339 protein-coding genes, 5 tRNA genes and 1 pseudogene are annotated in these 341,856 nt (G+C 65.9%); 127 read left to right on the top strand and 218 right to left on the bottom strand.

Going from position 1 to position 341,856, the window contains the following annotated elements:
- Positions 1-484: DsrE family protein (locus AC4PRM_RS12330; protein ID WP_492040088.1), on the bottom strand; the 484-nt coding region annotated here is incomplete at its 3' end.
- A 191-nt stretch (positions 485-675) separates the two neighbouring features.
- Between AC4PRM_RS12330 and AC4PRM_RS12325 the strand changes: the two genes are divergently transcribed.
- Positions 676-1,026 carry a hypothetical protein gene (locus AC4PRM_RS12325; protein ID WP_492040087.1) on the top strand — a complete coding sequence of 117 codons (351 nt, stop codon included), beginning with the start codon at positions 676-678 and terminating at the stop codon, positions 1,024-1,026.
- Between the two features lie 224 nt (positions 1,027-1,250).
- Here the strand turns inward: AC4PRM_RS12325 and lpdA are convergent, their stop codons facing one another.
- From lpdA to lipA, 15 genes are all read right to left on the bottom strand, one after another.
- On the bottom strand, positions 1,251-2,657 hold the full coding sequence (gene lpdA, locus AC4PRM_RS12320; protein WP_492040086.1) for a dihydrolipoyl dehydrogenase: 1,407 nt from the start codon (positions 2,655-2,657) through the stop codon (positions 1,251-1,253).
- Positions 2,658-2,659: 2 nt separating this feature from the next.
- Positions 2,660-3,139 (bottom strand): glutathione peroxidase, encoded by a 480-nt coding sequence (locus AC4PRM_RS12315; protein WP_492040085.1) that lies wholly within the window; start codon positions 3,137-3,139, stop codon positions 2,660-2,662.
- Positions 3,140-3,151: 12 nt separating this feature from the next.
- Complete coding sequence (locus AC4PRM_RS12310; RefSeq protein ID WP_492040084.1) at positions 3,152-4,447, bottom strand: pyruvate dehydrogenase complex dihydrolipoamide acetyltransferase; 1,296 nt, start codon at positions 4,445-4,447, stop codon at positions 3,152-3,154.
- Positions 4,444-4,773 carry a DUF5076 domain-containing protein gene (locus AC4PRM_RS12305; protein WP_492040083.1) on the bottom strand — a complete coding sequence of 110 codons (330 nt, stop codon included), beginning with the start codon at positions 4,771-4,773 and terminating at the stop codon, positions 4,444-4,446. The genes AC4PRM_RS12310 and AC4PRM_RS12305 overlap by 4 nt, the downstream gene beginning before the upstream one ends.
- Positions 4,770-6,158, bottom strand: coding sequence for a pyruvate dehydrogenase complex E1 component subunit beta (locus tag AC4PRM_RS12300; protein WP_492040082.1), 1,389 nt, complete (start codon positions 6,156-6,158; stop codon positions 4,770-4,772). Before AC4PRM_RS12300 ends, AC4PRM_RS12305 begins: the two co-directional genes overlap by 4 nt.
- Complete coding sequence (gene pdhA, locus AC4PRM_RS12295; protein WP_492040081.1) at positions 6,155-7,180, bottom strand: pyruvate dehydrogenase (acetyl-transferring) E1 component subunit alpha; 1,026 nt, start codon at positions 7,178-7,180, stop codon at positions 6,155-6,157. The genes AC4PRM_RS12300 and pdhA overlap by 4 nt, the downstream gene beginning before the upstream one ends.
- Positions 7,181-7,304: 124 nt before the next feature.
- A complete protein-coding gene (locus tag AC4PRM_RS12290; protein ID WP_492040080.1) occupies positions 7,305-7,646 on the bottom strand; it encodes an FtsB family cell division protein in 342 nt (113 codons plus the stop codon).
- An 88-nt stretch (positions 7,647-7,734) separates the two neighbouring features.
- Positions 7,735-9,015 (bottom strand): phosphopyruvate hydratase, encoded by a 1,281-nt coding sequence (eno, locus tag AC4PRM_RS12285; protein WP_492040079.1) that lies wholly within the window; start codon positions 9,013-9,015, stop codon positions 7,735-7,737.
- A gap of 84 nt (positions 9,016-9,099) precedes the next feature.
- Positions 9,100-9,714, bottom strand: a complete 615-nt coding sequence (locus AC4PRM_RS12280) for a hypothetical protein (protein ID WP_492040078.1) — start codon at positions 9,712-9,714, stop codon at positions 9,100-9,102.
- Between the two features lie 122 nt (positions 9,715-9,836).
- The gene (gene rpmF, locus AC4PRM_RS12275) at positions 9,837-10,019 is read right to left on the bottom strand and encodes a 50S ribosomal protein L32 (RefSeq protein ID WP_373257586.1); all 183 of its coding nucleotides are present in this window, start codon (positions 10,017-10,019) and stop codon (positions 9,837-9,839) included.
- A gap of 108 nt (positions 10,020-10,127) precedes the next feature.
- Entirely contained in the window at positions 10,128-10,643 is a 516-nt protein-coding gene (locus AC4PRM_RS12270) for a GNAT family N-acetyltransferase (protein ID WP_492040077.1), read from the bottom strand.
- Positions 10,644-10,676: 33 nt separating this feature from the next.
- The gene (locus AC4PRM_RS12265) at positions 10,677-11,216 is read right to left on the bottom strand and encodes a GNAT family N-acetyltransferase (protein ID WP_492040076.1); all 540 of its coding nucleotides are present in this window, start codon (positions 11,214-11,216) and stop codon (positions 10,677-10,679) included.
- A complete protein-coding gene (locus AC4PRM_RS12260; protein WP_492040075.1) occupies positions 11,213-12,322 on the bottom strand; it encodes an NAD(P)/FAD-dependent oxidoreductase in 1,110 nt (369 codons plus the stop codon). The genes AC4PRM_RS12265 and AC4PRM_RS12260 overlap by 4 nt, the downstream gene beginning before the upstream one ends.
- Positions 12,319-12,774, bottom strand: coding sequence for a type II toxin-antitoxin system RatA family toxin (locus AC4PRM_RS12255; RefSeq protein WP_492040074.1), 456 nt, complete (start codon positions 12,772-12,774; stop codon positions 12,319-12,321). Before AC4PRM_RS12255 ends, AC4PRM_RS12260 begins: the two co-directional genes overlap by 4 nt.
- Positions 12,775-12,781: 7 nt before the next feature.
- Complete coding sequence (gene lipA, locus AC4PRM_RS12250; RefSeq protein WP_492040073.1) at positions 12,782-13,744, bottom strand: lipoyl synthase; 963 nt, start codon at positions 13,742-13,744, stop codon at positions 12,782-12,784.
- 179 nt (positions 13,745-13,923) lie between these two features.
- On the opposite strand from lipA, the gene AC4PRM_RS12245 reads away from it, so the two are divergent.
- Positions 13,924-15,477: an AMP-binding protein gene (locus AC4PRM_RS12245; RefSeq protein ID WP_492040072.1), complete on the top strand. Its 1,554-nt coding sequence runs from the start codon at positions 13,924-13,926 to the stop codon at positions 15,475-15,477.
- 4 nt (positions 15,478-15,481) lie between these two features.
- On the opposite strand, the gene AC4PRM_RS12240 is transcribed toward AC4PRM_RS12245, so the two are convergent.
- Positions 15,482-16,726, bottom strand: a complete 1,245-nt coding sequence (locus AC4PRM_RS12240; protein ID WP_492040071.1) for a class I SAM-dependent RNA methyltransferase — start codon at positions 16,724-16,726, stop codon at positions 15,482-15,484.
- A 159-nt stretch (positions 16,727-16,885) separates the two neighbouring features.
- Here AC4PRM_RS12240 and AC4PRM_RS12235 point away from each other — a divergent pair, with 159 nt between their 5' ends.
- The gene (locus AC4PRM_RS12235) at positions 16,886-17,584 is read left to right on the top strand and encodes a glycine zipper 2TM domain-containing protein (RefSeq protein WP_492040070.1); all 699 of its coding nucleotides are present in this window, start codon (positions 16,886-16,888) and stop codon (positions 17,582-17,584) included.
- A gap of 161 nt (positions 17,585-17,745) precedes the next feature.
- Here AC4PRM_RS12235 and AC4PRM_RS12230 read toward each other — a convergent pair whose 3' ends face one another.
- Positions 17,746-18,471: a TlyA family RNA methyltransferase gene (locus AC4PRM_RS12230; RefSeq protein ID WP_492040069.1), complete on the bottom strand. Its 726-nt coding sequence runs from the start codon at positions 18,469-18,471 to the stop codon at positions 17,746-17,748.
- Positions 18,472-18,554: 83 nt separating this feature from the next.
- Here AC4PRM_RS12230 and AC4PRM_RS12225 point away from each other — a divergent pair, with 83 nt between their 5' ends.
- Positions 18,555-19,034 (top strand): YHS domain-containing (seleno)protein, encoded by a 480-nt coding sequence (locus tag AC4PRM_RS12225; protein ID WP_373257575.1) that lies wholly within the window; start codon positions 18,555-18,557, stop codon positions 19,032-19,034.
- Positions 19,035-19,040: 6 nt separating this feature from the next.
- Here AC4PRM_RS12225 and AC4PRM_RS12220 read toward each other — a convergent pair whose 3' ends face one another.
- The 4 genes from AC4PRM_RS12220 to AC4PRM_RS12205 all read right to left on the bottom strand — a co-directional run bounded on the left by AC4PRM_RS12220 (position 19,041) and on the right by AC4PRM_RS12205 (position 24,930).
- Positions 19,041-21,788, bottom strand: a complete 2,748-nt coding sequence (locus AC4PRM_RS12220; RefSeq protein ID WP_492040068.1) for a valine--tRNA ligase — start codon at positions 21,786-21,788, stop codon at positions 19,041-19,043.
- A gap of 96 nt (positions 21,789-21,884) precedes the next feature.
- Positions 21,885-22,484, bottom strand: a complete 600-nt coding sequence (locus AC4PRM_RS12215; protein ID WP_492040067.1) for a DUF2497 domain-containing protein — start codon at positions 22,482-22,484, stop codon at positions 21,885-21,887.
- A 148-nt stretch (positions 22,485-22,632) separates the two neighbouring features.
- Complete coding sequence (locus tag AC4PRM_RS12210) at positions 22,633-24,171, bottom strand: TolC family outer membrane protein (protein WP_492040066.1); 1,539 nt, start codon at positions 24,169-24,171, stop codon at positions 22,633-22,635.
- 129 nt (positions 24,172-24,300) lie between these two features.
- Positions 24,301-24,930 (bottom strand): protein-L-isoaspartate O-methyltransferase family protein, encoded by a 630-nt coding sequence (locus AC4PRM_RS12205; protein WP_492040065.1) that lies wholly within the window; start codon positions 24,928-24,930, stop codon positions 24,301-24,303.
- Between the two features lie 126 nt (positions 24,931-25,056).
- Here AC4PRM_RS12205 and AC4PRM_RS12200 point away from each other — a divergent pair.
- A tRNA-Cys gene (locus tag AC4PRM_RS12200) sits at positions 25,057-25,130 on the top strand.
- Between the two features lie 34 nt (positions 25,131-25,164).
- Here the strand turns inward: AC4PRM_RS12200 and AC4PRM_RS12195 are convergent.
- Complete coding sequence (locus tag AC4PRM_RS12195) at positions 25,165-25,962, bottom strand: TrmH family RNA methyltransferase (protein WP_492040064.1); 798 nt, start codon at positions 25,960-25,962, stop codon at positions 25,165-25,167.
- 70 nt (positions 25,963-26,032) lie between these two features.
- Between AC4PRM_RS12195 and AC4PRM_RS12190 the strand changes: the two genes are divergently transcribed.
- Positions 26,033-26,107, top strand: a tRNA-Asn gene (locus tag AC4PRM_RS12190).
- A 163-nt stretch (positions 26,108-26,270) separates the two neighbouring features.
- Here the strand turns inward: AC4PRM_RS12190 and AC4PRM_RS12185 are convergent.
- Positions 26,271-27,035 (bottom strand): hypothetical protein, encoded by a 765-nt coding sequence (locus tag AC4PRM_RS12185; protein WP_492040063.1) that lies wholly within the window; start codon positions 27,033-27,035, stop codon positions 26,271-26,273.
- Positions 27,036-27,117: 82 nt separating this feature from the next.
- Between AC4PRM_RS12185 and AC4PRM_RS12180 the strand changes: the two genes are divergently transcribed.
- The gene (locus tag AC4PRM_RS12180; protein ID WP_492040062.1) at positions 27,118-27,732 is read left to right on the top strand and encodes an LOG family protein; all 615 of its coding nucleotides are present in this window, start codon (positions 27,118-27,120) and stop codon (positions 27,730-27,732) included.
- A gap of 121 nt (positions 27,733-27,853) precedes the next feature.
- The gene (locus tag AC4PRM_RS12175; protein WP_492040061.1) at positions 27,854-28,144 is read left to right on the top strand and encodes a DUF8200 family protein; all 291 of its coding nucleotides are present in this window, start codon (positions 27,854-27,856) and stop codon (positions 28,142-28,144) included.
- An 81-nt stretch (positions 28,145-28,225) separates the two neighbouring features.
- Here AC4PRM_RS12175 and gltX (AC4PRM_RS12170) read toward each other — a convergent pair whose 3' ends face one another.
- From gltX (AC4PRM_RS12170) to AC4PRM_RS12160, 3 genes are all read right to left on the bottom strand, one after another.
- Positions 28,226-29,560: a glutamate--tRNA ligase gene (gltX, locus tag AC4PRM_RS12170; RefSeq protein WP_492040060.1), complete on the bottom strand. Its 1,335-nt coding sequence runs from the start codon at positions 29,558-29,560 to the stop codon at positions 28,226-28,228.
- A 72-nt stretch (positions 29,561-29,632) separates the two neighbouring features.
- Positions 29,633-30,067, bottom strand: coding sequence for an RNA polymerase-binding protein DksA (gene dksA, locus AC4PRM_RS12165; protein ID WP_492040059.1), 435 nt, complete (start codon positions 30,065-30,067; stop codon positions 29,633-29,635).
- 180 nt (positions 30,068-30,247) lie between these two features.
- Positions 30,248-30,673 (bottom strand): flagellar assembly protein FliX, encoded by a 426-nt coding sequence (locus AC4PRM_RS12160; RefSeq protein ID WP_492040058.1) that lies wholly within the window; start codon positions 30,671-30,673, stop codon positions 30,248-30,250.
- Between the two features lie 184 nt (positions 30,674-30,857).
- On the opposite strand from AC4PRM_RS12160, the gene AC4PRM_RS12155 reads away from it, so the two are divergent.
- The 4 genes from AC4PRM_RS12155 (at position 30,858) to AC4PRM_RS12140 (ending at position 34,374) form a co-directional block, all read left to right on the top strand.
- Positions 30,858-31,961 (top strand): flagellar basal body P-ring protein FlgI, encoded by a 1,104-nt coding sequence (locus tag AC4PRM_RS12155; protein ID WP_492040057.1) that lies wholly within the window; start codon positions 30,858-30,860, stop codon positions 31,959-31,961.
- Positions 31,962-31,963: 2 nt separating this feature from the next.
- Positions 31,964-32,257, top strand: a complete 294-nt coding sequence (locus AC4PRM_RS12150) for a rod-binding protein (protein WP_492040056.1) — start codon at positions 31,964-31,966, stop codon at positions 32,255-32,257.
- Complete coding sequence (locus tag AC4PRM_RS12145; protein WP_492040055.1) at positions 32,254-32,703, top strand: flagellar basal-body protein FlbY; 450 nt, start codon at positions 32,254-32,256, stop codon at positions 32,701-32,703. Before AC4PRM_RS12150 ends, AC4PRM_RS12145 begins: the two co-directional genes overlap by 4 nt.
- 78 nt (positions 32,704-32,781) lie before the next feature.
- A complete protein-coding gene (locus tag AC4PRM_RS12140) occupies positions 32,782-34,374 on the top strand; it encodes an EAL domain-containing protein (protein ID WP_492040054.1) in 1,593 nt (530 codons plus the stop codon).
- Here the strand turns inward: AC4PRM_RS12140 and AC4PRM_RS12135 are convergent.
- The 4 genes from AC4PRM_RS12135 to AC4PRM_RS12120 form a co-directional block, all read right to left on the bottom strand.
- A complete protein-coding gene (locus AC4PRM_RS12135; RefSeq protein ID WP_492040053.1) occupies positions 34,347-35,939 on the bottom strand; it encodes an ABC-F family ATP-binding cassette domain-containing protein in 1,593 nt (530 codons plus the stop codon). The two genes, AC4PRM_RS12140 and AC4PRM_RS12135, sit on opposite strands and share 28 nt — an antisense overlap.
- The gene (locus AC4PRM_RS12130) at positions 35,905-36,045 is read right to left on the bottom strand and encodes a hypothetical protein (RefSeq protein ID WP_373257549.1); all 141 of its coding nucleotides are present in this window, start codon (positions 36,043-36,045) and stop codon (positions 35,905-35,907) included. Before AC4PRM_RS12130 ends, AC4PRM_RS12135 begins: the two co-directional genes overlap by 35 nt.
- A gap of 73 nt (positions 36,046-36,118) precedes the next feature.
- Positions 36,119-36,847: a hypothetical protein gene (locus AC4PRM_RS12125; protein ID WP_492040052.1), complete on the bottom strand. Its 729-nt coding sequence runs from the start codon at positions 36,845-36,847 to the stop codon at positions 36,119-36,121.
- Positions 36,848-36,858: 11 nt separating this feature from the next.
- Positions 36,859-37,317, bottom strand: a complete 459-nt coding sequence (locus tag AC4PRM_RS12120; protein ID WP_487922182.1) for a hypothetical protein — start codon at positions 37,315-37,317, stop codon at positions 36,859-36,861.
- Positions 37,318-37,476: 159 nt separating this feature from the next.
- On the opposite strand from AC4PRM_RS12120, the gene uvrA reads away from it, so the two are divergent.
- Positions 37,477-40,428 carry an excinuclease ABC subunit UvrA gene (gene uvrA / locus AC4PRM_RS12115; RefSeq protein WP_492040051.1) on the top strand — a complete coding sequence of 984 codons (2,952 nt, stop codon included), beginning with the start codon at positions 37,477-37,479 and terminating at the stop codon, positions 40,426-40,428.
- Here uvrA and AC4PRM_RS12110 read toward each other — a convergent pair.
- Both AC4PRM_RS12110 and AC4PRM_RS12105 read right to left on the bottom strand, forming a co-directional pair.
- Complete coding sequence (locus AC4PRM_RS12110; protein WP_492040050.1) at positions 40,425-41,375, bottom strand: CPBP family intramembrane glutamic endopeptidase; 951 nt, start codon at positions 41,373-41,375, stop codon at positions 40,425-40,427. The genes uvrA and AC4PRM_RS12110 overlap by 4 nt on opposite strands.
- 27 nt (positions 41,376-41,402) lie before the next feature.
- Positions 41,403-42,248, bottom strand: a complete 846-nt coding sequence (locus tag AC4PRM_RS12105) for a hypothetical protein (RefSeq protein ID WP_492040049.1) — start codon at positions 42,246-42,248, stop codon at positions 41,403-41,405.
- 124 nt (positions 42,249-42,372) lie between these two features.
- On the opposite strand from AC4PRM_RS12105, the gene trmFO reads away from it, so the two are divergent.
- The 4 genes from trmFO to AC4PRM_RS12085 all read left to right on the top strand — a co-directional run bounded on the left by trmFO (position 42,373) and on the right by AC4PRM_RS12085 (position 45,359).
- Positions 42,373-43,764, top strand: a complete 1,392-nt coding sequence (trmFO, locus tag AC4PRM_RS12100) for a methylenetetrahydrofolate--tRNA-(uracil(54)-C(5))-methyltransferase (FADH(2)-oxidizing) TrmFO (protein ID WP_492040048.1) — start codon at positions 42,373-42,375, stop codon at positions 43,762-43,764.
- Positions 43,761-43,964 carry a hypothetical protein gene (locus AC4PRM_RS12095; protein WP_492040047.1) on the top strand — a complete coding sequence of 68 codons (204 nt, stop codon included), beginning with the start codon at positions 43,761-43,763 and terminating at the stop codon, positions 43,962-43,964. Before trmFO ends, AC4PRM_RS12095 begins: the two co-directional genes overlap by 4 nt.
- Entirely contained in the window at positions 43,964-44,893 is a 930-nt protein-coding gene (locus tag AC4PRM_RS12090) for an oxygenase MpaB family protein (RefSeq protein ID WP_492040046.1), read from the top strand. The genes AC4PRM_RS12095 and AC4PRM_RS12090 overlap by 1 nt, the downstream gene beginning before the upstream one ends.
- A 64-nt stretch (positions 44,894-44,957) precedes the next feature.
- Positions 44,958-45,359, top strand: a complete 402-nt coding sequence (locus AC4PRM_RS12085) for a host attachment family protein (RefSeq protein WP_492040045.1) — start codon at positions 44,958-44,960, stop codon at positions 45,357-45,359.
- Between the two features lie 44 nt (positions 45,360-45,403).
- On the opposite strand, the gene AC4PRM_RS12080 is transcribed toward AC4PRM_RS12085, so the two are convergent.
- From AC4PRM_RS12080 to AC4PRM_RS12030, 11 genes are all read right to left on the bottom strand, one after another.
- A complete protein-coding gene (locus AC4PRM_RS12080; RefSeq protein ID WP_492040044.1) occupies positions 45,404-46,027 on the bottom strand; it encodes a squalene/phytoene synthase family protein in 624 nt (207 codons plus the stop codon).
- Positions 46,028-46,993 carry a protein translocase subunit SecF gene (gene secF, locus AC4PRM_RS12075; RefSeq protein ID WP_492040043.1) on the bottom strand — a complete coding sequence of 322 codons (966 nt, stop codon included), beginning with the start codon at positions 46,991-46,993 and terminating at the stop codon, positions 46,028-46,030.
- The gene (gene secD / locus AC4PRM_RS12070; protein ID WP_492040042.1) at positions 46,993-48,591 is read right to left on the bottom strand and encodes a protein translocase subunit SecD; all 1,599 of its coding nucleotides are present in this window, start codon (positions 48,589-48,591) and stop codon (positions 46,993-46,995) included. Before secD ends, secF begins: the two co-directional genes overlap by 1 nt.
- 30 nt (positions 48,592-48,621) lie before the next feature.
- A complete protein-coding gene (yajC, locus tag AC4PRM_RS12065; protein WP_373257527.1) occupies positions 48,622-48,939 on the bottom strand; it encodes a preprotein translocase subunit YajC in 318 nt (105 codons plus the stop codon).
- Between the two features lie 117 nt (positions 48,940-49,056).
- Complete coding sequence (locus AC4PRM_RS12060) at positions 49,057-50,106, bottom strand: peptidoglycan DD-metalloendopeptidase family protein (protein WP_492040041.1); 1,050 nt, start codon at positions 50,104-50,106, stop codon at positions 49,057-49,059.
- Between the two features lie 210 nt (positions 50,107-50,316).
- Positions 50,317-50,961, bottom strand: coding sequence for a protein-L-isoaspartate(D-aspartate) O-methyltransferase (locus AC4PRM_RS12055; protein ID WP_492040040.1), 645 nt, complete (start codon positions 50,959-50,961; stop codon positions 50,317-50,319).
- The gene (surE, locus tag AC4PRM_RS12050; RefSeq protein ID WP_492040039.1) at positions 50,958-51,746 is read right to left on the bottom strand and encodes a 5'/3'-nucleotidase SurE; all 789 of its coding nucleotides are present in this window, start codon (positions 51,744-51,746) and stop codon (positions 50,958-50,960) included. Before surE ends, AC4PRM_RS12055 begins: the two co-directional genes overlap by 4 nt.
- Before the next feature lie 19 nt (positions 51,747-51,765).
- Positions 51,766-52,170, bottom strand: coding sequence for a hypothetical protein (locus AC4PRM_RS12045; protein ID WP_492040038.1), 405 nt, complete (start codon positions 52,168-52,170; stop codon positions 51,766-51,768).
- Positions 52,171-52,173: 3 nt separating this feature from the next.
- A complete protein-coding gene (gene serS, locus AC4PRM_RS12040; RefSeq protein WP_492040037.1) occupies positions 52,174-53,571 on the bottom strand; it encodes a serine--tRNA ligase in 1,398 nt (465 codons plus the stop codon).
- 106 nt (positions 53,572-53,677) lie between these two features.
- Positions 53,678-54,508 (bottom strand): serine O-acetyltransferase, encoded by an 831-nt coding sequence (gene cysE / locus AC4PRM_RS12035; protein ID WP_492040036.1) that lies wholly within the window; start codon positions 54,506-54,508, stop codon positions 53,678-53,680.
- A 22-nt stretch (positions 54,509-54,530) separates the two neighbouring features.
- Complete coding sequence (locus AC4PRM_RS12030) at positions 54,531-55,079, bottom strand: NUDIX domain-containing protein (RefSeq protein ID WP_492040035.1); 549 nt, start codon at positions 55,077-55,079, stop codon at positions 54,531-54,533.
- Between the two features lie 148 nt (positions 55,080-55,227).
- On the opposite strand from AC4PRM_RS12030, the gene AC4PRM_RS12025 reads away from it, so the two are divergent.
- Positions 55,228-55,830 carry a nitroreductase family protein gene (locus tag AC4PRM_RS12025; RefSeq protein ID WP_492040034.1) on the top strand — a complete coding sequence of 201 codons (603 nt, stop codon included), beginning with the start codon at positions 55,228-55,230 and terminating at the stop codon, positions 55,828-55,830.
- Here the strand turns inward: AC4PRM_RS12025 and hutI are convergent.
- Both hutI and AC4PRM_RS12015 read right to left on the bottom strand, forming a co-directional pair.
- On the bottom strand, positions 55,827-57,038 hold the full coding sequence (gene hutI, locus AC4PRM_RS12020; RefSeq protein ID WP_492040033.1) for an imidazolonepropionase: 1,212 nt from the start codon (positions 57,036-57,038) through the stop codon (positions 55,827-55,829). The genes AC4PRM_RS12025 and hutI overlap by 4 nt on opposite strands.
- Complete coding sequence (locus AC4PRM_RS12015) at positions 57,035-57,928, bottom strand: agmatinase family protein (protein WP_492040032.1); 894 nt, start codon at positions 57,926-57,928, stop codon at positions 57,035-57,037. The genes hutI and AC4PRM_RS12015 overlap by 4 nt, the downstream gene beginning before the upstream one ends.
- Positions 57,929-57,953: 25 nt before the next feature.
- Here AC4PRM_RS12015 and hutU point away from each other — a divergent pair, with 25 nt between their 5' ends.
- Entirely contained in the window at positions 57,954-59,624 is a 1,671-nt protein-coding gene (hutU, locus tag AC4PRM_RS12010; protein ID WP_492040031.1) for a urocanate hydratase, read from the top strand.
- A 2-nt stretch (positions 59,625-59,626) separates the two neighbouring features.
- Entirely contained in the window at positions 59,627-61,156 is a 1,530-nt protein-coding gene (hutH, locus tag AC4PRM_RS12005; protein WP_492040030.1) for a histidine ammonia-lyase, read from the top strand.
- Here hutH and fni read toward each other — a convergent pair.
- A complete protein-coding gene (fni, locus tag AC4PRM_RS12000) occupies positions 61,153-62,175 on the bottom strand; it encodes a type 2 isopentenyl-diphosphate Delta-isomerase (protein ID WP_492040029.1) in 1,023 nt (340 codons plus the stop codon). The genes hutH and fni overlap by 4 nt on opposite strands.
- 178 nt (positions 62,176-62,353) lie before the next feature.
- On the opposite strand from fni, the gene AC4PRM_RS11995 reads away from it, so the two are divergent.
- On the top strand, positions 62,354-62,854 hold the full coding sequence (locus AC4PRM_RS11995; protein WP_492040028.1) for a sterol desaturase family protein: 501 nt from the start codon (positions 62,354-62,356) through the stop codon (positions 62,852-62,854).
- Between the two features lie 29 nt (positions 62,855-62,883).
- A complete protein-coding gene (locus tag AC4PRM_RS11990) occupies positions 62,884-63,663 on the top strand; it encodes a fatty acid desaturase (protein WP_492040027.1) in 780 nt (259 codons plus the stop codon).
- On the opposite strand, the gene AC4PRM_RS11985 is transcribed toward AC4PRM_RS11990, so the two are convergent.
- Genes AC4PRM_RS11985 through AC4PRM_RS11970 form a run of 4 tightly spaced genes read right to left on the bottom strand, consistent with a single transcriptional unit; the run spans position 63,587 to position 69,072 of the window.
- The gene (locus AC4PRM_RS11985; RefSeq protein WP_492040026.1) at positions 63,587-64,525 is read right to left on the bottom strand and encodes a phytoene/squalene synthase family protein; all 939 of its coding nucleotides are present in this window, start codon (positions 64,523-64,525) and stop codon (positions 63,587-63,589) included. The two genes, AC4PRM_RS11990 and AC4PRM_RS11985, sit on opposite strands and share 77 nt — an antisense overlap.
- Positions 64,522-66,024 (bottom strand): phytoene desaturase, encoded by a 1,503-nt coding sequence (locus AC4PRM_RS11980; RefSeq protein ID WP_492040025.1) that lies wholly within the window; start codon positions 66,022-66,024, stop codon positions 64,522-64,524. Before AC4PRM_RS11980 ends, AC4PRM_RS11985 begins: the two co-directional genes overlap by 4 nt.
- Entirely contained in the window at positions 66,021-67,193 is a 1,173-nt protein-coding gene (gene crtY, locus AC4PRM_RS11975; RefSeq protein WP_492040024.1) for a lycopene beta-cyclase CrtY, read from the bottom strand. The genes AC4PRM_RS11980 and crtY overlap by 4 nt, the downstream gene beginning before the upstream one ends.
- Before the next feature lie 37 nt (positions 67,194-67,230).
- The gene (locus AC4PRM_RS11970; protein ID WP_492040023.1) at positions 67,231-69,072 is read right to left on the bottom strand and encodes a PPC domain-containing protein; all 1,842 of its coding nucleotides are present in this window, start codon (positions 69,070-69,072) and stop codon (positions 67,231-67,233) included.
- Positions 69,073-69,168: 96 nt separating this feature from the next.
- Here AC4PRM_RS11970 and AC4PRM_RS11965 point away from each other — a divergent pair, with 96 nt between their 5' ends.
- From AC4PRM_RS11965 to AC4PRM_RS11945, 5 genes are all read left to right on the top strand, one after another.
- On the top strand, positions 69,169-70,092 hold the full coding sequence (locus AC4PRM_RS11965; protein ID WP_492040022.1) for a bifunctional methylenetetrahydrofolate dehydrogenase/methenyltetrahydrofolate cyclohydrolase: 924 nt from the start codon (positions 69,169-69,171) through the stop codon (positions 70,090-70,092).
- Positions 70,093-70,144: 52 nt separating this feature from the next.
- Positions 70,145-70,825, top strand: a complete 681-nt coding sequence (locus tag AC4PRM_RS11960; RefSeq protein ID WP_492040021.1) for a LemA family protein — start codon at positions 70,145-70,147, stop codon at positions 70,823-70,825.
- A gap of 11 nt (positions 70,826-70,836) precedes the next feature.
- Positions 70,837-71,664, top strand: coding sequence for a TPM domain-containing protein (locus AC4PRM_RS11955; RefSeq protein WP_492040020.1), 828 nt, complete (start codon positions 70,837-70,839; stop codon positions 71,662-71,664).
- Complete coding sequence (locus tag AC4PRM_RS11950; protein WP_492040019.1) at positions 71,658-72,350, top strand: TPM domain-containing protein; 693 nt, start codon at positions 71,658-71,660, stop codon at positions 72,348-72,350. Before AC4PRM_RS11955 ends, AC4PRM_RS11950 begins: the two co-directional genes overlap by 7 nt.
- Before the next feature lie 79 nt (positions 72,351-72,429).
- Entirely contained in the window at positions 72,430-73,212 is a 783-nt protein-coding gene (locus AC4PRM_RS11945) for an endonuclease/exonuclease/phosphatase family protein (protein WP_492040018.1), read from the top strand.
- On the opposite strand, the gene AC4PRM_RS11940 is transcribed toward AC4PRM_RS11945, so the two are convergent.
- Entirely contained in the window at positions 73,154-74,602 is a 1,449-nt protein-coding gene (locus tag AC4PRM_RS11940) for a phospholipase D-like domain-containing protein (protein WP_492040017.1), read from the bottom strand. The genes AC4PRM_RS11945 and AC4PRM_RS11940 overlap by 59 nt on opposite strands.
- A gap of 134 nt (positions 74,603-74,736) precedes the next feature.
- On the opposite strand from AC4PRM_RS11940, the gene AC4PRM_RS11935 reads away from it, so the two are divergent.
- The 3 genes from AC4PRM_RS11935 to AC4PRM_RS11925 all read left to right on the top strand — a co-directional run bounded on the left by AC4PRM_RS11935 (position 74,737) and on the right by AC4PRM_RS11925 (position 78,263).
- The gene (locus AC4PRM_RS11935; protein WP_373257495.1) at positions 74,737-74,925 is read left to right on the top strand and encodes a hypothetical protein; all 189 of its coding nucleotides are present in this window, start codon (positions 74,737-74,739) and stop codon (positions 74,923-74,925) included.
- A 116-nt stretch (positions 74,926-75,041) separates the two neighbouring features.
- The gene (locus AC4PRM_RS11930) at positions 75,042-77,573 is read left to right on the top strand and encodes a tipN (RefSeq protein WP_492040016.1); all 2,532 of its coding nucleotides are present in this window, start codon (positions 75,042-75,044) and stop codon (positions 77,571-77,573) included.
- A gap of 90 nt (positions 77,574-77,663) precedes the next feature.
- Positions 77,664-78,263, top strand: a complete 600-nt coding sequence (locus AC4PRM_RS11925; protein WP_373257493.1) for a C15 family peptidase — start codon at positions 77,664-77,666, stop codon at positions 78,261-78,263.
- On the opposite strand, the gene AC4PRM_RS11920 is transcribed toward AC4PRM_RS11925, so the two are convergent.
- Complete coding sequence (locus tag AC4PRM_RS11920) at positions 78,199-79,410, bottom strand: MFS transporter (protein WP_487922151.1); 1,212 nt, start codon at positions 79,408-79,410, stop codon at positions 78,199-78,201. The genes AC4PRM_RS11925 and AC4PRM_RS11920 overlap by 65 nt on opposite strands.
- A gap of 98 nt (positions 79,411-79,508) precedes the next feature.
- Here AC4PRM_RS11920 and AC4PRM_RS11915 point away from each other — a divergent pair, with 98 nt between their 5' ends.
- Both AC4PRM_RS11915 and pip read left to right on the top strand, forming a co-directional pair.
- A complete protein-coding gene (locus AC4PRM_RS11915) occupies positions 79,509-79,832 on the top strand; it encodes a DUF423 domain-containing protein (protein WP_492040015.1) in 324 nt (107 codons plus the stop codon).
- Between the two features lie 29 nt (positions 79,833-79,861).
- Complete coding sequence (gene pip, locus AC4PRM_RS11910) at positions 79,862-80,833, top strand: prolyl aminopeptidase (protein ID WP_492040014.1); 972 nt, start codon at positions 79,862-79,864, stop codon at positions 80,831-80,833.
- Here pip and gatB read toward each other — a convergent pair.
- From gatB to gatC, 3 genes are all read right to left on the bottom strand, one after another.
- Positions 80,830-82,332 (bottom strand): Asp-tRNA(Asn)/Glu-tRNA(Gln) amidotransferase subunit GatB, encoded by a 1,503-nt coding sequence (gene gatB / locus AC4PRM_RS11905; RefSeq protein ID WP_492040013.1) that lies wholly within the window; start codon positions 82,330-82,332, stop codon positions 80,830-80,832. The two genes, pip and gatB, sit on opposite strands and share 4 nt — an antisense overlap.
- A gap of 255 nt (positions 82,333-82,587) precedes the next feature.
- Entirely contained in the window at positions 82,588-84,066 is a 1,479-nt protein-coding gene (gatA, locus tag AC4PRM_RS11900; RefSeq protein ID WP_492040012.1) for an Asp-tRNA(Asn)/Glu-tRNA(Gln) amidotransferase subunit GatA, read from the bottom strand.
- A gap of 1 nt (position 84,067) precedes the next feature.
- Positions 84,068-84,355 (bottom strand): Asp-tRNA(Asn)/Glu-tRNA(Gln) amidotransferase subunit GatC, encoded by a 288-nt coding sequence (gene gatC / locus AC4PRM_RS11895; RefSeq protein WP_296167647.1) that lies wholly within the window; start codon positions 84,353-84,355, stop codon positions 84,068-84,070.
- A 126-nt stretch (positions 84,356-84,481) separates the two neighbouring features.
- On the opposite strand from gatC, the gene ruvX reads away from it, so the two are divergent.
- The 6 genes from ruvX to dprA all read left to right on the top strand — a co-directional run bounded on the left by ruvX (position 84,482) and on the right by dprA (position 89,621).
- The gene (gene ruvX, locus AC4PRM_RS11890) at positions 84,482-84,949 is read left to right on the top strand and encodes a Holliday junction resolvase RuvX (RefSeq protein WP_492040011.1); all 468 of its coding nucleotides are present in this window, start codon (positions 84,482-84,484) and stop codon (positions 84,947-84,949) included.
- A 22-nt stretch (positions 84,950-84,971) separates the two neighbouring features.
- Positions 84,972-85,955 carry an aspartate carbamoyltransferase catalytic subunit gene (locus AC4PRM_RS11885; protein WP_492040010.1) on the top strand — a complete coding sequence of 328 codons (984 nt, stop codon included), beginning with the start codon at positions 84,972-84,974 and terminating at the stop codon, positions 85,953-85,955.
- Complete coding sequence (gene pyrC / locus AC4PRM_RS11880) at positions 85,952-87,253, top strand: dihydroorotase (protein ID WP_492040009.1); 1,302 nt, start codon at positions 85,952-85,954, stop codon at positions 87,251-87,253. Before AC4PRM_RS11885 ends, pyrC begins: the two co-directional genes overlap by 4 nt.
- The gene (locus AC4PRM_RS11875; RefSeq protein WP_492040008.1) at positions 87,250-87,840 is read left to right on the top strand and encodes a hypothetical protein; all 591 of its coding nucleotides are present in this window, start codon (positions 87,250-87,252) and stop codon (positions 87,838-87,840) included. The genes pyrC and AC4PRM_RS11875 overlap by 4 nt, the downstream gene beginning before the upstream one ends.
- Before the next feature lie 63 nt (positions 87,841-87,903).
- A complete protein-coding gene (gene plsY / locus AC4PRM_RS11870) occupies positions 87,904-88,536 on the top strand; it encodes a glycerol-3-phosphate 1-O-acyltransferase PlsY (RefSeq protein ID WP_492040007.1) in 633 nt (210 codons plus the stop codon).
- Positions 88,533-89,621, top strand: a complete 1,089-nt coding sequence (dprA, locus tag AC4PRM_RS11865) for a DNA-processing protein DprA (protein WP_492040006.1) — start codon at positions 88,533-88,535, stop codon at positions 89,619-89,621. The genes plsY and dprA overlap by 4 nt, the downstream gene beginning before the upstream one ends.
- On the opposite strand, the gene AC4PRM_RS11860 is transcribed toward dprA, so the two are convergent.
- Positions 89,618-89,860: a hypothetical protein gene (locus tag AC4PRM_RS11860; RefSeq protein ID WP_492040005.1), complete on the bottom strand. Its 243-nt coding sequence runs from the start codon at positions 89,858-89,860 to the stop codon at positions 89,618-89,620. The two genes, dprA and AC4PRM_RS11860, sit on opposite strands and share 4 nt — an antisense overlap.
- Positions 89,861-90,016: 156 nt before the next feature.
- Here AC4PRM_RS11860 and topA point away from each other — a divergent pair, with 156 nt between their 5' ends.
- Positions 90,017-92,647 (top strand): type I DNA topoisomerase, encoded by a 2,631-nt coding sequence (gene topA, locus AC4PRM_RS11855; RefSeq protein WP_492040004.1) that lies wholly within the window; start codon positions 90,017-90,019, stop codon positions 92,645-92,647.
- A 23-nt stretch (positions 92,648-92,670) separates the two neighbouring features.
- Here topA and AC4PRM_RS11850 read toward each other — a convergent pair whose 3' ends face one another.
- The 3 genes from AC4PRM_RS11850 to AC4PRM_RS11840 form a co-directional block, all read right to left on the bottom strand.
- The gene (locus tag AC4PRM_RS11850; RefSeq protein WP_492040003.1) at positions 92,671-93,102 is read right to left on the bottom strand and encodes a J domain-containing protein; all 432 of its coding nucleotides are present in this window, start codon (positions 93,100-93,102) and stop codon (positions 92,671-92,673) included.
- A gap of 13 nt (positions 93,103-93,115) precedes the next feature.
- On the bottom strand, positions 93,116-93,955 hold the full coding sequence (locus AC4PRM_RS11845; protein ID WP_492040002.1) for a division plane positioning ATPase MipZ: 840 nt from the start codon (positions 93,953-93,955) through the stop codon (positions 93,116-93,118).
- A 128-nt stretch (positions 93,956-94,083) separates the two neighbouring features.
- Entirely contained in the window at positions 94,084-94,743 is a 660-nt protein-coding gene (locus tag AC4PRM_RS11840; protein ID WP_492040001.1) for an SPOR domain-containing protein, read from the bottom strand.
- Between the two features lie 38 nt (positions 94,744-94,781).
- Here AC4PRM_RS11840 and panC point away from each other — a divergent pair, with 38 nt between their 5' ends.
- Complete coding sequence (gene panC / locus AC4PRM_RS11835; protein ID WP_492040000.1) at positions 94,782-95,657, top strand: pantoate--beta-alanine ligase; 876 nt, start codon at positions 94,782-94,784, stop codon at positions 95,655-95,657.
- Positions 95,658-95,666: 9 nt separating this feature from the next.
- Here panC and AC4PRM_RS11830 read toward each other — a convergent pair whose 3' ends face one another.
- From AC4PRM_RS11830 to AC4PRM_RS11805, 6 genes are all read right to left on the bottom strand, one after another.
- Positions 95,667-97,364 carry a hypothetical protein gene (locus AC4PRM_RS11830; protein ID WP_492039999.1) on the bottom strand — a complete coding sequence of 566 codons (1,698 nt, stop codon included), beginning with the start codon at positions 97,362-97,364 and terminating at the stop codon, positions 95,667-95,669.
- Positions 97,365-97,419: 55 nt separating this feature from the next.
- Positions 97,420-97,707, bottom strand: coding sequence for a hypothetical protein (locus AC4PRM_RS11825; RefSeq protein ID WP_492039998.1), 288 nt, complete (start codon positions 97,705-97,707; stop codon positions 97,420-97,422).
- Positions 97,704-97,997 (bottom strand): I78 family peptidase inhibitor, encoded by a 294-nt coding sequence (locus AC4PRM_RS11820; protein ID WP_492039997.1) that lies wholly within the window; start codon positions 97,995-97,997, stop codon positions 97,704-97,706. Before AC4PRM_RS11820 ends, AC4PRM_RS11825 begins: the two co-directional genes overlap by 4 nt.
- A 26-nt stretch (positions 97,998-98,023) precedes the next feature.
- The gene (locus AC4PRM_RS11815; protein WP_373257467.1) at positions 98,024-98,260 is read right to left on the bottom strand and encodes a hypothetical protein; all 237 of its coding nucleotides are present in this window, start codon (positions 98,258-98,260) and stop codon (positions 98,024-98,026) included.
- A 77-nt stretch (positions 98,261-98,337) separates the two neighbouring features.
- Entirely contained in the window at positions 98,338-98,799 is a 462-nt protein-coding gene (locus tag AC4PRM_RS11810; RefSeq protein ID WP_492039996.1) for a DNA polymerase III subunit chi, read from the bottom strand.
- 24 nt (positions 98,800-98,823) lie between these two features.
- Positions 98,824-100,299, bottom strand: coding sequence for a leucyl aminopeptidase (locus tag AC4PRM_RS11805; protein WP_492039995.1), 1,476 nt, complete (start codon positions 100,297-100,299; stop codon positions 98,824-98,826).
- 136 nt (positions 100,300-100,435) lie between these two features.
- Here AC4PRM_RS11805 and AC4PRM_RS11800 point away from each other — a divergent pair, with 136 nt between their 5' ends.
- From AC4PRM_RS11800 to pdxA, 5 genes are all read left to right on the top strand, one after another.
- Positions 100,436-101,560, top strand: coding sequence for an LptF/LptG family permease (locus AC4PRM_RS11800; protein ID WP_492039994.1), 1,125 nt, complete (start codon positions 100,436-100,438; stop codon positions 101,558-101,560).
- Positions 101,557-102,684: an LptF/LptG family permease gene (locus tag AC4PRM_RS11795; protein ID WP_492039993.1), complete on the top strand. Its 1,128-nt coding sequence runs from the start codon at positions 101,557-101,559 to the stop codon at positions 102,682-102,684. Before AC4PRM_RS11800 ends, AC4PRM_RS11795 begins: the two co-directional genes overlap by 4 nt.
- 50 nt (positions 102,685-102,734) lie before the next feature.
- Positions 102,735-105,158 carry an LPS-assembly protein LptD gene (locus AC4PRM_RS11790; RefSeq protein ID WP_492039992.1) on the top strand — a complete coding sequence of 808 codons (2,424 nt, stop codon included), beginning with the start codon at positions 102,735-102,737 and terminating at the stop codon, positions 105,156-105,158.
- A gap of 99 nt (positions 105,159-105,257) precedes the next feature.
- Positions 105,258-106,598 carry a peptidylprolyl isomerase gene (locus AC4PRM_RS11785; RefSeq protein ID WP_492039991.1) on the top strand — a complete coding sequence of 447 codons (1,341 nt, stop codon included), beginning with the start codon at positions 105,258-105,260 and terminating at the stop codon, positions 106,596-106,598.
- Positions 106,598-107,611, top strand: a complete 1,014-nt coding sequence (gene pdxA / locus AC4PRM_RS11780; protein ID WP_492039990.1) for a 4-hydroxythreonine-4-phosphate dehydrogenase PdxA — start codon at positions 106,598-106,600, stop codon at positions 107,609-107,611. Before AC4PRM_RS11785 ends, pdxA begins: the two co-directional genes overlap by 1 nt.
- On the opposite strand, the gene AC4PRM_RS11775 is transcribed toward pdxA, so the two are convergent.
- The 4 genes from AC4PRM_RS11775 to AC4PRM_RS11760 all read right to left on the bottom strand — a co-directional run bounded on the left by AC4PRM_RS11775 (position 107,595) and on the right by AC4PRM_RS11760 (position 110,989).
- On the bottom strand, positions 107,595-108,401 hold the full coding sequence (locus AC4PRM_RS11775) for a class I SAM-dependent methyltransferase (RefSeq protein ID WP_492039989.1): 807 nt from the start codon (positions 108,399-108,401) through the stop codon (positions 107,595-107,597). The genes pdxA and AC4PRM_RS11775 overlap by 17 nt on opposite strands.
- 70 nt (positions 108,402-108,471) lie before the next feature.
- Entirely contained in the window at positions 108,472-109,524 is a 1,053-nt protein-coding gene (locus tag AC4PRM_RS11770; protein WP_492039988.1) for an enoyl-CoA hydratase/isomerase family protein, read from the bottom strand.
- The gene (locus AC4PRM_RS11765) at positions 109,521-109,853 is read right to left on the bottom strand and encodes a DUF6968 family protein (protein ID WP_492039987.1); all 333 of its coding nucleotides are present in this window, start codon (positions 109,851-109,853) and stop codon (positions 109,521-109,523) included. The genes AC4PRM_RS11770 and AC4PRM_RS11765 overlap by 4 nt, the downstream gene beginning before the upstream one ends.
- A complete protein-coding gene (locus AC4PRM_RS11760; protein WP_492039986.1) occupies positions 109,850-110,989 on the bottom strand; it encodes an isobutyryl-CoA dehydrogenase in 1,140 nt (379 codons plus the stop codon). The genes AC4PRM_RS11765 and AC4PRM_RS11760 overlap by 4 nt, the downstream gene beginning before the upstream one ends.
- A 135-nt stretch (positions 110,990-111,124) precedes the next feature.
- Between AC4PRM_RS11760 and hemB the strand changes: the two genes are divergently transcribed.
- Positions 111,125-112,126: a porphobilinogen synthase gene (hemB, locus tag AC4PRM_RS11755; protein ID WP_492039985.1), complete on the top strand. Its 1,002-nt coding sequence runs from the start codon at positions 111,125-111,127 to the stop codon at positions 112,124-112,126.
- On the opposite strand, the gene AC4PRM_RS11750 is transcribed toward hemB, so the two are convergent.
- From AC4PRM_RS11750 to AC4PRM_RS11730, 5 genes are read right to left on the bottom strand one after another with little or no spacing between them, the layout of a single operon-like run.
- The gene (locus AC4PRM_RS11750; protein WP_492039984.1) at positions 112,123-112,917 is read right to left on the bottom strand and encodes an MBL fold metallo-hydrolase; all 795 of its coding nucleotides are present in this window, start codon (positions 112,915-112,917) and stop codon (positions 112,123-112,125) included. The genes hemB and AC4PRM_RS11750 overlap by 4 nt on opposite strands.
- Positions 112,914-113,702, bottom strand: a complete 789-nt coding sequence (locus tag AC4PRM_RS11745) for a TatD family hydrolase (protein WP_492039983.1) — start codon at positions 113,700-113,702, stop codon at positions 112,914-112,916. The genes AC4PRM_RS11750 and AC4PRM_RS11745 overlap by 4 nt, the downstream gene beginning before the upstream one ends.
- Positions 113,702-114,688 carry a DNA polymerase III subunit delta' gene (locus AC4PRM_RS11740; protein WP_492039982.1) on the bottom strand — a complete coding sequence of 329 codons (987 nt, stop codon included), beginning with the start codon at positions 114,686-114,688 and terminating at the stop codon, positions 113,702-113,704. Before AC4PRM_RS11740 ends, AC4PRM_RS11745 begins: the two co-directional genes overlap by 1 nt.
- The gene (gene tmk, locus AC4PRM_RS11735; RefSeq protein ID WP_487922120.1) at positions 114,685-115,308 is read right to left on the bottom strand and encodes a dTMP kinase; all 624 of its coding nucleotides are present in this window, start codon (positions 115,306-115,308) and stop codon (positions 114,685-114,687) included. Before tmk ends, AC4PRM_RS11740 begins: the two co-directional genes overlap by 4 nt.
- Before the next feature lie 37 nt (positions 115,309-115,345).
- Positions 115,346-116,278, bottom strand: coding sequence for a septal ring lytic transglycosylase RlpA family protein (locus AC4PRM_RS11730; RefSeq protein ID WP_492039981.1), 933 nt, complete (start codon positions 116,276-116,278; stop codon positions 115,346-115,348).
- A 129-nt stretch (positions 116,279-116,407) separates the two neighbouring features.
- Here AC4PRM_RS11730 and AC4PRM_RS11725 point away from each other — a divergent pair.
- A tRNA-Ser gene (locus AC4PRM_RS11725) sits at positions 116,408-116,497 on the top strand.
- Between the two features lie 57 nt (positions 116,498-116,554).
- The gene (ku, locus tag AC4PRM_RS11720; protein WP_492039980.1) at positions 116,555-117,421 is read left to right on the top strand and encodes a non-homologous end joining protein Ku; all 867 of its coding nucleotides are present in this window, start codon (positions 116,555-116,557) and stop codon (positions 117,419-117,421) included.
- Positions 117,422-117,427: 6 nt separating this feature from the next.
- On the opposite strand, the gene AC4PRM_RS11715 is transcribed toward ku, so the two are convergent.
- Positions 117,428-118,609, bottom strand: a complete 1,182-nt coding sequence (locus AC4PRM_RS11715) for an MFS transporter (RefSeq protein WP_492039979.1) — start codon at positions 118,607-118,609, stop codon at positions 117,428-117,430.
- Positions 118,610-118,672: 63 nt separating this feature from the next.
- Between AC4PRM_RS11715 and AC4PRM_RS11710 the strand changes: the two genes are divergently transcribed.
- Positions 118,673-119,608: a LysR family transcriptional regulator gene (locus tag AC4PRM_RS11710; protein ID WP_492039978.1), complete on the top strand. Its 936-nt coding sequence runs from the start codon at positions 118,673-118,675 to the stop codon at positions 119,606-119,608.
- Between the two features lie 4 nt (positions 119,609-119,612).
- Here AC4PRM_RS11710 and ligD read toward each other — a convergent pair whose 3' ends face one another.
- Positions 119,613-122,216, bottom strand: a complete 2,604-nt coding sequence (ligD, locus tag AC4PRM_RS11705; protein WP_492039977.1) for a DNA ligase D — start codon at positions 122,214-122,216, stop codon at positions 119,613-119,615.
- A 75-nt stretch (positions 122,217-122,291) separates the two neighbouring features.
- On the bottom strand, positions 122,292-122,711 hold the full coding sequence (locus AC4PRM_RS11700) for a winged helix-turn-helix transcriptional regulator (RefSeq protein WP_492039976.1): 420 nt from the start codon (positions 122,709-122,711) through the stop codon (positions 122,292-122,294).
- 55 nt (positions 122,712-122,766) lie between these two features.
- On the opposite strand from AC4PRM_RS11700, the gene AC4PRM_RS11695 reads away from it, so the two are divergent.
- The 3 genes from AC4PRM_RS11695 to AC4PRM_RS11685 all read left to right on the top strand — a co-directional run bounded on the left by AC4PRM_RS11695 (position 122,767) and on the right by AC4PRM_RS11685 (position 124,495).
- Positions 122,767-123,096 (top strand): nuclear transport factor 2 family protein, encoded by a 330-nt coding sequence (locus tag AC4PRM_RS11695; RefSeq protein WP_492039975.1) that lies wholly within the window; start codon positions 122,767-122,769, stop codon positions 123,094-123,096.
- Positions 123,093-123,881 carry an SDR family oxidoreductase gene (locus AC4PRM_RS11690; RefSeq protein ID WP_492039974.1) on the top strand — a complete coding sequence of 263 codons (789 nt, stop codon included), beginning with the start codon at positions 123,093-123,095 and terminating at the stop codon, positions 123,879-123,881. Before AC4PRM_RS11695 ends, AC4PRM_RS11690 begins: the two co-directional genes overlap by 4 nt.
- A 413-nt stretch (positions 123,882-124,294) precedes the next feature.
- Positions 124,295-124,495: a hypothetical protein gene (locus AC4PRM_RS11685; protein WP_492039973.1), complete on the top strand. Its 201-nt coding sequence runs from the start codon at positions 124,295-124,297 to the stop codon at positions 124,493-124,495.
- A gap of 12 nt (positions 124,496-124,507) precedes the next feature.
- Here the strand turns inward: AC4PRM_RS11685 and trhO are convergent, their stop codons facing one another.
- From trhO to tpiA, 6 genes are all read right to left on the bottom strand, one after another.
- Positions 124,508-125,473, bottom strand: a complete 966-nt coding sequence (gene trhO, locus AC4PRM_RS11680) for an oxygen-dependent tRNA uridine(34) hydroxylase TrhO (protein ID WP_492039972.1) — start codon at positions 125,471-125,473, stop codon at positions 124,508-124,510.
- Positions 125,474-125,522: 49 nt separating this feature from the next.
- Positions 125,523-127,229: an alkaline phosphatase D family protein gene (locus AC4PRM_RS11675; RefSeq protein WP_492039971.1), complete on the bottom strand. Its 1,707-nt coding sequence runs from the start codon at positions 127,227-127,229 to the stop codon at positions 125,523-125,525.
- Between the two features lie 10 nt (positions 127,230-127,239).
- Positions 127,240-129,759 (bottom strand): TonB-dependent receptor, encoded by a 2,520-nt coding sequence (locus AC4PRM_RS11670; protein ID WP_492039970.1) that lies wholly within the window; start codon positions 129,757-129,759, stop codon positions 127,240-127,242.
- A gap of 130 nt (positions 129,760-129,889) precedes the next feature.
- A complete protein-coding gene (pyrG, locus tag AC4PRM_RS11665) occupies positions 129,890-131,542 on the bottom strand; it encodes a CTP synthase (protein ID WP_492039969.1) in 1,653 nt (550 codons plus the stop codon).
- Between the two features lie 89 nt (positions 131,543-131,631).
- Positions 131,632-132,063 carry a preprotein translocase subunit SecG gene (secG, locus tag AC4PRM_RS11660; protein WP_373257431.1) on the bottom strand — a complete coding sequence of 144 codons (432 nt, stop codon included), beginning with the start codon at positions 132,061-132,063 and terminating at the stop codon, positions 131,632-131,634.
- Positions 132,064-132,151: 88 nt separating this feature from the next.
- Entirely contained in the window at positions 132,152-132,901 is a 750-nt protein-coding gene (gene tpiA / locus AC4PRM_RS11655) for a triose-phosphate isomerase (RefSeq protein ID WP_492039968.1), read from the bottom strand.
- A gap of 156 nt (positions 132,902-133,057) precedes the next feature.
- On the opposite strand from tpiA, the gene AC4PRM_RS11650 reads away from it, so the two are divergent.
- Together AC4PRM_RS11650 and trpE are read left to right on the top strand one after the other, a co-directional pair.
- On the top strand, positions 133,058-135,004 hold the full coding sequence (locus AC4PRM_RS11650; protein WP_492039967.1) for a peptidylprolyl isomerase: 1,947 nt from the start codon (positions 133,058-133,060) through the stop codon (positions 135,002-135,004).
- Positions 135,001-136,515: an anthranilate synthase component I gene (gene trpE, locus AC4PRM_RS11645; protein WP_492039966.1), complete on the top strand. Its 1,515-nt coding sequence runs from the start codon at positions 135,001-135,003 to the stop codon at positions 136,513-136,515. Before AC4PRM_RS11650 ends, trpE begins: the two co-directional genes overlap by 4 nt.
- On the opposite strand, the gene AC4PRM_RS11640 is transcribed toward trpE, so the two are convergent.
- A complete protein-coding gene (locus AC4PRM_RS11640; RefSeq protein ID WP_373257427.1) occupies positions 136,512-136,700 on the bottom strand; it encodes a hypothetical protein in 189 nt (62 codons plus the stop codon). The two genes, trpE and AC4PRM_RS11640, sit on opposite strands and share 4 nt — an antisense overlap.
- A gap of 103 nt (positions 136,701-136,803) precedes the next feature.
- Between AC4PRM_RS11640 and AC4PRM_RS11635 the strand changes: the two genes are divergently transcribed.
- The 4 genes from AC4PRM_RS11635 to lexA all read left to right on the top strand — a co-directional run bounded on the left by AC4PRM_RS11635 (position 136,804) and on the right by lexA (position 140,015).
- Entirely contained in the window at positions 136,804-137,394 is a 591-nt protein-coding gene (locus AC4PRM_RS11635) for an anthranilate synthase component II (RefSeq protein WP_373257426.1), read from the top strand.
- A 2-nt stretch (positions 137,395-137,396) separates the two neighbouring features.
- A complete protein-coding gene (gene trpD, locus AC4PRM_RS11630) occupies positions 137,397-138,431 on the top strand; it encodes an anthranilate phosphoribosyltransferase (protein ID WP_492039965.1) in 1,035 nt (344 codons plus the stop codon).
- Positions 138,428-139,234, top strand: coding sequence for an indole-3-glycerol phosphate synthase TrpC (gene trpC, locus AC4PRM_RS11625; protein ID WP_492039964.1), 807 nt, complete (start codon positions 138,428-138,430; stop codon positions 139,232-139,234). The genes trpD and trpC overlap by 4 nt, the downstream gene beginning before the upstream one ends.
- A gap of 91 nt (positions 139,235-139,325) precedes the next feature.
- On the top strand, positions 139,326-140,015 hold the full coding sequence (gene lexA / locus AC4PRM_RS11620; RefSeq protein ID WP_373257422.1) for a transcriptional repressor LexA: 690 nt from the start codon (positions 139,326-139,328) through the stop codon (positions 140,013-140,015).
- Here lexA and AC4PRM_RS11615 read toward each other — a convergent pair.
- The gene (locus AC4PRM_RS11615; protein ID WP_492040093.1) at positions 140,012-142,174 is read right to left on the bottom strand and encodes a ComEC/Rec2 family competence protein; all 2,163 of its coding nucleotides are present in this window, start codon (positions 142,172-142,174) and stop codon (positions 140,012-140,014) included. The genes lexA and AC4PRM_RS11615 overlap by 4 nt on opposite strands.
- Between AC4PRM_RS11615 and gltX (AC4PRM_RS11610) the strand changes: the two genes are divergently transcribed.
- The 3 genes from gltX (AC4PRM_RS11610) (at position 142,173) to AC4PRM_RS11600 (ending at position 147,618) form a co-directional block, all read left to right on the top strand.
- On the top strand, positions 142,173-143,600 hold the full coding sequence (gene gltX, locus AC4PRM_RS11610) for a glutamate--tRNA ligase (protein ID WP_492039963.1): 1,428 nt from the start codon (positions 142,173-142,175) through the stop codon (positions 143,598-143,600). The two genes, AC4PRM_RS11615 and gltX (AC4PRM_RS11610), sit on opposite strands and share 2 nt — an antisense overlap.
- A 61-nt stretch (positions 143,601-143,661) precedes the next feature.
- Positions 143,662-144,954 carry a citrate synthase gene (gene gltA, locus AC4PRM_RS11605; protein WP_373257418.1) on the top strand — a complete coding sequence of 431 codons (1,293 nt, stop codon included), beginning with the start codon at positions 143,662-143,664 and terminating at the stop codon, positions 144,952-144,954.
- A gap of 189 nt (positions 144,955-145,143) precedes the next feature.
- Positions 145,144-147,618, top strand: coding sequence for a DUF305 domain-containing protein (locus tag AC4PRM_RS11600; RefSeq protein WP_492039962.1), 2,475 nt, complete (start codon positions 145,144-145,146; stop codon positions 147,616-147,618).
- A gap of 51 nt (positions 147,619-147,669) precedes the next feature.
- On the opposite strand, the gene lpxB is transcribed toward AC4PRM_RS11600, so the two are convergent.
- From lpxB to AC4PRM_RS11430, 34 genes are all read right to left on the bottom strand, one after another.
- Positions 147,670-148,839, bottom strand: a complete 1,170-nt coding sequence (gene lpxB, locus AC4PRM_RS11595; RefSeq protein WP_492039961.1) for a lipid-A-disaccharide synthase — start codon at positions 148,837-148,839, stop codon at positions 147,670-147,672.
- Positions 148,836-149,681: a UDP-2,3-diacylglucosamine diphosphatase gene (gene lpxI, locus AC4PRM_RS11590; protein WP_492039960.1), complete on the bottom strand. Its 846-nt coding sequence runs from the start codon at positions 149,679-149,681 to the stop codon at positions 148,836-148,838. Before lpxI ends, lpxB begins: the two co-directional genes overlap by 4 nt.
- Before the next feature lie 10 nt (positions 149,682-149,691).
- A complete protein-coding gene (gene lpxA / locus AC4PRM_RS11585; protein ID WP_492039959.1) occupies positions 149,692-150,477 on the bottom strand; it encodes an acyl-ACP--UDP-N-acetylglucosamine O-acyltransferase in 786 nt (261 codons plus the stop codon).
- Positions 150,477-150,950 carry a 3-hydroxyacyl-ACP dehydratase FabZ gene (gene fabZ / locus AC4PRM_RS11580; protein ID WP_373257410.1) on the bottom strand — a complete coding sequence of 158 codons (474 nt, stop codon included), beginning with the start codon at positions 150,948-150,950 and terminating at the stop codon, positions 150,477-150,479. Before fabZ ends, lpxA begins: the two co-directional genes overlap by 1 nt.
- Positions 150,951-150,975: 25 nt before the next feature.
- Positions 150,976-151,983 (bottom strand): UDP-3-O-(3-hydroxymyristoyl)glucosamine N-acyltransferase, encoded by a 1,008-nt coding sequence (lpxD, locus tag AC4PRM_RS11575; RefSeq protein ID WP_492039958.1) that lies wholly within the window; start codon positions 151,981-151,983, stop codon positions 150,976-150,978.
- Positions 151,984-151,994: 11 nt separating this feature from the next.
- Positions 151,995-152,570 (bottom strand): OmpH/Skp family outer membrane protein, encoded by a 576-nt coding sequence (locus AC4PRM_RS11570; protein ID WP_373257407.1) that lies wholly within the window; start codon positions 152,568-152,570, stop codon positions 151,995-151,997.
- 32 nt (positions 152,571-152,602) lie between these two features.
- Entirely contained in the window at positions 152,603-155,035 is a 2,433-nt protein-coding gene (gene bamA / locus AC4PRM_RS11565; protein ID WP_492040092.1) for an outer membrane protein assembly factor BamA, read from the bottom strand.
- 17 nt (positions 155,036-155,052) lie between these two features.
- Positions 155,053-156,267, bottom strand: a complete 1,215-nt coding sequence (locus AC4PRM_RS11560; protein WP_373257405.1) for a M50 family metallopeptidase — start codon at positions 156,265-156,267, stop codon at positions 155,053-155,055.
- 25 nt (positions 156,268-156,292) lie between these two features.
- Positions 156,293-157,489 carry a 1-deoxy-D-xylulose-5-phosphate reductoisomerase gene (dxr, locus tag AC4PRM_RS11555; RefSeq protein ID WP_373257403.1) on the bottom strand — a complete coding sequence of 399 codons (1,197 nt, stop codon included), beginning with the start codon at positions 157,487-157,489 and terminating at the stop codon, positions 156,293-156,295.
- Positions 157,486-158,325: a phosphatidate cytidylyltransferase gene (locus tag AC4PRM_RS11550; protein ID WP_492039957.1), complete on the bottom strand. Its 840-nt coding sequence runs from the start codon at positions 158,323-158,325 to the stop codon at positions 157,486-157,488. The genes dxr and AC4PRM_RS11550 overlap by 4 nt, the downstream gene beginning before the upstream one ends.
- The gene (uppS, locus tag AC4PRM_RS11545; protein WP_373257400.1) at positions 158,325-159,086 is read right to left on the bottom strand and encodes a polyprenyl diphosphate synthase; all 762 of its coding nucleotides are present in this window, start codon (positions 159,084-159,086) and stop codon (positions 158,325-158,327) included. The genes AC4PRM_RS11550 and uppS overlap by 1 nt, the downstream gene beginning before the upstream one ends.
- A gap of 40 nt (positions 159,087-159,126) precedes the next feature.
- Positions 159,127-159,684 carry a ribosome recycling factor gene (frr, locus tag AC4PRM_RS11540; RefSeq protein WP_373257398.1) on the bottom strand — a complete coding sequence of 186 codons (558 nt, stop codon included), beginning with the start codon at positions 159,682-159,684 and terminating at the stop codon, positions 159,127-159,129.
- A 44-nt stretch (positions 159,685-159,728) separates the two neighbouring features.
- Entirely contained in the window at positions 159,729-160,472 is a 744-nt protein-coding gene (gene pyrH / locus AC4PRM_RS11535) for a UMP kinase (RefSeq protein WP_373257396.1), read from the bottom strand.
- A 62-nt stretch (positions 160,473-160,534) separates the two neighbouring features.
- A complete protein-coding gene (locus AC4PRM_RS11530; protein WP_492039956.1) occupies positions 160,535-161,461 on the bottom strand; it encodes a hypothetical protein in 927 nt (308 codons plus the stop codon).
- A gap of 4 nt (positions 161,462-161,465) precedes the next feature.
- On the bottom strand, positions 161,466-163,142 hold the full coding sequence (locus tag AC4PRM_RS11525; RefSeq protein ID WP_492039955.1) for a ribonuclease J: 1,677 nt from the start codon (positions 163,140-163,142) through the stop codon (positions 161,466-161,468).
- Positions 163,139-163,921, bottom strand: coding sequence for a type III pantothenate kinase (locus AC4PRM_RS11520; RefSeq protein WP_492040091.1), 783 nt, complete (start codon positions 163,919-163,921; stop codon positions 163,139-163,141). Before AC4PRM_RS11520 ends, AC4PRM_RS11525 begins: the two co-directional genes overlap by 4 nt.
- Entirely contained in the window at positions 163,918-164,667 is a 750-nt protein-coding gene (locus AC4PRM_RS11515) for a biotin--[acetyl-CoA-carboxylase] ligase (RefSeq protein WP_492039954.1), read from the bottom strand. Before AC4PRM_RS11515 ends, AC4PRM_RS11520 begins: the two co-directional genes overlap by 4 nt.
- 1 nt (position 164,668) lies before the next feature.
- Complete coding sequence (gene nuoN / locus AC4PRM_RS11510) at positions 164,669-166,111, bottom strand: NADH-quinone oxidoreductase subunit NuoN (protein ID WP_492039953.1); 1,443 nt, start codon at positions 166,109-166,111, stop codon at positions 164,669-164,671.
- A 7-nt stretch (positions 166,112-166,118) separates the two neighbouring features.
- Positions 166,119-167,597: an NADH-quinone oxidoreductase subunit M gene (locus tag AC4PRM_RS11505; RefSeq protein ID WP_492040090.1), complete on the bottom strand. Its 1,479-nt coding sequence runs from the start codon at positions 167,595-167,597 to the stop codon at positions 166,119-166,121.
- A gap of 11 nt (positions 167,598-167,608) precedes the next feature.
- The gene (gene nuoL, locus AC4PRM_RS11500; RefSeq protein ID WP_492039952.1) at positions 167,609-169,702 is read right to left on the bottom strand and encodes an NADH-quinone oxidoreductase subunit L; all 2,094 of its coding nucleotides are present in this window, start codon (positions 169,700-169,702) and stop codon (positions 167,609-167,611) included.
- Between the two features lie 2 nt (positions 169,703-169,704).
- On the bottom strand, positions 169,705-170,013 hold the full coding sequence (nuoK, locus tag AC4PRM_RS11495; RefSeq protein ID WP_373257385.1) for an NADH-quinone oxidoreductase subunit NuoK: 309 nt from the start codon (positions 170,011-170,013) through the stop codon (positions 169,705-169,707).
- On the bottom strand, positions 170,013-170,639 hold the full coding sequence (locus tag AC4PRM_RS11490; RefSeq protein ID WP_492039951.1) for an NADH-quinone oxidoreductase subunit J: 627 nt from the start codon (positions 170,637-170,639) through the stop codon (positions 170,013-170,015). The genes nuoK and AC4PRM_RS11490 overlap by 1 nt, the downstream gene beginning before the upstream one ends.
- Before the next feature lie 74 nt (positions 170,640-170,713).
- Positions 170,714-171,205, bottom strand: a complete 492-nt coding sequence (nuoI, locus tag AC4PRM_RS11485; RefSeq protein ID WP_296170376.1) for an NADH-quinone oxidoreductase subunit NuoI — start codon at positions 171,203-171,205, stop codon at positions 170,714-170,716.
- Positions 171,205-171,417 carry a hypothetical protein gene (locus AC4PRM_RS11480; protein WP_373257383.1) on the bottom strand — a complete coding sequence of 71 codons (213 nt, stop codon included), beginning with the start codon at positions 171,415-171,417 and terminating at the stop codon, positions 171,205-171,207. The genes nuoI and AC4PRM_RS11480 overlap by 1 nt, the downstream gene beginning before the upstream one ends.
- A complete protein-coding gene (nuoH, locus tag AC4PRM_RS11475) occupies positions 171,414-172,478 on the bottom strand; it encodes an NADH-quinone oxidoreductase subunit NuoH (RefSeq protein WP_373257381.1) in 1,065 nt (354 codons plus the stop codon). Before nuoH ends, AC4PRM_RS11480 begins: the two co-directional genes overlap by 4 nt.
- A 6-nt stretch (positions 172,479-172,484) precedes the next feature.
- The gene (gene nuoG, locus AC4PRM_RS11470; RefSeq protein ID WP_492039950.1) at positions 172,485-174,530 is read right to left on the bottom strand and encodes an NADH-quinone oxidoreductase subunit NuoG; all 2,046 of its coding nucleotides are present in this window, start codon (positions 174,528-174,530) and stop codon (positions 172,485-172,487) included.
- Positions 174,530-174,925, bottom strand: coding sequence for a hypothetical protein (locus AC4PRM_RS11465; protein ID WP_487922077.1), 396 nt, complete (start codon positions 174,923-174,925; stop codon positions 174,530-174,532). The genes nuoG and AC4PRM_RS11465 overlap by 1 nt, the downstream gene beginning before the upstream one ends.
- 4 nt (positions 174,926-174,929) lie before the next feature.
- A complete protein-coding gene (gene nuoF / locus AC4PRM_RS11460; protein ID WP_492039949.1) occupies positions 174,930-176,243 on the bottom strand; it encodes an NADH-quinone oxidoreductase subunit NuoF in 1,314 nt (437 codons plus the stop codon).
- Positions 176,244-176,246: 3 nt separating this feature from the next.
- Entirely contained in the window at positions 176,247-176,513 is a 267-nt protein-coding gene (locus tag AC4PRM_RS11455; protein ID WP_492039948.1) for a hypothetical protein, read from the bottom strand.
- 172 nt (positions 176,514-176,685) lie between these two features.
- Positions 176,686-177,348, bottom strand: a complete 663-nt coding sequence (gene nuoE / locus AC4PRM_RS11450; RefSeq protein WP_492039947.1) for an NADH-quinone oxidoreductase subunit NuoE — start codon at positions 177,346-177,348, stop codon at positions 176,686-176,688.
- Complete coding sequence (locus AC4PRM_RS11445; RefSeq protein ID WP_487922074.1) at positions 177,345-178,610, bottom strand: NADH-quinone oxidoreductase subunit D; 1,266 nt, start codon at positions 178,608-178,610, stop codon at positions 177,345-177,347. The genes nuoE and AC4PRM_RS11445 overlap by 4 nt, the downstream gene beginning before the upstream one ends.
- A complete protein-coding gene (locus tag AC4PRM_RS11440; protein WP_373257681.1) occupies positions 178,607-179,245 on the bottom strand; it encodes an NADH-quinone oxidoreductase subunit C in 639 nt (212 codons plus the stop codon). Before AC4PRM_RS11440 ends, AC4PRM_RS11445 begins: the two co-directional genes overlap by 4 nt.
- Positions 179,246-179,268: 23 nt before the next feature.
- The gene (locus AC4PRM_RS11435; protein WP_373257367.1) at positions 179,269-179,886 is read right to left on the bottom strand and encodes a NuoB/complex I 20 kDa subunit family protein; all 618 of its coding nucleotides are present in this window, start codon (positions 179,884-179,886) and stop codon (positions 179,269-179,271) included.
- Positions 179,856-180,233 carry an NADH-quinone oxidoreductase subunit A gene (locus AC4PRM_RS11430; protein WP_292172103.1) on the bottom strand — a complete coding sequence of 126 codons (378 nt, stop codon included), beginning with the start codon at positions 180,231-180,233 and terminating at the stop codon, positions 179,856-179,858. The genes AC4PRM_RS11435 and AC4PRM_RS11430 overlap by 31 nt, the downstream gene beginning before the upstream one ends.
- Before the next feature lie 211 nt (positions 180,234-180,444).
- Between AC4PRM_RS11430 and AC4PRM_RS11425 the strand changes: the two genes are divergently transcribed.
- Complete coding sequence (locus tag AC4PRM_RS11425; protein ID WP_492039946.1) at positions 180,445-182,076, top strand: AbgT family transporter; 1,632 nt, start codon at positions 180,445-180,447, stop codon at positions 182,074-182,076.
- A gap of 99 nt (positions 182,077-182,175) precedes the next feature.
- Positions 182,176-182,252: transfer RNA gene (locus AC4PRM_RS11420), tRNA-Asp, on the top strand.
- 61 nt (positions 182,253-182,313) lie between these two features.
- Here AC4PRM_RS11420 and AC4PRM_RS11415 read toward each other — a convergent pair.
- Positions 182,314-182,676 carry a hypothetical protein gene (locus AC4PRM_RS11415; RefSeq protein WP_492039945.1) on the bottom strand — a complete coding sequence of 121 codons (363 nt, stop codon included), beginning with the start codon at positions 182,674-182,676 and terminating at the stop codon, positions 182,314-182,316.
- A 241-nt stretch (positions 182,677-182,917) separates the two neighbouring features.
- Between AC4PRM_RS11415 and AC4PRM_RS11410 the strand changes: the two genes are divergently transcribed.
- The 3 genes from AC4PRM_RS11410 (at position 182,918) to AC4PRM_RS11400 (ending at position 186,490) form a co-directional block, all read left to right on the top strand.
- Positions 182,918-184,516, top strand: a complete 1,599-nt coding sequence (locus tag AC4PRM_RS11410) for a DEAD/DEAH box helicase (protein ID WP_487922062.1) — start codon at positions 182,918-182,920, stop codon at positions 184,514-184,516.
- A 106-nt stretch (positions 184,517-184,622) separates the two neighbouring features.
- Positions 184,623-185,678 (top strand): GGDEF domain-containing protein, encoded by a 1,056-nt coding sequence (locus AC4PRM_RS11405; RefSeq protein WP_492039944.1) that lies wholly within the window; start codon positions 184,623-184,625, stop codon positions 185,676-185,678.
- Between the two features lie 32 nt (positions 185,679-185,710).
- The gene (locus tag AC4PRM_RS11400; RefSeq protein WP_492039943.1) at positions 185,711-186,490 is read left to right on the top strand and encodes a lysophospholipid acyltransferase family protein; all 780 of its coding nucleotides are present in this window, start codon (positions 185,711-185,713) and stop codon (positions 186,488-186,490) included.
- Here the strand turns inward: AC4PRM_RS11400 and AC4PRM_RS11395 are convergent.
- From AC4PRM_RS11395 to AC4PRM_RS11340, 12 genes are all read right to left on the bottom strand, one after another.
- Entirely contained in the window at positions 186,487-187,293 is an 807-nt protein-coding gene (locus AC4PRM_RS11395) for a MetQ/NlpA family ABC transporter substrate-binding protein (protein ID WP_492039942.1), read from the bottom strand. The two genes, AC4PRM_RS11400 and AC4PRM_RS11395, sit on opposite strands and share 4 nt — an antisense overlap.
- A 22-nt stretch (positions 187,294-187,315) precedes the next feature.
- Positions 187,316-187,981 (bottom strand): methionine ABC transporter permease, encoded by a 666-nt coding sequence (locus tag AC4PRM_RS11390; RefSeq protein ID WP_492039941.1) that lies wholly within the window; start codon positions 187,979-187,981, stop codon positions 187,316-187,318.
- Positions 187,981-188,982 carry a methionine ABC transporter ATP-binding protein gene (locus tag AC4PRM_RS11385; protein WP_492039940.1) on the bottom strand — a complete coding sequence of 334 codons (1,002 nt, stop codon included), beginning with the start codon at positions 188,980-188,982 and terminating at the stop codon, positions 187,981-187,983. Before AC4PRM_RS11385 ends, AC4PRM_RS11390 begins: the two co-directional genes overlap by 1 nt.
- Positions 188,982-189,386 carry a HesB/IscA family protein gene (locus AC4PRM_RS11380; protein ID WP_492039939.1) on the bottom strand — a complete coding sequence of 135 codons (405 nt, stop codon included), beginning with the start codon at positions 189,384-189,386 and terminating at the stop codon, positions 188,982-188,984. Before AC4PRM_RS11380 ends, AC4PRM_RS11385 begins: the two co-directional genes overlap by 1 nt.
- 8 nt (positions 189,387-189,394) lie before the next feature.
- Positions 189,395-189,787, bottom strand: a complete 393-nt coding sequence (locus AC4PRM_RS11375) for an SUF system Fe-S cluster assembly protein (protein ID WP_373257345.1) — start codon at positions 189,785-189,787, stop codon at positions 189,395-189,397.
- Positions 189,784-191,022 (bottom strand): aminotransferase class V-fold PLP-dependent enzyme, encoded by a 1,239-nt coding sequence (locus tag AC4PRM_RS11370; protein ID WP_492039938.1) that lies wholly within the window; start codon positions 191,020-191,022, stop codon positions 189,784-189,786. The genes AC4PRM_RS11375 and AC4PRM_RS11370 overlap by 4 nt, the downstream gene beginning before the upstream one ends.
- Entirely contained in the window at positions 191,001-192,014 is a 1,014-nt protein-coding gene (gene sufD / locus AC4PRM_RS11365) for a Fe-S cluster assembly protein SufD (protein ID WP_492039937.1), read from the bottom strand. The genes AC4PRM_RS11370 and sufD overlap by 22 nt, the downstream gene beginning before the upstream one ends.
- Before the next feature lie 163 nt (positions 192,015-192,177).
- Positions 192,178-192,927, bottom strand: coding sequence for a Fe-S cluster assembly ATPase SufC (gene sufC / locus AC4PRM_RS11360; RefSeq protein ID WP_492039936.1), 750 nt, complete (start codon positions 192,925-192,927; stop codon positions 192,178-192,180).
- Position 192,928: 1 nt separating this feature from the next.
- On the bottom strand, positions 192,929-193,189 hold the full coding sequence (locus tag AC4PRM_RS11355; RefSeq protein WP_492039935.1) for a hypothetical protein: 261 nt from the start codon (positions 193,187-193,189) through the stop codon (positions 192,929-192,931).
- A complete protein-coding gene (gene sufB, locus AC4PRM_RS11350; RefSeq protein WP_492039934.1) occupies positions 193,189-194,655 on the bottom strand; it encodes a Fe-S cluster assembly protein SufB in 1,467 nt (488 codons plus the stop codon). Before sufB ends, AC4PRM_RS11355 begins: the two co-directional genes overlap by 1 nt.
- A 4-nt stretch (positions 194,656-194,659) precedes the next feature.
- Positions 194,660-195,811: a cysteine desulfurase family protein gene (locus tag AC4PRM_RS11345; protein WP_492039933.1), complete on the bottom strand. Its 1,152-nt coding sequence runs from the start codon at positions 195,809-195,811 to the stop codon at positions 194,660-194,662.
- On the bottom strand, positions 195,808-196,299 hold the full coding sequence (locus AC4PRM_RS11340) for an Rrf2 family transcriptional regulator (protein WP_487922049.1): 492 nt from the start codon (positions 196,297-196,299) through the stop codon (positions 195,808-195,810). Before AC4PRM_RS11340 ends, AC4PRM_RS11345 begins: the two co-directional genes overlap by 4 nt.
- Positions 196,300-196,461: 162 nt before the next feature.
- Here AC4PRM_RS11340 and AC4PRM_RS11335 point away from each other — a divergent pair, with 162 nt between their 5' ends.
- The gene (locus tag AC4PRM_RS11335; RefSeq protein WP_373257329.1) at positions 196,462-197,112 is read left to right on the top strand and encodes an alpha/beta hydrolase; all 651 of its coding nucleotides are present in this window, start codon (positions 196,462-196,464) and stop codon (positions 197,110-197,112) included.
- 69 nt (positions 197,113-197,181) lie between these two features.
- Here AC4PRM_RS11335 and AC4PRM_RS11330 read toward each other — a convergent pair whose 3' ends face one another.
- Both AC4PRM_RS11330 and AC4PRM_RS11325 read right to left on the bottom strand, forming a co-directional pair.
- Positions 197,182-198,384 (bottom strand): exo-beta-N-acetylmuramidase NamZ family protein, encoded by a 1,203-nt coding sequence (locus AC4PRM_RS11330; protein ID WP_492039932.1) that lies wholly within the window; start codon positions 198,382-198,384, stop codon positions 197,182-197,184.
- A complete protein-coding gene (locus tag AC4PRM_RS11325; RefSeq protein ID WP_492039931.1) occupies positions 198,381-198,917 on the bottom strand; it encodes a DOMON-like domain-containing protein in 537 nt (178 codons plus the stop codon). The genes AC4PRM_RS11330 and AC4PRM_RS11325 overlap by 4 nt, the downstream gene beginning before the upstream one ends.
- Positions 198,918-198,967: 50 nt before the next feature.
- On the opposite strand from AC4PRM_RS11325, the gene tyrS reads away from it, so the two are divergent.
- The 3 genes from tyrS to AC4PRM_RS11310 all read left to right on the top strand — a co-directional run bounded on the left by tyrS (position 198,968) and on the right by AC4PRM_RS11310 (position 201,392).
- Positions 198,968-200,224: a tyrosine--tRNA ligase gene (gene tyrS / locus AC4PRM_RS11320; RefSeq protein WP_492039930.1), complete on the top strand. Its 1,257-nt coding sequence runs from the start codon at positions 198,968-198,970 to the stop codon at positions 200,222-200,224.
- A gap of 12 nt (positions 200,225-200,236) precedes the next feature.
- Positions 200,237-200,704 (top strand): thioredoxin-dependent thiol peroxidase, encoded by a 468-nt coding sequence (gene bcp, locus AC4PRM_RS11315; RefSeq protein WP_492039929.1) that lies wholly within the window; start codon positions 200,237-200,239, stop codon positions 200,702-200,704.
- A gap of 94 nt (positions 200,705-200,798) precedes the next feature.
- Positions 200,799-201,392: a bactofilin family protein gene (locus AC4PRM_RS11310; RefSeq protein ID WP_373257319.1), complete on the top strand. Its 594-nt coding sequence runs from the start codon at positions 200,799-200,801 to the stop codon at positions 201,390-201,392.
- A gap of 44 nt (positions 201,393-201,436) precedes the next feature.
- Here AC4PRM_RS11310 and prfB read toward each other — a convergent pair.
- From prfB to AC4PRM_RS11295, 3 genes are all read right to left on the bottom strand, one after another.
- Positions 201,437-202,559 (bottom strand): peptide chain release factor 2 gene (gene prfB / locus AC4PRM_RS11305; protein WP_492039928.1). Its coding sequence is split into 2 segments (ribosomal slippage): positions 201,437-202,489 and positions 202,491-202,559, totalling 1,122 coding nucleotides; the frame shifts between segments, so codons are not numbered across the junction.
- Between the two features lie 74 nt (positions 202,560-202,633).
- Positions 202,634-205,051, bottom strand: coding sequence for a penicillin-binding protein 1A (locus AC4PRM_RS11300; RefSeq protein WP_492039927.1), 2,418 nt, complete (start codon positions 205,049-205,051; stop codon positions 202,634-202,636).
- 90 nt (positions 205,052-205,141) lie between these two features.
- Positions 205,142-206,362 carry an N-acetylmuramoyl-L-alanine amidase family protein gene (locus tag AC4PRM_RS11295; protein WP_373257680.1) on the bottom strand — a complete coding sequence of 407 codons (1,221 nt, stop codon included), beginning with the start codon at positions 206,360-206,362 and terminating at the stop codon, positions 205,142-205,144.
- A 472-nt stretch (positions 206,363-206,834) separates the two neighbouring features.
- Here AC4PRM_RS11295 and AC4PRM_RS11290 point away from each other — a divergent pair, with 472 nt between their 5' ends.
- The 4 genes and pseudogenes from AC4PRM_RS11290 to AC4PRM_RS11275 all read left to right on the top strand — a co-directional run bounded on the left by AC4PRM_RS11290 (position 206,835) and on the right by AC4PRM_RS11275 (position 211,797).
- The gene (locus AC4PRM_RS11290; RefSeq protein WP_492039926.1) at positions 206,835-209,483 is read left to right on the top strand and encodes an Rne/Rng family ribonuclease; all 2,649 of its coding nucleotides are present in this window, start codon (positions 206,835-206,837) and stop codon (positions 209,481-209,483) included.
- A 63-nt stretch (positions 209,484-209,546) separates the two neighbouring features.
- Positions 209,547-210,218 (top strand): annotated as a pseudogene (locus AC4PRM_RS11285) (M48 family metallopeptidase); the annotation flags it as partial.
- 87 nt (positions 210,219-210,305) lie between these two features.
- Positions 210,306-210,959, top strand: a complete 654-nt coding sequence (locus tag AC4PRM_RS11280; RefSeq protein ID WP_487922400.1) for a tetratricopeptide repeat protein — start codon at positions 210,306-210,308, stop codon at positions 210,957-210,959.
- Between the two features lie 22 nt (positions 210,960-210,981).
- A complete protein-coding gene (locus tag AC4PRM_RS11275) occupies positions 210,982-211,797 on the top strand; it encodes a DsbA family protein (protein ID WP_492039925.1) in 816 nt (271 codons plus the stop codon).
- Positions 211,798-211,817: 20 nt separating this feature from the next.
- Here AC4PRM_RS11275 and AC4PRM_RS11270 read toward each other — a convergent pair whose 3' ends face one another.
- The 14 genes from AC4PRM_RS11270 to crcB form a co-directional block, all read right to left on the bottom strand.
- Positions 211,818-212,540 (bottom strand): chorismate mutase, encoded by a 723-nt coding sequence (locus tag AC4PRM_RS11270; protein ID WP_373257307.1) that lies wholly within the window; start codon positions 212,538-212,540, stop codon positions 211,818-211,820.
- A gap of 275 nt (positions 212,541-212,815) precedes the next feature.
- A complete protein-coding gene (locus AC4PRM_RS11265; RefSeq protein WP_492039924.1) occupies positions 212,816-213,400 on the bottom strand; it encodes a prephenate dehydratase domain-containing protein in 585 nt (194 codons plus the stop codon).
- 2 nt (positions 213,401-213,402) lie between these two features.
- Positions 213,403-214,773: a class II 3-deoxy-7-phosphoheptulonate synthase gene (locus AC4PRM_RS11260; protein WP_492039923.1), complete on the bottom strand. Its 1,371-nt coding sequence runs from the start codon at positions 214,771-214,773 to the stop codon at positions 213,403-213,405.
- 79 nt (positions 214,774-214,852) lie between these two features.
- On the bottom strand, positions 214,853-215,173 hold the full coding sequence (locus AC4PRM_RS11255) for a low molecular weight protein tyrosine phosphatase family protein (protein WP_492039922.1): 321 nt from the start codon (positions 215,171-215,173) through the stop codon (positions 214,853-214,855).
- The gene (locus AC4PRM_RS11250) at positions 215,173-215,655 is read right to left on the bottom strand and encodes a PIN-like domain-containing protein (protein ID WP_492039921.1); all 483 of its coding nucleotides are present in this window, start codon (positions 215,653-215,655) and stop codon (positions 215,173-215,175) included. Before AC4PRM_RS11250 ends, AC4PRM_RS11255 begins: the two co-directional genes overlap by 1 nt.
- The gene (locus AC4PRM_RS11245) at positions 215,652-216,314 is read right to left on the bottom strand and encodes a hypothetical protein (protein WP_492039920.1); all 663 of its coding nucleotides are present in this window, start codon (positions 216,312-216,314) and stop codon (positions 215,652-215,654) included. Before AC4PRM_RS11245 ends, AC4PRM_RS11250 begins: the two co-directional genes overlap by 4 nt.
- A gap of 78 nt (positions 216,315-216,392) precedes the next feature.
- Positions 216,393-217,925 carry an acyl-CoA carboxylase subunit beta gene (locus AC4PRM_RS11240; protein ID WP_492039919.1) on the bottom strand — a complete coding sequence of 511 codons (1,533 nt, stop codon included), beginning with the start codon at positions 217,923-217,925 and terminating at the stop codon, positions 216,393-216,395.
- Positions 217,926-217,991: 66 nt separating this feature from the next.
- Complete coding sequence (locus AC4PRM_RS11235) at positions 217,992-218,288, bottom strand: transcriptional regulator (protein WP_492039918.1); 297 nt, start codon at positions 218,286-218,288, stop codon at positions 217,992-217,994.
- Entirely contained in the window at positions 218,285-218,734 is a 450-nt protein-coding gene (locus AC4PRM_RS11230; protein WP_492039917.1) for a hypothetical protein, read from the bottom strand. The genes AC4PRM_RS11235 and AC4PRM_RS11230 overlap by 4 nt, the downstream gene beginning before the upstream one ends.
- 79 nt (positions 218,735-218,813) lie before the next feature.
- On the bottom strand, positions 218,814-219,578 hold the full coding sequence (locus AC4PRM_RS11225) for an ATP12 family chaperone protein (RefSeq protein ID WP_492039916.1): 765 nt from the start codon (positions 219,576-219,578) through the stop codon (positions 218,814-218,816).
- A gap of 9 nt (positions 219,579-219,587) precedes the next feature.
- A complete protein-coding gene (locus tag AC4PRM_RS11220; protein ID WP_492039915.1) occupies positions 219,588-220,265 on the bottom strand; it encodes an HAD-IA family hydrolase in 678 nt (225 codons plus the stop codon).
- Entirely contained in the window at positions 220,262-221,677 is a 1,416-nt protein-coding gene (locus AC4PRM_RS11215) for a putative 2OG-Fe(II) oxygenase (RefSeq protein ID WP_492039914.1), read from the bottom strand. Before AC4PRM_RS11215 ends, AC4PRM_RS11220 begins: the two co-directional genes overlap by 4 nt.
- Positions 221,674-222,708, bottom strand: coding sequence for an RluA family pseudouridine synthase (locus AC4PRM_RS11210; RefSeq protein WP_492039913.1), 1,035 nt, complete (start codon positions 222,706-222,708; stop codon positions 221,674-221,676). Before AC4PRM_RS11210 ends, AC4PRM_RS11215 begins: the two co-directional genes overlap by 4 nt.
- A complete protein-coding gene (crcB, locus tag AC4PRM_RS11205; protein ID WP_492039912.1) occupies positions 222,705-223,097 on the bottom strand; it encodes a fluoride efflux transporter CrcB in 393 nt (130 codons plus the stop codon). Before crcB ends, AC4PRM_RS11210 begins: the two co-directional genes overlap by 4 nt.
- Positions 223,098-223,144: 47 nt before the next feature.
- On the opposite strand from crcB, the gene AC4PRM_RS11200 reads away from it, so the two are divergent.
- Positions 223,145-223,585 carry a DUF2214 family protein gene (locus AC4PRM_RS11200; protein WP_492039911.1) on the top strand — a complete coding sequence of 147 codons (441 nt, stop codon included), beginning with the start codon at positions 223,145-223,147 and terminating at the stop codon, positions 223,583-223,585.
- On the opposite strand, the gene AC4PRM_RS11195 is transcribed toward AC4PRM_RS11200, so the two are convergent.
- The 6 genes from AC4PRM_RS11195 to AC4PRM_RS11170 all read right to left on the bottom strand — a co-directional run bounded on the left by AC4PRM_RS11195 (position 223,582) and on the right by AC4PRM_RS11170 (position 227,465).
- A complete protein-coding gene (locus AC4PRM_RS11195; protein WP_492039910.1) occupies positions 223,582-224,070 on the bottom strand; it encodes a CC0125/CC1285 family lipoprotein in 489 nt (162 codons plus the stop codon). The genes AC4PRM_RS11200 and AC4PRM_RS11195 overlap by 4 nt on opposite strands.
- Positions 224,071-224,128: 58 nt before the next feature.
- On the bottom strand, positions 224,129-224,863 hold the full coding sequence (locus AC4PRM_RS11190) for an RluA family pseudouridine synthase (protein WP_492039909.1): 735 nt from the start codon (positions 224,861-224,863) through the stop codon (positions 224,129-224,131).
- 9 nt (positions 224,864-224,872) lie between these two features.
- Positions 224,873-225,313 carry a hypothetical protein gene (locus tag AC4PRM_RS11185; RefSeq protein ID WP_492039908.1) on the bottom strand — a complete coding sequence of 147 codons (441 nt, stop codon included), beginning with the start codon at positions 225,311-225,313 and terminating at the stop codon, positions 224,873-224,875.
- Between the two features lie 69 nt (positions 225,314-225,382).
- A complete protein-coding gene (locus tag AC4PRM_RS11180; RefSeq protein ID WP_492039907.1) occupies positions 225,383-225,859 on the bottom strand; it encodes a hypothetical protein in 477 nt (158 codons plus the stop codon).
- Entirely contained in the window at positions 225,823-226,158 is a 336-nt protein-coding gene (locus AC4PRM_RS11175) for a hypothetical protein (protein WP_492039906.1), read from the bottom strand. The genes AC4PRM_RS11180 and AC4PRM_RS11175 overlap by 37 nt, the downstream gene beginning before the upstream one ends.
- Positions 226,155-227,465 (bottom strand): replication-associated recombination protein A, encoded by a 1,311-nt coding sequence (locus tag AC4PRM_RS11170; protein ID WP_492039905.1) that lies wholly within the window; start codon positions 227,463-227,465, stop codon positions 226,155-226,157. Before AC4PRM_RS11170 ends, AC4PRM_RS11175 begins: the two co-directional genes overlap by 4 nt.
- A 203-nt stretch (positions 227,466-227,668) precedes the next feature.
- On the opposite strand from AC4PRM_RS11170, the gene AC4PRM_RS11165 reads away from it, so the two are divergent.
- Positions 227,669-228,085, top strand: coding sequence for a VOC family protein (locus tag AC4PRM_RS11165; protein ID WP_492039904.1), 417 nt, complete (start codon positions 227,669-227,671; stop codon positions 228,083-228,085).
- Between the two features lie 9 nt (positions 228,086-228,094).
- Here AC4PRM_RS11165 and gor read toward each other — a convergent pair whose 3' ends face one another.
- A complete protein-coding gene (gor, locus tag AC4PRM_RS11160; RefSeq protein WP_492039903.1) occupies positions 228,095-229,492 on the bottom strand; it encodes a glutathione-disulfide reductase in 1,398 nt (465 codons plus the stop codon).
- Between the two features lie 132 nt (positions 229,493-229,624).
- On the opposite strand from gor, the gene AC4PRM_RS11155 reads away from it, so the two are divergent.
- Both AC4PRM_RS11155 and AC4PRM_RS11150 read left to right on the top strand, forming a co-directional pair.
- Positions 229,625-230,596: a hypothetical protein gene (locus AC4PRM_RS11155; protein ID WP_492039902.1), complete on the top strand. Its 972-nt coding sequence runs from the start codon at positions 229,625-229,627 to the stop codon at positions 230,594-230,596.
- 59 nt (positions 230,597-230,655) lie between these two features.
- Positions 230,656-231,636 (top strand): hypothetical protein, encoded by a 981-nt coding sequence (locus AC4PRM_RS11150; protein WP_373257265.1) that lies wholly within the window; start codon positions 230,656-230,658, stop codon positions 231,634-231,636.
- A gap of 57 nt (positions 231,637-231,693) precedes the next feature.
- On the opposite strand, the gene rpiA is transcribed toward AC4PRM_RS11150, so the two are convergent.
- Positions 231,694-232,377, bottom strand: coding sequence for a ribose-5-phosphate isomerase RpiA (gene rpiA, locus AC4PRM_RS11145; RefSeq protein ID WP_373257263.1), 684 nt, complete (start codon positions 232,375-232,377; stop codon positions 231,694-231,696).
- Entirely contained in the window at positions 232,374-233,714 is a 1,341-nt protein-coding gene (glmU, locus tag AC4PRM_RS11140; protein ID WP_492039901.1) for a bifunctional UDP-N-acetylglucosamine diphosphorylase/glucosamine-1-phosphate N-acetyltransferase GlmU, read from the bottom strand. The genes rpiA and glmU overlap by 4 nt, the downstream gene beginning before the upstream one ends.
- Before the next feature lie 68 nt (positions 233,715-233,782).
- Here glmU and AC4PRM_RS11135 point away from each other — a divergent pair, with 68 nt between their 5' ends.
- The 5 genes from AC4PRM_RS11135 (at position 233,783) to AC4PRM_RS11115 (ending at position 237,508) form a co-directional block, all read left to right on the top strand.
- Positions 233,783-234,502, top strand: coding sequence for an HAD-IA family hydrolase (locus AC4PRM_RS11135; RefSeq protein ID WP_492039900.1), 720 nt, complete (start codon positions 233,783-233,785; stop codon positions 234,500-234,502).
- 28 nt (positions 234,503-234,530) lie between these two features.
- The gene (locus tag AC4PRM_RS11130) at positions 234,531-235,820 is read left to right on the top strand and encodes a dicarboxylate/amino acid:cation symporter (RefSeq protein WP_492039899.1); all 1,290 of its coding nucleotides are present in this window, start codon (positions 234,531-234,533) and stop codon (positions 235,818-235,820) included.
- Between the two features lie 94 nt (positions 235,821-235,914).
- A tRNA-Val gene (locus tag AC4PRM_RS11125) sits at positions 235,915-235,989 on the top strand.
- A 272-nt stretch (positions 235,990-236,261) separates the two neighbouring features.
- Complete coding sequence (locus tag AC4PRM_RS11120) at positions 236,262-236,489, top strand: hypothetical protein (protein WP_298748091.1); 228 nt, start codon at positions 236,262-236,264, stop codon at positions 236,487-236,489.
- Positions 236,490-236,614: 125 nt separating this feature from the next.
- Positions 236,615-237,508: an endonuclease/exonuclease/phosphatase family protein gene (locus AC4PRM_RS11115; protein ID WP_492039898.1), complete on the top strand. Its 894-nt coding sequence runs from the start codon at positions 236,615-236,617 to the stop codon at positions 237,506-237,508.
- An 829-nt stretch (positions 237,509-238,337) separates the two neighbouring features.
- On the opposite strand, the gene AC4PRM_RS11110 is transcribed toward AC4PRM_RS11115, so the two are convergent.
- Positions 238,338-238,745: a MerR family transcriptional regulator gene (locus AC4PRM_RS11110; protein ID WP_492039897.1), complete on the bottom strand. Its 408-nt coding sequence runs from the start codon at positions 238,743-238,745 to the stop codon at positions 238,338-238,340.
- A gap of 76 nt (positions 238,746-238,821) precedes the next feature.
- Here AC4PRM_RS11110 and AC4PRM_RS11105 point away from each other — a divergent pair, with 76 nt between their 5' ends.
- The 6 genes from AC4PRM_RS11105 (at position 238,822) to AC4PRM_RS11080 (ending at position 244,596) form a co-directional block, all read left to right on the top strand.
- Complete coding sequence (locus AC4PRM_RS11105; protein ID WP_339930781.1) at positions 238,822-239,217, top strand: mercuric transporter MerT family protein; 396 nt, start codon at positions 238,822-238,824, stop codon at positions 239,215-239,217.
- 12 nt (positions 239,218-239,229) lie between these two features.
- Entirely contained in the window at positions 239,230-239,559 is a 330-nt protein-coding gene (locus AC4PRM_RS11100; protein ID WP_339913183.1) for a cation transporter, read from the top strand.
- A gap of 165 nt (positions 239,560-239,724) precedes the next feature.
- A complete protein-coding gene (gene merF, locus AC4PRM_RS11095) occupies positions 239,725-239,967 on the top strand; it encodes a mercury resistance system transport protein MerF (RefSeq protein ID WP_339930779.1) in 243 nt (80 codons plus the stop codon).
- Positions 239,968-240,036: 69 nt separating this feature from the next.
- A complete protein-coding gene (locus AC4PRM_RS11090) occupies positions 240,037-241,392 on the top strand; it encodes a dihydrolipoyl dehydrogenase family protein (protein WP_339930777.1) in 1,356 nt (451 codons plus the stop codon).
- A 67-nt stretch (positions 241,393-241,459) separates the two neighbouring features.
- On the top strand, positions 241,460-242,944 hold the full coding sequence (merA, locus tag AC4PRM_RS11085) for a mercury(II) reductase (protein WP_339930775.1): 1,485 nt from the start codon (positions 241,460-241,462) through the stop codon (positions 242,942-242,944).
- Between the two features lie 158 nt (positions 242,945-243,102).
- Positions 243,103-244,596: a Fic family protein gene (locus AC4PRM_RS11080; RefSeq protein WP_339930773.1), complete on the top strand. Its 1,494-nt coding sequence runs from the start codon at positions 243,103-243,105 to the stop codon at positions 244,594-244,596.
- 58 nt (positions 244,597-244,654) lie between these two features.
- Here AC4PRM_RS11080 and AC4PRM_RS11075 read toward each other — a convergent pair whose 3' ends face one another.
- The 18 genes from AC4PRM_RS11075 to AC4PRM_RS10990 form a co-directional block, all read right to left on the bottom strand.
- On the bottom strand, positions 244,655-245,080 hold the full coding sequence (locus tag AC4PRM_RS11075) for a helix-turn-helix transcriptional regulator (protein ID WP_339930771.1): 426 nt from the start codon (positions 245,078-245,080) through the stop codon (positions 244,655-244,657).
- Entirely contained in the window at positions 245,077-245,277 is a 201-nt protein-coding gene (locus AC4PRM_RS11070; RefSeq protein ID WP_492039896.1) for a hypothetical protein, read from the bottom strand. The genes AC4PRM_RS11075 and AC4PRM_RS11070 overlap by 4 nt, the downstream gene beginning before the upstream one ends.
- Positions 245,270-245,551, bottom strand: a complete 282-nt coding sequence (locus tag AC4PRM_RS11065; RefSeq protein ID WP_492039895.1) for a hypothetical protein — start codon at positions 245,549-245,551, stop codon at positions 245,270-245,272. Before AC4PRM_RS11065 ends, AC4PRM_RS11070 begins: the two co-directional genes overlap by 8 nt.
- Complete coding sequence (locus AC4PRM_RS11060) at positions 245,548-246,159, bottom strand: lytic transglycosylase domain-containing protein (protein WP_339930767.1); 612 nt, start codon at positions 246,157-246,159, stop codon at positions 245,548-245,550. Before AC4PRM_RS11060 ends, AC4PRM_RS11065 begins: the two co-directional genes overlap by 4 nt.
- Entirely contained in the window at positions 246,153-246,665 is a 513-nt protein-coding gene (locus tag AC4PRM_RS11055) for a S26 family signal peptidase (protein WP_492039894.1), read from the bottom strand. Before AC4PRM_RS11055 ends, AC4PRM_RS11060 begins: the two co-directional genes overlap by 7 nt.
- Positions 246,662-247,825, bottom strand: coding sequence for a TraB/TrbI/VirB10 family type IV secretion system protein (locus AC4PRM_RS11050; RefSeq protein ID WP_492039893.1), 1,164 nt, complete (start codon positions 247,823-247,825; stop codon positions 246,662-246,664). The genes AC4PRM_RS11055 and AC4PRM_RS11050 overlap by 4 nt, the downstream gene beginning before the upstream one ends.
- Entirely contained in the window at positions 247,822-248,889 is a 1,068-nt protein-coding gene (trbG, locus tag AC4PRM_RS11045) for a P-type conjugative transfer protein TrbG (RefSeq protein ID WP_492039892.1), read from the bottom strand. The genes AC4PRM_RS11050 and trbG overlap by 4 nt, the downstream gene beginning before the upstream one ends.
- Complete coding sequence (gene trbF / locus AC4PRM_RS11040) at positions 248,868-249,311, bottom strand: conjugal transfer protein TrbF (protein ID WP_492039891.1); 444 nt, start codon at positions 249,309-249,311, stop codon at positions 248,868-248,870. Before trbF ends, trbG begins: the two co-directional genes overlap by 22 nt.
- The gene (locus tag AC4PRM_RS11035; RefSeq protein WP_492039890.1) at positions 249,277-250,515 is read right to left on the bottom strand and encodes a hypothetical protein; all 1,239 of its coding nucleotides are present in this window, start codon (positions 250,513-250,515) and stop codon (positions 249,277-249,279) included. The genes trbF and AC4PRM_RS11035 overlap by 35 nt, the downstream gene beginning before the upstream one ends.
- A gap of 52 nt (positions 250,516-250,567) precedes the next feature.
- Positions 250,568-251,461 (bottom strand): toprim domain-containing protein, encoded by an 894-nt coding sequence (locus AC4PRM_RS11030; protein WP_492039889.1) that lies wholly within the window; start codon positions 251,459-251,461, stop codon positions 250,568-250,570.
- 7 nt (positions 251,462-251,468) lie between these two features.
- Positions 251,469-252,173, bottom strand: coding sequence for a RadC family protein (gene radC, locus AC4PRM_RS11025; protein WP_492039888.1), 705 nt, complete (start codon positions 252,171-252,173; stop codon positions 251,469-251,471).
- A gap of 264 nt (positions 252,174-252,437) precedes the next feature.
- The gene (locus AC4PRM_RS11020; protein ID WP_492039887.1) at positions 252,438-254,987 is read right to left on the bottom strand and encodes an NAD-dependent epimerase/dehydratase family protein; all 2,550 of its coding nucleotides are present in this window, start codon (positions 254,985-254,987) and stop codon (positions 252,438-252,440) included.
- A complete protein-coding gene (locus AC4PRM_RS11015) occupies positions 254,987-255,109 on the bottom strand; it encodes a hypothetical protein (protein ID WP_339930638.1) in 123 nt (40 codons plus the stop codon). Before AC4PRM_RS11015 ends, AC4PRM_RS11020 begins: the two co-directional genes overlap by 1 nt.
- A gap of 63 nt (positions 255,110-255,172) precedes the next feature.
- Positions 255,173-255,550, bottom strand: coding sequence for a copper-binding protein (locus tag AC4PRM_RS11010; protein ID WP_492039886.1), 378 nt, complete (start codon positions 255,548-255,550; stop codon positions 255,173-255,175).
- Positions 255,547-258,696 carry an efflux RND transporter permease subunit gene (locus AC4PRM_RS11005; protein WP_492039885.1) on the bottom strand — a complete coding sequence of 1,050 codons (3,150 nt, stop codon included), beginning with the start codon at positions 258,694-258,696 and terminating at the stop codon, positions 255,547-255,549. Before AC4PRM_RS11005 ends, AC4PRM_RS11010 begins: the two co-directional genes overlap by 4 nt.
- The gene (locus AC4PRM_RS11000; RefSeq protein WP_492039884.1) at positions 258,693-260,177 is read right to left on the bottom strand and encodes an efflux RND transporter periplasmic adaptor subunit; all 1,485 of its coding nucleotides are present in this window, start codon (positions 260,175-260,177) and stop codon (positions 258,693-258,695) included. Before AC4PRM_RS11000 ends, AC4PRM_RS11005 begins: the two co-directional genes overlap by 4 nt.
- Entirely contained in the window at positions 260,174-261,532 is a 1,359-nt protein-coding gene (locus tag AC4PRM_RS10995; protein WP_492039883.1) for a TolC family protein, read from the bottom strand. The genes AC4PRM_RS11000 and AC4PRM_RS10995 overlap by 4 nt, the downstream gene beginning before the upstream one ends.
- Positions 261,533-261,653: 121 nt before the next feature.
- On the bottom strand, positions 261,654-262,016 hold the full coding sequence (locus tag AC4PRM_RS10990; RefSeq protein WP_492039882.1) for a hypothetical protein: 363 nt from the start codon (positions 262,014-262,016) through the stop codon (positions 261,654-261,656).
- 241 nt (positions 262,017-262,257) lie between these two features.
- Between AC4PRM_RS10990 and AC4PRM_RS10985 the strand changes: the two genes are divergently transcribed.
- From AC4PRM_RS10985 to AC4PRM_RS10965, 5 genes are all read left to right on the top strand, one after another.
- On the top strand, positions 262,258-262,503 hold the full coding sequence (locus tag AC4PRM_RS10985; RefSeq protein WP_492039881.1) for a hypothetical protein: 246 nt from the start codon (positions 262,258-262,260) through the stop codon (positions 262,501-262,503).
- Between the two features lie 48 nt (positions 262,504-262,551).
- A complete protein-coding gene (locus AC4PRM_RS10980; RefSeq protein ID WP_492039880.1) occupies positions 262,552-262,758 on the top strand; it encodes a DUF305 domain-containing protein in 207 nt (68 codons plus the stop codon).
- Positions 262,759-263,316: 558 nt separating this feature from the next.
- Positions 263,317-263,679 (top strand): copper homeostasis periplasmic binding protein CopC, encoded by a 363-nt coding sequence (gene copC, locus AC4PRM_RS10975; RefSeq protein ID WP_492039879.1) that lies wholly within the window; start codon positions 263,317-263,319, stop codon positions 263,677-263,679.
- Positions 263,680-263,684: 5 nt separating this feature from the next.
- Positions 263,685-264,617, top strand: a complete 933-nt coding sequence (gene copD / locus AC4PRM_RS10970) for a copper homeostasis membrane protein CopD (RefSeq protein WP_492039878.1) — start codon at positions 263,685-263,687, stop codon at positions 264,615-264,617.
- A gap of 134 nt (positions 264,618-264,751) precedes the next feature.
- The gene (locus AC4PRM_RS10965; protein WP_492039877.1) at positions 264,752-266,023 is read left to right on the top strand and encodes a type II restriction enzyme NmeDI-related protein; all 1,272 of its coding nucleotides are present in this window, start codon (positions 264,752-264,754) and stop codon (positions 266,021-266,023) included.
- Positions 266,024-266,210: 187 nt separating this feature from the next.
- On the opposite strand, the gene AC4PRM_RS10960 is transcribed toward AC4PRM_RS10965, so the two are convergent.
- From AC4PRM_RS10960 to AC4PRM_RS10930, 7 genes are all read right to left on the bottom strand, one after another.
- Entirely contained in the window at positions 266,211-267,068 is an 858-nt protein-coding gene (locus AC4PRM_RS10960; RefSeq protein WP_492039876.1) for an arylamine N-acetyltransferase family protein, read from the bottom strand.
- 192 nt (positions 267,069-267,260) lie between these two features.
- Positions 267,261-267,755, bottom strand: a complete 495-nt coding sequence (locus AC4PRM_RS10955; RefSeq protein WP_492039875.1) for an isoprenylcysteine carboxyl methyltransferase family protein — start codon at positions 267,753-267,755, stop codon at positions 267,261-267,263.
- Positions 267,752-268,858, bottom strand: coding sequence for a type III polyketide synthase (locus AC4PRM_RS10950; RefSeq protein ID WP_492039874.1), 1,107 nt, complete (start codon positions 268,856-268,858; stop codon positions 267,752-267,754). Before AC4PRM_RS10950 ends, AC4PRM_RS10955 begins: the two co-directional genes overlap by 4 nt.
- A complete protein-coding gene (locus AC4PRM_RS10945) occupies positions 268,855-269,577 on the bottom strand; it encodes a PepSY domain-containing protein (RefSeq protein WP_492039873.1) in 723 nt (240 codons plus the stop codon). Before AC4PRM_RS10945 ends, AC4PRM_RS10950 begins: the two co-directional genes overlap by 4 nt.
- Entirely contained in the window at positions 269,574-270,104 is a 531-nt protein-coding gene (locus AC4PRM_RS10940; protein ID WP_492039872.1) for a DUF411 domain-containing protein, read from the bottom strand. Before AC4PRM_RS10940 ends, AC4PRM_RS10945 begins: the two co-directional genes overlap by 4 nt.
- Positions 270,101-270,646 carry a YybH family protein gene (locus AC4PRM_RS10935; protein ID WP_492039871.1) on the bottom strand — a complete coding sequence of 182 codons (546 nt, stop codon included), beginning with the start codon at positions 270,644-270,646 and terminating at the stop codon, positions 270,101-270,103. The genes AC4PRM_RS10940 and AC4PRM_RS10935 overlap by 4 nt, the downstream gene beginning before the upstream one ends.
- Positions 270,647-270,744: 98 nt before the next feature.
- The gene (locus AC4PRM_RS10930; RefSeq protein WP_492039870.1) at positions 270,745-271,398 is read right to left on the bottom strand and encodes a DUF2231 domain-containing protein; all 654 of its coding nucleotides are present in this window, start codon (positions 271,396-271,398) and stop codon (positions 270,745-270,747) included.
- Between the two features lie 116 nt (positions 271,399-271,514).
- On the opposite strand from AC4PRM_RS10930, the gene AC4PRM_RS10925 reads away from it, so the two are divergent.
- The 5 genes from AC4PRM_RS10925 (at position 271,515) to AC4PRM_RS10905 (ending at position 273,741) form a co-directional block, all read left to right on the top strand.
- Complete coding sequence (locus AC4PRM_RS10925) at positions 271,515-271,796, top strand: hypothetical protein (protein WP_492039869.1); 282 nt, start codon at positions 271,515-271,517, stop codon at positions 271,794-271,796.
- On the top strand, positions 271,796-272,233 hold the full coding sequence (locus tag AC4PRM_RS10920; RefSeq protein ID WP_492040089.1) for a Spy/CpxP family protein refolding chaperone: 438 nt from the start codon (positions 271,796-271,798) through the stop codon (positions 272,231-272,233). Before AC4PRM_RS10925 ends, AC4PRM_RS10920 begins: the two co-directional genes overlap by 1 nt.
- A gap of 8 nt (positions 272,234-272,241) precedes the next feature.
- Entirely contained in the window at positions 272,242-272,820 is a 579-nt protein-coding gene (locus AC4PRM_RS10915) for an RNA polymerase sigma factor (protein WP_492039868.1), read from the top strand.
- A gap of 154 nt (positions 272,821-272,974) precedes the next feature.
- Positions 272,975-273,307, top strand: a complete 333-nt coding sequence (locus tag AC4PRM_RS10910) for a hypothetical protein (protein WP_492039867.1) — start codon at positions 272,975-272,977, stop codon at positions 273,305-273,307.
- Between the two features lie 26 nt (positions 273,308-273,333).
- Complete coding sequence (locus tag AC4PRM_RS10905) at positions 273,334-273,741, top strand: copper resistance CopC family protein (RefSeq protein WP_492039866.1); 408 nt, start codon at positions 273,334-273,336, stop codon at positions 273,739-273,741.
- Between the two features lie 140 nt (positions 273,742-273,881).
- On the opposite strand, the gene AC4PRM_RS10900 is transcribed toward AC4PRM_RS10905, so the two are convergent.
- The 6 genes from AC4PRM_RS10900 to AC4PRM_RS10875 form a co-directional block, all read right to left on the bottom strand.
- The gene (locus tag AC4PRM_RS10900; RefSeq protein ID WP_164952667.1) at positions 273,882-274,655 is read right to left on the bottom strand and encodes an HAD family hydrolase; all 774 of its coding nucleotides are present in this window, start codon (positions 274,653-274,655) and stop codon (positions 273,882-273,884) included.
- 171 nt (positions 274,656-274,826) lie between these two features.
- Positions 274,827-276,350 carry a copper resistance protein B gene (locus AC4PRM_RS10895; protein ID WP_492039865.1) on the bottom strand — a complete coding sequence of 508 codons (1,524 nt, stop codon included), beginning with the start codon at positions 276,348-276,350 and terminating at the stop codon, positions 274,827-274,829.
- Complete coding sequence (locus tag AC4PRM_RS10890) at positions 276,347-278,209, bottom strand: copper resistance system multicopper oxidase (protein ID WP_112863189.1); 1,863 nt, start codon at positions 278,207-278,209, stop codon at positions 276,347-276,349. The genes AC4PRM_RS10895 and AC4PRM_RS10890 overlap by 4 nt, the downstream gene beginning before the upstream one ends.
- Before the next feature lie 137 nt (positions 278,210-278,346).
- On the bottom strand, positions 278,347-278,817 hold the full coding sequence (locus AC4PRM_RS10885; protein ID WP_112863190.1) for a DUF305 domain-containing protein: 471 nt from the start codon (positions 278,815-278,817) through the stop codon (positions 278,347-278,349).
- A gap of 55 nt (positions 278,818-278,872) precedes the next feature.
- Positions 278,873-279,553: a DUF305 domain-containing protein gene (locus tag AC4PRM_RS10880; RefSeq protein WP_052004990.1), complete on the bottom strand. Its 681-nt coding sequence runs from the start codon at positions 279,551-279,553 to the stop codon at positions 278,873-278,875.
- 281 nt (positions 279,554-279,834) lie between these two features.
- Complete coding sequence (locus tag AC4PRM_RS10875) at positions 279,835-282,189, bottom strand: heavy metal translocating P-type ATPase (protein ID WP_035308102.1); 2,355 nt, start codon at positions 282,187-282,189, stop codon at positions 279,835-279,837.
- Positions 282,190-282,290: 101 nt separating this feature from the next.
- Between AC4PRM_RS10875 and AC4PRM_RS10870 the strand changes: the two genes are divergently transcribed.
- From AC4PRM_RS10870 to AC4PRM_RS10855, 4 genes are all read left to right on the top strand, one after another.
- Positions 282,291-282,566 carry a metal-sensitive transcriptional regulator gene (locus tag AC4PRM_RS10870; protein ID WP_035308104.1) on the top strand — a complete coding sequence of 92 codons (276 nt, stop codon included), beginning with the start codon at positions 282,291-282,293 and terminating at the stop codon, positions 282,564-282,566.
- An 892-nt stretch (positions 282,567-283,458) separates the two neighbouring features.
- Positions 283,459-284,583, top strand: a complete 1,125-nt coding sequence (locus tag AC4PRM_RS10865; RefSeq protein ID WP_492039864.1) for an acyltransferase family protein — start codon at positions 283,459-283,461, stop codon at positions 284,581-284,583.
- A 203-nt stretch (positions 284,584-284,786) separates the two neighbouring features.
- Positions 284,787-286,724 (top strand): FTR1 family protein, encoded by a 1,938-nt coding sequence (locus AC4PRM_RS10860; protein WP_492039863.1) that lies wholly within the window; start codon positions 284,787-284,789, stop codon positions 286,722-286,724.
- Positions 286,725-286,909: 185 nt separating this feature from the next.
- On the top strand, positions 286,910-287,368 hold the full coding sequence (locus AC4PRM_RS10855; protein WP_492039862.1) for a DUF411 domain-containing protein: 459 nt from the start codon (positions 286,910-286,912) through the stop codon (positions 287,366-287,368).
- Here AC4PRM_RS10855 and AC4PRM_RS10850 read toward each other — a convergent pair.
- Positions 287,333-288,499, bottom strand: coding sequence for an acyltransferase family protein (locus tag AC4PRM_RS10850; protein WP_492039861.1), 1,167 nt, complete (start codon positions 288,497-288,499; stop codon positions 287,333-287,335). The two genes, AC4PRM_RS10855 and AC4PRM_RS10850, sit on opposite strands and share 36 nt — an antisense overlap.
- A 73-nt stretch (positions 288,500-288,572) precedes the next feature.
- A complete protein-coding gene (locus AC4PRM_RS10845) occupies positions 288,573-289,898 on the bottom strand; it encodes an MFS transporter (RefSeq protein ID WP_492039860.1) in 1,326 nt (441 codons plus the stop codon).
- A 70-nt stretch (positions 289,899-289,968) separates the two neighbouring features.
- Here AC4PRM_RS10845 and AC4PRM_RS10840 point away from each other — a divergent pair, with 70 nt between their 5' ends.
- Positions 289,969-290,244: a metal-sensing transcriptional repressor gene (locus AC4PRM_RS10840; RefSeq protein ID WP_154726847.1), complete on the top strand. Its 276-nt coding sequence runs from the start codon at positions 289,969-289,971 to the stop codon at positions 290,242-290,244.
- A 5-nt stretch (positions 290,245-290,249) separates the two neighbouring features.
- On the opposite strand, the gene AC4PRM_RS10835 is transcribed toward AC4PRM_RS10840, so the two are convergent.
- The 10 genes from AC4PRM_RS10835 to AC4PRM_RS10790 all read right to left on the bottom strand — a co-directional run bounded on the left by AC4PRM_RS10835 (position 290,250) and on the right by AC4PRM_RS10790 (position 301,180).
- Positions 290,250-290,894, bottom strand: coding sequence for a transmembrane anchor protein (locus tag AC4PRM_RS10835; protein WP_492039859.1), 645 nt, complete (start codon positions 290,892-290,894; stop codon positions 290,250-290,252).
- 15 nt (positions 290,895-290,909) lie between these two features.
- Complete coding sequence (locus tag AC4PRM_RS10830) at positions 290,910-291,638, bottom strand: HupE/UreJ family protein (protein ID WP_492039858.1); 729 nt, start codon at positions 291,636-291,638, stop codon at positions 290,910-290,912.
- On the bottom strand, positions 291,635-294,817 hold the full coding sequence (locus tag AC4PRM_RS10825; protein WP_492039857.1) for an efflux RND transporter permease subunit: 3,183 nt from the start codon (positions 294,815-294,817) through the stop codon (positions 291,635-291,637). The genes AC4PRM_RS10830 and AC4PRM_RS10825 overlap by 4 nt, the downstream gene beginning before the upstream one ends.
- Before the next feature lie 14 nt (positions 294,818-294,831).
- Positions 294,832-296,085 (bottom strand): efflux RND transporter periplasmic adaptor subunit, encoded by a 1,254-nt coding sequence (locus AC4PRM_RS10820; RefSeq protein ID WP_492039856.1) that lies wholly within the window; start codon positions 296,083-296,085, stop codon positions 294,832-294,834.
- Positions 296,082-297,383 carry a TolC family protein gene (locus AC4PRM_RS10815; RefSeq protein WP_492039855.1) on the bottom strand — a complete coding sequence of 434 codons (1,302 nt, stop codon included), beginning with the start codon at positions 297,381-297,383 and terminating at the stop codon, positions 296,082-296,084. Before AC4PRM_RS10815 ends, AC4PRM_RS10820 begins: the two co-directional genes overlap by 4 nt.
- Before the next feature lie 48 nt (positions 297,384-297,431).
- Complete coding sequence (locus AC4PRM_RS10810; protein ID WP_492039854.1) at positions 297,432-297,830, bottom strand: hypothetical protein; 399 nt, start codon at positions 297,828-297,830, stop codon at positions 297,432-297,434.
- A 201-nt stretch (positions 297,831-298,031) separates the two neighbouring features.
- On the bottom strand, positions 298,032-298,793 hold the full coding sequence (locus AC4PRM_RS10805) for an arsenic resistance protein (RefSeq protein WP_492039853.1): 762 nt from the start codon (positions 298,791-298,793) through the stop codon (positions 298,032-298,034).
- Positions 298,790-299,212: an arsenate reductase (glutaredoxin) gene (gene arsC, locus AC4PRM_RS10800; RefSeq protein ID WP_492039852.1), complete on the bottom strand. Its 423-nt coding sequence runs from the start codon at positions 299,210-299,212 to the stop codon at positions 298,790-298,792. Before arsC ends, AC4PRM_RS10805 begins: the two co-directional genes overlap by 4 nt.
- Before the next feature lie 8 nt (positions 299,213-299,220).
- Entirely contained in the window at positions 299,221-299,553 is a 333-nt protein-coding gene (locus AC4PRM_RS10795; protein ID WP_492039851.1) for an ArsR/SmtB family transcription factor, read from the bottom strand.
- Positions 299,554-299,644: 91 nt separating this feature from the next.
- Positions 299,645-301,180, bottom strand: a complete 1,536-nt coding sequence (locus AC4PRM_RS10790) for a tyrosine-type recombinase/integrase (protein WP_492039850.1) — start codon at positions 301,178-301,180, stop codon at positions 299,645-299,647.
- A gap of 626 nt (positions 301,181-301,806) precedes the next feature.
- Between AC4PRM_RS10790 and AC4PRM_RS10785 the strand changes: the two genes are divergently transcribed.
- The 6 genes from AC4PRM_RS10785 (at position 301,807) to AC4PRM_RS10760 (ending at position 308,776) form a co-directional block, all read left to right on the top strand.
- Positions 301,807-302,337 carry a hypothetical protein gene (locus tag AC4PRM_RS10785; RefSeq protein ID WP_373257255.1) on the top strand — a complete coding sequence of 177 codons (531 nt, stop codon included), beginning with the start codon at positions 301,807-301,809 and terminating at the stop codon, positions 302,335-302,337.
- Between the two features lie 248 nt (positions 302,338-302,585).
- Positions 302,586-303,347, top strand: coding sequence for a hypothetical protein (locus tag AC4PRM_RS10780; RefSeq protein ID WP_492039849.1), 762 nt, complete (start codon positions 302,586-302,588; stop codon positions 303,345-303,347).
- Between the two features lie 77 nt (positions 303,348-303,424).
- Positions 303,425-304,207 carry a hypothetical protein gene (locus tag AC4PRM_RS10775; RefSeq protein WP_492039848.1) on the top strand — a complete coding sequence of 261 codons (783 nt, stop codon included), beginning with the start codon at positions 303,425-303,427 and terminating at the stop codon, positions 304,205-304,207.
- A gap of 179 nt (positions 304,208-304,386) precedes the next feature.
- Complete coding sequence (locus tag AC4PRM_RS10770; protein ID WP_487922009.1) at positions 304,387-305,244, top strand: fimbrial biogenesis chaperone; 858 nt, start codon at positions 304,387-304,389, stop codon at positions 305,242-305,244.
- Positions 305,241-307,859: a fimbria/pilus outer membrane usher protein gene (locus tag AC4PRM_RS10765; RefSeq protein WP_492039847.1), complete on the top strand. Its 2,619-nt coding sequence runs from the start codon at positions 305,241-305,243 to the stop codon at positions 307,857-307,859. The genes AC4PRM_RS10770 and AC4PRM_RS10765 overlap by 4 nt, the downstream gene beginning before the upstream one ends.
- 20 nt (positions 307,860-307,879) lie before the next feature.
- Positions 307,880-308,776, top strand: a complete 897-nt coding sequence (locus AC4PRM_RS10760; protein WP_492039846.1) for a hypothetical protein — start codon at positions 307,880-307,882, stop codon at positions 308,774-308,776.
- A gap of 19 nt (positions 308,777-308,795) precedes the next feature.
- Here AC4PRM_RS10760 and AC4PRM_RS10755 read toward each other — a convergent pair whose 3' ends face one another.
- Positions 308,796-309,212, bottom strand: a complete 417-nt coding sequence (locus AC4PRM_RS10755; protein ID WP_487922006.1) for a hypothetical protein — start codon at positions 309,210-309,212, stop codon at positions 308,796-308,798.
- A gap of 361 nt (positions 309,213-309,573) precedes the next feature.
- Between AC4PRM_RS10755 and AC4PRM_RS10750 the strand changes: the two genes are divergently transcribed.
- The 7 genes from AC4PRM_RS10750 (at position 309,574) to AC4PRM_RS10720 (ending at position 318,395) form a co-directional block, all read left to right on the top strand.
- Complete coding sequence (locus AC4PRM_RS10750) at positions 309,574-311,721, top strand: DEAD/DEAH box helicase (protein ID WP_492039845.1); 2,148 nt, start codon at positions 309,574-309,576, stop codon at positions 311,719-311,721.
- Positions 311,722-311,811: 90 nt separating this feature from the next.
- On the top strand, positions 311,812-312,894 hold the full coding sequence (locus tag AC4PRM_RS10745) for an ABC transporter ATP-binding protein (protein ID WP_492039844.1): 1,083 nt from the start codon (positions 311,812-311,814) through the stop codon (positions 312,892-312,894).
- A gap of 67 nt (positions 312,895-312,961) precedes the next feature.
- Complete coding sequence (alr, locus tag AC4PRM_RS10740; protein ID WP_492039843.1) at positions 312,962-314,002, top strand: alanine racemase; 1,041 nt, start codon at positions 312,962-312,964, stop codon at positions 314,000-314,002.
- 152 nt (positions 314,003-314,154) lie between these two features.
- The gene (radA, locus tag AC4PRM_RS10735; protein WP_492039842.1) at positions 314,155-315,519 is read left to right on the top strand and encodes a DNA repair protein RadA; all 1,365 of its coding nucleotides are present in this window, start codon (positions 314,155-314,157) and stop codon (positions 315,517-315,519) included.
- Positions 315,520-315,525: 6 nt separating this feature from the next.
- Positions 315,526-316,119, top strand: coding sequence for a CvpA family protein (locus AC4PRM_RS10730; protein ID WP_492039841.1), 594 nt, complete (start codon positions 315,526-315,528; stop codon positions 316,117-316,119).
- Positions 316,120-316,150: 31 nt separating this feature from the next.
- Positions 316,151-317,656 (top strand): amidophosphoribosyltransferase, encoded by a 1,506-nt coding sequence (gene purF / locus AC4PRM_RS10725; RefSeq protein ID WP_487922001.1) that lies wholly within the window; start codon positions 316,151-316,153, stop codon positions 317,654-317,656.
- Between the two features lie 7 nt (positions 317,657-317,663).
- Positions 317,664-318,395, top strand: a complete 732-nt coding sequence (locus AC4PRM_RS10720; RefSeq protein WP_492039840.1) for an SDR family NAD(P)-dependent oxidoreductase — start codon at positions 317,664-317,666, stop codon at positions 318,393-318,395.
- A gap of 28 nt (positions 318,396-318,423) precedes the next feature.
- Here the strand turns inward: AC4PRM_RS10720 and AC4PRM_RS10715 are convergent, their stop codons facing one another.
- The 8 genes from AC4PRM_RS10715 to AC4PRM_RS10680 all read right to left on the bottom strand — a co-directional run bounded on the left by AC4PRM_RS10715 (position 318,424) and on the right by AC4PRM_RS10680 (position 325,116).
- Positions 318,424-318,786 (bottom strand): hypothetical protein, encoded by a 363-nt coding sequence (locus AC4PRM_RS10715; protein WP_492039839.1) that lies wholly within the window; start codon positions 318,784-318,786, stop codon positions 318,424-318,426.
- A 58-nt stretch (positions 318,787-318,844) separates the two neighbouring features.
- On the bottom strand, positions 318,845-320,464 hold the full coding sequence (der, locus tag AC4PRM_RS10710) for a ribosome biogenesis GTPase Der (RefSeq protein ID WP_373257225.1): 1,620 nt from the start codon (positions 320,462-320,464) through the stop codon (positions 318,845-318,847).
- 42 nt (positions 320,465-320,506) lie between these two features.
- A complete protein-coding gene (locus AC4PRM_RS10705; protein WP_492039838.1) occupies positions 320,507-321,925 on the bottom strand; it encodes a PQQ-like beta-propeller repeat protein in 1,419 nt (472 codons plus the stop codon).
- A gap of 23 nt (positions 321,926-321,948) precedes the next feature.
- Positions 321,949-322,725, bottom strand: coding sequence for a tetratricopeptide repeat protein (locus AC4PRM_RS10700; RefSeq protein WP_373257221.1), 777 nt, complete (start codon positions 322,723-322,725; stop codon positions 321,949-321,951).
- A 78-nt stretch (positions 322,726-322,803) separates the two neighbouring features.
- Positions 322,804-323,640 (bottom strand): 3-methyl-2-oxobutanoate hydroxymethyltransferase, encoded by an 837-nt coding sequence (gene panB / locus AC4PRM_RS10695; protein WP_373257219.1) that lies wholly within the window; start codon positions 323,638-323,640, stop codon positions 322,804-322,806.
- Between the two features lie 69 nt (positions 323,641-323,709).
- Positions 323,710-324,132, bottom strand: a complete 423-nt coding sequence (locus tag AC4PRM_RS10690) for a hypothetical protein (protein WP_373257217.1) — start codon at positions 324,130-324,132, stop codon at positions 323,710-323,712.
- Positions 324,122-324,709 carry an RNA polymerase sigma factor gene (locus tag AC4PRM_RS10685; RefSeq protein WP_492039837.1) on the bottom strand — a complete coding sequence of 196 codons (588 nt, stop codon included), beginning with the start codon at positions 324,707-324,709 and terminating at the stop codon, positions 324,122-324,124. Before AC4PRM_RS10685 ends, AC4PRM_RS10690 begins: the two co-directional genes overlap by 11 nt.
- Positions 324,710-324,735: 26 nt before the next feature.
- A complete protein-coding gene (locus AC4PRM_RS10680) occupies positions 324,736-325,116 on the bottom strand; it encodes a DUF6249 domain-containing protein (protein WP_492039836.1) in 381 nt (126 codons plus the stop codon).
- A 155-nt stretch (positions 325,117-325,271) separates the two neighbouring features.
- Here AC4PRM_RS10680 and AC4PRM_RS10675 point away from each other — a divergent pair, with 155 nt between their 5' ends.
- From AC4PRM_RS10675 to AC4PRM_RS10665, 3 genes are all read left to right on the top strand, one after another.
- Complete coding sequence (locus tag AC4PRM_RS10675; protein WP_492039835.1) at positions 325,272-326,102, top strand: endonuclease/exonuclease/phosphatase family protein; 831 nt, start codon at positions 325,272-325,274, stop codon at positions 326,100-326,102.
- An 85-nt stretch (positions 326,103-326,187) separates the two neighbouring features.
- On the top strand, positions 326,188-326,427 hold the full coding sequence (locus AC4PRM_RS10670) for a DUF2188 domain-containing protein (RefSeq protein ID WP_373257211.1): 240 nt from the start codon (positions 326,188-326,190) through the stop codon (positions 326,425-326,427).
- Positions 326,428-326,585: 158 nt separating this feature from the next.
- Positions 326,586-328,808, top strand: a complete 2,223-nt coding sequence (locus tag AC4PRM_RS10665; protein WP_492039834.1) for a glycoside hydrolase family 3 N-terminal domain-containing protein — start codon at positions 326,586-326,588, stop codon at positions 328,806-328,808.
- Here AC4PRM_RS10665 and AC4PRM_RS10660 read toward each other — a convergent pair.
- Positions 328,805-329,152 carry an arsenate reductase gene (locus AC4PRM_RS10660; RefSeq protein ID WP_492039833.1) on the bottom strand — a complete coding sequence of 116 codons (348 nt, stop codon included), beginning with the start codon at positions 329,150-329,152 and terminating at the stop codon, positions 328,805-328,807. The genes AC4PRM_RS10665 and AC4PRM_RS10660 overlap by 4 nt on opposite strands.
- A gap of 881 nt (positions 329,153-330,033) precedes the next feature.
- Complete coding sequence (locus tag AC4PRM_RS10655) at positions 330,034-331,254, bottom strand: patatin-like phospholipase family protein (protein WP_492039832.1); 1,221 nt, start codon at positions 331,252-331,254, stop codon at positions 330,034-330,036.
- A gap of 165 nt (positions 331,255-331,419) precedes the next feature.
- Between AC4PRM_RS10655 and AC4PRM_RS10650 the strand changes: the two genes are divergently transcribed.
- Positions 331,420-333,492: a TonB-dependent receptor domain-containing protein gene (locus AC4PRM_RS10650; protein WP_492039831.1), complete on the top strand. Its 2,073-nt coding sequence runs from the start codon at positions 331,420-331,422 to the stop codon at positions 333,490-333,492.
- 325 nt (positions 333,493-333,817) lie between these two features.
- Here AC4PRM_RS10650 and AC4PRM_RS10645 read toward each other — a convergent pair whose 3' ends face one another.
- Both AC4PRM_RS10645 and AC4PRM_RS10640 read right to left on the bottom strand, forming a co-directional pair.
- A complete protein-coding gene (locus AC4PRM_RS10645; protein ID WP_492039830.1) occupies positions 333,818-335,146 on the bottom strand; it encodes an ATP-binding protein in 1,329 nt (442 codons plus the stop codon).
- On the bottom strand, positions 335,143-335,796 hold the full coding sequence (locus AC4PRM_RS10640; RefSeq protein WP_008264155.1) for a response regulator: 654 nt from the start codon (positions 335,794-335,796) through the stop codon (positions 335,143-335,145). Before AC4PRM_RS10640 ends, AC4PRM_RS10645 begins: the two co-directional genes overlap by 4 nt.
- Before the next feature lie 62 nt (positions 335,797-335,858).
- Here AC4PRM_RS10640 and dsbD point away from each other — a divergent pair, with 62 nt between their 5' ends.
- The 6 genes from dsbD to AC4PRM_RS10610 all read left to right on the top strand — a co-directional run.
- Positions 335,859-337,751, top strand: coding sequence for a protein-disulfide reductase DsbD (gene dsbD, locus AC4PRM_RS10635; protein WP_244999702.1), 1,893 nt, complete (start codon positions 335,859-335,861; stop codon positions 337,749-337,751).
- Positions 337,748-338,542 carry a TlpA disulfide reductase family protein gene (locus AC4PRM_RS10630; protein ID WP_008260699.1) on the top strand — a complete coding sequence of 265 codons (795 nt, stop codon included), beginning with the start codon at positions 337,748-337,750 and terminating at the stop codon, positions 338,540-338,542. The genes dsbD and AC4PRM_RS10630 overlap by 4 nt, the downstream gene beginning before the upstream one ends.
- Positions 338,543-338,564: 22 nt before the next feature.
- On the top strand, positions 338,565-339,239 hold the full coding sequence (locus AC4PRM_RS10625; protein ID WP_008258895.1) for a DsbA family protein: 675 nt from the start codon (positions 338,565-338,567) through the stop codon (positions 339,237-339,239).
- Positions 339,240-339,247: 8 nt separating this feature from the next.
- Positions 339,248-340,675, top strand: coding sequence for a bifunctional metallophosphatase/5'-nucleotidase (locus AC4PRM_RS10620; protein ID WP_492039829.1), 1,428 nt, complete (start codon positions 339,248-339,250; stop codon positions 340,673-340,675).
- 11 nt (positions 340,676-340,686) lie between these two features.
- Positions 340,687-341,304: a class I SAM-dependent methyltransferase gene (locus AC4PRM_RS10615; protein WP_244999703.1), complete on the top strand. Its 618-nt coding sequence runs from the start codon at positions 340,687-340,689 to the stop codon at positions 341,302-341,304.
- A 29-nt stretch (positions 341,305-341,333) separates the two neighbouring features.
- Positions 341,334-341,856 (top strand): DsrE family protein (locus tag AC4PRM_RS10610; protein ID WP_219354421.1); only part of this gene is annotated, 523 nt, incomplete at its 3' end.

Genomic DNA, 341,856 nt, shown 5'->3' with positions numbered 1-341,856 from the left:
AGTTCACAACCAGGGCATATCCGGCCTGTTGAAGGTGGATGACCGTCATCAGGGCAGCGAGATCGACGCTCACGCCCGGTTCGAGGTCGGCTTGCGCGATGCCGTTCCCCGCCATGGCCTGGCCGCACAGACGAACCTGGACGCCTGCGGCGATGAGGCTGCGGATCAGGGCGCTGTTGGGATTGGCGTCGCCCTTGCCGCGCGCGGCCCAGGCGGCGTCGGACAGGACCGCAGGGGTGGCGGCGCCGTGTAGCACGACGACGATCTGACGATGGTCGGCGTCCACGCCGCCCGACGCCAGCATGTTCGCCAGCCGTGCGACGCGATCCAACCCCTTCAGCGGCCTGTCGTCCGGGCCGCCCTGGGAGACGTCGAAGATGACGCGATAGACGCGCGATGGATCCGGCTGTTCGCCGGCCTCGGGCAAGGGCTTGAAGTCGCCGAAGCCTGAAACAGCCTGGGCGAAGCTCGGGGAAGCCGCCATTCGCCTATGCCGAAGACAGCCGCCTAGCGGAAATGGAAGCGCGAATCCGAAGATGGCCGGCCTCGTTAACCAAGCGCATTGGGCCGGCGGCAGCGGTCGCGCTTTATATCCCATAGTATATAATCGGATGCTCTAGACGACAGAGTCCGGGTTTGCGCATCTCCTAGGACGAACTGCCTAAGGGAGCGAAAGTGAAGACCTCCAGCGACGCCCAATCCGCCGAGGAAAGCGGCCACCGTTCGATGAGTCTTCGTCTGCCCAGGCCGATGCACGAAGCTATGAAGACGTTGGCGGCACGTCGTGGATCAAAAGCCGCAGACTTCTACGTCGAGACGGTGGAGACTTTCATCCGAGACCACATGGTGGGATATCGGCATCTTTTCGCAATCGAGAACGACGCTGTGCATATCAGCGTCAACGTGCCGGTCCGGTTTGCTCACACCGTTCGGGATGCGGCGCTTGGTCGCCGGGTGACGCCGAATAAACTAGTTTTCACTGCTGTCAGCCATGTGCTGGAGAGCGCGAATGCGGAAGCCGCTTAGCGCCTGAGTCCGACGAACTTGGAACCGGAATCCAACCAACCGGGCACCAAACCGCCGCTCAGGCGCGGAGTCTCGGGAATCTAGAGCACTAACACGGCAGATCGAAAGCACCAACTCAATATTTCACATAATATATCTTAGGCGATAAACGCATCCCGCAGCAGAGTGGCGCTCAGCACCCTTCCGTTGCCCCTTCACGCTTGCGCCGGTCTACATGCGCCAGTCTAGATGTGGATCACGCGTCCATAGGCATCCAGCGCGGCTTCGTGCATGGCCTCCGACATCGTCGGGTGCGGATAGACGATGCCGTGGACGTCTTCCTCGGTCGCCTCCATAGCGATGGCCGTGACATAGCCCTGGATCATCTCGGTGACCTCTGCCCCGATCATGTGGGCCCCGATCAGCGCACCCGTCTTGGCATCGAAGATGGTTTTGACAAAGCCGTCGGTGTCGCCGGACGCGATCGCCTTGCCGTTAACCTTGAACGGAAACCGACCAATCTTGACCTCGCGCTTGGCTTCACGCGCGCCTTGCTCGGTGATCCCGACCGAGGCGACCTGCGGCTGGGCATAGGTGCACCCCGCGATGGGCGAGTTGACGTTCGGTGATTTGAATCCGGCAATGTGCTCGGCGGCATGGATGCCTTCGTGCGACGCCTTATGCGCCAGCCAGGGGGCCCCGGCGCAGTCGCCGATGGCGTACAGCCCCTTCACATTCGTCTGGCAGTGGCCGTCGATGGTGATGTGGCCGCGGTCCATGTTGACGCCCAGCGCCTCCAGACCGATGCCGTCAGTGTTGGCGGTGATGCCGACGGCAGAGATGCAGACCTCGGCCTCCAGCTTCTCGGCCTTGCCGCCCGCCTCAATGGCGACCTGCACGCTCTGCCCGCCCTTCGAGACCTTGGTAACCTTGCAGCCGGTACGGAACTTCATGCCGCGCTTCTCAAAGGACTTCTGCGCGGCCTTGGAGACTTCTTCATCCTCGACCGGCATGATGCGATCTACCGCTTCCACGACCGTAACTTCTGCCCCCAGGGCCCTGTAAAAGCTCCCGAATTCTATACCAATCGCCCCAGACCCGATGACCACGATCGATTTGGGCATGGACTTTGGGGCCATCGCTTCGCGGTAGGCCCAGATGCGGTCGCCGTCGGCTTCCAGCCCGATCTGCGGGATGGCCTTGGCGCGAGCACCTACGGCCAGCATGACCGCCTTGGCCTCGACCGTGCGCGAACCTCCGGCCTTCAGGTCGATCACGACCTTGGGGGCCACAGTCCCCTTCTCCAGTTTCGCCGAGCCCTCGATGACCTCGATCTTGTTCTTCTTCATCAGGAAGCCGACGCCGCTGTTCAGCTGCTTGGCCACGCCGCGCGACCGCGCGATGATGGCGTCGAAGTCAAAGCCGACCTTGTCAGCGGACAGGCCGTAGTCCTTCAGATGGCTCAGGCTCTCGTATTTCTCGCCCGACTTGAGCAGCGCCTTGGTCGGGATACAGCCCCAGTTCAGGCAGATGCCGCCCAGGTTTTCGCGCTCGACGATGGCGACCTTCTGGCCCAGTTGGCTGGCGCGGATGGCGGCGACATAGCCGCCGGGGCCGGAACCGATGACGATGAGGTCGAACTCTTGAGCCATGATCAGATCAGCTTTTCGATGTCGGCCGCGATGGCCGAGGGTTCAGTCTGCGGGGCATAGCGGGCGACCACCCTGCCCTCGCGGTCGGTCAGGAATTTCGTGAAGTTCCACTTGATGGCTTTCGAGCCCAGGAATCCCTTCTTCTGCTCGGTCAGCCAGGCATAGAGGGGGTGCCGGTTGGGACCATTCACCTCGACCTTGTCGAACAGCGGAAACGACACGTCAAAGTTCGTCGAGCAAAAGGTGGCGATCTCGTCGGCCATGCCCGGCTCCTGCTGACCGAACTGGTTGCAGGGAAAGCCCAGAACCTCGAACGGCTGGTCCGCGAACCGGCGGTGCAGATCTTCAAGGCCCTTGTACTGGCCGGTGAAGCCGCATTTCGATGCCGTATTGACGATCAGCAGGGCATGGCCGCGAAACGCTTCGAGCGATCGCTCCGTCCCGTCGATGGCGGTAGCGGAGAAGTCGTAGACCGAGGCCATGACTGCCCTCCCCTAGGCCAGCATGGTGACGGGGTCTTCGATCATCGGCTTGAAGGCCTGCAGGAAGCGCGCGCCGGTCGCGCCATCCACTACGCGGTGATCGCAGGTCAGGGTGACGGTCATGACCGTGGCGACGGCCAGTTGGCCGTTCTTGACAACGGGGCGCTGCTCGCCTGCCCCCACGCTCATGATCGCGCCCTGAGGCTCGTTGATGATCGAGCTGAAGGACTTGATGCCGAACATACCCAGGTTGGAGACGCTGAACGTGCCGCCCTGGAACTCTTCGGGCTTTAGCTTGCGGTCGCGGGCGCGCTTGGCCAGGTCCTTGGACTCGGTCGCGATCTGCGACAGCGACTTGGTCTCGGCCTTGCGGATGATCGGGGTAATCAGGCCGCCGTCGATCGCCACCGCCATCGCCACATCAGCGTTGTGGTGCATGGCGATGCCTTCGGGCGAATAGCTGGCGTTTGCTTCCGGCACGGCCTTCAGGGCCATGGCGGCGGCCTTGATGACGAAGTCGTTGACCGAGACCTTGATACCCTGCGGTTCCAGCATGGCGTTGACCCTGGCCCGGGCAGCCAGGAGGGCGTCGATCTCGACATCGATGAACAGCGGGAAATGCGGCACCTGCTGGATGCTGTCGACCATGCGCCGGGCGATAGCCTTCTTCATGCCGTCCAGCGGGATCAGGTCGTAGCTGCCGTCCGGAATGCCCATCTGGGCCAGAGACTGGACCGGCCGCGAGGCAATGCCCGAACCTGTCGCAGCGGCGGCAGGAGCGGGTTTTGCCCCGCCCTTGCCCGCAGCCTCGACATCGCGCTTGACGATGCGGCCGTGGGGTCCGGTGCCCTTGATCGCCGACAGTTCGACACCCGCCTGAGCGGCCAGGCGACGGGCCAAAGGTGACGCGAACAGCCGTCCGCCGTCAGCTGCCTTGGCCGGAGTGGCTTTGGGGGTAGCCGCAGTTGGCGATGCTTCAACTCGAGCAGCCCGGGCCTTCGGGGCTTCAGCGGCTTTCGGCGCTTCGGCCTTGGGTGCATCAGACTTCGCCGCCGGAGCCGCCGCGCCGTCTTCGTCCTTCAGCCGTGCGATCGGCGTATTGACCTTCACGCCTTCGGAGCCTTCGGCCACCAGGATGTCGGTGATCTCGCCCTCGTCGACAGCCTCGACCTCCATGGTCGCCTTGTCGGTTTCGATCTCGGCGATGACGTCCCCGGCCTTGACCGTGTCGCCGACCTTGACGTGCCACTTGGCGAGTACGCCCTCTTCCATGGTGGGCGACAGGGCGGGCATCAGGATGTCGGTCATTGCACTGATCCCTTGGTCTCGGGCCCCTTGCTCACGGGTTCGGCGACGGTCTGGACATTGTCCGCTTTAACCACGTCGCTAAGGCCCTGGAGGATACGAGCATAGGCCTCGCGCTCGTTGTGGCCGTGTCGGACGGCATAGCCGTGGGCCATGTGGCGTGCCGCGATGGCCAGCATCTCGCCGAACTTGTGCGGATCGTTGAAGGCGGGCTTCACCGACATGACGGGCTCATTCTTCGACCACCACATGCGGATGATTTCGATGGCGTGCGGGTCACTGGCAACGCTGTCAGGCGTGGTCAGCAGGAACTCAGGGGCCTCGCTCATGCCATCACCGCCTTCACGGCCGCGACGATCTTGTCGGTGCCGGGCAGTGACAGGGCTTCCAGATTGGCGGCATAGGGCAGCGGCACATCCTCCTGATGCACCCTTAGCGGTGGCGCATCGAGGTAGTCGAAGGCGTGTTCGATCACCCGGGCCACGACCTCGGCCCCGACGCCCATAGGCCCCCAACCTTCTTCGGCGGAGACGAGGCGGCTGGTCTTCTTGACGCTTTCGACGATGGTTTCGTGATCCAGCGGGCGCAGGGTGCGCAGGTCAATGACCTCGCAGTCTATCCCCTCCTCCGCCAGCTTCTCGGCAGCAGCAAGCGCAAAACCAACCATACGGGCATGGGCGGTGACTGTGACATCCTTGCCCTCGCGGCGAACCTTGGCCTTGCCGATGGGAACCAGGTAATCCTCGACGTCCGGCACATCAAACTCGATGCCGTACATCATCTCGTGTTCAAGGAAGACGACGGGGTTGGGATCGCGGATGGCCGACTTCAGGAGCCCCTTGGCATCGGCGGCGTCATAGGGCGCGACGACCTTCAGGCCCGGGACATTGGCGTACCAGGCGGAGTAATCCTGGCTGTGCTGGGCACCCACGCGGCTGGCCGCACCGTTCGGCCCGCGGAAGACGATAGGCGCACGGATCTGGCCGCCCGACATGTACAGTGTCTTGGCGGCCGAGTTGATGATGTGGTCGATGGCCTGCATGGCGAAGTTGAAGGTCATGAACTCGACGATCGGCTTCAGGCCCGCCATGGCCGCGCCGACGCCCAGACCGGCAAAGCCATGCTCGGTGATGGGCGTATCGACGACGCGCTGCTCGCCGAACTCCTGCAACAGCTCGCGGCTGACCTTATAGGCCCCCTGATACTGGGCAACTTCCTCGCCGATCAGGAAGACCTTGTCGTCACGGCGCATTTCCTCGGCCATGGCGTCGCGCAGGGCGTCGCGCACGGTCGTCTTGACCAGCTTGGCACCTTCCGGAATCTCCGGATCGCGCAGATCGACCTTGGGCGTCGCGGTCTGGGGCGGAGCCTTCTCCGGATCGCCGGATTTGGCTTCGTCAGCCTCAGGCTTGGCAATAGGGGCCTGAACCGCAGCCGCATCCTCGGCCGGTTTTGATGCCGGGGCGGCCGCGCCGTCCTCGCCAGCCAGGCGCGCGATCGGGGTGTTGACCTTCACGTTCTCGGAGCCTTCGGACACGAGGATTTCCAGCACTTCCCCCTCGTCAACGGCCTCGACTTCCATGGTCGCCTTGTCGGTCTCGATCTCGGCGATGACCTGGCCGGCGGAGACGACGTCACCCGCCTTGATGTGCCACTTGGTAAGCGTGCCCTCTTCCATCGTGGGCGACAGCGCCGGCATGAGAATGTCGGTCACTGGGCAGCCTCCAAATAGACGTCGGTATACAGCTCGCTCGGATCCGGTTCCGGGCTTTCCTGGGCGAACTGGACGGCCTCTGCCACGATGGCCTTGATCTCGGCGTCGATGGCCTTGATCTCGTCCTCGGTCGCCTTGGCGTCGGCCAGAAGTTTCTTCACGTGGTCGATCGGGTCGCGGGTCGTCTTGACCTCATCGACCTCTTCCTTGGTGCGGTACTTGGCCGGATCGCTCATGGAGTGACCGCGATAGCGATAGGTCTTCACTTCCAGGATGAAGGGGCCGCCACCCTCGCGCGCACGCTTGACCGCCTTGGCAACAGCGTCACGCACGGCCAGCACATCCATGCCGTCGACCTGCTCACCGGGGATGCCGAAGCTGGCTCCGCGCTCGCTGAGCTGTGTCGTGGAGGACGAGCGTTCGATGCTGGTCCCCATGGCGTACTGGTTGTTCTCGATGATGTAGATGGCCGGCAGCTTCCACAGCTGGGCCATGTTGAAGCTTTCGTAGACCTGGCCCTGGTTGGCCGCGCCGTCACCGAAATAGATGAAGGCAACCGAGTCATCGCCGCGGTACTTGCCGGCGAACGCCAGGCCGGTGCCCAGCGCGACCTGCGCCCCCACGATGCCATGCCCGCCATAGAAGCCGGTCGGTACGTCGAACATGTGCATCGACCCGCCCTTGCCCTTGGACGAACCGCCGATGCGGCCGGTCAGCTCGGCCATGACCTCTTTCGGGTCCATGCCGGCGGCCAGCATGTGGCCGTGGTCGCGGTAGCCGGTGATGATCTTGTCGTGGCCCTGCCTGACGCTTTCCTGAACGCCGACGGCCACGGCCTCCTGACCGATGTACAGGTGGCAGAAGCCGCCAATCAGGCCCATGCCATACAGCTGCCCTGCCCGCTCCTCGAAACGGCGGATCAGCACCATCTCGCGATAGAACCGAAGCAGGTCCTCCTTGGAGGCCGTCGGCGTATTGGGCAGCGTCTTCGGCGCAGTCTTGGCCGCGGGGGCTTTCGCCATCCGATATCTCCCGGCTGGACCTCGCCCCACGGTGGGTGTGGAGGTCTCTTGTCGTTACGTTAAGGGGCTTTAGCAGCCTTCGTTCCCGTAACGCAAAGTCGCCCGGCGGCGCTGTAACAATAGTTCAAGTGGGCGTGACGGCGGGCTTATCGGCGGCGTCCGCAGGCTGTGGCGCAGAGACGCGGATCACATAGTCGCGCGGGTCCGCAAACCCCAGAACCGCCCTCGCCCGCTCTTCCAGAAGGTCGCGCGACAGGGTGTCGGTGCGCAGATACTGGACCCGCACCTCCAGGTCGCGACGCTGCTCCATCACCTCGGCCAGTTGCGCCTGGCGCTGGCTCAGCAGAGCGTCCCGCTCATGTCCATTCAGCAAGCCGCGCGACCCGGTCAGGGCCTGAACACCCAGATAGGCGATCAGAAACAACAGGACGGCGGACGGCAGGTACGGCTTCATACGCTCTGGCATTCGGGCCGCTCCTTCTGAGCGTGGGCACACAGTTGATCGTGTGTGACCGAAAATGCCTAACAAACCGTAGCTTGGCCTTAACTTCTGCCTATCGATTCAGCAGCATGCCGTCGCCGAAATAGACGCCCTGGTCGCCCAGCATCTCTTCGATGCGCAGGAGTTGGTTGTACTTGGCCGTCCGGTCGGAACGCGCCAGCGAACCGGTTTTGATCTGCCCGCAGTTGGTAGCGACGGCCAGGTCGGCGATGGTCGAATCCTCGGTCTCGCCCGAGCGGTGGCTCATGACCGCAGTATAGCCCGCGCGATGCGCCATATCGACGGCGTCCAGGGTCTCGGACAGGGTGCCGATCTGGTTGACCTTGACCAGGATGGAGTTGGCCAGGCCCTCGCCGATGCCGGCGGCCAGACGCGCCGGATTGGTCACGAACAGATCGTCGCCCACGATCTGGACCCGGTCGCCCAGACGATCCGTCAACAGCTTCCAGCCATCGAAGTCGTCCTCGGCACAGCCATCCTCGATCGAAACGATGGGGAAGCGCTGGCACAGGTCGGCCAGATAGTTGACCATCGCGTCGGCCTCGAAGCTCTTGCCTTCGCCTGCCAGCAGATATTTGCCGTCCTTGAAGAACTCGGTGGCCGCGACATCCAGCGCCAGATGGAAGTCTTCGCCCGCCAGATAGCCGGCGGCCTGACCGGCTCGGGTGATGAAGCTCAGCGCTTCTTCGGCCGAGGCCAGGTTGGGAGCGAAACCGCCTTCGTCGCCGACATTGGTGTTGTGGCCCGCGTCCTTCAGCTGGGTCTTCAGGGCGTGGAAGATTTCCGAGCCCATGCGCAGAGCCTCCGAAAAGCTCTCGGCACCGGTCGGCAGGATCATGAACTCCTGAATGTCGATCGGATTGTCGGCATGGGCGCCGCCGTTGATGATGTTCATCATCGGCGTCGGCAAGACGCGGGCCGAGACCCCGCCCAGATAGCGATACAGAGGCAGGCCCGAGGAAATGGCGCTGGCCTTGGCGCAGGCAAGGGACACGCCGAGGATTGCATTGGCCCCAAGCCGACCCTTGTTGTTTGTCCCGTCCAGCGCGATCAGGGCCTCGTCGATGCGGCGCTGGTCCTCGGCGTCCATGCCGGATAGGGCGTCGAAAATTTCGCCGTTGACGGCATCCACGGCCTTGCCGACGCCCTTGCCGCCCCAGAGAGACTTGTCGCCGTCACGCAACTCTACCGCCTCGTGTGCACCAGTCGAGGCACCCGAAGGCACGGCCGCACGGCCGAAGCTGCCGTCGTCCAAGATGACATCCACCTCGACCGTCGGATTGCCACGGCTGTCGAGGATCTGGCGGGCAACGATGTCGGCGATGTCGGTCATGAGTCAGGCTCTGCTGTCAGGAATGTCGCCGGGGTTTAGCGCAAGCCCCGGCGATACGCCAACCATCCCGGCATCAGGCCAGGGTCAGGCACAACCCTCGACATACTGGATGCTCGGCCCACCCGCAGCGACAAAGTTCACTTTTCCGTCGTTGCCGACGTGATAGCTGATCCCGCGGGCGGCCGGATTTTGAATGTACCCATCACCGCCTCCGCTGGCCCAGGCTGTGATATATTCGGCGGGAGCGGCGCTGTATTTGTGTGGGCTGGCGGTTGCCGCATCTCCATAGGCCGCCTTGATTTCCGCCGCCTCGTCGCCGATGCCGAAACCGCGATCAGTCTTTACCGTGGCACCGCGGTTCAGCCAGACGCTGGTCACCACATTATTTTCGACCATGACCATCATGCCGGTCGGGGCCTGTTCGGGGTGGAACAGGTCGCAGGCTGCAGGGTCCGGCCCGCCGACCGCATTGGGCGATGAGTCGGGACCGACGGCGGCCTCGACCTCGGCGCGGGTCATGCCGACCCGGATATTGCCCCAGCCTTCGGGCGTCAGGGCGTTGGCATCGACGACCGGCGCGGGGGCGTCGGGGGCGGCCACGGGCGGCGGCACGGTTTCGGTGGCAACTTTCTCCGGCTCGGGTGAGTTGCAGGCGGCCAGCGCCAGGACCGAGGCGGTCACCAGGATTGAACGGATCATAGGCGGTCTCCCGTGGAAGTTCGGAGGACATCAAAGCACGAAAACGGCGCGCGGGTGACCGCGCGCCGTGAATTCCGTCTGCCGTCCTGCTGATTCGCCAGCAAGACGCCTGAACCGAAGACCTAGTCTTCCTTGGGCGTCAGAACCTGACGGCCGCGATAAGTGCCGGTCTTCAGGTCGATGTGGTGCGAGCGACGCAGTTCGCCCGTGTCCTTGTCTTCCGTATAGGCATTGGTGCCCAGGGCGTCGTGCGAGCGACGCATGTTGCGACGCGAGGGCGATACTTTGCGCTTCGGAACAGCCATGTCCGTCTCAATCTTCTAGGTCGGCGCTACAGGAGCGCGAAAACAACAGCGGCGGCCCGAGTGGAGCCGCCAGCGAGGGCGGGCTTATGCCTCAACCCGTCGGGGAGTTCAAGCCTTGCGATGCAATGCCCAGGCTGACCGCGTCAGAGCGTAGAACAGACTGTCGACCCAGACCCCGCCCACCTGCATCGTTCGCTCTGCGCTGCCCGTCCTGATGAACCCCATTCGCTCCAGCAGCCGGATTGATGCCGCATTGGCCGGATCGACATCGGCGGTAATCTGATCGAACGGATGGTGGGAGAAGAGATGGTCGATCGCAGCCACCAAGGCCTCACTCGCCAACCCCTTTCCCCAATGCGATGGGTGCAGGATGTAGCCGATCTCCGGCGGGGACCAGAAGCCGACCTTGCCGATCACCTCGCCGTCGCGCTCGATGATGAAGTCTGGGTGCTCGGGGCCGTTGGCAATCATCGCCGCCAGCCAGGCTTCGCTTTCTTCCAGCGTCTGGTGCGGAGGTGTGGCCCACCAGCGCATGGCGGCTGTATCGGACAGCACGGCGTGGATGCCAGCCAGATCGGTTGGCTGGGCGGTCCTCAGCTTCAGTCTGGGCGTGGCGATTTCCATCTGGCGCGGATTGCCTAGATTATATGTCCAGGGTCAAGCTTGTGGCGTCAGGTCTCGCGCCAGGACCACAAAAGCCAGATCGTCTCGCTTCGGCAGGCCGAAACGCGGATCAGTGGCCGGAAACGGTCGCGTTTCTCCCGTCGGCTGGTAGCCGCATCGCGCGTACCAGGTGATCAGTTCCGTCCGCTGAACGATGACGGTCATCTCCATGCGCGTCGCCTTGAAGGTCGAGTGGGCTTCGGCCTCCGCCGCCTTGATCAGCCGTCGGCCGATGCCACCCCCTTGCCGTTCCGGATCGACCGACAGCATCCCCAGATAGGCCAGACCGTTTCCCTTGCCGTTGACCTGGACACAGCCCACCAGTTCGCCCTGCTGCTCGGCGATCAGGATGACATGGTCCGGGGCATCGATCATGGCTGACAGGGCTAGATCGTCGATCCTTTGTCCGTCCAACAGGTCCGCTTCGTGCGTCCAGCCCCTGCGAGCGCTGTCACCGCGATAGGCCGCATGCACAAAGGGTTGGAGACTCGCGACGTCGTCCTGTGTGGCGGTTCGGAAAACGAACTCGCTCATGCGTCCAGCATGTCCGCAACCGCCTCGCCTATGGCCAGCGAACTGGTCAGGCCGGGGCTTTCGATACCGAACAGGGCCATCAGCCCGTCCAGCCCATGGTCGTCGCGCCCTCGCAACTCAAAGTCCGGCTGCGGCTCGCCCCGCCCATGCAGCTTGGGACGGATTCCGGCATAGTCGGGCGTCAGCGCCCCCTCCGGCAGGCCCGGCCAGAAGCGGCGGATGTAATGTGCGAATTCGTCCGCCTTGGCGGGATCTACCGAATAGTCCTCGGTGTCGACATAGGCCAGGTCCGGCCCGAACACGGCCTGCCCGCCCAGGTCCTTCCGATAGTGGGTGCCGAGGGCACCGGGGATCGGCGGCGGATAGATCAGCCGCTCGAACGGGGCCTTGCCGGTCAGGCGGAAATAGACGCCCTTGCCGAAATGGCCCTCAGGGATGTGGTCAGCGGGAAACCCGTCGATCCGAGAGGCTACGCCTTGCGCCTGCAACCCCGGCGCGGTGACCAGCAGGCGCGTCGTCAGGGTCGCCCCGGCCTCGCCTCCAGCGGTGATCGCGAAGCCACCGCCGGGCAGCGCTTCGGCCCGCTCGAACGGTGTGTTGACGACGACCGAGCCGCCCGCATCCTCGATTTCACCGACCAGAGCCAGCATATAATCGTGGCTGGCGAACAGGCCGCTCTCCGGTGACAGGATCGCGGCATAGGCGTTCAAACCCGGCTCCAACGCCCGCGCCTGGGCTCCGGTCAGATGCTCCAGACCCTCGACACCATTAGCCGTCGCCTGCCGGAATATGGCTTCGATCCGTTCGACCTCGGCCTCTTCGGTCGCCACGACCAGCTTGCCGCATCTGCGATAGTCGATCTTGTGGCTCTCCAGAAAGCCATAGAGCGCCCGCCGCCCTTCGACGCAGAACCGTGCCTTCAACGTGCCGGTCGGATAGTAGAGGCCGCCGTGGATGACCTCGCTGTTGCGCGACGAAACCCCCTGGCCGATGTGGCCTTCCTTCTCCAGCACCAGAACCGTCAGACCCCGTTTCGCGAGCGCGCGCCCGCAGGCGAGGCCTACCGCCCCGGCTCCGACCACGGTGGCGTCGAAGTCGAAGCTCACGGCTTCGGCCCGTAAAGCTGGGCTGCCCGCGCCTCGAAACATCGCATCAGCGACCCGACCGCTCGATCGAAATTGGCATGCAGCATGGCATCCAGAAGCCGGGTCTTGAAGGCGAAGTCGATCATGAACTCGACCCGGGTCCCAGCCGGATCGGGGTGAAAGCTCCAGCGATTATTCAGATGTTTGAACGGCCCCCGGATGAGCCCGACCTCGACCACATGGGCGTTGCGATCATGCCGAACCCAGGTCGAGAACCGCTCGCGCAGGAACGAAAATCCCACCGCCGCCTCGGCATCCAGCAGATCGACGCCGGGTGTCTCCTCACGCGGGTTCCAGACCCGCATGCTGTTCACCCAGGGCACGAAGTCGGGATAGGCGCGCACGTCCGCCACCAGGGCCGCGAGTTGTTCGGGCGCATAGGGCAGGATGCGGGTGACGCGGTGGACGGCCAAGCGCGGCTCAGCGTCCGGTTTGGGCCAGACGCGCCGCCCTTAACCGTGCGAAATCATCGCCCGCGTGGTGCGAGCTGCGTGTCAGCGGACTGGACGACACCATCAGGAAGCCCTTGGCTCGGGCGATCGCCTCATAGGCCTTGAACTCTTCGGGCGTCACGAACCGCTCGATGGCGGCGTGCTTGCGGGTCGGCTGCAGATACTGCCCGATGGTAATGAAGTCGACGCCGGCGGAGCGCATGTCGTCCATCACCTGCATGACCTCCTCCTTGGTCTCGCCGAGGCCGACCATGATGCCGGACTTGGTGAACTGGTTGGGGTCGCGCTCCTTGACCATCTGCAGCAGGCGCAAGGAGTGGAAGTAGCGGGCACCGGGCCGGATCTTCAGATAGAGCCGCGGCACGGTCTCGAGGTTGTGGTTGAACACGTCCGGGGTCGCGTCGATCATGACCTCGGCCGCGCCATCCTTGCGCAGGAAGTCGGGGGTCAAGATCTCGATCGTCGTGTTCGGAGCCTGAATGCGGATCTGGCGCACGACCTCAGCGAAGTGGGCCGCACCGCCGTCCGAGACATCGTCGCGGTCCACCGAGGTGATCACGACGTGATTCAAGCCCAGCTGCGCCACCGCCAGCCCGACCTTGCCCGGCTCTCCCGGATCGAGCGGCTGGGGCAGGCCCGTCTTGACGTTGCAGAAGGCGCAGGCCCGCGTGCAGGTGTCGCCCATAATCATCAGGGTGGCGTGCTTCTGGCTCCAGCACTCGCCGATGTTGGGACAGGCCGCCTCCTCGCAGACTGTGACGAGGCCCTTGTCCTTCACGATGGCCTTGGTGGCATTGTATTGGCCCGAGCCGGGGGCCTTGACCCTAAGCCAGTCGGGCTTTTTCAGCACAGCCGTCTCCGGCCGGTTCTGCTTTTCCGGGTGACGCAGTTCGGACGGCGTTTTCCTGAGAGTGTCGATCAGGGTGACCAAGGGCGTCGCGGCTCCGTCGCTGGGCGAGATCGCTATGTCGTCTTTCCGGGCACGGAAGGCAAGGTCGGCTCAGGCCTCACGCTGGGTAACATATCTTTTCAAGCCCGCCTCTCCCCTCTAGTTTGCGCGGCTTGATACCAAGGCTGCGGGACCAACCGCATCCGCACGGAGGTTAGTTCTTGCGCGTACCCCTGGACCCCAAGCTTGCCGAACAGTCGCTGTTCGACGCTCTGATCGCCGCCCGCGAGACCTATGGCGACAAGGAGATTCTGGAGGATCAGGACCGCAATCCCCTGACCTATACGGGCGTCATCCGTGCGGCCTTCGTGCTGGGGCGCAAGATTGCGGCGATGACCAACCCATCAGAACGGGTCGCTATCATGCTGCCGTCCAGCGCAGGCGGCGTGGTCACCTTCTTCGCCCTGCATGCCTATGGCCGCCAGCCGGTCATGCTGAACTTTACGGCCGGGGAGCTGAACCTGAAGGCCGCGCTGAAGGCCGCGGGCGTCAGGAAGATCCTGACCGCCAAACGCTTCATCGATCAGGCCAAGCTGGACGATCTGGTCGCGGACCTGGCGACAGTGGCCGAGATCGTGTGGCTGGACGATGTGCGTAAATCGATCGGCCTGCCCGACAAGCTGTTCGGCCTGATGGCGGGGCTGATGCCGCGCCGGTTCCTGGTCAAGACCGCGCCGTCTTCGCCCGGCGTGGTGCTGTTCACCTCCGGCAGCTTCGGCGCGCCAAAGGGCGTAGTGCTGAGCCAGTGGAATCTGGTCGCCAACTCCCGCCAGGTGAACCAGCACATTCCGCTCGACCCGGATTGGGTGATGTTCAACCCCCTGCCGACATTCCACTGTTTCGGACTGACCGGAGGCGTGCTGCTGCCGCTGTTCCAGGGGCTGAAGGCGTTCCAGTATCCCTCGCCCCTGCACGCCAAGCAGATCGTCGAACTGCTGCCGCAGGTGAAGGCCTCGATCCTGTTCGCCACCGACACCTTCCTGAACCAGTATGCCCGCGTGGCCGGGCCGGACGATTTCTCCACACTGAAGTTCATCGTCGCCGGGGCCGAACGGGTCCGCGACGAGACCCACCATCTTTTCAACACCCGCTTCCACGGCCTGAAACTGCTGGAAGGCTATGGCGCGACCGAGACCTCGCCCGTGGCCGCCGTAAACCATCCCGATCGCAACCGCCCCGGCACCGTGGGTCAGATCATGCCGGGAATGAGCTGGCGTCTGGACCAGGTGCCCGGGATTACCGAGGGCGGTCGTCTGTATCTGCGCGGGCCAAACGTCATGAGCGGTTATCTGTCGGCCACTGACCCGCAGGTGATCGAACCACTGGACGGCGGATGGCATGACACCGGAGACATCGTCTCGCTGGACGACGAGGGCTATATTGCCATCCTCGGTCGGGTGAAGCGGTTTGCCAAGATCGGCGGGGAGATGGTGTCCCTGATGGCCGTCGAAGGTCTGGCCTCGGCTGTCTGGCCCGACAATCGGCACGCGGTCGTCTCCATTCCCGACAGCCGCAAGGGCGAGAAGCTGGTTCTGGTCACCGACCGGATGGACGCCGACGTTTCCCGCCTGACCGAATGGGCCCGCGAGCATGGTGCGCCGGAACTGGCCGTGCCCAAGAAGATCATGAGGGTGGCTGAAGTCCCCGTGCTGGGCACCGGCAAGACCGACTATGTCGCCATCCAGCAGATGGCCGAACTGGAAAAGGCTGCCTGAGGCTTCACCTCCGGAACACCCCGACGAGTTCGACATGGGTCGACCACAAGAACTGGTCGATCGGTGTGACGCGCTCCAGCCTGAACCCAGCATCGATCAGCACCCGCGCATCGCGGGCAAAGGTTGCCGGATTGCAGGACACCCCTACGACGACGCAGGCATCGGTCCGTCCGATCTGACCGGTCTGTTCAAGCGCCCCCGCACGCGGGGGATCCATAACGATGGCTTCGATGCCTTTCAGATCGAAAGGCGACAGGGGGCGCCGGAACAAATCGCGGGCTTCGGCCCGGATGGTCTTCAGTCCTTGGGCAGTGCCGATTCCGGCCTTCAGGGCAGCGATGGAGGCCGCAGACGAATCCGCCGCGAATACGCTGGCCACTTCTGCCAGAGGGAAGGTGAAGGTGCCTGCGCCGCAAAACAGGTCCGCGACCTTCTTCGCGCCCTTCACCGCCTCAACGGCCCGCCGCACCATCTCGACCTCGGCCGACGGCGCGGCTTGCAGGAATCCGCCGGGCGGCAGCGGCACGCTGGCCCGGCCGAACGTCACGCGCGGCTGCCGCTCCATCATCAGCACCTCGCCATCCAGGCTCAGCCGCGCCAGACCCGCCCGCGACGCCGCCGCAATCGCCAGGGCGCGCGTGTCACCTGTCAGGCCGCCTGACTTCTTTTCGACCCCTGTCACATCGACATCAAGACCCGTGTCGGTCAGCGTCACATGCAGGGTCGGAGCCGATTTCGGGTGCCCCAGGAAGGGCGCGGCCACCTCGCGCAACGAAGGCAGGGCCATCGTCAGGCGCGGGTCCGACACCGGACAGTCCGTCAGTTCGACCAGCCGCCACGACCGCCGCGCCTTGAACCCCAGCAGCACCCGCCCGTCTTCGGCTCGCCGGGCATGCAAGGCCAGCCGCCGTCGACTGGCCGGAGGCACAGCGACCGTCGCCTCGACCTCGGTTTCGATTCCGTCACGCGCCAAGGTCGCCACAACCAGTTCGCGCTTCCACGCCAGATAGGGCGCATTGGCCCAGTGCTGCATCGGCGCGACGCCGCACTCGGCATAGGTCTCGGAATGGATCGGCTGGCGGTCCATGCTGGCCTGGATCAGGTCGAACCGATCCATCCGGTCGCCATGGACGGCACCGGTAACCACTTCGCCAGGCAAGGCCCCAGGCACAAAGACTGGACCATCCGTTGTCTCGGCAATGCCGTCGCCCTGATGGCCCACGCGTGCAATCGTCAAAGTCTGCGTCATGGACCGCTTCTAGCGGCTTATCGCAGCCTAGCGAAACATGAACGAAGATGAACGCCGCGCTCAATCGCCGTTCAGCTTCGCAGGGCTAAACCTCGATGCAACAGACAGCCGGTCCAGCCGTTGGGCCCGTTATCCGTTAACGATTTCAGGAATACGCCGATGTCCGCTCTGTCCGCCAAGACCGCCGTTGCCGCAGCCGCCGCTCTTGCCACCGTAGGCTTCAGCGCCCTGCCCGCTTCGGCCCAGAGCTACTATGCCCAGAACTACGGCACGGGCAGCTATAGCCAACCGTATGATTACAACAGCCGCTACTACGGCGACGATCGCTCCAGCTACGATTATTGCCGCAACGATCGCGGCCAGCGTCAGGGCGCGGGCACCTTCATCGGCGGTGCTGCCGGTGCCGTCGCCGGTTCCCAGCTGGCCGCCCGCGGTCGCCGCACCGAGGGCAGCATTCTGGGTGGCGTCGTCGGAGCCGTGATCGGCAATGTCGTCGGTCGCAACTCGGGCAACAACTGCGAGACCTATCCGTCGAACTATTACGACGACCGGGCCTATTCCGCCCCCGTCTATGACGATCGATACGCCGACGACCGGTACGGCGATCGCTATTCGGACAGCCGCTATGTCCAGGTCTATCCGGCTCCTACGTCCAGCTACGGTTCGAGCTATGGCTCCAGCTATGGCTACGGGGACGACTACTCCAGCCGCTATTCCTCCAGCTACGGCTACGGCAATACCGACCGAGACGGTTGCCGCTTGGCCGAGAGCCGGATTCGCCTTCCTGACGGTCGTTCGGAGACCCGCTATGTGCGGACCTGCCCCGACCAGTCCGGCCGCTATCGCGTCGTCGATTAGTTTTCAGCCCCCCTGTCGATCGACGACGTGACGGGAGCCGCCGGTGGAGTAATCCGCCGGCGGCTTCTTATTTTTAGGGCGCTGCCGCTCGGCTCGCGGAGCCTCGCTGCTTGAGCGAGGGCGAGCACCAAGGCTTGACGCGGTCGCTTGCTGCGCGACCACTAGCGCTTCTTCGCCCAGAGCAGGAACTCGACATTGCCGTCGCCGCCCGTGATCGGGCTTTCCGTCGTCGCCTGAACGGCCCAGCCGACACATTCCAGCCAGTCCGATACTGATGCGAGCGCTGCGGCGTGAGCGTCCGCATCCTTGACCACGCCTTTCTTGCCCCCACCCGGCCCTTCCGCCTCGAACTGCGGCTTGACCAGTGTGATCAGGTCCGCGCGGTCCGCCGCCAGATCCAATGCTGCTGGCAGCACCTTGGCCAGACCGATGAAGCTGGCGTCGCAAACGATCAACTGCGGCGCTTCCAGCACCAATGCGGGAGTCAGGTTACGTGCATCCGTCTGCTCCAGGTTAACGACGCGCGCGTCGACTGACACACGCGGATGCATCTGGCCCTGCCCCACGTCCACGGCAAAGACTTGGGCGGCCCCCCGTTCCAGACATACCTCAGTGAAACCGCCCGTTGACGCGCCAACGTCCAGCACCACGCGTCCATCCACTGCGACGGGCCACAGGGTCAGCGCATGATCCAGCTTCAACGCCCCGCGGCCAACCCAGCGATGCGCAGGCACCGCCACGATCACCGCGCCATCGTTCACATTCTGAGATGCAGAGCGGGCGGGCACAGCATCGACCGTGACGCCGCCCGCTTCGATGGCAGCCCTGGCCTTGGCCCGGCTTTCGGCCAAGCCACGCGAGACCAGTTCGACGTCCAGACGCGGCATGTTCAGTCTCCTGTAACCCGGCAGCCCGCGCGGGCGTATGCCATCTCGAATGGCCCCGCAACGGTGGGCCGGGAGGGTGCCCCATGATGCTGCGTTTCGTTCTGGCCACGCTGATGGCCCTCGCGCTTACCCCGATCATCGGCAATGCGGAGGCCTGGGCACAGTCAAAGACCTATCCACCGGTCCATGCTGCCGCCGACCGTCTGGCCCTGGGCGGCCATGATCCCGTCGCCTATTTCACGAGAAACCAGCCCGTCGCAGGCGATGCCGCCATCACCCTGGACTGGAATGGGGCGACCTGGCGTTTCGCCACCGCCGAACACCGCGCAATGTTTGAGGCCAACCCTCAGGCCTATGCCCCTCAGTTTGGAGGCTACTGCGCCTGGGCGGCCAGTCAGGGCTATATCGCGCCGGGCGATCCGACAGTCTGGCGCATCGTTGACGGGCGTCTGTATCTGAACTTCAACGACCGCGCCCGCATGCTGTGGGAGCAGGACATTCCCGGGGCTATCGCCAGGGGCGAGGCGAACTGGCCCCGCATCCTGACCGACAACCAGGGCTGAACCGCCTCAGCCCACCGCATCCAGCCGCGCCAGAGCGGCCTGCAACCGCGCCCTGCCCGCCTCGGCCTCGGCCAGCTTCTCGCGCTGCTCGTCGACGACCTCGGGCGCGGCGCGGGCGACGAAGTTGGGGTTGCCCAGCTTCTTGTTGAAATGGCCGATGTCGCTTTCGAACGCCGCGATCTCCTTGTTCAGGCGAGTGCGTTCAGCCTCAAGGTCGATCAGCCCGGCCAGCGACAGCGCCGCGGTCGCCCCGCCAATGACGAAGGTCACGGCCCCTTCAGGTGCCGCCTCCACAGTCGCCACCTCCGACACCCGCGCCAGCGTCAGGATCAGGTCGCGGTGCCGCGCGATCCGCTCGGTCGTCGTCGAATCTGGCGCGACGAAGCTGAGCGGGGGTTTCACCGACGGCGCGATGTTCATCTCCGCTCGCAGTTGGCGCACCTCGGTGACCAGATCGACCAGCCAGCCGATCTCGCCTTGCGCCGCCGTGTCGATGAAGCTGTCCGGCAAATCCGGCCAGGCGGCACCGATCAGGGTCGCCTCCGACCGCGCCGCGCCCTCATCGGCCAGCTTGTCCCACAGCTCCTCGGTGATGAAGGGCATGACCGGGTGCATCAGCTTCAGCGTCTGATCCAGGGTCCAGGCCGTCATCGCCCGCGTCTCGGCCTTGGCGGCCTCGTCGGTACCCTGGAACACCGGCTTGGCCAGCTCCAGATACCAGTCGCAGAACACGTTCCAGACGAAGCGATACAGCGCCGAGGCCGCATCGTCGAAACGACCGCCTTCGATGGCCGACGACACCTCGCGCTCGGCCTTGGCCAGTTCGCCGCGCACCCAGCGGTTGATGGTCTGCGCGACCGTCGACGGGTCGAAGCCCTCGACACGGCGTGCTTCGTTCATCTGGGCAAAGCGCGCGGCGTTCCACAGCTTGGTGCCGAAGTTGCGGTATCCTTCAATACGTTGGCGGCTCAACTTGATGTCGCGCGTCCCCGACAGGATGGCCATGGTAAAGCGCAAGGGGTCGGCCCCCAGCTCGTCGATGATGGTCAGGGGGTCGATGACATTGCCCTTGGACTTGCTCATCTTCTGGCCCTTCTCGTCGCGGACCAGGCCATTGATGATCACCCGCTTGAAGGGCACCTCACCGTCCATGAAGTGCAGCCCCATCATCATCATCCGGGCCACCCAGAAGAAGATGATGTCCGCCGCCGTCACCAGATCGCTGGTCGGATAGAACCGCTCCAGATCCTCGGTCTTTTCGGGCCAGCCCATGGTCGAGAACGGCCACAGGGCCGAACTGAACCAGGTGTCCAGAACGTCCTCGTCCTGCGTCAGCACGACCTCGGAATCATAGTCCGACATCGCCTGCTCGCGGGCGTCCTCCTCCGTCTCGGCGACATAGATTTCGCCGTTGGGGCCATACCACGCCGGAATGCGATGCCCCCACCACAGCTGGCGCGACACGCACCACGGCTCGATGTTGCGCATCCATTCGAAATAGATCTTCTCATAGGACTTCGGCTCGAACACCGTCGCGCCCGTCGCAACCGCCTTTATGGCGGGCTGGGCCAGGGTGTGGGCGTCAACGTACCACTGGTCCGTCAGCCACGGCTCGATGACCACGCCGGACCGGTCGCCGTGCGGAACGACGTGTTTGGTCTTCTCGATTTCGCGCAGCCAGCCGTCCTCTTCCGAGCGGGCGACGATGGCCTTGCGGGCGGCGAAGCGGTCCACGCCGACATACTCAGCCGGGACGTCGGTCGTATCGGCGTCGGTGATCCGCCCGAAGCCGTCCATGACGTTCAACGCCGCCAACCCCGCGCGCTTGCCAACCTGGAAGTCGTTGAAATCATGCGCCGGCGTGATCTTCACCGCGCCCGAGCCTTTGGTCGGATCGGCATAGTCGTCGGCCACGATCGGAATCCGCCGCCCGACGATCGGCAAGGTCACGAACTTCCCGACCAGCCCCGCATAGCGCTCATCGTCCGGATGCACGGCCACGCCCGTGTCGCCCAGCATGGTCTCGGGCCTTGTCGTCGCCACGACGATGAAGTCGCGCGTCTCCCACTCCGTCGCCCTGCCGTCCTCGTCGAACGCGACCGGATGCTCATAGGTCACGCCATCCGCCAGCGGATAGGCGAAGTGCCAGTAGTGGCCCTCGACCTCACGCTGTTCGACCTCCAGGTCGCTGATCGCCGTTTGGAAATGCGGGTCCCAGTTCACCAGCCGCTTGTCGCGATAGATCAGGCCTTCCTTGTGCAGTTGCACGAAGACCTTGCGCACCGCCGCGTTCAGCCCCTCGTCCAGGGTAAACCGCTCGCGGCTCCAGTCGCAGCTGGCGCCCAGACGGCGCAGCTGCTGGACGATGGTCCCGCCGCTCTCGGCCTTCCATTCCCAGATCTTCTCGACAAAGGCCTCGCGGCCCATGTCGCGGCGACCGACGTTGCCTTGGGCCGCCAGCTGGCGCTCGACCACCATCTGGGTCGCGATGCCAGCGTGGTCTGTGCCAGGCAGCCAGAGCACCGCCTTGCCCTTCATCCGGTGATAGCGGGCCAGGATGTCCTGCAGGGTGTTGTTCAGCGCATGGCCGATGTGCAGCGACCCCGTCACGTTCGGCGGCGGAATGACGATCGAATAGGCCCCGGCGGCGGTGTCCATTCCCGTGGCGGCGCGCGGCGCGAACAGGCCGGACGCCTCCCACATCGCGTACAGACTGGGTTCGGCGGCCTTGGGATCGAAGGTCTTGTCGAGCATGGCGGATCGTTTCGTACGAAGGCGGGTCAGAAATGTGAAAAGGGCGGCCCCTGCCGGAGCCGCCCCATTCGGTTTAGTCGCGGGTGAGGCGAAGGGCTAGCCGGCGTTGCGCGCGATGCGCTCTACTTCCTTGCGTACCTCGGCCTCGACGATGCCCGGCAGATGGGCGTCGAGCCACTCCTTCAGCATCGGACGCAGCAGGCTGCGCGCCAGTTCGTCGATCGTCGGACCGGCCACGGCGGGCGCATCCTCGGTCGGACGGCGAGCCGCACTGGCCAGACCGGCAAAGGCCGAGGCCGCACTGGCGGCGGCACTGTCACCGACCAGGGTGTTGTAGGCCGGAGCGGGCGTCGGCGCGGGCGCAGGGGCGGGCTCGGGGAAGGCCTCGCTGAGCGGCGTGCTCGGGAACGGATCTGGCTCATCCTCGCCCGACGACACATCCAGATCGCCGATGCTCTCTTCGGCCGGGGCGTCATAGGTCTCGGTCAGCTCCAGCACGTCCTCCTCGACCGGTCCCGGCTCGGGCGCGGGTGCTGCCGCCGCCACCGGTTCGGGTTCGGGGGTGGGCTCAGCAGCCGCCTCGGCTTCCGCCTCCGGCTCGGCCGCCGCGACCGGCGCGTCGTCCTCGGAGATAATCCGGCGAATCGACGCCAGGATTTCCTCCATCGTCGGTTCCTGGGCGGGCTGATCAGTCATGGCTTAACCCCAAGGCGCGGCACGGCGCAGTCTCATCGAACGGCGCGCGCATAAGCGTGACCACCGCATGACCTGTCGTCGCATCTCGCCGCGTCATAATCAACGGGCGTTTTTCGCCTGACAGGCGAAGCCTTCTTCTGTGTCCCGATCAGTTTTGCGGTGCGGTCGAGATGATTTCCGACTTCAGCTGGCGGTCGATCGGCGCGTCCTCCGCGTCGTTGGCAGGCACGACCGGCGGCGCGGCGATGCGATCGATCGTCTCGATGATGCCGTCCCACGGCAGAGCCCCGCGATTACGCACGCGGTTGTAGTTGATCTCGGCGTCATAGACTTCGATGGTCGGATCAAGATCCTGACCTTCCAGACGGCCCATGGCCGCCAGCAGCTGGGCCTGGGCGACGTATTCGTTGCGGCGAGCGCTGGCCAGGGTGACCTCCGCGTTGCGCAGCTCCAGCTCCTGGTTCAGCACATCCAGAGTGGTCCGCAGACCCACCTGGGCCTCCTGACGCACACCCTCGGCGGCGACGGTAGCGGCGCGAACCGCTTCGGTACCGGCTTGCAGGCTGGAGCGTGCCGACAGCGACTGGGCAAACGAGGAACTGACGGATTGCAGCACATTGCGGCGCTCGCCCTCGACCTGGATCTGGGCGACATTGGCCCGCTCCAGAGCCGCCGCGACACGCGACTGGTTCAAGCCACCTGTGAACAGCGGCACCGAGATCGAGGCCCCGGCCTGAAACGCCGTGCGGTCGGTCAGGTTGAAACCCGACAGGTCGTCGGTCGTGCCGCCGTAGGACGCCGTCAGGCGTGCCGACGGCATGTATTCGGCGCGCGCTGCGGCCACATTGGCCTCTGCCGCCTGTAGATTATAGGTCGCAGCCCGGACCGACGGGTTGTCCAGAATGGCCACGTCCAGTGCAGCATCAAAATCTGCCGGGACGCCCGGCAGGACTGGCATGGCCTCAAGCGTGCCCGGAGCTTGCCCGACAACGGCGGCATAGGCTGCACGCGACACCGACAGCTGGGCCCGCGCATTGGCCAGGTCGGCATTGGACTGGGCCAGCCGCGCCTCGGCCTGGGCCACGTCGGTGCGGGTGATCTCGCCGACCTCGAACCGCGCCGAGGCCTCGTCCAGCTGGCGTTGCAGCACGGTCAGGTTCGATTCGCGGATACGCAGGATTTCGACATCGCGCAGCACATCGGCATAGGCCTGGATCACAGAGGTCAGCACCTGCTGCTCGATATCCCTCAGGTTCTCGCGCCCGGCCAGGATGTTGGCCTCTGCGGCGGTGATACCGTGGCCGATGCGCCCGCCTGAATAGATCGTCTGACCCAGACCGATGCTCAGACCCGCAGTCGCGCTGTCGTCGTTGGACGTGGGCACATTGATGGTCGCGTCCGGAATGCCGTCATTGTTGGTATCGACCTCGCGCGGTCCGCCTCTTGTGCGGCTGAAGCTGTAGCCCGCGTCCGCGCTGACATCGACCGTGGGTCGCAGACCTGCCCTCGCCTGCACGACCGATTCGTCCAGGGCCCGCTGACTGGCCCGCTGCGCCAGCAACGACGGGTTGGTCCGGTAAGCCAGGGCGATCGCTTCCTGCAGCGTATCGGCCCAGGCGGGTGCACTGATCCCGGTGACGATGGCCACAACGGCGACGGAGGCGAGCGCGCGAGCACGTTTCAACATGACTATTCCTGCCTGACGTCCACGAAACGGCGACGCCTGTGTATCCCACGGGTCTGATGCGAGAAGGATTGCGCCCGCGCCAGTTAAGTTTTTTTCACGCAGCCCCGCGTCGGGTCCGTCGCGTCGATCTCAGAGCGCGAAAGCAGGCTCGGGAATCAGCGCTGCCAGCATTGGCGGCGCGGCATCGAACAGCTCGCGCCTCGAGATGCCGCTTTCCGTCTTCACGTAAAGTACCGCCTTGCCCGCAGGCCCCGTCCGCTCAACGACGGCCAGCCGACCGCCGATGCCGAGCGCTTTCAGCCAGGCCTCGGGCCGCCCCGGCACAGCGGCCTCGCAGACGATGACGTCGTAGCCTTCGCCTGACGCTTCCCCGAACGGGGCAACAACTGCGGCGACGCCAGCTTCGGACAGGGCGGGTGCCACGACGTCAAGTACAGCCTGATCCCCTTCCTGGGCCGTGACGGACAGCCCGACCTGCGCCAGCACGGCCGCCGCATAGGGGGCGGCGACAGCCAAGGCCTTCTCACCCGATTGGGGAGCCAGCGCCATCAGCAGCTTGGACAGGTCCCTTGCCAGCATCAGCCGCCGCCCATTGGCGATCTCGACCTCGACCTCGGCATAGGCGGAAAAGGCGCGGTCGGCGGGCACGAACTGTTCGCGTGGCACAGCCAGCAGTGCGGCCTGCAAGGTCCGGTCGGTCACGTCGTTCACACGCACCTGGCTGTCGACCATGATCTTGCGGGCAGAAGAAAAGTCCATGAGGCGTCCGTTCGTGCGCAGAGGGCGTAAATCTGCGGCGCTTATAGGTCTGTCCGTTGCGGCGGACAATCCGATCTGATAGCGAACGCCCCTCGCGATGGCGCGGTCGTTTTCAAACGACGCAATGGCCTGATGGCGGAGTGGTTACGCAGAGGACTGCAAATCCTTGCACCCGGGTTCGATTCCCGGTCAGGCCTCCATCGCGACTCCAAACCCACCCCTTTCCATCATCGCTCAGCGCGTCAGGTGGTGCAGGGCTATCCCCGCCGCCGTCGCCACGTTCAGCGAATCAAAACCTGCCGCCATGCGGATGCCGACGGACCTGCACTGCGAGATGACGTCCGCAGGCAGCCCCGGCCCTTCCGCCCCCACGACCAGAGCCATGCGTCCTGTCCGCCTCACCTCCGACAGAGCCTCATTGGCCCCACCCGTCATGGCCAGCACTTCGAAACCTGCGGTCCTGAGCATTTCTACCGCAGCCAGCGTGTCCAGCCCCGTGACCATCGGCGTTCGCAGCACCGCGCCGACCGATACACGTATGGCCTTGCGATAGAAGGGATCGCAGCAGGTCTGGTCCAGCAGAACGACCGACGCCCCGAAAGCCGCCGCATTCCTGAACAGCCCGCCCATGTTGTCGTGATTGCCGATTCCGCAGGCCATCAACACCACGGCGTCCGGGGCCATCGTCTCCAAAATCATCGGCAGATCTACAAGATCAGGCTTTCGCCCTAGGGCCAGAATACCGCGATGCAGATGGAACCCCGCTACACCGTCCAGGACCGCCTGCTCCGCCACATAGACCGGCACGTCGTCGTCAATACCCGCCAGAACCTGCCCAAGAGCCTCCACCCGCTTCGAATCAATCAGCAAACTGACCGGCCGACAGAGCGACTGCGGCGATGTCAGCACATTCAGGACCACCTCCCCCTCGGCCACGAACAGTCCCTGCCGCCCTGTCAGGTCGCGTTCTCGTATGTCCAGGAACCCGGAAACACGGGGATCGGCGGGGTCTTCGATACTGATCAGTGCCAAGGTGCGATATTTCCATTGCGTCGTGCCGACGGCCGCTGCTATAGCGCCCGCCTTCCCGAAAGGAAGTTGTTCCGCGGTAGCTCAGTGGTAGAGCAGCCGACTGTTAATCGGCTGGTCGTAGGTTCGAATCCTACCCGCGGAGCCATTCCTTTCGCTTTCCCCAGACATCGTTGTCTTGCTGGATGGCAGGCCAGAAAAAAGCCCGACGCGAGCGCCGGGCTGAAAAAGTTCGGTGATGGTGGGTGTCTCACGAAAACCGGAAGACGTTCACCGGTTGAAGGGAATTGGTTAGCCAAAGGTAAACGGCATCACTGCGTGTCAGGCAGCCAGGCGGTTTGCGTGGCACCGCCTTCGGCCCAGGTCACGCGCCATCCTTCGCCTGCCCGCTCGCGCCTGGGCATCTGCCCCCCCGCATCGCCCTGCCCCGGCCAGACGAAGGTCTGATCACCAATGACGATCTGATCCCCGCCCGCTTCGGGTCCAAGGACAACGTTCCAGAAGCCCGCGCCGGCGGGAAAGGCCTGCACAGAAACCTCGCCGACTTTAACCGGCAGGGTCTGGGCCCCTTTCGCGACCCTTCCGGCCAACCGTCTGGCCTGCCCATCGCTGTCGACAGCCCCCAGCGCGGGCGCACGGTCCAGACGCCGCGTGGGCCCGCCAGCGCGCAACACGGCGATCGGCCCCTGTCCTCCCGAGGGGATCAACAGGGTATCGGGCGAGGTGGCCGCATCCTGGCCAACCTGCGTCTCTGGCTTCAGCCACAGATCCCTCGTTGGAACCTCCATGCCTAAGTCGAACCGACCGTCGTCATTGACCACCGCCGCATAGGCGGCCCCCGCCTCGCTGCGCAGCACGATTCGCGCGCGGGGCTGGGCCGATCCCGATAGCCTCACCTCGCGGCCCGTGACCTGCACCGTCTCGATCACAGGAGTCTGGTTCCACGCAGAGGTCGGTACGTCGTTCTGCTTTGGCCCGGCACCCCCGTCCGGCGAAGGTGTACAGGCGGTGCCCGAAGCCAGCATCAGGCCCGCCGCTGCCGCTATCGTCACATTCCGGTACATCGCCCGTTTCATCGTGCCGTCCGCGAGGATAGGAGTAGCGCCTCTGTTAGCGCGGCGCGGCCCGCGCTGTCTCCCATAGTTTGCCCGAGGCCCCATGTCGTCTTCCGTCACCATCCAGCCGTTCGACGGCCTCTCCGTCTGCCTGTTCTGCGGCTCGTCAGAGACAGTGCGCCCCGAATACCTCGAGGCGGCCCGGTCCGTCGGTCGCCAGACGGCCCAGGCAGGCTGGCGGCTGGTCTATGGCGGCGGCGGAGTCGGCCTGATGGGGGCTTCAGCCCGCGCCGCGCATGAGGCCGGCGGACGCGTTCTGGGGATCATGCCGGGTTTCCTGCGTAGCCGCGAGCGTCTGTTCGATGACGTGGAGACCCTGGTCGTTACCTCCATGCACGAGCGCAAGACCCTGATGTACGATCAGTCGGACGCCTTCATAGTGGCCCCTGGCGGCGTCGGCACGCTGGAAGAGGCGATCGAGATCCTGTCGTGGAAGCGTCTGGACCTGCACCACAAGCCCGTCATCTTCCTCAATCTGAACGGCTTCTGGGATCCGCTGATGGCCGTCATGCGCCACAGCGTCGAGGAGGGCATGACCCCTGCCTCCTTCCTCCAGGCCTGGGTGATCTGCGACACGGTGGAGGCCGCGATGGCGGCGATTGAACAGGCGGGACGGGTCGGCGTCGACACGCCGCACTTGAAACATGATCGTCGATAAGTAATCGTCGATCATCAAAGTTGGTTCGTCCTGTTTCGAAACGCGACTTGACAGTTGCGATTAGAAACTGACACTGACTCCCAGATGGCGTTCATCGCGCCCATATTGTCGGAGAATTCCCATGCGTGCTCTGCTCATCGCCGCCGCCCTTCTGGTGGCCGCCCCTGCCGTTGCCCAGGCTCCCGTATCCAGCGCCGTCCTCGCTGACGCCGCCAAGGCTCCAGCCGGTCGTACCATCATCGACGGTGCCGCCTGGCGCTGCGAAGGCGCGACCTGCACGGCCACGGGCGGTGCCAACCAACCTGCCCCGCGCGCCTGCCGCCGCGTCGCCGCCCGTTTCGGGGCCGTGACGGCCTTTACCTACAAGGGCACCGCCCTGTCGGCCGAACAGATCGCAGCCTGCAACGCCTGATCCGTCGACGCCTCCGAATGCAGAAAGGCCGCCCTCGTCAGAGAGCGGCCTTTTTTACTGCCAGGAGCCCAGATCCTGAGATCAGGCCGTTTCGCCCCGCAGACGCTGGGCGATCCGCTCACGGCCGATAAGGGGAGCCAACGTCGCCATATCCGGCCCGTGCGACTGGCCCGTGATCATCAACCGCAGAGGCATGAACAGGGCCTTGCCTTTGGCTCCGGTCGCCTCCTTCACGGCCGCCGTCCAGGTGGACCATAGGGTCTCGTCCACCGTCTCGGGTAGAACGTTCAGAGCCGCCGCGGCAAAGGCCTCGTCCTCGATCACTGGCGTAACTGGCCCCCGCACGATCTTCGCCATTTCAACGACATCTGCGAAGGTCTGAAGGTTGCCTCTCACCGCGTTCCAGACCGTCTCACCCAGATCGGCATCGATCTCGGCCAGTCTTCCTTGCGCCGTGGCATAGTCCATCACGTGCAGAGCCTGGGCGTTCAGCCTGTCCAGATCAGCGGTGTCATAGCGCGCCGGTGACCGGCCCATCTTGGCGAAAGCAAAGCTCTCCCCCAGAGCCTCGACCGAGGTCGCGACTTCCAGCGGGTCTGACGTCCCGATCCGGCCCAGGTGGCTGGTGATGGCAATCGGCTCATACCCTTGGTCACGCATGTCGGCGATGGACAGCGAGCCCAGCCGCTTGGACAGGGCCTGGCCGTCCGACCCGACCAGCAGAGGCATGTGCGCAAATCCGGGCACCGGCCCACCCAGGGCCTCGAAGATCTCGATCTGTGCGCCCGTATTGGTCACGTGATCCTCGCCCCGGATCACATGGGTGATGGCCATGTCGATATCGTCCACGACCGACGGCAGGGTATACAGGAACAGGCCGTCCTCGCGGATCAGAACGGGGTCGGACATGGAGGCCGTGTCGACCTCCGCATGGCCACGCGACAGATCTTCCCAGGCAACGCGCCGCCCTTCCAGCTTGAACCGCCAGTGTGGCTTGCGCCCCTCGGCTTCGTAAGCGGCCTTTTCAGCCTCCGTCAGATCCAACGACGCCCGGTCGTAGATCGGCGGCAGGCCGCGCGACAGCTGCACCTTGCGGCGACGATCCAGCTCGTCCGAGGTCTCATAGCACGGGTACAGCCGCCCCGACGCCTTCAGCCGAGTTGCCGCCTCTTCATAGCGGTCGAACCGTTTGGACTGATTGTACCGCTCGTCCCAGACCAGCCCCAGCCAGGTCAGGTCGTCCTCGATCCCCTGCTCGAACGCGGGCGTGGATCGGGCCAGATCGGTATCATCGATGCGCAGAACGAACTTGCCACCCTGTCCCTTGGCGAACAGCCAGTTGACCAGCGCCGTGCGGACGTTGCCCACATGCAGTTTTCCCGTCGGAGACGGCGCGAAACGAACCTTGATAGTCATGGATATGCGACCTTGAAGCGAGGCGCGTAGGTCGCGCTCCCGCTCCATCGAGTCAAGGTACAGGCGACTTTATCAGTCGTCGCGGTGAACGCGCTCGCGGCGTTCGTGGCGTTCCTGGGCCTCGACGGACAGGGTCGCGGTCGGTCTGGCTTCCAGTCGGCCCAGGCTGATGGGCTCGCCGGTCTCCTCGCAATAGCCGTAGGAGCCGTCCTCGATCCGGCGCAGCGCTTCGTCGATCTTGGAGATCAGCTTGCGCTGGCGATCCCGCGTCCGCAGCTCCAGGGCCCGGTCGGAGGCCGACGAAGCCCGGTCCAGAAGGTCAGGATGGTTCTCGGTCTCGGCCTTCAGATTGATAACCGTGCCCTTGGATTCCCGCAGGATATCGTCCTTCCAGGCCAGCAACTTGCCCCGGAAATAGGCCAGCTGGCGATCATTCATGAACGGCTCGGCGTCGGAGGGCCGATACTCGACCTCATCCCCGGCCTTGATAGACGCTATTGCGTTCATCGACCCACGCTCTCAACAGACGCCCCCCTTGGCGCAACCTTGCCTATAGGGATGCAGGCGAGTCTGGGCAACACGCCTGTTGAAGGCGTGAAGCAGCTACGCTTCAAGATTGCGCAAAGCGTGACAATTCTTCATCACCCGGCGATCGTTTACGCCAAATAGGCGAACAAATCCGGTGACTTATGCTGCACTGCGGCGAAGATCGGCCTTGGCCAGTTCGACGGCGGCCCTAAGGTCGATCTGATCCAACAGGCCGTTCAAGCTCTCATCGGCATCCTGCGGGCGGTCCTCACGCACGGTACGCGCCAGCCTTTCGAGTGCACTCTCGCCCGCTTCACCTGACAGCATCGCCAGTTTCAGCTCTTCCAGACGATCCAGAATGCCGCTGCCACGCCTTACGGCCCGGCGCCGTCGCTCCATCACATCCTCGACTCCCTGAAGCGCCATCAAAGCCGAGACGTCTCCGACGCCGGCAGGTCCCGCAGTGGCAGCGATCGCATGTGTCGATCCGGCCCCCTCTGCCTGAGGCAGGCTAAACCCACCGCTGGCGCGGGCGGGTCGGGCACCTTGCGGTGCGGACGGTCCTGACGGGCCGGTGACCTTCATGAGAATGGACTCCGTAACACCCCTGCAGCTTCGCGGCCCACCGTCACTGTTTGGTTAATGCCCCGGCAGAATCTGCCGCGACGTCCCCCGCCTCGCTCGCACCAGTCATTGTAATCGTTGGGTTTTCATTGTGGCACGACCTTCGCAACACCGTTTACGACAATTGTTCGCGGGACCTATCACGATGCAGAAAATGCTCGCCTCCCTCCTGGCCGCCGCCGCCGCAGCGGGATTCGCACTGCCGGCTCATGCGCAGTCGCGCATCAAGGATATCGCCGCCGTCGAGGGGGTGCGCTCCAACCAGCTGGTGGGCTATGGCCTGGTCGTCGGCTTGGCCGGCACCGGCGACAGCCTGCGCAACTGCCCCTTCACCCGCCAGTCGCTGGAGGGGATGACCGAACGCCTGGGCGTCAACATTCGCGGGGCGAACTCCAACTCCAAGAACCTGGCGGCCATCATGGTCACCGCCGAACTGCCGCCCTTCTCTACCCCCGGGGCCCGGATCGACGTCAGCGTCTCGTCCATGTGCGACGCCAAGAGCCTGCTGGGCGGCACGCTTTTGGTCACCAGCCTGCAAGGCGCGGATGGCGAGGTCTATGCCGTCGCCCAAGGCTCCATCCAGACCGGTGCCGTGTCCGGCTCGGGCGCGTCCGGCTCCTCGGTCTCGCGCGGTGTACCCACCGCAGGCCGTATCGCCTCCGGAGCCACCGTCGAGCGCGAGACGGGCTTCCAGATGGCCAATATGAATGAGGTCCGGCTGACGCTGCGCAACCCCGACTTCACCACGGCCCAGCGCGTCGCCGCCGCCATCAACGCCACATACCCGGGCACGGCCCTGGCCGAGAACGGCACCGTCATCGCCCTGCGCGCACCAGGCCAGATGGGCATGGCCGGCTTCATCAGCCAGGTTGAAAATCTGCCCATTACGGTCGACAGCCCGGCCAAGGTGATCATCGACGAGGTCAATGGCGTCATCGTCATGGGCGACGCCGTGCGGGTCTCCACCGTCGCCATCGCCCAGGGCAATCTGACCATCTCGGTCCAGGAAAACCCGCAGGTCAGCCAGCCCGACGCCTTCAGCCGCGGCCAGACCGTGGTCACGCCTCAGTCCGACGTCAGTGTCGAGGAAGAACTGGGTCGCGAAATGCGCATCGTAGGCGGCGGAACCTCACTCGCCACCCTGGTCAATGGCCTGAACGCCCTAGGTGTCAGTCCACGCGACATGATCAGCATCCTCCAGGCCATCAAGGCCGCCGGGGCACTGCAAGCCGACATCGAGGTGATGTGAGCATGACCGACCTGACCGTCTCCCCTGCCCTTCTGAACGCCAGCGCGCCCCGCGTGGTCCCGGAGCGCATGCGCCAGACCGCCGAGGACTTCGAGGCCTCCTTCCTGACCCAGATGCTGAAGCCCATGTTCGACAGCCTGTCGACCGAGGCCCCTTTTGGCGGTGGCGAGGCCGAGAGCACCTGGCGCGGTTTCCTGGTCGAGGCCATGGCCAAACAGACGGTCAAGGCTGGCGGTCTGGGCCTGTCGGACACCATCGTCTCCGAAATGATCAAGATGCAGGAGCAGGCGCAATGACCGCCGCCGAGACCGCGACCCTGAATGCTACCGCCCGCGTGCGTCAGATGATCGACGTGACCGAACGGCTGACCGCACGCCTGGCCGAGGAAGCCGCCGCCTTCGAGACGCGCCGCCCGCAGGATGTCGCGGCCACGGTCGGTCAGACCCAGGACCTCGCCAATGCCTATCGTCGCGAGTCGGCACGCATCAAGGCCGTGCCCTCCGAACTGGCCCCAGCACCCGTCGAAGAGCGCCAGCGATTGATCGCGGCGACCCAGACATTCGAAGCCGTCCTGTCCCGTCATGCTCTGGCCGTCGAGGCCGCTCGCATCGTGTCGGAGGGCCTGGTCAAGACCATCGCCGCCGAGGTCGCCAGTCAGCGTGGATCGCCCGCCGCCTACGGGGCTTCTGGACGCGCCAGTGCCACCGATGGACGCGCCGTCGCCTACAACGCGCAAGCCTAGCCGCAAGTGGCTGGAAATAATCGGTTAAGCCTGTTCATGGACCATTGTTTTCAGCCCTTGTCCGGTATCTGACCGGTCATGAGTTTCCAATCCCGCCTTTTGGGCCTCGCCTTTGCCGCCGCCGATGTGCTGGTCGAGGTCGATGGCGACACCAAGGTCACGCTCGCCCTCGGGGCCGGCGTCACTGCGGGTGCCGACCCGGGACGGCTCTGGAGCGGCAAACGCTTCACCGACATTCTGAGCGCCCCCAGCCGACAGCCGGTCGCCAAGGCCCTGCATGCCCTGCAGTCAGGCGGTCGCACCTCCGAGCTTCAGATCGTCGTGACCGGGAATGACGGCATGGTCCGCCGCGCCCGCTTTCGGGCGTTCAGCCTTCCGGAACTGGCTCCCGCCGTCTCCTGCTCCCTCACCTGGGATGGCGAGGCCTTCAGTGAGGCCGAGGCTCCGCCAAAAGAGCTGCTGACGTCTGAGGGTCTGGTCGATCACACCCGCCAGATCATGGCCGACGATCCCGCCGCCGACATGTCCTTCTCCTTCGTCGAAGTGTCGGGCCTGGATCGCAACAAGGCCGAACACAGCCGGGCCGAGGCCCAGATCCAGTCGGTGCTACAGGCGTCGTCGGTCGATGGCGGCAGTGCCGCCCAACTGTCCGAAAAACGCTTCGCGGTTATCCGCCTGACCGGCGACAAGACCGATCTGGCCGCTGAAATCCGTCAGGCTGCCCTGGACGAAGGCGTCGAACTGATGGTGCGCAGCACCGAGGCGACGCTGGCCGGTGGTACCTCCCCCGGCATGGCCCTGCGGGCCCTGCGCATGGCGCTGGAGGACTGCCTCAAGGACGACGGGATTGACGCCGCGGGATCCGGGTTCAGTGAACGCCTCAAGAGCACGATGCGCGAGGCCGACGCCTTCAACACCGTCGTGGAAACCCGCGATTTCTCCCTGCACTACCAGCCCATCGTCGATCTGAAATCCGGGGCCGTCCATCACTTCGAGGCCTTGTCGCGGTTTCGCTCGGGCGGACCGGCCGCCACCATCAAGATGGCCGAGGAGATGGCCCTCATTCAGGCGTTCGACCTGGCCGTCGCCGAAAAGGCCTTGGCCCAGATGCAGCGCTCGGGCTTCGGCCTGATCAAGGTCGCGATCAATGTGTCCGGCGCGTCCCTCGCCAGCGATTCCTACATTCAGGGCCTGCTCAGCCTGACCGCCAGCAAGCCGGAAATCCGCAAACGCCTGATGGTCGAGGTCACCGAAACAGCCGCCCTGGCCGATCTTGAAGCTGCCGACCGCCGTCTCAAGGCCCTGCGCAAGACCGGCATCCACATCTGCCTCGACGACTTTGGTGTCGGTGCCGCGTCATTCGATTATCTGAGCCGCCTGCCGCTGGACACGGTCAAGATCGACGGCAGTTTCGTGCAGAACGTCTGCGAGACAGAGCGGGCCCAAAAGCTGATCAGCCACCTTGTCGACCTGTGCACCGATCTGAAGATTTCGACCGTGGCCGAGATGATCGAGACCGAGGCCCAGTCCACCAAGCTGCGGACCATGGGGGTCACCTATGGCCAGGGCTGGCTGTTCGGCAAGGCGACGGCGGAACCCGTCCTGCGCCTGCCGTCCGGCACGGGCCCAGCCGCGGCCCGCCGTCAGGGCGAAGTCGTCGGCTGGGGCTGACCCAGGTCCAGTGTTCGGGTTACCCTGATCGCCTCCAGGAAATCCGGATCGTGGCTGACCACGACCAAGGCCCCATCATAGCCTGACAGCACCGCCTCGACGGCCCGGATCGAGTCCAGGTCCAGGTGGTTGGTCGGCTCATCCAGGATCAGCAGTTGCGGCGGGCGAATACCGATGACGCAGGCCAAAGCCGCCCGCAGCCGCTCGCCGCCAGACAGGACGCCGATCTGCTTTTGCGCCGCGACATTGCGGAACAGGAAACGGGCCAGCGCCGCCTGGGCCTCGTTCTGCGATGCACGGGGGTTCAGCCGCATCCAGGCCTCCAGCACCGTCTCATTAGAGCGTAGCATGGACGTGTCCTGATCCAGACAGGCCGTCGTGACAGGTCGGGTGACTGCGCCCTGCGACGGCGGCACTTCGCCCGCCAGCACCTTCAGCAAGGTGGTCTTGCCCGCCCCATTCGGCCCGCGGATGGCCACGCGCTCCGGGCCGGTGATCCGAAGGGTCAGGCCATCCAATATCGGCACGCCGTCCGGCGAATGCCACGAGACCCCCTCCAGCACGGCCACTGTCCTGTCGCTGGCCAGACCCGACGATGGTAGCGAGATCGACAGCTCGCGGGTCCGCTCGACCGCCTGCTCCGCCTCCGCTCGGACAGCATTCGCCTCCGACACTTGCCGCTCGACCAGAAGGTTCAGCCGACCCCCGCTCCGCTCGGCTCGTTCGGCACGGGCATCCAGCAGGATCTTGGGGTCTGAACTGCCAGCCCTCGCCACCTTGTTTGCCCGGTCGCGTCTGGCCTTCCGTTCACGCGCCAGCTGACCCTCGCGCGCGGCACGATCCACATCCCGCGTCGCCGTCTCCAGGGCCTGCACCGCTGCTGCCCGTTCCGCCGCCTTGCGCTCGGCGTAAAGATCATAGTCGCCGCCATAGACGCGCGCTCCCAGCGATGACAGCTCCACGATCCGGTCCATCCGGCGCAGCAAATCGCGGTCATGACTGACCACCAGCACGCCACCCGGCCACCGTTCCAGAACACCCGAGACCAAGGCCCGACCCTCGGCGTCCAGATGATTGGTCGGCTCATCAAGCACCAGCAGGTCAGGCGCATCCAGCAACAGGGCCGCAAGGCGCAACCGCGTATGTTCGCCGCCACTCAGCGTCCCAACCCGTCGCGCCATGTCCAGATCCACCAGCCCGACCTGCACCAAAGCCTCTGTGATCCACGTCTCCAGACCCCAGTCCGCAGCGTCGAGGTCCTGTGCAGAACCGCGACCCGCCAGGATCCGTGAAAGCACCGCCAGCGGCTTTGCAACACCCAGCGCCTCTGCCACCGTTTCTGTCGGGTTCACCGTCGTGACCTGCGGCAGCCACCCCACGCTACCTGCGCGTGAGACGCGCCCCTCGATGGGATCATCCAGACCCACGACAAGGCGCAAAAGCGTGGTCTTACCCGCGCCGTTGCGGCCCACCACTCCGGTGCGCTCCCGGCCGAGGGCCAGGCTCAGATTGTTGAAAAGCGTGTGTCCGTCAGGCGTTCGGGCGGCGACGCGATCCAGCGTCACGAACGCGGATGCGGACAGGCTTGGGTTTGGGCTGGAGCGAGACATAGGCGACCACGAGCGAGGCGACAACGGAAAGGGCGAGACCGATTTCCAAAGCGCTGATCATGATCGTCGAAGCTCCTGCAAAAACACTCAGGCGATGAGGATGGCGGTTCGCGCCGCGTCGCGCAACCCCTGCGTCAACCGCCCGCAGGGGCCATCTGCTTGGCCACCGTCTTGATGATGAAGGCCGACACCGCCTCCGCCCGCGCCGGAGGCTGGGCGACGACGGCGCTGTAAAAGGCGGCGGTCACATCGCACTGCGTCCGTGGCGGTGCGCTCATCAGGCCGGTGCCGAAGAACTGCTGGCCCAGCGCCTCGTCCACCCCACCCGCCACCATGGTCTCATAGACGGCGACGAAATCGGCCTGGCCGGGGTCCTCACGGGTCACGGGTGAGGCCCTCCCTGACTGTCCCGCCACCAGCCGCGCCGTCGCCGCACGATCGATCAGGGGTTTGGTCCGGGCGTCTGCCTGATATCCGGCCGGCAGGCCCGCCATGGCGAACTGGGCACAGGTGTCGACATCGGTCGCCTGCAGATGCTCGATCAGCGCCTTCTCGGCCTGCATCACCTCGACTACGGCACCGCCCGGTGCCGCCGCGACATACGGGGCCTGCCGCAGGCCATAGGCCCGCATTTCGGCCTGCATCGCCTCCAGCACCTCGGCCTCGCTCTCGCCCGCCGCAAGCCGCCCCGCCGCCCGGTCCCGGATCTGGCCGTAGAAGGTCGTATCGGTCTCCTGCAGCGTCTTCAGGACCACGTCCCGCTCGGCGTTGCGATCCACCTCGGCGGCATAGTCCTCTGTCGTCTTGGTGCAGGCCGAAATTGCCAACACCAGGCTGGACGCAACACTCAACAGAAAAACCAACCTCACCGGTCTCATTCCGCAACCACGGTCAGCAATTCGTCGCCTTCTTTCGTACTGCCCCCAGTCGGCTTCATCCGGGCATTAATGTTGAAGCTCTCGATCTTCCATACCCCTTCCTCTTTGAGAAAGACGGTCTGGGCCATCACACTTCGATCAGGGTATTCGTAAACTTGGCCCAGGGCGTAGCGCTGGCCCGACGTTGTCATGTTGGATTGCCATCCCGTCGTCGTCGGCGGGGGTGGCGTTCCCTCGGGAGCGAACGTTCTGAGCATCGGCAGTTGGGCTCTCACGTCTGCCTCTGAATTGGCCGACGACAGACGTGCCACAAGCGCGTCGTCACGACCCTCGACGAGGTCGGCATAGGCATCGCGCGCTTCGGTTGCCAACGCTTCATTGGCTGTCAGTACCGGGGCGGAGCAGGCTACCGCCAAAAATGCCACCGGCACCATGGCAAGATAAGATAGATTCATCGGCGTCCTCCCATGGCTGAAGCCTAGCGCATTTGATGATCGTATTGGCAACAGCCCCCTCTTGTTCCTATATTGTTCTTGCTGAAATCCGCAAATCGATCCCCATATAGCGCTGTCGCCCTGGACACAGGCACAGCCTCCCGCGTTCTCTCGGACCTCATGACTGAAAAGCACAATTTCATCCGCGTGCGCGGTGCCCGCGAGCACAATCTCAAGGGCGTGGACGTCGACATCCCGCGTGAGAAGCTGGTCGTCATGACCGGCCTGTCGGGGTCCGGCAAATCCTCGCTGGCGTTCGACACCATCTATGCCGAGGGTCAGCGGCGCTATGTCGAGAGCCTGTCGGCCTACGCCCGCCAGTTCCTGGAACTGATGGGTAAGCCGGACGTGGACCTGATCGAGGGCCTGTCGCCGGCCATTTCCATCGAACAGAAGACCACGTCCAAGAACCCGCGCTCGACCGTCGGCACGGTGACGGAGATCCACGACTATATGCGCCTGCTCTGGGCCCGCGTGGGCGTGCCCTACTCGCCTGCGACCGGCCTGCCGATCGAAAGCCAGACCGTTTCGATGATGGTCGACAAGCTGACCGCCCTGCCCGACGGCGAGCGCATCCTTTTGCTGGCCCCCGTCGTGCGGGGTCGCAAGGGCGAATACCGCAAGGAGATCGCCGAATGGCAACGCTCCGGCTATCAGCGGCTCAAGATAGACGGCGAATTCTACGCCATCGAGGACGCGCCTACGCTGGACAAGAAATTCAAGCACGACATCGACATCGTCGTAGACCGGATCGTCACCAAAGCCGGCCTCGAACCCCGCTACGCCGACTCCATCCAGACCGCCCTGAACCTCGCCGACGGTATCGCCGTGGCCGAGTGGGCGAGCGCGCCTGAGGGCGAAGAACCGCGCCGCCTGCTATTCTCCGAAAAGTTCGCCTGCCCGGTTTCCGGCTTTACGATCAGCGAGATCGAGCCGCGGCTGTTCTCGTTCAACAATCCGTTCGGGGCGTGTCCTACCTGCGACGGCCTGGGCGTCAAGCTGGCGTTCGACGCCGATCTGGTCATCCCCGACCGCGACAAAAGCTTGCACAAGGGCGCAGTCTCGCCCTGGTCGCGCGGCCCCTCGCCCCTCTATACCCAGACCCTGCAATCGCTGGCCCAGCACTTCGGCTTCTCGATGGACAAGCCCTGGCGCGACCTGCCAGACAAGGCGCAGGCCGTCATCCTGCGCGGCTCGGGCGGCGAAAAGGTCAAGTTCGTCTATGACGACAACGCCCGCAAATACGAGACGGTAAAGGCCTTCGAGGGTGTGCTGCCCAATCTGGAACGCCGCTGGCGCGAGACCGACAGCGCCTGGGTGCGCGAGGAACTGGGCCGCTATCAGTCCGAAACCCCCTGCGACGCCTGCGGCGGCAAGCGCCTGAAGCCCGAGGCCCTGGCGGTCAAGGTCGGCGGCTCCGACATCGCCGAGATCAGCTGGCTGTCGATCTCCAAGGCCTATCTGTGGTTCTCTACCCTTGAAGAAACCCTGACCGAGAAACAGGTCGAGATCGGTCGCCGCATCCTGAAGGAAATCACCGACCGGCTGCGGTTCCTCAACAATGTCGGCCTGGACTACCTCAGCCTGTCGCGCTCATCCGGCACCCTGTCGGGCGGCGAGAGCCAGCGCATCCGCCTGGCGTCCCAGATCGGCTCGGGCCTGACCGGCGTCCTCTACGTCCTCGACGAACCCTCCATCGGCCTGCATCAGCGCGACAACACCCGCCTGCTGGAAAGCCTGCGTGGCCTGCGCGACCTCGGCAATTCCGTCCTCGTCGTCGAGCATGACGAGGAGGCGATCATGACCGCCGACTATGTCATCGACATGGGCCCTGCCGCCGGGGTCCACGGCGGCACCATCTGCGCCGAAGGCACGCCTCAGGAGGTCTTGGCCAATCCGAACTCCCTGACCGGAAAGTATCTGTCCGGCGAACGCGAGATCGAGATTCCGGCCGACGGTCGCCGACCGATCAACCGCAAGAAGATGCTGAAGATCAGCGGCGCGACCGGCAATAATCTGAAGACCGTGACGGGCGAAATCCCCGTCGGCCTGTTCACCTGCGTCACCGGCGTGTCCGGCGGCGGCAAGTCGACCTTCACCATCGAGACCCTCTACAAGGCCGCCGCCCGCCGGCTGCACAACGCCTCGGACGCCCCCGCCCCCTTCGACCGGATCGAGGGGCTGGAGCATTTTGACAAGGTCATCGACATCGACCAGAGCCCGATCGGTCGCACTCCGCGTTCCAACCCGGCGACCTACACCGGTGCCTTTGGCCCGATCCGCGACTGGTACGCCGGATTGCCGGAGTCCAAGGCGCGCGGCTACGGCCCTGGCCGGTTCAGCTTCAACGTGAAGGGTGGCCGCTGCGAGGCCTGTCAGGGCGACGGCCTGATCAAGATTGAGATGCACTTCTTGCCCGACGTCTACGTCACCTGCGACGTCTGCAAGGGCAAACGCTACAACCGCGAGACGCTGGAAATCGTCTTCAAGGGCAAGAGCATATCCGACGTCCTCGACATGACGGTCGAGGAGGCCGCACGATTCTTCAACGCCGTGCCGTCGATCCGCGACAAGATGCTGACGCTGGAGCGTGTTGGCCTGGGCTATGTCCAGGTCGGCCAGTCGGCGACGACCCTGTCGGGTGGCGAGGCCCAGCGAGTCAAGCTGTCAAAGGAACTGTCCAAACGGGCGACCGGCAAGACCCTGTACATCCTCGACGAACCCACGACCGGCCTGCATTTCGAAGACATCCGCAAACTGCTGGAGGTGCTTCAGGAATTGGTCGAAAATGGCAACACCATCGTCGTGATCGAGCATAATCTGGATGTCATCAAGGTCGCCGATTACCTGCTGGACTTCGGCCCCGAAGGCGGCGACGGCGGCGGCGAAATCGTCGCGGTCGGGACCCCGGAACAGGTCGCGGCCAATCCTGCCAGCTGGACGGGCCGTTACCTCAAGGACGTGCTGGAGCGGCACGAGACGCGCCGCAATGCGCGGGTAGCGGCGCTGGGCGCGCCCACTCCGAAACCTCCGGCAAGGAAGACGCGAGCGAAGGCGAAGGCCGAGGCCTAGTCGAATGTCCTGGCCTGTGCGGGGTCGCCCATCACCCCATGATCCCGCGTCCGCCCGCGCACCAGCAGCACCGCCGATCCGACCAGCAGCAGGGCGGTGACAACCACGCTGCCCTCAGGGCCGAAGGCGGCACCCGTGACCCACCACGGCACCTCGGTGCGCGTCGTCAGATCGACGATCAACGGCGTCGTATCGATGGCCTGGCCGGACACCTCCAGCCCGAAGCCCAGCCCCAGCAGCCAGTTCCACGCCGCATGCCAGCCGCACACGCCCCACAGCGAACCCTCGCGCGCGGCGTACAGGCTGATGAAGACGCCGAACAAGACGATGTTCAGCAGGCCCATGAACAGCTCCCTGGACGGCGGAATGTTCGCCCCGTGCATCAGGCCGAACAGCACGGAGTTGATCACGATCGCCAGCCACAGCCCATGCCGGGACGCGATCAACTGCATCAGCCATCCGCGAAAGAAGATCTCCTCCGTCGATCCCTGGACGATGAAGCCCAGCAGCAGCACGACGATCGGCACCAGCGCCGCCCCGACGGCCGCGCTCTGGAACGCCCCGCCCGCCTCGACCGAATAGCCGCCCAGAGCCCAGATGATCCCGACCGCCGCCAGCAGGAACCCCAGCCCGATCGCATAGCCGCGCCCGAACCGCTTCAACCCATCGGCATTGAACCCGATCGTCGCCAGCGGCCGCCGCTCGAAGAACCGGATCCACAGGAAGACCAGCACGGCTCCGCAGCCGAAGGTCGCGAACAGAATGTAGGCGAGCTGGTCCCAGCGATCCGTCGCCCCGTCAGAGCCGATGAAACCCGTCATCAGCGCCGGGATGATCCCCAGCAACTGCCCGCCGATGATGAACGCCAGCGCCAGCACGATCGCAGCCAGCGTCCACGTCCGCCGATGATGTGGATCGCGCGGTGCGTAGAGTTCCAGTCCCTTCATGACGTCCCCCCTGTTCGTCCTGAACAATCAGCCGAAGGTCTCGGCCAGTCCCGTCCCCGTCCGCCCAGCAATGTCGCGGTAGGCCGCCGAGAACGGCGCATAGATCACCGCCACCTGCAGCGCAGAGATGACCGCGTTGATAACCACATACGCCAGAATGGCGGGCCAGGCCTGCTGCAACATGCCGAACAGGTTCAGTCCCTCGACGGTCGCCAGCGTCTCCATCCCGCCCGTCGTCATCTGGATCGGCAGGAAGATCAGCGAGCCCAGCATGCTGACGACGAAGCTCATGACACCCGCGATGATCGCCATCCCGACCAGCGGCCAGAAATGACGCTTGGTCAGACTGAATGAGTCGAACAGCACGATCCGCTTCTCGGCCAGCGTCATCGGCACCGCCAGGCTGAGCCGCACTAGCAGCCAGATGAAGGCCGCCCAGGCCACAAGGAAGAAGACCACGACGATCAGCCACAGGACCGGCGTGTTCACGGCGGCGGCCCCCAGGGCGAACGTCATGCCCCAGATCAGGCCCATCAGCACGATGAAGATGATCCCCAGGGCCACCGAGACGGCCAGCACCCGCAACTCATCCGCCCCGAACCTCAGATAGCCCAGTGCCTTCTGCGTCGGATAAAGCACCGACCGCGCGATGGCCGCAGACATCACCGCGCTGGACAGCAGACTGACCGGCAACAGGATGCTGAACACCAGTCCGAAGGAGTTCAGGATCGGCATGAAGTCGTCGATCGTCGGGGTTCCGACCTGTTCCAGCCGCTCCGCTGCCGCCATCGCGCTGGCCAGCGACGGCCCCATCACCGCGAAGGCCGCCGCCATTACCACCACATAGAACAGCGCCCAGAAAACTAGGCTCATAGGCGCGCGCCTGACGACCCGGAAGCCCTCGAATGCTGCGTCGGTCGCTGAAAATGCCATAGGTATCGTCCCCGTTGTCGCCCCAGCCTAGCGAACCCGACCCCGCACCGCTAGAAGCCGCTTCATGACGGTTTCTCCACAATCCATCCATGTCATCGGCGGCGGCCTGGCCGGGTCCGAGGCCGCCTGGCAGATCGCCCAGGCGGGCGTGCCCGTCATCCTGCACGAGATGCGCGGCGTGCCCGGCGTCAAGACCGACGCCCACCACACCGATGGCCTGGCCGAGCTGGTCTGTTCCAACTCCTTCCGCTCCGACGACTGGGAGCACAACGCCGTCGGCCTGCTGCATGCCGAAATGCGCGCGCTCGATTCCATCATCATGGCCTGCGGCGACATCAATCAGGTGCCCGCGGGCGGTGCCCTGGCCGTCGACCGCGACGCCTTCTCCCAGGCCGTGACGACAAAACTTCAGTCCCACCCTCTGGTCACCATCGTGCGCGAGGAGATAGCCGGCTTGCCGCCCGAGGACTGGGACAATGTCATCGTCGCCACCGGCCCCCTCACCTCGCCCGCCCTGGCCGACGCCATCCTCAAAGCGACGGGCGAGGAAAGCCTCAGCTTCTTCGACGCCATCGCCCCCATCGTCCACGCCGACAGCATCGATTTCGACATCGCCTGGCGTCAGTCCCGCTACGACAAGGAAGGCCCGGGCGGAGACGCCGCCGCCTATGTCAACTGCCCGATGAACAAGGCCGAATACGACGCCTTCATCGACGCCCTGCTGAGCGGCCCCAAGGCCGAGTTCAAGGACTGGGAACACGTCCCCTATTTCGACGGCTGCCTGCCGATCGAGGTCATGGCAGAGCGCGGCCGCGAGACCCTGCGCCACGGCCCGATGAAGCCCGTCGGCCTGACCAATCCGCGCGACCGGCTGGTCAAGGCCCACGCCATCGTCCAGCTGCGTCAGGACAATGCGCTGGGCACCCTGTTCAACATGGTCGGCTTCCAGACCAAGCTAAAGCACGGCGCCCAGACCGAAATCTTCCGCATGATCCCGGGTCTCCAGAACGCCCAGTTCGCGCGGCTGGGCGGCCTGCACCGCAACACCTATCTTAACAGCCCGCACCTGCTGGACCGCCAGTTGCGGCTGAAGGCCATACCCCGCCTGCGCTTCGCCGGCCAGGTCACGGGCGTGGAAGGCTATGTTGAAAGCGCCGCTATGGGCCTGCTGACCGGCCGCCTCGCCGCCGCGCAAGCCCTGAGCCGCGACCTCGCCCCTCCTCCCGCCGACACCGCCATGGGGGCCCTGGTCGAACACATCACCGGCGGCCATCTGGAGGGCTCGAAGTTCCAGCCGATGAACATCAACTACGGCCTGCTGCCCCCGCTGGAAGCCCCCAAGGTCGATGAGGCCGGCGTGAAGATCCCGCTCAAGGAACGCGGACGCGCCAAGAAGCGGTTGATGAGCATCCGTGCCATGAACAGCCTCAAGGCCTGGCGGGACGCCGCCGCATGACCGCGCCGGACACCGAACTGGATCGACTGACCGCCCGGCGTGTCACCATCCTGTATCGCCTCGAGATGATCGCCCAGGGGGCACAGCTGACCTACGAGGACGGCACACCCATCGACATGGCGTCGGAGAAGGCGCGACTGGAAGACATCGTCGCCGATCTGGATCGCCGGATCGTGGCTCTGACCCGGACCGTGAACTGATGGCCCGCGCGGGCTCTTCCGGACCCCGCCTGTTCGACCCCGCCAAGGCCCTGATCCGGCGTCAGGTCACCGATCTGTTCAACGATGCGTCCAAGGGCGAGCGGCCGATCCTGCGGCGCGGCGACGCCCTGTTCGCGCCAGACTCGGTCGCCTGGCGCGTCAACGGTGACGTCGTGACCATGATGATCGGCGGCGTCTCGGGCCTGCTGCTGCAGATGCTGCATCCGGCGGTGCTGGCCGGCGTCTGGGACCATTCCAACTTCCGCGCGGACATGCACGGCCGGCTGAGGCGGACAGCCAAGTTCATCGCCGTGACCACCTATGATTCCGCCGACAATGCCGTCTCCGCCATCGAACGGGTGCGGCGCATCCACGGCCAGGTGCGCGGCGTCCTGCCGTCGGGCGTGCCCTATGACGCCACCGACCCCGCCCTTCTGGCCTGGGTCCACGTCACCGAGGCAACCAGCTTCCTGAACGCCTGGATCCGCTATGCCGAGCCGGGCATGAGCCGCGCCGATCAGGACCGGTATTTCGCGGAGATGGCAACGGTCGCCGAACGGCTGGGGGCCGATCCGGTCCCCCGCGACCGCGCCTCGGCCGAGGCCCTGATCCAGTCCATGCGCCCAACGCTGCTGACCGATGACCGCACGCGCGAAGTGGCCCGGCTGGTGCTGAAGCAGACCATGGGATCGCGTCGCACCGACGCCGCCTCGCGCATCATCATGCAGGCGGGTGTCGATCTGCTGCCCGCCTGGGCGCGGCACATGCACGGCCTGCCCGTGCCACTGGACCTGCCCGTCATCCGCGCCGGGGCCGCCACCATGGCCCGTACCCTTCGCTGGGCGTTCGACCAGTCGCCGAACCGCCGCATCTGGCCCGCCGACATCGCCCGCTACCCGGACGCCGCGTCTGACGACCGCACGCAATAGACGGCAACCGCCCTCGGCCGGGATCGTTACCTCCTCATCTGAAAACCATGAGGATTCTCGCACCATGAAACTTCCCAAGGGCGCACTGGTCGCCGTCGTCGATGGCGAGAAACTGGTTCTGTTCAAGAACACGGGTGACGCCGATCAGCCGACCCTGACGGCTCATCCGACGCCGGAAATCCCCGAGCGCCTGTCCGGTGCCCCGGGTCGCCAATCCAGTGCCGCCAACCCCGACAATGACACCCAGGCCGAGGACGGCTTTGCCTTCGGCGTCGCGGAACTGCTGAACAAGAAGGCCCTGAACGGCCAGTTCGACCATCTGGTCGTCGTCGCCGCCCCCAAGACACTGGGCGCCCTGCGCAAGAATTGGCACAAGGAGCTGGAATCCCGCCTGAGCGGCGAGATCGCCAAGGATCTGACCAATCAGACCACGGATCAGATCGCCGACGCCATCGCCAAGGCCTGATCGACCCGCAAACGCCCGGACAGACCGTCCGGGCGTCTTGCCGTCTACAGACGCCCGCGCAGCGTCGCCCAGGTCAGCCGCAGCTTCTTCAACGGCTCGGCATCCGATGGCCTGATCAGGGCGGCGTGGGCGACAGCCGGAAAGGCGTCGGACGGCAGGCCCTTCAAGACGGCATTCGCGTCACCCAGAGCCGACCGGGCGTCGTCCAGCCTGCCCACCTGCGCCAGTCCCCACACCCGACCGGCCCCCACGACCTTGTCGTCATACCCCGGTCCGGCCAGCACCCGCACCGCAACCTGCATCGGACCAACATAGAAGGCGTCCAGATCGTGAGGCTCTTCGTGCACCCGGCCGATATGCGCCTCAATCAGAGCATCGAGCGGCCCGCGCGCAAGCCCGTGCCGCCGCACCATGTCTGTCAACGCCTCCAGCACCGGATGGCCCTTGCGCGGCTCGCCCGCAAAGACACCGTCCATCTGATCGGCCCACCAGCGATAGCGCATCTCGGCCAGCAGGGGCTGGGTCACCCGCGTGGGGATGCCCATCAGCTCGGCCTCGAAGGCATAGAGCGTAATCAGGTCCGAGCGCAGCTGAACATCGGCCACGAACCGGCTGGACAGCCAGCGGTCGAGATCGGCGTTGCGGACCTGGGCGTCCAGGTCGGCCACCTACGGCCGACTGGCCATGCCCAGCTTGACCGGCTTGGGCTCATCCAGCGAACCGCGCTTGACGCCCCACAGCAGGATGATCGGCGCACCCACATAGATCGACGAATAGGTGCCGATGATGATGCCGGCCATCAGGGCGATGGAGAAGCCGAACAGCGCCTCGCCGCCGAAGAACGCCAAGGCCGCCAGAACCATGACCGCCGTCAGACCGGTGATGATCGTCCGCGACAGCGTCTCGTTGATCGACAGGTCGATGACCTCGCGCAGCGGCATGGTCTTGTACTTGCGCAGGTTCTCCCGCAGGCGGTCGAACACCACGACGGTATCGTTCATCGAATAGCCGATGACGGTCAGGATGGCGGCCACCATGTTCAGGCTGAACTCCAGCTTGAACAGCACGATCAGCCCAAACACAAGAATGACGTCGTGCACCAGGCCCGCAATGGCCCCGAACCCGAACTGCGGTTCGAAGCGGAACCAGATATAGGCGAACATCAGCACGATGGCGGCACCGAGGGCGAACAGGCCGGAGCGGAAGAGCTCGCCCGACACCTTGGAGCCCACGACGCTGACGCCGGAATAGGTCACTTCACCCACGGAGGCCGTAATGGCGTTTTCGACGCGCTGAACGACGGCGCTCTGAGGTTCGTCGTCCGGCACCTGGAACCGCAGGATGGCGCTGGACGGATCGTCGATCCCTTGAACCTGAACATCGCCCAGCCCCAGCTCACCCACGGCACCACGCACCTGCTCGAGGTCCAGCACCTGGCTATTGGCGCGGGTCAGCTCCATCGAGGCGCCGCCCCGGAAGTCGATGCCCATGTTCAGACCGGGATAGAAGCAGGCGACGATCGAGGCGACGCACAGCAGAACCGACAGAATGCCGGCCGGCCGGGCATATTTGACGAACTGAAAGTTCGTCTTGCTCGGCAGGAGTTTGATCAAAGGCCATCCACGCATCGCCATCACTCCGCGATCGGCAGTTTTTTGGGTTTGGCGGTCTTCAGCCACCAGGCGAGCGCCACCTGCGACACCAGCACCGCCGACAACATCGAGGTGAACACCCCGATGGTCAGGGTCCAGGCAAAGCCACGCACGGGACCGGCCCCGAAGATGAACATGATCAGCGCCGCCACCAGTGTGGTCAGGTTGGCGTCGATAATGGTGCCCATGGCCTTGTTGAAGCCCGCATCCAGCGAGGCGATGACGGACCGCCCCGATCGTGCCTCGTCTCGCATCCGCTCATAGATCAGCACATTCGCATCCACGGCCACGGCGAAGGTCAGCACCAGACCCGCGATCCCCGGCAGGGTCAGCGTCGCCCCGACCAGCGACATGGCCGCGATGATCAGCAGCCCGTTCAGCAACAGACCCACAACGGAGATACCGCCGAAAAGAAGCCCGTAGGCCCCGATCATGAAGACCACGATGATGATGAAGCCGATCAGGGTGGACAGCCCACCCTTGGCCACGGCGTCGGCCCCCAGCTCGGCGGTAACCGTGCGGCGCTCCTCGACGACCAGCGGAGCCGGCAGGGCCCCGCCGTTCAACAGGTTCACGAACAGCGAAGCACTCTCGATCGTATAGTTGCCGGTGATCTGGCCGGTGCCGCCCGTGATCGGCGAAATGATCGTCGGGGCCGAGATCACCTGACCGTCAAGGATGATGGCGAACGGCTTGCCCACATTGGCGGCCGTCGCCTCTCCGAAGCGGCGCGACCCCTGGGCGTCGAAGCGGAAGTCGATGGCGACCTGACGGTTCTGGTCAGAGCCCACCTCGGCCTTGGTAAGGTTCTCGCCCGACACCAGGATGCGACGCTTGACCAGATAAGCTGCCGGTCCGCCGGGCTCGGCCGCTGGCAGCAACTCGGAGTCGGGCGGAATAGCACCCGCCGCCGCTTCGGCCAGGGAGTTCTCTGTATCCACCATCTGGAACGTCAGCTGCGCCGTCTGGCCGACCAGACGCTCCAGCTCGGCCGGATCGCTCTCACCAGGGGCCTGAACGACGATACGATCCGCGCCCTGACGGGTAATGGAAATTTCCTTCGTGCCAGTGCTGTCCAGACGACGGCGCACAACCTCGATCGACTGCGACACGGCATCGGCAGCCATGGAGTTCATCGCCGCATCGGTGAAGGCATAGGCGATGCGGTCGTTGCCCTGACGCTGGACAGTACGATCAGCCACAGCATTCGGGTTGCCGCTGATCAGGGTCCGCATCGCGGTCAGGGCGGCATCCATCTGGGCCGGATTGGTTAGGGTCACGACCACGCCCTGGTCGTTCCGCACCACGCCCGTGATGCCGATGTTGGCCTCACCCAAAACCATGCGCGCGTCCTCGACCATATTGGCCAGGCGCTTCTCGCGCATCGCCGGGACATCGACTTCCAGCAGCAGATACGAGCCGCCCTGAAGGTCCAGCCCCAAGTTCAGCCCGCTGGACGGCACCCAGCCCGGCAGGGCGTCGCGCTGTGCGGGGGTCAGCATGTTCGGATAGGCGAAGGCCAGGCCGAACAGCAGCGAGAGAGCGAGAAGAATGACCTTCCAGCGCGACAGATGGATCATGCGGGCGTTTCCGGCCTGGTCAGGACGATATCAGGACTTGGCGATGGTCTTGGTGTCGTTGGCGGCGATCGCGGTGCGGTTCTCGACCTGGGTGATCATCGAGCGGACCACGCGCACGTTCACGCCCTGGGCGATTTCGACCATGACCTCTTCGTTCTCGACCCGGGTGATCTTGCCCTTCATGCCGTTCGACATGATCACGCTGTCACCGCGCTTCAGACCGGCGATCAGCTCACGGTGCGCCTTCATCTGCTTCTGCTGCGGACGGATCAGCATGAAGTAGAACAGGATGATGACGGGGACGAAGAAGATCAGGGTCCCGAAAGGCCCTTCCAGAATGGCTTGCACGGCGGTCTCCACGAGCGAAAGCGCCGCTCGGGACGCCTCCATAAAATGAGGCGCGGAACCTAGGGCGCGTCGTCACACTTTGCAACGCGCCACGCGGACCGACACCCTTGGCGTGCGCTATCGCGGCAACACGGTCAGCGGATCGATGGCGATCGGCTCGTCACCACGCATGCGCCACGTCTCGAAATGAATGGAGGGTCGTCCGTCCCCGGCCGTCGTTCCGACCGTGCCGATCTGCTGACCCGCCCGCACTTGATCGCCCTGCCGCACCGTGGCCGAGCCCAGATGGCCATAGGCCGTGCGCCAGCCACCGGGGTGCGCGACCAGTATGGTCAGCCCCTGCCCTGCCAGATCGTCGCCGACATAGGCCACCTGACCGGCAGCGGAGGCTCCGACCTCGCGCCCGGCGGACGCTCCGATATTGATGCCGTTGTTGCGCTCGCCCATGCCCACAGGGCCGAAGCGCCGCAGGATGTCGCCCCGGACCGGCCAGTCCAGCGACACATCCGCTGTGGTCGAGACCGGCGGCAGGGCCACATTCCCCGACGGCGGCGGCGGCGGCGGCGGAACGCTGCCCGGGTTCGGCACATAGACGCCGCTGGGCGACGGCCCGGTCGCATAGGGATCGCCACCAATGTCGACGGCCGATTCCGGCAGGGTTAGTCGCTGACCCGGCGTGATGGCCGCGCGCGGCCCCAGGCTGTTCAGGTCGATCAGGCTCTGCACCGGCGTCTGGAAGCGCCGCCCGATGCCCGAAATCGTGTCGCCAGGCTGGATCACATAGCTGGCTCCGGCCACGGTCGTTCCGCCGCGAGGCGGCGGTGGCGAGGTAAAACTGCCGTCGGCAGGCCCCGCCGCGGGCTGGCCCGGACGCGGCACATAAACAGGTGCGTCCAGCGCCCCGCCTTCGATCGTCGCGACTGGGGCCGTCGCATTGGGCGCGGGCTCATTATAAGGATTGCTCGGCCCCCGCACGCCCTCACCGCTCGGCGCTGGAGCCGTGGGATAGGTCGGATAGGCCGGGCTGGTCGGATAGGGCGCACGCGACGGCGGGGGCGCGGCGTCGGCATAGATCGAATAGCGCGGCCCGGCCGTCGTACAGGCCGCCAGGGCCAGCATGCCGCCCGCCACGATCAGGACCCGCAAGCCCGTCTTCAATCCCGTCATTCGCCATTTCCCGCTTACTGAAGGCCGATCACCGACCGGCTGCCCGCCACGTCACGGACCATAGCCACAATCCGCACCAAAGTTGGGCGTCGAGGTTAACGAGGGATTACCGCGCTCAAGCAGTGAGCCCCGCGCGGCGAACAATAGCGAGCGAATCGCGCTCAAGCAGTGAGCGACCGCGTCGCGAGCGCTAGCGCAAAAAGGACTGACTTACCCCTCCTTGGCCGTCCCCTCGACCAGAGGCACGAACCGCACCTCACTGAGGCTTTCGCGGCGAAACGAGCCATCTTCCTGGCCGACATAACGATGCAGCATCTGCACCGAGGTCCGTCCGACCGGACAGACCAGAACTCCGCCCGGCTTCAACTGCTTCAGCAGCTCCGTCGGCTCGCCCGGCGAGGCCGCCGTGACCATGATCCGGTCGAACGGCGCCTGCTGGGGCCAGCCCAGGCCGCCGTCGCCATGCAAGGTGATCACATTGTCGATGCCCAGGTCCTTCAGCCGGCCCTCGGCCTCGACCAGCAGGCTCTTGTAGCGCTCGACCGAATAGACATAGCGCGCCAGCCGGCTCAGCACCGCGGCCTGGTAGCCACTGCCCGTACCGATCTCCAGCACCCGGTGGCGCGGCTGCACGTCCAGCGCCTGGGTCATCAGGCCGACGATGAAGGGCTGGCTGATCGTTTGGGCACAGTCGATCGGCAGGGCCTGATCCTCCCACGCCTGATCCAGAAACCGCTCGTGCACGAACACGGCCCGGTCCACCGATTCCATCGCCGTCAGCACGCGCGGGTCCGTGACCCCCTGTTGCCGCAAGCCCAGGATCAGCCGCCCCGCGCGATCGTCGTTGAGCTTCATCGCGCCGCAGCCTTCGGTGGGGCCCCGCCCAGCACACCCTTCAGGTCGTGCACGCTGGCAGGATGCGTCAGGTCGATATGCAGGGGCGTGACCGAAATCTTCCCCTCGTCCATGGCCCGCAGGTCCGTGCCCACGGGATGATCATGCTTGGTCCCGCGAAAGCTCATCCAGTAGTAGTCGCGCCCGCGCAGGTCGGTGCGCTTCACCGCATGCATCTCGCCGATGTCGCGAAAGCCCTGCCGAGTCACCTCGACCTCGGTCACGGCTTCGGGCGGACGCGCGGGAAAGTTCAGGTTCATCACCACGCCGTTCGCCCACGGCCGCTCCAGCAGGCGCGAGATAATGGCCGGTGCGAAAGCCTCCGCCGTCTCCCAATGCGCGGTCACCTCGTCGTGGAACCGTTCCAGCGACTGGCTCAGGGCGATCGACCGGATCCCGAACGCCATCCCCTGCAAGGCCCCGGCCACCGTCCCGGAATAGGAGCAGTCCTCTCCGACATTGTGCCCGCGATTGACGCCCGACAGCACCAGATCGGGTTTCTCAGGCATCAGGTCGTTGATCGCCAGCACCACACAGTCCGTCGGCGTCCCCGTCACCGCGAACCGCCTGTCACCCAGCCGGTTGACCCGCAGCGGCTCGGTCAGGGTGATCCCCCGTCCCTTGCCGGATTGTTCGGTCTGCGGCGCGCAGACCCACACATCGTCGGATAGCGTCCGTGCGATCCGCTCCAGACACTCCAGCCCCTCGGCCTCGATCCCGTCGTCGTTGGTCAGCAGTATCCTCAAGCGCGCACCGCCGAACCGATCACCGCAGCACCTCGACCCGGTCTGCCTGGATCACCACGTCGCGGCGGCACAGGTTGGCCACGTCCGACCCCTGCAGGTCGATCAGGGCGCTGTCGCCCCGCTCGGACCATGCCCGCGTGCGGCCAATGAACTTGACCTTCTGGCCCGAGATGTCGCCCGACGCCCGCTGTAGATTGCGCGGCAGGGCCCCGCTGATGCACGGCGTCGCACCGCCGGCCAGCAAGCGTGGCTCGGTCTCGTACAGCTGAAACTCCTCGCCCCTGACCCGCACCCAGCCGGTGAACTCGTTGGCCGAGGCATCGACCCAGCTGGGCGGCGGCGCGACATTGTCAGGGCCGGTGGCACAGGCCCCCAGCGTCAGGGCCGAAACGGACAGGACGGCGGCGGCGATCATCGTCTTCATGGCTTACGCTCCCACATGAGTGATGCCACCCATATAGGGCAGCAGGGCCGACGGCACGGCGATCCGCCCGTCCTCCTGCTGATAGTTCTCCATGATGGCGACAAGAGTACGACCGACCGCCAGGCCCGAGCCGTTCAGAGTGTGGACGAACTCGGTCTTCTTCTCACCCGCCCGCTTGAAGCGCGCTTCCATGCGCCGCGCCTGGAAGTCCCCGCAGTTGGAGCAGGAGCTGATCTCGCGATAGGTCCCCTGCGACGGCAGCCAGACCTCCAGGTCAAAGGTCTTCTTCGCTGAAAAGCCCATGTCGCCCTTGCACAGCAGCATGCGGCGATACGGCAGTTCCAGCTTCTCCAGCACCACCTCGGCACAGCGCACCATCCGCTCGTGCTCGGCCTCCGAATCTTCGGGTTTGGCGATGGAGACCATCTCCACCTTGTGGAACTGGTGCTGCCGGATCAGCCCGCGCGTATCCCGCCCCGCCGACCCCGCCTCGGCCCGGAAACAGGGCGTCAGGGCCGTCAGGCGCATGGGCTCGGCCAGTTCGTCCTCGGCCAGAATCTGCTCGCGCACGAGATTGGTCAGTGAGACTTCGGCGGTGGGGATGAGGTAGCGGGTATCCGCAACGTCACGGAAATCTACACTGTACCCAAAGGTGCTGCCTTCTTCGTAGGCCGCGATTGCATCCCGGACACTGTCGTCAACTTTGTCGAGGATCGCACCAAGGTCCACTGTCTTGAACAAGTCCTCCTCAAATTTCGGCAGCTGCCCCGTCCCGAACATCGCCTCGTCGCGCACCAGATAGGGCGGATTGACCTCCAGATAGCCGTGCTCGGCCGTCTGCACGTCCAGCATGAACTGGCCAATGGCGCGTTCCAGCCGCGCCAGCCCCCCCTTGATCACCGCGAACCGCGCCCCCGACATCCGCGCCGCCGCCTCGAAGTCCAGCTGGCCCATCGCCTCGCCCAGATCGGCGTGATCCTTGGCCGGGCCACCCTCACGCGGCGTGCCCCAGCGCGAGATCTCGACATTGCCCGCCTCGTCCTCGCCGTCCGGCACATCGTCCGCCGCCAGCATCTTCTGCGCCGCCAGTAGGTCGCGCAGGGTCTTGCCGGCCTCGGCCTCCACCGCCTCGGACGCGGCGATCTCGCCCTTCAGGCTCTCGACCTCGGCCTTCAGCCGCTCGGCCTCCGCCATGTCCTTCTTCGCCATCGCCGCGCCGATCAGCTTGGACGCCGCATTGCGCTTCGCCAGCGCCTCCTGCCCCGCCGTCTGCGCAGCCCGCAACTCCCGATCCAGGCGCAACAGCTCCTCGACCAGCGCCTCCGCGCCCTCCACCCCACGCGACGACCAGCCGCTCACCCAGGCTTGCGGGTTATCTCGAATGGCCTTGATGTCGTGCATGGTCGTTCAGTCAGTCTGGGGAAGGAGCCGATGCTCTAGCCCTCCGCGCAGAGTCGATCAAACCCGCGCGTCATTTCCCGTCGTGCGGCCCTGACGATCGCTCAGATCAGATCACGAAGTCGTAGACGATGTCCGCCAGCGTATGATCCATCGTCCGCGCCGGGGCGTCGCCCGTCGGACAGTTGACCAGCCGCGCCGGAACGCCCGCTACCGTGCATCCCGCCGGAACGGGTTTCAGCACAACGGAGCCAGAAGCCACCTTGGCATGGTCGCCGATCTCGATATTGCCCAGCACCTTGGCCCCGGCCCCCAGCAGAACGCCGCGTCCGATCTTGGGATGGCGATCGCCGCGCTCGGCCCCCGTGCCGCCCAGGGTCACGCCATGCAGCATCGACACCTCGTCGCCGATCACGGCCGTCTCGCCGATGACGATGCCGGTCCCGTGGTCGAAGAACAGCCCGGACCCCAGGGTCGCCGCCGGGTGAATGTCCACCTGGAACAGCTCCGACATCCGGCTCTGCACATGAAAGGCCAGGGTCTCGCGGCCCTGCTGCCACAGCCAGTGCGCCACCCGGTGGGCCTGGATGGCCTGAAAGCCCTTGAAATACAGGAATGGCTGCAAGAGCGAGCGGATCGCGGGATCGCGTTCGGCCACGGCCTGCAGGTCCGCCGCCGCCGCCGCCACGATGGCCGGATCGCCCTCGAAGGCCTCGCGGCACACCTCGCGCACCGACATGGCTCCCATCTCGTCGTCGCCGATCTTGCGGGCGATCTGGAAGCTCAGGGCGGCCGACAGATCGCCATGCGCCAGGATCACGGCATTCAGCTGCGACGCCAGCAGCGGTTCATCCCGCGCCGCCTGCTCGGCCGAGGCGCGCAGCATGGCCCAGGTGTCGGGCGCTTGGTCGCTTGCGGCGACGACTTCCAGCCTGGTCATGTCCGGCTCCTTCAGTGCGCGATCATAGGCCCGACAGCATGGCCTTCGCCAGTTCGGGCGGCAGTTTGCCTTGTCGCGCCATATGATAGGCTCGCAGGGCTGTCGCTACCGTAAACATGTCGCGGACCGCTCCGTTGCCGATTTCCCGCAATAGATCGGGGAACGGCACGCGGGCGACGCGGATGATCTCGGTCGGATCGGGCGCGATCGGCACAGGCGTCAGACCCCAGGCGAGCCAGGCCATGGCCCGTTCGTCTGTGACCGAGTTGCTCATCTCCGTCTTCAGCGCGAGGTGCCAGACCGCCGCCGCCAATCCCGCCTCCTCGGCCAGCTCGCGCCGTGCCCCTTCCTGCGGATCCTCATCGAAGGGTGCCCCGCCCTCCGGCATTTCCCACGACCAGTTCATCAGCGCGAACCGCTGCTGACCCACCAGGGTGATCGTCCCGTCCTCATGGATCGGCAGCACCCCGACCGACATATTCTGCGGCCGCATCACGACATAGTCGGCCTGCAAGCCCGTCGGCGCGGTCGCCTCGTGGCGGGTCAACCGCATCCAGGGGTTTTCGAACATCACGCTCGATCCCGCATCGCGCCACGGCGGCGGACGATCGGCGCCATCATCCCAGGACGGAGTCGGCCGGTCGGCATCGAAGGTTTTTCGGGAGTCGCTCATGAGGCGGGGTATGGCGCCGACCCGTCCCCGTGCCTAGCTAGACCGCATGACCGATACCGACCTGGGCCACGCCCTGCCCCTCCCCGTCGCCTCCGCAGAGCTGGAGGACCGCCTCGCCCGTCGCCGCTCGGCACCGGCCCAGGCTCTGACGGTTCCCGGCCCGACGCAGGACCAGATCGCACGCATCCTCGAACTGGGGGCCCGCACCCCGGACCACGGCAAGCTGTTTCCCTGGCGGTTCGTCGTCCTGGGCCCGACCAGCCGCGCCACCCTGGCCACCGCCCTCGCCCCGCTCGCCCAGGCACAGCCCCAGCCGGACAAGGCTCGCGCCGTCCTGGGCAAGCTGACCGCCGCGCCCGTCACCATCCTCGTCGTCTCGACCCCGGTCCACAGCCAGAAAGTCCCCGTCTGGGAACAGCAGCTGTCCGCCGGTGCCGTCTGCATGAACCTAGAACACGCCGCCGGTGCCCTGGGCTTCTCCACCAGCTGGATCACCGACTGGTACAGCTATGACGCCGAAGCTCTGGCACTGCTGGGTCTGACCGAGGGCGAACAGGTCGCCGGCTTCATCCACATCGGCACCCTGGCCGAGCCGCCGTTTGAACGCCCCCGCCCCGACCTGTCGGCCAAGGTCGAATACCGCGACTAGGCCCGTACGCCCGCGACATAGCGCCGGTTCAAAATCGGCTTGCCCAGCCAGTAACAAAGCTCCGCAGGGCGCTCGATGTCCCAGACGGCCAGATCGGCGACCTTGCCGACTTCGATCGTGCCGATGTCATTCTTCAATCCCAGCGCCTTGGCCGCGATACGCGTGGCACCCGCCAAAGCCTCTTCCGGCGTCAACCGGAACTGGACACAGGCAAGGTTCAGCGCCGCTGTCATCGACGCCACCGGCGACGTCCCCGGATTACAGTCCGTCGCCACGGCCATCTCCACCCCGTGCTGTCGAAACATATCGACCGGTGGCGGCGCCGTCTCGCGCAGCATCAGATAGGCTCCTGGCAGGAGCACCGCGACCACGCCTGCCTGCGCCATCGCCCTCACCCCCGCATCGGTCGTGTGCTCCACGTGGTCGGCGCTGAGTGCTCCGTACGTCGCCGCCAGCGCTGCCCCGCCACCATCCGAAAGCTGATCGGCATGCAGCTTGACGGGCAAACCGAGGGTCCGCGCCTTGTCGAACAGGCGACCGACCTCTTCTTGTGAAAAGGCGATGGGCTCGCAATAGGCGTCGACCGCATCGACCAGACCCTCAGCATGGGCGGCGGGAAGTATGTCGTCGATGGCCAGATCGACATAGGCGGCCCGGTCTGCGCGATACTCCGGCGGTACTGCATGCAGGCCCAGATAGCTGGTGCGCACCCGCACCCCCGCCTCGCGTCCGACCCGTCGCGCAACCCGCAGCATCTTCAGCTCGCTCTCGCGGTCCAGACCATAGCCGGACTTGATCTCGACCGTCGTCACTCCTGTCGCCTTCAACCCCTCCAGCCGGGCCACTGCGCTGGCGTAGAGTTCGTCCTCGGACGCCGTCCGCGTCGCCGCCACCGACGAGACGATCCCGCCCCCGGCACGCGCGATCTCCTCATAGGTCGCGCCGCCCAACCGCTGTTCGAATTCGCCCGACCGGTCGCCGCCGAACACCAGATGCGTATGACAGTCGATCAGCCCCGGCGTGACCCAGCGACCGTCGAGGCGATCGATCTGCGCGGCTTGGTTATCCGGCAGATCAGCCCGCGCCCCGACCCAGATGATGCGCCCCTCGCGGATCAGAATGGCCCCGTCCTCAATGGCACCATAGGGCTCAACGTCCGCGACCATCGTGGCAATGCGGCAGTCGGTGATGAGACGGTCCGCAATCATCGCTGCTCGAACCCCGCCAGCAGCTCACAGAACCAGCGCCCCACAGTCAGCGATCCGAGATCGCCGATCTCCAGCGAGGGATCATACTCCGTAAGGTCCACCGCCCTCACCTTGGCACAGGCCCCGATCACGCGCGCCGCCTCGTAGAAGTCCTGCACCGACACTCCGCCCGGCCTCGCCCCCGGTGAAGCCGGCCACTGACTGCGGTCGATCACATCAATGTCGAAATCCACATAGATCGCGTCGCACAGGCCGGACAGCCGCTCCAGTTCTTGAGCCACCACGACCGCCAGACCCTGCGCCCGGCACTCGCGCACCGTGCGGACCGATATCCCCGCCGCCTTGGCCTTCTCATGCGCCCGACGCGTATTGGCGAAAGGAGCCAGCCCGACCTGGCTGATACGCCGCCCGTCCAGACCGTCCTCCAGAAGAGCCTGCACAGGATTGCCGTTGGTCAGTCCCTGATCGGTGTCCCGCAGATCGAAATGCGCATCCAGGGTCATCAGGCCGGTCCGATCCAGCCCCAGGCCCTGTACACCCGGCCGCGTGATGGCGTTGTTGCCGCCGATTATCACAGTCAGCGCCCGGTCCTTCTGAGCTGCCACGGCATCGCGCAAGGGATCGAAGGCATCGGCGGGCGAAACGGCCTTCAGAGCCAGGTCGCCCATGTCATGAACCCGGGTCGAAAGCTCGCGCTCTGTTTCGACATCATAGGTGGAGAACCTCGGCAACGCCGCCCGAAGCGCCTTGGGGCCCAAGTCGCAACGCCCCGGCGTCAGCGACCGCTCGTTCAGCCCGGCGCCGATTAAGGCGACCGAAGCATCCGGGTGATCGCCGATCAAGTCGGCCACGCTGCGCCAGGCCAGCGCGTCTGAGTCTTCCAAGGTCATGGGCGGGCAGCGTAGAGAGACGGCCATGTCGACTCAACAGATGAACACTCGCGTCATCCGCAGCCCGCGCGGCCTCGAGATGACCGCAAAAACCTGGGCCGCAGAGGCTGCCCTGCGCATGCTTATGAACAACCTCGACCCCGAGGTCGCCGAACGGCCCGAGGACCTCGTCGTTTACGGCGGCATCGGCAGGGCGGCCCGCGACTGGGCCAGTTTCGACCGGATCGTGGCTTCTCTGCGCAACCTCGAACCCGACCAGACCCTGCTGGTACAATCCGGTAAGCCCGTCGGCGTCTTCCGCACCCACGCCGACGCCCCCCGCGTCCTGATCGCCAACTCCAATCTGGTGCCCAAATGGGCAACCTGGGAGCATTTCAACGAACTCGATCGCAAGGGGCTGATGATGTACGGCCAGATGACGGCCGGGTCGTGGATCTACATCGGCACCCAGGGCATCGTTCAGGGCACCTATGAGACCTTCATGGAGGCCGCGCGCCAACACTGGGACGGCGACACTTCGGGCAAATGGATCCTGACGGCCGGTCTGGGCGGCATGGGTGGGGCCCAGCCGCTGGCCGCGACCATGGCGGGGGCCTCCTGCCTGGCCATCGAATGCCAGCGAAGCCGGATCGAGATGCGACTGAAGACCCGCTACCTCGACGTCATGGTCGAGACGCTGGACGAGGCCCTGGGCTTGATTGAAGACGCCGGTCGCACGGGAAAACCCATATCCGTCGGTCTGTTGGCCAATGCGGCTGAAGTGCTGCCTGAAATGGTTCGACGCGGCGTCCGCCCCGATCTGGTCACCGATCAGACCAGCGCCCACGATCTGATCAACGGCTATCTGCCCGCTGGATGGACCGTGGCGGAATGGGAGGACAAGCGCGTGTCCGACCCCGCCGCCGTCGATACCGCGGCCCGCAAATCCTGCGCCGTCCACGTACAGGCCATGCTGGATTTCCAGGCGGCGGGTATTCCGGTCACTGACTACGGCAACAACATACGCCAAGTCGCCTTCGACGAAGGTGTGGCGGACGCCTTCAACTTCCCCGGCTTCGTCCCCGCCTATATCCGCCCGCTGTTCTGTCGCGGCATCGGCCCGTTCCGCTGGGCCGCCCTGACCGGCGATCCCGACGACATCAAGAAGACCGACGCGGCGATGAAAAAGCTGTTCCCCGACAACGCCGGCCTGCACCGCTGGCTCGACATGGCCGGAGAGCGTATCGCCTTCCAGGGCCTGCCCGCGCGAATCTGCTGGATCGGCTTGGGCGACCGGCACCGCGCGGGCCTGATGTTCAACGAGATGGTTGCCTCGGGCGAACTCAGCGGCCCCATCGTCATCGGCCGCGATCATCTGGACAGCGGTTCGGTCGCCAGCCCCAACCGCGAGACCGAAGCCATGATGGACGGCTCCGACGCCGTGTCCGACTGGCCCCTGCTCAATGCCCTGCTGAACACCGCCTCGGGAGCCAGCTGGGTATCCCTGCACCATGGCGGCGGCGTCGGCATGGGCTACAGCCAGCATTCCGGCGTCGTCATCGTCGCCGACGGCACCCCCGAAGCGGCAGCCCGCCTCGAGCGCGTGCTCTGGAACGACCCCGCCACCGGCGTCATGCGCCACGCCGATGCGGGCTATGAGATTGCCCGCCAGGCCTCCGTCGAACACGGCCTCAACCTGCCAAGCCTGAAGGCCTGATCATGACCCACCTCACCATTGGCCAGGCTCCGCTTACGCTCAAACAGCTTCGCGCGGTCATCGACGGTCCGGTCACCCTGTCCCTGACCGACGCGGCCTGGACCGATGTCGACAAGGGAGCCGCCGTCGTTGCCGCCATCCTGGCCAAGGGCCGAACCGTCTATGGGATCAACACCGGTTTCGGCCTGCTGGCCAATACCAGCATTGCGCCCGAAGACCTTGAAACCCTTCAGAAGAATCTGGTGCTCAGTCATGCCTGCGGGGTCGGGCCGCTGCTGCCGGACAACGTCACCCGCCTGCTGATGGTGCTGAAGATCGCCAGTCTGTCCAGGGGAGCGTCCGGCATCCGGCGCGAGACGCTGGAGACGCTGATCGCCCTGGTCAATGCCGACGTCCTGCCCTGCATCCCGTCCAAGGGGTCGGTCGGCGCCTCGGGCGATCTGGCCCCATTGGCCCACATGTCCTGCGTCCTGATCGGCGTCGGCGAGGCGCGTGCGGGCGGTGAGACGCTGTCGGCCGAGGACGCCTTGGCGCGGGTTGGCCGGTCGCCGCTGACGCTGGGCCCCAAGGAAGGTCTGGCCCTGCTCAACGGCACCCAGTGCTCCACTGCCCTTGCCCTCGCCGGCCTGTTCGCCGCCGAGGCCGCCTTCGCGGCCGCCATCGTCGCCGGAGCCCTGTCGGTCGACGCGCTCAAGGGATCGGACGCACCCTTCGACGCCCGCATCCACGCCCTGCGCGGTCAACCCGGCCAGATCGACGTCGCCGCCCGCCTGCGCGCGCTCATGTCCGGCTCCGCCATCCGCGACAGCCACCGCGACGACTGTTCAAAGGTTCAGGACCCCTACTCCCTGCGCTGCCAGCCGCAGGTCATGGGGGCGACGCTCGACGTCCTGCGCCACGCCGCCGCGACGCTGGAGCGCGAGGCCAATGCGGTGACCGACAATCCGCTGGTCGTCATCGAGGATGGCGACGTCATATCCGGCGGCAACTTTCACGCCGAGCCCGTTGCTTATGCAGCGGATCAGATCGCCATGTGTCTGTGCGAGATCGGCAATATCTCAGAGCGCCGCACCGCCATCCTGGTCGATCCCAAGATGAGCGAACTTCCGGCCTTTCTGGTCAAGGAAAGCGGCCTGAACTCCGGCTTCATGATCGCCCAGGTCACCGCCGCCGCCCTCGTCGCCGAGAACCGGATGGTCGCCCATCCCTGCGTCATCGACACCGTCCCGACCAGCGCCAATCAGGAAGACCACGTCTCCATGGCCACCCACGGCGCGCGCCGCCTGCTGGACATGGCCGAGAACACCGCCACCGTCGTCGGGATCGAGCTTCTGGCAGCCGCCCAGGGCCTGGAGTTCCACCGACCCCTGACCTCCTCGCCCGCGCTGGAACAGGTGTTTACCGTCGTCCGCGAGGCCGCCGCCCCCTATACCTCCGACCACTATTTCGCCCCGGACATCGCCCGCGCGACCGACGGCGTGCGGGCGGGACGCTACCGGGCCTTCGCCGGCGACCTCCTGCCCTCGGCCTAGTCTTCGAGAGCCACCCGCTTCAGGGCGGTCAGATTGGCCGACCCAGTGACGAAACAGGTCGTCCTCAACTGGCGGATCAGGATCTGGAAATGCTCCACGACCGCCTCGGTCGAGACAGTGGCCGCGGCCAGCACGCCCGCCGCCTGACCGACCACATCGGCCCCCAGCCGGATCGCCTTGGCCGCCTCCACGCCGTCGCGGATGCCGCCTGAGCCGATCAGCACCAGGTCCGGACAGGCCGCGCGAACCTGGGCGATCGACCGCGCCGTCGGAATGCCCCAGTCCGCAAACGCCCCCGCATGCGCCTTGTCTGTCGCGTCAGTCGACCGCTCACCCTCGACCGTAGCCCAGTTCGAACCCCCGGCCCCGGCCACATCGATGGCGGCCACCCCCATACCGGCCAGCCGCTTGGCCGTGGCACCTGAGATCCCGGCCCCCGTCTCCTTGACCACCACCGGCGCATCCAGCGCCTTCACCAGAGCCTCCAGCGCCGCGCCTACACCCCACCAGTCGCGGTCGCCCTCGGGCTGGCAGGCCTCCTGCAGGGGGTTCAGGTGCACGATCAGGGCGTCCGCCGCGATCATGTCCAGCACCCGCCGCGCCTCGTCGACGCCAAAGCCGCGCGTCAGCTGGGCCGCGCCGATATTGGCCAGGATCGGCGTATCCGGGGCCTTCAGTCTCAGCGCCATGTCCAGCCCTGCCCCCTCGCCTTCCAACGCCGCCCGCTGCGAACCGACCGCCAGGGCGATGCCCAGATGCTGGGCCGCCTCGGCCAGCCGCGCATTGATCGCCTCAGCCCGCGCCGGACCGCCGGTCATGGAACTGATCAGCAGCGGGGCCTTCAGCCGCCGCCCCAGGAAGTCGACGCCCAGATCGATCTTGCCGTGATCCAGATCCGGCAGGGCCTCGTGCACGAAGCGGATGTCGCCGAACCCCGCGTCACGCCCATGCCGCGCCTTACCCGCCAGGATCACGTCCAGATGCTCGTCCTTGCGGTTTCGGATGGCGTCGCTGTGCATGAAATCCACCCTAGACCATTTTTGCTTCAGGTCGGATCGACCTGAATCCAAAAAATGGTCCAGGATCATGCTGGAGCGAAATCTGAGCCGAGTTGGGCTGGGTCAAACTCAACCGATTTCGCTCTAGCGACGAGCGGTCGCTGTTGGAACCGGAACCGAGCGGGCGTAGTGTCTCGGCATGATCCCCGTCTGGTTCACCCTTCTGACGCTGGCCGTCTTCTTCGCCATGGAGGGCGCGGCCTGGTGGACGCATCGCTACATCATGCACGGCCCGCTCGGCTGGGGCTGGCACCGCGATCATCATGAGCCCCACGACAAGACCTTCGAGGTCAACGATCTGTACGGTGTCGTCGGAGCGCTGGTCGGGACGGGGCTTTTCGTCATCGCCTGGCTGACCGGCCTGTGGTGGGTCCGTGCCATTGCGCTCGGCGTGACCCTGTACGGCGTCGTCTATGCCTTCGTGCACGACGGTCTGGTGCATCAGCGCTGGCCGTTCCACTGGATGCCGAAGAATGGCTACGCCCGTCGCCTGGTCCAGGCGCACAAGCTGCATCATGCGGTCCAGACCCGCGAGGGGGCCGTCTCGTTCGGCTTCGTCTTCGCACCCGACCCGCATCGCCTCAGCGCCATCCTGAAGGCCCGCCGCGCCGCACGCGCTGCCGACCTTCCCGCCGAGTGATCCTCCCCGCCATTCCCAGGGCCCGGCAGATGGCGATCGGGCTTTCGCTGGCCGGATTGATCGTCTGCGGCTGGGTCACTCTGCACGTCTGGGGCATCTTCTTTCAGCTCCTGACCTGGCCGGCCGTCATAGCCGTGCCGCTGCTGATTCTGACCCAGAGCTGGCTGGGGGCCGGCATGTTCATCGTCGCCCATGATGCCATGCACGGCTCGCTGGCTCCGGGGCGACCCCGTCTGAACGCCGCCATCGGCCAGGTCTGCGTCGGGGCCTATGCCGCCTTCTCGTTCCGCCGTCTGAACGTCTGCCACCACCAGCATCACCGCAGCCCGGGCAGCACCGACGATCCCGACTTCCACGCCGGGGAACCCATGCGGTTCGGCCCCTGGTTCTATCGCTTCTTCACCCGCTATTTCGGCTGGCGCGAGTTCGGCATCGTGACGGCGGTTCTCATCGCCTATCTGTTCGTGTTTGGAGCCTCGCCCCTGAACGTCGCCCTGTTCTGGGGCCTGCCCGCCATCCTCAGCGCCCTACAGCTGTTCGTCTTCGGCACATGGCTGCCGCATCGGCATGAGGTGTCAGGCGCGGCTTTCGCCGATCACCACAATGCCCGGACGGTTCCGATGCCGTGGGTAGCCTCGCTGCTGAGCTGCTTCCACTTCGGCATGCACCATGAGCATCACCTGTCGCCAAACACACCCTGGTGGCGGCTGCCCGAGGCCCGGCGCGAAGCGCTCAGACTCGCGTCCACAGGGCCGGCCGCGACGGCGGGGCCTTTCCGCGATCCAGAACCTGGGTCCAGATCGCGATAAGCGCGCCCCGCCCGAACAGCCACAGCTTCATGGCCCGGCCGACCGACACCCGCTGTTTCCAGACACCCGGTCCGCCGCGTGCCACCTTGCGTCCGATCTCGCGATAGACGCCCCGCGCCGCCGCGATCGCCATCGAGGACCGGAACGGCAGGCCCCGCAGCCCATCACGCGCGCTGTCGTAATAGGGCTCGGCCGCATCCAGCAGGCGGCGTGTGACGGCGTGGACCGCGTCCCGGTTGGCCGTATCCGCCACAGCCTCCGGCGTCGGCTCAACCCCCGCCTCGCGCAACCATTCCGCCGGAAGATAGACCCGCCCGCCCTGGGCATCCTCGATCACATCGCGCGAGATGTTGGTCAGCTGGAACGCCAGACCCAGATCCTGGGCCCGGCGCAGGACCTCGGCGTCCGTCACGCCCATGACTCGCGCCATCATCACCCCCACGACCCCCGCGACATGCCAGCAATAGGCCATGACGTCGTCCATGGTGCGATAGTCGTGATGCTCCACATCCATGCGAAAGCCGTCGATCATGTCGATGGCCCAGCGTTCGGGCAGACGATGCCGCAGGGCCACTCGCTGAAAGGCCGCAAAGGTCGGGTCCGACATCGGCTCGCCCGTCATGGCGCGGCGGGTCATGTCGTACAGCCGCTCCAGCCGACGCTTCTGCTCCTCGACCGTCAGCTCTTCGTGGCCGAACCCGTGGTCCTGACCGTCGATCTCGTCGTCGCAGGCCCGGCACCAGGCATAAAGCAGCCACGCGTCCTCGCGCACCTCCGGCTCGAACAGCCGCGAAGCGGAGCGGAAGCTCTTGGACCCCTTGACGATCGAGGCCTTGGAGGCGGCTAGGACGGCGTCGGTCATGCGATGGCCTTCGCATCCTCCAGCATCAAGCCCGCCGTCGCCTTGGCCGAGCCGACCACGCCGGGAATGCCTGCGCCCGGATGGGTGCCGGCACCGACGACATACAGATTCGGCACCTTGTCATCGCGGTTGTGCGTCCGGAACCAGGCGCTCTGCGTCAGGATCGGCTCCAGCGAGAAGGCCGAGCCCAGATGGGCGTGCAGGTCTTCCTTGAAATCGCCGGGCGTATAGATGCGCGTCGTCACCAGATCGCGCCTCAGATTGGGGATGTAGCGCTCTTCCAGATAGTCGATGATCTTCTCGCGGTACTCCGGCCCCTTGACCGACCAGTCGATGTCGGCGGCCCCCAGATGCGGCACCGGCGACAGGACATAGTGGCTGCTCATCCCCTCCGGGGCCATCGACGTGTCGGTCGCGCACGGAGCATGCAGATAAAGCGAAAAGTCCTCCGGCAGCTTCGGTCCCGCAAAGATCTCGCTGATCAGCTCCCGATACCGCGCCCCAAAGCAGATGGTGTGGTGCGCCAGCTGCGGCTGCGGCGTCTTCAGGCCGAAGTGCAGCACGAACAACGACATCGAGAACCGCTTGGACTTCAGCGACTTGGCCTTGGCCTTGCCGCGCGGCGTGTGGCCCAGCATCTTGTCATAGGTGTGCACCACGTCGGCATTGGACGCGACCATGTCGGCGGGAATGACTTCCCCGCCCTCCAGACGCACGCCGGTGGCGCGGTCGCCCTGCATTTCGATCCGCTCGACAGGCGCATTCAGGCGGAAGTCGCCGCCCAGGTCCTGGAAGAATTTCACCAGCCCGGCGATCAGCGCTCCCGTGCCGCCCCGCGCGAACCACACCCCGCCACGCCGCTCCAGCGCATGGATCAGGGCATAGACAGAACTGGTCTTGAAGGGATCACCCCCGACCAGCAGCGTATGGAAGCTGAAGGCCTGGCGCAGATGCGGGTCCTCGATATAGCGAGCCACCATGGCATGGACGCTGTTCCAGCTTTCCAGCCGCGCCAGCTCCGGCGCCGCCTTGATCATCGACCAGAAGGACTGGAACGGCACCGCGCCCAGCTTGATATAGCCTTCCTGGTACAGCTCTTCCGAATACTGGTGGAACCTGTTGTAGCCCTCGACATCCTTGGGATTGAACGCTCCGATCTGGCGCTCCATCGCCGCCTGGTCGTCGTTGTAGTCGAACGACGCTCCGTCCTCCCAGCACAGGCGATAAAAGGGATCGACCGGCATCAGGTCGACATAGTCCTTCAGCTCTGACCCCGTCCCCTCGAACAGTTCCTTCAGGCAGTCCGGATCTGTGATGACGGTCGGACCGGCATCGAAGGTGAAGCCCTCTTCCTTCCAGACGTAGGCCCGGCCGCCCGGCTTGTCGCGCTTTTCGACCAGGGTCGTCTGGATGCCCGCCCGTTGCAGGCGGATGGCCAGGGCGATGCCGCCGAAACCGGCTCCGATCACAACGGCCCGACGTGCGACTTGGTCTCTCATGGTCGTGATCCCTGCCCCGACTCGCGAAGCTGCTGCAACGCCTTGCCCACGGGGACAGGCGGTTTTCCCGCAAGCAGGCGCAGCTTGTCGAGCGTGGTGGTATGCCCTGCGTAGAAGCGCCGCACGAGACTTTCGGGCAGGCCATAGAAGCGCTGGAAAACGCGCCACCGCTGTTCCGGCTCCGCGGCGCGGAACAGCATGCGGTTCAACAGGCGGTAGAAGGCGCGATCCGCCCAGGTCGCCTTGGAGTGCATTTCGGTCAGGCGACGCAGACCCTCGGAACTCAGATCGTCGCTCGCCGCCACCAGCCGCGCCAGTCTGACCGCGTCCGGCAGGGAATAGCCGGTGACGGGATGGAACAGCCCGGCCCACAGACCCGCCCGCGCCACGGTCGTCTCCTCGGCCCAGAAGGCGTCGATGTCGCCGTCCAGGGCGATGGGCAGGACGCCCTCCTCCTCGCCGACCACCGCCTCGACCGTCCAGCCGCGCGAGCGGATGTAGGCGTCGATCCGTCCGCTCAGCGCCGCGCGATCCAGTTCCGGCGTATCGGCATAATAGGTGTCTTCGATCATCACGGCCCGGTCGTCGAACGGCAGCAGATAGACGAAGCGATAGGCTCCGTACTGCCGCACGGTCGCATCCATGATAGTCGGTCTGGTCAGACCGTGTGGCTCGGTCAGGCGCACTGTCCGCCCGACGAAATTCTGCCACCCCAGATCCAGCGATCGGGTCGGCCGGGGCCCCCGCGCATCGATGACACCCCGTGCCGTCAGTCGCCTCTGGTCCGACAGCGTCACCCCCGTCGTCTCGACCACCACCGCCTCGCCCGTGATCAGCCGGTCCCCCAGCAGCGGAGCCAGGGCCGCATGCAGCCGCTCGGACGTCATGCTGTTGTAGGGCGTCTCCAGCACCCGCGACCGCGCCGGAAAATAGACCTCATGCCCTTCAAGCCAGCGATGGGCCACGGCGGGTGCCAGCCAGGCGCGGTCGCCCTCGTCCAGATCGCTGTCGAAAAAGGACCAGGTGTGGTTGCCCCCGATCCGGCCGTTCCGCTCGATGACGGCGACGCGCAGGTCGGGCCGATCCAGCGACAGCCGCCAGGCGATCAGGCCCGCCGCCAGCCCGCCGCCGACCAGGATCAGATCATAGTCGTCGCCGGCATCACCCATGCAGTGGCTCTAGCACGTCAGGCAGGGCGATAAAGCGTCAGGGCTTCTTCTCGACCATCAGCGCATAGCTGCCGGTTTGGCCCTGGGCGAACGATCCGGCGCGGATTTCATAGGTGCCGTCGGCGGGGGCCTTCCACTCCAGCTTGGCGTGGGTGTCCGACAGGCTGTCGTCATCCGACCCCAAGAGCTCGAACTCGCCATCCTCCTGATCGCGTCCGATGAAAACCACGCTGTCGAACTCGTTCGAAACCATGGTCAGGACCAGTTCCTCGTCCTCCTTCAGCGTCACGCGGTAGGCGTCGTAGAAGCTGTTGTCGGCGGCGGTGGCATCGGTCTCGGCCAGGGTGCCTCGCGCGGTCGATCCAACCAGCAAGCTGCCTGGTTTTGGCTGCGGGCCCCGGTCGATCAACTCCAGCGAATACAGCCCCTCGCCGTCGGACCCCAGAGGCAAGGCGCGCACGATATAGGTGCCATCCGCAGGGATCGCGAAGTCCAGGCGCGAATCCGTTCCTTCGCCCAATCCGTCATCGTCCGACCCCAGCGATGAGAAATCACCCTCGGCATTGCCGATCTGCAGATAGGTATCGAAGTCGCCCGATCGCATGATGGCGCGGATGCGCTGCCCCTCGGTCGCCGTGAAGCTGTAGGCCTCGAAGTGGCGACCATCGCCGTCCTCGTTGTCGGTTTCGCCGATTTCGCCCTGGACGGTAGCACCGAAGGCGATGGCCTGCGGTGGCCGGTCCGGCTCGATCTGGGAGAGCTTCAGGGTATAGTCGCCCGTCGCCTCGGAAAACCCGCGCGCCTGGATCACATAGGAACCCGTCTCCGGGATGGTGAAGCTGATGCGCGCGTTCAGGCCCTCGGGGCCCCCGTCGTCGTCCGTAGCCAGGCTCGTTTCGGCATCGTCGAACAGCTCCAGATAGCTGTCGAAATCCGCGGACATCAGGTCGATCCTGACCCGCTGACCGGCCTGGCCGGAGAAACGGTAGCTGTCGGCCGGATAACCATCCGGGCTGCGGCCATCGGTATCCGTCAATTCGCCCTCGACAGAGTCACCGACTGCGATGGCTGTCGCGGCGGCCGGTTCCGGCCCTTCTGACAAGGCCAGCGCGTATGCTCCGGCACCGCTGTCCGATAGCGATGTGACCCGAGCGATACAGTCGCCTGCTTCGGCGGCTGCGAAGACGAGACGCGAATTCAGGCCGGTGTCCGGCCCATCGTCGTTCATGGCCAGTTCGGTGAAGGCACCATCCTGCATGCGACCAACGCGAACCACCGGGTCGAAAGCTTCCGAAGTCAGGTCGAAGGTGAAGCGTTGTCCCGCCTCAGCCGTTAACCGATAGGCATCGTAGATCCCGCCGTCTTCAGCTTCCGGATCGTCGCTCGCCAGACTGCCGTCCAGGGTCTGGCCAAGCGTTATCACAGTCGGCTCCGGCACCGGGCCCGGGGGCGGCAGCTCCGTCAGCGTCAGGCTATAGTCCCCGCCCTCAAGCCCAGACAGCGTCCGAGCAAGAAGCCGGTAAGTCCCGGCCTCTTTGGCCGTGAATCGCAGCCGCGAATTGGTGCCGTCGTCCAGCCCGTCGTCGTCGCTGGCGAGCGCCTCATCAAGACCATCTTCAAAGACCGCCAGATAGGTGTCGAAGGCTTCGGAGCGCATGACGAACTCGAGCCGCTGTCCCGCGGCGGCCTGGAAGCTGTAGGCGTCGTAGCGATACTCGTCCTCGACCCCCACGGCGTCGTCATCCGTCAGAGCCCCTTGCACCTCTGCGCCGATCGTAAGCGCCGCTACCGGCTGCGCGTCCGTCGATTGCGCCAGGGCCGGAACTGCGCTGAACAGCGCCAAGGCGCTGACGGCGGCGAGAATGGTCTGACGGCGCATGCAAATCCCTCGTGAAGTCGCGCCGATCATAGACGCCGAACCGGCCTGTCTGTAAATCGCTGGCACCGCACGATTCCTGACTCCGGAGCCGAAACCATGACGGCCTTACCCGCTCGCACCTCCCTGATCGACGGCAAGGCTTTCGCTGCCGGCCTGGTCGAGCGTGTCGCCGCCGCCTCGGCCCGACTGGAGGCGGCGCACGCCGTCAAGCCCGGCCTGGCCGTCGTTATCGTCGGAGAAGACCCCGCCAGCCAGATCTATGTCCGCAACAAGGGCGAAACGACCCTGCGCGCCGGCATGCGCTCCGAAACGCATCGGATGGCCGAGACGACCGGTCAGCATGAGCTACTGACCCTTATCACCACCCTGAATGCCGACCCCGGCATCCATGGCATTCTTGTCCAGTTGCCCCTGCCCGCCCATATCGACAGCGCCGCCGTCCTGGGTGCCATCGACCCCGACAAGGACGTAGACGGATTTCACGTCGTCAATGCCGGACGTCTGGCCGTCGGGCTGCCGGGTCTGGTGCCCTGCACGCCGCTGGGGTGCCTGATGTTGCTGAAGGCGGAGCTGGGCGATCTGTCGGGCATGAACGCCGTCATCGTCGGGCGCTCCAACATCGTCGGCAAGCCGATGGCGCAACTGCTGCTGGGCGAAAGCTGCACCGTCACCATCGCCCATTCGCGCACCCGCGACCTGCCCGCCCTGTGCCGCACGGCCGACATTCTGGTGGCCGCCGTGGGCCGGGCCGAGATGGTCCGGGGCGACTGGATCAAGCCGGGGGCCACCGTCATCGACGTCGGCATCAACCGCGTCCCCTCGCGCGATCCGGACAAGGCGGCCCAGGGCAAAACCCGCGTCGTCGGCGACGTCGCCTTCGATGAGGCCGTCACGGTCGCGGGCCGGATCACCCCCGTGCCCGGCGGCGTCGGCCCCATGACCATCGCCTGCCTTCTGGCCAATACCTATACCGCCGCCTGCCGAAGTGCCGGGCTAGCCCCTGACGATCTGAGCGCTTGATCGTCATGGCGCGAGTGTCGATAGTCGGCGCATCGCTTGCCGGGAGACATCGATGATCCGCCCTCACCCCCGCCTGATCGCCCTGGCCGCCGTCGTCGCCCTAGCCCCCGCCGCTGCCGGTTGCGGCATCAACGCCATCCCGACCAAGGAAGAGAACGCCAAGCGGGCCTGGGCCGACGTTCAGTCCGCCTATCAGCGCCGCGCCGACCTGGTCCCCAATCTGGTCGCCACCGTTCAGGGCGCAGCCATTCAGGAACGCACCACCCTGACCCAGGTGATCGAGGCGCGCGCCCGGGCCACCGGCGTGACGGTCAGCCCCGAAACCCTCAGTGACCCCGCCGCCTTCCAGCAGTTCCAGGCCGCCCAGGGTCAGCTGTCCCAGGCCCTGTCGCGTCTGCTGCTGGTGGTCGAGGCCTATCCCCAGCTTCAGTCCAACCAGAACTTCCTTGTCCTGCAAAGCCAGCTGGAAGGGACGGAGAACCGCATTAACGTCGCGCGCGGCGACTACAATGCGGCGGTTCAGGACTACAACACCACCCTGCGCACCTTCCCGACGGTGATCTGGGCCAAGACGGTGCATGGCGGCTCTCAACCGATGCAGCCGTTCACGGCGACAGAGGCGGCTCAGACCGCGCCCACAGTCAACTTCGACGCCCTGAACCCCGCCAGCGCCGCACCGCCGGGCGGCTCTGCCCCCGCCACCACGCCCGGTTCAGCCCCACCCGCCCAGTGATCTCCAGCTCCGTGTTCAAGGCCCCAACTTCGTTACGATGGTGCCGTCTGCTGGCCGTCGCTGGCCTGCTGTGCCTGGCGGGCCTGACGCCTGCTCTGGCGCAGACGCCGCTGACCTTCCCGCCTCTGGAGGGCCGCGTCGTCGATGGCGCGCGCCTGTTGTCGCCGGCCAAGGAGCAGGAAATCACGGCGAAGCTGGAGGCCCTGGAGCGCGAAACCACCGATCAGGTCGTCGTCGTCACCATCGAAAGCCTTCAGGGCCGTGAGATCGAGGACTACGGCTATCAGCTAGGCCGCGCCTGGGGCATCGGCCGTCAGGACAAGGACAATGGCGTCCTGCTGCTGATCGCGCCGAACGAGAAGAAGGTCCGGATCGAGGTCGGCTACGGCCTCGAGCCTGTCCTGACCGACGCCATGTCGGCTTTGATCATCCAGAACGCCATTCTGCCCGCCTTTCGTCAGGGCAATTTCGAGCGAGGCATCACCCAGGGCGTGGATGCTATCGACGAACAGCTCCGCCTTGACCCGACCGAGGCTCGCGCATTGGCCGAAGCCGCCGAACGCCCCAGGGCCAAAGCGCCAATAGCCATCGCCGTCATCGTCGCCCTTGTTTTCGCCTTTCTGGTTCTGGCAATGATCGGCGGCATAAACCGGGGCCGTAGACGACGTGGCGGTGACGGCCTGGCCCCCATTCTGATCTGGGCGGCGTCCGAGGCCATGCGTTCACGTGGTGGACGCGGGGGCGGTGCCGGATTCGGCAGCGGCGGCTTTGGTGGTGGCGGCGGCTTCAGTGGCGGTGGAGGCAGCTTCGGCGGTGGCGGAGCATCCGGCGGATGGTGATCAAACTGGCTCCCGACACGTATCAGCGCATCGCCATGGCCATTGCCGAGGCCGAGACCCGAACGTCTGGCGAAATCTTCTGCGTCATGGCGCGCGAAGTCTCCTCATACCGAGACGTTTCGCTGGGGTGGGCAGCGGCGGCAGCCCTGATTCTGCCTTTGGCGCTCATTCCGCTCGGCATGGATCCCAGCTGGATCCCGGGATTGGCGGATGCCTGGCAAGCCGCCCATCTGGCCTTCGCCGACGTCGCCATGGCCCAGACCCTTTCAGCCTATGCGCTGATCCAGGCTGCAACCTTTGTTGTGGTCTATCTGTTGACGTCCATTCCCACCTTGCGTCGTCGGGTCACACCGCGCAGCGTGCGGCAGGCACGCGTTCGCCGTGCGGCCCTTCAACAGTTCCTTGCCCATGGCCTGCATGTGACTGAAGCCCGTACAGGTGTCCTGCTGTTTGCCTGCGCTGCCGACCATCAGGTCGAGGTCATCGCCGATGAGGGCATTCACAGCCGTGTCAATCCCGATGTCTGGGCCAAGGCCGTGCAAGCCCTGTCTCGCGGCCTGAAGGCCAATGATCCGGTCGATGGATTCGAGACCGCGATCGGCCTGTGCGGCGATGTGCTGGCTCAACACTTCCCGCCCAAGGTCTTCAATCGCAATGAAGTCGAGGACAAACTGATCGTGATCTGATCACGCAACGCACCGTCGCTTTCACGTCGCAATCGGTGGCCATACGACGGCTGCCGTCTGCTCGCTCATCCGGACCCCCATGCCCCGTCTGCTGACCTACAATGTGCATCGCTGCGTCGGGACGGATCGGCGGCTGGATGTCGGCCGCATCGCCGCAGTTATCGCGGAACAGGAACCGGACATCGTCTGCCTGCAGGAACTGGACGTCGGCCGCGCGCGCACAGGGCATGTCGATCAAGCCGAGGCCATCGCGCGCGACCTGACCATGACCTTCCACTTCAACGCGGCCATGCGGATCGAGGCGGAAGAGTACGGCGATGCTATTCTGACCCTGCGGCCAGAACGGCTGGTCAAATCAGGTGCACTTCCGACCATTCGCGGCGTGCCCGGCCTGGAGCCGCGCGGAGCCGTTTGGGTCGAGATCGACTTCGACGGCGTGCCCCTGAATGTCATCAACACCCATCTGGGACTGGTTCCGCGAGAGCAGAGGCTTCAGGCCGCAGCATTAATCGGTTCCGGCTGGTTGGCACATCCGGAACGGGTCGGGCCGACCATCCTGACAGGCGATTTCAACGCCACCTCCATCACCAGGCCCTATCGCACCTTCACCAGCCGCCTTGCCGATGCCCAGCGCCTGTTGGGCCTCAAGCCCTCGGTGAAGACCTTCCCCTCGACTTTCCCGACCATCCGCATCGACCACGCCTTCGTCACGCCAGAGATCGTGCCGACGCGAATCTGGGCTCCACGCTCACCGTTGGCCCGCGCCGCTTCGGATCACCTGCCGCTGGTGATGGATTTCGAGATCAGGCCGACTGAAGCGGCAGCCGCCGCCGCGACCGAACCCGGCGACGCCACGGCCTGAAGGCATCTGCGGTCGAGGTAGGATCGCCGAGCTGGAACTCGGCAATCAACCGTTCGATGTTCGACGGCGCTGTTGCGCCCAGCACCTTCATCCGTCCGGTGTCGAAGCGCAAAACGGCTTCCCCCACCGACTGGCTCAGGGCTTCGGCGGCGGCAAAGGCATCGGTGTCCACACCGATCCAGTGGCCCAGCGTCCGGTGCCGGAACCTGGCGATGGCAGCACGTCCCTCCTCTGTGCCCGGTTCTGTCGCGATGTCGCATTCTGTATCGAACCCCAAGGAGCGATTGTTCAGATTGGTCGAGCCGATCCTCAGGATGTCGTCGTCATAGATCGACACCTTGGCATGGACGATGATCCGCTCGTCTCCTTTGGTCCAGGGCGTGAAGGCAAAGAAGCGGTTGTGCCGGTCGGCCTGCTCCAGCCGGTACAGCACCTCGGAACGTGCAGTATCCATTGTCATCCGGTCGAACCAGCTGGGGCTTGTACCTGTCGAGACCAGCACGATCTCCGGACCGTCCCACTCCTCAAGCCGCTCGGCCAGGGCGGCCGCGATCACGGGCGAGGTGAAATACTGGTTCTCAAGATAGATCAGCCGTCTGGCCTTCCTGATCAGATCCAGATGCAGAGCCTCATTCTCCCGCACCTCGACCTTGGAATGCCAGCGTGGCTCGGTCCGGGCGATGGCCACGGGCGTATCGCGCAAGTCGGGTTCTACCCCGTCCGGCCACGGATCGCTGGTCACCGTGTCCGGTACGGTCCTTTCCCACGTTGATTTGAACCACCGGTGCCGCGCCAGGTCGCCCAGAGCCTTGGCCGCCGGCCCGTCCATCACCGCCATGACCTCGTGCCGGGGCGAGCAGATCACGCCCGACGGCTGACACCGGCGCGGATCGCCGTCCAGATGCTCCGATGTGTCCCACCGGTCGGTGGCGATATCTCCACCCCCGACGAAGGCCACAGCGTCATCGATTATCACCACCTTCTGATGGTGACAGGCTCCCGGAATGCCGGGATCAAGCCGGAACTCCACCATTCGCTTGCGAAACCAGCGTTGCGACTTGTGTGGATAGAACCCCTGGGACGCCGCAATCAGCAAGGGTGATTTCCAGATCAGCATCCGCACGTCCAGGTCTGGCCTGGACCGCACCAGTCTGCGTAGCTGGTGACCGATCTGGGCCTGATGGTCGTGGCGGTGGCTTTCCGGGTCCAGTCGCGTGCGCGGATCAAACTGCCACCCCAGGATGACGATCGACTTCTGAGCCTTCGCGATCGATGACCGCAAGGCTTCGAAATAGGCGTCGTTCTCCATCAGCACGGCGAACCGGTGGGCTGTGTCGACCCTCCAGCAATTCCGTCCCGGATCGAAACCTGGTGCGCGCGTGTCCGTCATGCCGTGACCCTAGCCGATTTCCATGACGGCTGGTCCAGCAAGTATGCTTAAGCTGACACCCTTTCGACACGGATTGTCCAAACGCCAGTTTGCGAGCATAATGCACATCGTCATTTTGACAGGGGACGTCGCCGATGCAGGCGCTGATCGAGTTGATCGCGGGGTTTGTCGCCATGCTGGTGGCCGTCGCCCTGTCGCAATTCGGCCTGAACGTCGACATGCCGACCAAGACTGATCGTGAGATACATCGGGTCCGGGACTGCGGTGACCTGCAGAGCGCGGCTGTCATCGACGTCTCGCGTGATCGTCAGCAAAGCTGCTGATTCGCCCCCGTCTTTCGACCTGAATCGCCTTTTCCCCTGTCGATTGAACCGCTAGGGTTTTCCTCGTCCTCCCGGCGTCGCGCCTCGATGCCCCCTCGTGACGAGTTCGACGCATCATGAAGTCCCGCCAACGGCCCCCGCTGAACCTGTCATCACCGGATCCGGTCGAGGATCACAGCGACCCACGGCCTGCAGTCGAGGCTGAAGCCGAACTTTCGGAAGACGACCGTCCAATGTCAGAGCGCCGTCGCCGTCGTCTGGCCGAAGAACAGACCCGTCAGGCCCAGGCACGGGCTCAGGCCATGGCAGAGGCGGAACGCGCCGCGTCGGTTGATGCCGTCATACCGGTAGCGTCCGCCCCGATCCAAACATCAGGTGAGGGCTCCTTGGCCCCCTTCGAGACCCCACCCCCACCGACGACGATCCGATCGCGCAAGACCGCCACACCGTCCGAGGGTCGGCCCTATCTGATCGCCGGGCTGGCGTCTGCGGCCTGGGTCGCGGGAGTCGCAGCCTGGCTGACCTTCGAGGTCAGCGCGGGGACCGCCGAGTTGGAGCCGCTGCGTCTCGCCGTCTATGCCCTGATCGCCTTGGCCCCTGTAGGCCTGGCCATCATGCTGGCCCATGCGGTGCGTCAGGGGGCCGGACTGGCCGCCGAGACCCGCCGTGCCCGCGAACTGGCCGAAGCCCTGGTCGCTCCTACGGCCTTGGCAGCCCAGCAGACAGGCACTGTGCTTCAGTCGCTGCGCAACGACATCGACCTGGCCTCGGTCGCCGCCGAACGTGCGCGACACGACATGACCCTGTTGCGCGAGGCTCTGGTTCAGGAAACCACCCGCCTGACCGACGCGGCCGACGTCGCGGGCCGTACCGCCCGCCGTCTGGTTGAGCAGTTGGGGGCTGAACGCACCGAAATGCATGCTCTCGGCACCCGGCTCGACGCCCAGGCTACCGGTGTGGCCGAGGCCGTCGAGCGCCAGTCCCGCATGGTCATCGACGCTTCAGATCTGGCTCAGACGCAGCTGCGGGAGGCCGAGGCTGCGCTTGCCGCGCGTGCCGCCGATCTGGCCGCAGCGGCCGGTGAAGCCCAGGACGCGGCCCGTGTGGCCGCCGATGACCTGGCCCGCCAGACCCTGCGTCTGGAGAACGCCGGGGCCGGTGTGGCCGAACAGATCCAGTCCGTCGAAGAAGGACTGGGCCAGCAGCGCGCCGCACTGGTCACCGCTGCACTGGGGCTTCGCACCGATCAGGAAGACTTCTCGGCCCAGGTCGAGAGCCAGCGCGCCCAGTTGACCGAACAATTGTCGGCGACACGCTCGGTCACGCAGGATCTTGGCGACACCACCCAGCGCACGACGGAATCGATCAAGGACCTGGTGGAGGCCGCGACCGACCAGTTCCGTGCCCTGGTCGACATGTCCCAGCGCGAAGCCGATGGTTTCGACGCCGCCACGAAACTGGCACTCGATAAGTTCGAAGCCTTGGCGGCCGAGGCCCGCGACGCCTTGGTCGAGGAGACACGCCGCGCCTTGGCCGCACTTCAGGCTACCGCAGAGGATTCGCGTCAGGCTGCGACCGAGGCTGCCGACCTGGCCCAGGTCCGCGTTGATCGCTTGGGCGAGGCCCTGTTCGAGGCCGCCCAGAAGGCCGATCACGCCGCCGACACCCGCATCGATGGTGCCCGCAAGATCGTCGCCGAGACCGCCGGCATGGTCGATGAGGCGGGCGAACGCGCCCTGATGCGGCTGGAATCGACGGTCGAACGCATGAATGATGCCTTGGCTCGCATCGACAACACCATCGGCGAACTGGACGACCGCGCCGCACGCTTGCCCGAAGAAGCTCAAGCTCGCGTCGAAGCCGTCCGCGCCTCGGTCGAACAAGGCTTGGCCGCTCTGTCCGCCGCCTCCCAGAAGGCGGCATCTGATACCGAGGCCCTCGATCTCGGCTTTCAGGAGCGCGTGCGCCGCAACTACGACATGCTGACCGAGGCGGTCCGTCTGATGGGCGTCGTGTCCGGTGAACCTGCTGGGAATCGCCGCCGTGACGCGACGGCTACACCGGCCACGGCTGTTCCAGAGGCCCCGGCCAAGCCGGAACCCGCCTTGCGTCCAGCCCTGCCCCACAAGGACGAGGCGCGCGGCTTCGGACTTCGCAGTCGTCTGAAGCTGGAGCCCGCTCCGGCCCCGATTTCCCCTCCCGCCAACCCCTCTGACTGGGCGGATCCGGACGGTTCCGCTGCCGACGAAGAGCCGCTCGATCTCGACACACCGGTCATGCCCGGTGTCGAGGCCGAGGCCCTGGGTGAGCGTATCACCGCCGCCATTCGACGCATGGGCGTGGACCCGAATGCCCTGCTGCCACGCTCCCGTGTCGAGGAGGCCGCCCAGGCCATCACCATCGGAGACCCCGATCGTGCTCGCCAGATCGTGCGAAGGGTCGCCCCTGCCGCTGTGCGCAGCGTGTCCCGTCGCGTGTTGACCGACACTGACATGCGCGCGGACGCCGAAGCCTATGTTCGATCCTTCTCGCGGGGTCTTACTGAACGGGCGGCGGCGCGTGATGGAGCCGCTGTGCTGGGCCAGCTTACGTCGGACGGCGGACGAGCCTACATGCTTCTGGATGCCGCCATCGGCGATCTGGGCTAAGCCATTGAACGATTGTGTATTGACGGAACCGGCCTGTTTCCGACACGGTCCCGGCTTCTGTCACAGTAGCGTCATGCACAGGCGGGGGCCATGCTCGACACCCGATCTCTAGAAGCGTCGGACACACGCCCGGCTATCGCCATCTGCGCCTATGAAATTGGCGAAACCGGCTGGGACCCGGTCGAAGATCTGTCAGGCGAGGCCTGGAACCCGACCGGTGCCCGGACCTTGGCCATCGACCCGGCTGAACCCACTGCCTTGGCAGTCACGCTGTCCGAAGCCCTGACCCTTCCTGCCTGCCGAGGACTTTTGCTGGTAGGCAGGACCCGTGAGGGTGCTGGTTTCAGGCTCCAGATCAGAACCGAAAACCGGTCCCTGGACGGCACACATCGCGGCAACAGCGACGGACCAGGTGTAGCCCGCGCCACGGCACCGGTGGCCGAAATGATCCGCGAGCTGAACGAGGCCGGCCTGAAAGCTGGCGTCAGCTCTGAGACTGAGGACGACGTCGGCAGCTACCTTCTGTATCGCGTTCTCGCCGCCCTGCCCGAGGGCATGGATACGCCCGCCATCGGCCTGTTGCGCGCGCCGGTAGACGAACCCGACGATCGCGTACAGCGTGCCGTCAAGGCTGCGGCCCAGGCCATGGCCCGGCATCTGGCACCCCTGCCCCGGCCCCGCGCCGCCTGAGGCCGGTCCGCAGCATCAAAGCCGCACAAAGCCCCAGGGCCGACAAAGCTGCCATCGCCCAATAGCCCCCGGCCCCGAACCGGTCATACAGTGGCCCCGATACAATGGTGGCCAGCCCGATCAGAATTCCGGCCGACAACACCGAGCTCAGGGTCTGTGCCGCTGTGTGTCCGTCAGGTGGTGACAGGCGCTCCACCAGCTGTAACCCGGCCAGGAAGGTCGCGGCGAACGTCAGGGCGTGCAAAGCCTGCAAAGGCCACAGTGCCCAAAGTGGCGGAGCCATCGCCATTAACGACCAGCGCAGGATCGAGGCGATACAGCCGATCACCAGCAAGCTCCACGGCCCGATTCCGGCCCGCCTGCGCCACGGCTCTACAACCCACATCAGCGCGATCTCGACCACCACGCCGAACGCCCACAGCTGGCCCGTGACCGCCGCACTGATCCCCTGCGTCTGCCACAGGATGGCGGAGAAGCCATATTGGAAAGCGTGCGCCGCCTGTACCACCCCGATGGCGAAGATGGCGAGCATGAAGACCGGATCGGCCAAAAGCCGACCCAGCCCCCTGAACCGCTCGCGACCGCGAACCGTCGCGCCATCCGTGACACGCTCGCTCGGCAGGAGGACCGCGGCCACGAGCACAATGCCCAGGGCCGCGACCACACTGGCGACGATCACCGCGTCCACCGGCGTGCGCAGAAGCAGCGCCCCCATCCCCAGATTGGCCAGGACGAAGGCGGCCGAACCGGCTCCTCTAGGCAATGAGAAGGTAAACCCGTGTCGTGCCGCCAACCGCAGGGTCAGCACGTCACTCAGCGGGATCAACGCCGCCGCCGCCGTCGCGCCCACGAACCAGCCGATGGCCCAGCCCGCAAAGCCATTGGCCAGCCCGGCCCCGGCATAGCCTGCCGCCATCACAGCCCCCAGAATGGCGATCGGTGCCCGCCGCGTCAGGAACCCGTCGGCCCAGACGGCCAGCGCTGGTCCCGTCACCAGCCGCCCCAGCATGGGCGCGGCCAGCAGCACTCCGATCTCGGCCCCGCTCAGCCCCTGCGCCCGGAACCAGAGGCCAGCGAACGGCAGTGTCACACCATTGGCCGCGAACAGCAGGACGTATTGCAGGGCCATGCGGGCGGCGGGTGACATAAGTCGGGGTCTAGCAGACGCGCCTGATTCCATGCTCTACCTAGTGTTCCATGATACTGTCACGCTTGCTTGCCCCCTTTGCCTGTCTGAACGGTGCCATGGCCGTTGCTCTGGGAGCTTTCGCTGCTCACGGCGCAGGACCGGGTGTGAAAACCCTGCTGACCACTGGGGCGCAATACCAGATGGTGCACGCACTGCTCGCTCTGGTCTGCGTTCTCTGGCCGACGCGTGATCGCCTGATCATGATCGCCGGATGGATGGCGGCGTCAGGCGGCCTGATCTTCTCGCTGGCGCTTTCGGCCATCGCCCTGCTCAGCCTGAAGGCGATGGGGGCCGTCGCTCCGATCGGCGGCCTGCTGATGATTCTGGCCTGGCTCTTGCTGGCCGTCTGCGCCCTGCGCGCCCAATCCAGACCCGCCTGACCGGGCGAACACGAAAGACCGATTAAAGTATGGCTTTTCCAGCGCCCTCGACCCGCCGCGACCTCTATCCCGAGATCGAGGCCTATCAGACCGGCTTCATGACGACCGACAGCGTCCATGAAATCTACTGGGAGCAGAGTGGCAATCCGGACGGCATCCCGGTCATCGTCCTGCACGGAGGCCCAGGCGGAGCGGTCAATCCCGGCATGCGCCGCTATTTCGACCCTGCGAAATACCGCATCGTCATGCTGGACCAGCGCGGCTGCGGCCTCAGCCGGCCCAATGCCTCGCTGGAAGACAACACCACCTGGACCCTGATCGCCGATATCGAGCGTCTGCGCGACCAACTGGGCATCGACAAGTGGGTGATCTTCGGCGGAAGCTGGGGCTCCACCCTGTCGCTGGCCTATGCGATCACGCATCCGGAGCGCGCCCTGGGTCTGGTCCTGCGGGGCATATTCCTGCTGACAAAGCCGGAACTGCACTGGTTCTATCAGGACGGTGCCTCACACATCTTCCCTGACGCCTGGGAGCGGTTTCTGGAGCCCATCCCCGAGGATGAACGTCACGATCTGATGGGGGCCTATTACAAGCGGCTGACCGGAAACGATGCGGCAGAACGCGATCGCTGCGCCATCGCATGGTCCAGCTGGGAAGGTGAGACCGTCAGCGTTCAGGGGCCAGCGGCTCGCCCCGACCGCTTCGCCGAGGCCGAGTTCGCCGTCGCCTTCGCCCGTATCGAATGCTGGTACTTCATGAACGGCGGCTTCTTCCCCGAGGAGAACTGGCTCCTGAACAACATTCACCGCATCCGTCACCTGCCCTGCTGGATCGCGCAAGGACGGTTCGACGTCGTCACCCCCATGACCAGCGCATGGGCCCTGCACCGTGCCTGGCCGGAAGCCAAGCTGGACGTCATCCCCGACGCAGGACACGCCTCCAGCGAACCCGGCATCATCGACAGCCTGGTCCGCGGTACAGATTGGGCGGCAGGGCTTTAAAGCCCCAGCTTCGCCTTCAGGATGTCGTTGACGGCCGCCGGGTTGGCCTTCCCACCCGTCGCCTTCATGACCTGACCGACGAACCAGCCCAGGGCCTGAGGCTTCTCGGCGACGGCGGCAGCCTTGTCGGGGTTGGCGGCGATGATGTCGTCGATGGCCTTTTCGATCGCGCCGGTGTCGGTGACCTGTTTGAGGCCGTGCTTTTCGACGACCTCGGCGGGTGAGCCTTCGCCATTCCAGACGTGGTCGAAGACCTCCTTGGCGATCTTCGACGAGATGACGTTGGTCTCGATCAGTTCGACCAGCTGGGCCACATGGGCGGCGGGCAGAGGGTTGTCGCTGAAGTCGCGGCCGTCAGCGGCCAAGCGGGCGGAAACCTCATTGGTCACCCAGTTGGACACCAGCTTGGCGTCACGACCCTTGGCGGCCTTTTCGAAATAGTCGGCCTTGGCCTGTTCCGAGATCAGCACCACGGCGTCGTATTGCGACAGGCCATAGTCGGCCATCAGGCGACGGCGTTTGGCATCGGGCAGTTCGGGCAGGTCGGCCTTGATACCGTCGATCCAGGCCTGCTCCAGCTCCAGCGGCAGCAGGTCGGGGTCGGGGAAGTAGCGATAGTCCATCGCCTCTTCCTTGGACCGCATCGAACGGGTTTCGCCGGCTGTGGGATCGTACAGGCGCGTCTCCTGATCGATCTTGCCGCCGTCCTCCAGGATCTCGATCTGGCGACGGGCCTCGTAGTTGATGGCCTGCGAAATGAAGCGGAACGAGTTGACGTTCTTGATCTCGCAGCGCGTGCCCAGATGGCTGAAGTCGCCGGTTTCCTTGAACCTGGCGTACTGGCCCTCGCGGCAGACGGACACGTTCACGTCGGCGCGCAGATTGCCCTTTTCCATGTCGCCGTCGCAGGTGCCGAGGTAGATAAGGATGGTGCGGATCTTCTTGACGTAGGCGACCGCCTCTTCCGGCGAGCGGATATCCGGGCGCGACACGATCTCCATCAGGGCGGTGCCCGCGCGGTTCAGGTCGACATAGCTCTCGCTCGGCGACAGGTCGTGGATCAGCTTGCCCGCATCCTGCTCCAGATGCAGGCGCTCGATTCCGACATTGAAGAAGCTGCCATCTTCGGCCTCCACCTCGACGACGCCCTCGCCGACGATGGGGAAGTACAGCTGGCTGATCTGATAGCCGGTGGGCAGGTCGGGGTAGAAATAGTTCTTGCGGTCGAATTGGCTGCGCTTGTTGATCTGCGCGTTCAGGCCCAGGCCCGTCCGGACGGCCTGTTCGACGCAGTGCTTGTTCAGGGTCGGCAGCATGCCGGGGAAGCCCGCATCGACCAGCGACACCTGCTCGTTCGGCCCCGCGCCAAAGCCGACGGCGGCCCCCGAGAACAGCTTGGCCTTGGACGCTACCTGGGCGTGGATCTCCAGCCCCATGACGATTTCCCACGAGCCGGTGCGGCCCTGGATGAGGTTCGATTTTGTGGCGGTGTCGGTCATGGCGTCTTCTCTACCCTTCCGCCTTCGGAAGAGCGGTTGTGATTTCACTTCGTCTCAGGTGCGCGGCAATTTTCCAACTCCAACGAAACCCAAGTACCATTGCAAGGACCGCCGCTCCGAGAAGCAACAGGAAAGGCAGAGGAAGCCCTCCATATGCCAAGGCTGTTGGGGCGAGTACAAAAACGGCACCCGCTCCAGCGACGCCAAGCAGGCCCAATCCGAGGCTTCCTAAGCCGAGGAGGAACCGAGACGCCTTCACCACCACTTCTCCGGCTTGGCCACAAACCCCGCCGCATCTTCCAGCGCACTCGCCACCTGGAACACCGTCGCCTCGTCAAGCGCCTTGCCGATGACCTGGAGACCCAGCGGCAGGCCGCCGCTGTCCAGACCGGCGGGCACGGAGATGCCCGGCAGGCCCGCCAGGTTGGCGGTCACGGTGAAGATGTCGTTCAGATACATCTGCAGAGGATCGATCTGCTTGTCGCCCAAGGCAAAGGCCGCCGACGGCGTCGATGGGGTGACGATGGCGTCGACCTTGTGCCAGACGTTGTCGAAGTCCTCGGCGATGCGGCGGCGGACCTTCAGCGCGCGGACGTAATAGGCGTCATAAAAGCCGGCCGACAGCACATAGGCCCCGATGGTCAGGCGGCGCTGGACCTCCTTGCCGAAGCCCTCGGCGCGGCTGGTCTCGTACAGGTCCGTCAGGCTGGTCGTGCCCTCGGCGCGGTGGCCGAAGCGCATGCCGTCATAGCGGGCCAGGTTGGACGAGGCCTCGGCCGGGGCGATGATGTAATAGGCCGGCAGGGCATATTTGGTGTGCGGCAGGCTGATCGGCACGATCTCGCAGCCCGCCGCCTTCAGCCAGGCGATGCCCTGGTCCCACAGGGCCTGGATCTCGGCGGGCATGCCGTCGACGACATATTCGGCGGGCACGCCGATGCGCAGCCCCTTGACCGACTTGCCCAGCGACTGGGTCCAGTCGGGCGTTTCAATGTCGAGACTCGTCGCGTCCTTCGGATCGAAGGAGCACATGGAGCGCAGCAGGATGGCGGCGTCCTCGACCGTCTTCGTGATCGGCCCGGCCTGGTCCAGCGAACTGGCGAAGGCCACCATGCCGAAGCGGCTAGCGCGGCCATAGGTGGGCTTGATCCCGACCGTGCCGGTGAAGGCGGCGGGCTGGCGGATCGAGCCGCCGGTGTCGGACGCGGTGGCGGCCAGGCAAAGGTCGCCAGCGACCGCCGAGGCCGAACCGCCGGAAGAGCCACCCGGCGTCAGTTCGGCGTTGGAGGTCTTGGACTTCCACGGATTCTTGACAGGACCGAAGGCCGAGGTCTCGTTGGACGAGCCCATGGCGAACTCGTCCATGTTCAGCTTGCCCAGCATGACCGCGCCGTCGGCCCAGAGGTTGGACGTGACGGTCGATTCATACGGCGGCACAAAGCCGCGCAGCATGTTGGACCCGGCCGTCGTCTGGACGCCCTGGGTGCAGAACAGGTCCTTGATACCCAGAGGCGCGCCTTCCAGCGCCCCGCCCTCGCCCTTGGCCAAGCGTGCGTCGGATGCGCGCGCCATCTCCAGCGCCTTGTCCGTGGTCTGGACCACGAAGGCATTCAGCGTCGGATTGGCGGCGTCGATGTTGGCGACGAAGGCCTTGGTGATTTCCTCGGACGAGAAGTCGCGGGCCTTGAGGCCGTCGAGGGCGGCCTTGAGGGTCAGTTGGGTCAGGTCGGACATTCTATTCGACCACCTTGGGCACGACGAAGAAGCCGTCGGCGGACCGCGGCGCGTTGGACAGAACGGCTTCCACCTTGCCGCCGTCGGTGACGACGTCGTCGCGCAGGCGCATGGGCTGGGCCACATTGGAGGTCATGGGCTCGACGCCGTCGATGTCGACCTCGTCCAGCTGCTCGATCCAGGCCAGGATGCCGTTCAGCTCCTTGGCCAGCGGCTCCAGCCGGTCCTCAGGGGTCTTGATGCGGGCGAGGTGGGCGACTTTGCGCACCGTCGCGGCGTCGATGGCCATGCGGCCCTCCAGAAACAGTTCCAAGCGGGCGGGATTAGCGGCCCCGACTGGATTTCACAAGGATTCAGACGCCGCTACGTCTTTGACAGCGGGGCCGTGTGCGCCTACCGCCGCGCGGTGAGTGAAATGACCCTTCAAGCCCTGTCCGAATCGACGCCTCCGGGAACCGCCTGGCTGGGGCTGGATCTGGGCGAAAAGACCATCGGTGTGGCCGTGTCCGACACCAGCCGCATGATCGCCAGCCCGCTGTCGCTGATCCGCAAGGTCAAGTTCACCCAGGATGCCGAGGCCCTGTTCAAGATCATGAACGGGCGAAGCGTGTCGGGACTGGTCATCGGCCTGCCGCTGAACATGGACGGCACCGAAGGGCCGCGCGCCCAGTCGTGCCGGGCTTTTGCGCGCAATCTGCAGCGGTTGCGGCCCGTGCCCTATGCCTTTCAGGACGAGCGGCTGTCGACCAGTGCGGTGGAGCGGTTCCTGATCGAGGACCTGGATCTGAACCGCAAGCGACGGGCCGATGTCGTGGATCGCACGGCCGCCGCCTGGATATTGCAGGGGGCGCTGGATCGGCTGCGCGCTTCCCCTCTCGCCTGACTGGCCCTATAGCCGGGCCTCGATGAGACAGCCAGACGCCCTCACCGATCTGATTCGCGAACGGCTGATGCCGTTTCCGAAGGCCCATTTCCTCGCCGCCGGCGACCTGAATGCGGCGACCGCCCCTGCCCTGCTGGATCTGGCCGACGCCTTCGTCGATCTGAACCGGTCGAACGCCAAGGGGCTGGACCTGATGCGCGGGCGCACCGTGGTGAACCTGTTCTTCGAAAACTCGACCCGGACCAGCGCCTCGTTCGAGATCGCGGCCAAGCGGCTGGGGGCGGATGTGACGGCGCTGTCGCCCAGGACATCCTCCGTGGCCAAGGGCGAGACCCTGATCGATACGGCGGCGACGCTGAACGCCATGAAGCCGGACGTGCTGGTTGTCCGCCATTCGGCCTCAGGTGCGGCGGATTTGCTCAGCCAGAAGGTCGGCTGTGCGGTCGTCAATGCGGGGGATGGACGGCACGAGCATCCGACGCAGGCGCTGCTTGACCTGCTGAGCCTGCGCCGGGCGTTCGGCGATGTCGGCGGTCTGACGGTCGCCATATGCGGCGACATCGCCCATAGCCGGGTGGCGAGGTCGAACGTGGCCCTGCTGTCCATGATGGGGGCGCGAGTGCGGCTGATCGGGCCGCCGACGCTGGTGCCGGGCGATGCCGACCGCTGGGGCTGCGAGGTGTTTCACGACATGAAGGACGGCCTGCAAGGCTGCGACGTCGTGATGATGCTGCGTCTTCAGCTGGAGCGGATGGAGGGCGCGCTGGTGCCCTCGACCCGCGAGTATTTCCGCTTCTGGGGCTTGGACCGCGAGAAGCTGGCCTGGGCCAAGCCGGGGGCGAAGGTCATGCATCCGGGGCCGATGAACCGGGGCGTGGAGATCGATTCCGACGTCGCTGACGACCTGTCGGTGTCCTTGATCCAGGATCAGGTCGAGATGGGCGTGGCGGCGCGAATGGCAGTGCTCGCGGCCTTGTCGGTGCGGCTGGATGGAGCGGCAACATGACCGCCGTATCATCCACGACACTTGCGATCTTGAACGCCCGCCTGATCGATCCGGCCTCAGACTATGACGGGCCCGGTGCGGTGCTGGTCGAGGACGGACGGATCGCCGAGGTTATCCGGGGTACCCACGCGGTCGCCCCTGCAGGCATCAGGGTGATCGACGCCGACGGCCGCTGCCTGACTCCCGGCCTGATCGACATCCGGGTCAAGACCGGCGAGCCGGGCGCCGAGCCCAAGGAGACGCTGAAGTCCGCGGCCCAGTCGGCGGCGGCGGGCGGCGTCACAACCATCGTGATCCAGCCAGACACCGACCCGGCCATCGACGACCCGGCCATGATCGACTTCATCCAACGGCGCGGAGCTGCCTTGGGGCTGGTGAACGTGCGGGCAGCGGGGGCAGCCACCCGGACCTGCGACGGCCAGCGCATGGCCGAGATCGGTCTGATGGACGAAGCCGGCGCGCTGTACTTTACCGACGTCGACCGCGTGATCTCCAACACCCGCACCCTGCAGCGGGTCATGAGCTACGCCGCCACCTTCAATGCCCTGATCTCCTGCCGCCCGGCCGATCCCTGGCTGTCGGAGGGTACCGTGGCGACCAGTGGCGAACTGGCCACCCGGCTGGGCCTGTCGTCGGTGCCCGCCATCGCCGAACGCATCCAACTGGAGCGTGATCTGGCCCTGGTCGAACAGACCGGCGCACGTTTCCTGATTGACCAGATTTCGACCGAGGGCGCGCTGGAAACCCTGGCCCGCGCGCGCGCCAAGGGGCTGGAGATCGCCGCCTCGGTGTCGGTCAACCACCTCTGCTTCAACGAGATCGACATCGGCGACTACCGTACCTTCTACCGGCTGGACCCGCCCCTGCGCAGCGAGGCCGACCGACAGGCCCTGATTGAGGCCGTGCGCGAAGGCCTGATCGACGTCATCACATCCGCCCACGCTCCTGCCCCAGCCGAGGACAAGCGCCGTCCCTTCAGCGAGGCGACGCCTGGAGCCATCGGCCTGGAAACCCTGCTGCCCGCCGCACTGACCCTGCACCATGAGGCCGGACTGGACCTGCTGGACGTGCTGCGTCCATTGACCACCGGCCCGGCCAGCCTGCTGGGCCTCGAAGCAGGACGCTTGGCCGAGGGCACGCCCGCCGACCTCATCCTGTTCGATGCCAACGCTCCCGTCGTGATCGACGCCGCCACGCTGAAATCCAAGTCCAAGAACTCGCCGTTCGACGGCCGCCGCCTGCAAGGCAAGGTCTTGCTCACCATCGTCGGTGGCCGCATCGTCCACAGCGAAGAATGAAGTCTGTTTCCAGGACAGCGTGGTGGTTAGTCGGCATCTGGTTTGCCTTAGCCGCACTGACATTGCTGGCCAGCGATTGGCTGACGGAGGTCAATATCTTTCTCGCCATTGTCGCTGTCCCACTCGTGGGTCTTGGCGGATTGGTTGTAATGGCTGCGCTTGCCTTTTCGGGTGAGGGAAAGGCCGTGGGCGCACTGATCGTCGCAGCGCTCGTTCTCGTGCTGCTGCCCCTTCCCAGTTGGGGCGGTCGCCTGTGGTTCTTCATCAGTTTCAACCAGCACCGCCAGGCCTATGATGCCGTAGTGGCCGAGGCCGACAGACTGCCCAGAGATGGGACCCGGCATGGCGTTTCTTATCGCATCGAACCCGGGCCGCCGATCAGGGTCGCTTTTCCTCAGCCCGTAGGCATCGCAGACAACTGGGGTGCAGTTATTCACGCCCCTTCGGACGGCGTGGCCACGGCAAAAGGCTGGGGCGAGACAAATGGTGACTACACCATTCGCCCGGATTTGCAGGAACTGTGGGGTGGCGACATCGTGAGCTGTTCGCGAATCACCGGCCACTACTATCGCTGCTGGTTCACCTGAGACATGGCGTGATAAACACGCTCAAGCTGTTCGAGGAATAACGTGATCGAACCCACCGCATCTATGCTCAAGACATTCGCCCTGATGGCGGTCGGCGGCTATCTGCTCGGCTCCATCCCGTTCGGCGTGATCCTGACGCGGCTGGGCGGCGCGGGCGACGTACGCAGCATCGGCTCCGGCAACATCGGCGCGACCAATGTGCTGAGGACCGGGCGCAAGGACCTGGCCATCGCCACCCTGTTGCTGGATGCGGGCAAGGGGGCGGCGGCTCTTCTGCTGGCCAAGGCTCTGATGGGCGGCGCCAGTCCGAATGCCGAAATCGCGGGTGCGGTGGCGGGTGGTGCGGCCTTTCTGGGCCACCTGTTTCCCGTCTGGCTTAAGTTCAAGGGTGGCAAGGGGGTGGCGACTTTCTTTGGCCTGATGCTGGCGGCCTGGTGGCCGCTCGGTTTGGCGGCGGCAGTGATCTGGCTGCTGACGGCGGCCTTGCTGAGGATGTCATCGCTAGCGGCGCTGGTCGCTTCGGCAGCGACGCCTCTGGTCGGGCTGATGCCTATAGCCGTCCTGAACCTGCCCGCACCCCAGCCGATCATTGTGCTGGCGGCATTTACCGCCGTGCTGATCTGGGTGAGGCACCACGAGAATATCGCTCGCCTCTTGAAGGGCGTGGAACCGCGCATCGGGGCCAAGTCGGCGTGAGCACAGGCCTGGGCGAGGCCGAGCGTTTCGCGCGGGTCCGTCTGGCCCGCACGGACAAGGTTGGGCCCGTCACCTTTCGCCAGTTGCTGGACCGGTTCGGCAGCGCGGGGCGCGCGGTCGAGGCCCTGCCCGACCTGATCCGCAAGGGCGGCGGCACAGGTCATACCCTGCCCACGGTCGCCTCCATCGAGGCCGAACTGGCGGCAGGCGAGCGGATCGGCGCACGGCTGATCGTGCTGGGCGAGGCCGACTATCCCGAAATGCTGGCCGCCCTGGACCCGCCGCCGCCACTGCTTTGGACGCGGGGCGATGTCGGGCTGATGGCCCGGCCCTGCATCGGCATCGTTGGCGCACGCATCGCCTCGGCCGGTGGACAACGAATTGCGCGGGGTCTGGCCCAGCAACTGGGTCAGGCGGGCCATGTCGTCGTGTCGGGGCTGGCCCGCGGCATCGACGGGGCGGCCCATGCCGGCGCGCTGGAAACTGGCACGGTCGCGGTGCTCGGTGGCGGTGTCGACGACATCTATCCGCCGGACAATGCCGACCTGTACGCGCAGATCGTGGAGCGCGGCTGCATCGTGTCCGAAAGCCCGGTCGGTGCGCGAGCCCAGGCGCGGGACTTCCCCCGCCGCAACCGCATCATCTCGGGCCTGTCGCGCGGGGTGATCGTTGTGGAGGCGGAAATCCGCTCCGGCTCGCTGATCACCGCGCGTCTGGCCGGCGAACAGGGGCGCGATGTCTTCGCTGTGCCGGGCTCGCCGCTGGACCCGCGCTCTAGGGGGCCGAACGAGTTGCTACGTCAGGGGGCCATCCTGTGCGAAGGGCTGGAGGACGTGGAGCGGGCCTTCAACACCCTGCGGACCCTGCGCGAACCGGACCATACCAACCCGTTTGACGGCGCACCCTACGATCTGGACGACGCCCTGATCGAACAGGTTGCTGGTCTTCTGTCACCAACGCCTACGCCGCGCGACGAGCTGGCGCGGGCCCTGGGTGTGTCGATCGGCACGGTCGCGGCCGCCCTGCTGGAGCTCAGCCTGTCCGGACGTGCAACACTGCTGGCTGGAGGCTTGGTATCGCGTTAGCTGGCTCGCTTTCGACGCGGTGCCGGATCACGCACCGGTTCGGTCACCTTGGGCACACCCGCCATCCGAGCCGCTGCTTCCAGAGCCTCGGCCAGTATGGGGTCGCCATCCCACAAAGCCATCTGGGCCAGTTCCATCGACATGGCGCGCACATACTCGCGGACGGGATAGTCCTTGAGATCGACGACAGGTTCGGTCCTGATTTTCGAAGGGCTGGACAGGAAAGGTTCGGCTCGCATTGATCGGTATCCTTGCTAGACAGGGTTCCATCACCACACAACCACTACGTGCGTAGGTCATACGCCGCAATCGTAAATAAGCTCCTTCATCTGGATGATTGACAGCGAGCCTCGCGCCAACCACGTTCCCGGCCCTCTGAAAGGCCCCCTCCCCGCATGAACCTTGTCGTCGTCGAGAGCCCCGCTAAGGCCAAGACCATCAATAAATACCTGGGTCCGGACTACACCGTCCTGGCCTCCTACGGTCACGTCCGCGACCTGCCGTCCAAGGATGGCTCGGTCCTGCCGGATGATGATTTCGCCATGTCGTGGGAGATTGACGCCAAAGCCTCCAAGCGCCTGAGCGAGATCGCCGAGGTCGCCAAACGCTCCGATCGCGTCATCCTGGCCACCGACCCCGACCGCGAGGGTGAGGCGATCAGCTGGCATGTGCTGGAGATCCTGACCAAGAAGAAGGTGCTGAAGGACACGCACGTCGAGCGGGTCACCTTCAACGCCATCACCAAGTCGGCCGTGCTTGAGGCCATGGCGGCCCCGCGCCAGATCGACATGGAGCTGGTCGAGGCCTATCTGGCCCGCCGCGCGCTGGACTATCTGGTCGGGTTCAACCTCTCGCCTGTGCTGTGGCGCAAGCTCCCGGGCGCGCGCTCGGCGGGTCGTGTGCAGTCGGTCGCCCTTCGCATCGTCGTCGATCGCGAGATGGAGATCGAAAAGTTCAAGGCCCAGGAATACTGGTCCGTCGAGGCCGACCTGAACGCCGACAGCCCGCCCTTCACCGCCCGCTTGGTCAAACATGCCGGCAAGCGGGTGCAGCGTCTGGACATCGTGTCCAAAGCCATGGCGACGGCGGCGCGCGACGCGATCAACGCCGGGACCTTCACCATCAACTCGGTGGAAAAGAAGCCGGTCAAGCGCGCGCCCAGCCCACCCTTCATGACCTCGACCCTGCAGCAGGAGGCCTCGCGCAAGCTGGGCTTCACCGCCCAACGCACCATGCAGGCGGCGCAGAAGCTGTATGAAGGCGTCGACGATCAGGGCGGCCTGATCACCTATATGCGGACCGACGGCCTGTCGGTCAGTCCCGAAGGCATTGCCCAGGCCCGCGAGGTCATCGGCGACCGCTTTGGTCCCGCCTATGTCCCGGAACAACCGCGATACTACAAGACCAAGGCCAAGAACGCCCAGGAAGCGCACGAGGCCATCCGCCCGACCAATATGGCGCGTGCGCCAGAAACACTGCGTCTCGATGGCGACCTGCAGAAGCTGTACGAACTGATCTGGAAGCGGACGATCGCCAGCCAGATGGAGTCTGCCCGTCTGGACCGCACGACGGTCGAGATCGAGGAGCCGTCGGGCCAGACCGCCCTGCGCGCCACGGGCCAGGTCGTGGCCTTCGACGGCTTCATGGCCGTGTACGAAGAGGGCCGCGACGACAAGCCCAAGGACGGAGCCGATGACGAGGACGACACCACCCGCCTGCCCGCGCTGAAGGAAGGCGCAGTCGCGAAGGTCGATGCCATCCGTACCGACCAGCATTTCACCGAACCGCCCCCGCGCTATTCGGAAGCGACCCTGGTCAAGAAGCTGGAAGAGCTGGGGATCGGTCGTCCGTCCACCTATGCGTCCATCCTGACGACCCTGCGCGACCGCGAATACGTCCGGACCGACAAGAACCGCTTCTATCCAGAGGACAAGGGACGGCTGGTCACGGCCTTCCTGGAACAGTTCTTCGCCAAATGGGTCGAGTACGACTTCACTGCGGCGCTTGAGACCCGTCTGGACGAGGTATCGGCGGGCGACCTCAACTGGAAGGTGCTGCTGCGAGAGTTCTGGACGGACTTCCATGCGGCGACCAGCGCGGCGGGCGAACTGCGGACCACCGCCATCCTTGATGCGCTGAACGAATCCCTGGGGCCGCACATCTTCCCGCAGAAGGAAGATGGGTCCGATCCGCGTGAATGCCCGCTGTGCCATCAGGGTCAACTAAGCCTGAAGACCAGCCGGTTCGGGGCTTTCGTGGGCTGTTCGCGCTATCCCGACTGCAAATTCACCCGGCCCGTCGCGTCGCCGGATGCGGCAGACGGCGGCGCTGAGGGTGGCGACCGCGAACTGGGCATCGACCCGGCGACGGGTCAGCCGGTGCAGCTGAAGATCGGACGTTTCGGGCCCTATGTGGAAACCACACCGCCCGGTGAGGAGAAGCCGAAACGGTCATCCTTGCCCAAGGGCTGGTCGCCCGCATCCCTGGACCTGGATCAGGCCCTGCGCCTGCTGGCCTTGCCGCGCGAAGTCGGGGCACACCCAGAGGACGGCAAGATGATCACCGCCGGGCTGGGCCGCTATGGCCCGTTCGTGCTGCACGCCGGCACCTATGCCAATGTGGCGGACATCGACGAAGTCTTCGAGGTCGGGCTGAACCGCGCGGTCGTCCTGCTGGCCGAGAAGCGGGCGGGCAAGTTCGCCGGGCGTGGTGCCGCAGCCGCTCCGCTGAAGGACCTGGGCGCGCACCCGGAAACGGGCGAGCCGATCCACGTCATGGCCGGTCGCTTCGGCCCCTATGTGAAGTCGGGCAAGATCAATGCGACCCTGCCCAAGGGAACGGCACCCGAAGACCTGACGCTGGAAGAGGCCCTGCCCCTGCTGGCGGCACGCGCGGCGGCGGCCCCGGCCAAGGGCAAGAAGGCTCCAGCCAAGAAGGCAGCCCCAAAGAAGGCGGCAGCGAAGAAGCCTGCGGCCAAGAAACCGGCGGCAAAGAAGAAAGCCACCGTGAAGAAGGCCGAAAGCTGATCCTTCTTCCCTCGGGGAGAAGGCTATTTCCCGAGCAGCCGATCCCTCGCCGCATTCAGCCGTGACGCCAGCCCCTCCGTGCCGCCCTGATCCGGATGAGCCCGGCCCATCAGGCGCTTCCAGGCGGCGTTGACCTGGGCGGGGGTGGCATCGGCTGCGACTCCCAGCAGGGAGCGCGCCTCGGCATCGGTCATCGCCTCGCCGGGGGAAGGCAGAGGCCGGTGGCGTGAGGCGAACGTCAGCCACAGTCCTGCGCCGATCAGGCCGACGGCGGGCAGCCAGGCGCTACGAAAGGCCAGCAGGACGCCACAGCCGATCATGACCGCCGCGAACAGCGTCGCCGCGACCCGCCAGTGGGCCCGGCCCCGACGACCGCTGTCGCGTTCGGTCTGACGACCCAGCCGGATCAGGGCCCAGACGGCGACGGCCGCCAGGGCCAGCCAGGCCAGGTTCATGCCTGCACTTCGATCATGCCGCCGCGTCGAGCGGGGTCGACAGGGAGGCGTCTTCCAGCCCCAGGGCCTGCATCAGGTTGCGCATCTCCTGACGCGCCGCGACATGGGCCAGCGATACGGCGACGGGCCGGATGTCGTTGTTCAGGTCCGCAACTGTCAGGCCAAACGGGAACAGTTCGCGATAGATGACGCGGTCGCGCAGGCCCGGTCCCATGCGGAAACCGACACGCTTGGACAGCTTCTGCATCCGCTCTTCCAGACGGCGACGGTTGCGGGCCTCGGCCACGGCCAGTCGATTGGCGACCACGATCCAGTCGATGGTGGCGTTGCGACCGCGTGTGATCGCCCTCTGCTTGCGCGCTTCCCAGACGCTCTCGGAATAGATCGATGGCTTGATCAGATCCATCGTGCCGGGATCGACCTGACCCAGCAGGTCGAAGTCGACGAAACTGTCATTCATCGGTGTGACGATCTGGTCCGCCAGGCCGTGCGCCAGCCGCGACAGGACGGTGTCCCCGCCGGGCGTGTCGATCAGGATGACGTCGGAGTTGGTCTGCGCCTCGGCGAAGGCGGCTTGGAACGTCGCGGTCTGCGCTGCCTCGTCGGCGCGGGCCAGGGCCTTGCCGTCGCCCAGATCGGGCTCCGTCGGCATCGGCAGAGGCTGCTGGTTGGCAGCGGACCAGGCGGCACGATTGGCGAAGAAGTGCGACAGCGACCGCTGGCGCAGGTCCAGATCCATGATGGCCACCCGCTTGCCCGCATGCAGCAGACCGGTGACGATGTGGATGGCCAGGGTGGACTTGCCGGCCCCGCCCTTTTCATTGCCGACGACGATGACTGTGGGATCCGACATGGATGCGCTTGCCTTCATGCGACCGCCGACTCACACGCGCGGTCAATGACGGACAAGGTCGCGCCGGGCGCAGCGGACGTCAACGAGACCTTAACGGCATAACTGTGGATGCCCGCGACAAGCCGGGTCTAAGTGGCGCGATGGCACCAGGGGTCGTCGATCCCCGCGGCCGCACAGACTGCGGGTGCCCCGGCCGGCGGGGTCTGGACCTTGAGCCGCACCAGACGGCGACCGTTCACTTCTACCGCCTCATAAACCGGCGTCAGCCCTTCCAGCGCCCAGGCGGCACTGCCTGACTTCAGGCGCGCCCAAGCAGCGCGAGCGGCGTCTTCGCTGGCATAGGCCCCGAGCTGGACCAGTCCGGAAGAGGGCCGCATGACCGTTTCCAGCGGCACGTCCTGCGCGTGAATGGCCGGTCGAAGTGTGACGACATCTGCGGCGTCTTCTGCCTGCCGGACGACCGCGCGCGACACGACCGGCTTGACGCTGTCGGCCACGCCATCGACGACAGAGTCGGTCGCCGAGGCGACGCCATCCCGCGCATCCCAGAAGTCGTGCACGTCCATGACGTCGACCTTCAGCGCGGGACGCAGGCCGCTTTCACTCGAGGCGTGTCGAGCGGAGGGTTCTGACCGGGCCTCATGTCGCACCTGACCATCCAGTGGAATATCCGCCACCTGCTGGGCCATCGTCTCGAAGCGGTGCGGGTCCTCGACGGCACCGCAGCCGGCGCTCCCCGCGATGGCGAGCAGGACCAGCACTGGACGGACGCAAGCGACGAAGGTCATAAGGCACACCCTGCCACAGCGATTTTGAAAGCGGGTTAATGGACCAGCCGACAGCCCCTGCCCTGCCGCTCGTCACGACGGTCGCCGATCTGCGCGAGACCGTCGGTGCCTGGAAGAAGCACGGCCTGACCGTCGGCTTCGTCCCGACCATGGGCGCGCTGCACGACGGCCATCTGACCCTGGTGCGCGAAGCCGGTCAGCAGGCCGACCGTGTGGTGGCCAGTGTCTTCGTCAATCCGACCCAGTTCGCGGCGCATGAAGATCTGGGTTCCTATCCGCGTCAGGAAGCGCGCGACGCGGAACTGCTGGCCAGCGCCGGATGCCACCTGATGTTCGCCCCGACGACGGACGAGATGTATCCCGAGGGGTTCTCCACCGGCGTGAGTGTGGGTGGGCCGTCAGAGGGTCTGGAGACCGACTTCCGCCCACACTTCTTCGGCGGGGTCGCCGTGGTGGTGGCCAAGCTGCTGAACCAGGTCCAAGCCGATGTCGCCGTGTTCGGCGAGAAGGACTATCAGCAGCTGATGGTCGTGCGGCGCATGGTGCACGACCTCGACATCCCCACTCGCATCGTCGGCGCCCCGACCCAGCGCGACGGCTATGGCCTGGCCCTGTCATCGCGCAACGCCTACCTTTCCGCTGACGAGATCGAGGTGGCCCGGCGACTGAACGGCATTCTGGCACTGGCCTCAGCCGATGCTTCGGCGGGCGGTTCGCTCGCGGAGATCGAGGCCCAGGCTGCCCGATCTCTGCTGGAGGCCGGATTTGCCATGGTGGACTATGTCGCCATCCGCCAGGCCGACAGTCTGGCGACCTTCGACGGTGATCGGGTCGATCGGCCGGGGCGCATTCTCGCCGCCGCCTGGTTGGGCAAGACGCGCCTGATCGACAATATGGCGGTGCCGACGGGCTGAACCAGCGCGCTAGGCGAGGCTGAGGTTCATCTCCCCGCCAATCCATTCCACCCGCGACTGACGCCGCGCGTCATCCGCCGCAGCTTCATTGCCCAGAGCCGCCTCAGCCTGCGCCAGAACGAAATAGCTGTAGGGGTCGCTGGGCCAGTCTTTCAGCAGTTCCAGAACCTTGGCCCGCGCTGCGGCGGCGTCGCCCTTTGTCAGCAGGGCGGCGGCCAGGCTGCGGCGGATCGGGTACCAGATGATAGGCGGGTCCCCACCCTCTTCGCCCATGCCCTGGATCTCGGCAGCGCGAGCGAACGCGGTGACAGCGGCATCGGCATCACCCGACAGCATGGCCGCGCGGCCCTCCAGGATGCGCTGGCTGATCTCGACGAACCCGGCCCGCATCTCGACCATGGGCCCGGTCGCAAAGGACGGGTGGTCACGCAGGGCGGCGATGGCTTCAGCCTCGGCACGGACGGCCGCGGCATCACCAGCCCGCGCAGCAGCCTCGCCACGCGCATAGTGCCAGCTGATCTGCATCATCGGCAGGCTGTCGGCCGGCTTCTTCAGGGCCGCGACCTGCTCGGCCGAACCGTAGCGGCCATACAGGGCATAGGCATTGTTCGACATGGCCTGGCGCCACAGATTGTCGGGCGACACCTCCGGATAGGTGGTCAGGAATCCTTCGGCCAGCCTCAGCCCCTCCTCGGCCCCGCCGGCCATCAGCGCCCCGCCCATGCCGAAATGCAGGTTGTGCCCATGCAGCGGCATGCCGACGACCCCGCCCGGAGGCGCCGCCAGCTGATTGTATCGCTTGTCGAGCGCCACAGCGTTGACGTTGGACATCATCGCGTCCTTGTAGCGCCCCACGCGATAGAAGGTGTGCGACGGCATGTGCACCAGATGGCTGGCCGACGGAGCCAGGCGCGCCAGCCGCTCGCCATAGGGTATGGCCTTGTGCGGATCGTCCGACCATTCGGTCAGATGGATATACAGGTGGATGGTGCCGGGATCGTCCGGGGCCTTGGCCAGCGACGTCTCCAGAATGCTCATGGCGCGGGTGATCGCCGGATCTGCGGCCTTGCCGTCGTCATCCCACCATTTCTCGGCCTTCAGCATCCAGGCGTCGGCTGTCAGGGCGGCCAGGGTCACATCGTTCGGATGGCGCTGGGCGATCCGATCCATTCGGGTGGCATAGCGTTCGGCACGCGTGGCCTCGCGCCCCGAATAGCGCTGGATCAGGGCGTCGATCATCTGGCGCTGCATCGGCGTGGCGCGGCGGCCCAGACGACGGGCGTCGCGCGCGGCTTTCAGCGCCGTGGCCTGGCTGTCAGGATCATTGCCGCCGCCGTTCAGATTGGGCCCTAGCGCCCAGGCCTCGCCCCAGGCGCACATGGCGCAGCTCGAATCCAGCAACCTGGCCTTGCGGAAGGCCCGCACCGATTCCGAATGCTCGAACGCCCAGCGCAGCCGGATGCCGTGATTGAACCAGGCCTGGGCTTCGGGATGGGTCGTGTCGATCAGGAAGCCGCCATCGCCGAATCCATCCACCATGACCATGTCGGCGACCGGCGTGCCGGCATCAGCCTCTCGAGCAGGACCACAAACTGTTGGGCTCTCGATCAAATCGCGCACAGCTCGGTCCGCCGTCGCGTCCGCCACCGCCGCCGGGGCGCATAGGATGCTGCCCAGGCAGACGCCTGCCAGTAGTATCGTGCGCATGATCGTCCCTCCTGCCCGGCCTGCATCATGGACCGGGACAGGCGTCAGGCCAAGATCAGCCGCAGTCGACAGCCTTGATGATGCCCGTGGCCTGATCGAAACGGACGTTCAGGCGGTCGGGCCGCAGGTCGCGGGTCGTGGGACAGGTTGTGCAGACGACCCGGACATTGGCATCGGCCGCAAAGCTGACGGCACCGACATGACTGCCGATCAGGGATCGGGCACCGGCCGCGTCGCAGCGCTGTAGCGTGTCCGGTTCAACTCCGGCAGATGGCACGGATCCGACCGGTGCACAGGCTGAGGCAAGCATCGTCACCAGACCGGCCAGACCGAGCGCCCTCATCCGCATTTGACGTCCCGGATCACGCCCGTCGCTTCTTCGTAGACAATGTTCAGGCGCGTCGGGTTGTAGTCCATCGTCACCGGGCATGTGGTGCAGGTCACGCGCCATGTCTCGTTGGCAGGCTTGGCGGGCAGGTCCGAGCGGTTGCGACCGACGAACCGCTGATACTGGTCGGCCTTGCACTGGGTCGGGCCATCGGCAGGCGGCATGGGCGTGGTGGTATCCTGCATCGGTGCGCAGGCAGCGGCCATCAGGCCGGTGGCGGCGAGAACGACAGTCAAGGTCTTCATCGGCTTGGTCTCCCTAGGGTTCAGGCTTATCCGCAGCGGACCTGTTCGACGATCTCGGTGCGTTCGTTGAAGAAGATATTCAGGCGATAGGGGGAATAGTCCTCGGTGATCGCGCAGGTGGTGCAGGCGACCCGGCGATTGACGACCTGAACCGGCACGGGGATTTCTGTCTTCGGCTTGCCGACCAGCCATTGCAGTTCGCCGGCCTTGCACAGGTCTGCGGCGGGGTCCTGAGGCACCCGGCTGCCGACCGGCTGGTTCATCTGGGCCTGCTCGACAGTGCGAGGCGCGACGGCGTCGGAGGTCGGTGTGGAACAGGCCGCCAGACCGGCCAGCGCGATCAGGCTGCCTTTTCCCAGCGCCCTTCGGGTGACTGTTTCCAGTAAGCCAGGACTGCTCCGGCGTCCTTCAGCATCTTCCACCGCACGCGTGCCCCCGCCAACGCTGCGTCGTCCCGACCGTCGAAAATAATGAAGCATCGCTCCAGACCCTCCGTTTCGCCCAAGTCTGAGCCGTCCACGATGAACAGCGCCTGAGCGCCGTTTGGGTTCTCTGATGATTCGGTCAGCAGTATGGGCTGACGCGCCGCCTCGGGCTGTTCCGCACGCCCGTGCGCCAGAAAGCTGTCGTCGCGATAGGTCCACAAGCGGGCATCGATGTCGTCAAGCACAAGGCTGTCCGAGGCACGAACAAGCGCCTTCCAGCCCCGTTCGCGCGTCTTTTCCAGCAGGCCCGGCAGGACGTCATCCAGCGTGGATCGCTCCAGATGGTAGAACCAGATTTCCGGCTTGGCGTCAGACACCCGGCTCTACCTTCCGAAACGTGATCAACCTTCGTAGGAGTCCGCCACCATGCGGTCCAGGGTGCGAACGCCCCAGCCGACCGCGCCGTCCGGAATGGTCGGATTGCGGCTGTCCTTGACCCAGGCGACCGGGGCAATGTCGATGTGAGCCCAGGGCGTACCGTTGGTGAAGCGCTGCAGGAACAGGGCGGCGGTGATCGAGCCACCGGCACGACCGTTTCCGGTGTTCTTCACATCGGCAATGGGGGTGTCGATGTGGCGCTCGTAGAAGGCCGGGATCGGCATGCGCCAGGCGTTCTCGCCGACCTTGGGCGCGGCGGCCAGGAAGTTGTCGGCCAGCTCGTCGGAGTTGGAGAACACCCCGGCGTACTCCAGACCCAGGGCCACGATCATGGCTCCCGTCAGAGTGGCCAAGTCCAGCATGAATTTCGGCTTGAACCGCTCCTGCGTGTACCAGAGGCAGTCGGCCAGGACGAGGCGACCCTCGGCGTCGGTATTCAACACCTCGACGGTTTGTCCGGACAGCGATTCCACGACGTCGCCCGGACGCTGCGCATTGCCGTCCGGCATGTTTTCGACCAGGCCGATGACGCCCACGGCATTGACCTTGGCCTTGCGCCCGGCCAGCGCGTGCATGAGGCCGGTCACGGCGGCCGAGCCGCCCATGTCCCACTTCATCTCTTCCATGCCGTCGGCCGGCTTCAGGCTGATGCCCCCAGTGTCGAAGGTGACGCCCTTGCCGACGAAGGCGATGGGCTGGTCGCCCTTGGCACCGCCGTTCCACTTCATGATGGCGACCTGGCTTTCACGGCGGCTGCCCTGGCCGACGGCCAGCAGTGTGCGGAAGCCCAGCTTCTCGAGCTCCTTCTCGCCCAGGATCTCGACCTCGAGGCCCAGCTTTTCCAGGCCCTTGACGCGTTTGGCGAACTCGACCGGATAAAGGACGTTGGCGGGCTCGGCGACCAGATCGCGCGCGAACTCAATGGCGTCGGCGATCGGCGACAGAGCGTCATAAGCGGCCTGGGCAGCGGCGACATCGGCAGTCACGACCCGGATCGTCTCGATCGACGGCGTCTTGGCGGGCTTGAGCGTCGTGCGATATTTCAGGAAGCGATAGGCGGCCAGCCGGGCGGCAAAGGCCGCGCGGCCAGCCTGGGCGGCGGACAGATAAAAGGCGTCGATCGTTAGTGAGGTCGCGCCCGACAATTTGACCGCATGATACGCGGCCCCCGCAGCGGCTTCCAGCGCCAGATCGTCGAACTTGTCGGCGTCTCCAGCCCCGGTCAGCACGATCGTCGAGGCGTCAACGCCCGCGGGCGCGGCGACAATAAGGGTGCTGTTGGAAGCGCCAGTAAACCGGCTGTGGGTCATGGCCTTGGTCAGGCCACCGCTGGTGGCCGTGTCCAGATGGGTCCCCATCCCGACAAAGGCGCGGCCTTCATGAACCAGAACAGCCAGGACCTCTGCGGCCTCGGCCGATGCGACGAACTCGATCTTCATTTACAGCTCCCGCCGGGTGGTAGGTCCCGGTCTGGTGACATATGGGATAGGACGCCGCCGGTTTCACCGTGGCATCGGGGTGTGTATTAGATGCGCTCCCTAGCCGCCACCCGCAACCGGGCGATTTCCACCGTTCATGACGCTGATCCAGAGATATCTCTTTCGCCAGATTGGCCGTCCGGTGGCAGCGGCATGCGCAGCTCTGGCCGGCATCGGGATTCTGAGCCAGAGTCTGGACCAGCTGGAGATCATCGTCGAGCGCGGTCAGAGCGTCTGGGTCATGATCAAGCTGACCCTGCTGGCCGTTCCGCAACTGCTGGCCGTCATCCTGCCGATCGGGCTGTTTGTGGGAGCCCTGATCGCCCTGACCCGGCTGCAACGCGAGCAAGAGCTGACGGCAGTGTTTGCCTCGGGCGTGACGCGCTGGGCTGCGATCCGCCCGGCAGTCCGTCTGGCCGTTATCGTGGCTGCGCTGACGCTGGCGATCACGACAGTGGCCCAGCCGTGGGCTCAGCGCACGGCGCGCGCGGAAGCCTTTGCAATTCGCTCCGACATCGCCGCCCTGCTCGTCGAGGAAGGCCAGTTCGTCGAGGGACCGGATGGGCTGACCGTCTATGTCCAGCAGATCGAACAGAATGGTCTGTTGAAGAACCTGTTTATCTACCTGCCCGGTGGCGATGAGGTGACCACCTGGGACGCTGCCGAGGCTCGGTTCGAGCGAATCGACGGCGCGCCGATGCTGACCATGCTGAATGGATCGACGACGCGGTATTCCAGTCGCGGCGTGCTGACCTACGGCTCATTCGACCGAAACGTTTTCGACCTGTCGCCTTATATCGATACGACAGAGCGGCCCCGGTTCAAGCCGGCGGATCTGTATTTGACCCAGTTGTTCGACCCATCACCCCAGGACGTTGACACCGTTGGCTCTCGTGGGGAGTTGGCGGCAGAGGGGCATTCGCGGCTGTCGGCCCCCCTCTATGCCCTCATGGCCATGGCCATGGCCCTCGCCGCCATCATGGGCGGTCAGTTCAGTCGTACGGGTTACTCCCTGCGCATTGCGAAGGCCGCCGCCGCCTTCCTCGTCGTGCGGGTCGTCGGCTATGGTATCGTGGCCGGCAGCGCCTGGAACAGCTGGTTGAACGTCCTTCAATATGTGCTGCCCATCGTCGCAACGGCCGTCGCGCTGCGGCTGCTGTTCAGGGCGCTCAAGCCGCGCCGCCGTCGCGTTCGCGCAGCACTGAAGGCACAGACCGCATGAGCAGCGCCGCACTGACTGCCCCTTTTTTCCGCCTTGGTCGCATCGAGCGCTATGTCCTGATCCAGCAAGCCCGGTCCCTGGCCGTCGCCCTTGGGGTGATCAGTGCTTTGATCATGCTGATCGACTTCGTGGAAATATCACGGGGTGTGGGGTCGGACGTCGACCTTTCGGGGCCGCGCATATTGGGACTGATGCTGCTGAAGTCCCCGCAGGTGATTGTGCAACTGCTGCCCTTCGTCTTCCTGTTCGGCACCCTGGCGGCGTATGTCGGCCTCAACCGACGCAGCGAATTGATCGCCATGAGAGCGGCCGGCCTGTCGGCCTGGCGGTTCGTTCTGCCGGCGGCGGGTGCGGCTTTTCTGTTTGGCATCGTGACCGTCACGGTCCTCGGCCCGATGTCGGCATCGGCGGACGGTATGTTTCAGCGCGAGAGATCGCGCCTGTCCGGCTCGGTCGCGGGAGCAGACACAAATCAGGCCATCTGGATTCGAGAGGGCGACGACACGCGGCAAATGGTCATCCGTGCCGCACGTCAGGACCGGGCAAACGCACGCCTGCTGGATGTGACATTCTTCATCTACACCGCCGATGCCGACGGTCTGCGTCAGTTCTCCGAGCGGATCGACGCCCGGTCGGCTGCGCTTGCGGCGGGACGCTGGCGACTGACCGATGCATTGGGCGCACAAGCGGGCCAACGCGCAGTGCGTTATGCTACCCTGGACCTGCCCTCCAGCCTGGCCGACGACGAGGCGTTCGAGCGGTTTGCGCGGCCGCAATCCACTCCCTTCTGGTCCCTGCCCGCACAGATTTCGCGGATCGAAGCGGCGGGGTTCTCCTCCACGGCCTATCAACTCAGGCTAGACCAGCTGTTGGCGACGCCCCTGATGTTCGCGGCCATGTCGATCCTGGCGGCGGCGTTTTCGCTCAGACTTATGCGGCTGGGCGATCTGGCCAAGATGAGCACGGCGGCGGTGGTGCTGGGGTTCGGCTTCTTCTTCGTCAATCAGGCGGCTTCGGCTTTTGGTTCCGCAGAGGTCATCCCCCCTTGGCTGGCAGCCTGGCTGCCGCCCTTGATGACGGCGCTCGCGGCCTTCACCTTGCTGTTCTATACCGAAGACGGCTAAGCGAACTCTCCGTCTCCTGCCCCTTTTTTCGTCTATCCAGAGTATCTCGCATGCAGCGTGAGCGTCGCGCACCCGAAATGGCTGGATTGCGCCTTCGGCTGATGGCTGGCGCGGCCGCGCTGGCGTTGTGCGCTCTGGGCCTGCCGGCCATGGCACAGGAGGCACCGCCGGCACCGTCCCAGCCCGGTCCGGACGGCCTGATTGATGGCGCGGCCTATATCGACGCTGATGCCGTGACGCGGGAAGGCGATGTCGTCTCGGCGCTGGGAACTCTGGATCGCCGCGCCTTGGGCCGTTTTAGCGGGACCACCCTGCGCGCTCGACAGTTCAACTATGACCTTGGTCTTGGCGTCGCATCTGCCGACGGCAATGTCGAGCTGACGGATGACGAAGGCAACACAGTCTACGCCAGCTATCTGGAGACGGATTCGGACCTGAGGGCAGGCATCGCCGTCGATTTCGCCACACGGTTCTCGACCGGTGCCAGCCTGATGGCCGCAACGGCAGTCAGACGTAGCGAAAACGTCAATCAGCTCAACTACGCGATTTTCACGCCTTGCCCGATCTGCGATGCCGACGGCAATCCGCAGGAACCCAGCATTTCGATCCAGGCCGAAACCGTGGTTCAGGACGAGGAACTGCGAGCGGTCCTGTACCGAAACGCGGTGTTCCGCGTCGGTGGGGTGCCGGTTTTCTACCTGCCCTATTTCGCCCACCCCGATCCCACCATCGATCGCGCTTCGGGTTTCCTGGTGCCGACGCCCAGCTACGACGAAGGTCGGGGCCTGAGCCTGGAAGTGCCATATCTGCATGTCGTATCCCCGTCAGAAGACTGGCTGATCAGCCCCCAGCTCAACACGCGGGTCGCTCCATTTCTGAACCTGCAATGGCGCCGCCGATTTGCGGACGGGACGGTCGTGGTGCGCGGCGGCGGTACCTATGAGCGCAGCTTCGGCGACTTCGATCTGGACGGCGACGGCGATGCCGAAAGCAACGTCAGCATTGGCGACCGCACGGCCCGCAGCTATCTGCTGGCGCAAGGGCGTTTTGACCCGGCCGGACCGTGGCGCTGGGGCTTCACCGCTGAGCGAACGTCCGACAAGACGCTGTTTGACCGCTATGACATCAGCGACCCTTATCAGGACAACGGCCTGTACTATGGCGACCAACGTCGCCTGATCAGCCAGATTTATCTGGAGCATCAGACCCCGCGCTCATATGTCTCCGTAGCCGCCTTCACGCTTCAAAGCCTGCGCGTCGCACAGTTCGATCCCGTAACGCCTGCACTCAACGTCTTCGAGACAGATGGATCATTGCCCGTCGTGGCACCGCTGATCGAGGCGCGCTGGGAGCCAGAGGGGCCCGTCTTCGGCGGTCGGTTGCGCCTTAAGGGATCGGCTGTATCCCTTTACCGCGAAGACTATGTGGGCGGCCCGGTACTGAGGCCGGAAATCATCCCCGCAGGTTCGACACTGGGCCTGCCCGGCATCGACAGTCGCCGGGTTACCGGACAGCTTGAGTGGCGCCGGACCCTTATTTCTCCGATTGGCGTCCGCTGGGAACCGTTCGTCGATCTGCGCACAGATCTTTATTCGGTCAGCAACCTGCCGCCCATGATGGGAGTGGAAGAGGAGGCCATCAGCCGCACCAGGGCCACTGCCGGTGTCGATATCAGCTATCCCCTTATCCGGCAGATGGGACCGGGTGCGGACCTGATTCTCGAGCCGATGGCACAGCTTTCGATCTCGAACAGCGTCGACCTGGACCCGCGCGTGCCAATCGAAGACAGCCAGGCTGTCGAGTTGGATGAGAGCTCGCTGTTCCGTATCGACCGCTTCCCCGGCTACGATCTGTATGAAGGCGGCATCCGCTTCACCGCCGGGGCCAAGGCCACGTTGCGATGGGACAATGGGCGTCAGGCCAGTCTGTTCGTCGGCCGCAGTTTCCGTGACGCCCAGGAAGACGCCTATCTGGTCCCCCTGCCCGACGATCCGGCGAACCTTTACGACCCCTCGGGTCTCGGGGCAGAGACGTCCGACTGGGTGGTTCAGGGCAGCTTCTCTCCATCCGATCGCATCCGCGGCTGGGGCCATGCCACCATCGACTCCGCCGGGGAAATACGCAGGGCAGAAGCTGCGCTGGACGGCCGGTGGGGACGCAGGAACCTTGCCAGCGTCAGCTACATCATCGACCGCTCCAATCCGTTGGAAGGTCCGAACAATCGCAACTACGAATTCGTCCAGTTGACCGGGCAACAGTTCGTCTATGGGAACTGGGGTGTTGCCGTCACCGGCATCGCCGATCTCGAGCGAGACATCATCACCCGCTCCGAAGTGGGCATGTTGTTCGATGACGACTGCTTCCGCTTTGAACTGGGGTGGCGCCGCGACAACACACGTGTCCGACCAACTGGCCCGTCGGAGGGTGTCTATGTACGCCTAAACCTCGCCACTTTCGGCGGTACAGGGTATTGATCAAGCGAATGGCGCTGACCGCCGCGCGACTCGGGGATGCGCGAGACGCGATTTCCGGGTCGATCCGGGATCAGCGCCGCCACAGGAATCAGGACTGACATGCGTTTCGAGCGTTACATCACAGGCGTGGCCATCGCCGCCCTGCTGTCCGGCACAGCGCTGGCGCAGACTGCACCTCAGGCTCCGGTCCCCGCTGCTGCCGGAGTGCCGAATCCGGCCGGTCCCGCTGCATCGTCCCAGGCACCCACACCCGAGTTTCAGTTGGCTGATGGCGTTCTTGCCACGGTCAATGACAGCGTCATTACGGGTTTCGATCTGCGCCAGCGCATGTTGCTGGTGGTCGCCATGACGCAGGTTCAGCCTACGCCCGAAAATCTTCCCGCGATCCGGCAGCAGGCCTTGAATCTGATTATCGACGACCGCCTGCAAAATCAGGAGCTGGACCGCTACCCCGACCTGAAAGCCACTGACGCAGAGGTGGACGAAGAACTGACCGCAATGGCGTCAGAGGTTGGTGCAACACCCGAAGCCTACATAAACTCCCTCGCCCAGTTCGGCATCCGTCCTGCGACATTGCGCGAACAGATGCGAACACAGATCGGCTGGCAGCGGCTGGTGGGTGCTCGTTTCCAGAGCCGCGCTCGCGTTAGTAGCGGTGCCGTCCAGGCCGCACTCAGACAAGCCACAGATGCTTCATTGAAGAAGCAATACCTGATCGGTGAAATCTATATCGAGTCCGCTCGCGTTGGTGGTCAGCAGGCCGCCCTGAACGGTGCGACCCAACTGGTCCAGCAGATGGTTCAGGGGGCCCCCTTCCAGAACGTGGCCCAACAGTTTTCAGCAGCGCCTACCGCAACTCGCGGCGGAGACGCTGGCTGGGTCGTCGAGGGAACTGTCCAGCCCGTCCTTCAGCAGGCCATGGACCAGTTGTCGCCTGGCGAACTGTCACGCCCCATTCCAGTCGAAGGTGGAGTGTACATTCTCTACATGCGTGACAAACGCGATGGCTCTTCGTCCAGCCTGACGCAGATCAAGCAGATGATGGTCGAGTTGCCCGAAACGGCAACGGACGCTGAGGTTTCCGCAGCCACCCAGCGTCTGGAAGCGCTGCGTCCGCAACTGACATGCGACAACATCCTCACGCGTGCCACGTCCGAGCAAGGCCTTCTGGGTACAGACCTCGGCGAAGCAGATCCCGCCAATCTGCTTCCGCAGTTTCAGCAGGTCGCCAGGTCCAGCGAAGTCGGCTCGATCAGCACCCCGATACGCACCCAACTGGGCGTTCATCTGCTGGCCGTGTGCGGTCGGCGTGCTGGCGGGGCGGAGGCCCCCAACGAACGACAGATCGAAAATCGACTCTTCGGCCAGAACCTGCAGACCCTGGAGCGGCGCTACATCCGGGACCTGCGTCAGGACTCGGCGATCGAGATCAAGTCCTGATGTCCGCCACCCTGCCGCTGGCCCTGTCCATGGGCGAGCCGGCGGGGGTCGGGCCGGAGATCATCGCCAAGGCTTGGGACGCCCTTAAGGACGGGCCACAGTCGTTCGTCGTGATCGGTGACGCGGCCCTGATGCGTTCTCAGGGACGGCCAGTTCAGCCCGTGCTGTCAGCAGCCGAAGCGCCAGGCATCTTTGCCCGCGCCATACCGGTGATGGACCAGCCCCTGCCCGCGCCGGTGGTCTCCGGCCGCCCCGACAGCGCCAATGCCGGGGCCGTGGCCGACTGGATCGAGCAGGCCGTCAATCTGGCGTTGGCAGGAGAGGTCGGCGGCATCGTCACCGCTCCGATCGCCAAGGCTCCGTTGTATGCCGCCGGTTTCCGCTTCCCGGGTCACACGGAATTCATCGCCGAACTGACCTCAGACGTGCCGTTCACCGACACTCGCGGACCGGTAATGATGCTGACGGCCCTGGATTTGCGTGCCTGTCTGGTCACAATCCATGCCTCCCTGGCCCAGGTTCCGGAACTGGTCACGACAGAGCGGGTCTGCCGAACGGCCCGGGTCGTGCACGAGGCTATGAAGCGCGACTTCGGCATTGCCCGGCCCCGCCTGGCATTGGCCGCCCTCAACCCTCACGCGGGCGAAGGGGGTGCGATGGGTCTTGAAGAATTAGAAGTGCTTGCGCCTGCGGTGGAAATCCTTCGCGCCGAGGGCATAGATATTTCCGATCCGCGCCCCGCCGACACGATGTTTCATACGGAAGCTCGCGCGGGTTATGACGCCGCCGTCTGCCTGTATCACGACCAGGCCCTGATCCCGGTCAAGACGCTGGATTTCTGGGGTGGGGTCAATGTGACCTTGGGTCTCCCCGTCGTTCGCACATCTCCCGATCACGGCACCGGCTTCGACATCGCCGGACAGGGGATGGCCCGCCCTGACAGCCTGATCTCCGCCATCCGCATCGCGGCCCGAATGGCGGCCGCCCGCAGCCGGACTAGTCAGGCTTCCTGAAGCGATAGACGAACCGGTCGGACCGACCTCTGATGCTCTCGTCGAAGACGCTCAACGTGTGATCGTCGCCCGGCATGCGCACGGCGTCACTCTCACCGTCAAAGACGAAGCCTGCCGCCTCCACCTGACGACGCAGTTCGGCGGCTTCGATGCGGTGCAGCGTACCCGCCACATCGATACCGGCCCCATCCGCCGCTTGATGGTCGAGGATGACGTAGAGCCCACCCGGCTTCAGCGCCGCGAACACCGCCGCATTCATCGCGGCCACATCGACGCCAAAGCGCGGGATGGTGAAGTCGTGGTACTCCTCGCCCATGAAGACGACGTCCAGTGGACGGTCGAACGTCATGGTCTCCAGCGCCCCGGTCACGCGGCTGACGTTCGGATAGGTCGAGGCCAGGGTGTCGGCAAAGCCATTCTCGCGCCCCGCCGTCTGGTTCGGCACAAAGGCATAAACCTTGCCGCTCTCGCCCACTGCGGGCGCGAACAGGCGAGTGAAATAGCCTTCCTCGGGACGGATGTCGGCCACGGCATCGCCCGGCTGGATCTGGGCGAAGGCCAGCATCTCGGCGGGCTTACGCAGCGGATCACGCGCGACCTCGGTCTCCAGCCGGCGCGGGTCGGCCAGAACTGAGGCATAATCAGACGCCGTCGGCGCGCTCATCGCAGCCGCTTCATCCGCCGATACATAGACCGTACGTGTGCCACTATCGTTGGCGATGATCAGGCACCCCGACAGGGCGACGGCGCTGACGGCCAGGGTGGCGGCGAGGATCGAGGACTTCAACATGGGGACTCTCCGGAACAGCCCCGGATCAAGGCAACGGTTCGCGCCGCGACGCAAGCCCCAGCGCAAACCCTCAGCCGAGCGGCGTCCAGGCCTCACCCGCAGGCAGGGACGCGAACAGGGCGTCCAGCGTCGCGTCCGTCACGCCCTCCAGCGTCTCCGGCGACCATTTCGGCGCATTGTCCTTGTCCACGATCACGGCCCGCACGCCCTCCTGGAAGTCGTGAGTGCGCACCACGCGACCGCCCAGGGCGTATTCCATGGCCATGTTGTCGGCGAAGTCGGTCAGTGTCGCCCCAGTGCGAATTTGGCGCAGCGACACTTTCAGCGACTGCGGCGACTTGGTCTTCAGCGTCGCCAACTGCGCCAGGGCCCAGTCCGATCCATCCTCTTCCAACGCCGCGAAGATGTCCTCGACCGTATCGAAGGCAAACAGCCGGTCGATCGCCTCCAGATGCGCCTCGATCGGGGCCTCGCCCGCATCGTCCTCCAGCCCATCCGCGACATCGACCGGATAGCCGGGATCGGCCGACAGGATGGCGCGGAACGCCTCCAGCGCGTCGCTGGGCAGATAGTGGGTGTGGATGCCCAGAAACACTGTATCCGCCGCCTTCAGCCGCGCGCCGGTCAGCGCCAGCCAGACCCCCGTCTGACCCGGTAGCCTCGGCAGGAACCAGCCACCGCCAACATCCGGGAACAGACCGATCCCCGTCTCCGGCATGGCATAGGTCGTCCGCTCGGTGGCGATCCGCACCACGGCGGGTTCGGATATCCCGACGCCACCGCCCATGACGATGCCATCCACAATGGCAGTGATCGGCTTGGGATAGTCGAACATCAGATGGTTCAGCCGGTATTCGCTCAGGAAGAAGGCCTTCGCCTCCGACGCATCCCCTGCCCCGCTCTCGGCGATCATGCGGATGTCGCCCCCGGCACAGAATCCGCGCTCTCCGGCATGGTCGATCAGCACCGACTTGACCGCATCGTCCTCGCGCCAGTCCAGCAGCGCCTGCGTCATCGCCTCGCACATGCCCCGGTTCAGCGCATGCAGGGCCTTGGGCCGGTTCAAGGTGATGATCCCCACGCCAGAGGCGACGCGGGTCAGGATTTCGGGTTCAGAGGTCACGGATGGCCTTTCGTACGGGCGGCTTCAAGATCATCAAGCCCGGCGGTAGGGAGGTGCAGGATGTCGTCGGGTTCAAACAGGAATACTGCGGGCCTGGCGGTATACAGCTCTGCCGCCACATTCTGCAGCGCCAGATAGAGCGCCTGTACGGAGTCTACGCCATAAGCTCGCGCAATCCGGACTTCGCGTTGCGGCCACTCGATCTCATATTCACAGCTCCAATCGCCGCGTGGATCCGGTACCGGTATACGCCAACGGACCGGAACCGGATGGACCTCTCCGTCGCGACGGATGTGGTAGGTTCGCTCGCAAACGACTGAAGATTTCACTGACGCATCATCTCGCGTGCCGTGATCACCCGCATGATCTCATTGGTGCCTTCCAGGATGCGGTGAACCCGCAGGTCGCGCACGATCCGCTCCAGCGGATAGTCCTTCAGATAGCCATAGCCGCCGTGCAGTTGCAGGGCCTCGTCGGCGATCTGGAAACAGACGTCGGTAGCGAACCGCTTGGCCATGGCGCACCATTTGGTCTTTTCCGGATGATCGGTGTCGATGGCCCAGGCTCCGCGCAGGACCAGCAGCCGCGCCGCCTCCAGCTGCGTCGCCATGTCGGCCAGCTTGAACTGGGTGTTCTGGAACTCGGCCAGCGCCTTGCCGAACTGCTTGCGGCTGGCGACGTATTCCAGGGCCGTCTCCAACGCCAGACGCGCCCCGCCCAGCGAACATGCGGCGATATTCAGCCGCCCGCCGTCCAGCCCCATCATGGCATAGCGGAAACCGTCGCCTTCCTGGCCCAGCAGGTTGGCCGCCGGCACGCGGCAATCGTCGAACTGGACGATGGCTGTCGGCTGACTGTTCCAGCCCATCTTCTTTTCCTGGGCCCCGAACGATAGCCCGGGCGTGCCCAGATCGACGACAAAGGCCGAAATGCCCTTGGCCCCCGGCTCGCCGGTGCGGGCCATGACCACATAGACGTCCGACGTCCCGGCCCCGGAGATGAAGGCCTTGGAGCCGTTCAGCACATAATGATCGCCGTCCAGCCGGGCCGTCGTGCGCATGGCGGCCGCATCCGACCCCGAGCCGGGTTCGGTCAGGCAGTAGCTGGCGATCTTCTCCATCGACACCAGCGACGGCACATACCGGCCCCTCAGGTCGTCGGAGCCGAACCTGTCGATCATCCACGTCGCCATGTTGTGGATGCTGATGAAGGCCGCCGTCGACACATCGCCCCGCGACAGCTCCTCGAAGATCACCGCCGCCTCGACGCGGCCCAGCGCCATCCCGCCGTGCTCCTCACCGGTATAGATGCCGCAGAACCCCATCTCGGCAGCCTGACGCATCGTGTCGACGGGGAAGGTCTTGGTCTCGTCCCACTCCGCGCTGTGCGGGGCCAGTTCGGCCTCCGCAAAGGCCCGCGCCGCATCCTGAATGGCGCGCTGATCGTCGTTGAGGGCGAAATCCATGAAGCGTTCCCTTGGTGTTTTGGGCGTTCTAGCCTCTTCCCTCTCCCGGCGGGAGAGGGCTTGAGCGCACGGCGGCAAAGCCGTCGTCCTTGCGCGCCACCTTCTCCCAATGGGTGAAGGAAGCTAAGGGGAGGCATGACCCAGCCCTTCGCGCCCGCCGCCTTCCCCTACGCCCGCCCGCGCCGCCTGCGCTCGAGCCCTTGGGTGCGTCGTCTAGTCGCCGAGACGACCCTGACCCCCGCCGACCTGATCTGGCCTCTGATCGTGCACGATGGGGCTGACGATCGCATCCCCGTCGCCTCCATGCCCGGCGTCTTTCGCCTGTCGCCCAGGGCTGCGGCCGAGGCGGCCAGGGAGGCGCACGGCCTGGGCATCCCCATGGTCGCCCTGTTCCCCAATGTCGACGGTGCGATCAAGGACGCTTTCGGCACCGGCGCGACCGATCCCGACGGCCTCATCCCCGACTGCATCAGGGCCATCAAGGATGCGGTGCCGGACATCGGCGTCATGACCGACGTGGCGCTGGACTGCTACACCGATCACGGCCACGACGGCGTGGTCGAGGACGGGCGGGTGCTGAACGACGCCTCGCTGGAGCGGCTGGCCGAGCAGGCCTTCATCCACGCTCATGCCGGGGCCGACGTCGTGGCCCCCTCCGACATGATGGACGGCCGTGTCCAGGCGATCCGCGAGGCGCTGGAGGCCAACGGCCTGCACGACACCATGATCCTGTCCTATGCGGCCAAGTTCGCCTCGGCCTTCTACGGCCCCTACCGCGACGCCGTCGGCTCGGCCGCCATGCTGGTCGGCGACAAGAAGACCTATCAGATGGACTATGCCAACTCCGACGAGGCCCTGCGCGAGGTCGCCATGGACATCTCCGAGGGGGCCGACGCCGTCATGGTCAAGCCCGGCATGCCCTATCTCGATATCGTCCGCCGCGTGCACGAGACCTTCCGTGTCCCGACCTTCGCCTATCAGGTCAGCGGTGAGTACGCGATGATGCAGGCCTCCATCGCCAATGGCTGGCTGGACCAGGACCGCGCCATCCTGGAAACCCTGCACGGGTTCAAGCGGGCGGGTTGCGCGGGCGTGCTGACCTATTTTGCGCCCCAGGCGGCGCGGTTGCTGGGCTAGAGCCGGGCACTCCACCCGTCGAACCCTACCTCGACATTGTCCGGCACCACGGCTTTCAGCGCCGCATAGTCCAGGTCCAGGTGCAGATTGGTCAGCACCGCCCGCCTGACCCCCGACCGCGCGATCCAGTCCAAAGTCTTGTCGACGTGGGCGTGGGTCGGATGGGGCGTCCAGCGCAGGGCGTCGACGATCCACAGGTCGCAGCCGCGCACGGCCTCCAGCGCCGCCTCGTCCAGATCGGACACGTCGCTGGAATAGGCCACCGGCCCGATGCGATAGCCGACCGAGCGGATCGGCCCGTGCGCCTGGTCGAACGTCACGACCGGCACCTCGCCCCCTGCGCCACCCACCGACCAGTGCTGGCCATGCGGCGGGATCAGATGCGCGTCCAGAATGGCCGGATAGCCCTCGACGCTCTCGAAGATATAGCCGAACCGGCTCGTCAGGGCGTCCATCGTCGCCCGGTCCATCCAGGCCGGAATGCGCCGCCGGGTACGCATGGCAAAGACCCTCAGGTCGTCGATGCCGTGGGTCTGATCTGCGTGGTCGTGGGTATAGAGGACCGCATCCACGTGCCGGATGCCCGCCGCCAGCGCCTGCTCCCTCAGGTCAGGCGAGGTGTCGATCAGGACGCTGGTCACGCCGTCCGGCCCGTGCCGCCGGATCAGGGCAGAGCAGCGGCTGCGGCGGTTCTTCGGCTCGGCCGGATCGCAGTCGCCCCAGTCGCCGTCCCCGCGCGGCACCCCGCCCGACGATCCGCTGCCCAGGATGACGACTTCCAGCTCGCTCATGATCCGGCTGGCCTCGGAATGCGGTCGAACAGGGTGAAGAAGGCGTCCGTCGTGCGCGCCTCGGCCTCATCGCGCGACCAGCCCCGGATCTCGGCCAGCTTGTCCAGCACATGGCCGACATAGGCAGGCTCGTTACGCCGCCCCCGATGCGGCATGGGGGCCAGATAGGGGCAGTCGGTCTCCACGATGATCCGGTCCGCCGGCATGGCCGCGATGACCTCGCGCACATCGCCCGCCGCCTTGAAGGTGGCAATGCCGGACACCGAAAACCATGCCCCCAGTTCCGCTGCCTTTTCCGCCAGTTCCGGGCTGGATGTGTAGCAGTGCATCAGGAACCGGAACGGCCCGATGGCCATCTCCTCCTCCAGAATATCGCCCATCACCGCATCCGCCTCGCGTGTGTGCACCACCAGCGGCAGGCCCGTCTGGCGTGCGGCGGCGATATGCTGGCGAAACACCGCCGCTTGCACGTCGCGCGGGCTGAAATCATAGTGGAAATCCAGCCCGCACTCGCCGATCCCGATCACCCGGTCCCGCCCGGCCAGCTCGACCAGCTGCGCCGCCGTCAGGTCTTTATGATCCTTGGCCTCATGCGGATGCGCCCCCACCGTGCACCAGATGTCCGGATGCGCCATGGCCAGGCCATGCGTCGCCTCGAAGGTCGACAGCTTGTCGGAAATCTCGACCATCAGAGCGACCCCCGCCTCACGCGCCCGGGCGATGACGGTATCACGGTCCTCGTCGAACTGCGGCGCATGCAGATTCACATGGCTGTCGATCAGCATCAGCGTGCCCCAGCCTGAGCCTTGGTCCGCTGCAGGTCTGCCAGCGCCCCGGCCAGCACATCAGCACGGTCCAGATTGATTGCCGCTGTCCGGTCCGGCAGGTCCGACAGCCGTGTCCACAGCTCGGCCCAACGGGCCCCTGACGCCCCTTCGTTCAGCGCCCTGACCTTCACCGCCGCGATCAGCCGTTCCATCAGGGTCTCGAACCGCTCCTGCCCCTCCACGCCCCTGAACTTGTCGGCCACCGCCATGGCCTCGGCCCGATCCACCGACGGCGCATTGACCCAGTCCTGTGCCAGCTGATCGGCCTCCAGTGTCGCGCCGGACGCCAGGGCCAGGGCCTGTCCGGGCGATCCCGCCGACATCCCTGCCATCCGCGCCGCCTCGGCGGAAGGCACGCCCGTCCGGTTGCGGACCAGCTCCTCCAGCGCATGTTCCGGCCAGACCGGAAAGGCCAGCCGGCGGCACCGCGAGCGGATGGTGGCCAGCAGCCGCCCCGGCGCATGGGTCACCAGAAACAGCACGCCGCTTTCAGGCGGCTCCTCAAGAACCTTCAGCAAAGCATTGGCTGCATTCAGGTTCAGGTCGTCAGCAGCATCGATGATGGCCACCCGCGCCTGCGCCTGCGACGGGCTCTTGGAAAAGAACTCCGGAAGGTCCCGCGCCTGATCGACCGAGATCGATTTCTTGGTCTTGCCGCCCTCGACGGCCCGCTCCAGCACCAGCAGGTCGGGATGCGACTGGGCCGAGATCAGCCGCGCCACCGGATCGTCCGGCCGCGTTCCCAGCAGGCCCCGCGACGGGTCGGGTGCCGCCCCCAGCAGCCGCCGCGCGGCGCGATAGGCAAAGGTCGCCTTGCCCGACCCCTCGACCCCGCACAGCAGCCAGGCGTGATGCATCCGCCCGCGCGACTGGGCGTCCAGAAACGCCGCCTCCGCCGCCGCATCGGGGATCAGATCGAACCGGTCGCGCGCATGCTCGCTCACAGCAGCCGGCCCTCGACCGCCGCCCAGACCCGTTTCGTCACCGTATCCATGTCGCCATTGGCGTCGATGACGACACAGCGATCATGCGTCCGGGCGATCTCCAGAAAGCCGCTGCGCAGCCGCTCGTGAAACGCCAGACCCTTGGATTCGAACCGCGTCTCGAACAGACCCCTGCCGAACGCCCGCTCCAGCCCGACCTCGACCGGCAGGTCGAACACCAGCGTCAGGTCCGGCTGGGTCGCGCCCACCACACTGGCGTCCAGCGCCTCGATGAAGTCGGCGGGCGTGCCGCCTCCGACGCCCTGATAGGCGCGGCTGGAATCGGCGAACCGGTCGCAGACTACCCACCGCCCGGCCTCAAGCGCGGGCCGCACCGTCCGCTCCAGATGATCCGACCGGGCCGCGAACATCAGCAGGGTCTCGGTCATCGGCGACCAGCGCCCGGCGTCGCCGTTCAGGGCCAGGTTGCGGATCTCCTCTGCTCCTTGCGACCCCCCCGGCTCGCGCGTCTGCACGACCTCCAGATCGCGCGCGCGCAGCCGCTCGACCAGGCGCGCGACCTGGGTCGACTTGCCGGTGCCTTCGCCGCCTTCGAATGTGATGAATCTGCCTTGGGTCACCGGCGCACAATGGCGACGCCGGGCGTCTTCGCAAGCTTTACTGCGTCGATATCAACAGGGCGTCGGGATAGCCGCGCGATATGACCGCCCGCCGCGACCGTTCCGCCGCGCTGGCATCCGGCCAGGGCCCCACCAACACCCGCCAGGCCCCGCCCGCATCCTGATCGACCCGGGCGCTACCGCCCAGGGTCTCCGCCGCTCGCCGCGCCGCCCGCGCATCGGCCCAGGCCCCGGCCTGAACCCACTGGCCCGCGCCCACCATGGGCAGGCTCGGAGCGCTTACGACAGGGGCCGGAGCCTCAGGACGCACAGGCTCAAGTACCGGCGTCGGCACCGCAGCCACCGCCCCCTGCCCGTCTGCCACCGACAGATAGGGCACCGGCCCGCGCAAGGCCGTCGGAGCCGCCGCCACCGGCTCGGCCGCCGCATATTGCATCGTCGTGCCGCCACCCTCGCGCGGGGCCCGGCCCAGATAGCGTACCCGCACCTCGCCCACGCCCCGCTGCAACAGGTCCAGCGCTTCGGCCGCCCCGCGCGACAGGTCGATGATCCGCCCTTCCGCGAACGGACCGCGATCATTGACCCGCACCACGATGCGCTTGCCATTGGCCAGGTTCGTCACCTCTACCAGCCCGGGCAGAGGCAGGGTCTTGTGAGCCGCCGTCAGCGCATGCATGTCGAACCGTTCGCCGGTGGCCGTCGGCCGCCCGTTGAACTGCGCCCCGTACCAGGACGCCAGCCCCGTCTCGTCATAGTTCGGCTGCTCCTCGGGCCGGTACCACCGCCCCCGGATCTGATAAGGGCGCATGGTCCCCGACACGATCGGTGCCGGATCGGTCACCACCGGCATACGCCCCGCATCGGCCAGCCGACCGCCACCAATCCCGCCTGAGGTCGCCCCGCTGGCGCACGCCGCCAGCAGCGACATCACCGCCGCCACGACCAGACCTTTCGCAATCCTCGCCGTCACCGCGCCGCTCCTGCATCACACTCAGGCGGTCATTATCGGGGAACAGATTTCCGCTTTGGTTAACGCATCCTTCTGCGCTATGTCGCCGGTCCGCACGGCACTCCAGCCTCACAGGCTCGCCGTCGATCAGGAAGTGTGGCCGAGTGGTTTAAGGCACTGGTCTTGAAAACCAGCGACGGTGAGAGCCGTCCGTGGGTTCGAATCCCACCGCTTCCGCCATGCGGACAGAACCCTTTGCCTCCTGCCCGCATTTAGGAGGCTTACGGGAGAGATGACATGGCCGCGCGACCCACCTGGCAGGGACATTTGAAGCTGTCGCTGGTCACCTGTCCGGTGGCTTTATTCACGGCGACGACCAGCACCAATGACGTGCGCTTTCACCTGATCAATCCCGAGACCAACAACCGTATCCGCATGGTGCCGACCGATCCCGACACCGGCCCGGTCGAGCGGTCCGATCTGGTGCGCGGCTATGAGGTATCGAAAGATGAATACGTCCTGTTCGACGATGCGGACTTCGACAAGGTGAAGCTGGAGAGCACCAAGACCATCTCCATCGACAAGTTCGTGGACGAGGCCGACATCGACCGGCTGTTCTGGGACTCGCCCTTCTTCGTCGTTCCGGAAAAGGGCGCAGGCGTCGAGGCCTTCGCCGTCATCCGCGACGCGATGAAGAAGCAGGGCAAGGTCGCCCTGGGTTGTCTGGTGCTGCGCGGCAAGGAGCGTCAGCTGGCGCTGGAGGTGCGGGGCAAGGGGCTGGTGGCCTATACATTGCGCGCTCATGACGAGGTGCGCGACGCCGCCGACTATTTCGACGACATCCCGACGGTGAAGGCCGATGCCGACATGGTCGAGATCGCCGCCCGAATCATCGGCCAGAAGGAGGCCGACTTCGACGCCTCGGACTTCAATGACCGCTACGACGACGCCCTGCGCGACATGATCGCGGCCAAGACCAAGGGCGGCAAGGGCACGGTGGATGTTGCCGAGCCCGACGACACCAATGTCATCGACCTGATGGCGGCCCTGAAGAACAGCCTCAAGGGATCGGCCACCGGGACCCGGAAGGCCGCTCCGAAAAAGACGCCCGCCGGGAAGTCTCCATCCAAGAAGACGGCGGCCCGCAAAAAGACCGCCGCCTGATCGGCTTCAGCAGGCCTCGACGACCGGCACGGCCCGCGTCTCGCGCCGCATCAGCAGCAGGATCAGTGCAAGTCCGGATATCGCCATGGCGGCACCCGACAATGCGACAGCTGGATAGCCCAGACCTGCGCTGATCACGGCACCGCCCAGGGCCGCGCCGATAGCGTTGCCCAGGTTGAAGGCCCCGATGTTCATCGCCGAGGCCAGGTTGGGCGCGTCGGAGGCCGCAGCCATCACGCGCATCTGCAGCGGCGGGACTAGGGCGAAGCTGGCGACACCCCACAGGAAGATCAGGGGTGCCGCGACAAACGCCCACGGCATCAGGGCGGCGAAGGCGATCAACAGCACCGCGAGTGCGACCAGGGTCACCACCAGGGTTCGATCCACCGACTTGTCCGCAAATCTGCCGCCCAGCCAGTTGCCGAGCGTCAGACCCAGTCCGTAGACAACCAGCATGGCGGTCACGAAGGCCGTCGTCGCCTGGGTCTTCTCTGTCAGGATGGGGGCGATGTAGGTGAAGACCGTGAACATCGCGCTGGAACCCAGCACCGTCAGGGCCAGGGCCGCCAGGACGGGTCCCCGCCTCAACACCGCCAGTTCGGCCTTCATGGACCCGCCGTCGGTGGTGGCCGCGACCGCGCCCTTGGGCAGGGTCAGCGCCAGGGCGATCATGGCCAGTGCGCCCAGTCCCGCGATCCCCCAGAAGGACGCCCGCCAGCCCAGCACATCGCCAGCCCACGCCGCCAGCGGCACGCCGGTCACATTGGCAAGGGTCAGGCCCATGAACATGGCTGCGACGGCCCCCGCCCGCCGGTTCGGAGCCACGACACTGGCTGCCACGATGGCACCGACGCCGAAGAAGGCCCCATGGTTGAAGGAGGTCAGGACCCGCGCCGCCATCAGTGTCCAGTAGTCCGGTGCGATGGCCGACAACAGATTCCCCAGGGTGAAGATACCCATCAGCCCGACCAGCAGCGTCCTTCGCGCGACCCTGCCCGTCGTCAATGTCATGAGCGGAGCGCCGATCAGCACCCCGAAGGCGTAGGCGCTGACCAACAGCCCTGCCGCCGGAATCGAGACGCCGAGATCCCCGGCCATGACCGGCAGAAGACCCATCGGCGCAAACTCTGTCACGCCGATGCCGAAGGCACCGACCGCCAGTGCCAGGAGAGGAGGATTGAGTTTCATGAGAGGCTCTGCGGAGAGGAATTTTGTCACCACCAGATGGAATGAAGACCTGATCGCTACTAGATGGCCTCAGGGACCAACATCTGTGATCTGGACGCAAAGATGAGGCATGGAGAGACCGACCGCACCGGCGAGCTGGAGATTTTCGCCATTGTTGCCGACACCGGCAGCTTCTCTGCTGCCGCCCGCACTCTCGATCTGACTCCCTCGGCGGTCAGCCGCACCATCGCCCGCATCGAGTCCCGCCTGGGCGTCCGCCTGATCCTGCGCACCACCCGCAGCCTGGCCCTGACAGCGGAGGGCCAGAGCTATCTTTCGGCAGCAAGGCGGATCCTCGCCGACCTGAACGATGCCGAACAGGCGATCTCGGATCAGGGCGCGCCGCGCGGGCGCGTTCGGGTCAGTGCCGCCCTGGGTCACGGCCGGCTCTGTATCGTGCCCCTTCTGGGTGAATTCGTTGCGCGGTACCCCGGCATTCTGGTGGACATCAATCTGACCGATGCGGTCGTGGATGTCGCCGCCGGCCAGGCCGATGTGGCGATTCGCTTCGGGCCGCTTGCCGACAGCCCGCTGACTGCCCGCCGTATCGGCGAAACCGGTCGCATGGTGGTGGCCTCCCCTGCCTATCTGGCCACACGGGGCACGCCGCTGACGCCCGACGATCTGCATGACCACAACTGTCTGAATTTCAACTTCCGACGCGCCGAACCTGTCTGGCCCTTTATCGAGAGCGGTCAGGCGCGCGCCCTGGCCGTGCAGGGCAATATCGAAGCCAACAACGGCGAGACCCTGGTCCAGCTGGCGCTTCAGGGCGTCGGCATCGCCCGGGTAGGAGCGTTCAATGTGGTCGCCGACGTGGCGTCCGGTCGGCTGGTGCCGCTTCTGGAGGCCTTCAATCCGGGAGATCGTGAGCCCATCCACGCCGTCTTTGTAGGCGGGACCAATATGCCGGCTCGTGTCCGTGTCTTCATCGACTATCTGGTCGAACGACTGCGTTGACGCCTCAATCGATGCTCATCCGCTTCAGGGCCGGCCTCAGGCTTTTAGCCTCTTCCCTGAAGCCCTTCCACGGATCGGCCTTCTTCAGCAGGCCCTCGTAGGTCCACAGATTGAAGGCCGACGGGTCCAGCCCGGCCCGGACCTGACCCCAGGACAGGGGATAGGCAATGCCCGCTCCCGGTCTGGCGCGCGGCGACCATGGGGCCACCGCCGTCGCCATCCGGCCGTTCCTCAGATAGTCGATGAAGATCTTTCCGCCCCGTGCCTTCTTGGCCAAGGTGGTGGTGAAGCGGTCGGGGGCGTCGATCCTGATAGCCTCGGACACCGCCTTGGCGAAGGCCTTGTTCTGATCCCAGGTCACGCGGCTGCGGGCGTCCGACTTGATCGGCACCACGACGTGCAGGCCCTTGCCGCCGGTGGTCTTCACGAACGGCTTGAGCCCCAGCGCCTCCAGCTTCGCCTTCACCACCTTGGACGCGGCGATCACGTCGCCGAAGTCCAGCCCCTCGTCGGGGTCCAGGTCGAAGGTTACTTGGTCCGGCACTTCCGGCTGGCCCGGCGCACAGCCCCACGGATGCAGCTCCAGCCCGCCCGATTGTCCGATCGCCACCAGCCCCCCGACATCGACGGCGGCGACATAGGGTGTGCGCGCCTTGACGTCGATCAGCTTCAGCCGGGGATTGGACCCCGCCATGGCGTGACGCTGGAAGAAGCTCTCGCCGGAAATCCCGTCGGGCGCGCGGATGATCGAAGTGGGACGGTCGCCGACGTGGGGCAGGATGCGCTCGGCCGCCGCCTCGTAATAGCGCGCCAGGTCCGCCTTGGTGATCGCCGGCCTGTCGCTGACCGCAGGCCACAGCACCTTGTCCGGGCTGGAGATCGTCACGCCCGCCACGATGACCTTGCCCCTGCCCGCCTTGGGCGCGGCCTTGACTGTCGTTGTCACCTTCTCCGTCGTCGGTGTGGCCGCTGTATCGGGCGCCTTGCCCAGTGTGCTGGCGGGGGCCTGCGGGGCCTCCGTCACCTCGGCGGCGGTCTTGTCCTCGCGCAGCCCCCTGAACGCCGCCTGGCGCAAGGAGCCGCTCTCGGTGTAGCCGCCGTGCTCGACCTCGGCGACCAGAACCGGCTTGACCCAGTGAATATCCTTCGCCGCCTTGGGCGCGCCTGCGCCGCTGAAGGGGCTCTTGTCCGCCGACACCGCCTTCAAGGCAGGCACCAGCGCCTTCGTCACCGCCTCACCATAGCCGGTGCCGACCCGGCCAAGGTAACGCAGTCCGCCCTTGTCCTTCACCCCGACCAGAAGCGATCGGAACCGCGTCCCGCCTTCCGACGACCAGCCGCCGATGACGACCTCGTCACGTCCCCGGCATTTGGACTTCACCCAGCTGCTCGACCGCCCGGCATTATAGGGGGCGTCCAGCTTCTTGGAGATCACCCCTTCCAGATCCATCCGGCAGGCGCTTTCCAGCACCGCCTGGCCGGTCGAGGCGAAATGCTCGACATAGCGGAGCCGCGGTCCGGCAGTCTTGCCTACCCGGTCGACATAGGCCTGCAAACGCGCCTTGCGATGCGACAGTGGCAGCTTGCGCAAATCCTCCCCACCCTCGAACAACAGGTCAAAGGCGAAGTAGGTCAGGCCACCCGTCTTCCCGTCCGAGATCGCCGCCTGCAGGGCCGAGAAGTCCGGCATGTGATCGTCGTCCAGGGCGCACAGCTCCCCGTCGATCACCGCATCGGGCCACCCCGCCGCATCGGTCGCCAGGTCCGGAAACCTGTCGCTCCAGTCCAGACCCTTGCGGGTCCGCAAGATCGCCTTGCCTCCGCCGATCCCGACCTGAAGCCGATAGCCGTCAAACTTGATCTCATGCGCCCAGCCCTTGGCCCCCGGCGGATGGTCAACCACCTTGCACAGCTGGATCGGCACGAACGATGGCGGCTTGGTCGCGCCGCTTGTCGCGGCCTTCGACGGCTTGGGCTTCGCAGGGCCCTTGCGGCCCGTCGGCTTCGAAGACGTCCACTGTGCCTTGCCCTCGGCAATCTCCGCCAGCGATCGCCCCGTCGTCACCGAGGCGTCGATCTCGGCCAGGGCATCGCCCTCGCCCGCCACCGCATGCTCGTCCTTTTCCTTGAGCAGCAGCCAGTTGTTCCGTTTGGACGGCTTGCCTCGGTCGCTCTTCAGCCGGATCAGCGCCCATTTCCCTTTCAGCCGCTCGCCGTGCAGGACCATCTTGATCTGGCCCCTGGCCCAGGCCGCCTCCAGATCCGGCTCCTGCGGCTCCCAAATACCGGTGTCCCACATCTGCACTGTCCCGGCCCCGTAGTTGCCGTCCGGAATGGTGCCCTCGAACCCGCCATAGTCCAGCGGATGATCCTCCACCTCGACGGCCAGCCGCTTGACCGAGGTGTCCCGCGATGGAGCCTTGGTCACGGCCCAGGACTTGAGCACCCCGTCCGCCTCGATGCGGAAATCATAGTGCAGCCGCGTCGCCGCATGGCGCTGGATCAGATAGGTCCGCCCCGCCTTCGCGCGAGCGGCCTTCTTGCCCTTCGGCTCCGGCGTCTCGCCGAACTTCCGCTTGGCCTGATAGGTCTTCAGTTCACCGCGCATCCCGCCGCCTCCGTCCGGTCCCAACCGTCTCAACGCGGTGGAGGAGCGAAGGCGCCACCGATCCAGAGAGGCAGTCTATGATACCGCCTGTGCCTGTTGATCGGCATCGATCAGCCGCTGCCTGACCGCGTCAGGCGCCGCCTCGGCCCAGTTCAACAGCTTGTCCAGCACAGGACACAGGGTCTGGCCCCATTCCGTCAGGTGGTACTCGACCTTGGGCGGTACCTGCGGGTGGACGATACGCGCGACGACACCGTCCACCTCCAGCTGTCGAAGCTGCTGGATCAGCATCTTCTGCGACACGCCGGGAATGGCCCGTTCCAATTCCGAGAAGCGCCGGACGTTCGCCCCGAACAGCTGGAACAGGATGACCAGCTTCCACCGTCCCTCCAGAATCCGGATCACATTCTGGGCGCTCGAGGCGGCCGTCTGCGGGGTGTAATCCACCCGCTTACCTTCGGGTGAGTACCTTACTTTTTCGTCCGTACTTGTCATCTCATCAGCTTATTTCCAGTTTGGTCGGGACACAACAGCCATGCCGGAGCGCCCGATGATCCCCGACCTGCCCAGACCCATCGCCGACTATGTCGCGGCCAATGCGCGCCTCGACCTTGAGGGCATGGTCCAGCCCTTCGCCCCTGACGCCGTCGTGGAAGACGACCGGCATCGTCACGTCGGCCATGCCGAGATCCGGGCGTGGATCCAGCAGGAAACGATCGCCAGCAGGGCGATCTTCACCCCTGACACCCTGCATCATGAGGGCGACCACGTTGTCGTCGAGGGACCTACGGCCGGTGACTTCAAGGGCAGCCCGCTGCGGTTCACCTTTCGCTTCACCCTGGATGGCGATGTCATCCGCGCGCTGAGGATCACGCTGTGACCGCGCCCCCTGATCCGACGGAGTTCGAGGGACAGAGGGTTTTGGTCACGGCTGGCACCAAGGGCGCGGGCCGGGCGACCGTGGACCGCTTCCTGGCCGGCGGGGCCCGCGTCATCACTGCTGCGCGGGAGCCTTCCCCTACGTCGAACGCGGCCGAATTCGTCAAGACCGACCTCCTGACGCTGGACGGGTGCGAGACCCTGGCCGAGGCGGCGATGACCCGTTTGGGCGGGATCGACATCGTGGCGCATGTCGTCGGCGGCTCGTCGTCTCCCGCGGGCGGTTTCGCGGCCCTGAGCGAGGATCATTGGCGCACGGAGCTGGATCTGAACCTGATGCCTGCCATCCGTCTGGATCGACTGCTGGCACCCCAGATGATCGCGCGGGGACATGGGGCTATCATCCATGTCGCCTCCATCCAGCGCGCCCTGCCGCTGCCGGAGTCCACCATCGCCTATGCGGCGGCCAAGGCGGCCCTGACCACCTACAGCAAGGCGCTGTCCAAGGAGCTTGGGCCGAAGGGCGTTCGGGTCAATGTGGTGTCGCCCGGCTGGATCGCGACCGAGGCAGCCGATGCCTTGCTCCAACGCATTGCGGCCGAGACCGGAGGGTCGGTGGAAGAGGCCCGGCAGACCGTCCTAGACGGGCTGGGCGGCATACCGCTGGGCCGCGCCGCCAGACCCGAGGAGGTCGCCGAACTGATCGTCTTCCTCGCCTCGACGCGGGCCTCCGCCATTCACGGTGCGGAGTATGTGATCGACGGAGGCACCATCCCGACCATCTGAACCGGGCGGCAGGAGGGGGTCGGTTCATGGTGCCTTTCCGACCCCAATCCTTGCACCCCTCCCGACCCTGGAATGGAGACTCTCGACCCTCGACTTTCTAACTCCAGCACTCTTGCGATCACCCCGCACCCTCCCCTTGTCAGTCCCAGCGGTATCGGCGGCGATACGCGCCGCGCAGGGGTCTTTCACATCGTCATCATCATCGGAACGCGGGCCTCAATGGGGCCTCGACCCCGCCTCACACCCGGCTGACACTCCGCGTTTCAAAACTGAAAAGGGCACCCCTTTTTTTGGGGAGACACCAACCCTTCTGGACCCTGTCTCAGCCGGATCGTCGTGGCGGGTGCCGCCTTCCGGGAACCGGTTCGCCCCAGCCCTGTTGGCTCTGGAGCACTCATTCAGGGATCAGGACCATGGCCGATAAACAGACTCAGGGACGCCAGAACAACGCCGCCTCGCCGGGCGGCAAGCCGGATCCCGCCACCTCGGACGAGGCGGTGCGCCGGACCGGGTTGAAGTCGCGTAAGGCCGCCGGGCCAGACGGGCCAGATGCCACGGTCGTCGGCGACACCTTCAAGACCGCGCCGGGCCAGTCCTCCGACAAGGCCGACTGACCGTCGAAGGCCTCACTCGGCGGGATTAGAGCTTCGGCCCGTTCCCACCACCTCGCCGATATGGGCCACGCCCTTAGCCTCGGCGATCTGCATCTGGCGCTTGCGCTCGGCATAACGAGCCTTCTGAATCTCAGAGCGCTCGGCGTGGCAGCGGGGGCAGCAGATGCCTTCGACATAGTGCGGCGAGGCGCGGTCGACTTCGCTGACCGGCATGCGGCAACCCCGGCACAGGCTGTGGGTACCGGGGGTCACGCCGTGACCCACCGCGACCCGCTCGTCGAACACGAAGCATTCGCCCGACCACAGGCTCTGATCCTCGGGTACCGTTTCCAGATAGCGCAGGATGCCACCCTCCAGATGGTGCACGTCTTGCACCCCGTTGGCCTTCAGATAGGCCGTCGACTTCTCGCAGCGGATGCCGCCGGTGCAATACATGGCCACGCGCGGCGGATGGGGCCGATCCAGCAGGGCGCGGCCCTCGCGCTCGAACCAGTCGGCGAACTCTCGAAAGCTGCGGGTGTTGGGCTGGACGGCCCCGGCAAAGGCCCCGATCGCGCCCTCATAGTCGTTGCGTGTGTCGATCACGACGGTGTCCGGATCGGCGATCAGGGCGTTCCAGTCCTCGGGGGCCACATAGGTCCCGGCCTGGCGCACGGGGTCCAGCCCGACCTGGCCCATGGTCACGATCTCGGCCTTAATCTTCACCTTCAGCCGCAGGAACGGCGGCGTGGCGGCGGTCGAGTATTTCACGTCCAGTTCGCCGAACCCTGGCATGGCCCGGATGCCGTCGATCACCGCCTCTACGGCTGCGTACGGCCCCGCGATCGTCCCATTGATCCCCTCAGCCGCCACTAGCAGGATGCCGCGGACCTCGCTCCCGCACAGCGCCTTCAGCCGGTCGCGCACGGCGGCGCAGTCCGCGACGGGCGCAAAGCGGTACAGGGCAGCGACGCGAAATGGGGCGGACGGTTCGGTCATGGGGTGCGCCCCATGCCACATCCGCCCGCCTCTGGCGAGCGTGCGGGCTCTAGCCCTGCTTCTCCAGCGGACCCAAACCACCGTCTGCCTGTGCCACCCGATACGTCGCCAGGACCCGCGCCTCGTACGGCTTGGCCAGGATGGTCGAAACCGTGTGCAGTTCCGCCGTCAAAGCCTCGGGCGTGAACTTCAGCAGCACGAACCCCTTGGCCTTCTGGTCGCAGAACTCGACCTCCGGATTGGCCTGGGTCAAGGCCATGCCCAGCGGGAAGGCCCCCAGAAAGTCGCCCGGCGAGGGGCTGGAGATGGCGCTGGTGCCGAACTCGACCGCCCGTCGCTCTCCGGCATCGTCCTTCAGGTCGTTGACCCAGAAGGCGTGGCTATCGCCGGCGAGAACCACCGGGGTCACGCCCGCCGCCTTGAACGTCTGGTACAGACGCTCGCGCCCGACCGGATAGCCGTCCCAGGCATCGAGGTTGAACGGCAAGCCCGATTTGAACAGTTCGATCAGCTGGGCCACCTGGGGCCGCACCGCCTCGGGCAGGCTGCCGATCATGGTCGCGATCTGCTGCGGGCTCGCCATCTGGGACAGATTGGGTCCGGCCACGCGGGCGGTGACCACCTGATTGCCCAGCACCTGCCAAGGCCGACCCGCCGCCTTCGATGCGGCCAGTTCGCTGCCCAGCCAGTCGCGTTGCGGCGCATCCAGCAGATCTCGCGACGGATCCGCCAGCCGTGTCCGGAATGCCGCCACGTCCGGGGCAGGCTGGCCGTCCGGCCCGGCCGAGAAGGTCAGGTCCTTTTCATAGGTAAGCTGCTCGCTGCGCCCCGACAGCCGCGTCTCGACCATCATCAGGCTGGCCAGATTGCCGAAATGGAAGGTCCGGTTGATCGCCTCGCGCAAGGCACCCGGAGCCGCCTCCCGAATGGGCATCCATTCGTAATAGGCCCTCAGCGCCGTCGCCTTGCGGGTGGCATAGTCGCCCTCGGTCTCCGGCTGATGGTTCTCGGCCCCGGAGACCCAGCTGTCGTTGGTCACCTCATGGTCATCCCAGACGCAGATGAACGGGGCCCGCACATGCGCCGCCTGTAGGTCCGGATCGGACTTGTATTGGGCGTGACGCAGCCGATAGTCCTCCAGGCTGACGATCTCGTGCGGCGGCTGCGGCAGCCGGTTCAGGGCCGCGCCCGTGACCATGCCATAGTCGTCAGCCTCGGCCCCATATTCATAGATGTAGTCGCCCAGATGGACGACGGCATCCAGCCGCTCCAGCTTCGCAATGGCGTCATAGGCGTTGAACAGCCCGCCCGGATAGAGCTGACAGGAGACGACCGCCAGGCTCAGGTCCGGCGTCGCGCCCTCCGGGAGGGTCCTGACCCGACCGACGGGCGAAACGACATCCCCCGCCACGAAGCGGTAGAAATACCGCTGCCCCGGCTCCAGCCCCTGGCCGTCCAGGTCGTGCTTGACGGTGAAGTCCCGCTCGGCTCGCGCAAGCAAACCGTTCGAGGTCCGCACGATGTCGACAAAGGCCTCGTCTCGCGCCACCTCCAGCCGCACCTCGATATCGCCAGAGTTGGCATCGGACGGCGTCACGCGCGTCCAGAATACGGCAGAGTGCCGGTCCGGATCGCCGCTGGCCACGCCGTGCAGGAAGGCGACCGTGCCGGGCGACTGTGCCCCCGCCTGATTGGTGGGCAGGGCCACGGCCCCGCCCCCGATCAGACCCAGAAGACTGCGGCGATCCATGTTCATGGTCATGTCCTCAATACCGGACCGTGAAGCCGACGCCGTAGCTGGCCCCGCGCCCTGCGATGAAGGTCGGCAGGCCCAAGGCGTCGCCCGTATTGCCCGCATCCTTGATGTATTCCTCGTCCAGGATGTTGTCCCCGAACGCTTCCACACCCCAGTTGCCCGAGTTCGGCGCATAGCGGATGCGCAGGTTCAGCAGGCCATAGCTGTCCTGAAACTCGTCCTGAACCAGGTCGGCCACAAAGTTGCGGGTCTGCAATGAAGGCAGGTCGTTGTTGTCGTCGAAAAAGGTCTTGGACTGCCAGGTATAGGTCGGCTGGACCTCGATCCGCCCATCCCCGGCCGTCACCCGCCAGGTCGCACCGATCGACGCCTTGTGGTCCGGCGACAGGCGGAAACGATTGCCGTCGAAGATGCCCGCCTCGAAACGCGAATGGTTGTAGGCATAGGTGGCAAAGACGTCGAAGGCGTCGGAGACCTCATACGTAGTCTGCCCCTCGAAGCCGTAGGAGGTAGCTTCGCCCGCATTGGTGGTGATGAAGGTGGTCCCGTTCTGGATCGTGGTCTGGAAGTTTTCGTAGGCGTAGTGGAAGATCGCGCCTTCCAGACGCAGGCGACGATCCATCAGGGCGGTTTTGGCCCCGACCTCGAAGCTGTCGACCGTCTCGGCGTCGATGACGTTGAAGGTGGGGGCACCCAGCGGTGCGGACGGTCCGCTGACGCTCAGCACCTGGGGACGGCGACCGCGCGCATAGTTGGCATAGACGCTGGCGTCATCGGACAGGGCGTAGCGAGCCGTCAGACGCCAGGTAAAACCGTCGTCCTCCAGATCCTGATAGACGAAATCGCCGTTGTTCGCCGTCGGCTGCGACGTCAGGCCGAACAGGGGCAAGACGTTGGCGGGCAGGTTCACGGCATTAGGGTTGGCAAGGCCGGCCAGTAGTCCTGGCACCTGCGCGGGCGGCACGGCACCGCTAAGGATGGCCAGCAGGCCGCCCGCGATCGAACGGCCATTGGCGACCGAGCTGGCATAGCCGGTGGTCTTGTCGTCGGTCGTGTAGCGCAGACCTGCCGCAAACTCGAGCCGCTCGGTCGCCTTGAACGTCACGTCGGCGAAGATGTCGTAGGAGGTCAGCTCGGCGCTGTTGATCGGGGTTTCAATGTGGCCCGATTTCAGATTGGCCGCGATCGGCGCGGCGAGAGCCCCGGCCCCCAATGGCGTCAGGGCGGCGGTCAGGAAACCTGCCGCCACGGTCGAATAGGCCGCCGACGGCAGGGTGTTGCGGCCCGCCGCCGTCGGCGACCCGTCCAAAAGGCCGCCAAGCTGAGCCAGGGCCATACGCTCGTCGAACTGGGTCGGCGTGCGCTGGAAGCCTTCCTCGCGGAACCAGCCTGCGCCGATGAAGCCGCTGAAACGCCCGCCATCGTCATAGGCCAAGCGGAACTCCTGGCTCCACTGTTCGCCCTGCGCATCCTCGGCCGCCGTCAGCAGCGGCAACGACAGGCCGTCAGCGTCGAACGTCTCATAAGAGTTGAACTCGCGATAGGCGGTGGTCGAATTCAGGCTGATCGACGGAGTCAAATCCCAGCGAACCAGGCCGGTCACGCCCCAGACATCGCGGTCCAGGCCGAGGGTCTTGCCGCCGTCGAAGTTGGCGAACGGCGTCAGGGCCGCGCCCTCCCAAGGTTCCGAGCTGCCCAGCACCGCTCCCGTCGTCGGATCAGACGGCAGGTAGAAGTTGGACTTGAACGATGTGCCCGACGCCTCGTCCTGCTGATAGTTGGCGATAAAGTCGATGCGCAGGGCCTCGGATGGATGCCAAGCACCCGACAGGCGGAAGGCTTCGGTTTCGATGCTGTTGTAGTCCTCGCCGCCCAGCAGGTTCTCGACCGAACCGTCCCGGCTTTTCAGGCGGGTCGCAAAACGCAGGGCCGCGTCATCGCCCAGCGGCACATTGATCATGCCGTCGTAGCGCCCATAGGCATAATCGCCGACCTCCAGAGAAGCGGCAGCGTCGAACACGCCTGGACGCGCACGGTTCTGGACGATGTTGACGGCACCGATCAAAGCCCCACGGCCGTACAGGGTTGACTGCGGACCTTTGGCGATCTCGACCCGCTCCAGATCAAACAGCTCGACGTAGGAGCCGCGCGATTTCGAAATGGACACCCCATCCTGAAACACCGACACGCGAGGCTCGGCGGTCGAAGCGCCCGAATCGGAGGTGATGCCGCGCATCACGAAACCGGGGTTGTTGGGCGACTGGTTCTGCACCAGGAAGCCGGGCACGAAGGCCGACAGCTGATCGAACTCCTGAACGCCCAGTTTTTCCAGGAAGTCGCCCGTATAGGCGGTCAGGGCGAAGGGCACCTCGATCGGATCCTGAGCCCGCAACTGGGCGGTGACGACGATCTCATCCAGTTCTGTCGCGTCCGGTGCGTCCTGCGCAGCAGCAGTGTTTGCCAGCCCGGCAAAGGTCAGTCCTGCCGCCGCACAGAGAAGCCGTGTTCTGAAGCCGATCGAAGTGCGCATGGTGTCCCCCGCTGAAATGCAGGGTCCGGACGTAACCAGCGTTCATGCACGACAAACGACGGTCTGACGCATGAAAGGTGAAGCTATGCCGACGACTCAGTGACGGTCGTTCCGCCCAAGGAGCGAATGGTCAGACCAGTCGGCTCTGCACCACTGCCGCCTCAATGAAGCCGGCAAACAGGGGGTGCGGCGCAAACGGGCGGCTCTTCAGCTCGGGGTGATACTGCACCCCGACGAACCACGGGTGGTCCTCACGCTCGACCGTTTCGGGCAACACCCCGTCGGGCGACAGGCCGGCGAAGATCAGCCCGGCCTTGGCCTCGATGGCCTCGCGGTAGTTGATATTGACCTCATAGCGGTGACGGTGCCGCTCGCTGATGGTCGTCGAACCGTACATCCGGGCGATCTTGGAGCCAGGCTTCAGCGTCGAATCATAAGCCCCCAGCCGCATGGTGCCGCCCAGGTCGCCGCCTTGCTGGCGCAGCACGCGCTGGTTGCCCTGCGTCCATTCGGTCATCAGACCCACGACAGGCTCCGACGTCGGGCCGAACTCGGTCGAAGACGCCTTGGGATATCCGGCGAGGTTCCGCGCCGCCTCGATGACTGCCATCTGCATGCCGAAACAGATGCCGAAATAGGGGATGTTGCGTTCCCGGGCGAAGCGCGCGGCCTCGATCTTGCCCTCTGACCCGCGCTCGCCAAAGCCGCCGGGGACAAGCACCGCATGAGCCCCCTGCAGCCGCTGCTCGCAAGCCTCCGGATCGCCCTCAAAGGTGTCGGCCTCGACCCAGTCGATGTTGACCTTGACGTTGTTGGCGACGCCGCCGTGATGCAGGGCCTCGATCAGAGATTTGTAGGCGTCCTTAAGAACCGTGTATTTGCCCACCACGGCCACTGTGACCTCGCCGTCAGGGTGCAGGCGGCGTTGGGCGATGGTTTCCCAGCGCGACAGGTCCGGCGCGGGCGCGTCGGCCATGCCAAAATGCGCCAGCACCTCGGCGTCCAGGCCCTCGCGGTGATAGTCCAGCGGCACGGCGTAGATATCGTTGGAATCCATCGCCTGTATGACGCCGCTGGGCCGCACGTTGCAGAACAGGCCGATCTTGCGCTTCTCGTCCTCGGGAATCGGAAACTCGCAGCGGCACAGCAGGATGTCCGGCTGGATGCCGATCGAACGCAGCTCCTTGACCGAATGCTGCGTCGGCTTGGTCTTCATCTCCCCGGCCGTCTTGATGAATGGCAGCAGGGTCAGGTGGACGAAGCAGGACTGACCGCGCGGCAGGTCCTGGCCTAGCTGGCGGATCGCCTCGAAGAAAGGCAGGCCTTCGATGTCGCCGACCGTGCCGCCGATCTCGACCAGGACGAAGTCGACGTCATCGCCGTCGTCAGTCAGGGCCGGAGTCAGACAGAACTGTTTGATCTGGTCGGTAACGTGCGGAATGACCTGGACGGTCGCGCCCAGATAATCGCCGCGCCGCTCCTTCTCCAGAATTGTCGAATAGATACGGCCCGTGGTGATGTTGTCGGACTTGGCCGCCGATACGCCCGTGAACCGCTCATAGTGACCCAGGTCCAGATCGGTTTCGGCCCCGTCATCCGTGACGAAGACCTCGCCATGCTGATAGGGGCTCATCGTGCCCGGATCGACGTTCAGATAGGGGTCGAGCTTTCGCAGACGGACCTTGTAACCACGCGCTTGCAGGAGCGCGCCGAGAGCGGCTGAGGCGAGGCCTTTTCCCAATGAGGAAACCACGCCGCCGGTGATGAACACGTAACGGGCCATGGGAAATCACCTTACCGCTGATTCGACGGCATTGCTGGACAGACTATTGGGACGGGAGCGGAAGGCGGGGATAAACTCCCCGCCCATCCTTATTGTGCCGGTGCGGGCTGGGCCGGAGCCGGGGTCGTCGCCGGGGCGGAGGGCTGCGACAGGCTATTCTCCAGGTCCTGCAATGACGGCGCGGCCGGTGCTGCTGGTGTCGGCGCGGCCGGCGTTCCCGCAGGAGCAGTTTGGCCCGACGGCGGCGTGGCCAGTTCCCCGATGGCATTGGGATCAACGATCGACTGGCTGGCCCGCTCGACATTGCCAAGAATGGTCAGGGCCACGGCCAGGACGAAGAAAATGCCCGCGAGCCACCAGGTCGTGACAGTCAGCAGATTGCCCGCACCGCGCGCCGTCATCATGCCAGATGGGCCGCCGCCCATACCGAGCGCGCCCCCTTCGGAGCGCTGGATCAGGATCACGCCTGCAAGCGCGATCGAGACGAGAATCATGGCGACGAGGAGAATGGTCTGGAGCATGGCAGCCGATATGTGTGGCGCGAGGCCGCGCCGATCAAGCGGCGGCGTCTATCATTGTTGATGCGTGGGAGCAAACAGGCTTGAGCGATCAGGCGGCCCGGATAATGCCCAGGAAATCGGCGGCCTTGAGAGAGGCTCCACCGACCAGGGCTCCGCCCACTTCCGGAACGGCCAGGATGTCGGCCGCATTGTCCGGCTTGACCGATCCGCCATACAGGATCGGCACAGCCGCCACGCCAAGACCCAGCCGCTCGATCATGGCGCTGCGCACAGCGCGGTGAACCTCTTCGATCTGCCGAAGCGTCGGCGTCAGGCCCGTGCCGATGGCCCAGACCGGCTCATAGGCGACCGCGAACGATTGTCCGGTCAAAGCGGCTGGCAGGGATTGCATGACCTGACGGCGCACCACCTCTACCGCCTGCCCCGCCTCGCGCTGCGTGAGCGTTTCACCCACACAGACGATGGGAGCCAGGCCTGCGTCGAAAGCCGCCTGAGCCTTGGCGGCGACGACGGCGTCTGTCTCGCCATGCCCCTGACGACGTTCGGAGTGGCCGACGATGACCAGGCTCGCACCGGCATTGGCCAGCATCGCCGCAGACACATCGCCGGTGAAGGCCCCCCTGGGCTCCGGACTGCAATCCTGCCCTCCGATTTCGACGACACTGTCTCTCACACGCTCGACCATGCGATGCACCAAGGTCGCTGGCGGGCACAGGGCCACGCGGCAGGCAGCAGGGTCATTTGTCAGTTCGGAGACCAAGACATCGACCTCGGCCAGATCTGCGGCCAGGCCGTTCATCTTCCAATTTCCGGCGATCAACTTCACGGATTGTTTCATACGGGAATGTCTAGGTCGGGCCCGCCGTCGAATGCAAGATGCCCTGCCCTGCGATCCGACTTGCGCCATCATCCCGTGGCGTCGTCTTGCCGATGGGGGGCGCAAGGCCCTATAGCCCCGGCAATACATTTGACGCCGATCCTTTAGGACCGATTCATGCTGACCCTGTTCCGCAACTTCGCCAAATCCAAATGGGCCGTTGGTCTGCTGGTTCTGATGGGCCTGGCCCTGGTCGTGACTGGCGGCACCCAGATGGATGTCCTGGGCAGCCTGGGCCCCAAACACATCGTCAGCGCTGGCGACCGCAGCATCGACGCGCCCCAGTTCCGGGCCGAAATGGACGCCATCCTTCGTCAACAGGGCGAACAGGCGGGTCGCGCGGTGACCTTCGAGGAACTGACCGCTGGCGGTGGCCTGACGCAATATCTGTCGCAGAAAGCCGAAACGATGGGCTTTCTCGCATGGGCCGCCAAGGCTGGCGTCCGCCCCAGCGCCGAACTGGTTCTGAGCCGCATCCGCCAGGAAAGCGCCTTCTTCGACACGCTGACCGGCAGGTTTAGTCAGGAGCAGTATGTCACCATGCTGCAGCAGAATAATCTGACCCCGGCCATGTTCGAGCAGGAACAGCGCGACGTTTACACCCAGCGTCATATCGGTGCCGCCATGGGGGCCGGGGCCCGCCTGCCGCGCGTGTATGCCGCCGTCCTGGCCAATCAATCGCTGGCCACTCGTGACGCGCGCTGGTTCACCGTCACCCAGGCCATGGCCGGGACAGCCGGGACGCCGACCGACGCCCAACTGACCGCATTCATGGCTGAGAATGCCGCCCAGATTCGTAATCCGGAGTTCCGCAGCGGCACCGTTATCCTGTTCGACAATGCCGCCGATGCCTCTGCCGGGGTGACCGAGGAACGCATCGCCGAACGCTACCGCCTGCGGCAGGAGAGCCTGGCTCAGCCCGAGCGCCGGACGTTCACCACATTGACCGCTCCGAACCGCGAGACAGCGCAGCGCATCTCTGCAGCACTCAAGTCCGGACAGACGCCGCAAGCCGTCGCCCAGGCCAACAATCTTCAGCCTGCCGACTATGCCGAAACGCCGCGCAGCGCTGTGGGCGACCCGGCCGTTGCCGCCGCTGTCTTTGGCCTGGCCGTCGATCAGGTGTCCGACCCCGTCCAGGCTCGTGTCGGCTTTGTGGTTGCCAAAGTCACAGCCATAACCGAGGGCCGCCCGGTCACCCTGGCCGACGTCCGTCCCCAGATCGTCGAGGAGCTTCAGGCTGAGGCCGTACGCGCCGGCATCTTTCGCCGCGTCCAGGCCTATGAGGCGGCTCGAGGCGAGGGCACGTCAGTCGATGATGCTGTAACTCAGGTCGGGGCTCGCGCCCTGCCGGTTCAACTGGTGAGCCAAGACGGTCGCTTCCAGAACGGCTCCCAGTTCAATGGCCCGCCACGGATCCTCGAATCCATGTGGTCCCTGTCCAAAGGCGCAGCCAGCGAGGTCATCGACGCCGGCAACAGCCAGTATTTCGTCGTCCGCCTCGACGAGGTCGTGCCTGCGGCCTTGCCGCCTCTGGCTGAAATCCGCGAGCCCCTCGCCCAGCAATGGGTGCTGCGTGAGAACGCCCGCCTGCTGACTGACCGCTCCAACGCCCTCGCTGCCCGGGTTCGCGGAGGCGAGGACATCGCCGCCGTCGCCGCTTCGGTCGGGGCGCAGGTCCAGACGCGAACCGGCCTGTCGCGCGAATCCCAGGAAGAGGTAGGCCCCGGCGTCTTCCGCGGTGCCTTCACAACCGCCAAGGGCGAGGTGTTCACAGGCCAGCAGACCAACGACAGCTTCGTTATTGGCCGAACCGACGCAATCAATGCCCCGTCCGCGACCGTGGCCGCACCGCTGGCACAGCAGATTGGTCCGCAACTGGGCCAGGAGAACATGAACGGTGTCCTCCAGACTCTCCTGAAAGCGGCCGCAACCCGTACCGAAGTCGGATTCGATGAGCCTGCGGCCCGCGTCGCCCTGGGGCTGCCGGAAACCGCTCCCGCCACTCCGGCAGGCGCGACCCCGGGCGCAGCGACGGCCCCCTCCCCCGCCCCGGCGCAATGACGACAGGCTTCGCGGAGATCCGGTTCGACGATTTCGCGGCAGGCTGGGCCGATAGACGCCCGCAAGTCGTCACGCGTCGGCTGGTCGACGATCTGGAGACGCCGGTCTCGGCCTTTCTGAAGGTCGGGCATGGGCGAACCCACGCCTTTCTTCTGGAATCGGTCGAGGGCGGTGCCGTCAACGGCCGCTATTCGATCATCACCCGTGAGCCTGACGTCGTCTGGCGCTGTCGGGATGGTCAGGCCGAAGTGGCGCGAGGCGCTGCGATCGACACGGCGTCCTTTGTTCAAGAACCGCAGGACGCCCTGACATCCCTACGCACACTGATGGGCGCATCACGATTCACCCTGCCCGACGGCCTCCCCCCCATGGCCGCCGGACTGTTCGGTGTCTTCGGCTATGACATGGTACGGCTGCTGGAGCCCTTGGGCGAGGCCAATCCCGACCCGCTGAACCTGCCCGATGCGGTTCTGACACGCCCGACACTGGTCGCAGTGTTCGATTCCGTCAGCCACGAGATCGTCCTGGTCGCCGCCGCCTATCCCGATGGCGGCGAGGATGCCGAAGCGGCGTGGCAACAGGCGACAGCTCGACTCGACGCCTTCGAGCGCGACCTGCGCACCCCCTTGCCCGCCATTCCCGCTGCCGTGCCCGCCGAGATCGCGTCGTTTGCATCGCCGGTCGATGGCGCGGGCTTCAGCGACCTGGTCGCCAGGGCCAAGAACTACATCGCGGCAGGCGACATCTTTCAGGTCGTGCTAAGCCACCGTTTCTCGGCCCCGTGGGACGGCGATCCGTTTGCCTTCTATCGGTCACTGCGTCGTCGGAACCCGTCGCCCTATCTGTTCTATCTGAACTTCGGTGACTTCCAGCTGGCCGGGTCCAGCCCGGAAATCCTTGTCCGGCTGAAGGATGGTCGCGTCACCATCCGCCCACTGGCCGGTACCCGCCCGCGCGGCGAAACTCCAGTGATCGACCGCGCGCTGGAAGCCGAACTGCTGGCTGATCCCAAGGAGCGCGCCGAACATCTGATGCTGCTGGATCTGGGTCGCAATGACGTGGGCCGCGTTTCGGCCCCCGGCACGGTCGAGGTCATCGAGAGCTTCCGCATCGAACGCTACAGCTCGGTCATGCACATCGTCTCGGAAGTTCAGGGCGCGGCCGACCCCTCGCTGGACGCCGTCGACACCCTGCTGGCCGCCCTGCCCGCAGGCACCCTGTCGGGTGCGCCAAAGGTGCGGGCCATGGAAATCATCGACGAGTTGGAAACGACCAAGCGCGGCGTCGGCTATGGCGGAGGCGTGGGCTACATCTCGGCGGGGGGCGAGGCGGACATCTGCATCGTCCTGCGCACCGCCCTGTTCACCGATGGCCAGATATTCGTGCAGGCAGGCGCGGGCGTCGTGGCCGACAGCGATCCGGCCGCCGAATATGCCGAGACCCGCGCCAAGGCCAACGCCCCGATGCGGGCCGCCGAGGACGCGTGGCGCTACCCGTTCGGCAATCGCTAGCGGGTCTGGCTGATCTCGTCGGGGGCAGGAAAGCTGACACCGGCGCCCAGCACCATCACCCCGGCCATGGCCACCGCCGACACCGCAGCCAAGGCGGCGGCGGCCAGGGTGGCGTAGGCGCTGCCCGTCGAGACAGGCTGGATCGTCAGCAGCAATCGCACCTTGTCGAAGTCTGTCGGCGTCACGGGCTCCTCCATCGAGTGTCCCGAAATCGGACAGAACCGGTTAATGCGCCCTTACTGTCGCGGCACCTTGGCCTCAGCGCCCTCAGCCCCTAGAACCGCCCGCATGATCCTGGTCGTCGATAACTACGACAGCTTTACCTACAACCTCGTCCACTACCTCGCGGAGTTGGGCGCGGAGACGCGCGTCGTGCGCAACGACGACCTGACGGCAGCCGAGGCCTGGGCCTTGAAGCCGGAGGCCGTCCTGCTGTCGCCTGGTCCCTGCACGCCTAACGAAGCCGGCATCTGCCTGGCTCTACTGGACACCGCGCCGCTGGACATGCCGATCTTTGGCGTCTGCCTGGGCCACCAGGCGATGGGCCAGGCGTTCGGCGGCGACGTGATCCGCGCCAAGGCCCTGATGCACGGCAAGACCTCGCCCATGCTGCATGAGGGCAAGAGCGTGTTCGCGGGCCTGCCCTCGCCATTCACCGCGACCCGCTACCACTCGCTGGCGGTGAAACGCGAGACCTTGCCCGATGTGCTGGAGGTCACCGCCTGGACCGCAGACGGCGAGATCATGGGCCTGGCCCACAGGACGCGCCCGATCCACGGCGTTCAGTTCCATCCCGAATCGATCGCTACCGAGCATGGCCACGACCTGCTGGCCAATTTCCTGGACCTGGCCAACGTCAAGCGCCGGGCGATGGTCTGAGCATGGCCGACAATGTGAAGGGCTTGCTAGCAAAGCTGGTCGACGGCCGTGTGCTGTCCAGTGAGGAGGCGCATGCCTTCTTCGCGGCCTGCCTGCGGGGCGAGCCGACCCCGGCCCAGGTCGCCGCGGCCGTCACCGCCCTGCGTATTCGGGGCGAGACGGTGGATGAGATAGCCGCTTTCGCCACCGCCATGCGCGACGCAGCCCTGACGCTGGATCATCCCTACGACGTCATCGACACCTGCGGCACGGGTGGCGACGGCCAGCACACCTTCAACATCTCGACCGCCGCCGCTTTGGTGCTGGCGGGTGCAGGCCTGAAGGTCGCCAAGCACGGGAACCGGGCGCTCAGTTCCAAATCCGGATCGTCGGATGTGCTGTCTGTGCTGGGCGTTAACCTGGCCGCGACACCCGCCCAGCAACTGCGGGCGCTGGAGACGGCTGGCATCGCCTTCCTGTTCGCCCCGACCTATCACGGGGCCATGCGACATGTCGGGCCCGTGCGGGCCGAGATCGGGTTCCGCACCGTTTTCAACCTGTTGGGACCGCTGTCCAATCCGGCGGGCGCCAAACGCCAGGTCATGGGCGTCTACGACCCACGCCTGCTGGAGCCGCTGGCTGAGGTACTGGGCCGTCTGGGGGCCACCCGCGCCTGGACCGTCCACGGGCAGGGCCTCGACGAACTGACCACCACGGGCCCTACCGAGGTGGCGGAATGGAAGGACGGCACCGTGCGCCGCTTCACCGTCACCCCCCAGGACGCAGGCCTGCCGCTGGCGTCCATCAACGACATTCGCGGCGGCGATGCAGAGGTCAACGCCGCCGCCCTGACCGCCCTGCTGGCGGGTGAGCGCGGACCCTACCGCGATATCGTCCTGCTCAACGCGGCCGCCGCTCTGGTGGTGGGCGAGCGGGCCGACAATCTGGCCCAGGGCGTCGATCAGGCCGCCCGCGTCATCGACGACGGCCATGCGGCACAGGCCCTCGCGGCCCTGGTGGCCGCCACCAATACCCCGATCGAGGACGACCCGGCATGACGGACATTCTCAGCCAGATCGCCGCCTACAAGCGCGAAGAGGTTTCCACCCGCAAGGCCCTCACCTCCCAGTCCGCCATCGAAGCCCTTGCTGCGGCCGCCTCGGCCTCGCGCGGCTTTCGTGCCGCGCTGGAACGGCATGTCGAGGACACCGGCCGGCCCGCCCTGATCGCCGAGATCAAGAAGGCCAGCCCGTCCAAGGGACTGATTCGCGCCGACTTCGACCCGCCCGCCCTGGCGCGTGCCTATGAACGTGGCGGTGCCAACTGCCTGTCGGTCCTGACCGATGGGCCCAGCTTTCAGGGTGACGACGCCTTCCTGGGCCAGGCGCGCGACGCCACCGCCCTGCCCTGCTTGCGCAAGGATTTCCTCGTCGATCCGTGGCAGGTGGCCGAGAGCCGGGCGCTGGGGGCTGACTGTATCCTGATCATCCTGGCCATGATCGACGATGCCCTCGCAGCAGACCTGCTAGCCGAGGCCGAGCGGTTCGGCATGGACGCCCTGATCGAGACCCATGACGAGGCCGAAATGGCCCGCGCCTGCATGCTTGTTGCAGATCGGGGCGACGCCCTGGTCGGCATCAATAACCGGTCGCTGCGCACCTTCGAGGTCGATCTGGAGACGACCGCCCGCCTGGCCATGCTCAGCCCCGTCCGCGCCCTGCTGGTCGCCGAAAGCGGCATCTTCACCGCCGACGACATGGCCACTGTTTCGGAGGCGCATGCGCAGGCCGCCCTGGTGGGCGAAAGCCTGATGCGTCAGCCGGACGTCGAGGCGGCGACGCGGGCTTTAATGGCGGCCTGAAACTCGCCTTCTGCCGTTAAGTTGACATTAGGCAAGAACACTTACAGAACATCGCCAACGGTTCACGCCTTGTTCTGGACGATTCGACGCCATGCTCACGCGCAAACAGCACGAACTTCTGATGTTCATTCATGAGCGGATTCAGGAAACGGGCGTCTCGCCCTCCTTCGACGAAATGAAGGAGGCGCTGGATCTGGCGTCCAAGTCGGGCATCCATCGCCTGATCACGGCGCTGGAAGAGCGGGGCTTCATCCGCCGCCTGGCGCACCGGGCGCGGGCTCTGGAAGTGACCAAACTGCCGGATCAGGCCGCGACCGGCGGTCGTGCCGTCCGCGCGCCCTTCCGTCCGGGCGTGATCGAGGGTGGTCGCACCTCGGCCGCCGAGCCCGCCAACGACACGCGCGAACTGTCCCTGATGGGCAAGATTGCCGCCGGCACGCCCATTGCCGCCATCGAGCACGAAACCGCCCGCTATCCGGTGCCGGAATCCATGCTGGGGGCCGGCGAGCACTACATTCTGGAGATCGAGGGCGATTCCATGATCGAGGCCGGCATTCTGAACGGCGATATGGTCATCATCAAGAAGTCCGACAGCGCCAACTCCGGCGAGATCGTCGTCGCCTTGGTCGAGGGCGAGGAAGCCACGCTGAAACGCCTTCGCAAGAAGGGCGGATCCATCGCGCTGGAACCGGCCAACCGCAACTATGAAACCCGCATCTTCGGCCCCGATCAGGTCGAGGTGCAGGGCAAGCTGGTTGGCCTGCTGCGCCAGTATCACTAGGCCCCGTCGGCGGCATCCGCATCGCCGAACCGGCTCCACGGGCGGTCGCCCCTGACGTCTGACGTCCAGACCCCTCGCCAGCCACTGGCTGACGCCGCGTCACGCCACAACTCCACCGCTCCCCCCCGCGCATAATCGGTGCCGTCCAGGATAAGTGTGTCAGAGCATTCGGCTGGCAACGTCGGAACTGAGGAACGCACCGACACGACCTCAGCCGCAGCGCAAAGGCTGGACAACTGCCCGTCCGACGGAGCCTTCTTGCCCCACCAGACGGCGACCGGACCGGCTTTGGCCGTGTCGGGGGCACAGGAAAACCGCGTGCAGGTCCAGCCCTCGCCCTGTCGCTCGACCGGCTCGAGCCCGCGCCTGCGGCTCCAGACATCCACCGCGAACTGGCGGATACCGGGGCGAGTGACAACGGCCTGATCCTCTCGCACGAAGGCCGCCTGTGTGCCGCCGTCTCCGATCCAGAGGTCTGGCGTGGGCGCTCTTGGCCAGATCATGACGGCCATGGCCAGCGGCAGGCCCAACCATCGCAACGGCCCGCGCCAGAGACAGCAGAACAGTACACCGAGGAAGGCGATGGGCAGGACATAGTCCGGCGCGCTGGCCACGGTCTTCACTGCGCCGGGCAGACCCGCCGTCCACGCCCCGATCGCAAGCATCAGTCCAATCCCCTGCCCCGCCAGCCACAGGAAGGGCGCGCCCAGCCCCACCGGCTCCAGCAAGGCCCCCAGCGCCAGCGCCGGCATGATCAGGAAATCCGACAGCGGGGCCGTCGCCAGATTGGCCACCAGCCCGTACATAGCTGTGCGGTTGAAATGCTGCATGGCGAATGGGCCGGTCGCCGCCCCGGCTACCAGACTGGCCATGACCGCCGCCGCCACCCAGACGCCGGTCTGCTGAACGATCCGGATGGGCCAGGGCACCGAGATTTCATGTGGCCGTCGTGGCCAGACCTCCACCAGAGCGACCAGAGCGGCCGTTGCGGCGAACGACATCTGGAACCCCGGCGTGACGATGGCCTCGGGCTGCAGCAGCAGGACGACGAAGGCCGCCACCGCCAGCGCATGCATGGTGATCGCCTGTCGATCCAGCAGAATGGCGATGAAGGCGATGGAGGCCGTGATCGCGGCCCGCTCCGCCGGTGGCGGATGACCCGACACGACCAGATAGGTCCCCACCGCGATCAGCCCGCCCCAGGCCGCCACCTTCTTGCCGGAGACCCTCAGAGCCAGCCACGGCCAGCAGGCCACCAGAAACCGCACCAGAAAGAAGGCGAACCCGCCGACCACCGCCATGTGCAGGCCCGAGATCGACAGGATGTGCGCAAGTCCCGAATCCCTCATGATCTCGACCTCGGCGGGATCCAGCCAGGCCTCCTGCCCCGTGGTCATCGCGGCCGCCACGCCGCCGGTACGCGGCCCCAGCCGCTCCACGATCCGCCGCGCCAGATCGAACCGCATGGCATTCACCGCCATTGCTGCGCGCAGGCTCCAGGGCGGCGGGGCCAGATCGATCGCCCTCGGCTCGCCCAGGCCGAACGCCACGCCTCCGAGGCTCTGGAAGTAGGCGTTTCGTCCGAAATCGTACGCTCCCGGACTGGCCGGAGCCGGAGGCGGATTGATGATGGCGAACAGGCGGATGGCCGTGCCCGGCTCCGGGATCGACCCACGCACTGTCGCCCGCAGCCGCTCCGGCGTGTCCTCAGGCGCTAGACCCCGCACGCGCACCGGGGCGATGACCACACGCGGTCCGGCCGACCCTGGGCTGTCGACGTCGACGACCCAGCCCTCGACCACAGTCGGCTCGGCCATCGCAGGCGCGATGGGGGCCGCCACGGCATCGGTCCGCAGTTTCGAAACAGCCAGGCCCAGGGCGAAACAGGCCAACAGCATCAGAGGCAGGGTCCACAGCCTCGCCGCGCCTCGCCATCGCGAGATCAGCCAGACTCCCGCCGCTACCGCCGCGATCAGAAGAAGCGGCCACAGCGGCGGCTCGACCTTCAGGCCGAAATAGACGGCGCACCCGCCGCCGAATGCCACCGGGGCCCACATGCGCCAGCGCAGGGTCTGGGCCGCAACCTGGGCCGACAGGAAGGCAAGAATCCGCGACGCAGCCGTGGGCTTTGTCGCGGCGGGCGCTATAACGCCCCCCATGACCTCCACGCCCGTCCCCGCCACGTCCGAAGTCGTCACCCGCTTCGCCCCCTCACCGACCGGATATCTGCACATAGGAGGGGCAAGGACGGCGCTTTTCAACTACCTTTACGCGAAAGGCCAGGGCGGGAAGTTTCTGGTCCGCGTCGAGGATACCGATCGCGAGCGGTCGACCGACGATGCGGTCAAGGCCATCTTCGACGGCCTGAGCTGGCTGGAGCTGTTCGCGGACGAAGAGCCCGTCTTCCAGTTCAGCCGCGCCGATCGCCACCGCGAGGTCGCCAACATCCTGCTGGAAACGGGTCACGCCTACCGCGACTTCCTGACCGCCGAGGAAACCGGTGCCCTGCGCGACGAAGCGAAGGCCCAGGGCCGCATCTTCGAATCGCCATGGCGCGACCGTACGCCCAGCGTCGACGACCTTATGCAGCCGCACACCGTGCGGTTCCGACGTCCCGCCGGCGCTGCCGTGCTGGTCGAGGATGCCGTGCAAGGTGCTGTGCGATGGGACTCGGCCTCGCTCGACGACCTGGTGATCCTGCGGTCGGACGGCGCACCGACCTATAATCTGGCTGTGGTCGTGGACGATCACGACATGGGCGTAACCCACGTCATTCGCGGCGACGATCACCTGAACAACGCCGCGCGCCAGAGCCTGATTTACGACGCCCTGGGCTGGGCCCGCCCGACCTTTGCTCACATCCCCCTGATACACGGCCCCGACGGAGCCAAGCTGTCCAAGCGACACGGGGCCCAGGCGGTGCATGAATATGCCGAGATGGGCTATCTGCCCGAGGCCATGCGCAACTACCTGGCCCGGCTAGGCTGGGCGCACGGCGATGACGAGCTGTTTAACGACGAACAGGCGCGGGAATGGTTCGATCTGGACGGCGTGGGCAAGGCCCCGGCGCGGCTGGACTTCGACAAACTGGCCCACGTAAATGCGCATTGGATCCGCCTGGCCGACGACGACCGCCTGGCCAAGATGACGCTGGATGCGCATCTGGCCCGTGGCCACACGTTGGCACCGGATGACGAAGACCGGCTACTGCGGGCCATGCCCTTCCTGAAGGATAGGGCGAAGACCACACTGGAACTGGCGGACCAGTCGAACTTCGTGCTGCGTCAGCGACCGCTGGCGATTTTCGAAAAGGCCCTGCCGCTGCTGACCGGCGAGTCGGGTCAGCGTATCGCCCGCCTGCGGGATCGGTTGAAGCTATTCGCGAGTTGGGACGTCTTCGCCCTCGAAGCCGAGCTGAAAGCCTTTGCCGAGGAAGAAGCCGTGGGCTTTGGCAAGATCGGACCAGCGGTGCGCGCCGCCCTGACCGGCGACGGCGTTTCGCCCGATATAGCCAAGACCTTGGCCGCTTTGGGGCGAGAAGAAAGCCTCGGGCGCTTGGATGATGCGTTGCAACAGACTATCTAACTTTCAGACTGAAACGCGACGGCGCCTCCCCGCGCCAATCGCAAGGGTGCAAGGGGCCTAGATGACCGACACTGCCAAATCCGCCACGCTGACCTATGGCGACAAGTCCGTAGACCTGCCGGTCCTGACCGGCTCGACCGGCCCGGATGTCATCGACATTCGCAAACTGTATGGCGCGACCGACGCCTTCACCTTCGACCCCGGTTTCACATCCACTGCGGCCTGCGAAAGCGCTATCACCTTCATCGATGGTGACGCCGGCATCCTGCTGCACCGCGGTTATCCGATCGGCCAACTGGCGTCGAAGTCCAACTTCGTCGAGGTGTGTCACCTGCTGCTGCACGGCGAACTGCCCACCGCCGCCGAGTACGAGAAGTTCGAAAACAGCATCACGATGCATACGATGCTGCATTCCCAATTCGACCGCTTTTTCGAAGGGTTCCGTCGCGACGCCCACCCGATGTCGATCATGGTCGGGACAGTCGGGGCGCTGTCGGCCTTCTATCACGACAGCCTGGACATTCATGATGCCCGTCAGCGTGAGATTTCGGCGATCCGGCTGATCGCCAAGATGCCGACGATCGCGGCGCGGGCGTACAAATATCACATCGGCCAGCCGTTCGTGTCGCCGCGCAACGACCTGACCTATGCCGAGAACTTCCTGCGCATGTGTTTCGCCGTTCCCGCCGAGGACTATGAGGTCAATCCGGTGCTGGCCAAGGCCATGGACCGCATCTTCACCCTGCATGCCGACCACGAGCAAAATGCCTCGACCTCGACCGTGCGGCTGGCCGGATCGTCGGGTGCAAATCCGTTCGCCTGTATCGCTGCGGGCATCGCCTGCCTGTGGGGTCCCTCGCATGGCGGTGCCAACGAAGAAGCGTTGAACATGCTGAAGGAGATCGGCACCCCGGACAAGATTCCGGAGTTCATCGAGGGCGTGAAAGCCAAGAAATACAAGCTGATGGGCTTCGGCCACCGGGTCTACAAGAACTACGACCCGCGCGCGACGGTGATGAAAGAAAGCGCCGACGAAGTGTTGGCCGCCGTCGGCGATCCCAACGATCCGCTGTTCCAGGTCGCCAAGGAGCTGGAGCGGATTGCGCTGAACGACGAATATTTCATCGAGCGCAAGCTGTTCCCGAACGTCGACTTCTATTCCGGCATCACCCTGTCGGCCATGGGCTTCCCGACCTCTATGTTCACCGTCCTGTTCGCCTTGGCCCGTACTGTGGGCTGGATCGCCCAGTGGCAGGAAATGATCGGCGATCCGTCGCAGAAGATTGGTCGTCCGCGCCAGCTCTATACCGGCCCCACCGAACGCGATTATGTCCCGATCCAGCAGCGGGGCTAGGGTTGAAAGCGCCTTGATACAGTTGGATATTCGAGCTGGATAAATGCGATAGGTGCGAGATATCTGCACAACATAACGCCGGGGTGAAAGCTCCGGCGTTTTCGTTTGTGATCTCCATCTGGAAACCGAGGGTTCCAGTTACGGTAATTCACATGCTACCCCGGATGAAACATCATCTGGGGAGTGATCATGTCGCGCAAAGCCAATCTGTCTGTTCGTAGGCTGCTGGGGTGCTCCGCCGCCGCCGGCGTTCTGATCCTGGCCACCGGCGCAATGGCGCAGCAGGCCCCGATCGTTCAACCGGGGGCTCCGGGCCAGGCATCACGAGCACTGGAAGGGCGCGAGGCCTCGCGCATCGCCGACAACCGCTATTCGGCGGATGATGTGAAGTTCATGCAGGACATGATCCTGCACCACGCTCAGGCTGTGGAAATGGCGGCCCTGGTGGACAGCCGGACCAATACCCAGGCGGTCAAGGACATCGCGGGCCGCATCGACGCCTCTCAAGCCGACGAGATCGAGTTCATGCAGGGCTGGCTGCGCGAACGCGGCGAGACCGCACCCGATCCGGCCCAAGGCCACTCAATGACCGGGATGGATCACTCCGCACATGCGGGAATGGATCACTCGGCGCACGGAAGCATGGCGCACGCCGGCATGCCTGGCATGGCCACAACGGAACAGATGGCTGCCATGGCCGCTGCGAACGGTGAAGCCTTCGACGCCCTGTTTCTGCAGCGGATGATCGCTCACCACGAAGGCGCGGTTAAGATGGTCGCCGACCTTCTGGCGCGCCCCGGCTCGGCCTATGATCCGATCCTGTCGCGCTTCGCCAATGATGTGACGAACGAGCAGCAAGCCGAAATCAACCGCATGACAGCTCTGTTGCGCCAGGCTTCGCCCGACCCCCGAACCACCCTCAGTGCTGGTTTCCGCGATGCCGGTCAGGCCGCCAGCAACATGGAGTTGGTCGCCACCCTGCCCAAGCCGACTGGTTTCTTCGACCCGTCGAACCCCGAGGGCAATCCGCCTCAACTCCCCGCAGCCAACGCCGATGGCGACGCCCGTCGCGGCACCGCAGACCAGGTCAGCCGTCGCGCGCCCTTCCTCAGCTTTGCCAACACGGACATGGCCTTTCAGGGCGACCTGCTGGCCGCCGGAAACTATCACGGCATCAACCTGTACCGGATCACCGAGGCCGCCGAGCCGGAGTTGATCAGCTCGATCGTTTGCCCCGGCGGCCAGGGCGACGTCTCGATCGTCGGCAATCTCATGCTGATGTCGGTCGAGTCCAACAGCGGCCGGGTGGACTGCGGTCGCGAAGGGGTGGGCTCCGAGCCCACGCCCGATCGGTTCCGTGGCGTGCGCATCTTCGACATCTCCGACCGCACCCGTCCGGTGCAGGTCGGCCAGGTCCAGACCTGCCGTGGCTCTCACACGCATTCGGTCGTGGCCGCCGATGAAAATCGTCTGATCGTCTACAATTCCGGCACGGCCAATGTGCGTTCCGAAGAAGAACTGGCCGGCTGCACCGTTGGCCAGCCCGGCGATGCTCGCTCGGCCCTGTTCAGCATCGACGTGATCGAAATCCCGCTGGCCGATCCGTCCCAGGCCCGCATCATCGACAGCCCTCGCGTGTTCGCGGATACCACGACGGGCGAGATCGCAGGCCTGTGGCGCGGCGGCGATCATGGCGACGGCACCCAGACCACGAACCGCACCGATCAATGCCACGACATCACCCTGTTCCCGTCGCGCAACATTGCGGGCGGTGCCTGCTCGGGTAACGGCATCCTGTTCGACATCTCAGACCCGCGTGCACCCAAGCGGCTGGATGCGGTCGTCGACAGCGGGTTTGCCTACTGGCACTCGGCCACCTTCAACAATGACGGCACCAAGGTCGTCTTCACTGACGAATGGGGAGGCGGCGGTCGTCCGCGTTGCCGGGTCCAGGACCCCAAGACCTGGGGTGCCAATGCCATTTATGACATCGTCGACAACAAGCTGGTGTTCCGCAGTTACTACAAGCTGCCTGCCGCCCAGACGGATCAAGAGAACTGCGTCGCGCACAACGGCTCGCTGATCCCGGTCCCCGGCCGCGATATCTTCGTCCAGGCTTGGTACCAGGGCGGACTGTCGATCAGCGACTTCACCGACTCGTCGAACGTGCGCGAGATCGCCTATTTCGACCGCGGCCCGATCAACGCCGAGCGTCAGAGCCAGGGCGGCTACTGGTCCGTCTATTGGTACAACGGCCGCATCTACGGCACCGAGATCGCGCGCGGGCTGGACGTCCTGACCCTGACGCCCAGCGAGCATCTGACCGCCAACGAGATCGCGGCGGCCCAGATGGCCGACGAAGGCGGCACAGTGAACCCACAGCAGCAATTCCCGGTGAAGTGGCCGGCCCACCCCGTCGTAGCCAAGGCCTATCTGGACCAACTGGCCCGCGACAATGCCATGCCGGCAGAGACGATGGCCCAGATGACCGCTGCGCTCGATCAGGCAACACCGCTTGTGGACGGCGGCAGCCGGGACGCTGCAGTTGCGCGTTCGCTGACGGCCATGGCCCGCGATCTTCGCGTCACGGGCACCGACCAAACTGCCAAGCGGATGACGGGCCTGAAGGAAACACTGGAAGGCATTGCGAGTCGTATCGGCTGACGGCGCATCTCTGACGCAAAGACGACGACGCAGTAACAAGAACGCCGGGGTTCAGGCCCCGGCGTTTTTCGTGGAGATGACCTTCAACACCGCCTCGGCCGCCAGCGCAGACGGGTCAGCGGCCTCGCGCCCCATCAGGTCGAGCGCGGCGGTCTGTCGGCGCACCTGATCGGACCGCGCCGCAGGATCGGCCAGAAGCCGTGTGACCTCGGCCGCGACCTTGTCTGGCGTCGCGTCGTTCTGAATCAGCTCGCGCGCGATCTCGGCATCGGCGGCGTGATTGAACAGGGTCGCATATTTTCCGGTGAAGAACGGCTTCATCAGCGCGTAGCTGAGCGGCTGAAACCTGTAGCTGATGACCATCGGCGCACCCGCCAGGGCCAATTCAGTCGAGACTGTACCACTGGTCGCCAGGGCCACGGTCGCGGCGCGCATGGCGTCGTATTTCTCGGCCTCCGATACCATGTGAGCGCGGAACGGCCACGAGGCTACGCGGGCCGTGACGTCCTGCGCGACGGTGCCCGCAGCGACAACAGCGACTTCCAGCGAGGGATCGGAAGCCTTCAAGCTCGCAACAGCTGCTTCATAGACAGGCGTCATCAGACGGATTTCAGACGGGCGGCTACCGGGCAGGACCAGCAGCAGGTTTTCATCCGGCGCTATGCTTCGCGACCGACGGAACTTGACCGGGTCTGCCGTCGACATATCCACGTGCAGGGCTTGAGACCCGACAACCGTGGTCGGCAAGCCTTCGCGCTCGAACCAGGGTGCGTCGAAAGCATAGAGCGCCAGCAGATGATCGACGGTGCTGGCCAGCGTCTTGGCTCTGCCTGGACGCGAGGCCCAGACCTGGGGGCCGACATATTTGATCACAGGCACGCCAGGCAGTTGCGCGCGCAACGCCTTGGCGACGCGAATGGTGAAACCCCAGCTGTCGATCAGGACCACAGCATCGGGCCGCTCCGCCACGGCAAGAGCCGCGGTTTCGGCCACCCGCTGCTTGACCAGACCGTAGGCCTTGAGCCCCTCGATCCAGCCGAGGATCGACAGGGAGGCTATGTCGAAGGGACTGTCGATCCCCTGCTCGGCCATACGGGGCCCGCCGACCCCTACGAAGCGCGCATCCGGTCGCCTGGCCTTCAGGGCCGTGGCAAGGCCCGCACCGAGTGCATCGCCGGACGCCTCAGCGGCGACGAGCATGATCTTGAGTGGCTGGGTCACAGGCGGTCGTCGCCCGGTTCGCCCCAGACGAAGAGGCCGAGGCGATCGGCCGTAGCGACGATGGCGGGGCGATCGATCAGGATCAGCTTTCCTCCAATGCCTCCCACACCTGCCAGGCCGGCTGCAGCAGCCATCTCCAGGGTTCGCGTGCCGATGACCGGCATGTCCACCCGCAAATCCTGGATGGGTTTCGGGGCCTTGCCCAGCACGCCCTTGCGAGAAGATGCAGACCCGCGCAGATCGGAGGGCAGGCCTGCGACACGGGCCAGCATGGAATCGGTGCCCTCCTGAGCCTCGACGGCCAGGACCAAGCCGTCGCAGACGACGGCCCCCTGCCCGATATCCAGTTCGCCTGCCTTCTCCGCAACATGCAGGGCCTTTCGCAGATCCGACAGCTGCTCCGGCGTCGGGTGGACAGCCCCCAGTGCGCCTGCGGTCAGCGTCTCGCCGCCCAGGATGTCGTCGGCCCCTTCGATCGCATAGCCTTCCCCCTCGAAGATCGACAGAATCTTGCGCAGCAGGGCGTCGTCGCCCTTCGTCGCGGCCGCCACGATTCCGGGCAGCAGAGTCGCGCCCTTTAAGTCAGGCTTCAACGTCTTGAAGTCCGGACGGTTGACGGTGCCGGCAAAACAGACCGCGTCGCACCCCGCCTTCTTCAACGCCGAGAGCGTCCGACCGATCTCGGCCATGCCCGCCTCGATGCCCGGGTATCGCGCCAGGTGCGGATCGGCGAACCCAGCCAGACGCACCACGAACACCGGTCGGCCCTCGGCCTCGCAGCGCGCAGCCACAGATACTGGAAGAGCCCCTCCCCCCGCGATCAGGCCCAGCTTGCCCCTCACGATCGCCTCCTCATCGTTCCGGCAAGGCGACGGGGCGCCGGGTGTCTTCACGGATGAAGGCGATGATCTCCTGAATTTCCGGCAGGTCGGCGTATGTCGCGGCGGCTGCGTCAAGCCTGTCAGAAAACAGCCCCTCGCCCTCGAAGATGTCGCGATAGGCGGCCAGAAGGCGGCGCACAGCATCCTTGCCATAGCCCTTGCGCTTCAGCCCGATCAGGTTCAGCCCATGCAGCCGCACGTGATTGCCCCAGGCCGAGCCGTAGGGGATCACGTCACGCGTAACAGCCGACAGGCCGCCCACAATCGCGCCCTGCCCTATCCGCCCGAATTGATGCACCGCCGCCAGGCCACCCAGGAAGACCCGGTCGCCGACCCGCGCGTGGCCGCCAAGGGTGGCGTTGTTGGCAAAAGTGACATTGTCACCGACAACGCAATCATGGCCGACGTGAGCGCCGGTCATGAACAGGCCGTTGGACCCTATGGTCGTCAGCTTGCGGTCGCCCGGCGTGCCCCGATTGAAGGTTACGTGCTCGCGGATCGTATTGTTCTGGCCGATCTCCAGTGCCACGGGCTCGCCCTTGTAGCCACCATGCTGTGGGTCGCCGCCCATGACACAGAACGGGTGGATGGTTGTGCCAGCCCCTACCGTCGTATCTTGCTGGATCACCACATGGCTGGCGATACGGACACCTTCGGTCAGGACGACGTTCGGCCCGATGATCGTCCATGCCCCGATCTCGACACCATCGGCCAGTCGCGCACTGGCATCGACCTGGGCTGTCGGATGAATGCCCATCAGCTGGCGGGCTGATCGACGGTAACAACCATGGCCATGAATTCAGCCTCGGCGGCCAGCTTGCCGTCGATGAAGGTTTCACCCCGGAATTTGTAGGCATCGCCGCGGGCACGGGTCACCTTGACCTCCATGCGCAACTGGTCACCGGGACGCGCGGGTTTGCGGAAGCGAACGCCGTCGATCGACATGAACATGATGACCTTGTCCGCCACGGCCACATCCATCGTCTTGGACATCAGGAGCGCGCCGGTCTGAGCCATCGCCTCAACGATCAGAACACCGGGCATGACGGGATCGATGGGGAAATGGCCGGGGAAAAAGGGCTCGTTGTGGGTGACGTTCTTGATGCCCGTAATCGACGTCGCGGGAACGAAGTTCTCGGCCTTGTCGACCAACAGAAAGGGGTAACGGTGCGGCAGGCGGCGCATCACCTCGGCATAGTCTATGTTGATGCTGGTGGTCGTGTCGGTCATTCCTGGGCTCTCTGAGCGTCGGCGCCTACGAACGCGCCTTTCCCGAGACCTGTTTGGCGAGCCAGATCGCTTCGCGCAAGGATTGTCGCAGGGGTTTAGCCGGATATCCGGACCAGGTTTCGCCCGGCGGTATGTCGGCCAGAACGCCGGCTCCGCCCGCGACACGGGCACCGGTCCCAATGGTGATGTGGTCGCCGACCCCCGCCTGGCCGCCGAACATGACATTGTCACCGACGGTGACGGAGCCGGAGATTCCGGTGAGGGCGGCCATCAGGACATTGCGGCCGATCACACAATTATGGCCGATCATCACGAGATTATCGATCTTGGAGTTCTCGCCAATGACGGTGTCGTCGTAGGCTCCCCGATCGATGCAGGTGTTGGCCCCGATGGTGACGCCATCCTGAATGATCACCCGACCCAGCTGGGGGATGTCGATAGGCCCGGAACTGGAACCCGCAGCGCCAAAACCGGCCTCGCCTATACGCGCGCCGGCGTAGAGACGAACCCGGTCGCCAATCAAGGCGAAACCGATGCTGACATTGGAGCCGATCTGGCAATCCCGGCCGATCTGGACACCCGGGCCGATGACTGTATTCGCCCCGATGCGAGTACCCCGACCGATACGAACACCCGCGCCGAGGACGACTCCCGGCTCTAACATCACCGTGTCATCCTCTGCCACATCGGCAAGATCCGACTGTAGATCCAGGACCAAGGGCCGGTGGAACAACGAAGCGGCCCGCGCCCAGGCCGCCTGAGGCTCGCGAGAAACGATCACCCCTGCGTCGGCCGAAGCTTTCTCGATGGCAAAGTCTGGCAGGATCACGCACGCGGCCTGGCTGTCGGCGAGAGCAGGCAGGAAACGCTTGTCGCTCAGGAAGGCGACATCAGTCGAGGAGGCACCGGCCAAAGGCGCTACGGCGGAGACCTTTCGATCTCCGCCGCGAAGAACCTCACCGCCGATCCGCTTCGCCAGTTCGTCGACACCGAGGCAATCGACAGCTTTCTGAAAGAAGCGCGGATCAGGCATTGCAGAGCGGCCTATTGCTGCGGTTGGGCCGGCGGCGTCATGCGATTAAAGGAAAGCGACGGAAGGGCTGCATTAAGGCGCTCGATGGCCGTTGGCGTAATATCCATTGCCGGATTAGCGCTATACACGGCAGTACGATTCAGCAGAACACTGCAGCCACGTTCCTGATAGAGCGCGATTACGATTGGCTCGACAGCAGTTCCGATGGCTTGCAGTTGCATGCCCTGCGTATACTGGAGTTCATTGCGACGGGTCTGCTCCAGTTGTTGCGCCTCTTCGGCGCGCGTTTGAAGGGCGCGACGACGTGAACCGTCTGCATCTGCGGCTTCACCGCCCTGCTGAAGCGACTGTACCTCGGTCTGAATCGCCGAAGCATAAGGGGCCAGTTCGCCCTGCACTTCGGTCAGCAAACGTTGCATCCCTGTCTGGACGGACTGGCCAGCGGTGGAACGCGCCAGAACTTCTTCGTTGTCATAGACGCAGATGCCGGCAATCGGGGCACCATGCGTGATATTGGCAGTTTGGGCGGCGGCCGAACCTGCGGCCAGCGAAGCAAGGGCAAATGCCCCAATAGCGATCAGTTTCATGGTCTACCTTTAATAACGGCGGGAGCCGTATTCTAGAACTGTGTGGAAGTCGAGAAACGGAAGGTTTCGGTGCGATCGTATTCTTCGGAACCAATGATCTGGCTAAGATCGAAACGAATTGGCCCCATGGGCGATCTCCAGTGGATGCTGACACCTGCAGATGCACGCAATCTCAGCTCATCAACGATATTCGGATCAGTCACCCCTTGATCAGTTACCGTGTACCGGTCATCGAGCGCGCCCAGCGTTCCGACATCCACGAACAGTTCGGTGCGTATACCGTATTGTTCCGGAAGGAAGTTTGGCACCGTCAACTGGACTGTACCGATCGCATAAAAATTGCCACCCAGAGCATCCTGAGTTGTCAGGTCTCGCGGACCAAGACCGGCCGTTTCAAATCCGCGGAAGCTGTTGCCACCCTTGAAGAAGCGATCATTGATCCGAATTGGATCGCCACCCCATCCACTAATATATCCTGCCGAAGCGGTGGTCGACACGATCCAGGAAGGCGTGATGCCCCAATAGGCCGACACGTCAGCTTCGGTCTTGAGATAGTTTACGTCCCCACCAATACCAGCAAGATCCTGGCGCAGGGTTCCCGTCCAGCCCCGGGTCGGCCGTATCGGGTCATTCCTGCGGTCGACCAGTAGCGTGTAGCCCGCCGATGAGTTGAGGAACGACCCGATTTGGTCGCAAAGCGCGTTGGAACCTGCGCCATTCACTCCACAAAACCCATTAGGAACAATAACTTCGTCGCTTTTCAGGAAATAACGACCACTCAACAAAGTGTAGCCATTGAGAGGATAGGATAGCCTCAGGCCACCACCTGTCGAACGGTAGTCGTAAGACGAGAACTCACTGAGGTCGTACCGTGAGTGGAATGCATCAAAGCCGGCGCGCAAGTCGCGCCCCAGGAATTTCGGTTCCGTAAAGCGGAAGTCGACTTGTTGGCGCAACGCCCCCCATTCGACGCGGGCCACGACGTTCTGACCCCGACCTCGAAAGTTGCGCTCCGTGATGCCCAGGTTGACCACGAAACTATCGACCGAGCTGAAACCGGCACCAACCGAGAGCTCGCCGGTGGGCTGTTCCTCGACCGTAACGTTGACAACCGAACGGTCAGGTGCCGAACCACGCGCCTCCTCGACCGTGACGTCCTTGAAGAAGCCCAGAGCCCGCAGATTATTACGAGACCGCTCCAGCAGGGTTCGATTGAAAGCGTCACCCTCGCTCAATGTCAGTTCGCGCCGGATGACGTTGTCCAGGGTGCGCGTGTTACCAACGATGTTGATGCGGTCGATGTAAACTCGCTGCCCCTCCTTCACATTGAAGGTGACATCGACGGTATCGGTTTCCGGATTGGCCCGGAAAGTGGGTTCGATTTCCACGAAGGCGTAGCCCGCCGACCCCGCCGCAAATGTCAGGGCGTCCACCGCCGTCTCGATCTTGTCGCTCTCATACAACTGACCGGAAGCGATGGGCAAAAGCAGCTTCAGAAAATCAGGATGAAGGCGGTCGTTTTCAGTGACGATGTCGATCTCGCCGAAATTGTACCGATCGCCTTCGTTGACAGTGATGGTTATGCCAAACGCGCTGTCGTCAGGCGCGAGCTCGCTGATCGCCGACAAAACTCGGAAGTCATAATAGCCACGATTGGTGTAGAACTTGCGCAATTGTTCGCGGTCGTAGTCCAAACGATTTGGATCATAGTTGTCGTTGGACGTGAACAGCTTGTACCAGGCCGACTGCTCGGTCACCATGACCTCACGAAGGTCATTGTCGGAAAAGGCGCTGTTGCCCAAGAAGGTTATAGACCGAACGCCTGTTTCAGGACCTTCATTGATCTCGAAAACCACATCTACACGGTTCTGATCCAGCTGGACCAGCTTGGGCGTCACGGTTGCCGAGATACGGCCCGACAAACGATAAAGTTCGACGATCTTTCCAACGTCTTCCTGTACGCGGGCCCGGGTATAGATACCGCGGGGTCGAATAGTGACCTCTTCCGTCAACTTGGTAGTGGCAATCGCGCTATTACCTTCGAAGGTCACCTGGTTGATGATCGGGTTCTCAACGATCTCGACAATCAGGTCACCGTTCTGAACGCCCAGTTGGACATCGGCAAACAGTTGCGTGCGGGTCAGGGTACGCACCGCAACGTCCAGAACCGCCGCATCGACCGTGTCGCCCGGCTGGATCGGCAGGTAGGACAGGATGGTTGTCTGGTCGATGCGCTGGGCCCCGCGCACCAGGATGCGGTTGATGACCAGCCGCTCCTCTTGCGGCTGTGGCGCAGCCTGAACCGCAGTGGCGTTCTCGACGGTGATCGGGCCGGTCGCTGGCGCGGTCTGGGCAAAGGCGGGACTGGCAAGCCCCGCCGCCAAGGCGATAGCCATCAGGCTGGGGCTCAGGCCGCGGGCGAAACGGAGGGTGGACGCATCGTGTCGGATCATACGGGAAACCATCGGGGGCTGGCGTCGGCTCATGCGAGCCCGCCGAGGAATTTGAACAGGCTCAGCTTCTGCAGGTCGTTCCAGGTGGCGAACAACATCAATCCCGCCAGCAAAGCAAGACCGACCCGGTAGCCGACCTCCTGAACGCGCGCGGGGACTGGCCTGCGTGCCACAGCTTCATAGCCGTAGAACAACAGATGGCCCCCGTCGAGGACGGGAATCGGCAGGAGGTTTAGAAAGCCCATTCCGATCGAAACTATGGCGCCGAAATAAATCAGCGTCAGGACGACCGCCTGAACCTGGGTACCGAGATCAGTCGAGACCGACGCCGCCTGCTGGGTGATGCCACCGGCGGCTTTGGCGATCCCAACCGGACCGTTCAGCAGGTCGCCTGATTCTTTGCCGGCAAAGATGCGGCCCAGATATGTGACGGTGCCATTCAGTGTGGAGCCAAAAATGTCGGCACCCTTTTCAGCAGCCTGGATCGGATTGAGGCGGCGAGAAGTGACGTCCTGCGGCAGCGCCCCAAGAGCCAAGCCAATTCGGGCCACACGGATGCGGCCAGCCACGGCATTATCTTCCATTTGACGTAAGGGCGTTGCGACCAGGGTCACAAGCTGGCCAGCCCGCTCAACAGTGAAAGTTACAGGATCATTGGCGCTGAGCACCACCGCCTGGGTGACCTCGGCTCCCTCCTGAACCGCACGGCCGTTGACCGTCAGAATCAGGTCACGAGGCTGGAATCCGGCACTCGCGGCCGGGCTGTTGGGTGCAACGGCCATGACGCGAGGCGCGGCGATCTGCTCGCCTACGACGCTGAACAACAAGGTCAGCAGCACCATGGCCAGAACGAAGTTGGCCGCAGGCCCCGCAGCCGTGATCAGTGCGCGCTGCCAGACTGGCTTGAAGTGGAAATAGTCGCGCTCGGCTCCGGCCCCTTGGTCGGTCACCAGGCGCTGACGCAGTTCAGCCAACCCAGCTGCATCGGGCACGCTGGCGGCGTCCAGATCCCCGGAAAACTTGACGTAACCCCCCAGTGGCAGCCAGGCGAAGCGCCATTCGGTGCCGTGTTTGTCCGTGCGGCTGAAGATCGCCTTGCCGAAGCCGATCGAAAACCGGTCGATTTTCACGCCGCATGCCCGGGCGACCCAGAAATGGCCCAGCTCATGGATCGTGACAATCGTCGTTAGCACAACCAAAAAGGCCGCGATCGAGATCAGTATCTGGCCGATGAAGGCGATCATTCGGTCGTCATCTCCCCGTGACGGCTCACGCCGCCTTGTTCAGCCTGAGAACGACCGCTTCGGCCGCCTGCCTGGCCATCTTGTCGATGGCCAGGGCAGAATCGCAGGCATCCCCATGATCAGGGAGCGTAACCGATCCCGTCATCTGTTCCACGGTGTCGGCGACGACTGCGGCAATATTGAGAAAGGCCAGTCGCCGATCCAGAAACGCCAGGGCCGCGACCTCATTGGCGGCGTTGAAGACGATGGGTGCTATGCCCCCGGCCGTCAGCGCCTGACGTGCCAGAGCCAGGGCCGGAAACCTGTCTTCGTCCGGGGCCTCGAACGTCAGCCGGCCAAGAGCGGCGAGGTCCAGCTTTGGCGCCTTCCAGGCCAGGCGGTCAGGCCAGGCCAGGGCGCAGGCGATCGGCGTCTTCATGTCTGGTGGCCCCATCTGGGCCAAGGTCGAACCATCGACGTATTCGACCAGGCTGTGGATGATCGATTCAGGATGGACGACCACGTCGATCCGCTCGGCGGGCATGTCGAACAGATAGGCCGCCTCGATCATTTCCAGGCCCTTGTTGGCCATGGTCGCGCTGTCGACCGAAATCTTGGCCCCCATGCTCCAGTTGGGATGCGCGACGGCCTGTTCGGGCGTGATGGCGGTCAGGGCAGAACGCGGCATGGTGCGGAACGGCCCACCCGACGCGGTCAGGATCAGTCGCGCGACCTGTTCCGGTGCCTGATTGGGAAACACTTGAAAGATTGCAGAATGTTCGGAATCGACCGGGATTAACCGACCGCCAGCCGCCCTCACCCGCTGGATCAGAGCCGGGCCGCAGCAGACAAGGCTTTCCTTGTTGGCCAGGGCCAGGGTCGCGCCGGTCGTGGCCGCCGCCCAAGCCGACCGCAGTCCCGCCGCGCCGACGATGGAGGCCATGATCCAGTCCGCAGGTCGGGTCGCAGCCTCGACTACGGAGTCGTCGCCTGCTGCGACCTCGATGCCGGTGCCCGCCAATGCGTCACGCAAATCGTTAAGCCGCGTAGGGTCGGCCGTCACGGCAATACGCGGCTTCCAGCGCCGGGCCTGTTCGGTCAGACGGGCGATATTGGCCCCGCCGGTCAGAGCCTCGACCTCGAACGCGCCCGTCCCTGACCGCTCGGCCTGATCCATCAACTCAAGCGTCGAACAGCCGACCGAGCCGGTGGAACCCAGGACTGTGACCCTTCGACGAATCATGCGCCGCCACCCCAATGAATGGCGATCAGACGTCCACACGCGACCACGACGACTGCGAACATCAGACCATCCACCCGGTCCAGCAGACCTCCGTGCCCAGGGATCAGATTGCCGGCGTCCTTGACGCCATAACGGCGCTTCAGCGCCGATTCCCACAGGTCACCGGCCATGGTGGCGACGGCGGCGGTGAAGCCCAGCAGTGCTCCCCAGACCGCGCCTAGTCCCATGTCGGGCCAGAACGAGAACCACACCGGAAATCCGCCTGCCATGATTGCGCCGGCCATGGTTCCGGCTGCCAGCCCCCCGATGAAGCCGGACCAGGTCTTGTTGGGCGAAAACCGCGGCCACAGCTTGGGCCCGCCAATCAGACTGCCGGCCAGATAGGCCATGATGTCCGACGACCAAGCGATCACGAAGGCAAAAACTGTCCAGGCCAGGCCGATGGCTGTATCGCCGTCTCGCAACCAGATCAGCAGAACCGCAGGCCAGCCGAGATAAAGCACACCATAGGCGGCATCCAGCGCCTCCTGCCCCCGGCTGCGGGCATAGACGCCCGCCGCCATTGCGCCGAACACAAGCAGCACGAGCGCCAGCGACAGCTGGTTGGCATAGGCGGAAATGACACCCGCCATCAGACCGAAACCGACCGCTCCGGCCATGACCCGCCAGGCGCGTGAGGCACTCATGGTCGACCATTCGACGGCCAACAAGCCGCAAGCCAGCAGCATCAACCCCAGGAACCACAGCCCACCGAGCCAGATCGCCAGAACGGCGGCCGGGGCCAGCACGATCGCAGAGGCGGCTCTCAGCCCGATGTCACCGGCGCGAACCGCCATCAGCCGGTCGCGAGCGCCGGAGCGGTCGACGATGCTACGCCTCCGAACCGACGGTCCCGGTTCAGATACTGCTGCACCACATCGGCCAGAGCGGCTGGCCCATAATCGGGCCACAGCACATTCTGATAGACCAGTTCGGCATAGGCCGCTTCCCACAACAGAAAGTTCGAAAGCCTCTGCTCACCTGACGTGCGCACAATCACATCCACCGGGGGCGCGCCTGCACCGGACAAACCAAGGGCCAGTGCTTCCTCGTCCAGGGGACCTGTCGCCTCGCCAGCCAGCACGCGCTCGACATAGCGCTGGGCCGCATCGACGATGTCGGCGCGGCCGCCGTAGTTGAAGGCCACTTGCAGCAGGAATCTGTCGTTGTGCGCCGTCGTGGCCTCGGCTCGCTCGACGATGGCGGCGATGTCGGCGGGCAGGCCCGTGCGGCGACCCAGGACGCGCACGCGGACGCCTTCCTTCTCCAGCCGCTTGAGGTCGCTGGCCACATAGGAGCGGACCAGACCCATCAGATCGATGACTTCTTCCGCCGGACGCCGCCAGTTCTCGGTCGAGAAGCCGAACACCGTCAGGCAGCGGATGCCGAGCTCGGGCGCGGCCTGGACCGTGCGCTTCAAAGCCTGCACGCCCTCACGGTGCCCCATGGCGCGCGGCAGACCACGCGCTTCAGCCCAGCGCCCGTTGCCGTCCATGATCAGGGCGACGTGGTGGGGGCCGGGTTTGCCGGACGGGACGGAATAGGCGGGACTGTCCATGGGCACAGACAGGTCGGACGTGGGCGTCAGAGACGGGGCGTCAGACCTGCATGATCTCCTGTTCCTTGATCTTCAGGGCCTCATCGACGCGCTTGATGGCGGCATCGGTGTCCTTCTGGACGTCGGCTTCCATCTTCTTCTGCTCATCCTGGCTGATGTCACCGGCCTTTTCGGCCTTCTTGAGATCGTCATTGGCATCGCGGCGCACGTTGCGAACGGAAATCTTCTGCTGCTCGGCATATTTCCCGGCCAGCTTGGCCAGTTCCTTGCGGCGCTCCTCGGTCAGGGGCGGCACGGGGATGCGCAGGGTCTGACCGTCCACGATGGGGTTCAGGCCCAAGCCTGCGGCGCGAATCGCCTTCTCGACTGGGCCAACCATCGACTTGTCCCAGACGCTGACCGAAATCATGCGCGGCTCAGGCACGCTGATGGCTGCGACCGAGTTGAGCGGCGAGTTGGAGCCGTAGGCCTGCACCTGCACCGGATCCAGCAGGCCGACGTTGGCCCGACCGGTCCTCAGGCCATTGAACTCTTCTTTGAGCGCGGCGACTGCCTTGTCCATGCGGTCGCGGTAAGTCTTCAGGTCGGGCTTGGCCATGGTCGGTTTCTCTCGTCGTTTCTTGTCGTGCGCCAGCGGGCCGGTCAGGCGGCCTTGTCGGAGGACGATATCACGGTGAACGTGCCTTCGCCCGTCAGAGTACGCCGGAGCGAATTATCTTCCCGGATCGAGAAGACCACGATCGGGATGCCGCTGTCACGCATCAGGGCGATCGCCGAGGCGTCCATGACCTTCAGGTCTCGCGCAAGGACGTCATGATAGGTCAAAGTCTCGTACCGGGTCGCCGATTTGTCCTTCTTGGGATCGGCCGTATAGACGCCGTCCACGCTGGTGCCCTTCAGCAAGGCATCGCAGCCCATTTCGGCGGCACGCAGGGCGGCTCCGGAATCGGTCGTGAAGAACGGCGCACCGACACCGGCGGCAAAGATCACCACCCGCCCCTTCTCGAGATGACGCAGGGCCCGACGGCGCACATAGGGCTCGGCCACGGCATTCATCGTCAGGGCGCTCTGCACCCGCGTCTGGACGCCGATCTTCTCGAGCGCCGCCTGCATGGCCAGGGCGTTCATGACCGTGGCCAGCATGCCCATATAGTCGGCCGTGGCACGTTCCATGTCGCCAGCCGCCTTGGACAGGCCCCGGAAGATGTTGCCGCCGCCGATAACCAGGCAAATCTCGATGCCTTCACGCGCGACATCCGCCACGGCCTGGGCCACCGTCGCCACCGTCTTCTGATCGATGCCGTAAGCCTGATCGCCCATCAGCACCTCGCCCGACACCTTCAGCAGGACGCGCTTGTATCGGAACTCTGAGGGGGCGTCGGGCATGCGGGACCTTGGGGCAAACGGATTCGGCTCCTTATAGGTAGGGCCGCGCCGGGATTCAAAGCCTACCAGCAGTCCGCGCCGATTCCCGGTGCCCTGATTGCCAGCAAAATACGGCTACGCTGCTCGGCCGTCATGGCCCCCGACCGCTCCAGGATGCATCCGACCACGGTGTTGGAGTTTGGGGCCAGCAGACCATAGCGCAGGCCGCTGGCGTCCAGCTCAGCCCTCGCCCGCGCCAGATCGGCGGGCGCGGCGGCGACCGCCGCCGGGTCGTTCGTGATCAGCGTCATCTCATGCAGCGCCTGACCCGAACTGGGGAAGTCATAGGCGTCCGGATCATAGACGGCCACACGCGCGCCCAGACGATCGCCATCCGGCAGATCCGGATCGAACTTGGCGTTCTGGCTGGCTGAAAAGGCGATGGCCGCCCCGCTCTCCGGCACGACCAGGATATAGGCGTGGCGCGGGAACATCAGATAATGCGCCGGCCATTTGGTGACGCGCACCCACGGATCGCCATCGGGGCCCAAGGCATGCGCCCCGACATAGACGCCGGATGGCAGGGTCCGACCGTCGATCCGGCCGAACCGCTTCAGAATGTAGTCGGCCATCACGTGGTCCAGCAGGAACACGCCCTGTTCGGCTTCGCGCCCGAAATGACGGTGAATGTCGTCGGCAGACGGATTGGAGCCGAGCTCTCCGCCATGAACGGCCGCAAACGCTGTGGCCGACACGGCGCGTCCGTCCGCCGGGCTGAACCACAGGCCGCGCACCTCGTCGATCATACGATCGGCGGGATTGCTGCCCCGGAACGTCGTCAGGCTGAGCGTCAGGTTCACCAGGGCGAACAGGACGACCAGGCCGACCGCGGACTGGAACAGGATCAGCGCCCATTTGCGCCAGCCATGCAGAGGGTGACGCGCATGGCGGACGCGGTCCAGTGCCTTGGCCCCTGTCACCTTCAGCCGCGCGCGCCCCCGACCCTGCATCTGCCTAGAGCCGCAGGATGACCGTCTCCACGATGGGGCGACGATCCCAGATCTGCTGGCTGGCCTTCTTGAGCGCACGCGACACAGCCTGCTCGATGACCATTTCGTCTTCCAGGGCTGGGCCCTTCAACTTGCCGACCGCGACCTCAACCCGTTCGGCCAGATCGTCTAGCGCATCACCCAGCGGACGCTCCGCATCACCGGGCAGGCCGATGGAGCGGACGTCGATGTCGCTAACGATCTTGCCGCGCTTGTCCATCGCAAAGCTGACGATCAGCACACCGTTGTTGGAGGCATGACGACGCTCGTGCATCGCCTCGCCCTGTTCGGTCACCAGGCGACCGCCGTCGACATACAGGCGGCCATGCGGCACCTCGTCGATGATGGCGGCGGGTCCGGGGGCCAGGCGCACCATGTCGCCGTTGCGAGGCTGCACCGTCTCGGCCACGCCCAGATCCTTGGCCAGATTGGCATGTTCGGCCAGGTGGCGGCGCATGCCGTGGGTGGGCACCGCGATCTTCGGCCGCGCCCAGGCGTACATCTGCTTCATCTCATCGCGGCACGGGTGGCCAGAGACGTGGACGTGCGGGTGATCCTTCTCGGTGTAGAGCCGCACCCCGCGGTCCGCGAGCCGGTCCTGCAGGGCCGCGATCGAGAGTTCGTTTCCGGGAATGACCCGCGACGAGAAGATGCAGTGGTCGCCCAGACCCAGTTTGATGACCGGGTGCGTCCCCTGCGAGGCGCGCGACAGGGCGGCGCGATCTTCGCCCTGGCTGCCGGTACAGAGGTACAGGATTTCATCCGCAGGCCAGACGCGAGCTTCTTCCTCCGACAGGATGCGCTGGCTGTCACCGAACAGGCCGACGTGTTTGGCCGCCGCCGTGATCTTGTGCATCGACCGCCCGGCCAGGGCGACGCGACGCCCGGCCAGTTGCGCGGCCTTCATCACACTGACCATCCGGGCCACGTTGGAAGCGAAGCAACCGACGGCGATCCGGCCCTTCTTCAGGCTGCCGATCAGTTCGATCAGACCGGCCTGCGCGTCCAGCTCCGACCCCGCCTGCCCCTCGACGAAGACGTTGGTGGAATCGCAGACCATGGCGAGCAGGCCCTCGTCGCCAAGCTTGGTGATGGCCGCGATGTCGGTCGGCTGACCGATGACCGGCGTGGGGTCCAGCTTCCAGTCGCCTGTGTGAAAGACCGTACCCAACGGCGTCTTGATGGCCAGGGCATTCGGCTCGGCGATCGAGTGCGTCATGGTGATCATCGTCACCTGGAAAGGGCCCAGATCGATGGTCCCCGACAGCGGCACCTCGACGATCTTCACCTGATCCAGCACCCCTGCCTCGCGCAGCTTTTCGCGGATCAGGAAGGCGGTGAAGGGCGTGGCATAGATCGGAGCCTTGATGCGCGTCCACAGCCAGCCCAGCGCACCGATATGGTCCTCATGCGCATGGGTCAGGACGATGCCGCGAATATTCTCGCCGTCCAGAAACTCCGGATCGGGCACGATCACATCGACGCCGGGCGTCGACAGGTCGCCGAAGGTCACGCCCACGTCGACGATCAGATATTCGCGGTTCGTCTCCGGCCCGTAGCCGTAGACATTCAGGTTCATCCCGATTTCGCCCGAACCGCCCAGCGGTATGAAGACGAGTTCGTCGTTTGTGTTCTTTTTCATGTGTCCTTGAGGTGGGTGTTCCGCCGCCAGATTTCCAGCAGGCCGCGGATAGTAAGGTCCGGATCGAACCGGTCGATTGATGTCGTTGCGCCCTCGAACAGGCTGGCCACGCCGCCCGTTCCGATGACGGTCATGGGCGCGCCCCACTCGTCTTTCATGCGCGCTACCAGGCCTTCGATCAGGGCGATATAGCCCCAGAAGACGCCGGACTGCATGTTGGAGACGGTGTCCTTGCCGATGACTTTCGCAGGCTTTTGAATGGCGATGCGGGGCAACATTGCGGCGGCCTCGTGCAGGGCCTGCAGCGACAGGTTGACGCCGGGCGCGATGATGCCGCCCTCGAATGCCCCGTCGGCGGCCACGACGTCGAAGGTGGTGGCCGTACCGCTGTCGATCACGATCAGGTCGCCGGGATAGACCAGATGCGCCCCGATGGCATTGACCAGCCGGTCGGCCCCGGCCTCGCTGGGTTTGTCGATGCGCGCGGCGATGCCCAGGTCGACGTTCTCGCCGATGACCATGGGTTCGACGTTCAGATAGCGCCGCGCCAGGTTGCGCAGGTTGAAGATCGACTGGGGCACCACGCTGGAGATGATGCAGCCATCCAGCTGGCTGATCGACAGGTCTCGCATGGTCAGCAGCTGATGCAGCCAGACGGCGTATTCGTCCGCCGTGCGGTTGGCATAGGTCGAGGTCCGCCACTGCGCGATCCATTCGGATCCGTCATGGATCGCAAACAGGGTGTTGGTATTGCCTTGCTCGATCGCCAGCAGCATCAGGCAGCTTCCCCAAAGAAGACATCGCCGGCGGAGATCAGCCGCAGCGATCCGTCGGCCAGTCGCAGTTTCAGGGCACCGTCGGCGGCCACGCCCTCGGCCCGGCCCTCGACCGTCTCATGGCCCAATCGTGCAACGGCAGGACCGTCCAGCCCCGGCGTGCGGGCGGCCCAAGCATCGAGGATCGGCTGAAACCCCAGTGTCTCCCAGCGGTGCAGCCAGACGGCAAAGGCCTCAGCCAACTGACGCGCGGCCACCTCGATGGCCGGCGGCACGGCGACACCGGCGGCCAGATGATCGACCAGGGCCGTGGCGGGTCGCTCCGTCTCCTGCGGCGCGTGGGCCAGGTTGACGCCGATACCGACCGCCAGCCACAGACCGCCGGACGCATGCGCTCCGGACTCGACCAGAATGCCCGAGGCCTTCACGCCCGCCAGCATCACATCATTGGGCCATTTGATCGTGACCAGCGACGGCGGGGCATAACGATCCAGCAAATCGGCGACGGCCAGGGCCGCGATGAAGGTGATCTGCGCTGCCTCGGCGGGCGACCTGTTCACGACGTGGAGCAGGGTGGCAAACAGATTGCCGTCCTGACTGGCCCATTCCCGGCCGCGGCGCCCACGGCCCTGCGTCTGACGACGGGCGGTGATCCACAGCGGCCCCGCCTCCCCTGCCTCGGCCCGACGCCGCGCCTCGGCATTGGTCGAGTCGAGCTGGTCGAACAGCAGGACGGGGGCCGCGTCCACCCTAGCCGGCGTTGAAGCTGGTCGCAGCGACCCGCGTCAACGGCTCGATCCACGTCAGACCGACGATGACCAGCGGAAAGGCGAAGGCGGCACCGGCGATGGCGATCGTCCTGGCCTCGACCGGGGCGGCATCGAACGGCACCTCATCCACCGGCGGATCGAACCACATCAGCTTGATGATCCGCAGATAGTAGAAGGCGGCCACGACCGAGGCGACCAGACCGGCGGTCGCCACCATCCAGTAGCCCGCATCCACGGCGGCACCGAAGACATAGTATTTGCCCCAGAAGCCCGAGAACGGCGGCATGCCCAGCACCGACAGCGACAGCACCGTCAGGGCGATGGCCGTCACCGGCCGCGTCCGCCTCAGCCCCGCCAGATCGGCGATGGTCCGCACCGGCTTGCCGCCCTTGGACAGCGACAGCAGGATGGCGAAGAAGCCCAGCTGGTCCACGACATACAGGGTCATGAACATCAGCATGGCCTGCAGGCCCGCCTCCGTCCCCGCCGTGATACCCAGCAGGGCGTAGCCGATGTTGGCGATCGACGAATAGGCCAGCAGGCGCTGGATGTTCTTTTGCGCCAGACCGCCGAACGCACCGACGGCGAACGAAATCAGCGAGATCAGCACCAGCACCTGGGCCCACTGATCGTGCGGGCCGGCAAAGCCGTCGATCAGCACGCGCGCAACCAGAACCATGGCCGCCATCTTGGGAGCGGTGGCAAACAGGGCCACGACCGGGGTCGGCGCGCCCTCATAGACGTCGGGGGTCCACATATGGAACGGCGCGGCCGAGATCTTGAACGCCAGGCCGCAGATCACGAAGACCAGGCCGAAGACCAGACCGACGGACGGATTCTCGACCGCATAGGCCGCGATCTCCTGAAAGTTCATCGAGCCGGTGAAGCCGTAGACCAGACTGGCCCCGTACAGCAGCAGGCCGGACGACAGGGCCCCCAGCACGAAATACTTCAGGCCTGCCTCGGACGCCTTCAGGTCGTCGCGGTGGAAGGCGGCCAGCACATACAGCGCCAGCGAATGCAGCTCGATCCCGACATACATGGAGATCAGGTCGCCCGATGACGCCATCATGCCCATGCCAGCCGAGGCCAGGACGATCAGGATGGGATACTCAAACCGCGCGATCTTCGCCCGCTGCATCCAGCCGCCACCCAGCACGATACAGATCGCGCTGGACAGGAAGATGATCGCCTTGCCGTAGACGGCCAGCGGATCGGCTACATAGGCCCCGTTGAACGCCTGGCCCAACGGGCCGGTCACGGTCACGGCGGTGGCGGCGACCAGCAGGGCGACCGACAGGATCGAGACCAGGCGGGCGCTCTTCTCGCCCATGAAGGCTCCGAGCATCAGCAGCACCAGCCCACCGACGGCTAGCGTGCCTTCCGGCGCGGACAGATGAAGGGCGGGAATCAGATCTTGCATGATGGTCTCACCCGCCGATCACAGCGCGATAGGTGGCGGTCAGCGCCTCGACCGAGGCGGCGGTATAGTTCAGCACCAGACCCGGCTGGACGCCCAGCCAGATGGTCCCGACGATCAGCGGCACGAACAGCGCCAGCTCGCGCTTGTCGATATCAGCGATGGTCTTCAGCGCCGGATTGACGATCTCGCCGAACATGACGTTGCGGTACAGCGTCAGGGCATAGATGGCCGACAGGATGACGCCCGAGGCCGCCACGAAGGCCGCCCAGGTCGAGACCTGATAGACGCCGGTCATCGTCAGGATTTCCCCGATGAAGCCCGAGGTGCCCGGCAGGCCGACGTTGGCCATGGTGAACATCAGGAAGATGGCCGCGAACCAGGGCATGCGATTGGTCAGGCCGCCGTAGAAGGCGATCTCTCGCGTATGCATCCGGTCATAGACGACGCCGACACACAGGAAGAGCGCGCCCGATATCAGGCCGTGGCTCAGCATCTGGAACACCGCGCCCTGAACGCCCGTGTCGTTGCCCGCGAAGATGCCCATGGTCACGAAGCCCATGTGGGCCACCGATGAATAGGCGATCAGCTTCTTGATGTCCGTCTGACGGAAGGCAACCAGCGAGGTGTAGACGATCGCGATTACGGACAGGGCGAACACCAGCGGCGCGAACATCTGGGACGCCAGCGGGAACATCGGAATGTTGAACAGGATGAAGCCGTAGCCGCCCAGCTTCAGCAGGATGCCGGCCAGAATGACCGAACCCGCCGTCGGGGCCTGAACGTGGGCGTCCGGCAGCCAGGTGTGCACCGGCCACATCGGCATCTTGACTGCGAACGAGGCAAAGAAGGCGAGCCACAGCAGAGGCTGATAGCGGGCGTCGAAGACATGTTCCTTCAGCGCCGGAATGCTGGTCGTGCCCGCATCCTGGGCCATCCACAGCATGGCCAGCAGCATGAGGACGGACCCCAGCAGGGTGTAGAGGAAGAATTTGTACGAGGCATAGATGCGGTTCGCCCCGCCCCAGATGCCGATGATCAGGAACATCGGCACCAGGGTGCCCTCGAAGAAGATGTAGAACAGGAACAGGTCCAGCGAGGTGAACACCCCGATGACCAGCGTCTCCAGCACCAGGAAGGCGATCATGTATTCGACCACGCGGTCGGTGATGGTCTTCCAACTGGCCAGGATGCAGATCGGCATCAGGAAGGCCGTCAGCAGAACTAACAGGATCGAAATCCCGTCCACGCCCATGTGGTACTCCGCGCCGACGAACCAGACGTAGCGTTCCACGAATTGATAGGCCGCGCTGGACTGATCGAACGTACCGACCAGTACGACCGACAGAGCCAGGGTGACCAGGGTCGTGCCCATGGCAATCCAGCGCGCGGCATTGTCGGCCCCGGCCTTGTTGAGCAGGCGCGACAGCAGGATCACACCCCCGCCAATCAGCGGCAGGAAGGTGATGAGGCTGAGGATGAAGGGGATCTGGGGCAAGATCAGGCTCCCCACGAGGTGATGGCATAGGCCAGGAAACCGACCAGGCCGATCAGCATGACGAAGGCGTAGAAATAGACCTGGCCGGACTGGAAGCGGGCCAGGCCGCCGGCGAACCGGCGCGACAGCCAGGCGACGCCATTGGGCCCGCCGCCGTCGATGACCTTCACGTCGCCGACCTTCCAGAACAGGTCACCCAGCCCCTTGGCCCCGCGCACGAAGACGAAGGCGTACAGCTCGTCGAAATACCACTTGTTGTACAGGAAGCCGTGGATGACCCCGCCCCTGTCGGCCATCCGCTTGGCCATGCCTTCCTTCAGCACATAGATCCAGAAGGCGAAGGCGGTTCCGATCAGCGTCAGGATCAGCGGCGACCATTTCACCCATGTTGGTACATAGTGGCTTTCGTGCAGCACGTGGTTGGCCTCGGCCACGAAGATCGCGCCGCGCCAGAAATGATGCTCGTGATCCCCGATGAAGCTGGGCGCGAAGACCAGACCGGCAGCCACGGCCCCGATCGACAGGATGATCAGTGGCACCAGCATGACCCAGGGGCTCTCATGCGGCGTCAGCGGGCCGTGATGGGCGTGGTCGTCATGCGCGTGATCGTCGTGGGCATGAGCGTCATCGGCCAGCGGCTCTGAATGGGTTTCCAGCTGGGCGTCCGTGGCGTGGTCGTCGTGATGATGCGCGCCTTCGTCCTTCCAGACTGGCTTGTTGTGGAAGGTCATGAAGACCAGCCGCCAAGAGTAGTAGGCCGTCAGACCCGCCGCCACGATGCCGATGAAGAAGGCGAACAGGCCGAACGGGCTGTGCCCCGTCATCGCCGCCGCATAGGCGCTCTCGATGATCGAATCCTTGGAATAGAAGCCCGCAAAGCCGCCGACGCCGGGAATGCCCAGGCCGGTGATGGCGATAGTACCGATGGTCATGACCGCATAGGTGACGGGCAGCAGCTTCCACAACCCACCCATCTTCCGCATGTCCTGCTCGTGATGCATGCCGTGGATCACCGAGCCTGCGCCCAGGAACAGCAGGGCCTTGAAGAAGGCGTGGGTGAAAAGGTGGAACATGGCGGCCTGATAGGCCCCGACACCCGCCGCGAAGAACATGTAGCCCAGCTGCGAACAGGTCGAATAGGCGATGACCCGCTTGATGTCGTTCTGCATCAGACCGACGGTCGCGGCGAACATGGCCGTTATGGCCCCGATGACGGCGATGATGCCGGCCGCGACGGGCGCGTATTCGTAGATGGGGCTCAGCAGGCAGACCATATAGACGCCGGCCGTGACCATGGTTGCGGCGTGGATCAGGGCCGACACGGGCGTCGGGCCTTCCATGGCGTCAGGCAGCCAGGTGTGCAGGAAGAACTGCGCCGACTTGCCCATCGCGCCGATGAACAGCAGGAAGCCCGCCAGATCCAGCGCCGACCAGCGGTAACCGATGAAGTCCCAGCCGGTCCCGGCCTTCGACGCGATCATCGGGAACAGCTCGGCGAACTGGATCGTGCCGAACATCCAGAAGACGGTGATGATGCCCAGCGCAAAGCCGAAGTCGCCGACGCGGTTGACGACGAATGCCTTGATCGCGGCGGCGCTGGCCGTGGGCTTCTTGAACCAGAAGCCGATCAGCAGATAGGACGCCAGCCCCACCCCTTCCCAGCCGAAGAACAGCTGCATGAAGTCGGCGGCGGTGACCAGCGCCAGCATGGCGAAGGTGAACAGCGACAGATAGGCAAAGAACCGCGGCTTATCCGGGTCCTCGGCCATATAGCCCCAGCTGTACAGGTGGACGAGCGAGGACACGGTGGTGACCACCACCAGCATGGTCGCCGACAGGGCGTCGATACGGATGGCCCAGTCCGACTGGAAATCACCGACATTGATGAAGGGTGCCAGGGTGACTGTGAACGGCTCCAGCTCGCCCCAGGTCCAGTTGCCAAAGACGATCCAGGCGACGATGCAGGACACGAACAGCAGGCCGGTCGTAACGGCCTGCGAGGCCGTATTGCCGATGCGACGACCGAAGAAGCCGGCGATCGCGGCACCGATCAGGGGGGCGAAGACGCCCAGGATGACGAGGGTCTGATAGTCCACGATCAGCCCTTCATCGCGCTGGCATCGTCAACCGCGATGTCGCCACGGTTGCGGAAGAAGGTCACCAGAATGGCCAGGCCAACAGCGGCTTCGGCCGCGGCGACGGTCAGGACGAACATGGCCATGATCTGCCCCTGGACATCGTTCAAATAGGCCGAAAAGGCGACGAAGTTGATGTTCACGGCCAGCAGGATCAGCTCGATCGACATCAGGATGATGATGACGTTCTTGCGGTTCACGAAGATGCCGAAGACACCGATGGTGAACAGGATGGCGGCGACCGCCAGATAATGTGCGAGCGAAACGGCCATCAGATCAGATCCTCCGGGGTGACGCCGGCCCCGGTGGTCACGGACTTGACCTCCATGGCGGTCTTGGCATCGCGGCCGACCTGGCGGGCGATGTTCTGGCGCTTGATGTTGGGCTTGTGGCGCAGGGTCAGGACGATGGCCCCGATCATGGCGATCAGCAGCACGATCCCCGCCGCCTGGAAGAAATAGACGTAGTCGGTGTAGAGCACCCGACCGATGGCCTCGACGTTGCTCTGGTCCGCCGTCGCCGCGACCGGTCCGACCGCATCGGCCGCCGCGCCGCCGCTGGCCACCGTCAGCGAGATCACGATCACCTCGGCCAGCAGAACCGCCGCCACGATCGCCGCCAGCGGCAGATAGCGCGCATAGCCCTCGCGCAGCTTCACGAAGTCGACGTCCAGCATCATGACGACGAACAGGAACAGCACTGCAACCGCGCCGACGTAGACGACGACCAGCAGCATAGCCAGGAACTCCGCCCCCAGCAGGACGAACAGCCCGGCCGACGAAAAGAAGGCCAGAATCAGCCAAAGAACGCTGTGCACGGGGTTCTTCGCGGTGACGACCAGAAGGGCGCTCACCACGGCCACCGCCGCCAGCAGATAGAAGGCAATGCCTTGCAACATCGGAGGCCTTCGCCCCTTTCGACTATGGCGACGACTCCTTTGAAGGAATCGCGGCCCGTTTCAGCGAGTGCGCCTTACCGGTAAGGCGCGTCGAGTTCCAGATTCTTGGCGATCAAACGCTCCCAACGGTCACCGTTGGCCAGCAGTCGATCCTTGTCATACAGCAGTTCTTCGCGGGTCTCGGTCGTGAACTCCGAGTTTGGACCCTCCACGATCGCGTCCACCGGGCAGGCCTCCTGGCACAGACCGCAGTAGATGCATTTGACCATGTCGATGTCATAGCGGGTCGTGCGGCGGCTGCCGTCGGCGCGCGGCTCGGCCTCGATGGTAATGGCCTGAGCTGGGCAGATAGCCTCGCACAGTTTGCAGGCGATGCAACGTTCCTCGCCATTGGCATAGCGGCGCAGAGCATGCTCGCCCCGAAAACGCGGCGACTGCGGATTGCGCTCGAACGGATAGTTCACCGTCATCTTGGGACGGGCCATGTATTTCAGCGACAGGCCGACAGCACCGATCACATCGATCAGCAGCGCACCCTTCGCGGCCTGGACGATACGGTTCAACATCAGCGATCTCTCCTGACGCCACGGCAAAGCTCTTCCTTGCGCGGATCGTCATCCTTGGTGATCTGGCACAGCCGGGCCTTTTCGGCCTGCTGGCGCTCTATGGCCTGCTGTCGCCGCTCCCACTGGGTGGCCGAGACCGGGTCGGGTTCATAGGTCGGGATGGTGCAGGCCGTAAGCCCCAACGCCATCGTCAGGATGAGGGCACGCGTCATGCGCCCACCGCGAACACGCGCCAAGCGGCGACAAAGACCACGCAGACCAAAGAGGTCGGCAGGAAGATCTTCCAACCCAGGCGCATCAGCTGGTCATAGCGGTAGCGGGGCACGAAGGCCTTCACCAAGGCGATCATGCCGAACCAGAAGACGATCTTGGCGAAGAAGACCAGGAACAGGAGGACGTTCACCAGGAACTCCGGCCAGTCGGCCGCGAAGTCGATGGGGAAACCCGGGTTCCAGCCGCCAAAGAACAGCAGGCTGATCATGGCGCACATGAAGACGATGTTGGCGTATTCGCCAATCATGAACAGCAGATAGGGCGTGGAGGAATATTCGACCTGATAGCCAGCGACCAGTTCGGATTCCGCCTCGGGAAGGTCGAACGGAGGACGGTTGGTCTCGGCCAGGGCCGAAACGAAGAATATCACGGCCATCGGGATCATCACGATGATCGTCGGCCAGGTCCCTGCCCCGCCGCCGAAGGCAAACCAGTTCCAGATCCAGCCCTCTTGCTGAACCACGATCGAGGTCAGGTTCATCGTCCCGGCCAGCAGGATGACGTTGATGATCACCAGACCGATGGAGACTTCGTACGACACCATCTGAGCGGCGGACCGCAGCGACCCCAGGAACGGATACTTCGAGTTCGAAGCCCAGCCGCCCATGATGATGCCGTAGACGCCCAGCGAACTGATGGCGAAAATATACAGGATGCCGACGTTCAGGTCCGAGATGACCCAGCCCGGCGCGAACGGAATGGCCGCCCAGGCGATGAAGGCCAAGATGAAGGTCAGCAGCGGCGCCAGCAGGAAAACAACCTTGTCCGCCCCGGCGGGTACGACGATTTCCTTCAGCACGAATTTGAAAAAGTCGGCGAACGACTGAAGCAGGCCGAACGGCCCCACGACATTGGGGCCTTTGCGCATCTGCACGGCCGCCCAGATCTTGCGGTCGGCGAGCAGCAGGAAGGCCAGCGAGATCAGGATGCCGACAGTGACGAGCAGAATGCCGCCAGCCGTCGCCAGCGTCCAGCCGAGGGGAGAAGTCCAGAAATCCATCGGGCCTTACTCCGCCGCCATCGCGACCGGGGCGATCCGCAGGGCGGACAGCTCGGCCATGGTCACGCTGGCGCGCGTGATCGGGTTGTTGAGATAGGGGTCGCGGACCGACGAGACGAAGGCCACGTCGCCCAAGTCGCCCTTTGCACCCAGCCCGGCCACGTCGAACGACGCGGGTGCGGGCAGATAGTCGATGCGGCCGAAGGTCGGATGGTCCGCCATCAGCTTGCTGCGCAGGGCGTCCAGCGTGTCGTACGGCAAGGTGTGGCCCACCGCCGCCGACAGGGCGCGCAGGATGGCCCAGTCTTCCTTGGCCTGCCCCTTGGGGAAGACGACCCGTTCGGCCATCTGCACCCGGCCCTCGGTGTTCACATACAGGCCCGCCTTCTCGGTATAGGCCGCGCCGGGCAGGATGACGTCCGCCCCATGCGCGCCGCGGTCGCCGTGGCTGCCCAGATAGACGCGGAAGGCGTCCGAACCCGTCGGATCGACCTCGTCGGCGCCCAGCAGGAACAGCACGTCCAGCGCACCCGGCTTGACCATATCGGCCACGCCCAGCCCGCCTTCACCGGGCACGAAGCCCATGTCCAGCCCGCCGACACGCGCGGCGGCGGTGTGCAGGACGTTGAAGCCGTTCCAGCCTTCGGCGACCACGCCGACCTTCTGCGCCAGCGCGCCCAGGGCGTTCAGCACGGCCGCGCCCTTGTCGCCGGACACAGCCCCTGCCCCCACAATGATGGCGGGACGCTCGGCCTTGGTCAGCATGTCCATCGCCGCCTTGGGCAGCTTGGCCAGGGTCTTCGACCCCGCACCCAGATAGACATAGTCGAACGTCAGATTGGCCTGCTCGCCGATCAGGGCGATCTCGGTCTTGCCCCCCAGCCAGGCCTTGCGCAGACGGGCGTTCAACAGCGGGGCCTCGGTGCGCGGATTGGCCCCGACAATCAGGATGGCATCGGCGTTTTCGATACCGGCCAGGCCGCTGTTGAACAGCCAGCTCTCGCGCGGGCCATAACCCAGGGCCGAACCCTCCTGACGGCAGTCGGTGTTGGCCGATCCCAGGGCGCGGAATAGATCCAGCGCCGCCTTCATCGATTCCGCGTCCTGCAGGTCGCCGGCCACGACACCGATCCGGTCAGCCGGAGCGGCCTTCAGCTTGTCGGCCACGACGGCCAGCGCCTCGTCCCATGATGCGGCACGCAGGCGACCGTTCTCGCGCACATAGGGCTTGTCCAGGCGCTGACGTTGCAGGCCGTCGACGGCATAGCGGCTGATGTCTGACAGCCACTCCTCGTTGATGCCCTCGTTCACGCGCGGCAGGATGCGCATCACCTCGGCCCCCTTGGCGTCGGCGCGGATGTTGGAGCCCAGGGCGTCCATCACATCGATGGTCTCGGTCTTCTTCAGCTCCCACGGACGATAGTGGAACTGCCACGGACGGTGCGTGAGGGCGCCGACGGGGCATAGGTCGTTGACGTTGCCCGACAGCTCTGAATCGACCGCCTTTTCCAGATAGGTGGTGATCTCGGCATCCTCGCCGCGCGAGATCATGCCGATGTCCGGCACGCCCGCCACTTCGGTGACGAAGCGGACACACCGCGTGCACTGGATGCAGCGGGTCATATAGGTCTTGATCGTCGGACCCATGTTCTTTTCTTCGACCGCCCGCTTGTTCTCGGCATAGCGGGAGCCGTCGCGGCCATAGCCCATGGCCTGGTCCTGCAGGTCGCACTCGCCGCCCTGGTCGCAGATCGGGCAGTCCAGCGGGTGATTGATGAGCAGGAACTCCATCACCCCTTCGCGCGCCTTCTTGACCATCGGCGTGTCGGTGAAGATCTCCTGACCCTCGGCGGCCGGCAGCGCGCAGGACGCCTGCGGCTTGGGTGGCCCGGGCTTCACCTCGACCAGGCACATGCGGCAATTGCCGGCGATCGACAGCCGCTCGTGATAGCAGAAACGCGGAATCTCGTGGCCGGCCTTCTCGGCGACCTGAAGCACGGTCATCCCGGGCTCGAACTCGGTTTCAACGCCGTTGACCTTGGCGATCGGCATCAGCGGGCCTCTTCTTGAGCAGCCGGAGCCGCCGGTACTATGGATGCGTCGACGGACATCTGTCCGACGTCGGTAGCAAGCTCGACACCGTTCGCGCCGACGGTGCAGACCATGGTCTGACGTCCGCCATCGACGGGCGCGCGCCAGGACATGGTGGCGGTGTTTGAACCCCTGGCGCGAAACTGGACGGTCTCGCCCTCTTGGCCGGCCAGACGGCGAACAGCCTCGCGGCAGGCAGCCTGCAGCTCGGCTGGGGTCGTGACGGTCGGGGCAGCCTTCATGACGGGACGTGCAGGGGTCATCGGCGCTTCCGCCTTCGGCACAGCCTTGTCCGCGCCTTCACCGCAGGCGGCGAGGGCGACGACGGCCAGCGCTGATGCCAGGACCATCCGCATCCGGCTATTCCGCCGCGATCGCATGGCCGGCGAAGTTCGCGCGGCGGCTGCGGTACGACGAGATGCGGTCCTCGATCTCGTGACGGAAGTGCCTGATCAGGCCCTGGACCGGCCAGGCAGCGGCGTCGCCCAGGGCGCAGATCGTGTGCCCTTCGATCTGGGTCGAAACCTCTAGCAGCATGTCGATTTCTGAGGGATCGGCCTCTCCGATCGCCATCCGCTCCAGCACACGCCACATCCAGCCCGTGCCCTCACGGCAAGGGGTGCACTGGCCACAGCTCTCGTGCTTGTAGAAATAGCTGATGCGGGCGATGGCGCGGACCAGATCGGTCGACTGATCCATGACGATGACCGCCGCCGTGCCCAGGCCGGACTTCATCTCGCGCAAGCTGTCGAAGTCCATCAGGGCGACCTCGGACATCTCGCGCGTGATCAGCGGCACGGACGAGCCGCCCGGGATGATAGCCTTCAGATTGTCCCAGCCGCCGCGCACGCCACCACAGTGATCCTCAAGCAACTGCCGCAGGGGGATCGACATCACCTCCTCGACATTGCACGGACGGTTCACGTGGCCCGAGATGCTCATGATCTTGGTGCCGGTGTTGTTCGGGCGACCAAAGCCCGCGAACCACTCGGCCCCGCGACGCAGGATGGTGCCCACAACCGCGATCGATTCGACGTTGTTCACCGTGGTCGGGCAGCCGTACAGGCCCGCACCAGCCGGGAAAGGCGGCTTAAGGCGCGGCTGACCCTTCTTGCCTTCCAACGACTCCAGAAGGGCCGTCTCTTCACCGCAGATATAGGCCCCTGCCCCGTGGTGAATGTAGACGTCGAAATCCCAGCCGTGGACGTTGTCCTTGCCGATCAGCCGGGCCTCATAGGCCTGCTTGACCGCCGACTCCATGCGCTCGCGTTCCAGCACATATTCGCCACGCAGATAGATGTAGCAGGCGTGGGCCTGCATGGCGAAGCTGGCGATCAGACAGCCCTCGATCAGTAGCTGCGGATCGTGGCGCATGATCTCCCGGTCCTTGCAGGTCCCGGGCTCGGATTCGTCAGCGTTGACGACCAGATAGTGCGGCCGGTCCTTGACCTCTTTCGGCATGAAGGACCACTTCAGACCCGTGCCGAAGCCCGCCCCACCGCGCCCGCGCAGGCCCGAGTTCTTGACGTTGGTGATGATCCAGTCGCGCCCCAGGTCGAGCATGTCCTTGGTCGCATTCCATGCGCCACGCTTCTTCGCCCCCTCCAGCGTCCAGTCCTGGAAGCCGTAAAGGTTGGTGAAGATGCGATCCTTGTCTTCGAGGATTCCGACCATGGTTCAGTTCATCTCGCGCATGCGGCGGCGGTGATAGCGGGTACGAAGGAAAATGGCAGCAATCATCAGCGCCCAGCCGGCCGCCAGGGCCGCATAGCCGCCCATCTGAAGGGTCTGAGCCATGTCACCCGCTCGGTTGGAGGCGAAGACCGCGATGGCCCCGACGATGACCAGGCCAAACCCGGCCAGGCGCTGGCTGCGACCCACGGCCCGCAGCTCCGCGCGATAGCGGGCGACGGCTTCGTCACTGGACAGGTCGGGCGGGCTCACGCTTCGCCCGCCTTGCGGTTTTTCCGCCAGATGAACACCGCAAGGACCAGGAGCATGATGCCGGTACTGGCAAACAACAGCTCTTGGCGTGGCCAAGCAGCTAGGCACGACGCCAAGCCTGCCGCGCCCAGAAGCCATGGCGTTAGACGGGTCATATGGCTGAGTTGCGACATCACGCCGGCACCGGCTTGCTGTTTGGCAGCGACTTGATCGGCTTGGCGGCCGAGCCGTCATACAGTTTCGGATCCAGCAGGGTCTGGGCTCCGCCCTCGGGCTCCGAGCTGTGACGACCGACGCGCGAGCCGGGCTTGGGCTTTTTGCCGGCGGCAAAGTCGTCGATGACCTGGGCCATGGTCTCGGCGGTCAGGTCTTCGAAATAATAGTCGTTGATCTGGGCCATGGGCGCATTGGCGCAGGCCCCCAGGCATTCGACTTCCTGCCAGGTGAAGCGACCGTCGGCGCTCAGCGTATCCTTGGGGCCGATCTTCGACTTGCAGACGGCCATCAGCTCGCCCGCGCCGCGCAGCATGCAGGGCGTGGTGCCGCAGACCTGGATCAGCGCACTGGTGCCCACCGGCTCCAGCATGAACATGGTGTAAAAGGTCGCGACCTCCAGCACCCGGATGTACGGCATGCCCAGCAGCTCGCCGATGGCGCGGATGGCGGCCTCGGACACCCAGCCCTCCTGCTTCTGGACCAGCCACAGGATCGGGATCACCGCCGACTGGCGACGATCCGCCGGATATTTGGCGATCCACCAGTCGCACTTGGCCTTCGTCGCCTTGGAGAAGGCGAAGCTATCAGGCTGAACTTTGGCGAGACGACGAACGCTCATCGGTCCACTTCTCCGAAAACGATGTCGAGCGAGCCCAGGATGGCGCTGACGTCGGCCAGCATGTGGCCACGGTTCATCCAGTCCATAGCCTGAAGCGAACGGAAGCCCGGGGCCGAGATTTTCACGCGGTAGGGTTTGTTGGTGCCGTCGGACACCAGATAGATGCCGAACTCGCCCTTGGGCGCTTCGACCGAGGCATAGACCTCGCCCTCGGGCGTCTTGAAGCCCTCGGTATACAGTTTGAAGTGATGGATCAGCGCTTCCATCGACCGCTTCATCTCACCGCGACGCGGCGGCACGACCTTGTTGTCCTCGGTCATGACGGGCTCGCCGGGGCAGTTGCGCAGGCGATGGATGCACTGCTCCATGATGTGCACCGACTGCTTCATCTCCTCGATGCGGCACAGATAGCGGTCCCAGCAGTCGCCGTTCTTGCCGACCGCGATGTCGAACTCGAGGTCGGCATAGCATTCGTACGGCTGCGACTTGCGCAGGTCCCACGGAATGTCCGAACCGCGCAGCATCACCCCGGTGAAGCCCCAGTCCAGAGCCTCCTGCTTGGACACCACGCCGATGTCGACATTGCGCTGCTTGAAGATGCGGTTCTCGGTGACCAGGCTTTCGATGTCCTTCAGCGCCGCCGGGAATTCCTGGCACCAGCGCGCGATATCGTCGATCAGGGCGTTGGGCAGGTCCTGGTGGACGCCGCCGGGCCGGAAATAGTTGGCGTGCAGACGCGCACCCGATGCCCGCTCGTAGAAGACCATCAGCTTCTCGCGCTCCTCGAAGCCCCAGAGCGGGGGCGTCAGGGCCCCCACGTCCATGGCCTGGGTCGTCACGTTCAGCAGGTGCGAAAGGATTCGCCCGATTTCGGAATACAACACCCGGATCAGCTGGGCCCGGTACGGCACGTCCATGCCCATCAGCTTTTCGATGGCCAGGCAGAAGGCGTGCTCCTGATTCATCGGCGCGACATAGTCGAGCCGGTCAAGATACGGAATGTTCTGAAGGTAGGTCCGGGCCTCCATCAGCTTTTCGGTGCCGCGATGCAGCAAGCCGATGTGCGGGTCGACGCGCGTCACCAGCTCGCCGTCCAGCTCCAGCACCAGACGCAGCACGCCGTGCGCGGCCGGGTGTTGCGGGCCGAAGTTGATCGTGAACTTACGATCGTCCAGTGCGCGCGCGTGATCCGTGCGCCCGTCATGGGCGTCGTCGAAGATGTCGGTCGCGCCGATGGGCGGTGGCAGGGCGGTCTCGGTCATGCCTTGCCTCCGGACGGGGCATTGCCCGCGACAGCCGCCGCCTGTGCGGCCTTTTCGTCGCCGGGCAGGATGTCGGTCGGATATTCCGCGCCCTCCCAGGGCGACAGGAAGTCGAAGTTGCGGAACTCCTGGGTCAGCTTGACGGGCTCATAGACCACCCGCTTCTGCTCCTCATCGTACCGGACTTCGACATAGCCGGTCATGGGGAAGTCCTTGCGCAGCGGATGCCCCTGAAAGCCGTAGTCGGTCAGAAGGCGGCGCAGATCGGGATGGCCCGAGAACAGCATGCCATACATGTCGAACGCCTCGCGCTCGAACCAGTCGGCGCAGGGGAAGACGCCGACCACGCTGGGTACCGGCTGGACCTCATCGGTCGTGACCTTGACCCGCACCCGCGCGTTCCGCGTCATCGACAGCAGGTGATAGACGACCTCAAACCGTTCCTCGCGATCCGGGAAGTCCACGCCGCAGACGTCCAGCAACTGCTGGAAGCCGAACCGGTCCCGCAGCACGGTCAGGACATTCACGATCGCATCGCGCTCGGCGATCAGCGTCAACTCGCCGAAGGCAACCTGCGCCTGGACGCCCAGCTCGCCGACCATCTCTGCGCCCAAGGGCGTCAGAGCGGTCTCGATCTCCTGTAGTTTCGCCAGCGCGCTCATCGCTCGATCGTCCCCGTGCGCCGGATCTTCTTCTGCAATTGCAGCAGGCCGTACAGCAGCGCCTCCGCCGTCGGCGGGCAGCCGGGCACATACACGTCCACCGGCACAACCCGATCGCAACCACGCACGACGCTGTAGCTATAGTGATAATACCCGCCACCATTGGCGCAGCTGCCCATCGACAACACATAACGCGGGTCAGGCATCTGGTCGTAGACCTTGCGCAGGGCCGGGGCCATCTTGTTGGTCAGAGTGCCGGCCACGATCATCAGGTCCGACTGGCGCGGGCTGGCGCGCGGCGCCATACCGAACCGCTCCATGTCGAAACGCGGCATCGAGGCCTGCATCATCTCGACAGCACAACAGGCCAGCCCGAACGTCATCCACATCAGCGAACCGGTCCGGGCCCAGTTGATCACGTCGTCCAGAGAGGCGGTCAGGAAACCCTGCTCGCCAAGTTCGGCGTTCACGGCTTCGAAGAATTTATCGTGAACGGCGGGGTCATAGCCCTCGACCGACGAACGCGCGCCGGTGCCATACAGGTTGGTCGGCAGCAGGCTGGTGGGGCCAGACGGCGGGGCGATCACTCCCATTCGAGAGCTCCCTTCTTCCATTCATAGATGAAGCCCACCGTCAGCACGCCCAGGAAAACCATCATCGACCAGAAGGCGAAGATCATCTCGCCGCGCGCCAGATCGAACATCGAAACGGCCCACGGGAACAGGAAGGCGACTTCCAGGTCGAAGATGATGAACAGGATCGACACCAGGTAGAAGCGCACGTCGAACTTCATGCGCGCATCGTCGAAGGCGTTGAAGCCGCACTCATAGGCCGACAGCTTTTCGGAGTCGGGATTCTTGGGCGCCAGCACCCAGGCCGCGATCATGAAACCGAGACCGAGCACCGCCGCGATCCCGAGAAAGACCACGATCGGCAGATATTCGAGAAGATATGCATTCATCCGGAAGGGACCTCGTCCGCCAAAGTGGGAGGGGCGGATTCGGCGCTTTCTAGACCCGGATGCGCCGAGGTTCAAACCCATGCGGCAAAAGGATTTTATTGAGAATGGTTCGCAGGCCTGGTGGCGCATTTGTCAGGGTGAAGGTGCTTGCCATTCGCACCGCCCTGCCTCCCTATGCCCGACTGACTTTGACATCGCGCCGGAGCACCCGATGGCCCTTGGAAGCCGGATTCTGAATACCGTCGAGCGGATCGGCAACAAGCTGCCCGATCCAGTCTTTCTGTTCCTGTGGCTGATCCTGGGGCTGATCGCCCTCAGCCTGGTCGGGGCGGGGTTGGGATGGTCGGCAGTCAATCCGGTCACGGGCGACACCCTTCAGGCGCAGAGCCTGTTGTCGCCCGAGAACCTGGAGCGGCTGTTCATCGGCATGCCCAGCACTCTGGCAGACTTTCCGCCACTGGGAATCGTGATCACCATCATCTACGGGGCCTCGGTCGCGGAGCGGACAGGCCTGTTCAGCACAGCGATACGCGGCGCGTTGCTGAATGCGCCCAAATCCATTCTGACCCCGGTCGTGGTAATCACCGGGATGGTCTCGCACCATGCGTCCGACGCCTCCTACGTCGTTGTGATCCCCCTGGCGGCCGTCATCTTCGCCGCAGCAGGTCGCCACCCACTGGCCGGTCTGGCTGCCGGGTTCGCGGCGGTGTCAGGCGGTTATGCGGGCAATCTGTTCCCGGGAGCCTCCGACGCCCTGATCCTCGGCATCACAGAGCCGGCGGCACGGCTGATCGACCCGTCCTACTCGGTGAATATCGCAGGCAACTGGTTCTTTATCGTCGGCGTCGTGGTGGTCTTCACCCCCATCATCTGGTTCCTGACGGACCGGATCATCGAGCCGCGTCTTGGGGCCTGGACGCCGTCGGCCACTGCCCCCGTATCGGACGCCGAAGAGAAGAAGGGCTTGACGCGAGAAGAGAAGCGCGGCCTCGCCTGGGCCGGATTGGCCATCCTGGGAATGATCGGCCTGTGGACCCTGGTGACCTTTCTGCCTGGCTCGCCCTTTGTCGATCTGGAAGCCGAACCGGCCCAGCGGTTCAATCCGCTCTACAAGTCTCTGGTCGCCTTCTTCGCCACCACCTTCTTCGTGGCGGGCGGGGCTTATGGCGCTGGCGCAGGGACGGTGAAGAGCCATCGCGACATGGTGCGAATGATGGTCGAGGGGATCGCGCAACTGGCTCCCTATATCGTGCTGGCCTTCTTCGCCGCCCACTTCGTGGCCATGTTCAACTGGTCCGGTCTGGGGCCAATCCTCGCAGTTAATGCGGCAGCGGGCCTGCAGACGCTCGACATCCCTGCCCCGCTACTGCTGATCGTTGTCCTGCTGGTATCGTGCTTCTTCGACCTCTTCATCGGGTCGGCTTCGGCCAAGTGGTCGGCGCTGGCCCCCGTCGTGGTGCCGATGTTCATGCTGCTTGGCATCAGTCCCGAGATGACCACCGCTGCCTATCGCATGGGCGATTCGGTGACCAACATCGCCACACCCCTCATGAGCTATTTCCCGCTGATCCTGGCCTTCGCCCAGAGATGGGACCCGAAGTTCGGGCTTGGTTCGTTGATGTCGACCATGCTGCCCTATGCCGGATGCTTCCTGCTGGCGGGCGTGCTGATGATCGCCGCCTGGGTGACTTTCGATCTACCGCTGGGGCCGGGCGTGGGCGTCTACTACGAACTGCCTGAGCCCTCGGCAGCGCTGCAAGCCCCGGCGGACGGCGGTATCTCCGGCCCGGTCGCCCCGCCCGAAGCCGCCGCCGTGGCGGGTCCGGGGGTCGCATCGCGTTGATCGTGCGAATTCGGCGGAAGTGGCGCTTGACAGTGCGCCGCCCCCCCGCCTAAACGACGCCCCTCGCCGCGACGCAGACCAGCGCCGCGGCCGGGATACGCGGGTGTAGCTCAGTTGGTTAGAGTGCCGGCCTGTCACGCCGGAGGTCGCGGGTTCGAGTCCCGTCACTCGCGCCATTCCCTCTGAAATCTCTCAGGGAATGGCGCGCCTCCCCGCCTTAAAGACAATCACAAAGACCTAGGGTTCGCGTCCTGCGACCAGCACATTCTGCACGCGCCGCCCCAGCGGATCGCGCGATTGCCAGGTCTCGCCGACATCGGCGTCGACCATCGTCGTGCAGAAGCGCGGGATCAGCATATTGGGCCGGATGTTGGTCAGGCACACCTTCTCGCCATTCACCGACCAGCGAGCAGACAGACGCCGCCCGTCCGAGAACTGGGCTGCGTAGGTGCCGTCACGATTGAACCAGTGCTTGACCCAGCCCCCGTCCGGATAGCGGGACACCACCGTGTTAGTGAACACCGCATCCATATCGGCCTTGGCCGGTACAGCCGTCATACAGGCGAACGCCATCGTCGTCACGGCAAGCAAACGCTGCATGAACCCCCCCCTCTCGAACCCATCCCTGACCCGAACATTACCGAACATTAACTGAATGCCAAGCGTGACTGCAGCGCAGCGGGAATAGTTGACTATTTCGCATGGACTTCTATATGCGGCCCACGTTCGGGACAGGACTGGCGAATCCGCGCCGCCCGCTCGCCCAGAGACAGGGCGGTTCCGCGACATCGCACGACGACCCTGATGCGCGGGGCGTCCTTCAATCCAGTCCCAAGGACCTATGACCGAATTTTCCCAACTGGGCCTCTCGCCCATGACCCTGCAAGCGGTCGCTGATACCGGCTATACGATCGCCACCCCCATTCAGGCGCAAGCCATTCCCGTCGCCCTCGCCGGACGTGATGTCCTGGGTATCGCCCAGACCGGCACCGGCAAGACCGCAGCCTTCACCCTGCCCCTGGTCGAGCGGCTGTCCACGGGCCGTGCCCGCGCGCGCATGCCTCGCGCCCTGGTGCTGGCCCCGACCCGCGAACTGGCCGACCAGGTGGCGGAGAGCTTTGCGAAATACGCCAAGGGCACAAAGCTGACCTGGGTGCTGCTGATCGGCGGCGTGTCGATGGGCGACCAAGTCGCGGCCCTGAACAAGGGCGTCGACGTGCTGATCGCCACGCCCGGTCGCCTGATCGACCTGTTCGAGCGTGGCAAGATGATGCTGAACGGCGTGGAGATCATGGTCGTCGATGAAGCCGACCGCATGCTGGACATGGGCTTCATCCCCGACATCGAAAAGATCTTCAAACTGACGCCGCCCAAGCGCCAGACCCTGTTCTTCTCGGCCACCATGCCGCCCGAAATCACGCGCCTGACCACCCAATTCCTGAAAGACCCCACCAGGATCGAGGCTTCGCGACCCGCTGCGACCGCCGACACCATCACCCAGTATCTGGTCCGTATCCCTTCCAGCGATCCCAAGATGAAGCGCGCCGCCCTGCGGACGCTGATTGGCCGGGCCGATGTGCGCAACGGAATCGTGTTCTGCAATCGCAAGTCCGAAGTCGACGTCGTCGCCAAGTCGCTGAAGCAGCATGGTTTCGACGCTGCCCCGATCCATGGTGACCTGGACCAGTCCCTGCGCACCAAGACCCTGGCCGCCTTCCGCTCGGGCGAGTTGAAGCTGCTGGTGGCCTCCGACGTCGCCGCGCGCGGTCTGGACATTCCCGACGTCAGCCACGTCTTCAACTATGACGTCTCGCACCACGCCGACGACTATGTGCATCGCATCGGACGCACGGGCCGCGCGGGCAAGCTGGGCCAGACCTTCATGATCGTGACGCCGGGCGACGACAAGTCGCTCGACAAGGTTCTGAAGCTGATCAAGATGGATCCGCAGGAACTGGTTCTGGACCCCGCCGATCTGGGCGGTCCCGTCCGGTCGACCGCGCGAGCCGAGAAGCCCGCTGCCACGGATGACACGCTCAAGCCCGCACGCAGCCGCCGCAAGGCCGCGTCGCCATCGCTGACCGTCGAAGCCGCTGCAGAGGTTCCAGCCGTCGCCGAGCCCCGCGTTCAGCAAACCGCTGCCGAGGTCGCTGAACCCGCCGAAAAGGCCGTCGGTCGCAGCCGCAGTCGTCGCGGTCGCAAGGGATCGGAGCCGACGGAAGCCAAGCCGGTCGCGGCACCCACCAAACGTGTCGAAGAAGCGCCCGCTGAAGCTTCCGCGCCACCTATCACCGAGCGACCGGCCCAGAAGGCGCATCTGCGTCAGTCCGACCGTCGCGGCGGGCAGGACGACGAGGCCCCACGCTCGTCTAACGGCCGCCCGTTCGGCGAGGGGGAAATTCCCGCCTTCCTGCGCCGGACGACCCTGCCAAAGGGCTGAGCGGCATCAAGCGTCACCTTGCGACTGCCATTTAACCCGGCGTTACAGAAAACCGCCTAGGCTCCGGCACAAGGTCGCTAGAAGGCGACGCGCCGGGACGTACTGAATGACAGCCAAGGTCGAAACTGCCCTCAGGGGTCCGCAAGCCTATGATCTGGCCAGGCGGATTATCGAGGCCATGGAATCGGCAAATGTCTGGCCCAGCGCTCTGAACTTTGAACTCTGGACCCACTATCTGGCCGAGCCGGATGGTGCATTGGGCACCGAGATTGCGCGGCTGCTGGCCGCTGGCGAGCGCTTCACCGAAGCCACCGCCGACATGCTGGCCGCCGAGTACCTGCCGCGCGGTCGCCTGACGGAAGAAATCCGCGACGCCGGACGCGTGCTGGATCGCGAACTGTCCAGCGTCGCCGCCGCCATTTCCCAGGCCCATCAGACCCAGTCCGCCTACGGCAAGACCCTGGAAGGGGCCGCGACCAGCATGGAGGGTGCGGACGGTGCACCTGCTTTGCAGACCATCGTCACCAGCCTGACGACCGCGACCCGGCGTGTACAGCGCGAGAATGTAACTCTGGAGAAGAAGCTGGAGACCTCGACCAAGGAGGTGGCCAAGCTGCGCGAACATCTGGAGCAGGTGCGCCGCGACGCCATGACGGACGCCCTGACCAATCTGGCGAACCGCAAGGCCTTCGACGACCATCTGGAGGCCGCCTGCCGCCAGTCCGAAGACATGGGCACGGCCCTGACACTGGCGGTGCTCGACATCGACCACTTCAAAGCCTTCAACGACACCTGGGGCCACCAGACCGGCGATCAGGTCCTTCGCTACGTCGCCAGCGTCCTGGGCCGGGTGGCAAGGACGCCCCGCGTCGCGGCGCGCTATGGCGGCGAGGAGTTCGCCATGATCTTCCCGATGGAAAGCATGCCCCAGGTCGAAAGAGCGCTGGAGAGTATTCGCAAGGAAATCGGCTCTCGTGCCCTTCGTCGTCGCTCTACCAATGACGAACTGGGCACCGTCACCCTGTCCGCCGGCTTCGCGCACCGCCACATGGGTGAAACCGCCGTCAGCCTGCTGGAGCGCGCCGATGCAGCCCTCTATGTCTCCAAGCGCGAAGGCCGCGACCGCGTCACCTCGGCTGAACGTCTCGAACCGGCGGCCTAGCCGACGCGTCGGGTTTCGGCTCTAGTCTCCCCATGCGCAGCTTCGCCTTTGCCCTCGCCTATTGGACTTTGTCGATCAGCTACGGCCTGACGGCCGCCTTTGCGGCGCTCGCGCCAGGACGCGGCGCGACCAGCTGGATCATTCGTCGCTATGTGAAGCGCATGGTTCAGGCCATGCGGCTGCTGGCGGGGATCAAACTTCAGGTTCGCGGACGCGAACGTCTGCCCGACGGTGCCTTCATCATCGCCTCCAAACACCAGAGCTGGGGCGACGGCTTCGCCGTCTATAACCAGTTTGAGGATCTGGCCTTCGTGACCGGCGACCATCTGGAGAAGTTCCCGCTGCTGGGCACGGTCCTGCGCAAGCTGGGGGCTATCGTCGTCAACAACTGCGGGGGCCGCGAGGCGCGGGACGCCCTCAAACACCGCAGCGCCGACGCCCATGCGGCGGGCCGCAAGATCCTGATCTACCCCGAAGGCAACCTCGCGAAGGTGGGCGAGAAGTTCCGTTATCGCTCAGGTGTCTGGCACATGTACCGCGACTTCGACATGCCGGTCGTGCCTCTGGCCTCCAACCTGGGCCTGTTCTGGTCACAGGAGGATTTCAGGAAGACGCCGGGCCTGGCCACGATCGAGTTCCTGGACCCGATCCCGACCGGATTGGGCAAGGAGGAATTCCTCGCGCGTCTCGAAGCGGCGGTCGAGGGCCGAACGGCTGAACTGATCGCCGAGGCCACCGGTCGTCCGGTCATCCCTGCGGTACGGGTGCTTGCCCCTGATGAGGTCAAGAAGGCGCAAGCGGCGGCGGCCTAGGCCGCCGGGATCACCGCGCCGTCGTATTTACCGGTGATGTAGTCCTTCACCGCCTGACTGCGCAGCATGGCCGCCAGGGCCGCGATGCGCGGGTCGTTCCGATTGTCGGAGCGAGTCACCAGATAATTGATGTAGGGGCTGTCGCCGCCCTCCAGCGACAGGGCATCCGTGCGGGGCTTCAGGCCCGCATCCAGCGCATAGTTGGTGTTGATCACCGCCAGATCGGCCTGGTCCAGAATACGCGGGATGGTCGCGGCCTCGACCTCGCGGAATGTGAAGCGGCGCAGGTTGCCGGTGATGTCGCGCACGGTCTGCAACGGATTGGCGGGATCACGCAGAGTGATCAGTCCGGCGCTCTGCAGCAGCAGCAGCGATCGTCCCGTGTTCGAAGCGTCATTTGGCAGAATGATCAGCGCACCAGCTGGCACGGCCGCCAGATCACGATGCTTACGCGAATAGACGCCCAGCGGCTCCACATGCACGCCTGCCACCGTCACCAGATCGGAGCCGCGCGCGGCATTGAACTCGTCCAGATAGGGTTTGGTCTGGAAATAGTTGGCGTCCAGACGGCGCTCGGCCAGCTGGGTGTTGGGCTGCACGTAGTCGTTGAAGACCTTGATCTCGATATTGGTGCCCTGGGCGGCCAGCAGCGGCTTGATGTGCTCCAGGATTTCCGCATGCGGCACGGCAGTGGCCCCGACGACCAGCGGCGCATCAGGCCCCGCGGCCTTGTCCGCCCCCTGCCCGCACGCACTGAGCGTGAGAGCGGCGAGAGCGAGAGTCAGGAGGGAGCGACGCAGCATGGGTTTGGCCTTCTAAGCGGGATCAGCGGTGAGAAACGGCGGCGACCAGTCGGTCACCCAGCATCTGAAGACCCTGCACCAGCACGAGCAGAAGCAGGACGGTCACGACCGTGACATCGGTCTGAAAGCGTTGGTAGCCGAAACGGATGGCCAGATCCCCCAGACCCCCGGCCCCGACGACCCCCGCCATCGCCGTATAGCTCACCAGGGCGATGGCGGTGACGGTCGCGCCCGCGATCACGCCGGGCATGGCCTCGGGCAGCAGGGCCTTGGTGACAATCTGCCAGGTGGAGCCGCCCATGGCCTGGGTCGCCTCGACCACGCCCTTGTCGACCTCGCGCAGAGCCGTCTCGACCAGGCGTGCGTAGAAGGGCGCGGCCCCCACCACCAGCGGCGGAATAGCCCCGGCCACGCCCAGCGACGTTCCGACCAACAGCACCGTCACCGGCAGCATGACGATCAGCAGGATGATGAAGGGCACCGATCGCAGCACATTGACCACGAAGGACAGCAGGCCATTCAGCACCGGATTGGCCGCCAGCCGCCCCTTGCCCGACAGATACAGCAACACCCCCAGCGGAATGCCGAACACCACGGTCAGGGCCATTGCCCCGCCGAGCATCAGCAGGGTGTCGATGGTCGCACGAACGATCTCGGACCAGTCGATATTGACGAAGAAGGTTTCCATCAGGCCGCCTCCCCCACCTGTTCAACGGTGACGCCGCGTGCCGTCAGCTGGGCCACCGCCGCCTCGGCATCGCCGCCGGTGAAGGCCACGACCAGCTGACCATAGGGTTCGCCCCGGATACGGCTGATCCGGCCCGACAGGATGGAATAGTCCACGCCAACCGAGCGGGCGACGCGGCTCAGTTCGGGCTCATAGGTCGAGCCGCCCCTGAAGGTCAGCCTGGCCAGACGTCCGCCCGGTAGTAAGGTGGTGGCGTCGAACGCCTCCTCGCCCTCGGCCAGCATGGCACGGGTCGCGGCATGGCGCGGATGCAGGAAGACATCGGCGGTCGCCCCCTCCTCCACCACACGGCCGTCCTTCAGCACCGCCACCCGGTCGCAGACCCGGCGCACCACCTCCATCTGGTGGGTGATCAGAACAATGGTGAGGCCTAGGTCGCGGTTCAGCTGATCCAGCAGGGTCAGGATTTCATCCGTCGTTTCCGGATCCAGCGCACTGGTCGCCTCATCGCACAGCAGGACGCGCGGCTCACAGGCCAGTGCACGAGCGATTCCGACCCGCTGCTTCTGGCCGCCGGAGAGTTGCGCGGGATGCTTCTTGGCATGTTCGGCGAGACCGAGCTGATCCAGCAGGCTTGCGACCCGACGATCCACGTCTGCCGACGGCCGCCCCTCCAGCCGCAGCGGAAAGGCCACGTTCTCGGCGATCGTCTTGGCGTTCAGCAGGTTGAAATGCTGGAAAATCATGCCGATCCGGCGACGCGCGGCCCTAAGGTCGGCGGGCGACAGGGCCGTCATGTCCTGACCATCGACGACGACACGCCCGGCATCCGGGCGTTCCAGCAGATTGATGGTGCGGATCAGGGTCGATTTGCCCGCGCCCGACCGCCCGACCACGCCGAACACCTGACCGGTTTCGACCGTCAGATCGACCGTATCCAGCGCCATGCGCTCGCCCGCCGCGCTCTGGAAGCGCCGGGTGACCCCCTCGAGCTGGATCATCAGTCGGCTTGCTCTTCGGCTTCGATGGCCTTGACCGGAACGATGGTAACGCTCTCGCCACAGCCGCAGGCATCGGTCTGGTTCGGGTTCCGGAACACGAATTTGGACGCCAGTTTGGTGGTCTCGTAATCGATCTCTGACCCGATCAGGAACAGGATCGCCTTGGGATCGACGACAACGGTGGCGCCCTTGTCGGTCACGACCTCATCCAGCGGTCCGATCTCGTCCGCGAAGGCGAAGGTGTATTCCTGCCCCGCGCAGCCCGCATTCTTCAGCCCGACACGCAGCGCCTTGTGTCCGCCGGCCTCGGTCAAGGCGCAGACCCGCTCGGCCGCCGCTTCGGTCAGGGTGACGACGGCGGGGCGCGGACGGCGCGGACGTGTTGTGGTCTGAAGTTCGCTCATGACATCCCTCAGAACATATTCAGGGCCATCTTGGCCTCGTCGCTCATCTTCGACGCATCCCACGGCGGGTCGAAGGTCAGGTCAGCGGTGGCGGACTTGATGCCCTCGACCTTCATCACCGCCTGCTCGACCCAGATGGGCATTTCGCCGGCGACCGGACAGCCGGGCGCGGTCAGCGTCATCTCGATCCGCGCGTCGAAATCGTCGGACAGATCGACCTTGTAGATCAGGCCCAGCTCATAGATGTCGACCGGGATTTCCGGGTCGAACACCGTCTTCAGCGCCGCGATGATGTCGTCGGTCAGCCGGTCCAGTTCGGCGGGCGTGATGGCTCCGCTGGCCACGGCCGCGCCGCGTCCACCATCGTCATCCTTGCCCAGCAGGGTCGTGTCGTCACTCATGCAAAGAACTCGCGGGCCTTGATCAGGGCGTCGGCAAAGGCGTCGGCGTCCTCGGTGGTGTTATATAGGGCGAAGCTGGCGCGCGCGCTCGAGGTCAACTCAAATCGGCGCGACAAGGGTTCGGCGCAGTGCAGCCCGGCGCGGACCGCCACGCCATAGCGGTCCATGATCTGGGCGATGTCGTGGGCATGCGCGCCCTCGACCGTGAAGGTGAAGATGGCTCCCTTCCCTTCCGCTGTACCGATCTCCGTCAGCCAGTCGCGGCCTTCCAGGCGAGTGCGGACATGGGCCAGCAGAGCCTGTTCGTGCGCCGCGACCGCCGCCTCATCGAAGCCCGACAGCCAGTCCAGCGCCGCGCCCAGGCCGATGGCCTCCAGGATCGGCGGCGTCCCCGCCTCGAACCGGTGCGGGATGCCGGCATAGGTGACCGCGTCTTCGGTGACGGTCGCGATCATCTCGCCCCCGCCCTGATAGGGGGGCAGAGCCTCCAGCGCAGCGCGCTTGCCATACAGACCGCCGATGCCGGTCGGCCCAAACAGCTTGTGGCCCGTGAAGACGTAGAAATCGGCGTCCAGAGTCTGAACGTCGGGGCTGCAATGCACCGCCCCCTGGCACCCGTCGACCAGCACCAGTGCCCCCGCCGCATGGGCCAGCTCGGCGATGGCCCGCACATCGTTCACCGTGCCCAGCACGTTCGACATGTGTGTGACGGCCACCAGCCTCGTACGCGGCCCGATCAGCTCGGCCAGCGCCGGCACGTCCAAAGAGCCATCATCCAGAACCCGTGCCCATTTCAGGACCACGCCCTTGGCTTCCCGCAGCATGTGCCAGGGTACGATGTTGGCGTGATGCTCCATCTGGGTGACGACGATCTCGTCGCCCGGCTGCAACGACTGACCCAGCCCCGCCGCGACCAGATTGATCGCCTCGGTGCCGCCCTTGGTCCAGACGATCTGGTCGGCGCTCTCGGCGTTCAGGAACCGGGCGACCGTCTCGCGTGCCGCCTCGAACGCCTCGGTCGTCTCATTGGCCAAGGTGTGAAGACCGCGATGGACGTTGGCATAGCTGCCCTCCATCGCCGCCGTCATCGCCTCGATCACCGCGCGCGGCTTCTGCGCCGACGCGGCGGAGTCCAGATAGACCAGCGGCTTTCCGTTCACCGTCCGCGACAGGATCGGAAACTGCGCGCGAGCCGCATAGGGATCGAAGCGGGCTACAGTCGTGCCGTCAGCCATGACCTCACCACCTCTCTCGCATCCTCATGCGCGATGCGGTCCACGACCTCGAACAGGAAGGCTTGCGTCAGCAGCGCCCGCGCCTCGTCCGCCGGAATGCCGCGCTGCTGCATGTAGAACAGCGCGCTCTCGTCCAGATTTCCGACGGTATTGCCGTGCGCGCACTGCACGTCGTCGGCATAGATCTCCAGCTCCGGCCTGGCGTCCACCTCGGCCCGCTCACCCAGGATCAGGGCATGGTGGCCCATCCGCGCGTCCGTGCCGTCGGCGCCGCGCTCGACGACGATCTTGCCCTGAAACACGCCGCGCGCCGTGTCACGCACGACGCCCTTGGTCAATTGCGAGGTGACGCCGTTCAGGCCACCGTGGCGGACGACGCTAGTCAGGTCGGCGTGGCGCTCCCCGGACAGGGCGTAGAGACCGTCCAGCAGGACATCGGCCCCCTCGCCGCCGTGGATCAGCCGTGTCTCCTGGCGCTGCAACCGTGCCCCGCCCGTGATCGTCGTCTGGCGATAGCGACCACCCGGTGCCACGCGGACATCGATCTCGGTCAGGGAGATGGCGTCATGCGGCTCATCGACCAGGACGATACGGGTCACCTCGGCACCGCTGGCGACGTCGATGTCCAGGCGATTGTGGGCGACATAGGCCGAGCCGGAGCCCTCATGCGTTTCCAGCAGCAGCAGCCTAGCCCCCGGCCGCGCCACGACCCGGGCCGAGGCGGTATGGCCGGTTTCCGTAGCATTGGAGATGAAGCGCAGCCGCAGCGTCTGTTCGCCCGAAGCGAGGAAATCCGTCACCCCGATCGCGCGCCCGTTGCCGAACACGATCGCATCCCCGCCCAGCTCATAGAAGGGTCCGGGTGGTCCGACCGTGGTGGTCGGCGACGGTGCAGGCGCGTCGCGCAGCACCCGGCGCAGGTCGGTGTATTTCCACGCCTCGACCCGCCGCGACGGGAAGGTCGACGGGTCGGAAAGATTCAACACGCTCACGCCCTTCTCCCCTTGTGGGAGAAGGTGGCAGCCGAAGGCTGACGGATGAGGGGTCGCACAGACCTGTCGGAATGGATTTCAGACCGCCCAGCGGTCCCGCCGGTGCGACCCCTCATCCGGCCCGCTGCGCGGGCCACCTTCTCCCGCAAGGGGAGAAGGATCATCAAGCGGCCACCGGCAGGTATTTGTCGTACCCTTCCGCCTCCAGCTGATGCGCCAGTTCCGGCCCTCCGGAGGCCACGATCCGGCCAGCGGCCAGCACGTGCACCCGGTCGGGTTTGATGTAGTCCAGCAGCCGCTGATAGTGGGTGATGACCAGCATGGCGCGGTCCGGCGAACGCAGGGCGTTCACCCCCTCCGACACGATCCGCAGGGCGTCGATGTCCAGGCCTGAATCGGTCTCGTCCAGGATCAGCAGCGACGGCTCCAGCAGGGCCATCTGCAGGATCTCCATCCGCTTCTTCTCACCGCCGGAGAAGCCGACATTCAGCGGCCGCTTCAGCATGTCGAAGTCCATCTTCAGCGCGCTAGAGGCCGCCCGGACCATCTTCAGGAAGGCGGGGGCCGACACCTCGTCCTCGCCCCGCGCCCGCTTCTGGGCGTTCAGCGCCGTGCGCACAAACGTAAGCGCCGGGACGCCGGGAATCTCGATCGGATACTGGAACGACAGGAAGACACCCCTGGCCGCCCGCGCGGCGGGTTCCAGGTCCAGCAGGTCCTGCCCCTGCCACGACACGGAGCCTTCGGTCGCCTCATAGCCGGGCCGTCCCGACAGGGCATAGCCCAGCGTCGATTTCCCGGCCCCGTTCGGCCCCATGATGGCGTGCACCTCGCCCGCCGGAACGTCGAGCGTGAGGCCCTTGAGGATCGGCTTTTCGCCGACGGAGACGTGGAGATTCTGGATGGAGAGCATATTACTGGAGGTGCTTTCGGGCAGTGATATTCAAGCCGATGACTACGATGACAGCGGCTAGAAGAGCGCCACCTGTGAACCAAGGTTCAAGCGTTGATACGGCCGCGTCGTCGACAAGAGAGGTGAAGCGCAAAGCCTCAAAAATGGCGGCCGTGACAAAAAATGGCGAAAGGGTGAGCGGAAGTCCTACGATGGATAGGGCCCAGCCTTTCCAATGAATTGGCGTCCAGAAAGGACGGGCGAACCAAACTTCGTCTTCCATCACCCCACGCTCCCTTCCAGACTGATCGCCACCAGCTTCTGCGCTTCCACCGCGAACTCCATCGGCAGCTTCTGCATCACGTCCCGCACGAAGCCGTTGACCAGCAGGGCCACCGCCTCCTCCTGCGACAGCCCGCGCTGCTGGGCATAGAACAGCTGGTCGTCCGACAGGCGCGTCGTCGTCGCCTCGTGCTCCAGCTGGGCCGAGCCGTTGCGGGCCTCGATATAGGGCACGGTGTGCGAGCCGCAGTCGCCGCCGATCAGCAGACTGTCGCACTGGGTGAAATTACGCACCCCCGTCGCCTTGGGATGCACCGACACCAGGCCGCGATAGGTCGAGTCCGACTTGCCCGCCGAGACCGCCTTGGCGATGATCCGCGACTTCGAATTCTTGCCCAAGTGGATCATCTTGGTGCCGGTGTCGGCCTGCTGATGTCCGTTGGTGATGGCGATCGAATAGAATTCGCCCGAGCTCTCTTCGCCCTTGAGGATGCAGGACGGGTATTTCCAGGTCACGGCAGAACCAGTCTCGACCTGGGTCCAGCTGACCTTCGACCGGTCGCCGCGGCAGTCGGCCCGCTTGGTGACGAAGTTGTAGATGCCGCCCTTGCCCTCGGCATCGCCGGGGTACCAGTTCTGGACGGTCGAATATTTGATCTCGGCGTCGTCAAGCGCGACCAGCTCGACCACCGCCGCATGCAACTGGTTCTCGTCGCGCATCGGGGCGGTGCAGCCCTCCAGATAGGAGCAGTAGCTGCCCTTGTCGGCGATGATCAGGGTGCGCTCGAACTGGCCCGTCTGGCTCGCATTGATGCGGAAATAGGTCGACAGCTCCATCGGACAGCGCACGCCCGGCGGGATGTAGACGAACGACCCGTCCGAAAAGACCGCGCTGTTCAGGGCCGCAAAATAGTTGTCCGAGACCGGCACGACCGATCCCAGATATTTGCGCACCAGCTCAGGATGTTCGCGCAAGGCCTCGGAAATGGGCATGAAAATCACGCCGACCTTGGCCAGCTCGGCCTTGAAGGTGGTGACCACGCTGACGCTGTCGAACACGGCGTCCACCGCGTAACGCGGCGCGCCCTCGACGCCGGCCAGCACTTCCTGCTCCTTCAGCGGGATGCCCAGCTTGGCATAGATGGCCAGCAATTCCGGATCGACCTCGTCCAGCGACTTGGGTCCGTCCTTCTTCTTGGGCGCGGCGTAGTAGAACAGGTCCTGATAATCGACCGGGGTGTATTTCACCGACGACCAGGTCGGCTCTTCCATGGCCAGCCAGCGCTCATAGGCGGCCAGACGCCATTCCAGCATCCATGCTGGCTCGCCCTTCTTCTCGGAGATGAAGCGGACGATGTCGGCGTTCAGCCCACGCGGGGCATACTCCGTGTCGATGTCCGACGTGAATCCGTGCTCGTACTTCTCCAGCGCGGCGACGGCGTCGATGGTTTCCTGAACGGCTGCCATGATCTTACGCAACTTCCTTCACGCGCTGGCTCAGGCGTTCGGCCTGACGGGCGCTGTGCTTCTCATATGCGGTCACCCAGGCGTCGGCGAAGCGTGACCAATCGTCCTGCGTCGTGCCCCAGCCGCCCGAGACGCGGACCCCGCCGGTGGCCAGCGCATGCAGCCCCATGGCCGAGATCGCCTTGGACGGCTTGACCTTGCCCGACGAACAGGCGCTGCCCGCCGAGACCATGATGCCCGCCAGATCCAGCGTGATCAGCTGCTGCGGGCTGTCCCAGCCCTCGACGGCCATGAACAGGGTGTTGGGCAGGCGCCCGACCGTGCCGCCGATGACGGTGGCTCCCGCCGCCGCGACCCGCGCCTCGGCCGCATCGCGCCAGACGACATGCGCCATCGCCTGATCCAGATCACGCGCGGCACAGTCGGCGGCGGTGCCGAAGCCCGCGATGCCGGGAACATTCTCGGTCCCCGCCCGCAAACCCCGCTCCTGCCCGGCACCGTGCAGCATGCGCACGGCGGCGATGCCGTCCTTCAGCACCAAGGCTCCAACGCCCTGCGGCCCGCCCAGCTTGTGCGCCGACAGCGTCAGGGTGTCGGCATCCAGCGTCCGCATATCAACCGGCACCTTGCCCGCCGACTGGATCGCATCGACGTGAAGCCAGCCACCTGCGGCCCGCACCAACGCCGCCGCCTGCGCGATCGGCTGGATGACGCCGCTCTCGTTATTGGCATGGTGGATGGCCACGACGGCACGGCCCGGCCTTGCCAACGCATCGGCCAGCCAGACCAGATCGACCACGCCGTCCGCGTCGACCGGCAGCACCTCGACCGGCGCGCCAGACATAGCCGCTGCCTCGGCCACGCAGGGATGTTCCGTCGCCCCGACGATCAGCCGCTCGCAGCCTGCGGCCAGGGCACTCAGGATCGCCTGTGCGTTCGATTCGGTCCCGCCGGAGGAGAATACGATCGCCGTCGGATCGGCCCCGACCAGATCGGCCACCTGCGCCCGCGCCGTCTCGACCCGCGCCCGCGCCCGCCGTCCAGCGGCGTGCACCGCCGATGGATTGCCGTTGTCGGCCAGGGCCTTGGCCATGATCTCCTGAACTTCAGGACGAACCAGACCGGAGGCGTTGTAATCCAGATAGACGGGGCTCATGCGGCCACCCCGATCTCGTCTGCCCCAGTTGCGTCAATGGGTGTCCGGCGCCGCGCCCCGGTCCGGTTCATTACCACGTCTTCCAGCGACACCCCGGCCAGATAGCGATGGATCTCGTCGCCCAGATCCTCCCACAGATTGTGGGTGATGCAGCGCTCGCCCGCCATCATGCAACCCTTGGGCGAGGAATGGCCGACGCAGCGCGTGGCGCGGATGGGTTCATCGACCGCCAGGACGATTTCCGCGACCACCGTCTCATGCGGTCCCTTGGCCAGGCGATAGCCGCCACCGGGCCCCCGCACGCTGCGGACCAGCCCGCCTTTTCTCAGACGCGCGAACAGTTGTTCCAGATAACTCAATGAAATTTCTTGGCGCGTGGCGATTTCGGCCAGGGAAACAGCCCGGTCGCGGCCGTCGTCGGTCCGGCCATTCTTGGCCAGATCCGCCATGGCCATGACGGCATATCGTCCCTTGGTCGACAGTCGCATCGGACACCCGCTAAAAATCGCGCGCATTTTCGGGGTCCTGTGCTAGAACCCGCGGCTTCACAAAAGCGGCTGCGCGCCATGCGGACTTAGAAAGTCCTACCGCATCGGTCAAGTATTACGCACCTGCGAAACGACAGTTGAACACGGGAATCCGCTCCGCCCATGCCTGAAGTCATCCTGCCCGGCGCCTCTGGCCGCATCGAAGGTCGCTACTCCCCGGGCAAACGCCCCAATGCGCCGATCGCCCTGATCCTGCACCCCCACCCCAAGGCGGGCGGGCATATGAACAATCCGGTGGCGGTCACGCTGTACCAGCTGTTCGTGAAGCGCGGCTTTGCGACCCTGCGCTACAATTCGCGCGGCGTCGGCAAGTCCCAGGGCGAGTTCGACAGCGGCATCGGTGAACTGGCAGACGCGGCCACCGCTCTGGACTGGCTGCAGTCCAACAACCCCGGCGCGACCCAGACCTGGGTCGCCGGCTATCAGTTCGGGGCCTATATCGGCATGCAACTGCTGATGCGCCGTCCCGAGACGGACGGCTTCATCTCCGTGTCGCCGCCCTCGAACATGTACGACTTCAGCTTCCTGGCCCCCTGCCCCGCCTCGGGCCTGTTCCTGCACGGCACCAACGACACCGTCGTGCCGCCGGTCGAGGTCGAACGCGTGGTCAACAAGCTGCGCACCCAGAAGGGCATCGTCATCGATTATGAGCTGGAAGACGGCGCCAGCCACTTCTGGCAGGACCACGTCGATGCCGTGGACCGCCGCGTCGGCCTGTATCTGGACAAGCGCCTGGAAGAAAAGCCGGCCTGATCGGTTGGATAGTTCGGGACGGCACTCTCCAGAGTGTCCAACCGACTTGTCCAAGCTTGTGCAGTCGACCTAGTACAGCAGATGCGGCCTGCGTAACTCTTCCCACCTGCGCTCGTCCGGCTGCGCGACAGCATCCAGATCGGCCGGCGTCGATGCAGTGTCATCGACCCATTCCCGCAGCCCAGGCCCGCCGTTGATCACGTCGATCGGCAGCTTGCCGAACGCATACTCATACGGAAAATCGCGCCACAGGTCGTAGTCCGGATACAGCCGCCGGATGGCCTTGAAGCCCAGGGCCTGTACCCGCCACGGCTGAAACGCCTCATGGTCATAGGTCGGGTCGTCGACGTGGATCTGGACCCCCGAACACAGCTGGCCCACGTGTTTGTGGAAGGTCGGCTCGAACCACATGTCCCGCAGCACGCAACCCTTTAGCCAATGCGGCGCAAACGCCCGCATCTCGGCGATGACGGCGCGGGCGTCGATGTCGGGCGCGCCGAACAGCTCCAGCGGACGGGTCGTGCCCCGCCCCTCGGACAGGGTCGTCCCTTCCAGCATGACGGTGCCGGCATAGGCGCGGGCCATGGAGAGATTGGGCGCATTGGGGCTGGGGTTGATCCAGCTGCGCTGGTTCAGCGGCCAGCCATAGCCGGGGGCTTCGTCGGGTTTCCAGCCCTGCATCTCGATGACGCGATAGGCCACGTCCAGCTTGAAATGGTCGATGAACCACAGGCCCATCTCGCCCAGGGTCAGGCCGTGGCGCATCGGCATGGGCCCGGCCCCGACGAAGCTTTCCCAGCCCGGCTGCAACAGCGTGCCCTCGACGGGCCGCCCTGCCGGATTGGGCCGGTCCAGCACCCAGACCTCCTTGCCGTGCTCGGCCGCCGCCTCCAGCATGTAGAGCAGGGTCGTCACGAAGGTGTAGATGCGGCACCCCACGTCCTGCAGGTCGATCAGCACGACGTCGAACGTACTCATCATCTGGCCCGTCGGCCTGCGCACCTCGCCATACAGGCTGAAGACGGGGATGCCGTGCACCGGATCGGTCTCGTCCGGCGTCTCCATCATATTGTCCTGAAGGTCGCCTTTCATCCCGTGCTGAGGGCCGAAGGCGGCCGTCAGGCGGATGTCCGGACAGGCCATCAGTGCGTCCACCGAATGGGTCAGCTCCGCAGTCACCGACGCCGGATGCGCCACCAGGGCGACGCGCCGTCCCTTCAGAGGCGCGCGCAGGTCGGCGTCGGACAAGAGGCGGTCGATGCCGAATTTCATGGCAGTTCCAGCGTGAAAGAGTCGGGATGATGGAAATCCGGCTTGTCGGACGGATGAGCAAGCGCCCAGTAGGAGATGGTACCGTCCTTGGCCTCGACGACAGCCGACAAGCCTAGGTGAGAAGCGTCAGGCGGAAGCGGGACCGTGCCTTCCAGTGCCACCATGTCGGCGGCACAATCCAGGCCAGCGACGACCACGGCTTCCAACGCGTTCGCCATGCCCTGCCGATAGCCGTCGAATCGATAGCTGGCCCATTGGCCCGAAGGCGAGAGGTTGAACTCGTGATAGCCTTTCGGGGTCTTCACGAATGCCTCGAAACAGGTCGTCGTCCACAGTCGGTCTATACGTCCAGGTTTAACCAAAAGAGGCCACTTGATCGCATCCACATCGCCGTCGACGACATAGCGTAGCCACAAGCTGCCACCCCGCCGCTCGAAGAGAACAGTCACATCAATAGCTGGGCCGCCGACAGCCTCCGGATGCGGCAGCAAGACCGCCGTCTTCACATCCTCGTTGCCGGTTCGCGCTTCCATGACGCCGTGCTACACGCCCCCTCCTCTCCAAGCCAAGACTTGATGTTCCCATGACCGACCCCGCCTTCCAGTCCGACTTCCTCAAGACCATGCAGGCGCGGGGCTACATCCATCAGATCACCCATCCGACGGAACTGGATGCGGCGGCAAGGGCGGGCGTCGTGACCGGCTACATCGGCTTCGACGCCACCGCGCCATCTCTGCACGTCGGTCACCTGATCCAGATCATGCTGCTGCGCCGTCTTCAGCAGGCCGGCCACAAACCGATCGTCCTGATGGGCGGCGGTACGACCAAGGTTGGGGACCCCAGCTTCAAGGACACTCAGCGACCCCTGCTGACGCAGGAGCGGATTGCCGAGAACATCGCCGGCATCAAGGGCGTTTTCGAGAAATTCCTGACCTTTGGCGACGGTCCGACCGACGCCGTGATGCTCGACAACGACGAATGGCTGTCGAAACTCGGATACCTCGAATTCCTGCGTGATTACGGCACGCATTTCACGGTCAACCGCATGCTGAGCTTCGATTCGGTCAAGCTGCGGCTCGAAAGAGAGCAGCCGCTGACCTTCCTTGAGTTCAACTACATGCTGATGCAGGCGACAGACTTCCTGGAGCTGAACCGTCGCTACGGCTGCACGCTGCAGATGGGCGGCTCGGACCAGTGGGGCAATATCATCAACGGCGTCGAACTGACCCGAAAGGTCGACCAGAAAGCTGCCTTCGGCCTGACCACGCCGCTGCTGGCCACGGCCTCTGGCCAGAAGATGGGCAAGACCGTCGGCGGTGCCGTCTGGCTGAACGCCGACGCCCTGTCGCCCTATGACTACTGGCAGTACTGGCGCAATACGGAGGATGGCGACGTCGGCCGCTTCATGCGCCTGTTCACCGACCTGTCGGACGCCGAGATCGCGGGCTACGAGGCGCTGGAGGGCGCAGCGATCAACGATGCCAAAAAGGCCCTGGCGGATGCGACCACCACCATGCTGCACGGGGCGGATGAAGCCGCCAAGGCGCGGGCCGCCGCAGAGGGCGCGTTCGAGCGCGGCACCCTGTCGGCCGACCTGCCCACCGTCGAACTGCCATCGGCCGAAGTGATCGGGGCCATGATCGCCGCTGTAACAACACGCGCAGGCCTGACGGCGTCTAACGGCGAGGCACGACGCCTGGCCCAGGGCGGCGGACTGCGACTGAATGACGAGGCGATTTCCGATGGCGCGCGGCTTATCGAGTCGTCGGACATCAACGCTGACGGCGTCCTGAAACTGGCCGCCGGCAAGAAGAAGATCGTCCTCGTCCGTCCCGTCTGAAGCGAGAAATCCATGACCGACATCACCGAAGGCACCCCGGCTCCCGCATTCGACCTGCCCACCGACGGCGACGCCAATGTCTCCCTCGACGCGCTGAAGGGCCGGACGGTCGTCCTGTATTTCTACCCCAAGGCCGATACGCCGGGCTGCACCAATCAAGGCAAGGATTTCACCGCCCTGGCCCACGACCTCGCCAGCCTGGGGGCTGTGGTGATCGGCGTCTCCAAGGACCCGGTCAAGAAGCTGCAGAAGTTCAAGGCCAAGTATGACCTGAACCTCCAGCTGGCCTCTGACGAGACGGCAGGCGTGACTGAAGCCTATGGCGTCTGGGTCGAGAAGAGCATGTACGGCAAGACCTATATGGGCATCGAACGCGCGACCTTCCTGATCGACGGCGAGGGCATCGTGCGCCGCGTCTGGCGCAAGGTTTCGGTCAAGGGGCATGCCGACGAGGTCCTAAGCGCCGTCCGCGCCCTATAGGTTCGGTGAGCATTGGTCTGAACCAGTGCTTGCCACCAGACGACCGCTCGGCCTAACTGCCGCCGGGGCTTTTACACGACAGGCGGAGACAGCCATGTTCAACAAGAGCAAGTCGGACGACAACAGTTTGAACATCCCGTCGATGACGGAACGACCACCGGAGCCTTCGCGCGCGCTGGATACACCGCGCCCGGCCACGACGCCCGTCACGACGACAGCGTCCGCCCCGCGCTCGACCAATCTGTCGACCCTGTCCGCCGGGGTACGCTATGAAGGCAACATCTCCGGCGGCGGCGACGTGCAGGTCGACGGTGCGCTGAAGGGCGACGTACGTCTGGCTCGCGTCCTGATCGGCGAGAGCGGCTCGGTAGAGGGTGCCATCACCGCCGATATGATCGAGGTGCGCGGCAAGGTGAACGGTTCGATCACCGCCAAGTCGGTCCGCCTCCTGGCCACCGCCCGCGTCGAGGGCGACATTACCCAGGAACAGCTGGCCATTGAGCCGGGGGCCTGGTTCCAGGGCCGCTCCATCCAGGCCAAAAAGGAACTTCCCACTGCCGCTGCCATCGCCGAGGCCGAAGCGGCCAAGCCCGAACGCTATCAGCCGGAAACCCCCGTCGCTCCTGCCATGCCGAACGTGACCGTGGCCGCCAGCAAGCCCTCAGTGGCGCAGGCGAAGTCGGCCTAGACACCGATTTCTCCCTCCCCTTCATGGGGAGGGAGAAAGGCCAGTTACTCGACCGTCGAACCTCTGGTTTCGCCCACGCGCGCGGCCAGTGCGGCACCCATGAAGGCGTCCAGATCGCCGTCCAGAACACCCTGCGTGTCCGACGTCTCGACGTTGGTGCGCAGGTCCTTGACCATCTGATACGGCTGCAGGACGTACGATCGGATCTGGTGACCCCAGCCAATGTCGGTCTTGGCGTCAGCCATCGCCTGGGCGGCGGCCTCGCGCTTCTGCAACTCCAGCTCGTACAGCCGGGCCCGCAGCATCTTCCACGCCATCTCGCGGTTCTGATGCTGTGAGCGCCCGGCCTGACAGGCCACGACGGTGTTGGTCGGGGTGTGGGTCAGACGGACGGCCGAATCGGTCTTGTTGATGTGCTGACCGCCTGAGCCCGAGGCGCGATAGGTGTCGGTGCGCACATCAGCCGGATTGATGTCGATCTCGATCGTATCATCGACCACGGGCGAAACGCCGATCGAGGCAAAGCTGGTGTGCCGCTTGGCGGCGGCGTCATAGGGGCTGATGCGAACCAGGCGATGGACGCCCGATTCCGACTTCAGCCAGCCATAGGCATTCGGCCCACTGATCAGGATGGTGGACGACTTGATGCCCGCCTGCTCGCCCTCTTCCTGAGCCTCGATCTGAACCTCATAGCCGTGCGCCTTGGCCCAGCGGCTATACATGCGCAGCAACATCCCGGCCCAGTCATTGGACTCCGTCCCGCCGGCACCGGAATTCACTTCCAGATAGGCGTCATTGCCATCGGCTTCGCCGGACAGCAGGGCCTCCAGCTCGGCGCGGGTGGCGCGATCCTTGATCGCCTTCAGGCTGGTGCGCGCCTCTTCCAGCGTCGCCTCGTCGCCTTCCTCATCGGCCATTTCGGACAGCATGACGCCATCCTCCAGCCCCTGCTCCATCTCGCGGACGGTATCGATCTGAGCGGCCAGGCGGGCGCGGTCTCGCGACACGGCCTGTGCCTGCTCGGCGTCATTCCACAGGGTCGGGTCTTCGACCCTCGCGTTCAGCTCATCCAGTTTTCGAAGCGCGACATCCCAGTCAAAGACGCCTCCTGAGCAGAGCGATGCTCTGCTCGATGTCGGCCTTCATGGCCTCGACATCCGGTCTCATCGCAATCTCCACGCGATACAATATGGGGACGCGGGACATAGAGGGTGTCGCCGCACGTGGCTAGGGCCGATGGCTCAATACAGCCCGCTCAGGTCTTCGGCAGGGGGCGGAGTCGGCTGAGGCGTCGTCGGGGCCGGGGCGACCGGTCCCGGAGCAGGGCCCTGTGCCTCTTCCTGCTCTCGGCGGATAACTTCATTATAGTTTTGAGGCCCCGTGGGAACGGTCGGGCCCGTCGGTGCGCGTTCCTCGATCCGCCGTGTCGTTCCGGGGCGGAAGGCTTCCTCGATGCCGTTCACACTGCGGAAGATGGCGTTCTTGGGCCGCACGAACGGACGCGCCGGGCGCTCGCGCAGTGCCGTCTGCATGAAGTCGGCGAATACGGGCACAGCCGCCGTCGTGCCCGTCTCGCCGTAGCCCAGCGAGCGGTTGTCGTCGAAGCCGATGAAGACACCAACGACGATGTCAGACGAAAAGCCTACGAACCAGGCAGAGCGATACTCATTGGTCGTGCCGGTCTTGCCCCCGACCCAGCGGCCCAGGCCGCGGGCGCTGGCCGCTGTGCCGCGTTGAACGACACCTTCCAGCATCGAGCTCATCTGATAGGCGGTGATCGGATCGATGACCTGTTGGCCACGCGGGTCAAGCCTCGGCGATTCCTGACCGGTGAATGGGCGACCACAGTCACGGCAGCGGCGGTCGTCGGCGCGATAGATGGTCTCGCCGTCGCGATCCTGGACCATTTCGATGAGATAGGGGTTCACGCGGCGCCCCCCGTTGACGAAGGCGGCATAGGCTGCGGTCAGGCGATAGGGCGTGGTCTCCCCTGCCCCCAGCGACACCGACAGATTGGGCGTCAGGTTGTCGGCCACGCCCATCTTCTCGGACAGGGCCACGATGTTGTCCATGCCGACCGACTGAGCCAGCCGCACCGTCATGACGTTGCGCGACAGCTCCAGCCCACGGCGCAGGCTCTGGGGCCCATAGTACTGACGGCTGTAGTTCTCGGGCGTCCAGCGCCCGCCATTGGCCCCGCCCGCAAAGCTGATCGGGGCGTCCAGCACGATCGATGCCGGCGTGAAGTCGCCCTCCAGAGCGGCGGCATAGACGAAGGGTTTGTAGGCCGAACCCGGCTGGCGCTCCGCCTGCGTCGCACGGTTGAAGCTGGACAAGGCATAGGAATAGCCCCCCACCATCGCCAGCACACGGCCGGACTGTGGCTCTATGGCGACCAGGGCTCCGTTGACGCGCGGTACCTGCTTCAAGGCGAACTGGCCGCCTGTGAGCTCCACGAAGATCAGATCGCCGCGCTTCAGCGGACGGTTGGCATTGGCCCAGGCGGCATCGGCGGCCAGCAGGCTGCCGGTCCGTCCGTCACGCGCGGTGATGATACGGACGTTATTGCCCGAGACGCTGTCGACAGCCGCCGCCTGCCAGGCCCTGCGCTCCGGCGGGCGTGTCTCTGCCAAGGCCACGTCCTGCCAGCCTTCAGCGAAGTCCGTCGTGCCCCAGGCCCCGCGCCAGCCGTGGCGACGGTCATAGTTCTCCAAACCCTTCATCAGCGCATCACGAGCGGCTGATTGCAACGACGGGTCCAGGGTCGTGCGCATGTAGTAGCCGCCGCGGTTCACATCGTCCCGCCCGAAGCGGGCGATGGCTTGACGCCGCGCCTCCTCGACGAAGAAGTCAGCGTCGGCATACTGGGCACGCCGCGGCGCGTCCTGGGTGGTCAACGGGCGGGCGCGCGCCTCGATCAGTTGGGCGTCGGTCAGCCAGCCATTTTGGTTCATTTCGCCCAGAACCCAGTCCCGGCGGCCCGTCGCCCGGCCGGGGAAGCGTTTGGGATGATAGTTGGCCGGTCCCTTGGGCAGGGCCGCCAGAAACGCCGCCTCGTCCGGGCTCAGTTCACTGAGTGACTTGCCGAAATAGTTGTAGGCCGCCGCCGCCACGCCGAACGAGCGATAACCCAGGTAGATTTCATTCAGATACAGCTCGAGGATCTGCTCCTTGGTCAGCGTCGCCTCGAGGCGGTTGGACAGAATGGCTTCCTTGACCTTGCGGTTTACGCCGGTCTGGCCGGCCAACAGCACATTCTTGGCGACCTGCTGGGTGATCGTCGAGCCGCCTTCCAGGCGCCGACCCGAGGCGGCGTTGAAGACGTTCTTGAACATGGCCCGGCCCAGCCCAGACACGTCGATGCCGCCGTGGTTGAAGAAGTCATTGTCCTCGGCCGACAGGAAGGCCTGAACGACGGGCTCGGGGATCTGTTCATAGGGTACATAGATTCGGCGTTCGTCCGAGAACTCGCCGATCAGGGTGCCGTCGCCGGCATAGACACGCGTCGCCGTCGCCGGGCGATAATCGGCCAGGTCGGAGGCGTCCGGCAGGTCGTGGAAAAGCCAGGCGGCGTAGATGGCCACGGCCAGGCCCACCACGGCAATGCCGCCAAGCAGGACGATACCCGCCCTTACGAACCAGCGTTCGGCAATCTTCACCTGAAACTCCGGGGCGCGCGCATTGATGTGGGTTTAGCTTGCCTCGCCGGGGTTCGCTATAGCGACAATGACACGACGAGCCAGATAGCGTCAGGGACGCCCCGGACCAACGGTTGCGGCCATCTGGATGTCGCCCTCAGCTTGGCGGAAATAGGCATCGATCCCGGCCGCCACAGCCCGGATCAACCGGCGGCGGGCGCGAGTGTCGGTCAGCAGACGCTCATCCTCCGGATTGGTCATATAGCCCATCTCCAGCAGTACAGCGGGCACATCGGGGGCCAGCAACACCGCCAGACCCGCGTCGCGGTGGCTCCGGCGCAGCAGGGGGTGATCCGCCTGCTCGATCTCGCCCAGCAGGGTCCGCGCTAGACGAGCCGAGCGGTTCTGGGTCGCGCGCTGGGTCATATCCAGCAGTATGCGATCCACCGAAGCATCGCGGCCCGGCAGGTTCAGGTTCTGCTGCCAGTTCTCATCGCGCGTGAACTCCCTGACCGCCCGCCCGGCCCCCTGTTCCGACAGGGTATAGACGCTGGCCCCGCGCGTGGCGGGATCGGCGATGGCGTCGGCGTGCAGCGAAATGAACAGATCCGCCCCGGCCCGGCGCGCGATCTCGACCCGGCGGTTCAGGCCGACATAGACGTCGGTGTCCCGGGTCAATTGCACGCGGTACCGACCCGTCCGCTCCAACTCCTGTTTCAGCAGTTGCGCGGCGGCCAGGGTGACGGCGCTTTCGTGCGTCGTGGTTCCGGCCGCGCCGGGATCACGCCCGCCATGACCCGGGTCGATCACCACAAGCGGCCGCTCGGTACGGCGCGTCGGCAGGCGCACGCTGCGATCCGGACGCGGGGTCGGTGCCCGCCCAGTCGCCTTCAGATCGATGACATAGCGATAGTGGTCGATGCCGTCGCCGGGCGGCAGCAGGAACCGGCGCTCGATCTCGGCGGTGCTGCTAAGGTCCAGTTCGACACGCGACGCCCCGCCCGCCCCGGCAATTCGCCAGTTGCGTACCAGACCGCTGCCCTGCCCTGTCCGCGTCTGCCCCGGAGCGATGCCAGACAGGGCAACCACAACGTGGCCATCATCGCCGGATTGAACGACTTCACCCCGCGACGTCCGGTCCAGGTCGACCACGACCCGCGTCCGCTGCGTATCGCCGCCGAAACGGACCCGCAGAACCTCGCCCATTGCTCCTGTGGCCAGGCCGCGCCCGGCCGCGAACACCGCAACCGCGAACGCCAACAATACGACAAGCGCCATCGCCCACTGGCGCGGGTTCCAACGCGTCGGATTGTTACGCCACAGCCCGCTCATTCTGACGAAGGCCTCGTTCATCAAGGTGAAACCATGATGGCGGCTGGACGTCGCCAAGGGGTTAAGAGCGCTGCGGCTTTTAATTCATGATTTTCATGACTATGATCTGTCTGCCTGCGAACCGATCGCGTTCCCTGACCTGTTCAGGAGCGGACGCGCCCTCCTCGCCAGGTGGACTTCCACTGATCCTAGGATCGACCGGCCTAATGCGGCCGAACGATTCGAAGACCCGGGTCCGCACCGCCCGCAGGGGCGCGACCGCGACCAGGACCGACTGAACTCATGGGCTTCATCGCCAGCGCTCCCCTCCGGTCTGAGTTGACCGACATCGCCTGCATCGACGGCATCCTGCCGCGCTGTGGCGGAGGAACGACGCCTGCGCTCGCCCACCTCACCCCCATTCGGCGAGCCGCCACACCGACCGGTCACGTACCGGCGGTCATGGCCCGAGCGCGCCAGAGAGAGACCACCCATGTCAAAGACCATGCTTATCGATGCGGCACATGCGGAAGAAACCCGCGTCGCGATCGTCGAAGGGCGTCAAATCGAGGAATTCGACTTTGAATCCCGCACGAAGCGTCAGCTTCGTGGAAATATCTATCTGGCCAAGGTCACCCGCGTAGAGCCCAGCCTGCAGGCCGCCTTCATCGAGTACGGCGGCAACCGTCACGGCTTCCTGGCCTTCAACGAAATCCACCCCGACTATTACCAGATCCCGGTCGCCGACCGCGAAGCCATCATGGCCGAGGCGCATTCGGACGAGGACGATCACGACGACCTCGGCCGCGAAAGCGACGACGGCGAGTCCGAAGGTGGCATGGCCGAGGAAGAGCGGCTGAAACGCCGCCTGATGCGCCGCTACAAGATCCAGGACGTCATCAAGCGCCGCCAGGTCATGCTGGTCCAGGTCGTCAAGGACGAGCGTGGTGGCAAGGGCGCGGCCCTGACCACCTGGCTATCGCTGGCCGGTCGCTACTGCGTGCTGATGCCCAATACCGGCAAGGGCGGCGGCATCTCGCGCAAGATCACCCAAGCCACCGACCGCAAGCGCCTGAAGGCCGCAGCCGCCGCCCTGGACGTGCCACGCGGCATGGGCCTGATCATTCGTACGGCCGGTGCCAAACGCACCAAGGCCGAGATCAAGCGCGACTATGAATATCTGCTGCGCCTGTGGGAAACGATCCGCGAAACGACACTGAAGTCCAACGCCCCTTCGATCATCTACGAAGAGGAAAACCTGGTCCGCCGCGCTGTTCGCGACATGTTCGACAAGGATTTCGACGGCATCCAGGTCGAGGGAGTTGAGGGCTTCAAGGAGGCCCGCGACTTCATGCGGGTGCTGATGCCCTCGCAGTCCAAGAAGGTGCATCTGTACCAGGGCGCGCGGCCCCTGTTCGCGACCAACGGCATCGAGGAGATGCTGACCCAGATCCATCAACCGGTCGTGCCCCTGCCGTCCGGCGGCTATCTGGTGATCAACCAGACCGAGGCCCTGGTCGCCATCGACGTCAACTCCGGTCGTTCGACCAAGGAGCGCAACGTCGAGGCCACGGCCACCAAGACCAATATCGAGGCCGCCATCGAGGCCGCGCGTCAGCTGCGCCTTCGCGACCTGGCCGGCCTGATCGTCATCGACTTCATCGACATGGATGAAGGCAAGAACAACCGCACCGTCGAGAAGGTACTGAAGGACGCCCTGGCCAAGGACCGCGCCCGCATCCAGATGGGTCGCATTTCCGGCTTCGGCCTGATGGAAATCAGCCGCCAGCGTCGCCGCCTGGGCGTGATCGAGGGGGCCACCGAGGTCTGCCCGCACTGCCAGGGCGCGGGTCGTGTCCGCTCCGCCGAGAGCGCCGCCCTGATGACCCTGCGGGCCGTCGATATCGAGGCCGGAAAGAACGGCGCGGGTGTGGTCAATCTGCGCCTGTCGACCGCCGTTGCCCTGTATATCCTGAATCACAAGCGCGACTATCTGAACAGCCTGCTGGTCAAGCGGGGCCTGAACGTCGTCATCCTGATCGATGACAGCCTGGGTCAGGGCGAACATGGTCTGGAGCGCATCGAGACCAATGAGGACTTCGTGCCCGAACAGGCACCGGCCTTCATCGACCTGGACGACGACTTCGACGACAGCGCCTATGACGACGAGGACGAGGCGGACGACGAGATCATCGCGGATGATGACGACGCCCTTGACCGCGAAGACAGCGACGACGACGAGCCGCGCGAGCGGGCCGAACGTCACGAGGGCGAGCATGGTGGACGTGGACGTCGTCGCCGTCGTGGCGGACGTCGGGACGAGACCGAAGCCGCGCCACGTGACGATGAGCCCGCCCCTGCCCTGACCGCTGGCGACGACGATGATGACAGCGAGGCCGGCCGTCGCCGTCGTCGCGGTCGTCGCGGCGGTCGCCGCACTCGCGAGGAAGGTACCGAACGCGACGCCTTCTTCTGGGTGCGCGGTCGCACGCCCTCGCTGGACGACCCCTATGTCTGGTTCGACCCGATCAATCCGGAACGGCCCCAGGCGAAAACTGAGCCCGCTGCCTCGACCCGAGTCGCCGACGATTTGGAAGAGCGCATCGGCGAACGCCCTGAAGGCGAGCGTGAAGGCCGCGAAGGCGGTCGCTCACGTCGTCGTCGCGGACGGGGACGCGGTCGTGACCGGGGCGGTGAACTGACCCACCAGGTCAAGGTCGAAGGCCGCGCCACCAACGAAGGCATGCCCGCCGACGGCTCGCCCGACACGCCGATGGCGGTTCAGGTCGAGACTGAGATCGAAGCTGCGCCTGCCGCGGTAATCGAAGAGCCCAAACGCCGTCGCGTCCGTCGCAAGACCTCGGCCAGCGCCACCGAAGCCTCCGAGCCCGAGGCGGTCACTGCACCGATCGAACCGAACGAAGCCGAGCCTGTAGCCTCTGAAGTCGCCGAACTGGACGTGTCACCGGCCCAGGCCGTCGAAGAGCGGGCTGAAGCACCGACCCCAGAGCCGAAGCCGGCCCCGGTTGCCGAGTTCGTCGCGCCTCAGCCGGAGATTGATGTCGCCGCCCTGATCGCCGATGATCCCGCCCAGATCGTCGCACCGCCCGAAAAGCCCAAACGCGGGTGGTGGCGCCGCTGAAAGGCCGCGATTAGATTGTGAGTTCGTGACGGACGGGGGCGTTCGAGGATTGAGGAGTTTGCCATGACCTGGCTGTCCCGACCTGTCCGCCGCCTGTTCGGGGCCGCGACCGCCGCCGGCATGCTGCTGGCGGCGGCCTCGCCCGCCTCGGCCCAGAGCGCCATCCGCGATACCGAGATCGAGGAGATCATCGACGAATGGTCCGCACCCGTCTTCGTCGCCATGGGGCTGGAACCCAGTGAAGTCGAGATACTGCTGGTCAATGACGACAGCCTGAACGCCTTCGCCACGCGCGGCCGGATCATGGGGCTGAACACCGGCTTGATCATGCGGACTCGCAATGCCAACGAACTGCTGGGCGTGGTCGCGCACGAGGCCGGTCACATCAAGAACCGCCATACTTTACGGGACGGGGCTCAGAACGCCGGCATGCAGCCCCTGCTGATGACCATGGCGCTCGGGGCCCTCGCCATTGCTGCGGGCGCACCCGACGCAGGGGCTGTCTTGCTGGGGAACAGCCAGTATTTCGGCACGCTGAGCGCTCTGCGCTACATCAGCCATCAGGAGGGCGAGGCCGACAATACGGCCGCTCGCGCCCTGGAGCGCTCCGGCGAGTCGGGTCGCGGACTGGTCAGCTTCTTCGAGCGCAATTTCCGCACGGAAGAAGTCTTCTCGGACGCACGCCGTTACCCCTATTTCCGCAGCCACCCGCTGTCGTCCGAGCGGATCGAGAACCTGCGCCGGATTGTGGGTGAAGGCACGCATAACAATGCTGTTGATCCGCCGGAACGCGCTGCCCAGCACGCCCTGGTCCTGGCCAAGATGCACGCCTTCATGGACCATCCGACCGATACCCTGCGGGCCTATCCCGAAACGGATGTCAGCCTGCCCGGGCGTTATGCCCGCGCCATCGCGTGGTATCGCCAGGGCGAGATCGACAAGGCGATCGCCGCCATCGACGTGTTGCTGAGCGAACAGCCTGAGAACCCTTATTTCTGGGAGTTGCGGGGTCAGGTGCTGATGGAGGAAGGGCGCCCGGCCGACGCTCTCGCCTCGCACCAGCGCTCCGTCGAACTCAAGCCGGATGCCCCCCTGCTGCGCGTCAATCTGGGCCACGCCCTGATCGCCTCGCAGGATACGACCAAGTTGGACCCGGCCATCCTGGAGCTGAAGCGCGCCGTGGCGCTGGAGCCCGACAACACCCTGGCCTGGCGTCTGCTGTCACAGGCCTATTCCAGTCAGGGCAAGGAGGGCGAAGCCCGCCTGGCCACCGCCGAGATGTATTTCGCCATGCGGTCGGAAACCCAGGCCACCCAGTTCGCCCTGCGCGCCCGCGACATGCTGGATCGCGGCACACCGGAGTGGACGCGGGCCATGGACATCGTCTTCGCCTCGGGCGCGACCCAGGCCGATGTCGATGACGTCGACCGCCGCAACGCCCGCCGCCAATCCACCATCATCCCCGCCGGCGGCTGAGCCCGATCTCTCCAGGATATAAATGACCGACACGCCCGAACTCGCGCCCGATGTCGCGCCGAAACCTGCCCGCGCCTCGTGGTTCTCTGACGCCAAGGTGGGTCTGGCCGGACTGGTGGTCGGCCTGATCGCCCTGGTCATCGCCGTGGCACCCTATGCGACCGGCGGCGACTTCGACGCCCGCGTGCGCAGCTATCTGCTGGCCAATCCGGAAGTGCTTCAAGAAGTCAGCGACGCCCTGAACGCCAAGGCCGACGTCGCCCGTCAGGCGGCGGATCGCGACCTGGCCGGTCAGATCACGGCCCGCGCCGCCGCCAATCCGGCCCTGCTGGCCGCTGATCCGCGCGACCCGTCATTCGGTCCCGCAGACGCCAAGGTGACGGTGGTGGAGTTCTTCGACTTCCGCTGCCCCGGCTGCAAGGCGACGGCACCCGAGGTCCTGGCCCTGATGCAGGCTCATCCGGACGTACGGTTCGTGTTCAAGGACTGGCCGATCCTGGATCGCGGCAGCGACGGCATGTCCCATCTGTCGGCCCGGGCCGCCCAGGCCGCGCATCGTCAGGGCAAGTATCTGCCGGTCTTCCGTGACCTGATGGCCGAACCCGACCTGACGCCGGACACCATCGCCCGCATTCTGAACGACAACGGCGTGTCCCTGCTCCAAGCCGAGGCAGCCATGGCCAGCGGCGAGATCGCCTCGCACCTGGCAGACGTTCAGACGACGGCGACGACGCTGGGTCTGCAAGGCACGCCGACCTTCCTGATCAACGGCAAGGCCAGCGCGACCATCCAGCCTGCGGATATTGATGCCGCGATCCGGGCAGCCAAGGCGAGCTGAGCTCGCCCTGCCCTGTTCGGCTAGGTAATCGCCCCGACGCAACCTTCGTCGCCGCCCATGGGCAGCGGCGCGTCGGTCAGCGACAGCGTCCAGCCGTGGTGGGTGTCCAGGCCGCGACGCCGAATGCCGCCGCCGTCACCGGCATCGCCACCGGCATCGACGACGACGCGGCGGCCCGTCGGCAGGGCGGCGGGGTCGATCCGGCCGACGGCCAAGGCACTGGGCGTCTCACCACCGAAGCCGTCGAACACGCTGAGGCCAGCCCATTCGCGGCGCAGGCCGGTCCACCAGGGGTCGCCCGCATTGACGGCCAGGACGGCGACGCCGTGACCTTCGGACGCCCATTTCAGCGCCGCCTGGGGATCGCGCACGGACCGCATATCGGCGGCGGCTCCGAAGCGCAGGCGAGCCCCGTCGAAGGCGCGGGTCGGCTCTATCGGAGACCAGACCTGGACCTTCATCCGGCCCTGACGCGCCAGGCCCCAGCCGACGATCTGACGCCAGAGGGATTCGACCGCTTCCTGGTTATCGGGCTCGGTCTGGGCCAGGACGCGATCCAGCACGCGCTGTTCACGGTCCGGACGCAGTTTGACGTGAGGCCCGGCAGGGGCGTCCTTGGCCTGGCCGACGCGGGCAGCGATGGCGAGGCGGCGCTGGAACAAGGCCAGAAGTTCGTCGTCCAGCAGATCGATCTCGTGGCGCAAGGCCGAGAGCGCCATGTGTTCAGGGCTGATGTCAGTCAAAGCGGGCCAGACTTGCTGGAGGGCGGTTTTAGTGTGGGGCACGGTATTGGGCTTTCGGTATTCGACAGGGCTGCGATGAGGTGTTTTGCGAGCCGCCGCTCCGTCGCGGAGCGGTCGCCGGCGAGGCCGTCAGGAGCGAGTGCCCGACGCCTCAGCCGGCGTATCGAAAGCCGTAGGCATAGAGGCCCGACACCGCGAAAACGCGGGCGGTAAAGGTCGCAGCGATTGCTTGCGGACGGGCCATGCGCCTCACTGGACGCAAGGAACGTGCGGCGTCAAGCCGGTTTGGCGCTCAGCAGGACGAAACGCGTGCGATTTTCGGCCACGTCCTGAATATCGTTGCGCAAAATCGACAGGTCATAGACCTCGGCCGCACGGGTGGGCGCGACCGCAGCGCGGCTCTTGTCTCCCGCCTCGGCGACCGAACGGGCGGCCCCCGCGGTATCGAAGACAATGACCAGCTCAATATTCAGACCCGTCAGGGTGGTGCTACACTGGCGCAGGGCGATGGGATGGCTCTCGGCCGTCCTGATGTCCGCCAAACGCGCGCCGTGCGGGGCCATCAGGGCCAGGCGGATAGGTCGCCAGACCTCCGAGACGATGTGCAGGCCGCTGTTCTCCACCAAGGTCGCCGCCGGCTCGACCCGGCCGATGGTTGAGTTCTCGACGGGGATCAGGGCACAGCCGACATCGCCAGCCTGCAAGGCCTCCAGCACATGCTCGAACGTCTGATACGGCACGGCCTCGTCCCAGGGACGCAGATCGATGCAGGCTTCGTGGCTGAAGGCACCGGGCGCACCCTGATAGCCGCACCGTCCGGCGGCATCGTCACCTTCGGGCTTGCCGACACCCTCCAGCACGGTCAGGCCGCCTTCGATCGCGCCTGACGCCCGGTCTTCAGGCGCTCAGCGACCAGGAAGGCCAGCTCCAGCGCTTGGTCGGCATTCAGACGGGGGTCGCAGTGGGTGTGGTAGCGGCTGGACAGGTCGTCCTCGGTCACGGCCTGGGCTCCGCCCAAGCATTCGGTGACGTTCTGACCGGTCATTTCCAGATGGACACCGCCGGGGTGAACGCCCTCGGCCTCGGCCACGTCGATGAAGGTCTTCACCTCGCCCAGGATGCGATCGAACGGCCGGGTCTTGTAGCCATTCGACGCCTTCAGTGTATTGCCGTGCATCGGGTCGATGGACCAGATCACCCGCCTGCCCTCGGCCTTCACCGCCTTCATCAGGCGCGGCAGGCGGTCACCGACCTTGTCGTGGCCAAAGCGGCCGATCAGCGTCAGGCGACCCGGCGTATTGTCCGGGTTGAGGGCGTCGATCAGCGGCAGGATATCGTCCGGCTCCATCGTCGGGCCGCACTTGACGCCGATCGGATTGCGGATACCGCGCATGAACTCGACATGGGCTCCGTCCAGCTGGCGCGTACGCTCGCCAATCCACAGCATGTGGGCCGAGGTGTCGAACCATTCGCCCGACCCGCCGTCCAGGCGCGTCAGGGCGCTTTCGACGTTCAGCAGCAGGGCTTCGTGGCTGGTGAAGACCTCGACGCGCGACAGGTCGGGATGGGTCTCGGGCGTGACGCCGACCGCCTCCATGAAGGCCAGGGCCTCGGTGATCTTCTCGGCCAGTTCGCGGTACTGCGCCCCAACGGCATGGTCGGCGAACCCGAGCGTCCATCGGTGAATGTTGTACAGGTCCGCATAGCCGCCGCCCGCGAATGCGCGCAGCAGGTTCAGGGTCGAGGCGGACTGGTTATAGGCCCGCAGCAGACGCTGAGGGTCGGGAATCCGCTCTTCCGGCGTGAAGTTCATGCCGTTGATGATGTCGCCGCGATAGGACGGCAGTTCGACATCGCCGATCTGCTCCACGCCCGACGAACGCGGCTTGGCGAACTGTCCGGCGATACGGCCAACCTTCACCACCGGCTTGCGGCCCGCAAAGGTCAGGACGACCGCCATCTGCAGGATCAGGCGGAAGGTGTCGCGGATGTTGTCCGTCGAAAACTCCTTGAAGCTCTCGGCACAGTCTCCGCCCTGCAACAGGAAGGCCTCGCCCGCCTCGACCTGGGCCAGTTTGGAGGTCAGGCGTCGCGCCTCACCGGCGAACACCAGCGGCGGCATGGCGCGCAGTTCATCCTCGACACGCGCCAGTTCGGCCATGTCCGGATAGTCCGTCGGCATCTGCACGACGGGTTTCTGTCTCCAGCTTTCGGGGGTCCAGCGCGTTGTCATGAATACAGAATAGGCTTTCGACGGGGCCGCGACAACGCATGGCGTTGCAGTGCGGCAAAAGGAGTGCGCGAAGGCAGGATCAGAGAAACGGACCGACCTTCTTCTCCAGCAACGCCACCAGTTCGGGCTGCATGAAGGTGTAGTCGTCGGGGATGTCGAGGCAGATGACGCGGGCGCGCTTCAGATGGGCCTTGAAGCGGCGTTGCAGTTTGGCGCGGTGGGCGCGCTCCATGACGAAGATGATGTCGGCCCATTCCACCAGTTCTGCGGAGCATTCCTCTTCCGCATCGGAAGCCAGGCCGGCGGAGGCGGTCTCGACGCCGGGCCACGAGGCGACCACCTGCTCGGCCGTGGGGGAGCGGAGGCGGTTGCGGGAACAGAGGAAGAGGAGGTTGGTCATTAGACCTCGCCAGCCTCACGCTCTCGTTTCTTTCTTTCCCTCTCCGCTTCGATTTCAGCGAGAGATCTCAGTTCTTCAACTTGCTCCGCATCGCCCGAGAAATTGGGAGGAAGACGATAGTGCGTCCCGGCGGGCGAATTGCGAGCCAAAGCTTCGATTGTTGGAAACCACCTAATGAGGTAGGCAATCTGCCCAAACCTACCGAGGCCATCAAAATACTGCTTCGACGACGGAAAGATTGCAACAAGCCCAGCCGCTTCCAGCGCGGCTCGCTCTAGAGCCACGTTCCGCATTCGGGCATCGCCGGAGACTACAGCGCGCCCGCCACGAGCAGAGAAGTCCTCTATCCAAGGCACATCCTCCATGCCCAGTTGCCCTCTGTGACGTGGGCTTTCAAGTTCAAGGTCGGCGGCGATATTCAAAGTGCCTAGCGCGTCGACGACGCGCCACGAGATACATTCGTCGAACCGAATGATCGTCAAGCTGCGAGCCGATCCTCGAATTCGATAGCCTGACGGACCGCTTCTTCCGAGACGCCGTACCAATCCCCGGCTTCTGTTGGCCCGTCAGTTTCGGCAGCGACCGAAAGTGTTTCGGTAGGAACTGCGACGCCATGTTCCACCACCACGGGCCGCCCGAACGCGCGATGGGGATCGACTCTAACCAATGGCAGTTTTTCTGGATCGGGCTCCAACCAAGCTGCACGACCTCCTCTGAACTCAACTCGTCCAGCCAAGCAGGGTCGCAGGACTTCTTCAGCCGCGTAGCAGTCCGTCAGAAGTTCAATGAGTTTCTGATCTTTAACCTCAAAAACAAATCGGCCATCGGTGATGAGTTGGCGATCTCGCGCCAAAGGATGATCGTCGTTCAGCCGCTGCCGCAAGATCTTCATAAGTGTGCGAAGACGGCGACTGCTGATCCCCTCGGCAATGAGATAGGCGATCGCTCTGGCTTCAACGAGCGCATCAAATGACAGCGCGATACGCCCTGCAACCCGGTCAAAATCCGAAACAATCAAAGGCGGATGGCCATCGGTCCAAGATGCCACCTTCTGAGCATCTACCCCGATCAGCCGACCGACTTGGCTCGTCGTAAACGCGCCACGCCGACCAAGCTCAATCCATGATGAGGGCGATTCCATATTCATTCTCCCTCGATGTTAGCGCGCAAAAGTTGATGGAGCCTAATCTGGTCTCACGACAGAAACGGACGCAGCGGATCAAAGCGGAATATTATCGTGCTTCTTCCACGGGTTTTCCATCACCTTCCCCTTCAGCGTCCGTAGCGCCTTGATCAGCCGCCGCCGCGTGCCGTGGGGCATGATCACGTCGTCGATATAGCCGAGGCCCGCGGCCACGAAGGGGTTGGCGAAGCGGGCTTTGTATTCGGCCTCGCGGGCGGCGAGGGCCTCGGGGTCGCCGGCTTCCTTGCGGAAGATGATCTCGACCGCGCCCTTGGCGCCCATGACGGCGATTTCGGCGCTGGGCCAGGCGTAGTTGACGTCGCCGCGCAGGTGTTTGGAGCTCATCACGTCATAGGCGCCGCCATAGGCCTTGCGCGTGATCAGGGTCAGTTTGGGGACGGTCGCCTCGGCATAGGCGAACAGCAGCTTGGCCCCGTGCTTGATCAGGCCGCCGTATTCCTGGCGCGTGCCGGGCATGAAGCCGGGCACATCGACGAAGGTCACCAGCGGCAGGCCGAAGGCGTCGCAGAAGCGGACGAAGCGGGCGGCCTTGCGACTGCTATCGATGTCCAGCACGCCCGCCAGCACCTGGGGCTGGTTGGCGACGATGCCGACGGGCTGGCCGTCCAGACGGCCAAAGCCGCAGACGATGTTCTTCGCAAAGTCCGCGCCGATCTCGAAAAAGTCGGCCTCGTCCACCGTCTTCAGGATCAGTTCCTTGATGTCATAGGGCTGGTTCGGATTGGCGGGGACGAGGGTGTCCAGGCTGGCCTCGTCGCGCTCGGGGTCGTCGTAGCTGTCGCGGACCGGGGGCTTTTCGCGGTTGGACAGGGGCAGAAAGCCGATCAGGCGGCGGACTTCGGACAGGGCCTCCAGGTCGTTCTCGAAGGCGCCGTCGGCGACGCCGGACTTGCCAGCATGGACGCGGGCGCCGCCCAGGTCCTCATGGCTGACGACCTCGTTGGTGACGGTCTTCACCACGTCGGGGCCGGTCACGTACATGTACGACGTGTCTTTCACCATGAAGATGAAGTCGGTGATGGCGGGGGAATAGACGTCGCCGCCGGCGCACGGTCCCATGATCACGCTGATCTGGGGGATGACGCCCGAGGCCAGCGTGTTCTGAAGGAAGATGTCGGCATAGCCGGCGAGGCTTTCGACGCCCTCCTGGATGCGGGCACCGCCGGCGTCGAACAGGCCGATGATGGGGGCGCCGTTGGTCAGGGCCATCTTCTGCAGCTTGACGATCTTCGCCGCATGCGCGCCGGAAAGGGAGCCGCCGAAGACGGTGAAATCCTTGGAGAAGACATAGACCAGCCGCCCGCCGATGGTGCCGCGGCCGGTCACGACGCCGTCGCCGGGGATGCGCTGTTTCTCCATGCCGAAGTCGTGGGAGCGATGCTCCACGAACATGTCGGTTTCCTCGAAGGAGCCTTCGTCCAGCAGGACCTCGATCCGCTCGCGTGCGGTCAGCTTGCCCTTCTTGTGCTGGGCCGCGATCCGGGCCTCGCCTCCCCCCAGTTTGGCGGCGGCACGGCGGGCTTCGAGCTGGTCGAGGATGTCTTGCATGAGGCGTCTCCTTAGGCGCGAGGCTTAAGGAGACGCAGGGCCGGTGGCAAGGTGTCTGCCTTTAGGTCAAGCCGTCAGGGCCGCCAGACGGGTCAGTTCGGCGACGTGGGCGGAGAAGGCCTTGCGCCCCTTGCCGGTCAGGCTGGCCCAGGTGCGCTGGCGTCCGTCCTGGGTCATCTTGCTGAGCACGATATAGCCCGCCTCCTCCAGCAGCTTCAGATGCTTGGACAGGACCGAGTCCGACACCTTGATGGCGTCGCGCAGCATGGCGAACTCCGCATCGGAGACGGACGACAGGATGGCGCAGATCTGCAACCGGCCGGGCGCATGGATCAGGGTGTCGAGGGCGGGCGCGGCGCTCATCCCTGCCCCGCCAGCAGATCGCGGCGATAGGCCCGCATCCACAGCCGCCCGCCGATGATGCCGGTCACGCCGGCCAGAGCTCCGGCCACGATGGGGGCCCAGAACGGTCCGTCGAACAAGCGGGTCCAGAAGGACAGGCCCATCAACCCCATCAGGACGGCGACCATGCCCCAAGCGACCCAGCGCGCACGCGGCGGGGTGTAGCCACTGACCCACCAGCCGGTCCGCTTGCGCCACCACTGCACCATGAAGACCAGGGCGACGATGGAGAGCACCAGCGTCACGGTGCTCCACGGCTGGGGCAGCCCGGCCCCGCCGACCATCAGGGCCAGCATGCCGCCATAGGCCAGATCCCAGGCGAAGGGGTAGTTCAGCGTCTCTCCCACGCTGGCGCGGGCAGCCTGAATGGAAGCCAGGGCTTCCTGCGGTGTCGGGTCTTGGGTCATGGACATTCCTCACTTTCCGATATGGAAAGCGTATCATGACTTTCCATGATGGCAAGCGATAATTTTCCAGACTGGAAAGTTAGTGGTTCAGCGCCTTGAACCACCGCTCCAGCAGCATGGCCTCGGCGCGGCGCAGGGCCGTACGTTCGGCATTGTCGGCGTCGATGCCCCACTGCTCTTCCTGGAAGGCCTCCTCCAGTCGGGACAGGTCGAAAGCGGCCTCGCCGGTCAGGGCTCCGCGCTGCAAAGCCAGACCCAGGACGGCACTGCCGAGCAGGGGCACGGCCGTGGCCAGGCCGGTCAGGGCGAAATCGTCCAGCGACAGGGCGAGGTCGCGCACGCGTGCGATGGCCGCGGGGTCCTGCGGGCAATGGACGATGCCCTCGGCGGAGACCAGCATGACGCCCAGTTCGTGCGCGGCCCAGTCGCGCCACGGGGCCCACTCCCGGGCTTGCCGAGTGACCAGCGGGGTCGGATGTTCGGCCAGGTAGCAGAGGGCGTCGGAGCCGGCATAGGCGGCGATCTCGTCGGCGACGGGCTCGCGCGTCTGGCTGACCCGGTCGATGGCGGTGGAGGCCAGGCGGGTGGCGGGCATGGTGCCGGGCTCGATGAACTCGCCTTGCGCGGACCATTCCTCGGCGACCAGACGGGCAGCGGCCTCGGTCGGCAGGGTCAGTTTCGCATGGGCGGGGGTCTTGGGCGTACGACCGTCCAGTGTGACCGACCAGCCGCCCTCCCCTTCGACGACATCGACGGCTTTCCAGAACCGCTTCAGCCGCTCTTCGGATTCCCGGAAACCCTTGCGGGCGGCGACCATGGGATCGAGGGGCGGGATATGGCTCATGACAGGGTCTCAGGCGGCGAGGCGGTCGGAGGCGAAACGCGCCAGCGCCGCCTCCAGATCGGGAAAGTCGATGGCGACATGGTGGGCACCGGCGGCGAACTGTTCCTCGGGCGTGTGAAAGCCCCAGGCGACGCCGAGCGGATGCGCCCCGGCGGCCAGAGCCATGCCGATGTCGTGGGCCGTGTCGCCGATCATGGTGGTGGACGCCGCATCCGCGCCGCATGCGGTCATAGCTGCATGCAGCATGGCCGGATCGGGCTTGCCGGGGCCATCCTCGGCACAGTGGCTCGAGATGAACAGGTCGGCCCAGCCCTCACGCGCCAGATTGCGGGCCACGCCGCGCCGGTTCTGCCCCGTCGCCAAGGCCAGCCGCCAGCCATCGCGATGCAGGCGGCGCAGGGTTTCCATCACGCCGGGATACAGCGGCTCTTCGTGTCCCGCATCGAACATCCGGCCGAAGCTGGCGCGGAACTCTGCGGTAAAGCGGTCCAGCTCAGGCGGCGTCAGGCCCGGTTCCAGCACGGCCAGGGCGTGCGGCAGGGACAGGCCGACGATCTGGCGGACACGATCGTAGTCGGGATCGGGCAGGCCCAATGCACGCGCGGCCTCGGTGGCGGCCTGATGGATGGAGGCGCGGCTGTCGACCAAGGTCCCATCGATGTCGAAGACTGCGAGCGGTCGTGTCATGCGGGCACCACGTCGAAGGCGATGGTCAGGCGAGTCTGGTCACCCTCGAAGGGCAAGGTGCCGTGCCACATGTAGGACGGGAACAACACCAGCTTGCCGGGCTCGGGCTTCTCGAAATGCTCATGCGAAAAGTCCGGCGTGAAAGGGGCCCCGCCAAAGCCGATCCAGCCCTGACGTCCCTCGCCCTGAACCGCATCGGGCAGATCGATGTAGCAGGCCGAAGACAGCCAGCCCTCGGGGTGGATGTGGGCGGCATGATAGCCACCGGGTCTTAGCTGGACGGACCAGGCCCCGGACAGGCGGTAGTCGCCGGTGCTGCGGCGGCGCAAAGGGTCGCTGCCTGTTCCGAGCCCGCCGATGTGGCGTCGGATCGGGCCGTCGATGGCGGTAAAGAAGGCGCGGATGGCCGGGTCGGTGCTGGTCAGCAGGCTGGCGGTCGTCTGGGTACCGTGACGGAGGCTCTGGCCCAGCGGATGGGTGGTCAGGCCGTGCCGGCGACGCAGGGCCTTGGCCAGATCGGCCAGATAGGCCGGCAGGCTGGTCCAGGGGGCCGGCGTGTCAATGGTCCAGGCCCCGACCATAGTGTCGTAGTCATAGAGTTTGGCGGCACGCGCATCGCCCAACTGACGCCAGGCCAAAGCCTGCAGGCTGAGGGCATTCTGATCTTCGGGAAGAGCCTGCAGCAGGGCTGCGATCAGGGGCATGGCCGCGTCGGCTTCCGTTCGCGCCAGATGGACCTCGGCCAGTTTCAGCGCCGTGCGGATGTCAGGACGCAGAGCATGGGCGGCGCGGGCATGGGCCAGGGCGCGGTCGTGATCCACGCCCAGCGCGGCGTGAGCGGCGGCCAGTTCGATTTCGGGATGGGTGCCGTCAGTATTCAAGGCCGCCAGAATGGCGTCGGGCGTGGCGCCCGCGTATTCCATCATTGTGGCGCGGGCGATGCGCAGGTCGACTGCGCCCGGGGCCGCGGCCAGCGCCGCCTCGAAGGGGTGCAGCGCGGCCTGGGCGTCACCGCTTCGCATCCAGATCAGCTGTGCCAGATCGCGGACGGCCTCGGCATAGGCGGGGCGGCGCGTGAGGGCCTGGCGATAGGCGGCGTCGGCCTCGTCGAACCGATCCTGAGCCAGCAAGGCGCGGGCAAAAACGAGCCAGGTTTCAGGGGCATCGCCGCCCTTTACGAAGGCGCGGCGGACGGCGGCTTCAGCCTCGGAGGCCCGGCCCATGTCGCCCAGCAGGGCCGCCAGATTGTGCTCGGCGACGGCACTCGTCGGGCGCTGCGCGACCTCGGCCCGGCGCAGGTCCAAAGCCACATCCAGCCGCCCGATCCGCTTCAGCAGGGCCACGGACTCGGGCAGACGGCCGGCACCGGCCAGCGCCTGGGCCTGTTGCAGGACGGCGGCCGTCGTCGTCAACGCTGACGCCTCACGCCCTCGAACGGATCGCTTTCATCGCCCTCGTGAGGATCGAAGCCGAAGTGGGCGAAGCCGGCCTTCATCTCGGGCGAGAGAGGGGCCGTAACCTTCAGCACGCCGCCGCGCGGGTGATCCAGTTCAATGCTGCGGGCGTGAAGCTGGAGCTTCAGCGGGCCTGACAGCTCCCTCGATTTGTCGTCGCCGTATTTGGGATCGCCCAGGATGGGATGGCCGATGCCAGACATGTGGGCGCGCAGCTGATGCGTCCGTCCGGTGAAGGGGCGAAGCGCCATCCAGGAAGCACGATGGGCGGCTCTGGAAATGGTGGCGAAGGCGGTCTCGGCGGGTTCGGCGCGCGGGTCCTTGCGGTCGGCAGGGCGCATCATCTCGAAGTCGTTGATGCCGGTCTTCTTCAGCGGCATGTCGATCTGGCCGGCGGCGGGCTTGGGGTTGCCGATGACGATGGCCCAGTATGTCTTCTTGGCCTGACGCCGCGCAAAGGCCCCCGCCAGTCGCTTGGCCGCCTCCGGCCCCTTGCCCAGCAACAGCACGCCGGAGGTGTCGCGATCGAGGCGGTGGACCAGACGCGGGCGGTCCATCCCCTCGCCCCAGGCCCCCAGCAGGCGGTCGACGTGGCGGCTGGTCTTGGTGCCGCCCTGAACGGCCAGGCCGTGGGGCTTGTTGATGGCGATGACCATGTCGTCTTCGTACAGGACCAGCGACTTGGCGAAGGCGATGTCCTTCTCGGACAGGGTGTGGGCGTCGCCCGCCTGGCGCGAGGTATCGTCGGGGATCGGCGGCACGCGCACGGCGGCCCCGGCGGTCAGCCGCCCCTCAGGCTTGATGCGGGCACCGTCGACGCGGATCTGGCCGCTGCGGGCCATCTTCTGCACCTGGATGTTGGACAGATGCGGCCAGCGGCGGCGGAACCAGCGGTCCAGGCGGATGCCGTCCTCGTCCTCGGCGACATAGATGGTCAGGACTTCGCGCTTGGGCGGCGCATCGGCCTCGCGGATGGGTTCATCAGTCAAAGGGCGGCTCCGAAGGCGCGGCGGGCGACCATCAGGCCGACAAAAAGGGCGAGGATCGACAGCACCACCGAGGCGGCGGCATAGCCCCCGGCCAAGGCCAACTGACGTTTCTCGATCATCAGGGCCGTCTCCAGCGAGAAGGCCGAAAAGGTGGTGAAGCCGCCCAGAATGCCGACGGCTGCGAACAGGCGGATGCTCTCGGCATGCAGGCCCCCGCGAAAGGCCAGCCAGCCGGTCAGCGCGCCCATCAGCAGGCCGCCGACCACGTTGACCGTCAGTGTACCCCAGGGCCAGTGGGAGGCGCCCAGCCGACCCGCCAGAGTGCCGACGCCGTAGCGGGCCATGGCCCCCAGCGCTCCGCCTGCTGCAACGATCAGAAAACGTGTCATGATGCGGGCTTATACGCCGGATTGCGGCAATGCGAAGGGAGGCGCGCATGCTTGATCTGACCCTGGCGGTCCTGCACCACATTCTGGTGTTCGGACTGGTGGCCATGCTGGCCATCGAACGCACCCTGCTGAAGGCCCCGGTGATCGAGGCGCGGCGTCTGGCGGGGCTGGATGGCGGCTATGGCCTGACGGCGGTGCTGGTGCTGGCGGTCGGGGTTGTGCGCGTGATCTGGGGCGGCAAGGGCTGGGCCTTCTACGAGGCCAACCCCTACTTCTGGGCCAAGCTGGCGATCTTCACCGTGATCGGGGCGATCTCCATCCTGCCGACGATTGCCTTCATCAAATGGGCGCGGGCCAGCAAGGCCGATGCGGCGTGGCAGCCGGATGCTGCGGTCGTCGCCAGCGCGCGCCTTTGGGTCGGGATTGAGTTGTTGCTGATCTTTCCGCTGGTGGCGTGCGCGGCCGCCATGGCGCACTGGCCGTTCTAGCGACCCAGGCTGTTGCGCACGTCGCGGGCGTCATAGGCCGTCGGGCGGTCCGGCTTGCGGCCGTCGCCCATGATGATTTCCAGCACGGTCGAGGTCGGCTGAGGCCCGCTGAAGTTGAGGCCGACGCCGACGCCGACCCCGGACGAGCGCCAGCCGCCGTAGTTGCTTGACCCCGCGCCGATGGACACGCTGGGCCTCACGCCGCCCACGCTGTCGGGACGTCCGTTGATCCAGCGCTGGGTCACCTCGAACCAGTCGTTGCCGGTCTCGATGGTCAGGTCCGCCGCGCGCAACAGGGCATAGTCGGCCACGGGGCGGGGATCGCCTACGCCGCGATAGGTGATCTGATAGCGGTTGGACTCGATTCGCTGCTCCGAATAGCCCTGCCCGCCAGGCGACGACTGCGGGCCATAGGGCGACAGGCTGGCACAGGCGGTCAGCGACAGGGCGGTGAGGGCTACGGCGGCGAGCGAGAAGCGGTTCATGGCGGAACTCCGGGTATATGGTCTTTAGCGTATCACGACCCGCGTTCGTTCCCTCGGTTCAGCCGGCTGTCGCCAAGCCTGCGGCAACCTTCAACGCCTCGAAGTCGGCAGGTACCGGGGCCTCCAGCGTTCGATAACCGCCCTCCGAGTGCGGAAACACCAGTTTAGACGCATGCAGCATGAGCCGTGATGCCGGCCTGCCCGCAAACGTCAGCGCCCCGCCGTAGCGGGCATCACCCGCCAAAGGCCGGTCGATGGAGGCCATGTGCACGCGCAGCTGGTGCATGCGGCCTGTCGCGGGATCAAGCTCGACCAGGGCACCGTCTTCGGACGCCGCCAAGGTGCGATAGCGGCTCAGTGCGGCCTGGGCTCCAGCCGTGTCGGGGGCGACGACACGCATGTAACTTTCGCGGCCGATCTCCTGACGCAGCAGCGGGGCGTCGATGGTGCCGGATGCGGGTTCGGGGGCGGCGGACAGCAGGGCCAGATAAGTCTTCTTGAACCGCCGCGCCTGCATGGCCTTGCCCAGGAACCCCGCCGCAGGCTTGGTCTTCGCCGCCAGGATGACGCCCGAGGTGTCGCGATCCAGCCGATGAACCAGTTCCGGCCGCTTGCCGTTCGAGCGCGCGAACGCCCACAGCAGGTCGTCCAGCGTATGCGCCTGAATGCGCCCGCCTTGGCTGGACAGGCCGCTGGGCTTGTTGAAGGCGATGACGTGCGGGTCCTCGTGGATCACCCACGACCGGACGGCGGCGATGTCTTCAGGCGAAAGGTCGGCGGGGGTGCGGGTCACCCCGTGCCTTTAGCGGAGCACGCCCCGCTTCGTCATCATCCGAGAATACCAGATCAAAAAGACCAGGCTGAGCGTGATGATGGTTGCAATCACCAGACCCGCCGTGCCGCCCAGCGACCCCAACTCCGACATTCCGTAGTTGTGCGCCAGATTGGCGACATAGACGATCAGGCTGACGACGAACGAGATGAAGGCCCAGCGCGATCGCAACAGCAGCAGCGCCGACCCCAGGACCGCACTCCAGACCGCCACCGGCCAGGCCACCGACATCCACATCGGCATCTGCTCGAACTCGGCCACGAAGGTCTCGTTCATGCCCGCCTGTCGCAGATAATCCATACCGCCGTACATGGTCATCACATAGTCGAACGCTCCGATGCTGTTCCACAGCACGGCCAGTACCCCGACGACCCACAGGTGCCAGGGTGTCCTCACAGTCATGTTGTTCATCGACCCCTCCCAAGGTTGAGGCGGCGACGCTACGCCCGTTGGAGGAAGCTTGGCAATGAACAGAGGTGGTCAGGCATCGGTCTGGAGATCATGCCCGAGCCAGACAGCCCTGGCATTCAGCAGTACCCAACCCAGCAGGACTCCCGAGGTCGAGGTAGCCCATCCTCCAGCATCGACAATCGACAACAGAAGCACGGCGGTGCCCATCAGCGGTATCAGATAGATCGCGCTTACGACGCCGGAAGTCAGCCAACCCCTCCCACGCAGTGAGAACAGAGCGGCTGGCTGGCGACGCCGCAAGAAAAGAGGCGACATGCCCAAAGCCATTGCGACAGGCAGGATGATCATTGTGGCTATGACAGCACCAAAAAGGACGATGCCGAAACTGTCTGACCATGCTGGAACCTGTTGACGGCCAAGAGGCTGAAGTCCGGACGCCAAAAAGCCCACAAAAAGAAGACCGATGCCCGCGAGCACCGCTAAACCAATGAGCAACCCGCTGCGCGTCGTCAGCCCGGCGTTTCCTCCGCTTCTGAAAAAGGCCACGACAAGCAGTAACGCCCCCAGGCCACAGCTGCATACCCCATGTCCGCGTAGAGCCATTTGGGCGTACGGTACCGGTTCTGCAGAGTGTGAAACGCGTCGCTGGCCGAATCGAAATCTGGTGCCATCTGATCCGCATAAAGACGGCTGCGGATCGCGTCCAAACCAGCAAAGTATGCGTTTGTATCCGTGTGCCACGGAGTGATTGCTGCAGCATAGATCAGGCCAACTCCCAATCCGAAGAGCGGGATGGTGACGCCGATAAGAATCTGATTGGCCCTCTTTGAGGCAACAGTGTTCACTCGCCCCTATCCTCCCTGACCATCCGCATCGCCGCCCAGCGGTCCAGGCGCGCCTTGACCTTCTCCTCATGGCCCTCGCCCTTAGGCGCATAGAAGACGCGGCGCTCCATGCCATCGGGGAAGAAGTTGGCACCGGAGAAGCCCTCAGCCGTCGAGGGGTCGTACTGGTAGCCCTTGCCGTAGCCGAGCGACTTCATCAGCTTCGTCGGCGCATTGCGAATATGGGCCGGCGGCATCAGGGAGCCGGTCTCGTGCGCGGCTTTCTTCGCCGCCTTGAAGGCTTCATAGACTGCGACCGACTTGGGCGCGGTGGCCAGATGCACCACCGCCTGTGCCAGGGCCAGTTCGCCCTCGGGCGACCCCAGAAAGTCGTAGGTGTCCTTGGCCGCATTGGCGACCAGCAGGGACAGGGGGTCGGCCTCGCCGATGTCCTCGACCGCCATCCGCACGATGCGCCGCGCCAGATACAGCGGGTCCTCGCCCCCGTTCAGCATCCGCGCCAGCCAGTAGAGGGCCGCGTCGGGGTCCGATCCCCGCACCGCTTTATGCAGCGCGGATATGAGGTTATAGTGCTCTTCTCGGCTCTTGTCGTAGGCGGGCGCGCGCTTCTGGAGGATGCCGGCGAGTGCCTGGACATCCAGCGGTTCGGCGTCCTGAAGGTCGAACAGCACCTCGGACATGGTCAGCAGATAGCGGCCGTCCCCATCGGCCAGGGCCAGCAGCGCCTGCCGGGCCTCGGATGTCAGGGGCAGGACCTTGCCCTCCTGCGCCTCCGCCCGCACCAGCAGCTGATCCAGCGCCGCATCGTCCAGCCGCTTCAGCACATAGACCTGGCTGCGCGACAGGAGTGCCCCGTTCAGCTCAAACGACGGATTCTCGGTCGTGGCCCCGACCAGGGTGACGACCCCCTCCTCCACGAAGGGCAGGAAGCCGTCCTGCTGGGCGCGGTTGAAGCGGTGGATCTCGTCGACGAACAGGAGCGTCGACTGCCCCGCCGCCCGGCGCATGCGGGCCGCCTCGAACGCCTTCTTCAGGTCCGCGACGCCGGAGAAGACCGCCGAAATCTGCTGGAACTGATACCCCGCCGCCTGGGCCAGCAGGCGGGCGATGGTGGTCTTGCCGGTGCCCGGTGGTCCCCACAGAATCATGGAGCCCAGCCGCCCGGCCTCGATCATCCGCCGGATCGGCCCTCCCTCGCCCAGCAGATGATCCTGACCCACCACCTCCTCCAGTGTGCGCGGACGCAGCCGGTCGGCCAAGGGCGCGTCGGGGGGATGGATGCCGGAGGCTTCGAACAGGTCGGTCATGGATGCCTTATACAACTCCCGTCCCGTTTGGCGGATGGGGGAAGGGCCGGAAACGGGGGTGAGATCTCGTAAGGCAGCCAACGAAGAAGATGGCGACTAATGGGTGCGTCGTTGGAACGCGGGATCCCTTCCACAGCTTCACCCCCATCCCAACCCTTCCCCCATCAAGGGGGAAGGGCTTTAATGTGCGCAAGGAGCTCTTCATGACCGACGGCACCCAGCAAGGCCCGACCACAGGCGTCACGCCGCATCTGGTGATCCCGTCGCGCGGGGGGCAGGCGGCGCTGGAGTTCTATACCCGCGCCTTCGGGGCCCAGGTGCTGGACCAGAAGCTGGCCGAGGACGGCGAGCGGCTGATCCACGCCCACCTGCTGATCAACGGGGCCAGCATCATGCTGCACGACGAGTTTCCGGAATATGGCCACGAGCCCGACATCATGCCGCGCGGCGTGACCCTGCATCTCCAGGTCGACGACGCCGACGAATGGTGGACGCGCGCCCTGCTGAACGCCGCCATTCCTGTGGTGCCCATGGCAGACCAGTTCTGGGGCGACCGCTATGGTCAGTTGCGCGACCCCTTCGGACACAGCTGGTCGATCGGGTCACCAATCAGGACGTAGGCTGAAAAGCTATCCAGCCGACATATTCCCCGGCTGCTGCTTCTCCTTCAGCGTGACCAGTTCCTCGGCCATGGTCGGATGCACCGCGCAGGTGGCGTCCCATTGAGCCTTGGTCAGGCCGGCCTTCACGGCGATGGCGGCCAGCTGGATCATCTCGGGGGCCTCGGGGCCGACGATGTGGACGCCGACGACCTTCTGGCTTTGCGCATCGACAACCAGCTTCATCAGCACCCGCTCGTCCGAGCCGGTGAAGGCGTATTTCATGGGACGGAAACGGGTCAGATAGACGTCGACCTCGCCCGGACAGGAATGACGCGCCTCGCTCTCGCTCAGACCCACGACGCCAACAGGCGGCTGGCTGAAGACGGCGGTGGCGACGGCCTCGTAGTCGAAATGCTGGGGGTTGTCCTTGTAGACCGTCTCATGGAACGCCACGGCCTCGCGGATGGCGACGGGGGTCAGGTTCATGCGATCGGTGACGTCGCCGATGGCCCAGATGTTATCGACCGTAGTCCTGGAGAGTTCATCGACGCAGATCGCGCCATTGTCGTCGATCTTCACCCCGGCCTTGTCGAGACCCAGTCCCTTGACGTGCGGGACGCGGCCGGTGGCGAACATGACGACATCGGTCTCGATCGTCATGCCGTTTTCCAGGTGGTTGACGATGCCGGTCTCGGTTTTCTCCAGCGAGGTGTGCTGGCAGCCCAAGATGACCTTGATGCCGCGTTTCTCGATCTCACCGGCCAGATGGGCGCGCACGTCATCGTCGAAGCCGCGCAGGATGTTGGGCCCGCGATAGATCAGTGTCGTTTCGACACCCAGTCCGGCAAAGATGCCCGCAAACTCCACCGCGATATAGCCGCCGCCCGCGATCAGAATGCGCTTGGGCAGTTCCGGCAGGTGGAAGGCCTCTTCGGAGGTGATGGCATGCTCGATGCCCTCCAGCCCTTCCGGCATCCACGGGCGACCGCCGGTGGCGACCAGAATGCGCTCGGCGGTGATGGAGCGATCGGGGGTCCCATCCTTCTTCAGGATCTGGACCGTATGGGCGTCGGTCAGGACGGCGCGGCCATGCACCAGATCGACCCCCGCCTTGCCCAGATTGGCGGCATAGATGCCGGACAGGCGCGCGATTTCGACGTCCTTGGCCTGGAGGAAGGTCGGCCAGTCGAACTTCGCATTGTCGAAGGACCAGCCATAGCCCTCGGCGATCTCCAGCGCGTGACTGACCTCGGACGCCATGACCATGAACTTCTTGGGCACGCAGCCACGGATCACACATGTCCCGCCGACACGAAACTCCTCGGCAATGGCCACACGCTTGCCGCCGAGAGCGGTCAGGCGCGCGGCGCGCACCCCGCCGGACCCGGCACCGATGACGAAGAGGTCGTAGTCGTAGGTCGTCATGAGGTGGCCTGATCCTGTGAAGCAAGGGCGTATGTGGCAACCGTGGGTGGCGACGTCCAGACCAAGGTCATTGTGTTTTCGCAAACCTGGGATACGCTATCAATTTCACAATCTGCCCACAGGAGTTTGACGATGCTCGAAGCTCTTCTCGCTACAGCGATCCTGCTGGGTTCGGATCCAGGCTCTACACCCACACTGCAAAGCCTTCCAACCGCATCTCAGCAGGTTCAGGAACCGGAAGCTGTAGAGCTTGAGGACATTACTGTCGTTGGCAGACCACTGACGGACCTGATCCGCGGCTTCACGACCGAGGTCGCCGAACCCAACCGCTTTCGCGGCCTGGCGCGGTGGGACGGCAGCATCTGCGTCAGTGCCGTCAATCTGCGGGTCGACACCGCTCAATATGTGGTGGATCGGGTTTCGACCATCGCTGAGGACGTGGGCCTGCAAGCCGGGGAACCCGGGTGTACGCCAAATCTTGTGATCGTCGCTACGGACGACGGCGGTGCCCTCGCGCGGCAACTGGTTTCAGAGCGTCGCAGAGCCTTCCGAATGGGGGGCAGCGGCATGGACCGCGGCAAGGTCGCACTGAAGGATTTTCAGGACACTGATCGACCGGTGCGCTGGTGGCAGATGAGCATGCCGATCGATTCCCAGACCGGGAATCGAGCCTATCGCATACCGGGCGAGTGCAGCAACGCCTGCAGTTCGGTCAACGATTACGCGCCTGTGATTGCGATCGCCGGCGCGTCACGACTGCGGACCCAGATCGTCGATAACATCATCAGGTCGATCGTCATCGTCGATATCGACGATGTTACGGGTCTGACGACCCAACAACTGGCCGACTATGTCGCCCTGGTTTCGCTGGCACAGATCGATCCGGATGCAGACACCCGGGCCTATTCCTCCATCCTCAACGTCTTCGACGACCGAGCGTCGGTTGACGAACTGACAAGCTGGGACCGCGCCTACCTGCGGGGCCTGTATGACGCCGAAAGAAACCGGCTGAACGGGCGGTCGAATCTTACGGAAGTTGTCGGGTCGATTCAGCGCGAACATGCCCGTCTGCGGAGAGCAGATGATGCGACGGCATCCGACTAAGGCTGTCACATTCCACTAAAGCGTAAGCTCTGTAGAGAATTCTTCGAAAGGCGATGTTCATGCTCACGCTCACCCTGGCCGCGCTCCTGGCGATATCTGATCCGCAGCCCTTGCCGTCGGCAGTAGCACAGACTCCTCAAAGCGTTTCTGTCGCATCCCCGCAGGTGCAAGATCCGGAGGCCGTACAGCTTGAAGACATCACGGTCACCGGACGGTCGCTTTCGGACATCATCCGCCGATTTACCGCCGAGGTCGCCGAACCAAACCGCAATCGCGGTCTGGCACGCTGGAACAGCCGTATCTGCGTAGGCGCCGTCAACCTGAAGGTAGAAACGGCTCAGTATCTTGTTGATCGCGTTTCTATGGTGGCAGACGATCTGGGCATCGAGGCCGGCGAGCCCGGTTGCACACCCAATCTGGTGATTATTGCGACCGAAGACGGCGGGACTCTCGCACGCGAGCTGGTGTCCGAACGCCCCCGCGCCTTCCGCATGGGCGGCAGCGGTATGGACAGGGGTGGCGTCGCATTGGACGATTTCCGAAATGCGGATCGTCCGGTCCGCTGGTGGCAAATGAGCATGCCTACCGATTCGGAGTCCGGTGGACGCGCTGTGAGGCTGCCGGGCGAATGCGTAGACGCCTGCAGTTCCCCCAACGACTATGCCCCATTGCTCTACGTCAACTCTGCATCACGTCTCAGAACGCAGATCGTCGATAACATCGTCAGAACCATCGTCATTGTCGACATCGAGGAGGTCGCTGGTTTGTCGACCCAGCAACTGGCGGACTACATCGCTTTCGTGTCGCTGGCACAGATCGATCCTGACGCAGACACACAGGCTTATTCCTCGATCCTCAACGTATTCAGCAACCGCGATGAGGTATCTCAACTTACGAGCTGGGATCTGGCCTACCTTCGAGGATTGTATGGAGCCGAGCAGAACAAGCTGAACGGCAGAGCGAACGTCGCCGAGATTCAGTCTTCGATCCAGCGGGAACACGGTCGGCTGCGCGCCGAGGACCTACCTGCGACTGACTGAGGTCGCACCGAACTCCGAGCCAGATCTGGCCAGTAGATCCGGCGGAGGGGGGCTAACTTAGGGGTTGTCCACCCGAGTCCCTTCGTCGGTCCCGATGATCGCCTCGTCCGCCAGATCGAGGAACAGGCCGTGCTCGACCACGCCTGTTATCAACTTCAGATCGTCAGCCAGGCGCACCGGGTCATGGATAACGCCGCACTTCGCGTCATAGATCAGATTGCCACCATCGGTACGCACCAGCCCCCGGTCAGCCATGCGGACGCGGGCGGGCATGGCGATGTCGTGGTCGGCCAGGACGTCGGCGATGCGGTTGGCGGTGGTCTTGTGCCCGAAGGCGACGACCTCGATCGGCAAGGCGAAGGCCCCCAGGGTCTTCACCACCTTGGCGCTGTCGGCGATGCACAGGCACCTGGCTGACGCTTCCCACACCAGCTTCTCACGCAGCAGGGCCGCGCCGCCACCCTTGATCAGGGCCAGGCCGGGGCCGACCTCGTCTGCCCCGTCGACGGTCAGATCGATACGGGGCGTGTCCTCCAGAGTGGAAAGCGTCAGGCCCAGCTCACGCGCCAGTTCGGCGGTGGCTTCGGATGTAGGCACGCAGCGCAGACCGGTCAGGTTGCGGGCTGCCAAGGCCTTGACGAACCAGGCGGCGGTTGAGCCGGTGCCGAGGCCGACGACCATGCCCGCCTCGACGCGCAGGGCGGCGGCTTCACCGGCGTGGCGCTTTTGCAGATCGCTCATTTGCCCTTCGCCTTCTTCGCCCGCATCGTATCCATGAACCGCGCGGCCCAGCCGGGCTTGGACAGCTGATCGCCCCGGCCCAGGGCCAAGTCGCCCGGTCCCACATCGCGGGTGATCACCGAACCCGACCCGACCATGGCCCCCTCCCCGATGGTCACCGGTGCGACCAGGGCGCTGTTGGAGCCGATGAAGGCCCCTGCCCCCACCGTCGTCCTGTGTTTGAAGAAGCCGTCGTAGTTGCAGAAAATGGTGCCCGCGCCGATGTTGGCCTTTGCCCCGACGGTGCCGTCGCCCAGATAGGCCAGATGGTTGGCTTTGGACCCGGCGTCCATCCGCACGTTCTTGACCTCGACGAAGTTGCCGACCTTGACGCCCTCGCCCAGGTCCGCGCCGGGACGCAGTCGGGCATAGGGGCCGACCTCGGCTCCCGTGGCGACGTTGGCCCCTTCGATATGGCTGAAGCTACGGATGCGGGCACCGGGGGCGATATGAGCACCGGGGCCGAAGACGACGAAGGGCTCGATGACGGTACCCGCGCCGATCTCGGTGTCGAACGAGAAATGGACGGTTTCGGGCGCGGCCATGGTGACCCCGGCGGCCAGAAAGGTTTCGCGCTGGACCTTCTGGAACAGGGCCTCGGCCACGGCCAGTTCGGACTGGGCATTGACGCCCATGACGGCGTCCTCACTGGCCATCACCGCGCGGGTGGGTGCACCTTGGGCGCGGGCCAGAGCCACCACGTCCGTCAGATAGTATTCGCCCTTGGCATTATCGTTGGTGACGCGGGCCAGCAGATCGAACAGCAGGGCCGACGGCGCGGCCATGACGCCGGAGTTGCAGGTGGTCAGGGCCAGAACCTCCGCCGACGCCTCCTTGGCCTCGGTGATGGCCGCCAGGGTGTCGCCCTCCATGACCAGACGACCATAGGCCCCCGGATCGCGCGCCTCGAAGCCGATGACGGTGACGCCGTCGGCGCTGGCGAAGACCGGCTCGATGTCGGAGGCCTTCAACAGAGGCACGTCGCCATAGGTGATGACCACCTGGCCTTCGAACCCGGCCAGTGCGGCTTCGGCGGCGCGGACGGCGTGGCCGGTGCCGATGGGCGGGTCCTGGACCGCGATGGCCCCCTCCCCCAGCCGCTTGACCACATGGGCGCGGACTTCGGGCGAGTGATTGCCGACCACGACCACGATCCGCTCGCAGCCCAGAGCTTCTGCCGCGTCGATAGCATGGTCCAACATGGCGCGACTGCCGACGGGATGCAGCACCTTGGGCAGCGGCGACTTCATGCGGGTGCCCTGGCCTGCGGCGAGGATGATGGCAGCGCGTCTGGTCATGAATCGGTCCGGCGGTTAGTCACGGCGGGTGGTCTAGCCTATCGCGGCGACCCTTGGGAGATGCCGCTGTGATCGAACGCGACCTTGAGGGCTGGACCATCGCCTTCGACCTGGACGGCACGCTGGTGGAAACGCACCGCGATCTGGTCGGCACGCTGAACCGCATGCTGGTCCGCGAGGGCCTGCCGACCGTGCCGATGGAGGGGGCGGCGAACCTGATCGGTGGCGGGGCGAGGGCCCTGCTGGAGCATGGGTTCGCGGCGGCGGGGGCCAGTGCAGAGGACGCAACGCGGCCCGAACTGTTCGACGCCTTCATCGCCGACTACATCGAGCACATTGCCGACCACTCGCGCCCCTATGACGGCGTGGTCGAGACGCTGCAGCGACTGACGGCGCGGGGGGCCATCCTGTGCGTGGCAACCAACAAGCGCAGCGACCTGTCGGAACGGCTGCTGGGCGCGCTGGGTCTGACACGCCACTTCGCCGTCATCGTGGGCCCGGACCGCGTCAGCGCGCGCAAACCGGACGGGGCGCATCTTAAGGAGGCCGTGCGCCTGGCGGGCGGCGATCCAGCGCAAGCCATCATGGTCGGCGACGCCGCGCCCGATACGGGCGCGGCGCGGGACGCGGGCATGCCGTGCATCGTCTGCACCTACGGCTACACGCCCATACCGGCAGCGGAACTGGGCGGCGATGTGATGGTGGACCGGTTCGCGGCCGTCGAATCCGCCATCGACGGCTTTCTGTCGGCGCAGCGGTTGCGGATTGCTGCGACTGCGAACACATAGTGTGGCCGACAGCCCAAAAGGCCCTGCCATGCTCCGTCGCTTCTTCGCCATCCCCCTGTGGCAGCGCACCGCCGCCGGGTTTGTGCTGGGCATCGTCGCCGGTCTGATCCTGCGCGAACAGGCCGTCGTCTGGCTCCAGCCGATCGGCGACATCTATCTGAACCTGATCCGCATGGTCGTGGCCCCTCTGGTGCTGTTCACCATCGCCAGCTCCATCGCCAAGCTTGGCGAGGGTGTGGGTGCCGTGCGGCTGGGGGTGCGGACCATCATCTGGTTCGCCATTACCTCCCTGCTGGCCGTTCTGGTGGGTTTCGCCTTCGGTCACATCATCAATCCCGGAATGGGACTGGCCAATCTGCCGCTGGGTGAGGTCCGCGCGCGCGAAATACCGACGCCGCTGGAAGTCCTGATCGGCATCGTCCCCACCAACCCCTTTGCGGCGCTGAGCGAGGGCAAGGTGCTGCAGATCATCTTCTTCTCGGCCCTGGTCGGGATGGCGCTGGTGGCCCTGGGCGAGCGGGCGCAGGGCGTGCGCAGGCTGGTGGACGAAGGCGCGGCCATCATCTTCCGCATCACCCGCTGGGTGATCCAGCTGACGCCGTTCGGGGTATTCGGCCTGATCGGTTCCGTCGTCGGGGGCTATGGATGGGAGGCGCTGCTGCCGCTGGGCAAGTTCATCTTCGCCATCTATGCGGCCTGCCTGTTCCACATCCTGATCGTCTATTCCGGCCTGCTGAAGCTGCACGGGTTGAAGGTACGCAGCTTCTTCCGCGGGGCCTTTGCGGCGCAGCAGACGGCGTTCGCCACCTCGTCGTCGCTGGGCACCCTGCCGATCACCCTGCGCCAGACGGTCGAGCGGCTGGGCGTGCCCCAGGCCTATGCCGCCTTTGCCGTGCCACTGGGGGCCAATGTGAAGATGGACGGCTGCGGGGCCATCTATCCGGCCATCGCGGCCATCTTCATCGCCCAGTATTTCAAGATCGACCTGACGCTGACGCAATACGTCCTGATCGGGCTGACGGCGGTTCTCGGATCGCTGGGCACGGCGGGAGTGCCGGGAACCAGTATCGTCATGCTGACCCTGACCCTGTCGACCGCGGGACTGCCGCTGGAGGGCATCGGCTATATCGTCGCCATCGACCGGATCATCGACATGATGCGCACCGCCACCAATGTCACCGGCCAGATGCTGGTGCCCGTGCTGGTCGCCAGGGAAGAAGGCATTCTGGATCAGGGCATCTATGACGGCCACGTCGCCTGGCTGCCCGGCGACCCCGATGCCGAGACGCCCGACACGGTCCGCGCCGCCGGAATCTGACCCTGCGTTTGCCTGTTGCAAGGCCCCGCATCGCGGGCTATGTCCCCGCCCTCCCCGGCCCTCAGCGGTCGGCGGGCCGACATGCCGGCCAGATGGATGCGTAGCTCAGCGGGAGAGCACCTCGTTCACACCGAGGGGGTCACAGGTTCAATCCCTGTCGCATCCACCATTTTTACCATTTAAAAACAGCAACTTACCAGACCCGCTCCCTCCGTCCACGGAGGGTTTTTCGTGAATATTCGCGTTTGTGGGGCAGTAGTGGGGCAGTCGATGCGTAAGATCCTTGCGCGGGACGTGACAACATCCCCTGAAATGCGTTGATGCGGGCCTGTTTGCGGCCTGATTCGACCTCACCGCCGCGCCAGCTTTTTGCAGGGCGTTTCATCGGGGTAGGCCCGACCTCTCCGGATCCGTCGCGATCGCTCGTTTTAAGGAAACCCGATGGCATCCATTCCGGACCACCCCAACGATGCTGGAGCCTGGACGCGCCTGGAAGGCCGCGAGGGGTTCGCCCTGTGGCGCCGCGAGCGCCAGGAACTGGCTCCCGTGACGATGTACTATGTCGTCGCACCGCCTCGTCAGAGCGAAATTCTCTATGACGAAGCCACGGCGCGCGCTCGCTTCAACGACCTCGCCGGCGTCTCCGACGCGGACGGCGTCATCTCGTAAGGGAACGCCACGCACTTGCGCGCCGGACCCCCGGGGGGGGTCCTTCAGCGTCACCCGAACCGGTGTCGAGTTCATGTCTGTGGCGGGCGATAGGCATCGCCGACGCCTTCTGCTCTATTCGCCGCATGAAGCCCGCAACCTTCTTCGTCGCCCTGGCGCTGTTCGCCGCCGCCTGCACGGCGACCGGCTCGAGCAACAGCCCCCATTCCGGTCCGGTCATCAAGCTGGCCAGTTGGAATATGGAGCATCTCGCGGAGCGGAATAACTCCGGATGCCGCCCTCGCACCGACGCCGATTATGCGGCGATGCGGGCCTATGTGGACGACCTCGGCGCCGACGTCATTGCCATTCAGGAGGTCGAGACGAAAGCCGCCGCAGAACGGGTGTTCAACCCTGCGATCTATACCGTCGTGATGGAGGACCGGATCGGCACGGATCGCGGCGGAGCGTGTCGAGGACGCGACGGGCTGACGATCAATGCCCAGCGCACCGGGTTCGCGGTTCGCAACGGTCTGGCATTCGAACGACATCCCGACGTCACCAACATTCAGGTGGGCAATCCCGACCTTCGCTCAGGCGTCGACCTTATGGTTCGGCCCCGGGGCGGTGCGCCTATCCGGGTGCTTTCGGTACATCTGAAGTCGGGGTGTTCGTCCGGAGACCGGAACGACGCCTGTCCGGTCCTGTTCGAGCAGGTTCCGGCCATGGAACGCTGGATCGATGACAGAGCCGTGGAGGGGGTGCGTTTCGCAGTGCTGGGGGATTTCAACCGGCGCATGGGCATGGCCAATGACGCCGTCTGGGCCGAGTGGGACGATTCGTCTCCGCCGAACTCGGACCTCGCCCTTGCGTCGGGCGACGAGTCCGCAGGATGCAATCCTCGCTACCGGGACTTCATCGACTTCATCGTCCTTGATCGGCGGGCAACCGCCAACCTGAGTAGCTTTGAGGAACGGACGTTCGGTGGCCAGGCTCTGAGCGATCATTGCGCGATTTCGGCCACCCTGAGCCTTCGCTGATGGTCGATCCGGGTCCCTTGCAGCGAGGGTGGTCCCGGTTGCGAACGGCGTGGTCACGCAATGATGGAAAGCCCCGCGAGGAATGGGCGCATGGACCCGACCTCAAGGAAACGGTGTTGATCGGAGCGCTGCTGGTCGTCGTGGTCCTGACCGGGCTGGCGACCTGCAGCGCCGTCGGGTCAATCTAGACCGCGTCGCGAGCGTCCGGCCCGGCCGTCACCTCACCTTCTCCGGACGCGATCTAATAGAGGGACAGCGGCGCGTCAGAGCTCCGGTCAAGGCAGCCCCGATCAGATCGGCGTCAGAGCGCTGTGATCGTGCCGGAGCGTCGGCCAGTCAGTTGGGAGCCGGCGTTTCGTTGAACGTCTCGATGTTCAGGGCCCATTTCGGCATCTTCAGCCGGAAGTGGCGCTGGCTCTCACAGAAGGGCTGGACGCGCGTCCAGGTCATGACGGCAATGTCCGGTGTCTCCTCCGAACAGGCGGCGCTCACCCGTTGGCGGAATTCGGGTGACATTACGAAAATGGACGACCGGTTCCTCCATGGGAGCGCAGACCGGTGACCTTGCCTGAAACCGTCGGAAGGCGATCTCGCCAGGGAGCCAGCTGGGAAGGAAATGTCCGTAGCGCTCTCCTAACCAGCCCCTATGTCCGTCGGGCTCCCTTAGTGAGCCGGATCTGGACATGCCATGCGGACAAGCCAACCCGGGTGGTCGGCGCGGCCGAGCGGTCCGGCCGTGGGGATCCTGCGCTTCCGCGTGGGCATCTACGACCGTGTATGATGGTTCCGTCCCACTGGTTGGGCCGAGAGCCCTTTCAGTCGCACACGCTCAACCCGCCGCAAGCGCCTCCAGGACCGGACATTCCGGCACTTCCCCGCCCGAGCACCGGGCGGCGGCGTTGGCGAGGATCCGTTCCATCCGCCGCAGATCGGCAATCTTGGCGCGCACATCCTCCAGATGCACCTCGGTCTTGTGTTTGACCTCGGCGCAGGTCTGGGTCCCGGAGTCCGTCAGAGCCAACAGCGAGCGGGTCTCCTCCATCGAGAAGCCGATATCCCGCGCCCGCAGGATGAACCGCAGCCGCTGCGTCAGATCCGGCGAATAGACCCGGTAGCCGTTGGCTGCCCGCGGCGGCGGCGGCAGCAATCCGACCGTCTCGTAATAGCGGATGGTTTCGAGGTTGCACCCGGTCAGCTTCGCCAATTGGGCCCGCAACAAGCCCGTCTGAATCACCATAAAAAAGCCCTTGTGTCTGTAGCAACTACAGGGATTACGCTGAAATCAGTCAGAAAGAAATGGAGAGAACTTATCGATGTCTTCAGCACCGGAGCCGGAGCCACCGGCATCAACGCCGGACGAGGGCGCGAAGCAGGGCCGATGGATCGCGGGCGGCGCGCTGATCGGCGCGGTGCTGGCGTCGGCCTGCTGCATCGTTCCGCTGGTGCTGGTCATGCTTGGCATTTCAGGGGCGTGGATCGCCAACCTGACAGCGCTTGAGCCGTACAAACCCTATGTCGCCGCCGCCACCCTGGCCCTGCTCGGCTACGGGTTCTGGCACGTCTATTTCAAGCCGAAGCCGCCCTGCGAGGACGGGTCCTACTGCGCCCGCCCGCAATCGGCGCGGACCACGAAAATTGCCCTCTGGCTCGGCCTGGCCGTCGTCATCATCGCGCTCACGCTCAACTGGTGGGCTCCGTATTTTTACTGAGAGGAAAGACCCATGAAGAAGACATTCTTGATCGGCCTGGCCGTTGTGGCCGTGGCCGGCGTCGGTGCCGCCGTCGCGTTTGATGGACCGGCACAGAACCGCCCGGCGGCGACCGCCGCTGCCCAGCAGCAGACCACTTTTGCTATTGAGCACATGACCTGCGCCACCTGTCCGATCACGGTGCGCAGGGCGATGGAAGGCGTGCCGGGCGTCAGCGCGGTGCAGGTGGACTTCGCCGCAAAGACGGCCCGCGCCACCTATGATCCGGCGCGCGCCACGGCCGCGCAGATCGCGGCCGCCTCGACCAATGCCGGCTATCCCGCCCGCGTCGTACAAAACTAGGCACCGCAGGCAGCAAGACGGCCTTCACCCGCGTCGCATCTCCCGCCCCCCCCGGAGGGGGTGGGACCAGGCCGCCAGCGCGCTGGCATCGCGTGCATCCCGACCTCGAGCTGCAGCCGGGGAAGGCTGCGCTTCGTCAGGATCAAAACGGAAGAAAACGGCATCATGGCTGACAAGGTCGAGAAGACGGACGGGACCGACAGCCTGTTGCTGCGGATGGGTGTGATCGGCACCGTCATTGTGGCGCTGTGCTGCTTTACCCCGGTGCTGGTGGTGCTGCTGGGCGTCGTCGGGTTTTCCGCCCTGACGGGCTGGCTCGATGTTGTGCTGCTGCCCGCGCTGGCCGTGTTCGTCGCGCTGACGGTCTATGCCGTCTGGCGGCGTCGGCGGCGGATGAAGACCGCCTGATCGACGGCCCACCGGGCCGCGCCGATCGTCAGAGGCTGCAGCCCCCCCCTCGTAACGGAGAAGACTGACATGACCGACACATATGACTACGACCTGATCGTGATCGGGGCCGGGACCGGCGGCAACGGCGTCGCCCGGAAGACGGCGGCAGCGGGGTGGAAGGTCGCCAGCGTCGACAGCCTGCCCTATGGCGGCACCTGTGCGCTGCGAGGCTGCGACCCCAAGAAGATGTTGATCGCCGTCACCGAAGGCGTGGACTGGGCCCACAACATGGCCGGCAAGGGCCTGGAGGCGCGACCCTCGGTCAGTTGGCCCGAGATGATGGCGTTCAAGCGCACCTTCACCGACACCATGCCGTCGCGCATCGAAGCGGGCTTCCGCAAGGCCGGGATCACGGCGCTGCATGGCGAAGCGCGGTTTACCGGGCGCGATACGATCACGCTGAACGGCGAGACCCTGCGCGCGAAGCATTTCCACATCGCCACCGGCGCACGGCCGATGACGCTGAACATTCCCGGCGAGGACCTGCTGACGACCAGCACGGAATTTCTGGAATTGTCCGAGCGCCCCGACAGGATCACCTTTGTCGGTGGCGGGTTCATCGCCATGGAGTTCGCCCATATCGCCCAACGCGCCGGAGCCAGCGCCGTCACGGTTCTGGAAATGGCCGGGCGGCCGCTCGGACCGTTCGACGCCGATCTGGTGGCGATGCTGGTGGAGGCCTCGACCGAACTGGGTATCGAGGTGCAGACCGAGGCGAAAGTCCTGAAGGTCGAAAAGCAGGGCGGCGCGTTTGCCGTGTCCTATGAAACGCCGTCCGGCATCCAGGTGCTGACCTGCGATCTGGTGGTTCATGCGACCGGCCGCGTCCCTAACATCGACTCTCTGAACCTGCCTGCTGCCGGGGTCGAAGCCGGCAAGCGCGGCATCAAGGTCGACGCCGCCATGCGCACCACCAACCCCACCATCTTCGCCGCCGGGGATTGTGCCGACAGCGGGCTGAACCTGACCCCGGTCTCGGCCTATGAAGGGCGGATCGCGGGCAAGAATCTTCTGGCCGGGAAGGACGCACGGCTCGTGTCCTACCCGCCGATACCCAGCGTGGTCTTCACCCTGCCGCCGGTCGCGACCGTGGGGCTGTCCGAGACGGCGGCGACGGAAAAGGGTCTGGAGTTCGATACGCATTTCGAGAAGACCTCCGGCTGGTATTCGTCGATGCGGGTCGGGGCGACCACGAGCGGATTCAAGGTACTGGTGGAACAGAAAACCGGCTTGATCCTCGGCGCGCATCTGATCGGGCCGGGGGCCGAGGAACAGATCAATCTGTTCGCCATGGCCATGGGCGCGGGGCTCACCGCCAACCAGATCAAGGCCATGATTTTTGCCTACCCCAGCTTCGCCTCGGACATCGGATCGATGGTCTGACGCCGCTCACGCGCGCGTCGGCTGAACCCATGACACCACCGACCCACCCAACAGAACGGACTGCACGATGAACAAGCCCGTAAAGGACCTCGACTGCTGTTCGGGTGCTGCGGAAGACTCCGGCCATAGGGGTTTCGATGTCGCCGTCATCGGCGCGGGGTCGGCGGGTTTCTCCGCTGCGATCACCGCAGCCGATTTGGGTGCCAGGGTTGCGCTGGTCGGCCATGGGACGATCGGCGGCACCTGCGTCAACGTCGGCTGCGTCCCGTCCAAGACGCTGATCCGCGCCGCTGAAGCGGTTCATGCCGGCCAGGCTTCCCGTCGGTTTCCCGGTCTGGGGGGCAGCCTCAAGCTGGAAGACTGGGCTGCGCTTGCGGCCTCGAAGGATGAGCTGGTCGCGGGGCTGCGGCAGAAGAAATATGTCGACCTGCTGCCGGCCTATCCCAGCGTGACCTATGTCGAAGGCCGGGCGCGCTTTGTCGACGGCAAGCTGCTCGTCGACGATGCGCCGATGCCGGTGGGCAAGATCATTCTGGCGATGGGCGCGCGCGCCGCCGTTCCGCCCATTCCGGGGTTGGAAGACGTGCCCTGGCTATCCAGCACGTCCGCGCTGGCGCTTGAACGGTTGCCCCGGTCGTTGCTGGTGATCGGCGGTGGGGTGATCGGTGTTGAACTGGGACAGATGTTCGCCCGGCTTGGCGTGGCGGTCACGATCTGTTGCCGCAGCCGCCTGTTGCCCGACATGGACCCGGAGTTCAGCGCCGCCTTGCAGACCTATCTGAAGGCGGAGGGCATCAGGGTGTGCACCGGGGTCGGCTACCAGCGGATTGTGCAAACCGACCACGGGATCGAACTCACCTGCGACCGTCCGGCCGGCAAGGGCGCGGCGCGCGACGGCGATGCGGCGGTCGAGGTCATCGCCGCGGAGCAGGTGCTGATCGCGACGGGCCGCCAGCCGAACAGTGACGGCATGGGACTGGAGGCACAGGGCATCGAGCTTTCGCGCAACGGCGGCATTGTCATCGACGACTATCTCGAGACCACCGTGGCTGGCGTCTACGCGGCCGGGGACGTCACCGGGCGTGACCAGTTTGTATATATGGCGGCCTATGGCGCGAAGCTGGCGGCGCGCAATGCTGTCGGCGGCAATGACCATCGCTACGACAACAGCACCATGCCGGCTGTGGTGTTCACCGATCCGCAGGTCGCGAGCGTCGGTCTGACCGAAACGGCGGCAAGGGCGCAGGGGATGGACATCAAGACGTCCCTGCTCCCGCTCGATCAGGTGCCGCGGGCACTGGCGGCGCGCGACACGCGCGGGCTGATCAAACTGGTCGCGGACAAGGCGACGGACCGCCTTCTCGGCGGGCAGATCATGGCCCCCGAAGGCGCGGACGCGATCCAGACGATGGTGCTGGCGATCAAACACGGCATGACGGCCACCGAGCTGGGGGCGACGATCTTCCCCTATCTGACCACGGTCGAAGGCCTGAAACTGGCGGCCCAAACCTTCGACATGGATGTCTCGAAGCTCTCCTGCTGTGCGGGGTGAAGCCAGCCGTGGCCACCGGCTGAGTCAATGGCAGGGACCGCCGAGAGCCCGCAGACCTGCTCGCTCTCGCCAAGACACAGAGCTTAAACCCCGAAAGCTTTCAAAATTGCGCGCCTAAGTCCCATTTTCTTGCTAAACAGGGACGGAGGAGCCGATTAATGCCCAAATCCCCCGTGCAAGACTTTCCGGAAATCTTCGTCTCCACCAGTGAGACGGCGACCGCAGTGTCGCGCGCGGTCAGCCAGGGCGAGCTCCGGCAGATCGGGTCCAAGCTGTATACCCGCAATCTCGTGGACCCGCCCGAGCAAATTGTCGGGCGGCATCTATGGACGCTTGTCGGTGCCTATATCCCGGGCGCGCTGATCGCCGACCGAACCGCGATCGAGAACAAGCCGGCGGCCGATGGCTCGGTCTTCGTCGTTTCCGATCGCAAACGCGACATCGAACTGCCGGGCGTGACGATCCGAACCCGCCGGGGGGCGCCCCCTCAGCCCACGGACCTTCCGTTCGTCGGTAATCTCTTCCTCTCCTCGACGGCGAGGGCCTATCTCGACAACATGGCCCCCTCCCGTCGGCGCGGTGGAGACGTACCGCGCACCCTGACGCGCAGTGAGATCGAAACCCATCTCGACACCCTCATTCGTCGCGGGGGCGATGAAGCGGCCAACAGGCTCAGGGACGAGGCGCGCCGGATCGCGCCCATGATCGGGCGCGAAGTGGAGTGCGAAACCCTGGAAAGACTGATTGGGGCCCTTCTCGGCACACGCGATGAGCCCCTGGTCACGGACGGAGCCCAGGCGCGCCGTTCCGGCTTTCCCTTCGATCCTGAACGGCTCGCGCGTTTCGAACTTCTGCATCGGGAACTGAGAGCAACGGCGCCCGTCATCCGCCCCGCCGCCGAACGTCCGGCGGAAGGACGGTCAAGCCTGTCCTTTTTTGAGGCCTATTTTTCCAACTTCATCGAAGGCACGGAGTTCGAGGTCAGCGAAGCCGCCGACATCGTGTTTCGCAACGTCATCCCCCGTGACCGTCCTTCCGACGCTCACGACATCCTCGGCACCTGGAGGCTGGTTTCAGATCCTGTCGAAATGGCCAGGACGCCGCGCGACGCTCCCGAGTTCTTCGATATTCTCAAACGTCGGCATGCCGCGCTTATGGCCGGCCGGCCGGACAAGAATCCGGGGGCCTTCAAGCAGGAGGCCAATCGGGCCGGACAGACGACTTTCGTGGACCCTGCTCACGTCGAAGGCACGCTGACGCGCGGGCTTGAACTCTATCACAGTCTGGAAACACCCTTCGCCCGGGCCGTCTACATGATGTTCCTGGTGTCAGAGGTTCACCCCTTCACTGACGGGAATGGCCGGATCGGCCGGATCATGATGAACGCCGAACTCGTCGCCGCCGACGAAGAGCGCATCATCATTCCGACCATCTTCCGCAGCAACTACCTGACAGGACTGAAAGTGCTTTCAAACAGCGACAATCCAAACACCCTGATCCGCAGCCTGGATTTCGCGCAGAAATGGGTGGCGGCGGTCCCCTGGACCGATATCAGTGCAACGCAAGGCGTCCTGGACAGCTGCAACGCCTTCATGGACCCGGCCGAGGCCGACGAACGCGGCATAAGACTACGCCTTCCCCAGACCTTCTAGACGGGGATTGTCGACCTACCCGGCCTGGCTCCGCGCCGTCGCACCTGGCCATGCGACGCTAGAAACCGAAATCAATCTGATCGGCGGATGCCGGTCGCTTCCGCCGTCGGGGCGGCACCGCCGGCGCGGCGGGCCCTGCAGGCGCCGGCGAGACCGCGCCTGTCGCGACGACCGTCTCCTTGTCGGACTTGCGGCGCGGCGACCGCGTGGTCTGGATCAACTTCGGCTCCCGGGGTCGGGCCAACGGCTTGGGATGCGGCAGGCCCCGGACCGTCCGGGTCGCCTTCCACGCCGTCAGCTCGCTTTCCCACCAGCCCACCCGGTTGGGGGAGATGCGCACGGGTTCGGGAAAATCCCCGACCTGCTGCAGGCGCCATGCGGTCGACCGGCTGAGGCCGGTGACGTCCCGGACCCGATCCCACGGCAACAGCCGGTCCTCCGGCCCGCCCGTCTCGATCGGTTCGCCTTCGGGTTCAAACGTCATGACACGCCTCCAAACATCTGGTCAGCAACCGCTTCGAAGACGGTGCAAAGCGTTCGGGCGTCGACCGCGGCATCGACGCAATCGCGCCTCGCCCATCGCCGGGCCACCGCCTTGACCGCGAAACTGGCGGCGGGGTCCGCCAACAGAGCCTCAATCGTCGGGGCCACCGCGGCATCCCGGCTCAACCGGTCAGCCACGACGTCGTCCCCTCGCCGCAGGCGGTGCGGCGGTGCGGATGTCCGAAATCTGCGACCGGGCCCAATCCCGCAACAGGTCTTGCGGATAGAAGGGCCTGGACCGGATGTGGCGGCACGGGGGACCATTGCCGCCCGTGGACCACAGCCGCGCCAGGGTGGCCGGTTTCAGTCGAATCCCGAACGAGACCAGGAAGGCCGAGGCCTCCGCCCGCGTCAGCAACAGCTCGTCGATCGCTGGAACGATCTCCACCGCATCCTCCGCCTCCCCGATCATTGACCGGCTCCGCGAGGGCGGCATTGCCGGGCGCTGACGACGCCCTGGCCTGCGGTCAGCGCCAGGTAACAGTCAACGACAGTCGCCACATACGACCGGGTCTCGGCTATATCCGGAACACGGCCGAGCCGAGCCACGCGCGCAGGGCCGGCGTTGTACGCCGCCAGCGCCAGCCTCAGATCGCCGAAGCGCAGGATCTGTCGCGCCAGATAGTCGGCCCCTCCCCTGAGGTTTTCGACGGGGTCGAACCGGTCGACCACGCCCAGCTCCCGGGCTGTGTCCGGCATCAGCTGGGTCAGGCCGCCCGCCCCGACGGGGGAGCGCGCATCCACCCTGTAGCCACTTTCCGTGATCACCAGGGCGTGAAGCAGCTTGGGATCCAGACCGTGCGCCAGGGCGGCGGCCTCGATGGCGTCCCGAAAGGGTTGGTCCAGAACCGCCAGCCGGGGAACCTCCAGACTGTCCAAGGCGTCCGTGACGGCCGGCTCAACCGCCGGCGTCCCGAACAGACTTCCTCCGGCCCCGGCCCAGTCCACCTGCTGGGCCGTAGCCGAGGCCGGGGCTGCGATCACCAGGGCGGCCGTCGCGATCCAGATCCTTCTCACCATGTCAGTATCTCCCGATAGACGCCGGTCACCCGGGAGCGAGCGACCGGACCAAAATAGCGGCTGTCGAAGCTCGACGGCGTATCGCCGAGCAGGAACAGTTCTTCCTCGTTGAGCCGGCGGCACCCGCGCCATGTCGGCAGGGCGACCCCGCGCCGGTCCCGGTCCTGGACGACCAGTGTGCGCCCAGGCGTGACCAGCTGGTCGTCCCGCCGGCAGACGGTGTCGCCACCGACGGCGGCCACCCGTTTGATCAGCAGCAGGTCGTCGGGCATGCCGAGCCGCTCCAGATAGGCGCGAACGGCGGAGGGTTGCGGGACAGCGACGACTGTATCGCGCGCAGGCGCGGCCCCGGGCAGGCGGACGTAGACGCCCCGCGGCAGGCTGGCGCTTTCATTGATCAGCACCGGCGCCGGTCTGTGATCCGCAATCAGAGCCAAACCGGTCAGGGCGACCAACGCCAACCCCGGCGCGATCCAGTGCTTGCTGTTGGTCCGGGAGGCGGTCATGGCCGATAGGGCTCCAGGATCAGGTCCCGGGTGATCATGACCCGGACGGGCGCCCCGGCCCGGAGCCGGATCGAAGGCCGCACCTCCAGTTCGCGGTCCACCAGTCGCCCGCCGACCTGGGACCCCTCGATCGCCGCCGCGTCCCCGGCGTCGCCCAACAGGCCTCCGGATCCGCCGCCGTCGTCGTCGCGGGCGATCTGTCCCAGGGTGGTGATGGCGCCGGCGAACAGCGTCCCCACCATCAGTGGCCAGAGTCGGCGATCCACCTGGCCGCGGACGCCGACTGCGCCCTGCGCGTCCACGCCCGGCTCGCTGGTCAGGATCAGACTCTTGCCGTTGGGCAGGATCAGCCGTTCCCAGGTGAGGAAGGCCCGGCGGTCGCCATAGGCGCTCCGTCCCTCCGACGACCCGATCAGCCGCGTGCCCTGCGGCAACAGCAGATGGCGACCGCTCACGGAGTCATAGACATTCTGGGTCACCGTCGCGATCACGGGGCCGGCACGGGAGGTGTCCACGGCCGTCAGAAGCGCCGCGGGCACGATCGCCCCGGCCTTCAGCTCGAACGGGGACAGCGGCGCCACCAGCACATGGCCATTGTACATCGCCTCATGGTCCGGACTGACGGCGGGCGATCGATCCGCGCCGGACGCCTGCGGCCCCGCCCTTGAGCCCGTGGGCGAAGCTCCCGTGTCTGCGAAAAACAGGCCGGAGCGGGCCGCCTGTTCACGCGGGCTCGGTCCCTGATCGCGCGCGGCCGCCGCCGGCCGATAGGCGGTGTGACCAGCCCCTGCGCTCCCCGCAGGCGGCGCATCCGCCCCGGCCGGTTCCGTCTGGCGGTCCGCGATGCGCGGTTCGGGCAGACGATCGTAGCTGGCCGGCTGGTCGGTGACCGCCTCTGAGGGCCGGACGACGCCGCGCGTCTGCTCCTCGCGCGCCTCAGCCTGCCTTGCCCGGGCGCTGTCGCGCAGCTCCGGCTGGACCACGAAGGCCCAGGCCAGGGAGCCCGAGACCAGCACGGCGCCGCCGATGACGAGAACCTGGACCACGGATTTGCGTAGGCGCACGGCATGGGGCGGCGCCGCCCGGGCGGTCAGGCCCGGCGCGGGCTCCTTGGGCGGGAGAGACCCCGGGGCGGACTGAAGGGGATCGACGTCGATCATGAACGGGCTCCTGAAAGGCGACGGATACGGACGACCTGGGGCCGCCGGTCGCCCAGGCGCAGTTCGGCCCGGTCGAACACCCGGTCGACGACGTACAGGCCGCCGACCTGCCGGTAGTTGACCATCTGGGCCTCCCCGTCCGGGGCGATGACGAACAGGACCGGCGCCTCATCGACCTGCAGGTCCGCATCGAAGGTGATGAAGGTCCGCCGGCCGTCATTGAATACCGAGGTCGGAGTCCAGCGTGGTCGCCGGCCCCGGGACTCGATCCGGTAACGGGCGTCGAGCTGGCCCTGGGGCATCACGACGGGCTCGCGGACAGGCGCAGCCGCACCGGCGTCCACCGGCGCGCCAACGGCCAGGATCGAGTCCGCGTCCCAGGCCACGGCGGCGTTGAAGGCGTCGACCCCGCCGCTTTTCAGATCAATGAGATACACCCGCCTGTTCGTTGTCAGGACGAGGTTGGTTTCCAGGCCTCGTTCGAGAGGTTTGAGCAGTACATGGGTCCTCTGGCCCGCGCCTTCGCCCGACACCGCCTCGCCGATCTGCCAGCGCACGGTGTCGCCCGCCGCCTTGGCCACCAGGGTCTCGCCCGGGGCCAGGGTCAGGGTGGTGACCCGAAGCGGGGCGGTCCAGACCTCGAACACCCGGCCCGGTGACCAGGTGAACACCTGGACCCCGCCGACGAAGGCGTCCTCCCGCGACGGGGCCCGCGCCGACGCATTGGCCGCGGCGATGGCCCGCCGCCCGGTTGCGCCGGCCGGCGCGTCCCCGGTCGATGCGTCCCCGGCCCGCGGCGGCACCGACGACGTGACGGTCGTCGCGCGAGCCGGCGCCGCCTCATAGGATTGTTCCGTGGGCGGGGGCGCATGCGGACCCGCGACGACCGGTTCGGCGCCGTCGGTCGATGTCGACGTCGATATCGATGTCGACACCTCGATTGGAACAGTGGCGGCCGTTTGGCCCGCCCAGGGCGCCGCGGGCGCCGGGTCGTGGCGGAAAACCGCACAGCCTGACAGCGACAGGCCCAGGGCGGTCAGGATCAGGAGGCGTCGGGGGTCCATGATACATCCTCGATTTTCAGTCCAAGGGGGTTCTTCATCAGCTCGGCCTCCGTGCGGGGCGGCTGCACGGTCGTGGTGATCAGGGCTCGCCAGCGCTCGGTCCCCGCCGACTGGCCGTTGACGAAGCGGGTCTCGCGCCATTGCAGGTCGAACGTGCGATCCGTGCGGCGCACCACGTTCAGGATCTCGACATTGACCGCCTCGCGCCCGACCTCGGCGAACGGGTCGTGAGCCTGGGCCCAGGCGTTCAGGAAGGCTGCCGCCTTCGGCGTCATCAGGTCATAGGCCCGCAGCCAGTTCTGGCGGATGACGATGGGATCGATCGACTTGGAGCGGACGTCGCGGACCCATCCCGCGAGGGCATGACCGATCTGGGCCTCATTGGGCTCATAGCGCCCGCCGATGGCGGTGACCCAGCGCATCACTGTCGAGCGATCCGGCGTCCTCGATTTCAGGCTCCTCGGGCGTGTAGCAGCGCACATCGACGCCCGTGCCGGCGGCGGGCCACATGACCATGGTCGTCACCACCCGCCCGCCGCACCCCGTCTGGTCGGCCTGCACCCGGGCGCGGATCATGGCGACGACCGCGGCGTCAACAGCCTCGGAATCACAGGCCTCGGCGAGGGCCTGCCGGACCGCGTCCGCCCGTGCGTTGAACGCCTCCCGTTCGGCGCGGTAGCGCGCCATGTCGTCGGTCGGGAGCTGACCGCCGTAGACATAGCCCAGCGCCTCAAGGTCGTCCGGGAGGTCCGGCTCAGGTCCGGCGGTGACATGCACGGCGATTCCCTCGGCCTCGAACACGGCGGCGATGGCGCGCGCCCGACGCATCCACAGGTCCGTCAGGATCTCCGGATCGAGCAATACGGGCGCGAGTTCCCCGAACAAATCCGCCTCGGTGCGCCCGCCCGCCTCGCCATAACTGTCCGCGTCGACGAGAGCACAGCGTCGATCCCGGCTGGTGACACGCCCCTCGTCGAGCCGCTCAGTGATGCGCCAGTCCTGAAACCCATGCCCGTCAAGCGCCGCCTCGGCGAGTTCGGCCTGTTCGGCCTTGTCGGGCAGCCGGGCCAACAGCCTGGCCTGTTTGAGGGTCATCCGCCCGGCCTTCAGGGCCACAAGGGCCGCCGCAGGCAGTCCGGCCAGGGCGGCCAGCCGCTTGATGTCGATCTCGGCGTAGCCGAGGGCCCGGGCGATCACAGGCACGGTCAGCTTCGATTTCAGCATCCGGCCGATGGCGGCGATGATGTCGGCGACATGGACGGGCACGGCGGTGTTGGTGAGCAGGACGGCGGCCGCCTGACGGGCCGGATCGGTCTCGACACAGACGGTGACGGGATAGTCCGCGTCGATCTCGCCGGCGTCCAGCAACAGACCCAGGGCGAGGCGGCGGCGACGTCCGTCCAGCGCCAGCCAGGGCTGCTCCTTCCTGCCCCGCCCGGGCCGGACGGTGAGGCGCTGCAGCTGGCCGGCGGCCTTCAATGTGGCGGCCAGGGTCGGGATGTCGTCATCCGGCGGCTCGTTGAACCGCAGATTCTCGCGAGCGATGCCGATGTCGCCGAGGCGGACGGTGCGCTCGTCGCGCTCGACGGCTACGGCCGGGACGGGGTGGGAAACAAGGTCGGTCATGTGGGCTCTCCGGCCGGGCCACGGGGCCCATCCCCGCCGCTCCGGCACCCCGTCAGCGCCCTCGCTCCTCCCCTTTGGGCGCTTCCACCGCCACATCGTTCCAGTCCCCGAACGAAGGGTCCGGCAGCCGGATGCGAACCTCCAGGCCGACGGTCGTCAGGCGTCGCCGGAGGCGTTCCGCGGCGCGCTCGCCCGCGGCTCCCCGGTCGGCGGCGATCAGCAGCCGGCGCACCGGCGGCGGTGGCGTCCAGGCGGCGAGATTGTTGGCCGCCATCAGGGCCCAACCCGGTAGCTGGAAGCGATCCATGGCGGACAGGGTCGTCACCACCCCCTCCCCGACGAGCATCTCCGGGGCGCCCGGAGCCAGACGAACAGCGGCGCCGGGTGGGACCCGGCCGACCGTCTTGCGTGTCAGGCGAAGACCCGCAGCGCGACGCCCGTTCGGGTCCAGATAGGTCAGTTCGACCCCGGTCAACCGGTCCTCCGTGTCGCTGATCCGCGCGACAAGGGCCGGACGGCCTCGCCCGCACGGTTGGTAGACCGCGATCGGCGCCCGGGGATGGAATCCAAGGTTCAAGGCGACGTCGACACCCCGATGACGCAGATAGCGATCCGCCACGTCGCCGGAGCGGATGGAGCGACAACCCGTCCAGAGTTCGGCGGCGACCCGAAGGCGAATGTGCGGATCGGCCCTGGGGCCCCACAGACCCGGTCGTGCCCCGCCGATAAGTCGGCCGGTGTGATCGATCAGTCCCACGTCGCGCAGATGATCGCGGACGACCCGCCAGTCGGCACCGCCGAACCCGTGGATGACGACCCGGTCATCGGTCAGCAGAAGCGAGACCGAACGATCCCGGGCGCTGTGGCCGGGCGCGGGGATATTGGCCCGCCGCCCCTCGCAATAGAGTTCGCCGCCCAGGGCGGCGACGATGCGGTGCAGGGTCATGACAGCCTCAGATCAGGCCGAGGGCCTTGAAACTGGCCGTCCCTTCCCGGCCGACGACGAGATGGTCGTGGACCTGAAGATTGAAGACCCGCGCCGCCTCGATGACCTGGCGCGTCATCTGGATATCGGCCTGCGACGGCGTCGGATCGCCGGAGGGATGGTTGTGCACCAGGATCAGGGCGGAGGCCGAAAGCTCGAGGGCCCGGCGAACGACTTCGCGTGGGTAAACAGGCGCGTGATCCACTGTGCCGTGCGCGACCAGCTCATCACGGAGCAGGTTGTTGCGCCGGTCCAGAAACAGGGTCCGGAACTGTTCGCGGGGCTCATGCGCGAGCGCCGCCCGGACATAGGCCACGAGCGCCGTCCAGGAGGTGATCACGGGGCGGCGGCAGGTTTCATCGCGCGCCAGGCGGATCGCCAATTCCCGCAGCAACTTGAGATCGGACAGGGCGACCGGATCAAGTCCGGGCGCGCGCGCCAGTTCACCGGGCTCGGCGGCGACGACGGCACCCAGTCCGGAAAACCGCTCCAGCAGGGCTCCGGCGAGCCGATGCGTGTTCTTGCCGGGATCCCCGTGCGGCCCCCGAACCGCACGCCTCAACATCAAGCCCAACAGGGCCTGATCATCCAGCGCCGCGTGAACCAGGGTCGGTGGCGCGGGCGGACAGCTATGGGGGTCCGGGCCCCAGGCCCGGGTCGGGTTCGGTCTCATGGCGGTCTCTCCTTCTCCGCTCCACCACGGAGCACCCGCCGTCCGGCCTTCCTTTCTCTCCCTGACCGGACCTGGATCAGGCGAAGGGCCGTCCCTCCGGACCCTGAGCTCCGGGCCACGTTCCCGGCGGCCGCCCGACGCGACGCCGATGCCGGTGGGTGAGCCCCCGAGAGCGCCCCGCAGGCTGTGCGAATCCAACCCGAACGTGGCGACGCAAGGCCTCGGGCATCGCGACAAGTCCAGGGCGGGTCTGAGGAGACGTCTCTAGATGATGAAGCGATCCCAGGACCCGTAATGCTCCTGGCTACGACGTCCACGCGGCAGGCTGAGCCCCGCGACGACCAGGGCCAGGAGCGTATCGGACAGACCACCGGCGACCGTTCCGCCCCCCAGGACCCAGGGCGTGACGACCAGCCCGGCCGCGAGCACCAGATTGAGGAAGCGGAGGGCGCGCGCCACCTCGGCCATGGCGATCACCGACACGGTAATGATCAGGGCTCCGATCAGATGGTCCGCGTCAGCCAAGGGTGGGGCCGCGCCGAAGACCAGTCGTGAGAACATCAACCAGACCCCAAGTCCGGCACAAACCACCAGGGTCCATGGCGCGTTGACGCCGCGCAGCGCCGAGGCGGCGGCGGCCGGGAGGCTGTGCGCGAAGCCGGGGCGGCGATCGATCGTCCCTCCGGGCAGGGCGTCGCCGCGGAAGAAGGCGCGCCAGAAGGGCCGTCCCCGGCGGGTGTTCAGCACCATGAACTGTCCCATGGCCACCAGTTCGTCGAGCGAATAGGGAATCATGACCAGCATGGCGACGCCCGCCGCGATGCACAGGGTGCAATAGGTCCCGATGACAATCGGCTGGGCGATGATGAAATAGATGCTGACCACGCCGAGCGGCACCACGACGATGCCGAACAACAGCACCATCCAGGGCATGGTGCGCCAGCGCGCCCGGCCGCCCATGGCCCCCATCAGGATCTCGATCATATAGGTGATGGTCCCGACTCCGCCGTCGGCCACCGGCCAGGCCTTGGACATGTCGGAGGTGATGATGTGCTCGGTTCCGTTGAGCGGTCCGGGAACATTGAAGAACGGCTCCCAGACCGCGTCGATGTGGCCCAGCTGATAGGCGGTGAGTATCCGTGACAGCACGAGACCGATCAGGCCAAGAGCGATGATCGGCACGCGCTGGAGGTAGGTCGAGGGACAGTAGCTCCAGCCCGGCGGAGTGTCGGTCTCGTCCATCATCCCTTCCATGCTCATCCCGGGCATCATCGGGATCAGGATGGTCAGGGCCACCACCAGGGCGCCGACCAGCATATCGTTGCTGTATATGGCCGCGCTCGGCGTCCAGAACAGGATGGAGGCACCGAGCAGCCAGATACCGATCACGGCATTGGCCCATTGAGCCCAGCCGCCCCTGGGCGACATGGACAATCCGGCGAAGACCATGATCAGCACGCCGCAGATCACGTCGTTCCAGCCGCTCAGGGCATTGCGAAGGGCGGGCGCCCACAGGTTCCGGTCCTCGGTGACCGCCAGGATGGCGGTCGAGAATTCGGTCTGGGTGAAGACGCCGAAGATCAAGGGAACCGTCGCCAGCCACAGGCCCAGCCCCATGGTCAGCCAATGCACCCACAGCATGTCGAAATGCATACCGCGCATGGAACGGGCGTGGTCGGCGATCATCCGGCTGTGTTCCGCCGGCTTCATGGCGTGGGCCCGCGACGCCGCCGCCTCGACCTTGTCATCGGCGACCCGGGCCGCGTTGAGCCGGTTGGCCTGGTACCAGGCGAAAGGGTCGGCCTTCAGCCCGGCGACGATGGCCGGCAGGCTCTTGCGAAGGGTGTGTTTCGGAGACCAGCCCAGATGGGTCCGCGCTGCGGTCAGGTCGAGCTCATAGTGGTCTCCGGAGATGTCGACCATCCAGGGCCGGATGAAACCGTCCTCATCGAAGACTGCGGTTTCAGCCCAGGCCCCCGCCTTGGCGGCGGCCTTGGGAATGGAGAGGGTTTCCCATGCCTCGTCATGGATCAGCCGACCCAGATCGCGCTGGATTTCGTCATAGGTCATGACATCGGTCTCGCCAAGCAGGACCGGGAAGACCTCTGGAAGATCCTCGCGTCGATCGATCACCCGAGCGATGGCGGTCATCAGATCATCGAGGTGCAGGGAGGGCTGGCCGGTAGCCAGATTGCCCGGATAGACCCGCGCGCTGGCCCGTTTCTCGTAGATGCGGGCGATTTGCTGGGCCAGGAAGGCAGAGTGACCGCCGTCGTCATAGATCCCGGCCGGCCGCAGGAAGACGGCGGAAATTTTGCCGCGTTTTTCGCGGATCAAGGCCTCGGTGAGAACCTTGGATTCGCGATAGGGCAGACTCGCGTCGAGAGGCGCGGTTTCGTCGATCGGCCGGCCCGGCTCCGTCGGCTGGTGCACCAGCATGGTGCTGGAGAAGACGAACTGCTCGACGTCGAAGGCCTGGAGAGCGTCCAGGAGGCGGCCGGTTCCGCGCACTGTCACCGCCTCGTAGCGCGGATCGGGTTTGCCACTGAGATCGAAGAAGGCCGCCAGATGGATGACCGAAGCGATCTTGCGACCGTATCCCGTCCGCACCCGGTCGAACGCCGCCTCGACGCTCGCGTCATCCGCCAGGTCGATGCAGACGCATTCGGCGTCAGCGGGCGGATGGGGCGGCAGGTCGCGGTCGAAACCGATCACCCGGAACCGTTTGGCCAGACGTTTGACCAGGGCCGAGCCGATGAACCCGCTGGAGCCGGTGACGATGACGACCGGCCGATCGCTGGCCGGCGTCGCCATCAGCCGCGCCCTCGCAGATATTTGATCAGGGCCGCGATCGCCAGCACCAGACCAACGATCACCAGGAGGCTGACCAGCCCCATGCCGCCCATCATCCAGCCCATTCCATTTCCATCCATCATCGCTCTTCTTCCTCGTTCAGGCCCGTCCTGCGACGGACATTCCGCCCGGGGCCAGGCGTCCGACTACTGCGCGCGCAGGGCGGTGACCTCATTGACCCCGTCATGCACCGAGACGTCGAAGGCGACCCGGTCTCCAACCCTGGCGTCCGCCAGCACAGCGGCCGGCGCCGTGAAGGTCATGGCCATGGCCGGCCAGCCCACACCCGGGATCGCGCCATGATCGATGGTGACCGTGCCGGCCGAGGCATCGACAGCCGTGATCGTGCCTGTGCCGGCACCGGTCATGGCGGCCTGCCCTCCCGCCATCGGCATGCCGGACATGTCCGACGCCATCGGCATTTCAGCAGCGGGTGCCGTCTCGGCAGGCGGCGCGGTCTCGGATTGACCGCAGGCGCTCAAGCCGAGGGCGGCGGCGGCCGACAGGATCAGGGCGTGATTCATGGTGATTCTCCTTGGGTTGATGTGTTCGAACGAGACCTGCGGCGTCTCAGCAGCAGATAGCCTGCGGGAATAACGAGCATGGACAGCAATGGTGCCGTCAGCATGCCGCCGATGACCGGGGCGGCGATGCGGCTCATCACCTCCGAACCGGCGCCGTGGCCGATCAGGATCGGGAACAGACCGGCCAGGATCACCGCCACGGTCATGGCCTTGGGTCGGACCCGCAGCAGCGCACCGTCACGGACGGCGTTCTCGACCTCAACGGGCCCCGGATTGGGGCCCCGGTCGTTGAGCGCGGTCTTCAGATAGATCAGCATCACCACCCCGAACTCGGCCGACAGCCCGGCCAGGGCGATGAAGCCGACCCCGGTGGCGACCGACTGGTGGTAGCCCAGCAGATACAGCAGCCAGACACCGCCGGTCAGGGCGAACGGCAGGGTGGCCATGATCAGGGCCGCCTCGTCGAACCGCCCGAAGGTCAGATACAGCAGCACGAAGATGATCAGCAGGGTGGCCGGCACCACGATCTTCAGCCGCTCGGCCGCCCGGGTCAGATATTCGAACTGCCCGGAGTAGGCGATGCTCACGCCCGGGGTCAGCGTCACCTTGTTCGCCACCGCCGTCTGCAGATCGCCGACCACCGAGGCCAGGTCGCGGCCGCGGACATCGATATAGACCCAGGTGGTGGGTCGACCGTTCTCCGACTTCAGCATCGGCGGACCGTCCGTGACCTGAAGGTCAGCGACCGTGCCCAGGGTGATCTGCTGGCCCGAGGGCGTCAGCACCGGCAGGGCGCGAAGTTCGGACAGGCTGTCGCGGATCTCGCGCGGATAGCGGACGCTGATCGGATAGCGGGCCAGGCCCTCGACCGTCTGGCCGATGGTCTCGCCGCCGACCGCTCCGGCCACGATGCTCTGGACGTCCGCGATATTGAGACCGTAACGGCCCGCCGCCTGTCGATCGATGTCGATATCGATATAGCGCCCGCCGGTCAGCCTTTCGGCCAGGGCCGAGCTGACACCGGGTACGTTTTTGGCCACCGCCTCGACCTGGGCGGCGATCCGGTCGATGGCCTGGAGGTCGGCCCCGGAGACCTTGACCCCGATCGGGCTCTTGATCCCCGTCGCCAGCATGTCGATGCGGTTGCGGATCGGCGGCACCCAGATGTTGGCCAGCCCGGGCACCCGCACCGCCGCATCCAGTTCCTCGACCAGCTTCTCCGGCGTCATTCCGGGTCGCCACTGGTCGCGTGGCTTGAAGCGGATCGTGGTCTCGAACATCACCAGCGGGGCCGGATCGGTCGCCGTATCGGCCCGTCCGGCCTTGCCGAACACGGTCTCCACCTCGGGCACGGTGCGGATCATCCGGTCGGTCTGTTGCAGCAGTTCTGAGGCCTTCGCCGCTGACAGTCCCGGAAGGGCGGTCGGCATGTAGAGCAGATCGCCCTCGTCCATCGGCGGCATGAACTCGCCGCCCAGCTGACTGATCGGCCAGGCCGAGGTGGCGAACACCGCAAGCGCGATCAACAGGGTTGCCCGGGGACGGTGCAGCACCCAGTCGAGCGGTCGCCGGTAGATGTGGGTCAGCCAGCGGTTGATCGGATTGCTCTGCTCGGCCGGAATCCGCCCGCGGATCAGATAGCCCATCAGCACCGGCACGAGGGTGATCGACAGGATCGCCGCCGCCGCCATGGCATAGCTCTTGGTGAAGGCCAGCGGCGCGAACAGCCGGCCCTCCTGGGCCTGCAGGGTGAAGACCGGAATGAACGACAGGGTGATGATCACCAGACTGAGGAACAGGGCCGGCCCGACCTCGGCCGCCGCCTCGGTAATGACCCGCCAGCGGGCTTCGCCGGCGAGGGTCTCGTCGGGGTGGTCGTGCTCCCATCGCTCGATATGTTTGTGGGCGTTCTCGATCATGACCACGGCCGCATCGACCATGGCCCCGACGGCAATGGCGATGCCGCCCAGCGACATGATGTTGGCGTTGACGCCTTGCAGATGCATCAGGATGAAGGCCGCCAGCACCCCCAGCGGCAGGGTGATGATGGCGACCAGGGCCGAGCGCGCGTGCCAAAGAAACAGGCCGCAAACCAGGGCGACGACGAAGAACTCCTCGAGCAGCTTGCTGCTGAGATTCTCGATCGCGCGATCGATCAGCTGCGAGCGATCATAGACCGTCACAACCTCGACCCCGGCCGGCAGGCCGGCCTTGAGGGTTTCCAGCCGCTCGCGCACCGCCGTGATCACCGCACGCGCGTTTTCGCCCGAGCGCAGGATCACCACCCCGCCGGCCACCTCCCCTTCGCCGTTCAGCTCGGCGATGCCGCGCCGCATTTCCGGACCGATCTGGACCGTGGCCACATCGCCCAGCTGAACCGGCACCCCGCCGGCAGCCGTGCGGATCGGCACCGCGCGGAAGTCATCCAATGTGGTCAGATAGCCGTTGGCGCGAACGATATATTCGGTCTCGGCCAGCTCCATGACAGACCCGCCGGCCTCGCCATTGCCCTGCCGGATCGCCGCCACGACCTGCTGGTGCGTGACGCCGTAGGCGGCCAGCTTGGCGGGGTCGAGCACCACCTGATACTGGCGCACCATGCCGCCGATACTGGCGACCTCGGCCACGCCCGGGACAGTCTTGAGTTCGTAGCGCAGGAACCAGTCCTGCAGGCTGCGCAGCTGCGACAGATCATGCTGACCCGTGCGATCGACGAGCGCATATTCATAGACCCAGCCGACCCCGGTGGCGTCCGGACCGAGTGCGGGCCGGGCGGTGTCGGGCAGGCGAGCCTGGACCTGGCTGAGATATTCCAGCACCCGCGAGCGGGCCCAGTACAGGTCGGTGCCGTCCTCGAACAGCACATAGACATAGCTGTCGCCGAAGAAGGAATAGCCCCGCACCGTTCGGGCGCCGGGCACCGACAGCATGGTGGTCGCCAGCGGATAGGTGACCTGGTTTTCGACGATCTGCGGGGCCTGGCCGGGGTAGGAGGTGCGGATAATCACCTGCACGTCGGACAGGTCCGGCAGGGCGTCCACCGGCGTGTTGCGCACGGCCCAGAGGCCGGCGGCAACCAGGGCAAAGGCGGCCAGCAGGACGAGGAAGCGCGCCTTGACCGAGGCGCGAATGATGGCGGCGATCACTGGCCCGCCTCACGACGGGTCAGGCTTCGGATGGTGGGCTTGCCCCCGACCATGTCGAAGGCGAAATCGACCTGACCTCCCGTCCGGATGCCGTCCAATTTGACCGGCTCGGCGAGGGCGAAGGTCATGGTCATCGCCGGCCACTGAAGCGCCGGCACCGCCCCATGAGCCAGGGTGATCGAACGCCCCGCGATCGACTGCACCCGGCCGCTGGTCCGGTAAATCGGGGGCGTCGAAGCGCTCTCCGCCCGTCCGGCGGCCCGATCGAGGGGCCGCGCCTCGACGCCGGACAAACTGGCCTCGGAATCGAACAGGAACTGGCCCGAGGCCACGACCCGCTCGCCTTCGCGCAGGCCGGCGAGGATCTCGGTCTGCCCCCCGCCCTCGCGCCCGACCCGGACCTCGGCCGGCTGATAGCGTCCGCCCTCCGCCGCCAGCATCACCAGATTGCGCTGACCGGTGCGGATCACCGCTTCGGACGGCACCAACAGGGCCGGTGTTGTGGAGCCGCCGAAGGTGATCTGTCCGTACATGCCGGGACGAAGACGACCGCCCGGGTTTCGCAATTCGATCCGCGCGGTCAGGGTGCGGCTGTCGCTCGCCACCTCGGGCAGCAGGGCGATCAGACGACCGGTCATGCGCTCCCCGGGGAAGGCCGCGAGGGTCACTTCGACCGCACGCCCGACCCGTAGCTGGCCGCCGAGGGTCTCGGGTACCGCAGCATTGAGCCACACGGTCGACAGGCCGTTGACCTCGGCCAGGGTCAGGCCCGCCGGCACCGTCATGCCCGCGCGCACGCCGAGGCTTCGAATGACCCCGCCGATCGGACTGGTGACGGTCACCGTGGTGCGCGGACGGCCCGAGCGCTCGACCGCCGCGATCAGGGACTCCGGCATGCCGAGCAGCAGCAACCGTTGCCGCGCCGCCTGGATCAGGGCGGCGTCATCGGTGCGCCGGACCGCGAGGTATTCGAGCTGGGCTCCACCCCAGTCGGGGACCAGCAGATCGGCCAGGGGGGCACCGCTGGCGATGACGTCGCCGGGGGCGCGTCCGTAGACTCTTTGGACAAAGCCGCTGGCGCGCGTTTGCACCACGGCGACGTCACGCTCGTTGTAGTCCACCACCGCGCTGGCGTTCAGATCGCCGTCGAGGGTGCCGGATCGGACGGTGGCGAAACGAACGCCGAGGTTCTGGGTCAGGGCCGGGTCAATGCGAACCCCCGCCGCCGCGCCTGCCGCGTCGTCGGCATAGCGCGGCACCAGCTGCATATCCATGAACGGCGACTTGCCGGGCTTGTCGAACTTCTGGGCAGGGACCATCGGGTCGTACCAGTAGAGCACCTCACGCTCGCCCGCTGCGGGAACGGACGCGGCGCCCCCTCCTCCCAGCCGCGTCAGTCCCAGAGCGGCGACACCGCCGAGGAGCACCAGTCCGGCGGCGGCGGCGGCAAGACGAAGGTTTTTGCGCTCAAACCGGATCATTGGTCGCTCCTGTAGGTCAGGGTGAAGCCGACGGCGCGGCGCGCCACGTCAGCCTCCTTGTCGAGGGCGTCCAGCCGGGCGTTGGCCAGGGCGGTGAAGGCGTCGAGGACATCCATGATCCCGGCCCGGCCCGCGCCGTAGCTGGCGGTTTCGAGATCGGCGCGGGTGCGCAGATTGGGCAGAACCACGTCCCGTGCCCGGATCCACCGGGTTCGCGCGACCTCATAGTCGGCGAGGTCACCTCGCAGCATCGCCGTCCATTGCCGCTCAGCAGCCTCCTGTTCGGCGTCGACACGCCGGGCGTCGGCGGCGCGCGCCGCGATCACCGGCTCCTGCCGGCTGGACTGGAACAGCGGAAGCCGCACGCTCGCCCCGACAGAGACCAGATCGCCGAACATCGGATCCCGACGGGCGTAGCTGGCTTCGAACGACCAGTCGGGGCGGCGGCCGGCGCGGGCCAGATCGAGATCCGCCTCGGCCCGGTCACTAAAGGCGGCGTAAGCGCGTAGCGCCGGCAGTCCGTTGAGATCGACATCGAAGGCTCCAGGCTCAAGATCGATGGCGGGAGGCGGACCACTGGCGCTCGGAACCGGATCGCCGGTCCAGCGGGACAGTTCCGCTCGCGCCCGCGCCAGATCCGCGCGCAACCCATCGCGCCGATCGTCGAGCGCGGCGCGCAGTTCGACGGGCCCCAGAATTTGAGCCGGTCGACTGGCCCCTGAGGCGACGCCCGAGGGCGCGGTCTCCCACAGGGGTTCAAGCGAGACGAGCAGGTCGTCCAGCACCTCCAGGCGTCGTTCGGCATAGTGGAGGTCGATCCAGGCCTGGCCCGTCGCGGCCCGGACCTGCCAAAGGCTGATGTCCTCACGGGCCCGGGCCACGTTGATGTCCGCCCGGGCGATGCCGCGTTCGGCGCGACGCCGCGCACGACTGGGCACGTCCTGCTGTAGTCCGACCTGGACATTGGTCATCATGACCTCGTCGAAGCGCCCCGCTGAGGGGCCCGTGACGGGGAAGCCGTTAAGGCCGAATTTCAGACGTGGGTCCGGCAGCCGCCCGGCGGCTTCAGCTGAGGCTTGCGCCGCCTCCACGCCAAGCGCCCCGGCTCTCAGGCCGGGCGCATCAGCGGCGGCGCGCGCCAAGGCCTCTTCGAACGTCTGTGGCTCGGCCCGGGCCGGCCCGGTGCCGGCGGCCAGGATCAGGACGGACACGGCCAGAAATGCCCAGCGGGAAGCCGCTGCGACGTCTGTTTGTATGTCCGGAGCCGTGGCTCGCCTGAGGGCGATGGACGGCAGGGCGTCGGGCGGCGTCGGGTACGCAGGGATGCGTAGCGCCGGCCTCAAACGAACAGTCATGGAATTCCTCGGAATCCGCCCGGTCGACTCGCGGGTCGAGACACAGGCGTAGAGCTCAATGGATCAGGGAACACTGCGGCCGCGAAGCGGCGCGCACGGTCTTCCAATCAGCGAAAGCGGTCTACGCCAACGGTTTCGGCGGATCCTTGAGAGGGAGCGGCCCAGCCCCCTTCCGGACGACGTTCGCGGTGGCGAACTTCATCGCGTTCGGCGCCATCGGACGAGACAGGGCCGGTGCCGGCGGAACGGGGGCCGCGACAGCGGCGCATCCCATCTTGGCGATACAGTCGGGCGTCATCTCGCTGCAGGGAGCCATCCCCTTCCCCGCCGTATCGTCCGTCATCACCATCATCTCGGCGCAGTCCATCTCCGCCATCACACCGGTCGCTTCGAAGGTTTCGAACGGCGTGGCATGCGCCGACGCCTGACCGACAAAGCCGACCATCGCCAAGGCGAACAGAAGGGTGCGAACGAAGTTCCACATGCCTCGTCATTGCACGCCCGTGGCGGCGCCGTGTCAAGCTACGCCTTGGGGGCGGGGCTCGGACAAGGTGCAGAGTGGACGAACCGGGCCTCTCCAGGGCGGCCGGGCCGCGAGGTTTTGAGAGATCCGAATACCCTCGTCGACATAACCTGAACAGGTCTGGTCTGGCGATCTTTCTTCAACGCCGCAACCGTCTGGTCGAAAGAACGTTTCGGCCCGACTTGAAGGACTGGAGGTTACCATGGAAGCCAAGAGCTATCTGCGGTTCGCCGCGATGATCGCGACATCCACGCTCGTCATGTTCGGATTGATGTATCTGAACACCTACCAGCTGGACCACGCCCGGTTCAGCGAGACCCGGGCCTGGATGGCGCTGGTGATGGGCGCGGTCTTGGCCGTCATCATGCTGCTGTTCATGCTCAAGATGTACACGGACAAGCGTCTGAACCTGGCCATCATCGGCGGAGCCGTCCTGGTGTTCGCCTGATCGCTCTGGCTCGTCCGCAGCCAGGAGACGGTCAATGACGTCGACTATATGCGCGCGATGATCCCGCATCACTCGATCGCCATCCTGACCAGCGAGCGCGCCCATATCCGCGACCCGCGGGTGCGCGAACTCGCCGACGGCATCATCGAGGCGCAAAAGCGCGAGATCGCCGAGATGAACGCGCTCATCGCCGACCTCGAACGCAATCCCACACCCTCCACGGCACCCGACCTCCCCGCCTCCACCCAGCGCTGACACGAACCGTCGATCAGGGGAATTTGCTCGCATCGGCGACGTCGAGCGATCCCGTCGGAAGTCACGTCTGCCGACGGTTGGTACTTCAACCTCCCACTGAGGGAAGGCCGCTTGCCAACCGTCCTCGCCGCCCCAGCGGCCTGACCGGTCCCATACGGAGGTGATGGGCGGCGCTGACGCCGTGGCGGACGACCCGGCCTCTCCAAGGCGGCGCTCACGGCGCACATCACTGAACGGTCGACCCCACTCGTATCGGTAGCCGGTCATGACACCCGGACGATCTTTGCGAACTGCGCCGGTTGATGCGACGAAACGTGCCCGGGCCATCGGGCAGTCGATCGACGTCGGCCTTAGGGGCGCGCGAACTTCGCTCCTTGTCCAGGACAGAGTCTGATGATGTGACTGTCCAGACAATCTCCGCGCTTGAAAATCCTGGCGACGGAACCGTCCGTCCGGCGCAAGCGGCTCTGCTATTCCGGGATCCGCCCGTCGCGCGTGAGGGATTCCGGGCGGATGGCCGTATATCTGATTGAACCCTTTGCTTTCGGAGTATCCAGAATGACCCCGCGTAAAATCCTCTCCCTTGTCGGCGCGGCCGGCGCCCTGCTGTTGGTCGCCACCCAGGCCGAGGCCCACGCTCGCGTCGTCGCCTCCACCCCGGCGGCGAGCGCGACCGTCGCCTCTCCCCGGGCGCTCACGGTGACCTTCAGCGAACGCGTGGTGCCGGCGTTCTCGGGCCTCGAAGTGGTCAACGCCGCCGGCGCCAAAATCGCCGTGACCACCACCGTCTCCGAGGACGGCAAGACCGTGTCGGGACGGACCGCCCGTCCGCTCGCCGCCGGCGCTTACAGCCTCAACTGGCGCGCGGCCTCGGCGGACGGCCACCGCATGACCGGCGTCATAGCCTTCACCGTCCGCTGAGCTCCGTGCTCGACGGTCTGGTCATCCTGCTGCGGCTCTTGCAGTACGGGGGCGCGGTCGTCCTTCTGGGAACGCCGCTGTTCCTGCTCTATGGACTGCGCGCGTCGGACGGGGTGGCGCTCGGTTGGCCCAGACCGCTGCTGATCGCCGCCTCGGCCGTTGTCGCCCTGGGCTCGGTCGCCGCGCTCGTGGCCCAGACCTCCGTCATGGCCGGCTCGATCACCGAGGGCCTGAAACCCGCCACCTTGGGTTTCATGATCACCGGCACGAGCGTGGGACCGGCCTTCCTGGCGCGCGCCCTGGTCGCCGCGGCCGCCCTGCTCCTCCTCGTGCTGGCCAAGCCTTCCCGATGGCTCTGGATCGCCGTTGCCGTTGCCGGGCTGGTCGTGAGCGCTAGTTTCGCCTGGACGGGGCACGGCGCCGCTACGGAAGGACCTGGACGACTCGTCCATGTGGCGGCGGCCATCCTCCACAGCTGGGGCGCCGCGGTCTGGCTCGGCGCGCTCGTGGCCTTGCTGATCCTGACGGTTCGCCACCGCCCCGCGCCGGCCGCCGACCGGGTCCTCCATCAGGCGCTGCACGACTTCGCCGGCGTGGGCACGGCCTCGGTCGCCGTCCTGGTGCTGAGCGGCCTGGTCAACAGCTGGTTCCTGGTCGGACCCGACCGACTGTCCGGCCTTCTCACCACCCCCTACGGCCTGCTGTTGACGGGCAAGCTGGTCATCTTCGCGCTCATGCTGGTCCTGGCTGCGGCGAATCGATTCCACCTGACCCCCGATCTCGCCAGCGCCTTGGACGATCCGGAGGATCTCCGGGTCGCGGTGGGCCGCCTGAAACGCAGCCTTGTGGCGGAAACCCTGCTCGCCCTGGCGCTTCTCGCCTTGGTCGCGGTCATGGGCACGCTGGCGCCGGTCTCGGCGATGGACATGGCGATGTGAGCCATGGACCTCGCGTGCCCGACCACTACGCCGGAGCCCGCGCGGGGAGCGGTGAGCCGCGCTCCAAGTTCGATCCATTGGCGCTTCCGGGCCAACCTGCCTAGATTGGGTAGTGGAGTCCTGAGGGGGATGGCGTGCCGGATCGACTTCGAGAGCTTATCGAGCAGTGGCGCGACGACCCTTCGGCGACCTATCAGACGTGGTTCCTGTGGGATGAACGACTGAAGAATTTTCGATCCATCCGCCGGGGCATCGGCCAAGTCGTCGAGGAGATCGAGACGGGCCGGTTCGGCGTCGCTTATCGCGGCTCGTCACTGGAGACGATCGTTCATTCCGTCGCCGAGCAACGCCAGATCTTCAGGGGCGCCGATCACGCCTTCCTTTGGAAGCCCAAGCTCCGGATTCCCGACATCTACGAAAACCCGGTCAATCAGCGCGCCTTCGGGCGTCTGCTGCACCACTGCAGCGGCTGTTCAACCGGCGCCGAGATACTGTCCGGCATCCGCACGATTGATCAGCTCAAGATCAAGGGGCTCGGGCCGGCCGTGGCGAACCTGATCTACTTCCTGCATCCCACCTACGCCCCGCCGTTCAACACCGCCATCGTTAATGGTTACAACGCAATCACTGGGTCGAAAGTGAAGCTGGGCAGCTGGGAGCACTATCTGGCCATGCGAGAGGGAATCCTCGCCCTCAACGCTCGGTATCGCGACCTGCTGTCCAATGACTTGGGCGCCCTCGCGGGTTTCCTGTTTGACGTCGGGTCCGGACGGTATCCGGCTCCGCCCGTGCACGGGGAAAACCTGTCCAGTCGTGCGTGGTCCGAGCGGTTTGCCGAAGGCCGCATCGAGGCCCTGAAATTCGAGAAGAGGGCGGTGCAGCAACGCGAGACCGATCGCACCCATACCGAAATCCAGGCCTGGATCCGCGATCTGGGCCGGGCACTGGGCTACCGGGTGTGGATCGCCGCCAATGACCGCGGCCGGATTCATGAGGGCGCGCGCCTCGGCCAAGGTTGTCTGGACCACTTGCCAGCGGCGCTGGCGAATGGCGCGGGCGCAGAGTCGATCCGCCTCATCGACGTCCTCTGGCTGGAGGCTGGCGCGGACCGCGTGACGGCCGCCTTTGAGGTCGAGCATTCCACGACCATCTATTCCGGTGTGGTGCGCATGTTGGATCTCGCCCTGTCAGGCGAGCTTCACACCTCTGCAGGACTGTTCCTCGTGGCGCCGGATAGCCGGGAGGGGGATGTTCGCGCACAGTTGCAGCGGCCGGCCTTCAGCCGGATCGCTGACCTCGACGTGCGCTACCTGCCATATGGCGAACTCGACCGACACCGGGAGTCGATCGCCCGCTTCGGGACAGACCTCCGGGCGCTGACCGATATTTCGTACCGCCTGATCTAAACCGCCGTATAACCGACAAGGAGACCGCCGCGAAAAACGCCGACCTGGCCGAAGGCGAGCGGCAGGATGGCGATCTCTGTCGACGCCAACCCATAGTTGGGATGCCGAACCTGGCGTCGCTCACGATCGCGGGCCAGTAATCGCGCACGACACGAATGGGTCGGAACACATAGCGATGCGGTCGCCGTCACCCCCCGTCCTTCAACCGAGCTCGGCCTGTGTTTCCAGTGGCGCGCGAAGTCGCTTCAGCGACTACCTTCTCATGCTGAGCACATATGCGCGGCCAGAGAGCCGCGGCTTCGGGGCAGACGATGCCGAACACCCGCCGAAGACTGGCGACATAAGCCTCTGCACCGTCGAGCAGGCGCACGGTTGTTCGCTGGCCTTGCAGCCGGCATAGGCCGCGCCCCAGAAGCAGCACCGTGCCGCCGTCGAGGTGCCGCTGGCAAACAGCGTTGCGAAGGTGGGGCGAAGCGGAGGACGTCCGCATCCATTCCGACGCAGCGATCAGACGCGCGCGATCTACGGGCTCCAAGGTAAAGTCGTAGTAGGGGATGCTGGCATTCGCGTGATTGTGAAGCCGCCACCATTCTGAATCGAGAGGTTCTAGCCAGAAGTTCAGTTTTCCTTGTCGATGCAACCCAGAACGAAGTGGAATGGGCTCGCGCAGGCCATCGCCAAAGCCGACATCGGCCAAGTAGGGTTGGTCGAGATCAATACGAAGGAGCGGATGTACTCCCTCTTCGGCACGGTTCCATCGATCACGCTTGATGACGGCCGCCAGGGTTCTCACACGATATCCCGCCGCCTCGAGCGCACCCGCGAACAATGCGTTCATCTCGAAACACCAACCGCCTCGATTGCCCCTTACAAGCTTGTCAAAAGCTCTGTCACCATCAACGCTTAGCTCGCGACCGAGCAGCACATCGAGGTTTTCATAGGGGATAGTCCGCAGATGGGCGCGATGCATGCGCCGCAGGAATGCCAGGTCCGGCGCACAGCGTCGTGGAATGCCGATACGTTGCAAGTAGGCGTCGAGGTCCACGGGGCTGAAATCCTTTTATGTTTCGATCCGGAGGACCCAGACCAGCATCGGGAGAATGGTTAATGGGATCGCTGCGCCGGGCCCGCATCGACGCCGGGTCCGCCAGCGCCAGGGCAGGCGCGCTGCGGCCAGGCCAGAGTCAGGGTCCATGCTTCTCGACAATGGACAGCCGCTTTCAAACGCTGCGCCGCTCTACCCCCTATCGGTTAAGACGCGCTCCTCGACTCGCACCCGCCAGGCGATCAGCAGCGCGTTGAGCACGCTGACCCCCACGGCGACGCCGACCTGGCCGAAGGCGAGCGGCAGGACGGCGATCTCCAGCGAGGCCACCCAATAGTTGGGATGGCGCACGAACCGGTAGGGTCCGGTCCTGACCAGAGGCGCGCCCGGCAGACTGATGATGCGGGTGGTCCAGAACCGGCCCAAGGTGGCGATGACCCAGACGCGGGCCAGCTGTAGCAGCAGATACAGACCTAGGAACCAGGGGCTTGGCGCGGTGTTCCAGGGCGCCAAGGCGGCGATGGCCGCGAGCCAGCCGGTGTGCAGCAGGATGAACAGCGGATAGTGGCCCGCGCCGATCTCCACGCCGCCGGCGGCTTTCAGGCGACGGGTGTTGCGGGCGGCCAGCCACAGTTCGGCGAGCCGCTGGATCACGACGAGGCTGAGAACGACCGCCAGCCAGGTCACGGATGGATCAGCATCAACGCCGTCGTGAAGCCCGGACCGAGGGTGGTCAGCAGCAGAGGGCCGGGCTCTTTCGCCTCGAGTGCGGCCTTTAGCACGAACAGGACGGTCGCCGAGCTCATGTTGCCGTGGGCGCGCAGAACCTCGCGGGTGTGGACCATCGCACCGGCGGTCAGCGCGAAACAATCCTCCAGCGCCTCGATGACCTTGGCCCCGCCGGGGTGGCAGACGAAGCCGCCGACATCGGCAGAGGTCAGGCCGTTCGCGGCGAGAAAGGTCTCGGCGATGGGCCTGAAGTCGTCTTGGACAAGGCTGGGAATGTCCCTGCTGAACACGACCTTCAGCCCGTCATCGGCCACGTCCCAGCCCATCACGTCCAGGCTGTCGGGCCAGGTATGCTCATGGGACGCGCCGATGACCGGTCCGCGCGCGTCGTCGCGACACGAAACCACGGCCGCCGCCGCCCCGTCCCCGAACAGGGCGGTCGCGACCAGATTGGACTTGGACCGATCCTGATAGCGGAACGTCAGGGCGCACAGTTCGACCACCAGCAACAACACCCGGCTGCCCGGCTCCGCGCGGGCCATGTCGGCGGCCCGGGCCAGGCCGATGACGCCCCCCGCGCAGCCCAGGCCGAAGATCGGCAGGCGGCGCACGTCGGCCCGGAACGGCATCACCTGCATCAAGCGCGCCTCCAGCGACGGCGTGGCGATGCCGGTCGAGCAGACGGTGACGAGGGTGTCGATCTGGTCGGGGGTCAGACCGGCATCGTCCAGGGCCTGTCCCGCCGACTCGGCCATCAGTTCGACCGCGTGTTTCAGGAACAGGTCGTTGCGTTCGGAAGAGCTGTGCGGCTTCAGATACCAGTCGATCGGCACGCACGAATGCCGCGTCTCGATCAGGGCGTTGCGATAGATCGGCGCCAGCCGCTCGAAGCCCCCGTGGGTGGTGGCGAACATCTCCGCCCCGTTGGCCGCCACCTCTTCCTGACGCAGGACATGGGGCGGCCAGGCGGTGGCGAGGCCGGCGAGACGCGCTTCAGGGGGTCGGTCGCCGTCGTCCCTCGCCGGGGTCAAGCCCCGCGTCGGACCGGTCGCCGGGGTCACGGCTCCCGTCTTCGAGCCGCGCGCGCCGTCTTCACGTCCCGTGAAATTCGTATCCACAACAGGATGAAGCCGGACACGACAATGCTCAGCGTCAACGCTGTGGTGATGATGATCAGGGGGTGATTGAAATCCTCGCCGTCGTTCCAGTCCATGACATGGAGACGCCAGAAGAAGTCGAAGATCCGCCAGACGCCAGAGCGGCGCGTCACCACTTCGCCGGTCGTCGGCGACAGGTAGAAGGAGGTCTTTTCGCGGTCGGCGAAGTCCACCCGCCACAGCGGTCCGGTGCGTCCCGTCTCCTCGGGCGCCGTCGCCAGAAGCACCGCGCCGGAAACCCGCGCCTCGCCCTTGTACGCGCCCTTGGCGAAGGCCGAGGCCTCGGCGGTCGACATCGGCCCGAATGGCCGGCCGGTCGCGGCGGACACGACGACCGGCTCGCCCGCCGCCGGCTTCAGGGTCCAGGCGGGACCGCGCGGCGTCGCGCGTAGCTCCGCCTGGACGGGCGCGACGCCCGCGCGGCGGGCGATCTCGCCGAGAGCCGGAAGCGAACCGAGCTCCAGCGGACCCGGCTTGAGTTCGACAGCGCGATGTTCGCCTCGCACCGTCTCGATCGGAATGGCGGTCATCACCAGACCGCCGCCGACCCAGAACAGCACTTGAAGACCGACGACGAGCGCGATCCATTTGTGCAGCTGGGTGGAGAGCCTGAGAACCTTCATGCCGCCGCCTGGCCGTGCCGCGCGAAGACGCGGGTGCCGCCGCCGGTCATAACCAGCAACGTCTCATAGGCCTCTCGCCGGCCGTCGGGCGCTTCCATCCCCGGCGATCCCAACGGCATGGCCGGCACCGCAAGGCCCAGCGCATTGGGTCGCTCCGCGAGCAGTCTGCGCACATCCTCGGCCGGCACATGGCCTTCCAGAACATATCCCCCGATCACAGCCGTGTGGCAGGATCCAAGAGAGTCTGGAAGCCCATGCGAGCGGCGTATCGAACCGGGGTCGGCGGACTCAGTTATCCGGGCCTGAAACCCCGCCCCTATCATGTGCTCGACCCAAGCGCCGCAGCAGCCGCAGGTGGGCGATTTGTAGACGGCGAGGGCGGACGAAGGACGCGGGGTTTGAGCGCAGGCCGCTGCTGCCGAGGCGCTCACGCCGAGGATCAAAAGAAAGCGGCGCGAAAGCGGCTTCATCATTGGCTCGTTACTCTGATGATCGATGGGCAAGGCAACCCGGTTGCGCGTCTTCAAGTCGCGCGGCGCAAGGGCCGAGCCGAAGAGTGATAGATGTCAAACCTCCACTCATCGCCCCGCTTGCGCAGGACGCTGGTGGCGACGCCGCGGCGCTCGATCGGTTCGCGCGCGGTGTCCTTGAAGGTGATGTGATAGGTGTAGGTCTCACTCACAAAGGCCGTGTCGCCGTCGATCTCCACAGTCATCTCGTGGTTACGGAACTCAAAGCCCGCCAGATCGGTGAACTCGGGTCCGAGATGGTGCTCGAGATAATAGGCGAACGTCCCCTCGACGCCGCCGTTCTCGAAAATCGCCGAGTCCTCCCAGAACAGAGCCGGCGTTTGTGACACGTCCATCCGAACAATGGCGTCCTTGTAGGCGGTGACGACGGTTCGGACCTGTGTCTCATCGGCGGCTTGCGCATGGCCGGGGGCGTGTGCCGAGCCTGGGGTGTGTGCCGAACCGGGGGCGTGAGCGTGGGGCGCCTGGGCGTGGGCCTGGGCGGAGGTAACGAGGACGGCGGCGAGCGCCGATCCGGCGAGTGCTGAACGAAACGACATGGATCAAGCTCCTGGTTAGCCGCGGCCGCGAAAGCGTCCTGGTCCGGCCGAAGTGGTCGAAAACAATGTGGCGGGACGGCGAGCGCCCTCGTGGGCCGTCAGAACATCAGATGTCTCACGCCGTGAGTCAGCATCCCGCCCAGCAGGCCGTTGACCATCACGGCGGCGGCGGTGAGCGTCAATAGGCCGATGTAGATCATCTCACGTCCGCGCCCCGGTCGGCGGACCCAGTGTTCCTTCGCCCACCAGCTCAGCAGGCCCAGAACGGCGATCGAACTGCCGAGCCACCGGTGATAGGCGTGGGTCGCGTCGTCCTTGCCGGGGAGACCCATGGCGAACCACCCCAGCGCCACCGCGACGATCGCGGAGATCGCGGCCAGGGCGATGATGACGCGGGTGCCCTGGGTCAGGACCGGCCGGCGCAGCGTCAGGGCAGCGATCTCGAGAAGGGCTGCGACGAGGAACAGCGCGATGGGGAAATGCACGGCCGCCGGATGCATGGCCCCGAGCCAGCGATACAAACGCTGGGGCATGGGTTTGGGACTCTCATCCGCCATCATGGCGCCGTGGTCCATGTCCTGTGCCATGCCTGGCATGGCCATCATGCCCCCTTCCGGAACGGCGGCCGCCGGCGCGGCGGCCTGGGCGCGAGCCGCGGCCTGCTTGTCATGGTCCTCGTGAGCAAACGCCGGCGTGCTGACAGACAGCGCCATCACCAGGGCGAGCCCCGACAGAATTTTGCGTATCGACATTGTTCTCTCCCATCCCGTCCCTTCTGCTAACTACGCACCGGGGAGGCCATCCCCTCGTTTGAGGGATTTGCCCCGTTTCGGCGTAGTAGGGATTAGGGGCGCAAGGAGAGTGTTCGATGACGCGTAATCTGGGTGATCTTCTGATGCGATCGGCGGCCACGCCCGACGGTCGGTCGCTTGACGGACTCGAGCCGCTCGTCTGGAGCCGGGTCGATGCGCTTCGCGGCGAAAGACTGACCTCGCAGTTGCGCCTCGGGGCCGTCGCCATGGCCTTGGTCACCGGCCTGACCGTGGGCGGCGTCGGCGCGGTCGCCGCCCCCAGACCCCCTGGGGACATGGCCATCTTCACGGTCGATGCGGGTCTGTCGCCCCTGGTTCGCCTGGAAACCGGCCGGTGATGCGCGGCTGGCGGGCGATCGTCCTGACAGCCGTGCTGGCCGCGATCGCCAGCGGCGCGGGCACCTGGATCAGTGCCAGCTGGGTGCTGAGCCGGCGCGAGCCGCCGTCCCTGCACGACATCGTCCATCATGACCTCAAGCTCTCGCCCGCCCAGCTGACCCGTATCGAGGCGGTCGAAGGCCGCTTCGCGGCCCGCCGGCCCGCGCTCGAAGCCGATGTCCGCGCGGCCAACCTGGAATTGGCGCGCGCCATCGAACAGAGCGACGGCGACGGTCCCCAGGTCCAGGCGGCGGTGGACCATTTCCACGTCGCCATGGGGGCCCTGCAGAAGGAGACGATCGCTCACGTCTTCGAGATGCGGTCGGTGCTGACGCCCGCCCAAGCTGAGGTCTTCGACGACCGCATCGTCGCCGCCCTCGCGCCCGACGAAAGCTAGCCCTCCGGGTGGAGAGTCCAGCAGACCTGTCAACCCGCGCCGCCGGCGGCGACCGGGCGGCCTTCAGCGAGTTGATGCGGCAGACCAAGACGGCGCTGTTCCGTTTCGTCCGGCGCTACGTCGGCGACGAGCAGGACGCTTGGGATCTGTTACAGGAGACCTATGCGGCGGCCTGGATGAACATCCGCCGCTACGACCCGACGCGGCCCTTCGAGGCCTGGATCCGGACGATCGCGCTCAACAAATGCCGGGACTGGAGCCGCCGTGGTTTCGTCCGACGGTTCATCCGGGGCGGCGTCGAGCTGTCGTCGCCGGAAGCCATGTCCGTGCCGGACGGGGCCGAGTCAGCGCATGACCGGATGGAGGCCGGCGACCGGCTCGGCCGGCTGAACGAGGCGATGAGCCGCTTGCCGCCGCACCTCAAGGCTCCGCTTCTGCTCACGGCGATCGATGGCCGTAGTCAGGCGGAAACGGCTGGGATGCTCGGGGTTTCCGTCAAGACGGTGGAGACCCGCGTGGCGCGCGCCCGTCGAAAGCTGTCCGACGCCCTGGGTGGCGCGACCGCCGTCCGCAACGTTCCGGAGTGATCGGTTGGAGCCCCTCCGGAACCGAGCACCAGAGCTAGGGGCCCTCGATCGGCGCGGGCGGCGAGGGCTGCGGCGCGCGCCCGCGTAATCTAGTATGAAGGCGTCGCTAGAAATCGACCCGACCGTCGCCCTTTCTTTTTCAGGAGCTTGCCACATGAGAGTCTCGATCCTCGTCGCCGCTGCGGCGGTCACCCTCGGCGCCTGCCAGCCGGCCGCCGAGCCTCAACCGGTCGAGGCCGAAACGGCGCCGGACGCCGCGGCGACGGCCCCGATGGACGCCGCCCCCGTCGCCACGCTCGAGCCGATGCCGCAGCCGCAGGCCGCCGCCCCGACTCCGGCCACGACCCCGCGGGCCACACCGCGGGCCCCGGCCCCCCGACCGGCCCGGCCCGCGCCGGCGCCCGCGCCAACGCCGCCGCCCGCCGATCCGATGGCCGGTCACGACATGTCGAAGATGGACGGCATGACCATGTCGCCCAAGCAATAGTGCGCGTAAGTATCAGGAGTTTTTCCATGAACCGTTCAATCCTCGCCAGCCTGGCTGCTCTGGCCGCGCTGGCTCCCGTCTCGATCGCCCATGCCCAGAGTCATTCGCACGCGGGCATGTCGGCGCAGGATCACGCCGCCATGCAGGCGTCGGCCAACGGCGTCCTCACGGCGCCGGCGGACAACGCCATGCTGGTTGCCGCCCCGACGGCGTTCTCGGCGACGTTTCCGCATGCCATGAGCCTGACGTCCCTCCAGCTGACGAACGCCGCGGGCCAGCCGGTCGATGTGGTGGTGTCATCCGAGGCGCCGCCGGCGACCACGGTGACCGCGCCTCTACCCCCGCTTGCGCCGGGTTCGTATTCCGCCGCCTGGGCCGCGACGGGCACCGACGGCCACGAGATGAACGGCGTGGTCCGTTTCATGGTTCACTGAGGGATCGGCCTCCCGCCTCCTGAGGGGCCGAAGCCGGATGTGGAAGGAACGCCGCGCGACCTGCCGCGCGGCGTTTTTCCGTCGTCGATCAGCGGTCGGCTCCCCGGCTGACCCCTCGCGATGGTCTTTCAGCCCTGGGCTCAGTCGGCGCGCCGTGATCGCCGGCCGGCGCGATCCATCCGGCCGGGGGGCGAACTACGCTCCTGAAGGTGGGGCGCCAAGCTCGCCAATGTCCGGGTCACAACGTGGGCGTCGCCGAAACCGCGTCCTACAGCTTGGCCAGCCTCCGGGTCGTACAGAATGGTGAAACAGCCCAGCGCCTTGGCCGGGCGAATGTCCCATTCCAGACTGTCTCCGACGACACAGACCTCGGGCGGATCGACGTTCAAGGCGGCAAACACTCGCCTGAACGCGCCCGGATCGGGCTTGCCAACGCCGACCTCGCCTTCAATCTGGATATGATGGAAACGCGAAGCCAGACCGAAACGCTCGATCTTGGCGCGCTGCAGTGGACCGGCGCCGTTGGTGAGCAGCGCGAGCCGGTATCCAGCGTCCCGCAGTTGGACCAACACGGCGTCCGCCTTGGGTTCGAGCCGCATCTGCCGGTCGCGATGGAGGCTGAAGGCGTCGGCGATGCGCTCTGCGATCTCGGGAGATACCGTTGGACTACTGTCGCGCCGCAAGGCCTCGAAGGCTTTGGCTGCGATGACGCGCCGGGCCTGCTTCGGGTCTGCGCGGCCCACGGCGTGGCTGTCCGGATCGCTCCAGAAGGCCCGCCCCGCCTCCGTCAGGGCGCGCGCTGCAACGTCCGGAGCGAGGTCGCCAAGCTCGGTCTGGTATACCTGACAGACGCTGCGCCACGCCAGATCAGGGCGGCGATAGGCTGAGAGCAGGGTGTCATCCAGATCGATCACGACGGCCCGGATCCGCCGCCCCGCTGTCATTGGACAACACCGGGCCGGTCACCGGCCGGCGCAAGGCACAGGCTGTAGCGAGGCCCTAGCCCCGGCGGGGGCGTCCTGACAACCGACCCGTTGCGTGCCTGTGGGGGCGCCGGCGTCAAGACAAGACCCGCCGCCGCTTCGCTAGAACCACGCCCGAATGCCGACGACCAGCCGGGTGTCTTCCGAGCTTCGCCCGTCAGCTTCCAGGAAGTCCGCCGTATTGCCGAAGCTCTTGGTCCATTCGACGCCGACATAGGGTGCGAATTCCTTGCGGAACTCGTAGCGCAAGCGGGCCCCGATCTGGAGCGTCGACAGGCCGGACCCGATCCGGAGTTCGGGGATGTCCTCCGCCGACAGCACCACCTCGGCCCGGGGCTGCACGATCCAGCGATTGGTGATCCGCTGATCATATTCGGCCTCCGCCCTCGCCGTCAGTTCGCCCTTGTTGGACAGGAAGGCCGCCGCATCGACCTCGAACCAGTAGGGCGCCAGACCCTGAATGCCGACGACCAGATCGGTCCGGTCGCCCTCGGGCCGGTAGGTCTGCCGCAGGCCGGTCTGGAAGTCGAAGAAGGGCCGGAACGCCCGGCTGTAAAGGGCTTGGACCTCGGCTTCCTCGACCTCGCCGTCGAAGTCGCCCTCGACTTCCGACTTCCACCAGAAGCGGTTGATGTCGCCGCCGGTCCAGCCCTGCGCGTCCAGCGCGTAGCCTTCTTCGCCGTCTCCGAAACTCGCTTCGAGCTGGTCGATGATCACCGCGGTGGTCCGCACGTCGCCATTCTCGACGCGAAGCTGTTCGCGGGCCGCCGCCATCTCCGCGGGATCGAACAGGGTATCGGCGGCGTGAGCGGGGCCGCTGGTCGCCCCGGGCGGAAGGGGCATTTCCGGAGGGCGTCCCGGGTTGTCCGCGCTGGTCGGCACGTCGGGCGGCATCGCCATGGCCGACATGTCATGACCCGGGGGCATCTGCCCCATGGTCGACATGTCATGTCCCGCCGGCATGGCCGACGCGGGCGCGGTCTGCCGCATCGTTGACATGTCGTGCCCGGCGTGGGGATCCGGCTGAGCGGCGGCGGCCGGCTGCTGGCCGCTCTGCATGGTCGACATGTCATGTCCCGCCGGCATGGCCGGCGCCGGCGCGGTCTGGCCCATCGTCGACATGTCATGTCCGGCGTGGGGATCCGGCTGACCGGCGGCGGCCGGCCGCTGGCCGCTCTGCATGGTCGACATGTCGTGGCCCGCCGGCGTGGCCGGCGCGGGCGCGGTCTGCCGCATCGTCGACATGTCGTGCCCGGCGTGGGGATCCGGCTGACCGGCGGCGGCCGGCTGTTGGCCGCTCTGCATGGTCGACATGTCATGTCCCGCCGGCATGGCCGGCGCGGGCGCGGTCTGGCCCATCGTCGACATGTCGTGCCCGGCGTGGGGATCCGCCGACGCCGGCGCGCGCTCGGGCACGGCGCCGGTCGGGCAGACCGGCGCCCCGGGCGTTCCGACGCGGGACGGATCCGCCGTCGGCGCGCCGCGCCGGACGCAACCGGCGGGCAGCTGGACGGCGGTCTGGACGGCGTTAGCCGCCGCGCCGTGCCCGGCGTGGCTCTGGGCGAACACCGGGCCGGCCGAGGCCGCGAGGAGCAGAGGGACGAGACCCACGGACCGACGGATCATGACGAGGCTCCTGACATCGGGCGGACGGTGACGACGTTGAACATGCCCGCGTGCATGTGCATCAGCATGTGACAGTGGAAGGCCCAGTCCCCGGGATTGTCGGCGGTCAGGTCAAAGGTGACCTTGCCGCCGGGGAGAACGTTGACCGTATGCTTCAGCGGTTGGTGGCCCGCCGGTCCGCCGGTCACCAGTTCGAAGAAGTGGCCGTGCAGATGGATGGGGTGGGCCATCATGGTGTCGTTGACCAGGGTCACCCTCACCCGCTCGTTCCGCTCAAAGCGGATCGGCTCGACCAGTTCGCTGAACTTCCTCCCGTCGAAGCCCCACATGAACCGCTCCATGTTGCCGGTCAGGTGGATCTCCATGGTCCGCGACGGGGGACGCTGGTCCTTGTTGGGCGTCAGCGAGACCAGGTCGGTGTAGACCAGCACGCGGTGGGGTACGTCGGCCAGTCCCGTCGGGCGCTCGCCCATGCGGTTGGCCGGCGCCATGGCGATGGCGTCCACGCCGACCCCCACCGCCATGTCCGGCGGGGCGTTGGCGGGATCGCGCATGTTCATGCCGGCCATGGAGCCGTGGTCCATCCCGGTCATCGCACCCGTGGACTGGGGCGCCATGGCGCCGTGATCCATCCCGGCCATGGTGCCGCCGGAGGCGCCGGTCATGGCGCTATGATCCATCCCCGCCATGGCGCCGCCCGGCTGGCCCCCCATCGAGCCGTGGTCCATGCCGCCCATGCCGCCCATGTCCCCCATGCCCATGTCCTTCATGGTCAGGTTGGGAACCTCGCGGAGCGGCGGAACCTCGGCGGTCATCCCCAGGCGCGGAGCAAGGGTCGCCCGCCCCATGCCGGAACGGTCAATGGCTTCCGACACGATGGTGTAGGCCCGGTCCTCGGTCGGCCGGACGATAACGTCATAGGTCTCGGCGACGGAGATCTGGAACTCGTCGGTCTCGACCGGACGCACGTTCTCGCCGTCGGCCTGGACCACCGTCATCGGCAGGCCGGGGATGCGGACGTTGAAGATCGACATGGCCGAGGCGTTGATGATGCGCAGTCGCACCCGTTCGCCGGGTCGGAACAGGCCGGTCCAGTTCTCCTGCGGGCCGTGTCCATTGATCAGATAGGTGTAGGTCGTCCCATTCACGTCGAGGATGTCGCGCGGGTCCATCCGCATCTGGCCCCACATGCGCCGTTCTTCCAGGCTCATGCGGTCCTCGCCGGAGAAGAGGCCCGCCAGGGTCGTGCGCTGCCGGTTGAAGTAGCCGGGGCTCTTCTTCAGCTTGTCGAGGATTTCGTGCGGATGCATGAAACTCCAGTCCGACAGGACCAGCACATGCTCGCGGTCGTAGGCGACCGGATCGGCGCCGGCCGGATCGATGACGATCGGCCCGTAGTGGCCGAGCGCCTCCTGCAGGCCGGAGTGGCTGTGATACCAGAAGGTGCCGGACTGCCTGATCGGAAACTCGTAGACGAAGGTCTCGCGCGGCTTGATGCCTGGGAAGCTGATCCCGGGCACCCCGTCCATCTGGAAGGGTAGAAGAAACCCATGCCAGTGGATCGAGGTGTCTTCGTCCAGGGTGTTCGTCACCGCCAGACGGACGTTCTGGCCTTCGCGCAGCCGCAACACCGGCGCCGGCAGCACGCCGTTGATGGTCGTGGCCGTCGCGGTGCGCCCGTTCACGGTGAAGGGCGTCTGACCGATGGTCAGATCGATATTCGGCCCAGTCAGGGTAGGCAGGTCCGACCGCAGCCCCGGCGAGCCCGTCTGCGCCCAGGCGGGCATCAGGCCCTGCAAGGCGGCGAGACCGCCGCCCGCGACGGCGCCGCGCAGCAGCAGTCGACGATCCAGCTTCATAAGATACTCCTCAAAGTCAGAACCGCGCCTCGGCGAGGCGACGATCTATATGGTTTTACGCAGGCGACCCGGTCGCCCCTCGCGACACGCTGCCGCAGAGCCGACCGGGCCGGAAACTCCCGTCGCCTAGCGCTGGATCAGCGCCGCGCCAGAAGAGCCTTCATCTGGGCGATCTCCTGTTCCTGGGAGCGGACGATTTCCTCGCACAGACCGAGCACTTCCGGATCCGTCAGCGAGGCTTGCTGGCACATCAGGATGGCGCCGGAGTGGTGCGGGATCATCGAACGCAGGAACTCCGTGTCTCCCACCGCCGCCTGGGTCCGCATACCCCAGAAGCTGACCGCAAACACCAGGGCGGCAGCCCCGCCGATCAGCAGATTCGTCCGTTTCGACGGATACATCGACCGCATGAACACCAGCATGAGGATCGCCATAGGCGAGACCATCATCAGCGTCATGTAGACGTTGTTGAGGTTGAAATAGAAGTGATTGAGGGACGCGATCATCGTGTACATCACCAGGTACATGATGATGAAATCCAAGACGAGCTCGAAGCCGAAGGAACGGTAGCTCCCCTTCATGGCGTGCATGGTCTTCATGTTTTCCATCGATTGTTCTTCCTCTACTCGCAAATCTGCAACGGGGCTTCTCGCCGACGCCGGATCATCCTGCGCTGGCGGGATGAGCCTCCAGCCAGGCGCGCAGCTCCGCGATGTCCGCGGTCTGCATCTCGATCGTCTTCTGCGCCATGCGCCGGATGTCGGCGTCCTGGCTTTCGCGCAGCACCACCTGGGCCATGTCGAGGGCGCCCTGGTGATGCGCGATCATCTTGCGAGCCCAGGTCTGGTCCGTGTCGACCCCGGTCGCGGCCATCATGGCCTCCATCATTTTCGCTTCGGCCGGCGCGAACGGCGGCTCACCGCCTCCGCCCGGCGCTGCCGCACCGGCTGCGGCCCCCACGTTTGTTTCGAGCCAACGCTGGAGCTCGGCGATGTCCCCGGTCTGCATCTCGACGGTCTTCTGCGCCATCCGGCGAATGTCGGCATCCCGCGTGTCGCGCAGCACGATCTGGGACATATCGAGGGCGCCTTGGTGATGGGGGATCATCTTGCGGGCCCATGCCTCTCCGGCGCTGGCTCCCGTCGCCGACCTCATGGCCTCGTGCATCCTCGCCTCGGCGGCGGAGAAGGGCGTCTGCGCCATCGCCATGGGCTCCGGAGTCTGCGCCGACTCGTCGGCCTTGGAGGCCGCCGGCGGCTCGGCGGCCGGGCTGCACGCCGCCACGAGGAGAGCGGAACAGCCGGCGAGCAGAACGGACGAGCGTGTGAAGGTCAGGTTGAACATCGGGTGTCTCCGGCGTGGGGCGGCGCCGGCGAATCGGCCGGCGGCTAGTTGACGAAAGCGCCGCGGGGCGGCGGCGGGACGCGGACTTGAACCGGGATCTCGGCGCCGTTGCGCAACCGGACATGAACGCCAGTTAAATCCGGGTCCTCCGACACGGTTCCGCCTTGATCAAATATACCCGAACGCTGTTGGATCAGGCGAGGGATCGGCTGCCGGAGTGCGTAATGGCGCAAACGCCGGTCGTCGCCTTCTCCTGGCCCCGGTCCCCCATGCCGCCCCCGTTAAAGTCTGACCGCACGAAGCCGCAGCGCATTGCCGATGACGCTCACGGAGGACAGGGCCATCGCCAACGCCGCCAGAGCCGGCGACAGCAGGAGGCCGAAGACCGGGTACAGCAGCCCCGCCGCGACCGGGATGCCCAGGGCGTTGTACCCGAAGGCGAAGACGAGATTCTGGCGAATGTTGCTCATCACCGCCTTCGACAGCTTGCGGGCCCGGACGATGCCCTGGAGGTCGCCCCCCAGCAGGGTGACGCCGGCGCTCTCGATCGCCACGTCGGAACCTGCGCCCATGGCCACACCAACATCGGCGGCGGCCAGGGCCGGGGCATCGTTGACCCCGTCGCCAGCCATGGCGACGATCCGGCCCTCGGCGCGCAGCCGCTCGACGACCGCCGCCTTGTCCTGCGGCAGGACCTCGGCCTGGACGTCGTCTATGCCGAGCCGGCGCGCCACCGCCTCGGCCGTGGTCCGGTTATCCCCGGTCATCATCACCAGGCGCAGGCCCGCGGCCTTCAGATCGCGAATGGCCCCGGCGGTCGTCGCCTTGACCGGGTCGGCGATGCCGAGGACGCCGGCCGCGGCCCCGTCCACGGCCACGAAGATCGCGGTGGCGCCGTCCTGGCGTAGCGCCTCGGCCTCGGCCTCGAGGGCGGCGACATCGACGCCGATCTCGCCGAGGTAGCGGCCGTTGCCGAGCGCCACGCGGCGGCCGTCGACCACCCCGGTGACGCCACGCCCGACCGGGCTGTCGAACTCCGAGGCCTCCGACAGCGCGAGCTTGCGATCCGTCGCGGCGCGGACGACGGCGTCGGCCAGCGGATGTTCGCTGGCCCGCTCCAGACTGGCGGAGAGTCTCAGAAGCTCGGTCTCGTCGAACCCGGCGGCGGGCCGGATGGCCGTCACCGACGGTCGCCCCTCCGTCAGGGTACCGGTCTTGTCGAGCACCAAGGTGTCGACCTTTTCGAAACGCTCCAGCGCCTCGGCGTTCTTGATCAGCACCCCGGCGTGGGCGCCGCGCCCCACCCCGACCATGATCGAGATCGGCGTGGCCAGGCCCAGGGCGCAGGGACAGGCGATGATCAGCACCGACACCGCGGCGACGAGGGCGTAGGACAGGCGCGGCTCCGGACCGATCAGGCCCCAGACGACGGCGGCGAGAACCGCGATGGCGATCACGGCCGGCACGAACCAGCCGGACACCTTGTCGGCCAGCCGCTGGATCGGCGCGCGGCTGCGCTGGGCCTGGGCCACCATCTGGACGATCTGCGCCAGAAGGGTGTCGGCGCCCACCTTGTCGGCCCGCATCACGAACGAGCCGGTCTTGTTGAGCGATCCGGCGACGACCTTGTCGCCGACGTCCTTGGTCACCGGCATGGATTCACCCGTGACGAGGGACTCGTCGATGGTCACCCGACCGTCCAGAATCTCGCCATCGACCGCCACCTTCTCGCCGGGGCGGACGCGCAGCCGGTCTCCGACGGCGACCATGTCGAGCGTGACGTCCTCGTCGCCGCCGTCGTCACGGAGCCGCCGCGCGGTCTTGGGCGCCAAATCAAGCAGCGCCCGGATGGCGCCGGACGTCTGTTCGCGGGCGCGCAGCTCAAGAATCTGGCCCACCAGAACCAGGACGGTGATGATGGCCGCTGCCTCGAAATAGACCGGCGCGCTGCCGTCCATCCGGCGGACCGCCGCCGGGAACAGAGCCGGCGCCAGCACCGCGACCACGCTGTAGATCCAGGCCGCGCCGACGCCGATGGCGATCAGGGTGAACATGTTGAGGCTGCGGTTGCGGAGGGAAGCCCAGCCCCGCTGGAAGAACGGCCAGCCGGCCCACAGCACCACGGGCGTCGCCAGCGCGAACTGGATCCAGTTGGAGGTTTGGCCCGAAATCCGCATCGCCAGTCCGGTCAGATGGCCGCCCATCTCGAGCGCGAAGACGGGCAGGGTCAGGACCGCGGCAACCCAGAGGCGGCGGGTGAAGTCGATCAGTTCGTGATTGACCGGCGCCTCGGCGGTGACGGTCTCCGGCTCCAGCGCCATGCCGCAGATCGGGCAGGAGCCCGGGCCCTCCTGGCGCACCTCCGGATGCATCGGGCAGGTGTAGATGGCGCCCGGGATGACAGGCGCCGGTTGCCGGGCCTCGCCGAGATAGCGGTCCGGATCGGCGATGAATTTGGTCCGGCAGCCCGCCGAACAGAAGAAATAGTGCTGGCCGTCGTGGACGGCCCGATGCGCCGCGGTCGCGGGATCGACGGTCATGCCGCAGACCGGATCGACCGCCTTCGCGCCGCCGTCGGCCGATTTGGCCGAACAGCAGCTGTGACCGGCCGGATGCGAATGGGAGGGCATGGACATGGCGGGCTCCTTGAAACAGCTGGACGCCAGATATACCCTATGGGGGTATCGCGCAAGGCGCTGTCCTGGGGTAGGGTCGAACGGTCAGAACGAGGAATTGGATGCAGACGGAAACCAAACCCAAGGTGTTGAACCGCCTGAACCGGATCGAGGGCCAGGTTCGCGGCATCGCCCGGATGGTCGAGGAGGACCGCTACTGCGTGGAGGTCCTCACCCAGCTCCAGGCCGTGCGGGCCGCCCTGCTGCGCGTCGAGAGGGAGGTGCTGAAAGACCACCTCGACCATTGCGTCATGGGGGCGATGACCGGCGACGATCTCTCCGATCGCAAGGCCAAGGCCACAGAACTGATCAACCTTCTCGGACGCGCATCGCGCTAGCGCAGGATATTTCCCTAGACGGCCTGTCGGATTGGTTCGGCGAGCGTCCTAAAATATCCTCTCGGGTAGTAGGGCCGATCGGACACGCCGATCTGGCCTGTCCGGGGGCGTGTGGGCCCCGGACCGGAACTTGCCCAAGAGATGATCCCACAGGCTGATGAACAGGCCGAAAAACCCACGGAGAATCACGGGCGCATAGCGAAGACGTGGAGCCTGCATCTGCGCCTAGGCCAGGACCTTGAGGCGCCGACCGACCAGGCCCCACGGGCGACGGCTCCGGGCGCCGGGTCCTCAGACGGTTTGAGAAGCACCCCTTCAAGGCGTGGATCCAGCTTATACGCCTTGACGCCGAGCCGTTCTCTGAAGCCCGCCACGATGCGGTCCGGCTGGGCCTCAGGGCTCGACAGGGCCGTCAGGGAGGGCGGAATGACGAGGCGAGGGCCGGCCCGATCAGCGCCAGAAAGCCCGATGACGATCGCCTGACGGCTCGGGGCGCGACGGTCGTCCAGAACCACGCGGGCCGAGCCCGCGCGAGCCACGGTCAGCTGGATTGCGACATGGGCGTGGGCGACGTGGTCTTCGTGCGGGCCCGCATGGGCGGCCGATCCATCGCCCATGGAGAAAACCGCGCTCGATGAGATCCAGGCCATCGTTCACCATGGCCGCGCCGGTCTGTGGGCTGAGCCGGTGGCGCGCGTCATCGCGCCTTCCGATGAAAACCTGCAAGCCGATCGCCATGAGCCCGCGAGCGGCGCAGGATCAGATCATGGCCTTTTCTCCAGCGCGGCAGGCCTGATCCCCAGATGCGACAGAATGAGGGATGGAGGCGACCGATGCGTAGACCAATTAAGCGGTCCGTCCTGTGCCGCCTGCCTTTGGGGGGCCATCGTTCATGACGTCCGTTTCTCCGACTCACGAAGGCTACCCGGCTGATCTGATGGCCCTGACCAGCCTGCGGGCCTTCCTGGCCATGGGCGTGGTGCTGTTCCACTACCAGCTTCAGTGGGATCCGGCCCTCGGCTACAGCCCGATCATCGAGCGAAGCCGGCTGGCGGTCGACGCCTTCTTCATGCTGTCGGGCTTCATTCTGGCCCACGTCTACGGCCCCGCTTTCGCCGCAGGAACATTCAGCTACAGGCGCTTCCTCGTGGCCCGCTTGGCTCGGCTCTATCCCCTCCATCTGGCGATTTTGGGCGGTGTTCTGATCATGGTGCTCGGAGCTTCAATCTCTGGCGTTCCGTTCGATCTCTCGACCTATACGACAGAGGGCTTCTTCAAGACCCTGTTCCTGGTGCAGGCGTGGTTTCCAAGCGAAATCGGATACAACTGGAGCGGCCCGTCCTGGTCGCTCTCGGCGGAATGGTTCGCCTATCTGCTGTTCCCGGCCTACGCCCTTCTCTACATCCGGATGAGACATCGTCCTTGGTTCCTGCTCGGCTTGGGCGTCGTCAGCTATGTTGTCATCGACGCGGCCTACGTCTCAACCTTCGGCAAGGTTCTGCCTCGAGCCGAGGACGACATGGGCATCTTGCGCATCGCGCCGGCCTTTCTGATCGGCATGGCGCTCTACGGCTTGGGCCATCGATGGCGCTTGAGCCGGCCCTTCGCCATCGCCGCCGCCCTGGCTTCTACCCTCGTGTTGCTCGGCGCGATGCAGCTGTCGTTGGACGACCGGATCATCGTCGCCCTCTCAGCCCCCGTTATCCTGACCTGGTCCCTGCTCGCACGCGCGGACTGCGAGGGGCCTCTCGCCGCCCCTGCGCTGGTTTTCGCGGGCGAAGCCTCCTTCGCCCTGTATCTCGTGCACATGCCCATCCTCGTAGCCTTCAAGGGCGTCGTCGCCGAAGTGCGCGGCATCGACAGCGCCTTCCGCATCACGCCAGTCGAACTGGCAGGGTTGTTCGTCGTCACGGCGCTGATCGCGGCGGCCCTGCATCTGCTCGTTGAGAAACCCGGGCGAACCTGGATCCGACGCCGGTTCGAAAGCCGGCGGGCCCCGCCCGCAGCGCCGGCCTGACCCCGAGCCGCGAGACGTAGGTACTGCCTTGGCGTCAATTGATCCCGACAGGCCGGCGCCGCGCTGGCGCCGCAGCACCCGCAGGCCCGCACTAGGCCGGAGGCGGCGACCGTCCCCAAAAAGGCGCCAAACGCCTCTGATCCTCTAGCGGCTCGGGGATCCTAGCTGCTAGTGAGACTCAATCTCACGAACAGGAGCCGTTCATGCTGGCGACGCTTCGCGTCTTCCTTGTCATCGCACTGCTGCTGGGGGCCGCGATACCTCAACACGCCCAGGCACAGGAGGCGACGCCCGGGGCGGAAACCGCCTGGCGGCTGCTGGACTATATCGCCGTGGACTACCCCGGCGCCGTCTCCGGCGGTCGGGTGATCAGCGCGGCGGAATACGCCGAGATGCGCGAGTTCTCGGTCTCGGTGCGCGCCCGCATCGCCGCCCTGCCGACACATGAGGCTCAGCCCCGGCTTCTCGCCGCGTCGTCCGTCCTGATCTCGGCGGTCGAAGCCCGCGAAACGCCGGTAACGGTCGCTCAACTGGCTCGGAGCCTCGCCGACGACCTTCTCGCCGCCTATCCGACGCCGCTGGCGCCGCAGGCGATCCCAAATCTGCCGCGCGGCGCGGCGCTCTACGCTGAGCAGTGCGCCGTCTGCCATGGCGCGACCGGCCGCGGCGATGGCCCCGGCGCAGCAGGGCTCGAGCCACCGCCGATCGCCTTCACCGATCGGGACCGCGCCCGCGAACGCAGCCTGTTCGGCCTCTATCAGGTGATCGGCCAGGGTCTCGACGGCACCGCGATGCCGAGCTTCGCCCACCTGTCGTCCGAGGACCGTTGGGCGCTCGCCTTCTACGCCGGCGGTTTCGCCTACCCCGGGGGCGCGAGCCGCGCGGGCGAGCGCGCCTGGGGCGAAGATCCCGGGCTGCGCGCCGCGATGCCGGACCTCGAAGCCCTGACCCGGGTCACACCGGCGACGCTGGCGTCGCGCCTCGGGGAGCCGCGGGCGAGCGAGGTGGTGGCCTACCTTCGCCGCCATCCGGAAGCCCTTGCGGTCGGGAGCACGGACGGTCTGGACCTGGCGCGCCGCAAGCTCGCCGAGAGCCTGGCCGCCTATCGCGCCGGAGACGCCCACAAGGCCGAGGAGCTGGCGCTTTCGGCCTATCTCGACGGCTTCGAGCCCGTGGAGCCGCTGCTGCGAGCCCGGGATGGGAAGCTGATGGCCCGGATCGAGACCGCGATGGGCGAGCTTCGCGCCAGCCTCAATGGGCGGGCTCCGGCCGACGAGGTGGCCGCACAGATGACAGCCCTGAGCGGGCTCTTCGACGAGGCCGGTCGGGCGCTCGCGCCCTCCCAGGCCTCGGCCCTCTCGACCTTCCTTGGCGCCTTCACCATCCTGTTGCGCGAGGGGCTGGAGGCCCTGCTGATCGTGATCGCGATGATCGCCTTCCTGCGCAAGGCCGAGCGCCAGGACGTGCTCCCCTACGTCCATGGCGGCTGGATCGCCGCGCTGGCGGCGGGCGCCGCGACCTGGGCGGCGGCCACCTGGCTGATCGCCATCAGCGGCGCCAGCCGCGAACTCACCGAAGGCGTCGGCTCGCTGGTCTCGGCCGTGGTGCTCTTGTCCGTGGGCGTATGGATGCACGGCAAGGCCCAGGCCGGCGTGTGGCAGGCTTACATCCGCGACAAGCTGTCGGCGGCGCTGTCGAAGCGGTCGGCCTGGTTCCTGTTCCTGCTCGCCTTCATCGTGGTCTACCGCGAGGTATTCGAGACCATCCTCTTCTATGCCGCGCTGTGGAGCCAGGGGACCCAAGGCGCCCTGCTCGGCGGCGCGGCCTTGGCGGTGGTCTGTCTCGCCCTAATCGCCTGGGGCCTGCTGATCTTCAGCAAGCGGCTGCCGATCGCGCAATTCTTCGCCTACAGCGCGCTGCTCATAGCGGGTCTGGCGGTGGTCCTGGCCGGCAAGGGCGTCGCCGGCCTCCAGGAGGCCGGCGTCATGGACGTGCATCCGCTTGCCGCCCTGCCCCGCGTCGAAATCCTCGGCCTCTTTCCCACTTGGGAAGGTCTGACCGCCCAGCTGCTGGCGCTGTCGGTCGTAATCGTTGGCTTCTGGTGGGCGGATCGGAAGGGCCGGGTTCAGGCTCGGGCTTAGATCCCTGTCCGGAGGGGTTTTGGTCGCCGGAGCGTCATAGGGCCAGATCGTTCTCGCCAATGGCTTGGAGCGGCTGAACCCCACCGCTCGCCGACGGGCAGGCGGAAACCAGCGCGACACTCTGGCTGTGGCCAGGCGACGACCCGCGGTTCATGATGCGGGTCACACCTTCAGGAGAGTCCGGAATGGCTCCAAGTTCCTCTCGCCGCGCCCTTCTGATCGGCCTGCCCCTCGCCGCGCTAGCCGCCGCCGCGCAGGCCGCAACAGACAAGCGGATGACGGCCTACAAGACGCCCTGGTGCGGCTGTTGCGGCGGCTGGATCGCCCACATGCGCCAGGCCGGCTGGACCGTCGAAGTGGTCGAGCGGGACGACCTGGCCCCGATCCGCGCCCGGCATGGCATCCCCGACCAGCTCGCGAGCTGCCACACCGCTGTCGTGGACGCCTACGCCATCGAGGGCCATGTTCCGGCCGGCGACATCGACCGGCTGCTGCGCGAACGACCGGCCGCCCGGGCGCTGAGCGCCCCCGGCATGCCGGCGGGTTCCCCGGGCATGGAGGCGGCGGGCCGCGAGCCCTATACGACCGTGCTGATCCTCAACGACGGCTCAACCCGCGTGTTCGGCCGCCACAACGGCGCCTGACGCCCTGGGCGCGGCGACCGCCGCATGATCTCCGGCGGCCCGGTTCGTACGTGAGCGGTTGAGCCAGGTCTGGACGGGACGGTCGAAGGCGTAGCGGAACATGGCGGCGGCAACGAAGGCGCCGGCGAAGCCGACGGACCACAGCGCCCAGCGGGCGCCGGACGGCAGGGTATCCTGGCCAAGGGCGTCGAGCAGGCCGAACCAGACGATGCGGCTCACCTCATTGGTGAGGAACATCGAGAACGACATCAGGGCTAGATGTTCGATCAGACGCGAGGGCCGGAACACGGGGATGGCCCCGGCGGCCCAGATGATCACCGTCATCAGGCCCTGAGACAGCAGGCTGAAGGCGCCAAAGGCCTGCATCATGACCAGCGCGACGGCGGCGGCCAGCCCGATCGCCCCCGCGAGGCGCGGCGCGACATACACCCGTGAGCCGTAGTAGGCCGCCGCGACGCCGAGCAGGAAGAGCGGCAGGGCGCGCAGGATGCCGTATCGCATCGGCAGGCGGTAGATCGGATCGCCGAGCCACAGCGAGGCGGCGAGATCGGCGGCGACGACAAGGACTACCGCGCCGATCACCACCAGCACCGGCGGCCAGCGCCAAAGGGCGCGGCAGATCCATGGCAGGAGGAGATAGCAGCCGATCAGGGCCGACAGCGTCCAGGTCGGGGCGTTCCACCCCTGCCCGCCCGGCACGCCCCAGGCCTGAACCAGCAACACCTGCGCGGGCAGCTGCGACCAGTCGAACCAGCGCGGATTGCTGGGCGCCACGCCCGCGAGGGCGGCGCCGCCGACGATGGCCACGAGGATCAGGCTGACGACGAGGTGGGCCGGAATGACGCGCAGCAGGCGCTGGTGCGCGTAGGCGCGCAGCGAGGCCTGCCCGGCGGCGAGGCGGTCGCCATAGATGCGGGCCAGGACGTAGCCGGAATCGATGATGAAGAAGTCGGTGAGCAGATAGCCCCGGTCGAACACCGGATGCAGCTGCGGCAGCGGAACCGGCGAGGCCTCCCGGAAATGGTAGAGGATGATCAGCGCCCCGACGATGAACCGGAGCGCATCCAGCCATCCGCCACGGGCGATGCGCGGCGGCGATCGGTCGTTCAACGCGGCGACATCCTTGCTCATGCCTGCTGATAACCTCGGGCCGGCCAAGGAAAGGTTATCGGCGCCTCGGGGACTGGCGGGAAGGCTGAAACCCTCAGCGCCGTTTCGACGGCCAGCGACGATGCCGCTCGTCAATCACGAAGGGATGCGCATGGCCGCGTTCGGGCCACGGCTCCCCCTCCGCCAGGTGCGGATCGTCGGGGTCCAGGTCGTCATGGGAATGGACCAGATTCTCCGGATCGTGGGCGGGCCAGACAACCAGGCCAAGCAGGGTTCCGAGGGCGCACAGGGCGGCCAGGACGAGGAAGGCTGCGCCCGGCTGCGCCTGGGCGCTGACCAGTCCGGCCACGGGATAGGCGAGCAGCCAGCAGGCGTGGGAAAGAGCGAACTGGGCGGCGAAGAGCGCCGGCCTGTCGTCAGGCGTGGAGGATCGCCGCAGCGCCCGGCCCGCCGGTGTGATCGTCAGCGAATAGCCGAAGCCCATGACGACCCACATCGCGAGCAGCGCGGGATAGGAGACGGCAAGCCAGGGACCTGCGAACAGCACGGCGGTCATGACTGCGGCTCCCAGGACCATGGCGAGGCGATCGGTCAATCGACCGAGCAGCCGCAGCAGCACGACGGCGGCGGTCATCGAGCCGCCGCCGAAGGCCGCCAGGGCCCAAGCCGTGGCCTGGTCGGAAAGACCGAAGCGCGACTGCACCAGGACCACGGTGTTGACGAGCACCACGGCTCCACCGGCGGCGGTCGCCAGGCTGATGGCCAACAGGCCTCGCAAGCGCGGCGTCAGGGCGAACAGGCGTATGCCGCCCGTGAGGCGCTGAAGAAACGGTCTGGGCTGGATGTTTTTCAGGAGCGGCAAGGTCGCACCGACCACGAACAGGGCCGAGATCACGAAGCCGAGCGCCGTGCCGGCGAACAGGTTGTTGTAGCTGATGAAGGCCAGCAACAGGGCGGCGAGCACCGGGCTGGCCACGCTCTCGAGGTCGGCGGCCAGGCGCGAGAGGGACAGGGCCTTGGTGTACTCCCCCTCGTCGGGAAGCAGATCGGGGATCATGGCCTGGAACGCCGGCGTGAAGGCGGCCGAGGCGATATAGAGGACGGTCATCAGGGCGTAGACCTGCCAGGCTTCGCCGACGAAGGGCAACGAAGCCGCCACGACGGCGCGAACGACATCCAGCGACACCAGCAACGTTTTTCGGGGGAGGCGCGCCGCCAGGGCGCTGGCGAACGGAGCCACGCCGATATAGGCGACCATCTTGATGGCCAAGGCGGCGCCGAGGATTTCCCCCGCCCCGGCGCCCGCCAGATCATGGGCGAGCAGGCTGAGCGCCACGGTCGCCATCCCCGTCCCCAGCAGCGCCGCGACCTGGGCGACAAAGAGGTGGCGATAACCGGGATGGCGGAGAGGGGAGAACATCGGCGGCGTCCGGCAATCAAGCGAAGGAAGCGCTAGCCATATCCCCTCCAGGAGGATAGCATAAGTCCCCATGGCCCATGTCGTTCACGAAACCCATCAGGACATCGTCAACCGGCTGAAGCGGGTCGAAGGTCACCTGCGCAAGACCATCGCGATGATCGAGGGCGGGCGGACCTGTCTGGATCTGGCCCAGCAGCTGCACGCGATCGAAAAGGCCGTGGCCGCGGCCAAGAAGACCTTGATCCACGACCATATCGACCACTGTCTCGCTCATGCCGCCGAAGGCGATCCGAGCGAAGCGCGAACGGCGATGGCCGAGTTCAAAACCATCACCAAATACCTCTAGGCCGGTCAGACCACGCGTTTGACCTCGCTGTAGGCCCCTTCGGTGATCAGGGTGATCGTCACCGGCTGGCCCGTCCGGTTGCGCCAGAACCACCCGTGACTACCGTCAAAGGCGGCCACCAGTTCGCCCTCGACCCGCTGTTCCGAGCCCTTGCCGTAGCCGTGATAGGGCGTGCCGGGACGGTCGGCGTGGGTGTCGAAATTGATCGCCCCGCCGCTGCTGGTCCAGGTGAAACGGACCCTGGCGCCCTCCTCCATCACCAGCTTGATCTCGGCCCCCTGATCCGGCGCCAGGGTCAGGACGGTTTCGTCCGAACGCAGGCCGGCGGCCGGCGCTGCAGATGCGGCCTTGGCCGCGACGCCGGTCGGGGTTGCCGGGGGCCCGGCGCCCGGCGTCGGCCGAACGGCCGGACCGGCATCGGTTTCGGCGGCGGTTTCGGCTTGGGCCTCCGCCGCGAGCGAGACTTTGACGCGCCCCATCTCGGTCAGACCGAGCATTGACCCGATCCGGGTCGGATCGACGCCGTATTCGGCTGGCAGGACGACGGTGACGAGCAGGGCAGAGGCGACCACCACTGCAATGCCGGTGGACTTGAGCAGCTTAGCGGTGGTGGGCAGTTCGGAGGCGTCGGGCTTGTGGACGTTATACATGGGTCAGGTCTCCGATCAGGCGACGAAGAAGCCGACGAGCTGATAGCCCGTCAGAATGAAACCGAGGGTCATGAGGACGACGTTGGCGGCGTAGGCGTGTCGCCAGAAGCTGGACGTTCTTCGCCAGAAGCCCATGACGATGAGGATGGCGCCGAGCGCCAGCAGCTGTCCCGCCTCGACGCCGATGTTGAAGGCAATGAGGTTGCCGATCAGGCCGTCGGAAGAAAGCTGGAAGTCCTGAAGTTTGGTGGCCAGACCGAAACCGTGGAACAGGCCGAAGATCAGGGTCGCAGCCTTGGTCGAGGGCTGGACACCGAACCAGCGCTGATAGGCGCCCATGTTGTCGAGCGCCTTGTAGACGACCGACAGGCCGATGATCGCGTCGACCAGATAACTCGAGACGCTGATGTCCGTCAGCACGCCGAGCAGCAGGGTCGAGGAGTGGCCGATGGCGAACAAGGTCACATAGATGCTGATGTCCTTCATCCGGTAGAGGAAGAAGATCACGCCCAGCAGGAACAGCAGGTGGTCGTAGCCGGTGACCATGTGCTTGGCCCCGAGATAGACGAACGGCCAGAACAGGAAGCCCGAGGTCTCCTGGATGTAGCCCTTGTCGCCCTCGGCGACGCCATGGGCAAAGGCGGCCGTCAGCAGGCCGTTGAGGAACAGGATCAGCAGCCCCAGCACGAGGACGCCGGCGGGCGTCCTCAGCCAGGCGGCCCATCGATGGGTCGCGGCGGTCATGCGTTGCTCCGCTTGAAGGGAAGACGGGACAGCCAGCCGGGCCGCGCGCCGGCGGGGCGAGGCGGACGACCGTGGACGAGGCTGTAGAGAGCCGGCAGGACCAGCAGGGTGAGGATCGTGGAGGAGATGATCCCGCCGATCACGACGGTCGCCAATGGCCGCTGGACCTCGGCCCCCGCGCCCACGTTCAGCGCCATCGGCACGAAGCCGAGGCTGGCGACCAGGGCGGTCATCAGCACCGGCCGCAGCCGCGTGAGCGCGCCCTCGCGGATCGCCTCGCCGAGCGGCCTGCCCTCGGCGATTAGGGTGCGGATGAAGCTGACCATGACGACGCCGTTCAGCACCGCGACGCCGGACAGGGCGATGAAGCCGACCGCCGCCGAGATGGACAAGGGCAGGCCTCGCATCGCCAGAGCAGCCACGCCCCCGGTCAATGCCAGAGGCACCCCGGAGAAGACGATGGCCGAGTCCTTTACCGAGCGGAACAGGGCGAACAGCAGGCCGAAGATCAGCAGCAGCACCACCGGCACCACCAGTTGCAACCGCTTGGCCGCCGAGATTAGTTGCTCGAACGTGCCGCCGTAGCTGATCCAGTAACCGGCGGGGACCTCGACCTCAGCCCCGACCTTGTCCTGCACCTCGGCGATGAACGAGCCCAGATCGCGGTCGCGGACGTTGGCGGTGACGACCACGCGCCGCTTGCCGTCCTCGCGGCTGATCTGGTTCGGCCCCTGTTCGACCGCGATGGTCGCCACCTCCTCCAGCGGCACGAAGGCGCGCCCGCCGCCACCGTTGGACGGAAGCGGAATCTGAAGTCGACCGATCGCGTCGGTGTTCTGGCGCATCTCCTCGGGCATCCGAACCACGACGTCGAAGCGGCGGTCGCCCTCGAACACCTGACCCGCTGTCATGCCGCCGATCGAGGCGGACACGACCTGCTGGACGTCTTCCATGCTGAGCCCCATCCGGGCGAGCGCCGCCCGATCCGGCGTGATCTGAAGAACCGGCAGGCCGGTGACCTGTTCGACCGCCACGTCCTGGGCTCCGGGAATGCCGCCGATGACGCCGTCGACCGCCTGACCGACTTCCAGAAGCTGGTCCAGGTCGTCGCCGAAGACCTTAATGGCGACGTCGGCGCGGACGCCGGAGAGCAGTTCGTTGAACCGCATCTGGATCGGCTGGGTGAATTCGTAGTTGTTGCCGGGGATCAGTTCGACCGCCGCCCGCATCTCCTCGACCAGCTCGGCCTTGGGCCTTCTCGGATCGGGCCATTCGGACCGGTCCTTCAGCATGATGAAGGTGTCGGCGACCGAGGGCGGCATAGGGTCGGTGGCGACCTCGGCCGTGCCGATCTTGGCGAAGACGCGTTCAACCTCCGGAAACCGGGCCAGACGCCGTTCCAGCGCCGTCTGCATCTGCACCGCCTGGGTCAGGCTGGTGCCGGGGATGCGGAGGGCGTGCATGGCGATGTCGCCCTCGTCGAGGTTTGGGATGAACTCCGAGCCCATTCGGGAGGCCCCCAGACCGGCAATCACCACCAGGGCGATGGCGACGCCGACGAAAGCGACCCGCAGCCTCAAGGCCACGTCCAGCGCGGGCTCATAAAAGCGACGAGCGCCGCGCATGATGAAGCTGTCTTTCTCCTCAACCTTTCCGGTGACGAACATGGCCACCGCCGCCGGCACGAAGGTCAGCGACAGGACGAGCGCGATGGTCAAGGCCATGACGACGGTGATCGCCATAGGATGGAACATCTTCCCCTCCACCCCGGTCAGGGCGAAGATCGGCACGTAGACGAGGGTGATGATCAGCACGCCGAACAGCGACGGACGGATGACTTCGCTCGACGCCGTGGCGGCCAGACTGAAGCGTTCTTCGCGGTTCAGCACGCGACCCAGACGGTGCTGCGCCTCGCCGAAGCGACGCAGGCAGTTCTCGACGATGATGACGGCCCCATCGACGATCAGGCCGAAATCGAGCGCGCCGAGGCTCATCAGATTGCCGGAGGTGCCGGTCTGAACCATGCCCGTGATGGTCATCAACATGGTCACGGGGATGACGGCCGCCGTGATCAGGGCGGCGCGGATGTTCCCGAGCAGCAGGAACAGCACGACGATGACCAGCAGCGCGCCCTCGACCAGGTTCTTTTCGACCGTATGGATCGCCCGGTCGACCAGATCGGTCCGGTCATAGACGGCGATGGCGCTGACGCCGGCCGGCAGGGAGGCGGCGGCGGTCTCCAACCGGGCGGCGGCGGCTTGAGCCACCGTGCGGCTGTTTTCGCCGACCAGCATGAAGACCGTGCCCAGCACGATCTCCTCGCCGTCCTGGGTCGCCGCGCCGGTGCGCAGTTCCTCGCCCATGATTACGTCGGCGACATCGCCGACACGGATCGGGGCGCCGCCGCGATTCGACACGACGATGGCGCCCAGGTCCTCGATCCCTGACGCCTGCCCCGCGACGCGGACCAGATACTGTTCGCCAAAGCGTTCGACATAGCCCGCGCCGACGTTGGCGTTATTGCGGTTCAGCGCCTCGACCACCTCGGCCATGGTGACGCCGTAGGCGGCCAGCCGATCGGGGTATGGGGTGACGTGATACTGCCGCTCGAACCCGCCGATGGTGTTCACCTCGGTGACGCCCGGCGTGTTGCGAAGCTGGGGCCGGATCACCCAGTCCTGAAGCGTTCGCAAATCTTCGGCGGTGTAGGGTTCGCCGTCCGGACGCCGCGCGCCCTGCTCGGCAACCACCGTATACATGAAGATTTCGCCCAGCCCCGTGGCGATGGGGCCGAGTTCGGGGGTCAGGCCTTCGGGAAGTTGCCCGCGCGCGGCCTGAAGCCTTTCGTTGACCAGCTGGCGCGCGAAATAGATGTCTGTGCCGTCTTCGAAGACGATCGTGACCTGACTGAGCCCGTAGCGGGAGATCGAGCGGGTGTATTCAAGGCCAGGCACGCCCGCGACGGCAGTCTCGATCGGAAAGGTGATCCTCTGTTCGGACTCCAAAGGCGAGAAGCCGGGGGCCTCGGTGCTGATCTGGACCTGGACGTTGGTGATGTCGGGCGTGGCGTCGATGGGCAGACGCTGGAAACTCCAGACCCCCACCGCGCAGGCCAGAAGGACGAGCGCCATGACGATCCAGCGGAACCGGATCGACAGCGCGACGATGCGTTCAAGCATGATGTGCGCGCCCCCTAGTGGTCATGGCTCGCGCCGGACTTGTCGATGTCCGCGCGGATGAGGAAGGCGCCGTCGACGACATATTCGGCGCCGGGTTCGAGGCCACCCAGGACCTCGGTCCATTCCGGCGTGCGGCGACCGAGTTCCAGCATCCGCACCTCATAGGTGTCGCCCACCTTGGCGTAGACGACCTGGAAGTCCCGGAACGGCTGGATGGCTTTGGTCTGGACGGCGAGGGGAACCTCGCTGGTGGCCACCTGAACCGTGCCCCTGACCCCCAGCCCGGGGCGCCAGGCCCCGTTTTGAGACGGCAGGTGGACGTGGGCGATCAGGGTCTGGTTGGTCAGGTCGGCGGTGGGCAGGATTGCCTCGATGACCGCATTGATGCGGTGATCCCCCGCCAGGCTGACGACCTCGACCCTTTGGCCGACCCGGACGCGCTCGGCGTCGCGGGGATAGAGGAAGAATTCGGCGTGGACCTGGCTTGGGTCGCCGATGACCAGCATGGGATCGCCGCCGCCCGTGATCGAACCCACATTCGTGTTCTTGGCCATGATCACGCCCGAGATGGGCGCGGTGACGGAATAGGTCTGGAGGCTTTCACTGGACTCGACGCGCGCCACCACCTGCCCACGCCGGACGCGGTCGCCTAGCTGGACCGACATCGCCATGACTCGACCGGGATAGCGGGCATGGACCTCGCTCTGGCCCTCGGGCGTGATCTCGATCCGCCCCGTCAAGGGCAGGGATTCGCCCAGATGGGCTGAGCCCGCCCGCTCGGTGGTCACGCCGCCGGCCCGCGCCGCGTCGGGCGTGATGATGGTCCTGCCCTCATAGGACGGATAGGCCCAGGCGTGGCGCTTGCCCGCATGGGTGGCCGCGACGCTGACGTCGAAGGAATGCGGCTCGGCCACGACGGTGGGGCTGGCCAGATAATCCTCGAAGGGGGTGAAGGCGAAGCGGTCGACCCTGCCTCCCAGGCGGGTCAGGGCGATCGAAGCCTGGACCTGACGCGGATCTACGGGCTTGTCCTTCAGGTAGGCGTAGAGCCGGTAAAGCGGCTCCGGTCCTTCCTCGTAGATGGTGACCTCCAGCGCGAAGTCGCCGTCGCGCAACATCCGCCCGCGATGGGGGCCTCTCTCGTAGTCGCCGGCGGCGACTTCACCCTCGGCCTTGTCTGCTGTTCCCTGGCCGCAGGCCGAGACGCCGACGGCCAAGGCCAGCAGCGAGGCGGCGATGATGCGCCGGGTGGGTGTGTGACGGCTCATGGTTGGGTCTCCAGACCGAGCAGGTCGGCATGCGCGCCGGTCAACCGGTCAAGGCGGGCGCGATCGATGTGAAATTGCTTGAGGACGGCTACGCGGCGCGCGCGCGTTTCGAGCAGGGCTCGCTGGGCGCTGATGACGTCGTTGTAAGTGAAGCCGCCCCGGTTAAAACCCTCCCGGACGAGGGCGACGGCACGCTCGGCCAAGGGCAGGGTTTCGTCCTGGATCCGACGCGCCTCCAGCGCACGCGATGCCAGCAGGACCTGATGGCGGGCGATGTCCCGCTCCCGCTCCTGGCGGGCCGCGGCCAGATCGCCCTCGGCGGCCAGGCCCTCAGCGCGGGCGCGGTCGATCGCCCCCTCGTTTCGATCGTAGCGACCGAGCGGAATGGAGCCGCCGACGACCAAGCCGACGGCGCCGTCGTCCCAGAGGCTGCGGACCCCGACGCTGACGGTGGCGTCGGGCATCGCCCGCGCCTGTTCGACCCGCACCCGGGCGCCCGCGATCTCGCGTTGCGCTGTGAAGATCGTCAGGTCCGCCTCGGCGACATCGCCCGCCACCGCGCGCGATGCGCTCGTGTCGGTGAAATCGGTCGACTCCAGCGTGAAGTCCGCGGCGCCGGTCCAGAACCGCGACAAGGTGGCGCGGGTCAACCGCGCATTGATCCCGGCTTGATCGAAATCGATCTGGGCCTGGGCGAGTTCAGCCTCGGCGCGCGCGCCGGCGAACAGAGGGTCGCGCGCCATGTCGACGCGGCGCTGGACCTCGGACTGGAAACGGTCGGCGAGGTCGAGGCGCTCAGCCGCGATCTCCAGTTCGGCCTGGGCGGCGAGCGCTTCGGCCCAGGCGCGTTGGACCATCTCCAGACGATCGAGGCGCCGGACCAGCGCCTCGGCCTGGACGACCGCGGCTTCGGCGCGGGCGAGCGAGACGCGGGCGGGCCGATCGCCGCCGCGCTCAAGCCGCTGCTCATAGGTGAGCGTGGCTTCCGTCCGATCGGCGATCCCGCCGCCCCCGAAGCTCGGAAGGTTCTCCACCATCAGCCCCAGGGTCGGGTTGGGGCGAACATCGGCCTGGCGGACGCCGGCCTCCGCTGCCCTCAACCGGGCCTCGGTCGCGGCCGCGGCCGGATCTGCGGCCGCCGATCGCGCCAGGGCCTCAGCCAAAGTCAGTCGTGCAGGGGCTACGGCCTCCTGAGCGAGGACGGGCGTAAGCGGGGCGGCCGCCAGTGAGAGCGCCAGCGTCGAAACGACGGCCAGACACGCCCACGATCCGGCGGGGCCGGTCATGTGCTTCTTCAAGGAAGTCTCCGAAAAACAGTGCGCGTGCGACCGGAGGGTCGCGACGGATCAGGCGATCGTGCGCAGCTGTTTGGGAGGGTGTTCCGGACCGTCGCCGATCAGCCCTTCAGGCAATTGGTTGACGCGCAGGAAAGCAGATCCTCCACGCGCCTCGGTCAGGTGGGGCAAGCCCCCCTCCTGGCCAGGGAGCGCCACCTGCGTGTCGCCGCCGCCGTGGTGATGATGGCCGGGCGGGAGGGACCCAGAAGAGTCGTCTGCATCCGCCGAGGCGACATCAACTTCGGTGGCCGGGTCGTGTTCGACGGCGTGATCGTGTCCGATCGAACCCGCCTGCTCGACCGTCGCGTGTGACACCTCGTGGCGCAGATCCGACATGCCATGCGTCATCATCGCCCCGACAACGGCGACGCAGATGATGGCGCAAAGGGTCGGAATCAGTTTGGTCAAAGAGGGCCTCACCCGCCGATATCGCGCCTGACGGCAAACTGCAACGCGACCGGGCCGTCAAGTCGCGCGACTTGATCCTCGCGGCTCAGGGTGCGCCCTCGCGGATTGATGACATCAAGCGCCAGGAACGTTCCCGCCCAGTCCTGCCCCGGATCGCGATCAGACCGGACCCGTTCGCGTTGAGCCGATGCGACACGACCGTCAGACGGCGTCCGCCGGCGGGGCCGTGTCTGGAAACCAGCGTCGGCCCATCCAGAGCGCGACCGACACCAGCAGAATCAGCACCGGGACCTCGACCAGGGGACCGATGACCGCCGCGAAGGCGACCGGCGAGGTCAGGCCAAAGGCGGTGATCGCCACTGCGATCGCCAGTTCGAAATTGTTCGAGGCCGCGGTGAAGGCCAGGGCGGTCGTGCGCGGATAGTCGGCCTCGATCAGCCGGCCCATGAGGAAGCTGACGACGAACATGACGAGGAAATAGATCGTCAGCGGCACGGCGATGCGCAGGGCGTCCAGCGGCAGGGCCACGACCTCGCCGCCCTTCAGGCTGAACATGACGACGATGGTGAACAGCAGCGCGATCAGGGTGATCGGCCCGATGCGCGGCAGGAAGCGGCGTTCGTACCAGTCCGCGCCGCGACGGGCGAACATCAGCACCGGGCCCAGCACCCAGTTCTGAAACAGGGACAGGGCCAGCACCCGCTTGTCGGCGAAGACGCGCGGCAGTTCCTCGTATCGCACCTTCGCCAGCGGCGGGTACATCATCAGGATCAGGCCGATGGCGATCGGGATGTTCGTCGTGCCGACCGAAAGGCCGTCGACCCAGGCGGAAAGACCGGGCGCCAAGGTCCCAAGAGCGACGCCCAACGCCATGGCGGCGAAGATCCACACCGTCAGCCAGCGATCGAGAAAGGACAGGCGACGCGGGGCTGCTGTGGCTGTGACGGGCGTGTCGATCATCATTCCACCCGCTTGCCAGCGGCGTCGATCACGACCTCGCCGTCTTCTTTCGTGAAGGGCTTGAGATCGCCTGCGGGCAGAAGGCCGAGCACGGCCTCCGACGGCCGACAGAGCCGGACACCCAGAGGGCTGACGACGACCGGGCGATTGAGCAGGATCGGATGGGCCTCGATCGCGTCGAGGAGCTGATCGTCCGTCAGGTCGGGGTTTCCGAGGCCGAGCTCGGCGAAGGGCGTGCCCTTCTCGCGCAACAGGTTCCGTAACGGCGCGCCGGTCCGTTCGGCGAGCCAGGCGACCATGGCGCGCGATGGCGGCGTCTTCAGATATTCGATCACATGCGGCTCGATCCCGACGTGGCGAAGCAGCTCAAGCGCGTTGCGCGACGTCCCGCAGGCGGGGTTGTGGTAGATGACGACGTCCATTTCGAGCCTCAGTCGCAGCAGGCCAGCTCGGCCAGGAGCGGAGCGCACAGCTCCGATCTGCCTTCGCAACAATCCTTGAGCAGGAACATCACCAACCCTCGGATCCGCTCCAGATCGGCCCGGTAGATGATCGACCGGCTACGACGCTCGGATTTGATCAATCCCGCGCGTGACAGGACGCCGAGATGAGAGGACAGGGTGTTCGGCAGGATTGCCAGATGGTTGGCGACTTCGCCCGCCGGCAGACCGAGGGGCTCGTGACGAACGAGGAGGCGGAACGCCTCCAGCCTTGTTGATTGCGCCAATGCGGCGAGAGCGAGGATGGCCGGTTCTGTTTCCATATTTCCGAATTAGTCGAAGTATGGATATATTCAAGTCGCTCTCCGGTTTTGGTCATAAGACAAGACTGTGTCCGCGACCGTCTTCCAAGGCCTATCGGAACCCGCTGATCCAGTCCTCGACCTGCGCGCGCGAACCCGCGGCGGCGCGTTCCAGGCCGACCTTGCCCAGGATCGCCAGATGCGAGTTGGCGGTGTCCGGATGACGGGACAGGTCCATGCAGATCGACAGCACCGCTTCGTGCAGATCTCCCGTCTGACACAGGGCCAGCGCGCGCGCCTTGGCCTCCCCGACATGGGTGTCGGCCGCGAGCCCGGGCGCCGTCACGGTCGCTATCGAGCGGGACGCCACCGCTCGACCTGGCCGGACGAGATGGTTCGCCCACAGCTCCAGCGCCGCCCGCTTCTCCGGCACATAGGTGTGCCGATCATAGACGCTGGTGACCGCCGCGCCTTCATTGGGCGTATGCCCCAGCACCAGCCCGACCACGAACCGGCTGACGCCATAGCGCCCCGTGAGCGTGGTCGCGCCCGACCGCCGGACGTCGTGAGGTGAGCCGACCGCCAGCTTCCTGCGCGCGCAGGTCCGGGCGAACGCGCGGGTGATGGCGTGCGGGTCCAGGTGCTGGCCCGGAGATCGGGCCGATGGAAAGAGGTAGGGACTGCCCGGATCGAGGGCCCAGGCAACCTCCAGAACCTCGATCGCATCGGCGCCCAAGGGGACCACATGTTGATGCTTGGCCTTGGCCCGCTCCGACGGAATGGTCCAGATCTTCGCCGTCCGGTCGAACTCCGTCTTGAGCGCGCCGGCGACCTCGTTGCGGCGCGTCAACGTCAGCATCAACAGCTGGATGGCCAGGCCCATCGCCGGCTCGAGACGGGCATGAATGCCCGCCGTCTTCTCGCCCGGCGCCCGCGGCACGGACGCCTCGGATGATGCGTCCCAGAGCGTCTTCAAGGCCGCGTCATCGAACATGCGTTCGCGCGAGGTGAGCGCCAGCGGGCGGGCCAGGCCGAGCGCGGGATTGGCCTCGATACGCTCCTCGAGCACGGCGAACCCCAGGACGGCGTGCAGCAGGGCGCCGATCGACGCCACGCTGGCGGCCGCCAACCCGCTGTCGGTCACCAGCTTGCGCATGAAAACCTTGACGTCCGCGCGCCGGATCTCGGTGAACGGCCGCGCGCCCAGAGGGACCTTGATGTGGTTTCGCCACATCTGGCGTTCGTTGCTGAGGGTGACCTCCCGCTTCGGCCGACGGCGCCCACCGTGAAGTCCCACCGTCGCCGCCTGCCAGTAAGCCTCGGCGAGTTCGTCGAGGGTTTCGCCGGTCCGCGCCCGTTCACGGGCGGCGGTCTTTTCCGCGACGGGATCCCCACCGTCCACCACCGCGATGCGCAATCCCGCGACCTTGATGCGGGCGTCGGCCAGCGACAGGTCGGGATAGGCGCCGAGGCCGAGACGTCGCCTCGTTCCGTTCGCGGCGACATAGCGGAACTCGAATTGCTTCAGCCCCGTGGGAAAGACGCGAACCCCCAAACCCCGGCTGCCGCCGATCCCCATCTCGTAGACCTTGTCAGCGGGTTTCAGCCCAGCGATCTGACGGTCCGTGGTAAGCAGAAGGCGGGCCACAATGCGCTCTCCTCGCGCCTGCGCTGCAAATCAAACGCGTCCCAACCTAGCAGTTTCTGGGGCGCTGGTGGGGCGCCAGATACAGAATTTCCCGAAAAAGCAAGAAAAGTGCTGAAAAATTAAAACTACATTTTTCAGATATCTATCGAGTTATGCACAGTCCTGAAACGCCCTGAAATGGCTTTGAGGCCCTTCACACCGAGGGGGTCACAGGTTCAATCCCTGTCGCATCCACCATCGATCTCACCTGATTACCGCGAACACCAGCAGACACCGTCACACCATCGCCTGATCGGTGTTGATCCGTTCACGGATGCTGCTTGGTCCCGAACCACGAAACCTCGGTCGCAGCCAGCAGAAGCTTGGCCATAACTCAATTCCCCCAACAGGATAACAGTGTTGCGAGAACCCAATTTCACGGGTATTGACCCTCGCTGTTAGAGATTTGTTAACCCCATCTGAAGCCTGGGCGGATTCGCTCACTGTCCCATTTCGGGATGGCACGGGTCTTGGAAGGGGATCGGGGAAGTCGCCGGAAAGGCGATGCCGCACAACGCGGCGATGAGGGTGGGAAGATGCGTAAGCAATCAAAGGCGTACCGCGGGGCTCTTGCCGCAGCGTGTGCAATGACCGCCGCCATGGCAGGCCTGGGGCTGACCGCGACGTCGGCCGCCGCGCAATCGGCGGCAGACAAGAGCGTTGTCGCCACCTTCTCCAAACTGGACGTTTCGCTGACCGGCCGGATCATGGGCGGCTGTGCGGTCGCCGGGGGCGGAGACATCAACTTCGGCGAACTGACCGGAAACGAGACGGCGGTCGCGACCCTGGATCTGGACTGCAATGTCCCGTTCGAACTGGGCCTCAGCTCGCCGCGCGGTGGACTGGCGCATGCGACCATGCCCCAGGGCCAGGGCCCGTTCGCCGGAACCCTTCCCTACTCAGTCCGCGTCGAGGTGCCGGTTATCAGCCCTCAGCCTTCGATGCTGGATCGCAGTTTCGACAGTCGCGACCTGCGCTCGCGCAGGACCATGAACAGCGGTGAAGCCATCGCCGCCGGTGGTGCACGACTGACGTTCAAGACGGATATGCCTTCCGGTGCAGGCTTGCTGGCCGGAGACTATTCGGAGACGCTTACAGTAACGGTTACCGCTCTGTAGTATAGTTTCAGGCCAAACAGGCTTTTTGATATCCAGTATTGCGTCATAATACGTCACCATTCTGTGACAGTGCTTTCGCATTGACGATTTCCATTTTCGCCAATGAGGGGAATACGACAGCTTAACCACGTAACATTGATATTTGCGGTTGACTTACTTGTTTACACGTTGTTAATCGCAAACCCAAGATCGGGGGGATTCGTCTCGATCGACACGACCACACACTCATCTGTCTTTGGAGACTGACCATGAAAATCGTTTCGCTTCTCGCCGGCGTCGCCGCCCTCGCCCTGACCGCCTCGGCCGCTTCGGCCCAGGACATCAACAAGGGCCAGTTCCACCTTCTGGGCGACCAGAACGTCCAGGGCGGCGGCTTCTTCGCCAACATCGGTGCCGCCGTGAACCGCGCCAACGCCAACAACGGCAACTCGCTGGTGTCGTCGTGGCACGCCTTCGGCAACGCCGCGAACAACAACGGCACTGCCGCCGATGAAGACGGCGCTACCTTCACGATGACCGGCACGGTTTCGACCGACTGCGCCTACTATTCGGGCAACAACGACACCGAGACCCTGGATTTCGGCCAGATCGGCATCTACGCCTCGGACAACACCGGCCCGGCCGCTGCCTTCACCATGGTTGACGATGCCGAAGTCAGCATCGACACCAACCTGGCCGGCTGCAACACCGCCAACACCGTCCGCATCCAGAAGACCGACCTGAACGGTCTCGTGAATGCCGGCGCCTCGGCCTACGACAGCAATGTCTTCCAAGCCAACCTGCCCTACTCGGTCACCGCCAGCTACGTCGCCAGCCCCGCCACCGGCGGTCCGGCTGCCGGCACCAACCAGACCCTGACGGTCGCCACCACCTCCGACCAAGCCTCGGCCCAACACGGTGCCTGGAAGTCCGCCATGTCCCTGGACGTGGTCATTCCGGTCCCCGCAAAGGCTTTGGTCGCTGGCTCCTACGCCGGCACCTTCGGCGTCACCATCTCGGCCGGCCTGTAAAGACCGACTGATACGGCGTGGGTGGACCTCCACCCACGCCTTTTGTCCGCCTGGACATCCAAACGGAAAGTAAGCTCATGAAAATCGTTTCGCTTCTCGCCGGCGTCGCCGCCGTCGCCCTGACCGCCTCGGCCGCTTCGGCCCAGGACATCAACCAAGGTCAAACACAACGCAACTTGGTGCCCGCTGGTAGCGGAACTTACACCTACAGCTTCTCGCCAAGCACAACCGCCGCGATCGACCACGGCCGCAACATTCAGCGCGCTGCTGGCACGCTTGCCGGCGCTTCGTCGTGGCACGCCCTGGGCAACGCCGCAGACGACAACGGCACTGCTGCTGGTTCGGACGGCGCTACCTTCACGATGACCGGCACGGTTTCGACCGACTGCGCCTACTATTCGGGCAACAACGACACCGAGACCCTGGATTTCGGCCAGATCGGCATCTACGCCTCGGACAACACCGGCCCGGCCGCTGCCTTCACCATGGTTGACGATGCCGAAGTCAGCATCGACACCAACCTGGCCGGCTGCAACACCGCCAACACCGTCCGCATCCAGAAGACCGACCTGAACGGTCTCGTGAATGCCGGCGCCTCGGCCTACGACAGCAATGTCTTCCAAGCCAACCTGCCCTACTCGGTCACCGCCAGCTACGTCGCCAGCCCCGCCACCGGCGGTCCGGCTGCCGGCACCAACCAGACCCTGACGGTCGCCACCACCTCCGACCAAGCCTCGGCCCAACACGGTGCCTGGAAGTCCGCCATGTCCCTGGACGTGGTCATTCCGGTCCCCGCAAAGGCTTTGGTCGCTGGCTCCTACGCCGGCACCTTCGGCGTCACCATCTCGGCCGGCCTGTAAAGACCGCGCTACGCCTATGGAACGGGGGGGACTCAGGTCTCCCCCGTTCTGCTTTCTGACGAAATCTGCGCGGCACGAGTTTTGCTGAACAGGATTCGATCAAGCCTGCATCAAGTCGGCTATCTAAACGATTACAGAACGTTTGACCGGCGATAAGCGGTCTTTGGGGGCGAATAACAATGGTGTTCCGAACGATGTCGATCCTGTCGCGCAGCATGCGCATGGCGGTCTGTGTCGTCATGGCGACCGCCGGTCTGTCACTGGTCGGGGCTGCAGCCTGGGCCATGCGGGTGGCCCCCATGGTGTCCGAACTGACCACCACCGGTGCCGGATCCACGGCCCGGATCGAGGTGGGCAATATCGGTTCCGCCGCCCTGCCTTTCGAAACAATGATCACCAGCATCGACTTCGACGAGAATGGCGAACTGATCGAGACGCCGTCCGACGAAAACTTCCTGGTCTTCCCACCCCAGGGCCTGGTGCCCGTCGGTGGCCGTCAGGTCGTGCGCGTGCAGTGGGTCGGCGAGCCCGAGATCGACGTTAGCCGCGCCTACTATCTGTGGGTCCGCCAGCTGCCGGTCGCCACCGAACCGACCTCGACGGAAGGCGGCGGTGCCGTTTCCGTTTCGGTTCTCTACACCATGAAGGCCCTGATCGTGGTGGCTCCTCCCGGTGCCCAGCCCAATGTCGAGGTGACGTCCGTCGTCCCTGCCATGGTGTCTCCGCCCGCGCCCGAAATCGATCCCAGCCTGACACAGGGCGAGGCCCTGCCCCCGCCCCCGTCTGAGCCGGGTCTGGAAATCAGCGTCACCAACAGCGGCAAGCGCTATGCCCTGATGAGCGGTGCCACCTGGAATATCGCCGGCACCGACATGGCCGGACAGCCCTACAGCCAGGTCATGACCGGCCAGCAGGTTTCTGAAACCGTTGGCGTCGGCTATCTGGCCCCCGCCGGTGGACGCCGCGTCTTCAAAATCCCGACGGGTGGCATCCAGCTGGATCCATCCAAACCCATAACGGTACGGTTCACACGATGAGGTTCCGGGGGGGACTTTTCCTGACGGCGGCGACGGGGGCCCTGGTCGCCGGTCTGACGTGCCAGCCCGCGCTGGGTGCCTCCGCGCGTGATTTCCGACCCTATCAGGAGATGCCGCAGGTTCCTGCGTCGACACCGGCCCCGGCCGATCCGCAGGCTCCTGAGGTCGAGGCCACCGCTGCCCCTGCCGCAACACCGGCTCAGGATCCGACGACACGGCCGAACATCAACCCCTACGACCGCGACATCGCGATTACGGTTCCGCTGAACTTCAATCGTCGGGTCCTCGGCGAGTTGCCTGTTTTGCTGACCAGTGACGACCGCTTCATCGTCGATAGCGCGGGCTTCCAGACCCTCATCAGCCCCCTGCTGACCGAAGAGGCGCAGGCCGAACTGGCGGCGTCGCTGGAAGGCATCGAATCCTTCCCACCCGAAGAGATCAACGCCACGGGCATCCAGCTGGATTACGATCCGGAACAGCTGGCGGTTCTGGTTCTTCGGATCGACCCGACCAAGCGCCTGCCGGAAATGCTGTTCCAGGGCGGACGCCCTGACGCACCCGAACAGCCGCCCGAGAATTTCACGGCCTATCTGAACACCAATCTGGCCATTCAACGTCGCAACTCGACCGGGGACATCGAAGCCCCCAGCGTCTTCCTGAATGGTGCGATCCGCTACAAGTCGCTGGTGTTCGAAGCGGACGTGCAGGGTCGCGAGGACCGTTTTACCGGCGAGTACGAGATGGAGCGTCGCTATGCGCGCTTCGTCTTCGATCAGCCTGAAGACTATCGCCGCTGGTATCTGGGCGATCTGGACCCGGAAACGCGGGGCCGCCAGGGCTTCGTGGAACTGGGCGGTATCGGTGTCGCCCGTCAGCGCAGACGGTTTGAATCGTTCCGCAACAACGTCCTGTCGGGCTCGCGCCAGCTGGTGCTGCGCGAGGAATCGACTGTCCGCGTGCTTCGCAACGGCCTGTTCCTGCGAGAATTCCGGCTGGATCCCGGTCAGTACGACCTCAGCAACCTGCCGCTCGATACCGGCAGCAACGACATCCAGCTGGAAATTCAGGGGCAGTCCGGCTCGCTGGAGAACGTCGCCTACAGCGCCTATCTGGACAGCATCGACCTGGAGCCGGGCGACTACGAATATGGGGCCTATCTGGGCCTGACCAGCGAGGGTCTGTTCGGATCGCCGGATTATTCCGACGGCGACGTCGCCTTCACCGGTTACTGGCGCAAGGCCTTCATGAACCGACCGGCCATCGGTCTGGGGCTGCAGGCTGCCGAATATGCCCAGACGGTAACGGGCCAGACCCAGCTGATCCTCAAGAACGGCTCTCGCCTTCAGTTCGACGCCTCGCTCAGCAACAGCCAGGAAGTCGGCTTCGGCTATGCCGGTGCGGTCAGTTACGACTACGTCGTCGAGCGTGATGGCCTGGCGGACAACTGGACCGTTCTGGCGGAATACACGTCCGAGGATTTCTCGACCCTGGGCAACCGCTTCGGCCAGAACCCTACCTCCTGGGCCTTCAGCGCCGGTTATGCGCGGCGGTTCAACATCGACTGGGTCGGCAACGTCAGCGCCTCCTACCGGATGAGCCACGACGATACGCGTGATGACTCCTACAGCGTCAATGCCTCCAGCACCTACCGCTTCAGCCCGCAATGGAGCGCACAGGTCGGGGTGGAATACAGCAATTTCGGCAGCAACATCTTCACGGGGCCTGGTGGCAACGAGGTCGGCGTCACCCTCGCCCTGATCTGGACCCCGCGCTACGACCGTCGCGCGGAGGCCCGTTACAACTCGGCCCGCGATTCCGGCAGCGTCCGCTTCCAGCAGTCCCCGGAGAACCGCGTCGACAGCTTCGGCTATTCTCTGGCGTCCACCTATGACGGGGGTGCCGGTTCGGTGTCCGGTCAGGTCGACTATTACAGCAACCGTTTCGACGCGACCCTGTCCCACGCTGCCTTCGGGCGAGACTTCGGCAACATCACCGAGGAACAGGTCACCAGCTTCCGTATCGGTAGCGCGATCGCGACGACCGGTCGGCACTGGGCCATCGGACGCACGATCGGCGACAGCTTCGCCATCGTCTATCCGCACGAGAGCCTGAAAGACAGCGGCGTCATCGTCGGCGAAAGCCTCGAAGGCGGTCGCTACACGGGCCGCAGCGGCGCATTCGGACCCGCGCTCGACAATCAGCTGTCGTCCTATGTGAACCAGTCGGTCCGCTATGACGCCTTGGATGCGCCTGTGGGTTATGATGTCGGCGAGGGCATCCTGCGTGTTCGTCCGACCTATCGCAGCGGCTATGCAATCGAAGTCGGCAGTGCCGCCTTCGTCAGCGCCCTGGGTCGTCTGGTCGGCAATCAGGACAAGCCTCTGGCCCTGACATCTGGCCGCCTGCGTTCGCTGGACGAGCCGGAGGCGGAACCACAACTGTTCTTCACCAACTCGGTCGGCCGTTTTGCCATCCAGAATCTGGAGCCCGGCAAACGCTATCGCGTGGAATTGTTTACCCAACCGGCACAGGGTTTCGAATTTACAGTGCCGGAAGACAGCGACGGTCTGCTCGACCTGTCGGTTGTCAACATACCCATCGACGTTGTCGAATAGCGAGGCCAGGAATGGACCGGATGCGCAACAGACTATTGGGCGGCCTCGGTGCCGTCGCCGCGATCACCCTGGCATCGGCAGGCACCGCGCTTGCCGACTGCCAGCTGTCAATCCAGCCGGCCCAGGACCAGTGGCTGATCCGCCACGACCCCTTCACCAGCGAAGGGGCCCAACGCCAGTTCGACGTCGCCCTGGTCAATCAGGGTGATACGGCCTGCAGCGGCTCGATCCGGGTGGATTTGCGCGGCCAACCCTATGGTCTGTCCCGCAACGGTGAGCCGGAACGTATAGGCTACGCCCTGATCGATGAACGCAGCGGCAGCGACGTCACTCCTCGCGTCGGCCAGAATGCGCGCCGTCTCAACGCGCGTCCCGTCAATATCGCGCCCGGCGAACGGTCCCTGGTGCGGTTCACATTTGCAACGGCCACAGACGCGCCCCTGGGCGAAGGCGTCTATTCCCAGGACGCCTTCATCGCCGTCGATGCGAGCGATGGCTCTCCTCTGGCCGAGCGGCCCGTGGCACTGGCCATCAATGTGATTCCCACGGCCGTCATGGGCCTGAAAGGTGCGTTTCAGCGCAACAATGGCGTGGCACAGATCGACCTGGGGGAACTCAGGGAAGGCGTGCGTCCGCTTGCGACATCGTTGTATGTCCTGAGCACCGGCGGCTACAGCGTCTCCGTGCGCTCATCCAACCAGGGCCGCCTGCGTCTGGGGGCCAGCGAATGGTACGTCGCTTACGGCCTGCTGGTGGACGACAAGTCGATGAACCTTGGACAGGGTGACCGCTTCGAGGTCGTCTCGCGCAGGCCGAGAGCCGACGACTACGCGCTCAGCGTCAACATCGGCGACGTCCGCGGCAAGCGCGCCGGTGACTACACCGACGTGCTTACCTTCACGATCGCAGCCCTCTGAAGGCTGCCGTCGTCATCGATCAGATGGGCTGGATCGTCAGCGACAGGATCAGCGGCTCGTCAAGATCGACCTGGCCAAAGCTGTAATCGACGGTGCGAATAGTGGCCATGTTGGAGCGGCGAAGCATTTGCTCGCCGGTCTTCGACAGGTCGATCATTCGATCGCCATAGGTCATGACGGCCTTCTCGGTATCCTTCAGCTGGCGGTAGCTGGCCGAAACCGTGAAGCCACCAGGGCTGTTGCAAGCCTCGACGACCGCACCGGTCCGGCCCGATCCTGCCAGCACGCTGCCCTGGGGACGAACCCAGCAAGCGACGGGAACCGTTGCCCGAAGCCGGTAGGTCGTTCCGGACTGGGATTCGCCTGCCGACGCGGCGTTTGCTCCGGCCAGCATCCCCAAAGCCAGGGATGCGGCGACGATCTTGCGGCTATTCATCTTCAGACAAGTCATGGGCCACCTCGGGCAATGCATTCTGCAAGCACGAACATAAGCGCGAGGACTTAAACTATGGCGATCAGACAGCCTTAGTAGGCGATGACCAGACAGGCTTAGTAGAGCCTGACCAAGCGTCACTAACGCGCGGTAACCTTGACAGACACTGTCTTCACAAGAGGCGTTGCTGGTTTGGAGGTTTTACGCCGATCTGACCTCGTAATGTGCAAACCGGTCTCGGCCAGAATTCGGCATACCCCAGCTGCCGTGACCACCATTCGGCCTTGATCATGGCGCATGTGCGCGCCCCTTTCGCCAACCGTCACGGCTGGCGTGCACCGCTCTGGTGCCCTACGGAACGTTCATGCCTTTTCCTGCCAGTCATCCCGCGCTCGACCGCGCCCTTTCCGCCCGTGGTTATGCCGAGCCCACGCCCGTCCAGTCCGCCGTCCTCGAGGCCACGCTGAACGAGGACGGCACCGGCCGCGACCTGCTGGTCAGTGCCCAGACCGGGTCCGGCAAGACCGTCGCCTTCGGCCTGGCCCTGGCCCCCACCCTGCTGGGCGAGGCGGAGAAGTTCGCAGAGTTCGGCGCCCCCGTCGCCCTGGTCATCGCCCCGACCCGCGAGCTGGCGTTGCAGGTCTCCAACGAGCTGCAATGGCTCTATGCCCAGACGGGTGCGCGCATCGTCTCCTGCGTCGGCGGCATGGACCCCCGGACGGAGCGTCAGGCGCTGAACCGCGGCTGTCATATCGTGGTGGGTACACCTGGCCGTCTGCGTGACCATGTCGAGCGCGGCGCGCTGGATCTGTCGACGCTTCAGGCCGTCGTGCTGGATGAAGCCGACGAGATGCTGGACATGGGCTTCCAGGAGGACCTGACCTTCATCCTGGACGCCGCCCCCGCCGAGCGCCGGACCCTGCTGTTCTCGGCCACCCTGGCGCGCGACATCGTGCAACTGGCCAAGACCTATCAGAAAGACGCCCTGCGCATCGACACCGTGGCCGGTGCCGGATCGCACGCCGACATCGAGTATAAAGCCATCCGCGTGGCGCCCAACGAGGTCGAACTGGCCGTCGTCAATGTGCTGCGGTATTTCGAGGCCCCCGGCGCCCTGGTGTTCGCCAATACGCGCGAGCGGGTGAAGCATCTGACCGCCAGCCTTCGCGAGCGCGGCTTCTCCGTCGTCGGCCTGTCCGGCGAACTGACCCAGAGCCAGCGCTCCGAAGCCCTGCAGGCCCTGCGCGACGGCCATGCCCGCGTCTGTGTGGCCACCGACGTCGCCGCACGCGGTCTGGACCTGCCCGACCTGGGCCTGGTCATCCATGCGGAGATTCCGGTCAACAAGGCCGGGCTGCTGCACCGTTCGGGCCGGACCGGTCGCGCGGGCAAGAAGGGCGTCTCCGTCCTGCTGGTCAGCTATACGCGCCGCCGCAAGGTCGAGATCATGCTGTCTTCGGCCGGCATCACCGCCGAGTGGTCCGGCCCGCCCAGTGCCGAGGAAATCCGCGCCAAGGACCAGCAACGCATGCTGGCCGATCCCGTCCTGACGGCCGTCATCGAGGACGAAGACACCCTGGCCATGGGCCGGCAGCTGCTCGAGAAATCCAGCCCGGAACAGATCGCCGCCGCCCTGATCCAGCTGTATCGCCAGAAGCTGCCGCCGCCTGAAGACGTTTATGACGACGAGCGGATGAAGCGCCAGCAGGCCAGTGGCAAGAACGACAAGGGTCAGCCCGACGTTCCGTATACGGACTTTGCCCGTGGCGGCGACATGGTCTGGTACCGGATCAACATCGGTCGCGACAAGAATGCCGATCCCAAATGGCTGATGCCGACGATCTGCCGCCTGGGTCATGTGACCAAGCGCGACATCGGCTCGATCAAGATCTTCGACCGCGAGACCAAGTTCGAGATTACCCTGGAGATGAAGGCCAAGTTCGAGGCCGCCATCGCCCTGGGTCTGGAAGACGGCGTCAAGATCGATCCGGCCGTGAAACCCGGCCCGTCAGAGAAGCCTGTCGGTAAATGGGACAAGAGGCCGTCCGGCGATCGTCCGCAATCCGACCGTGCCGAGAAGAAGCCCTGGGCCAGGCGCGAAGAGGGCGGCGACAAGCCCGCCTGGAAACCGCGCGAGGATCGTCCTGAAGGCGCGGCAAAGAAGCCCTGGGTCAAGCGCGACGACAGCGCTGCGCCTGCCGACAAGAAGCCGTGGAAGGCCCGCGAAGACGCCGCCCCTGCTCCCGCCGCCGAAGGCAAGCCTTGGGTGAAGCGCACGCCGAACGACCCGACACCCGAAGGCAAGAAGCCCTGGGTCAAGAAGCCGCCGGTCGAGGGCAAAACCCCTTGGGCCCCGCGCTCCGACGCTGCGCCCGGCGCTTCCGGCGATCAGCCCTGGAAAGGCAAGCCGAAGGGCAAGCCCCAGGGCGGCGACCGTCCCTGGGCCGCCAAGGACGCCCGGGGCAAGCCGGCAACCAACAAGCCCTACAAGGGCAAGACGCCCCGCGGGTAGGGAGCGGACCTGCGGGTCCGCCACCCGTTGCACCATCCCTGTAACCGTTTACGGTAAGCCGCAAATCAAGAGACTGCGGGTCGAGGAAACATGGCGGACGTCCGGCTGGCCGGTGTGAAGAAGCGCTTCGGCACGACCGAAGTCCTGAAGGGCATCGATCTGGAGATCGCCGACGGCGAGTTCGTGGTGTTCGTCGGCCCTTCCGGCTGCGGCAAGTCCACCCTGCTGCGTACCATCGCCGGGCTGGAAGAGGTCGACGCCGGTCAGATCGCCATCGGCGGCCGCACGGTCAACGACCTGTCGCCGTCCGACCGGGGCATCGCCATGGTGTTCCAGTCCTATGCGCTCTACCCGCACATGAGCGTCTATGAGAACATGGCGTTCGGCCTGAAGCTGGCCAAGGCCGACAAGGCCGAGATCGACCGGCGCGTGCGCGGCGCGGCCGAGACGCTGAACATCACCGAATACCTGGATCGCAAGCCCAAGGCCCTGTCGGGCGGCCAGCGCCAGCGGGTCGCCATCGGCCGCGCCATCGTGCGCGAGCCGCAGGTCTTCCTGTTCGACGAGCCGCTGTCCAACCTGGACGCCAGTCTGCGCGTCCGCATGCGCTACGAATTCGCGGCCCTGCACCAGCGGCTGAAGACGACCATGATCTACGTCACCCACGACCAGGTCGAGGCGATGACCCTGGCTGACCGGATCGTCGTGCTGAACGGCGGCGTGATCGAACAGGTCGGCCGGCCGATGGACCTATACGAAAGCCCCCGCAACCTGTTCGTCGCCGAGTTCATCGGCAGCCCGAAGATGAACCTGCTGCCCGGCGAACTGGTCACAGCGACGGCGAGCGGCGCGAACGTGCGGCTGGCGGGCGGGGAAACCCTTTCGGTCGCGGTCGATGCCTCGGCAGCCAAGGCCGGCGACAAGGTCACAGTCGGCATCCGGCCCGAGCACATCGGCGGGGCGACCGAGGGCGACACCCTGCCGGCCACTCTGACCTTCGTGGAGACGCTCGGCCACGCCACCTATGCCTATCTGACCTATGACGAGATCGCCCTGACCGCCCTGCTCCCCGGCGAGGCGCGGCCGACGGCGGGCGAGGTCATGACGATAAAGGTTCCGGCATCGCAGGCGCACCTGTTTGATGCAGACGGCACGGCGTTTCCGCGACTCTGATCCTTCTCACCGGGAGAGGGAAACCGAAGATGTTGCATCGCACAACATCTGTCTCTTACAGTCCCGCATGCCCTCCCCGACCCGCCTGACCGTCGATCTGAATGCCCTGGCCGCCAACTTCCATGCGCTGGAAGCGGCCACCGGCGTTCCGGTCCATCCGGTGGTCAAGGCCGACAGCTATGGGTTGGGTGCCGTCGCCTGTGCCACCCGTCTGATGGCCGAGGGGGCCCGGACCTTCTTCGTGGCACGGGCTGCGGAGGGCGTCGGCCTGCGCGCGGCATTGGGGCCGGAGCCGGTCATCTATGTGCTGGACGGCTGCGTCGGCCAGACGGCGCCGGCCCTGAAAGCCGCCGACCTTCGGCCCGTGCTGAACCATGGTGCCCAGCTCGCGACCTGGCGCGCCGCCGGGTCCGGCCCTTGCGCTCTTCAGATCGACACAGGCATGAATCGTCTTGGGTTTCGACCCGAGGAAGCCCCCGAACCGTTCGACGGCCTGACGATGGTTCTCAGCCATCTGGCCTGCGCCGACGATCCTTCAGCCGAGATGAACGCCCGCCAGCGTGATGTGTTCGCCGCCGTCGCCGCCCGCTATCCCGGCACGATCCGATCCTTCGCCAACTCCGGCGGTGATTTCCTGGGCCGGGACTATGCCTTCGACGCCGCGCGCCCCGGCATCTGCCTGTATGGTGGCGGTCCCGAGGGGCGGCCGGACCCGCGCGTCCGCCCCGTCGCCACCTTCTGTGCCGACATTCTTCAGGTCCGTGACGTGCCTGCGGGCGAGAGCGTCGGCTATTCGCGTGGGTTCATCGCGGAGGCACCGCGCCGCATCGCCACCGTCGCGGCGGGTTACGCGGACGGCGTCCTGAGGTCCTACAGCCCACGGGGCCAGGTCTGGATCGGCGGGATGCTGCGGCCGCTGGTCGGGCGGATTTCCATGGACGTCTGCGCGGTGGATGCGACCGATCTTGACGTAGCTGTGGGCGATAGCGTCGAACTGTTCGGTGCCCACAGGCCGATCGACGATGCGGCACAGGCCGCCGGGACCATCGCCTATGAACTGCTTACCTCGGTCACCGCGCGCGTGCCGCGCGTCTATGTATCGACATAGGGACTGGCAGGGAGAGATTGTTCTCTCTATGTTCCTACCCGCAGTGGGGACGTTCCGATGATTTTCGAGTGTGACGGCGGGGCCGATCTGAAGGCGCGCCCCACGGCGAAAGTGCACGATGTGCACTCGTTTTTTTCTGAGTGGACTTCCTGATGGCCCGCGACGGCGCGATCTATGTCTGCCAGTCCTGCGGGGCTGTCCACGGGAAGTGGTCCGGCCAGTGCGGGGCCTGTGGCCAGTGGAACTCCATCGTCGAGGAGAGCCGCTCCGCCCCGCCCGGCGCGATGAAGCCCGCTAGCACCGCCCGGACCCGCGGCGTCCAGTTCGAGACCCTGCAGTCCGACACGCCCGAGCCGCCGCGTATCGTCACCGGCGTGACCGAGTTCGACCGCGTCTGCGGCGGCGGCGTGGTCCCAGGCTCGGCCATCCTCCTCAGCGGCGACCCCGGCGTGGGCAAGTCGACCCTGCTGCTGGACGTGGCCGGGCGGGCGGCGATGTCGGGACGGCGCGTGGCCTATATCTCGGGCGAGGAAGCCGTCGAGCAGATCCGCGCACGCGCCAAGCGGATGGGGCTGGAGAAGGCTCCTGTCGAACTGGCCAGCGCCACGGCGCTACGCGAGATTCTCGGCACGCTGAATCGCGAAAAGTTCGATATCGTCATCGTCGATTCGATCCAGACCCTGTGGTCCGACGCCCATGAGGCGGGGCCCGGTTCGGTGACGCAGGTTCGCGCCTGTGCCGGTGAGATGGTGCGGCTGGCCAAGTCGCAGGGCGTGGCCGTGGTGCTGGTCGGCCATGTCACCAAGGACGGCCAGGTTGCCGGGCCGCGCGTGGTCGAACACATGGTTGATGCCGTGCTCAGCTTCGAGGGCGAGCGCGGCTATCCCTTCCGCATCCTGCGCGCGGGCAAGAATCGCTTCGGTGCGACGGACGAGATCGGCGTGTTCGAAATGGGCGATGCGGGTCTGCGCGAAGTGTCCAACCCATCCGCCCTGTTTCTGGGCGAGGGCAAGGACCGGGCTCCGGGAGCCGCCGTCTTCGCCGGGATCGAGGGCTCACGCCCCGTGCTGGTCGAGATGCAGGCCCTGGTGTCCAAGTCCGCCTATGGCACGCCCCGCCGCGCCGTCGTCGGCTGGGATACGGGGCGGCTCAACATGGTCCTGGCGGTGCTCGAGGCACGCTGCGGCTTCGGCTTCGGGGACCAGGACGTCTATCTGAATGTGGCGGGTGGCCTGCGTATCAATGAGCCGGCGGCGGATCTGGCGGCGGCGGCGGCCCTGATCAGTTCGGCCACCGACATGCCCCTGCCCCAGGGCTGCGTCGTCTTCGGCGAGATCAGCCTGTCGGGCGAGGTTCGCAGCGTCGGCCGGGCCGAGGCGCGGTTGCGCGAGGCGCAGAAGCTGGGGTTCGACAACGCTCTGACCCCTCCCCTCACGGTGAAGGACAAGGGTGTGAAATTGACCCCGGTGACCCGCCTGACCGAAGTGGTCGAACGAATCTCGCAGAACCGCTATTGAGGGCGGGTGACCGGTTTCGACATCTTCGCCCTCATCGTCATCCTGATCTCCGCCGGCGCGGGGTGGGTGCGCGGAGCGCTGCGCGAGGTCATCACCCTGTTCAGCTTCGTGCTGGCGGCCTTTGTCGCCATGCTGGCCCTGCCGGTGACCGCGCCGATCGGTCGCGGCCTGATCGACCCGGACTGGCTGGGATCGATCGTGGCTGTGATCGTGTCCTTCGTGCTGATCTATTTCCTGATCCGCTTGGGAGGGTCTGCCCTGTCCAAGGGGGCGAAGGATCACCCTCAGCTGGGCGGGATCGACCGGTTCCTGGGCGTGTTCATCGGGGCGGTGCGGGCGCTGGTCCTGCTGGGTGCCATCCATCTGGTCGTGGTCGCCGCCATGCCAGGCGAGCGGACGCCGCGCTGGCTGACCGAGGCGTCCGTACAGCCGCTGTCAGCGGGGGCCGCGCGGGTCATCCAGATCGTCCTGCCCGGCATCGGCCAGGGGGCCGACGCGCTCACGCCGCTGGTCTCTTCGTCTGTCAGCAGAGGGTTTTCAGACGATGAAGCCTTGCCCCCGACGCAAAGCCCGCCTAACTCCCCGGCCACAGCCCCCTGATATAGTTTCAGCAGGTCATCGGAGTCCCACGATGCGCCACCTGATCGCCGATCCGGTCATCCACCGCGAACATTGGCGCGACGCCGATGACGACACCCTGCGCCTGGAGTGCGGGGTCTGCGGCGTCTGGGGTGCTGACGAAGACGCCGCCTCCGCCATCGTGGCCCTGGGTCTGCATGCACTCCAGCATCGCGGTCAGGAAGCCTGCGGCATCGCCAGCGTCCACGACAGCCGCTTCCACACCGAACGTCACATGGGGCTGGTGGGCGAAGCCTTCGGCGGAGCGGATCTGGCCACCCGCATGCCCGGTCGTGCCGCCGTGGGCCACACGCGCTATTCGACGGCGGGCGGCAGTTTCCTGCGCAACATCCAGCCCATGTTCGCCGATCTGGATTCCGGCGGCATCGCCGTGGCCCACAACGGCAACCTGACCAACTTCCACTATCTGCGGAAGCAACTGGTCGGCGAAGGCTCGATCTTCCAGTCGACCTCGGACAGCGAGGTCATCCTTCACCTGATCGCCCGCAGCCGTAAGGCCAAGATCGTCGAACGGTTCATCGATGCCATCGGCCGGATCGAGGGGGGCTATGCCCTCGTCTGCCAGACACGCTTCAAGATGATCGGCGCGCGCGACCCGCTGGGCATCCGCCCGCTGGTGCTGGGCAAGATCGGCGAGGCCTGGGTGCTGGCGTCCGAGACCTGTGCGCTGGACACTATCGGTGCCACCTTCGTGCGCGACGTCGAGCATGGCGAGGTCGTGATCATCGACGAAAAGGGCCTGCGCTCGCTCAAGCCCTTCCCGACCCGTGCGGCGCGGCCCTGCCTGTTCGAATACGTCTATTTCTCGCGCCCCGACAGCGTGGTGAACGGCCGCTCTGTCTATGGCGTGCGCAAGCGCATGGGACAGGGCCTGGCCCGCGAGCATGGGGTTGAGGCCGACGTCGTGGTGCCCGTGCCCGATTCCGGCGTGCCGGCGGCCCTGGGCTATGCCCAGGAAAGCGGCATTCCCTATGAGATGGGGATCATACGCAGCCACTATCTGGGCCGCACCTTTATCCAGCCCAGCCAGGCCACGCGCCAGAAGGGCGTGCGCATGAAGCACAGCCCCAACCGCTCGGTGTTGGAGGGCAAGCGCGTGGTGCTGATCGACGATTCGATCGTGCGCGGCACCACCTCGGTCAAGCTGGTGCGGGCCGTGCGGGCCGCAGGGGCGACGGAGGTTCACCTGCGTTCGGCCAGCCCGCCGATCCTGTATCCCGACTTCTACGGCATCGACATGCCCGAGCGGGACCAGCTGATCGCGGCCAACATGACGCTGGAAGAAATGCGCCGGCATCTGGAGGTCGACTCGCTGGGCTTCCTGTCCGTCGACGGCCTGTATGCCGCCATGGAGGCCGGGCCGCGCGATCCCAAGACGCCGCAGTTCACCGACCACTATTTCACCGGCGAATACCCCACCCGCCTGCTGGATCGCGAGATCGAGGAAGGTGGCCGCGAGGAGCCCCAGCGTCAACTGTCCCTGCTGGTGAGTGCCTGATCCCTAAATGACCGACCTGCCTCTCCAAGACCGTATCGCCCTCGTCGTCGGGGCCTCGCGCGGCATCGGCTATGAGACCGCCCTGGCCCTGGCCAAGGCCGGAGCCCACGTCGTGGCGACGGCACGGACCGAGGGCGGGCTGGAAGAGCTGGACGACGCCATCTTCGCCGCCACCGGCAAGCACGCGACGCTGATCCCGTTCGACTTGGTCGACGGCGGCGCGATCGACCGCCTGGGCGGGGCGCTGTTCGAGCGGTTCGGCAAGCTGGACATCTGGGTGCAGTCGGCGGCGATTATGGGGGCCGAAGGCCTGACCCCGGTCGCTCACGCCGACGTGCGCGGTTTTGCCAAGATCGAGAAGACCAACTTCACCGCCGTCTATCGCCTGATCCGCTCGCTGGAGCCGCTGTTGCGGGCTTCGGACGCCGGACGCGCCATCTATCTGACCAGCAGCGTCGCCTCCGCCCCCAAGGCCTTCTGGGGGGCCTATGCCGCGACCAAGGCGGGGGCCGAGGCCCTGATGAAATGCTGGGCCGACGAGATCGAAAGCACGAACATCCGCGCCAGCATCGTCGATCCCGGCCGCATGCGCACCCAGCTCCGCGCCCAAGCCTATCCGGGCGAGGAACCGGAGACGGTCATTCATCCCTCCGCCATCGGCCCGCTGATGGTCGAACTGGCGCGGGGAGATCGCGAACCGGCGCTGGAGGTGAAGTTCAGGGACTGGAGCGCCAGCTAGGAGACGGAGACGCTTATCTAGGACCTACTCAACCGTTGATCAGTGTTGAAGGCAAAACGATATCCCGTTCGCACTCGGCATAGGCCACAGCCTCCCGAGAATAGGCCTGCAACTTCTGAATATAGCTGTTTACCTGCGCTACATAGGCGGTGAAGGAGGCTTGATATTCACGATTGGCGGTCTCGTAAGCGTTTAGGACGCGGTTGTTGCAGTTATGGGTGCCGCGGGCCTCGTTGACGCAAGATGGCAGCGCCGGCCGCTCTGGCTTGGTTGGGCGTTCGACCGTCGGAAGTTCGGGAACGGGACAGGCTGTAACAACCGAGGCGACTTCCTGCGCCATCGCCGAGCCCGCGAGCAGCACGCCGGTCGCCAGAGCCAAAACCACTTTCATTTCTGAATCCCCCAACCCGGCCTAATGTGCCAATCCAGAGGCACCAGTCAACCGGGAGTTACTTCTTCGGCGCGTGCTTTTGACCTGTGCGGATGCGGCCTGAGCGCGATACCTGACGGGCCCCGCCCCTCGCGCCTTTTTGAACGGCGATGGAGGATCCGGCCTTCTTGGACGCGCTGGCCTTCAGGCCGGACAGGGGCTTGGGCTTGGCTCCGGACTTCTTCTGCTCCAGCGCCTTGCCGGGCAGGTTGGACAGGGCGGCCTCGCGTTCGGCCTTTTTGATGACCCGGCGCGGGGCCGTCTTGGCGTCACCCTTGTAGCGTTCAGGACCGGACTTGGCCCCGCCCGGCGCATAGGGGTTGTCGCTGCCGGACTTGACAATCAGCCGGATCGGCGTGCCGGGCAGGTCGAAGCTTTCGCGCAGATTGTTGACCAGATAGCGCTTGTACTGCTCCGGCATGGCCTCGGCGCGGCTGGCCATCAGCACGAAGGTCGGCGGGCGGGCCTTGGTCTGGGCCATGTATTTGGGCTTGATGCGCTTGCCGTCCACGGCGGGGGGCGGATGCCGCTGGGTGGCCATCGACAGCCAGGTGTTCAGATCCTTGGTCTTGACCTTGACCGACCAGGTCGCATGCGCCTGAAGGATGGCGGGCATCAGCCGCTCGACGCCGCGGCCGTTATGGGCCGAAAGGGCGATGAAGGGCGAACCCTTCAACTGGGGCAGCTTGTCCTCGGCCAGGCGCGACAGCTCGGCCAGCTTGGACTGCGGGTTCTCTTCCAGGTCCCATTTGGAGGCGACATAGACCAGGGCCCGGCCCTCGCGCTCGACCAGATCGGCCAGTTGCAGGTCCTGGGTGTCGAAGGCGTTGTCCTTGTCCATGACCAGGACGACCACCTCGGCGAAGGTGATGGCGCGGATGGTGTCGGCGACCGACAGCTTCTCCAGCTTCTCCTGAACCCGGGCCTTGCGGCGCATCCCCGCGGTGTCCACCAGGCGGATATTCTGCCCTTCGTATTCCCAGTCTACGGAGATGCTGTCGCGCGTGATTCCGGCTTCGGGACCGGTCAGCATGCGGTCCTCGCCGATCAGATGGTTGATCAGGGTGGACTTGCCCGCATTGGGGCGGCCGACGATAGCGATGCGGATCGGCTTGTCCGGTTCGTCGATCTCTTCGATGAAGATGTCGGCACTGGCCGTGACGACGGCCTGGTAAAGATCAGCCATGCCCTCGCCGTGCTCGGCGCTGATGGCCACAGGTTCGCCAAAGCCAAGGCCGTAGGCCTCGCCGATGCCGCCGCCGCTCTCACGACTCTCGGACTTGTTGGCCAACAGGATGACCGGCTTGTGCACCTTGCGCAGACGGTCGGCGAAGATGCGGTCCAGCGAGGTCACGCCTTCGCGGGCGTCCATCATGAACAGGATCAGGTCGCCGTCTTCCAGTGCGAGCTCGGTCTGCTCACGCATGCGAGACTCGAGGCTGTCGTCGCTGACATCCTCATAGCCCGCTGTATCGATCAGGGTCAGGTCCATGTCCCCGATGTTGCCGTCGGCATAGCGCCGGTCACGAGTCACACCGGGGCGATCGTCGACCAGCGCGAGGCGCTTGCCGACGAGGCGGTTGAACAGTGTCGACTTACCCACGTTCGGGCGGCCGACGATGGCGACTTTGAGAGCCATGTCGGCCTTCTAACGCAGTTTGGGCTCAGACGTGAGCGGCGATCAGCGAATGCTGACCAGGTCGCCCTTGTCCGTAAGGACATAGAGGGCACCGTTGTAGGCGGCTGGGGCCAGATAGGCAGGTCCACCCAGTTTCAGGCTGGCAGTCTGGATGCCCGTCTTGGGATCGAAGGCGACCAGCTCACCATCGGAGTTGGTCAGGACCAGACGATTGGAGGCCAGCAGCGGACCCGACCAGACCGGACGCACGGTGCGATCCCAGAAGCCCAGGAAGCCCCCCTCCTGACGCACGCGACCTTCGTTCAGGTCACGGGTCCAGTAAACCTGACCGGTCTCGCGGTTGACGACGGTCAGTTCGCCTTCCTTGGACACGACATAGACGACATCGCCGACCGGCAGGGGTGCGTTGACGCCGCCGATGGGCAGCTCGGCCCATTTCGGCTCGCCTGAGCGGATGTCCAAGGCAGAGAGGACGCCCGAATGGCTGATGGCATAGACGGTGCCGCGGCTGATGACCGGGCGACCGGCGATGTCGCGGATTTCGGACAGGGCGCTGGTCCGGCTGGTGCGCGACAGGACGTGCTGCCAGACGGCCTGGCCGGTCGAGGCGCGAAACGCGGTCAGTTCGCCGGACGAGAAGGGGGCCACGACGGTGTCGCCGGTGACGGCCGGGCTGGAGGCGCGCATGAGACGGGCGGGTTCGGGGATACCACGGAAGGTCCAGGATTGCTGGCCCGTGGCCGCGTCGAAGGTCAGAAGCTGATTTTCCACATCGACGACGAAGACGCGACCGCCTGAAAATGTCGGGGCACCGTGGATCGGCACATCGACCGGCGTGGTCCAGATCACGGCACCCGTGGCCTGATCCAGTGCCGTGACGGTGCGATAGCCCGAGGCGACAAAGACGCGGCCTGCGCCGGCGGCGACACCACCGCCGAAGCCACCGCCGTCCGAGCGCCCGCCCATCCCGAACCAGCCACTGCGGCGCGTGTCCTCCGGCGGCTTGATATCGGTCTTCCAGGCGATCTGGCCCGTGCCCGCATCGACGGCGGCCACCGAAGATTCCCCATCCAGGACGAAGATACGATTCCCGTCAGCGATGACCGGGGCCATGACCTGGCGGTTGCGGCTGGAGCCGACGCCGATGCTGCGACGCCAGGCGACCGTGAAATCAGGTGCCGCAATGGCATGTTCGACCAGATTCTCGGCCGTGCCCCCCGGCTGGGTCCAGGCCGTTGCGGCCTGGGGCCCCGGCAGGAAGAAGTCACGACCGGACAGGGCGGCCGACGGAGCCAGTTGCTGTTCGAACTCCAGGATCGAGATGCGCGCACCCTCGCTGGCGACGGCCTCGGGCTGCTCCGAACCGCCCAGCCCGAACGGCAGCGCCCGGCGCACGGTGCCGCACGAGGCGACGGTGACGGCGAGACCGCACAGCAGGGCGACTTTAAGCACGCGATTCATGGGCAAGGTCCTGGAAACAGAGATCACTGGCTGGCCGGAGGTGCTTGAGGAGCGGGGGCCGCCGGGCCTTGTGGTTGCTCGCCAGCAGCCGGGGCGGCAGCAGGCTGCGGCAGGGTCGCCATCCGGTCGGTTATGCCCTTGATGTTGGCGGCGACACCCGCATCGATGGCTTCAACGGTCACGCCTGCGCGCTGCCCCACGGCCTGGGGCGTGTCGAGATCGTTCTTCAGCAGGACCAGAGCCTGACGAGCCTCGGCGGTCTGGCCATTCTGCAAACGGGCCATAGCCAAGGCCTCACGGGCGTCGAAGCGATACGGGCGCTTGTCGCCGGTCAGCGGCTCCAGCCGACCTTCGATGTCGGCCAGCGAGGCATTGGTGTCCATGATAAGCCACGCCGCCTTCAGAGCGGCGAAGTCGGACAGGATGGGATCGCGCGTGGCATCGGCGGCCTCGTCCAGAAGCGCGATGGCATCGGGTATCCGGTTGGCATCCAGCGCGATCTGCGCGCGCTGTTGCAGGGCCAGGGCCTTGTAGGCTCCATTGCCTTCCTTGACGGCCTGAACGAACGCGGCGTCGGCCCCGATCGGGTTGTTGGCGGCCATCGATTCCAGCCCCCGGTCATAGGCGACCGAGGCCTTGTCGGCCTTCGACGTCTGCCAGCTGTCCCAGCCCCACCAGCTCAGCGCAGCGACAAGGGCGATCAGCAGCACGCCGCCGACAACCGGCAGCCAGGTGCGGGCCAGCCGCTTGTATCGGTCGGAGCGAAGCTCCTCCTCGACCTGTTCGAAGACATCAACCACGAAATAACTGCCCCAAGCCGCTGAAATTCAATCCGGCGCGACCCTAGTGTGTCGCATCAACCACCGCAACGCGGCCGTTCAGGTGGAAACCGGCTTTTTGGAGAAGTAGGTCTCGACTTCGGCAGGAAAACGGCGGGCACGGACATCATCGGCATAGGTTGCTACCGCCTGATCGATTACCCCGCGCAGATCGGCGTATTTGCGCACGAATTTCGGGGTCCAGTCGAACAGGCCCAGCATGTCGGACGACACCAGGACCTGGCCGTCGCACGCGGCCGAGGCCCCGATACCGATCGTCGGCTTGTCGATCGCCTCGGTAATCTCGCGCGCCAGTCCTTCCGCCACGCCTTCGATGACGACGGCGAAGGCCCCGGCGTCAGCTGTATCCCGCGCTGACTGCAGGATGCGAGCGCGTTCGCCCTCCTCGCGCCCCTTGGCCTTGAAGGTGCCGTCGATATTGATCGACTGGGGCAGCAGACCGACGTGCCCCATGACGGGAATCCCACGCTTGACCAGATAGTCGATGGTGGCGGGGGCCGCGGGGCCACTTTCAACCTTGATCGCCTGGGCGCCGGTTTCCTTCATGACGCGTACGGCATTGGCATAGGCTGTCTCGACACCCGCCTCATAACTGCCGAAGGGCATGTCGATCACGACCAGCGCCCGCTTCGCGCCGCGCATGACGGCTTGGCCGTGCAGAATCATCATCTCCAGGGTGACGCCGACGGTGGAGGTCAGGCCGTGAACCGCCATCCCCACGCTGTCGCCGACCAGCAGGACGTCACAATGCGCATCCATCAGGGCAGCCGTCGGCGCGTCATAGGCGGTCAGGACAACGATCGGCTCGCCACCTTTTCTGGCCCTGATTTCGGGCACGGTAATCCGCTTGATCGGGGTCTGGACCTGACTGGACATGGGCTATCCCTTGGCTATTCGCGGCCTAGATAGGCCGTGCGTCCCGCAAGGTCGAGCGAATGAGGCTGCTCAGACTTCCTGCGACAGACGCACGACGCTGATCGTCGCCACGGCGATGACGCTCGCGGCCGCCAGCCAGAAGATCTGCATCCCGCCAACCGATCCCAGTTCCAGCTGGTTCAGGCCCAGACCGGACAGCGCCGAATCGACCGCGGTCTGAATGCCTATGGATGCGGATTGCATCCCCTGCCCCAGCGCCTGACCGGCGACGACACCTTCGCTGGCTTCACCCAGGTTCACATTTACGTTTACGGTTTCCCGAACGGCCACCACACCACCGACCACGCCCGCCAGGACGATGGCCAGGCTCCGGAAGCGCGAGCCCTTCTGCAACCGCGCCTCGACGCCGGCGGTGAACAGGGCCGCGTCAGCCATGGGCGGGGTGCGCGAGAACAGCCGCTCGACGAAGGGATCGAACTCGTCAGCCGACATTCTGTGCTCTCCCCAGGGTTTGAGCGGATTGGTTTTGAGCGGGTTCCGGCTGGAGCCGCGCGCGGAGTTTATCCAGACCACGTTTGACATGAGACTTCACCGTGCCGAGTGGCAAATTCAGGGCGGACGCGATCTCGGGATGGGCCATGCCTGCGCCGTGACACAGGGAGACGCACAGCCGCTCCGGCTCGCTGAGGGTTTTCAGGGCTTCGTCCAGATCCATGATGTCGCCGGGATGGGGCTGATGGATGGCCTCATCGTCTGTGACTTCATCGACATAGCGGGCCTCCTTGACGCAACGCTTGATGTAAAGGCGGGCCGCGATCCGCTTGATCCAGGCCGCGAAGGTGCCGTCACCCCTGAACTCTCCGCATCGCTGGAACGCCTGGATGAAGGCGTCCTGGGCGATATCGTCGGCCAGGGCGGGTTGGGCCCCCATCCGCCGCAGCAGCGCACGCACAGGAGTGCCATGGCGGCGGACCAATTCGCCGAACTCTCGCCGTCCGCCCGCAGCCGCGAGTGCGGCGAGCTCGACATCGTGCCGGTCAATCAGGGGCTTGTCGCGCACCTGCATCATGATGGCATTCCCCCGAAAGCCTGGGCTCAGTCCTTGTTCTTGTTGAAGAAGCTCAGGATGATGAAGGCTAGGCCGATGGCACCCGGGATAGCGGCGAAACCGGCCACGAACTTCACGTCATTGTCGACGCCGTAGCCCAGCGCCAGGAAGGCGGCCGCGACACCGGCCGACAGTGCCAGAAGAATGACGCCCGTCCGCAGGTCGCGAGACGCCGACGGCAGCTTGCGAACCTGCTCCTTCGTCAGGGCGTCGATCAGTTCGGACGGCAGGGGTTGGCCGCGTTCGACGGCAGCCCGGAGGGTATTCTGCATTTCGCGCCTCTCGCGGCTCTTCAGCCAGGCCGGGCCGACGACGATGGCGATGATCATGAAGATGCCCGACAGAGGGATCAGGATTTCGACGCCCATGGGATAGTCTCTCTTTCAATGACGGAGGCAGCGTGGCGCCGCGTCCTTCTGTCAACAAGAGGCAGGCAGGCGATCAAACGGATGCAGCCGATCGCAAATTCTTTTTGACCCGCGCCCTGCACGCGGGGACAAGGTCAGCCGCAAAGGAGACCGCTATGATTGATCGCCGCCTTCTGCTGACCGGCCTTGCCGCGACACCCCTTATGGCCTGCGCACCCCTGCCCGCCTCGCTGCCTGCACGCGGGGCAACTCATCCAGAGCGCAAGCTGAAGCTCGTCACCTTCAATATCTGGCACAATCAGGGAGACTGGCCGGCACGGCTGGCGCTGCTGATCGCAGATATGCGAGCACAGGACGCCGACGTTATCGCGCTGCAGGAAGTCCTGGAGGACGCCGCCGTCGGCCTGCCGAATCAGGCACAGACGATTGCCGATGCACTTGGCGGTTATGAGATGCATTTCGTTTCCACCGATGCCGAGGGCGCACCACGCCGCTACGGCAATGCCATCCTGTCGCGCCTGCCGGTTCTGCAGCACGACTGGAAGAAGCTGGAGCCTTTGGACGACTATCGCACCGCGATCCGCGCGCGGGTCACGCTGGGCGGCCGCCCCGTCGACATCGTGAACACCCATCTGGCCGCGCAACCGGACGCCGGTGCCGTGCGGACGCGCCAGATTTCCGATCTGATGGCCTGGCTACCCCAGGATGGTACACCCCTGATCGTGACGGGGGATTTCAATGCCCAGCAAACCGATCCGGAACTGGCGACGTTGACCGGGCCGCGCCTTCTGACCGCCCTGCCCCACGGCGCGGTTGTGACTACGCTCAATCCGGCAAAGAACCACCTCAATCGCCAGATCGACCACATCTTCGCCGAGCGCGAGCATTTCACAATCAGTCAGGCCACAAGGATCGGCGATCAACCGACGAATGGTGAGTATCCGTCGGATCATTTTGGTGTCGCCGCCGTGATAAGCCTGCGCTGACTTCGCGCCGGGGCTGTATCCACAGCGCTTGGTCCTGTATCCAGACTGCCACTGCCACTGCCGCCCTTCTGAACCGGAGCTTCCCATGAGCCACGTCACCTATCGCATCGTCGAGCACGACGGCGGCTGGGCCTATTCGTCCAACGGCACCTTTTCAGAGACCTATCCCAGCCATGACGCCGCCCGCGCCGCCGCCGTCGCCGTGGCCCGCGAACAGCGCGTTCCGGATCAGACAGCCGTGATCGAGTTCGAGAATGCCTCGGGCGAATGGGTCACCGAACGCGCCGATGGCCACGACCGCCCCGTCACCGATGTCGAGGGTTGATCGCAACCGCTTGTGATCGACCCCATCCCTTCAGGGGGTAGGCGTATGCCTGTCCTGTCGCTAGTCGTGTGCACTGTCATTGTGAAACCGGTTACATTATGCGTCCATTGTCTCAATCCGCATCGACGCGGAGATCCCTGTTGGCCGGTGGAGCCGTGATGGCTGGACTGATGATGGCACCGCGCATGACGCTGGCGAAACAGGCCGAGGCGAAGGATCGCATCGACGCCCTGATGGCGCGCATGACGATTGAGGAGAAGGCGGGTCAGCTGAACCTCATGAACGACCCGTTCCGCTGGCGACCCGAGGGGGTCAACCCCGGCGACCGGCTGGACAGCGATCAGGCGCAGACGGCGGCGGACATCAAGGCCGGACGCATCGGGGCCCTGTTCAACGGCGTGGGGGCCGCGACGACCCGTCTGGTCCAGGACATGGCGGTGCGCGAGAGCCGCCTGGGCATCCCCCTGCTGTTCGCGGCCGACATCGTGCATGGCCTGCGCACCACCTTCCCCGTGCCACTGGGCGAAAGCGCCAGCTGGGACCTGGACCTGGCCGAGCGGACCGCTCGCGCCGCCGCCGTCGAGGGCGGCGCGTCGGGCGTGCACCAGACCTATGCCCCCATGGTCGACGTGGCCCGCGACCAGCGCTGGGGCCGGGTGGTCGAGGGCGCCGGCGAAGACGTGCTTCTGAACAATCTGTTCGCGGCGGCCCGCACCAAGGGGTTCCAGGGCGACGACCTGACCCACTGGTCCAGCCTGCTGGCCTGTCCCAAGCATTTCGCCGCCTATGGCGCAGCGGAAGCGGGGATGGATTACAACTCCACCGACATGAGCGAGGTCATGCTGCGCTCGGTCTATCTGCCGCCGTTCAAGGCCGCGCTGGACGCCGGGGCCCTGTCGGTCATGAGCGCCTTCAACGACCTGAACGGCGTACCGACCAGCGGCAACAAATGGCTGCTGACCGACATCCTGCATGGCGAGTGGGGTTTCGCGGGCTTCGTGGTGTCCGACTACACGTCCGAGGCCGAGCTGGTCGCCCACGGCTTTGCCGCCGACGGTCGTGACGCGGCGCGGATTGCCCTGATGGCCGGGGTCGACATGTCGATGAAGAGCGGCCTGTATCTGCGCCACATCCCCGATCTGGTGGCCTCTGGCGAGGTGCCGATGGCGCGCGTCGACCAGGCCGTGCGGCGGGTCCTGATGACCAAGGCGGCGCTCGGTCTGTTCGACGACCCCTATCGCGGCTCGGACGTAGCGGTGGAGCGGCGCGTGGTCGGCAGCCGTGATCATCTGGACCTGGCCCGCGAGGCCGGGCGCAAGTCCATCGTGATGTTGAAGAACGAGGGTGGACTGCTGCCCCTGCCCAAGTCGGGCCAGCGCATCGCCCTGATCGGCCCGTTCGGGGCGGATGCCGCCGATGTGTTCGGCCCCTGGTCGATCTTCAAGGACACCGATCTGGCGGTGTCGCTGGAACAGGGCCTGCGCCAGGCGCTGCGCGACCCGAATGCCCTGACCGTCGTGAAGGGATCTGACGTCGAGGCCCCCCTGCCCGGCGGCATCGAGGCGGCGGTGGCCGCTGCCAATGAGGCGGACGTCGTCCTGCTGGCCATCGGCGAATCGTCGGTGATGTCGGCCGAGTCCAAGTCGCGAGTCAGCATCGACATTCCAGCCCCTCAATTGGCCCTGGCCGAGGCCGTGGCGGCGACGGGCAAGCCGGTTGTGGTCCTGCTGCGCAACGGTCGCGGCATGGAGCTGTCGGGTGCGGTCGCCGGGGCGAACAGCATTCTGGTGACCTGGTTCCTGGGATCGGAGACCGGCCACGCCATCGCCGACGTGCTGTTCGGCGATCACGAGCCGACGGGCCGCCTGCCGGTCAGCTTCCCGTTCCGGTCGGGCCAGTCGCCCTTCTACTATGCGCACAAGGCGACGGGGCGCCCGTCCCAGCCGACGGATCAGGAGTTTACCTCCAAGTTCCGCGAGGTGCCGCACGCCGCTCTCTACCCGTTCGGCCACGGTCTGACCTATGCCCCCATCGACTGGTCCGAGACGCGGCTGTCGTCACAGACCATGGCCTGGAACGGCCAGGTCGAGGCCAGCGTCACCCTGACCAACGGCGGCGACCGCGACGTTACCGAGGTGGTTCAGCTCTATATCCGCGACCGCGTCGCCTCCCTGACCCAGCCGGTACGGTTGCTGAAGGCGTTCCGACGCGTGACGGTGCCCGCCGGCAAGTCGGTCGAGGTGACGATGCCCCTGACGTTCGCCGATGTGCAGTTCATGGGCCCGGATCACACGATGATCGCCGAACCCGGGCTGTTCGACGTCTGGCTGAGCGCCAGCGCCCAGTCCGGTCAGGCAGCGCAGTTCACCCTGGTTCGCTAGGCGAGCGCCGCCGCATAAAGCTCCGGCTTGAAGCCCACGACTGTCCGGTCGCCCAGGTCCAGCACCGGGCGTTTTATCATAGACGGCTGGGCCAGCATCAGGGCGATGGCCTTGTCCGCATCCAGCCCCGTCTTGTCCGCCTCCGGCAAGGCCCGGAACGTCGTCCCGGCCCGGTTCAGCACCGTCTCCCACCCATGCTCGGCCACCCAGGCCTCCAGCCGAGGCCGATCGATGCCCGACTTCTTGTAGTCATGGAAGGTGAAGGCGGTGCCGTTCTGGTCCAGCCAGATGCGGGCCTTCTTGACGGTGTCGCAGTTGGGGATGCCGTAGAGTGTCAGGGTCATGTGGATGGATTAGCCAACGGAGGGTTGTCGCCACAAGTCCGATGTCTGCTTCCGAATCTTTCTCGGACGCTATGAAAGCCCGTTCCTACACCGGTAATCGACATTTTGCTTTGCGGCGGTAAGCGGATTGACTGCCCCAGCACATGAGCGGCTTCCTCGCTCTTTTTCAAAGGCGCGGGAGGTGTGTAGCTTCTACTTGGATGGGATAGGGTTGAAGCATGACGACGAGCGGCAGAGCGGTAGTTTTGACGATAGTTGCGACAGTGATTGGAGGCGTCGCTCTTTTGATTATACCGAGCCAAATCGCCGAGCTTCAAGAACCGCCGGACGCAGAGATTTTCTATGGCGTTTTGTCGGAACTGGACGGTCGCGAAGTCGCGTTCGAACAATCCAAGGTCTCAGTATCGGTCATTGGGGCGCAAGGGACTAACACCCCTAGGCAGTACCGCTTGTATGTCGACTGCTCTGACGACGGACTGCCGCTGACGCCGCCTGGGAATCCAACGGGCGTTGGCCGGCGTTGGACCAGCTTTGGAGGGAGCGCCGGTCCGGAGTTCGCCTCCATTATGCACTGCCCTGAAGAGGATCCCGCTCGCTACAATCGAATTGTTGTCATCATGAAGGTAGGAGGAGATTTGGAACTAGCGAACGGCGAACTTCGATTGATCTCGACCGCAGGCAGCGCACGCTTTGCAGAGGCATCTCGCCCAGCTCATTAGTTCGACGGAAGATTTCCGAGTTCCGTGGACACATTGCCATCGACCCGGTCACAGATTGCAGCCACAAGAAGCATGGCGAACTTCAGGCTAAACACACGTTGGTCGGCCGATGTGTCCGCTTCCCACTTTAGCTGACGTCTGCCAGGGCTGCTTTGGGCCCACCTACTCCGCCTCATCTGAAGCTTCTCCCGCCTCCCCCACCGGATCCTGCGCAATCGCGGCCACCGTCGCACCAGCGTTCATCACGCTCCAGGCCTGACGAGCGGCGGCGCTGGAGCGGCCCAGTTCGAACAGGGACTGCATCGACTCCTGGCTGAAATCCAGGCTGGAGACCGTGCGGTCGCCGGGGATGGCGGCGACGCGGAAGGCCACGCCGTTGCGCTGGGCAAAGGTGGCATTGGCGACCAGATGGGTGCGCAGGGCGGCCTTGCTCATGCTGTCATAGGCCCGCGCCAGAATGGCCGGCAGGCGGCCGCGCACAACGCGGTAGTCCCGGCTGACCTGGCCGTTGACCAGCACATAGATGGCCGCCCGGTCCGGAGAGGCCGCCACGCCGGGGACCGGGTCGTTCCAGCCCAGCATCGCCTCGGGCACGGCCAGGAAGGGCATGTTGACACCGCCATCGACGTGCATCTCCTCCACCAGACGCCCGTCCGTCAGGCCCGCGATCATGACCGGCGGAAAGACGCCCGGAATGCTGGCGGAGGCCACCAGCACCTGGCGGAACAGGGTCAGGGCCTGTTCGTCGCCCTGGGTCGCCAGAACCCCCATGTCCCAGATGACCGATTCCTCGCCATCCAGATTGGTGGTGACGACCAGCAGGCGGCGGCCCCGGGCATGTTCGACGGCTATGGCCTGCAACAGCTCGGGCGTCACATTGTCATCGACCAGCTGCTTCAGCTTGCCGGGGCTGAACAGGCTGGGGGCCACGAAGGCGGCCAGGCCACGGGGGCCCAGAATGCCGTCGGCCTGACCACTGGCATAGGCGGCCTGAAGCTCGTCGTCCCAGTCGGAGCCCAGATAGGCAAAAGGCGCGGCCAGGGCCCCGGTGCTGATGCCCGTGACGATGTCGAAGCGCGGGCGGGTGCCCGCCTGGCTCCAGCCGACCAGAACGCCGGCCCCGTAAGCGCCGTTCGCGCCGCCGCCTGACAGGGCCAGAATGTTTCGCTGGGCTTCACCTCGGCCCAGACCGGCCGCGAACTCCTCGGCCAAGGCGCGCAGCTTGTCCTCGTCCCCGGCCCGGATGCGCGGATCGACGGTGGGGGCCAACTGACCCTCAAGAATGCGCAACGGCACCGGATCCGGCCGCTCGATCGTTCCGCAAGCGGTCAAGGCCAGCAGGACCGCACCCAACCCCAGGCCACGTGACAGCATCCTCAACATAGACCGCTCCCAAGGCTGAAGACCAAGCTCACGCTCTCTAGCGCAACTGGTGTGGATCACACACCCTGTGGCGGGCTCGCGGATTACGGGATCGTCATGATCGCGGCCTTGACGGGTCGGTATGTTATTTCATAACACATCGCTTCTTTCCCGAGAGAGTTTGCCATGCGTCACCGCCCCTCCACCCGCACCCTCCTGCTGGCCGCCACGGGCTGGGCCGCGCTTGGCGGTGCGGCCTCAGCCCAGTCGGTACCGGCACAGACCGAACCGACCGTGCTGGAAGAGGTCATTGTCACCGGCGTGCCCTTCGGTGTGACCGACCGGGCCAGCCTGCTGGCGCTCGAGGTCCTGGACGAGGAAGACTTGGCAGTCGCCCCCGTCGCCACGCTCGGTGACCTGGTCGACGGACTGCCCGGCGTACGCAGCACCGCCTTTGCGCCGGGGGCCAGCCGACCGGTGATCCGCGGCCTGGCCGGTCCGCGCGTCCAGGTGCTGACCAATGGCCTGGGCCTGATCGACGCCAGTTCAGTTTCGCCCGATCACCAGGTGGCGGTCGATCCGGCCGAGGCGCGCCGCATCGAGATCGTGCGCGGCCCCTCCACCCTCACCTACGGCGGCTCGGCCATCGGCGGGGTGGTCAATATCATCGACGACCGCATCCCGACGGAACGCGCGGCCGGCGGCGTCGACGGGCATGTCTCGGCCCAGTATTCCTCGGTGGATGACGGCACCAGCTTCGGAGGCCGGCTGAAGGCGAACGCCGGCCCCCTGGTCCTGACGATCGACGGCTTTACCCGCGACGCCTCGGACTACGACGTGCCGGTATTCCCGGAATCCCGACGCCTCCTGGAGGAAGAGGGCGAAGACGCCGGCGACGAACGCACGGTCGAGAACACCTTCGTCCAGCTTGACCAGTACGGTGCCGGCGTCAGCTGGATCGGCTCGCGCGGCTATCTGGGAGCCTCGATCAAGCGCGTCGAGACCACCTACGGCGTGCCGGGCCATGGCCATGCGCACGAGCATGAGGAGGGCGAGGAAGATGAGGACCATGAAGGCGAAGAGGAGCACGGCGAAGAGTCGGTCTCGATCGGGCTGGAGCAGACGCGATATGACATCCGTGGCGGCCTGAACTTCGCCTCTGGCCCGTTCAGCGAGGCGCGGCTGTCGGCGGGCTATGCCGACTACACGCACACCGAGTTCGAGGGCGACGAGGTCGGCACCCGGTTCCTGTCCGACGGATACGAGGGCCGGTTCGAGCTGATCCAGCGCGAGCGCGATGGCTGGCAGGGCGTCATCGGTGCCCAGGTGCTGGACCGGACCTTCGACGCCATCGGCGACGAAGCCTATGTGCCGCGCACCCAGATCAGCGAGCAGGGCATCTACACCGTCCAGCGCCTTGATCGCGGCCGCGTGGGCTTCGAAGGCGGGCTGCGTCTCGACAACCGCTCGCTGGAAAGCGTGTCGGCGGACCGCGACTTTACCAACGTGTCCGCCTCTGCAGGGATTTTCGGTCGGCCTGCTGAAGGCGTCTTCCTGGGGCTGAGCGTCGCCCGTAACGAGCGGGCACCCAGCGAGGTCGAACTGTTCGCCGAGGGGGCCCACGTGGCCACGGAAACCTTCGAGATCGGCGACATCGATCTGGACAGCGAGGTCGCCACCTCTATCGAAGGAACGGCGCATTTCGGCTCCGGTCCGTTCGAGTTCGACCTGCACGCCTACTACGCCAAATACGACGGCTTCATCGACCTTCGGCCTACTGGCGAAGAGGACATCGAATCCGAACTGCCGATCTTCGAGTATGTTCAGACGGACGCCGAATTCGTCGGCTTCGAAATCGAGGGGCGCTATGACCTGTGGCAGTCCGGAGACCGCAGCCTGGCCCTGACCGGCGCAGCCGACTGGGTACGGGCAGATACGGATCTGGGGCCTGCCGCACGGATTCCGCCCTGGTCGGCGACGGCGGGGCTGGAATACGCCTCTCGCCTGTTCGACGTCGGACTGGAGGTGCGCAAGGTCGCAGAGCAGGACCGGGTCACCGAATTCGAACTGCCCACCGACAGCTATACCCTGGTCAATCTGCGCGGTGCCATTCGTCCGTTCGCGGACCGCAATGTCACGGTCTTCGCCGAGGCGCACAATCTGACCGACGAGGAGGCGCGCGAGCACGCCAGCTTCCAGAAGGACATCTCTCCGCGGCCGGGCCGCAACCTGCGCGTCGGCGTCAACTACCGCTTCTAGAAACAGAAACGCCCCTGACAACGACTGTCAGGGGCGTTTTGCTGTTGGCCTATTCCCACTCGATCCTTCAACAGACCAGAAGGCGCTGATTTATCAGCGCCTTTTCTCTCATCCGCGCACCATACCGTGCGAGCTACCGTCACTTGGACAGCGCTTTTGAATTCATTGATGAAATTCGACGTAATAAAATTCTAGTGATGTCGCCATCTATCGGCAGGCAACTCTGCTTCAAGACCAACCAGCACCGCTATGACAAGCGAATAGGCAATGGACTATACCGTATCATCAAACCGACAACAGACGCCACTGAAGCCGGTTGATACCGTCAGTCTCGCTTGGTCGAGTTGTTCAAAGACTCCGACGCCTGCTCCGGAGTTGTCACCTCAACACGAAGACCGCCTCCTGGTGAGCGCAAGAACTGCACCTGTCCCCCATGGGCCTTCACAGTGGCGAGGACGATAGAGAGGCCCAGACCGCTCCCTCCGGTAGGGGCATTAGACGCGCGGAAAAAGCGCCGTCCCAAACGATGCAGATCCGAGAAGGCCACGCCCGGTCCGTCGTCCTCGACGATCAAGCGTCTGGAAGTCGGGTCGTAACTGATCAGGATTGAGGATGCCGCGTGCGCCTGTGCGTTGGCGAGCAGATTGGCGGCCGCTGCCCCGAAGCGATCTGGATCCACGTTGAGCAGGGCGTCACTGTCGACGAACGAGACCCGACCATCGCCTTCCGCTCCTGCAAACAGCGATCGGAGCGTCACCCAGCGGCGATCCTCGTCGCTAACCGGCATCTCGTCCTCGCGCGCCAGGGCGAGAAGCCCCGTGACGAGGCGGGCGGTGCGATCGACGGAAGTCTGGATCTGCTCCAGCGCGCGGCTTCGAACGGCAGGATCCGAAGACGACGCCGCAATCTGCGCCTGGACGCGCAGGCCTGCCAGAGGGGTACGCAACTCGTGCGCGGCGGCGGCCGTGAACTCGGCCTCGCGACGCCGCGCTGCGCCAAGGCGTGACATCAGGTCGTTCAGCGCCAGGGCGAAGGGACGGAGTTCGCGGGCGTCCGGCGATACGTCCAACGCCGTCAGATCTTCCGCATCCCGTACCGCAAGGCTGCGGGTCATTTGTCGAATAGGGGCCAGCCCCCGCCCAACCGACCACCAGATCAGCACGCCCAGCGCCAGCAGGCCGAGGACCGCCGGACCGATCAAGGCGGTGACGACATTGCCGACCAGGTGTTCGCGAACGGCCAGATTGTCCCCGACCATGACCCGGAATCCGGCGTCTCGATCATGCACCGTATAGACGCGCCAGCGCTCGCCCCGGATCGTGCGTTCTGAAAATCCGTCGCCCCCTTCCGACAATCGCTCCGCAGGCGCGCTTTGGGACCGACCAATCAGATCGCCTTCCAGCGACCAGATCTGGCAGGAGAGCTGACGGTCATAGACATCCGCGGCCCCGGTGTCCGGAGCCTGGATCGCCGGGCGCACGCTGCCGGCCTGCATCAGGGACGAAACCATGCGGGCCGACTCCATCAGGCGCCGGTCCAGCACCCGCTGCACTTCGGCCCGGGTCTGGATTTCAACCCAGACGACCGCGCCGCCCCAGACCAGGGCGGTCACGAGCGCGAGAGTGACGAACAGACGCAAGCGGATCGAGCTCATTGCAGGGTGTATCCCACGCCGCGGACGGTGCGGATGAAGCCGGCTCCCAACTTGGCCCGCAGATAGTGGATGTGCACTTCCACGGCGTTGGAGCCGATCTCCTCCTGCCAGCCGTACAGGCGTTCTTCCAGCTGACTGCGCGAGAGGACCTGTGCGGGCCGTTCCATCAGGGCCTCCAGGATAGCGAACTCACGTCTCGAAAGGGGCAGGTCCCCCTCTTCACGCCAAGCCAGACGCGACTTGGGATCGATGGTCACCCCGCCGTGGCGCAAGGCGGGGGTCGAACGTCCGAGCAGGCGACGCCGCACCGCGCGCAATCGCGCGGCCAGCTCGTCGAGATCGAACGGTTTGCCGACATAATCGTCCGCGCCGGCGTCCAGACCCACTATGCGGTCCCGACTGTCATCGCGCGCCGACAAGACCACCACGCCGACATCCATGTCGCGCTCTCGAACGAAACGCAGCACCGAAAGGCCGTCGCCGTCAGGAAGACCCAGGTCCAGCACGACCGCATCGAACGCCGAGCTTTCCAGCGCCGCGAGGGCGTCCTCGACCCGCCCGACGACCTCGACCGTCCAGCCACAGGCGCTGAGCCCGACCTGGAGGCCGTCAGCGAGAACGGGATCGTCTTCTATGGCGAGCAATCTCATGCGTTGTGACGTGCAAGCTCCGGCTTAAGCCTGACTTAAGCTCGCTTGCCCACGAGATGGCCATGAGGTTTTTCCGCCGACTGCTGCCCGCCGCTCTCGCTCTTCTGTCCTTCGCCCTACCGGGTTCGGCCTTGGGTCAGGCTCCGCTTTCGCCTGACAAGGCCTTCGCCCTGACGGTGACGCGTGAGGCTGACGGCGACCTGGCCTTCGCCTGGGACATTGCGCCTGGCCATTATCTCTATCGTGACCACACCGTCGCCAGCACGCCGGGCGGGAAGGAGTCTCTGCCGCTGGAACTGGCCGCCGGCGAAACCAAGGACGATCCGGGCTTCGGCGTCGTCGACGTCTGGCATGACGCGGGTCGCGCGATCCTGTCGGCGCAGACGTTGACGCAGGCCGGCGAGCCGACGTCGGTCAACATCACCTATCAGGGCTGCCTCGAAGACTCGATCTGCTACCCGCCGATGACGCGCACCATCGACGTGCCGACCCGGCCGCAGTCCGACGTGGCCGCGCGGGAGGCCGATGCGCAGACCGCACAGGCCGCGGCCATGCTGGCGATCCAGGCGCCGGGCGCTGCACCCGCGCCCGAGAACGACGAGGGAGCGGCGGCGCCTTCGCCGGTCGCGTCATCGCCGGCGGTCACTCTGGACGCCAACCCGGGCTTCGTCGATCGCCTGGCGCTGCAGGGCGGGGCGACCTGGGTCCTGCTCTCCTTCTTCGGCTTTGGCGTGCTGCTGGCCTTCACGCCCTGCGTCTTTCCCATGTATCCGATCCTGGCCGGCGTCATCGGACGCGGCGTGGACGGGCGCGGTACGCGCCGAGGCCTGATGCTCTCGGTCGCCTATGTGCTCGGCCTTTCCATCGCCTTCGCCCTCCTGGGCGTCGCGGCCGCCTGGTCCGGACAGAACCTGCAGATGGCGCTCCAGTCGGTTTGGGCCGTGGGCGCTCTGGCTGTCGTCTTCGTCATCCTCGCCGCCTCCATGTTCGGCGGCTTCGAGTTGCAACTGCCCTCGACCTGGACCAGCCGCCTCTCCCGCGACGGCGGCGATGGCCGGCGGTCCCTGCCCTCAGCCGCAGGTCTGGGCTTCGTCTCCGCCCTTATCGTGGGGCCTTGCGTCACCGCGCCCCTGGCGGGCGCCCTGCTCTACATCGCCCAGACCGGCGACGTTGGGCTGGGCGCGGCGGCCCTGTTCTTCCTGGGCCTGGGCAAGGGGGTGCCCTTGATCGTGTTCGGCACGGTCGGCGCGCGCTTCCTGCCCAAGGCCGGGCCGTGGATGGACCGGGTGAAGATGCTGTTCGGCTTCATCTTCCTGGGCATGGCCTGGTGGCTGGCCAGCCGCATCCTGCCGCCGAACGCGACGCTGGCTCTCGGCGCGGCGCTGGCGCTCGGTCTGGCGGCGGCCCTCGGCCTGTTCCAGCCGCTGAGCCCGAACCTGAGAAACGGCGTCGCCCGCGTCGCCGGCCTGGCGGCCGCGACCTGGGGCCTGTTGCTGCTCGTCGGCCTCAGTCTCGGGGCGGACGACCCTTGGCGTCCGCTTGAGCCCCTAGCGCGTCCCGCCGGAGCCGCAGCCGCCGCGCCGGTCGAAACCGCGGCGGTCGTGCTGGATCAGACGGCGCTGGACCGCGCCGTCGCCGATGCCGGCGCGCGCAAACGTCCCGCCCTGGTCTATTTCACCGCTGACTGGTGCGTCAGCTGCAAGGTGATCGAGCGGACGGTGTTCGAGGACCCCGCCGTCATCGCCAGCCTTTCGAACACCGACCTCATCAAGGTCGACGTCACGCGCAGCACGCCCGAGGCGCGCGCGCTTCTTGAGCGGCACGGGGTGGTCGGACCGCCGACGATGATCTTCCTTTCGCCCTCGGCGACCGAAGCGCCGGGCAGCCGACTGATCGGAGAGATGTCGGCCCAAGACGTCGCATCCGCCCTGCAGAGCGCCGGAGCCGCCGCATGAACGCCATCACCCTGGGCCCGCTCGTCCTGTCGGGAGAGCGGTTCGCCATCATCGCCGGCGTGTTCGTCTTCATGATCGGCGCCGGACTGCTGGCCAGCCGGGTCAGCCCGCGCTTCAATCTGTGGAGCACGGTTCTGGTCTTCGGCGGTCTGGCCACCGCCCGCCTCGGTCACGTGGCGACGCACTGGGAGTATTTCGGGGCCGACCCGTGGCGAGCGCTCGCGATCTGGCAGGGCGGGTTCAGCTGGATCTGGGTCGCGCCGGTCATGATCCTGGCCACGATCCTGCTGCTGCGCACGACGCGCGAACGCGCCTGGGCCATTGCGCCTGTGCTGGCCAGCGCCCTGGTTTGGACTACCGCCCATCAGTTGGCCTCGGCGACGCAGCCCATGGCGCCGCCCGCCCTGACGCTGGCCGCGATGGACGCCCCGCCCATCAACCTCTCCGCTCCGGGCGACCGGCCCACGGTGATCAATCTCTGGGCCACCTGGTGCCCGCCCTGCCGGCGCGAGATGCCGGCTTTGGCCCAGGCCGAAAAAGCCCATCCGAATGTGCGCTTCCTCTTCGTCAACCAGGGCGAGGGCGAAGCCGGCGTTCGGGCCTTTCTGCAGAGCCAGGGGCTGGCCCTCGACCATGTGCTGTTCGACGAGGCCATGGCGGTGCCCCGCCACTACGGCACGGCCGGCATTCCGGTGACCCTGTTCCTCCACGCCGACGGCCGTCTGGCCAAGGCCCACATGGGGGAAATCGCCCCCGAACAGATCGCGACCGAAATCGCGCGTCTGCACTGACCCCTCGCCTCACGGAGCTTCCATGAACCGCACCTTCGCCCCTGCCCTCGCCGCCGTCCTGGCGCTCGCCGCCTGCGGCCCCGCCGACGCCGACAACGGCGCGGCGCCCGCCAGCCCTTCCGCCGCCTCCGGACAAGACATGCCGCCCATCGCCCAGGTCGGCTTCAACGATCTGCTGCGCGACCCGGCAGCGCCCTTCATCGGCGCCGAAAACGCCGATGTGACCATCATCGGCTTCGTCGATTACAACTGCCCCTACTGCAAGAAGATGCAGCCGGAGATCGACGGCCTGCTGAAGGCGGACCCCAAGGTGCGCGTCCTGTACAAGGACTGGCCGATCTTCGGCGACGTCTCGGAGACCGCCGCCCGGACCGCCCTCGCCGCCAGTTACCAAGGCAAGTACGAGGCCGTCCATAACGCCTTCATGCTGTCGCCGTCGCGCATCGGCGACCAGGCGGACATCACGCGTCTGGTCCAGTCGGCCGGCGTGGACATGGCGCGCCTGAATCAGGACCTGGCCGATCACCGCGCAGACATCGACGCGGTGCTCGACCGAAACGGCCGAGAAGCGGCGGCCCTGGCCCTGCAGGGCACGCCCGCCTTTATCATCAACGGCAATCTGATCCCCGGCGGCATGCCCCAGGCGCAACTCGAAGCGGTGATCGGTCGTATCCGCTCCGGACAACCGCTGCGCTGAGACCGGCCATGACCACCTTGACCCTGCTCCAGCTGAACGACCTGCACGGCTATCTCGAGCCGCATCCCGAACTGGTGCGCACCGAAGGCGGCTGGCGGTTCGAACGGCTGGGCGGGGTCGCCCGCATCGCGCGCCTCTTCGAAGAGGCGCGCGCCGAAGGTCCATGCCTGACCCTGGACAACGGCGACACCTTCCATGGCACGCGGGTCGCCGTCGCCAGCCGGGGCGAGGCCTTGGTCCCGATCATGAACGCCCTGAAGATCGACGCCATGACGGCGCACTGGGAGTTCGCCTATGGCCCCGCGGGGTTCAAGGCGTTGGCCGCGCGACTGGAGTATCCCGTCCTGGCCGCCAATGTCTTTCGCAAGGATGACGGCGCGCCGGTGTTCGACGGGCGATGGGTGTTCGAGCGCGGCGGTCTGAGGATCGGCGTGATGGGCCTGGCCTGCCCCATCGTCGACAAGACCATGCCCCCCGCCTTCTCCGAAGGCGTGCGGTTTGAAATGGGTGTGGCCGAAGCCCGCGAGCAACTGCACCAGCTCCGCGAGGAGAAGGTCGATCTGGTCGTCCTGCTGTCGCACCTCGGCTTTCCGCAGGATCTGAAGTTGGCCGCGGAAACACCGGGCATCGACGTGATCCTGAGCGGCCATACCCATAACCGCCTGCACGAGCCGGCCCGCGTCGGCGACACCCTGATCATCCAGTCCGGCTGCCACGGCGCCTATATCGGCCGGCTGGACCTCGAGATTGCAGAGGGCCGCGTGTCCCTGCGCCGCCATCGGCTCATAGCCGTGGACGCTGGCCCCCAAGACGATCAAGTCGCCGGCTTGGTGGAGACGGCCCTGGCGCCCGAGCGGGAGCGTCTGGCGCGCGTCGTCGGCCGCACGGCCATTCCCCTTCACCGCTACGCCATGGCGAGCGCGCCGATGGACGACGTCCTGCTGGCGGCGGCGGCGCAGGCAGCGGGCGTGGACATCGCCTTCTCGAACGGCTGGCGGTATGGCGCGCCCGTCGCGCCGGGTCCGGTCACTCTGGGCGACCTCTACAATATCGCGCCGATGAACCCGCCCATCTCGCGCACGACGCTGACCGGAGCCGAGTTGAAGGCGATGCTGGAAGAGAATCTTGAGCGCACCTTCGCCGCCGACCCGTATGAGCAGATGGGCGGCTACATCAAACGCTGCCGGGGCCTCACGGCCTTTGTGAAGCTGGAGAATCCCAAGGGGCAGCGCCTTGATCGCCTGCTGGTCGGGGACCGACCTTTCGAGCCGGAGGCGGACTATCCGGTGGCCTTCGTCACCGCCCAGGGCGTGCCCGAACATTACGGGCGGGACCGCCGGACGCTCGACATCGACACTGTGGGCGCGCTTGAATCCTGGTTCGCCGACCATACGCCCGGCGAGACCGATCTGCCCGCCAGCGTCCTCATCATATGAAGGAACACCTTATGGACTCCGTCGCCGCCCGCGACTTCTGGAATAGCCGCTATGACCGCCAGGACTATCTGTTCGGCAAGACGCCCAACGCCTTCCTGGCCGCTCAGATCGCGCGGCTCCAGCCCGGCATGACCGCTCTGGCGGTCGCCGACGGCGAGGGACGAAACGGCGTTTGGCTCGCCGAACAGGGCCTGACCGTCACGACCACGGACATCGCCCCGCGCGCGATCGAGAAGGCCCTCGCCCTGGCCGAGCGACGCAGGGTCACACTGGACGCCCAGGTGGCGGACCTCGAGACCTGGGCCTGGCCGCAGGATGCGTTCGACGTCGTGGTCGCCGTCTTCATTCAGTTCGCCCCGCCTCCCCTGCGCGACCGACTTTTCGAGCGTATGAAGGCGGCCGTGAAGCCTGGCGGCCTGTTCCTGCTGCAGGGCTATCGGCCGGAACAGATCGCCTATGGAACGGGCGGTCCGGGCCAGGTCGAGAACCTCTACACCGAGGCGCTGCTCCGCGACGCCTTCGCCGACTTCGACATCCTGCATCTGAAAAGCCACGACAGCGACGTCTCCGAAGGCGCCGGCCACAGCGGCCGGTCCGCCCTGATCGATCTCGTCGCCCGCCGTCCCTGACCCCCAGCGCCCGCACACCGGAACCGGCCATGAAAACCCTCCTCCTCGCCCTGTCCCTGGCCGCCTCCCTGGCGGCCTCCCCGAGCTTCGCTCAAGCTGTTTCAGGCTTCGGCGGCTTCAAGCCCCTGCCCGAGGCCGGCGAACAGCCGGATCCGTCGCGCGTCTATCGGGTCATCTTCGACGTGTCCCAGGGCGGTCCGGACGACAGGCCGCTGAAGGGACTGGATCGCGTTGCGCGGCTGGCGAATATGCTGGCGGCGGGCGGCGTGGACGCCGACCATCGTCAGATCGTCGTTGTGCTACACGGCGCCGCCACCCCTGCGGTCCTCTCCGACGCCGCCTGGGCCGCGCGCGGCAAGGGCGACGCCAACCCCAACAGCGCCCTGATCCGCAGCCTCATCGCCGCCGGCGTCCAGGTTCGGCTGTGCGGCCAGGCCATGGCCGGGAACGGCATCGCGCAAGCCGACCTCGAACCGGGCGTGAGCGTTGATCTCGCCGCCCTGATGACGGTCATCCACCTTCAACAGGCCGGATATGCCCTGGTTGTGAACT

Source organism: Brevundimonas sp. DW-iso22, assembly GCF_058725425.1.
Note: the sequence above shows the minus strand (reverse complement) of the source record. Positions and strands in the feature narration are given on the sequence as shown.

What these genes read in the sequence shown, in the direction of transcription:
- lpdA (WP_492040086.1), bottom strand. Translation starts at nt 2,657, where the DNA reads ATGGCTCAAGAGTTCGACCTCATCGTCATCGGTTCCGGCCCCGGCGGC.
- AC4PRM_RS12315 (WP_492040085.1), bottom strand. Translation starts at nt 3,139, where the DNA reads ATGGCCTCGGTCTACGACTTCTCCGCTACCGCCATCGACGGGACGGAG.
- AC4PRM_RS12310 (WP_492040084.1), bottom strand. Translation starts at nt 4,447, where the DNA reads ATGACCGACATCCTGATGCCCGCCCTGTCGCCCACCATGGAAGAGGGC.
- AC4PRM_RS12305 (WP_492040083.1), bottom strand. Translation starts at nt 4,773, where the DNA reads ATGAGCGAGGCCCCTGAGTTCCTGCTGACCACGCCTGACAGCGTTGCC.
- pdhA (WP_492040081.1), bottom strand. Translation starts at nt 7,180, where the DNA reads ATGGCGAAAGCCCCCGCGGCCAAGACTGCGCCGAAGACGCTGCCCAAT.
- AC4PRM_RS12290 (WP_492040080.1), bottom strand. Translation starts at nt 7,646, where the DNA reads ATGCCAGAGCGTATGAAGCCGTACCTGCCGTCCGCCGTCCTGTTGTTT.
- eno (WP_492040079.1), bottom strand. Translation starts at nt 9,015, where the DNA reads ATGACCGACATCGCCGACATCGTTGCCCGCCAGATCCTCGACAGCCGT.
- AC4PRM_RS12280 (WP_492040078.1), bottom strand. Translation starts at nt 9,714, where the DNA reads ATGATCCGTTCAATCCTGGTGACCGCCTCGGTCCTGGCGCTGGCCGCC.
- rpmF (WP_373257586.1), bottom strand. Translation starts at nt 10,019, where the DNA reads ATGGCTGTTCCGAAGCGCAAAGTATCGCCCTCGCGTCGCAACATGCGT.
- AC4PRM_RS12270 (WP_492040077.1), bottom strand. Translation starts at nt 10,643, where the DNA reads ATGGAAATCGCCACGCCCAGACTGAAGCTGAGGACCGCCCAGCCAACC.
- AC4PRM_RS12265 (WP_492040076.1), bottom strand. Translation starts at nt 11,216, where the DNA reads ATGAGCGAGTTCGTTTTCCGAACCGCCACACAGGACGACGTCGCGAGT.
- AC4PRM_RS12240 (WP_492040071.1), bottom strand. Translation starts at nt 16,726, where the DNA reads ATGACGCAGACTTTGACGATTGCACGCGTGGGCCATCAGGGCGACGGC.
- AC4PRM_RS12235 (WP_492040070.1), top strand. Translation starts at nt 16,886, where the DNA reads ATGTCCGCTCTGTCCGCCAAGACCGCCGTTGCCGCAGCCGCCGCTCTT.
- AC4PRM_RS12230 (WP_492040069.1), bottom strand. Translation starts at nt 18,471, where the DNA reads ATGCCGCGTCTGGACGTCGAACTGGTCTCGCGTGGCTTGGCCGAAAGC.
- AC4PRM_RS12225 (WP_373257575.1), top strand. Translation starts at nt 18,555, where the DNA reads ATGATGCTGCGTTTCGTTCTGGCCACGCTGATGGCCCTCGCGCTTACC.
- AC4PRM_RS12220 (WP_492040068.1), bottom strand. Translation starts at nt 21,788, where the DNA reads ATGCTCGACAAGACCTTCGATCCCAAGGCCGCCGAACCCAGTCTGTAC.
- AC4PRM_RS12215 (WP_492040067.1), bottom strand. Translation starts at nt 22,484, where the DNA reads ATGACTGATCAGCCCGCCCAGGAACCGACGATGGAGGAAATCCTGGCG.
- AC4PRM_RS12210 (WP_492040066.1), bottom strand. Translation starts at nt 24,171, where the DNA reads ATGTTGAAACGTGCTCGCGCGCTCGCCTCCGTCGCCGTTGTGGCCATC.
- AC4PRM_RS12205 (WP_492040065.1), bottom strand. Translation starts at nt 24,930, where the DNA reads ATGGACTTTTCTTCTGCCCGCAAGATCATGGTCGACAGCCAGGTGCGT.
- AC4PRM_RS12185 (WP_492040063.1), bottom strand. Translation starts at nt 27,035, where the DNA reads ATGAAACGGGCGATGTACCGGAATGTGACGATAGCGGCAGCGGCGGGC.
- AC4PRM_RS12180 (WP_492040062.1), top strand. Translation starts at nt 27,118, where the DNA reads ATGTCGTCTTCCGTCACCATCCAGCCGTTCGACGGCCTCTCCGTCTGC.
- AC4PRM_RS12175 (WP_492040061.1), top strand. Translation starts at nt 27,854, where the DNA reads ATGCGTGCTCTGCTCATCGCCGCCGCCCTTCTGGTGGCCGCCCCTGCC.
- gltX (WP_492040060.1), bottom strand. Translation starts at nt 29,560, where the DNA reads ATGACTATCAAGGTTCGTTTCGCGCCGTCTCCGACGGGAAAACTGCAT.
- dksA (WP_492040059.1), bottom strand. Translation starts at nt 30,067, where the DNA reads ATGAACGCAATAGCGTCTATCAAGGCCGGGGATGAGGTCGAGTATCGG.
- AC4PRM_RS12160 (WP_492040058.1), bottom strand. Translation starts at nt 30,673, where the DNA reads ATGAAGGTCACCGGCCCGTCAGGACCGTCCGCACCGCAAGGTGCCCGA.
- AC4PRM_RS12155 (WP_492040057.1), top strand. Translation starts at nt 30,858, where the DNA reads ATGCAGAAAATGCTCGCCTCCCTCCTGGCCGCCGCCGCCGCAGCGGGA.
- AC4PRM_RS12150 (WP_492040056.1), top strand. Translation starts at nt 31,964, where the DNA reads ATGACCGACCTGACCGTCTCCCCTGCCCTTCTGAACGCCAGCGCGCCC.
- AC4PRM_RS12145 (WP_492040055.1), top strand. Translation starts at nt 32,254, where the DNA reads ATGACCGCCGCCGAGACCGCGACCCTGAATGCTACCGCCCGCGTGCGT.
- AC4PRM_RS12140 (WP_492040054.1), top strand. Translation starts at nt 32,782, where the DNA reads ATGAGTTTCCAATCCCGCCTTTTGGGCCTCGCCTTTGCCGCCGCCGAT.
- AC4PRM_RS12130 (WP_373257549.1), bottom strand. Translation starts at nt 36,045, where the DNA reads ATGATCAGCGCTTTGGAAATCGGTCTCGCCCTTTCCGTTGTCGCCTCG.
- AC4PRM_RS12120 (WP_487922182.1), bottom strand. Translation starts at nt 37,317, where the DNA reads ATGAATCTATCTTATCTTGCCATGGTGCCGGTGGCATTTTTGGCGGTA.
- uvrA (WP_492040051.1), top strand. Translation starts at nt 37,477, where the DNA reads ATGACTGAAAAGCACAATTTCATCCGCGTGCGCGGTGCCCGCGAGCAC.
- AC4PRM_RS12110 (WP_492040050.1), bottom strand. Translation starts at nt 41,375, where the DNA reads ATGAAGGGACTGGAACTCTACGCACCGCGCGATCCACATCATCGGCGG.
- AC4PRM_RS12105 (WP_492040049.1), bottom strand. Translation starts at nt 42,248, where the DNA reads ATGAGCCTAGTTTTCTGGGCGCTGTTCTATGTGGTGGTAATGGCGGCG.
- trmFO (WP_492040048.1), top strand. Translation starts at nt 42,373, where the DNA reads ATGACGGTTTCTCCACAATCCATCCATGTCATCGGCGGCGGCCTGGCC.
- AC4PRM_RS12095 (WP_492040047.1), top strand. Translation starts at nt 43,761, where the DNA reads ATGACCGCGCCGGACACCGAACTGGATCGACTGACCGCCCGGCGTGTC.
- AC4PRM_RS12090 (WP_492040046.1), top strand. Translation starts at nt 43,964, where the DNA reads ATGGCCCGCGCGGGCTCTTCCGGACCCCGCCTGTTCGACCCCGCCAAG.
- AC4PRM_RS12085 (WP_492040045.1), top strand. Translation starts at nt 44,958, where the DNA reads ATGAAACTTCCCAAGGGCGCACTGGTCGCCGTCGTCGATGGCGAGAAA.
- secF (WP_492040043.1), bottom strand. Translation starts at nt 46,993, where the DNA reads ATGGCGATGCGTGGATGGCCTTTGATCAAACTCCTGCCGAGCAAGACG.
- secD (WP_492040042.1), bottom strand. Translation starts at nt 48,591, where the DNA reads ATGATCCATCTGTCGCGCTGGAAGGTCATTCTTCTCGCTCTCTCGCTG.
- AC4PRM_RS12060 (WP_492040041.1), bottom strand. Translation starts at nt 50,106, where the DNA reads ATGACGGGATTGAAGACGGGCTTGCGGGTCCTGATCGTGGCGGGCGGC.
- AC4PRM_RS12055 (WP_492040040.1), bottom strand. Translation starts at nt 50,961, where the DNA reads ATGAAGCTCAACGACGATCGCGCGGGGCGGCTGATCCTGGGCTTGCGG.
- AC4PRM_RS12045 (WP_492040038.1), bottom strand. Translation starts at nt 52,170, where the DNA reads ATGAAGACGATGATCGCCGCCGCCGTCCTGTCCGTTTCGGCCCTGACG.
- serS (WP_492040037.1), bottom strand. Translation starts at nt 53,571, where the DNA reads ATGCACGACATCAAGGCCATTCGAGATAACCCGCAAGCCTGGGTGAGC.
- cysE (WP_492040036.1), bottom strand. Translation starts at nt 54,508, where the DNA reads ATGACCAGGCTGGAAGTCGTCGCCGCAAGCGACCAAGCGCCCGACACC.
- AC4PRM_RS12030 (WP_492040035.1), bottom strand. Translation starts at nt 55,079, where the DNA reads ATGTTCGAAAACCCCTGGATGCGGTTGACCCGCCACGAGGCGACCGCG.
- AC4PRM_RS12025 (WP_492040034.1), top strand. Translation starts at nt 55,228, where the DNA reads ATGACCGATACCGACCTGGGCCACGCCCTGCCCCTCCCCGTCGCCTCC.
- hutI (WP_492040033.1), bottom strand. Translation starts at nt 57,038, where the DNA reads ATGATTGCGGACCGTCTCATCACCGACTGCCGCATTGCCACGATGGTC.
- AC4PRM_RS12015 (WP_492040032.1), bottom strand. Translation starts at nt 57,928, where the DNA reads ATGACCTTGGAAGACTCAGACGCGCTGGCCTGGCGCAGCGTGGCCGAC.
- hutU (WP_492040031.1), top strand. Translation starts at nt 57,954, where the DNA reads ATGTCGACTCAACAGATGAACACTCGCGTCATCCGCAGCCCGCGCGGC.
- hutH (WP_492040030.1), top strand. Translation starts at nt 59,627, where the DNA reads ATGACCCACCTCACCATTGGCCAGGCTCCGCTTACGCTCAAACAGCTT.
- fni (WP_492040029.1), bottom strand. Translation starts at nt 62,175, where the DNA reads ATGCACAGCGACGCCATCCGAAACCGCAAGGACGAGCATCTGGACGTG.
- AC4PRM_RS11995 (WP_492040028.1), top strand. Translation starts at nt 62,354, where the DNA reads ATGATCCCCGTCTGGTTCACCCTTCTGACGCTGGCCGTCTTCTTCGCC.
- AC4PRM_RS11990 (WP_492040027.1), top strand. Translation starts at nt 62,884, where the DNA reads ATGGCGATCGGGCTTTCGCTGGCCGGATTGATCGTCTGCGGCTGGGTC.
- AC4PRM_RS11985 (WP_492040026.1), bottom strand. Translation starts at nt 64,525, where the DNA reads ATGACCGACGCCGTCCTAGCCGCCTCCAAGGCCTCGATCGTCAAGGGG.
- AC4PRM_RS11980 (WP_492040025.1), bottom strand. Translation starts at nt 66,024, where the DNA reads ATGAGAGACCAAGTCGCACGTCGGGCCGTTGTGATCGGAGCCGGTTTC.
- crtY (WP_492040024.1), bottom strand. Translation starts at nt 67,193, where the DNA reads ATGGGTGATGCCGGCGACGACTATGATCTGATCCTGGTCGGCGGCGGG.
- AC4PRM_RS11970 (WP_492040023.1), bottom strand. Translation starts at nt 69,072, where the DNA reads ATGCGCCGTCAGACCATTCTCGCCGCCGTCAGCGCCTTGGCGCTGTTC.
- AC4PRM_RS11965 (WP_492040022.1), top strand. Translation starts at nt 69,169, where the DNA reads ATGACGGCCTTACCCGCTCGCACCTCCCTGATCGACGGCAAGGCTTTC.
- AC4PRM_RS11960 (WP_492040021.1), top strand. Translation starts at nt 70,145, where the DNA reads ATGATCCGCCCTCACCCCCGCCTGATCGCCCTGGCCGCCGTCGTCGCC.
- AC4PRM_RS11950 (WP_492040019.1), top strand. Translation starts at nt 71,658, where the DNA reads ATGGTGATCAAACTGGCTCCCGACACGTATCAGCGCATCGCCATGGCC.
- AC4PRM_RS11945 (WP_492040018.1), top strand. Translation starts at nt 72,430, where the DNA reads ATGCCCCGTCTGCTGACCTACAATGTGCATCGCTGCGTCGGGACGGAT.
- AC4PRM_RS11940 (WP_492040017.1), bottom strand. Translation starts at nt 74,602, where the DNA reads ATGACGGACACGCGCGCACCAGGTTTCGATCCGGGACGGAATTGCTGG.
- AC4PRM_RS11935 (WP_373257495.1), top strand. Translation starts at nt 74,737, where the DNA reads ATGCAGGCGCTGATCGAGTTGATCGCGGGGTTTGTCGCCATGCTGGTG.
- AC4PRM_RS11930 (WP_492040016.1), top strand. Translation starts at nt 75,042, where the DNA reads ATGAAGTCCCGCCAACGGCCCCCGCTGAACCTGTCATCACCGGATCCG.
- AC4PRM_RS11925 (WP_373257493.1), top strand. Translation starts at nt 77,664, where the DNA reads ATGCTCGACACCCGATCTCTAGAAGCGTCGGACACACGCCCGGCTATC.
- AC4PRM_RS11920 (WP_487922151.1), bottom strand. Translation starts at nt 79,410, where the DNA reads ATGTCACCCGCCGCCCGCATGGCCCTGCAATACGTCCTGCTGTTCGCG.
- AC4PRM_RS11915 (WP_492040015.1), top strand. Translation starts at nt 79,509, where the DNA reads ATGGCCGTTGCTCTGGGAGCTTTCGCTGCTCACGGCGCAGGACCGGGT.
- pip (WP_492040014.1), top strand. Translation starts at nt 79,862, where the DNA reads ATGGCTTTTCCAGCGCCCTCGACCCGCCGCGACCTCTATCCCGAGATC.
- gatB (WP_492040013.1), bottom strand. Translation starts at nt 82,332, where the DNA reads ATGACCGACACCGCCACAAAATCGAACCTCATCCAGGGCCGCACCGGC.
- gatA (WP_492040012.1), bottom strand. Translation starts at nt 84,066, where the DNA reads ATGTCCGACCTGACCCAACTGACCCTCAAGGCCGCCCTCGACGGCCTC.
- gatC (WP_296167647.1), bottom strand. Translation starts at nt 84,355, where the DNA reads ATGGCCATCGACGCCGCGACGGTGCGCAAAGTCGCCCACCTCGCCCGC.
- ruvX (WP_492040011.1), top strand. Translation starts at nt 84,482, where the DNA reads ATGACCCTTCAAGCCCTGTCCGAATCGACGCCTCCGGGAACCGCCTGG.
- AC4PRM_RS11885 (WP_492040010.1), top strand. Translation starts at nt 84,972, where the DNA reads ATGAGACAGCCAGACGCCCTCACCGATCTGATTCGCGAACGGCTGATG.
- pyrC (WP_492040009.1), top strand. Translation starts at nt 85,952, where the DNA reads ATGACCGCCGTATCATCCACGACACTTGCGATCTTGAACGCCCGCCTG.
- AC4PRM_RS11875 (WP_492040008.1), top strand. Translation starts at nt 87,250, where the DNA reads ATGAAGTCTGTTTCCAGGACAGCGTGGTGGTTAGTCGGCATCTGGTTT.
- plsY (WP_492040007.1), top strand. Translation starts at nt 87,904, where the DNA reads ATGCTCAAGACATTCGCCCTGATGGCGGTCGGCGGCTATCTGCTCGGC.
- AC4PRM_RS11860 (WP_492040005.1), bottom strand. Translation starts at nt 89,860, where the DNA reads ATGCGAGCCGAACCTTTCCTGTCCAGCCCTTCGAAAATCAGGACCGAA.
- topA (WP_492040004.1), top strand. Translation starts at nt 90,017, where the DNA reads ATGAACCTTGTCGTCGTCGAGAGCCCCGCTAAGGCCAAGACCATCAAT.
- AC4PRM_RS11850 (WP_492040003.1), bottom strand. Translation starts at nt 93,102, where the DNA reads ATGAACCTGGCCTGGCTGGCCCTGGCGGCCGTCGCCGTCTGGGCCCTG.
- AC4PRM_RS11845 (WP_492040002.1), bottom strand. Translation starts at nt 93,955, where the DNA reads ATGTCGGATCCCACAGTCATCGTCGTCGGCAATGAAAAGGGCGGGGCC.
- AC4PRM_RS11840 (WP_492040001.1), bottom strand. Translation starts at nt 94,743, where the DNA reads ATGACCTTCGTCGCTTGCGTCCGTCCAGTGCTGGTCCTGCTCGCCATC.
- panC (WP_492040000.1), top strand. Translation starts at nt 94,782, where the DNA reads ATGGACCAGCCGACAGCCCCTGCCCTGCCGCTCGTCACGACGGTCGCC.
- AC4PRM_RS11830 (WP_492039999.1), bottom strand. Translation starts at nt 97,364, where the DNA reads ATGCGCACGATACTACTGGCAGGCGTCTGCCTGGGCAGCATCCTATGC.
- AC4PRM_RS11825 (WP_492039998.1), bottom strand. Translation starts at nt 97,707, where the DNA reads ATGAGGGCGCTCGGTCTGGCCGGTCTGGTGACGATGCTTGCCTCAGCC.
- AC4PRM_RS11820 (WP_492039997.1), bottom strand. Translation starts at nt 97,997, where the DNA reads ATGAAGACCTTGACTGTCGTTCTCGCCGCCACCGGCCTGATGGCCGCT.
- AC4PRM_RS11815 (WP_373257467.1), bottom strand. Translation starts at nt 98,260, where the DNA reads ATGAACCAGCCGGTCGGCAGCCGGGTGCCTCAGGACCCCGCCGCAGAC.
- AC4PRM_RS11805 (WP_492039995.1), bottom strand. Translation starts at nt 100,299, where the DNA reads ATGAAGATCGAGTTCGTCGCATCGGCCGAGGCCGCAGAGGTCCTGGCT.
- AC4PRM_RS11800 (WP_492039994.1), top strand. Translation starts at nt 100,436, where the DNA reads ATGACGCTGATCCAGAGATATCTCTTTCGCCAGATTGGCCGTCCGGTG.
- AC4PRM_RS11795 (WP_492039993.1), top strand. Translation starts at nt 101,557, where the DNA reads ATGAGCAGCGCCGCACTGACTGCCCCTTTTTTCCGCCTTGGTCGCATC.
- AC4PRM_RS11790 (WP_492039992.1), top strand. Translation starts at nt 102,735, where the DNA reads ATGCAGCGTGAGCGTCGCGCACCCGAAATGGCTGGATTGCGCCTTCGG.
- AC4PRM_RS11785 (WP_492039991.1), top strand. Translation starts at nt 105,258, where the DNA reads ATGCGTTTCGAGCGTTACATCACAGGCGTGGCCATCGCCGCCCTGCTG.
- pdxA (WP_492039990.1), top strand. Translation starts at nt 106,598, where the DNA reads ATGTCCGCCACCCTGCCGCTGGCCCTGTCCATGGGCGAGCCGGCGGGG.
- AC4PRM_RS11775 (WP_492039989.1), bottom strand. Translation starts at nt 108,401, where the DNA reads ATGTTGAAGTCCTCGATCCTCGCCGCCACCCTGGCCGTCAGCGCCGTC.
- AC4PRM_RS11760 (WP_492039986.1), bottom strand. Translation starts at nt 110,989, where the DNA reads ATGGATTTCGCCCTCAACGACGATCAGCGCGCCATTCAGGATGCGGCG.
- hemB (WP_492039985.1), top strand. Translation starts at nt 111,125, where the DNA reads ATGACCCAGCCCTTCGCGCCCGCCGCCTTCCCCTACGCCCGCCCGCGC.
- AC4PRM_RS11750 (WP_492039984.1), bottom strand. Translation starts at nt 112,917, where the DNA reads ATGAGCGAGCTGGAAGTCGTCATCCTGGGCAGCGGATCGTCGGGCGGG.
- AC4PRM_RS11745 (WP_492039983.1), bottom strand. Translation starts at nt 113,702, where the DNA reads ATGCTGATCGACAGCCATGTGAATCTGCATGCGCCGCAGTTCGACGAG.
- ku (WP_492039980.1), top strand. Translation starts at nt 116,555, where the DNA reads ATGGCCGCGCGACCCACCTGGCAGGGACATTTGAAGCTGTCGCTGGTC.
- AC4PRM_RS11715 (WP_492039979.1), bottom strand. Translation starts at nt 118,609, where the DNA reads ATGAAACTCAATCCTCCTCTCCTGGCACTGGCGGTCGGTGCCTTCGGC.
- AC4PRM_RS11710 (WP_492039978.1), top strand. Translation starts at nt 118,673, where the DNA reads ATGGCCTCAGGGACCAACATCTGTGATCTGGACGCAAAGATGAGGCAT.
- ligD (WP_492039977.1), bottom strand. Translation starts at nt 122,216, where the DNA reads ATGCGCGGTGAACTGAAGACCTATCAGGCCAAGCGGAAGTTCGGCGAG.
- AC4PRM_RS11700 (WP_492039976.1), bottom strand. Translation starts at nt 122,711, where the DNA reads ATGACAAGTACGGACGAAAAAGTAAGGTACTCACCCGAAGGTAAGCGG.
- AC4PRM_RS11695 (WP_492039975.1), top strand. Translation starts at nt 122,767, where the DNA reads ATGATCCCCGACCTGCCCAGACCCATCGCCGACTATGTCGCGGCCAAT.
- AC4PRM_RS11685 (WP_492039973.1), top strand. Translation starts at nt 124,295, where the DNA reads ATGGCCGATAAACAGACTCAGGGACGCCAGAACAACGCCGCCTCGCCG.
- trhO (WP_492039972.1), bottom strand. Translation starts at nt 125,473, where the DNA reads ATGACCGAACCGTCCGCCCCATTTCGCGTCGCTGCCCTGTACCGCTTT.
- AC4PRM_RS11675 (WP_492039971.1), bottom strand. Translation starts at nt 127,229, where the DNA reads ATGAACATGGATCGCCGCAGTCTTCTGGGTCTGATCGGGGGCGGGGCC.
- AC4PRM_RS11670 (WP_492039970.1), bottom strand. Translation starts at nt 129,759, where the DNA reads ATGCGCACTTCGATCGGCTTCAGAACACGGCTTCTCTGTGCGGCGGCA.
- pyrG (WP_492039969.1), bottom strand. Translation starts at nt 131,542, where the DNA reads ATGGCCCGTTACGTGTTCATCACCGGCGGCGTGGTTTCCTCATTGGGA.
- secG (WP_373257431.1), bottom strand. Translation starts at nt 132,063, where the DNA reads ATGCTCCAGACCATTCTCCTCGTCGCCATGATTCTCGTCTCGATCGCG.
- tpiA (WP_492039968.1), bottom strand. Translation starts at nt 132,901, where the DNA reads ATGAAACAATCCGTGAAGTTGATCGCCGGAAATTGGAAGATGAACGGC.
- AC4PRM_RS11650 (WP_492039967.1), top strand. Translation starts at nt 133,058, where the DNA reads ATGCTGACCCTGTTCCGCAACTTCGCCAAATCCAAATGGGCCGTTGGT.
- trpE (WP_492039966.1), top strand. Translation starts at nt 135,001, where the DNA reads ATGACGACAGGCTTCGCGGAGATCCGGTTCGACGATTTCGCGGCAGGC.
- AC4PRM_RS11635 (WP_373257426.1), top strand. Translation starts at nt 136,804, where the DNA reads ATGATCCTGGTCGTCGATAACTACGACAGCTTTACCTACAACCTCGTC.
- trpD (WP_492039965.1), top strand. Translation starts at nt 137,397, where the DNA reads ATGGCCGACAATGTGAAGGGCTTGCTAGCAAAGCTGGTCGACGGCCGT.
- trpC (WP_492039964.1), top strand. Translation starts at nt 138,428, where the DNA reads ATGACGGACATTCTCAGCCAGATCGCCGCCTACAAGCGCGAAGAGGTT.
- lexA (WP_373257422.1), top strand. Translation starts at nt 139,326, where the DNA reads ATGCTCACGCGCAAACAGCACGAACTTCTGATGTTCATTCATGAGCGG.
- gltX (WP_492039963.1), top strand. Translation starts at nt 142,173, where the DNA reads ATGACCTCCACGCCCGTCCCCGCCACGTCCGAAGTCGTCACCCGCTTC.
- AC4PRM_RS11615 (WP_492040093.1), bottom strand. Translation starts at nt 142,174, where the DNA reads ATGGGGGGCGTTATAGCGCCCGCCGCGACAAAGCCCACGGCTGCGTCG.
- gltA (WP_373257418.1), top strand. Translation starts at nt 143,662, where the DNA reads ATGACCGACACTGCCAAATCCGCCACGCTGACCTATGGCGACAAGTCC.
- AC4PRM_RS11600 (WP_492039962.1), top strand. Translation starts at nt 145,144, where the DNA reads ATGTCGCGCAAAGCCAATCTGTCTGTTCGTAGGCTGCTGGGGTGCTCC.
- lpxA (WP_492039959.1), bottom strand. Translation starts at nt 150,477, where the DNA reads ATGGGCATTCATCCGACAGCCCAGGTCGATGCCAGTGCGCGACTGGCC.
- fabZ (WP_373257410.1), bottom strand. Translation starts at nt 150,950, where the DNA reads ATGACCGACACGACCACCAGCATCAACATAGACTATGCCGAGGTGATG.
- lpxD (WP_492039958.1), bottom strand. Translation starts at nt 151,983, where the DNA reads ATGCCTGATCCGCGCTTCTTTCAGAAAGCTGTCGATTGCCTCGGTGTC.
- AC4PRM_RS11570 (WP_373257407.1), bottom strand. Translation starts at nt 152,570, where the DNA reads ATGAAACTGATCGCTATTGGGGCATTTGCCCTTGCTTCGCTGGCCGCA.
- bamA (WP_492040092.1), bottom strand. Translation starts at nt 155,035, where the DNA reads ATGGTTTCCCGTATGATCCGACACGATGCGTCCACCCTCCGTTTCGCC.
- AC4PRM_RS11560 (WP_373257405.1), bottom strand. Translation starts at nt 156,267, where the DNA reads ATGATCGCCTTCATCGGCCAGATACTGATCTCGATCGCGGCCTTTTTG.
- dxr (WP_373257403.1), bottom strand. Translation starts at nt 157,489, where the DNA reads ATGATTCGTCGAAGGGTCACAGTCCTGGGTTCCACCGGCTCGGTCGGC.
- AC4PRM_RS11550 (WP_492039957.1), bottom strand. Translation starts at nt 158,325, where the DNA reads ATGGCGGTTCGCGCCGGTGACATCGGGCTGAGAGCCGCCTCTGCGATC.
- uppS (WP_373257400.1), bottom strand. Translation starts at nt 159,086, where the DNA reads ATGGACAGTCCCGCCTATTCCGTCCCGTCCGGCAAACCCGGCCCCCAC.
- frr (WP_373257398.1), bottom strand. Translation starts at nt 159,684, where the DNA reads ATGGCCAAGCCCGACCTGAAGACTTACCGCGACCGCATGGACAAGGCA.
- pyrH (WP_373257396.1), bottom strand. Translation starts at nt 160,472, where the DNA reads ATGCCCGACGCCCCCTCAGAGTTCCGATACAAGCGCGTCCTGCTGAAG.
- AC4PRM_RS11530 (WP_492039956.1), bottom strand. Translation starts at nt 161,461, where the DNA reads ATGCAGGGTCGGGGGCGCGCGCGGCTGAAGGTGACAGGGGCCAAGGCA.
- AC4PRM_RS11525 (WP_492039955.1), bottom strand. Translation starts at nt 163,142, where the DNA reads ATGAAAAAGAACACAAACGACGAACTCGTCTTCATACCGCTGGGCGGT.
- nuoN (WP_492039953.1), bottom strand. Translation starts at nt 166,111, where the DNA reads ATGCAAGATCTGATTCCCGCCCTTCATCTGTCCGCGCCGGAAGGCACG.
- nuoK (WP_373257385.1), bottom strand. Translation starts at nt 170,013, where the DNA reads ATGGCCGTTTCGCTCGCACATTATCTGGCGGTCGCCGCCATCCTGTTC.
- AC4PRM_RS11490 (WP_492039951.1), bottom strand. Translation starts at nt 170,639, where the DNA reads ATGTTGCAAGGCATTGCCTTCTATCTGCTGGCGGCGGTGGCCGTGGTG.
- nuoI (WP_296170376.1), bottom strand. Translation starts at nt 171,205, where the DNA reads ATGTTGAACCGTATCGTCCAGGCCGCGAAGGGTGCGCTGCTGATCGAT.
- AC4PRM_RS11480 (WP_373257383.1), bottom strand. Translation starts at nt 171,417, where the DNA reads ATGACGCGTGCCCTCATCCTGACGATGGCGTTGGGGCTTACGGCCTGC.
- nuoH (WP_373257381.1), bottom strand. Translation starts at nt 172,478, where the DNA reads ATGGATTTCTGGACTTCTCCCCTCGGCTGGACGCTGGCGACGGCTGGC.
- nuoG (WP_492039950.1), bottom strand. Translation starts at nt 174,530, where the DNA reads ATGCCGATCGCCAAGGTCAACGGCGTTGAAACCGAGTTCGAGCCCGGG.
- AC4PRM_RS11465 (WP_487922077.1), bottom strand. Translation starts at nt 174,925, where the DNA reads ATGCGGATGGTCCTGGCATCAGCGCTGGCCGTCGTCGCCCTCGCCGCC.
- nuoF (WP_492039949.1), bottom strand. Translation starts at nt 176,243, where the DNA reads ATGGTCGGAATCCTCGAAGACAAGGATCGCATCTTCACCAACCTTTAC.
- nuoE (WP_492039947.1), bottom strand. Translation starts at nt 177,348, where the DNA reads ATGAGCGTTCGTCGTCTCGCCAAAGTTCAGCCTGATAGCTTCGCCTTC.
- AC4PRM_RS11445 (WP_487922074.1), bottom strand. Translation starts at nt 178,610, where the DNA reads ATGACCGAGACCGCCCTGCCACCGCCCATCGGCGCGACCGACATCTTC.
- AC4PRM_RS11435 (WP_373257367.1), bottom strand. Translation starts at nt 179,886, where the DNA reads ATGGAAGAAGGGAGCTCTCGAATGGGAGTGATCGCCCCGCCGTCTGGC.
- AC4PRM_RS11430 (WP_292172103.1), bottom strand. Translation starts at nt 180,233, where the DNA reads ATGAATGCATATCTTCTCGAATATCTGCCGATCGTGGTCTTTCTCGGG.
- AC4PRM_RS11425 (WP_492039946.1), top strand. Translation starts at nt 180,445, where the DNA reads ATGGCCCTTGGAAGCCGGATTCTGAATACCGTCGAGCGGATCGGCAAC.
- AC4PRM_RS11415 (WP_492039945.1), bottom strand. Translation starts at nt 182,676, where the DNA reads ATGCAGCGTTTGCTTGCCGTGACGACGATGGCGTTCGCCTGTATGACG.
- AC4PRM_RS11410 (WP_487922062.1), top strand. Translation starts at nt 182,918, where the DNA reads ATGACCGAATTTTCCCAACTGGGCCTCTCGCCCATGACCCTGCAAGCG.
- AC4PRM_RS11405 (WP_492039944.1), top strand. Translation starts at nt 184,623, where the DNA reads ATGACAGCCAAGGTCGAAACTGCCCTCAGGGGTCCGCAAGCCTATGAT.
- AC4PRM_RS11400 (WP_492039943.1), top strand. Translation starts at nt 185,711, where the DNA reads ATGCGCAGCTTCGCCTTTGCCCTCGCCTATTGGACTTTGTCGATCAGC.
- AC4PRM_RS11395 (WP_492039942.1), bottom strand. Translation starts at nt 187,293, where the DNA reads ATGCTGCGTCGCTCCCTCCTGACTCTCGCTCTCGCCGCTCTCACGCTC.
- AC4PRM_RS11390 (WP_492039941.1), bottom strand. Translation starts at nt 187,981, where the DNA reads ATGGAAACCTTCTTCGTCAATATCGACTGGTCCGAGATCGTTCGTGCG.
- AC4PRM_RS11385 (WP_492039940.1), bottom strand. Translation starts at nt 188,982, where the DNA reads ATGATCCAGCTCGAGGGGGTCACCCGGCGCTTCCAGAGCGCGGCGGGC.
- AC4PRM_RS11380 (WP_492039939.1), bottom strand. Translation starts at nt 189,386, where the DNA reads ATGAGCGAACTTCAGACCACAACACGTCCGCGCCGTCCGCGCCCCGCC.
- AC4PRM_RS11375 (WP_373257345.1), bottom strand. Translation starts at nt 189,787, where the DNA reads ATGAGTGACGACACGACCCTGCTGGGCAAGGATGACGATGGTGGACGC.
- AC4PRM_RS11370 (WP_492039938.1), bottom strand. Translation starts at nt 191,022, where the DNA reads ATGGCTGACGGCACGACTGTAGCCCGCTTCGATCCCTATGCGGCTCGC.
- sufC (WP_492039936.1), bottom strand. Translation starts at nt 192,927, where the DNA reads ATGCTCTCCATCCAGAATCTCCACGTCTCCGTCGGCGAAAAGCCGATC.
- AC4PRM_RS11355 (WP_492039935.1), bottom strand. Translation starts at nt 193,189, where the DNA reads ATGGAAGACGAAGTTTGGTTCGCCCGTCCTTTCTGGACGCCAATTCAT.
- sufB (WP_492039934.1), bottom strand. Translation starts at nt 194,655, where the DNA reads ATGGCAGCCGTTCAGGAAACCATCGACGCCGTCGCCGCGCTGGAGAAG.
- AC4PRM_RS11345 (WP_492039933.1), bottom strand. Translation starts at nt 195,811, where the DNA reads ATGAGCCCCGTCTATCTGGATTACAACGCCTCCGGTCTGGTTCGTCCT.
- AC4PRM_RS11340 (WP_487922049.1), bottom strand. Translation starts at nt 196,299, where the DNA reads ATGCGACTGTCGACCAAGGGACGATATGCCGTCATGGCCATGGCGGAT.
- AC4PRM_RS11335 (WP_373257329.1), top strand. Translation starts at nt 196,462, where the DNA reads ATGCCTGAAGTCATCCTGCCCGGCGCCTCTGGCCGCATCGAAGGTCGC.
- AC4PRM_RS11330 (WP_492039932.1), bottom strand. Translation starts at nt 198,384, where the DNA reads ATGAAATTCGGCATCGACCGCCTCTTGTCCGACGCCGACCTGCGCGCG.
- AC4PRM_RS11325 (WP_492039931.1), bottom strand. Translation starts at nt 198,917, where the DNA reads ATGGAAGCGCGAACCGGCAACGAGGATGTGAAGACGGCGGTCTTGCTG.
- tyrS (WP_492039930.1), top strand. Translation starts at nt 198,968, where the DNA reads ATGACCGACCCCGCCTTCCAGTCCGACTTCCTCAAGACCATGCAGGCG.
- bcp (WP_492039929.1), top strand. Translation starts at nt 200,237, where the DNA reads ATGACCGACATCACCGAAGGCACCCCGGCTCCCGCATTCGACCTGCCC.
- AC4PRM_RS11310 (WP_373257319.1), top strand. Translation starts at nt 200,799, where the DNA reads ATGTTCAACAAGAGCAAGTCGGACGACAACAGTTTGAACATCCCGTCG.
- AC4PRM_RS11295 (WP_373257680.1), bottom strand. Translation starts at nt 206,362, where the DNA reads ATGAGCGGGCTGTGGCGTAACAATCCGACGCGTTGGAACCCGCGCCAG.
- AC4PRM_RS11290 (WP_492039926.1), top strand. Translation starts at nt 206,835, where the DNA reads ATGTCAAAGACCATGCTTATCGATGCGGCACATGCGGAAGAAACCCGC.
- AC4PRM_RS11280 (WP_487922400.1), top strand. Translation starts at nt 210,306, where the DNA reads ATGCACGCCTTCATGGACCATCCGACCGATACCCTGCGGGCCTATCCC.
- AC4PRM_RS11275 (WP_492039925.1), top strand. Translation starts at nt 210,982, where the DNA reads ATGACCGACACGCCCGAACTCGCGCCCGATGTCGCGCCGAAACCTGCC.
- AC4PRM_RS11260 (WP_492039923.1), bottom strand. Translation starts at nt 214,773, where the DNA reads ATGACAACGCGCTGGACCCCCGAAAGCTGGAGACAGAAACCCGTCGTG.
- AC4PRM_RS11255 (WP_492039922.1), bottom strand. Translation starts at nt 215,173, where the DNA reads ATGACCAACCTCCTCTTCCTCTGTTCCCGCAACCGCCTCCGCTCCCCC.
- AC4PRM_RS11245 (WP_492039920.1), bottom strand. Translation starts at nt 216,314, where the DNA reads ATGGAATCGCCCTCATCATGGATTGAGCTTGGTCGGCGTGGCGCGTTT.
- AC4PRM_RS11240 (WP_492039919.1), bottom strand. Translation starts at nt 217,925, where the DNA reads ATGCAAGACATCCTCGACCAGCTCGAAGCCCGCCGTGCCGCCGCCAAA.
- AC4PRM_RS11235 (WP_492039918.1), bottom strand. Translation starts at nt 218,288, where the DNA reads ATGAGCGCCGCGCCCGCCCTCGACACCCTGATCCATGCGCCCGGCCGG.
- AC4PRM_RS11230 (WP_492039917.1), bottom strand. Translation starts at nt 218,734, where the DNA reads ATGACCCAAGACCCGACACCGCAGGAAGCCCTGGCTTCCATTCAGGCT.
- AC4PRM_RS11225 (WP_492039916.1), bottom strand. Translation starts at nt 219,578, where the DNA reads ATGAGCCATATCCCGCCCCTCGATCCCATGGTCGCCGCCCGCAAGGGT.
- AC4PRM_RS11220 (WP_492039915.1), bottom strand. Translation starts at nt 220,265, where the DNA reads ATGACACGACCGCTCGCAGTCTTCGACATCGATGGGACCTTGGTCGAC.
- crcB (WP_492039912.1), bottom strand. Translation starts at nt 223,097, where the DNA reads ATGACACGTTTTCTGATCGTTGCAGCAGGCGGAGCGCTGGGGGCCATG.
- AC4PRM_RS11200 (WP_492039911.1), top strand. Translation starts at nt 223,145, where the DNA reads ATGCTTGATCTGACCCTGGCGGTCCTGCACCACATTCTGGTGTTCGGA.
- AC4PRM_RS11195 (WP_492039910.1), bottom strand. Translation starts at nt 224,070, where the DNA reads ATGAACCGCTTCTCGCTCGCCGCCGTAGCCCTCACCGCCCTGTCGCTG.
- AC4PRM_RS11185 (WP_492039908.1), bottom strand. Translation starts at nt 225,313, where the DNA reads ATGAACAACATGACTGTGAGGACACCCTGGCACCTGTGGGTCGTCGGG.
- AC4PRM_RS11170 (WP_492039905.1), bottom strand. Translation starts at nt 227,465, where the DNA reads ATGACCGACCTGTTCGAAGCCTCCGGCATCCATCCCCCCGACGCGCCC.
- AC4PRM_RS11165 (WP_492039904.1), top strand. Translation starts at nt 227,669, where the DNA reads ATGACCGACGGCACCCAGCAAGGCCCGACCACAGGCGTCACGCCGCAT.
- gor (WP_492039903.1), bottom strand. Translation starts at nt 229,492, where the DNA reads ATGACGACCTACGACTACGACCTCTTCGTCATCGGTGCCGGGTCCGGC.
- AC4PRM_RS11155 (WP_492039902.1), top strand. Translation starts at nt 229,625, where the DNA reads ATGCTCGAAGCTCTTCTCGCTACAGCGATCCTGCTGGGTTCGGATCCA.
- AC4PRM_RS11150 (WP_373257265.1), top strand. Translation starts at nt 230,656, where the DNA reads ATGCTCACGCTCACCCTGGCCGCGCTCCTGGCGATATCTGATCCGCAG.
- rpiA (WP_373257263.1), bottom strand. Translation starts at nt 232,377, where the DNA reads ATGAGCGATCTGCAAAAGCGCCACGCCGGTGAAGCCGCCGCCCTGCGC.
- glmU (WP_492039901.1), bottom strand. Translation starts at nt 233,714, where the DNA reads ATGACCAGACGCGCTGCCATCATCCTCGCCGCAGGCCAGGGCACCCGC.
- AC4PRM_RS11130 (WP_492039899.1), top strand. Translation starts at nt 234,531, where the DNA reads ATGCTCCGTCGCTTCTTCGCCATCCCCCTGTGGCAGCGCACCGCCGCC.
- AC4PRM_RS11120 (WP_298748091.1), top strand. Translation starts at nt 236,262, where the DNA reads ATGGCATCCATTCCGGACCACCCCAACGATGCTGGAGCCTGGACGCGC.
- AC4PRM_RS11115 (WP_492039898.1), top strand. Translation starts at nt 236,615, where the DNA reads ATGAAGCCCGCAACCTTCTTCGTCGCCCTGGCGCTGTTCGCCGCCGCC.
- AC4PRM_RS11110 (WP_492039897.1), bottom strand. Translation starts at nt 238,745, where the DNA reads ATGGTGATTCAGACGGGCTTGTTGCGGGCCCAATTGGCGAAGCTGACC.
- AC4PRM_RS11105 (WP_339930781.1), top strand. Translation starts at nt 238,822, where the DNA reads ATGTCTTCAGCACCGGAGCCGGAGCCACCGGCATCAACGCCGGACGAG.
- AC4PRM_RS11100 (WP_339913183.1), top strand. Translation starts at nt 239,230, where the DNA reads ATGAAGAAGACATTCTTGATCGGCCTGGCCGTTGTGGCCGTGGCCGGC.
- merF (WP_339930779.1), top strand. Translation starts at nt 239,725, where the DNA reads ATGGCTGACAAGGTCGAGAAGACGGACGGGACCGACAGCCTGTTGCTG.
- AC4PRM_RS11090 (WP_339930777.1), top strand. Translation starts at nt 240,037, where the DNA reads ATGACCGACACATATGACTACGACCTGATCGTGATCGGGGCCGGGACC.
- merA (WP_339930775.1), top strand. Translation starts at nt 241,460, where the DNA reads ATGAACAAGCCCGTAAAGGACCTCGACTGCTGTTCGGGTGCTGCGGAA.
- AC4PRM_RS11080 (WP_339930773.1), top strand. Translation starts at nt 243,103, where the DNA reads ATGCCCAAATCCCCCGTGCAAGACTTTCCGGAAATCTTCGTCTCCACC.
- AC4PRM_RS11075 (WP_339930771.1), bottom strand. Translation starts at nt 245,080, where the DNA reads ATGACGTTTGAACCCGAAGGCGAACCGATCGAGACGGGCGGGCCGGAG.
- AC4PRM_RS11065 (WP_492039895.1), bottom strand. Translation starts at nt 245,551, where the DNA reads ATGATCGGGGAGGCGGAGGATGCGGTGGAGATCGTTCCAGCGATCGAC.
- AC4PRM_RS11060 (WP_339930767.1), bottom strand. Translation starts at nt 246,159, where the DNA reads ATGGTGAGAAGGATCTGGATCGCGACGGCCGCCCTGGTGATCGCAGCC.
- AC4PRM_RS11055 (WP_492039894.1), bottom strand. Translation starts at nt 246,665, where the DNA reads ATGACCGCCTCCCGGACCAACAGCAAGCACTGGATCGCGCCGGGGTTG.
- AC4PRM_RS11050 (WP_492039893.1), bottom strand. Translation starts at nt 247,825, where the DNA reads ATGATCGACGTCGATCCCCTTCAGTCCGCCCCGGGGTCTCTCCCGCCC.
- trbG (WP_492039892.1), bottom strand. Translation starts at nt 248,889, where the DNA reads ATGGACCCCCGACGCCTCCTGATCCTGACCGCCCTGGGCCTGTCGCTG.
- trbF (WP_492039891.1), bottom strand. Translation starts at nt 249,311, where the DNA reads ATGCGCTGGGTCACCGCCATCGGCGGGCGCTATGAGCCCAATGAGGCC.
- AC4PRM_RS11035 (WP_492039890.1), bottom strand. Translation starts at nt 250,515, where the DNA reads ATGACCGACCTTGTTTCCCACCCCGTCCCGGCCGTAGCCGTCGAGCGC.
- AC4PRM_RS11030 (WP_492039889.1), bottom strand. Translation starts at nt 251,461, where the DNA reads ATGACCCTGCACCGCATCGTCGCCGCCCTGGGCGGCGAACTCTATTGC.
- radC (WP_492039888.1), bottom strand. Translation starts at nt 252,173, where the DNA reads ATGAGACCGAACCCGACCCGGGCCTGGGGCCCGGACCCCCATAGCTGT.
- AC4PRM_RS11020 (WP_492039887.1), bottom strand. Translation starts at nt 254,987, where the DNA reads ATGGCGACGCCGGCCAGCGATCGGCCGGTCGTCATCGTCACCGGCTCC.
- AC4PRM_RS11015 (WP_339930638.1), bottom strand. Translation starts at nt 255,109, where the DNA reads ATGATGGATGGAAATGGAATGGGCTGGATGATGGGCGGCATGGGGCTG.
- AC4PRM_RS11010 (WP_492039886.1), bottom strand. Translation starts at nt 255,550, where the DNA reads ATGAATCACGCCCTGATCCTGTCGGCCGCCGCCGCCCTCGGCTTGAGC.
- AC4PRM_RS11000 (WP_492039884.1), bottom strand. Translation starts at nt 260,177, where the DNA reads ATGATCCGGTTTGAGCGCAAAAACCTTCGTCTTGCCGCCGCCGCCGCC.
- AC4PRM_RS10995 (WP_492039883.1), bottom strand. Translation starts at nt 261,532, where the DNA reads ATGACTGTTCGTTTGAGGCCGGCGCTACGCATCCCTGCGTACCCGACG.
- AC4PRM_RS10990 (WP_492039882.1), bottom strand. Translation starts at nt 262,016, where the DNA reads ATGTGGAACTTCGTTCGCACCCTTCTGTTCGCCTTGGCGATGGTCGGC.
- AC4PRM_RS10985 (WP_492039881.1), top strand. Translation starts at nt 262,258, where the DNA reads ATGGAAGCCAAGAGCTATCTGCGGTTCGCCGCGATGATCGCGACATCC.
- AC4PRM_RS10980 (WP_492039880.1), top strand. Translation starts at nt 262,552, where the DNA reads ATGCGCGCGATGATCCCGCATCACTCGATCGCCATCCTGACCAGCGAG.
- copC (WP_492039879.1), top strand. Translation starts at nt 263,317, where the DNA reads ATGACCCCGCGTAAAATCCTCTCCCTTGTCGGCGCGGCCGGCGCCCTG.
- AC4PRM_RS10945 (WP_492039873.1), bottom strand. Translation starts at nt 269,577, where the DNA reads ATGAAGGTTCTCAGGCTCTCCACCCAGCTGCACAAATGGATCGCGCTC.
- AC4PRM_RS10935 (WP_492039871.1), bottom strand. Translation starts at nt 270,646, where the DNA reads ATGTCGTTTCGTTCAGCACTCGCCGGATCGGCGCTCGCCGCCGTCCTC.
- AC4PRM_RS10930 (WP_492039870.1), bottom strand. Translation starts at nt 271,398, where the DNA reads ATGTCGATACGCAAAATTCTGTCGGGGCTCGCCCTGGTGATGGCGCTG.
- AC4PRM_RS10925 (WP_492039869.1), top strand. Translation starts at nt 271,515, where the DNA reads ATGACGCGTAATCTGGGTGATCTTCTGATGCGATCGGCGGCCACGCCC.
- AC4PRM_RS10920 (WP_492040089.1), top strand. Translation starts at nt 271,796, where the DNA reads ATGCGCGGCTGGCGGGCGATCGTCCTGACAGCCGTGCTGGCCGCGATC.
- AC4PRM_RS10910 (WP_492039867.1), top strand. Translation starts at nt 272,975, where the DNA reads ATGAGAGTCTCGATCCTCGTCGCCGCTGCGGCGGTCACCCTCGGCGCC.
- AC4PRM_RS10905 (WP_492039866.1), top strand. Translation starts at nt 273,334, where the DNA reads ATGAACCGTTCAATCCTCGCCAGCCTGGCTGCTCTGGCCGCGCTGGCT.
- AC4PRM_RS10895 (WP_492039865.1), bottom strand. Translation starts at nt 276,350, where the DNA reads ATGATCCGTCGGTCCGTGGGTCTCGTCCCTCTGCTCCTCGCGGCCTCG.
- AC4PRM_RS10890 (WP_112863189.1), bottom strand. Translation starts at nt 278,209, where the DNA reads ATGAAGCTGGATCGTCGACTGCTGCTGCGCGGCGCCGTCGCGGGCGGC.
- AC4PRM_RS10885 (WP_112863190.1), bottom strand. Translation starts at nt 278,817, where the DNA reads ATGGAAAACATGAAGACCATGCACGCCATGAAGGGGAGCTACCGTTCC.
- AC4PRM_RS10880 (WP_052004990.1), bottom strand. Translation starts at nt 279,553, where the DNA reads ATGTTCAACCTGACCTTCACACGCTCGTCCGTTCTGCTCGCCGGCTGT.
- AC4PRM_RS10875 (WP_035308102.1), bottom strand. Translation starts at nt 282,189, where the DNA reads ATGTCCATGCCCTCCCATTCGCATCCGGCCGGTCACAGCTGCTGTTCG.
- AC4PRM_RS10870 (WP_035308104.1), top strand. Translation starts at nt 282,291, where the DNA reads ATGCAGACGGAAACCAAACCCAAGGTGTTGAACCGCCTGAACCGGATC.
- AC4PRM_RS10865 (WP_492039864.1), top strand. Translation starts at nt 283,459, where the DNA reads ATGACGTCCGTTTCTCCGACTCACGAAGGCTACCCGGCTGATCTGATG.
- AC4PRM_RS10860 (WP_492039863.1), top strand. Translation starts at nt 284,787, where the DNA reads ATGCTGGCGACGCTTCGCGTCTTCCTTGTCATCGCACTGCTGCTGGGG.
- AC4PRM_RS10855 (WP_492039862.1), top strand. Translation starts at nt 286,910, where the DNA reads ATGGCTCCAAGTTCCTCTCGCCGCGCCCTTCTGATCGGCCTGCCCCTC.
- AC4PRM_RS10850 (WP_492039861.1), bottom strand. Translation starts at nt 288,499, where the DNA reads ATGAGCAAGGATGTCGCCGCGTTGAACGACCGATCGCCGCCGCGCATC.
- AC4PRM_RS10845 (WP_492039860.1), bottom strand. Translation starts at nt 289,898, where the DNA reads ATGTTCTCCCCTCTCCGCCATCCCGGTTATCGCCACCTCTTTGTCGCC.
- AC4PRM_RS10840 (WP_154726847.1), top strand. Translation starts at nt 289,969, where the DNA reads ATGGCCCATGTCGTTCACGAAACCCATCAGGACATCGTCAACCGGCTG.
- AC4PRM_RS10835 (WP_492039859.1), bottom strand. Translation starts at nt 290,894, where the DNA reads ATGTATAACGTCCACAAGCCCGACGCCTCCGAACTGCCCACCACCGCT.
- AC4PRM_RS10830 (WP_492039858.1), bottom strand. Translation starts at nt 291,638, where the DNA reads ATGACCGCCGCGACCCATCGATGGGCCGCCTGGCTGAGGACGCCCGCC.
- AC4PRM_RS10825 (WP_492039857.1), bottom strand. Translation starts at nt 294,817, where the DNA reads ATGCTTGAACGCATCGTCGCGCTGTCGATCCGGTTCCGCTGGATCGTC.
- AC4PRM_RS10820 (WP_492039856.1), bottom strand. Translation starts at nt 296,085, where the DNA reads ATGAGCCGTCACACACCCACCCGGCGCATCATCGCCGCCTCGCTGCTG.
- AC4PRM_RS10805 (WP_492039853.1), bottom strand. Translation starts at nt 298,793, where the DNA reads ATGATGATCGACACGCCCGTCACAGCCACAGCAGCCCCGCGTCGCCTG.
- arsC (WP_492039852.1), bottom strand. Translation starts at nt 299,212, where the DNA reads ATGGACGTCGTCATCTACCACAACCCCGCCTGCGGGACGTCGCGCAAC.
- AC4PRM_RS10795 (WP_492039851.1), bottom strand. Translation starts at nt 299,553, where the DNA reads ATGGAAACAGAACCGGCCATCCTCGCTCTCGCCGCATTGGCGCAATCA.
- AC4PRM_RS10785 (WP_373257255.1), top strand. Translation starts at nt 301,807, where the DNA reads ATGACCGCCGCCATGGCAGGCCTGGGGCTGACCGCGACGTCGGCCGCC.
- AC4PRM_RS10780 (WP_492039849.1), top strand. Translation starts at nt 302,586, where the DNA reads ATGAAAATCGTTTCGCTTCTCGCCGGCGTCGCCGCCCTCGCCCTGACC.
- AC4PRM_RS10775 (WP_492039848.1), top strand. Translation starts at nt 303,425, where the DNA reads ATGAAAATCGTTTCGCTTCTCGCCGGCGTCGCCGCCGTCGCCCTGACC.
- AC4PRM_RS10770 (WP_487922009.1), top strand. Translation starts at nt 304,387, where the DNA reads ATGGTGTTCCGAACGATGTCGATCCTGTCGCGCAGCATGCGCATGGCG.
- AC4PRM_RS10765 (WP_492039847.1), top strand. Translation starts at nt 305,241, where the DNA reads ATGAGGTTCCGGGGGGGACTTTTCCTGACGGCGGCGACGGGGGCCCTG.
- AC4PRM_RS10760 (WP_492039846.1), top strand. Translation starts at nt 307,880, where the DNA reads ATGCGCAACAGACTATTGGGCGGCCTCGGTGCCGTCGCCGCGATCACC.
- AC4PRM_RS10755 (WP_487922006.1), bottom strand. Translation starts at nt 309,212, where the DNA reads ATGAATAGCCGCAAGATCGTCGCCGCATCCCTGGCTTTGGGGATGCTG.
- AC4PRM_RS10750 (WP_492039845.1), top strand. Translation starts at nt 309,574, where the DNA reads ATGCCTTTTCCTGCCAGTCATCCCGCGCTCGACCGCGCCCTTTCCGCC.
- AC4PRM_RS10745 (WP_492039844.1), top strand. Translation starts at nt 311,812, where the DNA reads ATGGCGGACGTCCGGCTGGCCGGTGTGAAGAAGCGCTTCGGCACGACC.
- alr (WP_492039843.1), top strand. Translation starts at nt 312,962, where the DNA reads ATGCCCTCCCCGACCCGCCTGACCGTCGATCTGAATGCCCTGGCCGCC.
- radA (WP_492039842.1), top strand. Translation starts at nt 314,155, where the DNA reads ATGGCCCGCGACGGCGCGATCTATGTCTGCCAGTCCTGCGGGGCTGTC.
- purF (WP_487922001.1), top strand. Translation starts at nt 316,151, where the DNA reads ATGCGCCACCTGATCGCCGATCCGGTCATCCACCGCGAACATTGGCGC.
- AC4PRM_RS10720 (WP_492039840.1), top strand. Translation starts at nt 317,664, where the DNA reads ATGACCGACCTGCCTCTCCAAGACCGTATCGCCCTCGTCGTCGGGGCC.
- AC4PRM_RS10715 (WP_492039839.1), bottom strand. Translation starts at nt 318,786, where the DNA reads ATGAAAGTGGTTTTGGCTCTGGCGACCGGCGTGCTGCTCGCGGGCTCG.
- der (WP_373257225.1), bottom strand. Translation starts at nt 320,464, where the DNA reads ATGGCTCTCAAAGTCGCCATCGTCGGCCGCCCGAACGTGGGTAAGTCG.
- AC4PRM_RS10705 (WP_492039838.1), bottom strand. Translation starts at nt 321,925, where the DNA reads ATGAATCGCGTGCTTAAAGTCGCCCTGCTGTGCGGTCTCGCCGTCACC.
- panB (WP_373257219.1), bottom strand. Translation starts at nt 323,640, where the DNA reads ATGTCCAGTCAGGTCCAGACCCCGATCAAGCGGATTACCGTGCCCGAA.
- AC4PRM_RS10690 (WP_373257217.1), bottom strand. Translation starts at nt 324,132, where the DNA reads ATGTCGGCTGACGAGTTCGATCCCTTCGTCGAGCGGCTGTTCTCGCGC.
- AC4PRM_RS10685 (WP_492039837.1), bottom strand. Translation starts at nt 324,709, where the DNA reads ATGATGCAGGTGCGCGACAAGCCCCTGATTGACCGGCACGATGTCGAG.
- AC4PRM_RS10680 (WP_492039836.1), bottom strand. Translation starts at nt 325,116, where the DNA reads ATGGGCGTCGAAATCCTGATCCCTCTGTCGGGCATCTTCATGATCATC.
- AC4PRM_RS10675 (WP_492039835.1), top strand. Translation starts at nt 325,272, where the DNA reads ATGATTGATCGCCGCCTTCTGCTGACCGGCCTTGCCGCGACACCCCTT.
- AC4PRM_RS10670 (WP_373257211.1), top strand. Translation starts at nt 326,188, where the DNA reads ATGAGCCACGTCACCTATCGCATCGTCGAGCACGACGGCGGCTGGGCC.
- AC4PRM_RS10665 (WP_492039834.1), top strand. Translation starts at nt 326,586, where the DNA reads ATGGCTGGACTGATGATGGCACCGCGCATGACGCTGGCGAAACAGGCC.
- AC4PRM_RS10660 (WP_492039833.1), bottom strand. Translation starts at nt 329,152, where the DNA reads ATGACCCTGACACTCTACGGCATCCCCAACTGCGACACCGTCAAGAAG.
- AC4PRM_RS10655 (WP_492039832.1), bottom strand. Translation starts at nt 331,254, where the DNA reads ATGTTGAGGATGCTGTCACGTGGCCTGGGGTTGGGTGCGGTCCTGCTG.
- AC4PRM_RS10650 (WP_492039831.1), top strand. Translation starts at nt 331,420, where the DNA reads ATGCGTCACCGCCCCTCCACCCGCACCCTCCTGCTGGCCGCCACGGGC.
- AC4PRM_RS10645 (WP_492039830.1), bottom strand. Translation starts at nt 335,146, where the DNA reads ATGAGCTCGATCCGCTTGCGTCTGTTCGTCACTCTCGCGCTCGTGACC.
- AC4PRM_RS10640 (WP_008264155.1), bottom strand. Translation starts at nt 335,796, where the DNA reads ATGAGATTGCTCGCCATAGAAGACGATCCCGTTCTCGCTGACGGCCTC.
- dsbD (WP_244999702.1), top strand. Translation starts at nt 335,859, where the DNA reads ATGAGGTTTTTCCGCCGACTGCTGCCCGCCGCTCTCGCTCTTCTGTCC.
- AC4PRM_RS10630 (WP_008260699.1), top strand. Translation starts at nt 337,748, where the DNA reads ATGAACGCCATCACCCTGGGCCCGCTCGTCCTGTCGGGAGAGCGGTTC.
- AC4PRM_RS10625 (WP_008258895.1), top strand. Translation starts at nt 338,565, where the DNA reads ATGAACCGCACCTTCGCCCCTGCCCTCGCCGCCGTCCTGGCGCTCGCC.
- AC4PRM_RS10620 (WP_492039829.1), top strand. Translation starts at nt 339,248, where the DNA reads ATGACCACCTTGACCCTGCTCCAGCTGAACGACCTGCACGGCTATCTC.
- AC4PRM_RS10615 (WP_244999703.1), top strand. Translation starts at nt 340,687, where the DNA reads ATGGACTCCGTCGCCGCCCGCGACTTCTGGAATAGCCGCTATGACCGC.